The organism is Leucobacter sp. GX0328 (assembly GCF_053567315.1).
This window is the reverse complement of record NZ_JBSGPC010000001.1, coordinates 738134-1187556: the sequence shown is the minus strand read 5'-3', so window position 1 is coordinate 1187556 and position 449423 is coordinate 738134. Positions and strand designations below refer to the sequence as shown.

Here is a 449423-nt window from a genome sequence, read left to right as displayed (position 1 = left end):
AAGATTCTGGCCATCGGCAGAGCGAGGGCCGCGGCTACGGCTGCACCGAGGGCCATTGCGCTCGTGTATCCGGTCGTCGCGCGATGCGTGCGCCCTGCACACCATTCCCTGACGAGTGCCGGGAGGATGATATTGACCGCGGAGATGCCCGCGGCCGCACAGATGGTGCCCGCGACGATCGCGATTTCGTGCGGCACCGCACGGACGGCGAGCCCCAGAGTCAGCAGGGAGAGCGCCGCGGTCATAGTGGTCCGGATGCCCCACCGCCCGAGCAGAGGGAGCACCGCGAGCCCCGCGATCGCGAAGACGAATACCGGGGCGCTCGTGACGACCGTTGCTGAGAGGGGGGAGAGCGCGCCGGCGGCCTGGAGCTCGCCCAGGAGCGGGCTGGCCCCGGTGATGCCCAAGCGCAGGTTGAAGCCGAGGCAGAGCAGTACGAGCGTCGGCGCCGACTGAGACGCGAGCAGAGATGAACGGGAAGGCATGAAGATTCCGACAGACATTAGATGTTTGGATGTTTGATCGTTTGATAGTATCTGCCCATGACCCTTCCCGCAATTCCGCGCATGAACTTGAGCGACGGGGCTGCCGCCGCAATCCGGGCCGAGATACTCTCCGGGCGTTGGCCCGTCGGGAATGCGATCCCGGCGGAACCGGAGCTCGCTTCTCAGCTCGGAGTTTCGCGCGGCACACTACGCGAGGCGCTGCGGTCGCTGCAGTACGCCGGATTGCTCGAGATCCGCCGAGGCGACGGCACCTATGTGAGGTCCCGAAGCGAGGTCGGCACCGCCCTGGCACATGCGCAGCCGTCATTGCGAGACGTGCTGGAAGCGCGCGCTACGATCGAGCCCCAGCTCGCTCGACTCGCTGCCGAGCGAGCCAGTGCCGCCCAGATCGCACAGATTCGCGCGGCGCTCGAAGCCAGGAACGCCGCCGACGGCACCAGATGGGCCCGAGCCGATGCAGCATTCCACCGCGCGGTGGCCGAGGCGGCTTGCAGCCCGGTTCTGGAACAGGTCTATCTGGCTCTGCTGCCGCTGCTCGAAGAGTCGACGGATCTCGCGGCAAAGCGTCAGGGCTTCCGCAAGGACGACCCTCGGGGCCACCAGGAGCTGCTCGATGCGATCGAACGCAGAGACCCCCGGACCGCTTTCGAGAGTGCACAAGAGAATCTCACGGCCACTGAGGCCTGGTCGACGACCGCCGATGCCGTGTAGCTCGTCCGAGGGCTGAGCCCGCCCTCGCCGGCATGCGGACGTTTCCGGCGGCGCCGAGCCTCGACCGGGAGCTCGGAGACCGTCCGTCCGAGGCGGGTTACCGGCCCGAATCCTCGATCGCCTGCTCGAGGCGTTCGAGCTTTCCGTCGAGCTCGCCCGCGAAGCCCGGGCGGATGTCGGCCTTCATCACGAGCGATACGCGCGAGCCGAAGGGCATCACGGCCTCGGTCGCGCGCTTGGCGACGCCGAAGACCTCGTCCCACTCGCCCTCGATCTCGGTGAACATCGACGAGGTGCGGTAGGGCAGGCCGGAGGCCCGCACGACGCGGATCGCGGCGGCGACGGCCGCGGAGACGGAACCGTCGGCCTCGGGCGCCTGCCCGGATGCGCCGACACCGCTCGGGGCGACGGAGAATGCGAGAATCATGAGCCCTCCTGCAGTTGCACGGTGACCGGCCCCGTGCGCGGGGGCCGCTTCGAGAAGAACACGGTGACGATCGCGCCGAGCACGATGACCGCGAGGGGCAGCAGCATCGACTGCGCCATCGCGTCGGCGAAGCCCGGGCGCAACGGTTCGGGCAGGGCCCCGGCGGCCGCGTCGCCGAAGCCGCCGACCCCTGCGCCCGCGGCGCCGAGCTCCGCGGCGATGCGCGACGCCATGAGCACCGCGATGCCCGCGGAGCCCAGCACCGACCCGATCTGTCGGCTCGTGTTGTAGACGCCCGAACCGGCGCCGGCGAGCTCCATCTTGAGGTTGAACGTCGTGAGGTTCGCGAGCGGACCCCACATGAACGCGTTGCCGACGCCGAGCAGGGCGCTCGGGATCAGCAGCAGCACGATCGACGCGTCGGGCTTCAGCAGTACGTAGTATCCGGCGAGGCCGAGCGCCACGAGCACCAGACCGAGGATCGGGAGCCGGCGCGGGTCGCCGCGGTCGAGCAGCTTGCCGACGGGCTGCGCGAGCGCGATCGAGAGCACGGCCATCGGCACCATCATGAGCGCCGACTGGGTCGGGGTCTGCCCGAGCACGAGCTGCAGGTAGAACATGAGCGGGAGCGACATGCTGGTGACCGAGAAGCCGACCAGCACGATGGCGATGGAGCCGACCGAGAAGTTGCGATCCCTGAAGATCTGCAACGGCACGAGCGGCTCGCCCTTCTGCACCCGCTGCCAGATCACGAAGACGACGAGCACGACGATACCGGCGATGATGAGGCCCCACACCGAGATGGGCCCTCGGATGGTGCCCCAGTCGTAGCTCTCGCCCTCCTGGATGCCGAACACGAGCATGAACATGCCGATGCCCGAGAGCACGACGCCCACGAGGTCGAAGCGGTGCGCGCTCGTCTCGAGCACCGGCACATAGCGCAGCGCGAGCACGAAGGCGATGACGCCGACGGGCACGTTGACGAAGAAGATCCATTCCCAGCCGAGACCGTCGACGAGGAATCCGCCGAGGATCGGGCCGATGAGCGTCGCCACCCCTGCCGTGACGCCCCAGATCGCCATCGCCGCGCCGCGTTCGCGCGGGCCGAAGATGCGCGTGATGACCGTCATCGTCTGCGGCGTCATGATCGCCGCCCCCAGACCCTGGAAGACGCGGGCGATCACCAGCACCTCGATGGTCGCGGCGAACCCGCAGGCGAGCGACGACAGCGTGAAGACGGCGAGGCCCAGCAGGTAGATGCGACGCGGGCCGAAGCGGTCGCCCAGCCGGCCCGTGATGAGCAGGGGCACGGCGTAGGCGAGCAGGTAGGCGCTCGTCGCCCACAGCGTCGCGACCATGGTCGTGTCGAGCCCCCGCATGATGGACGGGTTCGCGACCGACACGATCGTGGTGTCGACGAGGATCATGAAGAACCCGAGCACCATCGACCACAGGGCCGGCCACGGGCGGATCTCGGGGCGGGCCTGCGAGGCTCCGGGCTGTGCGTTCACTCGTATCAGCCTAGCGTTCGCGAGCGGATTCGGCCCTATCGCGCTGCTCCTCAGTATTGTCTACGCTGAACAGGTGGACGCACCGGTACCCGACGCTCAGACCCGCCTCCCGCCGCCCGGCGGGTGGCGCACGTTCGCCCACGCGCTCGGCAACACCGCCGTCGCCGGCCTGGTCACGAACTTCCTCTGGTTCGCGGTCGTGTTCTGGGTGTACCTCGAGACGCGCAGCATCCTCGCCACCGGTATTCTCGGCGGGGCGTATATGCTCGCGCTGGCGGTGTGCTCGATGTGGTTCGGTTCGCTCGTCGACCGCACCCGCAAGCTGCGGGTGATGCGGCTGTCGGCCTGGTGCTCGCTCGTCGCGTTCACGATCGGGTGCACCATGTTCTTCCTCGTGCCCGCCGACGCGCTGCTCGCGCTCGACGGCCCGTGGTTCTGGGTGTTCACGCTCGTCGTGCTCGCCGGGTGCGTCGTCGAGCTGCTGCGCAGCCTGGCGCTCTCGACGCTCGTCACGCTGCTCGTGCCCGTCGAACGGCACGCGAACGCGAACGGTCTCGTCGGCACCGTGCAGGGGCTCGCGTTCATCGTCACGAGCGTGTTCAGCGGCATCTCGATCGGGCTGCTCGGCATGGGGCCGACGATGCTGATCGCGACCGCCCTGACCGCGCTGCCGCTCGCGCACCTCTACCTGCTGCGCATCGAGGAGGCGGAGACCGTGCCCGAACCGGGGAGCGGCGCCGTCGACTTCCGCGGCGGCATGGCCGCGATGCGCGCGGTGCCCGGGCTCTTCGGCCTCATCCTCTTCTCGATGTTCAACAACCTCGTCAGCGGCGTGCACATGGCGCTGCTCGACCCGTACGGCCTCACCCTGTTCTCGGTCGAGATGTGGGGCATCGTGTTCGGCATCGCCGGCACCGGCTTCATCGCGGGCGGCGCGCTCGTCGCCCGGTTCGGGCTCGGATCGAACCCGGTGCGCACCATGCTCGTCGCCGTCGGCGTGCTCGGCATCGTCGGTTCGGTGCTGGCGCTGCGCGACTGGGCGTGGCTGTTCATCGCCGGCATCTGGGTGTTCATGCTGCTGATGCCGGCGATCGAGGCCGCCGAGCAGACGGTGATCCAGCGGGTCGTGCCGTTCGAGAAGCAGGGCCGCGTCTTCGGCCTCGCGATGACCTTCGAAGCAGCGGCGGCCCCGCTCACCTCGTTCCTCATCGCGCCCGTCGCCGAGTTCTGGATCGTGCCGTACATCGAGAGCGCGGCGGGCCGCGACCGCTGGGAGTGGCTCCTCGGCGACGGTGCGGGAAGAGGCATCGCCTTCATCTTCTTCTGGGCGGGCCTCGTCGTACTCGCCGCAGCCGTCGCGGCCTTCGCGACCCGCACCTACCAGGTGCTGGTGCGCAGCTTCGCCGGGTCGGGGGGGGGAGAAAACCCGAGTNCTTCGCCGGGTCGGGCGCGGAACCCGACTCGGGTTCCGCGCCCGGCTCCGTCACCCCCTGATGGCGTCGGCCAGCTTCACTCGCGCCCCGGTGCGAAGGATCGAATTGCTGTAGATGCGCGCCCCGATCCACAGCACCGCCGCGATCGCGAGGCAGAGGATGCCGAGCGACAGGATGGGCTCCCACCACTCCGCCGTACCCAGGTAGAGCCGCATCGGCATGCCGACGGGCGCCGAGAACGGGATATAGCTCATGATGGCGAGCGCCTGCGGATTGTCGTTGAAGATGATGACGGCGACATAGGGCAGCATCACGAGCATCATGACCGGGCTCGTGACCGATCCGATGTCCTCCTGCCGCGACACGAGCGATGCGAGCGCGGCGTAGAGGCCGGCGAGCAGCACGAAGCCGAACGCGAAGAGAATGCCGAACCAGATCAGCGACGATCCGAGTTCGCCGAGCAGCAGGTCCTGCCCCGTGGCGAGCATGCCGATCGAGGCGAGCGACGCGATCGCGACGACCTGAGCGAGGGCGAGGACCGAATTGCCGAGGATCTTGCCGGCGAGCATGGTGCGGGCCGACACGGTCGCGAGGAGGATCTCGACGATGCGGGTCTGCTTCTCTTCGACCACGCTCTGCGCGATCGTCGTGCCGAAGGTCACGGCGCTCATCATGAAGACGATGCCGAAGCCGATCGCGATGATGTAGGCGAGCGCCGGATTCGTGCCTGAGGGCTCGAGCAGCTCGACCGACGGGGCGGCGGTGAGCGACTGGATCACGCCCAGCGGGGCCTCGTCCTTCGCGAGCACGGTCAGGTCGAGGGGCGTGTCGCCTCCCGGTACGACTGCCGCATCGACCTCGCCGTCGAGCACGAGCCGCTCGGCCGCCGCACGATCGTCGACGGTGCGCCAGTCGAACGGCAGCATCTCGACCGTGTCGGCGAGCTCGTGCGTCGTCGCGACCGTCGTCGACTCGTCCGAGCCGCCGAAACCGCCGAAGCCGCCCGACTTCGCCATGAAGCCGCTGAAGAGCACGCTCGCGAGCACGAGCAGCAGCAGGATGCCGGTCGAGATGAGGAACGCCTTGCTGCGCAGACGCGTCGTGATCTCGCGCTCGGCGACGAGCCAGGCGCCCTGCGCCCCGCTCAGCGGTCGGGCGGCGGTACGAGTCTGCATGGTCCGGGGCTGCGCGTTCATCGCACGACCTCCTTGAAGATCTGGGCGAGCGAGGGGGTGACGGGGCCGAAGCGGAGCACGCGGTTGAGCGCGGGATCCCCCGCCGCCCCGCCGTCGACCGCGCGCGCGAGCACCTGCTGCGCGGCGCCGTCGGAGTCGGCCTCGAAGCGGGCGAGCCCGCCGTCGAGGTGGGTGACGGCGATGCCGGGTTGGTCGCGCACCCAGCCGGCGTCGCTCTGCGGGCCCGCCATCTCGAGCTCGAACTCGCGCCCCGAGTGCTCGGCGCGCAGCGCCTCGCGCGATCCCTGTGCGAGGATCTTGCCGCCGCCGATGACCACGACATCGTCGCAGAGCCGCTCGACGATATCGAGCTGGTGCGAGGAGAAGAGCACGGGCGCGCCCTGCGCTGCGTAATCGCGCAGCACGCCGAGCACGACGTCGACCGCCATCGGGTCGAGACCCGAGAACGGCTCGTCGAGCACGAGCGCGACGGGCCGGTGCACGAGGGCGGCCGCGATCTGCGCGCGCTGCTGGTTGCCGAGAGACAGGCTCTCGAGGGTGTCGTTCGCGCGCTCGCCGAGGCCGAGCTGCTCGACGAGCCCCTGCGCCGACGTCTTCGCGTCGGCCGCGGCCATGCCGTGCAGGCGCCCGAGGTAGACGAGCTGCTCGAGCACCCGCATCTTCGGGTAGAGCCCCCGCTCCTCGGGCATGTAGCCGAATCGCGCGCGGTCGCCCGCCGTGATCGGCTCGCCGTCGAGCCTCACCTCGCCGCTGTCGGCCGACAGCACCCCGAGAAGGATGCGCATCGTCGTGGTCTTCCCCGCGCCGTTGCCGCCGACGAAGCCGGTCATGCGGCCGCCCGACACGTCGAAGCCGACGTCGTCGAGCACGCGCCGGTCTCCGAAGCTGCGTGAGATGCCTGAGATCTCGATCATGTCGCCTCTTTCGTCACTCGTTCCGTACTGGTATCCAGGCTAGGAGGGGCGACGGTGCACTCGCCTCCGCCCGTCGGCGGAACCGCATCCGCCTCGCGAGTGATCCGGGGCCTCCGCCCACGATCTACGCTGGAAGCATGTTCTCCTTCAACGGCAGCGGTTGGGCCCGGCCCGGCCCGGGGCCCGAGCAGCTCCGCATCGATGTCGGGATAGCCCTGGTGCTCGCCGTGGCCTCCCCCGTCGTCGGCCTGCTCTACGTGCGCACCGGCATCTACGGCGCCGAAGCCGACTACGCCGCGCCGTGGGTGTGGGCGGTCGGCATCGGCCTCTCCACCCTCCCCCTCGCGCTCCGGCGCCGGTATCCGATCGCCGTCTCGCTGCTCGTCTCGATCGGCTTCTTCGTGTGCGGTCAGTACGGGGTGCCCGACCTGCTGGTCGTGCAGATCAGCATGTTCCTCGCCCTCTACACCGTGGGCGCGTGGGGCCGCGACCGGCGGGCGGCCCTCTACGCGCGGCTCGGCATCACCGGGACGATGCTCGTCTGGCTCGTCGTGAACCTCATCATCTCGTCGGCCGACGCCGAATCCTTCCCGGGGCTCGCCCGCTCGGGCATCTTCTCGGCCTTCGCTACCTTCGCGGCGATCCAGATCATCACGAACCTGCTCTACTTCGGGGCGGCGATCCACTTCGGCGAGCGCGCCTGGCGCGCCGCCCGTGCGCAGGCCCTGCTCGAAGCGCAGGGGCGCGAACTCGAGCTCGAGCGCCGCACGGGGGCCGCTCAGGCCGTGGCACTCGACCGCGTCGCCATCGCGCGCGAACTGCACGACGTGGTCGCCCACCACGTCTCGGTGATGGGCATCCAGGCGAGCGCGGCGCGGCGCCTGCTGGGGCGCGACGTCGAACGCGCCGAGGCATCGCTCGAGATCGTCGAGTCGAGCGCTCACGCGGCGATCGACGAGCTGCGCAGTCTCGTGCGCACGCTGCGCACCCCTGAGACCGACGATGCCTCGACGACCATCGGCATCTCGCACCTGCCCGCCCTCATCGCCGAATCGCAGCAGGCCGGCGTGCCCACGACGCTCATCACGATCGGCGAACACCGGCCGCTGCCGATGCTCGTCGACGTCGCCTTCTACCGCGTGGTGCAGGAGGCGCTGACGAACGTGCGCAAGCACGCGGGCCGGGGCGCCGAGGCGACGGTGCGGCTGCGCTTCAACACCGCCTCGGTGGAGATCGAGGTCTCGGACGACGGAGTGCAGCGGCGCCTGGCCTCGCCCGGGCTGCGCGGCGGCGCCCCGCGCGGGTCGGGTCTCGGCCTGCGCGGCATGCGCGAGCGCATCGGCGCGGTGGGCGGCGAGGTGCAGGCTCGGCAGCGCGAGCACGGCGGCTTCATCGTGCGCGCGACGGTGCCCACCCGCGATACGTTCCCGGTACCGGGCGAGCCCGCACCGGCGGTGCGGGAACACGAACACGAACAAGAAGAGAGCCGCGCATGATCCGAGTACTGCTGGTCGATGATCAGGAGCTCGTGCGCTCCGGATTCCGAATCATCCTGGAATCCGAGCCCGATATCGAGATCGTCGGCGAGGCGGCGAACGGCATCGAGGCGGTGGCACTGGCGGCCGATACGGCGCCCGATGTGGTCTGCATGGACGTCGAGATGCCCGAGATGAACGGCATCGAGGCGGCGCGGCGCATCCTGGCGGCGAGCGCCGACGGCGCGGCCCCCGCGATCCTGATCCTCACCACCTTCGGGCACGACGAGTACCTGTTCGATGCCCTGGCGGCCGGAGTGAGCGGCTTCCTGCTGAAGGCCTCGCGGGCGGAGCAGCTGATCGACGCGGTGCGCACGCTCGAGCGGGGCGAGGCGCTGCTCGGCCCGGCCGTGACGCGCGCGGTGATGACGCGGGCGGCGGCGAGCGAGGCCCCGAGCACGTCGGCCGCGACCGGTACCGCCACGGGCGTCGCCGAACGGGTCGAGGCGCACGCGCAGACGGCGGGCCTCACCGAGCGCGAACGCGAGGTGCTGGCGCTCGTCGCCGAGGGCCGCTCGAACGGCGAGATCGCCCAGGCGCTGTTCCTCGGCGAGGCGACGGTGAAGACGCACGTGTCGAATCTGCTGCAGAAGATGGGGGCGAGGGATCGCATTCAGCTCATCGTCTGGGCGCACACGGGCGAGGGCTCCTAGGCCGCCCGACGGGCCGGATCGCCTATCCGAGTCGCGGGGCGCCGCCCGGCACGGGGAGACGGCGCGCGACGCGGTGCTCGAGCCCGAGGCGCACGCCCGGCCAGTCGTGCTCGGTGATCGAGAACACCACGGTGTCGCGGACGTAGCCGGGGCGCCGCATGTGCGCGCGGAGCACGCCGTCCTGATGCGCGCCGAGCCGCGCGATGGCCGCGCGCGACTGGTGATTGAGGAAGTCGGTGCGGAATTCGACGGCGAGGCAGCCCCAAACGTCGAAGGCCTGCGTGAGCAGCAGCAGCTTCGATTCCGCGTTCGTGCCGGAGCCGTGCGCGCTCGCTCCGTTCCACGTGGAACCGATCTCGACGCGCGGCGCAGCCGCGTCGATGTTCATGAACGTCGTCATGCCGATGACGCTCCCCGTGTCCGTGCGCCGGGCGGTGAACGGGATCATCGACCCCTGTCGCTGCAGCTCGAGCCGCCGCTCGATCTCGGCCTCCATACCCTCGGGTGCCGGGATGTTCGTGTACGGGTTGCGCCAGATCTCGCCGTCGAGCGCCGCGGCGCTCAGGCCCTCGAGGTGTTCGAGCCGCAGCGGCTCGAGGGTCACGAGGCGGCCGGCGAGCGCGCCGGGATGTTCGAGCGTCATGCCCTCATTCTGCACCCGCGCGGGTGCGCCGCACCACCCTCGGCCGCGGGGCTCCGGGCACCGTCACGGACGTTGCGCCCCAGGCAAGCACCTGCGCACCTCGACCCAGGTGTCGAGCTCCCCTGCCAGGAGCCCGGCGAGTTCTCGCGCCCGCGCATGGGTGTCGACCTTCACCGCCCAGACGCGTCGCAGCGGCTTGCCGGCCTCGTTGTACCAGCCCGCGCGCGACTCGCCGCCCGGCCCGACCACCTCGGCGAGCTCGTCGTCGTCGAGCACCTCGGTCCATTCGAGTTCGGAGGTCGCCGCGAGGTCGTCTTCGAAGCGCGCGAGGAAGCCGACAACCTCCTCGACCCAGGCCGGCCCGCGCGCGATGAACGCCGCATTCGTCCCGTGAGCCAAGAGCATGTACCGCATGGTCGCCTCCCGTCTGCCGGGCTGCGCCGAGTTCGCGCCCGGGTCCCTCCATCGTGGCACGAAGGCGTCGCGGCGTCGAGGGTCGTGCGCCGCGCCGCCGCGTGATTCCGCGTATCCGCCCCCGCACGGTGCGGGCCGCGCAGTAGTCTGGTGCCGTGGACCGTCGCATGTTCCTGTCAGCCGCTCTCGCCGCCTCTGCGCTGAGCCTGTCGGCGTGCGCGAGCCCCGAGCCCGGCGCCGAGCGGGTGCCGACCGGCTCCGCGCCGAAGCCGACGACACCGCCGCCCGCTCCCCCGACGGCGGCTCCGCCCGTGGCCGAAGACCCCGAGATCACCGGGCCGCCGGTGCCCGATGAGCCGCCGGTGCGGGAGGTCGCGCCGCAGTTCGATGCGCCGCACGGGCCGTTGAACTCGCTGCCGCCCGAGGTGGGCAATCAGTTCGCCTGGACGGTCGACGACGGGGCGAGCCCGGATGTCGTGATGGCGTACGCGCAGTTCGCGCAGCGCACCGGCCACCGCATCACCTTCTTCGTCAACGGCATGTACGCCGACTCCTGGGTCGCGGCGGCCCCCGTGCTCGCCCCGATGATCGCGAGCGGGCAGGTGCAGATCGCGAGCCACACCTACTCGCACCCGTCGCTCACGAGCATCGGCGACGCGCAGATCCAAGACGACCTCATGGCCAATCACGCGTTCATCGAGCAGACCTTCGGCGTCGACGCCCGACCCTGGTACCGGCCGCCCTACGGCAACCGCGACGCGCGCACCGACGCCGCGGCCGCGGCCGTCGGGTACACGACCCCGGTCATGTGGAACGGCTCGATCGGCGATTCCGGGCTCATCCCGCCCGCCGTGCTGCTGCAGGAGGCCGAGCGGTGGATACAGCCCGCGAGCATCATCCTGGGGCACGCGAACGCGCAGACCGTCGTCGACCTCTTCGACCACCTCATCGACATGATCAACCGCAAAGGCCTCGAGTCGGTCACGCTGAACGACGTGTTCCGCACGGCGTAGGGCCGCGCGGAACACGTCCGCTTGTTTCAGGCGGCGAAGGGGTCGGCGATGCCGACGTAGACCGTCTCGAGGAATTCGAAGATGCCCTCGGCACCGCCTTCACGCCCGAGCCCCGACTGCTTGACACCGCCGAACGGCGCCGCCGGGTTCGAGACGAGGCCGGTGTTCATGCCGAGCATGCCGGTCTCGATGCGTTCGGCGAGACGGAGCGCCCGGTTCAGGTCGCGCGTGTAGGCGAAGGCCACGAGGCCGTACTCGCTCGCGTTCGCGAGAGCCACGGCTTCGGATTCATCGCTGAACGACACGATCGGCGCGACCGGCCCGAAGATCTCCTCCTGCAGAATGCGAGCGTGAGCCGGCACGCCGGTGAGCACCGTCGGCGGGTAGAAGAACCCCTCGCCCTCGGGCACCGCGCCGCCGATCTCGACGGTCGCGCCCTCGCCCGCGGCCTCGCGGACGAGCTCGTCGACCTTGTCGCGAGTGGCCGCATCGATGAGCGGGCCGATCGTGACGCCCTCCTCGATGCCCGGCCCTTGCACGTAGGCGGCCATGCGGGCGCTCAGCTTCGCACTGAACTCCTCGATGACGCTCTCGTGCACGAGCATGCGGTTGGCGGCGACGCAGGCCTCGCCACCGTTGCGCAGCTTGGCGACGAGCGCGCCCTCGACCGCGGCGTCGACGTCGGCGTCTTCGAAGACGATGAACGGCGCATTGCCGCCGAGCTCCATCGACACCTTGAGGATCTGCTCTGCGGAGTCGCGGATGAGGCGCTTGCCCACCTCGGTCGATCCCGTGAACGAGAGCTTGCGCAGACGCGGGTCGGCGATGATCGGACCGGTGACCTTGCCCGCACTCGCGGTCGGGATGACGTTGACAACGCCGGCGGGTACGCCGGCCTCTTCGAGGATCGCCGCGAAGTAGAGCGCCGTGAGCGGCGTCTGCGATGCCGGCTTCAGCACCGAAGTGCAGCCCGCCGCGAGCGCCGGAGCAATCTTACGAGTCGCCATGGCGAGCGGGAAGTTCCACGGGGTGACGAACATGCACGGTCCGACCGGGCGGTGCAGCACCATCAGACGGTTCTTCCCATCGGGCGAGGTGGTGTAGCGGCCGTCGATGCGCACGGCCTCCTCCGAGAACCAGCGCAGGAACTCGGCGCCGTAGGCGACCTCGCCCAGCGACTCCGCGAGGGGCTTGCCCATCTCGAGCGTGATGATACGCGCCAGCTGCTCGCGGCGCTCGATCGTCAGCTCGAAGGCGCGGCGCAGGATCTCGCCGCGCTCGCGGGGGGCGGTGGCAGCCCAGGCCTCCTGGGCCGCAACCGCGGCATCGAGCGCTGCGGCCCCGTCCGAGACGGTGGCGCTCGCGACATTCGCGATCAGTTCGCCGGTGGCCGGGTTGAGCACGTCGAGCGTGGCACCGCCTTCGGCGTCCCGCCATTCGCCATTGATGTACAGACCGGTGGGGGTGTTCTCGGGGAGGGTGTTCACGCTGCGGCCTCCTCGGCGACGGTCCGCGAGCCGTCGGCGGGGTCGAGCCGCAGCTCTTTCCCGATCAGGTCCTCGTAGAGCTTGAACGGCGTCATCTCGCCGGCGCGCTCGCCATAGCTGCGACGGGCCCGCCGGAACACCTGCTCGACCAGTGCGGAGAGCTCGCTCGACACGCCGACGGAGCGCGCCAGGTCGATCGACAGCCCCAGATCCTTGCATGCGAGGGCGATCGCGAACCCTTCGTCGTAGTCGCCGTGCTCGAGGATCGACAGCACGTCGTTCTCGAGGAAGTTGCTGTTCGCGGGGCTCGCGATGAGCGAGCGGCGCAGCACGTCGAGGTCGACGCCGGCCTCGGTGCCGATGGCGAGCACCTCGGCGGTCGCCACGACGTGCGAGAACCACAGCTGATTGATCATCAGCTTCACCGCGTAGCCGGCGCCGTGGCGGCCGACGTTGATGATCCGCTCGGGGTCGCCCATCGCACTGAAGACGGGGAAGAGCTCGGAGAAGTCCTCGGGCTCGGCGCCGACGAAGATCTGCAGGCGGCCGTTCGCCGCCCCCACCGACATGCCGCTGACCGGCGCATCGATCACGCGGATGCCGCGCGCGGTCGCCTCGTCGCGAATGCCGTCGGCGACCTCGGGAACCGAGGTGGACATGTCGATCCAGGTCTTGCCGCTCGAGAGACCGGCGAGGATGCCGTCCTCACCGCTCAGCGCGGCCTGCACGATACGCGGCGTCGGCAGCATCGTGATGACGATGTCCGAGCGACGGGCGAGATCGGCAGCGGTATCGGCCCACTCCGCCCCGCCTGCGATGAGGGATTCTGCGGCTTCGCGGCGCAGGTCGGTGACGACCAGCTTGTAGCCGTTCGCCTGCAGGTTGCGGGTCATGCCCGAACCCATATTGCCCAGGCCGATGAAACCGATGACCGGCGTAGGGACTGTCTCAGCGTGCGACATCTGCGCTGACCTCCTCGGAAGGCGTGTAGAAGGGGTTTCGGGGGGCATTGCGGGCGGCCACGACATCGGCCGCGGTCGGCGTGTTCTTCGCGCCGGCTTCGAGTGCGCGGCGGGTGGCTTCGCGGTTGTTCCGGTAGATCGCATCGAGGTCGTCGGTCTCGGGGTTCACCCAGACGGCGACGATGAGTGCATGCGTATCGGTGGTCGACTCGGGGATGACGCCCTCGGCGACGGCGTCGGCGACACCGGCGGCGACGCCGGCCTGGGCCGGGCCCCAGATGGCCGTGCCGTGGAGGTCGTTCGCGGGTGAGGCCTTCGCGACGAACAGTGTCATCGGCTTCACGGGCAACGACGGCTGCAGCACCGCGACGAAAGGCACGAAGCCCTCGCTCGGGCTGGCGAGCGCGGTCGCCCACGCGGTGCCGACGGGGCCCTGGCGTTCGCCCAGCACCGTATTGATGTGCGCGGCGTTCACTCCGTCACCGACGAAGCTCTCGCCGAGCTGAATGTTCTCCGTCATCGGATCTCACTCCCTCAGATCGGCCGCTCGAAAGCGGCATTGCTGTCTTATCAGGGACACCGTACGAAGCGAGCCACGATATGCGCAATTAATGTTGCGCATATGGGGCCAATGCGCCACACTGAACAGATCCAGAAACCGAACCGATCGGTCCCATGTCCTCCACGCCTTCGACGAGCACCCCTCGACTCCGCGTACAGCCGCGCACGAACGCCGCCGGGCTGGGGCGCGACATCGAGCTGCTCGAACTGCTCGCGAACGACTCCTCGGTGCGGTCGGGCGGCACCGGCGTCACCGAACTCGCGCGCCTCACCGGTCGCAGCAAGACCGCGGTGTCGCGCGCGCTCGCCACTCTGGCCGCAGCAGGCCTCGTCGCCCGCGACGCCGACACCGGCCGGTACACCGTCGGGTCTCGCATCTTCGCCCTCGCGGCCCGGACCGCCGAGGCCGGGCTCGTGCGGCTCGGGCGCCCGGTACTGCGTGGGCTCGTCAGGGCCACCCATGAGACGAGCCACCTCTGCGTGCTCGCGCACGGCAACGTGCTGACGCTCGCCAGCGAGATCAGCCCCCACGAGCTGAGATCGGCCGGATGGGAGGGCGTCACCACGGCCGCGTGGCGCACCTCATCCGGGCGCGCGCTCATCAGCGACTGGGACGAGGCCTCGCTGCAGGCCTGGTTCGCCGAGCACGGCAGTGACGAGTCGGTGATCGATCGGGAGGCATTCGACCGCGAATCGAACCCGTTCTTCCTCCTCGAAACGCCCCCGCCGGCGCGCACCCGCGTCACGAACTACGCATCGCTGCACGAGGAGATCCGGGGCATCCGGCGCGACGGATACGCCATCATCGATGGCGAGTTCGAGGACGGCGTGATCGGTGTTTCGGCGCCGGTGCTCGATCACACGGGCCGCATCGTCGCCGCGCTCAACGTGAGCGGGCCGAAGAACCGCCTGGAGCCCAAGGTCGAAGCCCTCGCGAACATCATGCGGCAGGCGGGTGCGACGCTGTCGCAGACTCTCGGCGCGCACGGCTGACGCGCATCGCGAGGCGCCGCATCAGCGGTAGATCGCGTGCAGACGCGGCAGCAGCTCCCGGTAGCGCTCGCGCACGGCGGCATAGGCCTCGACCCAGGCCGGGTCCGGAGCCACGCGCACATCCACACGCACCATCGCGGCGACGGCCGAATCGAAATCGGGGTGGATCCCTGTAGCCACGGCCGCGCAGATTGCGGCCCCCATACCGGCGGCATCGGTGAGTACGGGCCGCCGCACCGGCACGCCGTACACCCCCGCGAGAATGCGGAGCATGAGCGCGGAAGACGCGCCGCCACCGGTGACGACGAGCTCGCCGAGATCGCGCCCCAGAGCCTCGAAGGTACGATCGGCGCCCTCTGCCGATGCGATGGCAAGGGCTTCGAGGATCGCTCTGAATACGTGGAAGGTGCCCTGGGTACCGTCGAAGCCGACGATGGCCCCGCGGCGTTCTGGAGCATCGCTCGGAGCGAGCCAGTCGAGGCCGACGACGAGGCCCCCCGAACCGACGGGCACGGATTCGGCGCCGATGCCGAGCTCGTGCTCGGAGGCCGCTCCGCCTGCGCCCGAGATCAGATCGCGGTACCAGCTGACCGTCCACATGCCTCGGCGCACGCCGTCGCTCTCGTACAGGTAGCGGCCGGGCTCCGCCCCGAAGTTCACCCAGTAGGCGTCATCGGCCGAGGCACTCTCACGGCCGACCGTCATCGCGGCGACATAGGTGCCGAGCGAGAGCAGGGCATCGTGCTGGGAACGCAGGCCCGCCCCGAGCGCCTCGACCGCCTTGTCGTTCGCGGTGGCGATCACCGGCAGCCCGACCGGCAGGCCGGTCTGCGCGGCCGCCTCGTCGGTGACCGTTCCCAGCACTCCACCCGGACGGACCAGATCGAACAGCATGTCCCGATGCATGCCGGTGCGCTCGTAGTCGGCCGGGTCCGTGCTCCAGTCCCAGGTCAGCGTATCGATCGGCCAGACGCCCTGGTAGTTGCCGGCCGCATCCCGCAGCTCCCCGGTGAGCCGGTGCGCGATGTAGCCGGAGGAGGTCGTGACGTATCGCACATCGGCACTCTCGGCCTCGTGCGCCCGAGACACCCGCTCGTCCATCCAGCTCATGACCGGCTGGGCGAGCGTTCCGTCATCGCGCAGCGCGGCACGGCAGAAGCGGATCGTGCAGAGACCGAGCCCGCGGATCTCGGCGGGGTCGCCCGCGAAGCCCGCGAGAGCACCGCGCACGGCCTCGACGATCGACTCCCACAGGTCGTCGCCCGGGTGCTCCCAACGGCCCGGGGCCGGAGCGTCGTACGGGCGCAGCGCCACTCGAGCGCTCGCGTGCACGACCCCGTCGGGGTCGATGATCGAGACCTTGGTGCTCTGCGAGCCGTTGTCGACGGCGACCACGTAGCCTGACATCACGAGATCGGGAAGATGGTCCCGGTGTTCATGATGCCGTTGGGGTCGAACTGCCGCTTCAGCCCCTCCAGCAGACGGTAGGCGCTGCCGTGCTCCTCGAGCGTCCACGGAGTGCGGTACTTGCCGATGCCGTGGTGATGCACCATCGAGCCGCCGAAGCGCAGCGCCTCCTCGACCACGATCGCGTTGATGGGCTCGTGGTACTCGGTGATCTCGTCGCGAGGCTCGCAGGAGATGTTGTAGTCGTACACGAAATAGAGGTTCGTGCCGGTCTGGTAGCTGTGCGAGGAGTGCCCGCCGAGCATGGTGAGGTCAGCTGCGTGCGAGAATTCGGTGCGCACGCGGCGCATCACCGATTCGAAGAGATCCTCGACGTTCGACCAATCGACCGAGACCTCGGTGGTGTAGCCGAGATGGGCCTTCTCGAGCATGGCCCGCTTCTCAGCATCGATCTTGTCCTGACCCCAGTTGAGGTTCTCGAACCACTGCTCGATGAGCGCGGTCTCGACCTTCTCGTGCGGGATGCCGGCGAAGATCTCCTCGATACCGTCGGCGGTGGCATCGGCGACGCCCTTCGGGCCTTCGGCGACGAGAACCACGACGGCGCGGCCGTTTGCGAAGTGCGAGAAGTGCTGGGCGGCGTCTTCTTCCGAGTAGGCGCGCGCCACCGAAGGGCGGTAGCCCTCCACTATGACCCGGCGCAGCCCGTCTGCACCCGCGGGCAGCGAGTCGACGAGATAGCCGAGGAAGCGGAGGTTCTCGGGCTGATACTTGAAGATCTTCACCGTGACTTCGGTGATGTAGCAGAGCGCACCCTCGTTGCCGATGACGATGTGGCGGATGTCGGGGCCGGCAGCACGGCGCGGCACGTTCTTGATGCGGCTGACCTCCCCTCCCGGGAAGACCGCCTCGAGGCCGACCACCATATCCTCGATGCCGCCGTAGAGCGTCGAGAACTGGCCGATGGAGCGGGTCGCGACGAGGCCGCCCATCTGGGCGATCGGTTTCGACTGCGGCGAGTGTCCCGTGGTGAAGCCCTGCGCACGCAGTTCGTCCTCCAGCACCTGCAGCGGCACCCCGCACTGCACCGTGGCCATCATGTCGACGGCGTTGATGTCGAGGATGCTGTTCATGTGCGAGCCGTCGAGCACGATCGTGTTCTCGACGATGGTCTCGAGGCCGCCCTCAGTGGCGGTGCGCCCCGTGCGGGGCACGACATTGATGAGATGCTCATCGGCGAAGGCGAGTACCGCTGCGACGTCCTCGGTGGATCGGGCATTCACGATGGCCGCGGGGATCGGGCCGTCGAAGATGCCGTGCACGGCCGTGTACTTCTTGAAACGGTCGACGCTCGCCTCGCGCAGCTCCTGTTCGTCGGTGATGACCTGGCCGGCGTCGACGAGTGCTTCGAGGCGCGAGACGATCTCGGCGCGGTCGAGGCCCGAACGCGATGTAACCATGGGAATCGTGATCCTGTTCTGTTTGATCGTGGGGTGGGTGCGGAGATTCCGCGAGCGGTCCTGCGGCGATCCCTGTCGGGATCAGCGCACCAGATAGCCGCCGTCGACGGTCAGCACGTGACCGGTGACGAAGTTCGATGCGGGGCTCGCCAGGAAGACGGCGGCGCCCATGAGATCGGCGACATCGCCCCAGCGGCCCGCCGGGGTGTGGTCGATGATCCGGTTGTTGGTCTCGGGGTTGGCGCGGGTCTCCGCCGTGAGGGGGGTGGCGAAGTAGCCGGGGGCGATCGCGTTGACCTGGATGCCCCTGCCGCCGAGCTCATCGGCGTAGGCCTTCGTGAAGCCGACGATGCCGTGCTTGGTGGCCGCGTAGGCCGGCGAGCCGAGACCGCCCAGGAAGGAGAAGAGCGAGGCGATATTGATGATCTTGCCCGAGCCCTGCGCGATCATGCGCTTCGCGGCCTCGCGGCCCATCTCGAACGCCGCCGTGAGGTTCACGGCGACCATCGGATCCCACTGCCCACGACCGAAGTCCTCGACATCGGCGACACGACTGATGCCCGCCGAGTTCACGAGGATGTCGATGCCGCCGAGCTCCGCGACGCAGTGCTCGATCGCACGCGCAGGGGCGCCGGGGCCGGTGATATCGATCGCCAGTTCCGCATAGCCGCGGCCTTCGGCGCGCACGAGTTCCGCGGTCTCGCCGCCGTCGTCGAAGAGCCCCGGGACGAAGACATCGGCGCCCGCTTTTGCCAGCGCGAGCGAGAAGGCCTGGCCGAGGCCGGTGTTTCCCCCTGTCACCACGGCCTTCTTCCCGGCGAGCGAGAAGAGGTCGAGGGAGAAATCGGTGATGTTCACTATCGTTCCTTAGAAGTGAGGGGTGAACCCGAGGGCGACGGGCATGAGCGCGCCGCCCCCGGATCGTGAGACCGTCAGATCAGGCCTTCTTCTTCGAGCCAGTCGAGGGCCACATCCTGCGGATCCTCGCCATCGACGTCGACCTTCGCATTGAGGCTCTGCATGACCTCGGTGGTGAGCTTCTGGCTCACGACGTCGATGATGTCGGCGATCGCGGGGTACTCATCGAGCGTCTCCTGCTTCAGCGTGAAGGCGCCCTGGTAGCTCGGGAAGAATTCCTTGTCGTCCTCCATCACTACGAGGTTCAGCGCGGGGATGCGGCCGTCGGTCTGGAAAACCTCGCCGAAGTTGCAGTCGTCCCCCTTCTCGGCGGCGGTGTAGATGACACCGGTGTCGAGCATGGTCACGTTCGACTCGGGCGCCTTGAAGCCATAGGCCTCCTTGAGGCCGGGCCAACCGTCGTCGCGCGTGGAGAACTCGCTCTCGATGCAGAAGGTCTGGTCGGCTTCGGGCAGCGCCGCGACGTCGCTCAGCGTCTTGACGCCGAGCTCGTCGGCCTCGCTCTCTCGGATCGCGAAGGCGTAGGTGTTGTTGAACCCTGCGGGCTCGAGCCAGGCGATGCCGTTCTTCTCGAGGTCGGCGTCGCGCACGGCTTCGAACTGCGCCTCGGCGCCCTGCACGGGCTCGGTGTTGCCGAGGTAGGTGACCCAGCCGGTGCCTGTGTACTCCCAGTAGCCGACGAATTGATCGTTCTCGAGCGCCTGACGGGTGTTCGCCGAACCGACGAGCTTCGTGTTCGCCTTGAGGTCGGCGCCGTGCGCATTGAGCAACTCGGTGGTGATGTGGGCGAGGATGTACTGCTCCGAGAAATCCTTCGCACCGATCTCGCCGGTGAGGCCCGCGAGATCGTCGCCGCCCTCGGCCGAGTTGTTGCCGCCGCCGGAGCAACCGGTGAGGAGGAGCGAGCCTGCCGCAAGTGCGGAGAAAGCTGCGAGAGCCATCTTTCGTTTCTGCATGATGTGGTTGCCTTTCGTTGATGTATGCGGAAGAGCCCGCGGCTATGCGCCGCGCGGCTTGAGAACGTCTTCGACGAGGCCGGCGGCCCAGTCGATGAGCACGGCGATGCAGGCGACAAGCACGGCGCCCACGACGAGCACCGGGTAGCGCTGCAGTTTCAGGCCGTTGACGATCATGTCGCCGAGACCGCCCGCGTTGATGAAGGTTGCGACGGTGGCCACGCCGACGGCGAAGACGAGTGCGGTGCGAAGTCCTGCGACGATGACGGGCGAGGCGAGCGGCAGTTCGATCCGGCGCAGCACCTGCGCGGGGGTCATGCCCATGCCTCGCGCGGATTCGCGCACGTTCGGGTCGACCTGCTGCAGACCGGTGATCGTGTTGCGCAGCACCGGCAAGAAGGAGTAGATGACGAGGGCGACGAGCGCGGTCGCGAAACCGGTCTTCCAGATGATCGCGAGCAGGATGACGACGCCGATGGCTGGGGTGGCCTGCCCGATGTTCGCGATGCCGATGATGATGCCGTTGAACATGCGGGACTTCGAACGGCTCACGGCGATCCCTGCAGGGATCGCGAGCACCGCGACCAGTACGGCTGCACAGATCGAGAGCACCAGGTGCTCCCAGATGCGGCGCGAGATGTACTCGGCGTTCAGCGTGCGCGCCTCGATGGAGTCGAGGCTGAGCAGCGAGATCCAGATGTAGGTGAGGATCAGCACACCGGCGACCACGATCAGCGGCAGGCAGCGCTTCACGATCGCGCCGGCACGACCCTTCTTGCGCGGCGTCGCTGCGGCGGTCGAAATCGCCATCGTCGGTGATGGAGTGACCTGCTGGGACATGATCAGCCCTCCGCTTCGGCGGGGTGCCGGGCGCCGGGCACCCCGGCGCCGAGCACGGCGGAGATTGCGGCGTAATCGAGCGAGCCAACCGGTCGCTTCCCCTCAGTCACGTTGATGCGCGGCGCACCGGTGAAGACGAGATGGTCGAGGGCCTCTCGCAGCGAGTCGGTGACCGCGACAGTCGATGTCGGTGCGGACCGATCAACCGGCCCGAGGCGGGCGTCGCCCGTGGGGATGAGTGCGAGGCGCTTCAGCGCAGCGCCCTCGCCGATGAACGAGGCGACGTATTCGTTCGCAGGATTCTGCAAGATGTTTGCGGGGGTGTCGAACTGCTCGATCCTGCTGCGCTCGCTCAGCACGGCGATGCGATCGCCCATGCGGATAGCCTCCTCGAAGTCGTGCGTGACGAAGATAATCGTCTTGCCGATCTCGGCCTGCAGGCGCAGGAATTCGGCCTGCAGCTTCTCGCGCGTGATCGGGTCGGTCGCTCCGAAGGGCTCGTCCATGAGCATCACAGGCGGATCCGCGGCAAGCGCACGGGCGACGCCGACGCGCTGCTGCTGGCCGCCAGAGAGCTGGCGCGGGTAACGGTTCGCGAAGACGCCGGGATCGAGCTGCACGGTTTCGAGGAGCTCCTCGACCCGTTCCTTGATCCGGTCTTTCGACCAGCCGAGGAGGCGCGGCACCGTGGCTATGTTCTCGGCGATGGTGAAGTGCGGGAATAGACCGATCTGCTGGATGACGTAGCCGATGTGGCGTCGCAGATCATTGGCGTCGAGCGAGAGCACATCGTTGCCATCAATGCGGATGGAGCCCGAGGTGGGTTCGATGATGCGGTTGATCATCTTCATCGTGGTCGTCTTGCCGCAGCCCGATGGGCCGACGAACATGATGAGCTCACCGGGCTCGATGCTCATGGAGAAGTCTTCGACCGCGGGAGTGGTCTGCCCGGGGTAGAGCTTGGTGACGCTGTCGAGTTCGATCGACGCGCCGCCCTGGCGGGAGGCGAGAGCGGAGAGAATGCCGGTATTCGTTGAGTTGTCAGGCACGGAGACCCCTTGATGTCGTGAAGCGGGAGATGAGCACGAAGACACCGTCGAGCACCAGCGCGAGGAGGATGACGGCGACGGTGCCGGTCAACGCGTAGTTGAGGGCGTTCTTCGAGCCGAGAGAGGACAGCCCCTTGAAGATGTATTCGCCGAGGCCGGGGCCGGCGACGTAGGCGGCGATCGCGGCGATGCCGACGGTGAGTTGGGCCGCGACACGCACGCCTGCCAGAATGACGGGCCAGGCGATCGGCAGCTGTATCAGGAGGAGCACGCGGGCCGGGCCCATGCCGACGCCTCGGGCCGCTTCGAGCACCGAGACCGGCACCTCGCGGAGGCCGACGACGGTGTTGCGCACGATCGGCAGCAGCGAGTAGAAGACCAGTGCGACGACTGTCGGGAGCCAGCCGAGACCGAGCACGGGGCTCAGCAGTGCCAGCAGGGCAAGCGATGGGATGGTGATCGCTACGGCTGAAGCGGTAATGACCGCGGAGCGGGCGAAGCGCCGGTTCCGCACGGCGATGCCGAGCCCGATGCCGATGACCGTGGCCAGGGCGAGCGAGATCAGAACGACGACGAGGTGGTCGACCACGAGGTCGACGATGTCGTCGGAGCGTCGCGAGAGAAAGGTCATCAACCCATCGAGATCGAATCCGGTCAAGGATCGGCCTCCTGTCTCTTCGTCGAGTGATTGCGTCGGGTGACTGTCTCCAAGATACGAGTCGTTGACAAATAGACATACACGGTTGTCAATATGGCTACTTGAAGTTATCGTGTCGTTATGAACTCAACCGCGCAGCCCACCGGTCCGAGGCGAAACTCATCGGGACTCGGCCGAGATCTCGATCTCCTCGATGCACTCGCTTCCCCCGCGTCATTACGCGGCGGCGGCCTCGGCGTTTCGCAAGCCGCTCAGATCGTGGGCCGCGACAAAGCCGCGGTGTCCCGTGCACTCGCAACGCTCGCAGACTCGGGCCTGATCGCACGTGACGAAACGACGCTGCAGTACTTCCTCGGCTCCAGACTCTATGCCCTCGCCGCCCACACTGCGCAGGCAGCGCTCGCCCAGGCCTCACGGTCGCACCTGCGCAGGCTCACTCAGCTCACGCGCGAGACGAGCCATCTCTGCGTGCTGCAGGGCGGCAATGTGCTCACGATTCTCAGCGAACTCAGTCCGCTCGAGATCCGTACGACCGGCTGGGCCGGCAGTACGACGGCGGCCTGGCGCACGCCGTCCGGCCGGGTGCTGCTGAGCGACTGGGACGAGAGCTCGCTGACCAGCTGGTACGAAGCGCATGGGCAGGACCGCGCACTCGTCGGCCCGCTCAACCCCGAAGCCGACCCGTTCGGGTTCCCCGTGCTCCCCGAGCCGGGGCCCGGAGCCTCGCCCATCACCGACTTCTCGAGCCTCATGCTCGAGCTGCGGGCGATTCGCGATCGCGGCTACGCGACATCCGACCAGGAGCTCGAGAGCGGCGTCGTCGCGGCGTCGTCGCCCGTCGTCGACTTCACGGGGCGCATCGTCGCAGCCGTCAACGTCAGCGCTCCGAAAGCTCGTATCGGTGACCGCCTCGACATCCTCGGCGAATACACCTCGAAGACCGCGCGCGAGCTCTCCCGCCAACTGGGATCTCCGCTGCACGCCTGAAAGTACCGGCGGCGACGGCCTCGAGTCAGCTGCGGCGCCTCGCCCAGCGCGAGACCGCGACGAGCCCCAGAGCGACCGCGACGATGGCGACGGCGACGAGCACGCACGCGACCGCCACCGCGCCGTACCCGCCCGCATGCGCCGGGTCGAGGAAGGGATAGGGATACCACTGGCCCGCGCCGGTGCCCTGGTTGAGGGTGGCCGGGCCGCGCATCAACGTATAGGCGAGCCAGACGACGGGATAGATCACGACCACACCGATGTGCGCGAACCGCAACTCGCGGGTACGGGCGGTGAGCAGCCAGTCGATGAGCATCCAGAGCGGTGCGATGAGGTGCAGCATCTCGTTCGACCAGCCGAGCGTCGTGCCCTGCGGCAGCTCGATGCTGCGCAGCACCGTGTTGTAGACGATGCCCGTGATGACCATGTAGGTCGTCGCGCACAGCACCGCGACGTGCAGTGCGCGGCCGCCGGCCCGGCCGCGGGCGCGTCCGATCGCCTGCGCGAGGAGCACGACCATCGCGAGCAGGTTCGACTCGATCGTGAAGAAGCTGAAAAAGTTCAGGATGTCGAGGCCGATGCGTTCATCGCCGCGGTTCGTCCAGAACCCGATGCTGACCGCGAGCTGCCCGATGACCGCTGCGAGAATCGCGAGCGCGACGATGAGGCGGCCCCAGTCGATCGCCGCGAACTTCGCCGACTGGCGTGCGCCGGGCATCAGTCAAGCAGCAGCGCGGGCTCTTCGAGCACCGACGCGACATCCGCGACGAAGCGCGAGATCACGTCGCCGTCGACGACGCGGTGGTCGAACGAGCCGCCGACGGTCGTGACCATGCGCGGCCGCACCTCGCCGTCGACGACCCACGGCTTCTCGCGGATGGTGCCCATCGCCATGATCGCGACCTCGCCCGGGTTCAGGATCGGGGTGCCGAAGTCCATGCCGAAGACGCCGATGTTCGTGATCGTGATCGTGCCGCCCTGCATCTCGGCCGGCTGGGTGCGGCCGTCGCGCGCCGTGATGGTGAGCTGCTCGATCGCCTTCGCGAGATCGAGCAGGCTCAGCTCCTGCGCATCCTTGATGTTCGGCACGATGAGGCCGCGCGGCGTGGCGGCCGCGATGCCGAGGTTCACGAAGTGGTGCCTGATGATCTCGGTCTCGGTGAAGGTCGAGTTGATCTCGGGGTTGCGGCGGATCGCCCAGAGCATCGCCTTCGCGAAGATGAGCAGCGGCGACACCTTGGTGCCGGCGAAGTCGCTCGAGTTCTTGAGGCGCTTCACGAACTCCATGGTGCGGGTCGCGTCGACGTCGGTGAAGACGCCGACGTGCGGGGCCTCGTTCGAGCTCGTCACCATCGCGTTCGCGATGTGCTTGCGCATGCCCTTGAGTGGGATGCGCTCCTCGCGCGGGGCCGACGGCTCGGGGGCCGGGGTCGAGAGATTGCGGAAGAGGCTGGCCTGGCCGCCGTGACGCACGACGTCATCGCGCAGGATCTCGCCGGCGATGCCCGACCCCGAGACCTGGGCGAGATCGACGCCGAGGTCTTTCGCGAGCTTGCGGATCGGGGGCTTCGCGATGATCGGGGTCGCTTCGGCGACAGGGATCGTCGCCCGCTGCAGCAACGGCTCCACCCCTCGCTGCGCTCCGTGGGCTGCCGCTGCTGCGGCACCGCCTGCGCCTCCGGACGCTTCGCGTCCTCGGGGCTTGGCGCCGCCACGTCGGCGACGGCTCTGCACGGAGCCGGCAGCGCCGTAGCCGACGAGCACGGCACCGGCCTCATCCTCGTCCTCATGGGCGATGCTGGCCGCGGTGTCGGTCACCGTGTCGGCGACGTCGCGGTCGGGCGCGGCTGCGGCGGACCCGCCGACGTCCGAGCCCGGCGACTCCTCGCCGGCATCGCCCGCGCCCGTCACGGACACGCGCAGGATCGGCTGCCCGACCGGAACCGTGTCGCCCGGGCTCGCGAGCACCTCGGTGACGACGCCTTCGAAGGGCGACGGCAGCTCGACGATCGACTTCGCGGTCTCGATCTCGCAGATCACCTGGTTCAGCTCGACCGCATCTCCGGGGGCCACGCGCCACGACACGATCTCGGCCTCGGTGAGGCCCTCGCCGACGTCGGGGAGGGGGAAGGTCATTTCACTCATGATTGCTCCGTAGCTCCGGGAGGGTTAGTAGTGCATGGTGCGGTCGACGGCTTCGAGCACGCGGTCGGCGTCGGGCAGGAAGAGCGGTTCGATGGCGGCGGCGGGGAACGGCACGTCGTAGCCCGACACCCGCAGTACCGGCGCCTGCAGCGAGTAGAACGCGTGCTCGGCGACGGTCGCCGCGATCTCGCTGCCGAGACTCGCGTTGCCGTTCGCCTCCTGCGCCACCACCAGGCGGCCGGTCTTGCGCACCGATTCGAGCAGCGGACCGTAGTCGACGGGCGAAAGGGTGCGCAGGTCGACGACCTCGACGCTCGTGCCCTCGGCGGCCGCGACCTCGGCCGCCTGCAGCAGCGTCGTCACCATCGACCCGAAGCCGACGACGGTGCAGTCGGTGCCGGTGCGTGCCACGCGGGTGCGATGCAGCTCGGCGGCGGGGGCGGCGGGGTCGACCTCGCCCTTCATCCAGTACTTCGCCTTCGGTTCGAAGAACAGCACGGGGTCGTTCGACCGGATGGCCTGCTGGATCATCCAGTAGGCGTCGTTCGGCGTCGACGGCGCGACGACGCGCAGGCCCGGGGTGTGGGCGAAGTACGCCTCCGGGCTCTCCTCGTGATGTTCGATCGAGTTGATGTGCCCGCCGTACGGCACGCGGATGACGACCGGCATGTCGACCTTGCCGTCGTGGCGCGCCCGGATCTTCGCGAGCTGCGTGACGATCTGGTTGAATGCCGGAAAGATGAAGCCGTCGAACTGGATCTCGATGACGGGACGGTAGCCGCGCATCGCGAGACCGATCGCGCTGCCGACGATGCCGGCCTCGGCGAGCGGCGTGTCGAGCACGCGGGCCGAGCCGAAGTCGGCCTGCAGCCGGTCGGTGACGCGGAAGACGCCGCCGAGCGGGCCGATGTCCTCGCCCATGAGCAGCACCTTGTCGTCGGCCGCCATGGCGGAGCGCAGCCCCTCGTTGATGGCCTTCGCGAGGGGCAGGGTCTTCCGCTCGCTCAACGTCTCGATGCCCTCGATGCTCATTCGGCGCCCTCCTCGGTGGTGTCGAACGACGACTCGTAGTGCGCCATCCACTCGCGCTGCTCTTCGATGCGCGGGTGCGGTTCGGCGTAGACGTGCTCGAACATCGAGTCGGCGCTCGGCGCGGGCAGGCTCAGGATGGTGTCGCGCACCGCGCGGGCCTCCCGCGTGGCATCGGCCCGCACCGCGTCGAAGAACTCGTCGCCGGTGCCCTGCTCGCGCAGGTACGCCTCGAGGCGCTCGATCGGGTCGCGCTCCTGCCAGTGCTCGAGCTCGCCCTCTTCGCGGTAGCGCGTCGGGTCGTCGGCTGTGGTGTGCGCGCCGATGCGGTACGTGAGCGCCTCGATGTAGCCGGGGCCGCCGCCCTCACGGGCCTCGCGCAGGAAGCGCTTCGCCACGGCGTAGGCGGCGAGCGGATCGTTACCGTCGATCTGCACGGCGCGCAGCCCGAAACCGAGGGCGCGGCGGTAGAGCGGGGTGCGGCTCTGGCGTGCCACCGGTACCGAGATGGCCCAGCGGTTGTTCTGCACGACGAACAGCTCGGGGGTCTGGTAGCTGGCGGCGAAGATCATGGCCTCGTTGGAGTCGCCCTGGCTGGTGGTGCCGTCGCCGTAGAAGACGAGCGTCGCCTCGCCGGTCGCGGTGCCGGGCTCGCCGGCGTCCATGCTGGTGACGCCTGCGCGGGCCTTGGCGTCGAGCAGCTGGCCGAGCGCGTGGCCGGTCGCGTGCTGCGTCTGCGCTGCGAGCACCAGCGTGTAGAGGTGGAAGTTGCCGTTGGCGGGGTCGGTGACATCCCAGCCGCCGTGGGTGAGGCCGCGGAACTGTGCGGCCAGCGCGACGGGGTCGACGCCGCGGATGCGCGCGACGGCATGCTCGCGGTAGGCCGGGAAGATGTGATCCTGCGGCTCGGCGGCTCGGGCGATGCCGACCTGGCAGCCCTCCTGGCCGACGCTCGGCACCCACAGCGCGAGCTGGCCCTGACGCTGCAGGTGCGTGCATTCGATGTCGAACGCGCGGGTCGACATCATGTCGCGGTACCAGACCTGCAGCTCGTCGACCCCGATATCCGAGAGCTCGTCGGCGAACGCCGCGGCGCTGTCGGAGGGCGCGTAGCAGCCTGCCTCGTCGAGGAAGCGGATCGGCTCCGGGTCTTCGGGGCTGTGCAGAATATCGTGCTCAGTCATCCCGACACAGTCTAATGAGGGGGCGTGAAGGTGGGGGGATATACGGCGGTGGGTGCGCTTCTCGGGCGGTCAGCCGGCGAGATGCATGCGCACGACGCGCACGACCTCGGCGAGGCTCTCGTCCTCGCCGACGGAGATGCGCACGCCGTGGCCCGCGAACGGCCGCACGAGCGTGCCGGCCTCGGCGAACGCCTCGGCGAGGCCCTGCGCGCTCGGCACGCCGCCCTGATCGCGGGGCCCCTCCGGCACCCACAGGAAGTTGCCCTCCGCGTCGGGGATCGCGAGACCCGATTCGCGCAGTGCGGCGACGAGCCGGTCGCGGCGGACCACGAGCTCGGCGATCTGACCTTCGAGCACGGCGCGCGCCTCGGGGCGCAGCGACGCGAGGGCGGCGGCCTCGGCGACCCCCGTGACCGACAGCGGGATGCTCACCGAAGCGGCGGCGGTCAAGAGGGCCGGGTCGCCGACGCCGAAGCCGATGCGCAGCTGCGCGAGACCGTAAGCCTTCGAGAAGGTGCGCAGCACCACGAGGTTCGGGTTCCGCGGCAGCACGTCGGCGCCGCGCACGGCGTCGGCATCGGTCACGAACTCGGCGTACGCCTCGTCGAACACGACGAGCACGTCGGCGGGCACGCGCTCCATGAAGCGGTCGAACTCCGCGCGGCGCACCGCGGGGCCGGTCGGGTTGTTGGGCGAGCACACGAGGATCGCGCGCGTGCGCTCGGTGACCGCATCGGCCATCGCTTCGAGGTCGTGCCGCGCGCCGGCCGCGAGGGGTACGGCGACCGCTCGTGCGCCCGACGCGAGGCCGAGGCCCGGGTAGGCCTCGAAGCTCGGCCAGGCGTGCACGTACTCGTCGCCGGCGCCCGCGACGGCGTGCACGAGCTGGTAGAGGATCGCGACCGAGCCGGCGGCGAGATGCACCGATGCCGGGTCGACGCCGAAGTCGTCCGCGATGGCCGCGCGCAGCTCGGGCATCGCGGCCGCCGCGTAACGGTTCGTCGATCTGGCCCGCTCGGCGACGGCGTCGAGCACGCCGGGCAGCGGCGGGAAGGGGTTCTCGTTGCTCGAGAGCTTGAAGCCGGGCTTCACGGGTGCCGATCCCTGTCGATATGCGGGCGTCGCCGCCACCTCGGGCCGGATGCGGACAGCGGGCGCCGGACGTTCGCTCATCGCCCCAGTCTACGTCGCGGCTGCCGGGCGCTCATGCTCGGCGCCCGGGCGCGGTGCTATTCGACGATCGCCTTCGTGGCGTCGTCGACGATCTGCTGCTGGTCGCGCAGCGAATCGTTCCACTGCTCCATCGACCGTTCGAGGTCTTCGCGGCGCTGCTGGTCGCCCTCGAGCAGGTCGTCCAGCTGCTGCTGCGTGCGCTGCAGTTCTTCGGAGGACGGCGGTTCGCGGGTCGGCTCGTCGCCTGCAGAGGAATCGACAGGGATCACGGGCGCCCACAGTAGCGAGGCGACCGCGAGGCCGGCCGCGCAGACCGCCGATGCGATCACCAGGGTCCGTGCGGCGCGCGGCGGCTCCCGGAGATCGCCACGCCGCACGCCCTGGAGTGCATCGCGGCTCAGCAGGATGCGCAGCACCGCGGGCACGACGAAGGCGAGGCCGACGACGCCGAACGGCAGCATCCACGGCCCGGCCCCCGAGAACAGGCCGATCGCACCGACGGCGAGGGCGATGCCGCCGACGGCGATGCGCACCCATCCCTTGCGTGCCGCCCGGTACAGGCCGGCGGCGTAGGTCTCGGCCTCCGCCCCGAGGGCCGCGAGCAGCCGTCGCGCCTCGCGGTCGCCCGCGAGCACGATGAGGCACTCGCCCGTGAGCAGCACCAGCGGCACCAGCGCCAGCAGCCCCGGGAGCCGCAGCCAGAAGACGATCGGCAGCACCACCAGCGGCCAGGCCGCCCCCGCGAAGCCGAGGATGACGCCGGTTCTCGCCCACGGGGAGACCCCCCACGTGCGGCGGAGGAACCCCTTTGGGGCCGCCCGGCGCACGCGATGCACGAGCGTCCAGATGTTGATCACGGACGCGATGAGCACCGCGAGCGCGGCCTGGGGCAGCGCGAGGGCGAGCATGCCCCACACCGCGAGCGCCGGGATCCATCGGGTGCGCTCCCAGACGATATGGCTGAGCTGCATCGCGGCGTCGCCCTGCTGCGGGTTCTGCGCGAGCATAGAGCTCAGCACACCCGCGACCTGGCCGTCGTGCTTCGTGTGGGCGTCGGAGGCGTAGAGCAGCAGCGTCTCGTTCGCGGGGTCGAGAGCGAGGCCGTGCGCGATGAGCTGCGAGAGCTCGGCCTTGCCCGCCACCCCGTGCAGAATGCCCGCGGCCTGCGCCACCGTCGACGCCGATTCGGGGTCGAGCGCCATCGCCCGGTGCACTGCCTCGCGGATCATCGGGCCGTTGCGCGTCGCGCCCGCGGGCTCTCCGGCGAGCGCCCGCGCCTTGTCGAGGTGGGCGGCGGGGTGGTCGGGGGCGAGCTGCAGCATGCGGTCCGCGGCCGCATGCGCGCCCGCGGCGGCCCCGGCCCGCACGTCGAGCAGCACCATCGTGTGCAGCGCCCCGAGCGAATCCGGGTCGAGGGCGAGCGCCGACTCCGCGGCCTCGCGGGCCGCCGCCGCATCATCGACGGCGCAGTGCAGCCAGGCCAGCGACGACCACAGGGCCGAGCTCTCGGGGTGCTCGGCGAGGCCGCGCCGCACCTCGGCGATCGCCTCCTCGAGACGGCCGAAGCCCTCGAGCGCATCCGCGCGCTCGATCACCCGCACGATCTCGGCGTACGGGCCGGAGTCGTCACCCGTCTCGCTCACCGGCCGACGCCCTGCGTGCTCGCGCCCGGCGCGCCCGCGCCCTGCTCTTCGAACTTCCCGTTCTGCTCTTCGAGTCGTTCGTTCAGCTCGCGGATCGCGCGCATCGACTCCTCGAACTCGGCCTGCTGCTTCGAGGTCTGCTCGCTCAGCCGCCGCATTTCGAGCTCGTGCGGCGTGGGCGGCGGGTCGAACTCTCCCGCGTGCCGATCGGCGAGCAGCCAGCAGGCAGCGGCCGTGACGAGCACGAACGCGAGCACCCCGCCGGTGACGGCGCGTGCTGCGGGGCCCCGGCCGCCGGCTCGCAGCGCCGCCGCTGCGGCGAGCGCGAGGCTCGCGAGCGGGGGCGCGGCGATCGCGAGGGCGACGGCCGGGTAGCCGCCCGCGGCTTCGGGACGGGTCGCGATGCCCGACGCGACCACCGGCACGAGAGCGAACAGCGCGGCGAGCCCGACCCTGATCGCGCTCGGCAGCACTCGCTCGCGCAGGCGCGCGCGTGCTGCCGAGCACCCCTCGGCATCGTCCGGAGTAAGGGAGTTGCGGCGCTCGGACGCGAAGCGGGCGCAGACGATCGCGAGCTCGGCCATGAGCGCGAGCCAGGCGACGAAGCCGATCATCATCGTGAGGCCGCCGATGTACTCCCCCGCCATCTCGACCTGGGTGGGCAGCCCGCGGATCGCGAAGGCGAGCGAGAGCAGTACGACCGCGATCGTCGCGAGCCCCGAGCCGATGATGCCGGGCCACACCCACCAGACCTCGGCGAAGAGGCGGCGCAGGGCGCGCTTCGGCAGTGCCTGCCGTACGAATACGAACAGCATCACCCAGGCGACGCCCACCATGACGACGGCGCCGCCGAGCTGGGTGCGCTGCCGGGTGCTGGTCTCGAGACCGGCCTCGAACACGAGGTATCCGAACAGCATGAGGGCGGCGGCGCCGATGACGGGGACCGCCGCCAACCACTGCGTGCGACCCCAGACGGTGTCGTTCAGCGCGCGAGCCGCGACGCGCTGCTGCGGATTCGACGACAGCACGCCCGAGAGCAGGCGGAGCCCCTCGAGCTCGGAAGTGCCGTCCGAACCCGCGATGAGCATGAGCAGCTCCTCGTTGTCGGGGTCGAGCGCGAGCGCGCGGGTGAGCAGCTCGGCGGAGCCCTGCTCGTCGCCCGTGACCGCGAGCAGGATGGAGCCGCGGCGCAGCGACTCGACGCGCTCGGGGTCGAAGCCGACGGCATCGGAGACGAGCCCCCGCACCTCGCGGTGGCGGGCCATGCGCGCGGTGCGGGCCGCCCGCCGCTTGCCGTCTTCGGGCCTCGGCTGCGCGAGCGCGTAGGCGAGGGCGAGGCGCGCATCGGGCAGCTGCGGATACGCGGCGACGGCGCGGCGGGCGAAGGCTTCGCCGTTCTCGTGCTCGCCGCGGGCGACGGCGACCTCGACGAGGATGTTGAGGCCGCGCCAGTCGTCCGGGCGCAGGGCGAGAGCGCGCTCGGCCGACTGTTCGGCCCGCTCGCGATCGCCGTGGAAGAACTCGAGCCAGGCGAGCGACCCCTCGAGATCGGCGTCGTCGGGGTGCTCGGCGAGGCCGCGCCGCGCCGCGCCGAGCGCGTCGTCGGCGCGGCCGAACGAGTGCAGCGCCCAGACGCGTTCGACGATCGATGCCGCCGACGCCGCAGATGCCGGCTGCGGGGCGGGGCCGTCGCTCACAGTCGCTTCGTGCGCTTCAGCAGCTGCACGAGGTCGTCGTAGCGGCCGTCGGCGTTCGAGTAGTTCGCGACGTTGCGGGCGCTGTCGAGCCACGGGCCGATCGACGGCTTCACCTCTGTGAGCGCGCGGTTCAGATCCTGCATCGCGATCGGCTGCACGGCGCCCGACTTGATCGATGCGGTGAGCGCCTTCTCGGCCGCCGTGTCGCACAGGTGCTTCAGGTCGGCGCCCGAGTAGCCCTCGGTGCGGCGCACGAGATGGTCGAGGTCGACGCCCTGGATGGGGCGCTCTGCGAGGTAGCCGCGCAGGATCGCCTCGCGCGCCGGCTCGTCGGGCGGCGAGACGAGCACCATGCGGTCGAAGCGCCCGGGGCGCAGGAGCGCCGGGTCGACATCCCACGGCATGTTCGTCGCAGCGAGCACGAAGAGGCCGTCGTTGTCGCTGCCGACGCCGTCGAGCTCCATGAGCAGCTGGTTGACGAGGTTGCGCAGCCACTGCGACCCCTGCGAGGTGCGCTTGCCGCCGACCGCATCGATCTCGTCGAGGAACAGTACGGCGGGCGCCTTCTGCCGGGCCTCGGTGAAGGTCTTGTGGATGTTGCCCTCGCTCTCGCCGATCCACTTGCTGAGCACGTCTGCGAGTGTCACCGAGACGAAGTTCGCGCCGAGCTCGCCCGCGATGGCCCGGGCGAGATAGGTCTTGCCGCAGCCGGGCGGGCCGTAGAGCAGCAACCCGCCGCCGAGGCTCTTCTTGAAGGCGCGCGCGATCTCGGGGTGCGCGATCGGGTCGAGGAAGGTCTCGTGGATGCGCCGCTTGACGTCGACGAGGCCGCCGACGTCGGAGAGCTTCAGCGTCTCGCGGGTCGTCTCGGCGGGGCTCGAGGAGTCCTCGGCCTCGGTGATGCTCACCTCGATCGATCCGCCGGGGTGCTGCGTCGCCTCGTGCGCGATGAACGGCGGCGGGATGGGGCTTCCGAGCTGGTGCTCGAGCCGCTGCCAGTCGATGCCGGCGTTCGCGTCGGGGGCGTCGTTCACGGCATTCGACTCCGTGCCGGGCGCGGAGTCCGGGTCAGGGTTCGTGCCGGTGCCCGGAGCCTCGTTTCGCGCATCGAGCTCGGCGAGGCGCCGACGCCATTCGCGCTCGCTTTCGAAGATGGGGCCGTCGCCCTGGCCGTGCGGCTGGTACCCCACGACGCGGCGCTCCCGGCTCTCGGCCGTGTAGGCGGGCTGAACGCCCGGTTCGGCGCCGGTCGCGCCGGGGCCGTTCGGGGCATCCGCTCCCTCGGCATCCGTATCGCCGCCCCGGGCCCGCTCGACGACCCGCTGCGCGCCCGCGTGCCCGGGCTGCTTCGATAGTGCGACGAGGGCCTGCCCGATGGCGTCGTCGGCACGGCCGGCGTCGGCCAGGCGCTCGGCGTAGAGCGCGCGCAGTTCGACATCGTCGGGTGCGCCCGCGACCGCTGCGGCGAGGCTGTCGAGAAGAGGGTCGCTCATGCTGGATCCTTCGCATTCGATATGGCCTCTCGCAGAGACCCACCGTTTCATCCTATGCGGAGGCGCGCCGATCCCTGCAGCCGGTACTCGGGCGCCTCTGCTTGACTGGTGGCATGCGCACCATCATCCGAGTGCTCGTCGGCGCCTTCGCCCTCTGGCTCACCACGCTCATCGTCGGCGGCAGCGGCGACCACGGCGTCTGGATCGCACCCATCGGCACCGACGAGTATTCGACCCTCATCACGCTCCTGCTCGTCGCCCTCGTTTTCGGTCTCGTCAACGCGACGCTGGGCAAGGTCGTGCGGTTCGTGTCGATCCCGCTGTACATCCTGACGCTCGGCCTGTTCTCGCTCATCGTGAACGGCTTCCTCTTCGCCGTCGTCGCGTGGCTCTCGGATATCGCCGGCTTCGGGCTGCGCATCGAGACGTTCTGGTGGGGCGTGCTCGCCGCGCTCGTGATGACCGTGATCTCGAGCATTCTGAACGGCCTGCTCGGCACTTCGAAGAAGCAGGATCGCAGGGAGCGCTGACGGGCTTCGCCGCCCCGAAGCGCGGCTCGATCCGCGCCCGCCCCATGCCGCGGGAACCTGCTAAGAAAGAGGCATGGACCAACAATCGCGCTCCCGTCAACTGACCATTTGGCTGACGGCGAGCGGCGTCGTGGTCGTGGCGGCCCTCATCATCGCGGCTGTGCTGATCTGGGCGCCGTCGGATGCGCCGGAAGCCGCTGACCGCGGCAACGGCGGCGGATCCAGCGCCGAAGCAGAACACTCCCGCGACGCAGCTCCCGAACCGGAGAAGCCGACCGAACCCGAGGACGCCGACGACGAGCTGGACTACGGCCCGAACGACCCCGAGATCGACGGCACCGGGCCGGTCGCCCCGAGGCTGCAGGCGCTCGGAGACCGCTACAAGGCGATGAACGACGACGGATCGCTGTGGGAGTTGATGCCCGAGACGAAAGAGAACACCGGCGCCTACCTCGCCTTCCAGGTCATACTCTCCGACATGCGCTCGGCCACCCGCTTCGGAGTCGGCGCAGCAACTGAGACGCAGTACGCGAAGCACGCCAAGCATCTCGAGACCCGGTTCCTCGCGCAGCAGCCGCTCGGCACGGGCGTCGAGTACGTGCTGCAGGATGGGCGCACCTTCAGCTACGACGGCGACACCGGCGAGGTCGGTCTCGAGTAGCGCGTATCACCGCGCCGCACGGCCCACGCGGGCCCGGCCCGCGCCGACTCGCACAGGTCCACACGAGCCCGCGCCGAGCCGTGGGAGAATAGGGGGCGGATCGCGCGCCTGCGCGCCTCGGCCCCGACCCGGAGACACTATGACGCCCATGCCCCCGCAGCCCATCAGCCCGCTCGACGGCCGTTACCGCAAGGCGGTGGAGGATCTCGGCGGCACGCTCTCGGAGGCCGGCCTCAACAAGGCCCGCGTGCACGTCGAGGTCGAGTGGCTCGCCTACCTCACCGAGCACTCGCTGCTCGGCGGCACCCCCATGGGGCCCGAGCAGCTCGCCTCGCTGCGCGAATGGGCGTCGGGCTTCGGCCAGGCCGAGATCGACGAGCTCGCCGAGACCGAGCGCACCACGCAGCACGACGTCAAGGCGGTCGAGTACCTCGTGCGCGCACGCCTCGAGCAGCAGGGCCTCGGCCATCTCGCCGAGCTGACGCACGTGTGCTGCACGAGCGAGGACATCAACAACCTCTCGTACGCGCTCACCGTGAAGCAGGCCGTCGCCGACGTGTGGCGCCCGAAGTTCGTGGCCGTCATCTCCGAGCTCGCCCGCCAGGCCGAGCTCTACCGCGAGCTGCCCATGATGAGCCGCACGCACGGCCAGCCCGCGACGCCGACGACGCTCGGCCGCGAGATCGCCGTGTTCGTGCACCGCCTCGAGCGCCAGCTGAACCAGATCGACGACATCGAGTACCTCGGCAAGTTCTCGGGCGCGACCGGCACCTTCGCCGCGCATATGGCCGCCGACCCGGCGGTCGATTGGCCGGCCGTCTCGCAGGAGTTCGTCGAGGGCCTGGGCCTCGACTGGAACCCGCTCACGACGCAGATCGAGTCGCACGACTGGCAGGCCGAGCTCTACACCCGCATCGCGCACGCGAACCGCATTCTGCACAACCTCGCGACCGATGTCTGGAGCTACATCTCCATCGGCTACTTCCGACAGATCCCCGTCGCGGGCGCGACCGGCTCGTCGACGATGCCGCACAAGGTGAACCCGATCCGCTTCGAGAACGCCGAGGCGAACCTCGAGCTCTCGAACGCCATCCTCGATTCGCTCGCCGCGACGCTCGTCACGAGCCGCTGGCAGCGCGACCTCACCGACTCGTCGGCGCAGCGCAACATCGGCGTCGGCTTCGGCCACTCGGTGCTCGCGCTCGACAACATCCTGCGCGGCCTCGGCCAGATCGACGCGGCCCCCGAAGCGCTCGCGTACGATCTCGACCACAACTGGGAGGTGCTCGGCGAGGCCATCCAGACCGTGATCCGCGCCGAGGTCACGGCGGGCCGTTCGACGATCAAGGACCCGTACGCCGCGCTCAAGGAGCTGACCCGCGGCCGCCGCATCGGCCAGGCCGAGCTCGTCGAGTTCGTGCAGGCGCTCGAGATCGGCGATGACGCCAAGCAGCGCCTCCTCGCGCTGACGCCCGCGACCTACATCGGCGAGGCCGTGCGCCTCGTCGACTTCCTGCAGCGCTGACGCCCTCGGGCCGCGACCTCCGTCGCAGCGTACGTTCCAAGTGAAACCGCCCCGTGCCGGATCCGGCACGGGGCGGTTCGTCTTCGCGGACGCCCGACCGGAACGCGGCCGGACGGGTCACTCGCCCGTATCGAGCGCGTCGACGGCCTCCGCGATGCGTATCGCCGAAGTGCGCAGCTGCTCGGCCTCGGCGGCGTCCGCGACGGGATCGAGCGCCGCTACGCCGGTCGCCGTCCGCTGCACCTGCAGCGCCATGAACGACTCCGGATAGCCCGCGAGGTGCGCCGTGCCGGCCGTGGCGACCACAGGCTCCCCGGTCGCCAGCAGTTCGACCATGCGGCGCACGCCGACCCCGGTCGCCCACCCCGAGCTGCGGCCCGACTCGAGGGCCGACCATCGGCGGAACCACCCGAAGACATCGACGGAGACCGTTTCGCGCTGGCCGCGATCGAGGTCGACGGGCGCCCCGTCGACCGTCAGACTCGAGAACATCGGCACCTGGCCGTCGCCGTGCTCGCCGAACACGTGGCCCCCGACGCGCGACGCCCCCACTCCGAGCACGCGCGCGGCCGCGGCGCGGAAGCGCGCTGAATCGTTCAGCGCATAGCCGACGACCTGGTCGGTCCGGAGCGCGCTGCGACGCACCAGGTGGCCTGCGAGGATGTCGACCGGGTTGGAGAGCAGCAGCACGAGTCCGGTCGCCCCGGCGAGCCGTTCGACGAGCGGTGCGAGGGTCTCGAGCAGCCCCGCGTTCGCCGCCAGGAACTCCCGGCGGTCGCCGCCCGGAATCTCCGGGCGCGACGCCGCGACCACCACCAGGTCGACGGTGCCGTCGTCGGGCGGCCCGGCGAGCAGCTGCGGCCGATCCCTGCCGAGGACGCCGAGCGCGTCGGTGAGGTCGATGACGTGGCTCACGACGATGTTCTGCCGCACGTCGATCAGATGGATGCGCTCCCCGATGCCGCCGAGCGCGAGCTGCGCCGCGACCGACGACCCGACGGTGCCCGCGGCGCCGATGACCGCGATGCTCCGCGGCCACGGCTGCGCGCCGCGGGTCGCGGCAGTGCTCGACCCGGTCATGCGATCCGATACCTCTCGAACGTCTCCTCGGTGAACTCGATGCCGTGCCCCGGGGTCGTGGGCACCTCGGCGCGCCCCTCCGAGATCGTGAGCCGATTCGTCGTATACGGTTCGAGGAATGGGAAGTACTCGACGTACGATGTACTCATCGTCGCCGCAGAGATGTGCACATTCAGATCGGTCATCAGATGCGGCGCGAAACCGACGCCTCCGAGCTCTGCGGCGCGGGCGATACGCATGATCTCGGTGACGCCCCCCACCATGCAGACATTGGGCTGTACGATGCCGAACGCTCGTCTCGAGATGTAGGGCTGAAACTCCGCGGCGCTGCAGTGGTGCTCGCCTCCCGTGATGGACATCGGTAGATGCCGGGAGAGGAATACATGCGATTCGAGATCCCTGCTGTGCACCGGCTCCTCGAACCAGAAGATATCGAGATCGGCGAGGCTGCGCCCGAGCGAGAGGGCCGTCGGGCAGTCGAGCCGCTCGTTGGCGTCGATCATGATGCGCGCCCCGTCGCCGAGCGCAGAGCGCACCGCGGCGACGCGCGCCCGATCGTGCTCGGGCTCGAGGCCGACCCTGATCTTGACGGCGTCGAATCCCTCGTCGAGATACCCGGCCGAGAGCTCGACGAGCTCTTCGAGCGCGAGTCGGTTTCCCGCCTTCCCCGAGCCGTAGACCGGCACCGTGTCGGTCAACTGGCCGAGCTCCTGCGCGAGCGAGTTGCCGTGGAGCTTCGCGCGCAGGTCCCACAGCGCGATGTCGATCGATGCCATCGCGAAGCGGTTGATGCCGGTGCCCATGCGGTGCGTGAGGTGGTCGAGCTCGTGCCAGATGCGCTCGACCTCGACGGGCGACCGGCCGATGATGCGGGGCACGAGGAGGTCGTCGAGCAGCGCTTTCACGGCAGTGCCGCCCGCGGTGTCGGTGATGAAGCTGTAGCCCATCCCGGTCAGGCCCTCGGCGTGCACCGTGACGCCGATCAGTTCGTGATGCGCGCCGTCGAAGTCGGCGCTCGTGCGGATGAACGGAACGCGGAGGATCCACGTTTCGACATGCTCGATTCTCATATTTCGTCCTCTGGAGGTGTCTGAGGTGGTCGGGTGAAGCAGGGCGGGTGGCGCGTCGCGGGTCATTTGAACCGCACGCCGAACAGCAGTCGCGCGAGGATGACCACGCCGAGATTGACGAGGAGCATCAGCACCGCGAGCGCGCCCATCACCTGGAACTGCGACTGCGTCGCCAGGTTGTAGAGCACCACGGGTGCGACATCGTTCGATCCCGTGTAAAGGAAGATCGAGATGTCGAGCTCGCGGAACAGCAGCACGAAGTTGAGCACGCCGACGGAGAGCAGGGGCCCGCGCAGGAGCGGCACCGTGACCCGGCGCACGGTCTCCTGACCCGAGGCGCCGAGGCTGCGCGCCGCCTCCTCCGTCTCCACGTTGATCTGCTTGAAACCCGATTGGACGTAGGTGAACGACTGCGGGATGACGCGGATCAGGTAGGCGACGAGCATGATCGTGAGGGTGCCGCCGAGCCACAGCGGCCCGCCCGAGTACGCGATGATCATGGCGATGCCGAGGATCGCGCCCGGGAAGGCGAGCGGCGCGAACATGAGCGGCTGCACGAGCCCGCGTCCGCGCCAGCGCGTGCGCTCGAGGATGAATGCGGCGAGGAAGGCGATGGCGAGGCTGAGCAGCGTCGCCGCGAGGGCGATCCACAGGCTGTTGCCGAAGGAACGCATGATGCTCTCCTGCGCGAACACCTTCTGGTAGTTGTCCCAGAGCACCATGTTCTCCCACGTGAGCGGCAGCCCGATGGCCTTGCGGAACGAGGTCAGCACCAGCACGCCGAACGGCAGCACGACGCTCACGACGAAGACGGCGAGGCCGCCGAGGAAAGCGGGCCACTTCCATGCCCCGAGCGGCTGGATGCGGCGCTGACCGGGCTTGCCGCCGACCGTGGTGTAGCGGCGGCGGCCGTAGAGCTTCTTCTGCGCCCAGATAAGCAGCGCGAGCACCACGAGCACGGGGAGGCCGAGCACGGCGGCGAGTTCGATGCGCGGCGGGAAGGTCATCAGCTGGAACATCGCGGTCGGGATCGTCTGGAACCCGACCGGCCCGCCGAGCAGCGCCACCGGCCCGAAGATGGTGAATGCGCTGATGAAGACGAGCAGCGAGCCCGAGAAGATCGGCGGCAGCACGAGCGGCAGGATCACGCGCCGGGCGGTCTCCCACCTCCGGGCGCCGAGCGACTGGGCGGCCTCTTCGAGGCGGCTGTCCATGTTGTCGAAGGCGTCGGCCACCGGCAGAAACAGCAGCGGGTAGAGGAACACGCTCAGGGCGAAGATGATGCCGTACGGCGTGAAGATGTCGAACGGGGGCATGCCGAGCGGGACGAGCACGTACTGGTTGATCAGGCCGCCCTTCGGCCCGAGCAGCAGGATCCATCCCATCGCCGCGATGAACCCCGGCGCCGCGAAGGTGAGCACCGCGACCGAGCGGAAGAAGGCCCGGCCCGGGAGGTCGGTGCGGCTGACGAGGTACGCGAACGGCAGCGCGATGATCAGCGAGCCGAAGGTCGCTCCGAAGCCGACGAGGAACGAGTTGCCGATCGCCTCCCAAATGCCGGCGCGGCTGAGCACATCGGTGTAGTTGCCGAGTCCCCGGCCGCCCTCGGGCAGCTCCAGGCTCTTCCAGACGAGCGCGACGACGGGCACGACGACCAGGAAGAGGACGATCAGGCACCAGATGACGGGCGAGATGCCGCCGCGCACCTGCTTCACGGGGACCGCGCGTTCGGGGCCGGGGGCCCGGTGCCGCGCCTGCGGCTCCCGGGCCCTCGGCGCCGGAGCGGTGACGACCGCCATCTACTTCACATCCCGGTCGAACTCGGCGAGCAGTTCGTCGCGCTCTGCGGCCAGCTCGGTCTGATCGATCATCAGCATGCGATCCTCGCCGAGCTCTTCGAGGCCCTCGGGCACTGGGACCGCGCCGAGCACGGAACGCGACCCGAGTTCGCGCTGCGCCTGCTGGAACTCCTCGCTCAGCGAGAACTGCACGAGCAGGCGCGCGGCCGCCGGGTGCGCCGCGGACGACAGCGGTGCGATGTATGAGGGCAGCACGCCGAGCTTCCCCTCGGGGTAGCCCATGGCGAGCGGCTCCCCCGCGGTGCGCGCGGTCGCGACATCGTGCTCGATGCCGGGCAGGCCGTAATCCGCTTCGCCGGTCGACACCATCTGGCCGAGCGCCAGCGCCGATTCGCTGCGCAGCACGTCGCCCGCTCCGAGCACGGGGAGTACGTCTGCGGCGGTCTCGTTGAGCGCGCCGAGGAAGTTCAGCGCGGCCCCCGAGGTGCCCGGGTCGGCGATCACCTTGCGACTGTCCGACTCGGCGAGCTCCATCCACGTCTTCGGAATCGTCGAGGCGTCGATTTTCGCCTCGTTGTAGACGAAGCCGGCCGCGGCCCAGGTGAAGGCGACGTAGTGCTCGTCGTCGACCTGCAGCGGGGCGAGCACGTCGTCGAGGTTCGGTACGGCGGGGTCTGCGAGCACGTCGTCAGCCGACCAGGTGCCGAGCGTCGACGAGTCGTTCAGGCTGATGACGTCGAAGGCGACGTTGCCCGCGTCCTTCTGCGCCTCCACCTTCTGCGAGATCTGACCGGAGTTCTCGCGGATGAACTCGACGGGGATGTCGTACTTCTCCTCGAACTTCTCGGCGAGCAGTTCGGCCTGGGCGTTGGTGTGGCCGCCCGCGCCGAGCGAGACCTTGCCCTCCTGCTGCGCGGCTTCGACGAGTTCTGCCTCGTCGGTGGGCAGCGGCCCGTCGTTCGCCTGCTTGCTCGGCGGGTTGCAGCCGGTCAGCACCAAGAGGGACGCCGTGGCCAGGGCCGCCGCTGCGATGAGGCGGCCGGGTCGATGTGCGCGGAACATGGATTCTCCTAGAGATGTCGTGTGGATGAGGGAACGTTTCGGGGGTGCGCCGCTAGACGAGCGCGTCGACGCGGCGCTCTTCGAGTTCGCCCGTGAGCACGGAGATGCGGGTCTCATCGACCGAGAGCCGCAGGCGCGACCCAGCCGGGTGATGGGTGGCGCGCCGGTCGATGGCGCGCACGGGCTCGTCGACGCCGTCGAAGTCGATGACGTAGTGGGTCTCATCGCCGAGGAAGGAGCGGCTGCGCACGTTGGCGTTCGTCCGCGGGTCGTCGAAGTCGAGCAGCACGTCGACGGGTCGCACGCACACGGGCAGACGGTCCCCCGGGCGCGCGTCGGGGGCGTCGGCCGCGTCCAGCCGCACAAGGTCCGCACCCTGCAGGCGCGCGGTGATCGTTGCGGCGCCGACCTCCTCGACCGTGAGATCGAGGGCGTTCGCCTGGCCCAGAGTACGGGCGACGAATCGCGTCGCCGGGCGGCGGTACATGCGCTCGGGCGGGTCGATCTGCTGGATGCGCCCGGCATCGAGGCAGACGATGCGGTCGGCGAGGCCCAGCGCCTCCGAACGGTCGTGGGTGATGTAGACCATGGTGATGCCCGACTCGAGCTGCAGGCGGCGGATCTCATTGCGCATCTCCTCGCGCAGTCGCGTGTCGAGGTTCGAGAGCGGCTCGTCGAGGAGCAGCACTTCGGGGTCGACAACGAGCGCGCGTGCGAGTGCGACCCGCTGCTGCTGACCGCCCGAGAGCTCGTGCGGGTAGCGCGCCCCGTAGCCGGCGAGCTGCACCTGGTCGAGCGCCCGTTCGACCGATGTCGCGATCTCGGAACGATTGCGCCTGAGGCGCTTGCGGCCCTCGGTCGTGGTGAGGCCGAACGCGACGTTCTCGGCGACCGTGAGGTGGGGCCAGAGCGCGTACGACTGGAACACCATGCCGATCCCGCGGCCCTCCGGGGGCACATTGGTGCGCGCGCCGACGACCTCGCGCTCCCCGATCGCGATGCGCCCCGCAGTCGGCGTCTCGAAGCCGGCGATCATGCGCAGGGTCGTCGTCTTGCCGCACCCCGAGGGGCCGAGCAGCACGACGGACTCGCCGCTCTCGACGCGCAGATCGAGATCCTGCACCGCGAAGCCCTGCCCGAAGTCCTTCGAGACACCTTCAAGTTCTAGCGTTGACATCTTCGTCCTCACTGTGCCGTGTAGTGGCACACTGTGTTGCGTGGTGGTATAACTAGTGTGGGGCAGTCGCCGATGGCTGTCAATGGCGCAGGCGAATCGCCGTAGATTCCGTCGATCCATCTGAGAGGATCACTCCATGCAGGTACTCAAGAACGCGCTCCGCATCCTCCAGTGCGTGGTCATCTCGCAACCCGTGGGCGTCAGCGACGTCGCCCGCAAGCTCGACCTGCCCAAGTCCTCGGTGCAGCGCACGCTCACCTCGCTCGAGGACGAGGGGTGGCTGACGCGCGACACGGCGCACGGCGGCCTCTGGGTGCAGACCTCGCGCATCTGGGTGCTGGCGCACCAGGGCAAGGAGATCGGCGTGCGCTCGCTCGCCCAGGAGCCGATGCACTGGCTGTGGGAGCGCACGAACGAGAACATCCATCTCACTCAGATGCAGGGCGATGACGTCGTGGTGGTCGACAAGCTCGAGTCGACGCACTCGGTGCGCGTCTTCGACCCGATCGGTACCCGCCTGCCGCTGCACGTCAGCGCGTCGGGCAAGGCATTGCTGGCGGCCCGCAGCCCCGAGGGCCTCGACGCCTACCTGCAGGCGTCCCCCGCCGGCTTCACCGCGGAATCGCTCACCGAGGAGCGAGCGCTGCGCGCCGAGCTGCAGCGCGTGAGCCTCGATGGCTACGCGGTCAACCGCGGCGAGTGGCGCTCCGAGATCTCCGGCATCGGCGTCGCGCTCCGCCTCGACGGAGACCGCGAGGCCGAGTTCGGGCTCGCGATCTCGGTGCCGAGCCATCGTCTGCATGAGGATCAGCTCGCGGAGTACGGCGAGCTGCTGCTCGAGGCGAAGCATCGCATCGAACAGGCGATGTCCCTGGGCCCCGGGGCGGCCGGATGACCTGCGCGCATGCCGCACGCCCGGTCGTCGGCCTCATCGTGCCCCCCGAAGCGGATACGGTGCCCCCCGAGGCCGCGATCCTCTTTCCCGACGGGGTCGTGTTCGCCGCGCGCGGCCTCGGCATCGCCGAGATGTCGCCGACCGGGTTCGACGCCGGCCTCGAGCGCATCGATGCCGCGGCACGGGCGTTGCTCGATCGGGGAGCCGAGGCGATCAGCATCATGGGCACGTCGCTGACGTTCTACGACGGCGCCGCCGGCAACGAACGCGCGCTCGACCGCCTCCGTCGCGCCTGCCCGGGCATTCCGGTCACCACCATGTCGACCTCGATCGTCGCGAGCCTGCGCGAGCTCGACGCTCGACGCGTCTCGGTCGTCGGCGCCTACACCTCCGACATGGGGCGGCGACTCGATCGGTTACTCATGCAGAGCGGGTTCGAAGTCGCATCGCGCGTCGACCTGGGCGTCAACGCGATCGCCGACCTCGGCCGCGTGACGGACGCCGACCTCCGCGCCGCGGCCGAGCGCGCACTCGACCGGGCGGGCGATGCGGCCCCCGATGCGCTGCTGATCTCGTGCGGCGGCCTGCGCACCATCGATGCGGGCGCGCGCATCGCCGACGAGCTCGGGCTCCCGGTCGTCTCATCGGCCGTCGACGGGATCAGGCACGCGGTCCGTCTGCTCGAGTGAAACCTCGCAGCGCAAGAGGCGGACTGCTAGCCTCGAATCAGAAACATCTGATGAAGGGATCGCAGTGACCGAGAGATTCGCGCGAGAGCGCGTGATGCACCGCTTCACCGCCCGCGAGATCATCGTTTCCGGGATCGAGGAGCTCGCAGCCGGACCGTTCATCCGGGTGAGCTTCACCGGCCCGGAGCTCGATGATTTCGCGTCGACCGGCCCGGCCGATCACGTCAAGCTGTTCTTCCCGCACCCTCTCACCGGGGAGCTCGTGGCGCCCACCGCCGTCGGCCCGGAGGCAAGCGGCATCGTCCGCCCCGAGGTTCCCATGTTCCCGCGCGATTTCACACCGTTGAACGTCCGGGAGGATGTCGCCACCGGAATGCGCGTCTTCGACGTCGACTTCCTGCAGCATCCCGATGCCGGGCCCGCATCGGCCTGGGCCGCATCCGCGCGATCGGGCGATCGCCTCGTGGCCGTCGGGCCCCGCGGTTCGGTCTCCGCTCCTCAGGGCGCCGACAAGCTGCTGTGCATCGTAGACGCTTCCGCCCTCCCCGCCACGGGACGCTTCATCGCTTCCGTGCCCGCGGCGACCGACATCGAGATCGTGGCCGACATCCCCCTCGCCGACCTCGACTGGGCCGAACAGTACCTGCGCGAGACGGGCGGTCGAGCGATCGACGTGATGCCGGCCTACGGGACTCTGGCCGAAGCCGCCGCTGATATGGGCGTCGACGAGGGCACCTTCCTCTTCGCGGCGGGCGAGGCCACCCGCCTCATCCCGCTGCGCCGCCTGCTGAAGTACGAGCTCGGCACGCCGCGCGAGCAGTATGCGCTGAGCGGGTACTGGAAACGCGGCACGGCGAACTTCGACCACCACGCGCCGATCGACCCGGAAGACCCGGAAGACGCGGACGGGTAGTCTCGGAGCCCGGTTCAGAGCGGGTCGATGCGCCAGCTCGCGGTGTGCGAGGCGCCCGGCTCGAGGCGGATCATGCCGCGCCCGGCACCGCCGTTGAAGGCGTCCGGTGCGCAGGTCATCGGCTCGACCGCGAGCCCGATGCGATCGTCGGGGTCGCCGGGCGCATCCGCGGTGAATACCTGCATCCAGTCGCACGCCTCGCCCCAGCTCATGGCGACGCCGCCGCCCGCGGGGTCGCGCAGTTCTACTCGGGCCTCCCCCGATGCGTCGCGCGCGAGAGCCGTGAAGGCGTGGTCGAGGCGCGTACCGCCGATCGCACGCGGCACACGGTAGTCGAAGCGCTCGGCATCGGCGCCCACGGGTTGCAGATCGACAGGGATCAGACGATCCTCCGTCACCCGCAGCACCTGCGAGGCCGGCAGCGTCAGCTCCCACTCGTCGAGCGGGCTGGGGCCGGCGATGAGGTAGGGGTGCGGGCAGACTCCGTAGGGCGCCGCCGTGCCGCTGAGGTTCGTCGCCGTGACGGTCTGCTCGAGCCCGCGTTCGTCGAGCGCGAAGCGGGTGTCGATGCGCACGCGCCAGGGATAGCCGCGCTGCGGCTCGACGGTGGCGGTCAGCGTGACGGACGAGGCCTGCCCGGCCCGGTCGCCGATCCGCTCCCCCGGCGCGAAACCGAGCCACGGGGTGAAACCGTGCAGCGCATGCCCGCGCGCGACCTCGGTGATGGGCAGCTGATGCTCGACCCCGTCGAAACGATAGCGTCCGTCGACGACGCGGTTCGGCCACGGGGCGACGGTGACACCGCGCGAATGGGGTCGCAGCTCATCGGCAGCGAACGGGACCACGTAGTCCCTGCCCGCCCGACTCAGTTCGCGCAGGCTCGCGCCCACGCTCGCGATCACCGCACGCAGCTCGCCGTGCTCGATGATGTGCTGCTCGCCCGACAGCGGGATGGTGCCCGCCTCGTTCCCATTCGACATTCCGCCCGCTTTCTTCGAGATCTCCGCCTTCGATCGTACGCGGAATCCACGCCGCGAATGGCCGCGGGTCACTAGCATGAGGGCATGGCACCGCAGGATTCAGCGCAGCAGCGCAACGGGCGCATCCGGCGCCGCCGCGTGTCGGTGTCCGCCGTGCTCGACGAGTTCTTCTTCGTCTTCGCCGGGGTCGCCGCCGTCTGGTTCGCGTGGCTGCTGCTCACGGAGACCTTCGCCATCGGCCCCTGGGGCGTGCTCGTCTTCATCGCGTTCTGGGCGATGCTCGCCTACCTCGCGCTCCCCCGCGTCCACCGCGTGCTCACCACCATCTACGTGCCCGACTACTTCATCGGGCGTACCCGCACGAGCGACGGCCTGCTCGGCGACCCGATCAACATCGCGCTGCAGGGCGAGGCCGAGCAGCTGCATGCGGCGCTCGCGCGGGCGGGGTGGACGATCGCCGACCCCGTGACCCTGCGCTCCTCGCTGCGCATCGTCACCTCGACGCTGCGCCGGGAGAGCTACGGCCAGGCGCCCGTGAGCCCGCTCTTCCTCTTCGGCCGCAAGCAGGATTTCGCCTACCAGCAGGAGGTCGCCGGCAACCCGGCGAAGCGCCACCATGTCAGGTTCTGGTGCACTCCAGACGGCTGGCTGCTGCCCGGAGGCGCGCGCGTCGGCTGGCTCGCGGCCGGCACCTTCGACCGCGCGGTCGGCCTGTCGCTCTTCACGCTGCAGATCACGCACAAGATCGATGCCGACACCGATGTCGAGCGCGACCATGTCGTGCGGAGCCTGCTGACCGCCGACCCGGCAGCACGGCTGGAGGTGCTGCACGATTTCTCGACCGGATACCACTCGCGCAACGGGGGCGGCGATTCGATCCGCACCGACGGCGACCTGCCGATCGTCGATCTGACCGCGGTGCGGGTCGTCGACGGGCCTCCGGCTTCGGAGCTCTCGAACGGAGGCCGCCATGCATCGTGAAGTGCGCAAGCGCCCGGCGGTGGAGCCGACTTCGGCGCTGTTCAGCCGGGACGGGACCGATCCCTCGCCGCAGAAGCGCCCCGGCTCCATCATCAGCGGCTCGACCCTGGTGCTGCTGCGCGCGCTGAGCGCGGTGCCCTGGATGATCTCGCTGTTCACGAGCCGCGGCTCGATCGCCGAAGAGTACGGCATCTCCGTCGGCGATGCGAACATCATCATCGGCATCGGCATCGGCATCGAGGGCGTGTGGATGCTGATGCTGCTCGTGCTGTGCTGGCTGGTGTGGCGGGGCGGCGATCGGGCGCGCATGCTCGTGCTCTTCGGCGCGACCCTCAGCATCCTGTCGACGGCCGTCACCTACTTCGCGGCGGGCGCGCAGCTCGCGGTGAAGACGACGCTGCTGACGCTCGCCCTCGACATCCTCATCCTGCTCGCGCTGTCGAGCCGCGACGCCCGCACCTGGTCGCGCGGCAAGCGCAGGGATCGTCGCCGGCGTCGTCGCGCTGCAGCCGCGGCGCTTCGGTCCTAGTGCCAGTCTCCCCCGGCGTCGGGCTTCTTGAGATCCTTGCGCGCCTCGACGTCTGCTTCACTCGGCGTGCCGCCGAGGCCGATGAGCGCCACGACGAGCACGGAGGCGATGAACGCGATGCCGAAGAACACTCCGGCGAGCACGAAGTTGCGGGTGGCGAGCAGCACCACGAGCCCGGCGAACACGCCGAGCACGCCTGAGAAGCCGAGGAGCTCGAGGGGGCGCAGACGATCCCTGCGCGACGGCGTCACGGGATCGTGCTTGGCGGGCTCGGAAGACTGGGTCATCGTGTGCTTTCTCTACGAGGCGAGGCCCTCGGCGCGCTGATCGCCCGAGTGCTCGATATCGGGGGTACCGCCCCGGCGGATGTCGAATGCGGAGATGCCGAGGAACACTCCGGCGATGACGGCGTACGCGCCGAGCAGGCCGACGACCGCGACCTCGTCCTCGCGCATCAGGATGGCGAGCAGTGCGAGCAGGATGCCCGCCGCGCCGATGAGCACGGCATCGGGTCGCGTGCCGGGGCGCACGGTGCTGCCGATGTACTCGAGCAGCGCGCAGATCAGCGCCCAGGCCGCGACGACCACGGCGAACCCGATAGCGCTCCCTTGGAACGGCAGTGCGAACGCGGCCCCGAACGATGCGAGAGCGAGCAGCATCGCGACCGGGCCTGCGCCGACCGTGCGGCCTGCGAACCACTCGATGAGGTGCGCCAGGCCGATACCGGCGATCGCGCAGGTCGCGAGCGCGAGGTCGAAGCCCAGATGCTCGTGCAAAGTCGCCGAGAACGTGATGGCGACGCCGCCGAGCAGCAGCACGATCACGCGGACGAGCCGCACGGAGCGCGGGAGCCCCGATTCAGGGGTCGCTCCACGCTTCGCAGGCGTGACCGCAGCAGCCATGACGACTCCCCTTTCTCCGCCCTCCAGTGTATCGCTCCACGCTCCGGCGCTGCTGATGGATCTCACAGGACGCGCGCCGGGAAGCGCGCGACAGCGGCAGTAGGACTACACGCCCTGCGGCATGTCCTGGAATCGCGAGTAGTGGCCCTGGAAGGCCACGGTCACGGTGCCCGTCGGGCCGTTGCGCTGCTTCGCGAGGATGAAGTCGGCCTCGCCGGCGCGGGGGCTGTCGCGGTCGCCCACGGCTTCGCGGTGCAGCAGGATGACCATATCGGCATCCTGCTCGAGCGAGCCCGACTCGCGCAGATCGCTGATGGCCGGCATCTTGTCGGCGCGCTGCTCGGAAGCACGGTTCAGCTGCGAGAGGGCGATGACCGGCACGTCGAGCTCCTTCGAGAGGAGCTTCAGGGCGCGCGAGAATTCCGAGACCTCCTGCTGGCGGCTCTCGCTCTTCTTGCCGCTCGACAGCAGCTGCAGATAGTCGATGACGACCATGCGCAGGCCGTGCTGCTGCTTGAGGCGGCGGCACTTGGCGCGAATCTCGACGAGCGTCAGGTTCGGGCTGTCGTCGATGAAGAGCGGAGCGTCGGCCACGCGGCCCTGCGTCGCTGCGAGCTTCTGGAAGTCGCGGCTGTCGAGCGCGCCCTTGCGCAGGGTCTGCATCGGGATCGACGCCTCGGCGGCCAGGAGGCGCATCGCGATCTCGGCGCGGCCCATCTCGAGCGAGAAGAACACCGTCGGCGCCTCCGCATGCACCGCGGCGTGACGGGCGACGTCCATGGCGAGCGTCGATTTACCCATGGCGGGCCTGGCCGCGATGATGATCATCTGGCCGCCGGCGAAGCCGTTCGTCATGGCGTCGAGCTCGGAGAAGCCGGTGGGCACGCCGAGCATGCCGTCGGAGGCGCTGTTCGCCTTGTTGATCTCCTCGAGCGCGGCATCGACCGCGAGCGAGAGCGGCACGTAGTCCTCGCCCTGCGACTCCCCCGTGACGCCGTAGATCTCGGACTGGGCGACGTTCACGAGATCGATCGCCTCGCCCTCGCCGGCATAGCCCATCTGCACGATACGGGTGCCGGCTTCGACGAGCCTGCGCAGCAGCGCCTTCTCCGCGACGATCTCGGCGTAGAAGCTGGCGTTCGCCGCGGTGGGCACGATGCTCGTGAGCGTGTGCAGGTACTCGGCGCCGCCGGCGCGCTGCAGTTCGCCCGCCTTCGTCAGTTCATCGGTGACGGTGATGACGTCGGTCGGCTCGCCGCGGGAGTAGAGCGAGAGCACGGCTTCGTAGATGACCTCGTGCTTCGGCACGTAGAAGTCGCCGCCCCCGAGCAGTCCCGTGACGTCGGCCACCGCATCCTTCGACAGCAGCATGCCGCCGAGGGCGCTCTGCTCGGCGAGGAGGTCGTACGGAGGGGTCCGCTCACTGCCCCGCACCGGTTCATCGAGGAATGGATCTGAGATCCCGAGATGGGAGATGGACACGCCGCGGCTCCTTCAGCATAGTTTCGAGGGGGTGAACTGCAGTCGACACCGCGCCTCTGACATTCACGGTACGGCGAGCGCAAGTCGAAGGCCAGGCGACCCCGTACAGGCCTGTGGATAACTCGGTGAATAACTCGGGGGTTTGCGCCCCGGTTTATTCACAGGCTTGGGGACGAACTGTGGGAAACCCGGTGACAATGTCACAAATCTCGGGCCTGATCAGGGGTTTACAGTTTCCACATGGAGAAAGTTATTCAACTCTCAACTGAAGCTTGAGAGTCTCTCGTCGACTTGACATGTGGAAAGTTTCCGCCCGTTCGATGCATGGATCAGGGGCGCGCGAACGATCGACGCACCCTCGTGTCCACATCCCGTTCATGCCCCGGAAATGCAATGGCGGGGCGAGGGGAGACCCCTTCGCCCCGCCATTCGCGGGTGCACGGCCGTACCGGGGTACGGCCGTGCGGTGCAGCTCGATCAGCGCTGAGCGATGACCTGCAGCGTGATGGTCGCGTCGACGCCCTCGTGGAGGTGCGCGACGACCTTGTACTCGCCCGTCGACTTGATGGTCGGAACGGTGATCTTGCGCTTGTCGATCTGGCCGATGCCTGCCTCGGCGACCGCCGAAGCGACCGCAGCGGGCTTGATCGAACCGAAGAGGCGGCCGCCGGTGCCGGTCTTCGCCTGGAGGCGGATCTTGCCCTCCTGGAGCTTCGCCTTCAGCGCCTGAGCGTCCTCGACCGAAGCGAGCGCGCGGGCCTCGCGGGCCGCACGCAGCTGCGCGACCTGGGCCTCGCCGCCGCGGGTCCAGTGCACGCCGTAGCCCTGGGGCACGAGGTAGTTGCGCGCGTAACCGGTCTTGACGTCGACGACGTCGCCGGCCGAACCGAGGCCCTGGACCTCGTTAGTGAGAATAACCTTCGCCATGATGTGCTCTCCTTCGCGAATCAGCGGCCGGAGCCGGCGTAGGGGAGGAGGGCCATCTCGCGGGCGTTCTTCACTGCCTTCGCGATCAGTCGCTGCTCCTGAACGGACACGCCGGTGATGCGGCGCGCGCGGATCTTCCCGCGCTCGGAGATGAACTTGCGCAGCGTCGCGACATCCTTGTAGTCGATGACGCCGACGGTCTGCTTCTTGGCGGGTGCGACGGCCTTTGCGTTCTTGCCGCGACCCGGCTTGCGGCCTGCGCCGCTGGACTTGCCTGCCATGATTGGTCTCTTTTCGTGATGCGATCCGGTCAACTCCCGGATCAGGAAGTGTGATGCCTTAGAAGGGCTGCTCGTCGTCGAAACCGCCGCCGAAACCGCCGCCGGACGATGCGCCCTGACCCGAATCGGTCCAGGGGTTGTCCTGCTGCTGTCCGCCGGAGCGACCCCAGCTGCTCTGGCCCTGCGGCTGGTTGTTCGACCCGCCGAAACCGCCGACCTGGCCGCGCGCCTGTCCGCGCGCCACCTGCGTGGTGGCGAAGCGGAGCGACGGCCCGACCTCTTCGACCTCGAGGTCGAGCGAGGTGCGCTGCTGGCCCTGGTTGTCGGTGTAGCTGCGCTGAGTGAGGCGGCCCTGCACGATGACGCGGGTGCCCTTCGTCAGCGACGCGACGATGTTGTCGGCGTACTCTCCGTACGCGCGGCAACCGAGCCACAGCGGTTCGCCGTCCGACCAATCGCCGGACTGGCGGTCGCGCACGCGGGGAGTCGATGCGATGCGGAAGGTGCACCACGACTTGCCCGCCTGCGACACGCGCGCCTCGGGGTCGGCAACCAGGTTGCCGACGACGGTGATCAGCGGCTCGCCGGCCATGGGCTAGGCGCCGACCTTCGCGGCGGCGCGAGCTGCCTTGGCGGCGTCGCGCTTGGCCTGAGCGGAGCGCTGAGCGATGAGCTCGTCTGCGCGGAGGACCTTGGTGCGCAGCACGGCCTCGGAGAGACCCAGCTGGCGGTCGAGCTCGGCAGTCGCCTCGGGGCTCGCCGTGAAGTTCACCACGACGTAGATGCCCTCGGACTGCTTGTTGATCTCGTATGCGAGACGGCGCTTGCCCCAGATGTCGACGTTCTCGATCTCGCCGCCCGCATTGCGGATGACGCCGAGGAACTTATCCATGCTGGGGGCCACGGTGCGCTCGTCGATACCGGGATCGAGGATCACCATGAGTTCGTACGTATGCATTACTGACCCACCTCCTTCGGACTTCACGGCCGCAGGATTTCTGCGGCAGGAGGGTGTTTGTGCATCGTGCCCGCGTCCATCGCCAGATAGCGTGGAGCGCAGACAACCTGTCTATCCTAACACTTCTCGCGCTTCTGTGGGGCCGGCGATGCGCGGGCCAGGGATCGACGACCTCAGACGCCGGTCGGCCCCATCGTGTCGGACATCCCGCAGGCCACCCGGTCGATCTCGACCGTCGGGCGACCCACCTGGGCGGAAGGGTCCGCATTGCCGGGGGAGAAGCCGCGCTACGCGAGTCGCCGGAAACCCTCAGCGCGCCCGATCGGTTCGCGCTGCCCGCCGACGTGCACGATGTCGTCGCCGTCGACGGTCAGCTGGGTGGCGTGCGCGCGCAGCGCCGCGACCTTGCGGTCGAACCAGTCGCCGATGTCGTGCACCTCGAGCGCCTCGGTCGCTTCGACCGCATCCGCCGCCCCGATGTCGGACGCACTGTCACCCGCGATCGCCCAGAACGGCAGTTCGAGCGCCTGCGCGACCGCGCGTGCGAGACGGTGCGCGAGCACGTGGTCGGGGTGGCCGTACCCGCCGTCGTCCGCATAGCTGACGATCGCCTGCGCGCCGGCGAGATAGCCGGCGGCGAGCAGGTCGTGCAGCGGCTCGACCGCGGGCACGCTCGTGAGCGCGTCGGGGCCCGCATCGGCCCCCGCCCGGGCGCGGCCGTCCTCGCCCCAGCTCATACCCGAATCCTCGTAGATCGTGGGGGAGAGGCCCTCGGCGCGCGCCGGCTCCACGCCGAGGAACGCGTGCCGCTCGACGCCGAGCATGCCGAGCGCGGTGCGCAGCTCGTTCTGCCGCGCCACCGCGAGCCCGTGCGCCGCGACGAGCGCTTCGAGCGGGCCGGCGACGACCTCGCCCCGCTCGCCGCGGGTGAGAGTGACGAGCAGGGGCTCCAGGCCGGCCTCCGCGAGCGCGGCGAGAGTGCCGCCGGTCGTGATCGTCTCGTCATCGGGGTGCGCGTGCACGAACATCACGCGCGGACGCCCCTCGAACCACTCCTTCGGATCACGCATGGCGGCCTCCCCGCTCTCAGTCTTCACCGTCTCAATACAACCCGAACTTCGGCTCTCACCCGTATTTCGGCTCGAAACCGAGGTTCTGCTCCGAAATACGGGTGAGAGCCGAAATACGGGTCACGATCCCTGCTCGCCCTGCTGGTCGAACCACGCGCGCAACCGCTGCTCGGCCGCCTCCTCGCCGATCGGCCCCTCATCGAGGCGCACCTCGAGCATGTGCCGGTAGGCCCTGCCGACGAGCGGCCCGGGCGCGATGCCCAGAATCTCCATGATGCGCTCGCCATCGAGCTCCGGCCGCACCGCAGCGAGCTCTTCGGCCTCGGCGAGCTCGCCGATGCGCCGCTCGATGTCGTCGTAAGCGTGCTCGAGGCGCTCCGCCTTGCGGCGGTTTCGCGTCGTGACATCGGCGCGGGTCAGAATGTGCAGCTGCTCGAGCTCGCCGCCCGCGTCGCGCACGTAGCGGCGCACGGCCGAATCCGTCCACGGCTGGTCACTGTACCCGAAGAAGCGCAGATGCAGCTCGACGAGGCGCGACACCCGCTTCACGGTGTCGTTGTCGAAGCGCAGCGCGCGCAGCCGCTTGCGCACGAGCTTCGCGCCGACCACGTCGTGGTGGTGGAAGGTGACGCCGCCGCGCTCGAAGCGCCGGGTCGCCGGCTTGCCGATGTCGTGCAGCAGAGCGGCGAGGCGCAGCACGATATCGGGCGACGCGGCTGCGGCATCGCCCTCGGGCCGACGCGCATCCGCCGTGTGCGAATCAAGCTGCGCGGCAGACGCTGCGCGTCCGCTCCGACGCGCAGCTTCCAGTTCGATCGCCTGGCGCAGCACGGTGAGGCTGTGCTCGTACACGTCCTTGTGACGGCCGTGGTCGTCCTGCGTCTCGACGAGCGCCGTGAACTCGGGCAGGAAGCGGTCGGCGAGACCGGTCTCCACGAGCAGGCGGATGCCGGGCACCGGGTCGTCGGCCGATACGAGCTTCACGAGTTCGTCGCGCACCCGCTCGGCCGAGATGATCTCGAGCCGCTCGGCGAGCTCCCGCATGGCGGCCTGCGTCTCGGGCACGACCGCGAACCCGAGCTGGGCGGCGAAGCGGGCGGCGCGCAGCATGCGCAGCGGGTCGTCGGCGAACGAGTCCTGGGGGAGCCCCGGGGTGCGGATGCGGGACGCGAGCAGATCCTCCACACCGTCCGACACGTCGACGAGCCTGAGGTCGGGCAGCATGAGCGCGAGGGCGTTCATCGTGAAGTCGCGGCGCACCAGGTCGCCCTCGATCGTGTCGCCGAAGCTGACTTCGGGCTTGCGGGAGTCATCGCGGTAGATCTCGGCGCGATACGTGGTGATCTCGACCGTCTCGCCGTGCACCCGGGCGGCGATGGTGCCGAAGTCGCGCCCCACATCCCACACGTTCTTCGTGATCGAGTCGAGGATGGCGCGGGTTTCGTCGGGCCGCGCCGAAGTCGTGAAATCGAGGTCGGTGACGGGCCGCCCGAGCAGTGCATCGCGCACGGGGCCGCCGACCAGGGCGAACTCGTGGCCCCTGGCCGCGAAGGCCTCGGCGAGCGCGGCGACCGGCGCCGACGCCGCAATCGCACGAAGGTCGGCCATGGATTCGGCGAGTGGTCGCATCCCACTAGGGTACCGGGCCGAACCCCGTCCCAGCGCATTGCGGGCGTCGTTCCCTAGACTGTTTCCATGCCGCTCACGCCCCGCCTCCCGCGTCGTCTCGCGCATCGCGGCGTCGCACTGCTGCTGGGCGCGGGCGTGGTTGCGGGCATCGTCGCGGGCGGTGCCGCCGCAGCGCTCGCCGAGACGGATGCCGACGGGCCGCCGCCGAGCGAGGCGGCGGTGCAGGCGAAGCTCATCGTCGCGCCGACCGAATCGGTGCTCGAACCCTCGCAGAACCGCTTCGAGTTCGCGGTGCGCGTCGACAACAGCGGCGAGGACGCGATCCCTGCCGGCAACCTCAGCCTCGATCTGCGACCCGAGCGCCTCGATTCCGCGGCGCAGTTGGACGAGCCCTTCACCGGGTTCGGCAGCCGCGTCGTCGATGCCGAGCTGGGCGCGGTGCCCGCCGATGATGAGCAGTCGACGACCGTAACCGTGCGCGCCGACGAGTTCCCCCTGACGGCGTCGGACGAGCCCGGCGTGTATCTGCTGCGGGCGACGCTCACCCCCGGCGAGGGCGCCAAGGGCAAGGGCCAGGAGTCGGTCGTGGGCACCGTGCCGTTCGTGTGGCGCGGCGCCTCCCCGCAGTCGGGCGACGGGAGCGAGGCGAAGACGCAGCTCGGGTTCATCGTGCCGCTCGTGCTGCCGTCGTCGGTGCGCGCGACCCCGACGCCCGCGCAGCTCGACAAGGCGGTGCCGCAGTTCGAGGCGCTGCTCGATGCGGCCGCGAAGACCCGCGCGACGGTCGCGATCGACCCGCGCATCGTCGCGAGCATCCGCGCCTACGGCGACAATGCTTCGGCGCAGTCACGCGACTTCTTGAAGCGCCTCGAGAACATGGCACTGCCGTCGTTCCTGCTGCAGTTCGCCGATGCCGACCCGGCGGCGCAATCCGCCATCGGGATGACCGAGCTCCTGGCGCCCGTCAATCTCGAGTACCTGACTCGCCAGGGATCATTCCCGGCCCCCGACACCGGAACCGATGCCGCGGCGGGCACCGACGTCAGCACCGAAGCGGGCACCGATTCCGGCACGGCCGGCGATGCGGCGGGCGCCGATGCGAGTACCGATGCGGAGGCCGGCGCCGCCACGGACACGGGCACCAGCACGGGCGCCGCTGCGACTGCCGATCCCGAAGCTGAAGTCGCAGCCGATGGCGACCCGGAGGCCGCACCGGTCCCGACGCTCGACGAACTGCTCGCGTGGCCGCAGGAGGCGCGCCCCGTGGCCTGGCCCGCCGAGGGGCAGGTCGACACCGCCACGATCGCGCTGCTGCAGTCGAGCGGCATCTCCGACACTGTGCTGCGATCGGACAACGCGACGCTCGAGGGCGGGCCGCGCGCCTCGCTCGGTGCCGACCAAGCGCTGATCGCCGACGCCGCGCTCGGCGACGAGGTGCGCCGGGCGCTCGCGGCTACGGACGACACCGATCGCCTGGCCGCGATCTCCACCGCCTCCGCACGCCTCGCCGTGACGGCCGGGTCCCCGAACTCCGGCATGCTGATCGCGCTCGATCGCGGCGCCGTCGCCGACGCCGAAGACCCCGCCGCGCTCATCGAGCAGCTCTCGTCTCCCGGATGGGTCGAGGCGACCGCGGTGCAGGCGCTGCCCGAGGGCTCCGCGACGCTGCGTGCGGCATCGTCCCTCGAGGAGCGCCGCGAGCTGCTGCGCAGCGCCGCGGGCCGCGAAGCCGACGTCGACAGGCTCAGCGTGCTGCTGCAGCACCCCGGCGATCTCACCGGCTACCAGCGCGCTCGGCTGATGAACCTCTTCGCGACCCGGTACGCGGGCATCGGCTCCGACTTCACGGCGGTTGCGAAGACGTACGGAGAATACGATGAGCAGCTGAAGTCGGGGGTGCAGATCGTGAGCACCGAGCACACCCAGCTCGTCGGCACCTCGACCCGCGTACCCGTGCAGCTGCGCAACTACCTCCCGTTCGACGCCGTCGTCACCGCCGAAGCGACGCCGATCTCCGCCGCACTGACCGTGAACGAACGGTCGTTCCCCGATGTCGCGGTCACGGCCGACGGCAATGCGCGCATCCTCGTGCCGGTGCTCAGCCGCGTCTCTGCGGGCGAATCCGGCCTCAGCATCGTGGTCTCCGACACCGTCGGCGAGCTCGAGTCGGACTCCAAGCTGCTGCCCCTCACGATTCGCAGCGGCATCGAGCGGATCGGCGTGTGGGTGCTCGGGGCGCTCGCGGCTCTCCTGCTCGTCTTCGGCACGCTGCGGAGCGTACGCAGACGATCGCGGAAGCGCGCGGCCGCAGCGTTGGACTCCGGTGCCGATACCGCCGAGAGCGGAGCCGGGCCCCCGCCCGCAGCCGACGCGGAATAAGCCGCGCCTAGGATGAGTTGTACGTGACGTCGCGGGCGCCCGAAACCGTCCGCCCCACCCGATTCCGCTCGAGGAGCTCCATGCATCAGATCATCATCATCGGCTCCGGCCCTGCCGGCTTCACCGCAGCGATCTACGCCGCACGTGCAGATCTGAAGCCGCTGCTGTTCGCCAGCCAGATCCAGGTCGGCGGCGAACTGATGAACACCACCGAGGTCGAGAACTTCCCCGGATTCCCCGAGGGGATCCAGGGCCCCGACCTGATGCAGAAGATGCAGGAGCAGGCGGAGCGCTTCGGCACCGAAGTCGTGTACGACGACATCACCGAGGTCGACTTCTCAGGCGACATCAAGAAGGTCACCGCGAGCGACGGCACCGTGCACGAGGCGCAGGCCGTCATCTACGCCACCGGTTCGGCGTACCGCAAGCTGCACGTGCCGGGCGAGGAGCGCCTCTTCGGCCACGGCATCTCGTCGTGCGCGACCTGCGACGGCTTCTTCTTCCGCGAGAAGACCATCGCCGTCGTCGGCGGCGGCGACTCGGCCATGGAGGAGGCGACCTTCCTCACCCGCTTCGCCGACAAGGTCTACGTGATCCACCGCCGCGAAGAGCTGCGCGCCTCGAAGATCATGCAGCAGCGCGCATTCGACAACGAGAAGATCGAATTCGTCTGGAACTCGGCCGTCGCCGAGGTGCACGGCGAGAGCGGCGTCACCGGCGTCACGCTCGAGAGCACCGTCGACGGATCGACCAGCGAGCTCGAGATCGAGGGCCTCTTCGTCGCGATCGGCAACGACCCCCGCACCCACCTCGTGCACGACAAGCTCGAACTGACCGCCGAGGGCACGATCGCCGTCGACGGCCGCTCGTCGCGCACCTCCGTCGCCGGCGTCTTCGCCGCGGGCGACGTCATCGATTCGAGCTACCGCCAAGCTGTGACCGCCGCCGCCTCCGGCACGGTCGCAGCACTCGACGCCGAGCACTACATCGCTTCGCTCGGCGGCTAGCCCATCGCGCCGCGCGCACAACCGAAGGAGTCATCATGAAGGAACCCATCATCGTCGACGAGCAGTCGTTCGACACCGCCGTGCTGCAGAGCGAGGTGCCCGTTCTGGTCGACTTCTGGGCGGCCTGGTGCGGCCCGTGCCGTGCCGTCGCGCCCATCCTCGACGAGATCGCCGCGGAGCAGGAGGGCAAGCTCGTCGTCGCGAAGCTGAACGTGGACGAGAACCCGAACCTCGCCGCGCGCTACCGCATCACCTCGATCCCCGCCATGAAGGTCTTCCAGAACGGCGAAGAGGTGCGCGAGATCATCGGTGCGATGCCCAAGGCGATGCTCGAGAACGAGCTCACCGGCATCATCTGACCCGGCAGCAGTGTGCCGGGGTTCCGGCAGCGCTCCGACAGTGCACTCTCGGCGGTGCGGCCCACTGCGTGGCTGCACCGCCGAGAGCATGATGAGGCCACCGCCGGCGTCTGGGTCACCCTCCGTCAGCGGATCGCTGGGCAGGTGCTTGCCACATCCGAGTGACGACCGCGATCAGCACCAGCAAGACGCAGATCGCGACGCACCCGAGCCCGACCCAGAGATTTCCCCAGTTCGCGACGGCGACGGGGATGAGAGCGGTCACGAGCCCGCCGCCGACGAACGGGCTGGCGAATGGTGCACGCAGCGCGAAGCCCCGGAATGCATGTGTCTTGAGATTCGGATCCGCGGCGCGCAGCAGCACGAGTCCGACCGATACGACGCCGGTCATCGCACCGTAGTTCACGATGCTGTTCTCGACCCAATCCTTCTTGAAGATGCGCGGGCCGATCCAGTAGAAGATCGCGACGCTCATCGCCGCAACGACGACGAGAGTGATCAGCAGCGCCTGCCAGTTGTCGAGCAGCACGGGAAGCGAGAGCGAGGCGACAGCGGCGACGACGAGGAAATCGAGTGCGATGCCGGTGATGGCGTTCAGCGTCGCTTTGTCGACGAGCTGATACGCGGGCGTGCGCTTGATCACCAGCTGCACGACGAGACCGCCGACCATTGCCAACGGGAACAGCGGGATGCCGGTGATGACGAGGTCGACCAGCGCTTTGAGCCCGTAGCCGATCAGCACGGCCACCCCGGTGAGAGCGAAATGGAATGCGAGGTTGTCGATCGAGGCACGGTTGATGCGTCCCGTCGACTCGGTCCGCGCATCGACCACCGGGAGGATGTCCGTCACGGTCTTCACCGACCTGCTCGAGTAGTTCGCGAGCTGCCCCTTTCGCGCGGCGATATTGATCATGACCATGCCAGAGACGATGCCGAACACGAGACCCGCCGTGGCGGAGCCGAGGCCGAGCGAGGAGCCGTCGGCCCAACCCAGTGCCGTATAGGCATCCTCCATGCCCGCTGCAGTTCCATGGCCCCCTGGCCACGAGACTTCGAAGATGCTCGAGAACAGGGGGTTCGTACCGAACACCGGCGTGAAGACGAAGAACGTCAACAACGCCGGGGCAGCGATGACCGCGAAGCTGCTGAAGTAGGAGTAGAAGACGTGAGGCGCAGCCTCTTTCGCCGCCTCGCTCGCCTTGGGAAGGTCTTCGCCGAGCAGCATCGGCGCGAACACGATCGTGATCAGGATGCCTGCGATACCGCCCCAAGTCGAGTTGATCTCCTCCGGAACGACTCCCAGCACATCCGGGCCGAAGCACAGTCCGACGATGCCTCCGATCAGCGCCGCCGGGATGAAGAATCGCCGCAGCGGTGGAATCCACGCACGCAGCAGCACCCCGACGAGGAGCAATACACCGAGCAGGGCCACTGCGAACAGCAGCGATCCGAACATGTCGGAAGTGATAGCGGTCAGTTCAGGCATCATCGCCTCCAGATTGATGAAAGTTCAGTGGAATCGCGAGGGCCTGAAAGCGGCCAGCGCTGCTGCGTCGGAGTTCGCGAGCAGTGCGCCTGCGAGATGCCGGGCGACCGCGGGGGCGATCGCCCAGCCGTGTCCAGACCACCCGGTCGCCACGTACAGATTGGGGACGAGTCGGCCGATAATCGGCAGCTGGTCGACGCTGGCGCTCTCGGCGCGCGACGCATCGGCGCTGATCACCGCAAGATCATCGAGGTGGGGGAACACTGACTGCAGCACGGCGATGTTGTCGCGCAGGTTCGCCTGATCCACGGTCGCGTTCTTCCCGCGCCAGCCGCCTGTCAACATGATGTCGTCCCCGAGCATCTTGACCGACAGCGACCGGGTCTCGTGTCCGGTGAGTATCGGGATGCGCGCGGCGGTGCTCGAGCTCAGGCGCGCTCCCTGCGGATAGATGGGCCACATCGGCAGGTCCACTCCGGTGGCGTCGAGCACCAGATCGCGTACGCCGGTGTTGTTCGCGAGGAGTACCGATACGCCGACAACGATCCGCTGCTCCGTGCTCGTCACGACGGCCGCCACGCCCCCATCCGCCCCGGTTTCGACCGACGTGACGCGCGTGTGCTCGAGTACCTGCACACCGAGCCGCCGTGCTGCGTTCGCGAATGCGATGGTCGTCGCCTCATGCGACGCCACGCCATCGGTCGGCACGAATGATGCCCCATGCACATCATCCGAGATACCGGGGTAGATCTCACGCACTTTGTCGCGGGTCCACGTTTCGGTTGCGATGCCGAGCGCAGATTGCACTCGGGCGTAGGTCTCTGCTGCATGGATGCCCTTGAACCCGTTCTTGGCCGGGCCATCGATGAGATAGGCGCCGCCGGTGCGATCGTAACCGGTGGGGGCCCGAAGCTCCTCGTGCAACGTCGGCCAGATCTCGTTGGCTTCCCGCATGAGCGGCAGTTCACGCAAGTCGCGTCGATTCGCACGCACACCGCGTTGACCGAACCCGCCGGACGCGCCGCTCGCCACGGTATCTGCCTCGATCACGAGCACCGATTCGGCCCCCCGCAGGGCAAGATTGTATGCGGCTGCCATTCCATGTACGCCGCCGCCGACGATAATGAAGTCGCTCTTCAACTGTTCACCAAACCTCACTGTCCAAGTTTTCTCAGCGTAGAGATTCTTTCATCAATCGTCAATAATGAAAGATAGTTTTCATTCAAAGGAGTTCAGGATGTGGCCGCAGCAATCACCGTCATTGACGCCGGGAGAGCAAGCCGTCGAACGGTTCGCCCGCGACGAGCCCTTGAAATTCGCTACGCTCACGGGCGCAGAGATTGCCGCCAGAACCGAGACCAGCGATGCCACTGTGGCGCGCACGGCCCAGAAGCTCGGATTCGCGAATGTGCGTGAGATGAAGGCCTGCTGCGCGAGTCGCGTGCAGGAACAAGCCGACCTGCAGCATGTATTGCAGACTCGACTTGAGGCTCTTCGCACTCATGGTACGGAAGACGACGGCCCATCCGGCGAGTCACGCACCATGACCTCGGTGCTGACCGCAGCGGCCGGTCTCGTTCTGGGTGTCGAATCGAGCATCCACTGGCCTGCAGCTGCCGAGGCTGCAGCGGCGATCGCTGCCGCGCCGAGGGCGTTCATCTACGGGCTCGGCACCGCGTATTGCTTCGCGCAGTATGCGGAGCTCGAGTTCGCCAGGATCGGCATCGTTTCACGAGGCATCACGGGCAGCGGTCACACGAATGCTCACGCGGTGTTCCAGATCGATGCAGCAGACGCCGTTCTCGTGCTCGCACCCCGTGTAATCTTCGCCGATGTGCATCGTTTCATCGAAGCAGCGGCACGGAAAGGGGCTCGCGTATTCGTCATTGCTCAGGCTTCACTGCCGCCTCAGCTTCACGAACTCGGTGTGCTGCATCTGCGGATGCCTTCTTCGGGTGGTGGTGCGGCAACGGAAGCCGTCCCGACAGTGTCGCTCATTGATGCCCTCGTGGCCGAGATCGCCACTCTGCAGCCCGAGCGAGCACTCGACGCGCGCGCACAAGCACAGGCCTATCGTGGCGAGTTCTCTCGATGAGCAGAACGCATATCGCTATCGTCGGAGCGGGGTTCATCGGGATCACGCTTGCGCGCGCCCTCATCCACCGCGGATGTCGCGTCACGGTCTTCGCGCCGAGTCTGCAGGCCGCCGGCGCGACGGCGGTTTCATATGAATGGCTCAACAGCCATCGGAAGCGACCCGCCACCTATCAGGCGCTGAACCTGTGCGGCCTCAATTACTGGCGCGAAGTCTTTGGCCCGCGGTACGCGGATCATGTCACGTGGTCGGGTCACACTGCGATCGCCGTCTCTGATGAACACCGCGCCCTGCTCTCGGAGCGCGTCGACTACCTCGCATCGCATGAATATTCAGCGCAGCTGACGCATGCTCCCGGATCCGAGCTGAATGTCCCCGTGCCTACCGGCGCTCTCGTGGCCTCTTTTGCGGACGAAGGCTACTGCGACGCGCTCAGCATCCGCCTCGCCCTACTCAAGGAGCTCCAGCAGCACGAGCTGTTCGATTTCGTCGAGGCCACTGTCGACGCCGTCGACGACACGGGTGTCGTGCTCGCGGATGGATCGCGAGTACCGGTCGACCGCACCGTGATCGCGGCCGGAAACGGCAGTGCTGACCTAATCACCCGGTACGGGGCATCGTTCCCCATGGCTGATCAGACTGCCGGCGGCCCCGCGTGGGGCTTCCTTGCGACGGTCTCGGTTCCGGCCCACGGCATCCGACAGCTGTTCACGGGCGACGACCTGAACTTGCGCCCGATCGACGAAGACACGCTTCTCGTGCAATGTCTTGATCTCGACCGTCACGCCGCGGGGGATCTCCCCGACAGTGAACTCACCGCCATCGGCGAAGAGTTCAGCAGACGCGTGCGGCGATTGCTCGGTCGCGCTGTCCGGACACTCCGAACTCGCGTCGGGCACCGGGTGATCCCCGGCGACGGGCACACGTCGGCAGGCCCGTTGCGCGGCAGCATTCAGGACCGCGTATGGGCAGTCGTGACTCACAGTGGCATCACTCTCGGACCGTGGCTGGCAGAGGTGATTGCTTCTGAACTCACGACAGGCGTGACGGACGTCCGACTGCGCGGATTCCGTCCGACGCGCTTCACTCGGACCTCTGCAGCAACTGCTCCTTCACCGCGGATGCCCGGCGAGCAGTAGAGATACGGCCTGCCTCCAGTGACGCCGACCCGTCACAGGCCGACTCCGGCGGACATGCGGAGTTACGGATGAGGAGCCGCCTATGGGGTTTCGGTCATCGGGAGAACCCTACCGAGTTCCCGTGGCGGTGCTCCTCGTCACCATGTTCATCCCAGGGGACCGCCTGGAGGCGCTACCCCTCCGCTAGGGCGGCGAGGCGGTCGATGGATGCGCGCAGCGCGTCGGCCGTCGTCGACCGTGCGCGCTCGAAGCGCGTCTCGTCGGTGAGCTGCGACCAATCGTAGGTGTGGCGCACCAGCGTCGCGCCCGACTCGAGCGGTTCGAGCTCCCACCGCCACAGGTGCCCGGGTCGTGCCTCGCCGACGGGGGAGGGCTGCCATGCGATGCGGCGCCCCTCCTCGAACTCGACGACGTGGTTCTCGCGAGTGCTGTTGCCCGTATTGCGCATCACGAATACGGACCCGGATTCGCGGACGCGCTGCCCGGCGTCGGCGCTGTCGAGGTTCTCGTTGCCGTCCCATTCGGGCTGCTTCGAAGGGTCGGCGATGAGTTCGAAGATCGCGGCGGCGTCAGCCGCGATCTCGCGTTCTGCGGATACGATTCGGGGCTCTTCAGTCATGCGGCCAGTCAAGCAGGGGCCGGCGCGGAAGAGAACCCCGGCCGACACGGGGCGTCGCATTCGCCGCCCCGACGCCGACCGAGCGGCCGGCTCAGTTGAAGCCCGGATCCCCGAGATCGGTGAGGATGCGCTTCAGATCGGCGATCGTCGCGAAGTCGATCAGGATCTGGCCCTTCTTCGCACCGAGCTTCACCGCGACGCGGGTGTCGAAGCGATCGCCCAGGCGCTCGGCGATCTCGCCGAGCTGCGCCTGCACGCCGCCTGCGCGGGGCTTGGGCATGCGGCGCTTCGGCGTCTCGGCCGCCACGGCCTCTGCCGCGCGCACCGAGAGACCCTCGTTGATGATCTTGTCGGCGAGGCGCTGCATCGCCTCCGCGTCGCCGTCGAGCGACAGCACGGCGCGCGCATGTCCGGCCGAGAGCACACCCGCCGCGACGCGCGCCTGGACCGGCTCGGGCAGCTTCAGCAGTCGTATCGTGTTCGAGATCTGGGGGCGCGAACGCCCGATGCGCTCGGCGAGCTGCTCCTGCGTGATGCCGAAGTCGGTGAGCAGCTGCTGGTAGGCGGAGGCCTCCTCGAGCGGGTTGAGCTGCGCGCGATGCAGGTTCTCGAGCAGCGCGTCGCGCAGCATGTGCTCGTCGGCCGTCGAACGGACGATCGCCGGAATGTCGCTGAGGCCCGCGCGGCCGCTCGCACGGAAGCGGCGCTCGCCCATGATGAGCTCGTAGCGGGGTTCGCCCTGCGCGGGCACGGGGTCGATGGCGCGAACGACGACGGGCTGGAAGACCCCGAACTCGCGGATGGAGTGCGTGAGCTCCTCGAGCGCCTCCTCGTCGAACTCGCTGCGCGGCTGCGAGCGGTTCGGCACGATGTCGCTGAGTTCGATGCGCGTGAGCCGCGCCCCGGGCACCTCGCGCAGCTGCTCGGCGTTCGCCGCGTCCGCCGCTTCTGCGACCGCGGGCTCCCCGGCAGCGTCGTCCGCCGTCGATCGTGTCGCTGCGGCGTCGTCGACGACCGCTGCGGCGGCGCCGGATGCCGGGAAGAACACGTCGACCGGGCGCTCGCCGGTCGACGGTGCCTGGGGGATCAGAGCGCCGATTCCGCGGCCGAGACCGCTTCGCTTCTTCGTCGCCATGGTCCTATGCTCCTTCATTCTGCTGAGACTGCGCGGCCGCGCCGCGTTCGGCGATCTCGGCAGCGGCTTCGAGGTATGCGATGGCTCCGATCGAGGCGCCGTCGTAGGCGTGCACCGTCTGGCCGTAGCTGGGTGCCTCCGAGATGCGCACCGAACGGGGGATCACGGCGTTCAGCACCTCGTCGGGGAAGTGGGCGCGCACTTCGCCGGCGACCTCCTGCGCGAGGTTGGTGCGCGCGTCGTACATCGTGAGCACGATGGTCGAGACGTCGAGCGCGGGGTTGAGGTGCTTCTGGATGAGCTGGATATTGCCGAGCAGCTGGCTCAGGCCCTCCAGCGCGTAGTATTCGCACTGGATCGGGATGAGCACCTCGCTCGCGGCGACGAATGCGTTCACCGTGAGCAGCCCGAGCGACGGCGGGCAGTCGATGAAGACGTAGTGGATCGGCTCCTCCGCCTGCGCGAGATAGGTCTCGATCGCGGTGCGCAGGCGCTGCTCGCGCGCAACGAGCGAGACGAGCTCTATCTCGGCGCCGGCGAGGTTGATGGTCGACGGCACGCAGGTGAGGTTCTCGTGGTCCGTGGTGGTCTGCACCGCGTCGACGAGCTCGTGATGGCCGAGCAGCACGTCGTACACGCTGGTCACCTCGGGCCGATGGGGCACGCCGAGCGCGGTGGAGGAGTTGCCCTGAGGGTCGAGGTCGATGACGAGCACGCGCGCTCCGCGTCGGGCGAGCGCCGATGCGAGATTCACCGTGGTCGTGGTCTTGCCCACGCCGCCCTTCTGGTTCGACACGGTGATGATGCGCGTCGATGCGGGCAGCGGCGACACCGTCTCGGCGAGCTTCCGGCGACGGCGGACCTTGTCGGCGATGTGGTCGCCGACAAGCGAGTTCTCCGCTTCAGTCATGGCTTCCCACTCTAGCCCGAAAGACCCGGGTGGTCTCCGTCAGCAGCCCGGCTCCGAGCTCCTCGACGGCGATGTCGTGCACGCGGTGCTTGCGCAGTACCTTCTCGGCGGTACGGATCTCGTCCTCGACGGATGAACCCTTGAGGAAGAGCATCTCGCCGCCGCCGCGCACGAGCGGCGCCGTCAGCGGCACCAGCTTGCGCAGCGCCGTGACCGCTCTCGCGGTGATCTGGTCGACGTCGAAGGCGCCGTGGTACTCCTCGGCGCGGCCCCGGCGCACCTCGACGTTGTCAAGGCCGAGTCGCTCGATCTGCTCCTTCAGCCAGTTGCAGCGCCGCTCCATCGGCTCGATGAGCAGGAAGCGCGCATCGGGGCGGACGATCGCGAGCACGAGGCCGGGCATACCCCCGCCGGTGCCGACATCGGCGACGCGCGCGCCCGATCCGATGAGCGGCGCGAGCACGGCCGAGTTCAGCAGGTGACGGGTCCACAACCGCGGGGGTTCGAGGGGACCGATGAGCCCCAGCTCTTCGCCGCGCGCGCCCAGATCCGCGGCGAATGCGCGCAGCACCTCGATGCGGTCGCCCGCCAGCTCGACCGCTGCGGCGGGTTCCGCCTCGATCGCGTTCGACTGCTCCACGCTGGGTCCTCCTTCGGGCGCGTTGCGCCCGGCTCGCTCGAGCGGAGCCCCGCTCGTTTCACGTGAAACGAGCGGGCCGCTCACTGCTGGGTGATGACGAGACGACGGCCTCGGCCCTCGCCGCGCGACTCCGAGTAGTACCCGCGTTCGGCGACGTCGTCGTGCACGAGCTTGCGCTCGTACGATGACATCGGCTCGAGCACGATCTCCTCCCGGCCGGCCGCGATCTGCGCGATCGCCGCATCGACCATGGCCTTGAGCTCGATCGCACGGGCATCGCGAGATCCGCCGATGTCGATCACGAGCCGGGTGAAGCGCCCGGTCTTCGCCTGCACGGCGAGGCGCGTCAGATCCTGCAGCGCCTGCACGGCATCGGGAGTCGCCAGGCGGTCGAGCTCGGCGTCGCCGCCGGTCACCGAGACGTACGCCCGCCCGCCGGCGACGTCGATGTCGATGTCGCCGTCGAGATCGGCGATATCGAGCAGTGCCTCGATGTAGTCCGCGGCGAGATCGCCATCGGCTTCGAGATCCTCGAGGCTCAGCTCGGTCGCACCATCGTTCGAACGATCAACACTCACGACGCCCTCACTTCTTCTTCTTGGCGCGCTTGGCGCTCATCGGCTGCTGGCGCTGGCCTTGCGGGGAGGTCGGTTCCTCGCCCTTCTCGGCCGCTTTCTTCTCGTCATCGGTCAGCTTACCCTTGGCCTTGAGGCGGGCCTGGCGCTGGCGCCAGGCCTCGCTGCCCGGGGTCGGCATGCTGCGGATGACCAGGAACTGCTGGCCCATCGTCCAGAGGTTCGAGGAGAACCAGTAGATGTTGAGCGCGAGGGGGAAGGTGAGGCCGGAGAAGAGGAACGCGAACGGGATGATGTACAGCATGATCCGCTGCTGGCGGTACATCGACGACTGCTTCGTCTCGTCCGACACGTTCTTCGACATGATCTGCAGCTGGGTGAAGAACTGCGAGGCGATCATGAGGAGCATGATGGCGCCGAGCATGACGACGACGATCCAGTTGCCCGATTCCCAGCCCTGCGTGAAGGTCATCTTGAGCGGGGCGCCGAAGATCGATGCGGCGTTGAAGCTGTCGGTCAGCTCCTGCGTCATCGCACCGATACCGGCCTGACCCGAGCCGTTGCCGCCGCTGCCCATAGCGCCGGAGGCCTGGCGCAGTACGTAGAAGAGCGAGAAGAAGATCGGCATCTGCACGAGGATCGGCAGGCACGAGGAGAAGGGGTTGGTGCCGTGCTTCTTGTACAGCGCCATCGTCTCGCGGCTCATGGCCTCGCGCGAGAACTGATCCTTCTTGCCCTTGTACTTGTCCTGGATCTTCTTCATCTCGGGCGCGAGATCCATCATGCGCCGCTGCGACTTGATCTGGCGCACGGTCACCGGGATGAGCGCTGCGCGCACGACGACGACGAGGCCGATGATGGCGAGCAACCAGGTGGCGCCCGAGTCGGCGTTCATGCCGATGGAGGTCAGGGCCCAGTGCCAGAAGGCGAGCACCAGCTCGACGAGCCAGCGCAGGGGCCAGAGTATGGTTTCGATGAAGTCCACCGGGTTAGGCCTTTCGGACGTTGGGGCGGACGAATCCGCGAGTATTGATGACGAAGCGTGGGTGCAGCCTTGCGGGCGCATCGTCGATGCCACCGGGACTGAATGGGTTGCAGCGCAGCAGTCGCCAGACTGTCAGGGCGAGTCCGACCGTGAAACCGCACTGCTGATATACCTCAAGAGAATACCTGGAACACGATGGATGGTATCTGCAGACTTGCCCATAGAGCGGCGAGATCACGCGGCGGTAAGCATGCATGATCGCGATGGCGGCGTTGCGCGGCAGCAGCCAGATCTCGAGTGCGGCGCGCGGCATCGGGTTCACCGGGAGCTCGCGTCCTGGGGCGACGCGGTGCGCAGGGCGCGGGCCAGGGATCGCTCGAGCTCGGCCTCGAGCTCGGAGAACGGCGCGGTGGCGCTCGCCGGCAGCGCGCGGATGACGATGTCGACTCCGGCGAGCCCCTCGTGCAGTGCACGGTCCGCGATGGTCTTCAATCGACGCCGTACGAGATTGCGGGCCACCGCATTGCCCACCGCCTTCGAGACGATGAAGCCGAAGCGCGCGGGATCCTCCGGGGAACGAAAAACCGCGTGGACGATGCATGTTGCACCTCCCACGCGGCGACCGGTTCGCACTGTGCGCCGGTAATCGTCTCCCCGGGTAACCCGGTTCTGCCATGCCGGCATGACCGCGGGGGAGTCGGGCTTATGCCGAGAGCTTCGAGCGGCCCTTGCCGCGGCGCGCTGCGAGAATGGCGCGGCCTGCACGGGTACGCATGCGGGCACGGAAACCGTGCACCTTCGCGCGGCGACGGTTGTTGGGCTGGAAAGTACGCTTGCTCATGTGAAGACTCCGTGACTTATGGAACAGCTCCCCGAAGCTCTGCGGCGCCGAGGAAGTCGGATCTAGTGGTGGACACCAGAGTTCTGCTGCCCATACAAGGTATTCACCTTACGGCAAAATCCTGTCGGCGTCAAAGCAATCGGCCCCGTTCGTCAAGCTGCTGCGGGGCTCGCCGCCATTTCCGGCCCGAGACTTGCCTGTGGACAAATCTGTGACTAACGTGGCTCCAGGTCCATTCCGTCGTTCGCGGAATCCTTATCATCACTGGGAAGTCGGGCTTCCCGTTCTGTGGATAAGTCTGCGGATAGTCCATCGACCGTTCCTGCCAGCACGTGCCCGGCGCACAACCGAAACCGAGTGAGTTGATGACCGAAGACGAGGTACAGGATCTCTGGGTGCGGGTCACCCAGGCCGTGATCGAGGATGTCGGGCCGACTCTCGGAGCCCACCTCGGCCTCGCCGTTCCGCGCGGCATCGCCGCCGGCACCCTCTATCTCGCGGTCCCCCTGCCGTTCACGCTGAAGCTGCTCGAGACCCGGCTGCGGCCGGCGATCATGTCCGCATTCTCGCAGCTCCCCGAAGCCGAGGGCATCCAGAGCTTCATCGTGCTCGTCGATGAGGACGCGCACCCCGACCTCGGGATGGCGCTCGATGAGCATGACGATCCCGAGATCTCCGAGGTTCAGAGCGTTCCCGCTCATCAGCCGTCGGCGGCGACGGGTGGTGCCGGCTCGAGCACCCACCACGAATCGATCCGCCCGCTCGACGAACCCCGGTCCCGTCACGGTGTCGAGGAGCGCCTCGACAGCCGGCTGAACGAGAAGTACCGGTTCGACAGCTTCGTCATCGGCCAGTCGAACCGCTTCGCGCACGCCGCGGCGGTAGCCGTCGCCGAGGCTCCGGCCCGCGCCTACAATCCGCTGTTCATCTACGGCGACTCCGGCCTCGGCAAGACGCACCTGCTGCACGCGATCGGCCACTACGCCCGTGAGCTGTTCCCGGATATCCGCGTGCGCTACGTGAGCTCCGAGGATTTCACGAACGATTTCATCAATTCGATCGCGAATAACCAGGGCGCGGCATTCCACGCCAGGTACCGCAGCGTCGACGTGCTGCTCGTGGACGATATCCAGTTTCTGCAGGACAAGGTGGAGACTCAGGAGGCGTTCTTCCACACCTTCAATACGCTCCACGATCACAACAAGCAGGTCGTCATCACGAGCGATGTGCAGCCGAAGCAGCTCCGCGGGTTCGAGGAGCGGATGCTGTCGCGCTTCGAATGGGGTCTGCTCACCGATATCCAAGTGCCCGACCTCGAAACGCGCATTGCGATCCTGCGCAAGAAGGCGCAGCGCGAGAACCTCGACATCGATCACAGCATCCTCGAGTTCATCGCGAGCAAGTTCACGTCGAACATCCGCGAGCTCGAGGGCACGCTCATCCGCGTGACGGCGTATGCGAGTTTGAACCAGCAGCGCATCGATATGCAGCTCGTGCATACGGTGCTGAAGGATCTCATCACGCTCGACGCCGACAACGAGGTGCAGCCCTCCGACATCATCAGCCGCACGGCTGAGTACTTCGATCTCTCGGTCGATGAGCTCTACGGGCCGTCGCGTGCTCAGCAGATCGCGACGGCCCGCCAGATCGCGATGTACCTCTGCCGCGAACTCACCCCGCTCTCCCTTCCGAAGATCGGTCAGCTCTTCGGCGGTCGCGATCACACGACCGTCATGTACGCGCACAAGAAGATCACGCAGCTCATCGCCGAGCGCCGCTCGATCTACAACCAGGTGCAAGAGCTCACGACCCGCATCAAGCAGGGCTCGCGCTGACCTCATCCTGCGGGTCGAACGGCGAGGTCCGGCCCGCTTATTCATCCACAATCCACGGCCCTCTGTGGATAACTCGGGATAACTCGACGCAATCTGTGGATGATCCGGCATCCCCTGTGGAATCGCTCTGACGGCCCGGCTTCGGCGTGATCATGCGGATCTCGGTCTGTCCACCGCTCGCCAACAACTCACACTCGTGTAGTTACCTAGAACCGACAGGCGTGTCGCGACTTATCCACAGTATCCACAGCCGTTAACACTGTTAACGTAATTTCTTTACTCTACGGGCACTCCATCACGCACTGCGATCGGCGCTCGAGGCGTCGAATCCGCTGCTCACAAGAAAGCGGGCGTGCCAGTCGACGCGGAGTGTGCAAAGATTGTGAAGCCATCACACGCGCCAGTTTTTCGTGCGCATTTATGGAGGGACCCGATGAGATTCACCGTCAACCGTGACGTGTTCAGCGACGCAGTTTCATTTGCCGTCAAGCTGCTCCCTCAGCGACCCACCCAGCCTCTGCTGAGCGGCGCACTGATCGAGGCCTGGGGCGATCGGCTCACGGTGTCCTCATTCGATTACGAGACTTCCGCACGTACGTCGGTCACCGCCGCGGTATCGGAGGAGGGGCGCGCTCTCGTGTCCGGCCGACTGCTCAGCGATATCGCCCAGCGCCTGCCGCATTCCGATGTCGAGGTATCGCTCGACTCGACCCGCGTCGAGATCCGGTGCGGTTCGGCCTCGTTCAGCCTTCCGGCGATGCCGGTGGAGGAGTTCCCTCAGGTTCCCGTCGTCGATTCGATCTCGGGCGAGGTTCCTGCCGATGCCTTCAGCGAGGCGATCGCCCAGGTGTCGCTCGCGGCATCGAAGGACGATGTGACTCCGGTGATCACAGGCGTGCAGTTCGAGATCGAGGAGAACTCGCTGACCCTCACCGCGACTGACCGGTATCGCGTAGCCACGCGTGCGATCGATTGGGAGAACCGCAGCGAGCAGAGCGGGCTTTCGGCATTGGTGCCGTCGAAGACGGTGACCGAAGTCGGTAAGACCTTCGCGAACGGCGGCCCGGTGCAGGTCACCATCGTCAAGAACGACGATCGCGAGCTCGTCGCCTTCACCGGCGGGAACAAGACCGTCACGACGCTCCTCATCAAGGGCAATTACCCCCCGGTCGGCCGGCTCTTCCCCGAGAACATCGATAACTACGCCGTGGTGAACACCGCCGAGCTCGTAGAAGCAGTAGCCCGTGTCGGTCTGGTGCTCGAGCGCGAGGCCGCCCTCCGATTCTCGTTCTCGGAAGGCACCGTCACCCTCGAAGCCGCCGGCACCGAGACGGCGCAGGCGGTCGAAACCGTCGATGCGCACCTCGTCGGCGAAGAGATGGTCGTCTCCCTCAAGCCCCAGTTCCTGCTCGACGGGCTGCGCTCGACTCATTCCGAGTTCGCGCGCATCGCCTTCACACGTACCGATAACCCCGGCAAGCCCGGCCCCGTGCTCATCACCAGCCAGCGCAGCAAGGACGACGCCGATTCCGAAGGCTTCCGCTACCTGCTGCAGCCGAACCTGCTGCTGCGCTAGGCCGGCGATGCGGGTTTCGCATCTTTCCCTGGTCGACTTCCGCAACTACGAGGCGGCCGAAGTCGAGTTCGCAGCCGGGCCGAACCTGCTGCTCGGACGCAACGGACAGGGTAAGACGAATCTCGTAGAGGCGATCGGATACTTCTCGACGCTCCGCTCCCATCGGGTCAGCAGCGATTCCGCACTGATCCGGTCGGGGGAGGAGAGCGCAGTCGCCCGCGTTCGCGTCGAAGCGACGGGACGGAGTGTGCTGCTCGAGGTCCATATCAAACGCGACCGCCGTAATCAGGCGATGGTGAACCGCAATTTCGTTCGACCCCGAGAGCTCATGCGCTGGATCGCAACGGTCGCTTTCGTTCCCGAAGACCTGTCGATCGTTCGTGGAGATCCATCAGGACGTCGACGATTCCTCGACGACGCGCTGTCTTCGCGCTTTCCGATCGCCGCGGGCGCGCTGGCCGACTACGAACGGGTGCTGAGGCAGCGCACGTCGCTGCTGAAATCCGCCAGACGAGGCTCGGTGCGCTCGCTCGAATCCACCCTCGAGGTCTGGGATGAGCAGCTGATCGCATTCGGGACGCAGATCATGCTCGGCCGACGCGAACTGGTCGATGATCTGCGCGGTCCGTTGGGCACGGCCTACGAAGCGCTGGTCGGCCAGGATCATGCGCCGGGCCTCGCGCTCGTCGAGTCCGTTTACGCTTCCGGCGGGATCGACGAGGTTTCACGTGAAACAGGCTCCGGTTCCGCGAAGGGGTCCGGTGAGGGAACTGTTTCACGTGAAACACTCGCGCGGGACTTCCGAGCGGCTTTGACGGAGGCGCGCCCGAAGGAGATCGAGCGAGGATTGACGCTGGTGGGGCCCCATCGCGACGATGTCTTCTTCACGCTCAATGATCTTCCCGTGAAGGGCTACGCGAGTCATGGCGAATCCTGGTCGTTCGCACTCTCGTTGAAGATCGCGCTCGCGAATGTGCTGCGCACGGATTCGCCGGCGGGGGACCCGGTGATCGTGCTCGACGACGTCTTCGCCGAGCTCGACCGCGGTCGTCGCGAGCGGCTCATGCGGGCGGTGAGCGACTTCGAGCAGATTCTGGTGACTGCCGCTGCCGCTGAAGATATTCCGGACTCCGTAGACTGGCACCGTATCTATATCGATGACGGTGCGGTGGTGGAGGGACCTCCCGATGGCCTCGAGTGAGTTGAGTTTCGCGAGCGAGACCTATCTGCGTGCGAAGTCGGTCTGGCGGGGCCGGCCGGTGCGGCGGCGCACGGTGCAGACCGGGGAGGGGACGACTCGTCCGTTCGGAGCAGGACGCGATCCGCGCGGGTTGGGCGAGGTGCTCCTGCGCGTCTCCGAGGACATGGGGTGGAGCGGGGAGATCGATCGCGCGCGATTGATCACCGAGTGGCCCGAGTTCGCCGGTTCGGCGACCGCCGAGCACACGACGGTCATCGGCATCTCCAACGGTGTGCTCCAGGTGCAATGCGACTCGACGACGTGGGCCACTGAGCTGCGTCGGCTGCGCGCCGAGATGCTGACTCGTGTGCTGAACGACTACCCGGAGGCCGAGATCAGGGATCTCCGGTTCCTCGGCCCCGGGGCCCCGAGCTGGCGCCACGGCCCGCGCTCGGTTCCGGGTCGCGGTCCACGAGACACCTACGGCTGATTCTTCCGACTTCGCCTGCGGTCCGGCACCGTTCTTCTCCGCGCCGCGCGTCGGATGCTCCGGTCCCACTGATGGTTGCCGCCCCGGAGAATCGTTCTGAGAGAACGTTTCACGTGAAACTTCGGTCGAGTAGCCCGCCGTGACGCTCCGTATGCAGGCCCTGAAAGGCCCCGTCGAGCCCGGTCGGGGCGGTGTTCGTTCGAGGGGAGGGACGATCCCTGGAGAAAAAAGGCCCTCAGAGGCCCGAAATCAGCGATTTCAGGGCTCTGCATTGGTAGGATGGACTGCGGAAACGTCCGGGGTGGAGAAACGCTCTGAGAAGCCCAGAAAGGCACCATTCACAGTATGAATTCTGAACAGGCCGCGGCCGCGGAGGAATACGGCGCCGGCGCCATCCAGGTGCTCGAGGGTCTCGAGGCGGTTCGCAAGCGCCCGGGCATGTATATCGGATCGACCGGGCCGCGAGGCCTGCATCACCTCGTCTACGAGATCGTCGACAATTCGGTCGATGAGGCCCTGGCTGGCTACTGCGACACGATCGACGTCACGATCCTCGAGGACGGCGGTGTCCGGGTGATCGATAACGGTCGCGGTATTCCCGTAGATCCGCATTCGTCCGACCCGACGAAGTCGACGGTCGAGGTCGTGCTGACCGTGCTGCACGCCGGCGGTAAGTTCGGCGGCGGCGGATACGCGGTTTCGGGTGGATTGCACGGTGTCGGCTCGTCGGTCGTGAACGCGCTCTCGAGTCGTTTCGAGGTCGAGGTGAAGCGCAAGGGTTTCACGTGGAACATGGCGTTCGACTCGAGCGTGCCCACCGGTCCGCTGGTCCAGGGTGCACCGACCGATGGTACGGGCACCACGATCACCTTCTGGCCGAGCGATGAGATCTTCGAAACCGTCGAGTTCGACTACCAGACTCTCCGCGGTCGGTTCCAGCAGATGGCCTTTCTCAACAAGGGCCTCAAGATCATCCTCACCGACGAGCGCCCGCAGGAGGCGGTCGAGAACGAGGAAGGCGAGCTGGTCGCCCCGGCCGCCCCGCACGATGAGTTCCTCTACGAGAAGGGCATCGAGGACTACGTCGAGTACCTGAACTCCGCCAAGCGCGCGGACGTCGTGCACGACGAGATCATCTCGTTCGAGCTCGAGGACACCGATCGCAAGATCTCGGCCGAGATCGCGATGCAGTGGACGACCGCGTACACCGAGAGCGTGCATACCTATGCGAATACGATCAATACGCACGAGGGCGGTACGCACGAGGAAGGCTTCCGGGCGGCGCTCACGACGCTCGTGAACAAGTACGCGCGCGACAAGAACATCCTGCGGGAGAAGGACGACAACCTCTCGGGCGACGACGTGCGCGAGGGTCTCACCGCCGTCATCTCGGTGAAGCTCGGCGAACCCCAGTTCGAGGGCCAGACGAAGACCAAGCTCGGCAACACCGAGGCGAAGGCGTTCGTGCAGAAGGTCGTCGGCGATCAGCTGGGGGACTGGTTCGAACGCAACCCGTCCGCGGCGAAGGAGATCATCCGTAAGGCGATCCAGGCCGCCACGGCGCGACTCGCAGCACGCAAGGCGCGCGAGACGGCACGGCGCAAGGGCCTGCTCGAGTCGGGCGGCATGCCCGGCAAACTGAAGGACTGCTCATCGAAGGATCCGTCGATCTCCGAGATCTTCATCGTGGAGGGCGACTCGGCAGGCGGTTCCGCCGTGCAGGGCCGCAACCCCGAAACGCAGGCGATCCTGCCGCTGCGCGGCAAGATCCTGAATGTGGAGAAGGCGCGCCTCGATCGTGCGTTGAACAACGCAGAGGTGCAGGCCATGATCACGGCGTTCGGCGCCGGCATCGGCGAGGAGTTCGATCCGGAGCGTGCTCGCTACCACAAGATCGTGCTCATGGCCGATGCAGATGTGGACGGCCAGCACATCACGACGCTGCTGCTCACGCTGCTCTTCCGCTACATGCGCCCCCTCATCGACCTCGGCTACGTCTTCCTCGCGCAGCCGCCGCTCTACCGCATCAAGTGGGTGAACGCCGAGCACGAATACGCCTACAGCGATGCGGAGCGCGATGCACTGCTGAAGCTCGGCGCCGAGAACAGCAAGCGCCTCCAGAAGGAGAGCGGCGTGCAGCGCTACAAGGGCCTCGGCGAGATGAACTACGAGGAGCTGTGGGAGACCACGATGAACCCGGAGACCCGCACTCTCCGCCAGATCACCATGGATGATGCCGCCGCGGCCGACGAGATCTTCGCCACACTGATGGGCGAAGACGTCGAGGCCCGCCGAGGCTTCATCCAGCAGAACGCGAAGGACGTCCGTTTCCTTGACATCTGAGAACAACACCCCCGAAGACGTGACCGAGGAGCAGGGCGAGCGGCCGGAGGTGGAGATCAACCACGGTCGGATCGACCAGGTCGATCTGCAGGTCGAGATGCAGCGCTCGTACCTCGACTACGCGATGAGCGTGATCGTCGGCCGTGCGCTGCCCGACGTACGCGACGGCCTGAAGCCGGTCCACCGCCGCGTCATCTACACGATGTACGACGGCGGCTACCGCCCCGACAAGGCGTTCTCGAAGTGCACCCGTGTCATCGGCGACGTCATGGGCCAGTTCCACCCGCACGGCGATACGGCGGTCTACGACTCGCTCGTGCGTCTCGTGCAGCCGTGGTCGCTGCGCTATCCGCTGGCGCTCGGTCAGGGCAACTTCGGGTCGCCCGGTAACGACGGCGCCGCCGCGCACCGTTATACCGAGACGAAGATGTCGCCGCTCGCCATGGAGATGGTGCGCGATATCGACGAGGAGACCGTCGACTTCCAGGACAACTACGACGGCCGCACGCAGGAGCCGACGGTGCTGACGTCGCGCTTCCCGAATCTCCTGGTGAACGGCTCGGTCGGCATCGCGGTCGGCATGGCCACGAACATTCCGCCGCATAACCTCCGCGAGGTCGCGGAGGCGGCGACCTGGCACCTCGAGAACCCCGACGCGACGCGCGAGGAGCTGCTCGAGGCGCTCATCGAGCGCGTGAAGGGGCCCGATTTCCCGACCGGCGCGCAGATTCTCGGCACGAAGGGCATCCGCGAGGCCTACCGTACGGGCCGCGGTTCGATCACCATGCGCGCGGTGGTCAACATCGAGGAGATCCAGGGCCGTACCTGCCTCGTCGTCACCGAGCTCCCGTACCAGGTGAACCCCGACAACCTGGCTGTGAAGATCGCCGATCTGGTGAAGGACCAGAAGGTGCAGGGCATCGCCGATATTCGCGATGAGACCAGCGGTCGCACCGGTCAGCGCCTTGTCATCGTGCTCAAGCGCGATGCCATCGCGAAGGTCGTGCTCAACAACCTGTACAAGCACACGCAGCTGCAGGAGAACTTCGGCGCGAACATGCTCGCGATCGTCGACGGAGTGCCTCGCACGCTGGCGCTCGACGGCTTCATCACGAACTGGGCGAAGCACCAGATCGAAGTCATCGTGCGTCGCACCGAGTTCCGCCTGCGCAAGGCGGAGGCCGAGGCGCACATCCAGCGCGGCTACCTCAAGGCCCTCGACGCGCTCGACGCCGTCATCGCCCTGATCCGCCGTTCGCCGACCGTCGACGACGCCCGTACCGGGCTGATGGATCTGCTCGACGTCGACCAGATCCAGGCGGACGCCATCCTCGGCCTGCAGCTGCGCCGCCTCGCGGCGCTCGAGCGCCAGAAGATCCTCGACCTCGCGGCGAAGCTCGAGGCTCAGATCGCCGAGTACCAGGGCATCCTCGCATCGCCGAGCCAGCAGCGATCGATCGTCATCGAGGAGCTCGGCGAGCTCGTGGACAAGTACGGCGACGACCGCCGCACCGCGATCATGTACGGCTTCGAAGGCGACATGTCGATGGAAGACCTGATCCCTGAAGAGGAGATGGTCGTCACGGTGACCCGCGGCGGCTACGTCAAGCGCACCCGCATCGACAACTACCGGTCGCAGCATCGCGGCGGCAAGGGCGTCAAGGGCGCTCAGCTACGAGCCGACGATATCGTCGAGCATTTCTTCGTGACCACGACGCACCACTGGCTGCTGTTCTTCACGAACACCGGTCGCGTGTACCGTGCGAAGACCTACGAAGCGCCCGAGGGCGGTCGGGATTCGAAGGGGCAGCATCTCGCCAACCTCCTCGCGCTCGCACCCGAGGAGACGGTTACTCAGATTCTGGCGATCCGCGACTTCGACGCCGCCGGCTACCTGGTGCTCGCGACCCGCGATGGGCTGGTCAAGAAGACGGCGCTCACCGACTACGACACGAATCGCACGGGCGGCATCATCGCGATCAAGCTGCGCGAGGGCGACGAACTCGTCTCGGCCCTGATCGCGGAGAGCACCGACGACGTGCTGCTGGTCTCGCGCCACGGCATGTCCGTGCGCTTCACCGCGTCCGACCAGGCATTGCGCCCCATGGGCCGCTCCACGAGCGGCGTGCGCGGCATGAACTTCCGCGACGGCGATGCGCTGCTCTCGGCCTCGCGCATCGGCGATGCCGGCGGGTACGTCTTCGTGGTCACCGAGGGCGGTTACGCCAAGCGCACCGACGTCGACGAGTACCGCGTGCAGCAGCGCGGCGGCTACGGCATCAAGGTCGCGAAGCTCGACGAGAACCGCGGCGTCCTGGTCGGTGGGCTCATCGTCGACGAGGGCGATGAGGTGCTCGCGGTGCTCGCCAGCGGCAAGGTCGTACGGTCGCATGTCGCCGAAGTGCCGGCGAAGGGCCGCAATACGATGGGTGTCGTATTTGCGAGATTCCCAGAGCGGGACCGTATTATTGGCATCGCGCGAAATTCTGAACGCGGGCTCGACGACGACGGGTCCGACACCGAGCAGACCGTTGTCGCCGAGAGCGAGGAAAACGTAAATGAGTAACACTGTTGCCGACAAGCTGGCCAAGAAGACCCGGAAGAAGGCACCCGCGAAGCAGGTGCGTCTGAAGCTCGTCTTCATCGATTTCTGGTCGGCTGTGAAGTTCTCCTTCCTGATCTCGATCTGCCTCGCGATCGTGAGCGTGGTCTCCACCATCCTGATCTACACCGTGCTGATGCAGACCGGTGTGTTCGGCCAGGTCGACTCGCTGTTCATGGACATCGTGGGCGACGAGAACAGCCTGATGAACATCATCGGCTTCCCGCAGGTGCTCGGTTTCGCGGTGGTCGTCGCGATCCTCAACATCATCGTGGGCACTGTACTCGGCGCGATCAGCGCATTGGTCTACAACCTGCTCGTGCGCGTGCTCGGCGGGTTCCAGCTCGGATTCACGAGCAACTAAGCATCAACTCGCCCGATGTGCGGTGTCGATTTCGATTTTCGCCGCACATCGGGTAAAGTCGTTTCTTGGTCAAGGGGCTATAGCTCAGGCGGTTAGAGCGCTTCACTGATAATGAAGAGGTCCCAGGTTCAAGTCCTGGTAGCCCCACCGATAACCCGGTTCCTCCCGCAGCAGCATGCGGAGGGAACCGGGTTTCTGCATTCCGGCCCCGAGGCTTCCCCGCGCGAGGTCCGACCGCCGACGCGACTCGCGTTCTCCGCAGCAGTTCGCCCCGGGTGCGCCGCGATGCGCGGACACCCTGGGCGGGGCGCGCAGTGAGTCCGCGCACCCCGTTTCCACAGATCTATACCCACCTGTGGATAAATTACATCGATGTAATTCAGGGTGTGACCGCGAACGTCCCGCGGGCGCCCATCTCGGCATCGATCATGTAGTGCGACACGAACGGGTAGTCGCCCGCCTCGGGGAAGACGAGTTCGACGAATCCGCCCTGCGCGGGCGCGAGGGCGAGCGCCTGCGAGCCGGTGTCGGGGGAGCGGTCGATCAGGTATCGCCCTTCCGACCAGACGGTGTCGAACTGACCGCCGATCACGTGGAAGCTGGATGCCCGTTCGATACCGGCGTCGAGCACCCACACGCGCACCCGCTCGCCGACGGCGGCTCCGAGCGGGCGGTGATCGTACTGGTTCGCGTAGCCGTTGAAGGTGACGAGGTCGGGCGCGCGCCGCGCGATCTTCTCGGGCTCGACATCCCCGCCGTCGTGATCGCCGAGATAGTACTCGCCCTGCGTCAGCACGTAGCTGCGATCGACCTCGGGCAGCCCGTCGGGTTCGATGATGACCGTCCCGTACATGCCGTTGGCGATGTGCGCCGTCATCGGCATGGTCGAGCAGTGGTACATCCAGATGCCCGCACGCGTCGCGGTGAAGGCGAAGGTCAGCGTCTCGCCCGGTGCGATCGTGCGCATCGGCTGATCCGGTGCGAGGGCGCCGGCGTGGAAGTCGATCGAATGCCCGATGCTGCCGTCGTTCGTGAGGGTGATCTCGAAGCGGTCGCCGATGCGCCCGTGCAGCACCGGTCCCGGCGCGGTCTGGTTGTACGTCCACAGCGTCTGCGTGACGCCCGGAGCGATCTCCACCTCGGTGTCCTGCACGACGAGATGCTCGCGGTGGGTGATCGGCCCGTCAGAGGCCGGCAGCGGCGGCAGCACGGGGTCGTAGGGCGTGAACCGGTCGCCCGGTTCGCCCATGAGATCGATGGCGTCACCCGAGCTCGGAGACGATTGCAGGTCGCCGTGCATGCTCGGGGCCGACGATGCCTCGCTGCCGGCCACGGTCACCGCGAGCGTCATTCCCATCTGCCGGTGGCCGACGATCGAGCACCAGCCGTCGAGGTTCTCGGTGATGACCCCGACGTCGATGGTCTCGGACTCGCCGGGCGCGAGACGCGAACCGACGACGCCGTTCTCGAACACCAGGTCGTGGGTGAGCTCGGGGTCGGTATTGGTCAGCTCGATGACGAGCCGATTGCCGGCGGGTACTGCGATCTCGTTCGGCGTGAAGCGCATGTTCGCGGCCTCCACCTGCACGGTCGTCACGGGCGCGTCGTCCGGTCCGCTCTGCGCGACGCGCCATCCTGTGCTCGACGGGTCGGCGGATACCGTGATCGCGACCGCGAGCACGACCGTGAGCAGCCCGGCGACGAGCTGCCCGCCGCGATGTGCGGCGGGGGGCTCGGGCTTTCGCTGCCGACCTCCGCGCTTCGCACGCGACTGCGCCCGCATCGAAGTGAACAGGATGACGAGGAACGAGGCCATCGCGATGAGGTAGAGCACCGATGCGACGACGCGCACCAGGCTGGTCACCGGCATCGCGCAGACGATGAGCGCCGCATTGGCGACGGTGACCCGCAGCACGCCCCAGCGCTCGAACGCCGCGGTGCCGATGCGCACCGGGGTCGGGCCGCCGCCCAGCACCACAGGGATCAGGTAGCTCAGCGCTCCGGGCAGTACCTGGGCGGCGAAGCCCGCCGCGAGGTAGGGGACGGCGCCGCCGATGAGCCCGGCTGTCTCGGCGGCGTCGGCGCCCCTGAGCTGACCGACGACGCTGCCGCCGGCGATGAACGCGATGACGACCGCCCACCACGCGAACGCCGCCGCGATGGAGAGGGCAGCGAACGAGGTCGGCGGCGACTGGCGGGCCGCACGGAACCCCGAGAAGCCGATCACGACGAGACCGATGAGATATGCCACGAGGCCCGCGGCGGTGAGCGCCGGGACGCCGAGCACGGCCCCGAGTGCGGCGGCCGCCGCGCCGATGCAGAGCGCGGGGAGCGCGCTCGCGGCGCCCGATGCCGCCTGATCGTCGGCCCGCGTGCGCAGGATGGTGGGCCACAGCGTCACGAGGGTGCCGGCGACGGTGAGCCCCACCCAGCCGAGCAGGTTGATGAGCGCATGCGCCAGGCCGAGGCGCGCGGCGCCGTGTCCGGTCGCGATGAGGGCGCCGAGCGCGGCCCCGACCACGAGGAAGGCGGAGGCCGCGATGTAGTAGCGGACAGTACGGCCGAACTTTCCGGGCAGGCTGCGGCGCGACCGACGAACGAGAGCCGCGCTGTGCCAGCCGACCGCCGCGATGAGGGCCGCGGCGCCCGCGACCGTCGAAGGCCAGAAGCCCGACGGTACTCCGATGAACACGGCGATTGCGCCGAGGTTCGCGAGGATCAGGCGGATGTTCTGCCGCCTGCGGTCGGACCGTGAGGCGCGGCTGCGCAGCAGCGCGAACGAGAAATACTCGCTCCAGACGAGAATGGCGTGCGTGATCGCGCCGAGCAGCAGCAGATGGATCATGAGCCACCGGGGGGCCGGCAGCACGCGGTGGAGGACGGTCGATACGACAGCGGCGATGAGCCAGAGCGCGGTCGGGATGTCGCGCATGAACCGGAAGCCGCGCGTCGGCGACGCGGCGCCCTGCGGGGGTCGCGTGCTGAGCGTCATTCGGCGCTCCTATCGATGTGATGGGCGGTCTGCGGAGGCCGAGCGGGGCGCTTCAACAGGGGGCCGTTCGGCTGCGACGAGAGTTCGCGGATGCGGGGTGCCGGGCGCTGCGTGCGCGGCGGGCCTGCGATCGCGCTCGAGACCGCGGTGAGGGCGAACAGCAGGATCGCGACCACTCCGAGCACTCCGCCGATGCGCCAGGAGACGAGATTGCCGAGACCGTCGCCGAACCAGATGCGGATCACGAGCGCGATCTGCAGGATCGCTACGGGCACCCAGAGCACCGGACGGTAGGGGAGCGCGATGCGCAGCACGGCCGGAAGGATGGTGGTCGCGTGCGCCATGATCATCGAGAACGTGTAGCCGAGGAACACCGCGTGCACGACCGCGTCGTACACCGGTTGATCGAGAGGCTGCCCGAGGAGCAGCAGCAGTGCGGCGAGGAAGAGCCAGACGTAGCCGCAGAGGATGCAGGCGGCCATGAAGCGGGTGACCCCCGTGCCGCGGATGGTGCGCCGCGCGATGTCGTGCACGACGAGCCAGACGGTCAGCGAGATGAGCGCCAGCCCGAGCACGATCGTGCCGGCGTTCGGGAAGGCGAAGCCGAGCAGCAGTGCCCCGACGATGAGCACGGCATGCGCGAGCAGGCGGGCGCCGGCGGTGGGGCCCATGGTGATGCGGGCGAGTTCGACGCGCTCGGCGGCGATGGTGAGCACGAGGAACCCGATGAGCCACGGCAGGGCGACGACGAGGGGCGCCCCGCCCAGCCAGAGCACGGCGGCCACGAGCCCGAGACCGGTGGCGAGGATCTGAGTCAGCAGCGGATGGTCGAACTGCCGTCGCCACAGGGGGATGCCGAGGGCCGTGAAGGCCGCCATGCCTGCGACGAGCAGCGACTTGCCGACGGCGAGCGGAACCGGTGCGACGACGAGCAGCACGGCGCCCGACGCGAGCAGGGCGGGCGCCGCGAAACCGTACCAGCGGTCCAGCGCGGTGGCCCGTTCGAGCGAGACGAGCGTGGCGACGAAGCCGAGCACGAGCAGCATGCCGTGCACGACCTCGAGACGCTCGAAGCCGAAGGCCGGGGCGACACCGAGCAGCATCAGGCCCGCTCCGAGGCCCGACAGGAGTGCGAAGCCCGCGGGCAGCAGCCAGAGGAGGCGCGGGCCCGGCGCGCGACGGCGCGCGACCGTCAGGGGCTCGCCGGTCCGAGGGATGCCGGGCGCGCTCATGACACCGGCCTGATGCGCAGCAGGCACCGTTCGGGCCCGGCGAACGGGGTGAGCTCGGCGGTGAACGCACCGCGGCGGGATCGGGCGAGCCCTTCGACGAGCCCCGCGTGCACCGCGCACACGATGTCGGGGTGGGCAGCCGCTGCGGCGCGGATCGGGCAGCTGCGCAGCTCCACGGTCGTGCAGTCGGATGCGGCCTCGCGGGCGGTCTCGACGAGAACCGGGTCGAAGCCCTGCGCGCGCATCGCATCGAGCACGATCGTACTCCCTGCATGAACCGAGCCGTCATCGGGGGCGCCTGCCGCAACGCGCGCACCCCAGTCGAGCCCTGCGGCGAAGGCGAGCTCGCGGGCGTTCTCGGTGCGGGCGAGGGAGTCGGCGAGCGCGGCGGCGAGGCCCGCCGTCGCACTCGACGTTGCGAGGTCGACGACCGACCACAGCAGGGCGGGTCGACCGCGGCCGGCGGCGGGGGCGGGGCGGGAGCGCACGCGCCCCTCTTCGTGCAGCCGCGCGAGATGCTCGCGCACCGTGTTCTCGTGCAGGCCGGTCGCGGCGGCGACGTCTCCGATGGTGGCGGCGTCGTGGAGTTCGAGCGCTTGGAAGACGCGCTCTCGCGGGTTCGAGCGATGCGCGCGGCCGGGCGGCGGCATGCTGTTCGGCGTCGAGCCCCCGCTCGGCGCGATGGGAGGGTGCACGTCTTTTTCCACGGTATTCAGTGTAATAAAATGGGGGAGCGTGAGGTAACCGAAGCAAGGAGACGCATGGCCGGCATCGAGATTCATCGCACACGCGCCGAAGCGCAGGGCACCCGGACGGGCTGCGCGTGCGGCGGGCAAGACGAAGAGCTCCCCGAGCTCGATGTCCAGACGATCCCGCACGCCGTGCGTCACGCGGCCATCTTCGGTGCGCTCGAGTCGCTGCGCCCCGGCTTCGGCATGGTCATCTCGGCGACGCACGATCCGGTGCCGCTGCTCGCCCAGCTGAAGGAGCGCCACCGAGACGCCTTCAGCGCGAGCTACCTCGACGAGGGTCCCGAGCGCTGGCGCATCCTGATCCGTCGAGCCGGGGCCTGAGCGTGGCGCACGCGAGCGCGGAGCCGGTGAGCGCGGGCCGTACGCTCATCGCCGCCGATCGCGACGCGCTGCTGCAGGCGGCGCCCGTGTCGTCCGATCGCTTCCAGATCAAACGGATCTTCCAGGGCGAGGGCGCGAGAGTCATCCGGTTGTCCTTCGCCGCGGGGCAGGTGATGCGCGAGCATTCGACGAATGCTCCCCTCATCGTGCAGGTGCTCGACGGCGAGGTGCAGTTCCGCGTCTCGGGCGAAGAGATCGCGATGCCCGCCGGGGCGATGTTGCACGTGAAACCATCGGTGGTGCACGAGGTCGAGGCCGTGACCGACGCGCACGTGCTGTTGACGCTCTGCTTCCCGGAGTAGCGATCATGCCGGGTTCGGTGCGCCGGTGTGGCATACGGCAGCCGGAGAAGGTGTTGTAATGGAGGCACTGAAACGATGGCGCGCGCGCGGGCCCCGGCCCGCGCTCCCAGATCTCCAGGGATCGCGGCGCACCGTCTCCACTCCGACGAAAGACCGCGACATGATCACCGACCACGTGGCCACGTTGACGCCCGCACCCGACGCCGACCCGGCCGGGGCCCCGGGGCCCCGCACTCCGGTCGCTCGACTCGCGACCACCCTGCTGCCCACCGTGCACGGCGATTTCCAGACCTACGCCTACGCCGATATCGAAGCGGGGGTCGACCACCTCGCCCTCGTCGGCCCCGGCACGCTCGAGGCGATCGCCGCGTCGGCGGTCGCCGCACCGCTCGTGCGAGTGCACTCGGAATGCATCACGGGCGAAGCGCTCGGCTCGCTGAAGTGCGAGTGCGGGCCGCAGCTGCAGGCCTCGCTCGCCACGGTGCACGAACGCGGGGGAGTGGTCGTCTACCTGCGCGGGCAGGAGGGGCGCGGCATCGGCCTCGCCAACAAGATGCGCACCTACGCGCTGCAGGAGACCGGAGTCGACACCCTCGATGCGAATCTGCAGCTGGGGTTCCCCGCCGATGCGCGCGACTACACGGCCGCCGCCGAGATCCTCGCCGATCTCGGCATTTCGCGCGTGACGCTCCTCACCAACAACCCTGAGAAGATGACGCAGCTCGATGAGCACGGCATCGAGGTCGTCGGCCGCGAGCCGCTCGTGGTGGGCGTCGGCGCCCACAACGCCGGCTATCTCGAGACGAAGCGCACCCGCATGGGGCACCTGATCCCTGCCGGTACCGGGTCGCACGACGGGCTGTGAAACGCCCGCGCGTTCGCGATTTGTGTTGCTGAAATCGGCCGGTTATAGTTGTTCAGTCGGCGCCGCAAGCGCCTGCTGAACAGCCCGCAACGGCAGTTCGGGTCCTTAGCTCAATTGGTAGAGCGCCTGCTTTGCAAGCAGGAGGTCGCGAGTTCGATTCTCGCAGGATCCACCGCAATCTCGTACGGGAGCCTCCCACATCTACTGATGAGGGAGGCTCCCGTTTGATGTTCTCGTGGTCTCGATCGTCCCTCTCGTGCGCTTCGGCCGGTCAGAGGCGCGCGCATGGCTCCGATGTCACCGCCCGTCGGCGATGCGCAGCGCGGTGACGGGTCCATGGATCTGAGGGCTGCTGCCGACAGCGGGGGAATCAGTGCTCCGGACCCGGGATGGAGGCGGTGGTCATCGCGCCGGCAGCGGCGGTGATGACGGCGTTCATGCTGGCGGCGAGCACGGAGTCGGCTCGTCCGGCGCTCCACCGGGTGGAATCCCGGTGCCGGTACTCGATGAGGGTCAGCGCCCGGCTGCTGCTACCCGCGCCCATGCTGGTCTGGTGCAGGCCGAGCACTTCCATCTCGATGCCGTGCGCGGCCAGGGCCCGGGTGAGCGCCTCGACCGGGCCGACCCCCTCGTGCTCGGTCGTGCTCCGAACCTCGTCGACGCTCAGCTCGATCCGGGTGCGGATGGCGCCCTCGTGCTCGCCGGAATCGTATCCGACGAGCCGCACCCGGGAGTCGCCCGCCGGGTGCAGATAGGCGTGTTCGAAAATGCTCCACAGCTCGGCGGCGGCGACCTCGGCGCCGGTGGTGTCGGTGTGCGCCTGGACGCGGCGGGCGAGATCGATCTGTATGCGGCGGGGCAGTTCGATGCCGTACTCGGTTTCCAGCAGGTAGGCGATGCCGCCCTTGCCGGATTGGGAGTTCACTCGGATCACGGCATCGTAGCTGCGCCCGATGTCGGCGGGGTCGAGCGGCAGGTAGGGCACGCGCCACTCGGCCACGCTATCGGCGATGCCCGAGGCGGCGGCCCGGTCGCGGTGCTCGGCGAAGCCCTTCTTGATCGCGTCCTGGTGTGTTCCGCTGAACGCGGTATGCACCAGGTCGCCGACGTAGGGGTGGCGGGGGTGGACCTCGATGCGGTTGCAGTATTCGACGGTGCGGCGGATCTCGTCGATGTCGGAGAAGTCGATCATCGGATCGATGCCCTGGGCGTGCAGGTTCAGCGCGAGGGTGGCGATGTCGACGTTGCCGGTGCGCTCCCCATTGCCGAAGATGCAGCCCTCGACCCGCTGCGCGCCGGCGAGCACGGCGAGCTCGGCGCAGGCGATGCCCGTACCGCGGTCGTTGTGCGGGTGCACCGACAGGATCACGCCGTCTCGTCGCGCGAGGTTCCGATGCATGACCTCGATCTGGTCGGCGTAGACGTTCGGCGTGGCGACTTCGACGGTCGCCGGCAGGTTGAGAATCACGGGGCGCTCGGGGCAGGCCTGCCACAGCTCGGTCATGGCATCGCAGATCTCGAGGGCGTAGTCGGGTTCGGTGAGATTGAACACCTCCGGCGAGAACTGGAAGCGCACGTTCGGCAGATCGCCCGCGCAGCGCAGCACGTCGCGGCCGCCGTCGAGGATGAGCTCCTTCAGCGATGCGCGATCCCTGTCGAGCACCGCATCGCGCCAGATGGGGGCCGTGGCCGTGTACATGTGGATCACGACCTCGTTCTCGATGCCCCGGATGGAATCGACGGTGCGCTCGATGAGGTCGCGCCGGGCCGGGGTGAACACGACGATCGTGACGTCGTCGGGTGCGATGCCGCCTTCGGCGATGAGGCGCACGAAGTCGTAGTCCGCCTGGGAGGCCGAGGGGTAGCCGACTTCGATCTCCTTGTATCCCATCGTGACCATCAATTCGAAGAAGCGGTGCTTGCGCGCCGGGTCCATCGGTTCGGCGAGCGCCTGGTTGCCGTCGCGCAGATCGACGGGCACCCACAGCGGTGCGGCGGAGAGCCGGCGGTCGGGCCAGCCCCGCGCAGGTTCGGGCCGGGGCACGTCCACTCGCGAGAACACATCGGTGTAGCGATGCGAGGGCATCTGGGAGTGCCGTTGGCGGTTCCATGTCGGGGCGTCGGCAGGGATCGGGCCTGCCGGGGTGGAGATGCGGGGGAACGCGGTCGTCATGATGGGGCTCCTTCTTCTGAGCGCAGTGCGCTTCGGGGTGAGCGACCGGCAGGATTCGGCTCCACGACGGGGAGCCGGTCAGACTAGGCCCCGCCGTGGCGGCGAAGAAGAAGGAGTGCGATCGGGAACATGTCGCAACTGTAGCACAACTCCTCAGACAAGTAGAGAAGCTGTGGAGATCGCATGGCACCGGCCGAGCGCATGCCGCTCGCGGAGCAGAAGGCCGAGATGCTGCTCGAGCGGATCCGCTCGGCGGAGTGCCCGCCCGACCGACCCCTGAGCCAGCCGGGCCGCGCAGGTCGCCGAGGCCCGGGAGTAGGGAAACCCAGAAGCGCACTCTCGGGCTGTCTCGCTGCCGCGCCTACGGGCGAGCGCATAGCGTAGAAGCATGATCAGCACAGTAGACGGCGCGGCCGCACCCACCGGGGTCGCGCATACGGCACCGCCGCCAGGGATCCCCGAGCAGGCGCAGGCTCCGACCACCGCATCGGACCCGCAGGTCGCACCGTCGCCCGAAGAGGCGCAGGCGTCGACCGGGCAGAGTGCGGCGCCGGCGCAGAAGGCTGCGGCACCGAACGCGCGCGAGGCGCGCCCTCCGCTCCGCATCCTCCTCACCATCCTCCAGCTCGCCGCCTACGGTCTCGTCGGGTTCGCGACGATCGGAATGCTGTTCGGCGTGCTCGGCGCGGGCATCGGGATGCTCTTCCTGCTCGGCCTCGGCCTCGTCGTGCTCGTCGCACTCGTGTACGCGCTCTTCGGCATCGCCTGGTTCGAGAACCGCCGTATCGCCGGCCTCTACGAGTTGCGCGTTCCGGCGCTGCGCCTGCAGCAGCTGCGCGCCCCGGGTTTCAAGGGCTGGCTCGGCGCGATCTGCCGGCAGTCGATCGACGGCGGCATGTGGCGCGCGATCGCGAACTTCGTCGTGGCGAGCGCCTTCGGCGCCGCCGTGCTCGGGCTCGCGCAGTGGTTCGTGCACTCGCTGTTCGCCCTCTTCACCGAGTTCGACGTGTGGTGGCAGCCCGGTATCGTCGGCGGTCTCTTCTCCGCCGCCGGCATCGTGGGCCTCGCCCTGCTGCACCGCATCGTCTCCCTCGCCATCATCGGCTCGGGGGCGAAGGAGGAGGAGCTCGCCGCGCAGGTGCGCACCACGAGCGAGCAGCGCGAGGGCGCCGTGCGCGCCGCCGACCTCGAACGCACCCGCATCGAACGCGACCTCCACGACGGCGTGCAGCCGAGGCTCGTCTCGGTCGGCATGACCCTGGGCCTCGCCCAGCAGAAGATCGACACCGACCCCGAGGCGGCGAAGGCCCTCGTGGCCGAGGCGCACACGTCGACGAAGGCCGCCATCACCGAGCTGCGGCAGCTCGCACGGGGCATCTACGCCTCCGTGCTCGACGACCGCGGCCTCGATGCGGCGCTGTCGGCGCTCGCCGCCCGCTCGCACATCCCCGTCCTGCTCGACGTGCGCCTGCAGTCCCGCTGCAGCCGCGACGCCGAGGCCGCCGTCTACTTCAGCATCGCCGAGTCGCTCACGAACGCCGCGAAGCATTCCCGTGCCAGCGAGTGCCGCGTCGTCGTGCGCACCCGCGACGAAGGCGTACTCTGGGCCCGTATCGAGGACAACGGCATCGGCGGCGCCCACGCGGTGCCGGGCGGCGGCATCGACGGCGTCATGAACCGCGTGCTCGCAGCCGGCGGCACCACCCGTCTCGACAGCCCGCAGGGCGGCCCGACCGCGCTGGAGGTGAGCGTGCCATGCGCATCCTGATCTGCGAGGACTCCGTACTGCTGCGCGAGGGGCTCGTGCGCCTGCTCGAGCACGGCGGCCACGAGGTCGTCGCCACCCTCCCCGACGCGAGCGAGCTCATGCAGCGCGTCTCCGCGACCGACCCCGAGCTCTGCATCCTCGATGTGCGCCTGCCGCCGAGCTACACCGACGAGGGCATCCGCGCCGCGCTCGAACTGCGCCGCACCCGCCCGGGCCTCGCGGTGCTCGTGCTCTCGCAGTACGTCGAGGAGCGCTACGCGAGCGAACTCATCACGGCCCAGGGCGGCGCCTTCGGCTATCTGCTGAAGGATCGCGTCGCCGACGTGGGAGAGTTCATGGAATCCGTGAGCCGCATCGCGGACGGCGCGACCGTGCTCGACTCGGAGGTCGTCGCCCAGCTGCTCGCCCGCCGCGGCCGCGATGACCGCCTGCGCGACCTCACCGATCGCGAGCGCACGGTGCTCGCCGCGCTCGCCGAAGGCCGATCGAACCAGGCGATCGCCGGGCTCCTCTTCCTCTCCGAAGCGAGCGTCGAGAAGCACATCACCGCCATCTTCCAGAAGCTCGGCCTCGAGCCCGATGGCAGCGGCAACCGCCGCGTGCTCGCCGCGATCGCGCACATCGAGAGCACCGGCTCCATCGCGCCGAACGACCGCCCCGGGCAGCAGCCCGCCCAGAACGGACCCCAGACGGGAGCACGACCATGACCACTCCGCAGACGACTCCGACTCCGAGACCCGCCCCGCAGCCCGCATCGGGCAGCACCGCGACGCGGGCCATTCTCATCGCGACCTCGATCGTCGGCGGCCTCGCGCTGCTGACCGCCGGCGCCTCGGCCGCGGCCGCCGCCGTCGCCGAGCGCCAGGTCGCCTGGGGCATCGACGTGCTCCCCGGCATCATCGGCTCGGGCAGCGGCACGGCGGGCATCGGCGACGCCGGCGCGGCCGCGAACTCGTTCCGGGAGGATGCGACCGGGGCGACCGACCTCGAGGTCGACGCCTCGCTGGCGAGCCTCACCATCGCGTTCGCCGCACCCGGCGCCGATGGTTCGGGCGGCGGGGCCCCGACCGACGCCGTGCTCGAGGTCAGCGGGCAGTACGCCACCGACTGGTCGCTCGTGCGCGAGGGCGACTCCCTCGTCGTCACCGGCCCCGAAGGCGATGCCTCGCCCGAGAACGCCTGCCTGCTCGACTGCGGCACGACCGCGACGCTCACGCTGCCGAGCGCCGCCGCCGGCGCACTCGCTGCCGATATCTCGTTCGACCGCGGCATGCTGCGCCTCGACGGCGACTTCCGCGCGCTCGAAGTCGAAGCCGACGCCGGTGAGATCGCGCTCGCGGGCAGCGCATCGAAGCTCGCCCTCGACTTCGGCACGGGCAAGGCGACCGTCGACCTCGCAGACGTCACGACGGCCTCGATCGACCTCACCACCGGCGAGGCCGAGGTGAACCTCACCGGCGAACCCCCGAAGGGCGTCGAGGTGGATCTGCGACTCGGCAGTGCGACCGTGACGCTCCCCGACGGCACGTACCGGGTGGAGACGACCGGCAAGATCGGTTCGGTCGACAACGGGCTCACCACGGGCGACGACGCCCAGAGCCTCGTGCGTGTGAACGCCGACCTCGGCGAAGTCGTGCTGCGGGCGCGGTAGTGCGCGCCGGGCGGGAGCACCCCGCCCGGCCGCCGCGCCTCATACACTGGGAGGCATGACCGTCTGGCGTGCAGATATTCTCGGCGACGGCTTCGAGTGCGCCGACCTCGACCTGGGCGAGGACGCGGAGGGACCCCTCGTCGCGACGCTCGTGCACTCGCTCCCCGCACCGCGCTCGTTCTCCGACCGGGTGCTGCGCCGCCACCGCGCGTTCGAAGACGTGGACGTGCTGTACGTGCACGGCTGGTCCGACTACTTCTTCCAGCGCGACCTCGCGCGGTTCTGGACCGATCGCGGCGCCCGGTTCTACGCCCTCGACCTGCGCAAGTACGGGCGCAGTCTGCGCGAGGGCCAGACGGCGGGCTACATCGACGATCTCGACGAGTACGGGGCGGAGATCGAACTCGCGCTCGCCGTGATGGACGAGGGCGATGGAGGCGGGGCCGCGACGGCGCAGCCCCGCCGGCTCGTACTGTTCGGGCACTCGACCGGGGGTCTCGTGCTGAGCCTGTGGGCGGCCGCGCACCCCGGCCGCGCCTCTGCCCTGCTGCTCAACAGCCCCTGGCTGGCGCTGCAGCTCACCGGGGCGGCGCGCCAGCTGCTCGTGCCCATCATCAACCTCAGTGCGCGGCTGAACCCGCGGGAAGCCGGCCCGCAGCTCGACTACGGCTTCTACTCCCGCGCGCAGCACGAGGTCGGCCCGCACGATGACCTCGCCGGCCTCAACGGCGCATGGCGGCCCGAGCGGGCGCACCCCGTGTTCAGCGGATGGATGCGCGCCATCCTCGCCGGTCAGGCGCGTGTCGACGAGGGCCTCGGCATCGACGCGCCGATTCTGACCCTGCTCTCCGAACGCTCCGCGATACCGTTGCGCTGGAGCGACGAACTGACGCGCGCGGACACCGTGCTCGATGTCGCGGAAGTCGCGCGGGCGGCGCTGCGGCTCGGGCCGTCGCTCGCGGTCGAACGGATCGACGGCGCGCTGCACGACGTCTTCCTCTCGGCGCCCGACGCGCGGGCCGAGGCGTATCGGCGCCTCGACCGGTGGCTGACCGGCTGGGCGGCGGTGCACACGCGCTAGGCTCGTACCATGGATCTTCGAGTCGCGGCCTACGCAGTGGTGGAACGCCGCGGCAAGATTCTGCTCACCCACTGGCGCCGCGGCCACCTGCACGGTTGGACGCTGCCGGGCGGCGGCCTCGAAAGCGGGGAGGACCCCCGCGCAGCGGTCGTGCGCGAAGTGATGGAGGAGACGGGTCTCGAAGCGAAGATCGGCAAGCTGCTCGGCGTCGACTCGCGGGTCATGGTGCGCGAAGACGTGCCGGAGGGCACCGACCCCGAACTGCACACGATCAGGATCGTCTACCGCGCGACGGTGAAGGACGGCCCGCTGCGCAACGAGGTCGGCGGCTCATCGGATGAGGCCCGCTGGGTGCCGCTGCGCGAGGTGCGCGGGCTGCGCACCCTGTCGCTCGTGCAGACCGGCATGCGCATGGCAGGGATCGGGCGGCGCCCGCAGAACCGGCAGGGCGGCAAGCCCGCCGGCTCGAAGTCGCAACCCGGCAAGACGCCCCAGAGAACGAACAAGCCGAAGAAGTAGCTGCGCGCTGCTTCTCCGGCTCGTTCGTCGACCCCGTAACGGGTCGGCTATTCGCTCTCGGGAGCGATCCAGAGCTCGTCGTCGGTGCGGAACGCCTGCCAGATGGCGTAGCCGACGCCGACCGCGGCGGTGAGGCCCAGGCCGAGGGCGATGAGACCGCCCGCGCGGCGCTTCTTCTCGGGCTTCAGGTAGCCCGAGCGCTCGCCGAAGCCGCGCACCTGCGAGGCGGCGGCCGGGCTCTCGAGCTCGTCGAGGGTGCGGATCGTGCGGGCGAGAGCCGCGGCCACGAACGGCGTCGTCACGCGACGCACGGTGTCGGCGGTGCGACGGGCCGATGCGACGCCGCGGTCGATGGTCGGGCGCACCGCCTCGAGGGTCTCGTCGACGCGGGGTGCGAGGTGCTCGTCGCTGAGCTTCTTCGCCTGACGGCCGGCTTCGTTCAGCACTTCGCCGGCGTGCCCGAGCACGAGGCGCTGGTGGTCGAGCAGCTCCTGCGCCTCCCCGCGCAGGCGGCGGAGTTCGCGGCGGCGTTTGCGCGACAGGTTCATGGGTGTCCTCCTATGCACGGTGATACATGTCACTGTTCCTCTCCACGCTACACCGAACGAACCCTGAATAACGGGTCTGCGTCGGCAAGTGCCCGCCGCATACACTGGTTCCATGGCAATTCACACCTCTGTTGCAACCATCCACACGAACCACGGCGACATCGTCGTCAACCTCTTCGGCGACCACGCGCCGAAGACGGTGAAGAACTTCGTCGACCTCGCCGAGAAGGACTTCTACAACGACGTCATCTTCCACCGCATCATCAAGGACTTCATGATCCAGGGCGGCGACCCCACCGGCACCGGCACCGGCGGCCCCGGCTACACCTTCGACGACGAGATCCACCCCGAGCTCGTGTTCGACAAGCCCTACCAGCTCGCCATGGCGAACGCCGGCAAGCGCCCCGACCTCACCGGCCGCCTGGCCGGTACGAACGGCTCGCAGTTCTTCATCACGACCATCGCCCCGGCATGGCTCAACGGCAACCACACGATCTTCGGCGAGGTCGCCGATGACGCTTCGAAGCAGGTCGTCGACGCGATCGCGGCCGTGGCCGTGGGCGCGATGGATCGCCCGGTCGAGGACGTCGTCATCACCGGCGTCGACGTCGCCGCGGCCTAGGGATCACGTCGGTGGCGAACGGACCCGCATACGGCGAACGCGTCGAATACGGTGCGGATGACGTCTGCTACCGGCACCCGCGCGTGCACAGCTTCACGCTGTGCCAGCGATGCGGACGCACCGTCTGCCCGGACTGCCAGCAGGTCTCGGCCGTCGGCGTGCTGTGCCCGGACTGCGTGAAGCAGACGCAGCCGGGCACGGCGAGCCGCGCTGCGCGCACGGCCCGGGTGACGGGGCGCCGATTCGCCGCCGCCGAGTATCCGGTGACGTATACGATCATCGCGGTGAACGCGGCCGTGTACGTGCTGCAGCTGCTCGGCCACTGGTTCTTCGGCGACGGCATCACCCGCGCGCTCTGGTACTCGCCGCTCTACTCGATGCCGGGCGTCTTCCTGCCCGAGGGCTTCGGGTTCGAACCGTGGCGCATGCTCACGTCGATGTTCACGCACGACCCGACGTTCATGCTGCACATCCTCTTCAACATGTACGCGCTGTGGCTGTTCGGCCGCAATCTCGAGCACCTGCTCGGACGGGCGCAGTACCTCGTGATGTACCTGTTCGCGGGGCTCGGCGGTTCGCTCTTCGTGATGTTCTGGGTGTACGCGGACCCGACGACGCTCGCGACCCGCACGGTGGGCGCCTCGGGCGCCATCTTCGGCGTGCTCGCCGCGACGGTGGTGGTCTTCCGCAAGGCCAATGTCAACATCACATCGCTGATCGTGCTGCTCGCGATCAACTTCGGTATCGGGCTGTTGCCGGGGACGACGATCTCGTGGCAGGCGCACCTCGGCGGCATGATCGTCGGTGCCCTCACGACGTGGTTGATGTTCGCCCTGCGCGGCCCGCGCCGGAAGACCCTGCGCATCTGCGCGCTCGCCGGCCTCGGCGCGGTGCTCGTCGCGCTGGGCTTCGCCTACTTCGTCGCGCTGCCGCCGGTGTTCGCCTGACGCGTCCCCGTTCGAGCGACCGCCCAGACACTCGAGGGCCCGGCATCATGCCGGGCCCTCGAGTGTTATCCACAGGCTTGTGCACAGTCTGGGGAGAATTACACACGTGTAGTTCGTGACCGGGCGGACAGAGCAATGGCCCGTCGCGGAAGCGCGACGGGCCATTGCTCACCCTGTTGAGGGGCGGCGCTACTTCCACCACGGGGTCATCAGGAAGCCGACGAGCACGAGGCCGAAGCCGACGAAGAGGTTCGCCTGACCGAGCGGCGGCACCGGCAGCTGCATCGTGGTGCTCGTGATGTAGTAGAGCACGATCCAGACGAGGCCGAGCAGCATGAAGCCGAACATGACCGGCTTGAACCATACGGGGTTCGGCGCATCCTTGCGAGCAGCCGCCAGTGCTTCGCGATCCTTCGAGACCTCGGACGACTTGCGCTTGCTCAGATTCTTACCGGTTGCTGCCATGCCCCCGATTCTATCCGGTTCTCCCCGATCCTTGCTGATGGGGCGCCAACCGGCCGGGAGCGGCTTCACGGTTTCGCCCGCGGTCGACCTTCTACAATGAGTGCATGCTTGCCGAACGTCGACGCCGGGCCCGTCTGAGCCCGCTCACCGTCATCGGCGAACTGCTGCTCGTCGCCGGGCTCGGCGTCTTCGGATACATCGTCTGGCAGCCGTGGCACACGGGCCTCGAGGTGACGGCGAAGCAGACCCGGCTCTCCGACGAGCTCTCGGCGGGGTGGGACGCCGCACCGGCGCCCGCACCCTACGACGGTGTCGTGCCCGTGACCGCGGTGCCCGCGCCGGCCGAGAGCTTCGCCGTGCTGCGCGTGCCCGCATTCGGCACGACCTACGCGAATGCGGTCGCCGAGACGACCGACTGGTGGACGGTGCTGAACCTCGACGACAAGGGCATCGGCCACTACGAGACCACGCAGATGCCCGGCCAGCCCGGCAACTTCGCGCTCGCCGGGCACCGCTCGGGTCCGCTGATCAACTCGTTCCGCGAGATCATGAACCTGCGGGTCGGCGACCCCATGTTCGTCGAGACCGCCGACGGCTGGTACACCTACCGCTTCCGGTCGATCGAGTACGTGCTGCCCGAGGAGACCGACGTGCTGAATCCGTTCCCGCGCCTCGAGGGGCAGCCCGGCGTCGACCAGATCCTGACGCTCACCACCTGCCACCCGAAGCTCGCCGGCAGCGACGAGCGCGCCATCGCCTACTCGGTCTTGGAGGGCTTCCAGCCCCGCGATGCCGGCCCTCCGGCCGAACTGCTCGAGCTCAACCCGACGATGGAAGGCCATCAGGCCCTGAGGGGGGATCAGGAATAGTGTTCGCGATACTCTGGCGGTTCTTCCCCGGCCCCGCATGGCTGCGCGTCATCGTGCTGCTCATCGTCGCGGCCGCCCTCGTCTACGCGCTCATCGCCTACGTATACCCGTGGGTCGCGCTCCAGATGCCTCAGCAGGAAGTGACGGTGGACTCATGACACGGATTCTGGTCATCGACAACTACGACAGCTTCGTCTACACGATCGGCGGCTACCTGCAGCAGCTGGGCGCCTCGACGCGGGTCATCCGCAATGACGACGTCACGGCGGGCGAGCTCGAGCAGCTCGTCGCCGACTACGACGGCGTGCTCATCTCGCCGGGTCCCGGCACCCCGACCGATGCCGGCGTCTCGATCGCCATGGTCGGCATCGCCCTGCGCACCGGCATTCCGCTGCTCGGCGTCTGCCTCGGGCATCAGGCGATTGCCGAGGCGCTCGGCGCTACCGTCACCCATGCCGACGAGCTGATGCACGGCAAGATCTCGCGCGTGCACCACACCGGAGACGCCTTCTTCGACGACGTCGCCCCCGAGTTCAACGCCACCCGCTACCACTCGCTCGCGGTCGTGCGCGGCACGGTGCCCGAGTCGCTCGTCGTCACGGCAGAGACCGAGCACGGCATCGTCATGGCGCTGCGCCATCGCGAACTGCCGATCTACGGCGTGCAGTACCACCCCGAGTCGGTGCTCACCGAGGGCGGCTACCAGCAATTCGGCAACTGGCTGCGGGTCGCGGGGCTGCCGAACGCGGCGATGGTCGCGAAGAGCATGTCGCCGCTCATTCAGCGGTAGCAGGCCGCCCCGGCACGAGCGGGGCGATCCCTGCCAGGGATCAGCGAGCCCCCGACTGCGGGCTACGCCGTGCAGTAGATGAAGTCGACCTTCGAGCCCTGCGGCTGGCGGCCGACGAGCGACTGCGAGTTGATCGGGAACCCGGCCTGCTGCACGCAGTCCTTCGACGGAACCAGGTTCACGTCGAGCCCCCGGCCCTCGACCATGCCCGTGGCGACCTCGAGGGGCTGGCCGACGACGCTCGGAATCTCGACCATGCCGCTCGATACGGTGACCTCGATGGAAGCGCCCGATTCGAGCCGCGTACCGGGCTCGGGGCTGACGCCGAGCACCTTGCTCTCGGTGGCGACCGGATCGTCCTGCTGCGTGATCTGGCCGACGGTGAGACCGAGCTCCTCGACGGCGGTCGTGTACTCCTCGAGGGTCATGCGCGAGAACGCCGGCACCTCGGCCGACTCGGGGCCGGTCGAGACGTAGACGGTGATCTTGTCGCCCGGGCTGAGCACGGTGCCCGCCACCGGGTCGGTCGAGATGACCTTGCCGCCCGGCACCTTCTCGTTCGTCTGCTCGATCGGCAGCGGCACGAGCTCGAGCTGCCTGAGCGCGTCAAGGGCGTCGCTGCGGTTGATGTTCACGAGCTCGGGCACTTCGCGCGAGGAGTTCGGCTGGAACTCCTGCGGGGCGAGCGTCACGAGCCAGAACACGACGGCGACGATGACCGCACCGACGGTGAGGATAGCGGCCCACGTCCACATGACCGGGGGGCGGCTCTGCGTGCGCGCGGCTCCGCCGGCCTCCGAGAGCTGGCGCAGCGCGAGGTCCGATTCCGATACTTCCTCGCCGCCCGAGAAGAGCACGCCCGTCGACTGCGGCTGCAGCTGCAGGTTCGGCATTTCGCCGTCCGCCGCCATCCGCAGCGCGTCGGCGAACTCCGAGGCCGACTGGAACCGCTTGGAGCGATCCTTCGCCAGGCCGTAGAGCACGACGCGGTCGAGCTCGGGAGTCACTTCGGGGTTGCGTTCGCTCGGGGGCACCGGGCGCTCGCTCACGTGCTGGTAGGCGACCGCGACCGCGGTGTCACCGCGGAAGGGCACATCGCCGCTCAGCAGCTCGAAGAGCAGCACGGCGGTCGAATACAGGTCGGTGCGCGCGTCGATCGACTCGCCCTTCGCCTGCTCGGGCGAGAAGTAGGCGGCGGTGCCGAGGATGGCGGTGGTCTGCTGCAGCGTCGACGAGGTCTCGGAGACGGCACGCGCGATGCCGAAATCCATCACCTTCACCTGACCGCTCTTCGTGATCATGATGTTGGCGGGCTTGATATCGCGGTGCACGATGCCGGCGCGGTGCGAATACTCGAGCGCGGTGAGCACGGAGCTCACGACGCGGCAGGCCTCGGTGATCGAGAGCTTGCCCTCGGCGAGGAGCTGCCGCAGGTTGGTGCCGTCGACGTACTCCATCACGATGAATGGCAGTCGCTTCGGGCCGTCGGCGGTCTGGATGAGGTCGTCGCCCGCGTCGAACACGCGCACGACCGTCGGGTGCGCCATGCGCGAGGCCGATTGGGCCTCCTGGCGGAACCGGGAACGGAAATCCTCGTCGCCTGCGAGGTCGGCCTTCATGACTTTGATGGCGACCTGGCGACCGAGCTTCGTGTCGGTGCCGCGGTAGACAGTGGCCATACCGCCCTGTCCCACGAACTCGCCGATGGCGTAGCGTCCGGCAAGGATGCGCTGTCCGTCGCCTGCAGGCGTTTCGGGCATGTCCACCTCTTCCGTGCTCATAGGTCGTTTCAAGTCTAAAGGGTCGAACCCTGGCGCATTGCCAGCGTGGCCTGCGAGTTACTGGTCGTCGCCGGCACCCGAGCCGGCAGTGCCGTCGCTGCCGCTCGAGCTGCCGCCGTTCGGGTTCGACTGGGCCTCGACCGTGATCGCGGTCGGGGCCGATGCCGGCGAGGTCGCCGTGAACTGGCCATTGGTGCAGTCGAACGTGTAGCTCACGTTGTACGTGCCCGCCGCGCCGAACTTCACGGTCGCGGTGCCGCCGGAGATCGCGCTGACGATGGTGCCGCCGCCCGCATCGAGCACGAAGTTCGTCGGCGAGCCGAGGCCGGCCGGGCAGCTGCCCGAGATGCCCTGCAGCGTGACGTTCTCGTCGACCTTCGCGTTCGCGGGGCTCGCCGACGGCGCCGCGGGCTGCGCGATATCGCCGAACGGCACGCTGTAGGTGAGCGTGATCGTCTGGTTGAACTTGACCTTGGTGCCCGTCGGATTGACCGAGGTGACGACGTTCGCGTGCGCCGCATCGACCGGATCGCCTTCGACGGCGCGCACATCGGTGAAACCCTCGCCCTGCAAGAAGCCGATGGCCTCGTTGATCTCCATGCCGAGCAGCTGGGCCTCGTCGACGACACCGGTCGTGGGCGCGGTCGACGTCGGCTTCTTCGACGTCGTGGTCGTCTTCGACGTGGTGGTCTTCGGCTTCTCGTCGCCCCCCGAGTTCAGCATCGCGAAGGCGGTGCTGCCGCCGATGATCAGCAGCAGCACGGCGAGCGTGATCAGCGGCCAGGTCCAGGGGCTGCGCTTCTTCTTCCCCGGCTCCTCGACGGGCTCCTCGCCGTCGACGAACGCTGCGGTCGCCGCGCCCTGCGAGGCCTGGGCGCCGGGCAGCGCGGTGGTCTGCGGCATGACGGTGGTCTGCGCATCGCCCGCCGTCGTCTGCGGCATGACGGTGGTGGCGGGCGCGGAATCGCCGAGCACCTGCGGCACGTAGCTCGCGGCGAGCTGCACATCGCCGCGGTGCAGCGCCGCAGCGGCCTGCGCGAGCTTGGCCGCAGTCTCCGGGCGTCCCGCCGCATCCTTCGCAAGGCACGCCATCACCAGGTTGCGCACCGGTTCCGGCACGTCGGCGGGCAGCTCGGGCGGGGTGTCGTTGATCTGCGCCATTGCGATGGCCACCTGCGACTCGCCCGTGAAGGGGCGCTTGCCGGCCAGGCACTCGTAGGCGACGATGCCGAGCGAGTAGATGTCGGTCGCGGCGGTCGCGGTGTGGCCGCTCGCCTGCTCGGGCGCGAGGTACTGCACGGTGCCCATCACCTGGCCGGTTGCGGTGAGCGGTACCTGGTCGGCGATGCGGGCGATGCCGAAGTCGGTGATCTTGACTCGGCCCTCGGGCGTGATGAGTAGGTTGCCCGGCTTCACGTCGCGGTGCACGAGGCCGGCGTCGTGCGCGGCCTGCAGCGATGTCGCGGTCTGCGCGACGATGCCGAGCACGCGGTTCGACGGCAGACGGCCCTCGCGCTCGATGATGGCCGACAGCGGCTCGCCCGGAACGAGCTCCATGACGATGTACGCGGAACCCTGCTCTTCGCCGTAGTCGAAGACGTTGGCGATGCCTTCATGGTTCACGAGCGCGGCATGGCGCGCCTCGGCGCGGAACCGCTCCAGGAACCCCGGATCGCCCATGTACTCGTCCTTGAGGATCTTGATGGCGACGGTGCGACCGATGATGCTGTCGCTCGCCTTCCACACCTCGCCCATACCGCCGACGGCGATCCTCGAGCTGAGCTCGTAGCGTCCGCCGAATGTGATCCCTGCCGCTGGCCTCATTCGCTCAACACCGCTTCCATTACTCGTTTTCCGACTGCCGTGGGCAGGTCGTACGACCCGCCCTCAAATCCATATGCCGCGCCGCCGCCGTCTTCGATGACCACTGCGATCGCGACCTTCGGGTCATCGACCGGCGCGAACCCCGTGAACCACAGGGTATACGGTAGGTCATTCCCGTCGGCATCCGTGCCGTTCTCGGCCGTGCCGGTCTTGCCCGCGACGCGCACGCCGTCGATCGCGGCGATGTGCGCGTAGCCGTCGGCCTGGCTCACGCCGGCCTCCATCATGCCCGCGAGCGTGTCGGCCGTCTTCTTCGAGATCGGCTTCGAGAACTCCTCGTCCGCGAACTCCGTCTCGACCCGCAGATCGGGCGTGATGACCTGGTCGACGAGCCGCGGCGTCATGACGGTACCGCCGTTGGCGATGCCCGCCGAGACCATCGCGATCTGCAGCGGGGTCGAACGCACGTCGAGCTGGCCGATCGAGGACAGTGCCACCTGCGCCTGGTCCGAGGGCAGCGGGGCCACGCTCGGGGTGACATCGACAGGGATCGTGAGATCCTGGTCGAAGCCGAAGGCCGTCGCCATCTTCGGCACGGCGTCGCGATCCATGCCCATCGCCATCTCGGCGATCGGGATGTTGCAGGAGTAGACGATCGCCTGCTGCAGCGTCGCCTCGGCGCCCGAGCCGCAGGTGCTGCGGGTCGAGTTCTGCATGACCGCGGTCGACTGCGGCAGGGTGAGCTGGGCGGGGTTCGGGTAGGCGGTGTCGGGCGTCGCCGCGCCGCTCTCGATCGCGGCAGCCGCCGAGACGAGCTTGTAGACCGAGCCCGGGTGGTAGAGATCGCCCGCGATGGTGCGGTTGTCGAGCGGCTTCCCCGGGTCGTCCTCGAGCTGCCGGTAGTTCGTGATGATGTCGGCATCGCTGTTCGACGACAGCAGGTTCGGGTCGAACGAGGGGGTCGAGGCGAGCGCGAGGATGCGGCCGGTCTTCGGTTCGATCGCGACGACCGCGCCCGAGAAGCCGCCCTCGACGAGCGCCGCCGTCGCGGCCTCCTGCGCGGCCGGGTCGATAGTGGTCTCGATCGAGCTGCCCTGCGGCTTGGCGCCGTTCAGGGTGTTCATGATGCGGGTGAAGAACTGCGCGTCGCCCGAACCCGTCAGCTCCTTGTTCATCGCCGCTTCGAGGCCGGTGCGGCCCTGCGTGTTCGAGTAGTAGCCGGTGACCGGGGCGTACAGGGGCCCGTTCGTGTACTGGCGCACGTAGCGGTAGGAATCGCCCGTGGGGGTCGAGAACGCGATCGGGTCGCCGTCGATGAGAATGGAGCCGCGCTCGACCTTGTAGCCGTTCTTGACGGTGCGTCCGTTGAGCTCGTTCGCGCGCAGTTCGTCAGCGTTGACGAACTGGATCATCGTGACCGCGAAGAACAGCGCCAGGAACATCACGAACACCAGGCGGGTGAGCAGCCTCAAGGGTTTGTTCATGCCCGGATCACCAGTTTCGGCCGATTGCGGACGGAGTTCGACAGCAGGAGCAGCAGCGCGATGATGATCCAGTTCGATACGAGCGAGGAGCCGCCGGCCGCGAGGAACGGTGCGGTGAGGCCCGTGAGGGGGATGACGCGGGTGACGCCGCCGACGACGACGAACACTTGCAGGGCGATCGTGAAGGCGAGGCCCGCGGCGAGCAGCTTGCCGAAGTCGTCCTGGCCGGCGAAGCCGATGCGCAGGCCGCGGCCGACGAGCAGCAGGTAGGCGGCGAGGATGATGAACAGCCCGATCAGACCGAGCTCCTCGCCGAGGCTCGGGATGATGTAGTCGCTGAACGACAGCGGCGTATCTGCCGGGTAGCCCTGCCCGAGGCCGGTGCCGGTCATGCCGCCGTTGGCCATGCCGAAGAGGCCCTGGATCATCTGGTGGCTTGCGCCGTAGGGGTCGGAGAACGGGTCGAGCCAGTTCACGAAGCGCCGATTCACGTAGTCGAGGGTCTGGCTCGCGATGAGCCCGCCGGCGATGAAGAGCCCGCCGCCGATGATGATCCACCCGATGCGGGCGGTGGCGAGGTAGAGCATCGTCAGGAACAGGCCGAAGTAGAGCAGCGAGGTGCCGAGGTCGCGCTGGAAGACCAGCACCGACATCGCGGCGAGCCAGAAGACGAGGAGCGGCCCGAGATCCCTGGCGCGCGGGAAGCGGATGCCCAGGAACTTCTTGCCCACCATGGCGAGCGAGTCGCGGTTACGCACGAGATAGCCCGCGAAGAAGATCGCGAGGAAGATCTTCGCGATCTCGCCGGGCTGGAAGGAGAAGTCGCCGATGTGGATCCAAACGCGGGCGCCGCCGATCGTCTTGCCGATGCCGGGGAGCATGGGCAGCAGCAGCAGCACGACCGCCGCGAGGCCCGAGAGGTAGGTGTAGCGGAACAGGATCAGGTGGTTGCGGATGACGAGCAGCACCGCGATCGCTGCGATCACCGCGATGGTCGACCACAGCAGCTGGCGCACCGGGTCGGCATCGGAGTCGTCGAACGAGATGCGATAGATCATGGCGACGCCGATGCAGTTCAGCAGCACCGCGAGGGGCATGATCAGCGGGTCGGCGTCGGGCGCGACCTTGCGCACCGTGAAGTGCAGGGCGAAGACGGCGACGATGTAGAGGATGCCGATCGGCAAGAGCGTCGCGGTCGTGCGCCCGACGAGGGTGAGGTCGATGATGACGACGGCCGCGACGCCGATCGCGAGCGCGAACAGCAGCATCGACGATTCGAGAGCCAGCAGTTTGCGCGGGGCGCGGATCGCCGTGATGCGCTGCAGCACGGTCTCGCTCGTGCGGGTCTTCTCGAAGGTGCGCGGTGCTGCCGCGGCGCCGGCGTCACTCATCGTGCACCCCCAGCCGCAGCACGATGTCGCGGGCCTCGGCGAGCGAGGCCGCGCTCAACGTGCGCTCGACCTGGCGCTGCTCGAGACCGTCGAGCTGCTCGAGCGGGATGTCGGTGTCCTCCGCGACGGAGTGCAGGCTGAACGAACCGATGTCTTGCTGCACGCCCCGGTAGATGATGACGGTGTCGCCGTCGGTGCCGACGAAGTAGCGGGTCTGCGTCCACTGGTAGCCGAAGAGCAGCGCGCCGCCGACGGCGAGGAGCACCGCGAGCACGCCGAGCGCCCACAGCAGGCGGCGGTTGCGATTGCGGCGCCGCGTCTCGGCCATGAGCTCGGCGAGGTACTCGTCGACGCGCGGCTCGAAGTGGCTCTCTTCGACCTGCGGCGGCTTGCGCACCGGCCGACGCCGGCCCATGAGGCGGGTGCGCGCCGTCGTGACCTCGCCGTCGCGGGAGTCGGGGGCGTTCGCGGCCGAACCGGCGAAGCGCTGGTTCGAGGGCCGCAGCTCTTTCGTCTCGAAGGGGTCGGTCGCTGGCTGGGCGACCGTCTCGACGAGCACGACGGTCACGTTGTCGGGCGCGCCGTGCGCGAGGCTCTTGTCGATGAGGTCGTCGACTGCGCCCTGCAGCGAGTGGCGGCGGCGCAGGATCTTCTCGATGTCGGGGTCTTCGACGTAGCCGCAGAGGCCGTCGGAGCAGAGCAGCCAGACGTCGCCGGGCCGCGTGTCGAGCACGTGCGTGTCGACCTTCGGCGAGGCGTCGACATCGCCGAGCACTCGCATCAGCACCGAGCGGCGGGGGTGGGTCTTCGCCTCCTCCTCGGTGATCTTGCCGGTGTCGACGAGGTGCTGCACGAAGGTGTGATCCTGAGTGACCTGGTGCAGCTTGTTGCCGCGCAGCAGGTAGAGCCGCGAGTCGCCGATGTGGGCGAGAGCGAGCTGCTCGCCGACCGTGATGAAGCCGACGAAGGTCGTGCCCATGCCGGCGAGCTCGGGCCGGTCGAGCACGGTGTCGCGCAGGCGCTTGTTCGCCGCGAGCACCTTCGTGCGCAGCTGCTCGGCGGTCTTCGCGGCGTTCTCGGTCGGCGGGACGTCGATATCGGAGATGAACTTCGTGGCGATCGCGGAGGCGACGTCGCCGCCCGCGTGGCCGCCCATGCCGTCGGCGACGAGGAACAGGTGGTCTCCGGCGAAACCGGAATCCTGATTGTTGGATCGCACCATTCCGACATGGGAGCCGATGGCGCTTTCGTAGCCGACGCTCACGCTCAGGGCCTCAGCTCGAACGTGGTCGTGCCGATCGTGACCGGGGTGAACAGAGGCACCGTCTCCGGCTTCGAGATGCGCTGGCCGTTCAAGCGCGTGCCGTTGGTGGAGTCGAGGTCGGTGAGCACCCACTGCTGGCCCGTCTTCATGAGGCGCGCGTGGTAGGTCGAGGTGTATTCGTCGACGATGACGAGTGTGGAGTCGCCGCTGCGGCCGATGGTGACGAGGTCTTCATCGAGGTCGATCGTGGTGCCGGTCGCGACGCCCGAGGTGATGTAGAGGTGGCGCGCGGCTTCACCGGTGCCCGCAGAGGGGAGACTGTTGTCGGCTGCGGGGGCGGCGGCCGGGACGGGGGCGGCCGGCTGCAGCTGTTGCACCGACGGGCCGGCGTCGGTGTTCTTCATGCGGCGCACGGGGGCGCCGAAGAGATCGCTCCGCAACGCGTAGACGATCGCGAAGATGAAGAACCACAGCAGCAGCAGAAAGCCGCTGCGGAGGATGAGCAGGGTGAGTTCGCTCACAGTCCCCTCCAGAAATCTTGATCGATGCCGGGAGCGTCGTTGCCGTCCTTGCCGGCCGAGGGCATCGAGGAGAGCGGTGGGGCGGAGGTCTGCCGGCGCTGGGGCGGCGCGGGGCGCTGCGGCTGCGGGGTGCTCTGCGCGGGCTGCGGCCGCTGGGCCGGCGCCGCGTTCTTGCGGCCGGGCGCCATGTTGAAGCGCAGCGAGGTCTGGCCGATCGTGATGACGGTGCCCGCGACGAGCGCCGCCTCGCGGAACTTCTGCCCATTGATCTTCGACCCGTTGGTCGAGCCGAGGTCGCGCGCGACGCCCGCCGAGCCGTCCCAGATGATCTCGAGGTGCTTGCGCGATGCGGCATTGTCGGTGATGCGCACTCCGCAGTCGCTGCCGCGGCCGATGGTCGTCGTGCCGCGATTCAGTTCGTGGCGTACGCCGTCGACCTCGAGCACGGCCACCCAGTCGACCGAGCCCTCGACGCGCGACGCGTCGATCTCGACGACGCCGGCGGTCAGCGAACCGTCGGCGCGGATCTCGACGTCGGGCTCGCCGAGCAGCTGGTAGTTCTGGCGCTGCGCATGCTTCGAGACGACGCCGCGCAGCTCCTGCTCGAGGGTATCGCCGATGCTGCGCAGGCGGTCGGCCTCGTTCGGGGCCACGCGCACGGTGAAGCGGTTGGGAACGAGTACGCGGTCGCGGTCGACGATGACGGCGCCGATGTCGAGTTCGCGCTTGAGCGCCGAGGCGATCTCGACGGGCTGCACGCCGGAGCGGAACGTGCGGGCGAAGGCGCCGTTCACGGCGCGTTCGAGCCCACGCTCAACGCTGTCCAGAATGCCCACGTACCGCTTCGCTCTCTCTCGGTCTTGCTCTCACTCATTCCTAGCAGGTCGCCCGTGTGGTCCGGGCCTGCCGGAACACAGGTTCGCATCAGTTTAGCCCGCTTTGGTGTGAGCCGATCCAAGCTGCTAAGCTTGCAGAGTTGCCCGAGCGGAAGCCCGGGCGGCGATGCGCGCGAGTGGCGGAATGGCAGACGCGCTGGCTTCAGGTGCCAGTGCCCGCAAGGGCGTGGGGGTTCAAGTCCCCCCTCGCGCACTCAGGGTGTTTCACGAAATGTGAGGCCCCGAGTTCACGAAATTCGAAAGCGGGTCGGATCTCTACGGAGATCCGGCCCGCTTCTTCGTTTTCGGCGGTGCTGGGGGACGGCGTGACGGCCGCTTCTATGTGGAGACGCTCGTATTGACGCTCTCGCTGGAGCACGTGTAGCCCCTTTCGGGGCTCGTATTAACTCAATGTGAAGTTTCGGGTTTAGCTGATTTCTCAGCTGCTGTCGCCCGGCGGTGACCCGGTATCGAGGTCGAGCTCGTACGGGCGTCTCAACGGCTGTCCACTACTGTCCTTGCGCCGGCTTACGCGACGCTTCTTGCCAGACGTCTTGGCTGCGATGGGGACTGCTGCACGATTAGGTGACAGTTCTAGTCACGCCGCCAGTGCGACGGTCGTGTTCATGATGGCCTCGAACTCGACGGGCGTCAAACGCCCCAGCGAGGCCTGCTTGCGGCGTCGGTGATAGGTGCGTTCGATCCAGGTCACGATCGCGATGCGCAGCTGAGCGCGGGTGGCCCAGCGCCGGCGGTTGAGGACGTTCTTCTGCAGCAGGGCGAAGAACGATTCCATGGCCGCGTTGTCTCCGGCCGCGCCGACTCGGCCCATCGATCCGACGAGGCGGTGGTGGGTCAGGGCGCGCAGGAACTTCCGGCTGCGGAACTGGGCGGGTTCAACCGGTCGATGCAACACCGGGTTGTTGGAGCGATTGTAGCTGCTCGGCGAATACCTCTGCCGGGGTTCTCCAGCCAAGAACTTTGCGAGGCCTGTTATTGAGGGCGAGGGCCACCGCCTCGAGATCCGTGGCCGACCACCGCGACAAGTCAGTACCCTTCGGGAAATACTGCCGCAGCAGACCATTGGTGTTCTCGTTCGTGGGTCGCTGCCAAGGCGAGTGCGGATCGGCGAAGAACACCTTCGTACCGGTATCGAGGGTGAACTGCGCATGCCCGGAGAGCTCTTTCCCGCGATCCCAGGTCAGCGTTTTGCGCAGCTGGATCGGCAGGGATGTGATCGATGAAGCCAGCGCGGCGTTCATCGCGACAGCACCATATCCGCCGAGCGAGGCCCCGTTCTTCACGACTGGTGTCTTGCCCCACCCCTCCAGACGGGGCAGGTGAACCAGCAGCGTGGAGCGGCTGGAGCGCTCGATGAGCGTGCCGATCGCGGACCGGCCCGTGCCGATGATCAGATCACCCTCCCAGTGCCCGGGAACGGCACGATCATCGGCCTCGGCCGGCCGCTCGGAGAGCACGACGTCCCGAGGAACTACACCTAGCCAACTCAGATGTCACCTATCCGTGCAGCAGTCCCTGAAGAGGTTCGGGGTTGGAGGCGCGCGGAGGGCGCTGTCCAGAGAGCGTGAAGCCGGTCGGCCAGGGTGGAGCGGTGTGAAGCTACCGGAACTGCGATAATGGGTGTATGCAGTCTCCGTCGCGTCTCCCGCACTTGGTGCGCGGATCGAGCGCGGCCGGGATCGCGACGTTCGCGGCATTGTTCTCGCATGTCGTCGGCGGGGGCGCGATGCCTGGGCCGCTGGGTATCGCTGTGCCGTTGCTGCTGTCGTTGATGGTGTGCATCCTGCTTGCTGGGCGGAAGCTGTCGCTTGCTCGGCTGTCGGTGTCGGTGGTCGCGAGCCAGATGCTGTTTCACACGCTTTTCGTGCTTGGCACCCCTACCGCGGGCGCGCAGATGAATATGTCCGCCGGTCACCATCACGGTCACGGGATGATGCAGATGCCGGTGGTGTCGGAGCAGACGATCACGCTGGTGCATGGCGATGCCACGATGTGGGTGTCGCACTTCATCGGTGCCGCGGTCACGGTCTTCTTCCTGTATAGGGGTGAGAAGGCGATTCATCGTCTCCGCGCCTTGGCGGAGCAGTTCGTCGCATGGGTGCGGCATCGTCTCGTGGTGCCGCTGCGTTTCCCGGTCGCGACGGCCCCGGCGCGGGTGCCGGTCACCGTGGAGACGAGCGGTTGGTCGGTGCTGTCGCAGCTTCACGCATCGACGCTGAGCAGGCGCGGGCCGCCTCGTATCTTTCGGATCGCTCACTAACTCTCTCAGTGTCGCCGCTTTCAGGCTGGCGATTCGTGTGCTGTAGCCGGTTGTCGCCGCGCACGCACGCCTATCTTGCGTGCGCTGTCGCTTGCGTGAACCCTGCCACCACTAAGGAGAGCGCGTTTGGGCGTATCTATACGGCAGTTCGTATTGATCTGACCGCATCCCCGCACAGGCGGGTGCGGTGCCAACCCGGCGCACGAGTGCGCCTGGCGGTCGGGAGTATGCATGTTTGAAAGGCACAAGAAACCAATGATGAAGATTCGCAATCGCGCCGCGCGCGCCGGGGCCGTGTTCGGGGTGGCGCTGCTCGCGCTGACCGGATGCGCGACAGGGGCCACCGGCGGCACGAACACACAACAGGAGGAATCTGCCGCGCAGACGGCCCAGGCGGACGCGGTCTCGATCGAAGACGCGTGGGTGAAGACCGCGCAGCCGGGCGAGATGACGGCCGCGTTCGGCACGCTCGAGAACGACTCAGACCAGGACGTGACGGTGGTGTTGGTGGAATCGTCGGCGTCGCCGATGATGGAACTCCACGAGACCGTCGAGAACGATTCGGGGCAGATGGTGATGCGGGAGGTCGAGGGCGGCTTCACGATCCCCGCGAACGACCACCTGCACCTGGAACCCGGCGGGAACCATCTCATGCTGATGGAACTCCCGGAGGCGATCCAGGCCGGTCAGGAGGTGACGTTCACCCTCACGTTCTCCGACGGCTCCACGTTCGAGTTCACGGCCGTCGCGAAGGACTACGCGGGCGCAAACGAGACGTATGAGGGCGACATGGATCATGGCGACATGAACCACGACGACGCCGACCACAGCGAGCACTGATGAGGGGCGCCGACCGGGGCGAGCCGTCCGGCAAGGCGTCGTCGACCCGGCGGCAGTTCCTCCTCGGAGGGGCTGCCGCCGGGGTCGGCGCGGCCGCCGCACTCGGCATCGACTACGCCCTCACCCCACGCGGCGGTGAAGCGCCTGCGTCGATGCCGCTGAACGGTAGCGAGACGGTGCCGTTCTACGGTGCACATCAGGCCGGGGTGGATACCGATGCACAGGCGCACGCCGTGTTCATCGGCCTCGACCTGCACCAGGAGACTGACCGGGATGGGCTGCGGCGCATGATGGGGATCCTCACGGATGATGCGGCGCGTCTCACGCAGGGTGTGCCGCCGCTCGCGGATTCCGAACCGGAACTCGCAGTCGCACCCGCGAGGTTGACGGTGACGTTTGGGTTCGGGCCGGGCTTCGTCGCTCGCGCGGGCGGCCCCAGCCCCGGGTGGTTGGGGCCGTTGCCCGCGTTCGGCATCGACCAGCTCCAACCGGAGTACGGTGACGGGGATCTGCTGATCCAGGTCGCCTCGGACGACCCGGTCACGGTCGCGCACGCGACCCGGATGCTCCTCAAGGACACGCGCAGCTTCGCAGGCTTACGGTGGGTGCAGTCGGGGTTCCGGCGCGCGCACGGTTCGGTGAAGCCGGGCACGACGATGCGGAACCTGTTCGGGCAGGTCGACGGCACCACCAACCCCACCCCCGGCACCGCGGACTTCGACGAGGTCGTGTGGTCCACGGGCGGCTGGCTTTCGGGCGGCACGGGGGCGGTGATCCGTAGGATCCGGATGGATCTGGACAAGTGGGATCGTCTCGACCGTTCCGGACGCGACCAATCCATCGGCCGGTTCCAGTCCAACGGCGCACCGCTCACGAGCAGCCCGCACGGGGCGGCGGCTGAGTTCGATGAACCTGACTTCGAGGCGAAGACCCCGATCGGGTTCACGGTGATCCCGGAGTTCTCCCATATGGCGAGGGCCCGCCCGGTCGAGGCGCACGAGCGGATCTTCCGTCGTGCCTACAACTATCAGGGCCCGCCTGCGGGTGATGAGCTGTCGGAGTCGGGGTTGATCTTCGTCTCCTACCAGGCGGATGTGGAGCGGCAGTTCGTGCCGATCCAGCGCCGCCTGGACGAGCTCGATCTGCTCAACGAGTGGACTACCCCGATCGGGTCGGCGGTGTTTGCGATCCCGCCCGGCTGTGCGGAGGGCGGTTTCATCGGCGATACCCTGCTGCGCTGACCCATGGCGGCATCTCCGCGAGGTCGCAGCGCACCAAGAAAACACATCACACACATCATTTGAAAGAAAGAAATCATTAACATGAACACCAACACCGATTCCAAGAAGCGCCCCCTCCTCGTGGGCGGTGCGGCCCTACTCGGCGCAGTCGCGCTCACGCTCGGGGGCACGGCAAGTGCTCACGCGCATGTCGGTGCGAGCCCGAACACGAACGAGGCAGGCGCATACGCGGTCGTGACCCTCAGCGTTCCTCACGGCTGCGACGCCTCGCCGACGACGAAGGTTGCGATCCAGATCCCGGACGGGATCAACGCGGTCACCCCGACCCGCAACAGCTTCTACACGGTCGAGAAGACCATGGAGCAGTTGGACACCCCGATCACCGACGCGCATGGCAACGAGGTCACCGAGCGGGTCGCCGAGGTCGTCTACACGGCCTCGACTCCGCTGCCTGCGGATCAGCGTGACGTGTTCGAGCTGTCGCTGCAGCTCCCCGAGGAGGCGGCAGGTTCGATGCTGTATTTCCCAGCGGTGCAGACCTGTGAAAAGGGTGAGTCGGCGTGGGTGCAGATCCCCGCAGATGGGCAGGATCCCCATGAACTCGAGCTGCCCGCACCCGGCTTCGAGGTCGTCGCAGCAAGCGGCGACAGCCACGGCCACGGGGATGAGGCCTCCGAAGCGAGCACCGGGGAGGCTGCGGCGCACAACGAGGAGACGGCCGCGAGCAATGACCAGACGCCGCTCGTGACCACCGCGCTCGTCGTCGGCGGGCTGGGCCTGATCGCGGGTGTGATCGCGCTGATCCGGGGGCGCAAGCAGGCATGACCCTCACCGTCGCCGGGGAGCTCCCACCGCACGCAAGGCGCACGGTCCTGCGTGCGGTGGGCGCGCTGCTGCTCGGGCTGCTGTTCGTGTTCGGGGTCGGGGTCGCGCCCGCGCAGGCGCACGCCGAACTGCTGAGCACGAATCCCGAGGACGGTGCCGTGATCGACGCGGCACCGGACACCGTGGAGCTGCGGTTCAATGAGCCCGTGCAGCTGATCGAAGACGCGATGCGTCTCTTCCCCGGCGACGGCACCCCCGTGGTGCTCACTGCTCGCACGGTCGATACGACCGTCACGATCACCTTGCCCGACGATCTGGGTGAGGGCGCGTATGCGCTCGCCTACCGGGTCGTGTCTGCTGACGGGCATCCCATCGGCGGGGCGCTGACTTTCCAGATCGGTGACGGCGACTACACTGCCCCCGACACGAGCGCGGCCCCCGCCGATCCGGTCGTGACCGACACCATCGTGTCGTTGCTTACTGTCGCGCAGTACCTCGGACTGCTCCTCCTGGCGGGACTCTTGTGCTTCGACCGCATCGTGCTCCGCCGCGACGAAGCCCCGACCCGGGGCACCCGCCGGATCCTGCACTATGCCATTGGCGCGGCGGTGGTCGCGTCGCTGCTGCTCATCCCGGCGTCGGGGTCGCGCGTCACCGGCCGCGAGTTCATCACTTACCTGCCCGAGAGCGGCGACCTCGTGCTCCTCCCCGCAAGCACCTGGATGCCTGGTGTCTCCTGGCAACTTCTCGCCGCCACTACTCTCGTCACCGTGCTCGGCCTCGCCGCCACGATTCTGGGATCCCGCTCGCGAGGTGCTGCGGGCAGGGCCTGGGCGCTCGGGTGCACGGCCCTCGCGCTTGCCGCGCCGCTCCTGGTCGGGCACACCCAGACCGTGCAGCCCGTGTGGGTGATGCTCGCCGCAGACTACGGTCACCTCGCCACTGGGGCGTTCTGGCTCGGCGGCGTCACCGGACTCCTGCTGTATGTTCGTGCCGCGCGCCCGGCAGTGCGTGGCGGACGCCCCCGCATCTCGGCCCGGCATTCGGCCGGAGTGGTCGCCCGGTTCTCGCGGTTCGCGCTGTACAGCGTGATCCTGCTCGCGGTCAGCGGCACCATCATGGCCGTGCTCATCGTCGGTTCCTGGCAGTCCCTCGTCAGCAGCGGGTACGGCCTGCTCCTCACGATCAAGCTCATCATCGTCGGAGCGGTCATCGCGGTCGCAGCATGGAACCGCAACGACCTCCTGCCCCGCATCACCCGGCACCCGGCAGACGAGCGGCAGTGGGTGAGCTTGCGCCGCACTCTCACTGCCGAGGCCATGCTGCTGGTCGCGGTGCTTGCGGTCACCGGATTCCTCACCAACACCAGCCCCACCACGACTCCCGAGCACTCGCACGGCACCGAGACCACCGCACCCCCGGCGCAAGAGACTGCCTTGCATGCCGCGTCGCAAGGGCTGACCGTCGACGGCACGATCACACCGGCCACCATCGGCAAGAACACGGTCGCGTTCCGCCTGGAATACAAGGGTGAACCCATCACTACCGAAGAGGTAACCGTTGAGGCACGCCTGCCCGAGCAGGAACTCGGCCCTTTCACCGCAACCCCGCAGTTCGACGCGGCGACGGGTGGGTACGAGGCGGCGCTCACGATGCCCGTGGCGGGCGAGTGGCAGATCCAGATAACAACCCGCATCGACACCTACACGCAGCCCATCGTAATCATCCCGGTCACGATCGGTTGAGTCACTGAAAACGGCCCTACCGACGTCGGTGGGCTCGGAACGCTTCATGCGCCAACTCATGTGCTACCGACCGTGCTGAGTCGCGTATCACGGTGAAGTTATCCACAGGTGAGGCTCACGGAAACCGCGGAATCATGCGGCAGAACGCCGATTCACGATTTCATGTGCGAGGGGAACGGATCAGCTCACCTCCCACGCCGTTGACCGCAGTCACGCGGGCGATCAATCCTTTTGCACGTAAAGTCAGCGCGTCATGGAGTTCAGTTGAACGTGGGGTTTTGTGAACAACAGTGCAGGCAAAACTTCCCCAAAACCAGGTTTCATCGTCGTGTCCTTCCAGGTGTGTCAACTAGGAATCGCCAATGACGCTTAGCTCCGTCACAGTCGAGTCGAGGACGACGGAGAGCGTGGCCGTGCGCTGCAGATCGGGATCGCTGCCCGGGTCCCACACCTAGTCTGCGTTCTCGCGCGATGGTCTACGACGAGGAGCACTGTTCCTGCATCCTGTGATTCCTTGTCGCTCTGCGCTTTGGACAGAGCCCCGGTGGTGGTGTAGCAACGAGTAGTGACGCTGGGGCGGGGTCCACCGGCGTTGGAGCGGAGCTAGTGACCGGTCAGGGACAGGCGCCAATCGGCCCCGACGCTCGTCCACGGGTAGTTCGCCGCGGTCGAGTTCTCAGGCGGCCATCCCGCGGTGTCCACCAATATACGCGGTGACGAGGATCCAGGGCGCACGTTGTCTATTGTCTGCCAGGCGAAGCGGCGATATGGCTCACCGGACGTCCCGTTGCTTCGATGGCGGAGTTGATACGGCGGTGCATGTACGCGGCCGCGCTACGTTGGCCAGCAGCGAAGCAACCCTCGGAAGCTTGTGAACTTGCGGCAACGATCGAAGTCGAGGTCGTTTTCGCAGGTCCTCGGTCTGAATCGGCCTGACTTTCGTTCCCATTGGGGCCTTGTCCGGCGGTTGCTGGATTGGCTGATTCGAGGTCAGCGTAGTACGCGTCTTCGACTTCGAATGGGGTGCGCATGTCGAGTTCGCCGTGGAGGCGGGAGTTGTTCCACCACCACACCCATTCGAGCGTCGTGAGTTCGACCTGCTCGACCGTTCGCCAGGGGCCTTGCTGGCGGATCAGTTAGGTCTTGTAGAGATTGTTGGCTGCCTCGGCCATCGCGCCATCGAACGAGTCGCCAACGGTTCCCATGGAGGGGACAGCGCCGAGTTCGACGATCCGCTCCGTGCAGACCATCGCGGTGTAGTTCGACCCGCGATCCGCGTGATGGATGAGTCCGTCGAGTCGGCCGCCGGCGTTCCAGGCTGCCATGTCCAGCGCCTGCATCATCGGCAGGATCTCGGGCCGCAGCGTCGACGCGACGTTCCACCCGACGGTCCGCTTCGAGTGGACGTCGGTGACGAACGCGACATATGCGAACCCGGACCACGTCGCGACGTAGGTCACATCGCAGACCCAAAGTCGCCTGGGATCTGGCGCGGTGAAGCGGCGGTTCACGAGATCGGAGGGCAGTGCCGTCGTCTTGTCGGAGCGTGTGGTGAAGACCCGCTTCGATTTCTTCACACCGCGGACGCCCGCGAGGCGCATCAGGCGTTCGGTCTGGTCGCGGCCGGTCTCCCACCCTTGGCGTCGCATCAGTGCGTGCATCTTCCGTCGCCCGTAGACGCCGTACTTCTCCGCGTGCAGCCGCGCGGTCTCTGGCACAAGCAGGTCGTCGCGCAGCTGCCGGACGGATGGGGGCGCGACCCATCGCGGCGCGGTAGCCGCGGGAGGTAAGGAACCCCTGGACTGCCGGGCGTAGGACCCGGCAGACGAGCTCGACCCCGAAACAATCCCGGTGCTCGGTGATGAACCGGATCATCTCAGTCGGGCGCGGTCGAGCTCATTCGCGAAAAGCACGCTCGCAGCTTTGAGGATCACATTCGCCTTGCGAAACTCGGCGTTCTCCTTCTGCAGCCGCTTGATCTCCGCCGCCGCCTCCGTCGTCAACCCCGGCTTCACTCCAGCATCGACCTCAACCCGACGCTGCCAGAGTCGCAACGTCTCCGGGCTCATGCCCAGCAGCCCCGCCACGTGACGAAGCGCGCTCATCATGTTCGGTGCGACGGCCGCGTCTCCGCGAGCATCCGCAACGCACGTTCCCGCATCTCCGGCGAATACTTCCTGTTCATCGTGTTTCATCCTTGCTTGAAGAACAGAACGAAAGTCAGGCCGATTCACACATCTCGTCTGTCCTGCCGTGATCTTGGACCAGCAGCCCGGCCCTCACTTGGTCGTACTCACGGTTTCTCTGACTACATTTCCGCTCTGCAGACGAATGACTCGGTCTGCTGCGAATGCGGCCGTGTCGTCGTGAGTGACCGTGCAGACGGCCGCGCCTCGATCTGCCTCATCGCGCAGGATCTGCTGCAGTCGGTCAGCGCTTTCATGGTCGAGTCCCGCCGCGGCCTCGTCCAGTAAGAGAATGTCCGGGCGGCGCACGATGCCCTGTGCAAGGAAGATCCTCTGCCGTTGCCCTCCAGAAAGCTCCGAGAGTGGGCGTGTGGCAAGGTCAATCATTCCGACTCGGTGGAGAGCTTCGCCGACGGCGCGTCGTGTGGCTGTGCGCGACACGCGCTTGCCGCGTTTCCAGGTGCCAATGCGTACAACCTCCGCTGCGGTCACCGGTAGCGTCTCTGGCGCAGACGGACGTTGCACAACGAGTGCAAGATCCCCAAACTGGTGAACCTCACCGGAACGCGGTCTTCGCACGCCAGCAAGGACCTCAAGCAGAGTCGACTTCCCAGACCCGTTGTGCCCCGCCACGGCAACGATCTCGCCGAAACGCAGTTCAACGGAAACAGCGTGCAAGACATCCGTGTTGGTGTAGCCGTAACATACGTCGCGTGCAGAGATCGCTGAAGTTCGGTTCATGGCCCCACCGTAACATCTAATGAGAATGATTCTCATTCTCCTGTATGGTGATGTGTCATGCCTCCTTTGTTCGCCCCATTTGCTGTGGACTTCTTTACCCGCGCCCTCACCGGCGGGCTCCTGGTTGCGGTGATCTGTGGGGTGGTGGGGACGTGGGTGGTTATTCGCGGGATGGCATTCCTCGGGGAAGCGATCGGACACGGGATGCTTCCTGGGGTTGCCCTTGCCACCGTGACCGGTGCGCCGGTGCTGATCGGGGCGGCACTCAGCGCCGGGGTGATGAGCGCGGCCATAGGTTTGCTTCAGCGCCGTGGCCGGTTGTCCTACGACACCAGCATTGGTCTCCTTTTTGTCGCGATGCTCTCCGTAGGGGTGATCATCGTGTCGCACTCGCGGAGTTTTGCGACGGACGCCACGGCTCTTCTCTTCGGTGACATCCTCGCCATCGGCACCGACGACATCATCTTTCTGTTGGTGGGAGCCCTAGTAACAGTGTGCGTGACTGCTGCGTTTCATCGCGCATTCGTCGCGGCCGCCTTCGACACCCGAATCGCGCGTACCCTCGGGCTGCGTCCGCCGTTCGCGAACGTGGTACTGGTTGCACTCGTGACGCTCGCTGTCGTCGCGTCGTTCCAGGCGGTCGGCACGCTGCTAGTCGTGGGACTTCTCCTCGCCCCCGCGGTCGCGGCACGTGCATGGACCACACGCATCCCGGCAACAATGCTTTGTGCCATTGCTTTCGGAGCAGCCGCAGTGTTTCTGGGACTGTTGGCATCCTGGCACTTTGCAACCGCGGCAGGAGCATCTATCGGAGCCGCCGCGGTGCTCCTCGCCGCCTGCTCGGCACCCCTGCGCACGTTGCTCTCCCGCGCTGCCCGTCACCGAGTTCGCCATGAACACGTCTCACAGCTTCCCTTGGAAAGGACCCGATGACTTCCCGCTACCTCACGACGTTCACCGTTCTTTTAGCAGTTGGATGTCTCTCCGCCTGCACTCCCGCGCCGGCAGAGACCTCGACCGCCTCGCCTGAAAGTGGATCGGGCCACGGCGCGATCGCCGGGGCTGAAGAGATCGGTGAACCTCCACTCGGGCTCCTCTCTATCGATGAGCAGGGGAATGCTGCACTGCTTGATCTGCTCAGTGAGCAGACGTCCGAAATCGGTGGCGTTCCCGCACCCCAATCGCTTGCCAGTGATGGCCGCTATGGCTTCGTCACCACAGGGGAAGGGGTGGTCGTGATCGACTCGGGCCGGTGGAGTTGGGACCACGGCGACCATTTCCACTATTACCGTGCCGAACCCGCCTTGCTCGGAAAGCTGCCCGGTGCCGGTCCGGTAACTGTCACCTTTGGCGCGCTCTCCACAGCCGGCACCACGGGGGTGTTCTTCACAGGCTCAGGCGAGGCGGTGCTGCTCGATAATAAGTCTCTGACAGCCGGCAAGATCGAGGAACTCTTTCGTATTGAGACCGATGCTAGGTCGGGGCTGGTCGCTCCGGTTGGCGACGGCGCTCTCGTCACCGACGGCGACCAGTTGGTCTATCACGACCGTGACGGGCAGCCAGTGGGAGATTCCTTCGACTGCGTCGACGCCGCAGGGGCGATCACTACCCGGGCTGGGCTCGTGATCGGTTGCGATGACGGAGCAGTACTCGCGACGTGGAAGGGGTCAAAGGTCAGTGTTGAACGTATCCCATATCCGGTCGGAATCGTCGCTGAACGTGCGCGATCATTCGAGGGACGCAAGGGACGGCCGACCGTTGCGGCAGTGGCAGGGTCCACGGGGTTCTGGTTGCTCGACGCGCGTGAGCGCAGCTGGGTCTTCATTCCGACCCCACGCCCGCTGACGCGAGTATCGACCGTGGACGATACAGAGGGGCACGTGGTCGCGATCGATGCTGACGGCCGAGTCGTGGTCTATCTCGCCAAGACGGCCGTGATGGTCAGTTCGACGGATCCGCTGCTCGCCGACGGGGGCATGGGCTCGTCACTTGTTGTCGATGGCCAGCGCGCATACGTCAATGCGCCGGCAAAAGGCGTCGTCTACGAGATCGACTTTGCCGACGAAGCCCGCGTTGCCCGGTCTCTCATATCGCCGAGCAAGCCAGCGTTTTTCACGGAGGTAGGGCGATGAAGGTACTACGCGCACTCGCGTTGGCCGCTGCAACGACTATGCTCGGCGTCGGTCTGGTCGCATGTGCTGAAGCGAGGGAACCCGAGAGGCCCCAGATCGTTGTGACGACCAACATCCTCGGCGACGTCGTCGAGAATCTTGCTGGCGATGCGGCAGCGGTAACGACCCTGATGAAGCCGAATGCTGACCCGCACTCGTTCGAGGTATCTGCACAGGAGGCTGCGCTGATGGACAGCGCTGACCTGCTCGTAACCAACGGTTTGGGGCTCGAGGAGGGCTTACAGAAGCACATCGATCGCGCCACGTCTGCTGGCGTACCTGCCGTCGTCGCCGGTGACGTGATCACGACTCTGCCATATGCGTCCGGGGACGCTGAGGGCCCCGATGATCCGCATTTCTGGACCGACCCAGCGCGCATGGTGCAGGTCGTGAACGCGGCTGAAGCAGCGTTGGTCGAGGTGGATGGGATCGATACGACCCAAGTCCATGAGAACGCTGACGCGTATCGTGCGCAGCTTGCCGCCCTCGACACGGAGATGGTGGAGACGTTCGCGCAAATTCCTTCCGAGCGGCGCGCGTTAGTCACCAATCATCACGTATTTGGCTACCTCACTGAACGGTTCGATTTCCGAGTCATCGGCGCAGTGATACCGGGCGGCACCACTCTCGCCGCACCCAGCGCCGCGGATCTCCGAGACCTCACCAACGCGATCGACAAGGCCGGAGTTCGCACAATCTTTGCCGAGTCCTCACAGTCCGACCGACTGATCCAGGTCCTTGCGTCTGAGGCCGGCGTCCATGTGAATGTCGTCGAGTTGTATACCGAGTCCCTCACCGAACCTGGTGGGGGAGCAGATACCTATCTGTTGATGATGCGCACGAACACGCAGCGCATCGCCGACGGACTCACCCCCTGACAGGCCCCCGTTAGAGGGGTCGCCACGAAAGGAAGAATATGAAGCAACATAACAGGATGGGCGCTGCGGCCCTGGCGCTGGCGGGCGTCTCGCTGCTTGTCACCGCCTGCGCTGCAGGTGGAACCGCTCCGCCCGACGGCGAGCAATCCCCCGCTGCCTCGGAGACATCAGGCCGCGTGGCGGTCTCCTACCCCGGTGGGATCGCCGTACTCGATCCCCAAACCCTCGATGTCGTCGGTGAATTCAAGACCGAGGAGTTCACTCGTCTCAACGCCTTCGGTGATGGACGCACGATCGCTGTGACCACGTCCGAGGGCTTCCAGATGCTCGATACCTCTGCTCCCGCCCTCACCGACGCGATGTTCAAGGCCGAGACTGCCGGCCACGTGGTGATCCACGGCGAGAACACCGTACTGTTTGATGACGGCACGGGCACAACAACCATCGTCCCCACCGCGGGGTTCGCCGGCGGCTACGAAACCGTACCTAAGACAATGACGTACACCGCCGATGCTCCACACCACGGTGTTTCGATTGTCCTCGAGGACGGGTCGCTGCTCACCACTGTCGGTGACGAGACCTCGCGCACGGGAGCGAAGGCCTTGCACCCGCACGAGGATCGCTGGCTCGAGGAAGCCGTGAATGCCGACTGCCCAGGCATCCATGGGGAGGGCGCCGCAGCCAAGGAGACCGTGGTCTTCGGATGCGAGAACGGCGCGCTCCTGTTCAAGGACGGCTCCTTCACAAAACTCGCCGCCCCGGATGCGTACGGCCGGATGGGGAACGCTTTCGTCTCCGAAACCAGCCCCATCGTTGTCGGAGACTACAAGAACGACCCCGATGCGGAAGGCTACCTGCTGAACTCGGTCGCCCTCATCGACACTGACGCTGAGACCCTCGAGGTGCTCTCGCTGCCGGAAGAAGTGCGGTACACATTCCGTGACCTCGCGCGTGGACCCGGCGACCTCGCCTACATCTTGTCGACGGACGGGCAAGTCCACGTACTCGAGCCGAAGACCGGCAAGATCACGAACTCCTTCCCGGTCATTGAGCCGTGGGAAGGCCCAGCCGCATGGCAAGACGCGCACCCGGCGATCAAAGTGAACGGTAATATCGCGTACATCACCGAACCCGCAGCGAAGAGGGTGCACGCAGTGGATCTGACAACCGGAAAGGTCACAGCTTCAGCCGAGCTCGATCACACCCCGAACGAACTGGCCATCGCTGTCGGGTAGCTTCGTTAGTCGCTAACTCAACGGTAGCGGGCAGGACTCCAATGTGAGCTCTGCCCGCTAAGCAATCTTGACTGGAAGACGCGAACAGACTGAGCACTGCTCGTGCGGTACACGCAATTGACCCGAGGGAGTCGGTCAGGTCGGCGATACAGTCGCCTCATGCCGATTGACGCCAGGCTTCGCTTGGTAGCGTAGGACCTCCGGCCCGGATTCCGTGATGGCGATGGGGTGTTCGCTGTGTGCGGCCCGACCGCCGGTCCTGCTGCGTAGCGTCCACCCATCATAGGGGTGCGTGACGAGGTGAAATGCGTCAGCCATCACCCAGGGTTCGAGTGCGAGCAACAAGCCAGGACGCAGTCGGTATCCTCGACATGGGCGGCCAACATTCGAGACGTGCGGGTCCTGATGCATGGTGGGATCAATGCCATGCCCTCCGAATTCCGTATTGATGCTGAACCCAGCCCGGAGATCATCGCCGCATCACCCGATTCACGTCGTTCTCCGACAATGAAGCTGATGGCAGCGTCCGCGGCCATGCCTCCCTTCTTGATCGCAAGGTCAAGGGCGAGAAGGTCACCATCGGCAAGCCGATAGTCGAATGGCACCCGTGGAGGATCGCGTCGTTCAAGGGGCGCAGATATGATGCCCGAGCGGCCCGCGACCAAATGCTGGCGCATAGTCGACGGAGAAGGACGTGGCCTTGACGGCGTAAATCAGTCGCTCTGCTTCCCGATCGATCTCTAGAAGGCTGGAGCCAACTGAGCACTAAGCTCGCAACGCCGCGAGGATGTTCCCCACGAGCCGACCGGCGACCCTCGCTAGGTTCAGCTCGACACTGCTCAGGATCTCGATCCCACACGCCCCTCCGTTCGCGACACTAGTACCGGTATAACCGTACCGATATTGGAATATTTCCATGGTTCGTCTACCGCATTCACCCGAGCAGATCGAACGGGGGAGCGCCTGGGAAGGATACTGCGCCGAGAACGAGAGGGGCGGACCATGATCGACGTCGCTCTGTCGGCAGCTGTTTCTCCAGAGACCCTCCGCAAGATCGAGTCCGGTCGCGTTGCAGCACCGTCGTTCTCTACCGCTGCGGCGATCGCACGAGTGCTGGACCTATTCCCGTGACTCGGTCTGGAACGAGGTCGTCGAACCTCTTAGGCGCGTGCCAGACAGGCAGGAGCGATCAACGACGTTCCGTGAAGCCGTGGCACCTTGAGGGCCGCTATGTCTTTTGGGCCTCCGTGTCTCCGGACGCTCCGGGCAACGGAGCCCTTGGGACGTCTGGGGAGCGGTACTCTGCCATAGTGACTGTGTCTGAGTTGTCTTCGAGTACCCAGGACTACTTGAAGGCGGTGTGGTCGCTGGCGGAGTGGTCAGATGCCCCGGTGACGCCAAAGCTGATTGCCGACCGGGTCGGCTTGAAGCTCTCCTCGGTATCGGACGCGGTTCGGAAACTCACTGAGCAGGGGTTCATTGAGCACGCCCCGTATGGTGCGGTGACGCTAACGACAAAGGGGCGGGTATATGCGGTGGCAATGGTGCGGCGGCATCGTCTGATTGAGACGTTCCTCGTGGAGACGCTCGGATATCGATGGGATCAGGTGCACGATGAGGCCGAGATGCTTGAGCACGCTGTCTCCGATCTCATGATCGAACGTCTGGACGAGCTCCTTGGGCATCCCGCCCGTGATCCCCATGGTGACCCGATACCAACAGCGGACGGCGTCGTCGCACGCCCCGACGCAATCCTGTTGACTGAATTGGTGTCGGGGCAGCGGGCGCGGGTGGAGCGGATCTCTGACGAAGACCCACAGTTACTGCAGTTCTTCGCGGAGAACGGTATCCGCTTCGGTACGATGCTTGAGTCACATCCGGCTGCGCCCTATTCGGAAGCGGTCGAGGTCCTCGTTGAGGGGAGGAGTGAGCCGCTCCCGTTAGGGCGCGCTGCTTCTGATGCGGTCTGGGTGGAGCCGCTGATCTGAGCCAGGCCTTGACGCCCCAACTGTTGGTGCTGCAAGGATGCGGTGGGCTGAGTGGATTCCGATTGTGCGCGCCGTGTCGTTGCACATCAGTTCGATCACTTCAGTGGTGTCGTCGACTCGTTCAACTTGAACGATGCGACCGGGCACGAGACCGAACGAATGTAGGCGGTCGAGCAGTGCGGGTTCAGCGTCCGGGACGCGCAGAATCTCCAGCTCGGTACGGAGGGGCTGCTCGGTCAGCGGGCGAGCCCCTCGCGGAGACGATGCGCCCGTTCCGGGAATCAGGTTACCGTACGGGTCGGTGAGTGGCGAGCCTGACAGGAGATGCAGTCGGTTCGCGAGGCCGTCGTGGAGTACAGTCATGAGCGTGTCGGCTTCTCCCGCGATGTCCGGCCATGGGTAGTCGAGGACCCGGTAGAGGAAGGCGCGGGCGATCCGGTCGTTGCGTACTACTTTGATCGCGAGTTGCTCACCTTTGAGGGTGAGTTCGATCGGGCCGTACGGTTTGTGGTGGATGAGCCGTGCGACTGTGAGCGCGCGAACGGTCTGAGACACCGTAGCTGGGGCTTTCGAGAGCCGTTTGCTGAGGATGGTGATGCCAACGCGGGCCTGTTCTTCATGCTGCAGGATCCAGATCGTTTTGAGGTACGGGATGATCGTGACCTCTTGCGGAGTCGACATGCGCGTTCCTGCTTGTTCACGCCGATACGGCAGATTGGCGCCGACTCCGGATCTGACGTTGGCGCAGCTTCGTGACGATGAGCACTGCAGCAAAAACGAGACCGTAGAAGACTGACATGCCTGCGCTTGTCGCGGCGTTCAGCACATACGCGACCCAGAACCCGGCGAGCCCTCCGGCGACGGCGATGAGCGCGGTGAACGCGATCATCACCGGCAGACGGGTGGTGAGCAGGTACGCGGTCGCTGCCGGTATGACGACGAGTGCGATCACGAGGATCGCGCCGGCTGCGTTGAATGCGGCGGTGACGGTGACGGAGACGAGGAACATGAATGCGGTGTTCAGGAGCCGGGATCGGATGCCGAGGCTGGTCGCGAACTGAGGATCGAAGGTGGTAACTTTCAGCTTCGAGTAGAACAGTGCGAGGAATATGGCGTTGATGAGAAGTACGCCGAGCATCACATACAGATAGGCGGGTCCGACTCGTGTTCCTGCGATAATGAGCGGTTCCCAGGCCGCGATATTGAGATCTCCGGCGAGCACCATATGCGTGTCGAGGTGAATGTTCGCGAACTCGAGTGTGACCAGGATCACTCCGGCGCTGAACAGGGCGGGGAATATGAGGCCCTGCGGGGCGTCGCCGGTGAGCAATCCTGTGCGGGTGAGCCATTCGCTGCCGAGCACGACGGCAAGGCCAGCGAGGGCGGCGGCGGCGATCATGAAGGGAGAGTTGAAGTTGTGGGTGAAGAAGTAGCCGAAGATGATCCCCGGCAGGATCGAATGGCTAATCGCGTCGACCAGCATCGAGTTGCGTCGGAGCACCACGAATGCGCCGGGGAGCGCGCAGGCCAAGGCGGTGACCACCGCAAGGAGCATAGTGCCGAGAACGAAGCTCATGGGTGTCTTCCTTCTATGAGGAGTTCGCGTTTGAGGATTGTGCGTGCACGCGCGCGTGAGACGGCGCGGGTGAGGATGCTGCGCCGGGGCGAGAACAGCAGCGAGAGGAGGAAGATCGCGAACAGCGTGATCACGATGAGCGGGCCGGTTGGCACCTTGCCGAGCACGATCGATAGGTAGGCTCCGGTACCGCTGCCGACCGCGCCGAACACGGCGGACAGGGCGACCATGCCCGGTAGGGTGCGCGTCCACTGACGGGCCGCGGCCGGTGGGGTGACGACGAACGCGACCATGAGCACGAGGCCGACGGCCTTCACGCCGATCACGGTGGCGATCACGATCGTGGTGAACATGAGCGTGTCGATCGTGCGTGCCCGGAACCCGAGCACCGTGGAGTGATCCGGGTCGAAGGTGCGCAGCGCGAACTCCTTCCAGAACACCAGCATCAGGGCGAGGGCGAGGGCGCCCACGGTGATGCTCGTGGTGAGGTCGGCGATCGTGATCACGGAGGCATTCCCGAAGAGGTAGTCCTGGATGCCGCCCTTGCCCGGGAAGGCTCCGTTCGCGATGATCCGCATGAGCAGCATGCCGCTGCCGAAGAAGACCGTGAGCGACACGGCCATCGCGGTGTCGATGCGGATCTTTGAGACCCGGGTCACGCCGTTGGCGAAGAGCACCGCGAGGGTTCCGACGATGACCGCGCCGATGATCAGCGCGATCATGTTGCGGCCGTCCGCGCCCAGCACGACGACCGCGGTCAGGAACGCGAGGAGCGTGCCGGGCAGCGCGGCATGGGAGATCACGTCGCTGATGAGCGACTGCTTGCGCAGATAGGCGAAGGATCCGAGCGCGCCTGCGACGAGCCCGATGGTCATGGTGCCGAAGAGCACCATCCGGTAGGTGTGGTTCCCGAGGAACTCGATCAGAGTCACGACGCGAACTCCAGGAACGCATCATCACCTGCGGTGACTTCGTACGCGGTGCGGATGTTCTCGCGCGTGAACGATTCGTCGGCCGGTCCCGAAGCGACGACACGGCGGTTCAGCAGGGTGACATGGTCGCAGTAGTCGCGCACGGTGGCGAGGTCATGGTGCACGATCACCACCGTCTTGCCCTGCTCCCTGAGAGTGTGCAGCACGGAGACGATGGCCTGCTGACTCTTCGCATCGATGCCCTGGAACGGCTCGTCCATGAAGTACAGATCCGGGGCCTGCACCAGCGTGCGGGCGAGGAACACGCGCTGCCGCTGCCCTCCAGAGAGCTCCCCGATCTGACGGGACGCGAGATCCGGGATCCCGGTCTGCTCCAGGGCCGCGACCGCACGGGCTCGCTCGCGCTTTCCGGGGCGGCGGATCCAGCCGAGGGAGCCGTAGGTGCCCATTGTGACCACATCGAGCACGGTGGTCGGGAAGTCCCAGTCGACGCTGGTCGATTGCGGCATGTAGCCGACCCGTTTCCGCGTGCGTGCGAGGGGCTGCCCGAAGAACTCGGAAGTGCCGGTCAGCGGCTTCACGAGGCCCAGCATGGCCTTAATGAGCGTCGATTTCCCGGCTCCGTTCGGGCCGACGATCCCCATCACCACCCCCTGGGGCACCGTGAAGTCCACGCTTCGCAGCACCGGCTCGGCATGATAGGCGACCGAAAGGCTACGGGTGCGGCAGGCAGGGATTGCGCGTTCTTCGAGTAAATTCGTTCCAGTGCGGGATTCGTGTGTATCGCTCAGGTGTGTCACGTTCTACTCTCCAGTTGTCTTCAGTGCTTCCGCAACAGCACGGGCGTTGTGCGAGAACGCGCCGACATAGGTGTTTACAGGAGCCTCCGCACCCAAAGAGTCCGCAAACAGTTCCTCACTGGACACCTCGACCTGCCACCCGAGTGACCGGACGGCCTCTTTCAGGCTCGTGATGGCCTGGGGATTGGCCTGATTATCCTGGAAAATCACCGGCACCGCGTTGTCGGCAATGAGCTGTGCAAGCTCCGACAGCTCACCGGCGCTGAGCTTCGCCTCGGTCGAGACGAAGTCGGTGGCATACACCTCGAGGTTGAAGGTCTGTCCGAAGTAGTTGAATGCGTCGTGCCCGGTGATCAGGATGCGCGGCGCGATCTTCCCGTCGCCCAGCAATTCGTGGGCCTCCGCAACGGCCGCATCGATCTGGTTAAGGTAGGCGTTGGCGTTTGCTTGGTACTTGTCCGCGTTCTCAGGGTCGGTCTCCCCGAATTTGTCAGCGACGTATTCCACCACGAGCGACCATGCTTCGGGGCTGTTCCAGACGTGTGGATCATGCAGCGGGTTTCCCTGATCGTCGGTTTCGGGCCAGTCAAGGAGGAGGCTGTCCGGGAGTCGGTCACCGACGGCGAGCTGCCGGTCGCCGAGACTGGTGAGCATGTCCGTCATCTGTGCTTCGAGATGCAAACCGTTCCAAAACACCAGATCTGAGTTCTGGATTGTCTCGATGTCCTTCGTTGACGGCTGATATGTGTGCGGGTCCCCACCAGGGCCGACCATCGTCGTGACCTCGGCATCGGGCGCGATGTTCGCCACCGCGTCGGCGAGATATCCGGTGGTCGCGTACACCTTGAGCGGGTCGCCATCCCCGCGCGGCGCGGGGACACCGGGGTTCGCACAGGAGGTGAGACTGAGTGCGGCGATCGCCGTGAACGCGATTCCGTTGAGGAACTTCCGGGTGATCTTCAAAAGAGGCAGCCTTCCTGTATCAGTGGGTGTCGGGGAGAATGGAACCAGGGCGGAAGCCAGGATGCTCCTGGCCTGCCGAGGCCGCGTGCCTGGTGAGTGCCGTAGTGAGGGCCTCGTGAGCGTCCCAGATCTCACGCGGAATATCGGGCAGGCTCGCGAGGTGTGCCTGTCGATGCTGCACTTCCTCAATCCACCGCTTCGTGTCGATTTGTAGGAGCCGCTCGAGATCCTCAGCGGGAATGTCGAGGCCGGTGAGATCGAGCTCCTCCGCCGTAGGAATGACACCTACTGGAGTGGGCCGCCCGTGGACGTCCCCGTTCCGGTAGCGGAAGAGCCAGTTCAGGGCGCGGAGGTTCTCGCGGTAACCGGGCCAGAGGTAATGGCCGTCCTCGGGGTCGCGTTGGAACCAGTTGACGTGCGCGAATACCGGCAGCTCCCGCGCCTGCCGGAGAACACTCAACCAGTGCTGGGCATAGCGTCCCTCGGAGTAAGAGAAGAACGGCCGCATCGACATCGGGTCGTATCTGAGCTGACCGTCAACGCCTTCCGCTGCGAACGTCGCCTCCGCTCCCAGGGTGAGGCCGTCGTAGACGCCGACTGCCGGGTCGTCGATAGCGCGTATCAGGGGTTCGCGGTCGCGAGTGCGTCCCCCGAAGATGATCGCGTCGACCACAACACCCGCGGGGTCTGCTGCATCGGCGGCGAGATTCGGGACCTGAGGGAGCGGGATCGTGAACCGGCTATTCGGGTGCGCCCACGGAGCGTCCTGCTGGTCGGGGCCCCGGTCGGCGATCGAGGCCCCGGTCCAGTCGAGCCAGCCCTCGAGCTCCGCGGGCGGGTGCGGGGTGAGGCCCTCCCACCACACGTCGCCGGTCAGGTGATTGTAGGCGGTGTTGGTGAAGATCGTGCCGGACCCCTCCGCGATCGCGGCCATCGCGGTCGGGTTTGTGTGCTCGTTCGTATCTTTCGCGACTCCGAACGCGCCATTCTCGGGGTTGATCGCCCGCAAGCGGCCCTCGTCGTCGATCCACAACCAGGCGATATCGTCGCCGTAGAAGTCGACCCGGTACCTATCCCCGAGCGTGTCCGGCGGCAATGTCATCGCGAGGTTGGTCTTACCCGATGCGCTTGGGAACCCGCCGCAGACGTGAGTGGTGACACCGGTTTCGAGGTCACGGATGCCTAACAGGAGGAACTGTTCGGCGAGGAACTTGCCCGAGATGTAGCCGTCATAGGAGACCTGGCGGAGGCCATGAGCGATCTTCCCGAGGAGTGCGTTGCCGCCGTAGGCGGAGCCGTAATGGAGGATCGTGCGCTCGTCGGCGATGGTCGCGAACAGGCGCGCGTCCTCCGGCGTGCCGTGCATGAGCGTGTCGGGATCGCCGGTAACCTGCACGCCACGGACGAAGAAGTTCGGGTCAGTGAGCCCGTCGAAGTGTTCGAGGCCTACGCGGGCCATGCGGATCATCTGCAGCACGACCGTGCGATCGTCCGTCAGCTCCACGCCAGCTGCGTAGGCCGCAAGCGGGGTGCCGGGCGGTGCCATCAGGTAGGGGACGACGTACATCGTCTTCCCGCGAGATGCGCCGCGCATCCGCTCGACGATGAGCGGCTTCACCTCGTTTGTGGACTGCCAGTTGTTATAGCGGCCGCGGTCAGCGGGATCCGAGGTCGCGACAACCGTGCGCTCCTCGGAGCGGGCGGTGTCCTTCGGATGGGATCTCGCGTAGTAGCGGCCCTCACCTGCGGGCAGGAATTCACCGGAGGTGAGGGCTTCGCCGAGAAGCCGAGGGTCATCGATAGCCGAGACGAGCTCGATTCTGTCGGGCTCGGTAATTCCGGCCCACTCCTCCACGAATGCGCGGATGCTCTCGTTCTGAATCTCGACAGGAATCTGGATCCGCGTTGGATCGCTCATGGCACAACCTCACTCATTCTCAGTAGGCCGGTCTCGGCCCGCGTGGACTGGTGATGCGCCCTGCCCGCACTCCACCATGGTCAGCGCGTCTAACTCTAATGTTCGGCTACCCGTAGTTGCAAACATGGGCGTGTCGTAGTCCCGCACTCGAAGATCGTGCTAACACTAGATCTAGTGAGGCAAGGGCCAGCGCCTACTACATGTTGGGTTCTTGACTGAGATGGGAGTGATGCGCGCATGAGTGTGAAGCACCGATTTCCGGGGCATGCCGACCGGGAAGTTCGGGTGCTCGAAGGCCAGGAGTCACCCGACCTGTTGTTCTTCTCGAGCGTGTCGGAGAACACCAGGCGATTCGTTGAGCGACTTGATCGTGACGCGGCACGGATCCCGCTACGGCCCCGACTCGACGGCATGATCCGGGTAACCCGCCCGTTCGTGCTCGTCCTCCCGACGTACGGCGGGGGCGAGCAGTCGGGAGCGGTGCCGAAGCAGGTGATCCAGTTCCTGAACGACCCTGCCAATCGGGCCTTGATTCGCGGTGTCATCACCGCGGGGAACACGAACTTCGGCGAGCATTATTGCCTCGCCGGGCCCGTCATCTCCGCCAAGTGTCGGGTGCCCGAGTTGTATCGCTTCGAGCTCCTCGGCACTGACCGCGACGTCGCCCGTGTGAACGAGGGGCTCCCCGAGTTCTGGGCGCACCCGACCACCCTGCTGAACGAGAAGGAAATCGCATGACCATCACCGCACCACCCAACACCGACACCACCCCGGCTCCCCCGAAGCGTGCCAGGGTCGGCGAGCGCAAGGACTACCACGCCCTGAATGCGCAGCTGAACCTGTTCGCACTGGACGGGTCGATTCAGTTCGACAAGGATCGTGAGGCCGCAGACGCTTACCTCGCGCAGCAGGTCGCCCCGAACACCAGGCGGTTCGGTTCCGTGTGGGAACGACTGGAGTGGCTGATCGAGCGCGACTACTACGAAGAGGCGTACCTGCGCGCCTATGATGCGGATTTCGTGGCGTTGCTGCACGAGCGGGCTTCGTGCTTCGGGCACCGTTTCCAGACGTTCCTCGGCGCTTTCAAGTTCTTCACTTCCTACGCTTTGAAGACCTTCGACGGTGGCAGCTACCTGGAGGGCTTCGAGGAGCGTGTCGTCGCAACGGCACTTTTCCTCGGACAGGGCGATGCGGAGCTCGCCGCGCGCCTTGTCGACGAGATGCTGTCGGGTCGGTTCCAGCCGGCGACCCCGACGTTCCTGAACGCGGGCAAGGCGCAGCGCGGCGAGCTCGTGTCCTGCTTCCTGCTGCGTCTCGAGGACAACCTCGAATCGATCGGCCGCAGTGTGAACTCCGCCCTGCAGCTCTCCAAGCGCGGCGGCGGAGTGGCTCTGCTGCTCACGAACCTCCGCGAGACGGGCGCCCCGATCAAGCAGATCGAGAATCAGGCCTCCGGCGTGGTGCCGGTGATGAAGATCCTCGAAGACAGCTTCAGCTATGCGAACCAGCTCGGCGCCCGGCAGGGCGCGGGCGCGGCGTACCTGCACGCGCACCACCCCGACATCATGCGGTTCCTCGACACGAAGCGTGAGAACGCCGATGAGAAGATCCGCATCAAGACCCTCTCGCTCGGGGTCGTGATCCCGGACATCACCTTCGAGCTGGCGAAGCAGAACCGCGAGATGCACCTCTTCAGCCCCTACGACGTGCTGCGCGAGACCGGCATCCCGCTGTCGGATCATTCGGTGACCGACCGATACGAGGAATTCGTCGCGAACCCGCGCATCCGCAAGACCACGATCAGCGCCCGCGAGTTCTTCAAAACCCTCGCGGAACTGCAGTTTGAGTCCGGCTACCCGTATGTGCTGTTCGAGGACACCGTGAACCGTGCGAAACCGCTTCAGGGGTGGGTGAACATGTCGAACCTGTGCTCCGAGATCCTCCAGGTCAACACCCCCTCCACCTACGATGCGGCGATCGGCTACGCGGAAGTCGGACAGGATATCTCCTGCAACCTCGGCTCGCTGAACATTGCCGAGGCAATGGCTTCCCCCGATTTCGGGGCGACGGTGGAGACGGCGGTGCGGGCGCTCACGAGCGTGTCGGATCAGACCGATGTCGACGCGGTGCCCTCAATCGCAGCCGGAAACGCAGCGTCGCATGCGATCGGGCTCGGGCAGATGAACCTGCACGGCTATCTTGCCTCCCAGCGCATCCACTACGGCAGCGAGGAGGGTATCGACTTCACCGACGCCTACTTCCGTGCTGTCGCCTACCATGCGCTGCGCGCCTCGAACCGGCTCGCGCTAGAACACGGCGAAGCCTTCGCGGGATTCGATCAGAGCGACTACGCCGACGGCACCTATTTCGACCGCTACATCGCAGAGGAATGGCGGCCCGCCACCGAGCGCGTGCGCGAACTCTTCACAGCCGCCGGGATCGCGCTGCCGAGCGTCGCCGACTGGGAGGCACTACGGGCTTCAATCCGAGAGCACGGCATCTACAACGCCTACCTGCAGGCGGTGCCGCCGACCGGGTCGATCAGCTACGTCAACCATTCGACAGCATCGATCCACCCGATCGCGGCAAAGATCGAGATCCGCAAAGAAGGCAAGCTCGGCCGCGTCTACTACCCAGCCCCGCACATGACCGACGACAACCTTGAGTTCTTCGAGGACGCCTACGAAATCGGCCCCGAGAAGATCATCGACACCTACGCCGCCGCCACCCAGCACGTTGACCAAGGCCTCTCGCTGACGCTGTTTTTCAAGGACACCGCCACGACCAGAGACATCAACAAGGCGCAGATCTATGCCTGGCGCAAGGGCATCAAGACGCTCTACTACATCCGCTTGCGCCAGCCCGCCCTCGAGGGAACAGAGATCGAGGGCTGCGTCTCCTGCGCCCTCTGACCCCACCCGACCTCACTCAGAAAGACCAGCAACATGACCCACTCCCTCGCGTTCGACCGTTCGCTCACCGAGCTCTCCGTCACCCCGCCCGCCTACCGCCACGACCCCGCAGCACGCTTGCGCCCGATCAACTGGAACCGCGTCGGCGACGACAAAGACCTCGAGGTGTGGAACCGGCTCACCGCGAACTTCTGGCTCCCCGAGAAAGTGCCGCTCTCGAACGACATCCCCGCCTGGCAGAAGATGAGCCAGGAAGAGCGCACGCTCACGATGCGCGTCTTCACCGGCCTCACCATGCTCGACACCGTGCAGGCCACGGTCGGTGAGATCTGCCAGATCCAGGACGCCCGCACCGAGCATGAGGAAGCCGTCTACACGAACATCGCGTTCATGCAGTCCGTCCACGCCCGCTCCTACTCCTCCGTGTTCTCGACACTCACCTCGACCCCAGAGATCGACGACGCATACCGGTGGGCCGTCGGCAACGACCTGCTGCAGGAGCGCTGCAAGAAAGTGCTGCAGCACTACTTCGGCCCGGATCCGCTGAAGCGCAAGGTGTCGTCGACGCTCCTGTCATCGTTGCTGCTCTACGCCGGCTTCTATCTGCCGTTGCACTTCTCGGTGCACGCCACGCTCACGAACACGGCCGACATGATCCGGCTGATCCTGCGCGACAAGGCCGTGCACGGCTACTACTCCGGGTACAAATATCAGCGCGGCCTCCAAACGCATTCGCAGGCCGAGCAGCAGGAGATGCGCGACTTCACCTTCGCCCTGCTCGAAGAGTTGTACGAATTGGAACTGCAGTATTCGGGTGAACTATACGAACCGCTCGGGCTCATGGACGACGTCGCAGTGTTCGTGCGCTATAACGCGAACAAGGCGCTCATGAACCTCGGCTACCCAGCACGGTTCACACCCGAGGAGACAGAGGTAAACCCGGAGATCCTCGCCGCGCTTTCCCCGGGCAGCGATGAGAATCATGACTTCTTCAGCGGCTCGGGATCAAGCTACGTCATGGGAATGGGAGAGGACACCACGGATGCCGACTGGGATTTCTGAGCCTGCTTCTGAGCCGATGCCAGGCCCGGACGAGGGCGCCTGGCTTGAGACGATCGCACTGTTCGAGGCGATCCGAGAAGGCGACCAGCCCGCCGCGCTGAGGCTGCTCGGAACCAGCTCGAATCGTTACGCGGTGATCGGCGGGTTGCTGTCGATGCTCAGCATCTTCCTCCGCGCCGAAGACGCAACAGACCGGGCAAAACTCGACCGCTTCATCGAGGCCTCGCACCGTGCCGGAACCCCACCGGCATTCGGAGCGCGACCATTCCTGCCGCCCTTCGGCTCCTGAGCAGTCGCGACGCATCGACGATAAAGACCAACGGAAGAGAGCAACACCCATGACCAAGAAGATCAGTGTGATCATCGGGAGCCTGCGCCGCGGCTCCTTCGCCCGGAAGATCGCGGAGAACGTCCTGCCCATGTTCCCCGAGGTCTACGAGGCACGAATCGTGGAGATCCGCGATCTCCCCCTCTACGACTTCGACTACGACGACCCCAACGTCGCACACAAGCCAGTACCTCCCGAATACACCGCCTTTCGCGAGACGATCACGGCATCCGACGGCGTCCTCTTCCTCACGCCGGAGAACAACCGCACTATCCCGGCCTGTCTGAAGAACGCCATCGATGTTGGTTCCAAACCCAATGGCGACGTGGCGTGGAGAGGTCTACCGGTCGGGATCATCAGCCACTCCGTCGGACGCATGGGCGGCTACTCCTCGCAGAAGAACCTCCGCCTCGCGCTGTCCTACTTCGACATGCCGACAGTCGGGCAACCGGAAGTCTTCCTCTCTCAGTCGCCGGAACTCTTCAACGGCGGGGATGAGATCGTGCGCGAGCCGACGATCGATTTCCTGCAGAGCTACATCGACCAGCTCGTGCAGTTAGTCGACTCGCACGGTGCTCGACGGTAGATTCAAAGCGCTGGCCGACCCGACCAGGCGAAGAATAATCGAGCTCCTCGTCACCGGGCCACGCACGGTTCTCGACATCGCCGACGAGTTCAGCATCTCGAGACCCGCGATATCGCAGCACCTGAGAACTCTGACCCTGAGCGGCTTCCTAACTGTCGAACCCTACGGCATTCGCCGCCTGTACTACCTCAACCGGGAAGCGCTCCGAGCGCCCGCGGGCTGGCTGAAAATGCAAATGGAAAGATCCGAGCTAGAAGAGGAGACGTAAGTGAGGACGCCGCATATAGGCAGATTCCGTGCCTTACATTGTCTTGACCTGGAGCCGGGCGCTGTCAAGTCTTCCACGCAGCAAAAAGTGCTAACGAAAGTGCTAAGCAGCCTGCAGGTCGGGGTATCGCGATGGAGTTATCCACAGGTCACATGCCTTAGATCGTTGATTTTATGCGGCTGAACGCCCGATGTTGGTTCGCTGCGCGAGGGGGTCGAGGTCAGTTCAAGTCCCCCCTCGCGCACGAGAGAAAATGGGTGAGGCCCCTGCAGATGCAGGGGCCTCACCCATTTCGCGTTCGTGCGGTGTGAACCCGTGATCGATCGCGTGTCCGCGGCGGGATCCGGGGTCGATGTGATGGACTCTGAGAACCGGCCGAAACCGCAGAACGGGCGGTACGGATGCGTGAGGGGATGAGGATGTTCGGACTCCGGCGACCGGGCGGCAGACGCGAAGACGGGCGCTTCTGCGATGTCGGTGTTCCGGAATTGGCCGAGCCGGAGCATGTACGACTCCGCGTGCTCGACTACAACCAGTCGCTCGACGTCGAGATCCATGCGCCCGGCGGTGCGCCCTACCGCGGCACGACCCGTTCGGGGACCCGGCCGTTCAGCACGAGCGGCCTGGTGGTCGGCTTCTTCGCACCAGGAATCATCGACCGCGCGACTCCGGCACGGATCCTCTTGCTCGAGCCCCCGTGCGGCCCGGACCTGCCGCTGGTCGGCCCGGAGCAGCAGCAGGTCCGGGACGCGCGAGACCTCCGCACAGCGGCACTGCTGCACCGGTACCCCGTGCCGAGCACGGCAAAGCTGTTCGAACGCATGCAGCCCACGGCGTCTGCGACCCATCCGCTCTGGGATGCGCTCCGGTTCCGGATGGGCCTGATGACCACACCGGAAGCACGGGCCGTGCTCGAGCTGATCCGCGCGGACGGCAACGCGTGGGACGAGGCCAGGACCGCAGTGAACCCCGCCTGGCACCTTCTCGGCTCGGACTTCTTCACACCGCAAGCCGAGTGCCTCAGCCAGCTCGCGCGGGTCGCTCCCGGAGGGCGCGATATCGATGAGCAGCCGCTGATGACGATCGGCCTGGCGGTGCTGCTGCGCGAATTGCGGCCGGATGCCGTCGACCCGGAGCCCTTCGCCAGACTCGTGCAGCCCTTCATCGACGTGTGCGGCCAGATCGACGAGCGCCGAGTCGGCGGTCCGTAACCTTCCGTCGGTCATCACGGCGTGAGCGCGAGGCCCGGCCGAACGGGTGCCGACTGCCTCGTCGTGCGTTCAGCTCGGAGACTGCTCCGGGGCCTCGGGGTATTTCTCGAGGGCGTCGGGGTCGCGCGGCCCGTCGGGGTCGACTTCGAGCAGCACGTCGATCCCTGTCGAGTGACCGGTCTCGCCATCGTGGATCACCACCACGGTGCCGCCGAGCACGGGGGCGTCCTCGCGCGGCACGCACAGCTCGTCGGTCACCGACCGGGCTCCCGCGGAAGCGGGGACCGCAGCGGTCACGGCGAACACGGCATCGCCATCCTCGCAGGTTCGCCTCCAGTCGAGCGCCGCGACCTGCGCAATGGTGCGGGTGCCGTGATGTCGGAGGTGCTCGCGCCGCAGGTGCCGCGCGTACCGACGATGCAGAGACCGGGCGAATGCGCGCAGAGCGAGCAGGCCCGACATGAGCAGCAGCACGCCGAGGGCGGTGATGCCCAGCGCGATCAGCGGCTGCATGAATCCCGGGCCCGCCACCAGCAGGCCGAGCCCGCTGCCCAGGAGCCCCGCGATGGCGCCGGCGGCAGTGGGCGCCCCGCCTCGCTCCGACCACGGCTCGGAGGTGTCGAGGAAGAGCGCGACCCCGATGCCGAGGAAAACCGCCCCCAGGATCACCGTCACCGTCACGGCCTCGGGCACCGCCGGCCAGCGGGCGTCGAAGAGGTGCGTCAGCACGGGGTCGGGGTGCAGCGGGCAGACGCGGCCTCCGCCGGGCGAGTCGGAGTAGCACTGCGGGTCCATCACGGGCAGCCCCGCCGCCGCGAACATGAACGCCGCGATCGCCCACAGCGAGAAGACGGCGACGACCCGACGCAGCAGGTGCGCCCAGCCGTCGTCGGGCGTCGGAAGGGTGCTCATTCGGCCTCCCAGGAGTACTCGACGCTCATCACGATCACCGTCACCTCGTGGTCGGCGTCGCTGAAGACGAGGCGAATATCGGGCGGGAAGGCATCGGTCTGGATGCGTTCGGCGTACCCGCGGCCGCTGAAGTCCCAAGTGAGCGTCTGCTCGCCCGCCACGGGGCGCGTGTCCGGTGCGACGGTGAGCGTCTCCTCGGTCAGCGGGTTCACGACGTGCAGCCGTGCCTCCAGCACCGATTCGGGCTCGCCCTCGAGCGTGACCCGAGCCTCGACATGCGCCTGATCGGCGGGGTCGCCGCCGATCTCCGTGATGGTGTCGATCTCGTCGACGACGATGCTCGTGCCGGCGAGTTCGAAGCGCTCATCGCGCTGACAGGTGAGGGGCTGCGAGCTCGTGTCGCAATCGGTCACCCGATCAGGGATCACGCCGCATCCAGTGACGCCGAGGAGCGCCGCGAGCACGAGGGGCGCGGTGGACGCGCGGCGGCGAACGTCTGTGCTCATGATTCTCCTCGCATCGATCCCGGTCGACCCGGATCGGGCCCGTATGGCTGGTCGTCCACCATACGGGAAGCGTGCGGGCGCGCTGCCAGGGGTGCCCGAGCCGGATCGCCCGGCCAGGGGAGGGTCTCGTGCTCGCGGGTCTCGGTCGCCATCGCTCTTCCGCTATCCCATCCACGCCGGCCAGGCGACGAGCCCGCGGTCGCCGATCGTGACCCGCCTGAGGCCGTCTTCCGTCGCAATGACCAGCACGCTCTTGCGGTTCTCGCCGCGCATCAGCAGCACGACCTTCCCCGAGGGGGCGACGAGCACCTGCTGCAGGCTCGTCACGTCCGCGAGCTCGGCGACCACCCGGTCGTCGACGATGACCCGCACCGTGCCGTAGTACTCGACCCGGAAGCCGTCGCCGGCGGGCTCGCCGGTCGCCGGATCGAGCACCGTGTCGAATCGCTCGCTGGTGATGCCGACCATCCCGTCGATCTCGGTGAGGTCGACGCCGTTCGGGCTGTCGCCGTACAGGTCGGTGCCCTCCCCGACGAGTTCGCCGATGTTCGCGAGCGTGCCTTGACCCGACTCGATGCTGCAGTCGCCCGTGGAGGTGCCGGGACCGCAGTCCAGGTCGCCCCAAGACGGATCGAAGCCGAACGCGCCTCGCTCGGTGGTGACGACGACCGTGCGGTCGGTGCCTCCCTCGACTGGGCGGTCAAACGAGGTCACCGCGACGGGGTAGCGCTCCCACACATCCGAATCGAGTTTCCTATCCCACAGGAGCGTGCCGTCGGTGAGCGAGATCGCCGCGGTCCGGGCCTGATAGACGGGCAGACCGTCGAGCTTGTACGGCACGAAGATGATCTCGCGGTTCGAGTCGTCGCCCGCGTCGGTGTCGTAATCCACGCCGATGCCGATACCGCTCGACGCCTGGGTGCTGGTGATCGTGGACCACCAGGTGAACCGGCCGACTCCGATGACGGCGAGCCCCACCAGCACGGGCACCACGGTGTATGCGATGAGTATCCGCGTCTCCTTCTGCTCGTATCGGGGCGTCGCCCCGTTCGAATCACCCTCGGACGCCACTGGATCGGATTCGGCGAAGCGGTAGGCCGTATCGGGGCCGAAGAACGGAGATCCCGGGGCGGGCTCGGGGAACCGGCCCTCGTTGCTGTCCCAGCCCCAGAGGCTGCTGACGCCCTTCCGCCACACGTCGTCGTGCTTCTCCGTCAGAAACACGACAGTCCTCGCGTACTGCGGATCCCGATAGGCGTACACCTCGACCGTGCTGCCCACCGGAAGCAGTTCGACGCTCTGCTCCGCGATCTCGTCGGCCAGCGTGGCCGTCTGCAATTCGCCGTCGGCTGTTCGGTACTCGACTGTGGTGCTGCGGTTGTCGGAGTGATCGCCCCAGAGGCGGTGCTCGACGACGATACCGGTCCGCGGTGTCCGGTCGAGCGGAGGCAACATGCGGCGTCGGTGGATGACCATGCCCCGCATGAGGTAGGCGAAGGCGCCGAGACAGGGGAGCACGATCCACACCCACCAGGTCGCCGTGAAGAACGATTTCACCGGGCCGCCGATGAACGCGATGACCACGACGATGATCAGGATCACCACGATGGTGCCGATGCCCCAGGCTGCGGGCGATGGTTTCGAGCTCATGATGCGAACCTCCATTCGGAGCCCTCGCCGAGGAATGGCGAATCGAGCCCGAACACCCGAAGGAATGCTCGAGCCAACGGTGTTTCGCGTGTCTCCGTCATCATGCCTCCTCGGTGGCCCGGGGTTCAGAACCGGTTCCCCATCCGGCTGAGGATCACGGCCGCCTTGTTCCCGAGCTGATCGGGCGCGTATTGCACGCGCATCCGCTGCCCGGTCGTGATCTCCCCGGCGATGGTGTCGCTGGACCAGCGCGTGTTGCCCTCCCGGTCGGTGAACTTCACCGTGACCTTCGTGACCCGCTGGTAGTTGATCGAGTAGCTGCGAGCACGGGTGACGACGCCGGTGGCGACGATGCGGGAGCGTGCCGCCGACTTCCGTACGGCGTCGTTGCGCTGCGAACGCCGACGCAGCAGGATCGACACGATGATCGCGATCACGCCGCCGACGGCGAACACGACGAACTGCAGATGCCACCACTCCAGACCGTCGGGCGACACCGCGCCCCCGGCCACGGCGCCCACTCCGAGTGCGATGAACAGACCCCCGAGCGGCCACACGACGTACCGCGAATCCACGTCATCCGGGGTGCCGAACGCGATGAGGAACGCCCCGCCCAGCAGCAGCGGTAGCGGCAGGATCGTCAAGAACACGCACCACTCGGGCAGCAGGGAGGCTTCACCGGCCATCACGTGGAACATGCTCACCGCTGCTGTCACGAGCGACAGCGCGATCAGGGCGTAGGCGAGGGTGCGGCGCGTGGAATCCCGGTTCCACCAGCGGGACTGCGGATCGATGAGACTCATGTTGGGGATTCCTCTCCGGTGCTGCGTGCTCTGCTTTTCTGCTCGCGATCGGGCCAGCCGGCGAACTGCTCTTCCGCGAACTTCGCCCGGGCGACCCAGTGCTCGGTGTACTCGTCGCTCATGATCCGTACCCCCTCGGCCGGTACGGGAAGGGGGATCCGGGCCCGCGGTCGACCGGCCCCGAGTTCCCGCCGAGGCCGTAGAGGCCGTCGACGTTGTAGCCGCAACGCCACACGTCGTCATGCGCTTCGGTGAGCACCACCCGCGTCGTATCGGGCGAGTACGGGTAGATCTGCCAGACGCTTCCGAGCGCGAAGCGGTCGAGCCAGGAGTCGTCGATCACGTCGGCGAGGTACCGCTGCCGGGTTTCGCCATCGGTGACGACGTACTCGACCTTCACGTTCGGGTCAGCCGTCTCGGAAGCGCTGGTGTCGTATACCCCCACGACCGTCGCGGGGTACGCGCGGCTCCGATCGATGAGCGGGATCGGTTCGTCCTGGGTGCGGATCGCGTGCCGGATGAGCACGGTCATGCCGATCACGAACAGCACGCCGAGGGCGATGAGCACCCAGTGGATCCAGGTCATGACGACTCCTTCCGCCCGGGGCGCTGCCCTCGCTTGTCCGGCCGGCCGACGAGGAGCACGTCGTCGAATGCATCGGCGTCGAGCGTATTGTGGCGGAACCGGACGCGGCTGCCGACGCAGCGGTCGAGCCGGCCGCCCTCGAGGTGCACCCTGCGGCGCAGAACCGTCCCGTCGGGCAGGAGTGCGCTGATCCGCAGATCCCACGACTCATGGTCGTCGCCGCCTCCCGGGAGCTCGATCGCCCGCTCCACCGTGCCCACTGCGACCCGGCCGTCGGCGAAGCACGCCGTCTGCCGCTGCCGGGTGGCGACCAGAAGCGCTGCCAGCCCGCACGTGAGCACTCCGAGTGCGACACCCCAGATCCACCAGTACAGATGCGGCCGGTCGACATTACCTGCGACCGACCAGATACCGACCACGATCGTGGCGACCACGGCCAGGCAGCACAGCGCCCCACCGACCAGCAGAATCAACATGCCGAGGGTCTCGATCGTCGCCCATCGCCGGATGCGCGCCCGCGTCTCGGGCGTACGAGCCATGGCGAGCCACCCCCGGGTCTCGTCGTCGCTCGAGAGCAGGCTCTGCAGGTTCACGCTCGTGAACGGGCCCATCATGCGGCCCTCGCGGCTCTCCGGCGCAGTTTCGCCCTGATCTTCCGCAGTTTCCTCGGCACCGGCACGGGGGTGACGATCACTTCATCCTCACCGGTGCTCTCGTCGTTCCCGGAAGCGCTGCCGCGGGGCTCGGTGACGATGATCCACTGGTTCTCGACGGCCGATCCGGCCATCGCCGAGATCGGCAGGTGGAGGAAGAAGTACCCGCCTGTCGCCTGCTCCCCGAACAGCGCCTCCGACGAGACCGGCCCCGAGCCCGACTTCGGCAGCCCCACCGCGCGCAGCCACTGCTCGAACGCCTCGTGGATCCAGGCCGCCCGCCGGTAGTCGAGCCGGTGGTCGAGCGCGATGTAGGTCGCCCAGCCGCTGGTCTCGCCGTCGTCGTAATCCACCGAGGTGCGGTGGATCGAGTGCGGGACGCCGTGCTCGAAGATCCATGCGTTCTCCGCGCTCAGCTCTTTCCAGACGCTGAAGCGCAGCAGCAGCACCCCGACTGCCACGAGCAGCCAGACGCTCGCCCCGACCCAGAAGAGCCAGATCATCCACGTCGGCCAGCTGTCCACGCTCTGGCCGTTGATGGAGATGCTGACGTGCGAGCCGGTGGGGTCGGTGATCGTCTGCTGGATCAGGAGACCGAACGCGGCGAGCGGCAGCACCACCCAGAACACCGGAGCAGTGATGAGCTCGACACGACGGGAGTCCTCGCTGCCCGCCCACACGGCGACCTCGTCGACGGACTCCGGGCGGGGAACGTCCACGGGGCGCGCGACCCCACGGACGCGGCTCGCGACGACACCGGCCCACAGCCCGGGATACCTCGGCCCATCGACGGGCGGAGGACTCGCTGAGTCCTCCGCCGTGCGGAATCCGCCGTGCCGCATCACCCAGATGAAACGGATGACCCCCCAGGCCACGAAGCCCCCGATGACGACCCAGCCGACCCAGTGCATGTCGTTCGAGTTCATGTCCATGATCGCCCTCCCGTCGTTCTCGGGAGCGCCGAGCGCCTGGTCGGCACTGCTTCGCGTGGTGTTCGGGAGCGGCGGGTGCCGTTCCGTCGACGAGCACCGGTGACGCCCCTCTCGTCTGCAACAGTGTCGCATGCGGCGTGCTCCCGATCACAGGAACGGCCGGCCATCGGTCGACGATCCGCGAGCCGTCACCGGCCGGTCGATCCTGCTACCTGGGCTGGCAGATCTCAGTTCGTAAGGCCCCCGATCTGTGATCGGGAAGGGCCGAGCGCCGCCTAGCTTCGTGAGCACCGGCTGCCGCAGGAGCGGCTGGACAGAACGAGAAACAAGAGGTGCATCATGTTCGGATCGACCACTGCCACTCCCATTCGCATCGGTGCTTCCCGTGCACTCGCAGGTCTGGCGCTCGGCGCGAGCCTCGGCCTGCTCCTCGTGGGCTGCAGCGGCTCCGACGCCCCGGCGAAGACGCCCGAATCATCGGGCACGGAGCCGTCGGGGGCTTCGGAGCAGGATCAGGGCGCTGCCGACGCCGGTTCGACTTCGGCGGGCACGGCGGAGACGAGTGTGACGGTCGACGGCAAGGCGGTCGACATCGCCGACCCGACGACGGTGTGCCATGAGGCCGACGGCATGCTGACGATCGCCGTCGGCGCGGCCGGCGGTACCGAGGGCATCGGCGCCGTGCTGTCGGGCGGCGATGCTCCCCAGGTGACGAGCGTCGCGCTCGGCTCGGTGGACGGCACCGTGATGGGGTGGGCCGAAGGTGCTCCCGGTGAGGCATCGGCGACCAAGCAGGGCAGCACCTACACGATCACCGGCAGCATGATGGCGGTCGACGCCGCGAACCCCGCTGCGCCCGCCGAGAAGCCGTTCGAGATGCGGATCACCTGCCCCTGACTCCCGGGTGCGGAGGCCTGGGGACGTTCCCCTCGCCTCCGCATCGTGCGGGCGACCGCATGCTCACGCGGACGCGGACGCGCGCATGATTCCTCGCGGCGGCGCCCGGCGATCGGTTAGTCTGCAATGGTGACAGGCGCCGGGAACAGGGGGTAGTAGCCGTGCGCGAGATCGGGTGCGACCCAGCCGGAGCACGACCGGTGAACGTGTCGCGGGCGCAGGCGCTCGGCGAGGCGTGGGCCGAGCTCGGCCCGGAGGTCGCCGTGCTCGCGAACGCTTCGGGTCGCCCGCTCGCCCGCACTGTCAAGCTCATCCTCGATCCGCTGGTGATCCGCCCGCAGCAGCACCCCCGGCTGGCCACGGGGTCGCTGAGCACCGACGCCGCGGCCGAACTCCGGGCACGGATCGGCGACGCGCGATCCGACCTCATCGCCACCGCGGCCTGGTACCGCGAAGTCAAAGCGGCACGTCGTCGGGTACGCGTCACCGTCGGGAACCCTCAAGACCTCTACTTCCAGCGCTGCTTCGAATCGGCACGCACGCACGGCGACCCCGCGGTGCTGGACCCGGCGGTGCGGGCCGCGATCGCGGAGGAGATCGTGCACGAGTCGGCCCCGACCGACGACGAGCTCACGAGCGGGCGACTGCTGGCCTTCGCACGGGATCCCGCACGCTCGGGAAGCCTCGTCGCCGAGCTCGAGGAGGCGTGGGCCGTGGCGGCACGATCCCGTTCTCGCGCGACCGCCCCGCAGCCGGCCCCGGAACGGCTGCGCGCGGCCCTCGACGGGTCGTCCCAGGACTTCGACGCGCTCGTCGCATCGGACGCGGGGTCGGCGCGCGGGGCGGGGCTCTTCGCACCGGGTGCCGCAGCGGAGATCGGGCTGACCGACCGGGAGGTTCTCGAGATGCCGTGCATCGGCACGAACGCGTCGAAGCGCGGCATGCCGAAGCCGTTCGACCGCTCGATCGCGGAGCGTCTCTTCGCAGCCCTGCCCTCGCTCGTCGGCGTCTCCTCCGCCGACGACCTGCCCCGGCTCTGCATCGACGAGGTGCACCGCGCCGCCGCTGCCTGGCAGCTCGCGGACGAGCGCAGCAGAGTCACGATGGCGCTCGGCGCCGAGGCGAGCAGCGCCCTGCTCGACGGCGCCGATGATGCCTCCGGTGCGCTGACCGGTACGGTACCGGTGCCGACCCGCACGCACGCGAGGCTCAGCGCGCGATGGCGGCGGGAGGCCTACGTGCGGCGTGCGAGGCGGTTGCCCGGCTCAGTCGCCCCCGGCACGGTCGCCGATGTCGCCGACATCCGCGGAGCCTACGTGCGACGGCTCTGGGTGCGACTGCACGGCCGGGAGCTCCGTGAGCAGCCGGTCGCGGCCGAAGAACTCGAGGGCACGTTCGACGGAGTGCTGCGCTCGGTCGTGCTCGACCATCGGCACCGCCTCAAGCGTGCCATCGAGCGCGACCTCGGGGGAGCGGCATGACTTCTGTCGCAGGCCTGTCTCCCTACCGCACCGCGGTCGTGGAGACGACGCGCGGTGTCTTCAGCTGGGATGCGCTGGCGGTCGACGCCCCCGATCCCGCGCCCGCGGTCGGACCTTCGGGCGGCCCCGACTGCTCCGATGGAGAGCTGCGGGCCCTGCGTCGGCTCGCGTGGCTCGCCTGGGCCGAGGCCTGGTGGCCCGCCGGCCGGCGCATCGCACCGCTCTCGAAAGCGCTGCTGCGCGGCGAGATCGCCGTGGCGACGGCGGCAGTGTCGCACTTGCTCGACGATGAGGATGCCGTCGAACGGGCGCTGGATGACGCGGTCGCGGCGCGTGCGGCCGCCGGTCTGCGGGCTCTCGTGCGGCATGAGGCGCTCGCCCCCGCGGCCCGAGCACTCCTCGCGCAATTGGCAGGCCTAGCGGAAGACTGGGGAGTGGAACTCGACCCGACCGGCTTCACCGGGGCCGACCTCGTCGAGGAGCCGGAGGCTGTGCAGGCACCGCCCGAACCGGAGGGCTGGGCGCTCGCCGCAGGGTCGAGCCGTGCGGGGCCGGGGGCAGGGCAGGGCGGGACCGGGTCGCCGGTCGTCGAAGGCCGGTCGCCGATCCCGTGGGACGGTCTGCCGAGCGGCGTGCTCGACGCGGAAGCCGAGGCGGAGTGGGAGATCACCGAGGCCGGCGGTGCGATGCGGCTGCGGGTGAGTGCGGCGGCAGCGCCCCGGGTCGTGTTCCCGATCGTCGAGCCCCGTGCGCACGCGGACCTGAGGGCGGTCTACGGCGAAGCGGCGCTCGGCGTCGCGGCCCCGATGCGCCTGATCGGCGACGTGTACGCGGCCGAGGCCCCGCTGCCGGTCGCGGCGATGCTGCTGCCGCCGTCGCAGCGAGGGGTGCGAGTCGGCGATGCGCGATACCGGAAGGCGGTAGCAGGGGGCGGCGATGACCCGGGGGCCGACGCGTTCGTCGCCGCGGCGCTCGAGCTCATCGCATTCGCAGAGGCGCGCCTGCGTCGTGCCCCTCTCCGTTCCGATGAGGGCACGGCTTCCGTCGCTGAGCGCGCGGCCGCTTTCGCCGGATCGCCGAGCCCGGGGGAGACCGCATGAGCGATGCTGCGGAGCCGTGGGATGCGGTGCCGGGAGCCGTGCGCGGCGTCAAACGGGTCTCGGAGCGCTGGCTGCCGGTGCGGGAGCTCGTGAACAACGGGGCGATGGCGCTGAACGACGGAATGGTGTCGCGGGGCATGCGGCTGCTGCGCGACGCGATCGCGGCGACCGAGGGCGTCGAACAGGGGGATGGTGCTGGGCGGCGCGAGGCGACCGACGACGAGGCGCAGCGGCTCGACCTGCGCGCCCGGGCATTCGCGAACCTCGCGGGTGCCGAGGAATGGCAGAGCGATCAGAGGGGCGCACTGCGCAGCTACGACTGCGCGCTGTCCGCGGCCGAGGCGTGCGTCGCTCTCGCCGCAGACGACTACGGCACGCGTACGGTGATCGCGAACGTCTACGTATCGCGCGCGGGCACGCTCTCCCAGCTCGGCCGCATGGATGAGGCGTTCGCGTCGACGTCGCAGGCCGAGGCCCTGCTCGACGAGCTGGGCCCGGCCGGGGGCCTGGCCTCTGACGAGGTCGTCGCCCAGAACCTCGGCGTCCTGCGATTCCAGGTGCACAATATCCGTTCGACGCTGTTCATCATGACCGGCCGCTTCGAGGAGGCCGAAGCGGAGGCGAATCGCGCGATCGCCGCCGCGATGGCTGCTGACCCGGCGCTGGCCGGCCATGCGTATACGAACCTCGGGGTCATCGCGCAGCGTACGGGCGATCCTGCGCGCGCGGAGGAGTATCTGCGGCTCTCCTCCGAGCTGCAATCGGGGGCGCCCGCCGGTGACGCGGCGTCGCGTCAGCTCGCTGTCGCGAACCTGGCACGCGCGGCGTTCGGCGCCGGGCGCTTCGCAGAGGCGCGCGAGCGGTTCACGGAGGCCGAACGGCTCGCGCTCGACGCCGACCTGCCCATGCAGGCGGCCGCGGCGCGCACCGGCGTCGCCGCCGTACTGCTGAAGGAGGGGCGCGTCGGCAAGGCTGTGGCCGAGCTGCAGCGCCTGGCCGAGCGGCTCGACCGGGCCGGGGCGGCCGAGCAGCTGCGCGAGGTGCACCAGTTCATCGGCGACGCCGAATCGATGCGCGGCCGGTACGGACGCGCCGAGGAGCGGTACGCGATCGCGCGCGAGCTGACCCGTACCGTGCACGAGCGCTGCCGGGTCGATCTGCGCCGCGCGGAGATGCATGCGGAGTGGGCGGGGGAATCGCCGCTGCTGCGTTCCCGGGTCGCCCGACTGGAGCAGGCGCGGGATCTCGCGGTGCCGGTGCTGCTCGCGACCGAGGCGCTCCGCGAGGGGTTCGTGCAGGGCGCCACCCGCGAGCGCTGGGTCGCGCAGGTCGCGGCTCCCGCTCGCGAGCTCGCCTTCCGCCTCGCGATGACCCTGCACGATGCGCAGCTGCTGGGCGAGCTCGTGGAGCACGAGTCCGCGACAGCGACGCTGCGATCGGCCGACTCACCGCCCGCGACGGCGAGGGAACCCGAATCGCCGAGCCCCGACCTCATCGGGGAGCTGCTCGCCTTCGCGCCCGCCGAGCCCGATGCGAGCGGTGAGGATCCGCCGTCGGAGCTGCCGCTCGCCGCCGGGCATCGCGCATTCTTCGGCGGCACGGCCGATGGGGTGCGTTTCGCTGCTCCACCGCGGGTGATCGCAGCACCGGGCGGCGGCCCGGTGCTGATGCGCTGGGCGGCCGTCGCCGAGGCCGAGTACGGCGTTCGCGTGTACTCCGACATCGCGGTGGCCTCGTGGTGAGAGGTGCTGCGTGAAACGGATCGTGCTCAAGAACTGGCGTGACAAGCGGTGGATCACTGCGCAGCCCCCGGGTGTCCGCAGCGATGGGAGCGAGGTGCTCGCGGGCCTGGACGCGCATCTCTCGCCCTCCGGCCCGGTATCCGGGGCGGGAGGCGCAGTCGGCCGTCCCGTCGTGCGCCTGCGGTACGTCGACGCCGAACTCCTCTACGCGAGCTGGGTGTGGGATCACCAGGCGGACGAACCGCGGCTGACGGTGTTCGAGCGCGCCGACGTCGATGCGGCGCTCGGCCGCCTCGCACGCGCGCTCCCGACGCCGCTTCCGGGAGAGACCGGGGCGCAGGCGCTCGAGCGGGCCATCGGGTCGGGCGAACTGCTCGACCCCGTGCGTGAGCTGGAGCTGGCGCATGAGCTCACCGGAGCGCTCCTGCCCGTCGTGCTCGGCCTCGAGCTCAACCGGCTCGAAGCGCTCGGGCTGCGACCTGTGCTGCGGGTGCAGGCGTCGCCGTCGACCGCGCAGGTGCCTTGGGAACTGCTCGGCGCCGACGGGCACGAGCGCGCTCTCGACATGATGGACGTCGCCATGCTGCTGCCGGCGTCGATCCGCAACGATCCCGAGCGCACGGTCTCGCCCTGGACCCCGGATGGCCCGGTCGTCGGGGTGCTCGACCCGGCGGTGCCGGGCTACGCGAGTAGCAGCGATCTCGGGAGCGTGCTCGGCCCCGTCGCGGATGGGTCGCCGCTCTCCGATCGGGTCGGCGAGCTCGGCGCACGCCTGCGGCCCCGCCCCGCGCACCCGCCCGAGGCCTTCCGCCGCACCGATCTCGACCGGCTCGAACTCGCGCGGCTGCTCGGCGACGCCGGTGCGGTGGAGAACGGCGGATCGACCGCGTCGCGGCTGCTGTACGTCGGTCACGTGACCGGATCGACGCACGCGCTCGACGCCCGTCTGCACCTCGCCGACGATGCGGAGACCCCGGGCCGGGCCGACCTGCTCGGTGCGCACCGGCCGTACAGCGCGGCCGATATCGCGGTGGGCGCCCCGGGCCTCGAACCCCTCCACGCGCCGAACCGCGTCGCGCTCGTCGCGTGCGACTCCGGAGGCGACCTGCGCTTCGCCGAGCCCACCGGACTCGTCGCAGCGTTCGCTCACCGCGGGGCGGAGTACGTGACGGCGACTCGCTGGACGCTGCCGACCGACGCGGGCCTCGCTCGGTTCGGGCTCGGCGACCGTGCCGCGGGAGTGCTCGCCGATGCCGTGCTCGCGGTCGACGCGGCGCACGACGCACCGGATCCCGTCGTCGCGCTCGCCGCGTGGCAGCGCCGGCAGCGGGAGCGCTGGAGCGAGACGGGAGACCCCCGGTATTCGCCGATCGTGTGGGGCGCCTTCATGACGGCGTGGTCGCCGGAGCGCCCTTCCCTGAGCATCCCGTGCGCGCAGAACGATACCGGGTGATCGATCGGCGGAGATGGGACTGGATCGGGGCACTGTCTGGTGGCTCGGAGGGAAGTATCGCTCCAGTCTTGGCAAGTTATCTTGCGGCAAGTAAACTTGTGACATGGAATCAGCCCCGCTCATCCTTGACAGTGCCCATCGGCACGGTGTTGCGGATGCGGCGATGCTCCATGCGCTCCGCTACCCAGTCCGGCACTTCGTGCAAGACGATGCGATGACTATGTTCATCGGCCCCGACGAGACCGGCACTCTGGTCGAAGTCGGGGTCATCGAATGGCACGGTGTGATCGCGATCGCACACGCGATGCGTCCGGCCCGACCCAAATACTTGAGGTGAACATCATGGCTCCACGCTCTATCGAAGACATCAAGGCACGTGCCGACGAGTTTGCGGATGCGTTCGAGAACTACGACCCGAAGCCCGGCGACGCAGACGCTCCGTTGCCCCCGGTGATGGCGGTCAAGCTCGCTGCCTGGCGGCGAGACGCCGCTGAACGAGAACTCGCTGAAGCGGTGCGCATCGCCCGCGAACAGCGACTCTCCTGGCGCGAGGTGGGCGAAGCGATCGGTACCAGCGGTGAGGCCGCACGCCAGCGCTACGCCAGTGCGTGACTGACCACGGATGGGTGATTTTGTGCTGCTTGACTCGTCGTTCTGCCCGGGGTGCTCGCAGGACCTGGTGCTGCTTCTCTGTGGGTGAGGGTCGACGGCGGTGTCGTCTTTGGCCTTGATCTGCGCTGAAGTATCTCGTCGAGGTTCAGCTCGGCGCAGAGCGCCAGCTTGGCCTGCCAAAGCCTGACGGTGGGTGTCCCGGGGGCAGGACACCCACCGTTGCAGGCGGTTAGATTCGCACCTTGTTGGCCGTGAGAACGATCTCGTCGCCCGCATGAATCTGGGCTGCGTACTCGCTCAGCTCCGGGTCTGTCAGGTCACCATCGTGCTGCTGGAAGATGCGACGCAGCGCGGGCTTAATCTCTTCAACCGGTCGGCCCTTGTAGCGATCTGCGAGATTCTTCAGGTCTCGTGTATACCCTGCGGCCATATCGTTTACCACCAACTGGAATTCATTCTCCAAGAGGCGCTTGAGCTCTCGATCGTTCCACTGAATCTTCATTGTAATTTGCTCCTTCTCCGGCTTGCCGGAGTCGATAGGAAGCATGACCGTGACGAATGCAGGCGGGGAAATGTGGGGCTGCCGCGGATCCCGGCAGCCCCACGGACGCTATCCCTTTCCTAGGGTTGAGCCAGTCTTCGATTTTGCAGACTTGCTCGACTTGGGCGACTGCAAAGTCTTCCCTGCCGTGCTCAGTGCCTTCTTCGACGGCTTTCCAGATCCTCTAGCTTTCGCCATGATGATCATCCTTCCTGTTTCGAAAGTAGGCCGTTGCGTGCATAGCGCTCGCAAAAGAGGCATATGGCCTCTAGAGTCGATATGTCCGCCAAGACAACCGGCCCCGTCCTACAGCAGTCAGAAACCTGACCAGGTAGGTCGGGGCTTCTTGCTGCATGCACAACGGTAGCCGACATCGCAGACATTTACGCAGTTGAATAATTCCAGGTCAGAAGTGTGTTGTGGACAAACCGGCACTCCTATGCGGGGAGCTCCAATCGCATCGCAACGTGATTTATGCTCCGACCAGGCTCGAAAGTATGTTCGATAATTACACAGCTGTGATTCATCCCGGTATGAAACTGTGGATAACTTCGAAGCGTTGCTGTCAAAATAGTTATCCACAGGTGCCATTTGCGGCTCCATCGCTGCCGACTCGGTCAGGTGAAAAGCTAATAATGCCTACTATGCAGCGTTCAAGCGGTGCGTGTCAGGGGGGCAGATCCTCGAATTTCTTGTGAAGACTAAGCCTCGTCCGCCACGACAAGCACGCTCGTCAGGGGGATCTCGTTCCGCCACCGCTCAGGTAGCTTTGCGTAGTTCTCGATCACGAGGCTCACGACGTCTTCACCACTGAGGAGGCGCAGGCCGGGGCGCTGCTGTTCGATCATTCTTGCGTCTTTGCTGTAGGTTCCCAGAGTTACGAATAGCGAATGTTCTCCGGGGCCTTGAGTGCCGACGAGTCGGTGGACATCAGGAGAGCCGACGGTGCCGGTGAGGTGTTTGCATTGCACCTTAATCTGCGGTGGTTCTACCCCGAGCGGGTCTCGGTGTGCAACAACGTCGACGCCCCCGTCCTGGGAGTACTGGGTGACGCGTGCCTGATAGCCGAGCGCGCGAAGCAGTGCTGCCGTGAACTCCTCGAACTCACGGTGGGTGATGTTCTTATGGAGCGTCTCAAGTACGAAGTCGCGGGTGTGCCGATCGATGCGCGATGCGCGTGGCTCGTCGCTGACTGCATCGTCACTCTCGCGCACAGCTACTTGGTCAACGGCAATCGTTACGGCATCTATGGATGCGTCATCCGATGTGAGCGCCGCAAGGAACTCCTTGTAGTGGCTACGCACGCGGAACACGGTGATGGCCGAGCCGATCTCGTACAGAGCGCTCTGCGAGAAGACGGTTCGCGGGATGCCGACTTTCTTCCATTCGACCGCATGGCGGTGACGGTGCGTTGGGGCATCGGCGACATACTCGTACGCTCCAGTGATCACACCGATGTTGATGGTTGAGTCGGGTTTATAGGGGGCGATCACGGTGTCGCCGACGCGTATCTCGTCACGAAACCGGAAGAGTACGCCGGCCTGGTTCGCAATCGAGCGCTGCTTCGCGTTCGGCTCCTGCTCTGCGAGCACCTGCTTGATTCCGTTGCGGCCGTGAGGGATATGGCGAAGGTCGCCGACATTATCCCAGCCGAGACTGACGAACGCATCGTCAATGAGTTCGGTGGTCAACGTGTCATTGTGGATGCCCCAGACGTTCATGCTGGCCTTTCGAGAGAAGCGGTTTTCTGAGTCTATGAGGTAAGACGAGGAAAGTTGAGGCGGCCGGAAGTAATCGCTCCGTGGGCTTGGGGGACCCGCCGCGCAGTTGTGCGGGCCGACCGGTGCGTCCGGTCTACGGTGAGAAGGACGCCCGCGAAACGACCCGACCGGAAGGCCCCGAAAGAGATGCGCATCATTCCCGCCGCCCGCCCGAAGATCCGAGCCGCCCTCGCGGTCTCGGCGCTGCTGACCCTCGGCCTGGCACTCACGGCATGCGGTGATGATGCCGAGGAGCCGACGCCGACAGCCGCACCCGAAGCGCCGTCCACGGAGGTCATCGAGCTCGCCCCGTTCACCGACGAGGGCGAGCTCGCCGCAGGGTGGTCGCTCGACGAGTCCGCGCTCGCCGGCGGCGGGTCGGTCTCCGCCGAGTACTGCGGCCCCTCCGAGCACGGCGCCGGTGAGAACACGGTCTCCTGCGGATCGAGCGCCGACGCGACCTCCGCCTGCTGGCTCACGGAGCGCAGCACCCAGATCGCCTGCCTCGACGAGGCGCTGCCTGAGGAGCAGGCGCTCCGGCTGATCCCGCTGAGCGGGCCGGCCCCGGCCGAGACCGCGGCGGCGGAGGATCCGATGCCGTTGTGGCTCGAGCTCGAGGACGGGTCCGTGTTCGCCTCGGTGAATGGCGGGGCGTTCATGCCGCCGGAGGGCTACCTGGTCGCGTACACCGTCATCGACGGCGGTGACGCGTTCGAGGAGATCGTCGTGCCCGACGACGACTCGGCGCCCGTCATCGATACGAGCGGAGACCAGTGGAGCGTCACCGTCGGCGTCGATGGCGAGCAGGACGTGGAGACGCGGAAGGTCGAGCGCGCCTGGCTGCTCGCCGGTCGCACCGCACCGCAGCCCGTCGAAACGGGCGCGGCGGTTGTGAACGGAAGCTGGTGCGAGGCTCCGCAGAGCGAGAACGGATACGGGTGCGTGAGCGTGGCGCTGCCGAACTTCACGATCGAAGACCGGGGCGAGACCTGGCCGTTCACCTACGTCTCCGAGCCGGAGGCCGACGGCACGATTGTGCTCGACATGGAGGGTGCGCCCTTCGGCACCTACTATCCGGCGGGGGTGGCGATCCCTACGGAGGTGCTCATGGGCACCGCGGACATCCCCGACCAGGAGCGCATCTTCAGCGGTCAGAGCGGGATGCTGCTGATCCGCGCCTGAGGCGCACGTGCGCGAGGCCGTGGACGGCCTCAGGGCAGCGGGTGATCGCCCTTCACGACGAAGAAGGTGCCGCGGATCTCTCCGGCCAGCTTCGAGCGCTGACGCGCCCACTTGAAGGCCGCGAGCTCTTCGGGCGGGTTCATCCCGTCGCTGAGCTTGAACCCGACCGCGCGCTTGCCGCCCTCGGCCTTGGTCCACAGCACGTTCACGCCCAGACCGTCCTGGAAGTACAGGGTGGGCCAGAACAGCTCGTCGTCCTCGTAGACGAACACCTCGAGGATGGGGGAGGCGAGCTCGATGCCGCGCTCCTCGCGCAGGATCCGCTCGACCCACGCCACCACGTCGGCCCGCTCGGCAGGGGCAGCGGTGACGTAGTCCGACCGGTACTTGTTCGCGAAGTAGCGCGCCTCGTTCGCGCGCAGTCCCGCCAAGGCCGGGGCGACCGGCGAGGTCTCCAGCCCCTCCGGGGAGATGTCGGTGTAGCTCACATCGGTCATGATTCGGTCCTCTTCTCGTGAATGCGTATGCCTGAAGCGTATGCGCTCGCCCGTGCCGCGACTTCTCGATTCCTGACCGATCTCGGGCAGTCATCCGGCCGCATCCGCAGCGCTCACCGCCGCGAGCGACATCACGGCGTTCACCAGGGCGATGTGCGAGAGCGCCTGCGGGGTGTTGCCGGCGTGCCGGCCGCTCGAAGCCTCGACCTGCTCCGAGATCAGGCCGACATCGTTCTGCAGGGCGCAGAGCCGTTCGGCGAGGGCGCGGGCGTCATCCATCCGGCCCGAAAGCGCGTACTGGTCGACGAGCCAGAACGAGCAGGCGATGAACGGGTTCTCCGTCGTTCCGAGCCCGTCGCCGTCCTCGGTCTCGCGATAGCGGTGCAGCAGGCCCTCGTGCATGAGCGACTGCTCGATGCGTGCGACGGTGGCGAGCATGCGCGGGTCGTCGGCGCGGCAGAAGCCGGTGTTCGGGATCAGCAGCAGCGACGCGTCGACCTCATCGGAGCCGTAGGACTGGGTGAAGTAGCCGTCGGGGTGGACGCCCTCGCTCTCGATCTCGGCCCTGAGCCGACCGCGGGTGCGCTCCCACTCGGCGAGCGGCCCGTCGAAGCCGTGCTGCTGCACGCCGCGGATGGCGCAGTCGAGGCCCGCCCACATCATGATGCGGGAGTGCGTGAACTTGCGGGGCGTGCCGCGCATCTCCCAGATGCCCTGATCGGGCCGATCGAGATTGTCGATCAGGTAGCCGACGAGGGAGCGCTGCAGCGACCACGAATAGCCGGTCTCCGTAAGGCCGGCGTCGCGGGCGCGGCTGAGCGCGGTGAGGGTCTCGCCGATCACGTCGGCCTGGTACTGGCGGTATGCACCGTTGCCGATGCGTACCGGTGTCGAGTTCTCGTAGCCGGGCAGGCTCTCGAGGGTCCACTCGGCGAGATTCCGTTCGCCCGCGATGCCGTACATGATCTGCAGCTGGGCGGGGTCGCCGGCGATCGCGCGCAGCAGCCATTCGCGCCAGTGCTGGGCGATGTCGAGGAAGTCGTAGCGGATGAGGGTCTCGAGGGTGAGAGCCGCATCGCGCAGCCAGACGTAGCGATAATCCCAGTTGCGCGGGCCGCCGAACTCCTCGGGCAGCGAGGTGGTAGCAGCCGCGACGATCCCGCCGGTGTCGTAGTCGGTCAGCGCGCGCAGCACCAGCAGGGATCGCTTCACGGCTTCGGAGTGGAGGCCGTCGGCCGTGATGCGGTCGGCCCAGCGCCGCCACCAGGCGTCGGTGCGCTCGATCGCTTCATCGCAGTCGAGGGCCGCGGGCGGGGCGAAGTGGGAGGGGAACCAGGTCATCGAGAGGTCGACGCGCTCGCCGCCCGCCACCGCGACCCGACCGGCATGACGGTGGTCGGACGCCGTGAGCCGGGCGCCGCGGAAGATCAGCGAATCGGGGCCCGCCGTCGCGAGCAGCGCCGGCGATTCGTCGGTGCCGACCTGGCGCACCCAGGGGATCACGCGGGCGTAGTCGAAGCGCATCCTGAGCTGCTGCGCGAACTCGACCGTGCCGGTCACGCCGGTGATGCGACGCAGCAGGTCCGAGCGGCGGGCGAGGTCGCGGTGCCGATGGTCCATGGGCATCAGGTCGCGCACCTCGGCGACACCGGTGGCCGTCTCCCAGCGGGTGACGAGGGTGAACGTACCGTCTTCGTAGCGCCGGGTCGCGGTGGCATTCGGGTCGGTCGGCTGCAGGCTCCAGTGCCCGTGGCCGTCGTCGCCGAGGAGCGCTGCGAATACGGACGGCGAGTCGAAGCGGGGCACGCACAGCCAGTCGACGCTGCCGTCGCGCGAGACGAGGGCGGCCGAGCGGCAGTCGCCGATCAGTGCATAATCCTCTATCGGTTCGCTCACATCGCCTCCCGTCCGTGATCTCATTATCCGCCCGGAGGCTGCGCGATTACAGCGCGAGCGTCGCGGCCTCCTCGGCGAGCGCCTCGCGCACCGCGACGAGCGCGGGATTGCGCCCCGATGCTGCGCGGGCAGCCGTGAAGACGGTGCGCCGCGGGTCGCCCGGCAGCTCGATCGAGCGGGGGCGGGAGGCGGCGCCGGCGTGCACGAGGTCGGGAAGCAGGGCCGCGGCATTGCCCGATTCGATGAGGCGCAGATGCACCTGGAGGTCGGCCGACTCGTAGCGCACGTCGGGCTCGAACCCCGCCTGCCGGCAGGCCTGCTCGGCCCAGTGGCGCGTCGCCGCCCCCTGCGGCTCCATGACCCAGGGCAGTTCGGCGAGGTCGCTCACGCGGGTGACGGCGTCGAATGCGGCGTGGCCGGCGCCGAGGGGCGGCAGTCCGAGGCGGATCCGGTCGTGGACGAGCTGCACGCGGTCGAGGCCCGCGAAGTGCGGGGTCGAATGATCGGGGTAGTGCTCCGCGATGACGAGGTCGAAGCTGCGCGCCCGGGTCTCGTAGAGCGCCGCGCCCGGCTCGTACTGCACTGCCTCGACCCGGAGGCCGGGGTGCCGTTCGCGCAGCCGGCGCAGGGCGCCCGGCACGATCGCGAGCATGGCCGACTGGAAGGCGGCGATGCGCAGCGCGCCGGTGACCTCCGAGCGCAGCTCGAGCACGCGCGCCTCGGCGCGCTCGAGCCCGGCGAGCAGACCCTCCGCCTCTGCGGCGAGCGCCTCGCCCGCGGGGGTCAGCTCGAGGGTGCGCCCCGTGCGGCGCAAGAGGGGTACGCCCGCCTCCTGCTCGAGAATTTTCAGCTGCTGCGACACCGCCGACGGCGTGTAGCTCAGCGCCTCGGCGACCCGCGCGACGGTGCCGCGCGCGTGCAGCTCCCACAGCAGCCGAAGCCGCTTCATCTCCATCATGACTCGCGTCTCCCCTCATTCATGCAGTTCAGCTTCACATTACCCATCAGAAACAATCGCTTTACTTCACTGATCGGTCGTTGCAGCCTGGTGGCACAGCACGTTCCCCGGCGCAGGGCTCCTTCGCAGGCCCCGGAACCCGGGAGCACCGGCACTCGAAAGGCACCTCAATGACGACTGCTCGCCCCCAGGATCTCGCCGACGACGCCATCGCCCTGGTGCGGCGCTGGCTCGCCGAGGCCGCGGAGATCCCTGCCGATGCCTCTGCGGAGCGACTCGCGGGCGTTCTGCGCGACCCGAACGGCCTCGACTTCACGGTCGGCTTCGTCGACGGGGTCGTGCGCCCCGAAGACCTCGGCGTCGCCGCGAAGAAGCTGGGGCAGCTCGTACCGCTCACCCCGGAGTTCCTCCCCGCCCCCATGCGCGCGGCGATCGGCCTCGGCGGTGCGACCGCGAAGCTCATGCCCGGCGTCGTCGTGCCCATCGCCCGCAGGGTGCTGCGCGAAATGGTGGGCCACCTCATCATCGATGCGAGCGACGCGAAGCTCGGCCCCGCCATCGCGAAGATCAAGCGCAGCGGTGCCCGCCTCAACATCAACCTGCTCGGCGAAGCCATCCTCGGACAAGAGGAGGCGGAGCGGCGTATCGCCGGGACCCATCGACTGCTCGCCCGCCCCGATGTCGACTACGTCTCGATCAAGGTCTCATCGACCGTCGCCCCGCACAACCACTGGGCCTTCGACGAGGCGGCCCGGGGCATCGAGCAGCGCCTGCTGCCGCTCTTCGAACGCGCCGCCGCGGCCTCGCCGCAGAAGTTCATCAACCTCGACATGGAGGAGTACAAGGATCTCGACCTCACTCTCGAGGTGTTCACCCGCATCCTCGACCGCCCCGATTTCCTGCAGCTCGAAGCCGGCATCGTGCTGCAGGCGTACCTGCCCGATGCGCTCGCCGCGATGATGCACCTGCAGGAGTGGTCGGCCGCCCGTGTCGCCCGCGGCGGCGCCCCCATCAAGGTGCGTCTCGTGAAGGGCGCCAACCTGCCCATGGAGCTCGTCGACGCCGCCGTTCACGGTTGGCCGGCAGCCACCTGGGGCAGCAAGCAGGAGTCGGACACGAGCTACAAGGCCGTACTCGATTACGCCCTCACCCCCGAGCACGTGCGGAACGTACGGGTCGGCATCGCCGGCCACAACCTCTTCGACGTCGCCCTCGCCTGGCTGCTCGCGCAGGCGCGCGGGGTCGCCGGCCCGGGCACTGCGGGCCGGCCGGCGATCGAGTTCGAGATGCTCCTCGGCATGGCGACCGGGCAGGCCGAGGCCGTACGGCGCGAGGTCGGCTCACTGCTGCTCTACGTGCCCGTGGTGCATCCCGAGGAGTTCGACGTCGCGATCGCCTACCTCATCCGCCGTCTCGAAGAAGGCGCGAGCCACGAGAACTTCATGTCGGCCGTGTTCGAGCTCAGCGACGACGCGGCCCTCTTCGCGCGCGAGCAGCAGCGCTTCCTCGCCTCGCTCGACGCGCTCGGGGCGATCACCGCGGGCGGCGACCCAGCGGACTACGCGGTGCCGCCCGCCAACCGAGATCAGGATCGCGCCGCGTACGACGACGCGGGCGCCGAAGCGCGCATCGAAGCAAGCGTCGCTGCCGGGCGCGCAGGCGGGTTCGCGAACACCCCCGACAGCGACCCCGATCTCGCCGGCAACCGCGCCTGGGGGCGGGCCATCGCGGGCCGCATGGTCGGCTCGCGGCTCGGAGTCGACCTCGTCGCCGCAGCGCAGGTCGACTCCGCAGACGACCTCGACGCGATCATCGCCCGAGGCATCGCCGCCGCCGCCGCGTGGCAGGCGCTCGGCGCCGACGAGCGCGCCCGCATCCTGTACCGCGCAGGCGAGCAGCTCGAGAATCGCCGCGGCGCCCTGCTCGAAGTCATGGGCTCGGAGTGCGGCAAGACGCTCGACCAGGGCGACCCCGAGGTGTCGGAGGCCATCGACTTCGCCAACTACTACGCGATGCTCGGCCAGCAGCTCGATCGCGTGGACGGCGCCGCCTACCGGCCGCAGAAGCTCACCGCCGTCATCCCGCCGTGGAACTTCCCGGTCGCGATCCCTGCGGGGGGTGCGCTCGCCGCGCTCGCCGCGGGCTCCTCCGTCGTCATCAAGCCCGCCACCAACTCGGCGCGTTCGGGCGCGGTCATGGTCGAAGCGCTGTGGGAGGCGGGCGTGCCGCGCGACGTGCTGCAGCTCGTGCAGTTCGAGGATCGTGCACTCGGTTCGCAGCTCGTCGCCGACCCGCGCGTCGACCGGCTCATCCTCACCGGCGCCTACGAGACCGCGGTGGCGTTCCGCGAACTGCGGCGCGACCTGCCGATCCTCGCCGAGACGAGCGGCAAGAACGCCATCATCGTCACTCCGAACGCCGACCTCGACCTCGCGGCGAAAGACGTCGTGCAGTCGGCCTTCGGCCATGCCGGCCAGAAGTGCTCGGCGGCGTCCCTCGTCATCATGGTCGGGTCGGTCGCGACATCGAAGCGCTTCCGCGGGCAGCTGCTCGATGCCGTGCGATCCCTGGAGGTCGGCACCCCCGAGCACCTCGAGACCCAGATGGGCCCCATCATCACCGCGCCCGACGGCAAGCTGCTGCGCGGCCTCACGACTCTCGGCGAGGGCGAGACCTGGCTCGTCGAACCGCGCCCGATCGAGAGCGGCAGCCCGCTCGCGGCCGACCGGCGCGGCGGCAACAAGCTGTGGAGCCCGGGCGTGCGCGATGGGGTGCGGCGCGGCTCGGAGTACCACCTCACCGAGTACTTCGGCCCCATTCTCGGCCTGATGACCGCCGGCACCCTCGACGAGGCGATCGACATGGTCAACGAGATCGACTACGGCCTCACGAGCGGCCTGCACTCGCTCGACCGCGACGAGCTCGCGCGGTGGGCGGGCCGCATCGAGGCCGGCAACCTGTATGTCAACCGCGGCATCACGGGCGCGATCGTGCGCCGCCAGTCGTTCGGCGGCTGGAAGAAGTCGGCGATCGGTGCGGGCACGAAGGCCGGCGGGCCGAACTACCTGCATGGGCTCGGCGACTGGGTCGATGCCCCGGTCGCCGCCGAGCCCCGTGCCCCCCGCCCGGCCGCCGCCCCGCTCTTCGCCGCCGCCCAGCGCACGGGGATCACGGGCGAAGAGCTCGAGTGGCTGCGTGCGGCCCTCGGTTCGGACGCGACCGCCTGGGCCGAGGAGTTCGGGGCGGCCCGCGACGCCTCGCAGCTCGGCGTCGAGCGCAACCTGCTGCGCTACCTGCCGGTGCCGGTCGTGATCCGCGCAGCGGCCGATGCGACGGCCGTGCAGGTCGTGCGGGCGGTCGCGGCCGGCATCGCCGCCGGGGCGACCCCCGAGCTCAGCACGCCGGTCGCGCTGCCGCAGCCGATCATCGATGCGCTGAGGCTCGCCGCGGTCGAGGTGCACTTCGACGACGATGCCGCGTGGGCGGCGCGCGTCGCCTCGCTCGCGGCGCGGCAGGGCCCGCACGCCGGAGCGCGGGTACGCATCGTCGCGGGCGACTCGCGGGCTTCGGTCGTGGCGGGCGTGCACGCCGCTGCCGGCGGCAAGCCCGACGTGGCGGTGTACGGCGGCGAGGTCGTATCGGCCGGCCGCGTCGAAATGCTGCCGCACCTCCATGAACAGGCGGTCTCGATCACGGCGCACCGCTTCGGTACGCCGAACACGCTTTCGGACGGGCTGCTGTAGCCCGGTGCGCGGGCCGGTAGTCTCGACAGACCCGGCCCATCGGCCCGCTGGGGCCAGACAGGAAAGGATGATGATGTCCAACCAGGTGTATCTGTACATTGCGCTGGGGGTCTACTTCGCCGCGATGATCGCCATCGGCGTCTTCGCCGCGCGCAAGACGAGCGACCACGAGGATTACATGCTCGGCGGGCGCAACCTCCCGCCGTGGGTTGCGGCGCTCAGCGCCGGCGCCTCCGACATGTCGGGCTGGCTCATCATGGGTCTGCCGGGAGCCGTCTATGTCGCGGGCCTCATCGAGGGCTGGATCGCGGTCGGCCTCACCATCGGCGCCTACCTCAACTGGCGGCTCGTCGCCCCGAGGCTGCGCGCCTACACGCAGGTGTCGAAGAACTCGATCACGATCCCGAGCTTCTTCGAGAACCGCCTGCGCGACAGCACCCGCATCCTCCGCGTGGTGTCGAGCCTCGTCATCCTGGTGTTCTTCACCCTCTACATCTCGTCGGGCATGGTCGCCGGCGGCAAGTTCTTCGAGAGCGCGTTCGGCTCGAGCTACATGCTCGGCATGCTGCTCGTCACCGTCGTCACCCTCGCGTACACGATGTTCGGCGGGTTCCTCGGCGCCTCCCTCACGGACGTGGTGCAGGGCCTCATGCTCGTCATCGCCGTGGTCGTCGTGCCGGTGGCCGCCATCATCGCCGTCGGCGGCGTCGGCGAGGCGACCGAGCTGATCACCTCGCTGCGCCCCGAGCACTTCAACGTCTTCGGCGAGGCCGGGGCGACGAGCGTCACCATTCTCGGCATCGCCTCGGGCCTCGCCTGGGGTCTCGGTTACTTCGGCCAGCCGCACATCATCGTGCGGTTCATGGCGCTGCGGAAGCCCGCTGATGCGAAGGCGGGGCGCCGCATCGGCATCACCTGGCAGATCGTGTCGCTCGCGGGCGCGGTGCTCGCGGGGCTCATCGGCGTCGCCTATGTCGCGAAGAACGACATCGATCTCGCCGACCCCGAGACCGTGCTGCTCATGATGTCGCAGACGCTCCTGCACCCGCTCGTCTCGGGCCTCGTACTGGCCGCGGTGCTCGCCGCGATCATGAGCACCTTCTCGAGCCAGCTCATTGTCTGCTCGTCGGCCCTCGTCGAAGACCTCTACAAGGTCGTGCGCAAGACGCCACCGCCCGAGAAGACGCTCGTCGTGCTGGGGCGCGCCTGCGTGCTCGGCGTCGCGATCATCGCCGCGATTCTCGCGCTCGTGCCGAACGACACCGTGCTCGGGCTCGTGAGCTTCGCCTGGGCGGGCTTCGGCGCCGCCTTCGGGCCGATCGTGCTGCTGAGCCTGTACTGGCGCAAGCTCACCAACTGGGGCGCGCTCGCCGGCATGGTCACGGGTACCGCGACAGTCTTCATCTGGAAGGCATTCGAAACGGGCCTCTACGAGCTGCTGCCCGCGTTCATCGTCGCGACGGTCGTAGCCGTCGTCGTGAGCCTCGCGACCTACCGCCGCAACGATGAGATCGAACGGGAGTTCAGCGACACCGGCGCCATGGTCGTCGTGAGCTGAGCCGGTGCCCGCTCGTCGGCCGATACTCGGGCCCTGCGAACGCGGTGGTCGCCCTGAGCGAGGTCGCAGGCTAAGCGTCGACGCGGCGCGTCAGGCGCATCACGGGGATGGTGCGGTCGGTCATGCGCTCGTACTGCGCGAATCCCGGGCTCAGCGCCTTGAAGCCCTCCCAGGCGCGGTCGCGCTCTTCGCCGACGAGCTCCTCCGCGCACACCGCGAACTCGCCCCGGCCGGCGGCCTCGACGGTCGTATCGGGGTGCGCGAGCAGGTTGTGGTACCAGGCGGGGTTCTGGGGCGCGCCGCCCTTCGATGCGGCGATCAGCCAGGTGTTGTCGGTGTCCCGGATGCTCATGGACGGCGTGATGCGCTCCACGCCGCTCTTCGCGCCGGTGTGGTGCACGAGCAGCAGCGAGTCGCCGAAGCCGCCGACGTTGCCGTCGTTCGCACGGAACTCCGCGATGATGCCGTCGTTGAACTCCGAGAACTTGTTCGTCATGGTCGAGGGCTCCTATCCGTTGGGGTGCGTGCCTCGTCTGCTGCCTACAACAGCGGCGCGCCTGTGCACTATTCCCGAGCCGATGCTCCCCGGCCGATGCGTGCGGAACCCCCGTCGGCTTCGGGGGGAATGGAGTCGGCGGGGGTGGCTTCGCGCTAGATGAGCGCGGGGCTGGGGATGAGGTGCCCCATGCGCTCGCGCTTGGTCTCGAGGTACTGCCGATTGTGCGGGCCGACGCCGACCACGAGCCCGACGCGCTCGTCGACGTCGATGCCAGCGCCGGCGAGCTGCGCGACCTTGTCGGGGTTGTTGGTGAGCAGCCGCACCCGGCCGATGCCGAGGTCGTCCAGCATCTCGGCCGCGGCCCGGTAGTCGCGGGCGTCGGCGGGCAGGCCGAGCTCGAGATTCGCGGTGAGCGTGTCGGCGCCCGACTCCTGCAACCGGTATGCGCTGATCTTGTTCGCGAGCCCGATGCCTCGCCCCTCGTGCCCGCGCAGGTAGAGCACGACGCCGCCGTGCTCGTGGATCATCTCGAGCGCCGCCTGGAGCTGCGGCCCGCAGTCGCATTTCAGGGATCCGAATGCTTCTCCGGTGAGGCACTCGGAATGCACGCGCACGAGCGGCGCCTGCTCGCTCAGCGCGCCGTCCGCGATCAGGGCGAGGTGATCGACTCCTGCCGCCTCGTCGCGGTAGGCGATGGTGCGGAAGACGCCGTGGGCGGTCGGCAGCATCGCCACCGCCCGCCGTTCGACGGGCACCGGTCGCGGAGCGGCGGCGCCGAGGTCGGGGCGGTCGAGGGCCGGGGTCGCTGCGACCGCCGCGGCGTCTGCTGCGGCGAACGGCCGCTCGATGGTGTCGGGGTGCATGACTGATTCTTCCGGGGAGGGTTGGGGGAGTGGGGCGGGATCAGGCGCGGTGCGCGCGGCGGTCGAAGGCGAGCGCCGAGAGCGCGAGCGCCGAGACGAGGAGGCCGAAATCGCGGAGGGCGATGTCGAGGTAGCCGCCGACCGAGACCAGGCTGACGATGATGCCCGCGAGCCAGACGGCGACGAGCAGACCGCCGAAGCGGGGCACGATCGCGACGACGATGCCCGCGACGATCTCGATCGCGCCGACGATCATCATCGCGGTGCGCGCATCGCCGGGGATGAGGTCGTCCATCCACGGTGCCAGGTAGCGCTCCCAGTCATCGGTGAGCAGCCGCAGGTACTTGTCGAGCCCGAAGAGGATCGGCGCGACCGTGAAGACGGTGCGCAGCAGGAGAAAGGCGAGCCGGGCGCCTCCGTCGGCGAGTCCGGTCGAACCGTCGGTGCCGCGGGTGAGATGCGTGGTGGACATGGTGTGCTCCTCTGGACTGTCCGGTGCGATTTTCTAAATCGTATTTATTCGAACTTTAGAAGGAGGAGGTTTCTAAAGTCAAGTTATTCAAGCGTTAGAATGGGGGCATGACGACGACACGAGGGGTGACCGCGGTCGGAGCACTGGCCGATCCGATTCGGCGGAGCCTGTACGAGTACATCGCCGGGCGTCACGCACCCGTCACCCGCGATGAGGCCGCGGACGCGGTGCAGATCTCGCCCTCGAAAGCGAAGTTCCACCTCGACCGTCTCGAGAAGGAGGGGCTGCTCGAGGTCGAGCTGCGGCGTCTGAGCGGGCGCACCGGACCGGGGGCAGGGCGCCCGTCGAAGCTGTACCGCCGATCCGCCGAAGAGCTGCGGGTATCGCTGCCCGAGCGGCGCTACGACGTGGTCGGCGCCGTGCTCGCCGCCGCCGTCGAACAGGCCGCGGCGGGCGGCGACCTCGGTGCTCGGATCGACGAATCGGCGTACGCCCGCGGCGCCGCCGATGCGGCGGGAGCCGGGCGTACGCCGGACGGGACGGTGTCGGAGGTCGCGTCGCCCGATGGATCGCTCGCCGCCGCCGAACAGGTGCTCGCCCGCCTCGGCTACGAGCCCGAGGTGCAGGGCCGCGAATTGGTGCTGCACAACTGCCCCTTCGACGCGCTCGCCGACGAGCACCGCAGCCTCGTCTGCTCGATGAACCAGCGGTACGTGCAGGGCGTGCTCGACTCGGTCGGCGCGGACGGACTGCGATCGTGCCTCGCACCCTCGCCCGGCTACTGCTGCGTCGTCGCCCGCCCGACGCCTCCCGATCACGAGCACGATGACGGCCACGATGACGAGCGGTGAGCGGGCCGGCATCGCCTGGGGCTTCGCATGCGTCGCCCTCGGCGGCCTCGTCGCAGCGGTGACCGGACCGCTCGAGCTGGAGAAGGGCAGCTGGCTCGCCGCCTATCTCGTGCTCGTCGCGGGCCTCGCCCAGATCGTGCTCGCGGGGCAGCGCCAGTACTTCGACGCCGTCGCCGCGGGCACGACCGGCTTCCACCTGCGCGTCACGCTGTGGGCCGGCGGCAGCCTGCTCGTCATGGCGGGCTCGCTCGCGCACGCCCCGTTCGTAGTCGATGCCGGGGGAGCGGCCCTCGTCGTCGCGCTCGCCGCTGCACTGTGGAACGTGCGGAGCGCCAGTCGCCGCGGCCTCGCCCTGCTCGCGGGCGCGTTCTACGCCGTGCTGCTCGTGAGCATCCCCGTCGGGCTCGTGCTCGCGCACCTGCGCGCGTAGCGACCGCCGCCAGGCCGTATCACCGCCCCGGCCGGCCGTTCTCACCCCCGCTCGCGCCGAAATTTCGGCCGAGGCCCGTATTTCGGAGCCGGACGGGGCATTCCATCCGAAATACTGGTGTGAGCCGAAAGAAGGGCCGCATGCGGCGCCCGAAGGGAACACCACGATGACGAATGCGGCCGCGCAGCCCGAAGCCGTACTCGCGACCCGCGACCTCAGCAAGGAGTACGGGCCGGTGCGCGTCGTCTCGGGGCTCTCACTCGAGATCCATGCCGGGCGCATCCACGCCCTGCTCGGCGAGAACGGCGCAGGCAAATCCACCGTCATCAAGATGCTGTCGGGCCAGATCGCCCCGAGCGAGGGTTCGCTCCGCGTCGACGGCGAGGCGCGCGCGCCGCGATCCGTCCGTGAAGCGCAGGCCCTCGGCATCGTCGCGCTGCCCCAGGAGCTCACCCTCGTGCCCACGCTCGCGGCCGCCGAGAACATCTATCTCGGGATGCGGCGGCACGGATCGCGCGGGCTCGTGAACCGGCGCCGCCTCGACCGTGATGCGGCCGCCGAACTGCAGCGCCTCGGGCAGAGCATCCCCCTCGACGTGCCCGTCGGCGAGCTCTCGGCTGTGCAGCAGACCATGATCGCGCTCGCCCGGGCCCTCGCCCGCGACGCACGCGTGCTCATCCTCGACGAGCCCACGGCAGCCCTCACCGACACCGAGACCGAGCAGCTCTTCGCGGTGCTGCGCGCCCTGCGCGACCGGGGCACCGCCATCGTCTACGTCTCACACCGGCTCGAGGAGGTGTTCGCGCTCGCCGACACCGTGACGGTGATGCGCGGCGGCGCCCACGTCTGGACCAAGCCGGTCGCCGAGACCGGCGCCGATGACGCGGTCTCGGCGATGATCGGGCGCGAGCACGGGCAGGTCTTCCCGCCGCGCGCCGTCGAGGCCGGCGAAGCGCTGCTCGAGGTTCGGAGCCTGAGCGGACATACTCTGAACGATGTCGATCTGACGGTGCACCGCGGCCGCGTGCTCGGCGTCGCGGGGCTCGCGGGGTCGGGTCGCAGCGAACTGCTGAAGCTCATCGCGGGCGCCGAGCGGGCGCGTGCGGGTCGCGTGGTGCTCGACGGCGTCGACGTCACCTCGTACTCGATCGGGCGCAGCATGGACGCGGGCATCGCGCTCGTGCCCGAGGAGCGGCGCAGCCAGGGGCTCGTCATGACCGACTCGATCGAAGCGAACATCGCGCTCGCGAACCTCGGAGCGCTGAGCGCGCTCGGCCTCATGAGCCGCAGACGCGAGCGCGTCGCCGCCGAACTCCGGGTCGGCGAGCTGCAGATCCGGGCGACCTCCGTGCGCCAGCCCGTCGCCGAGCTCTCGGGCGGGAACCAGCAGAAGGTCGTGCTCGCCAAGTATCTCGAGCGCGCCCCGCGCGTGCTGCTGCTCGACGAACCCACGCGCGGCATCGACATCGGTACCAAAGCCGAGATCTACCAGCTGATCCGCGGCCTCGCAGGCCAGGGCGTCGCGGTCGTCGTGGTCTCGAGCGAGATCCCCGAACTGATCGGCCTCGCCGACGAGATCGCCGTGCTGCACGAGGGCGTCCTCACCGGCGTCGTCGCCGCGAGCGAATCCACCGAAGAATCCATCCTCCGCCTCTGCTACAGGAAGCCCGAATGACGCCCACGACCACCCCGACCGCCGCCGGGGCCGCGCGCCGCAGGGCGCTGCTGCCCGCCCGACTCGCCTCGTACGGCACGCTGCTCGGCCTCATCGGCCTCATCGCGTTGTTCGCGGCCCTGAAGCCCCAGGTCTTCCTCACCCCGCTCAACTTCACCAACATCCTCGAGCAGCTCGCCATCCTCGCGATGATCGCGATCGTGCAGACCGTCGTCATGGTCGTCGGAGACTTCGACCTCTCGGTCGGCACGCTCGCGAGCCTCGTCGGCGTGATCACCGCCCAGCTGCTCGTCGGCGGCGTCGACCCCGTCGCCGCCGTGCTCGTCGGTCTCGCGGCGGGCCTCGTCGCGGGCGCGATCAACGGATTCCTCGTCGCCTACCTCGGGCTCTCCGCCTTCATCGCGACGCTGGCCACGATGACCTCGTTCGCGGGCCTCGCGCTCTTCCTCTCCGACGGCACCACGGTGTTCGGTCTGCCCGATGCGTTCGTCTGGCTCGGTCAGGGGCGCCTCGGGCCGATCCCCGTGCCGGTGATCATCGCCGTGGTGCTCGCGCTCGTCATCTGGTTCGTGCTCGCGAAGACCGTGATCGGACGCAGCTGGTACGCGGTCGGCGGCAACGCCGAGGCGGCACGGCTCTCGGGCGTGAAGACGCGGTTCGTGCGCTTCTCGGCGTTCCTCGTTTCGGGCCTCGGTTCGGCCCTCGCCGGCATCGTGCTCACCGCGCGCCTCGCCTCGGGCCACCCGTCGGCCGCCGACCCGTTCATGCTCTCGTCGATCGCGGCCGTCTTCCTCGGCATCACCCTGTCGCGCGCGGGGCAGCCGACCGTCGGCGGTACCGCCGTCGGCCTCGGTATCGTCGGCGTGCTGAGCAACGGCCTGAACATCATGCAGGTGAACAGCTACGTGCAGCAGATCCTCACCGGCCTCATCATTGTGCTCGCGGTCAGCCTCAGCCGGCTGAGCCGGAAGCGGCGGTGACGCCGTGCTGATCGCGGGCCTCGACTTCGGCACTTCGGGCGTGAAGCTCGTGGCGGTCGACGGCGCCGGCGCAATCGTCGCCCGCGCCCAGGCCGACTACGGCACGACGACCGGCCCGGCCGGCGAATCGGAGCAGCGGCCCGAGGACTGGTGGGCGGCCGCCCGGGCGGTCGTCGCAGAGAGCGGCTGCGCCGGGCGCATCGACGCGCTCGGCCTGACGGGGCAGATGCAGGATCTGATCCCGGTCGCCGCAGCGCGGTCGCTGCGCCCCGCGCTGCTCTACTCGGACACCCGTGCGGGCGAACAGCACGCACGTCTGCGGGCGCAGCTGCCCGACTGGGAGGCCGCCACCGGCAACCAGCAGGACGTCACGAACGTCGCCGCGAAGATCGCGTGGCTCGCCGAGCACGAGCCCGGCACGCTCGAGAACGCGGAGCACCTGCTGTTCGGCGCCCCCGGCTACATCGCGTGGCGCGCCACGGGTCTCGCCGCCTGCGACGTCACCACCGCATCGACGACCGGCCTGCTCGATACGGCCGAGCGGCGCTGGTCGGGCGACGTCGTCGCCGCGGCCGGCGCGCGCACCGAGCAGTTGCCGGTTCTCGTCGGCGCCGCCGCGGACGCTGCGACTCCCGAGGCGCCCATCGGCGGGCTGCGGCCCGACGCCGCCGCCGAGCTCGGCCTCCGCACCGGCATCCCCGTGGTGCTCGCGATGGGAGACGCCGGGGCGACCACCGACGGCCTCGTCGGGTCGGCGCCGGGCGACGCCTACCTCTACCTCGGCACGACCGGCTGGCTCGCCGGGGTCACCCCGGCACCGCGCGACGGGGGCGGCGAACCTTCGCCCATCCATTCGCTCGTCTTGCCCGGTTGGCAGACCCGGCTGCGCATCGGCGCTGTGCAGTCGGCGGGGTCGACGGCCGACTGGGCGCGCCGCGCCTTCCTGCCCGGCCTCGGTTTCGCGGAGGTCGAAGCGCGGGTCGCCGAGCGCGTCGCCGACCCGGCCGCGGTCGCCGTGCGCCCGCTCTGCCTGCCCGGTCTATCGGGCGAGCGCACCCCGGTGCGCGATGGCGACTTCCGCGGCGCCTTCGTCGGCGTCCACGAACGCACCAGGCCGATGGACTTCTATCTCGGCGCCCTCACCGGGGTCGCGATGGGCCTGCGGCACGCGGCCGACGCGATGGGCATGGACCAGAGCCGCATCCCCCTCGTCGGCGGCGCCGCGGCGAGCCCGGCCTGGCGTCGCATTCTCGCGGACGTGTTCGACGCGACCATCGTGACCGGCGCGGCCGGGGCCGACGACCCGGCGGCGCACTCCGCCGTGCGCGCGGCCGCCGGCGCCCTGGGGGTCGCCTGCCCGGCCCCGCTCTTCGCCTTCGGGCGGCAGGCGCTCGGCCGGAACGCATCGAAGGCGGCCGCCACCACCGAGACGGAGCCGGGCCCCGCCCGGCGCCTGTACGCCGAAACCCTCGCGACGCATCGCGCACTGTACGATGCACTCGCACCCGCATTCCACCGAAAGGCTAGACAATGAAGTTGACCAGGACATTCGCCGCGATCGGCCTCGCCGCCGCCGCGAGCCTCGCCCTGACCTCCTGCGCCTCGTCCGATGCGGCGGCGCCCGCCGCGGGCGACGGCGACGCGCTGAACATCGCGGTCGTGACGCCGTACCTCGGCAACGCGTCGACGAAGGAGGTGATCGACCTCTTCACCGAGGAGGGCGAGCAGCGCGGTTGGAATGTCAGCGTCGAAGACACCGCCGGCGACATGAACCAGCTGAACAGCGCCTTCCAGAACGCCGCCGCGCAGCAGCCCGACGCGATCGTGCTCGGCATGGGCGACCCGACTCAGATCTCGCTCGGACTGAAGGCGGCGGCCGACGCCGGCGTGCCCGTCTTCGCGATCGACGCCGGCGAAGCCGACGGCATCGCGGTCAACGTCACGAGCGACAACCTCGACCTCGGCGAGCAGAGCGCGAACGCGCTGATCGACGCGATGGGCGGCGACGGCTCCATCGTCATGCTGACCCATGACCCGCACCCGGGCGTGAAGGCCCGCGCCGAGGGCGCCCGCAAGGTGTTCGAAGAGGCCGGCATCGACGTCATCGAGGAGAAGCACGTGGACGTGCCCGGCCCCGTCGACGACGCCCGCAAGTCGGTGCAGGATCTCATCGCGGCGCAGGGCGATCGGCTGAACGGCATCTGGGGCGGCTGGGACGAGCCCGCGCTCGGCGCCGTGCAGGCGCTCGATGCGGCCGGCGTCGCCGAGATCCCGGTCGTCGGCGTCGACGGGCAGGATTTCGCGATCGCCGAGATCGAGAAGGGCGGCCCGTTCGCCGCCACCGTCAAGCAGGATTGGCCCGGCATCGCCGCGAAGGTCGCCGAGCTCATCCAGGCGCAGGTCGTCGACGGCGAGAAGCCTGCCGAAACCCGGGTCGAGCTGCCGGGCACTCTCGTCACGAAGCAGTAGCTGCGGCGCGATCCCTGTCGACCGATCGCATCTCGACAGGGATCGCCCGCCGTTGACTTCGCGCACCCGCCCGGCCATGATCGAGGCATGGATGACGAAGTCAGGCTGACCAGCGACCTGGCACGGGCGGCGCGTGCATTCACGAAGGTCTCGAAGCAGATGATCGCCGACGAAGCCGGGCTCGCACGGGCGAAGGTGCGCGATTTCGAGCGCGGGGTGATCGACCTCGACGACCGCGAGAAGGCCGAACTGCGGCGCGCCCTCGAGGTCTACGGCGCCCTCTTCATCCCGGAGGACGACACCGCCGGGTACGGAGTACGCAGGCGCCACCCCCGCGAGAAGCTCATGCGCCTGAATACCTGGGAAGGCGAGGGCGGCAGCGCCTGAACCGGCCCGTGCCGAGCCCCGCACCACCGTGAGTGGTTTTGTGCGTTCTTGTGCGGAAGGTCCGCCGGCTCGTACGATGGGCGCATGGTGACCACCGATCTCGGCCCCGAACGGCGCGAACGCATCGTGCAGCGCGTGCGAGATCGGGGCACCGTGCGCATCAGCGCGCTCGCCGCCGAACTCGAAGTCTCGCTGATGACGGTGCGCCGGGACATCGCGACCCTCGCAGAAGAGGGGCGGCTCGAACGCATCCACGGCGGCGCCCGCCTGCGCGGTGGCCATGTCGCCGACGAGCCCCTGCCGAGCGTGAAGGGCCTCCTGAGCCCGACTGCGAAGCGCGCGATCGCCCGGCTCGCCGCCGATCAGATCCAACCGGGCGAGGTCATCGGCATCGGCTCGGGCACCACCACGCTCATCTTCGCCGAATACGTCGCGCGCACCCCCGGCCTCACGGTCGCCACCAACTCGGTGCCGGTCGCGCAGCGCCTGTGGGAGCTCGGCAGTGCCCGCGTGATCCTGACGGGCGGAGAGGCGACGCCCTCCCAGGCACTCGCCGGGCCGATCGCGATCCAGTCGCTGCAGCCGCTGCACTTCGACACGGTCGTGCTCGGCACGCACGGCTTCGACCTCGAGGCCGGTTGCACCACGCCCAACCTGCTCGAGGCGCAGATGAACGAGGCGCTGCTCGCCCGTGCGCGCCGCAGCGTCGTACTCGCCGACGCCGAGAAGTGGGGTGTCGTCGCGCTCACCACGTTCGCCGGGCTCGCCGACCTCGACGTGCTGGTGAGCGACAGCGGCCTGTCGCAGCACGCCCGCACGGCGCTCGCCGATGCCGAAGTCGGGCTGCTGGTCGCCGAGATCGGCGATTGACGCACGCTCTCGCGCGGTGAAATCGCAGCAAGATAACAATTCCGAACAAAAACAACAGGAATGCCACGCGCCTGTGGCACAATTCGAGAGCAAGCACCCATCTGCCCTGAGGTCGGGTGCAGTTTTTCAAAGGAGAGAAGATGCTCACTCGCAAGAAGAAGCTGGGCGTGGGCCTGGCGATGCTCGCCGTGACGGCCCTCGTCGGCTGCTCGGGCGGCGGTGCCGCCGACGGCGGCAGCGGCGATTCCGCGAAGGATGTCGAGGTGTTCACCTGGTGGGCCCAGGGCTCCGAGAAGGCCGGGCTCGAAGCGCTCGAAGGCGTCTTCGCCGAGCAGCACCCCGACTTCACCTTCGTCAACGGCTCGGTCGCGGGCGGCGCGGGCTCGGCGGCGAAAGATCTGCTGCAGAGCCGCCTCCAGACCAACAACCCGCCGGACTCGTTCCAGGCGCACGCCGGTGAAGAGCTCGCCGACTACATCGAGGCCGGGCAGCTCGAAGACGTCTCGGCGCTGTACGACGAGTACGGCCTGAACGACGCCTTCCCGAGCGACCTCGTCGACCTGCTCACGGTCGACGGCAAGATCTACTCGGTGCCCTCGAACATCCACCGTTCGAACGTCGTCTGGGCGAACAACGAGGTGCTCGAGGCCGCCGGCATCGACCCCTCGACCCCGCCCGCCGACTTCGACGCCTGGATCGCCGACCTCGACAAGGTCGCCGCAGCAGGCCAGACCCCGCTCTCGGTCGCGCAGACCTGGACCCAGGTCAACCTGCTCGAGACCGTGCTCATGTCGAGCCTCGGAGCCGAGGCCTACACAGGCCTCTTCGACGGCACGACCGACTGGTCGGGCCCCGAGGTGACGGGCGCGCTCGAGAACTTCGAGAAGCTCATGAGCTACACCAACGACGACCGCGACGGGCTCGACTGGCCCGAGGCCACCCAGATGGTCATCGACGGTCAGGCCGCCTACAACGTGATGGGCGACTGGGCGGTAGCCGCCTTCCAGCAGGCCGACAAGAAGGACGGTGAAGACTTCACCTACTTCGAGGTGCCCGCCGACAACGGCAACACCGATAAGATCTTCGGCTTCCTCGCCGACTCGTTCACGCTCCCCGTGGGCGCGAAGAACCCCGACGGCGCGAAGGCCTGGCTGAACACCATCAGCTCGGTCGAGGGCCAGGAGGCCTTCAACCTGGCGAAGGGTTCGATCCCCGCCCGAGTCGACACCGACAACTCGAAGTTCCCGGCCTACCAGCAGACCGCACTCCAGTCGTTCGCCGAGGACAAGATCGCCCCGTCGATCGCGCACGGCGCCGCGACGCCGATCGCCTGGCTGAACGCGATCTCCGACGCGACCAGCCAGTACACCGCGGGCGCGACCGACCTGGCCGGCTACCAGACGGCGCTCGCCGAGGCCGCCGACCAGTACGTCAAATAACCCGAGTCACCCGACGGCCGGCCCCGCCCACGCAGCGGGGCCGGTCGGCGGTTCGAAGGAACTCCATGCGCAAATACGCGGCACCGCTCCTGATGGTCGCCCCCTCGCTCATCCTGGTGGGCGTGTTCGTCTACGTGCTCATCGGGCAGAACTTCTGGACCTCGCTCACCGATAACCACACTGCAGCGCAGGCGAACGGCGTGCAGCCCTCGAACTTCGTGGGCTTCGACAACTACGTCGAGCTGCTCACCGACCAGGCGTTCCAGCACTCGCTGATCAACCTCCTGCTCTTCACCGTCGTCTTCATCGCCGGCGCGATGATCGTCGGCTTCATCTGGGCCTGGATCCTCGAACGGCCGATCAAGGGCGGCGGCATCTTCCAGACCGTCTACCTCTTCCCGATGGCCGTCTCGTTCGTGGCCTCCGGCGTCGTGTGGCGCTGGCTGCTCAACGCCAACCAGGGCGACAAGGCCAGCGGCCTGAACCGGCTCTTCCAGATGGTCGGCCTCGATTTCCTGCAGAATCCGTGGTGGAACAACGTCACCTTCGGCATCATGGCGATCGCGCTGCCCGCGGTCTGGCAGCTCTCCGGCTATGTCATGGCGCTCTTCCTCGCCGGCTTCCGCGGGGTGCCCGAAGAGCTGCGCGAAGCGGCCCGCGTCGACGGCGCGACCGAGTGGCAGGTCTACCGCCACGTCATCTTCCCCGAACTCACTCCGGTCGTGATGAGCGCGCTCGTCATCATCGGGCACATGTCGCTGAAGTCGTTCGACCTGATCATGTCGATCTCGAACCCGTCGAACTACCAGACGAAGATCCCTGCCGTCGATATGTTCGTGTTCAAGTCGAGCTTCGACTACGCGAACGCGGCAGCGGTCGGCATGATCCTGCTCGTCATCGTGGCGGTGCTCATCGTGCCCTATCTCATCCAGCAGCACCGGGAGCGCAAGTCATGAGCACCACGACCCTCATCGCGACCGGCGGCACCGTCGTCACGCCCGTCGGCGCGAACCGTCAGAAGACCGGGCTCGCGCGCACCGTCCGCTATGTGCTGCTGCTCGCCGGCGCCGTCTTCGTCTTCATCCCCGTCTACGTGCTCGTCATCACCAGCTTCAAGGGCATCGGCGATGCGACCGCCGAGAACGCATGGTTCCTGCCCGCGTCGTGGACGCTCGAGAACTGGAAGGAAGCGTTCACGGCGCTCGCTCCGTCGCTCGGCCGCACGCTCGCGATGGTCATCCCGTCGACGCTCATCTCCGCCGTGCTCGGCTGCCTCAACGGCTTCGTGCTGTCGCGCTGGCGCTTCCCTGGCGCCGACATCGTCTTCACCCTGATCCTGTTCGGCATGTTCCTGCCCTACCAGGCCGTCATCATCCCGCTCGTCAACATGATGATCGGGCTGAGCGTGCCGAGCGGCATCCCCGCGCTGATCATTCTGCACATCGTCTACGGTCTGCCGATCACGACTCTGATCTTCCGCAACTACTTCGAGAGCGTGCCGATCGAGCTCATGGAGGCGGCGAAGGTCGACGGAGCGGGCATGCTGCGCACCTTCTGGTCGGTCGCGCTGCCGATCGCCATCCCGGGCTTCGTCGTCGTGATCATCTGGCAGTTCACGGCCGCGTGGAACGACTTCCTCTTCGCGGTGTTCTTCTCGGCGCCGGTGAACGGCCCGGTCACCCTCGCCCTGAACAACCTCGCGAACGGCGCGCTGCTCACGAACTACGGCATCTCGATGGCGGGCGCGCTGCTCGCTTCGCTGCCGACCGTGGTCGTGTACGTGATCCTCTCGAAGTACTTCATCGCGGGGCTCATGTCGGGCTCGGTCAAGGGGTAGGGTCTTTCGGCCGACTTCTCGCCGCGAATGCGGGAATTCGTGCGCAATGATCGACTGATTCTGCACGTATCCCCGCATTCGCGTGGCGGAGCCGGACGAGGCGGGGCGCGGGCGCAGCGCGCGGTGCTAGCGGGCGCGCGGCGGGGCGGTCGATGACCGCTGCACGAGCTCCGGCAGCGTCGCGGGCAGCGCGCCGACCGGGCCGCCCTCGATCTGCGCGATGAGCCGCAGCGCCGCAGCACGGCCGAGGTCTTCGAAGGGCTGACGCACCGTCGTGAGCGCCGGGGTCGCATATGCCCCGAGCGGGATCCCGTCGACGGACACCACCGACACGTCCTCGGGGACGCGCCGCCCGGCCTCGTGGAGCGCGCGCAGCACGCCGAAGGCCATCTCGTCGCTCGACACGTACACCGCGGTCGCTTCGGGGATGCCCGCGAGGATGCGGCCCGCGCGGTACCCCGACTCGGGCGTCCAATCTCCAGGGATCGCCTCCGGCGGCACGATACCGCGTGCCTCGAGCGACTCCCGCCACGACGCCCGACGCACTTCGGTCTCGACCCAGTACTCGTCGCCCGAGACGTGCCAGACATTGGCGTGGCCGAGGTCGAGCAGGTGGTCGACCGCGAGGCGCGAGATGAGTGCCTGGTCGACGGCGAAGGGGGAGCGAGGGTCGAGCGCGGCGCGATCGCTGCGCACCGTCGGGGTGCGGTGCGTGCGCAGGCGCATCTCGGGGCTGTCGAGATCGATCGGCACGGCCAGCACGATGCCCTCGGCGCCCTGCCGTTCGAGTCGGTCGAAGGCCTGCAGAAACGCATCGATCGAGGCGTGCTCGGCGACCGCTGCGGTCGTGACCGTATAACCGAGCCCGGCGGCGGTCTGCTCGACGCCGACCCCGAGCGCGCTGAGCGAGTACCGGTCGTTCGAGACGATCATCACGCCGAGCAGCCGAGTGCGCCCCGATGCGAGCGACGCCGCCACCGCCTGCACGCGGTACCCGAGCTGCTCGATCGCCGCCTGCACGCGCGCCGCCGTGTCGGGGCGTACGCTGCTCTGCCCCGATACGACGCGCGATACGGTCTGAGTCGAGACGCCGGCGAGCCGCGCGACATCCGCCTGATTCGCCGGCCGGTGGTGCTGCGGGCCGCGCGGGCTCACCGTGCGCTCCGCGGGAGCACTCGTGCCGGGCGAGGGTTCGGCGACGCGCCGGCCGTCATGACCGGCCCGCTCCTGCTCTCGGTGCCACCGCGAAGACGTCGGGCCGAAGCCAGCCGGCCTCGTCGAACGCGCGCAGCACGTGCTGCTGCACCCGCTCGGCGTCGGCGACGTCGATGAGGGCGATCGCGGCGCCGCCGAACCCGCCGCCGGTCATGCGTGCGCCGAGCGCGCCGGCGGCGATCGAGGCGTCGACCGCGAGGTCGAGCTCGGGCACCGAGATCTCGAAGTCGTCGCGCAGCGACTCGTGCGAGGCGGTCAGCAGCGGGCCGATGGCGCGGGCGCCCTCGCGCTCGAGCGTCGCGATGGTGCGCAGCACGCGATCGTTCTCGGTGACGATGTGGCGCACGCGGCGGAACGTCTCGCCGTCGAGCAGCGCTGCGGCGCTCTCCAGACCCGAGAGGTCGAGCTCGCGCAGCGAGGGGAGGCCGAGCGCGTGGGCGCCGCGCTCGCACGATGCGCGGCGGTCGCGGTAGCCCCCGCTGGCATGCGCGTGCCGCACCCGGGTATCGATGACGAGCAGCTCGAGGTTCGCCTCCGCGAAATGCAGCGGCACGAGCTCGGTCGAGAGGTCTCGGCTGTCGATCAGCACCGCATGGTCGGGTTCGCCCAGCAGCGAGGCGATCTGGTCCATGATGCCGGTCGGGGCGCCGACGGCCTCGTTCTCGGCGCGACGGCCGACGCGGGCGAGCGCCCTGCGGTCGGCGCCGATGCCCCACAGTTCGTCGAGCGCCGTCGCCGTCGCGCACTCGAGCGCGGCCGATGACGACAGGCCGGCGCCGAGGGGTACTTCCGAGGCGAAGAGGAGGTCGTAGCCGCCGAGAGACGCGCCCGGGGCGGCGCCCGTCGAGGCGATCTCGGCGAGCGCCCAGGCGACGCCGAGCGGGTAGGCCGCCCACTCGGGCACCCGCGAGGCGTCGCGGTCGGGGAAGAGATCCGCGAGCTCGTCGATGCGGGCTTCGACCGCGTCGTGGCCCGCGCCCTCGTGCGGGCCGCCGTCTCCGTCTCCGTCTCCGTCGAACGCCGTGGAGGCCACGCGCAATACGCCGTCATCGCGCGGTGCGAGAGCGGCGTACGTGCGCTGGCCGATAGCGAACGGGAGCGCGAAGCCGTCGTTGTAGTCGGTGTGCTCGCCGATGAGATTCACGCGGCCCGGGGCCGACCAGACCCCGACCGGGGCGCGCCCGAAGCGCGCTTCGCAGGCGGCCGCGATGCCGGCGTGCGCGCTTTCCGCAGGGGGCGTCCCGTGCGCGTGCGGCTCGGCCCGCACCGCCTGATCCCTGGCGCTCATCGTGCGCCCCGGTGGAGTCGGCCGTCGCCGTTCGCCGGCGCGAATTCGGGCACCGGTGTCGCTTCGAACGCCTCGCGCAGCCGGGCGGCCCCCTGCTCGGGCGAGACGTCGCCGACCCACGCGCCCATCGCAGCCTCGGAGCCGGCGAGGAACTTCAGCTTGTCGCGGCTGCGGCGGGGCGACGTCAGCTCGAGCCGCAGGCGAATGCTCTCGCGGCCGACGCGCACCGGAGCCTGATGCCACGCGGCGATGTAGGGGGTCGGGGTGTCGTAGACCGCATCGACCGCCCGCAGCAGGCGCAGGTAGAGGGGGGCGAGCTCGTCGCGCTCCGCCGCCGTGGTCTCGGCGAGATCGGCGACGTGGCGGTGCGGCATGAGATGCACTTCGAGCGGCCAGCGCGCCGCGAAGGGCACGAAGGCGCTCCAATGCTCGCCTGCGAAGACGATCCGATCCGACCTCTGCTCGTGCGCGAGGATGCGCGCGAAGAGGTCGTCGCCGTGCGCATCGATGCTGCGCAGCAGACCGCGCGTTCGGGGCGTCACGTACGGGTAGCCGTAGATCTGGCCGTGGGGGTGGGGCAGGGTGACGCCGATCTGCTCCCCCCGGTTCTCGAACGGGAACACCTGCTCGATGCCGGGAAGCGCCGAGAGCGCCGCCACCCGCTCGGCCAGCGCTTCGATGACCGTGCGCGCCCGCGTGGGGGTGAGCGACGCGAACGAGCCTTCGTGCTCGGGCGAGAAGCAGATGACCTCGCAGCGGCCGTGCGACGGGTGGGCGATGCCGGCCGCGGGGTCGTCGGGGCCGACGGGGCCGACGGGTGCGATACCGGCGGGGGAGGCGTCGCCGAGCGGCTCGCCGACGGGGGAGCGCAGGGCTCGAGCGTCGGGGTCGGGCAGGCCGGGGCCGAACGCGGGCGACCGGTTCTCGAACACGGCGACGTCGTAGAGCGACGGCACTTCTGACGGGTTCGCGGGCGTCTGAGGGGCCAGCGGGTCGGCCTCCGCCGGCGGTAAGAAGGCGCGGTTCTGGCGGCTCGTCGCGACCGAGATCCAGTCGCCGGTGAGCACGTCGTAGCGCATCTGCGAGGTGTCGGGGCGAGGATCGAGCACGCGCTCGTCGACGCGGCGCTGGGCCGGCAGGTCGGTGTTCGGGTCGTCGAAGTAGAGCAGCTCGCGGCCGTCGGCGAGGTGCGTCGTGCGCTTGACGACCCCCGCCCCGAGAATCCGTGCCGGGGCCGCGGCCGAATCGAGAATGTTCACGTGAACATTCTAGGCATCGACGTGGCCGGAGTCCATGAGGAGCACCGGTCGGGTCCGGCGGCCGCCCGAACTTCGGCTCTCACCCGAACTTCGGAGCGATTCCGGGGTTCCCATCCGAACGACGGGTGAGAGCCGAAGTTCGGGCGAGGGTTGAAGCGCAGGCGCGCGCCGAGACCCGGCCGCCGCGCGACCGGTCGGCGCCTCAGGCCGCGGCGAGCACCGTTTCCTTGCGGAAGCACTCGAGGCTCTGGAAGACCGTGTCGCGCACCGCGTGCCAGTCGGCCTCGAAGTGCGGCAGGCCCGTCGTGCGCAGCCAGCGCCGGCGCAACCCCTCGGTGACCAGCCCGAGCATCGCGATGACGGCGGTCGTGTTCTCGTACTCCCGTTCGACGAGCTCGAGAATCAGGGGGCGCAGCAGCCGCGTGCTGTGGCCCGCCGCGAAATAGTCGTGCAGGGGGTGCGCCGGGTCGGTGAGGGCATGCATCTCGAGGCGGTCGAAGTTGACGCTCTCGAGCCCGCGCTCGGCCGTGATGCGCACGGTGATGTCGGCGAGGTCGCGCAGAGTGGCCCGGGTGCCGAGCGCGTCGATCTCGGCGATCGCGCGCGAATAGGCGCAGGCCTCCTGCTGCGCCCGCTCGGTGAGCACGGCTTCGAGCAGCGTGGTCAGATCGCTGAAGTGGTGCAGCAGACCGGGTGCGCTCATGCCGCACCAGCGCGCGGTCTTCCGCAGACTGAGCCCTTCCGCTCCGCGGGTGGCGATCATCTCGTGGGTACGAGCGATGATCTCCGCGCGGCGGTCATCCGGGGTCAGGCGGCGTACCATGTGTATCGTTCTTCTTCCGATCTGCGATTCTCCGATGGTACCCCAACCTTTGCGCAAGTATAATCCTCGGCCGCGATCTACTCGGGGTCGCGCACGCCCGACGCTTCGACGATGACGACGAGCCCCGCCATGACGGCGGCGGCGGCGAGCACGGCGATCGAGGGCGAGAAGCCGGCGAGCGGAAGCAGCGCGCAGAGGCAGATGAGCAGGCCGCCGACAGGGATCAGCGCTCCGTACGCCCCCGGCAGGCAGCGGCGCAGGATCAGCCCCCAGACCCCCAGCACGAACACCGCGACCGGCACCGTCAGCATCGCGGTGGCGGCGGCTCCCGTGATCTCTGCGCGGCCGGATTCGTGGTCGAGGAGCACCTTGATCCCTGTCGAGAACGCGCCCGCCGCGGCGAACACGGCGTAGTGCCCGTACCCGAAGATCATCGGGCTACGGCGGCTCTGCAGGGCCGAGCTCGCATCGGAGGAGAAGTAGAGCCACCACATGCCGGCCGCGAGCACGAACCCGCTGCCGCCGATGAGCGCGAAGTCGGCGAGGTGCGACGCCTGCTCGAAGACGTTCGCGGCCGCCGTGGTCGAGGCGAGCACCGACTCGCCGAGCACGATGAGGGTGAACGACCCGTAGCGGTCGGCGATGTGCTCGGGGTGCCAGGGCGTCTGCCCCGCGCTCTCGGCGAAGATCGGCACCGAGACCTCGGCGAGCACGAGCGTGCAGAAGACCGGCAGCGCCCACTGCGCCGGCACCAGCGGGTAGCAGACCCACAGCACCTGCACCGCGACGATGCCGCCGGCGAAGCGCAGCGCTGTGCGCCGCAGGCGGGGGTGGCTGCGCGAGGCCCGGATCCACTGGGCGACGAGCGCGAGACGCATGACGACGTAGCCCGCGATGATGATGCGGAAGTCGCCGTCGACCATCGCCGGCGTCGTGCCCACCGCGAGCACGATGACGCCCGCCATCTGGGTGAGCGCGAGCACGCGGTAGAGCCAGTCGTCGGCGTCGAAGGCGCTCGCGAACCAGGTGAAGTTCATCCATGCCCACCACACGGCGAAGAACACCATGAGGTACGAGACGATGCCGGTGCCGACGTGGGCGCTCGACTCGGCCTGGAAGAGCTGGGCCGATGCGAGCGACACCGATACCGCGAAGATGAGGTCGAAGAAGAGCTCGAGGGGGCTCGACGCGCGGAAGATCTCGGTCGGGTCGCGCGGCCGCATCTTGCGCACGCCGAGGCGCCGATGCGTTCCGGGCATGCCGGGCGCCGTCCGATCCGCGTCGCTCATGCGGCACTCCTTCGCGTCTTCCGGGCCCGTGCCCGGGATGGGGAAATCTTACGGCAGAGGTTGCGGGCTGCCGCATCAGCGGCAGGAGCGCCGGGCCCGGCCCGGCCGTGCGAGCTCCATCGGACTTGCGAGCTCGCTCGGACGAAAAGCAGCCGAATGATCCGAACGGGCTCCAGGATCCGAGCGAGCTCACGGCGCCGTGCATGCTGAGGGCGCGGCGCCTCCGCGACCCGTCGGCGAGGGCCGAGTCGAAAGCATTGCGTCACGTACTATCTCTGTCGTAGTATGTTTGATGTACCAGCATCCGGCGGTACCCGGCACCGAACGAAGGGGAATGCGATCGTGATCAGCGCCGACGCCATTCGCGGCTACATCGACCTCATGGTGCTCTCGCTCTTGCGCACCGGACCCTCGTACGCCTATGAGTTGGCCCAGCGCATCACCGAGATCGGCGACGGCGATTACGACATCAAGCAGACCACCCTCTATTCGGCGGTGAAACGGCTCGAAGCGAGCGAGCACGTCAGCTCGTACGCCGGCGTCTCGCCCTCGGGCAAGCCGCGCACCTATTACCGCATCACGGATGCGGGCCATGCGCACCTCGCGCAGAAGGTCGCCGAATGGCGCACCACTCAGACCGTCGTCGAACGGTTCATCCACGACCAGAACGCACCAGGAGCGACATCATGAACGTCATCAACGCGTATCTCGACACCATGTTCAGCGCATACCCGCAGACGCCCCGCCTGCTCGAAGCCAAGACCGAGCTGCAGGGCATGATGGAGGACGCCTACACGGGCCTCATCGCCGAGGGTCGCTCCGAGAACGAGGCCGTCGGGCAGGTGATCCGCGACTTCGGCAACATCGACGAGGTCGCCCCGGTGCTCGGCATCTCGGCCGACATCGCCCCCGCGGACGCCGCCGATGGGCCGAACGGTCCGGCCGACCGAGCACCCGCAGGCCCCGCACCCATCACGCTCGAAGAAGCGAAAGGCTACGCCGGGGTGCAGGAGCGCATCCGCTTCCGCGTCAGCACCGCCATCATGCTCTTCGTGCTCTCGCCGGCGCTGATCATCCTGCTGCCGACCGCCGCCGAAGCGGGCGCGATCGGCATCACCGCCGGCGTCGCGAGCTTCATCGGCATCGCGGCGCTGCTCGTGCTCGTCGCGACCGGCGTCATCCTCATGATCACCGCCTCGCGCGAGATCGCGCCGTACCAGCGCGTCGCCGACGGGGCCTTCGCCACGAACCCCGAGGTCGCGCGCTGGGCCGACGCGCTCGAGCAGCAGCACGAGCACGGCCGCATTCGAGCCCTGCAGCTCGCCATCGCATTCTGGATTCTCGCGCCGCTGCCCCTCATCGGCTTCTCGCTGCTCATGAGCGGGGGCGAGCGCGGCGACATCTGGTCGACCATCGGGGTCGTGCTGGTGCTCGTGTTCGTCGCGGCCGGCCTCGGCATCCTACTGCCGCGGGCCTGGGCGCACTCGGCGGCCGCGCGCCTGCGTCTCGAGACGAGGGGCACGGGCGGCTCCGACGACGAGCGCAGCATCATCGGCGTGATCGCCGCCTTCTACTGGCCGCTGCTCACTGCGATCTTCCTCGCCTGGAGCTTCATCGGCGATGCGTGGGGCACCTCGTGGATCGTGTGGCCCATCGGCGGCGTGCTCTTCGGCGCGATCGCCGCGGGCGGCGGGGCGATCGAGAGCTACCGACGCGCGAACCGCTAGCGACCGCCGGCGGTCGGTGATCCCTGGCGGTGGCTGCAGGGATCGCCGACCGTACTCGGTACCGCGGTACCTATCGCCCGCGGCGCGCGGGGCGTACCGTGAGAGCGTAGGGATGTCTCGGCATGCCGCCGCGACCACGAGCGAAGGAGTGCCATGAACGGGATGGTGATCATCGGCGGCGGGCTCGCGGCCGAGACCGCTGCGAAGGAGCTTCGTACTCGGGGCTACGACGGGGCGATCACGGTGCTCGCCTCGGAAGCGCACAGCCTCTACCAGCGGCCCCCGCTCTCGAAAGGCTATCTCTCGGGCGCCGAGGGAATCGAAGCGGTCGTACTGCACGACCACGACTGGTACACCGAGCACAGCATCACTGTGCTCGCGAACACCGAGGCGACGAGCCTCGACACCGCGGCCCGTGAAGTCGGCTTCACCGACGGCGGCACGCTCGGCTACGACAAGCTGCTGCTCGCGACGGGGGCTTCGGCGCGACGTCTGCCCCTCGCAGGCGCCGACCTCGCCGGAGTGCACGCGCTGCGCACCCTCGAGGACGCCGATCAGCTGCGGGCGCCGCTCGCCGAGGGCGGCAAGCGGCTCGTGGTCATCGGCTCGGGCTGGATCGGCATGGAGGTCGCGGCGACGGCCCGCCAGCTCGGCAACACGGTCACCGTGCTCGAACGCGGCGCCGTACCGCTCGCATCGGCCCTCGGCGCGGAGATCGGGAGCGAGTTCCGGCGCCTCCACGAGGAGCACGGCGTCGTCTTCCGCTCGGAGGTCGAGGTGCGGGAGATCGTCGGTGCCGAGGGCGCGGTGACGGGCGTGCGCATCTCAGGATCGGGCGCTGAAGCCGACCTCGTCGACGCCGACCTCGTGCTCATCGCCGTCGGTGCCGAGCCCGACACGGGCCTCGCCGAACGGGCCGGCATCGAGGTCGATCACGGCATCCTGACCGACGCGTCGCTGCGCACGAGCGCGCCCGACGTGTTCGCCGCGGGCGACGTCGCGAACCCCGTGCACCCGGTGCTCGGCGAACGGCTGCGCAGCGAGCACTGGCAGAACGCCATCTCGAGCGGCGAGGTCGCGGCGCGCTCCATGCTCGGCATCGCCGCGCAGCACGACTCCATCCCCTACTTCTACACCGACCAGTTCGACCTCGGCATGGAGCTCTCGGGCTACCCGCCGCTCATGGCGGGAGCCGACATCGTGATCCGCGGCGACCTCCAGGCCCGCGAGTTCATCGCCTTCTGGATGCGGGGCGGCCGGGTCGTCGGCGGCATGAACGTCAATGTCTGGGACGTCAACGAGACGGTGCAGCAGCTCATCCGAGAGGCGTCGCCGGTCGATGCCGCCGCTCTCGCCGACACCGCGACCGGGCTCGCGAGCCTCGTCGGGTAGCCTGAACGCGATGACTACGAAACGGCCCGCCGATCAGGCTGCAGCCGAGCGCGCGGTGCGCGAACTGCTCTCGGCCCTCGGCTACGACGCCGACAGCGAGCGCTTCGCCCTCACTCCGGCCCGTGTGGTCACCGCGCTGCGCGAGTTCACCGAACCCGCACCGCTCGCCGTGAGCACCTTCCCGAACACCGACGGCTACGACGACCTCGTCGTGATGCGCGACATCGCCTTCGTCTCGGTGTGCGAGCACCATCTGCTGCCCTTCCGCGGGGTCGCCCACGTCGGCTACCTGCCCGGCGAGAAGATCGCCGGCCTCTCGGCGCTCGCCCATGCGGTCGAGCACTACGCGCGCGCCGCGACGCTGCAGGAGGACCTGACCGCCCGCATCGCCGACCGCCTGCAGGCCGACCTCGGCGCCCGGGCCGTCGGCGTCGTCACCGTCGCCGAGCACCAGTGCGTCACGATCCGCGGCGTGAGGGCCTCCGGCACGAGCACCCTGATGCAGGCGTTCCGCGGCGCTGAGCGCGACGACGCCGCGCTCAGGAGGGCGCTGTCGTGATCGTCGACCCCGAGCTGCCGTATCCGGTATTCCGTCTCGGCGCGGTCGACATCGATTTCAGCCGCCACGTCGCGACGATGGCGATCGTCAACCGCACCCCCGACTCCTTCTACGACGAGGGCGCCACCTTCGCGTTCGACGCGGCGCTCGCCGCAGGGGCCCGGGCCTTCGAGCTCGGCGCCGACATCGTCGACGTCGGCGGGGTGAAGTTCGCCCCGGGGCCCGCGCTCCCGATCGACGACGAGCTCGGCCGCGTCGTGCCGTTCGTGCGCGAGCTCGCGGCCCTCGGGCCCGTGAGCGTCGACACCTTCCACCCGCGCGTGGCCCGCGAATCGATCGCAGCGGGCGCCGCGATCATCAACGATACGACGGGTCTGCACGACCCCGAGATGGCGAGCATCGTCGCCGACAGTGAAGCGGTGCTCGTGATCGCGCACAGCTCGGCGGCCCCGCGCACGAGGCTCGTCGGCCCGCAGTACGGAGATGTCGTGCGCGACGTGCGCGAGTTCCTCGAAGCCCGGGTCGCGCTCGCCCTCGACCGCGGCGTGCCGCCCGAACGCATCATCGTCGACCCGGGGCACGATCTCAATAAGAACACGCTGCACACTCTCGCGATCACGCGCGAGCTCGAGCAGTTCGCGCGTCTCGGCTACCCGCTGCTCGTCGCGCTCTCGAACAAGGATTTCATCGGCGAGACCCTGAACCGCCCACGGCCCGAGCGCCTCGTCGGGTCGATCGCCTCCGCCGTGTTCTGCGCGACCCAGGGCGCGCGCATCGTGCGCGTGCACAACGTCGCCGAGACCGTCGACGCGATGCGCATGATCGAGACGACGATGGGCTGGCGCGATCCGGTCTTCCTCCGGCACAACATGCCGCCGCAGGGCCCGCGCCTCGAGACCGGCGAGGCCGTCGAGATCATGACCGAGGCCGCGCGCGATACGGTCTGAGCGTCGTTCGAGAAGGGAGCTGAGCATGCCGAGCACGGACGAACTGTTCGAGCACTACCAGTACGCCGACGCGACGGGCGGCGGTTCGGGTCGCGCGCACGTGCGCATGAATTTCATCACCGGCGCCGATGGCGCAGTCGCCTATGGCGGGCGCAGCGGTGCGCTCGGCGGCGACACCGACCGTACTCTCATGCGGGTGATGCGGGCGATGAGCGACGCCGTGCTCGTCAGCGCGGGTACGGTGCGGGCCGAGGGATACGGCGGGCTGACGATCCCTGCCGAGATGCTCGAACGGAGGCGCGTCGAGGCGCTCGCGGAGGGTGCGCACCCGCGCATGGTGATCGCGACGAACGCGTTCGATCTCGACCCGGCGATGCCGGTGTTCGCGCAGGCAGAACAGCGCCCGCTGATCCTCACCTCGCACGTCGCCGCCGCGCGCCGTGGCGGCGACTTCGCGGCGGTCGCCGACGTGCTCGCAGCGGGCGACGAGCGGCTCGACATCGCGGAGGCCCTGCGCCGCCTGCCCGAGCGCGGCCTGCGGCGGGTGCTCTGCGAGGGCGGCCCGCAGTTCTTCGGGGCGTTGCTCGAGGCCGATCTCGTCGACGAGGTCTGCCTCACGATCGCCCCGATCTTCACCGCCGGTCGCGCCGGCCGCATCGCGGTATCGGCCGAGGAGGTGTACCGCCGCTTCGAGTTGCTCGGGCACCTCGCCGATGCCGAGGGGTTTCTGCTCGCGCGGTACGTGCGCCGCTGAAGCCGTCAGCCGCCCCGCCGCTCCCGGGTGCGCCGCTCAGCCTGCTCGACTAGAGTGGCTGATACGCGGCGATTTCAGCCAGTTTCTACCGATTTCATCAGTGGAAATGTGATTTTTCAGCGGAAAACGTAGGGCGGCCCGATCTCCGGGCTGCTCGTCAACAAAGGAGTTACGACTATGTCGAAGTACCGGGTGCAGAACCCCGCGACCGGCGAGATCCTGGAGACCTTCGCCGACATGAGCGATGCCCAGATCGAGCAGGCGCTCGCGAGCGCCGACGCGGTGTACCGCGAGTGGCGCGAGAAGAGCGTGCAGGAGCGCGCGGTCGTGGTGAAGCGCGTCGCCGAGATCTTCGCCGAACGTCGCGACGAGCTCGCCGAGATCATCGCCACCGAGATGGGCAAGTCGATCGCCGAGAGCCTCGACGAGGTCGACTTCGCGACCGACATCATCGAGTACTACGCGGTGCACGGCCCGAGCCTCATCACCGACGTCGAGATCCCGTCGACCATCCCGGGCAAGGCGACGATCGAGCAGCTGCCGCTCGGCGTGCTGCTCGGTGTCATGCCGTGGAACTTCCCGTACTACCAGGTCGCACGTTTCGCAGCACCCAATCTGCTGCTCGGCAACACGATCCTGCTCAAGCACGCCGACATCTGCGCGAAGTCGAACCTCGTCATGCAGGAGATCTTCGAGCAGGCGGGCGTTCCCGCCGGCGGCTACCAGGCGATCTTCGCCTCGCACGACCAGATCGCGACCGTCATCGCCGATCCGCGCGTGCAGGGCGTCTCGCTCACCGGCTCCGAGCGCGCCGGCGCCATCATCGGCGCCCAGGCCGGCACGCACCTGAAGAAGTGCGTGCTCGAGCTCGGCGGCATCGACCCGATGGTCGTGCTCGACGCCGACGACGTCGCCGCGGTGGCGAAGGACGCCTGGGGCTTCCGCGTCTACAACGGCGGCCAGGTCTGCAACTCGAACAAGCGCATGATCGTCATGGACGACATCTACGACGAGTTCGTCGCCGAGCTGAAGAAGCTCGCTACCGGGCTCGTCCCGGGCGACCAGCTGAACCTGCAGGAGGGCGAGTTCGCCCCGCTGTCGACCCGCGGCGCCGCCGAGACCGTGCATGCGCAGGTGCAGAAGGCCGTCGCCGAGGGCGCGACCCTCGAGATCGGCGGCGTGCTCTCGGACGGCCCCGGCGCCTACTACTCGCCCGCCGTGCTCACCGGCGTGCCGCGCGACTCGGAGTCGTACCGCGAGGAGATCTTCGGCCCGGTCGCGACCGTCTACAAGGTGTCGAGCGACGAGGAAGCGCTCGAACTCGCCAACGACTGCGCGCTCGGCCTCGGGGGCTCGGTGTTCTCGGACGACGAGGCCCGCGCAGCCCGGGTCGCTTCGAAGCTCGAGGTCGGCATGAGCCACGTGAACATCATCGCCGCGGAGGCCGCCGAGATCCCGTTCGGCGGTGTGAAGCGCTCGGGCTTCGGTCGCGAGATGGGCCCCGTCGGCATCGGCGAGTTCGCCAACAAGCGCCTGTACTTCGTCGCGAAGTAGCTCTTCACGGCTGCGAGGCGAACCCCGCTCCTGCGATGCGCAGGGGCGGGGTTCGTCGTTTCCGGGCCCGTTCCGGCGTAGATTCTGCCGGATCCCTGCAGCGGGAGGCGCCCGAATGCATCGGAATGGTAGCGATTCCGGCAATCGGCGCGGAGCGACCCCGCGAGCACAGTACACTCGGTACGGAAATCGCGACAGGGCGACTCTCTCGTACGAGGCCGGGCGTCCCTGTCCTGACAGGAGAGATCGATGAAGATTCGCTACGCGCTTCCCGCGCTGCTCGCAGTCGGCGCCCTCGCGCTGACCGGTTGCACCAATGACGACACCGCCGCTACGAAGGGCTCGGATTCCGCGAGCACCTCGAAGAGCATCGTCACGTTCGACGACATCAAGAAGGCCGGCGTGCTGGTCATCGCCACCGATGCCGAGTACCCGCCGAACGAGTACAAGGACGAGAAGGGCGAGCCGACCGGCTGGGGCGTCGACCTCGCGAACGCCGTCGCAGAGAAGCTCGGCGTCGAGCCCGAGTGGGAGATCATGGGCTTCGACTCGATCATGCCCCGCATCGAGGAGGGCGTCGTGAACATGGGTTCGTCGTCGTTCACCGACAATGCGAAGCGCCAGGAGACCGTCGACTTCGTCAACTTCCTGAACGCAGGCAGCCAGTGGGCGGCCCCGACGGGCACCGACGTCGACCCCGAGAACGCGTGCGGTCTCACGATCGCCGTGCAGCAGGGCACCGTGCAGCACACCGATGAGCTGCCCGCCCGCGACCAGAAGTGCAAGGACGACGGCCAGCCCGGCATCGAAATCCTGCCCTTCGAGGGCCAGCCCGAGGTCACGAACGCCGTGATCAACGGCCAGGCGCAGGCCTTCTCGGCCGACTCGCCGGTCACCGGCGATGCGGTCGCCAAGACCGATGGCGCGCTGCACCTCGTCGGTGACCTCTTCGACGCCGCCCCGTACGGCTTCGCCGTGCAGAAGGATTCGGGCATGGCCGAAGAAGTGCAGAAGGCCCTGCAGGCGCTCATGGACGACGGCACCTACCTCGACATCCTGACCCAGGCCGGCATCGAGTCGGGCGCGCTGCCCGAGGCAACCATCAACGCGGGCAAGTAGGCAGAGGGCTTCGATCATGTCGAACCCGAGCGTAGAGGGCGCGGAGCAGACCGCTCCGCGCCCTCGCGCGAATTCCGAGCCCGAGGCCATCGAGGCCATCCGTCTGCGCCACCCGTGGCGCACCGTGTTCGCGACGGTGCTCGTCATCGCCGCGGCACTCTTCATCTACGACGCCGCGGTCAACCGCCCGGTGTATTCGTGGGATATCGTCGCGCAGTATCTCTTCGACGTCCGAGTCATCTCGGCCATCGGCTACACGCTGCAGCTCACCATCTACTCGATGGTCATCGCGATCGTGCTCGGCGTGACGCTCGCCATCATGCGCCTCTCGCCGAACCCGGTGGTGCGATCGATCGCGTGGGTCTACCTGTGGGTCTTCCGCGGCACTCCGGTGTACGTGCAGCTGGTGTTCTGGGGCCTCGTGCCCGTCATCTACAAGACCATCGATATCGGCATCCCCTTCACCGAGGCGATGTTCTCGCTGACGACGAAGGACTTCCTGAGCTACTTCGTGCTCGCGATCATCGGCCTCGCGCTGAACGAGGCCGCCTACATGGCCGAGATCGTGCGCGCCGGTCTGCTCTCGGTCGATAAGGGCCAGGACGAGGCGGCGATCGCGCTCGGCCTGGGCTGGTGGCACACCATGACGCGCGTGATCCTGCCGCAGGCGATGCGCGTCATCATCCCGCCCACCGGCAACGAGGTCATCTCGATGCTGAAGACCACATCGCTCGTGACGGCCGTGCCGTTCACGCTCGAGCTGTACACCCGCACCCGCGACATCGCGGCGGTCACCTACAAGCCGGTGCCGATGCTCATCGTCGCATCCGTCTGGTATCTCGTGATCACGTCGATCCTCATGGTCGGCCAGTACTATCTCGAGCGCCACTTCGCGCGCGGCGTGAGCCAGCGGGTCGACAACGTGCCGTCGGTGACGGTCGAGACCGGCGTCATCAGCGTCGCTGCGGCTCAGGCCGAGGTCGCACCGGGTGCTCCAGGTGACGGTCCAGCGGCCGCAGATCGCGGAGAAAGGGGCTAGGCCATGAACGTACACGCAACCGACGTGCCCATGGTCCGGGCCGAGAGCGTCTCGAAGTCGTACGGCTCGAACCTCGTGCTGAAGTCGATCTCGCTCGAGGTGCAGCGCGGCGAAGTGCTCTGCCTCGTCGGCCCCTCGGGGTCGGGCAAGTCGACCTTCCTACGCTGCATCAACCACCTCGAGACCGTCAATGCCGGCCGCCTCTTCGTCGACGGCGACATCGTCGGCTACCGGCAGCAGGGCGACAAGCTCTACGAGATGCACCCGCGCGAGGCGGCGAAGCAGCGCCGCGACATCGGCATGGTGTTCCAGCGCTTCAACCTGTTTCCGCACATGACGGCGCTCGAGAACGTGATGCTCGCCCCCGACCTGCTCAGGAAGGCCGGAAAGGCGCAGCTCAAGGCGCGCGCGATGGAGCTGCTCGCCCGCGTCGGTCTCGCCGACCGGCACGACTACTATCCGGCGCACCTGTCGGGCGGTCAGCAACAGCGCGTCGCGATCGCCCGTGCGCTCGCGATGGAGCCGAAGCTCATGCTGTTCGACGAGCCCACCTCGGCGCTCGACCCCGAGCTCGTCGGCGAGGTGCTCGACGTGATGAAGGGCCTCGCCGAGAGCGGAATGACCATGATCGTCGTGACCCACGAGATGGGCTTCGCCCGCGAGGTCGCCGACAAGCTCGTATTCATGGACGGCGGCGTGGTCGTCGAAGAGGGCGACCCGACCGAGGTGCTCACGAACCCGCAGCGGGAGCGCACGAAGGCCTTCCTCTCGAAGGTGCTGTAGCAGACACGGAAGGGCGGCGAGGAATTCACCTCGCCGCCCTTCCGCTGTGCCGGGGCGCCCGGAATCGTGGCCCTACGCGTTCACCCCGAGGTCCTTCTTGATCTTCGTGGTCGACACGCCCTCGGTGCGGTCGAGGTAGACGACCTCGCAGTAGTCGCGCAGCACCTCGAAGCGGGGGTCGCCCTCCCAGTCGCCGCCCATGACGACGGCATCGATCTCGTACTTCTGCACGTCTCGGATCTTCTGGTCCCACGCCTCCTCCGGGATCACGAGGTCGACGTAGCGGACCGCCTCGAGCATATTCTTGCGCGTCGCGAAGTCGTGGTACGTCTTCTTGCCCTTGCCGGCGTTGAACTCCTCGGTCGAAGCTGCGACCACGAGATAGTCTCCGAGGTCCCTGGCCCGCTTGAGCAGACGGATGTGCCCCCAGTGCAGGAGGTCGAAGGTGCCGTAGGTGAGGATCCGCTTCATGCCCCCAATAGTACGGGCCCGGGCAATGCTTTCATCCTGAACGCGCGCGGCGTAGTCTGGAGGCCAGAGGCCCGCCTCCGCGGGCGACCGATGAGAGCGAGGGACTGCGATGTCGACCAGCGAGCAGCGCGATCACGACCACGAGTCCGACCCGGCCCACGTGCCCGGCGACGGCTGGGTGGACGAGGGCGGGGCATCCCATCTCGGCCCGGCGACCCATACCGGATCGGGTCATCCGCACCCCGCCGAGCATCAGGAGGATGACGAGACGGCGGAGTCTGAGAACTGACGGTTCTCGCAGCGCCCGCGTGACCCGCCCGGCCCGCCCCCATTGATAGTCTGATGCCGAGCAATGAAGACGGGCGGGCGATCATGGGTGTTCATCGAGACGGGCAGCAGCCCTTCGACGCGTCCGCGTTCCTCGACGCGAACTCCGAGGCGCGGTCGCGGTACGGCAGATTCAACCTCGCCGTCATCGGCGGCACCGGGGTCGGCAAGTCGTCGCTCGTCAATGCGGTCTTCGGTCGGGACCTCGCGAAGGTCGGCACCGGCCTGCCCGTCACCCGCGGCGTGCAGTACTATCACGATGACTCGCTCGGCATCTGGGACATCGAGGGCTTCGAGATCGGCTCGGCCGTGGCGCCCGCCGAGCAGTTGCGGCACCACCTCGAGCTGATCGCCGCGCGCCCGGCGAACGAGCAGGTCGCGGTCGTCTGGTATTGCCTGAAGGCGAACGACGACCGCCTGACGCCCGCCGACATCGGCATGATCCGCGAGCTCGCGGCGCAGGGGCTCCCCGTCATCCTCGTGCTCACCAAGGTCGACTGGATCAGGCACCCGATCACCGGCAAGTATTCGGTCGCGCAGGGGCTCGAACGGTTCGTCGACTGGCTCGAGCATCCCGTCGATGAGCACGGCCGCCCGATCGAGCTCCCCGTCGAACGGGTCATGCTCACCTCGACGACCGACCCTCGCGGGAAGGGCAACGGGCACGGGCTCGGTGAGCTTGTCACGGAGACCCTCAACCTGTCCCCCGAAAGTGCCAAGGACGCGTTTCGCATCGCGCAACGGCTCAACCTCCCCTGGAAGCGGGAGATGGCGCGCCCCGTCATCAGCGGAGCCGCCGGTCTGGCCGCCGCGGCCGCGGCCACGCCGATCCCGGTCGCGGACGCGGTGGCCCTGGCGCCGATCCAGATCGGAATGATGGGCCGCATCGCCGCCATCTACGACCTGGAGCTGAAGACCATGATGTCGGCGGGGGCGCTCGCCCAGATCGGCGTGCAGATCTCGGGCCAGGCGCTGGCACGCAGCTTCATCAAGCTCGTTCCCGGCGCCGGCAGCGCGGTGAACGCCGGGGTCGCGTTCTCGCTGACGGCGGCGACCGGGGAAGGGTGGATGCGGCTGTGCGAGCAGGTGCACACGGGCAAGCTCGACCCGGGGCGCATCTCGGAGTCCTGGAAGGACTACGCACCGGGCCTGCTCGATGTCGTGCGGAAGATGACCGAGCAGCGCATCGGCAGACGCTCGGGCCGCCCGTGATCGCGGAGCTAGGCTGAAGCCATGACCGAGTTCAGCCAGATCGTGCGCAAATGGGTGAAGCCCGAAGACCTCAATCAGCACGGGGCGCTGTTCGGCGGGCGCCTGCTGCAGTGGGTCGACGAGGAGGCCGCGATCATCGCCGTCGCGCAGCTCGGTACGATCGATGTCGTGACCCGGCACATGTCGGCCGTGAGCTTCTCGTCGCGCGCCGACCGCGGCGACCTGCTCGAGCTCGAGTTCCGCATCGTCTCGTTCGGCACGAGCTCGCTCACGGTCAGCTGCCGCGTCGACAACGCCGTGACCGGGCAGGAGGTGCTGACCCTCGAGCGCATCGTCTTCGTCGCGGTCGACGGCAGCGGCCACTCGATCGCGCACGGCCGCACCGAGGCGACGGTCGGCACCGAGCGGCTGCGCGAGGGGCGGCGCGGCCCCGCGGCCGCGCACGGTCGGTAGGGCTTCGGTTCGGCCGTCGAAGCAGAGGAGCACACGATGCCGCGCATGCTCATCGCAGGTGACAAGTTCAAGGGATCGGCTTCGGCGCGCACCGTCGCCGAAGCTCTCTCCAGGGGTATCGCCGCGGCCGCGCCGGAAGCCGAGGTCGTCGCCCTTCCCATCGCCGACGGAGGCGACGGCACCATCGACGCCGCGCTCGCCGCGGGTTTCGTCGAGCACCGCAGCGCCGTGACCGGCGCGTACGGGGAGCGTCGGGATGCCCGGTTCGCCGTCGAGCCGGCCTCGGGCACCGCGGTCATCGAGGTCGCCGAGGCCTGCGGCCTGCGCGACGTCTCCGCCGCACGTCTCGCCTCAGCGGCGCTCGACGCCGGTGCGCGCAGCGTCGTGCTCGGCCTCGGCGGCAGTGCGACGAGCGACGGCGGTCTCGGCATGATGCGCGCGCTGGGCGTGCGCGTGCTGGCAGCCGATGGCGCCCCGATCGATCGGCTCGACGAGGCCGCACTGCGCGGGGCGACCTTCGACGCCTCCGGCCTCGACCCGCGGCTCGCCGGTCTCGCGGTGCAGATCGCCTGCGACGTCACGAACCCGCTCACGGGGCCCGACGGCGCCGCTGCGGTGTACGGGCCGCAGAAGGGGCTCGCGCCCGAGCAGGTGCCCGAGGTCGACGCGGCGCTGCACCTCTTCGGGGCGATGGTGGAGCGCGCGCTCGGCGCGGAGCCCGGCGCCTGGGCCGAGGCGCCCGGCGCCGGCGCCGCGGGCGGGCTCGGCTTCGGGGCGCTCGCCGTGCTCGGCGGCGAGATGCGCTCGGGCATCGATCTGGTGCTCGACCTCGTCGGGTTCGACGACGCGCTCGTCGGCGCCGATCTGGTCATCACGAGCGAGGGGCGCCTCGATGCCCAGACGCTCAGCGGGAAAGCCCCGGCCGGCGTGCTGCGTCGCTCGAGAGAGGTACCGGTGGTCGTGGTGTGCGGGTCGAGCGATCTCACGGCCGCCGAGGTCCGTGGCGCGGGCTTCGCGGAGGTCTACGAGCTCGTGGCGCTCGAACCCGATGCCGCCGCATGCATCGCCGCTCCCGAACCGTTGCTCGAAGTGATCGGGCGCCGCATCGGGACGGCGCTGCGCTCCGGGTAGGCGCCGACGAATCGCATCCGAGGGCGCGAGATGCGGCCCGAACTACGGCAGAATGAAGCTATTCGCGATAGATCAGCGATGCGCCGGCGGTACGCCTGCGACCACGTGAGCAAAGGGGACCCCACCATGTCGAAGCCCTCGACTTCAGAAACTGCCGCGACAGCGCAGCGCAGCGCGGGCGACAGCCTGCGCATCGCGCTCGGCGTCGGCGGCCTGATCGCCTTCGTGCTCGGCCTGCTCGTGCTCTTCGCACCGGCCCCGTCGGCGAAGGCCGCCGCGGGCACCGCAGCCGCGCTGCTCGCCCTCTACGCGCTCATCACGGGCGTCGTCTACGTGGGCACCTCGATCTTCTCGAAGACGCTCGGCGGTTGGGCGCGCACGGGCCACGTCCTGCTCGGGGTGCTCTACATCGTCGGCGGCGTGATCATGATGTCGAACCTGCTCGCGACCGGCACGCTCGTCTTCCTCTTCATCACCATCACCATCGGCGTGCTGTGGCTGTTCGAGGGCATCATGGCCTTCTCGCTCGTCAGCAAGAGCGAGAACAAGGTCTGGGGCATCATCTACGGCGTCATCAGCGTGCTCGCCGGTCTCACCATGATGTTCTCGCCGCTGCTGAGCGCTGCGGTGCTGTGGATCATGCTCGGCGCGTCGATGGTCGTGCTCGGCGCGGCGCAGAGCGTACGCGCCTTCATGATGAAGTCGAACGGCTGAGGCCCGTGGGCTACCGCATCGCCTCGAGCGAGGCCGCGGTGATCTCATCGTCACCGGCCGCGAGCGCGATGTACTTGCGCAGCACGACGAGCGACGACGACGCCTTGTCGAACTCCGCGGCGACGAAGCGGTCGGTACCGATGAGGGCGAGCGCCTCGAGCGCCGGCATGACGGCCCCGCGCAGCTGGTCGCGGCGGTCGGCGGGCACGATCTGCCGCAGCTCATCCATCGACGTGAACAGGGGCAGCACCAGCTGCCCCTTCGTCGAACGGATGGTGCGGATGCGCGTGCCCTTCTTCTTCGAGGCCGCGCCGGTCACATCGACGACGAGGTAGCCCTCGCGCAGCGCGAGCAGAAAGGCCGCGAGATGCTCGTAATCGGGAATCGCCTGCAACTCGCGCAGCGCGGTGCGCACCGCCTCGTTGGCGTAGTCGGCATGGACTTCCTCGGGAATGCTCGGGGTATCGGCCATGCGCTCCAGCCTACTGGCCGACCGCGGCCGAGCGGCGGCGCCCGTGAGGCGGCGCTCCGCCCGAGAATGCGAACACCCCACGAACCCCGGAGGAAGCAGTGACCGGAACCGGCATCGCGTCAGTGATCGCGATCGTCTTCATCATCATCGAGTACCTCGTGAAGATCATCGCGATCGGGGTGGTGCCCGAGAACCGCAAGCCCTCGTCCTCGATGGGCTGGCTCCTGCTGATCCTCTTCCTGCCGATCGTCGGCGTGCCGCTGTTCCTCATCCTCGGCAGCCCGTACGTGGACCGCCGGCGCGCCGCCATCCAGGCCGAGGCGAACAAGATCCTCGCCGAGGGCACGAGCGCGGTGCCGCCGGTGCCCGAATCGGTCTCGCTGCCGGCAGACCTGACAGGGATCGTGGAGCTGTCGCGATCCCTCACCGCGCTGCCCATGGTCACCGGTCGCAACCACGGCGTCGAGCGCGACTACGAGGCCGGCATCGCGCGCATGACGCGGCTCGCGGAGCAGGCGGTCGAGTCGATCCATGTCGAGATCTACATCATGGCCCGCGACGCCGTGACCGAACCGTTCTTCCGGGCGCTCGAAGAGGCCGTGCGGCGCGGCGTGCGGGTGCGGGTGCTGCTCGACCACCTCGGCTCGCGCAAGTACGACGGCTTCAAGCAGTTTCTGCAGAGCATGACGGATGCGGGCATCGAGTGGCGTCTGATGCTGCCTTTCCTGCCGCTCCAGGGCCGCATGCGCCGCATCGACCTGCGCAATCATCGCAAGCTCATGGTGGTCGACGGCAGAACGGCGATCATGGGGTCGCAGAATCTGATCGCCGCCTCGTACGGGTCGGCGAAGAACGAGCGCGTCGGGCGCTTCTGGAACGACATCAGCGTCGAGCTGAGCGGCGAGATCGTCGCCTCGCTCGAGGCGGTGTTCGCGGTCGACTGGTTCACCGAGAGCGGCGAGCTCATCGACGTGCACGCCTACCGCCCCGAGGCGGGCGGGAGGCCCGGGGCGGCCCCGCGCTTCGTCGCCTCCGGGCCGGCCCCTGCGGTCGGCGGAGACGTCAACGCCGTGCAGCTCATCCCGTCGGGCCCGGGCTTCCGCACCGAACCCAACCTGAAGGCCTTCACCTCGCTCATCTACACGGCGAAGCGGCGGCTCGCGATCGTGAGCCCGTACTTCGTGCCCGACGAGTCGATCCTCGCCGCGATCACCACCGCGGCGTACCGCGGCGTGCAGGTCGAGCTCTACGTCAGCGCGGTCGCCGATCAGTTCATGGTGGATCGCGCGCAGTCGTCGTACTACCAGTCGCTGCTCGACGCCGGCGTGACGATCCACCTGTACCCGCAGCCCGAGGTGCTGCACACGAAGTGCTTCCTCATCGACGACACCTGCGCCGTCATGGGGTCGTCGAACATGGATATGCGCTCGTTCGGCCTCAACTACGAGATCAGCCTGCTCGCCTACGGCGGCGATATCGTCGCGCAGATCGGCGACGTGATCGCGGGGTACGCGGCCCGCAGCACCGTGCTCGACGCGCAGGCGTGGCCGAAGCGCTCGCCCCTCAGGCGGTACACCGAGTCGGTGATGCGCCTGACCTCGGCGCTGCAGTAGCGGGCGGGCGCGGAGGCGGAGCGGCTCGCGGACCCGGTGCCGGCGTTCGACGTCGGAGCACCTCGCGGGGCTACTCGTCGCCGATGCCGCGGGCCGCGAGCGCCTCGCCCGTGAGCTGCGCGTGCGAGACGGTGCGCAGCACGAACGGCACGAGCCGGGCGCGCGGGCTGCGTTCGAGCCCTCGGGCGCGCGCGGCGGCCCGCGTTTCGTGCGCGATGCCGAGGATGCTCGGGATCGCGCGGATCACGAGCGAAAAGGCGAGCGCCACCCGTTCGGGGTCGACGCCGAAACGGCGCAGCGGCCCGAGGGCCCAGGTGATCGTGTCGAGCGTGTCCTCGACCGCCGTGGTCGCGGTGAGCGCGCTCGCCGCGAGGATGAGCGCGATGAGCGTGCCGACGACCTCGACGCCGCGCTCCCACCCGTGCTGCCAGGCCTGGAACGCGAAGAGCAGCGCCCCCACGATGAGAAAGCGGCTGAGCACCCGCCAGAGGTCGCGGCCGCGCAGGCCCGCGACGAGGGCGAGCGCGACGGCGATGATGAGCGCGACGACCGTGCTCGGCACCGAGCGCAGCGCCACGGCGGCGGTGGCGAAGACGAAGAGGCCGATGAGCTTCGCCCCCGGCCGTAGGCGGTGCAGCGGCGAGTCGCCCGGCAGGTAGGAGCCGAGCGGGCTGACGCCGCTCATGAGTGCGCCGCCAGCTCGCGGTAGTGCGCGATCGCCGTGTCGGGTGCGCCGTCGAAGGCGATGCGGCCGCCGTCGATGACGAGCGTGCGCTCGGCGCGGGCCGCGAGCTCGAGGTCGTGCGTCACGACGACGGTCTGCTGGGGCAGCCCCATGAGCAGGTCGCCGATCTTGCGGGCGTTGCGCAGGTCGAGCAGCGTGGTCGGTTCGTCGGCGACGACGATCGCCGGTTCGCCCGTCAGCACCGAGGCGATAGCGAGCAGCTGCTTCTGACCGCCCGACAGGGTGTGCACGCTGCGGTCGGCGAGGGCGTCGAGCCCGAACCGTTCGAGCGCCGCGAGCGCGGCCGCGTGCCGTTCGCGCTTGTCGCGATGCGAGCGGCGCAGCGACAGCGAGACGTCTTCGACGACGGTGGGCATGATGAGCTGGGCGGCCGGGTCGGTGAAGACGAAGCCGACGAGCCTGCGCACGGCCGCGCCGTCGCGCATCGTGTCGAGCGGAGGGCCGCCCGACGCCGACACGGTCACCGCGCCGCTGCTCGGTGCGACGAGCCCGTTGATGAGCCGAGCGAGCGTCGACTTGCCCGAGCCGTTGCCGCCGATGATCGAGATGCGCTGCTCGGAGAGCTCGAGGTTCGTCGGGTGCAGGATCGTGGCGTCGCCCGTGGGGGCGGTCACGGTCGCGCTGCGGAGTTCGATCACGGGGCGGGTCACCTTCGGGCGGCAGTTCGGGGCGCTACTTCGAGCGGGTGGGCAGGAGCGCGGGGAACGCTCGGTGCACGGCGGTCGCGACGAGGGCCATGAGGATGTTCTTGACGATGTCACCGGGGTAGAAGGTGAGGTCGAAGAGGAAGGCCTCGCGGAGCGCGAGCCCGCCGAACACCGACATGCCGAGGGGCCCGAGGGTGTGGATGAAGACGAGGCTCGAGGCGAAGCCGGCGGCGAAGGTGAGCGGGATGCTCGTGGCGAGCTTCTTGCGGGGCAGGCGCTCGACGATGAAGCCGCAGAGGGCGGCGGCGAGGGGGAACGCGACGAGGTAGCCGGCCGACGGGCCGACGAAGGGGGCGATGCCGGCCGAGCCGCCCGAGAACACGGGGAGGCCGATGGCGCCGGCCGCGAGGTAGAGCAGCACGGCGAGGAAGCCGCGCTTCGCGCCGAGCACCGCGCCGGCGAGCATGACGGCGAAGGTCTGCAGGGTGATGGGCACGAGGCCGCCGACGCTGATCGCGGGCAGCAGCGCGCAGACGGCGATGAGGGCGGCGAACGTCGCGATGAGGGCGAGGTCGGTCGCGGTGCCGCGCTTCTTGCGGGCGTGGGCGGCGTTCGCGGTGGTCGGCTGCTGGTCGGCGGTCGCGGTCACGAGGTCTCCTGGGGCGGTGTCTGAATCGGGGCAGGGATCGGCGGGATCGCGCTACCTGAACAGTGTTCTGGTGAACGGTGTTCAGGTTAGCGCTAGGCTGGGGGAATGCGCAACACCCTCGCCGATGTCGTGACCGCGGCGCTCGGCGTGCTCGACGCGCAGGGGCTCGAGGGATGCTCGATGCGTCGGGTGGCCGCCGCCCTCGACGTGCAGCCGAGCGCGCTCTACCATCACGTGCCGAACAAGCAGAGCCTGCTCGCGCTGATGGCCGACGAGATCGTCGGCCGCGTCGGCCGCCTGCACGACGCGCGCGCACTCTGCATCGCACTGCGTGATGCGATGCTCCGCGTGCGAGACGGCGCCGACGTCGTCGCCACCGCCGAGGCCTTCCGCCTCGGATCCTCCGAGATCGAGCGCAGTCTCGCCGAGATGGTCGGCGCCGACGGTGCGCGCACGCTGCTGCTCTTCACCTTCGGGCATGCGCAGTCGACGCAGACGCACCGGCAGGCCGCGCAGTTCGGCGCCCTGCTCGACGCCCCGCCCGCGGGCGGTCAGGCGCCGCCCGCGTTCGACCTCGACGCATCGTTCGGTCGCGGGCTCGACATCATCCTGCGCGGGCTCGTGCCCGACGCCGATACCCGCTGACGCCGCATGGAGGAGACGCTGTGACCACTGCCCCGAACCCGCGAGCGCGCGAGACGCCGACCGATCCCGAGGTGCTCCTCGTCGGAGAGGCGCTCGTCGACATCGTGCACCGCGCCGACGGCACGCACGACGAGAGCCCCGGCGGCAGCCCGGCGAACGTCGCGCTCGCGCTCGGCCGACTCGGGCGCTCGCCGCGACTGCTCACCTCGCTCGGCGACGACGAGCGGGGGCGCACGGTGCGCGAGTGGCTCGCGGCCTCGGGGGTCGCAGTGCTCGGCAGCCCCGGCGCCCGCACCGCGACCGCTACGGCCCTGCTCGACGAGACGGGCGCCGCGACCTACGAGTTCGATCTCGTGTGGAATTTCGATGCCGCCGATGCCGGCCGGCCCGACGTGCTGCATGCCGGGTCGATCGGCGCGTTCCTGATGCCCGGCGCCGACGAGCTGTCGCGGCTGGTCGACGAGCTGCGGGGCCGCGCCCTCATCGGCTACGACCCGAACATCAGGCCGGCGCTCATCGGCGGCGCGGACGCCGAGGCCGGGGCGGTGCGCGAGCGGGTGCGCTCGCTCATCGCCCGCTCCGACGTCGTGAAGGCGAGCGACGAAGACATCGCGTGGTTGCATCCGGGGGAGGATCCGGTCGCAGTCGCGCATCGTTGGGCGGCCGCGGGGCCGGCGCTCGTCGTCGTCACGCGCGGTGCCGAGGGCGTCGTCGCCGTACGCGGCGGTGCCGGTGCGGGCGCGCCTGCCGGGCGCACCGAGCTGACGGTCGCGGGCGTGCCCGTCGACGTCGTCGACACGGTCGGCGCGGGCGATACCTTCATGGGCGCGCTGCTCGACGGGCTGCTCTCGGCGGGCGCCTACGGGGCTGAGGCCCGCGCGGCGCTCGGTGCGCTGCGCGACGCCGAACTCGCGGTGCTGCTCGAACGCAGCGCGCAGGCGGCGGCGATCACGGTGAGCCGGGCGGGCGCGAACCCGCCGACGCTCGCCGAGCTCGACGCCGCCCGGCGATCCCTGTAGAGGCGCCCGAGGCGCCCGCGGCCCGCGCGAGCTCAGTCGGAGATGAGACGTCATTCGGACGAATCGGCCGCAGAACGTCCGAACGAGCTGCAGAATCCGAATGAACCCACGCGCCCACGGCACGGGGCATGAGCGCGCCAGGGATCGCCGGCAGCCGGCCAGCCGCCCTAGAACAGCGTGTTCTTGTCCTCCATGCCGCGCATCGCGTCGTAGTCGAGCACGAGGCAGCGGATGCCCCGGTCCTCGGCGAGCGTACGGGCCTGCGGCTTGATCTCCTGCGCCGCGAAGACGCCCTGCACCGGCGCGAGCACCGGGTCGCGGTTCATGAGCTCGAGGTAGCGGGTGAGCTGCTCGACGCCGTCGATCTCGCCGCGCCGCTTGATCTCGATCGCGACCGAGGCGCCCGCCGCGTCGCGGGCGAGGATGTCGACCGGACCGATCGCGGTCATGTACTCGCGCCGCACCAGAGTGTGGCCGTCGCCCACGAGGCCGATCTGCTCGGCGAGCAGCTCTTGCAGGTGCGCTTCGACGCCGTCCTTGATGAGGCCCGGGTCGATGCCGAGGTCGTGCGACGTGTCGTGGATGATCTCGAAGAGCGACACCACGAGCTTGTCGGCGGTCTTCTTGTGCGTGACCTCCCACGCCTCGACGATGCCGGCGGCCTGCTGCTCGTCGTCGAGCTCGAGCGGGGCGAGCGTGCAGGGCGGGCTCATCCAGTTGAGCGGCTTGTACGACCCGCCATCGGAGTGCACCAGGATGGAGCCGTCGTTCTTGAGCATGAGCACGCGCTTCGCCCGCGGCAGGTGGGCCGACAGGCGCCCGGCATAGTCAACGGAGCAGTCTGCAACAACGATTCGCACCGCGGTAGTCTACCCCGGCCGCCGCACGCGCGCCTGAGCGGGCGAGCGGCCCGCGCCGTCTACGCGTGCGGCCGCGGCCTCGCGACCCCGGCCGCGACGACGACGTAGATCGCGAACGGCACCAGCGCCCAGAACGCCGTGAGCAGGCCGAAGTGATCGCCGAGAAAGCCGAAGGCGAGCGGGCCCACGAGCATCGACCCGTACCCGATGCCCGCGACGGCCGCGACGGCGCGCGCCGCGTGCTCGGGGTCGTCGGCCGCCGCCGAGAGGGTGACGGGCCAGCCGAGCGCGCTGCCGATGCCCCAGCACACGACGCCGACGACGGCTGCGGCGGTGCCCGGCACGAGGATGAGCAGCACGACGCCGATCGCGGCGAGCGCGGCCGAGGCGCGCAGCATCGTCACCCGGCCGAAGCGCCCGAGCAGCCACGAGCCGACGATGCGTGTCGCGAGCGCCGCGAAGAAGAACACGCTGAGCATGGTCGCGCCGAGGTCGTTGCCGAGACCGCGGCCGTCGACGAGTGCGAGCGGCAGCCAGTCGGCGGCGGTGCCCTCGAAGATGCCGAACGCGAGCGTGATGACGCCGATCACGATGAGGCGCGGGTCGCGCCAGGGCGAGTACCTGCGCGGCCCGGGGCGAAGGGCGGGCGACGCGGCGCCCGCTGAGCCGTGCTCATCGGGGATGATCGGGATCGCGCCGGTGTGGGTGACGACGGGGTCGGCTCCGGTGTGCGCGACGACCGGCACCGGCCCGGTGATGGCGAGCGCGGGGTCGGCGCCGCCGCTGGTCGCCGCCCGGCGCACCGCGAGCTCGTCGTGGGGGAGGGCGCGCAGGAGGAGCAGGAGCACCACCGCGCTCGCCGCCATGACGATCGCCAGGTGCACCGGTACGGGCACCGCGGCCGCCTCCGCGGCCGCGCCGATGCCGGTCGCGGCGACGGCGCCGAGGCTGTAGCCCGCGTGCATGAGGGGCATGCGCGGCTTGCCGAGCGCCGCTTCGGCGTTGGCGCCGCTCACGCTGATGGCGACATCGCAGATGCTGAAGGCGAAGCCGAACGCGAAGAGCAGGGCGAGCCCGACAGGGATCGCCCACCCCAGCAGCACCGCGGCCGCGCTCGGCAGCGCGACGGCGGCAGTGAGCCCGGCGACGAGCAGCACGCGCCGCGCCCCGAAGCGCTGGATGACGGTGCCCGAGATGATGAGGGCCGCGACGCTGCCGGCGGCGAGGCAGAGGCCGTAGAGTCCCATCTGCGACGCGCTCGCACCGAGCTGGTCGCGCACGGCGGGGAGACGGCTGAGCCAGGTGCCGAAGCTCAGGCCGACGAGCAGGAAGATGAAGGGCACGGCGCGCACCCAGCGGATGACCTCGGGGCGAGGCGAAGGGGAGCGGTCGGTCACACATCGAGTGTAGTCAGCGGAGCCGCCCGATTCTCTGCGCGATCTGGGGGCAATCTGCGCAGAACGGATCTGGGAACCCTCTGCGTGCAGTAGCGTTTGGCTGTGACTACCATTTCAGCGGCGAATGTTGAGGGCCTGCCCGAACGCTCCATCACCGACTTCGCCGAGGGCGATTTCCAGCGCACGGGGGTGCGCGGCAGTGGCGGCGAGATCGGCATGCAGGCCCGCGTGAGCGCGTTCGGGGCGATCATCGTCATCGAGGCATGGGGCTCGGGGTCGGAGATCGAGCGCCGACCGCTGCGGCCCGGCCTGCCGACCATCGACATCGTCTTCGTCGACGAGGGCGAGTTCGAGTACCTCGACGGCGCCGAGTGGCGCGTCTCGAGCGGGCCGCTCATGATCGCGCCGAGCGGGCTGCCGCGCCGCGTGCGCTTCCTCGGACCGTGGCGGTTCGTCGTCGTGCGCATCCCCCGCGAGGCGCTGCTCGCCTATGTGCCGATGCTGAACGACGAAGTCGGCGTCTACTCCGAGCTCACGGTGACCGAGCGCGCGATGCAGGGGTTCCTCGAGCAGGCCGTCGCGGGCGAAGCACTCGTCTCGGAGGGCGAGAGCCGCACCGTCGACCGCCTCGTGCTCGACATGGCGGGCACGCTCGTGCTCGGCCGGCAAGGGGCCGCGTGGCCGCAGGGCACGCCGCGCGCGGTGGTGCGCGAGCGGGCCCTCGCCGATATCGCCGGGAATGCGAGCGATGTGCGGTTCACACCGCAGGCCCTCGCGGCCCGCATCGGCGTCTCGCTCAGGCACCTGCAGGCGGTGTTCGCCGAGGCCGAGAGCTCGGTGGCGGCCGAGATCAGGCGCGAGCGCGCCCGTGTGGCGCGGTCGGTGCTGCAGGATGCCCGCTTCGATGCGCTCGACGTGCGCGAGGTCGCGGCGCAGGCGGGCTTCGGGTCGCCGGCCAGCATGCGGCGGGCGCTCGACGAGCTCTACGGGGTCGGGCCGAAGGAGTTGCGGATCGCCCGCTGACCCGGGGCGCGGCCTGCGCCCCCTACTCGTTGCCGGAGACCGCCCAGAGCGCTGCGCCTACGATGCCGGAGTTCTGGCGCATCGCGGCCGGGACGATGGGGGTGCGCAGATCGAGCAGCGGCAGGAACCGGTCGGCGCTCTGGCTGACGCTGCCGCCGACGATGAACAGGTCGGGCGAGAACAGGTGCTCGACATGGTCGAAGTAGCGCTGCAGGCGCTCCGCCCACTCGGGGTACGACAGGTCCTCGCGCACCCGGGCCGAGGTCGCCGCCCGCTTCTCGGCGTCGAAGCCGTCGAGCTCGAGGTGACCGAACTCGGTGTTCATGAGCAGCTTGCCGTCGAGGAAGAGGGCCGAACCGATCCCGGTGCCGAGCGCGATGAGCATCACGATGCCGGTCGCCCCGCGGCCCGCGCCGAGCCGCATCTCGGCCACGCCGGCCGCATCCGCGTCGTTCAGCGCGGCGACCGGGCGCCCGATGCGCGCGGAGAGCCGGTCGGCGAGGTTCACGCCGATCCAGGCCTTGTCGACGTTCGCGGCGGTGCCGACGACGCCGTGCTTGACGATTCCGGGGAAGGTGCAGCCGATCGGGCCGTCCCACTGCGCAGACTCGACGATCCGCGCGACCGTATCGAGCACCGCCTCGACGGTGGCCGGCTGCGGCGTCGGCAGCTGGAAGCGCTCGCCCGCGAGTGCTCCGGTGGTCACGTCGACGATCGCGCCCTTGATGCCGGTGCCCCCGATGTCGAGCCCCAATGCCTGAACCATGCCGTTCGCCTCCGGTCGGTGGGGCGGCCGTCGGGTGGTCGCCCCCACAGCACAAGAGTGTTCCCTACGCGCGATGCCGGGTCAAACATGGCCGGGCCGAGGCCCGGGCCGGGGCCGGGAAGAATGCCCGGGTTCGCGCTGCCGGCCCCGCCCGTCGACGAGCGCACTCCGGGATACCGCGCATGTGGAGGATGCGGCCCGTCGTCGCGGGCAATACGCTGTGCGCATGGGTGTCAGTGCGGCAGCAGCGGAGTCTCGTCGGATGCGCACGGTCGGCGTCGTCGTCGCGACCGTCCTCATGATCGGGGTCGGCGCGTGCGCACCCGCCGCCGACCCGGTGCTCGAACCGCGCGCCCACGGGGCGGCATGGCAGGCCGAGAGCTTCGCCTCCGTGTACGAGCAGCGGGTCGAGTGGCGCGAGTGCGACGCCGATGACGGGCTCGACGCCGACCTGGCCGAGTCGCTCGAAGTATCGGGAGTCGAACCCGACGGCATCGCGTGCGGGGCCGTGACGGCGCCGTTCGACTGGAACGACCCCGAGAACGAGCAGACCATCGAGCTCGCGGTCGTGCGGGTGCCCGCGACGGGGGAGCCGCGGGGCACGCTGATCGGCAACCCCGGCGGGCCCGGTGCGACGGGCATCGACTTCATGCTCGGCATGGCGGCGGCCCCGGGCTTCGATCAGGTGCTCGAGCACTACGATCTGCTCGGGTTCGACCCGCGCGGCATCGGGGCGAGCACTCCGATCGACTGCGATGCGGGAGTCTCGGAGCTGCCCGAGATCCAGCTCGGCGAGTGCATCGCCGAGCACCCCCTGACCCGCACGATGGGCACCGTGCAGGTCGCGCGCGACATGGAGCTGCTGCGCGCGCTGCAGGGAGCCGAGAAGCTCGACTACCTCGGCTACTCGTACGGCACCATGCTCGGTGCGACGTACGCGAGCATCTTCCCCGAGCGGGTCGGGCGCATGGTGCTCGACAGCGCCGAGAACGCCGAGTGGGCGAGCCCGATCCACTCCTTCGAGCAGCAGGTCGCGATCGCGAAGGCCGTCGTCGCGCTCGCGACCGACTGCCGCACCGAGTACGCCGATGAGGTCGAGGTGTGCCCGTTCGACTCCGAGGCGTCGGTGCTCGCGGTGCTCGAACGCTTGCAGACCGAGCCGCTCGTCGCGAGCGACGGCACCGAGATCACGGGTGCCGACCTCTACGGGTATCTGACGGGCGCCCTGTACTCGAGCCATTACGGGCGAGGGATCGTGCTCGACACCGTCGCGCTCGCGCTCTTCGGCGACCAGGAGGCGATCGATGCGCTCGGCGCAGAGGTCTCGGGCGGCAGCGCCGATCTGGCGATGCGCGTGGTCAGCTGCCATTCCTTCCCCATCGAACCCGACATTCCGGGCCTGCTCGCCCACGTCGAGCGGGTCGGCGTGCCGCGGCTCATGGGCGGCCCCGAGATCACCGACGAGGTGCTCGCGCCGTTCGTCGATCTGTCGTGCTACGCGCTGCCCGAGAGCGGGCTCGACGTCACCGAGTCGTTCGACGCGGCGGGCGCCGACCCGATCCTCGTCATCGGCATCACCGGCGACCACGCGACGCCGTACCCGTACGCGCAGGAGCTCGTGGACGAGCTCGGCCCGGCGACCCTGCTCACGCTCGACGGTCAGGGGCACGCGGCCTCGTTCAGCGACCGTTCGAGCTGCATCGACGCTGCGGTCACCGCCTACCTCGTGGCAGGCGAGATGCCCGCGACGGGCACCGTCTGCACCGACGACTGACGCGGCCGGCCGCGCGCATCGTGGCGCCTCGACGTCTCGCCCGGGCTGCGTGCGCACCCAGCTTGCGCGCCGCCGATGCAACTTGCGCAACGAGGGCGGAAGCGCACTCCGGGTACCCCGGAGGGTCGATATATTCGACCCGATTGGACTGTGTCCAGAACTTGGGGATCGAAGGAGATGGACGATGGGAAAACGGATCTTCGCGAGCGCGGCTGCGCTCGCCGTCGCAGGGCTGCTGCTGAGCGCGTGCGCCCCGGCCGCAGATGACTCGCCGAGCGGCGTGCAGGCGGAATCGTTCCCGGCCGTGTACGCGCAGACGATCGACTGGGGCGAGTGCGATGCCGACTACGGCCTCCACGACACCGGTCGCGAGCGTCTGCGAGAGGAGGGCGTCGCGCACGAGACCTTCGAATGCGCCATGATCACGGCCCCCATCGACTGGAACGACCCGAAGAACCACGGCACCATCGAGCTCGCCGTCGTGCACATCCCCGCGACGGGCGGCGAGAAGATCGGCACGCTTTTCGGCAACCCCGGCGGTCCGGGCGCCAGCGGGATCGACTACACCTTCGGCATGACCGTCTCGTCGGCGTTCCAGCAGGTGATGGAGCAGTACGACCTGATCGGCTTCGACCCGCGCGGCATCGGCCGCAGCACGCCGATCGAGTGCGAGCAGATGTCGAACGTGCGCGAACTGCAGCTCGCTCTCTGCGCCGCCGAGCAGCCGCTCGCGCACTCGATGGGCACGTCGCAGGTCGCCCGCGACATGGATCTGCTGCGCGCGCTGCAGGGCGAGCCGAAGCTCGACTACCTCGGCTACTCGTACGGCACCATACTCGGGGCGACCTACTCGACGCTGTTCCCGGAGCGCGTGGGGCGCATGGTGCTCGACAGCGCCCCCGACGACACGTGGGCCGCGCCGACCGGCAACTACACGCAGTCGCTCGCCATGGTCGCCGAGATCGATGCGATGCTCGCGAACTGCGGCACGCTCTACGAGGTCGAGGTGTGCCCGCTGCGGAGCGACGACGACCTGGGGGCGAAGATGCAGCAGCTCGCGGAGCAGCCGCTCGTCGCGAGCGACGGCACTGAGATCGACGGCTGGACGCTCTTCTCCTACCTGCAGACCGGGCTCTACGGCCGCGACGTCGGCCGCCCGGTGGTGCTCGACACCGTGGGTGCGGCACTCGCGGGCGACCAGCAGGGCATCGACGCCATCGCCGAGGCGCTCGCGGGCGGCGGGGCGTCCGTGAGCTTCGCCGGCCAGATCGTCGGCTGCCACTCCCTGCCGCAGGATCCGGACATTCTCGGACTCATCGAGACCATCGAGAAGATGGGTGCGCCGGAGCTCTTGGGCGGCCCCGAGATCTCCGAGGAGTTCGTCGCGCAGTACGCCGACATCTCGTGCGGTGCGCTGCCCGAATCGGGCGACGACCTCGAATCGTTCTCGGCGCCGGAGGGTACGACGGTGCTTGTGCTCGGCGTCACCGGCGACCATGCGACGCCGTACGAGAACGGGCGTCATCTCGCGGCGCAGATGGGCAACACCCGCTTCGTCACGCTCGAGGGCCACGGGCACGGCGCCAGCTACACCGACCGCTCGACGTGCATCGACGACGCGGTCACGCAGTTCCTGCTCGCGGGCGAGCTGCCCGAGCAGGGGCTGGTCTGCCAGACGGACTGATCCGCACCGGCTGCTACACGCCCAGCTGCACCCACGAGCCGCTGCGCGCGCGAAGCCCCAGCGTCGTCGCGCGCGCAGCCATGAACACGATGCAGAAGCTCGCGGTCAGCGCGGTGAGCGCCGCGACGCCGCTCGGCACCGCGACGGTGACGGCCCAGAGCATCGGGAGGTAGACGGCGAGGTTCACGAGGCTCGTCCATGCGAGGTAGCGCACATCGCCCGCGCCCATGAGCACGCCGTCGAGCACGAATACGTACCCGCCGAGCGGCAGTGACAGCCCGAGCACCATGAGCGGCAGCGGCAGGATCGCGAGCACCGCGGCATCGTCCGTGAAGACCCGGCCGAGCAGGGGGCTGCAGGCGGCGAGCAGCAGCCCGATTGCACCCCCGCTCGCGAGCCCCCAGAACAGGGATCGCCGCACGACGAGCCGCGCACGGTCGGCGTCGCGGGCGCCGAGCGCCTCGCCGACGAGAGCCTGCGCTGCGATGGCGAGCGCGTCGAGCGCGAAGGCCGCCGTCGAGAAGATCGTGAACACGACCTGGTAGCCGGCCGTCGCGTCGGTGCCGTGGCTTGTCGCAGCGAACACGGTCGCGAGGAACGCGGCGCGCAGCCCGATCGTGCGGATGAAGAGCCAGCCGCCGCTGCGCCCCACCCGGCCGAGGCCGTCGCGGCGCGGCCGGAAGTCGCCGCCCGCGCGCCGCACGTGGCGCGCGATGACGGCGAGGTAGACGGCGACCATGCCCCACTGGGCGGCGACCGTGCCCCAGGCGCTGCCCGCGATGCCCCAGCCGAGGCCGGTGATGAACCACCAGTTCAGCAGCGCGTTGACCGCGAAGCCGATCGTCGCCACGACGAGCGGGGTGCGGGTGTCGAGCATGCCGCGCAGCAGCCCGCTCGCCGCGAACACGACGAGCATGGCGGGGATGCCGAGGCACGAGATCGCCAGATACGTCACCGCGTGGCCGGATGTCGCCGCGTCGGTGCCGAAGAGGCCCACCAGCCAGGGGCTCGCGGCCCACATCGCGGCGCCGACGAGCGCTCCGAGACCGAGCGCGAGCCACAGCCCGTCGACCCCCGCCTGCACCGCGCCGCGCAGGTCGCCGGCGCCGCGGCGCCTGGCCACGAACGGCGTCGTCGAGTAGGCGAGGAACACCATGAGACCGACGGCCGTCTGCAGCACGGCGCCCGCGACGGCGAGGCCCGCGAGGGGAGCCGCGCCGAGGTGGCCGACGAGCGCCGAATCGACGATGAGGAAGAGCGGCTCGGCGACGAGCGCGCCGAGCGCCGGGATCGCGAGGCCCGCGATGCTGCGGTCGATGCCGCGGGTTCCGGGCGCGCGTTCAGCCACGGCCTGCCGCGAACTCGCGCAGCCGCGCCATGGCGGTGCGGATGGTCTCCTCGTCCTTCACGTAGGTGAACCGCACCCACGGCGCGAGAGCGGTCGCAGTCGGCGACCCCTGCAGGCAGAACGCCGATACCGGCACGCACGCCACCCCGGCGAGCTCGGGCAGCGCCCGCGCGAGGGCCGCGCCGTCGGGTATCTCGGCAGTGAGCCACGGCGACGCATCGGCGCACACGAAGTAGGTGCCGCCCGGCTCCACGACCGTGAGCCCCGCGGCGCGCAGCCCGTCGAGCAGCAGCCCGCGGCGGTGCTCCAGGGATCGCCGCAGCGCCTCGACATCGGCGTCGCCCTCGGCGAGCGCCCGCGCGATCGCGGGCTGGAACGGGGCGCCGCCCGAGAAGGTGAGGAACTGCTTGACCGCGAGCAGCGCCTCCATGAGTGCTGCCGGGCCGGTGGCCCAGCCGATCTTCCACCCGGTGAGCGAGAACGTCTTGCCCGCCGACGAGATCGATATCGTGCGCTCAGCCATGCCCGGCAGCGTCGAGATCGGAGTGTGGCGCTCGCCGCCGTACAGCAGATGCTCGTAGACCTCGTCGGTCACGACGATCGCGTCGACGCGGCGGGCGGCGTCGGCGATCGCCTCGAGCTCGCGGCGCCCGAGCACCGCGCCGGTCGGATTGTGCGGGGTGTTCACGATGATGACGCGCGTGCGTTCGCCCACGACGGCGTCGAGCGCCGCCAGATCGAGCGCGAACCCGCCGTCATTCGGGACGAGCGGCACCGTCGTATGCGTCGCCCCGGCGAGCGCGATGGCGGCCGCGTGCGAATCGTAGAACGGCTCGATCGTCGCGACCTCGTCTCCCGGGCCCGCGAGCGCGAGCACCGCCGCCGTGATCGCCTCGGTCGCCCCCGCGGTCACCACCACCTCGGTCTCGGGGTCGAGAACGATGCCGTAGTGGCGCTGCCGGTGGGCGGCGATCGCGCGGCGCAGCGCCGGGATGCCCTGACCGGGCGGGTACTGGTTGATGCCGTCGCGGATCGCCTGGGCCGCGACCTCGCGCACCCATTCGGGGCCGTCGGCATCGGGGAAGCCCTGTCCGAGATTCGCGGCTCCCGTACGGCGGGCGAGCGCCGACATCTCCGTGAAGATGGTGGGCCGCGTGCTGCCGTCGGGAGCAATGAGCCCGGTCGCGCGGGCGACTTCGCGCCATCGCGGAGCCGGGAGAGGAGGGCGGGAGGTCATGCCTGCCAGTCTAGTTTCGTCGACCTCGGTTCTGGCGGCCGTTCCAAGCACGCATCGATAGGCTGGTGCCCATGAGCAATGCAGCAGCCCAGTCGGGCATCGACCTCGCCGAACTCGACCCCTCGACGCGGCCGCAGGACGACCTCTTCCGCCACGTCAACGGCAAGTGGATCGATCGCACGGAGATCCCTGGAGACAAGGCGCGCTACGGCTCGTTCGCCGTGCTCGCCGAGAACGCCGAAGAGGCGGTGCGCGACATCATCACGGGCACGGACGCTCCCGCGCCCGGGCTGATCTCGGGCGGCGCGGAGGCCGAGGCCGACAAGGTCGCGGCGCTCTACGCGAGCTTCATGGACACCGACCGCGCAGACTCGCTCGGAGCCGCGCCCATCGCCGCCGATCTCGAGCGGGCCCGCGCCATTGCCACGGTCGACGAGCTCATCGCGACGGTCGCAGACCTCGAGCGCCAGGGCCTCGGCGGCTTTTTCGGCATGTTCGTCGACAACGACCCGGGCGATCCCGCGCGCTACATCGTGTTCGTGATGCAGGGCGGCATCGGGCTGCCCGACGAGTCGTACTACCGCGAGGAGCAGTTCGCCGAGATCCGCGAGCAGTACCGCGCCCACATCGCCCGCATGCTGCGCCTCGCGGGCGCCGCCGGCGACGACGCCGATGCGGAGCGCCTCGCCGGTCTCGCCTTCGATCTCGAGACCCGCATCGCGGCCGCGCACTGGGACAAGGTCGCGAGCCGCGACATCCAGAAGCTCTACAACCTGCGCGACTTCGCGGGTCTCGCCGAGATCACGCCGGAGCTCGACTGGTCGGCGTACCTCGCCGCGATGGGCGCCCCCGAGGCCGCGTTCGCCGAGGTCGTCGCAGCGCAGCCCGAGGCGCTCGCGGGGCTGTCGGCCCTGCTCGGCGCCGCCCGCTCGGACGAGGGCGAGCTCGAGGCGTGGCGCGCGTGGCTCGCCTGGGCCATCGTGCGCGGCTCGGCCGCTCTGCTGTCGCAGGAGATCTCGCGCGCCAACTTCGACTTCTACGGCACCGCGCTCACCGGCGCCCCCGAGCAGCGCGAGCGCTGGCGTCGCGGAGTCTCGTTCGTCGAGGGCGCGATGGGCGAGGCCGTCGGCCGCCTCTACGTCGAGCGCCACTTCGACGAGTCCGCGAAGGCGTCGATGGACGAGCTCGTCGGGCACCTCATCGAGGCCTATCGAGAGTCGATCGAGGGGCTGTCGTGGATGGGCGCCGACACGCGGGAGCGCGCGCTCGAGAAGCTCGGCAAGTTCACGCCGAAGATCGGCTACCCGGTCAAATGGCGGGACTACTCGGAGCTCGCCACCGATGCCGGCGACCTGCTCGGCAATTCGCGTCGCGTCGCCGAATCCGAATTCGCCCGCGAACTCGGCAAGGTGGGGCGGCCCATCGACCGCGACGAGTGGTTCATGACCCCGCAGACGGTGAACGCCTACTACAACCCGGGCTTCAACGAGATCGTCTTCCCGGCTGCGATCCTGCAGCCGCCCTTCTTCGATGCGTCGTGGGATGCGGCCACGAACTTCGGCGCGATCGGCGCCGTCATCGGCCACGAGATCGGCCACGGCTTCGATGACCAGGGGTCGCGCTACGACGGCGACGGCCGCCTCACCGATTGGTGGACGGCTGCCGACCGGGAGGCCTTCGAGCAGCTCACGGGCGCGCTCATCGGCCAGTACAACGCGCTCTCGCCCGAGGGGGCGGAGGGGCAGACCGTCAACGGCGAGCTCACCATCGGCGAGAACATCGGCGACCTGTCGGGCCTCGAGATCGCCTGGAAGGCGTACCGGCGCTCGCTCGGCGGAGCGGAGTCGCCCGTCATCGACGGGCTGACCGGCGCCGAGCGCTTCTTCCTCGCCTGGTCGCAGGCGTGGCAGCAGAAGTCGCGCCCGGAGGAGACGGTGCGCCTGCTCACGATCGACCCGCATTCGCCGAACGAGTTCCGGTGCAACCAGATCGTGCGCAATCTCGACGCATTCCACGAGGCGTATGCGACGCGGCCGGGCGACGGGCTGTGGCTCGCCCCCGAGGAGCGCGTCTCGATCTGGTAGTCGCGAGCCGGGATGGAGGTCGGAGCGGTGCAGCAGCTTGCAGAGATGGGCGACCCGAGGCGTAGCGGAGCGCGCCGGTGGCTCTTCTGCATCGCGGCCGCGGCGCTGTGGATCGCGAGCGGGGGCGCTCTTCAGGCGCTGCGCTGGTTCACCTCCTACGGTCCGCTCCTGGGCGCGGTACTGCCCGAGACGCTGCCGGGAACGGTATGGATGCGTCCCGGGGCCTGGGGTGTTCTGACCGTCATTCTGGGCGGGATCGCCCTCGCGCTCGTCACACTCACCGTTGCCGGTCTGCTGCAGCTCGGGAGCGGCCGACCCGGTCGTCGGCCTGCGGCTGGTGGCCGGGCGGCGGTCTGGCTGGCTACGATCCTCGCCGGCACCATCCTCGGCGCCGTCACCGATCTGGCGCGGTTTGCGGCCTTGCCGCCCGGAATGGGGCTGCGGAGCGCGCTCTCGGTGGTGGATCTCGGCGCCACTGCCGCCCATGGTGCCTACTGGGGAGCCCTCTACGGCTGGATCATCGCCCTGATCGCCGCGCCACGGATCCGGAGCGGAGGATCCCGCGCGCTGTCTGCTGCCGCGGATGGCCGGCACCCCGTCGGGCCACCGCTGCGTGTGATTCAGCGGCCCATCGCGCTCATCGTCGTGTCCCTGATCGCGGTCGCCGCCTACGCGATCGTCAGCGTCGGCGGCGACCGATCCTGGCATCGGCAGACGCAGGCCGAGGCCGCGGAGGCCGAGCGGGCTGCGGCCGTCGAAGCCGGCACTCCGCGCACGGGATCCGCCCCTGATCCCTATGCCACGGGAGAGGCGGTGCCGGCGCGAGCCTCCGCCTCCGAGGGGGCAGTGGACCCCTCCGACCGGGGCCCGCGTGCGTGCGCCGCTGAGGAGATGACCTTGATGTACGGTGATGCCGACGCGGCAACCGGCCACCGTCTGCAGACCCTGCGCGTCGTGAACGGCGGTGAATCCGCGTGCGTGCTGCAGGGCTATCCCGACATCGCGTTCGCCGATCAGAACGGACATCTGCTCGATGTGACGGTGGAGCACGGACCCTCCTTCATGGCGCAGGAAGACCCCGGCCCGCTGGAGGTATCGCTCGGCCCCGGTGAATGGGCGATCACTCGGATCGGCTGGAATGCGAATTCCACGCAGGGATCCCTCGTGGCCACCGAGATCTATGCCGCCCTGCTGCCGGGAGATGAACGGCACCCCTGGCCGCCAAGTGCCCCGTTCGACATCGTGCCGGGGGCGACCGTAGCCGTCACGGCCTGGGCGGCCGACTCGGGCCCCGTGCCGAGCGACCCGTGAACCGGATCATCGTGCTCCACGCACGACGATGATCCGGGGCCGCGAGCAATACGAGCCTGCAGCCGAGCATCCGTGCGCTGAGCGGCTTACCGGCCCACCGGCCTATTTCGGGCGCCGTTTCAGGTAGTGCACCGACATGCCGAAGATGATGCCGAGCGACATTCCGAGCGCGAGGCCCATCGCGACGTCGCCGAGCGCTGCACCGATACCCGCTCCGACTGCGATGCCGATCGCGAGGCCCGAGCCCGCGGCCGCATAGCCCGGGTTCCGCTGTGCGTCGTTCGGCTGCTCCGGGTCCGGTTGTGCGTCGTTCTGCTGCTCGTCCATGTCATCGACGTTACGCACCGCGGTCGCCGCGCGGATCCGGCTGCCGGGTGAATTCGCCTCCGCCGATCGGGGGACGCCGAGCGCGGCCCGGGGTCGCGAGTCGTCGTACCGAGGCTTCACCCCTCGCCCGGGCGGGCCATGCCCGGCCGGGCGGGTCTGCCGTCGGTGTCAGCGCTCTGCGCGGGTGCTGCCGCGCACGATCAGCTCGGGGGCGAGCCGCTCGCTGTCGGGTGTGCCGCCCCGGAGCACTTCGGTGAGCAGCTCGTAACCGCGGAAACCCATGCGGTGCATCGGCGAACGCACGCTCGTGAGCCCGACGCTCGTCGCGAGCGGGGTGTCGTTGTACCCGCAGATGGCGACATCGTCGTGGATGTGGATGCCGCGGGCGGTGAGCGCGCCGAGCGCTCCGATGGCGGCGAAGTCGTTGGCCGCGAAGATGGCCTCGGGCGGCGGGCCGGCCGAGAGCAGCTGCTCCGACGACTCGCGACCGGCGATCGCGTCGAAGCCGCCGTGCACGATCGTGATGCGGTCGTCGTCGATGCCGTGCTCGTGCAATGCGTCGACGAAGCCGCGGGTGCGCAGCTCGGAGGTGGAGGTGCCGAGCTTGCCGGCGAGGATGCCGAACGAGGTGCGTCCGGTCGCGACCAGGTGCTCGGCCATCATGCGTCCGCCGGCCTCGTCGTCGCAGGTGACCGAGATGTGCCCGGTCAGTCTGCGGCTCACGAGCACGTGCGGCACGCGGCGCTCGTTCAGTTCGTCGAAGAGCTCGCGCTGGTCCGAGCGGGCGTCGCCGAAGACGAGGCCGTCGACCCTGCTCGCGAGCAGGCGCTCGGTCTTCGTGCGGCGCAGTTCGGCGTCGTCGAGCGAGTTCGAGACCATGGTGAGGCAGCCGTTCGCGGTGGCGGCCTCGTCGATGCCCTCGTAGATCGTGGAGAGCACGTAGTCCTGCAGTCGGGGCACGATGACGCCGACGAGGTTCGATCGGGCCGTGCGCAGCGAGGCAGCGTAGGGGTTGCGCGTGTACCCGCGTTCGGCGGCGAGCGAGATGATGCGCTCCGCGGTATCCGCGGCGGCCCAGCGGCTCTTCGGCCCCGCGGGGTCGTTCAGCACCCGCGATACCGTCGACGGGTTGAGGCCGAGTTCGCTCGCGAGGGCCTTCAGCGTGATCGGGCGGCTGGTGTGCATGATCCTCCAGCCTCGCTCGGTATGTGTACGTGCTCCGCGGGCGCTCGTGGGCCGCGGCGACGCGCCGGTCCGCTCTGCCGGTGCGATGCCCCATCATCCTACCCGGATGTCGGTGCCCGGAGATCTCGGCCCGCATCGTCGACGGTTTCCGTACGGGATCGCCGTCGCGAGCACTCGAATCGTCGTCAGCAGGGCGGTCTTCGACTGCTTTCATCCAACGATTGCAGCAAACGTGTGCGACAATCGCTTGCGGCAAGCGATTGCGTAGTGTTAAATGTCGGATACAGCAGCTGTTCACCGGAACACCCAAGGGAGCGTTTTTCGTGAGAAGAATCGTCGTGCTCGGCACCGGAGGCACCATCGCCTCGCGCGGCAGCGCCGAGGCGAATGCGGTCGCGACGAGCAGCATCTCCGACCTGCTCGCCCCGCTCGCCCCCGACTGCGAGCTCGATGCCCGCGACGTGATGACGATCGGCAGCTACAACATCGGCTTCGCCGAGATGCGCCGGATCGCCGAGGCCGCCACCGCTGCCGCCGCCGAGCCCGGCGTCGACGGCGTCGTGGTCACCCACGGCACCGACACCATGGAGGAGTCGGCCTACCTTACCGATCTGCTCGCCGGTGCCGGCACCGATGGCGCCGACTCCGATTGCGCCCCGATCGTGTTCACCGGCGCCCAGTTCGCCGCCGACACCATCGCCCCCGACGGCGGCCGCAACATCGCCGACGCCATCGCTTTCGCCGCGAGCCCCGAACTGCGCGGAATCGGGGCCGGCATCGCCTTCGGCGGCGACCTCGTGGCGGCCCGGGGTACCCGGAAGGCGCATACCACGGCGCCGAGCCCGTTCGAGGGCGGGGTGCTCATCGCCCGTCGGCGGGGCGGCGACGTCGCGCTGCACGCCCGCCCGGCCCGGCCCGGCCCGCCGCTCGCGATCGGCGAGGCCTTCGACACGCTCGTCGTCGACGCCGTGATCGCGGCTCCCGGCATCGACCCCGCGCTCTTCGAGATCGCGGCGGCGCGCTCGAAGGCCGTCGTGGTCGTCGGTACCGGCGTCGGCAACGCCGGCCCCGGTTTCGCGCAGGCCGTCGCGGCTGCGACCGAAGCCGGCACCCCCGTCGTGCTCGCGACCCGCGTCGCCTTCGGCCCCGTCACCCCGGTCTACGGCGGCGGCGGCGGAGTCGACATCGTACGGGCGGGGGCGACCGCCGCCGCCGAGCTCGGCCACGCTCAGGCCCGCATCCTCGCCGCGGCACTGCTCGCCGACCCGGCCGGGGCGCCGACCACGGTCGCCGACTTCACCGCACGCTTCCTGCGGCACGCCGGCTGACGGCGGCCGGCACCGCACGCATCACCCCACGCACCATCAACACGAAGGAGTATTTGAAATGTCGAAGAAGATCATGGTCAGCATCGGGATCGACGTCGACGCCGTCGGCGGCTGGCTCGGCTCGTACGGCGGCCAGGATTCGCCCGGCGATATCTCGCGCGGCCTCTTCGCCGGCGAGGTCGGTGTGCCCCGCCTGCTGAAGCTCGCCCAGGATCGACAGATCCCGGTCACCTGGTTCTGGCCCGGCCATTCGATCGAGACCTTCCCCGAGCAGTTCGAGGCCACGGTCGCGGCGGGCCACGAAGTCGGCGTGCACGGCTACAGCCACGAGAACCCGATCGCCATGACCCGCGAGCAGGAGACCGAGGTGCTCGACCACTGCCTCGAGCTGTTCGAGAGCCGCACGGGCGAGCGCCCCGTCGGCTACGTCGCCCCCTGGTGGGAGTTCTCGAAGGTCACCAACGAGATCCTGCTCGAGCGCGGCTTCCTCTACGACCACTCGCTCATGCACCACGACCACATGCCGTACCGCGTGCGCGTCGGCGACACCTGGACCAAGATCAACTACGAGGCCGCGTCGGCCAAGGAGTGGATGAAGCCGCTCGTGCGCGGCGAGGAGACCGACCTCATCGAGATCCCCGCGAGCTGGTACCTCGACGACCTGCCCCCGATGATGTTCATCAAGGGCAGCGCGAACAGCCACGGCTTCGTGAGCCCGCGCGACATCGAGATGCTGTGGCGCGACCAGTTCGACTGGGTCTACCGCGAGATGGACTACGCCGTCTTCCCGATCACCATCCACCCCGATGTCAGCGGCCGCCCCCAGACCCTGCTGATGCTCGAGCGCCTCATCGACCACATGTCGCAGCACGACGGCGTCGAGTTCATGTTCATGAAGGATGTCGCCCGCGACTTCGACGCGCGCTTCCCGCGCCACTGACCCCATTCCCCGTCCCTGAAAGGACACCCGACAGCGATGTCAACCCACTCCCCGTCTCCCGCGGAGACTCAGAACCGGGCCGAGCCCTGGAACCGACCCATCACGAAGCGGACCATCGTCCACGTCTCGATCATCTGCTTCGTCGCCTGGGTCATCTCGGTGTACGACTACACCCTCTTCGGCACACTGCTGCCCGTCATCGCCGAAGACTTCGGCTGGAACACCGCCGACATCGCTGCGATCAACACCTACGTCACCATCGGCGTGTTCATCGTGTCGCTGATCGTCGGCACCATCCTCGACAAGCTCGGCCGCAAGCGCGCCCTGATCCTGCTCGTACTCGGCGGCGCCCTCGCCTCGGGCCTCACCGGCCTCGCGGCCGGGCTCGGCAGCATGATCGTCATCCGCGCGTTCACGGGCCTGTCGATCTCGGAGGAGGTCGTCAACGCGGTCTACCTGAGCGAGATGTACCGCAAGGTGAAGAAGAAGGGGCTCGTCTACGCGCTCGTGCAGGGCGGCTACCCGATCGGCGCGCTGCTCGCCGCCGCGATCTCGGCCGCCTTCCTGCCGGTCATCGGCTGGCGGGGCAGTTTCGTGCTCGCCGGAGTGCTGGGCCTCGTCGTCGTGCTGCTCGCGTTCACGCTGCCGGAGTCGCCGACGTTCGCGGCCATCAGGGAGGTCAAGCGCCGCCGCGAGGCGGGCGATGATGCGGGGGCCGCGGCCCTCGCCGCCGAGCACGAGCTCGACCTTGACGCGAACAGCACGGGCGGCCTGCGCGAGGTGTTCGGGCCGCAGCATCGGGGGCACACGATCTCGCTGGCGCTCGCCTGGTTCGCGAGCTGGATGGCCATCCAGGTGTTCTCGGTGCTCGGCACGACCGTGCTCGTCGCGGCGAAGGGCGTCTCCTTCGACAACGCGCTGTTCATCCTGATCCTCGCGAACGCCGTCGGCTTCTGCGGATACGTGTTCCACGGCTGGATCGGCGACAAGATCAGCCGCCGCCTCACCGTCATTCTGGGCTGGACCCTGGGCGGCATCGTGAGCTTCATCATGCTCATCGGCCCGGGCGAGGCCTGGTTCATCTTCCCGATGTACGCGCTCACCCTGTTCTTCCTGAACGGTCCGTTCGCGGCTCTGCTCTACTACGGCGGCGAATCGTTCCCGGCCCACGTGCGCGGCGTCGGCAACAACGTGGCGCACGTCATGGCTCCCGTCGGCGGGATCGCCGGTTCGGGCCTGCTCGCCATCCTGCTCTCGGCGGGCGCGAGCATGATCGTCGCGGCGGCGATCGCGGGCTCGCTGGCGCTGATCCTGGGCGGCGTCTGCATGAGCTTCACACGCAAGGTGGATCAGCGGACGGCTGCAGAGAAAGCGGAGGTGGCAGCATGATGACGCGTGACGACGGTCTCGTCGGCAAGGTCGCGGTGATCACGGGCGGTGCCAGCGGCATCGGCCAGGCGCTCGCGGTGGCGTACGCGCGCGCCGGAGCGCACAGCGTCATCGGCGTCTTCCCGGGCGACCCCTACGGCGCCGATGAGACGATCGGCCTCGTCGAGGCGGCGGGCGGCCGCTGCATCGCGGTCGAGATGGACGTGCGTACGACCGAGGGCAACGAGGCGCTCGCCCAGGCGGCCATCGACGAGTTCGGTCGGCTCGACATCGCGGTCGCGGCTGCAGGGATCCTGCGACGCCAATCGCTCGGCGAGATGACCGACGAGGCCTGGGACGACATGATGCAGGTCGACTTCACCGGGGTGCTGCGCACCTTCCGCGCCTGCGCCGGCCGCATGAGCGGTGCCGGCGCCATGGTGGCGACCTCGTCGATCGCGGGCGGGGTGTACGGGTGGGAGGATCACAGCCACTACGCCGCGGCGAAGTCGGGCCTGCTCGGGCTCTGCCGATCCCTGGCGGTCGAGCTCGCACCGCGCAAGATTCGCGTGAACGCCGTGATTCCGGGCCTGATCGAGAGCCCGCAGTCGCTCGACGGCAAGAATTCGCTCGGTAAGGACGGCCTCGAGGCCGCCGGCAGCATCATCCCGTGGGGCCGCGTCGGCAACGTGGACGAGGCCGCCCGGGTCATCCGGTTCCTCACCTCCGACGACTCCGCCTACGTCACCGGTCAGCAGCTGATCGTCGACGGCGGGCTCACGGTGCGCTGGCCGAGCTGACACCGTGCGCGGCCCCGAGGTCGAAACCCGGGGCGCGCACCATCGTATTCGAAGAGCGCCGTGCGGCGGCGCGAGCAGGAGGGAGTGGAGCATGGCACAGCTCGAAGGAAAGGTCGCGGTCGTCGTCGGCGCCGCAAGCGGCATCGGTGCGGCGATCGCCGCGCTGTTCAGCAGCGAGGGGGCTCAGGTCGCCCTCGCCGACCGCTCTGCCGCCGGGGTCGAGGCGACCCGCGCCCGGTGCATCGGCCCTGCGAAGGTCAGCAGCCACATCGTCGACGTCACCGACGCCGCGGCCGTCGAGGCGGCGCTCGCCGCGGCGGCCGAGGAGCACGGCGGCATCGACATCCTCGTGAACAGCGCCGGCATCCTCGAGGAGGTGCCCGTGCTCGAGATGACCCCCGAGGCCTGGGACCGCACGATCGGCGTCGACCTCACCGGCGTCTTCCACACCGCCCGCTACGTCGCGCCGCACATGATCGAGCGCGGGGGCGGACGTATCATCAACGTCGCATCGCAGCTCGGCATCAAGGGCGGCACCGGCCTCGCCCACTACGTCGCGGCGAAGGCCGGCGTCATCGGGCTCGACAAGGCGCTCGCCCTCGAGCTCGCACCCCACAACATCCTCGTGAACTCGATCGCTCCCGGCCCCATCGAGACCCCGCTCATCGACGGCCTCTCGGAGGATTGGAAGCGCGACAAGCGCGCCGAGCTGCCGATCGGCCGCTTCGGCACCGCCGAGGAGGTCGCGCCGACCGCGCTCCTGCTCGCTGCCTCGCCGAGCGGCGATCTGTACACGGGCCAGACCCTCGGCCCGAACAGCGGCGACGTGATGCCGTAGACCCGGGCGAGCGGAGAACGAACATGTGCGGTGCGTGCCCCGGAGGCGGACGGCTCAGCGCGGGGACCCTGTTCCTCGCGCAGCGGTTCTCGCCCGCGCGCACCGCGCAGCTCGTCTCCGAGCTCACCGGCGACCGCCTGCGCATCGCCCCGCTCGGCGACGGCTGGTCGGTCGGCCTCCCCACCGGCGGTATGACGGTCGCCGCCGACTTCGAGACCCTGGTGCGCGTGTGCGCCTCGTTCGTGCGGGCCGATCGGCGGGATGACGTGCGGGCGCGAGCCGCGATGGCGCACAGTGCCGAGAGCGCGGGCATCGTCTACATCCTCGAGCGTTTCTCCGCTGCTCCGCCGTCCACCGGCCACGAGGTGTTCGACCCATGCGCGGAGAGCATCGCCTGACCAGCGCTGATGGGCCGCGGCGCGAGTCGCCGCCCCGGGTCAGTCGTCGGGGGCGTCCAGAATCGGGCGCTGCTCGTAGAAGGTCTGCAGCACGACCGTGGTGCGCGTATTGACGAGCACGGCCAAGCGGATGTCGCGGATGAGTGTTTCGAGATCCCTGGGTGCGCCCACGCGCACGAAGAGCATATAGCTCGCCTCGCCCGCGATCGAGTAACAGGATTCGATGGCGGTGAGGTGCTCGAGCAGCTCGGGCACGTCATCGGCCCGCGCCGGGTCGAGCGGAGTAATCTCGATGAAGGCCGACAGCCCCTTGCCGACGGCCTCGGGGTCGATCGTCGCCCGGTAGCCGGTGATGACGCCGCTGCTCTCGAGGCGCTTCAGCCGGGCCTGCACCGCCGAGGTCGAGAGACCGACGCGGGACGAGAGCTGCGAGAGCGTGGCGCGGGGGTCGCGCGCCACTTCGGCGGCGAGACGGTGATCGACCGGGTCTTCCATGCAACGAAGGCTAGCAGCTGCGTGTCGGCGAGCGGGGGTCGATGGCGCACAGGACGGTTGACTTTGCGTAGCTTCCATGTAAATATTCCGGTGACTGCTATATTTTGCAGGATAATTTACATGCCGCACCATGATGGGAGGTTGCCATGTCCATCTCAGCTCAGAATGCTCAGACCGTCATCGGAGAACCCGAGGTCGTCGAGGATGCGCGCGCGGTCGAGACCAGCGAGGCCTGGCAGCAGCTGAAGGCGGCCGCGACCGCGATCCAGGCGCTGCAGGTGAAGGACGGCTCGATCCCCGACCCCGCGGATCACACCCGCGGCCGCGAGCTCGTCGAGACGATCGTCGCTTCGATCTCGGCGCTTGTTCCGCTCTTCCCGCACGACGCCGCCTACCTCGAGGCGCTGCCCGTCGATTTCGACCGCTGGGTCGCGGGCGGCTTCGGCGTCCCCGACTTCCTCGATTCGCTCACGCAGTTCCAACCGCAGCAGCACCGCGTCGACGGCATCCGCCATCTCGTCGTGTTCCCGATGGTCACCCAGAACGGTTCGTCGAACCGCTATGTCGAGGCGCTGCTGGTCGAGACCATCTGGCCCGAGTTCATCGCCGCGCTCGAGGCCGGCGACTACGGCAACAAGCTGTTCGTCTCGCTGCGCCTCATCGACTTCACCCCCGGGTACGACACGAACTCCGCCGTGCTCTTCCCCGAGACGGTGGCGATGCGCGAGATCCCGCAGTTCACCTGGGGCGCCATCTTCCAGGACCGCGAGGCGGCCCGCTACCGCCGTGTGACCGCGGCGGCGGCCGACATCACCAAGCTCGCCCTTCCCGAAGACGCGGCGGAGATGCTCGGCGATCACGACCTCACCGAGAAGACGTTCGTCATGTGGGACATCATCCACGACCGCACGCACATGCGCGGCGACCTGCCCTTCGATCCCTTCATGATCAAGCAGCGCATGCCGTTCTTCCTCTACTCGCTCGAAGAGCTGCGCTGCGACCTCACCGCCTTCCGCGAGTCGGTGAAGATCCAGCGCTCTCTCGACGCCCGCGCCGCGGCCGGAGAAGAGCTGAGCGAGGTCGAGCAGCAGATCCGCAAGCACGCGAAGCTCGTGCAGTACGCGGTGATCTTCGACCGCATCTTCCGCTTCTCGATCACCGGTTCGCGCGTGCGCAACTACGACGGCCTCGGCGGCCAGCTGATCTTCGCCTGGCTGCACCGGAAGCACGTGCTCGAATGGCGCGACGTCGAGCTGAGCTTCGACTGGGACAAGGTCGCCGACGCCGTCGTCGAGCTCGGCGACGCGATCGACGACCTCTACTGGGAGTCGATCGACCGCCCGAAGACGGTGCACTGGCTGAAGGCGTACGAGCTCGTCTCGAGCGTCGTCACCCCGAACCCGGCATCGGTGTGGGCCGAGGGGCTGCCCCGCGAAGTGCTCGCCGGCCCGCCCAAGGGCTACACCGACCTCGTGATGGACGACGAGTTCCCGCTCTCGATGTTCTTCGAAGCGCTCGACAAGAAGATGAAGAGCGTCATCGAATCGACCGCCGGTATCCGTGCGACGGACGTCTGAGTGACGGATGTCTGAGCGATGGATGCCTGAACGAGGAGGCGCAGCGACGACCGTGCTCTCGGGCCGCACGGTGCTGATCGCGGGGGCGACGAGCGCGTCGGGCCTCGCCGCCGCCCGCGCGCTCGCCGCAGCAGGCGCCCGGGTCGTGGCGGCGGGGCGCAGCGCAGAGAAGCTCGCACCCCTCGCCGAGCTCGGCGCGCGCACCGAGGCGGTCGACCTCGCCGACGAAGCCGCGGTGTTCGCGCTCGCCGATCGGCTGCGGGCCGATGGCGTGCGCGTGCACGGAGTGCTGCACCTCGTCGGCGGGTGGCGCGGCGGAGGCGGTCTCGCCGGGCAGACCGAGGCCGATTACCGCGTTCTCGAGAACTCGTTCACGGCGCTGCGCCATGTGACGCGCGCCTTCGACGCCGAACTGCGCGAGGCCGAGACCGGGCGGCTGGCGATGATCTCGTCGACGGCGGTCGCGCGCCCGCTCGCGGGCGGCGCGAACTACGCAGCGGTCAAGGCGGCGAGCGAGGCCTGGATGCGCGCGGTCGCGCAGGGCTATGCGAAAGACGCGCGGGATCGCGGCGCCCGGTTGCGCGCGGCCGCGATAGTCTTCCGGGTGAAGACGCTGGCGGGCCTCGAAGAGCGCGTCGCCGACGCCTACATCGACCTGTGGAGCGCCGACGCGGCCTCCGTGAACGACACGGTCGTCGAAGTGCTCGAGAAGGAATAGGTGAGACACCGGATGGATCAGCTGCACGACACCGCCCTGCGCGGATTCGCCTCCGACAACTACTCTGGCGTGCACCCCGAGGTGCTCGCGGCGATCGGGGTCGCGAACGGCGGCCATCAGGTCGCCTACGGCGAAGACGACTACACCGCCCGGCTCGGCGAGGTCGTCGTGCAGCACTTCGGCGAGGGGGCGACGGTGTGGCCGGTCTTCAACGGCACCGGCGCGAACGTGGTGGGCCTGCAGGCGATGCTGCCGCGGTGGGGCGCGGTCATCTGCGCCGCGACCGCGCACATCCACGTCGACGAGGGCGGGGCTCCCGAGAAATCGGCCGGCATCAAACTGCTGCCGGTGCCGACCCCCGACGGCAAGCTGACGCCCGAGCTCATCGCCGCCGAAGCGTGGGGCTGGGGCGACGAGCACCGTGCGCAGCCGCTCGTCGTCTACCTCACGCAGTCGACCGAGCTCGGCACCCTCTACACGGTCGATGAGCTGCGCGCCATCTGCGACTACGCGCACGAGCACGGCATGCGGGTCTACATGGACGGCGCTCGCCTCTCGAACGCCGCCGCATCGCTCGGGCTGCCGCTCGCCGCCTTCACGACCGACGTCGGCGTCGACGTGCTCTCGTTCGGCGGCACGAAGAACGGCGCGCTCGGCGCCGAGGCGATCATCGTACTGCACCCCGAGGCCGCACCCGGGCTCATCTACCTGCGCAAGAACCAGATGCAGCTCGCCTCGAAGATGCGCTTCGTGTCGGCGCAGCTGCTCGCGCTGCTCGACGGCGACCTCTACCTGCGGAACGCGGGGCATGCGAACGCGATGGCCGGGCGCCTGCGCGACGGCATCGAGGCCGGCATCGCCGCCGGAGAGCTGGCCGGAGTCGGATTCACCCAGGCCACCGATGCGAACGCGGTGTTCGCGACGCTGCCCGACGGCGTCGCCGACCGGTTGCGCGAGCGGTTCCGCTTCTACGACTGGGACGCCTCGAAGAACGAGGTGCGCTGGGTCTGCGGCTTCGACACGACCGAGGGCGACATCGATGCGTTCCTCGCCGCGCTCGGGGCGGAGCTCGCATGATCGGGCACTCGGCGGGCGCCGTCGCCCTCGACCCCGCGATCGCCCTCGACACCGAGGTGCTCTACCCGGCCGGGGCGACGACGTCGACCGGCACCGTCACCCACGTCGTGCCGCTCGACGGCGGCGAGTTCGGGGTCGTGGTCGACCGCACCGCATTCCACCCCGTCGACACCGCCTGGCCCGATCAGCCTTCGGACACGGGGGTGATGCGCTTCGGGGCCGAGACCGTCGACATCGTCCGCGCCGTCGTGGGCGCCGCCCATGAGGGCCGCCTCAGCATCGGCGCCGACGTGCCCGTGCGCACCGGCACCGAGGGCTGGGTCTTCTGCGTCGTGCACGTCATCGTGGGCCCCGCGCCCGCGGTCGGGGCCACCGTCGAGATCGAGGCCGACGCCGCGCTGCGCACCGCACTCTCGGCCGGGCACACCGCTTGCCATCTGGCCGCGCTCGCGCTCGACGCCGCCCTCGCCGAGGCCTGGACCAAGCCGGTCGCGGCAGACGCGCTCGGCAGCCCGGCGTTCGACGCGCTCGCCATCCAGTCGTCGCGCATCGAGCCGTTCGGTTCGGTCGACGTCTACCGCATCGGCAAGTCGCTGCGGCGCAAGGGCTTCTCGGTCGATGCGCTCGACGACCTCGAGGGCATCGCTGCGCGCGCCAACGAGCGACTCGCGGGCTGGGTCGCGGCGGGCGGCGCCGTGCGCATCGAACGCGACGGGCTCGGCCTGTCGGCGCGGCGGCGCTGGGTGTGCGAACTGCCCGAGGGGCGCGTCGAGATCGCCTGCGGCGGCACCCACGTGGACGAGGTCGGCGCGCTCGCGGCCATCTCGGTCTCGCTCGAGCGGGCCGACGTCACCGGCGGCGTCGAGCTCGCGATGCGCACGCGTACCGCCGGCTGAGACGCGCGCCGCGGGCTGACCCGCCCGCATGTCCGACCCGTCATTCGGCTCTCACCCGAACTTCGGAGCGGATCGGCGTTTTCCATCCGAACGACGGGTGAGAGCCGAAGTTCGGGCGGCGCCGGCCGAGCGGTCGGCCGGCAAGGAGCCCGCCCTACGCGCGCGCGTGCGCGGTGCAGAAGGCGCCGGCGTGGGCGTCGCAGGCGACGAAGCGCTCGCGGCACTGCGGCGCCGGGCAGTCGCTCAGCCGGGCGGAGGGCTCGCCGCAGACGGCGCAGCGCCCGAGCACGGCGGTCTCGCCCGCGAAGTCGACGGTCTCGCGCCCGTCGAATACGGCGAGCGATCCCTCCCAGAGGCCTGCGTTGCCGAAGGCCTCGCCGTAGCGCACGATGCCGCCGTCGACCTGGTAGACCTCCTCGAAGCCCCGCTTCAGCATCGCGGCCGAGAGGATCTCGCAGCGGATGCCGCCCGTGCAGTAGGTGACGACGGGCTTCGACTTCAGATCGTCGAAGGCCCCCGACTCGATCTGCTCGATGAAGCCGTGGGTGGTGCGCACGTCGGGCACGACGGCCCCCTTGAAACGGCCGACCTCCGCCTCCCAAGCGTTGCGCCCGTCGAAGAAGACGACGTCGTCGCCGCGTTCGGCGACGAGCGCGTTCACGGCAGCGGGCGAGAGGTGCTCGCCGCCCCCGACGACGCCGTTCGCGTCGACGACGGTCTCGTCGGGAAGGCCGAAGGCGACGAGCTCGTCGCGCACCTTGACGCTGAGCTTCGGGAAGTCGGCGATGCGCCGCCAGGGCGCGGTGCGGTCGACGCCCTTGAGCAGCTCGGGTTCGAGGGTCTCGAAGCCGGTGCCGTCGCTCCACTTCGGCTCGAGCTCGGCGAACGGCGCGTACTCGCGCGTGCGCTTCAGGTACTGCTTGCAGGCGTCGATCTCGCCGCCGACGGTACCGTTGATGCCGTGCTTCGAAATGATGATGCGGCCGCGCAGGCCGAGCGATTCGCAGAGCTCCCGCTGCCACAGTCGCACGGCCTCGGGGTCGGCGACGGGGGCGAAGACGTAGTACAGCAGGATCTTGGGTGCGCTCACCCGTCAATCGTAAAGGCTCCGTTCCGTACGCTCTTGACATTGACGTAACGTCAACCTCTACCGTGAGATGAGCGCCGGGAAGGTCCCGGCCGCGGAGCGGGAGGCCGTCATGGGGCGCGAGCATTCGATCCAGGACATCGCGAAGGCGGCGGGCACGACCTCGCGCACGCTGCGCCACTACGACGGCATCGGCCTGCTGCCGCCGAGCCGCGTCGGCGCGAACGGCTACCGCTACTACGACGACCGCGCGCTCGTCAGGCTGCAGCGCATCCTGCTGCTGCGCGAACTCGGCCTCGGTCTCGAGGCGATCGCGCAGGTGCTCGCGTCGCAGGATGCGGGGGCCGCGCACGGCGCAGACCCCGAGGCGGCCGAGGCGCACATCCTCGCCTCCCACCTCGAGCTGCTGCACCGGGAGCGCGACCGCATCGACGCGCAGATCGGCGCGGTCGGCCGCACCATCGAGGCGCTGCGGGGTCGCGTCCGGGAGCCCGGGGGAGCGCCCGGAGAAGCACGAGACGAAGCACGAGACGAAGCACGAGAAGAAGGAGGGGACCTCATGTCCCAGAACATGTTCGACGGATTCGACCACACCGAGCACCGCGAGGAGGTCGAGGCGCGGTGGGGGAAGGACGCCTACGCGCGCAGCGACCGCTGGTGGCGGGCGATGGGCGACGAGGAGCGCCGCGCCTGGCAGGAGCGGACCGCGCAGCTCGCCGCCGACTGGAGCGCGGCCGCCGCTCGGGGAGAGGACCCGACGGGCGCGGGCGCGCAGGAGCTGGCCGCGCGGCACATCGAGTGGCTGCGCGGCGTGCCCGGCACTCCGGCCGCGACTCCCGGCGGCGATCTCGCGGGCTATGTGCGCGGCCTCGCCGAGATGTACGTGGCCGACGAGCGCTTCGCCGCGAACTACGGCGGCCGTGCCGGGGCCGAGCTCGTGCGCGACGCGCTCACCGCCTACCTCGGCGACTGAGCTCCGATGCCGGCCCCGACGTCCGCGCGGGCGAGCGGCCGGACGGCGGGGCCCGCCGGCGTCAGACCTGCGTCTTCTCCTGCGCGTCCCACGCGTCCGAGATGCGCTGCTGCTGCTCGGGGGTGCGGGTGAGCGGCGGCACGACCTCGTAGTGATCGTTCACGATGACGACGTCGTGGTCGACGTGGTCGACCATCGCGTGCACGGTGTCGATGAAGTCGCGGCGGCGGATCGCGTCGAGCACGCGGGCGTGGTCGCGCTCCATCTCAGCGCCGGTCGCGACGTTCGCGAGGCGGCCGCGGTGCTCGGGGGTGCGCAGCTTGTCGTTGATGCCGGCGTACAGCGACGCGAGCAGTCGGTTCTTCGCCGAGTCGAACACGAGACGGTGGAACTTGCTGTCGAAGGCGTTGTTGTCGCTGCCCTCGGCGAGGCCGAGCACGGGGCAGCGGGTGCAGCCGATCTCCTCCTCCGCCGCCAGCTCGAGCGCGGCGAGATCCTCATCGGTGCGATGGATGGCGGCCTGCTGCGCCGCCTCGATCTCGAGTGCGCGGCGGTAGCTCAGAATCTCCTCGAGGGTGAAGTCGTTGAGGAACTCGTTGAGCAGCGAACTGGTCGGCGAGGCCGAGCGCACGAAGGTGCCGCGGCCCGGCAGCGTCTCGAGCATCCCCATGCTCGCCAGGGATCGCACCGCTTCGCGCACGGTCGACCGGCCGACGCCGGTCTGCTCGGCGAGTTCGGGTTCGATCGGGATCCGGCTGCCGACCTCCCACTCGCCCGTCGTGATCTTCCGGCGGAGATAGGCGAGAGTCGAGCGGGCGCGGTCGGATCCGGTTGTTGACGCCACTTCGGTCCTCACCTTCCTCGGAGCGGTTTCCGTACGCGATCGTACGTGCGAAACCCCAGTATATCTGCGGGAAACCGGGCGCCGACCGCCCCCGGCCTCTAGGCTTGAGTCGAGATGCGCGCGCAAGGCCGCGCGCGCCGCACGAGGGAGGGAGCTCACGATGACTCAACGGCCGAGCCATGGCAGGATCGACCCCTACGCAGGCATGCGGGAGGTGCCGGGGTTCGCCCTGTCGAGCACCGACGTGCAAGACGGCGAACCGCTGCCCGCCGAGGTCTACGCCGACTACGCGGGCGGGGCGAATCTCTCGCCGCAGCTCAGCTGGTCGGGCTTCCCCGCCGAGACCCGCAGCTTCGCCGTGACCTGCTTCGACCCCGATGCGCCGACCGGGTCGGGATTCTGGCACTGGGCCGTCGCGAACATCCCGGCGCACGTCACCGACCTGCCGGCGGGCGCAGGTGCGCCGGGCGGCGAGCTGCTGCCCGAGGGCGCCATCACGATGCCGAACGAGATGCGCGAACCGGCGTTCACGGGCGCCGGACCGCCCGAGGGCACCGGCGTGCACCACTACTGGTTCGTCGTGCACGCGCTGAACGTGGAGCGCATCGACATCGACCCGCAGGCGACGCCCGCCGTCATGGGCTTCACGATGCGCGATGCCGTCGTCGGGCGGGCGATCATCGTCGCGACCGGCGAGTACGGGCAGGCGGCCTGACGCCCGGCGATCCCTGTCGAGATCGGACAGGGATCGCTGCACGCGCAGGCAACGGCTCTGTTACGAAGCACGCCGCGGTGCGAGGAAACGCGCCGTCGGGGTCTACGATTCTTCAGAGCGGTCGATTCATGCCCGAATCAGCTATGACCGTCGTGAATTGACACCGTTAGGACCAGATACACATGCGACAGACCTCGTTCCGCCGCCGTGCGCTCGCGATTGCCGGCATCACCGCAGCTGCTGCGCTCACCCTCACCGCCTGCTCGGGCGGCGCAGATACCGCCGAGGGCGGTGCAGGCGCAGCCGAGTACAAGATCGGCATCAGCCAGTTCGCGCCGCACCCGGCGCTCGACGCCGCGACCGAGGGCTTCCAGGAGGCCTTCGACGACGCCGGCATCAAGGCCGAGTTCGACCTGCAGAACGCTCAGGGCGAGCAGCAGAACGCGGTGACCATCGCGCAGAGCTTCGCCGACTCCGACGTCGATCTCGTGCTCGCGGTCGCGACGCCCTCGGCCCAGGCGGCCGCCCAGGCCATCGCCGACAAGCCCGTGCTCTTCACCGCCGTCACCGACGCGGTCGAAGCCGAGCTCGTCGACTCGGACGACGCGCCCGGTTCGAACGTCACCGGCACGAGCGACGCCGTCCCGGCCGACGCTCTCGAGGGCCAGTTCGGCCTCATCGCCGAGCTCGTGCCCGACGCCAAGAAGGTCGGCATCGTGTACGCCTCGGGCGAGGTCAACTCCGAGGTGCAGGTCAAGGACGCCGAGGCCGTCGCCGAGGGCATGGGCATCGAGATCGTCACCCAGACCGTCACCACCGCGAACGATATCGCGCAGGCCACCGAGGCGCTCGGCGACGTCGACGCGATCTACGTGCCGACCGACAACATGGTCGTCACCGGCGTCGCATCGCTCGTGAAGGTCGCGGAGGAGAAGCAGATCCCCGTGATCGCCGCCGAGGCCGGCACCGTCGAGGGCGGCGCCATCGCCACGATGGGCATCGACTACAAGGCGCTCGGCAAGCAGACCGGCGAGATGGCCGTCAAGATCCTGCAGGACGGCGCCGACCCCGCGAAGACCCCGGTCGAGTTCGCGAAGGTGCTCGCCAACACCGTGAACCCGGGCGCCGCCGAGCGCATGGGCGTCACGCTGCCCGACTCGCTGCTCGAGGGCGCGGACATCGTCGAATAGTCGGAGACGCGCGGGTCACCGCGTATGCGTCGGGCGGGCGGCCGGATCGGTCGCCCGCTTCGACGTTCTCCCGAAATAGGAATAGGATCGCGGCATGATCGGTGCGCTCGAGCTCGGCCTCATCTACGGCGTCATGGCGCTCGGCGTCTATTTGACGTTCCGAGTACTCAACTTCCCCGACCTCACCGTCGACGGCAGCTTCACCACGGGGGCCGCGACCGCGGGCGCCATGATCACGCTCGGCCACAACCCCGTGCTCGCGACTCTCGTCGGCGGCGCCGCCGGCCTCGTCGCGGGCGCGATCACCGGCGTGCTGCACACCAAGGGCAAGATCGACGGACTGCTCGCCGGCATCCTGACCATGATCGCGCTGTGGTCCATCAACCTCCGCATCATGGGCACCACCAAGGAAGACGCCGTCAGCACCTCGAACCTGCCGCTGCTGCGCGCCGACACGGTCTTCACGCCGCTGCAGGACGCGGGCATCGCGAAGAGCTGGCTGAGCATGCTCATCATCTTCGTCGGCGTCATGATCGTGAAGCTCATCGTCGACTGGTTCCTCTCCACCAACCTCGGCCTCTCGATCCAGGCCACGGGCGACAACGGCCCCATGATCGCGAGCTTCGGCGTCAGCACCGACCGCACCAAGATCCTGACCCTCGCCCTCTCGAACGGCCTCGTCGCGCTCTGCGGCGCGCTCGTCGCCCAGTACCAGGGCTTCGCCGACATCAGCATGGGCATCGGGCTCATCCTCGTCGGCCTCGCCTCGGTCATCCTCGGGCAGGCGATCCTCGGCCAGCGCTTCATCTGGGTCGCATCGTTCGCCGTCGTCTTCGGCGCCGTGCTCTACCGCATGATCATCTTCTTCGCGCTGCAGGTCGGCCTCGACCCGAACGACATGAAGCTCATCACGGCGCTGCTGGTGGTGGCCGCGCTGCTGCTGCCGCGCTGGGGCTTCCTGAAGCGCGTGCCCGCCTGGAAGAACCGGGGAGGCAAGGTCGAACGGCCCGAAGACCGCGATCCCTCGCTGTACGACGACGCGACTCCGGTCGCCGAAGAACCCGCCGCCGAGAGCGCGGGGAGGTAACCGCATGCTCACTATCGACCATATCCAGAAGACCTTCTTCGCGGGCACCGTCAACGAGCGCCGGGCGCTCACGGGGGTCACCCTGAGCCTTGCCGAGGGCGACTTCGTCACCGTCATCGGCTCGAACGGTGCCGGCAAGTCGACCCTGCTGAACGCGATCTCGGGGCGCTACACCGTCGACTCGGGCACGATCGAGATCGACGGCAACCGCGTCAACCGCCTCAAGGAGTACCAGCGCGCCAAGTACGTCGGCCGCGTCTTCCAGGACCCGATGGCGGGCACGGCGCCCGAGCTGACCATCGAGCAGAACCTCGCCCTCGCCGTGCGGCGCGGCAAGCCCCGCGGGCTCGGCCCCGCCCTCACCAAGGCGCAGCGCGAGCGCTTCCGCGACGAACTGAAGTCGCTCGAGCTCGGCCTCGAGAACCGCCTCACCGCGAAGGTCGGCCTGCTCTCGGGCGGTCAGCGCCAGGCGCTGTCGCTGCTCATGGCGGGCTTCACCCACCCGAGCATCCTGCTGCTCGACGAGCACACGGCGGCGCTCGACCCGCAGCGCGCAGCGCTCGTCACCGAACTCACCGACCGCATCGTGTCGCAGGGCCGGCTCACGACCCTCATGGTGACGCACAACATGGAGCAGGCGCTCCGGCTCGGCAACCGCCTCATCATGATGCACGAGGGCAATATCGTCTTCCAGGCAACGGCGGAGGAGAAGCAGCAGCTGACCGTACCGGGCTTGCTCGCGGAGTTCGCGAAGATCAAGGGCGCGCAGCTCGACGACCGCGCCATGCTGGCGTAGCGGCGCGTCGGAGGTTCTCGGCGCGCATCCACCCTCCCGCCGTCCCGCCGCAATACAGTGGGCACATGGCAGAGGACAGCATCGTCTGGAGCGAGGTCGCGGAAGCCGCCGAAGCGCGCGCCCTCGCATGGTACGCGGGTCTCGACCGCGACGGCGGGCGTGCGATGCTGCTCGGCGAGATGAGTCGCGAGCCCGAGAGCTTCGACTTCACCCGCCGGCTGATCGAACTCGTCGCAGGCACCGAGGACGCGTTCACCTCGGCCCTCGGGCTGCGCGAGATGGCGCACGAGATCCCCGAATCGATGCCCATGCGCGATCGCATCGCCGTGCGCACGGGCGGTGCCGTCTCGCTCGGACTGCCCTGGGCAGTGATGCCCGTGGCCCGCAAGTGGCTCAGGGATCGCGTCTCGCACCTCGTGCTCGCCGCGCGGCTGCCCGAGAGCGCCGAGAAGCCGGGGCGGCTGAGCGGCCTCGCCGAGGTGCTGCGCCGTCACGGCGAGGCGGGCCTCGTGCCCGTGCTCGCTCCCGGCGGCGACGCCGTGCACGGGCCGCACGGCGTGCGCGCCGAGGCGGGCCGCCTCGCGGGCCTCGCGACGCACGCGATCGTGAAGCACCTCGTCGTCGACCCCGAGCGGCTCGCGCCGGGCGGCACCGACTGGTCGGCGGAGGACGACGTGGCGGGCGCCGCCGCAGCCATCGTCCCCGTGCTCGAATCCGCGCGCGAGCACGGCACCACCGTGTGCATCGCGCCGCGCAGCGTGCGCTGGGCCCGGCTCGTGCCCGAGCTGCTCGCCCGAGCGCTCGCCGACCCCGCCTTCGACAGCGTGCGCATCGGAGTGCGCCTGATGGCCGAGCTGCCCGAGTCGCGCGAGCAGTACTCCTGGCTGAGCCGGTGGGCGCAGCGCCGCCTCGCCGACGGGGGAGCGCCCTCGGAGGTCACCATCGGCGTCGCCGGCGTCGCGGGCGTCGAACGCATCGCCTCGATCCGCAGCGGCCTCGCCGTGCCGGTCATCGAAGGGCGTCGCGAGACGACGACCCAGCTGCTGCGCCTCGCCGAGCTCGCACTGCACCCGGGCCGCGCGGCGTCGCTGCGCCCCGTCATCGCATCCGAGGATCCGCTCGTGCTCGCCGCCGTCGCCGAGATCGCGACCGAGCTCGGCAGCGCCGAGCTCGGCAGCGTGCAACTGCGCCGCGGCATCGTGCCGGGGCTCGCCGAGCTGCTCGCGCGCGACCTCGCCGAGGTGCGCGTGCTCATCCCGGTCGTGCCGCCCCAGGAATTCGGCGGCGCGCTCGACGTGCTGCTCGGGTTCGTCGCCGAGGCCTCCGACCCCGACTCGGTCGTCGCCCGACTCGAAGCCGGCGAGGCCTCGCTGCCCGAGGAGCGCGAATGGTTCGGCGAGGCGGTCGAGGCGGTGCCCGATTGCGCGCCCCGCTCTCACCGCACGCAGCTGCGGGCGCGGGAGTGGGATCCGAGCGAGCGCGACAGCGCGCTCTTCTACCGCGCCCCCGACGAGCCGGCGAGCTTCGACACGGGCGGTCTCACCGCGGCGGTGCTCGGCCTCACACGCGGGTCGACGGGCGAGCTGCGGCTCGACGCCGTCGCCGCGCCGAAGGCGATTCCCGTGGTCTCGGCGTCGGGGTTCGCGAACGAGCCCGACACCGACGCGAGCCTGCCGCAGAACCGGGAATGGGCGCGCGGCCTCGCCCGTAGCGCCGCCGAGGAGTCGGCGGAGATCGAGGCCGAGAACCCGACCATCGCGTTGTCGCCCGCCGACCTCGACCCGGCGCGCGCGGCCGAGCAGGCGCGCACGGCGGGCGAGGCCTGGGCCGCGACGCCGGCCGCGACGCGCGCGGTGCGCCTGCGCCGGCTCGCGCTCGCCACGGTCGCCGCGCGCGACCGGCTGCTGCAGAGCCTCGTGCGCGACACCGGTGCGCCGGTGCGCGAGATCGACCGGCGCATCGGCGACATCGTCGACACGGCACGCTACTCGGGGCAGCTCGCCGAGCGGCTCTCCGCCGTGCTCGGCGCCACGTTCGTCGCCGAGGGGCTCGTGCTCGTCGTCGCCGACGACAGCTTCCCGCTCGACGTGCAGGCCGAAGCCGTGCTGTCGGCGCTGGCCGCGGGCAGCGGAGTCATCTGGACGGTGCCGAGCCGCATCGCCGCCACCGCGCGAGCCCTGCTCGAGGAGTGGGAGATCGCGGGGCTCCCCGCGGGGGTCGTGCGCGTCGAACCGGTTTTCGCGACGGGGGCCGGCGGCACGCTGGCGCGGCTCGTCGCCGAGCCCGGCATCGATCGCGCGGTGGTGCTCGGCGCGCGCGGTATCGCGAAGGATCTCGTACGCCACCGGCCCGACCTCCGCGTCGACGGCCGCCTGCCCGCCCCCGGAACGATGCTCGTCGCGCCCTCCGCCGATTTCGACGGGGCCGTGCGCGACGTCGTGGCCTCCGCGTTCATCGGCGCCGGCGCGCATCCCCGATCGATCAGCGGGGTGCTGCTGCTCGGCAGCGCCGGCCGGTCGCGCCGGTTCCGCGAGGGTCTCGCCGATGCGGTGCGGCAGCTGCGGGTCGGCGATTCCTCCCGTCCGGGCCAGGCCGATCCGCTCGGCTTCGACGTCGGGCCGCTGCCGGTGCCGCCGAGCGCCGCCGGCATGCGCGCGCTGACCGAGCTCGGCCGCGGTGAGGAGTGGCTCGTGCAGCCCGAGCGGCTCGACGACGCGGGGCTGCTGTGGCGGCCCGGCGTGCGCACCGGCGTTTCGGCGTCATCGGCCTTCTGGGATGACGCCGTCGGCGTGCCCGTCATCGGCATCGCGCACGTGCACACGCTCGGCGACGCGCTCGCGCTGCAGCAGATGGGCGGCGCGGTCGCCGGCCTGCAATCGTACGACTCAGATGAGGTGCTCGCCTGGCTCGAGGGCGCCGAGGCGGCGTCGCTTTCGATCAACCGGCCCACGAGCGATGCGCGCGTCGAACGGCAGCCCGGCGGCGCCTGGAACGACGCCGCGATCGGCATCGCCGGCCTCGGCGGCGGCCCGAACCGACTGCTCGCCCTCGGCTCATGGAGCCTGCGCTCGGGCACGCGCAGCGAGACGCTGCACCTGCGCGGCCTCGAACCCGAGGTGCGCCTGCTCATCGAAGCGGTGCAGCCCTCGATCGGCTACGAGGAGTTCGACAATCTGCGCCGTGCGGCCCTCGCCGACGCCATCACCTGGCGCACGTCGTTCGGTATCGCGCGCGACGACCTCGGTCTCGGCGTCGAGCGCAATGTGCTCCGGTACCAGCCGGTGCCGACGCACGTGCGGCTCGCGGAGGGCGGCGCGCTCGCGGAGCTCGTGCGCGTGATCGCGGCCGCGATTCTCGTGCGCGCACCGATCGCGGTGTCGACCGGCGAGGTGCTGCCGGCGCCGGTCTCGGCGTTCCTCTCGCAGGTCGGCATCGAGGTGTCGCTCGAGAACGACGGCGACTGGGTCGAACGGCTCGCGGTCGCGGGGCCCGTCGGAGCCGGCGGCGTCGTCGCGCCGCGCATCCGTCTGATCGGCGGCGACCGCGTGCGTGCGGCCGAATGGCTCGGCGGCCTCGAGCGGGTGTCGCTGTGGGCCGAGCCGGTGACGATGGCCGGGCCGGTCGAGCTGTTGACGCTGCTGCGCGAGCAGTCGGTGGCGGCGCGCGCGTACCGTCACGGGCTCGCCGTGCCGGTGCCGGGGCTCGACGAGCTGCTGGAGTCGTAGGTGCGTCACTGCGCCTCGATTTCCGTTCGACGGAGTCGCACGGTAAAGTAATCTCCTGGTCGTGTTCGCACGGTCTTCGGCGGATTACCCGAGCGGCCAAAGGGGGCTGACTGTAAATCAGCTGGCACAGCCTACGGGGGTTCGAATCCCTCATCCGCCACCGAAGAAAACCCGGTCAGAAGAAATTCTGACCGGGTTTTTCGCGTGTGGAGCCTCCGGGGCGCTCAGGCGCCGGGCTGCCGCAGCACGAACTCCACGATCATGGAGGCGGCCGGCTCGGGGTTCTCGATGACGGCTTCGTGGCCGTGCTGCGGGATCTCGCGCATCTCACTGCTGGGAATCGCCGCCGCGACCTCCGCCACCCATCCGCGCGGGCAGACGCGATCGTGCTCGCCGCGCATCACGAGGGTCGGGCGCGAGATGAGCGGGCAGATGGCCTCGATGCGATGGTGCAGCATGAAGCGCAGCTTGCGCAGGTACCAGAGCGGGCTCGTCTTCGCGTACTCCCACAGCCCGAGCAGCAGCGTCCTCGGGCCGGTGCCGCCGAGATCCTGCAGCATGCGCAGGGCCTGCTGCCGCGCGGTGCGCTCGTGCACGTTCACCGTGGGCGCGATCAGCACGAGCTCCGACACGAGCTCCGGGCGGTGCACCGCGATCTCGGCGACGACCTGTGTGCCCATCGAATGCCCGACGAGCACGACCGGGCCGCCGACTTCACGGCGGATGAACATCGCGACCTCCGCCGCCGTCTCCTCGAGCGTCGCGGCCGAGCCGGGCTCGGGGGAGTCGCCGAACCCCGGCAGATCGACGGCGAGCACGCGCCCGTAGGCGCTGAGCACCTCGCCGACGCCGTCGAAGACGAGGCGGCCCATGCCGATGCCGTGCACGAGCACGAAGGTGCGCGTCGCGGGCCCCGACGTGTCGGTGAAGGCCATGGTGGTCTCTCCGCGACGATACTCGCGATCCTGCCGAGTCATAGCCCCACACTAGCCGCTGCGGAGCTACGCTCGAGCTGTGCGGCACCCCGGTCGTGGGCGCCGGAGGCCGATGAGGGCGAAGGAGTCGAACGTGGTCGTGCAATCCGAAGTCACCCCGGAATTCGTGAACGGGAGCGTCTCGTACTGGATGCGGGATGCCGGGCGGCCGCACCCGCGCCCGGGTCTTCCGGGCCCGATCGAGGCCGATGTCGCGATCGTCGGCGGCGGGTTCACGGGGTTGTGGACGGCCTACTATCTCAAGTGCGCGCGGCCCGAGCTCGACATCGCCGTCATCGAGCGCGAGTTCGCGGGCTTCGGCTCCTCGGGGCGCAACGGCGGCTGGTTCAGCGCGAAGGCGCCGGGGCAGTTCGCCCGGTACGCGCGGGAGTCGGGGCGCGACGCGGCGGTCGCATTCGAGCGCGAGATGATGGCCTCCGTGGGCGAGGGGGTCGCGGTCGCCGAGCGCGAGGGTTTCGGCGAGCACGTGCGCCACGACGGCATGATCCAGGTGGCGACGAGCCCCGCGCAGCTCTCGCGGCTGCGGGCCTATGCGGCTGCGCTCGGGCGCGAGGGGTGGGCGCCGGGGCGCGACTTCCATCTGCTGACTCCGCCCGAACTCGACGAGCGCGTGCGGGTCGCCGACGTGCGGGGCGCCTTCTGGAGCCCCCATTGCGCCCGCATCCACCCGGCGAAGTACGTGCTCGCCCTCGCCGAGACGGTCGAGCGGCTCGGCGTGCGCATCTACGAGGGTACGACGGCGACGGCGATCGAGCCGCGTCGCGTGCGCACGAACCGCGGCGATGTGCGCGCGCAGACCGTGGTGCAGGCGATCGAGGGCTACACCGGATCGCTCGAGGGGCAACGGCGCAGGTACCTGCCGATGAACAGCAGCATGGTGGTCACGGAGCCGCTCGGTGAGGCGCAGCTCGCCGCGATCGGATGGCGGGGAGCCGAGACGATGGGCGACTTCGCGCACAGCTTCGCCTATCTGCAGCGCACGGCCGATCACCGCATCGCGATCGGCGGCCGCGGCATCCCGTACCACTTCGCATCGACCTTCGATCGCCAGGGCCGCACCGCAGACTTCACGGTCGGCCAGCTCGGCACGCGCCTCGTCGAGCTGTTCCCCTCGCTCGCGGGGGTGCGGCTCGACCACAGCTGGTCGGGGGTGCTCGGGGTGCCGCGCGACTGGTGCGCGGGGGTCGATTTCGATGCTTCGACAGGGATCGCCCATGCCGGCGGCTATGTCGGCCACGGAGTGACCGCGACGAACCTCGCCGGGCGCACGCTGCGCGACCTCATCCTCGGCGAGGATACGGAGCTGACCCGGCTGCCGTGGGTCGGGCATCGTTCGCGCAACTGGGAGCCGGAGCCGCTGCGGTGGATCGCGGCGCGATCGCTGTACGCCGTGTACCGTTTCGCCGACCGTCGGGAGTATCGCAGCGGCTCCGGGCGCACGCACCCTGCCGCGCGCCTCGCGAACCTCATCAGCGGTCGCTGACCGGCGTGGGGTGCTCAAGCTGAGAGTTGAGTGAGATCGACTCAAGTTTGAGGCGGAGAACTTGACGTCTCCGATGCAGTCGGTAAACTTGAGTTCATCAGGCTCAAGGTTGCTCGGGTGCTTGCGAAATCATCCCGGGCCGGGAGCACGGGACCACGACGGTCGGTCGCGCAAGCGGTCCGTTCCGCCGATCACAGCAGCAGAAGGAGAACGCATGTCACGCGCAGTAGGCATTGACCTCGGTACCACCAACTCGGTCGTCTCGGTGCTGGAGGGCGGCGAGCCCACCGTCATCGCGAACGCCGAAGGGTTGCGCACCACCCCCTCGATCGTCGCCTTCACGAAGGACGGCGAGGTGCTCGTCGGCGAGACCGCGAAGCGCCAGGCCGTCACCAACGTCGACCGCACCCTCGCGTCGGTCAAGCGCCACATGGGCACCGATTGGAAGACCGACGAGATCGACGGCAAGCGCTACACCGCGCAGGAGATCTCGGCTCGCACGCTCATGAAGCTGAAGCGCGACGCCGAGACCTACCTCGGCGACAAGGTCACCGACGCGGTCATCACCGTGCCGGCGTACTTCAACGACGCCGAGCGACAGGCCACCAAGGAAGCCGGCGAGATCTCGGGCCTCAACGTGCTCCGCATCATCAACGAGCCCACCGCCGCCGCGCTCGCGTATGGCCTCGACAAGGGCAAGGAGGACGAGCTCATCCTCGTCTTCGACCTCGGCGGCGGCACCTTCGACGTCTCCCTCCTCGAGGTGGGCAAGGACGACGACTTCTCGACCATCCAGGTGCGCGCCACCTCGGGCGACAACCGCCTGGGCGGCGACGACTGGGACCAGCGCGTCGTCGAGTGGCTCATCACGCAGTTCAAGAACTCGACCGGCGTCGACGTCTCGAAGGACAAGATCGCCCTCCAGCGCCTCAAGGAGGCCGCTGAGCAGGCGAAGAAGGAGCTCTCGAACTCGATGAGCACCCAGATCCAGCTGCCCTACCTCTCGCTCACCGAGAACGGCCCGGCCAACCTCGACGAGACCCTCTCGCGCGCCAAGTTCGAGGAGCTCACCAAGGATCTGCTCGAGCGCACCCGCAAGCCGTTCAACGACGTCATCGCCGAGGCGGGCGTCAAGGTCGGCGACATCGCGCACGTCGTGCTCGTCGGCGGCTCGACCCGCATGCCCGCGGTCACCGAGCTCGTGAAGCAGCTCACCGGCGGCCGCGAGCCCAACAAGGGCGTGAACCCGGATGAGGTCGTCGCCGTCGGCGCAGCCCTCCAGGCCGGCGTGCTGAAGGGCGAGCGCAAGGACGTTCTGCTCATCGACGTGACCCCCCTGTCGCTCGGCATCGAGACCAAGGGCGGCATCATGACGAAGCTCATCGAGCGCAACACCGCCATTCCGACGAAGCGCAGCGAGACCTTCACCACCGCCGAGGACAACCAGCCCTCGGTCGCCATCCAGGTCTTCCAGGGCGAGCGCGAGTTCACCCGCGACAACAAGAATCTCGGCACCTTCGAGCTCACCGGCATCGCGCCGGCTCCCCGCGGCATCCCGCAGGTCGAGGTGACCTTCGACATCGACGCCAACGGCATCGTGCAGGTCTCGGCGAAGGACAAGGGCACCGGCCAGGAGCAGACCATCACGATCTCGGGCGGCTCGACCCTCTCGAAGGAGGACATCGAGCGCATGGTGCGCGAAGCCGAGGAGCACGCCGCCGAGGACAAGAAGCGCCGCGAGACCGCCGAGCAGCGCAACCAGGCCGAGCAGCTGGCCTACTCGACCGAGAAGCTCATCAGCGAGAACGAGGACAAGCTGCCCGAGGACGTCAAGACCGAGGTGCAGGGCGATCTCGACGAGCTGAAGCAGGCGCTCGCGGGCGACGACGAGGATGCGGTGAAGGCCGCGTCCGAGAAGCTCGGCCAGAGCCAGACGAAGCTCGGCGAGGCCATCTACGCCCAGGCGCAGGCCGAGGCCCCCGAGGCCGGCGCCACCGCCGAGGAGTCGAACGATGACGACGTGGTCGACGCAGAGGTCGTCGAGGACGAGGAGTCGAAGTAACCATGGCTGAACAGGAACAGCACATTCCCGGCGAAGAGCCCCGTGACGTTCCTGCTGCAGGGTCGGAAGAGGAGAACTCTTCCGGCCCTGTGCCGCAGCAGGGGGCCGAGAACGCCGAAGACGGCCTGACCGTCGAAGACATCCTGGGCGCGGAGCAGAACGCGGACGCGGCCGAGGCCGATGCGGCGGAGGCCGACGAGAATCTCTCGGACGAGGAGAAGTCGTACCTCGAAGATCTGCGCCGTCTGACCGCCGAGTACGCGAACTACCGCAAGCGCACCGAGGCGAACGCCGTGCTCGAGAAGCAGCGCGCGGTCGCCGCGGCCGTGTCGCCGCTGCTCACGGTGCTCGACGACCTCGACCGCGCCGACCAGCACGGCGACCTGGTCGAGGGGTCGGCGTTCGCAACGATCGCGCAGAAGCTGCGCGGCGTCGTGGAGCGCCTCGGTCTCGAGGGCTTCGGCGAGAAGGGCGAGCCCTTCGACCCGCAGGTGCACGAGGCGATCGCCCAGGTGCCGGTCCCCGGCACCGAGGAGCATGTCGTGCTCGACGTGATCGAGCGGGGGTACCGCATCGGCGAAGTCGAGCTGCGCCCCGCCAAGGTAGCGGTGGCGGTGGGGGCAGATGGCTAGTCAGGATTGGCTCGAGAAAGACTTCTACCGCACCCTCGGCGTCTCGAAGGCGGCAAGCGAGGCTGAGATCAAGAAGGCCTACCGCAAACTCGCGCGCAAGTACCACCCCGATTCCAACCCGGGCGATGCCACGGCCGAGACCAAATTCAAAGAGATCAGCGAGGCGTACGCCGTGCTCTCCGACACGGAGGAGCGGGCGGAGTACGACCAGATCCGAGCCATGGGCGCCGGCGGCGCCCGCTTCACGGCGGGCGGCGGCGGGAGCCAGGGCTTCGAGGACATCTTCGGCGGCATGTTCGGGGGCGGCCATCGCGGCGGCGCCCAGTTCGGCGGGCAGCCGGGCGGGTTCCGCACCGGCGGTCAGGGCTACGACGACATCTTCAACATGTTCGGCGGCGGGGCGCCTCGAGGCCCTCAGCCCGGGCGCGACATCCAGGCCTCGACCACGCTCGACTTCGAGACGGCGGTGGGCGGCCAGACGGTGACGCTCCAGGCGCCCGGCGGCCCGGTCAAGGTGAAGATCCCTGCCGGGGTCGCCGATGGTCAGAAGATCAAGGTGCGCGGCAAGGGCGAACCGAGCCCGAACGGCGGCTCGGCCGGCGACATCATCGTCACGGTGCACGTGCGCAAGCACCCCGTATTCGAGCGCGACGGCCAGAACCTGCGCCTCAAGCTGCCGGTGACCTTCTCGGAGGCCGCACTCGGCGCGACCGTCGAAGTGCCGACGCTCGGCGAGGGCACTGTGAAGCTGCGCGTGCAGCCGGGCACTCCGAGCGGCCGCGTACTGCGCGTCAAGGGGCGCGGCGTGAAGAGCGCGAAGGGCACCGGCGATCTGCTCGCCGAGGTCCAGATCGTGGTCCCCTCGCACCTCTCCGACGCGGCGCGCGAGGCCCTCGAGGCCTTCCGCGACGTTGAACCGAACGAGAATCCGCGCGAGGATCTGTATGCACGTGTGCGAGGCGCCTGAGCGCCCGGCACGCCCCGAATGAAAGACAGGTGAGCCCCATGGCCGACCCCCAGCTCGATCGCTACACTCCGGTGTTCGCCATCGCGGCGGCGGCGGGGCTCGCCGAGATGCACCCGCAGACGCTGCGGCAGTACGACCGTATCGGGCTCGTCACGCCGCAGCGTACGCGGGGCAACACCCGCCGATACTCGCTGCACGACGTCGCGCGTCTGCGCGAGGTCGCCCGGCTCTCGGCCGAAGGGCTGAGCCTCGAGGGCATCCGCCGGGTCATCCAGCTCGAAGACCGCGTGCGCATGCTCGAGGGGCAGGTCAGGGATCTCGAACGCGCCCTCTCGGAGGAGCGCATGCAGCGGCCCGATCGCCGGGTGTTCGCGGCCGGCGCTGCGGGCGGCGAGGTCGTCACGCTTCGACGCGGCACCCGTGTGCGCCGCAACGCCGAGGTCGTGGTGTGGAGGCCGTGAACCTCGAGCACCTGCTGGCGCAGCTCTCGCGGAAGCCCGACGTCGATGCGCCGGAGCTGCAGGCCCACGACGCGGCCGACGAACTGATCCTCGACACCGCGGCCGCAGACGTGCGGGCGGCCGGGCCCGGCGAGGTCGTCGTGATCGGCGACCGACACGGGGCGCTGACGCTCGGCGCTATCGCCGTGCTCGGCGCGCGCCGGGTGCGCAGCCATCAGGACCCGCTGCTCGGCGAGCGCGCGGTCGCGGCGAATGCGGCGCGCCTCGGTCTCTCAGACGACATCGCGGCCCACGGACTCGACGCCTCGCTGCTGTCGGGCGCCCGCGTCGTGCTGCTGCAGCTGCCGCGCAGCCTCGACGCGCTCGACGAGATCGCGTGGTCGATCGCCCGGTGGGCGACGCCCGAGGTGCGCGTCATCGCGGGCGGGCGGGTGAAGCACATGACGCGCACCCAGAACGAGGTGCTCGGGCGGTACTTCGACGAGGTGGCCGCCGGGCTCGGGCGGCGCAAGGCCCGCGTGCTCACCGCCTCGGCTCCGGCCTCGGACTCCGGCCCCGCACCATTCCCCCGATGGGGTACCGACCCCGACCTCCCCTTCCGCGTCGCCGCGTTCGGCGCGACCTTCGGTGGCGCGACCCTCGATCACGGCAGCCGACTGCTGCTCGCGGGTCTCGACGGGGCGCCCGCCGCGCGCCGGGTCGTCGATCTCGGCTGCGGCAACGGTTCGCTCGCCGTATCGGCGGCGCTGCGGCTGCCGCATGCGCAGGTTCTCGCAACCGATCAGTCGGTCGCCGCGGTCGCCGCGACCCGGCTCACCGCCGAAGCGGCTGGCGTTGCGGAGCGCATCGACATCCACCGGGCCGATGCGCTGGAGGCCGTGCCCGACGGCTGGGCCGAGCTGATCCTGCTGAACCCGCCGTTCCACACGGGCGCCGCAGTGCACGCGGGCGTGGGTCATCGGCTCATCCGGGCCTGCGGCCGCGCGCTCGCGCCGGGCGGCGAACTGCGCATCGTCTTCAACTCGCACCTGCGCTACCGTCCCCTCGTCGAACGCACGGTCGGCCCGGTCGAGCAGATCGCGCGCGATCGCACCTACACGGTGCTGGCGGCGCGGCGCCGGTGATCCCTGGGGCGCTCGCTGTACAGCGGCGCTCTCGGGAACGCCCCTCGATGATGATCGATCAGTGCACAAGCGGCCGAGGGCAAGATCGCGCGACTGTGCGTGCATGCACATACGACGTGCGGTAAATCGTCTTGCCAGCCCCGCGCCCAGGCAAGAAGCTGGGGTGAGCTTCGGTCGGTCGAAGATCTACGTTTCAGCTACAAGGAGGTAGCAGTGGCCGTAAGGGAACAGCAGGTCGAGACGGGCAGCGCGCTCAAGCGCACGCTGCGCCGCGTCGTCATCGCATCGATGGCGGGCACCGTGGTCGAGTGGTACGAGTTCTTCCTGTACACGACAGCGGCGACGCTCGTGTTCAACAAGATCTTCTTCCCGCAGACCGGCGATCCGCTCGATGGAGTGATCGCCGCGTTCGTCACCTATGCCGTCGGGTTCATCGCCCGCCCGCTGGGAGGCGTGGTATTCGGGTACTTCGGCGACCGCTACGGGCGCAAGCACCTGCTGCAGGTCGCCATCGTCATGGTCGGTGCGACCACCTTCCTCATGGGGTGCCTGCCGACCTTCGACACCATCCAGTACTGGGCGCCGGCGCTGCTCGTCGCGCTGCGGTTCATCCAGGGCTTCGCCGTCGGCGGCGAGTGGGGCGGGGCGGTGCTGCTCGTGGCGGAGCACTCGCCGAACGACAGCCGCGGATTCTGGGCGAGCTGGCCGCAGGCCGCGCTCCCGCTCGGCAACCTCCTCGCGACGATCGTGCTGTGGGTGCTGTCGTGGTCGCTCTCCGATGCGCAGTTCCTCTCGTGGGGCTGGCGTATCGGATTCTGGCTGTCGGTGATCATCGTCGCAGTCGGATACTACGTGCGCACGAAGGTCAACGACGCCCCGATCTTCACCGAGACGAAGCAGATCGAGGTGGTGCGTCAGAAGCGCACGAACGGGCTCGTCGACGTCTTCCGCCAGTACCCCCGCCAGGTGTTCACCGCGATGGGTCTGCGGTTCGCGGAGAACATCATGTACTACCTGGTCGTGACCTTCTCGATCACCTACCTGTCCATCCACCGCGGGATGGATACGACCTCGATCCTGAGCTTCCTGCTGCTGGCGCATGCGATCCAGTTCTTCGCGATCCCCGTCATCGGTCGGCTCGGAGACCGTCTCGGCCGTCGGCCGGTCTACGGCGCGGGCGTCGTGCTCTCCGCCGCCTGGGGCTTCATCGCATTCCCGCTCTTCAATACCGAGAATCCGGTGCTGATCGTCATCGCTATCACGCTCGGCCTACTGCTGCACGGCACGATGTACGCCGGGCAGCCGTCGATCATGGCCGAGATGTTCCCGACTCGCATGCGCTACTCGGGCGTCTCGCTCGGATACCAGGTCACGTCGATCGTCGCCGGCTCGGTGGCGCCGATCATCGCGGCGGCCCTGCTGCGCGAATTCGGTTCAGGAGTACCCGTGGCGATCTACCTCGCATTCGCCTGCGCGATCTCCCTCGTCGCGGTGATCGTCATGCGCGAGACCCGGGGCATCGACCTGAAGGAGCTCGACCGGGAGGATCTCGCGAAGTACGGCGAGTACGGCGAGTACGGCGAGTAGGGCGGTCGGCCGCCCGAAGACGACGGAACCGAACGGCGGTGCGTATCGGGGCGGGGCGGACTCCCGCCCCGATACGCTGTTACGGCAGCGCGGGCGCCGATGCCCTGTCGTCGACGTAGGACTGCGTCTGGTCGATCAGGGCGCGCAGACAGAGCGCGACGGCAGGTTTGCGCAGATTGTCTTCGCGTGCGACGGCCCAATAGTCGGCCCGGTGCTCGTAGTCGTCGGGCAGCACCGGGACGAGCGACGGGTGCTCGTGGGCGAGGAAGTGCGGCAGGATGCCGATGCCCGCGGACGCCGCCGTCGCCGCGACGTGGGCGAACACGCTCGTCGAGCTGATGGTCGGCAGCGACTTCGGCAGGCCCTTGCGGGCCGCATCGAGATCGTCGACCTGCAGGGCCGAGTCGACGTAGAAGATGAGCCGGTGCTGCGCGAGATCGGCGATCGACCGGGGTGCGCCGTGGGACTCGAGGTACGCGGGAGTGGCGTACAGCGCGAGCCGGTAGGAGGCGATGTGCGCCGCGATCGCATTATGGACATGCGGTTTGCCGACGACGACCTCGATATCGACGCCCGAGCGGTGCTGTCGCACCGGTTGCGTCGCCGCCAGCACGTCGAAGTCGATGTCGGGGTGCGTGCTCTGCAGCGCGGTGCAGACCGGCACGACGCACGATGCGCCGAATGCGTCGGGAGTGGCGATGCGCACGAGGCCGCCCACGGCGTCGGGTCGATCGTGCGCGACGAGCCTGCTCATCGCGGCCTCCATCTCCTCGGCCGCGCGGAGCGCGATGAGACCGAGCTGGGTGGGTTCCCACCCGCCGGGAGTGCGCACCAGCACGCGGTCGCCGAGGCTCGCTTCGAGCGACGACAGGCGTCGGGACACGGTGGAGTGATTGACGCCGAGCGCATCGGCGGCTGCAGTGTAGCGGCCGAGCCGTGCGACGGCGAGCAGCGTCATGAGTGCTTCGGGGGCGAGGTCGGGGCGGATGTCTGCCATACCTCGATTGTGCATTCATGCACAGTTGTATTGCAAGATTCGACCGTATCCGTGTATTGATTAACGGTTGCGCGGTCGGCATGCTGAATGCATTGCAGAAGCTGTCGAGGAGGACAAATGGCAACGATCGCGTGGGTGGGGCTCGGCAATATGGGTTCCCGTATGAGTCAGCACCTCATCAGGGCCGGCCACCGGGTCGTCGGCTTCGACCTCAACGATGCCGCGCTCGCGCAGGCCGTCGCGGTCGGTGTCGAAGCGGCCGGGTCGGTCGCGGAGGCCGTGGTTGGGGCCGAAGCCGTGATCACCATGCTGCCGAAGGGCGAGCACGTGCGCAGCGTCTACGACGGCGAGGCCGGCATCTGGGCCCATGCCCCGAAGGATGCGGTGCTCTTCGACTCCTCCACCGTCGATATCGAGACATCCCAGTGGTGCCACGACGAGTCCCGGGCGAGAGGGTTCGCATTCGTCGATGCTCCGGTCTCCGGCGGCACGGCAGGTGCGGCCGACGGAACTCTGGCGTTCATGCTCGGCGGCGACTCCGAGCAGGTGCTCCGGGTGCGCGAGATCATCGAACCGATGGCGGGCAACGTCTTCGTCGCGGGCGGTCCGACCGCCGGTATCGCCGCCAAGATCGTCAACAACATGATGCTGTTCATCGCGCTGCAGGCGTGCGCCGAGGGCTCTCAGCTCGCCGAGCGTCTCGGTCTCGACGCGAAGACCTTCTGGGACATCGCCTCCGCCTCCTCGGGCCGTTCCTGGCCGCAGCAGGTGTGGTATCCGGTTCCCGGGGTCATCGAGCGCGCGGCGGCGAATCACAACTTCGACGCGGCGTTCAGCGCGAACCTCGCCCGCAAGGATATCGGCCTCGCGCTCGCCGCGGGTGAGAGCACCGGCGTCGCTCTTCCGGGCGCGGAGGCCGCGATGCGCCAGCTCGACCGTCTGATCGAAGAGGGGCTCGGCGAGAAGGACTGCACGCTCGTGGTGAAGTACTCGTCGCCCGATGGAACGGTGGCCGGATACGACCCGGGGCTCGACGCGTAGAGGCGACGGGGCGGCTGGGCTCGAGTGCTCCGGGTGCGTATACCCTGACAGCAGCAGTCTGGCCAGTCTCATCGCGTGCTGGGCAAGAGGCGGAGATCGATAGCGCTATAGCGGTGAACGATCTCCGCGGACTGTCCGGTCCGCCGCATCGACGCCTTCGGGGCCCGGAGCCGAGTTTCTCCGAGCCGGTTCACTCCGCGGGCGCGAGATCGTACGTGACCCAGGGCGTCTGCCGGGCGAAGCGGTCGTAGAGGCTGCGTGCGGTCGCGTTGCTGTCGGCGGTGATCCACCGCACGATCGAGGCGCCCTCGATCTCTCGTGCGGCTTGCGGCCGAAGCCGCGGTATCCGCGGTAGAGCGCGGCCTACGCCTCGCGGTCACCGGCCGTGACGGGACAGACGTTGGCGCAGGATCGCGTAATCACGACAGCCGCTCCACTTCGACGAAGACGACGTCATCGTGCTCGTCTCGATTCTCGATGCGGTGCTCCGAGCCCGAGGAACGGGTATAGCTGGTCCCCTTGACGAGCTCGGCCACGACCTCGGTGCCGTCGGCATTCGAGACGTGCATGGTGCCGGTAACCATCGGCACGACGACGTATTCGAAGTCGTGGCGGTGCATTGGAATGTGTCCGCCAGGCGCGATGGTCCACCGCGTGACGCGGAAGTGCTCGTTCTCTAGCTGTACCTCCCCAACAGCCCCGGAGTTGCTGTTCGTCGCTCCCGTGCCCATGATCCTCCTCGCCGGGTGCGCTCGGCCGGATAGATTCCGGCGCCGCGTTGCGCACTCCATCCAGCCTATCCGGTGAGGATCGGCGGCTTCGAGCTCTCGGACTGCACTCTGAGGTGTCACACTGACCGGTGTGTTCCGAGTTTAGACGCTCATGGAGGGCGAACCCCAGGGCCCAGGCACCGTCATCGAATGGGTAAGTCGTCAGGAAGAACGCAGTGGCGAACGGAGCGACCTCGGACTAGAGCCCAGAGCGTCGCCCGCAGCGCAGGAAGAAACCACGGACGCCGGCGCAGACGATTCTGCGAGTTGACATTGCTCCTCCCAGGCTCCATCCATGGTCGGTCCATTTCCGGATATCGGCGAAGCGCAGCAGGCACAAGAGGTTTGCGGGCCTGCGCTGGTGATCAGCATTGCCCAGCGGTCGGCCGACGGCTTCGGACGGCGAACGAGGTAGCAGCCCGTGACGTCCGGCCCGCATGTCTCCTCTGAAACGAACACGTTCGCGCCGTACGGGCTTCCAGTGCACCCCTCGGGTGGGCTACACCGGTGCAGCCGTCCCCGCCATATCTGGAACGTGGTGAAGACCCGCGCTGCCTGCTCATCGGGATATCTCCCCACAGGCCTCGTGGCCGCCGTCACCATCGTGGACGTGAAACCTGGACGGGTGGAGTTGGCACAGGACGATCTGCACCTCCGGAATGAGTCGCGGTGGCCTGGCCCTGCGCCTGTGCCTGCCGACCAACCCCAGGTTCAGAGCGCGACGCGCTTGACGAGCAGCCCGATTCCGGTGGTGAACTGGACCGGTTCTTTCATCGCGCAGTACCCGGGTATCGGCAGAACACCAATCAGTGGCCCTCCGACGAGGAGTGCCCCGACAACACCTGCGATGATGTTGAGCATCGGCAACAGGTATCACTGGTCCTCCTGCTCAGTCCGCGATCGACGCGTTAGCAGCGTCGGCGCCCGGCCAGCTCGTCAGCTGCTCTTAGGAGGTGGGAGAGCATACAGTCTTCGCCCGAACCGAGGCGGGATCAGCCCGGCCACGGGGAGACGAAAAGGCCCGAGATTTTAGTCACTGGGTGTGTCCCTCCTGCGTCCTCGCTCCAAAGGCCGCAGTGGGCGTCGGCCCTACCTATGCGGCGCAGCCGCTGGGGTCCGCGCCACGCTCAGAAGAAGCGGGGAGTCCCCGGTACCGCCGCTGCGGCGTCAGCCACAAGCTCGCTTAGGAGCTTGGCTTCCTCGCCCACGCAGCCGAGGGACAGGTGGACGTGTGGCCGTGCCCTCGGGCCAGTCGCGAACGCAGCCCCCTCCGCGACTGAGATGCCCTGTGAGGCGAGGCGCAGCAACGTCTCTTGCTCCGAGGCGACCGGTACCCAGAAGCTGAGCCCGGCGTTCGAGCGGCTCTCGATGCCTCGACGCTGTAGGGCGTCGCGGAAGACCTTCCGGCGACGATCGTACTCCGCGCGCGCGCGAGCTATCACCCCTTCCACCTCGGGGTCGGTGAGGCAGGCCTCGAGCAGCGCCCGGTTCACCGAGCTCACCCACTGGCCGCCCGCGCGCCAGAATGACATGCGTTCGATGATGGGACGTGGGCCTGTGATGGCGCTCACCCGGACGTCGGGGTGGATGTCTTTGGAGAACGAGCTGAGCAGCACAGTGCGTTCAGGGGCTAGGCGCGCGAGCCTGACGTCGGCCTCCGGTGCGAGCGCGCCGTGGTGGTCGATCTCGATTGCGGTTGCGTCGTGTCGGCGCAGCGATGCGGCGATGCCCTCCAGGTTCTCGGTCGGCACGAGCCGGCCGGTGGGATTGTGCACGCGAGTCTGGAGCAGGACCACACGGACCCCACCGGCGAGCGCTCTGTCGAGGGCGGCGAGATCGTAGCCGCCCTCAGAGAAACCGATCGGCGCGGGCGCCATCCCTGCCTGACGCAGGATCACGTTGTAGAGCGGGAACTCCGGGTTGCCGACCCCGATCGCTGCCCCCCGGTGGCTGACCGCCTGCAGGATTCGGGGCAGCGCACCGATGATCTCAGTGTCGAGCAGCATTGCCTCGGGCAGGTACCCGACACGCGCGAGGAGCGCCTCGTGCAGGGGCTCGGTGATCGTACGATTCCCCGGGTAGCCCGGGAAGGTCGCCTGCTCCGCGACCCGTAGGAGCATTTTCGCGAGGTCGACCTGAAGGGTCGTATCAGGGTAGCCCGGCGAGAGGAAGTACCGGAACTGCTCGCGGTCGTAACCTTTGAAACGGTAGGAAGTGGCCTCGACTGGCCGAGCCACGAACGTGCCGCCGCGTCGCCGGGTCTCGATGACGCCCATTTGTACCAGGTTGGCCCAGGCGCGGCTCACTGTTGAGGTCGACAGTCCGAGCGCCTGCGCGGTCTGGGTGATGGTCGGTAGGCGGGTGCCCTCTGGCAGCTGACCGTTCCGCGCGGTCAGCAGCACCGCGTCCACGAGTGCGTCGGCGTCGTAGCGGAGGAGGTTGTCCTGCAGCACCTGCATCGCGCTTGAATTATCATTCATAACTTAAAGTGTATTATCCACATCATAATTCCCATAGTCTGGCGAGTACTTCCTATTCGACGAAGACGAGGACGTACTATGCGAAAGTCAGCAATCACACTGTTCGGCGCCGCGGCCGTGGCGGCGCTCTCCTTCACCGCCTGCAGTAGCGGAAGCGCAGACAGTGCCGGGGGCAGCAATTCCTCGCTCCCGGTCATCGAGTCGGGCTCACTGACCGTCTGCATTTCGAAGAACGCTTACGAGCCGCTCTACTGGAAGGACGGCGAGACCTTCACCGGGTTCGATCCGGACTCCATTACCGCCATAGCGGATGAGCTGGGCTTGACGGTCAAGTACAATGTCTCCGCGTTCGACGGCCTGCTGCCCGCATTGATGTCCGGCCGCTGCGATGTGCTGAGGTCGGGGCTCTACATCAACGAGGAGCGCAGTTCGAACGCGGACGCGATTCCGTATCTCCAGACGGGTCCTGCCCTCATTGTCCCAAAGGGGAACCCGCTCGGGCTGGAGAGTCCCGAGGATCTCTCCGGCGTCAAGATCGCCGTCCAGGGCGCTTCGGCCAACGAGAAGATCTTGCAGGAGCTCAGTGCCCAGTTCGAGGCGGACGGCAAGCCGGGCATCGAGCTGTCCGTCTATCCCGAACTGCCGGAGACCATCGCGGCACTGCAGAACGGGCGGGTCGACGCGACCATGGAGACCGACGTCGCGGCGAACCAGGCAGCGGAGACCCTCGGCGACGAGTTCGAGGTCGCCACGGAGGTGTTCCCCGCCGAGACCGACTTCGGGATGTTCCTGACGAAGGACAGCGAGTTCACCGCGAAGATCACTGAGGTCGCCCAGAAGCTCACTGACGACGGAACGTTCGCCCAGCTTGCCGAGAAGTACGGGCTGCTACCCGACCGGATCGTCGCCCCCTGAAAGGAGATGCAGTGAAGTTCGATCCTCAGATATTTCTCGACGCACTCTTTTCGCCGACCTATCTACACGGGGCTGTCACGGCGATCACACTCGCCCTGCTTGTGCAGGCCGCCGCGATTGTCCTTGGGTTCTTTCTGGCGCTCGGCCGAGATAGTCGGCGGAACTGGCTGCGCTGGCTGGCCGCCGGGTACGTCTGGGTGTTCCGGGCGGTCCCCGCGCTCCTTATCTTGATCCTCATCTGGAACGCGTTGCCGCAGCTCATCCCAGCGTTGAAGCAGTCCTGGTTCAACCCCTACATCGCGGCGTTCTTCGGGCTCACTCTGCTCGAGGCCGCGCTGATGGCCGAGATCCTGCGCTCGGCACTCGCCGCGATCCCGTCCGGGCAGGTGCAGGCGGCGAGGGCGCTCGGCCTACGGCCGTGGAGCGTGATCTGGCACGTGCAGATCCCTCAGATGATCCGCGTGGCGATCCCGCCGACCGGTAATCAGTTCATCAACATGGTGAAGATGACGAGCCTTGCCTCGGTCATTTCCCTCCAGGAACTGCTCTACACGGCGGCGCAGGACGTCTCGCGCACCTTCAGCTACGCCGAGTACTACTCCGCGGCCGCCGTCTATTATCTCGTGCTCGTCTCGCTCTTCATGCTCGGTCAGAGCTGGGCCGAGCGCAAGTTCGCTTGGAGGAGCTCGACGGGCCGGCGGCGCTCGCGCAGCGCCTTTCCTTCGCTCAATACCAGGGAGGTCTCCGTTGTCTGAGTCCCACGCTCTCCTCCACGCTGAGGCTATCAGCAAGATCTATCACGGGAAGCCAGCGGTGGATGAAGTATCGTTCACCACGACGAAGGGCGAGGTTACCGCGATCCTCGGTCCCTCTGGCTCCGGCAAGTCCACGTTCCTGCGTAGCCTCGCGCTGCTCGAACCCGTCGACGGTGGACGGATCCTCTTCGAGGGCGAACTCGTGGGGCAGCGCGAGCGGCGTGGGTCACTCTTGCCTGCCTCGGAGCGCCAGCTCGCGGGGGACCGTACGACAGTAGGCATGGTCTTCCAGAACTTCAACCTGTTCCCGCACATGACCGTCGAGCGCAACATCATGCTGGCGCTCGGCGTGCATAAGCGCGGCAGCACCTTGGCCAATCGGGAGACCGCCCGGGAGATGCTGGGCCGGGTCGGGCTCGACGGCTACGGGGAGAAGTATCCGAGCGAGCTCTCCGGCGGCCAGCAGCAGCGTGTCGCCATTGCGCGGGCGCTCGTGCTGCGCCCGAAGGTGATGCTCTTCGACGAACCGACCTCGGCGCTGGACCCCGAGCTCGTCCGGGACGTGCTGAAAGTGATGGAGTCCCTCGCGGAGGAGGGGATGACAATGGTCGTCGTCACGCACGAGGTCGGCTTCGCTCGGAATGTGGCGTCGCGAGTGATCCTCTTCGAGAACGGGCGCATCGTCGAGGATTCGCCGCCGGAGCGCTTCTTCTCCAGTGAGGCCTCCGAGCGTACCACTGCTTTCCTGGAGCACGTGCTATAGCCGAGACCGCCCGCTTGGACTGGATTCCCATTGCGAAGCACCCGGGGTTCGTCGGGCTTGCTCGGAAACCCGGAGCGGTCGATCCAGATGCGGCGATCCGGAACCTTGGACCCCGCAACATCAAGAACACCGAAGAAAGGAACATTATGAGCAACGGCGACTTCTACGGTCCCGCTGAGAATTACTTCCACAAACTGCTCGGGCCCGAGCCGGAGCCGAGGTTCAGCGACCCCGGCGAACTCGAGCGGAACTGGGGGCGGCGATGGGGACGCGGCGACGAGACGAGCACGTTGCGCTCCGTGATCGTGCGACGCCCGAACGCAGGGATGGCGGACATTCGTGCCGATGCCTGGAGCGAGGAGGCCCAGGCGCTCGTCGACCCCGACCGGAACTGGTATTACAAGCGAGCCACGCCGCCGGACATAGCGAAGGTGCTCGATCAGCACGCGCAGCTGGTCAGCGCGCTCGAGGCCGAGGGCGTCGAAGTCGTGTTCGCTCCCGATCTACCCCGTACCTTCACCAAGTCGGTCTACACCCGCGACCCCGTGCTGACTGTTCCGGGCGGGGCCATTATCACCCGCCTCGCCCCACGCATGCGCCGCGGCGAGGAGGCCAGTATGACCCAGTCTCTCGCGGCGCTGGGAATGCCGATCCTCGGCACGATCACTGGCGCCGGTCTCGCCGAGGGCGGATCCTTCCATATGCTCAACCGCAACCTCGCCGTGTACGGCACTTCGATCCGTTGCAACGTGGAGGGCGCACGCCAGCTCGAGAGCCTGCTGCAACCGCTCGACGTCGAGCTGATCACGGTGCCCCTGCCGGGATACACGATCCACACTGACGGTCAGTTCATGGTTCTCGACGAGCGCACGGTGATGGCGAACCCGCACCGGCTGCCCTATGAGTACTTAGCCCGGCTCGAGGAGCTCGGGTACGAGATCGTGCATCCTCACCCTGACGAGCAGAATTCCTGCAACTCGCTCATGGTGCGCCCCGGGCGGCTCATCATGGCGTCGATCTACCCGAACACGGCGGCGATGCTCCGCAAGCGCGGCTTCGAGGTCGTGCTGATCGATTATGACGAGATCATCAACAACGGCGGCAATATCCACTGCTCGACGACGGAGATCGTCCGCGACTGGTAGGCGGCGCGGACCGGAGGGTGTACTATGACGAATCTGCTAACGGCGGCTCGGGAGACGATCGGCTCGTTCGCCGCGGGATGCCTGGCGGCAAACGGGGTCGACACCGTGTTCGGCATCCCCGGCACGCACAACATCGAGATCTACCGTGGCCTCAGGGCGTCGGGGATCCGCCACGTGCTGACGCGGCACGAGCAGGGGGCGAGCTATGCGGCGGACGGATACGCGCGGGCCTCGGGGCGTCCCGGTGTCGTCATCGCGACGAGCGGCCCTGGGGTCACCAACTGCATCACCGGGATCGCCAACGCCTACGCGGATGGGGTACCCCTGCTCGTCCTGTCACCGGGCGCCCCCCGGGGGCAGGAGCGCCGGAACCTCGGTTTCCTGCATGAAGCGAAGGACCAGCGCGCTGGGGTCGACCGCTTCGCTGCGGAGAGTGTGCGCGCCGAGTCTCAGGAAGCCCTCGAGGAGGCGATCCATCGGGCGTTCCTCGGGTTTCGCACGGGCCGCCCACGGCCCGTGCACATCGAGATCCCCACGGACCTCATCGAGGAGCCCTCCGCGGGGCCCCCCGGGGCGGCGTGGACGGCCCCGCCGCTGAGTCCCGATCCCGCGGCGATCGCGGGTGTGGTCGCGGCGATGCGGGAGGCGAAGCGCCCTCTGATCGTGGTTGGGGGCGGCGCGGTGGCCCACGGCGCGGTGCTCACGGCACTCGTCGACGCGACCGGAATCCCCATCGTCACTACGGTGCAGGGCAAGGGCGCGGTATCGGAGCGGCATCCGCTCTCGGCCGGGGCACTGGCCGGGGGTTCCGCGGCCTTCCCGCCGATCGGCCGTGCTGATCTGATCCTGGCGTTCGGCACCGAGCTCAAGAACGCCGGGACCCGTCCCGGCGCGCGCGTCGCGCGTTTCGATATCGACCCGGGCCAGCTGCACAAGCACCGCCGCGCGGATTTGCCGGTGCTAGGCGACGCTGGGCTCGCCGCGGACGCCCTGCTCGGAGCGGTGCGGCGTGCGCCGCATCCCGGGGACGGCGATGCCTGGGTACGTGAGGTGCTGGGCGACGCCGCGGACGTGCGCGCCGAAGCGGTCGAGCGCTGGGGCGCGCTGCACGCTGCGGTCATGCGCGCTGCCCGGGAGGAGGGTGCGGGAGAGGAAAAGCCCGCGGTGCTGACCGGGGACAGTTCGCAGATCTCCTGGCAGGGCACGGTGCGGGCCGCGATGCTCGACGAACCGCGGGGCTTCCTCACGACCGACGGCTACGCGACCCTCGGCTACGGCCTGCCGGCTGCGATCGGGGCGAGGATCGCCCGGCCGGAGGCGAACGTGGTCGCCCTCCTCGGCGACGGAGCGCTGATGTTCAGCGTGCAGGAGCTGATCACGGCCGCGGAGCAGCGCCTCCCGATCCCGGTGGTCGTCTTCGACAACGGCGGCTATGCCGAGATCGAGCAGAACATGCGCGACGCCGGGGTCGATCCCTTCGCCGTCGCGCTCACCCCTCCGGATTACGCCGCGCTCGCCGCGGGGCTGCGCTGCGGCTTCGGCGAGGCGCGCACCCCGGAGGAGTTGGAGCGGGCCGTGGCGGCCGCGCTCGAAGCGGAGGGCCCGACGCTGATCAGGATCGGCGACGAGGTATTCGAGGCGCCCGTCTGGCGCGCGCCCTATGCGGCACCCGCCGCGTAGGACGGAAAGGAAAGGACATCATGGTGGAGTCGAGAGGATCGCGCGGCATCGCGATTGGGGAGACGGGCGCGGCCGACGAGGCCTTCCTGGCCGACTGGTCGGCGCTCTCGGGGTTCGGCGCCGTCGCGGGGACGAACGGGGTGGAGCGTCAGGCCGCGTCCGTCGCGGACGGCGAGCAGCGGAGCTGGTTCGCCGCGCTGCTGGAGGCGCGCGGATTTACGGTGGTCCGCGACCGGATCGGCAACCAGTTTGGCCTGCTGGAACTCTCGCCCGGCGCCCCGTACGTCATCGCGGGCTCGCACCTGGACTCGCAGCCGACGGCGGGGCGCTTCGACGGCGCCTACGGGGTGCTGGCGGCGGCCCACGCGTGCTTCCGCGTTGCGGAGGAGCTGCGGGCCACGGGCCGGGCGCCGCGTTTGAACCTGGCGGTGGCGAACTGGTTCAACGAGGAGGGGTCGCGGTTCAAGCCGTCCATGATGGGCAGCTCCGTGTTCACGGGGAAGCTGCAGCTCGAGGTCGCGCTGGCGACGACGGATCCCCGGGGGGTCTCCGTGCGGGAGGCGCTGGCGGGGCTCGGCGAGCTGGGGGAGGAGGACGCCTTCGGGCCCGGGACGGGGCGGGAGGCGGCGTCGTACGCCGAGATCCACGTGCAGCAGGGGCGCAGCATGGAGGAGGACGGCGTCACCATCGGCCTGGTGCACGCGACGTGGGCGGCGCACAAGTTCGGGTTCCGGGTGACCGGCGAGCAGGCGCACAGCGGCTCCGCGCTCATGGCGGATCGGCGGGATGCGCTGCTCGGAGCGGCCCGGCTGGTGGTCGCCGCGCGGGAGCTGGCGGACGAGTTCGAGACCGGGGCGCTGCACACCGCCTGCGGGGAGCTGAACGTGTATCCGAACTCCCCGGTCGTGGTCGCCAGCGAGGTGGAGCTGCTGCTGGACCTGCGCTCCCCGAGCCGCGAGGTGATCGAACTGGCGCGCGAGAAGCTTATGGCCGTGGTGGACCGGGTGCGGGCGGAGGACCGGGTGGGCATCGAGATCACCGCGGAGCACGCGTGGGATCAGAACCCCTACCCCGAGGCCGGAGTCGCGCTCGCGCAGCGCGTCGCCGACGATCTCGGCCTCGCGCACGGCCGGGTGATGACCGTCGCGGGGCACGACTCCACGAACATGAAGGATCTCGTGCCCACGGTGATGCTGTTCGTGCCTTCCGTGAACGGCGTCTCCCACAACCTCGACGAGTACACCCGAGACGAGGATCTGCTCGCCGGCCTGCGCCATCTCACCGCGGTCGTCCGCAGCCTCGCGGACGGCGCGCTCGCCGGCTGAAGCACGCGGCGAGCGAGCGGCCTGTGGGGCCCGCTCATCGATCGAAGCGAAGAACGGAGGAGGAGCACCCATGGAACACCTGCACCCGACACGGAACCCCGGCACCCGCCTCGCGGCCCGGCGGAGGCTCGCTATCGTCGGCGGGAATCACCTGCTGCCCGACGGGGTGCTCGAGGACGGTGGGATCTACGCGGAGGACGGCCGGATCGTCGCCATCGGGCCGCGCGCCGAGATCGAGCGCCGGATCGATCCGGGGGTGCGGGTCGTCGAGGCCCGCGGAGGAACGGTGATCCCCGGATTCATCGATGCGCACGCCCATCCGCTCTCCTTCGGCTTCTCGATCCGGGAGGAGCGCGACGTCCGCTACCCCAAGGTCTCGTCGATCGCCGAGCTCGTCGAGGCGGTCGCGCGCTTGACGGAGGGCGCGGAACCCGGTCGCTGGCTGCGGGGCCGCGGCTTCGACTACGGGAAGTATCCCGAGGGGCGCATGCCGACGCGCTGGGACATCGATCCCGTCAGCGAGCGCAACCCGGTCGGACTCGTGCACTCCTCGGGCCATTTCGCGCTGGTGAACACCGCCGCCCTGCGCGAGGCGGGGATCGAGGACGACGTCGCGGATCCCGAGTCCGGGCGGTTCGTGCGCGACGAGTGGGGGCGGGTGACGGGCATGCTGCTCGACTCGGCGATGGAGCAGGTGCTGCGCAGCGCGATCGACGTCGAGGGGCACGGCCCCAACCACAACACCTTCCCCGCCCCGCTCGACGACCTCGTCGACGATCTCGAGCTCGGCCTTTCGGCCTTCGCCGCGGCGGGGGTGACGACGGTCGTGGACGCCCAGACCACCTCGCGCGACATGCCGGTCTATCTCTCGGCCCGGGACGAGGGGCGGATGCTGGTGCGCGTCGTCTGCATGTATCTCTCGAACCACTGGAAGGGCATCGAGGGCCTCGGCATGTCGGGGCCGCTCGGGGACGAGCGCCTCGCCATCGGACCCCTGAAGATCTACAGCGACGGCGCGCTGACCGGCTCGACGGCGCTGATGAGCGAACCGTACGCGAACGACCCGTGCTCGCACGGATACCCCTACTGGTCGGCCGACCGGCTCTCGGAGCTCGTCGGAGACGCGCACCGCTTCGGTCTGCAGCTCGGGATCCACGCGCAGGGCGATACCGCCATCGGCATGTGCCTCGACTCGATCGCGCAGGCGCTCGACAGCCGGCCTCGAGCCGATCATCGGCACCGCCTGGAGCACTGCGGCTCGCCGACGCCCGATCAGATCGAGCGCATCCGCGAGCTCGGAGCCGTCCCGGTGTGCCAGCCGAATTTCCTGTACGAGTTCGGCGACAGCTTCCGCGCGAACCTGGGGGAGGAGCGCGCGACCCGGATCACCCCGCTCGCGAGCATGCTTGCCGCCGACGTGCCGGTGGCGCTGAGCTCGGACGCCCCCGTCTCATCGCACGCACCGCTGCGGAACATTCAGACGGCCGTCCTCCGCCGCAGCCTCTCGGGCGCGGACATGGGGGCTTCGGAACGGATCTCGATCCTCGACGGGATTCGCGCCTACACCTGGAACTCGGCCCGGGCACTCTTCCGCGAATCGTGGTGCGGAGCGCTTCTCCCCGGTTACGTTGCCGACATCGTCGTGCTCGGCGCGGATCTCCGCGAGACGGACCCCGAAACGCTGAGCGAAGTAGGGATCAGGTGCACCGTGGTCGATGGTGAGGTTGTCCACGAGGCGTTCTGATCGTCAGGAGCGGCCCCTCACCGATACCGCTCCTTGCCTGCCCTGTCTCTCTCGGCCGAACACCGCTTCATCCGCGACATGCATCTCGGTCCGCTGCGCAACACGCATCTCGATCTGCCCTGCAGGAAGCAAAGCTCCCACCGCCCCAGGTCCGTGATCTCGGAGACGACCTTGCGCGAGACTGCGGAGGTGCGTTCGCTCGACAGGACACAGATGGGAGTGGACCATTCCGCCGGGATGATGGGTGCAGCCTGCAGATGTGGCGATGACCGAGGTGTTCCTGCCCTCCGAGTGCATGACGGTTCAGGCGGTTAGCGTCACCTCGGTCCAAAACTCGGGAGCCGCCCTAATTGCCGGTATCGCTTGCCTGGCCGGAAGAGTGTCCGATGAGATTGGCGCGCTGAAGATGGGCCTCGAGCGGGAAGCCCGCTCAGCCCTGACCGGCCCGCGCACGGCGCTCGCGGATCAGCTCGCGCGCCGAGAGCTGATGCATGCGGCTGCCGTAGTCGTCCGCGGTGATGCCGGCCAGAAAGCTGCCCGGGTCGACCTCGAGAGCGGTGCCGATGCGCACGAGCGTCTCGGCCGTCGGGCTCGAAACGCCGCGCTCGATCTTGCCGATGCTCGTCCAGCTCAGCTCGGACAGCTCGCCCAGATCTTCGAGAGAAATGCCCAGACGCTGGCGTATCTCGCGAATGCGCTTGCCGATCGTCACGGCAGCGGCGGAGTGGGTACGGGGCATGGTTTAAGCGTGCTGGACCCAGTGCCATGGCACCAGAGATTTAAGGCACTGGCCAATTTAGGTCAGCACGTACGGGTCACGGCGGTTTCCGGGTCGGCGCTGCTTACACTTGAGGCGTCGGCCACAACGCCGAATATCCCGGACCGATAGGACTCCCGCGACACCGTGAGCACCAGCGATCGACCCACCCGCCTCCGCATCCTGATCGGGTGCGACACCTTCACACCCGACGTGAACGGCGCCGCCCGGTTCGCCGAACGCCTGGCAGCCGGATTCGTGCGCCGGGGCGACGATGTGCATGTCGTCGCGCCCTCGACACGGCACCGCCGCACCGGAGCCTTCGTCGAGACGGTCGAGGGCGAGCGCATGACGCTGCACCGTTGGGCGAGCTGGCGCTGGTACCCGCACGAGTGGCTGCGCTTCGTGCTGCCCTGGCGCGCCCGCGGTTACGCGCGCAAGGTGCTCGACCAGGTGCGCCCCGACGTGATCCACATCCAGTCGCACATCATCATCGGCCGCGCTCTCGCGAGGGAAGGAGCGAAGCGCGGCATCCGCATCATCGCCACGAACCACGTGATGCCCGAGAACGTGTTCGACTTCTCGCTGCTGCCGAAGCGCCTCAAACGGGTGCTCGTGCGCTGGGGCTGGCACGACGCCGACAGCGTGCTGAAACTGGCCGCTGCGATCACGACCCCCACGCGCCGCGCCGCCGACTTCCTCGAACGCAATACGAAGCGCAGCGGAGTGATCCCTGTCAGTTGCGGGCTGCGCGCCTCCGACTACACCGCGGATCTCGCGCCGCGCACCTCGAACGAACTCGTGTTCGTCGGCCGCGTCACGCTCGAGAAGGAGATCGACGTCATCGTGCGCGCGCTGCCGCGACTCGCCCGCGACCTCGACGCCCGCCTCACCGTCGTGGGCGACGGCGACCAGCGCAAGAACCTCGAGAAGCTCGCCAGGGATCTCGGCGTGGCCGACCGCGTCGTCTTCACCGGTCGCGTCAGCGACGACGAGCTGCGCGCGCACCTCACCCGCGCGAGCGTGTTCGTGATCGCATCGATCGCCGAGCTGCAGTCGATCGCGACGATGGAGGCGATGGCGTCGGGCCTGCCCATCGTCGCCGCGAACGCGATGGCGCTGCCGCACCTCGTGCACGAGGGCGAGAACGGCTACCTCTTCCAACCGCGCAACGATCGCGAGCTCGCCGAACGGGTCTCGCAGATCCTCTCGCTGCCGGCCGAGCAGTATCGCGAGATGCAGCTCGCCTCGCTCGAAGCCGTGAAGGCTCACGACATCGACCGCACCCTCGACACGTTCGAAGCGCTCTACCGCGGCGAGAGCGCTCCGCGCTGATGCACATCCTCATCGTCACCGATCAGCACCCGGAGTCGCTCGGCGGGGTGCAGGTCGTGATCAGGCTGCAGCGCGACTACCTCGAGCGGCTCGGGCACCGAGTGACCATCGCTGCACCGGCGCTGCACCGGCCCGGCTACGCGACCGCGCGGGCGAACCGCGGCGCCTACATCGACCTGCCGTCGCGCGCGATCACGAAGGATCGCGAGTACGGCATCGCCTGGCCCACGGCCCGCACCGACCGCGCCCTGGCCGAAGCTCTCGCCGACCTGCCGCGCGTCGATCTTGTGCACGTGCAGGGCGACTTCTGGGGGGCGATGACCGGATACCGCGCGGCGCGCGGCCTCAGCGCCGCCACGGGCCGGCGCGTTCCCGTCGTGCACACCATGCACAACCACGTCGACGAGGGCACGCGCGCGGTCACACCGTTCGCGCCGTTCGCCTTCGCAGGTCTGCAGGCCTGGCGGCGTCTCGCGCTCGGCGCCCCTCGCGGTCCCGTGTCGCGCGAAGCCCGGGGAGCCTGGCGGTACCTCGCCGAGCTCGCGGCCGACGCCGACGCCGTGACCGCCCCATCGCAGCACTTCGCGACCGCGCTCGAGACGCACGGCGTCGCGCAACGGGTGCTCGTCACCCCGAACGGCGTCGACGACGACGCGATCGCCGACGTACGCGCCCGGCGCCGCTCGCCCCGCGAACGGCCTCGCCTCGTCTGGCTCGGGCGCATGAGCCACGAGAAGCGGGTGCTCGAATTCATCGACGCCATCGCCCGGTCGGGCATCGACGCCGATGTCTCCCTGCACGGCGCCGGCCTGCTGCTGCCGCGCGTCGAGGCGCGCATCGCCGAGCTCGCCCTCGCCGACCGGGTGACCGTCCCCGGCCCGGTGCCGTACCGCGACGCGCTCGCCGCGATCCACGACGCGGATGCGCTCGTGCAGACCTCGATCGGCTTCGAGACGCAGGGCATGACGCCGTTCGAAGCCGCGGCGCTCGGCACGCCGACCGTCTTCAGCGACCCCGAGATCGCCGACGACGTCGCCGTGCGGCCCGAGTGGCGGGTGCCCGAGGCGACCGTGGAGTCGCTCGCGGCGACGCTCGAGCGTGCGGTCGTCGAGATCGCCGCCGCAGCCGCACAGGGCGGGGGCGCAGCCGGCGGCTCCGGGGGCGACGCCGTGCGCGTGCCGGCGCCCGAGGCGCGGCGCTTCCTGCAATCGACGCAGGTCGCGAAGCTCGCCGAGCTCTACGAATCGCTCGTCTGACCGGTCGGGAACGCAGCTGCGCCCAGGGCGTCACCCGAACTTCGGCTCTCACCCGAACTTCGGATCGAAAGCCCGGTTCTCATCCGAAATGCGGGTGTGAACCGAACGACGGGCGGACGCGGTGCCCGGGAAATCGGCCGGTCGGGCCTAGAAGCGCCAGACGACGGCCTCGAAGCCGCTCGGCGGCTTCGGCAGCCATGCCTCGTCCTTGCTGACGAGACCCGAGCCGCCGGGGTTGTTCGACTCGATGATCTGGAAGGTGCCGTCGGTGTTCACGCCGACGATCATGACGGTGTGCACGCCCGTGACCCACGAGGTCGGCGATTCGATGTTCTCGTACTGCACGATGTCGCCGGGAGCGGCATCGGCGATGGTCATGCGCGTCGCGGTGTCGTAGTTGGTGACGGGGTTGCCGCCACCGACCCAGTTGCCGCCGCCGGCGCGGATCCAGCGCTGCGCCGACATGATGCACTCGCCCGGGGCGCTCCAGCCGGTCGGGCGGCTCGTACCGATCTCGCTCTCGGCGAGGGCGATCGTGGCGGCCACGTCGAAGTTGTGGGGGATCGACGCCTCTTCGGCGAGATCGAGCGGCGACGCGAGCATGTCGGTGTCGGCCAGCGCGGTGTCGAGCGTCTGGGCCACCGGGGTCGTGCTCGTCTGCACGGCGGCAGCGGGAGCGCTTGCGGTGAAGTCTTCGACCGGTGCTGCTGCGACCGCGGGGGCCGCCCCGAAAGCGAAGGTGATCGAAGACACCAGGCCCACGATGAACGCCTTGGCAGAGGATTGCACTGTGATTGAACTCCGGATTCGCTGACTCGAAAAACGCGGAGCCTCGCCCCGCGACTGAACAAGTATGCGTTACCGTTCTGTTACTTTTCAAGTCCGAGGCGCGAAGTTCTCAGGAATCGAACGATTCTGCGGCGTCGGGGGCGGCAGCACGAGCGCCGCTGCAGTCGCCGATATGACGGGGCGGCGCGATGCCGCTAGACTGATGCGCGCTGGCTTTTCGCCGGTGAGGAGGATTCGCCTAGCGGCCTATGGCGCACGCCTGGAACGCGTGTTGGGTTCACGCCCTCGGGGGTTCAAATCCCCCATCCTCCGCCAAAACCCCATCGCTCGCGCGGTGGGGTTTTCGCGTCGGCGGGGCTCGCGCGTTCGAATTTTCCGGAGAGTGCGGTTCCGGCACCGAACGCGAGCAACCGTGCTGTTCCGAGTGCTAGAAACGGGCTGGAATACAACGCCAGGCCCTGGAGGAGCATCATGAAATTCCACCGCGCTCGTAACCTTGCCGCTATCGGTGCGTCCTTTCTGCTGCTCGCCGGTTGCGCGAGCACCCCTTCGGACGCTGGAGATGTTGAAGGGCCAACGAACCAGCTCCGCTCGTCAGAGTCAAGCACTGCCTCCGGGTCGGTGGCTCCGGAAGACTGCGAACGCATCTTGAAGAGACTCATCCTCACCGGATACTCACCTCTCGACCATGCGGATCTCACGGCGATTATTCCCGGGCTGCCGGCATCCGAGTGCGAGGGCCGTGCAGACGTCGATGATGTGGTCGTCTTCTACGCCACCTATCCTGAAGCAGATCTGGAGGATATCGTCTCGCTGCTCGAAAGCGCCGGATACTACAAAGGCACCGGATACGATCCGCATCCGCGTGCGGACGAAGGGCTCGGGGGCCGATTCACTGATCGGGGAGCGGAGGGCCCGTTCGTGGGTTTGGACGACGCGAACGCACCTGATGGTCACCTCCTTCTCGCGGTCAGATACACCACCGGTGACGTCGCGGGCTGAAGTGGGCGCGGTCTACTGCTGGCCAGGAGATCGAGGGTGCCGCTGCTGCGGTAGTGCGCCGGGGCTGCGACGCGTTGCGCGCGCATCTCTTACACTGTTCCGAGGCTCGGCATCTCGGGCCCTTCAGCTTCCGTCCCAGAAGGACCCCATGAAACTCCTCCGCTCCGTGCCGCTGCTCGGCTGGATCATCGCCGCCATCGTGCTCGGCATTCTCATCGGCCCCGTCATGCCGCAGTGGCTCGGCAGCCTCTTCCTGACCTACAACTCGATCTTCTCCGGCTTCCTCGGTTTCGCGGTGCCGCTGATCATCCTCGGTCTCGTGACCCCGGCGATCGCAGAGCTCGGCAAAGGCGCCGGCAAGTGGCTCGGCGTGACCGCCGGCATCGCCTACGGATCGACCCTGCTCGCCGGCCTCCTCGCCTACTTCGTCAGCCGCTGGCTCTTCACCGCATCGATGTCGGGGGCGGGCGCGAGCTCGCTCGGCGACGGCGAGGGGTCGGGCTTCGAACCGTACGTCTCCGTCGTCTCCTCCGCGGGCGACGCCGCGACCGAGATCGTGCTGTCGCCGGTCGTCGACGTGATGAGCGCCCTCGTGCTCGCCTTCGTGGTGGGCATCGGCCTCACCGCGTTCCGCAGCACCGTCGTGCTGCGCGGTGCCGTCGAGTTCCGCACCATCATCGAGTCGCTGATCCGCCGCATCATCGTGCCCGCGCTGCCGCTGTTCATCTTCGGCATCTTCATGGACCTCTCGGCGAGCGGTTCGGCGATGATCGTCGTCTCGAAGTTCCTGCTCGTGGTCGTGGTCTCGTTCGCGCTGACCCTCGTCGTGCTGCTGATCCAGTACACGATCGCCGGCATCATCGGCGGCGTGAACCCGCTGCGCGCGCTGTGGAACATGCGCGACGCCTACTTCACCGCGCTCGGCACCTCGTCGTCGGCCGCGACCATCCCGGTCACGCTCGAATCGGCGCAGAAGAACGGCGTCTCGAAGTCGGTGGCGGGCTTCGTCGTGCCGCTGTGCGCCACCATCCACCTGTCGGGCTCGATGGTGAAGATCACCTGCTTCTCGATCGCGGTGCTGCTGCTCACCGGCGGCGACGTGTCGTTCGGCGCCTACTTCCCGTTCATCATGATGCTCGGCGTCATGATGATCGCGGCCCCCGGCGTGCCGGGCGGGGCGATCGCCGCTGCGGCCGGGCTCCTCGTGCAGATGCTCGGCTTCGGCGATGTCGAGGTCGGCCTCATGTTCGCCGCGTACATCGCGCTCGACAGCTTCGGCACCGCGACCAACGTGACGGGCGACGGCGCGATCGCGATCGTGATGAACAAGCTGACCCGCGGCAGCCTGGGCCAGGGCCACCGGGCCGAAGCCGCAGAGGCGGTCGAGGCGCTCGAGGGCGAAGCCGCGGCCTGAACCCGCCCAGGGATCGCGGAGATCATCGCTTGGCGATCGGGCGAGTGTGCTGTAGGCTTGCTCTTTGGCTGTGCAAAGTCCCATTGCGCAGACCGCGAGATCCCTTCACCGATCTGTCGCCTGCGACGCGAGAGCGCTGCACGAGACAGGGTCTCGCAGACAAGAAATCTTGGGTGAGGCCGTCCGGTCTCACGGTATGAGAGGAAAAACCATGGCAGCAGTGTGCCAGGTGACTGGAGCCGTTCCCGGCTTCGGACACAACATTTCGCACTCGCACCGTCGCACCAAGCGTCGGTTCGATCCGAACATCCAGAAGAAGACCTACTTCGTGCCGTCGCTCGGCCGCAAGGTGACGCTCACCCTGTCGGCGAAGGGCATCAAGGTCATCGATGCCCGCGGTATCGATGCAGTGGTCGCTGACCTTCAGAAGCGTGGGGTGAAGCTCTAATGGCTAAGGACAAGGACGTACGTCCGATCATCAAGCTCAAGTCGACTGCGGGCACCGGGTTCACCTATGTGACGAAGAAGAACCGTCGCAACACCCCGGATCGTCTCGTGCTCAAGAAGTACGACCCGGTCGTTCGCAAGCACGTTGACTTCCGAGAGGAGCGCTAAATCATGGCGAAGAAGAGCATGATCGCGAAGAACAAGCAGCGCCAGGAGATCGTCGCACGCTACGCAGAGCAGCGCGCCGAGCTCAAGAAGGCTCTGGTCGACCCCAACGGCACCGATGAGAGCCGCGAGGCCGCTCGCGTGGGCCTGCAGAAGCTGCCCCGCAACGCATCGCCGGTGCGCGTGCGCAGCCGCGACGTCATCGACGGCCGCCCCCGCGGCGTCCTGTCGAAGTACGGCATCTCGCGTGTGCGTTTCCGCGATATGGCGCACCGCGGCGAGCTGCCCGGCATCACCAAGTCGAGCTGGTAGCAGCCCGACCGGTAAGCACCGGGCTGCCGATTCGGTAGTCGAACGGGCGCGGATCCTTCGGGATCCGCGCCCGTTCTGCATTTCCCCGGTTCCTGGTCGTTGCTCGGTCTGCACGTCGTATTGTCGACGATCTGACGGTGTACGCTGATTCCATGCCGGAGTACGCAGTCGAACCCATACAGATGACCAGTGCCGCCGAGCTGGTCTCCGACCGATTGCGCAGGCTCATCGTCACCGGCGTGCTGTCGGCGGGCGAACCGCTGCGGGAGACCCAGCTCGCGAAGCGCATGGAGATCTCGCGCAACTCGCTGCGCGAGGGCATCCGCCTGCTCGAGCAGAGCCGGCTCGTGAAGTACGAGCTGCATCGCGGCGCCGTCGTGACCACGCCGTCGGTCGCCGATCTCGCCGACGTGTTCCGCACCCGCCGTCATATCGAGCTCGCTGCGGTGCGGGTCGAGGCGAGCGATGAGCAGCTCGCCACGCTCTCCGAGGCATGCGAGCGACTCGAAGCGACGGCGGCGGGGCTCGAGCCCGACCAGATCATCGCGGCCGATCTCGCGCTGCACCAGGCCATCGTCGGCCTGCTCCGGTCGGAGCGGTTGTCGGCCTTCTACGACACGATCTGCAAGGAGCTCATCTTCTACTTCGCGGTGCTCTCGCACACCGATGAGGAGTACCTGCATCCGCAGGAGGCGATCGTCGACCGCCACCGCGAGATCGTCGATGCGCTGGTCTCGCGTCGCACGAGCGATGCGGAGGCGCTCCTGCTCAAGCACATCGATGAGAACGAATCCCGTCTGCGTGACATTCTGACCGTGCGGGCCGACGCGTCCGAGCCCGCAGCGCGGCGGCAGTAGTCGTGCGCGGATACCGGAACCGGGGACGGCATCATGACTGAGGTGGTGAATCGCGGGCTCGACAGTGCGGATATCGCGCCGATCCGGGCCGAATCGACGGCGAGCCTGATCTCCCGGCGTCTGCGCGAGGGGATCGCCCTCGGTCATTTCGCCCAGGGGCAGCAGCTCGTCGAGGTCGAGCTGTCGAAGCAGTTGCAGGTGAGCCGTGGCGTGCTGCGCGAGGCGATGCAGCGGTTGACCCAGGAGGGTCTGCTCGTGAGCCGCCCGAATCGCGGGGTATTCGTCGCAGAGCTCGACTCGGCGGCCGTGTTCGACATCTATACCGCGAGACTCGCCATCGAGCGGGCCGCCTGCCTCAAGGTGATCGATGTCACCGACCGCGCATCAGAGATGGCTGCGGCGCTCGACGCCTCGAGCGATCTGTACGAGGAGCGGATCGCTCAAGGGGCCGGGCTCGAGGAGATCGCCCGGCTGGATATCGAGTTCCACGAGCGCATGGTCGCCGAAGCGCACAGCGTTCGGCTCGACCGCATGTACGGGACGCTCGCGACCGAGGCGCGCATGTGCTTCTCGGGGCTCGAGAGCCGCGTCTACCCGGCGGCCGAGCGACTGGCCGAGCATCGTGCGATCGCGCAGGCGATCCGCGAGCGCGACGTGCCGCTGCTGCACCGGCTGCTCGCCGAGCATATGGACCATGCCGTGGAGATGATCCTGCGAGAGGTCGAAAGCTCGGACTGAGTCGCGCGCGACCGCCCCGTGCGGCGTCAGCGATTCGTCTTCGGGAGGGGTTCCGCGTAGGCGATGACGCTGACCTCGACGGGGGCGCCGTCGGGGAGCGATGCGACGCCGACCGCTGCGCGCGCGTGGCGCCCGGCCTCGCCGAAGAGCTCGACGAGCGTATTCGATGCGCCGTCGGCGACCCAGGGGTGGCGGGTGAATGTCGGCAGCGCCGCGACGAACACCGTGAGCGAGACGAAGTGCGAGATGCGATCGAGGTCGCCGAGGTGCTGCTGCAGGGCCGAGACCGCGTTGAGCACGGCGGTGCGGGCGAGATCGCGAGCGTCTTCGGGCGCGACCGACTCGCCGACCACGCCTCGCATGGCGATATCGCCGGCGATGTGCGGGGTCTGCCCCGCGACGTGCAGCATGCCCGCGGCCTCGCGCACCGGGAGGTAGTCGGCTGCGGGCTGCGGGGGCGGAGGGAGCAGCTCGGCGATCTGCTGCGGGGTGAGGCGCACGGGTCTTCCCTCCGGTCGGTTTCGTGTTTAGAATGTCAACAATTCAACAATAACACGCTTGCTCGTGTGAGCCGAGCGAGCACTGCATGAACCGAGGCGGAGATGGAACCGAACACCGCAGCCCACATGGGCGCACCCGCGCAAGCGACAGGGATCCCTGAGCAGACGCACCTGCCAGCGGGGCCCGAGTCGCGCCTCGCCCTCGGCATCGTGGCGCCCTTCGACCTCGAGCTCGATGCCGAGCTCTGGCGCTGGTGCCCGCCGAACGTCGACCTGCTGATCACGCGTACGCCGTACGTCGACGACGCCGTCACCGTCGACTTCGCGCTCGAGATCTCCGACGAGCAGCAGTTGCGCGAGGGGGTGCGCAGTGTGATCGCCGGCCGGGCCGATACCGTCGCGTACGCGTGCACCTCGGCGAGCTTCGTGCGCGGCAGGGCGGGGGAGGAGGAGTTGCGCGCCTCCATGCTGCGTGCGGGCGCGACCCGCGCGCTCACCACGTCCGGCGCGCTCGTGGACGCGCTCGGCGTACTCGGCGCGCGAACGGTCGCGGTCGCCACCCCCTACCTCCCCGAACTCTCGGTGCACCTCGACCGCTATCTCGGCGAGCACGATATCGCCGTCGTGAAGCACGAGGCGCTCGGGCTCGATCGAGAGATCTGGAGCGTGCCGTACGAGCGCACCGCCCGGCTCATCCGCGACGTCGATCACCCGGACGCCGAGGCGATCGTGGTGAGCTGCACCAATCTGCCGAGCTACGACCTGATCGCGCCGCTCGAGCAGGAGCTCGGCAAGCCGATCGTGTCGGCGAACCAGGCCACGGTGTGGGCGGCCCTGCGCGCGATCGGCGCGGCTGCAGTGGGGCCCGGCCAGCGTCTCATCGAGGCGTAGCCGGGCGGAAGGGCGTCGATGATGGGGGCGGATTCCCCCGCGAAGGGGCCCGCCGAGAGCGCGGGGCGCGTGCCGGGCGGTGCGGTGCGCGCGTTCGCCCTGCTCACCGCAGCGGTGGCGGCGGGCATCGCCGTCTTCTTCGCGCTCTACTCGCTGCTCCCGGTCACGAGGCCCGATGCCCCGGAGCTCGGCAGCCTCTTCACGGGCGCGATGATGGCGTTCGTGATGGCCGTTCAGGCGTTCGTCCCGGCGCTCGTGCGCAGGTGGTCGCTGCGGCTCGTGCTCGTACTCGCGCTCATCCTCCTCGGCGTCGGAGCACTGCTCTCCGGCTCCGCGAGCGGACCGGCGCTGCTCATGCCGGGCGCTGCGCTCAGCGGCATCGGGTTCGGTGCGATCGTCGTGGTCGGCACGCAGGGCGTCGCCCTGTTCGTGCCCGGCGCTTCGCTCGGGCGGGCACTCGGAGTCTACGGCCTCGTCACGCTCCTCGCCTCGGCCTTCGGCTCGCCTGCCGGCGTGCAGCTCGCCCTGGTGCTCTCGCCCGAGGTCTTCGGGGTCGGCGCGGCAGCGCTCTGCGCAGTGTCGGCGGCGGCCGCGAGCCGCCTTCCCGCCGGGGCGGGGCGGGAGCCGGGGCGGGCTGGGGTGCCCGGGCGCGTGCGGGCCGTGCCGTGGCGAGGGCGACTCTCCGGCGTGCCCATCGGGGTGCTGGCGTTCCTGCTCGTCAGCGTGCTGCTGCTCTCGCACGGCCTGTCGAGCTTCGCGGTGCTCGGTTCGGATGCCGCCGGCGCCGCGCTCGCGATCTTCTGCGTGCAGCTGGGCAATGCGATCGGGCGCTGGCTCGGGGGAGAGCTGGAGCGATGGCTGCCGGCCGGCGTGGCCTGGGTGCTGGTCGCCGGGTGCGTCGCGGTCGCCGCCGCCGCAGGCGTGCTCGTGCCCGGGCTCGCTGCGGTGGTGGTCTGCGGGCTGCTGCTCGGGGCGGGCATCGGCGCCGTGCAGACGGTCACGCTGCACGCCGTGCTGAGGCGGCTCGAGGCGGGCCGTGCCTCGGTGGTCTGGAATCTCACGGTCGATGCGGGCCTGTGGGCAGGGGGCGTCGGCTGGGGAATCGCGCTCTCCGCGGGCCGTGCCGTGCCCGCGGTCGTGACGGTGTCGTGCGTCGCACTGCTGCTCGGACTGGTGCTCGCGGTACGGGCTCGCCGGGCGGATGTCACGGGCGCATCACGACGCCGCAGGATGCCTTGACGGTCGTCGCAAAGACTGCCATATTGTCCTAGGGTGGGATTGTCCTACAGTTTCGATATCGCTCGAACGCGGGCCCGCCCGTCCATAACGGCAGAACATTCTGAATAAGGAGTCAATGATGACCCTCAAGCAGTTCACGCGTACCCGTCGGGTAGCGACGGCAGTGCTCGGCGGCGCCTTCGCCGCCGCACTGCTCGTGTCGTGCTCGACCACGACGCCGGGGCAGGGGACGCCCGCGGGCGACGGCGCGGCGACGAGCACGCTCGAACGTGCGCAGCAGGACGGGTACCTTCGGGTGGCGATCGCCAACGAGCCGCCCTACACGCAGGTCGAGACCGATGGCACCGTCACCGGCGCTGAGCCCGACGTCCTCGCCGCCGTGCTCAAGAAGATCGGCATCGACGAGATCCAGGGGGTGACCACGCCGTACGAATCGATGATCCCCGGCCTCGATGCCGACCGCTGGGACGTCGTCGCCGCGGGCCTCTTCATGAAGGAGTCGCGATGCGCGGCGGTCGCCTACTCCGAGCCGGTCATCGTGTCGACGGAATCGTTCGGCGTGCCGAAGGGCAACCCCGAGGGCATCACCACCATTCAGGACGTGCTCGACAACCCCGACCTGAAGATCGCGGTGCTCACCGGCGGCTTCGAGGAGGGCATCCTCAAGTCCGCCGAGGTGCCCGCCGATCAGCACGTGCTCGTGAAGGATGCGCGCAGCGGCGTCGAGTCGATCGGCGCCGGCCGCGCCGACGCCTTCCTGCTGCCAACGCTGTCGTTGCGCGACCTCATCGCGGAGGACGACGCGAGCCTCGAGGTCACCGACGCGATCGAGGATGCGCCGCGCACCGGCTCGGGCGCCGCGTTCCGCAAGAGCGACACCGAGCTGCTCGACGCCTACAACGAGGCGCTCGCGGAGTTCAAGAAGACCGACGAGTTCGCGCAGATCCTCACCAAGTGGGGCTTCGACCCCGAGGCCGTCGAGGGCGTGACCTCCGAAGAGCTCTGCAAGAACGCGGGCTGACGCGCGGATCGCCCGCGACTCCGGAGTAGATCCATGGATTCAGTCATCGAGTACTCCGGGCTCCTCCTCGAGGGGCTCGGAGTCACAGTGATGGTGACGGTGCTCGGAGCGGCCCTGACGATCGCGGTGGCGTTCGCCGCCGGATTGGCGGGGCTCTCCCGGCGCTGGTACCTGCGCTGGCCTTCGTTCGTGTTCGTCGAGTTCATCCGAGGATCGGGCCTGCTCGTGCAGATGTTCTGGTTCTTCTTCGCGCTGCCGTTCCTCGGGATCCAGCTGCACCCCGTGCTCGCCGGCGTGCTCGCGCTCGGGCTCAACGAGGGCGCCTACGCCGCCGAGATCGTGCGCGGAACGATCCGGTCGCGGCCCCGTGGTCAGACCGAGGCGGCGATCGCGCTCGGCATGAGCCCGACGCTGCGGCTCCGGCGCATCCTCATCCCGCAATCGGTGCCCGCGATGCTGCCCTCGTTCGGCAACGTCATGGTCGACCTGCTGAAGAACACCTCGCTCGTGTCGCTCGTCACGGTGGGCGACCTCACCTGGCGCGCGTTCAACGCCCGCACCGTGACGGGGGCGACGGTCGAGATCTTCCTGACCATCCTCGTCATGTACTACCTGCTGTCGCTCATCATCGGCAGGATCACGCGGCTGCTCGAGCATCGTTTCGCCCTGGACCGCAAGGCGAAGCTGCGCGCGAAGCGCGAAGCGCGGAAGGGGGTGAGCGCCCGATGATCTGGGACAACGACTTCGTCATCTCCATCATGCCGCAGCTCGGACGCGGCTTCTGGCTCACCATCCAGATCACGTTCTTCGCGTTCATCATCAGCCTCGTCGTCGGTCTGCTCCTCGCGATTCTGCGATACCTCGAGATTCCAGTGATCTCGCACCTCGCGACCTTCATCGTCTCGTTCGTGCGCGGCACCCCGCTGCTCGTGCAGGCCTACATCGCCTACTTCGTGCTGCCCTACGCGGGGCTCGCGTTCGACCCGCTGCCGACCGGCATCGTCGTGCTCGGACTGAACTACAGCGCCTACACCGCGGAGGTGTACCGATCGGGCATCGAGCAGCTGCCGGCGGGGCAGTGGGAGGCGGGCAAGGCGCTGAGCCTGCCCGGCGGCCGCATGTGGATGCGCATCATCGTGCCGCAGGCGATCCGCCCGATCGTGCCGGTGCTCGGCAACTATCTCATCATGATGTTCAAGGACTCGGCGATCCTCTCGTCGATCACCCTGCTCGAGCTCATGGGCACGGCGATGCAGATCGGCAGCAACTACTACCGCTACCTCGAGCCGATCACCATCGCCGGCCTGCTGTACCTCCTGGTCAGCTTCCCCTGTTCACTGCTCATTCGACGTTTGGAGCACCGCCTTGTCCCCGCACACTGACATCCTCAGAACCCTCAACAACCCCGATGACGACATCGACGTCGCGATCTCGTTCGAGAACGTGAGCAAGTCGTGGGGCGACAACCACGTGCTGCGCAGCCTCGACTTCGAGGTGAAGCCCGGCGAGAAGGTATCGATCATCGGGCCCTCGGGCTCGGGGAAGACCACCATTCTGCGCGTGCTCATGACGCTCGAGACGCCCGACATCGGGCTCGTGACGGTGGGCGGGGACGTGCTGTGGAACCTCGCGAAGGGGGACAAACCGCGCGAGACGAAGCAGACGCTGGAGACGCGGAAGAAGATCGGCATGGTCTTCCAGCAGTTCAACCTGTTCCCGCACATGACGGTGCTCGAGAACGTCATCGAGGCCCCCATCCACGTGCGGGGCCTGAAGAAGGCCGAAGCCGTGGAGCGGGCGACCGAGCTGCTCGAACTCGTCGGGCTGCAGAACCACATGCAGCACCTGCCCACCCAGCTCTCGGGCGGGCAGCAGCAGCGCGCGGCGATCGCGCGGGCCCTCGCCATGCAGCCCGAGGTGATGCTGCTCGATGAGCCGACCAGCGCGCTCGACCCCGAGCTGATCGGCGAGGTGCAGCACGTCATCAGGCGCCTCGCCACGACCACGAACATGACGATGCTCATGGTCACGCACGAGATGAGGTTCGCCCGCGAGATCTCCGATCGCATCGTGATGTTCGACCAGGGGCAGGTGGTCGAAGAGGGGCCGCCCGCGCAGCTCTTCGAGCACCCGCGGTCCGAGCGCACCCGCCAGTTCCTCGAGGCGGTCGTCGGTCACTGACCGCGGTCGCCCGGCCTCTCCGAGTACACGCAAGCAGGGGCGGATCGGCGAGTGCCGACCCGCCCCTGCTGCGCGGTGCCCGGTCAGGCCCGTTCGTAGCGCAGGGTCTCCCCGGCGGCGCCGGTCATCCACATGTCCTGGCAGGCCGCCGCGAACTCCTCGAAGCCGTCTTCGATCTCGGCGAAGACGTTGCCCGGGATCCAGCCCTTGTCGCCGTTGATGAGGAGATTGTTTCGGCCGTAGAAGACCGCGAGGTCGACGATGCTCGCGCCGGTGTCGCCGCCCTCGCCCGAGCGGTAGCCGTAGCCCGGGTTGCCGAGCTCGGTCTCGGAGAAGCTGAAGTAGCAGACGTCGCGAGGGATCGGCGTGATCGTGGTGTTCTCGGGTCCCGGCTCCTGGTCGGCGAAGGCGGGCACCAGGTTGTAGATCTCATTGCGCGCGTACTTGCCGTGGTAGGCCTGGCCCTCCTGCGGCAGGGCGTCCCAGACCGCTGCGGCGGTGCGCGGGGCCTCATCGTCGAGCAGTCGTGCCCGGCACGATACTCCGCGCTTGACCAGGGTGATCGTGATGTAGCGGCTCATGCATGCGCTCCTTTGCGTTCGTTGCGCCCGCGCGGGTACGTGTTGAGGCGGGCCGTGATGGTTAGAGTAGGTCCTGCTCGAGATGATTGTCAACAATTGGAATGTAGGATAAGGTGGCGTCACGCAGTGCAGCGGACGCGCTCGTCGAAAGGACGCACATGACCACGATCGGTTTTCTCTACCCCGGGTACGGCGCGGAGGACGACTACCCGTTCATGCAGGCCCTCGTGCCCGACGGTGTGGCACTCGAGCTCGAGCACACCTCGGTCGGCGTCGATGCGCACGAGGTCGACGCCCTGCTCGACCTCGGCCGCAGCGAGCGACTGCTCGAGGGCGCCGAGAATCTGCGGGCGAAGCAGCTCGACGCGATCATCTGGGCCTGCACCTCCGGCAGCTTCGTCTTCGGCCTCGAAGGGGCCCGGCGCCAGGCCGCCGAAGTGGGCGACGCCCTCGCGGTCCCGGCCTCATCGACCTCGCTCGCCTTCGTCGACGCGATCCGCCACCTGGGCTTCTCCCGAGTCGCCATCGCGGCGACGTACCCCGAAGACGTCTCCCGGCACTTCCGCAAGCTGCTCGAAGACGCGGGCATCGAGGTGCTGTCGCTCGTGAGCCACGACATCGAGACCGCGGCGCTCGCCGGTGAACTCGACGACGACGGCGTGGTCGCACTCGCCGAGAGCAACAATCCCGCCGAGGCCCAGGCCGTGCTGCTGCCGGACACCGCGATGCATACCGCCCGGATCATCGAGCGGCTCGAAACCGCGCTCGGCAAGCCGGTGCTCACCGCGAACCAGGTGACGCTCTGGCAGGGACTCCGCCTCGCCGGTACGACCCCGCCCATTCCGGCGATGGGCGCTCTCTTCGCGAAGGACGCCGCCGCCTCGTCCTGACAGCGCATTACAGAGGGGTGCGTACACTCGGGGCACGCTCACACCTGCGCACCCTGACTGCCCGAGACCACGAGTCCCGAGTGGGCGGTGACCACATCCAGTTGCAAAGGAGCACACATCATGAGCAAGACAGCCGCAGGATCAGGCTCGGCGCCGAGAGTCCGCGAGCCCGATAAGGCCACGCTGCGCAAGGCAATCGCCGCTTCGGCGATCGGCAACGCGACCGAATGGTTCGACTACGGCGTGTACGCCGTGGCAGTGACCTACATCACGGTCAACTTCTTCCCGACCGATGGCGGATCGGGCACCGCGATGGCGCTCGCGACCTTCGCCCTCTCGTTCCTCGTGCGCCCGCTCGGCGGCATGTTCTGGGGGCCGCTCGGCGACAAGTTCGGGCGAAAACTGGTGCTCGCGCTCACGATCCTCCTGATGGCCGGCGCTACATTCCTCGTCGGCGTACTGCCGACCTATGAGCAGGTCGGTGTCTTCGCACCGATCCTGCTCATCATCCTGCGCATGGTGCAGGGCTTCTCGACGGGCGGCGAATACGGCGGGGCGGCGACATTCATGGCCGAGTACGCGCCCGACAAGAAGCGCGGCTTCTACGGCAGCTTCCTCGAGTTCGGCACGCTCGGCGGCTTCGCGCTCGGTGCATTCATCGTGCTGGCCGCGGTTCGCATCCTCGGCGACGACGCGATGGAGCAGTGGGGCTGGCGCATCCCGTTCCTGCTCGCCGGCCCGCTGGGCCTCATCGGCATGTACCTGCGCAACAAGATCGAGGACACCCCGCTCTTCCAGGAGCAGGAGGAAGCGGCCGAGAAGGCCGAGAAGGCGGCGCAGGAGAACAAGCGCGGCGTATGGCGCGAGCTGTTCACCCACTACCGCCGGGCGATGCTCGTCATGACCGGTCTCGTCATCGCGCTGAACGTGGTGAACTACACGCTGCTCACCTACATGCCGACCTATCTGCAGAACACCATCGGTCTGTCGGCCGATGCCGGGCTCATGGTGGTGCTCATCGGCTACCTCGTGATGATGGCGATCATCCCGTTCTTCGGCGCGCTGTCCGATCGCATCGGCCGGAAGCCGATGTGGATCTTCTCGCTCATCGGGCTGATGGTGCTCGTGCTGCCGATGTACATGATGATGGAGAAGGGCTTCGGCTGGGCGATGCTCGCCTTCGTGGTGCTCGGGCTGCTGTACCTGCCGCAGCTCGCCACGATCTCCTCGACCTTCCCCGCCTTCTTCCCGACCCACGTGCGCTACGCGGGCTTCGCCATCACCTACAACGTGGCGACTGCGGCCTTCGGCGGTACGGCGCCCGCGGCGAACGAGCTGCTCATCGAGGGAACGGGATTCGACCTCACCCCCGCCGTCTACATGATCGTGGCATGCGCGATCGGCTTGGTCGCGGCGTTCGCGATGAAGGAGACCGCGGGAGTGTCGATCCGCACCCAGCCCGTCGCGATCGTCGGCATCGATACGCGCATCCCGGCGCCCGGCGAGGACTGAGCCGCATGCGCGTCGATACCATCATCGAGAACGCCCGGGTGCTCACGCAGCACGAGGTCGCCCCGAGAGCGTCGGCGATCGCGGTGCTCGACGGCCGCATCGTCGCGGTCGAGGCCGGGGCCTCGTCCGGCGGCGGGGCGCCCGGGCGCGCAGGCGCGCTCGACGGGCTCGCCGCCCGCCGCCGCATCGATGCGGGCGGAGCCGTCGTGGTGCCCGGCTTCAACGACGCGCATGCGCACTCGGTGTGGTTCGGGCACACGCTGCTCGAGACCGATCTCGCCGGATGCGATGGCCTCGACGACCTCTACGGGCGCATCGCGCGGGCCTCCGCCGGCCTCGAAGCCGGGGAGTGGGTCGTCGCGTCCGGCTACAACCAGATGGATACGGGCGGCGCGTACCCCGATGCCGACCGGCTCGACGCGGCTTCCGGCCGTCGCCCCGTCTGGATCAAGCACACCTCGGGCCACTCCTGCTTCGTGAACCGGCGCGCTATCGAGGCGCTCGGCATCACGGGGCGCGAGCAGTTCGACGGCGGTTCGGTCGTGACCGACGACGCCGGCCGGCCCACCGGGCTGCTCGAGGAGACGGCGATGGCACTCGTGCAGCAGCAGATGCTGCCGGCGCCGCAGCAGCAGATCGTCGCGGCGCTCGACGCGGCGACGGCCCGGTACGCGGCCGAGGGGCTCACGAGCATCACCGATGCGGGCATCGGGGGCGGGTGGATCGGGCACAGCGCTCAGGAGTTCGCCGCCTATCAGGCCGCGCTCGATGCCGGCGTCCTGCGCACCAGGATGCAGCCGATGCTCGTCGCCGACGTGCTCGGCGACGTCCCGCTCGGCGATGACGGCCGCAGCTTCCGGGGCCTGCCCGGCGGGCTGCGCAGCGGGCTCGGCGACGACCGGCTGCAGCTCGGCCCGGTGAAGATCTTCCTCGACGGGTCGATCCTCGGGAATACGGCGCGGATGTCGCAGGGGTACCACCATTGCCCGTCGAACCGCGGCTATTTCCAGGGCGACCTCGAAGAGATGCGGCGGCACGCCCTCGACGCCGGTCGCGCGGGGTGGGCGCTCGCGATGCACGCGGTCGGCGATGAGGCGGTCGGCCTCGCGATCGAGATACTGGAGCAGCTGCGCGCCGAGGACGTGACACCGCCCCTGCCGCACCGCATCGAGCACGGCGGGGTGGTCGCCGAAGGGCAGGTGGCGGCGCTCGCCGCCCTCGGCACGTCGATCGTCGCGCAGCCGTACTTCATGCGCGTGTACGGCGACGGCTTCCGCGGGTACATCGGCGACGAGCGCTCCGCGCAGTCGTTCCGTCTCGGCAGCCTGCTGCGGCACGGCCTGCCCGTCGCGGGCAGCTCGGACCGGCCGGTGGCGGCGGGCCGCCCGCTCGACGTGATGCAGGCCGCGGTCGAGCGTCTCACTGCGGAAGCCTGGGTGTACGGTCCCGACGAACGGCTCACGGCGGCGGAGGCGCTGCGCGCCTACACCGTCGGTTCTGCCGAGGTGACCGGCTGGGGTGACCGCAAGGGGCGTATCGCGCCCGGCTATCTGGCCGACTTCGCCGTGCTCGGCGACGACCCGACGGCGGTCGAGCCGTCGCGCATCGGAGCCATCGACGTGCTCGCGACCGTCGTCGGCGACGATGCCGTCTTCGACGCGCACGGCATATTCACCGAGGGATCGGAGGACGCATGACCGACACCCAGCCGGAGGCCGGCACCGCAGGCGGGCGAATGCGCCCGCTCGGCACCGCGATCGTGACCGGTGGTACTTCGGGCATCGGTCTCGCGATCGCGCGCGGGCTCGTGGAGCGCGGCTTCGGGGCGGTGCTGACGGGGCGCACGGCACCGGTCGAGGAGCTGCCCGAGCACATGCGCTTCATCGAGGTCGACCATGCGCTGCCCGATGCCGCCGAAGTCGTGGCCGACCAGCTCGACGACCGCTTCGGGCCGCTCGCGGCGCTCATCAACAACGTCGGTCGCCGCCACAACGACCTGATCGGCGCGCTCGAGCGCGAGTCGCTGCTCGAGACGATGGCGCTGAACGTGGTCTCGCACATGCTGCTCACGCAGCGGCTCGTTCCGCTCTTCTCCGCCCCTGCATCGGCCGCGCGTGGGAACGGCGATGCCGGGCGCACGGCGGTCGGCGGTTCGGTCGTGAATATCAGCTCGCGCCTCGCCGCGGTCGGGATGCCCGGGGTCAGCGGGTACGCCGCGACCAAGGGCGCGATCAACTCGTTCACGATCTCCTCCGCGGTCGAACTGGCTCCGCTCGGCATCCGGGTCAATGCGGTCGCGCCGGGCATGACGCGAACGCCCCTCATCGAGGCGTGGCTCGCCGAACAGCGCGACCCCGCGGTCGCCGAAGCCGAGGTCACCGCCCGAGTACCGCTTGCCCGCCTCGCTGCGCCCCACGACATCGCGGGCGCGGCCGTCTTTCTCGCGTCGCCCGAATCCAGCTACATCACGGGTGCCGTGCTGCCGGTCGACGGGGGCTATACGATCGGTTGATCCGCGGCGCCCCAGACCTCGCCCCAGGCCGTCCGCAGCGCGGCCAGGCATGCGGCGACGGCGCGCGAACGCTCGGTACCGCGCCTGATGAGCGTGACGTGGCGGCGGTGCATATCGTCGGGGAAGCCGGAGACGGGCGCGACCGGTGCGTGCAGGCCGGCCGCCACCCCGGCGGGGAGGAATGCTGCGGCGACCCCTTGTTCGACGAGGCGGCGGTGCACGTACGGATCGGGCGACTCGAACTGCACGCGCGGTTCGAAGCCCGCGGCGCGGCAGATGCCGCGACTCCAGCGGAACGAGTCGGATGCGCGCGGCTCCATCGCCCAGACGGCGGCCGCGGGGTCATCGACTCCGGCGGGCAGGTACGCCTGGATCGGCTCCTTGCCGAGCACCGTGCCTCGCAGCCCGGGGCTCGGCGGCAAGGGGTGCCCGGGGTACTCGTCGGCGACCGCGATGTCGGCTCGACGGGCGAGCAGCCGGTCGACGGCGGCCTCGGGGTCGAGCTGCACGAACTCGAGCCTGAGGCCGGGCGCATCCCGGTGCAGGGCGCGAGTCGCGCTCGCGAGCATGCCGATGGCGAAGGTGTGGAACCCGACGAGGCGCACCGTGCCGCTCGGCGCGCCGCCGGGCGACTCGAGCTCGCTCGAGGCCCGTTCGAGCACTTCGAGGATCTGCTCCGTGTGCTCCACCAGGCGCACGGCCGCCGCGGAGAGCCGCACTCCGCGGCCCTCGCTCTCGAGCAGCGGCACCCCGCATTCGCGCTCGAGGCGACTCAGGCGCTGCGAGATGTTCGAGGGGCTGACGCCGAGCGAGGCCGCCGCCGCGGTCACGCTGCCCCGCAGGGACACCTCGCGCAGCAGCACGAGTTTGCCGGTGTCGAGCATGCGGCCCCCTTCTGTTAATGGAAAGTGAACGGTATTGATGATACCGGTCGGTCTTGATAAAGAATGCTGGTCGCCTACGGTGGAGGAAGACGGAAGCGGAGCAGCTGAAGGAGGAGCCGATGTCTGTAGGGGTGCTGGAAGGCGCGGAATTGGATCGCCGGCTCGCCGCCGTGCGCGAGTCGATGCGCGAGCGCGGATTCGACGGGCTGGTGGTGGCGGACCCCGCCAACATCTTCTACCTCACCGGGTACAACGCCTGGTCGTTCTACACCCCGCAGATCTTCTACGTGCCGCTCGCAGGCGCACCGGTGCTCGCGATGCGCGAGATGGATGCGCTCGGCGCCCACCGCACCGCGCTCCGCTACGGCGACGACGTGCTCGGCTACCCCGAAACCACCGTGCACCGCCCCGACACGCACCCGATGGTCTGGGTAGCCGAGCAGTTGCGCGCCCGGGGCTATGCGGATGGCGCTCCGGGCCCCGGCGCCCTGCGCATCGGCTTCGAGGGCGACGCCCACTTCTTCGCGGTGCGCTCGTATCTCGCGCTGCGCGACGGCCTGCCCGAGTGGGATCTCGTCGAGAGCCGCGAACTCGTCAACTGGGTGCGGCTCGTGAAATCGGATTTCGAGATCTCGCAGATGCGCAAGGCCGGCCTGGTCGCGAGCGGCGCGATGCGCGCCGCGGTCGACGCGATCCGAGAAGGTGTGCCGCTCAACGAGCTCGCCGCCGAGGTCCTGGCCGCACAGGCGCGCGGCGTCGCGGCCACGGAAGACGACCCGGCGACGCTCGCGGACGGCGACTACCCGGCGATCGTGCCGATGTTCATGTACGGCGAGGGGGCGGACACCCCGCACCTCACCTGGACGGCCGAACGCATGGCGAAGAACGAGGCCGTCTCGATCGAGCTCACCGGCGTGCACCATCGCTACCATGCGCCGCTCGCGCGCACCGTGTCGCTCGGGGCGCCGACCCGCGAGCTCGATCGTCTCGCGGGCGCCACGGTCGAGGGGCTGAACGCCGCGCTCGAAGCACTGCGCCCCGGCAACACCTCGGCGGATGTGCACGCCGCGTTCGACCGCGTGCTGCGCCGCCACGGCCTCGAGAAGAAGTCGCGCCTCGGCTACTCGATCGGCGTCGGCTTCCCGCCCGACTGGGGCGAACGCACCGTGAGCCTGCGGGCCGGCAACGACACCGTGCTCGAGGAGAACATGACCTTCCACCTCATCGCGGGCATGTGGATGACCGGCTACGGCTTCGAGGCCTCGGAGTCGGCGCGCGTCGCCCCGGGAGGCGCCGACGTGTTCACCAGCGCACCGCGCGAACTCATCGTGAAGGAGATCTGACGATGGCCCCCACCACCCTCTCGCCCGCGTTCGCGGACCGGGCCGAGCTGCTCATCGGCTCGGTCATCGACGCCTCGACCGCCCTGCTCGCCGAGCAGCAGCACGACATCGTGCGATTCGCGATGGGCGCGCCGAGCGAAGACCTGATGCCGATGGCCGAGATCGACGAGGCGTTCGCGAAGCAGGCCGCGGGCCGCTACGACTACGGCGAATCGCAGGGCGAGCCCGTGCTGCGCGAGCAGATCCTCCGCCTGAGCGAGCGCCTCGGCCTCGACACGAGCGACGACCGCATCCTGGTGACGAACGGCGGCATGCAGGGGCTCGATATCGCCTTCAAGCTGTTCGTCGACCCGGGCGACCTGGTCGTCGCCGAGGCGCCCACCTACAGCAACGGCAACGCCACCGCGCTGAGCTACGGCGCCGATATCCTGCCGGTGCCGACCGACGACCGCGGCATGATCGTCGAGGCGCTCCCCGAACTCGTCGATCGGGCCGGGCGCGCACCGCGCGCCATCTACGTGATCCCCAACTTCCAGAACCCCACGGGTGTGACTCTCAGCCGCGAGCGCAGGGAGCTGCTCCTCGAGCTCGCCGAGCGCTGGAACGCGATGATCATCGACGACGACCCGTACGGCATGCTCCGCTTCGACGGCGCCTCCGAGCCGAGCTTCGCCGAGCTCGCGCCTCGGCACCCGCTCCTCTTCCAGGTGCGGACCTTCTCCAAGACGATCGCCCCCGGGCTCCGCACCGGATGGATCGATGTCGACCCCGCGGTGCGGGAGCTCGCCATCAACGCGAAGCAGGCGATGGACACCTGCAGCAGCGTGCCGGTGCAGCGCGCGGTCGCCGATCTGCTCGCCGACGGGCACCTCGAGCGCCATATCGATCGCATGCTGCCGATCTACCGCGAGCGCAAGGACGCCATGCGCGCCTCGCTTGCCCGGCACTTCGGCAACGCTGCAGTGGCGACCGACCCCGAAGGCGGCTTCTTCCTCTGGGTGACCTTCGCCGGCGCCCTCGCGGATCTCGACACCGAGGAGCTCTTCCCCGCGGCGCTGGCCGACGGCGTCGCCTATATTCCCGGACCGGCATTCACCGTCGACGCGTCGCTGCGCAATGCCTTGCGGCTGTGCTTCGCGACGTCGTCGCCCGAGCGCATCGAAGCGGGCGTGAGCCGGCTGGCGCATGCGATCCGCCGCACGCACCCCGCCTGGGACGGCGCGCGATGACCGCGTCGAGCGCCGATCGCGAGCAGCGCGCCCTCGCGAGCATCGACGAGCGCCGCATCGTCGACGACACCTGCGAACTCATCCGCGGGCGCGGCGAGAACCCGGGGGAGACCGAGGCCGAGACCGTGCACCGCCTGCGCGCGATATGCGAGCGGATCGGCGCCCGCGTCGTCACCCAGGAGTTCGAACCGGGGCGCGAGAACCTGCGCGCCGTGCTCGGCCCGGAGAGCGGGCCTTCCGTGCTCTTCCTCGGGCACAGCGACGTCGTGCCCGCGGGCGAGGGGTGGAGCGCCGACCCCTTCGAACCCCGCGTGCACGACGGGCTCATCATCGGTCGCGGCACGACCGACATGAAGGGCGGGCTGGCCGCCGTGCTCGCCGCGATGGAGGCCGTGCACCGCGTGTCGCCCGAGCTGCGCCTCGAGCTGCTGTGCACCGGAGACGAAGAGGATCGGGCGCAGGGCGTGCTCGCCGCGCTCGGCGCCGCCGAAGCGCTGGCGCCCGGCGCCGCCGACGCCCCGCCGACGGGAGCGCCCCGCGAATACCTCGCCTGCATCGTGGCCGAACCGACCGATCTCGATGTCGTCATCGGGTGCCGCGGCGCGAGCAATTTCGTCATCGAATGCCTCGGGGCATCCGCACACGCCGGCCGCCCGTCCGACGGCGCGAGCTCGATCTACGCGGCGAGCCGCGTGGTCGAGCTCGTGCGCCGCGAGCACCTGGCCGGTCTCGAGGGCGACCACGACCCCCTGCTCGGCGGCCCGACCTGGAGCGTCGGGACGATCGCGGGCGGCAGCGGCACGTCGATGGTGCCGCGCCAGACCTATCTCACCGTCGACCGGCGCACGATGCCGGGCGAGGATCCGCGGGTGATCCTCGCGGGGCTGCTCGGCAAGGTGCGCGCCGACATCGCGACGGGCGACATTCCGAGCGCCGACCGCATCGAGGTGTTCGGCGAGGTGAACATGGAGATGCCCGGGTTCCGCACGGCCCCCGGATCTCCGGTCGTCACGACCGCCGCGGCGGCCGTGGCCGAGCTGGGCCGCGCGGGGCGGGTGACCGGATGGACCGCGGCCTGCGAAGGCGGGTTCATCGCCGGCTTCCACAACGTTCCCACCATCATCCTCGGCCCGGGCGACATCAACAATCAGGCGCATCAACCCGATGAGCACGTGCGCATCGATCACCTCGTGCTCGCGGCGCGCGCATACGCGCTCACCGTGCTCCGGCTCGCCGCATCGGCGAACGGGCGTGCGGGCGGCACCGAAGAACAGGAGCAGTCATGACCAATCGGAGAACCGCCATCGTGACGGGGGCGACCTCGGGCATCGGGGTCGTCATCGCGCAGCAGCTCGTCGCCAGCGGCTTCCGGGTCGCGCTCGTCGGCCGCTCCGTCGAACGCGGCGAAGCGGTCGCGGCCGACCTGGGCGACGGCGCGCGGTTCTTCGCGAGCGACCTCAGCGCGAGCGGCGCGAGCGCGCAGCTCGTCGCCCGCGTGGTCGAATCGTTCGGGCGCCTCGACGTGCTCGTGAACAACGCGGCGATCGACCACACGAACGACCTGCTCGAGGTGGGAGAGGAGGAGATCGTGCGCACGTTCGGGACGAACACGTTCGCGACGATGAACCTGCTCATCGCGGGAGCGCGGCAGATGCGCGAACAGGGCGATGGCGGTGCGATCATCAACATCACCTCGCGGCTCGCGAGCATCGGAGTGCCGACGATGGGCGTCTACAGCGCTTCGAAGGGGGCGATCGAAGCATTCACGCGCGCGTCGGCGATCGACCTCGCACCGTTCAACATTCGCGTGAACGCGGTCGCGCCGGGCATGACCCGCACGCCGCTGTACGAGGAGTGGCTCGAGGGCCTTCCCGACCCCGAGGCCGAGGCGCAGCGTGTGGCCGCGGCGATTCCGCTCGGCCGCATCGCCGAACCGGAGGACGTCGCCGCGGTGGTGGACTTCCTCGCCTCGGAGCGGGCGTCGTATCTGACGGGCGCGTCGATCCCTGTCGAGGGCGGCTACCTGGCCCAGTAGCCCCGCGAGCCGCGCTCGGGCCGTACCGCACGAAAGCCCGGCCGGAGCGCGGCCGAATCGTATTGCAAATAATTGTAGGACAAGGCTACAATCGAACACATTGGGGCACCATCCCCGCTGCTTGCCACGAAAGGACACCGATGTCTGTACTCCAGCCCTCAGACGAGCGCCTCGCCGCCTCGGACGCCGCGCTCGCGAGCCTGCCGGGCTTCGCCGATCACACCCCCGGCGCAGACGAGTTCGCGGTGCTCGACCCCTCGACCGAGCAGCGCATCGCGACGCTGCCGAACCGCTCGGTCGAATACGCCCTCGAACAGGTCGCCATCGCCGATGCCGCGGGCCGCGCCTGGGCCCGGACGACCCCGCGGCATCGCTCGGACACGCTGCACCGCGTCTACGACGTGCTGACCGCGAACCGCGACCGCCTCGCCTACGTGATCAGCCGCGAGATGGGCAAGACCCTCGCCGAAGCGCACGGCGAGGTGCAGTACGCGGCCGACTACGTGCGCTGGTACGCCGACGAGCTGCTGCGGCCGGCGGGCGGGTTCCGCGAGAATCCCGCGGGCGGATCGACGATCCTCACCCGCCGAGCCCCAGTCGGCCTCGCCCTGCTCATCGCGCCCTGGAACTTCCCGATGGCGATGATCACCCGCAAGATCGCGCCGGCGCTCGCCGCCGGCTGCGGCGCCGTCATCAAGCCGGCGAGCCTCACGCCCCTGACCACCCTGCTCACGGTCGAACTCATGGCCGAGGCCGGGGTGCCGCCCGAGCTCATGCGCGTCGTGACCACGAAGCAGTCGGGCGCGTTCAGCGACGCCGTGCTCGCCGACCCGCGCATCCGCAAGGTGTCGTTCACCGGCTCGACGGGCGTCGGCGCTGAACTCATGGGGCTCGCAGCGAAGCACATCGTGAAGAGCTCGATGGAGCTCGGCGGCAACGCCCCGCTCATCGTCTTCGACGATGCCGATCTCGAGCGCGCGGTCGAGGGCGCCCTCGCCGCGAAGCTGCGCAACGGCGGGCAGTCGTGCGTCGCCGCGAACCGCATCTTCGTGCAGGACGGCATCGCCGATGCCTTCGTCGAAGCGTTCAGCGAACGGATGTCCCAGGTGCAGCTCGGCCACTCCGTCGCGGAGGGCGCCGGCCTCGGCCCGGTCATCGACCGCCGCGCGGTGCAGAACTTCTCATCGCTCGTCGACGATGCGGTGCATCGCGGCGCCGATCTGCGCTCCGGCGGCAGCGCGGTCGACGGAGACGGCTACTTCTTCGAGGCGACCGTGCTCGATCGGGTGCCGGCCGACGCCGACATCGCGAACACCGAGATCTTCGGCCCCGTCGCAGCGATCAGCCGGTTCTCGACGCAGCAGCAGGTGCTCGAGGCCGCCAACGACACGCCGTTCGGCCTCGCCGGCTACGTGTTCACCGAGAGCCTCGACCGCGCGCTCAACGTCGCGGATGCGCTCGAGACCGGTCTCGTCGGCATCAACAACGGCGTACCGACCACGCCGGCCGCACCGTTCGGCGGGGTGAAGCAATCGGGCCTCGGCCGCGAGGGCTCCGGCGAGGGCCTCGAGGAGTACCAGGAGATCCGCTTCTACAACATCTCGCGCCGCGACACCGAATAGGGCCCGCGCCGGGCGGATCCGCCGCCCGCCGGACCTCCAGAACTTCCGAACAACCAGATCTCAGCGAAGGAGCCACCGATGGCAGCCACCATGACCGAGTACCCGCAGCGCGTACGCACCGAAGTGCCCGGACCGAAATCGCGTGCAGCGCACGCGCGCAAGGAGCAGCACATCTCGGCGTCGGTCGCCCCCCTGCTGCCCGTCTACATCGAGAGCGCGAACGGTTCGATCCTCACCGATATCGACGGCAACGAGTTCATCGACTTCGGCTGCGGCATCGGCGTGACCTCGCTCGGGCACGGCAACGCCGCCGTCGTCGATGCGGCGATCGCGCAGATGCGACGCTTCACCCACACGCTCTTCAGCGTCACCCCGTACGAGCTCTACGTCGAGGTGGGCCGCCTGCTCGGCGAGATCACGCCGGGCGACTTCGCGAAGAAGTCGGTGCTCTCGTCGACCGGCGCCGAGGCCATCGAGAACGCCGTGAAGATCGCCCGCGCCTTCACCCGGCGCAACGGCATCGCGGTCGTCGAGCACGGCTACCACGGGCGCACGAACCTCACGCTCGGCATGAACTACAAGGCGCAGCCGTACGCCGCGAACACGGGCCCCCGGCCCGGCGAGATCTACCGCGTGCCGAACTCGTACCCGTACCGCGACGGCCTCGACGGCGCCGTGGCCGCGAAGCGCGCGATCAAGCACCTCGAGAAGATCTCGGGCGCCTCGAACCTCGCCTGCCTCGTCATCGAACCGATCCAGGGCGAGGGCGGCGTCACCATTCCCGCCCCGGGCTATCTCGAGACGCTGCAGCAGTGGGCGAACGAGAACGGCATCGTCATCATCGCCGACGAGATCCAGACCGGGCTCGGCCGCACCGGCAAGCTCTTCGCGAGCGAGCACTTCGGCTTCGTGCCCGATCTCGTCGTCATCGCGAAGGCGATCGCCGGCGGCATCCCCGTCTCGGCCGTCACCGGCCGCGCCGACATGCTCGACGCGATCCCTGCCGGCGGCCTGAGCGGCACGTTCAGCGGCAACCCGGTCGGCTGCGCCGCGGCGATCGAGGTCATCGAGCAGCTGCGCGAACCCGGGGCGATGGCGCGCACCGCCGAGATCGGCGAGCGCCTGCAGGCCGGCCTGCGCGAGCTGCAGCAGCGCCACCCGGTCATCGGCGATGTGCGCGGCCTCGGCGCGCTGCACGGCATCGAGCTCATCGACGAGGAGGGCGAGCCGAACCCGGCGGCCTTCGCAGCCGTCAGCCGGGCCGCCGCTGAGAACGGCCTGCTCGTCATGGCCGGCGGCAGCGACGGCCACGTGCTGCGCCTGCTGCCGCAGGTGAACATCGGCGACGAGGTGCTCGACGAAGCCCTCGCGATCCTCGACCGCGCCTTCGCCACCCTCTGATGCGCGGGCGGTCGGCCCCGCAGCATCGGGCTAACGACCGTTCCGCAGGCGGTTCCCGGAGCACCTGCGGCACCCGCGAGAGGTGCTCCGGAGCCGCCGATCGGGGTCGAAAGGGAGGCATTTCCGGCCCCGCAAGACAAAAAGCGCTGCAAAATCCGCAGAATCTCGCCAGAATCGGGTAGATTCGTACGCGATCAACCGATCGGATCCTCCACCCGGAGGAAAACCTGAACCAGATCAGGGGCCCGGCCGCATGGTACCGATGCCCTGGAAGGACACAACATGGCACTCAACAAGACCGAGCTCGTCGCGAAGATCGCCGCTGAAACCGGCCAGAGCCAGGCCGCCGTTTCGAGCGTGATCGACGGTCTGTTCGCGGCTGTCTCCGAGACCGTCGGCGCAGGCGAGAAGGTTTCGATCCCCGGCTGGATCTCGTTCGAGTCCGCCACCACCGCAGCTCGCACCGGCCGCAACCCCCGCACCGGCGAGACCATCGAGATCGCCGCCGGCAAGCGCGTCAAGGTTTCGGTCGGCTCGAAGCTCAAGGCTGCCGTCAAGTAACTCCAGTCTTCTCGAAGGCCCTGTCCGGTGATCCGGGCGGGGCCTTCGGCGTTTCTGCGGTCGCACGGGCACCCGCTCCAGGCGGTCGGTCAGGCCGCGCGGCGTAGGCTGGAAGGGTGCTTCGTATGCGTGCTCTCGCCCCCGCCGTGCTGCTCGCGGCCACCCTCGCCGCGCTGCTCGTCGGCCTCGGCATCGGCGGCGCTGCGGACGAGCGCGCGCTGCTCGACCCCGGTGCGGTCGTGCGCTTCGGCGCTCCGATCGCACGTACCCTCGTCGACGTGTCGATCGCGGGGCTCATCGGGTCGGTCGTCATGGCCGTGTGGGCGCTGGCCAACGTGAACCCCGACCCGCATCAGGGGGCGAAGACGCGCTCCGTACGGTCGCAGCACGCGGTGCCCGCGACGCCGCCCGAGACCCGCGTCGCGATGGACGTCGCCGCGGGCTCTGCCGCCGTGCTCACCATCGCGAGCGCGGCCACCCTGATCTTCACCTACGTCGATCTCTCGGGCCTCGCCTTCTCGGGCAGCGAGGCCTTCGGTGCGGGCCTCGCCCAGTTCATCACCGAGATCGAGATCGGCCGCCTGTGGCTGCTCGAGCTGCTGCTCGCCGCCGTCATCACGGTGCTCGCCTTCGCGATCCGCGGCCGACTGCTCACCCTCGTCGTGCTCGTTGCCGCGCTGCTGACGACGCTGCCGCTCGCGCTGCAGGGCCACGCCGCAGGCGCATCCGGCCACGCGCAGGCCGTCAACTCGCTGCTCGTGCACCTCATCGGCGCCGCCGTGTGGCTCGGCGGGCTGCTGACGCTCGTTTGCATCGCGCAGTCGGTCGACCGGCCGCGGCTGTCGCGCATCACCGCCCGCTATTCGACCCTCGCGCTGTTCGCGTTCATCGGCGTGGCCGCCTCAGGCGCCGTGAGCGCCTGGCTGCGGGTCGGATCCCTGGATGCGCTCTTCGGCACCGGCTACGGGCAGCTCGTGCTCATCAAGACCGCGGCCCTCGTCGCGCTCGGCGTGTTCGGCGCGGTGCAGCGCACGCGCCTGATCCCGCGCATCGCCGAGACGGGCAGCCGCGCGTTCCTGTGGTTCGTGCTCGCCGAGCTCGCTGTCATGGGCATCGCGAGCGGCATCGCCGGCGCTCTCGGGCGCACCGCGACCCCCGTGTCGTTCGAACCGCTGAAAGATCAGGGCGGCGGCATCAGCCCCGCCGAATGGCTGACCGGCGACCCGCTGCCCCCGGAGCTCACCGTCGAGAGCTTCTTCACGGTCTGGAAGTTCGACCTCGCCTGGGTGCTCGTCTGCGTCTTCGCGGCCGGGCTCTACATCGCGGGCGTCGCGCGCCTCGCGCGGCGCGGCGACAAGTGGCCGATCGGCCGCACCATCGCCTGGCTCGGCGGCCTGCTGATGCTCTTCTACACGACGAACGGTGCGCCGAACGCCTACGAGCAGTACCTGTTCAGCGTGCACATGCTCGGCCACATGATGTTCGCGATGCTGATCCCGCTCGTGCTCGTGCTCGGCGCGCCCATCACGCTCGCGCTGCGCGCCGTCGAGAAGCGCACCGACGGCTCCTGGGGCGGCCGCGAGTGGATCATGTGGATGGTGCAGACGCCCTACTCGAAGTTCATCACCCACCCCGTCGTCGCCGCGGTCGTCTTCGTCGGGTCGCTATGGGTGTTCTACTTCTCGCCGATCGCCCGGTGGGCGGCGTCCGAGCACCTCGGGCACCAGTGGATGATCATCCACTTCCTCATCGGCGGCTACCTCTTCAGCCTCTCGATGGTCGGCATCGATCCCGTGCCCTACCGCTTCCCGTACCCGCTCCGCATCGTCACGCTGCTCGCGACCATGGCGTCGCACGCGTTCTTCGGCGTGACGATCATGACGGGCGACGGGCTGCTGCTCGCCGACTGGTACGGCGCCATGGGGCGCTCCTGGGGGGCGATCCCCCACGAGGACCAGCGCATCGCGGGCGGCATCGCGTGGGGCATCGGCGAGCTGCCGACCCTCGCGCTCGCGCTCGTCGTCGCCGTGCAGTGGTCGCGCAGCGACCGCAAAGAGCAGAAGCGCAAGGATCGGGCGGCCGATCGATCGGGCGACGCCGAGCTCAAGGCCTACAACGAGATGCTGGCGCAGCAGGCCGAGCGGGATCAGCGGCGGGTGAAGCGCTAGGCCCATCGCTCGGGGCGGCGTTCGGCCCGCCCGGCGCGTCGGTAGACTGTCGTGGGGGCAATGCAGGCCCCTCATGCTCGCCGTACCGCGCTCGCCGCGCGGGGAATAGGAAACATCGACGTGGCACAACGCCGTAGCCGTCTCATCGCCGCTTCTGCCGGGCTCGCCGTCGCGGCCCTCGCACTGACCGGGTGCGCCTCGGGCGCCTCCTCCGACGGCGGTGCGGGCGAATCGTCCGCCGCATTCACCATGGGCACGCAGCCCTGGCTCGGCTACGGCCAGTGGTACGTCGCCGAAGATCAGGGCTTCTTCGACGAGCGCGGCGTCTCGGTCGACATCTCGAACTTCGACAACGACGCCGACATGAACGCGGCGCTCGCCGCAGGCCACCTCGACATGGCCAACGTCGGCAGCCAGGCGGCGCTGCAGTTCGTCGAGCAGGGGCTCGACGTCTCGATCGTGATGGTGCTCGACTCGGCGACCACCGCCGACGCGATCATCGCGGGCGACGGCATCGAGTCGATCGACGACCTGAAGGGCAAGCGCGTCGCGTTCGAAGAGGGCGCGACCAGCGAGATCCTGCTCGCCGAAGCGCTCGAGCAGTCGGGCCTCGACCTGCAGCAGGATATCGAGGTCGTGCCCGCCGGCGCCGACCAGGTCGCATCGATGCTGCTCTCGGGCAACGTCGACGCGGGCGTCACCTATGAGCCGTACGTCAGCCAGGCGCTCGCGACCGACGATGCGCTGCGGGTCGTGCAGAGCGCCGAGGACTACCCGGGGCTCATCTCGGACGTGCTCGTCGTGCGCAACGAGGTGCTCGAGCAGCGCGGCGACGAGGTGCGCGAGGTCATCGCGGCGTGGGGCGATGCCATGGGCTACTTCGAGGCGAACACCTCCGAGGGCCGCGAGGTCATCGCGAAGGCCGTCGGCGAGAGCGCCGCAGACCTCGAGACCGCCTTCGACGGCGTGCACTTCTACACCATCGATGAGAACCGCGACATCCTCGAGGGTTCGTTCGCGAACGAGACGCTGCCCTCGCTCGCGGAGGTCGCGGAGCGCATCGGCCTCATCTCGGGCGACGTCGATGCTGCCTCGATCATCGACTCCTCCTACCTCGGCGAGTAGCCCGTGAGCGCACCCGCACGGACCGAGGCGGGCGCGGCGCCACCGCGTCGCGCGCGCAGGCGCCGCCGCATCGGCGATCGTCTGCCCCGCACCTCCTACATCGCGACGGCGGTCGCGACCTTCGTGGTGCTGGGGGCCGTGTGGTGGCTCATCACCGCGCTCGGGCTCGTCAAGGAGATGTTCCTGCCGAGCCCCGTGCTCGTCGCGCAGGCGCTCGGCGAGCACGCCGCCGACGGCACGCTCTGGAGCGACATGGGGGCGAGCACCGCTCGCATCTTCGCCGGCTTTCTGCTCGCGACCGTGATGGCGGTGCCGATCGGCACGCTGATGGGCGTGAACGCCCGCGTCGAGGCGGCACTCGAGCCGCTCATGGACTTCATCCGCTATATGCCGGTCGTGGCATTCGTTCCGCTCACGATCGTGTGGGTCGGCATCGACGAGAGCCAGAAGTTCCTCATCATCTGGATGGGCACGTTCTTCCAGCAGGTGCTCATGGTCGCCGATGCGGTGCGCCGCACGCCGCTCGGGCTCGTGCGCCTCGGCGAGACGCTCGGCCTGTCGCGCGCCGAGTCGCTCGTGCGCATCGTGATCCCGTCGGCCATGCCGCGCATCTGGGACGCGCTGCGCATCACGCTCGGCTGGGCGTGGACCTGGCTCGTCGTCGCCGAGCTCGTCGCCGCGAAGGTCGGCATGGGGTACCGCGTCACGGTCGCGCAGCGCTACCTCGATACGCCGACGATCCTCGCGTACGTGTTCGTGCTCGGCGTGCTCGGCCTCATCTTCGACCAGGCGATGCGCGCAGCCGGACGTCGCATCTTCGCGTATCAGGAGGGCCGACGATGACCCGCGGTGCAGACCCGCAGACCCGCGAGCCGAAGATCCTCGCCCGCGGGCTGAGCAAGCACTTCGGCGACGTCGTCGCGCTCGAGGGCGTCGACCTCGCCGTCGCCGAGAACGAATTCGTCGCGATCGTCGGCGCCTCGGGCTGCGGCAAGTCGACGCTGCTCTCGCTGATCGCGGGCCTCGAAGACCCGACCGCGGGCGAGCTGCGCGTCGGCGGCGCGCCCATCACGGGGCCGGGCAGGGATCGCGGTGTCGTCTTCCAGCAGGCGACCCTGATGCCCTGGCTCACGGTGCAGCGCAACGTCGAGTTCGCGCTCCGCGGCGAGGCCCTGTCGAAGGCCGAGCGCAGGGATCGTGCGCGCGAGTTCCTCGGCCTCGTCGGCCTCGAAGGGTTCGAATCGTCGTATCCGGCGCAGCTCTCGGGCGGCATGCAGCAGCGCGTCGCGCTGGCGCGCTCGTTGTCGTACGGTCCCGATGTGCTGCTCATGGACGAACCGTTCGGCGCGCTCGACGCGCTCACGCGGCGTACGATGCAGGATCTGCTGCTCGAGGTGTGGGAGCGGCATCGACTCACCGTGCTGCTCGTCACCCACGACATCGACGAAGCCGTGCTCACGAGCGACCGGGTCGTCGTGATGAGCCCGCGCCCCGGACGGGTGCAGCGCGAACTCGAGGTGCCGATCGCACGACCGCGCACGAGCGCGGCGCGCGAGCTCCCGCTCTTCCACGAGCGCACGAACGAGATCCTCGGGCTCATCCACGCGCAGTAGCGGGAGGCGCTGCCCTACGTCAGGCCGACGTACATCGACTCGTGCAGCTCCTGCACGTGCTCGCGCACGAGCGTCGTCGCGTCGGAGGAGCTGCGCCGTGCGAGCGCTTCTGCGATACTGCGGTGCTCATGATTGCTGGCGTGCAGCAGCCCCATGTTGTACGGGAGGAAGTACGGGTCGAGCTGCTCGTTGAGCCGCGTGAACAGGTCGAGCGCGAGCGGTACGCGCGCGGCCTCCGCGATGAGCCGATGGAAGGCCCGGTCGAGGTTGCGGAACTCGGCCCAGCTCGAGGTGGCATCCATCCGATCGACGAGTTCGCGGAGGCGCGCGACATCCTCTTCTGAGCGCGATTGCGCGGCGATCCCTGCGAACCCGGCTTCGAGCACCGCTCGTTCATCGATGAGCGAATGCACGGTCCCGTCGTCTTCGATGAACGAGCGGACGGCGACATCGGCATCATGATGGGCGCCCGGTCGCACGAAGCTGCCGCCGTAGCGGCCGGCCCGGCGCTCGATCACCCCCTCCTCCTGCAGCGCCGCGAGACCTCTGAGGATGGAGGCGCGGCTCACGCCGAACGCGTGGGCCATCTCGCCCGCATCGGGGAGGCGCTCCATGGGGGCGAGGAGCCCGAGGTCGACGGCCATGATGACCCGGGCCCGAACGGTGTCGACGGCGCTGAGGCGCGAGATCGCGACGATGCGGGGCGCCGCGAGCGAACCGAGCGCGCCCCCGAGACCCGCCTGCCGGCTGCCGGACGAATGCTCGGCCGGAGCTCCAGCGGGCCCGACGGTCGCACCGTCGGTGGTGTCGGAGGCGCGTGTCATACCCCGATCTCATCAGACTTCTCGAGGTGATCGAGCGAGATGCTGATCGTTCGGCCGCCATCCTTGCGGTTCACGATGACGCCGGCGACGAGCGCTGCTACCGGCACGCAGGCGAGCCCGAAGCTGACGGCCGCGCTGCCGCTCGTCACCAGTGTGAAGTTCGAGAGCACCAGCCAGGCCGCGATGCCGAGAGCGACCACTGCCGCGCCGGGGATCACGAGGGTCGTCCAGACGTTGCGCCTGACCGCAGGGTTCTTCGCGAAGAAGGCGATCACGGCGAGCGTGGTGAGCAGCATCATTGTGACCATGCCGACGGTCGCGACGCCCGCCATGTAGCCGAAGACCTCCACGAGCGGATCGAGGCCGATGAGCAGGAACACGATCACGAGCACGGTGGCGGTGATGCTCTGCACGAACGACGAGCGGGCCGGGCTGCCGTGCTTCGGGTGCACCTTGCCGAGCGATGCGGGGAGCGAGCCGATGCGGGCGAGCGCGAACTGGTATCGGGCGACGATGTTGTGGAAGCTCAGCACGCAGGCGAACAGGCTCGTGACGAGCAGCACCTGCATGATGCTGCGGGTGACGCCGCCCGCGTAGTTCCCTGCGGTGTCGAGGAGCATGTTCTTCGTGCCGAAGAGCGTCTCCTGCGCCACTTCGGCGACGCTGCTCGGGCCCGCAGCGACGACGAGCACCCACACCGAAAGGGTGTAGAAGACGCCGATGATCGCAACGGCGAGGTAGGTGGCGCGCGGGATGGTCTTTCCGGGGTTCTTCGCCTCGTCGCGGTAGATCGCCGTCGACTCGAAACCGATGAAGCCGGTGAGGGCGAACAGCACGGCGACTCCGAGGCCGGGGGTGAGGAAGACCTCGGGCTCGAAGGATTCGAGCGATCGGCCTTCGGGCCCGCCGTTCACGATGACCGCCACATTGACGATCATCATGACGAGGATCTCGAGCACGAGCGCCACACCGAGCACCTTCGACGAGAGCTCGATGTGCCGGTATCCCAGCAGCCCGACGATGATGAGCGAGACGATGGCGAAGACCCACCACGGGATCTCGGGCCCGCCGTAGTAGCGGACCAGGTCCATCATGGCCCAGCCCATGTAGCCGTAGATGCCCGCCTGGATGGCGGTGTAGGCGATGAGGGCGACGTAGGCCGTGCCCATGCCGAGACGGCTGCCGAGGCCCATCGTGACGTAGCTGAAGAAGGCGCCGGCTTCTTTCACGTACGGGGTCATCGCGACGAAGCCGACGGCGAAGAGCAGCAGCACGACCGAGGCGAGGAAGAACCCGACCGGTGCACCCGCGCCGTTGCCCTGTCCGATGCCGAGCGGCGCATTGCCGCCGATGACGGTCAGCGGGGCCGCAGCGGCGATCACCATGAAGGCGATGCTGCCGGTGCCGAGGCTGCCGGTGAGTCTGCCGCGCTCGGCGGGCGGCGCAGCGGTGGAGATGCGTGATGATGCAGACATGGAACTTCCTTGTTCGGAGACGGAAATGCAGCGGGTCGTATGGGCGCAGGGTCAGAAGAGATCGCGTCGGAGCTCGACGAGATACGGGTTCTGCTCTCGCGCCCGATGGAGCGTGCCGTGGTCGAGTGTCGCGAGAACGAGTGCTTCTTCGGCGGCGGGGGCTTCGGCGAGGTGATGCCCGAAGGGATCGGCGATCACGCTGCGGCCGACGTAGTCGAAATCGCCGTCGGCGCCGATCTGGTTCACGTAGGCGACGTAGGCGGAGTTCTCCCACGCCCGCACGCGGATCACGTGCTCGTTGACGAATTGGAACGGCGTCATCTGGGCGGTCGGCACGGCGATGAGGTCGGCGCCGGCGAGGGCCGCTGCTCGAGTGGTCTCGGGGTATTCGACGTCGAAGCAGATGAGCGTGGCGATGCGGAAGCCGCGGTATTCGGCGAGCGTGATGGGTTCGTGGCCCGCAGTGAAGTGAGCGCGGTCGAGCTCGCCGAACAGCTGCAGCTTGCGGTGCCGCGAGAGCACGGTGCCATCGGAATCGACGAGCCAGGCGGAGTTGGCGACGCCGTTCTGCGAGTCGACGCTCGACTCGGGCAGGCGTTCGGGGCCGCCGGCGATGATGGCGATACCGACCCTCCGCGCGATATCCCGTACTCCCTCGAGCGGTTGCCGGGCGGCGAGCGTCCCGATCCCATCGCCGATGTTGTACCCGGTGAGGTGCATCTCGGGCGTGATGAGCAGTTCGGCGCCGGCATCGCGCGCGTGTTCGGCTGCGCGCTCGAGGGCTGCGAGGTTGCCGGCGACGTCGCCGCGCAGCGACGCGACCTGCCAGCAGGCGATCGTCAATGATCCAGAATTCTCGGGCATGCGACCCAGTACATCACAATTAACTCAATTTGAGTTAATTAATTTTCTGACAGGTGCGACCCGCACAGTGCGTCGCGGGGTCGGGCGCGGCCCGGTCAGGTCGTGCGGAGCTCGAAGAGCAGGCCGATGCCGAACGCGACGAGCACGCCGCCGGTCACACGGTCGAGCCAGCGCAAGAACTTCGGCGAGCGGAGCCGCTTGCCCAGCGCGTTCCCGGCGACGATGAGGATCGCGAACCAGACGAGGCTCCAGAGGTTGTGCACCAGCGCGAGCGCGGTTCCCATCACGATCGGCGACATCCCCGGCGGCATGAACTGGGGGATCACCGCGAGATAGAAGACGCCGACCTTCGGATTCAAGAGGTTCGTGATCAGGCCGAGGGCGAAGCCCCGCCACAGCGAATCGTGCGCGGCGGTGGCCGGCATGATGCCGCCCGTGCCGTCTGCATCGGCGGCGGGCGCTTCCGGGCCGCGTGCCTGGCGGAAGCTGCGGATGCAGAGGCGCACACCCATCCAACCGAGATAGAGAGCTCCCGCGACGCTCAGCAGCCGGTATGCGATCTCGGAGGTCGCGAGCAGCGCCGTCGCCCCGACCGAGGCCGCGATGCCCCAGACGAGGGTGCCGCTGAGAATGCCCAGCGCCACCATCCAGGCGTAGCGCCGCGAGAACGAGACCGCGCTGCGCACGATGAGGGCCGAGTCGATGCCCGGGAGGAGGGTCAAGAGGAGCGCGACGACCGAGAAGCCGAGGATCGCCTGGGAGGAGGTCACGCTCCCGAGGCGCCGGCGTCGGTGGCGGTCACGTCGGCCTTATGGAAGTTGAGGTACGACCGCGAGGCGGTCGGCCCGCGCTGCCCGAGGTAGCGCGAGAACGTCGCACCCGCGCCGTAGGGGCGCTCGGCGGGCGACGACAGCTTGAAGAAGCAGAGCTGGCCGATCTTCATGCCCGGCCACAGCCGGATCGGCAGAGTGGCGACGTTCGACAGCTCGAGCGTGACGTGGCCCTCGAAACCGGGGTCGATGAAGCCTGCGGTCGAGTGGGTGAGGAGGCCGAGCCGGCCGAGCGAGCTCTTGCCCTCGAGGCGGGCCGCGATGTCGTCGGGCAGCGAGACCTGCTCGTAGGTCGACCCGAGCACGAATTCGCCGGGGTGCAGGATGAAGCCCTCGTCGGGGTCGACCTCGATGAGGCGGGTCAGCTCGGGCTGCTCCGCTGCCGGATCGATCACCGCGTACTTGTGATTGTCGAAGAGGCGGAAGTAGCGGTCGAGCCGCACATCCACGCTCGACGGTTGCACCATGGAGACCTCGCTCGGCGTCAGGCCGATGCGACCCGAATCGAGCTCGGCCTTGATATCGCGATCTGAGAGCAGCACGGCTTCTAGCTTAGACGAGGCGCTGCCCGGCTGGATATGCTCGTGGCAGGTCAGCCATGATCGGCGACGATACGCGAACCAGAGGAGATGCGCAGTGCGGCCACACCTGCTTACCCCGAACCCGGTGCAGCACTTCTACCGCGGCGGCGACCGCATCGCCGCACTGCGCGGCATCACTCCCGAGACCGACCGGCAGCCGGAGGAATGGCTCGGCGCGACCGTGACCCGCTTCGGCGAGGACACGATCGGGCTCGCCCGGACGCCCGAGGGCCTGCTGCGCGACATCGTCGAGACCGACCCGCAGGCCTGGTTCGGCGGCATCGGCCGCGATGCGCACGACACCGGCCTGCTCGTGAAGCTGCTCGATGCGCGCCAGCGCCTTCCGGTCCACGTGCACCCGGACCGCGACTTCGCGGTGAGCCACCTCGACTGCCCGTACGGCAAGACGGAGGCCTGGTACGTGCTCGAGGCGGAGCCCGGCAGCGCCGTCTACGTGGGCTGGAAGGCGCCGGTCGACCGCGATGAGCTCGACCGGCGCCGCGACGCCCAGGACAGCGAGTGGATGCTCGACCATCTCAACCGCATCCCGGTGCGGGCCGGCATGGGGCTGCTGTGCCCCGCGGGCACCCCGCACGCGATCGAGGCGGGCGTCTTCGTCGCCGAGGTGCAGGAGCCGACCGACTTCTCGATTCTGCTGGAATGGTCGGTGACGACCTCGACGCGCGAGGAGTCGCACCTCGATCTCGGCTTCGACGCGGTCATGCCCGCGGTGCGCACCGATGCGACGACGGACGCCGAGCTCGAGGCGCTCGTCTCCCTCACGGGCTGCGCGCCCGCCGAGTCGCCGGTGCGCTCCCTCCTTCCCGTGCTCGCCGACCCGTACTTCCGGCTGCTGCAGGCGCACGATGCGGGGGAGGTGCCGCAGAGCTTCGCCGTGGTGCTCGCGACCGCGGGCAACGGCCGACTGGCAGCCGCGGGCGACGCGATCGACCTCGCGCGCGGAGAGGCATTCGCCGTACCGCACGCGTTCGGTCCCTGGCGGGTCGAGGGCGATCTCGAGGTGCTCGCCTGTCTGCCCGGGGCCGGCTGGCCGGCATCGCTGCACGCCGGCGGCATCAGCTAGATCGCAGGCGCGGGCCGCGGGCTCGCCCGGGGGCTCAGCGCGCCGAGTCGTTCGCGCCGGAGGGCTCGGTGAGCGCGAAGAGCAGTTCGGCGAGGCGGTCGCCGAACTCGGCGAAGGCGATCGGCGGTGCGGCTGATCCCTGGCCTGCGGGCACGGCGCCCGCACCGAACGCGCCGCCGCGCAGGGCCGCGGCACGCAGCGCCTGCTCGTACACGCTGCTGAGCACGGGCATCGCGTGCGCGGCAGGGATCGAGAAGCGCCGCCCCGCCGCCTCGATCACGTGCTCGACGGCGCCCGCGATGCTGGCGTAGAAGCGGTCCATGAACGCATGGTGCTCGGGCGCGAGGTCGGGGTCGCGCATGGCGAGCAGCAGGAACTCGGTCTCGAGCGCGAACCAGGCGATCGCATCGTTCGCGGGCGTGAAGAACTCGACGATGTAGTTCGCAGCCTCGGGGGGCGAGATGCAGCCCGAGTTCGCGCGCAGCGACGGCTCGATCATCTGCGCCTTCTCGGCGAGATCGCGGGCACGGCGCTCGAACTCCCGCTCGAGCAGTGCGAGGAAGAGCTGCTCCTTGCTCGAGAAGTTCGAGTAGAAGGCGCCCCGGGTGAACCCCGCGCGGCTGCAGATCGCCTCGACCGCAGCGCCCTGCAGGCCCTCCTCGGCGAACACCTCGATGGCAGCGTCGAGCAGTCGGGTGCGCGTCTCGGCCCGACGCGCGCTCGGCGTCTCCGCGGGAGGCGTCGCGGATGAGTGGGGGTTCGCGGGCATGTCCATCATCATGCCACGTTCAGCTGCCGCGCAGACGTCATGGATACATTGGTGTATCGAAGCCGATACATTCGTGTATCGAAACCGCTGAACGGGATTCCCGCCCGCACGGCATCCCGTTCACCGCCTCCGAAGGGAACGCATGTCCACGCTGCTCTACGCGCTCGGCCGATGGGCGACCCGGGCGAAGACGCTCGTCCTCATGCTCTGGATCGCCGTGCTCGCCCTGCTCGGCGCGGGCGCCCTCTTCCTCGGCCAGGGCGCGAACGCCCCGATCACCATCCCCGGCACCGAATCGCAGGATGCGATCACGGAGCTCGGCCGCACCTTCCCCGAAGTGAGCGGCACCAGCGCGACCATCATCGTGGTCGCGGCCGATGGCGACCGCGTCGACGAACAGCCGTACCGCGCCGCCATCGAGGACGCCGCGACCGGGCTCGAAGACGTGCAGGGCGTCACCGCCGTGCAGACCCCCTTCGCCGAGCTCGCGAGCGGCGGCCTCGCCGAAGACGGCAGCGCCGCGCTCATCACGGTGCAGATCGCGGGCGAGATGACGAGCGTCTCGGACACCACGACCCGGGCCATCGAGCAGGCGAGCGACGACATCGCGGCGCAGCTGCCCGAGGCGGCGCAGACGTCGTACGGCGGCGAGATGTTCTCGGCCGCGGTGCCCGGGCTCAGCCCCACCGAGGCCGTCGGCGTCGTCGTCGCGTTCGTCGTGCTGATCCTCACCCTCGGCTCGCTCATCGCCGCCGGCATGCCGCTCATCATCGCCATGCTCGGCGTCGGCGTCTCGATCGCCGGCCTCTTCTTCGTGACCGCCTTCGTCGAACTCACCTCGACGACGCCGATGCTCGCCCTCATGCTCGGGCTCGCCGTCGGCATCGACTACACCCTCTTCATCGTGAGCCGGCACCAGGAGCAGCTGCGCGCCGGCCTCCCCATCGACGAATCGATCGCCCGCGCCACCGCGACGAGCGGCTCGGCCGTCGTGTTCGCCGGCCTCACCGTCATCATCGCCCTCGTCGGGCTCTCGGTCGCCGGCATCCCGTTCCTCACCTCGCTCGGCGTCGCCGCCGCGGCCGCCGTCGCGATCGCCGTGCTCATCTCGATCACGCTGACCCCCGCGATCATGGCGATGGCGGGCCAGCGCATCCTGCCGAAGCGGCAGCGGGCGGCGCTGACCGCCCCCGCCGCCGAAGTCGCTGCCGAGACCGCGGCTCATGCCCCGTCGCGCGCCGACCGCTTCTTCGCCGGCTGGGTGCGCGCGGTGACGAAGCGTCCCATCGTCACGATCGTCGCCGTGCTCGCAGTGCTCGGCTTCGCCGCCCTTCCGGCGCTGCAGCTGCGCCTCGCGCTGCCCAACGCGACCTCGCTCTCGGCCGACGACCCCGCCCGCGTCACCTACGAACTCACGGGCGAACACTTCGGCGAGGGGTACAACGGCCCGCTGCTGCTCACGGGCTCCATCATCACGAGCACCGATCCGCTCGGGCTGCTCGACGATCTGAAGCACGAGATCGAGTCGATCCCGGGCGTCGCCGATGTGCCGCTCGCCACACCCAACCGCGGCGCCGACACCGCCATCATCCAGGTCGTGCCCGACGAGGGGCCGCACGCCGCGAGCACCACCGACCTCGTGCACGAGCTGCGCGACATGCACGACGCATGGCTCGACGAGTACGGGGTGAGCCTCGCCGTCACCGGCTTCACGGCGGTCGGCATCGACGTCTCGGCGATGCTGCTGCAGGCGCTCGTGCCCTTCGGCGTCCTCGTGGTCGGCCTATCGCTGATCCTGCTCGCCATGGTCTTCCGCTCCGTGTGGGTGCCGATCAAGGCGACCCTCGGGTATCTGCTCTCGGTCGGCGCCGCATTCGGCGCGGTCGTCGCCGTGTTCCAGCTCGGCTGGTTCGCCGACCTGCTCAACGTGAGCTCGACCGGGCCCGTGCTGAGCTTCATGCCCATCATCCTCATGGGCGTGCTCTTCGGCCTCGCGATGGACTACGAGGTCTTCCTCGTCGCCCGCATCCGCGAGGAGTACGTGCACGGGGCCACCGCCTCCGAGGCGATCCAGCGCGGCTTCGTCGGCAGCGCGAAGGTCGTCACGGCCGCCGCCCTCATCATGTTCGCGGTCTTCGCCGCGTTCGTGCCCGAGGGCGACCCGTCGATCAAGGTGATCGCGCTCGGCCTCGCCGTCGGCGTCTTCGTCGACGCGTTCATCGTGCGCATGACCCTCGTGCCGGCCGTGCTCGCGCTGCTCGGCGACCGCGCCTGGTGGATGCCGCGCTGGCTCGCGAGACTGCTGCCCTCGTTCGACGTCGAAGGCGAGGGCCTCGCGCGCGAGCTCGAGCACGCCGACTGGCCGGCCGACGCCCCCGACGCCGTCATCGCCGCAGACGATCTGCGCCTGCGCGCCATCGGCGGGGTGGGCAACGCGACGGTAGCGCGGCTGCGGGTCGCCCGGGGAGAAATGCTGCTCCTGAACCCCAGGGATCCCGTAGCGCTGCCCCTCGCCCGCGCCGTCGCCGGGCGCGGCCCCATCGTAGCCGGCACCCTGAAGGTCGACGGCCTGCTCATGCCCGAGCGGTCGGCCTCGCTGCGCGCGCGCTCGGTCTGGACGAGCGGCGACGACCTGCGCGACGCGCTGCGCGACCGCCCCTCGCTCGTGCTGCTCGACCTGCGCGGCCTCGCCGAGGCACCGCTCTCGCAGGCCCGCCTCGAGTCGATGCGCTCGGCGCTCGCCGCAGGGCTCGCGATGGCGGACAGCGGCGGTCGCCGTACCGGGCTCGCCGTCGTCGTGCTCGGCGAGCGCGACCTCGCGAGTCGCCTGCTGCCCGCGGGCACGACGCTCGTGCAGCCGGAGGCGACCGCCGCTGCGGCGCCGGCCCTACTGACCGCCTCGACCGCCTCGACCGCCCCGACCGCCTCGACCGCCTCGACCGCCCCGACCCCCGAAGGAGCCGCACGATGAGCCTCGAACTGACATCGCGCCGTACCGGCCGCCGGGCCGGATGGAGCCGCGTGCTCGGGCTGGTGCTCGTGCCCCTCACCGTCGCCGGCGTGCTGCTGTGGGGGCTGTGGAACCCGCAGGACCGCCTCGACACGGTCACCGCCGCCGTCGTGAACCTCGACGAGCCCGTCGAGCTCGACGGCCAGCTCGTGCCGCTCGGCCGTCTGCTCGCGGGCGAGCTCATCGGCGCGCCCGGTGGAGCCGAGGACGCCGACAGCGAGAGCGCCGGCCGTGCCGCCGAGACCGAGAACTTCGACTGGGTGCTCACCGACGAGAGCGACGCCGCCGAGGGTCTCTCCGAGGGCCGCTACGCCACCGTCGTCACGATCCCCGACGATTTCTCCGCGGCGGCGACCTCGCTCTCGGGCGGCGACCCCGACGAGGCCCGCACGGCGACCATCGACATCGCCGAGAGCGACCGCGGCCGCCTCATCGACACCGCCCTCTCGAACATCGTCACGAGCACCGCGACGAACGTGCTCAACCGGCAGCTCGGCGAGCAGTTCGTGGGTGGCGTCTTCGTCGGCATGGGCGAGCTCAGCACCGGCATCGGCGAGGCCGCCGACGGCGCGTCGCAGCTCGCCGGCGGTGGCAGGCAGCTCGCCGACGGGGCGACCCGGCTCGCCGATGGCACCTCGCAGCTCGCCGCCGGAACGCAGGAGCTCGCGAACGGTGCGGGATCCCTGTCGAACGGCACGTCGGAGCTCGCCGGCGGCGCCTCGCAGCTCGCGAGCGGCGCCACCGGCCTCGCCGGCGGGCTCGGCGCGTTCGTGTACGGCGACGGCACCCCTGCGAACCCGGGTCTGCAGGGCTATGCCGCCGGTACGCGCGGGTTCGTGTCGGGCGACGGCAGCCCGACGAACCCCGGTCTCGTCACCTACCTCGGCGGCGTCGACCAGTACGCGAGCGGCGTCGGCGGCGCGCTCACGCAGGTGCGCGACGGGCTGCAATCGGGCGCGGGCGAGCTCATCGCCTACCGCGACGGCATCGCCGGCGGAACGATCGCTCCGCCGGCCGGCGTGGACCCGCAGGCGATGGTCGCCGCCCTCGACCAGGCCATCGCCCTCATGCAGTCGGAGGCGTCGCAGCAGCAACTCGAACAGTTGAACGGGCTGATCGATGCGAGTGGCGGCATCGCCGCGGGGGCGCGGGGTTACGCGGCCGGCGCCGAGGGCATCGCGTCGGGCGCCGAGCAGCTCGCCGGAGGCGGCGCCGCACTCGCCGCGGGGGCGAATCAGCTCGCCGGGGGCGCGACCGAGCTCTCCGGAGGCGCCGCGCAGCTCGCCGATGGGGCCTCGCAGCTGTCGGCCGGCACTTCTGAACTCGCGTCGGGCGCACCGCAGCTCGCCGACGGCGCCACTCAGCTCGCCGATGGCGCGACGCAGGCGGCGAGCGGAGCCGGCGACCTCGCGCAGGGGCTCGACGAGGCCGCCGCCGGCATCCCGGATTACACGAGCGCACAGCGCGACCGCATCGCCCAGACGGCGCTCGCACCGGTCGAGGCGAAGGGAGCGAGCTCCGAACTCTTCAACGCCTCGGGTGTGCCGCTCTTCGCCGGCATCGCGCTGTGGGCGGGCGCCCTCGCGCTGGCCCTGCTCGCGACCCCGCTCTGGAGCCGCACCCGCGACGCCGCCCGCGGCATCGGCTGGATCGCCCTGCGCAGCGCGCGCCCCGCGGCCCTGCTCGGTGCGCTGCAAGGGGCGATCGCCGGCGCCGTTCTGCCGTTCGCGCTCGGCTACGACTTCTCGCAGGGCCTGCGCTTCTTCGGCGTCGCGCTCGTCGCGGGCATCGCCTTCGCGCTCAGCGTGCAGGGGCTGTCGGCCCTGTTCGGCGGCATCGGCCGGTTCATCGCGTTCGCGCTGCTCGTGGTCGCCTTCGCGACAGGGATCGTCTCCACAGCCCCCGCCGCGCTCACGGCGATCGGCGATGCGAGCCCGGTCGGGGCGGCGCTCGGCGGGTTCCAGGCGATCGCGACGGGCGGTGCGGCAGGCGGAGCCGTCATGCTGTTGGCGCTGTGGGGGCTCGGCGGGCTCGCGCTCACCGCGTTCGCGGTCGCCCGGGCCCGCCGAGCGCGTTGATCATTGGCGGGCCGCTGCGGCCGTGTCGCGCGCTCGCTCGGATCTGAGAGCTCGTTCGGACGAATGCCAGCTGAAACGTCCGAACGAGCTGCAATCTCCGAGGGAACTCACGGCGGCGGACGAGCGGTGGACGAGCGGCGGACGAGAGCGCGGCGGCCGATGTCTACGGCCGCGCGCGACCACCCCGTGAACTCGCCGCGGATTCTGAGCCCCGATCGGTATGCTCGGGGCATGACCATGCGCGCCATCATCGTAGAAGCCGCCGGCGGGGCCGACCGCCTCGAGTACTCCGAGACCGGTGACCCGCGCCCGGGCACGGGCGAGCTCCTGGTCGAGACCGCCGCCGTCGGCCTCAACTTCATCGAGACCTATCAGCGCTCGGGCGCCTACGCGGTCGACTACCCATTCACTCCCGGCGCCGAAGCCAGCGGCACCGTCGTCGAGGTCGGAGAGGGGGTCATCGGGTTCGCAGTGGGCGACCTCGTCGCCACGGCCGAGGGGCGCGGGACATACGCCGAGCGCTTCATCGTCGCTGCGGAGAAGGCGATACGGGTGCCTGACGGCATCGAGGCCGAGGTCGCGGCGGCCCTGCCGCTGCAGGGGCTCACCGCCCACTACCTCGCGACTTCGGCCGCGAGCCCGCAGGATGGCGATACGGTGCTCGTGCACGCGGGTGCCGGCGGCGTCGGGCTGCTGCTCACCCAGCTGCTCGCCGCGCGGGGCGTGCGCGTCATCACCACCGCCTCGAACTCCGAGAAGCGCGAACTCAGCTTCGCGGCGGGCGCGAGCGAAGCCCTCGACTACGGAATGTTCTCGGAGAAGGTGCGCGCGCTGACCGGCGGCGAGGGCGTCGCGGTCGTCTACGACGGCGTCGGGCTCACCACCTTCGACGAGTCGCTGGCCTCGCTCCGCGTGCGCGGCGAGCTGGTCCTCTTCGGCGCCGCGAGCGGCCCCGTACCCCCGTTCGACCTGCAGCGCCTGGCGGCGGGCGGATCCCTGTCGGTCACACGGCCCACCATCGGCAGCTTCCTGCGCACCGCCGAGGAGCGCGCCTGGCGCTACCAGGAGCTCTTCGACGCCCTGGCGGCAGGCACGCTCGATGTGCGCATCGGTGCCCGCTTCGATCTCGCCCGCGCCGATGAGGCGCATCGCGCGCTCGAGGGGCGCGGCACGGCCGGCAAGGTGGTGCTCGTTCCGTAACGAGGCGAGCAGATCATGGACCTCCAGGGAACGAGCGCGCTCGTCACGGGTGCGGCGTCCGGTCTCGGGGCGGCGGTCGCCCGCGCACTCGCCGATCAGGGCGTCGCGGTACTCGGCCTCGACCTGGCCGCGGCGATCGACAGCGTCGAGAACGCTCCCGCGGGTGTGCGCTACGCCGCCGTCGACGTCACGGAGGAGCACCTGGTCGAGGAGGCCGTCGCATCGCTCGTACCGGGGCCGCCGCTGCGACTGGCCGTGAACTGCGCAGGGATCGCCCCCGCACGTCGCCTGCTGTCCTCGCGCGGCGTGCACGACCTCGCGACCTTCAGGCGCACGCTCGACATCAACCTGATCGGCACCTTCAATGTGATGCGGCTGGCGAGCGCGCGCATGGCCGATCAGCCTCCGGTCGACGACGACGGTCAGCGCGGGCTCATCGTGAACACGGCATCTGTCGCCGCCTACGAAGGGCAGAGCGGCCAGGTGGCGTATGCCGCGTCGAAGGGCGGCGTCGTGGCGATGGGGCTCGCAGCGGCGCGCGACCTCGCCCGGCACGGCATCCGCGTCAACACCATCGCTCCGGGCGTCGTGGCGACCCCGATGCTGGGCGCTCTGAACGACGAGACGGTCCGGTCGCTCGAGGCGGCGGTGCCGTTCCCCTCGCGCCTTGCACGGCCCGACGAGTTCGCGAAACTCGTGCTCATGCTCGCCGAGCAGGACTACGTGAACGGCGAGACGGTGCGCCTCGACGGTGCGCTGCGCATGGGGCCGCAGTAGCGACCGGCGATCACGGCACCGCGCCTCGCTGTGCTCCGTTCGCTGCGGCTGTGGCCGCACCGTGCCGTGGCCTCAACGCTTCGCGTTGCTGCTCACGGCACCGCGCCTCGCTATGCTCCGTGCGCTGCGGCTGTGGCCGCACCGTGCCGTGGCCTCAACGCTTCGCGTTGCTGCTCACGGCACGCGGCGGATCCACTCCTCGGTCGAGAACTTCTGCTCGACGAGGCGCTCGGCGGCATCCCACTCGCCTTCGGTGACCGAGCCCATCACGCCGCCGTGGCGCTGTGTGAAGACCTCGATGAGCTTCTCGATGATCGCCTCCCGGCTGAGACCGGTCTGGCTGCGCAGCGGGTCGACGCGCTTCTGCGCGCTCGCGGTGCCCTTGTCCGAGAGTTTCTCGCGGCCGATGCGCAGCACCTGCGCCATCACCTCCGTGTCCATGTCGTAGGCCATGGTGACGTGGTGCAGCACCGCTCCCGAGCCGAGGCGCTTCTGCGCGGCACCGCCGATCTTGCCGTGCGGGCTGGTGATGTCGTTGAGCGGCTTGTACTGGGCGTCGATGCCGAGCGCCTGCAGCGCTTCGAGCACCCACTCGTCGAGGTACGCGTACGAGTCGGCGAAGCTCATGCCGCGCACGAGCTCGCCCGGCACGTAGAGGGCGTAGGTGATGCAGCCCTGCGGCTCCATGTACATCGCGCCACCGCCCGAGATTCGGCGCACGATCCGGGCGTCGTGCGCGGCGGCCTGCTCCTCGTCGACCTCGTTCTTGACCGACTGGAAGCTGCCGATGAAGACGGCGGGCTCGGTCCACTCCCAGATGCGCATGGTCGGGCCGCGCAGCCCCTCGCCGACTGCGGCGGTGAGCACCTCGTCGAGGGCGGCGTTGAGGCGGGGAGCGACGGGCGGTTCGTGCACGATCTGCCAGTCGTAGTCGCGCCAGTGCGCGGCACCCGTGACGGCGCGGCGGATCGCGACGCCGACCGATTCGGGCGTGAACCCGAGCAGGTGCACCTCGCTCGGCAGTGCCGACTGGATGGCGGTGCCGAACTCCTCGATCGTGTTGTTCGGGCTGAGCCCCACGACGGCGGCGTCGATGCAGCCGAGCGCGTCGTCGGGTTCGAGGAAGAAGTCGCCCGAGAGCCTGAAATCGTCGATCTTGCCGTCGACGAGCTCGAAATCGACGACGACCAGCTTGCCGCCGGGAACCTTGTACTCACCGTGCATGCTCATGCACACAGAATACGCCAAGCGATGCGCGGCGGGCAGCGGCGCCAGTACTTCGGCTCTCACCCGAACTTCGGAGCGAAACCCCGGAAAATCTCCGAAATACGGGTGAGAGCCGAAGTTCGGGTGGGCCGGGCCGCTGCGGATGCGCCGACAGGCCGCCAGGCAGGCGCCTACGCGACGCGCTCGAGCATCCAGGTCGTGATGTCGGCGAACACCTCATCGCGGACGGTCTCGTTGATCAGCTCGTGGCGAGCGTCCGGATAGATCTTCAGCGAGACGTCGCGCACTCCGCGCGCCCGGTAGGCGTCGGCGAGCAGCTGCAGTCCGTCGCCGCGGCTCAGCGGGTCGTCGGAGCCCGAGACGATGAGGATTGGCACCTCCGGCGCGAGGCCCGCGCCGGGCTTGCCGTAGAGGCGCAGCCCGTCGGCGACCCCGAAGTGCTTCAGCACGTCGCCCGCGAAGCAGAGCGGATCGGCGATGAACGCTTCGGCGGTCGCAGGGTCGCGGCTCAGCCACTCGAAGCCGTTCGCGGCCGGGCCCGCCCAGCGCGCGTTGAGCGGGCCGCTCTCGAGATGCTTGAAGGTGCGGTAGGCGCTGCCCGACAGCACGACGGCGTCCCAGGCGCGCGGGTGCTCGTTCAGCAGCCGCTGGGTCATGAGCGACCCCCACGAGTGGCCGAACATGATCACGGGGAGGCCCGGGTGGCGATCCCTGACGATGCCCGTGAGCTGCAGGATCGCGGCCTCGGTCGCGCGCAGACCGCCGGGGCCGAGCCTGCCGAGCTTCGCCAGGTCGCCGCCGTGCTGCCTGCGGCCGGTCTCGCCGTGCCCGCGGTGGTCGTCGGCGTAGACGGCGAAGCCCGCCGCGGCGAGCGCTTCGGCGAAGGCGGTGTAGCGCTTCGCGTGCTCGCCGATGCCGTGCGCGATCTGCACGACGCCCACGGGCTCCGCGGGCTCCCACCGGTAGGCGACGATGTCGACGCCCTCGGCGTCGGTGGTGACGAACTCTTCGCGCTCGGTGCTCATGCCCTCATTCTGCCGTTCGCGGCTGGGCGGCGCCAGGGCGGGCGGCGGTGCGGCACCGGGCTCTCGCCCGGGCTCGCGAGCGACCGGTCGTCGGGCTATTTCTGCTTGACGCTCGGCATATCGCCGACGCCCCAGCCGTAGGCGAGCTTGTGCGCCTTCAGTACGAAGAACGACTCGGTGTGCACGACGCCGGGAATCTTCTGCAGCGTGCCGAACATGAGGTCGGTGTAGTGCTCGATGTCGCGGCAGACGACCTCGACCATGACGTCGAAGCTGCCGCTGGTGAGTACCACGTAGCTCGTCTCGGGCAGTTCGGTGAGGGCCTCGCAGACCTGTGGGGCGAGGCCCGCGTCGCAGGTGATGCCGATCAGCGCGAGCCGGTCGAAGCCGATGTTCAGCGGGTTCGCGATGCCGACGATCTGGAAGAGCCCGCTGTCCTGCAGGCGCTGCACCCGGTAGCGCACGGAGGAGGCGGACATGTCGAGCTCCTGGGCGAGCACGCTGAACGGCGTACGGCCGTCGATCTGGAGGGCGGCGATCAGCTTGCGGTCGATCTCGTCGAGATCGATGTGCGCGACGGCCTGTTCGCGGTCGTTCAAGGGCGGCTCCTTCGCTCTTCGTTGAGCCCCATTCTAGGGAGGAAAGAAGCGGGGCCCCGCACGTCGTGCAGGGCCCCGCCGGGTACGTCGACCTGCGATTACTCGCCGAGGTGGATCACGCTGGTGCGCAGATCGGTCATGTCGTACAGGGTGTGGACGCCGCCGATGCGGCCCCAGCCGGTGCCCTTGCCGCCGGCGCCGCCGAACGGCATGTTGATGTCCCACCAGCCGTTCGACTCGTTGAGCAGCACCTGGCCGGTCTCGAGCTCGTCGAGGAAGCGGAAACCGCGGTCGAGATCGCGGGTGAACACGGCCGACTGCAGACCGAGCGAGTCGGCGTTGGCGATGCGCAGTGCGTCGTCGTCGTCCTGTGCGGTGAGGATCGGCAGCACGGGGCCGAACGACTCCTCGCGCGACAGCAGCGACTCTTCGCTGACGCCGTCGACGATGGTGAAGTCGTAGTAGAGGTTCGTCGCGTGGCCTTCGGCGCGACCGCCGCCGAGCAGCACGTCGAAGCCGAGCTTCCGGGCCTCCGCCATGTGGCGGTCCATCTTCGCGGCGACGCCCTCGTTGTTCAGCGGGCCGAGGTTGACCGACTCGTCGAACGGGTTGCCGATCTTGACGGTCTTCGAGTACTCGAGGGCGGCCTCGAGGAAGGCGTCGTGGGCGGCGCGGTGCACGATGACGCGCTCGGTCGCGCAGCAGACCTGGCCGGCGCAGTAGAACGCCGAGTCGACCGCGGCCTTGGCGGCGCGCTGCATGTTCGCGTCTTCGAGCACGACGACGGGGCCGTTGCCCGAGCACTCCATGACCGAGCGCTTGAGGCCGGCGGTCGCCTGGATCTTCGCGCCGGTCGCCGACGAGCCGATGAAGCCGATGGCGTGGATGCCGGGGTGCGCGACGAGCTTCGAGCCGAAGTCGCCCTCGCCCGGGAGGATGTTGACGAGGCCCTCGGGGAGGCCGGCCTCGGCGAGGTACTCCATCGCCTTCAGCACGGTGAGCGAGGTGTGGGTCGGCGGCTTCACGACGAGCGCGTTGCCGGTCGCGAGGCCCGGGGCCGCGAACTCGGTGAACATGAGCAGCGGGAAGTTCCAGGGCGTGATGATGGCCCAGGTGCCGACCGCTTCGCGGCGGGTGAACATGCGCTTCTGCGGGTCGGTCGAGGGGATCGTCTCGCCGTTCAGGCGCAGCGCGTCCTCGGCGTGCAGGTGGAAGAGCTGCGCGGCCTCGGTGATGTCGGCGCGGGACTCCGTGAGGGGCTTGCCCTGCTCGAGCGTCTGCAGCAGTGCGAGCTCTTCGATGTGCTGGCCGAGCGTATCGCCGATGCGGTGGCAGATCTCGGCGCGCTTCGCGACGCCGATGCGGCGCCAGTCGCGCTGGGCGCGGTTCGCGGCTGCGACGGCGCGGTCGAGGTCGTCGCTCGTCGGGACGGGGAGCGACGCGATGTGCTCGCCGGTCGCCGGGCTGACGATATCGAAGCGCTCGCTGCCGGTGCCGTCGGTGTAGGCGCCGTCGATAAAGAGCTGAGTCGTCGGGGTGGGAATCGAGTGCGTCGCTGACATGTCGCGCGTCTCCTGTCTTCGTTGACCTTCTGTGGGGTGTCCATCTCTGGGTGATGCCACCATAACCCGATTGCTGCTGAATTGACAACATTAATGGTGATTTTGTAGCTGATGTAATAGCATTCGTGGAGTCAACCTTGTTGAATCTGCAATTTATCGGCGTCAGTCGTTGCGAATTCCGCTAACCCGGTGCGAAGCGCGGACGCCTCCATCGGTGGAGACGAAGCGGGCTCGGCCCGCGGCAGCACCGAAGCGCAGAGCGGATCAGCAGTAGTTCCGAAGGAGAACCGCAGTGCAGCAGCGACCGACGCTTTTTGAGACAGCCGAGAAGAAGGCGGATTTCGGCAGGGCCGAAGCGGCTCTCGCTGACGCGAAGCGGGTGCCGTTCTGGCTCGACGACCTCGGCCACCCCGCCGACGCACCGGCGCTCGAACGGAGCACGGAGACCGACCTGCTCGTCGTCGGCGGCGGCTACGCGGGCCTGTGGACGGCCCTGCGCTCGAAGGAGCGCTACCCCGACCGCGACGTCGTCGTGATCGAGGCGGAGCGCGTCGCGTGGGCGGCGTCGGGCCGCAACGGCGGCTTCTGCGAGCCGAGCCTCACGCACGGCCGCTCGAACGCCGACATCCACCTCCCGAAGGAGAAGGAACTGCTCGAGCGGCTCGGCGAGGAGAACCTCGAGGGCCTCCTCGAGACGATCGAGCGCTACGGCATCGACTGCGACATCCGCCCGCACGGCGTCATCAAGCTCGCGACCGAGCCCCACCAGGTGCAGAGCCTCCAGAAGCTCGCCGCCTCCGATAGCACCGTGAAGATGCTCGAGGGCGACGCGCTGCAGGAGCAGGTGCGCACCCCGGCCGCGCTCGCGGGCGGCTGGGCGACCGCCGAGGGCGTCGTGCTGAATCCCGTCGCGCTCGCGCGCGGCCTCTACGACGCCTGCGTGAAGCTCGGCGTGCGCGTCTACGAGCACACCCCCGCGACCGACATCGAAGAGATCGGCGCCGGCCGCGGCGTCATCGTCTCGACCCCGCGCGTGCGTATCACGGCGCGCCACGTCGCCCTCGCGACGAACGGCTTCACACCGCTCCTGCGCCGCAACCGCCTGCACACCGTGCCGGTCTACGACTACGCGATCGTCACCGAACCGCTCACCGCCGAGCAGCGCGAGAGCCTCGGCTGGCAGCTCGAGCAGGGCCTCACGACGATGAACAGCCGCTTCCACTACTTCCGCCTGCTCACCGACGCCGAGGGCCGCACGCGCATCCTCTTCGGCGGCTACGACGCGCTCTACCACTTCGGCCGCAAGATCAAGCCGCAGTACGACGTCAGCGAGCCGACGTTCCGCAGGCTCGTCGTGCACCTCGAGACGGTCTTCCCGCAGCTGACAGGCATCAAGGTCACGCACGCCTGGGGCGGGATGATCGACACCTGCAGCCGGTTCTTCTCGTTCTTCACCCGCGCCTACCACGGCCAGGTCGTGTCGGTGCTCGGCTTCACGGGCCTCGGCGTCGCGGCGACGCGCTTCGCGGGCGACGTGATGCTCGACCTCTTGAACGGCGTCGACAACGAGCGCACCCGCTCGAAGCTCGTGCGCTCGCAGCCGATCCCGTTCCCGCCCGAGCCCTTCGTCTGGCCTGCGATCACGTTCACCTCGCTGATGATGGCCCGCGCCGATCGCCGGGGCGGCAAGCAGGGGCTGTGGCTGTGGCTGCTCGGCAAGCTCAAGATGGGCTTCGATTCGTGATCTCGCGCGGCGCTCGTGCCAATCTGTTCCTCGGATGCGCGATCGTCGCCGAAGTGATCGCGACGGTGAGCCTGAAGGCGGTCATGCACGCGCCGTGGCTCGTGATCGTGGTGGGCGCGGGCTACGCCGCTGCGTTCTGGCTCCTCGCGCTGACGCTGCGCAACGGCAAGGGGATCGGCGTCGCCTACGGCATCTGGGGCGCCTCGGGCGTCGTGCTGACCGCGCTCGCGTCGTGGGCGCTCTTCGACGAGCGCATCACGCCGCTCATGGGCGCGGGCTTCGCGCTCATCGCAGCTGGCGTCATCGTGGTCGAAGTCGGCTCGGAGGTGCATCAGCGCCGGCTCAGCCGGCCCGGCCGGGGCATCCCGACGTGATCGGGGCGTATCTCGCGCTCGGCGGCGCGATCGGCGTCGAGGTCGCCGCGACCCTGGCGCTCAGGCACTCCGACGGGTTCCGCAAGCGCCGCTGGATCGCGCCCGTCATCGCGGGCTACGTCCTCTCGTACGCGCTGCTCTTCGTGTCGCTCTCGCACGGCATGCCGCTCGGCGTCGCCTACGGCATCTGGGCGGCGTGCGGCGTCGCGCTCACGGCGCTCCTCGCGCGGAAGCTCTTCGAGGAGCCGCTGACCCTGCTGATGGGCATCGGCATCGCGCTCATGATCAGCGGGGTCGTGCTCGTCGAACTCGGCTGACATCGGTCTCGCCGATCCCTGCAGGGATCCCTGACGACGCGCGCGAGCGCACAACGCAGCGGGCCCCGCCGGTCGAAACCGACGGGGCCCGCTGCGTGCTGTCGCGCCGCCTACGCCTGCGTGGCGACGGCCGCCGCGTTCGCGGTGCTGCGGCGGGTGTCCTTGCCGAACATCGGGATGATGAAGTTCAAGAGCAGCGTGGCCACGACCATGGCGATGAAGCCGGATGTGTACTCGCTGGTCGCATCCTTCACCGCGCCCATGACGTACGGGTAGACGAAGCCGCCGACGATGAAGCCGATGCCGAGCACGAAGCCGTTGACCGCGCCGGCCTTGCCCGCGGGCACCGAGTCGGCGGCGAGCGCCAGCGCGACCGGCATGCCCGTGTAGACGCCGAGGCCGACGACGGGCAGCAGGATGGCGACGAGCGCGTAGTTGCCGCTCGCGAGGAAGGTGGTGAGCAGCGCCATCGAGACGGTCATCACGCCGCCGGCCGCGATGATGAGCGCCTTGCGGCGGTTCATGCGGTCCGAGATCAGGCCGAAGAGGATCGACGGGATGATGCCGAAGATCACGTAGAGCGACGCGAGCAGACCGGCGAGGGTCGGGTTCCAGCCCGCCTCCTCGATGAGGATCGTGGGCATCCAGACCGCGACGATCGCGAAGATGCCCCACTCGCCGATGAAGAAGAGCGACGCGACGAGTACGTTGCGGCTGAAGAGCCAGCTGAGCGTCGAGCGGCCGGAGTCATCGGCCTCGACTGCGACGGCGGGCTCGTCGACCGGCGCATCCTTCAGGAAGACGGCGGCGATGACGAAGACGACCGCGAGGAAGACGCCGCCGATGACGGAGCCGGTGCGCCAGCCGAACGCGGTGAGCACGATGGCGAAGGCGTAGAGCGAGAGGTACGAGCCGATGCCGTCGGAGGTGAACATGACGCCGAGCGCGATACCGCTCTTGCGCTCGCGCTCGAACCAGTTGATGGCCATCGTGTACGGGCCGACGAACAGCAGGCCGACGCCGAGACCGCTGATGGCGCGGCCGAGCATGAGCAGGGTGTAGTCGGGGGCCCAAGCGAACATCAGCTGGCCGACGAGGGCCGCGATGATGCCGATGAGGATGATCTTCTTGATGCCCACGCGGTCGCCGATGACACCGGCGAAGGGCAGGATCAGGCCGCCGACGAGCGCCGTGATCGAGCCGAGCAGACCTGCCTGGGCGTTGGAGAGCGTGAATTCGTCGAGGATGTCGAGCAGGCTGACGCTCCAGCCGATGTACGGGATGAAGCATGCGATGAGGACCAGGTAGGACAGTCCCAGCATCACCCACTTCGTCGAGGGGTTCGTGGATTGCATGTGCACGTAACTTTCTGTCTCAGCGCCGAGAGGCCATCGCTCGCATTCACGTCGTAGTGCATGCTCGAGTCGACGGCAAAACCGCAGTGAACTTTGTGGTTTACGCAAAAAGATACACGCATTTGTGATTGATTGCTAGCGATATGCCGCAGGGCCTTGCGCATTGCGCGAATCATCGTCGCCGATTTCTGCGCCGGGCGCCCGGATACACTCGGGAGCATGACCGATCTCGTCGTGACACTTCCGACCGACCCCGGCCTGCGCGAGAGCCTGGCGCATGTGGAAGGCGTCGTCTTCGAGACCTGGGATCTCGAGGGGCCGCCGCCCGTCGACCGAGCGGACATCGTGGTGCCGGCGTATTGGGGCGGAGCGCGCCGACTCGCGCGCCTCGCAGAGCTCGACGTGCGCCTGGTGCAGTGGCAGTCGATCGGGTACAACGGCGTCGAGCGCTACCTGCCCGAGGGGCTGCCGTTCGCGAATGCCGCCACGGTGCACGAGACGTCGACCGCCGAGCTCGCTCTCGCACTGACGCTCGCCTCGCAGCGCGGCCTCGCGGAGTTCGTGCGCGCTGGCGACGCGGGCAGCTGGCAGCTGCGGTCGTTCCCGAGTCTCGCCGACCGCCGTGTGCTGATCGTCGGCTACGGCGGCGTCGGCAAAGCGATCGAGGCGCGCCTCGCCGGCTTCGAGGCCTCGGTCTCCCGGCTCGCCCGCACCGCGCGCGACGAGCAGAACCTCGCGGGCGATACGGTGCACGTGCACGGCTTCGCCGAGCTGCACGAGCGGCTGGCCGAGGCCGACATCGTCGTCCTCGGCGTCCCGCTGACCGACGATACGCGCCACCTCATCGACGCGGCGGCGCTCGCCGCCCTGCCCGACGGCGCGCTCGTCGTGAACGTCGCGCGCGGCCCGGTCGTCGACACCGAGGCGCTGATGGTCGAGCTGAACCGGGGTCGCCTGCGCGCGGCGCTCGACGTGACCGACCCCGAGCCGCTGCCGGCGGAGCATCCGCTCTGGTCGTGCCCGGGCACGATCATCACGCCGCACGTCGGCGGCGACTCGTCGGCGATGCTGCCGCGCATGTCGGCCCTCATCGAGCGCCAGATCGAGGCGCTGCGCGAAGGGCGCGCGCCCGAGAACATCATGCTCGGCGGCTGAGGGGGTATCGCACCGCAGCTCGGCGGCGCCCGTTGCGCGCTGCTGTTCCGCCATCATTGATGCCGATCCGGTACCGAGGTACCATTCTGGTATGGCTATGACGGTGCGACTCCCCGAAGAACTCGACGCGCAGCTCGAGGCGGTGGCCCGCGCCCGGCACACCTCGAAGCACGCGCTCATCATCGAGGCCGCGAGCCGCTTCCTCACGCAGGAGGCGAAGACGGAGCTTGCCGTCAACATCGCCGCGGAAGTGGCGGAGGAATACTCCGAACTCCTGGCTATGCTCGAGGACGCGTAGATGCTGTATCTCGAGCTTCCGCAGGCACTGGGTGTCGCGCAAAGTCTCGGGTTCCACGTGCGCGACCGTGGGCTGCTCGCCTCGGCCCTGGCGCGACCGGCAGCATCGATGTTCGGCGAAGACGCATATGAATCGCTCGAGTTGAAAGCGGCGGCGATGTTCTCCTCGCTCGCACAGAACCACGCGCTCTTCGACGGGAACAAGCGTTTCTCCTGGATCATGACGGCGACCTTCCTCGCGATGAACAGATACAAGCTCACCATGGCGAACGACGAGGCCTTCGACTTCGTGCTCGCCGTCGCCCAGTCGAAGCTCGAGCTCGACGAGATCGCGGCGGTCATCGCCGCGCACGTGACGCCCACCCCGTGAACCGGCGCCCGAGCCGACCGGATCCGCGAGTCTCGGCGATCCCTGTATATCTCGACGGGCCGCGCGTGCACCGCGAGTAGACTGGAGACTCGCGCGCCGCCGCTTCGCGGTGCGGGCGCGCACCGTCCCAAGATCCCCGCTTGCACCTTGGAGTGAAACAGAAACATGGCTGAGCAGTCCCGCCTCGATAAGGTCATCGCCCTCGCCCGCCACCGCGGCTTCGTCTTCCAGGCCGGTGAGATCTACGGCGGCTCCCGCTCCGCCTGGGATTACGGCCCCCTCGGCACCGCGCTGAAGGAGAACATCAAGCGCCAGTGGTGGAAGGCGATGGTGCAGAAGCGCGACGACGTCGTCGGCATCGACTCGAGCGTCATCCTGCCGAAGCAGGTGTGGGAGGCCTCGGGCCACGTCGAGGTCTTCAGCGACCCGCTCGTCGAGTGCCTCAGCTGCCACAAGCGCCAGCGCGAAGACCACCTCATCGAGGCGTTCGAGGAGAAGAAGGGCCGCGCCCCCGAGGGCGGCCTCGCCGAGATCGTCTGCACCAACTGCGGCACTCGCGGCCAGTGGACCGAGCCCCGCGCCTTCTCGGGCCTGCTCAAGACCTTCCTCGGCCCCGTCGACGACGAGGCCGGCCTGCACTACCTGCGCCCCGAGACGGCGCAGGGCATCTTCGTGAACTTCGCGAACGTGCTGCAGTCGGCGCGCATGAAGCCCCCGTTCGGCATCGGCCAGATCGGCAAGAGCTTCCGCAACGAGATCACTCCCGGCAACTTCATCTTCCGCACCCGCGAGTTCGAGCAGATGGAGATGGAGTTCTTCGTCGAGCCCGGCACCGACGAACAGTGGCAGGAGTACTGGATGCAGGAGCGCTGGAACTGGTACGTCGGGCTCGGCATCGACCCCGAGAACCTGCGCTTCTACGACCACCCGAAGGAGAAGCTGTCGCACTACTCGAAGCGCACCGCCGACATCGAGTACCGCTTCGGCTTCACCGGCAGCGAGTGGGGCGAGCTCGAGGGCATCGCGAACCGCACCGACTTCGACCTGTCGACGCATTCGAAGCACTCGGGCAAGGATCTGAGCTTCTTCGACCAGAACAAGGACGAGCGCTACACGCCGTACGTGATCGAGCCTGCCGCGGGCCTCACCCGCTCGCTCATGGCGTTCCTCGTCGACGCCTACCGCGAGGAGGAGGTGCCGAACGCGAAGGGCGGCACCGACAAGCGCACCGTGCTCGGTCTCGACGCCCGCCTGGCCCCCGTCAAGGCCGCCGTGCTGCCGCTGAGCCGCAACGAGAAGCTGTCGCCGCTCGCCCGCGAACTCGCCGCCGACCTGCGCGACGACTGGAACATCGATTTCGACGACGCCGGCGCCATCGGCCGCCGCTACCGTCGACAGGACGAGATCGGCACCCCGTTCTGCATCACCGTCGACTTCGACTCGCTCGACGACGACGCGGTGACCGTGCGCGAACGCGACTCGATGCAGCAGGAGCGCGTGCCGGTCTCGGGCCTGCACGCCTACCTCGCCGAGCGGCTGCGCGGCTCCTAAGCGTCGCACGTACCGATGAGCGAACCGCAGACTCCGCCGCCCGGGTGGGCGTGGGCCCAGCAGGCCCCGCCCGCCGCGGTCATGCAGGTCGGCCCCGTCGAGACGGAGCCGCTCGAATACCATCGCCTGCTGCGCGGCGCCCCGCGCTACCGGTGGTGGAAGCCGCTCCTCGCGCTCATCATCGGCTTCTTCTACTTCCTCACCCTCTCGATCGTCGTCGGGCTCGTCGTGGGCATCCCGGCGATGATGATGTCGGGCGTCGACCTCTCCGACCCGGCCGCTCTCCAGGACTTCATCGCGGGCCTGGCGCTGCCCGATACGCAGAACCCGGCGTCGATCCTGCTGGGCCTCGGGTCGGTGGCGGTGATGCTCCCGGCGACGATGCTCGCGATGATGAGCGTCGGGCTGAAGCCGTGGACCCGCATCTGGTCGGTCGCGCTGCGCATCCGCTGGCGCTGGATCGGCCGCACGGTGCTGCCCGCCGTCATCGCGCTGTTCGTGATGAACGGGCTCGGCATCATGCTCGAGCTCGTGCTGACGGGCTTCGGCGGGGAGGCGCCTGCCGAAGCGCCGGCCGGCGCGTACGACCCGAGTCTCGCGCTCTGGTCGATGCTGTTCGTGCTGCTGCTCGTGCCGATCCAGTCCACGGCCGAAGAGGTCGTCTTCCGCGGGGCGTTCATGCAGTCGCTCGGCGCCTGGCTCGGCGGTGCGCGCGGCCAGGGATCGTTCGCGCGCTTCGCGCGCGGGCCGTGGATCCCGGTGATCGTGCCGGCGCTGCTCTTCGGCTTCGCGCACATCTACGACATCTGGGGATGGCTGTCGGTGGTGGCCCTGGCGATCGTCGCGGGTTGGCTCGCCTGGCGCACGGGCGGGCTCGAGGCCGCGATCACCCTGCACGTGGTGAACAACCTCGTGGCGTTCGGGCTCATGGCGACGGGGGTCGCCGGGCCGACCGGTCAGACCGAGAGCACCGGCGGGCCGGGCGCCGCGGCGGGTTCGATCATCGGGCTGCTGCTCTTCGCCTGGTGGGTCGACCGCGATTTCAGGCGCAACGACGGCCGCCGCTCGCGCATCGACCGTATCGAAGCGCCGATGACCGTCACCGCGGGGGAACGCGCAGATGGTTGAGGTCCGCATCCACGGCGATAGCCTGAGCGCATGCGCCGTCGCCTTCGAGCTGGCCGAAGTCGGCCTCGACGTGCGCGTGCTGCTGCCGGCCGCGGGCGCCGCGGGCAGCGGGCACTGGCCCGACGGGCCCGTCGCCGACGCCGACGGCGCGATCGCGACGCTGCTCGACCGCATCGCAGCCCCGATCTCGGCGGGCGGCACCGAACTGCACGGGGTGCGCCCCGTGCAGGTGCCTCCCGGCCCCGTATTCATGCGGGATGCGCGCGGGGCCTGGTCGCGCGTGCCCGAGCCCGCCGTGCTGGGCATCCCCGCCGTGCCGGTCTCCGCCGACTCCCTCGCCTTCCTCCCGACCGGCGCCGCGTTCCGCGCCTACCTCGACCGGGTGAAGCCGCTGCTGACCGTCGGCAAGACCCACGAGCTCGGCAAGCTGGTGCGCAGCCGCTTCGGCGACGGTCTCTTCGAGCGCCTCGTCGCACCGCTGGTGCGCGAGCGCTTCGGCACCGTCGATGTGGAAGTCGCGATCGCGGCCCCGGGTCTCAACGAGACGTTCTCGCGGGCGGGCTCGCTCTCGGCCGCCGTGCTCGCGTACTCCGAGCGCCACGCGCGCCAGGAGACCCGTGTGGCCCCGGCCGACGGCTGGCAGGCCGCGCGCGAGCTCATCATGGAGCGGCTCGGCCACTACGGCGTCGAGTTCGCGCCCTCCGCAGAGGCGGCCGAAGACGTCGTCGTGGTCGATGCCGGGCTCGACGCGCTCTCGAGCGCTGCGAACGGTGCGGAGGCCGGGATGCCCCCCGAGATCGTCGAAGCCCTGCACGCGCTCCGACCCCGCCGACTGCGGGCGCGAGCGCGGGCGCTCGTCGCGCAGGCGGGCGGGGTGGATCGCGGCTTCGCCGGAGTGCTCGACGAACCGGGCGCCGAGGCCGTGCTCGAGGTCGACGCGCCGAACGGCGATCTCTGGTCGGTGCGGGTCGCGGCAGCAGGCGATGGAGCGCTCGAGGCACGGCTCGCGGGCCCGGCGACGTCGGAGCCCGGCGACGCGCTCGCCGACGCGCGGGCCGCGCTTGCGGCGTCGGGTCTCGTCGCGGAGGCGCAGCTCGTGGCCGAGGTGCGCGCCGCGCCATTCGTATCGCTGGCCGAGCGGGACACTGCTCGGGCCCTGCTGGGCGCCGAGCGGCGGGCGAACGGCGAGCTGCTCGTCGTCGGCGAAGCGCTGCACGGCGGCGACCTCGCTGCCGCCGTGGCCGATGCCGTCGCCGAGGCGATCGCGCTGCGGCGCAGATTGCTCGGCATCTCCGAATGAGGCGCCGGCCTGCGGGCGCCGCGGGCGGGCGAGTAGGGTAGTCGCAAGAACGAACATCGCCATCGGCGAGGAGGTTTCATGAAGGGCAAAGTCGCATTCGTGCTCGGAGCGGCCGTCGGGTACGTGCTCGGCACGCGCGCGGGGCGCGAACGCTACGAGCAGATCAAGCGCGGTGCCAAGGCGGTCTGGGGCACGCCTCCGGTGCAGCGCGGCGTCGCCGCGGTGCGCGGCGCGGCGCAGACCCGCATCGACCAGGTGAAGGGCGCGGCCCTGCAGGCCGGCAAGAACCTCATCGGCGGCGGCCGCACCGGCAACGGCGCGACGGGCGGAGACGGCGCTGCGAGCGGAGCGGGGCCCGCGAACCCGGGCGGTGGCCTGTGAGTCGCAAGAAGGATCAGGCCGGCACCTTCGAACTGCTGGCCCGGCTGCCGCAGCAGATCGTCACGCTCGCGAAGGTCGAGTACGAGAACGCCAAGCGCGAGATCCTGGTGAAGGCCAAGAAGGCCGGCATCGGGGCCGGCGCGATCGTGATCGCGCTGTTCTTCGTCTTCTTCATGCTTGAAGCGCTCGTCATCGCCGCCATCGCGGCGCTCGCGCTCGTCTGGCCGTGGTGGCTCGCGGCCCTCGTCGTCGCGCTCGGGCTGCTGCTGCTCGCCGCCGCCTCGATCCTGGTCGGGGTGTACTTCATCAAGCGCGGCAACCCGGTACCCGAGGACACGCTCGATCGGGTCGGCGATGACATCTCCGCGATCAGCGATGTGCGCATCAACGCGGATACGTCGGCATCACGGCTGCCGCACCCGGGCGGAGAGGGGAACTGGCGATGACCGCGGAGGAGAAGCAGCGGGGGATCGCGCAGGCAGCGCAGGCCCGCGCCGAGCTTTACGACACGCTCGGGCAGCTCGAGGATCGTCTGAACTACGCGCAGCGCATCGACGACGCCATCGCGGACACCCGCCGCGGCATCGCCCGCAGCAGGCGCGAGAAGCCGCTCGCCTTCGCCGCGGGTGCGGTCGGCGCCGCCGCAGCGGTCGGCCTCGTCGTCTGGGGAGTCGCGACGGCGGTCATGAGGCGCCTGTGACGGGCCGCCTCGCGGGTCACAGTTCAGCCACGTTCCGGCCGCGACGGGCTCTGGTTTTGCGTCGACGCGCAAGCAGGGTAAGAATAGGTGGAGCCGGGTAGGAACCCGGATCTTCGTGGTTTCCGAAACATGCAGATGCATCGGGGGTTGCAAGTGTTCGAGTATCGAGTGAGTGGGGTATATGTCCGCTGAGTCGAAGCCGCTCTGCGGCTTGCGTGTGCTCGTACCGCGCGGCGGCACGTGGGGCGACCTCGTGTCCAAGGCTCTGCGCGACAAGGGAGCGCAGACGGTCATCGCCCCCCTGGTCGACTTCGCTCACACGAGCGAGGAGGACAAGCTCGTCCACGCCCTCAAGGATCTCGAGGAGGGGCGGTTCGACTGGCTGACCGCCACGAGCTCCACGGTCGCCGATGTGCTGCAGCACCACAACGCGGTCATCCACTCCGACACGAAGGTCGCGCTCGTCGGCGAGGCCACGGCGCTCGCCTTCCGCGATGCCGGCTACAAGATCACCCGCACCCCCGAGGGCGACGAGAACACGACGCACGCCCTGCTCGAGCAGTGGAGCGAGATCGATTCGGGCGAGGTGCTGCGCGTGCTGACGCTGCGCTCGGACGTGGCGACGCCGGTGCTCACGACCGGGCTGATCGATCGCGGCCACGACGTGACCCCGGTGCTCGCGTTCCGCACCGTGGGCGTGCCCGCCTCGGTGCACATCCGCGAGGACGTCGAATCGGGCCGCATCAACGCGGTGCTGGTCGCCTCGCCGAAGATCGCGCACGAGGTCGCCGAGCAGTTCCCGACGCTCCCCGAGAGCACGCTGATCTTCTGCGTCGGCGTGAACGCCCGCAAAACGGCCCTCGAACTCGGGCTGCCCCTCGAAGCCGACGACCCGGCCCACCGCCTCTACGACCTCAAGCGCTCGCTGATCGAGACCGTCGAGGCGGTCATCGATCAGAGCGACACGCTCGACTAGGCGGGAAACGCGCATGGCCCGCATCGAGGTGCACGAGGATCGCGTGATCATCCGGCTCACGGCGTCGGAGCAGCTCCTCGCGCTGCGCCGCAAGGACGTCGTGCTCGACCGCGCCGCGATCGCGTCGGCGATCATCACCGACGACCCGCGCATCTGGATCCGCGGCGTGCGCGCTCCGGGCGCCCGCGTGCCCGGAGGCCTCGCGATCGGTACGTGGCGCGGCTCGGCCGGCCGCGATTTCATCGCAGTGCGCGCGGGCCGCGACGCCGTCGTGCTCGATTTCGAGGATGCGCCGCGGCGCGAGGGCTTCGACGACTTCTCGCGCGTCGTCATCTCGACTTCGCACGCGGCCGAGCTCGTGCGCGCGCTGCGCATCGACGGCGACGGGGCCGCGGTCTACAGCGATTGAACCGCGGCCGCGGGCCTCAGTCGCGCACGAGGAGGAGATCCTCGACCACGATGCGCTCGCGGGGAGCGGTCTCGCGCTCGCGCAGCTTCTCGGGGAGCTGGTCTAGCGACCCCATCGTGCCGATCGCGGTGATCGAGATCGGCTTCAGGCGCTCGTCGAGGCCGAAGTCCGCGATGATGCGCTCGCGCTCGAACCCGCCCATCTGGTGGGTGAAGTAGCCCTCGCTGTGCGCCTGCACGCTGAAGTGCGCGACCGCCTGGCCGAGGTCGTACTCCGCCCAGGTGCGTGGGTTGCCCTCCGGGTCGACGACCTCGGCGATGTTCACGACGAGCGCGGCGGCCGAACCGGCCCACGCCTGGTTGAAGCCCATCAGCGCGCTCTCGATCTTCGCGAAGCTCTCGCTGCCGCGGCGGGCGAGGATGAATCGCCAGGGCTGAGTGTTGTTCGCGCTCGGGGCCCAGCGCGCCGCCTCGAAGATGCTGCGCAGCGCGTTCTCGCGGAACGTGTGGTCGGTGTCGAAGGCGCGGGGGCTCCAACGCTCGGCGAGCGCATCGATGACGGGGGCGCTGGTCTGGGCTGCGCGGGGGTTCATTCGTTCTCCTCGAGAAAATTCTGCGGCGGTGCGTCGTGCACGGCCGCAGAGTCCAACGCGGCCCGTCACCACGCTATTCCCGTGCGCGGCATCCGGTGCGCCCCGCCGTAAGTCAGCGTAATAGCCACGCGATGACGGCGATCACCGGCAATGATGCGAAGGTCGTCAGGAAGACGGTGTCGCGCACCATGGTCTCGGCCCTGCGATAGGTCGCAGCGTAGTTGTAAATGTTCTGCGCGGTGGGCAGCGCGGCGATGATGGTGGCCGCGAACACCTCGTGCTCCGAGATGCCGAACGACCGGGCGAGCATCCAGGCGAGGGCGGGCATGACGAGCAGCTTGAGCGTCGACGCCGTGAAGACGGCCGCGCGCCCGGTGCCGGGCTGCAGCGTGCGCTGGCCGTGCAGCGAGGCGCCGAAGCTCAGCAGGATCATGGGGATCGACGCCGCGCCGAGCAGATCGATCGGGCCCATGGCGATCTCGGGCACGTCGAAGCCGGCCAGGGCGACGCCGAGCCCGAGCAGCGACGCGATGATGATCGGGTTCGAGAACGTGCGGCCGAGCGCGAACCAGAGCCCTCGCGAGCCGCCCCGGCTGCCCTCGAGGATCGTGATGATCACCGGCGAGAACACGATGAGCTGCACCAGGATCAGCGGCGCGACGTACGCGGCGTCCCCGAGGATGTACATCGCGACCGGCAGCCCGAGGTTGTTCGAGTTGACGTAGCCGGATGTCGCGGCGCCGAGCGTCGTCTCCGCGGCCGTGCGCGGGAACCGTAGCCGGGAGGCGACGAGGTAGAGCGCCGCGCAGACGACCGCGGCGCAGGTCGTCACGACGATCACGGGGGAGAAGCTGACCGATGGCTCGCTGCGCGCGAGCACGGCGAACAGCAGTGCCGGGGTCGCGACGAAGAAGGCGACGTCGTTCAGCACGCGCCGCTGCTCGCCGACCACGACGCCGACGCGCGCCGCTATGTACCCCGCGGCGATCACTCCGAGGATCAGCGCGAAGCCCTGCAGCACCCCGAGCATCGCTCAGCCCTCGCCCTGCGCGACGGCGAGGTCGAGCGTCGACGCGACGGCGAATGCCGCCGACGCCTCCTCGGCGATGATGCGCGAGAGCGCGTCGAGCACCGGCGAGCGCAGATTCCAGCGCTGCCAGTACAGGGGGATCGAGACCTGGGCGTTCCGGTCGAGCAGCGTGAGACGGCCGCTCGCGATGAGGTCGCGGCACTGCAGCGCGGGCAGCATCCCCCAGCCCATGCCGAGCTCGACCGCTGCCGCGAACTCGGCGGAGGAGGGGATGAAGTGCCGCGGCGGGTCGATGCGCGCCCGCGTGCGGCGCCGGATGAAGCGCTGCTGGAACATGTCGTGCCGGTCGAACTCGAGCAGCGGCGCGGCCGCGAGGGCGTCCGCCGTGAGCCCGTGCGGGAAATGGGTCGCGGCGAAATCTGCCGATGCGACGGCGTAGTAGCGGTCCGATCCGAGCCGCGTCGATGTGCAGCCGGGCACCGCCTCGGCGGTCGCTGTGAGCGCCGCCATCGCCTCGCCGCTGCGCAGCCGCGCCGTCGAGACGGTCTCGTCGGCGCGCATGACCTCGAACCGGGCCCCCGTCTCGCGCGCCGCACGAGCGAGGGCGGGCACGAACCAGGTGGCGAGCGAATCGGCGTTCACGACGAGCGGGATCAGCGATCCGCCAGTCGACCCGGCCCCGAGCTCCTCCGCGAGGTCGTCGGCGACGCGGGCGAGCTGCCGCGCTGCGCGCAGTACGGCGGCGCCAGCTTCCGTGACCTCGACGGGGCGCGTGCGCTTGAGCAGCACCGAGCCGACGCGCTGCTCGAGCGCGCGCACGCGCTGGCTCACCGCCGACGGGGTGACGTGGAGACGGCGGGCGGCGCCCTCGAAGCTGCCCTCCTCGATGATCGCGGCGAACGTCGGCAGGTGTTCGACCGGTAGCCCCATGCGATCTCCTTCTGAAGTATCTCTTATGCTACTTCAGAATCTGTAGTGGCTCTCAAGTAGCACCGGGGCCCCGCGAGGCCGTAACGTCGTTCTCGTGATCCTCCCCATTCTCATCGGCCTCGGCAGCGGGCTGTCCCTCATCATGGCGATCGGCGCGCAGAACGCCTTCGTGCTGCGCCAGGGCATCCGTCGTGAGTACGTGCTCCCGGTCGTGCTGATCTGCGGCCTCACCGATGCGCTGCTCGAGACCCTCGGCGTCGCCGGCATCGGCTTCGTCGTGCAGCGCGCGCCGATCCTCCTCGAGGTCGTGCGCTGGGGCGGCGTCGCCTTCCTGCTCTGGTACGCGTTCACGGCCGCTCGGCGCGCCATGCGGCCCGAAGCGCTGATCGCCGGCACGGGCTCCGCCGGTTCGCTGAAGAAGACCGTGCTCGCCTGCCTCGCCATCACCTGGCTCAACCCGCACGTGTACCTCGACACGATGGTGCTGATGGGGTCGATCGGCAACGCGCAGGGCGACCCCGCGCGCTGGTGGTTCGTGCTCGGCGGCGCGTTCGCCAGCATCGCCTGGTTCTTCGTGCTCGGCTACGGTGCCAGACTGCTCACGCGCTTCTTCGCGACGCCGCGGTCGTGGCAGGTGCTCGACTGGGTGGTGGCGGTCGTCATGCTCGTCATCGCCGCCCGCCTCGCCCTCGGCGGCGTCGGCGGTTGACAAGGAGGTACTGCCCTGAAACGGCGGTCGTCGAGTACACTCCGAACATGGACTTCAACGCAGATGACCGCAGATTCTTGGACCTCGCAATCGAACAGGCGCAGATCGGATGGGAGGAGGGGGGCGTGCCGATCGGGGCGGCGCTCGTCCGGTTCGGTGCGAACGGCCCCGAAGTCGTAGCGGTCGGCCGGAATCGCCGCGTGCAGATGGACAGCGCGACTCGGCACGGCGAGACCGATTGCCTCGAGACTGCGGGGCGGTTGCCGGCCAGCGTCTACCGCGAGTGCACACTGTATACGACGCTATCGCCGTGCACCATGTGTGCGGGCACCGCTATCCTCTACGAGATTCCACGTATCGTCATCGGCGAGAACCGCAGCTTCGAGGTGTCGGAGGAATGGTTGGCATCGAACGGCGTCGAACTCGTCGTCGCAGACGACGAGGAGTGCCTCGACCTCATGAACCGCATGATGACCGAGCGCCCCGAGATCTGGGCAGAGGACATCGGCGTCGACACCGACGATCTCGGCACCGCCGCGGCAGGGGTCAAGCGGTGACCGACCCCGCCGCTGCGTTCGAGGCAGAACGCAAGAGCCGGTCGAGCGAGCCCGTCGTCGACCCCGACTACCCGGTGACGCCGGTGCCGTCGCACGCGAAGAAGTCGTTCTTCTCGCTCATGGTGGTGCTGCTCGGCTTCACCATCTTCACGCCGACGATGCTCGCCGGCGCGCAGCTCGGCGGAGAGTTCGGTCTCAACGAGCTGATGGTCATCATCGCCGTGGGCTCCGTGATCCTCGGCGGCTACGTCGCCCTGATCGGCTGGATCGGAGCCAAGACCGGCCTGACCACCGTCGTGATGGCGCGCTTCACCCTCGGCGATCGCGGTTCGAAGCTCGCGTCGCTGCTGCTCGGCGGCACGCAGATCGGCTGGTACGGCGTCGTCATCGGCGAGATCGGCACGCTCACGGCCGCGGCGTTCGGATGGGAGTCGTTCGCCGCGAAGGCCGCGGTCATGATCATAACGAGCGCGCTCATGTGCGCGACCGCGTGCTACGGCTACCACGGCATGTACTGGGTGTCGCTGATCTCGACCCCGCTCATCCTGATCCTCGCATTCTGGGTCATGTTCCGTGCCTTCTCGCACGGCGGCGGCTGGGGCGCGATCGCCGAGCTCGACCCGAACGGCACCATGAGCATCGCGACGGGCATCACGATCGTCGTCGGCACGTTCATCTCGGCCGGCTCGCAGGCGCCGAACTGGACCCGCTTCGCGAAGACCGGCACGCAGGCCGTGATCGCCTGCCTCGTCGGCTTCCTCATCGGCAACGCGCTCATGATCTTCTTCGGCGCGATCGGCTCGATCACCTTCGGCGTAAGCGACTTCGTGCAGGTGCTCTTCCAGCTCGGCATGGTCGGCTGGGGCCTGTTCCTGCTCTTCGGCAACCTCTGGAAGTCGAACGCCGATACCGCGTACGCGTTCGGCGTCGCGGGCGCCGAGATGTTCGAGAAGCCGACGAAGATCCCGTTCGTCATCGGCGGCTCGATCATCGGCACCGTGCTCGCGCTCATCGGCATCGCCGACTACCTGCCGCAGTACCTCGGCCTGCTCGGCACCTTCATCCCGCCGCTCGGCGGCGTCATCATCGGCGACTACTTCGCGCGCTGGCGCCGCACGCAGATGCCCATCGACGAGCCGCTGCCGCACTTCAACTGGGCGAACCTCGCGATCTACGTCGTCGCGTGCGTGCTCGCCTGGTTCGCGGGGGCCTTCGAAATTGGCATCCCGCCCGTCATCGGCGTGCTGTCGGCCGGAGTGCTCGCCGTCGTGTGCGCCCGGCTGAGCCCCCGCCGCGCATCGGCGTAGCGGCGCAGGCGACACACGCAGAAGAAGGGGTGGGCCGGGAATTCCCGGCCCACCCCTTCTGCTTCCGCAGATGACTACTTGATCATCGGGATGTTGAAGATGAACGGCGGCTTCTGGCCCGTGCGGTAGGCCTCGCCGGCCTTCGCTGCGGCCATGATGTGGAAGACGAACAGCACGATGCCGCCGAGAACGGCGACGACCCACCCGATGTACGGGATGATGCCGACGAGGCCCACGATCACGCGCAGCAGCGCGAAGTTCAGATTGTCGCGGTGGAAGGCGTACGCCTGCTGGTTGCCCTTGTCCTTCTCGATGAGGAAGAAGATCAGCGCCGGGATCCAGGTGAAGAACACCGACAGCCAGTAGTTCAGCGTGATGGTGCTGACAGGGTCCGAGGCGGGAGCCTGCTGGTAGCCGCCCGCGGGCTGCGAGTAGCCCTGCTGGGGCGGAGCCTGGTAGCCCTGCTGCGGCGGGGCCTGATAACCGGGTGCGGGCGGAGCCTGCGGGCCGCTGTCGGCCGGGGCCGCAGGAGCGGCCGGTGGCACGGGGGCTGCGGGCGCGGGCGGTTCTGCGCCGTCGGCGGAGCCGGGCAGGTGGGGGTCTTCCGGCGGCAGAGTCGTCATGTTGGCCTCCTTGATCGTGGGACGGTCGTACCCATGACGTTACTGCACTGCGCGATATCGCGAAAGGCAGCGCGGCCCGGGCCGGCGCCGCGACCGGCTCAGAAGACGTCGGGGCTCGGCGCCGAGGAGTGCTGGATGTGCACGTCGGCGTGGCGGTCGAACCGGTAGCCGACGCCGCGCACCGTGCGCACGATGTCCTGGTACTGGGCGAGCTTCACGCGCAGGCGGCGCACGTGCACATCGATGGTGCGCTCGTTCGGCACCTCTTCGAGGGGCGCGTCGGCCCAGAGCCCGGCGACCAGCTGGTCGCGGCTCACGGTCTGCCCCTCGCGCAGCACGAGGAACTGCAGCAGCTCGAACTCGCGGAAGGTGAGCGCGGCGGGCACGTTGTCGAGCAGTACGCGCTTGCGCGACAGGTCGAGGGTGACGCCGCTCGCGGCGCGATCCTGCGACTCGGCCTCGTTCTGCTTCTGGCGGGCCTGCGCGGCGGGGTCGCCGAGCGCGAGGCGCACGACCTCGACGTCGCGGCCGCCGGTGCCCTCCGGCGCGAGGGCGACGGCGGCGTAGGTCTCGGCAGCGGGGGCGAGCTGGGCGACGAGCTGCTTCAACTGGCTGACGATCGCGCCGAGCTTCGGGTCGCCCTCGGCGATCTTCTCGTCGGCGAGGCCCACGTAGAGGGCGAAGCCGCGCACCTCGGTGCCCTCGGGCACGTGGCGCTCGGAGGTCGGACGCGCGGGTGCCGCGGCGGTGAGGTCGGGTCGTGCTGCCTGGATGGTGGTGGCGTTCATGATGATGCTTCCTTGCAAATGCTGTCGGTGCGGGCCGGCCGCGGAACGGGCCGGCGTTGCGTGCAAGCTCTGCGGGCCGGTGCGGCGGTTCGCTTGCGGTGGATGCCCGTGACGGGCGCGTGGCTCGGATCGAACCCGATGGTTCGATGCAACGCGCGCAGAATTCGAGTTCTGCAGTCAGTGCGCGCTGCGCATGAGCATTCGACAGCACATCACCTCGCGACCGGCCATCATCATGCCGGTCGTCCCAAAGTTCACCTCGAAGGCGGACTGGGTGCGGGTGTTCTCATGCATAACGCCAAGTTAAGCAAAACATTGCGCAGTGTGTCAAGGTCGGAATATTCCGACGGGACCCCCGCCGCGTCACACGGCGTCACACTGCGGTGCGCGGCACGACGCGGGCGGGTCGGCTCAGTGGTCGATGGTGCCGTAGAGGCGGTCGCCGGCGTCGCCGAGACCCGGAACGATGTAGGCGTTCTCGTCGAGACCCTCGTCGAGCGCGCCGAGTACCAGCGTCATATTGCGGTCGCCCACGGCCTCGCGGATCGCCTCGACGCCCTCGGGCGTGCCGAGGATGCAGATGGCGGTGACGTCGTCGGCGCCGCGCGAGAAGAGGAAGTCGATGGCGGCGGCGAGCGAACCGCCGGTCGCGAGCATCGGGTCGAGCACGAAGCACTGGCGGCCCGAGAGCGAGTCGGGCAGGCGCTCGGCGTAGGTCGTCGGCTCGTGCGTCTCCTCATCGCGGATCATGCCGAGGAACCCGACCTCGGCGGTCGGCACGAGCTTCACCATGCCCTCGAGCATGCCGAGGCCGGCGCGGATGATCGGCACGATGAGGGGCAGCGGCTCGGTGAGGCGCACGCCCGTCGTCGGCGAGACGGGGGTCTCGATCTCGATCGGCTCGACGCGCACCTCGCGGGTCGCCTCGTAGGCGAGCAGCGTCATCAGCTCCTCGACGAGCAGTCGGAAGGTCGGCTGCGGCGTGTTCTTATCGCGCAGCACCGTCAGCTTGTGGGTGATGAGGGGGTGGTCCGCTACGAAAAGGCGCATGGAACTATCATATTGGCGTGTCGACGATCCCTCCATCCTCAGCCGAAGAAGCCGCGATGGGGCGCGCCCTCGACGAGGCGCGGCGAGCGGCGGCGAGCGGCGAGATCCCGGTCGGGGCGATCGTGCTCGGCCCGGGCGGCGAGCTGATCGGTACCGGGCGCAACGCGCGCGAGGCCGACAGGGATCCCACGGCCCACGCCGAGGTCGTCGCCATCAGGCGGGCCGCGGCGTCGCTCGGAGACCGCGTGCTCGACGGCTGCACGCTCGTCGTGACGCTCGAGCCGTGCGTCATGTGCGCGGGCGTCATCCTCGCGGCCCGCGTGCCGCGCATCGTGTTCGGCGCGTGGGATGAGAAGGCGGGCGCCGTCGGCAGCGTCTACGATCTGCTGCGCGACGGCCGGCTGCCGCACCCGGTGCCCGAGGTCGTGACCGGGGTGCGGCAGGCGGAGTGCGCCGAGCTGCTGCGCGAGTTCTTCGCCGAGCGCCGCTGAACCCCGTCCCTGCGGACAGCCGGGGCGGGCGCGGGTCAGCGCGGGGCGACGGTGACCGGCTCGCCCGCGAACGACACCTCGACGCGGTCGCCCGCGGCGAACGCCGCCTCCGTGCCGTGCTGGGCCGCGAGGCTGACGCCGTCGTCGAACTGCACGACGGTGCGGCGGATCGCGCCGAGGAAGCCGCTCGAGACGACGGTCGCGATGAGCGCCCCGGAGGCCGACCCCGAGGCGGCGACGAGCCGCACGTGCTCGGGCCGCACGTAGGCGGTGACGGTCGATCCCTGGAGAGACCCCTGCGCGGCATCGCCCGCGATGACCGGCAGCGCTGCGCCGCGCACGATCACCCGATCGCCCGAGGCCTCGCCCTCGAGATGGTTCGAGAGGCCCACGAAGTCGGCGACGAAGGGCGTCGCCGGGCGGCGGTAGAGCTCCTCGGGGGTGCCGAGCTGCGCGATACGGCCGCTCTCCATGACGGCGACGCGGTCGGAGACGGCGAGCGCCTCCTCCTGATCGTGCGTGACGAACACGGTCGTGATGCCGAGCTCGGTCTGGATGGCGCGGATCTGGTCGCGCAGGCGCACGCGCACCTTCGCGTCGAGCGCGGAGAGCGGCTCGTCGAGCAGCAGGGCGCGCGGTCGGGTGACGAGGGCGCGGGCGAGGGCGACGCGCTGCTGCTGGCCGCCCGACAGTTCGTGCGGGAAGCGCTCGGAGAGGTGGCCGAGGCCCACGATCTCGAGCATCTCGGCGCTGCGCGAGGTGCGCTCGGCCTTCGGCACGCGCCGCATGCCGAGCCCGAACTCGACGTTGCGCGCGACCGTGAGGTGCGGGAACAGCGAGTACTGCTGGAAGACCATGCCGATGTCGCGGCGGTTCACGGGCACCTCGGTGACATCCGCATCGCCGATGAGCACGCGGCCGCTCGAGACGGTCTCGAGCCCCGCGATGCAGCGCAGCGCGGTCGTCTTGCCGCAGCCCGAGGGGCCGAGCAGGCAGATCAGCTCGCCGGGCGCGAGCGAGAGGTCGAGGTCGTGCAGCACGGTGGTCGCGCCGTAGGCCTTCGTGACGCCCTCGAGGCGGACCGATGAACCGGTGGCAGTGGAAACGGGTGACACGTCAGGACTCCTTGCGAGGGGTGAGCCGGCGCCCGCGCGAGCGCCGGCGCTTCGGGGCGCCTCCGGTGGCGCTCACCGCGAGCAGTACCAGGAACGCTCCGATGAGCGAGAGCAGAGAAACGATGACCGCGACGAACGGGTCGGATTTGGAGATCTGCAGCAGGGCGACCTGCAGCGTCGTCCGGTTGAGCAGCGACGAGACGGTGAACTCGCCGAGCACGATCGCGATGGTGAGCAGCGACGCCGCGAGCAGGCCGCGGCGCACGCCGGGAGCGATGACGCGCACGAGCACGGTGCCCCATCCGGCGCCGAGCGAGCGGGCCGCCTCGGCACGGGTGCGCGCGTCCATGCCCTGCAGGTCGGCGACGATCGCGCGGTACGCGAACGGCAGCACCAGCACGCCGTAGGCGAGGCTGAGCATCCAGATGCCCGAGCCGATCGTCTGGCCGATCGCCCGGTAGATCGGGGCGAAGCCGACGACGAGCACGATCGCGGGGATGGCGATCGGCAGCACGGTCAGCAGGTCGAGTGCGCGTTCGAGCTTCGGGAACCGCAGATGCACGAGCACGATCGTCGGGAAGAAGAGCAGCAGCACGATGACGAGCGAGAGGCCCGCCAGCACGAACGAGTTGCCGATGCCCTGGAAGAGGATGCGGTACTTGCGCGCGTTCTCGGGGTCGAAGAGCGCGAGCCAGTGCTCGGCGCCGTAGCCGCCCGCGACCTGGCGCAGCGTGAACTCGAGCATCGCGAGCAGCGGGATCACGAAGACCAGGCCGATGGCGCAGATCACCGTGGTGGCGACGGCCTTCGACGGCCGGCCGGGCACCCGCGCGCTCATCGCTGCCACCTCGCCGACCGTGCCATGAGACGCCCGTACACGAGCATCACGACGGTCATGACGATGATCATACCGAGCGCGAGCACGCCCGCCGTGCTGGCATCGCTGCCTCCGGTCTCGCCGATGAGCGCCGCACGGATCTGCAGCGGCACGATCTGCGAGCCCTGGCTGATGAGCGCTGCCGCGGTCGCGTACGACGAGAACGCGTTGGCGAAGAGCAGCAGCAGCGACCCGAGGAACGCAGGGGCGAGCACGGGCAGTCCGACGCGGCCCCAGTACGCCGTGCTCGAACCGCCGAGGGTCGCCACGGCCTCGGCCCAGCCCGGCTTCAGAGCGCTGACGGCCGGGAGGAAGGTGATGACCATGAGCGGGATCTGGAAGTAGAGGTAGGGCAGGATCAGGCCGGGGAGCTGGTAGAGCCAGACGCCGCCCGCGAAGATATCGATGCCGAGGCCGTCGCGCAGCGTCACGGTGATGATGCCCTGGATGCCGATCGTCGCGATGAACGCGAAGGCGAGCATGACGCCGCCGAACTGGGCGAGTACCGAGCTCGCGGAGTCGACGATGCGCCGGGTCGCGCCCGACTCGGGGAGCGCGGCGAGAGCCCAGCAGAGCACGGCGCCGACGACGGCGCCGATGACCGCGGTGAGGGCGCTCACCCAGACGCTGGCCGTGAACGCCTCGAGCGTGGCGGGCGTGAACAGCGCGGCGAGCCCGCTGAGCGTGAATCCGTCGTCGCCGACGAATCCGCTGCCGACGGCGAGCACCGTCGGCACGAGGAGGAAGAGCAGCACGTAGATCGCGAACGGCGCGAGCCCGAGTGCCGGGAGGAATCGCTTCATGGTCTGACCCTACGCGTCGAGGCGGCCGCGGGGAGCCGGGGCCGCCTCGACGAACGAAGAGGGCTACTTGATGACGGAGGCCCAGCGCTCCGAGAGCAGCGCGTTCGCGGCGTCGGTCTGCGCCTGGTCGGGCGAGATCCAATCCTCGGCCGAGGTACCGAAGGTCGCGGCCTCGATGAGCTTCTCATCGGCGGCGCCGGCCTCCTTCAGGGCGTCGACGCGCACGGGCACGGCGTTCGCTTCGAGGAAGAGGCTCTGCGCCTCGTCCGAGAAGATCCACTCCTGCCACAGGCGAGCGGCGGCCGGGTTCGGCGCATCCTTGTTGATCGCCTCGTTGTAGAACGACACGTATGCGGGGCCGGGGAGCACGGTCGTCTTCCAGCTCGGCTTGTCGGCAGCGGCCGCGACGTTGTTGAACGACCAGTCGAAGACGGCCGGAGTCTCGCCCGAGGCGATGGTCGCCGGGGTCGGGTCGAGGGTGAGGAAGTTGCCGGCCTGGTTCAGTTCGCCGACGAAGTCGACGCCCGGGCCGAAGTCGTCGACGCCGCCGCCGTTCAGCGCCGAGATCCAGCCGACGGCCGCGAACGCCGCGCCGGCCTGGGTCGGGTCGCCGTTCAGCGCGACCGCGCCGCGGTAATCGGCGCCGAGCAGCGCCTCGAGGTCGGCGGGCTCGGAGAGCTTGTCGGAGTCGTAGCCGAGCGACATGATTCCCGAATAGTTGTTGACCCAGAGACCCGTGGCCTCCTTGTTCTCGTCGGGGATGTCGGCCCAGGTCTCGACCTGGTACGGCGCGAACTTGTCGGTGTTCTCGAGGGCGACCGCGGTGCCGAGGTCGAACACGTCGGGTGCGGTGTCCTGGCCCGCGAGGTTCTCGGCTGCCTGGATCTCCTCGGCGCTCGATGCGTCGGGCGAGGCGGAGTTGACCGTGATGTCGTATTTCTCCTCGAATGCGGAGATGATCGCGCCGTAGTTCGCCCAGTCCTCGGGGAGAGCGATGACATTCAACTGGCCCTCGGCCTCCGCCGCCTCGACGAGCCCCTCGAGACCGCCGAAGTCGGCGGCGCTCGTGGCGGTCGAGGCGTCGATGCCGGAGTCGGCGGCGCCCGAATCGCCGCCGCCCGAGCAGGCGGCGAGGCCGCCGCCGACGAGCAGAGCAGTGGCCGCCAGAGCGGTCGAACGCAGAATCACACGTGCTTTCACAGTGCTTCCTCACTTCGGAGAATGGAGCGCGCCGGGAAGGCCCCGTGCGCGCCTGTCTATACTCCTTCAGCGTATGGGCAAAGCATGGATCGCGTGGATCGAATGGGTAACGCTTCGGTAAACCATGCACTCGTGATGCGTGAGCGTTGCGAGTCGACTGAGCCTCAGTCGCTCGAGAGCATCACGATCGAACTGGTCGACGGCGTCTCGGCGTTCGGGTCGAGGTAGATGTCGGGCTCGATGTAGATGACGGATGCCGCGGGCACGGCATCCCGGATGCGCCGCTCGGCGAGGTTGACGATCGCCGAGACCTCGTTCATCATCGTCGTCGGAGCGATATCGACCTTCGCGCCGACCATGAACTCGTCCGGGCCGAGGTAGAGGGTCTTCATGTGGATGATGCGGCCGATGTCCTTCGAGTCGAGCAGCGCGGCCTCGATCTTCGCGACATCCTCTTCGCTCGCGCCCTCGCCGACGAGCAAGCTCTTCACCTCGCCGCCGACGATGACGGCCACGCACACGAGCAGCACGCCGATCGCGATGGTGCCGATGGCGTCGAAGACGCTGTTGCCGGTGATGACGGTGAGCCCGACGCCGCAGAGCGCGAGCACGAGGCCGACGAGCGCCGCGAGGTCCTCGAGCAGCACGACGGGCAGCTCGGGCGCCTTCGACCGGCGGATGAACTGCACCCAGGTCGAGCTGCCCTTGTGCGGGCGGCTCTCCTTGATCGCGGTGCGCAGCGAGAAGCTCTCGAGCGCGATCGCGATGACGAGCACCGCGAGGGGCAGCCACCAGTTCTCGAGCTCGTGCGGGTTGCGCAGCTTGTCGACGCCCTCGGCGATCGAGAAGACGCCGCCGATCGAGAACAGCACGATCGCGACGACGAAGGCGTAGACGTAGCGCACGCGGCCGTAGCCGAAGGGGTGCGACTTGTCGGCCGCCTGCTTCGCGCGCCGGCCGCCGAGCAGCAGGAGCAGCTGATTGCACGAGTCGGCGACCGAGTGCACGGCCTCCGCGAGCATCGACGACGAACCGGAGAGCGCCCACGCGATGAACTTGGTGATCGCGATGCCCATGTTGGCGAGAAACGCCGCGATGATCGCTTTGCTGCCGCCAGATGCGCTCATGACTCCAGTGCCTCCTCGTCGGGGCGGGATCCGTGCCCCGCCGTCACTCGCCCATTCTACGCGGGAGCGCATGCCGGGGCCTGAGGCACGGCGGGCCCCTTCGCGTGCCGCAGGCCGGTGAATCTAGACTGGGGGCCATGAACGATCAGCCAGCGCAGGCCGCACCCGCTCTTCCCCGCACCGCGATGCTCGGCGTCGGCTCGATGGGCGGGGCGATCCTCGCCGGCCTCCGCGGCCCCGACGCGCGCATCGAGCTGCCGATCGCGGTGACCACGAAGTCGGCCGCCAGCGCGGCCGCGTTCGCCGACTCCGATGACGTGATCGCGATCGCCTCCGAGCACGACGCCGACGCCAACCGGTCGGCCGTGCGCGGCGCGAAGCTCGTCGTGCTCGGCGTGAAGCCGTGGATGATCGCCGACGTCGTGCGCGAGATCGCCGACGCGCTCGAACCCGGCGCGATCGTCGTGAGCGTCGCCGCGGGCGTGCCGTCGACCGCGATCGAGGAGCTCGTGCCCGCCGGCATCGAGGTCGTGCGGGCCATGCCGAACACCCCGTCGCACCTCGGCCTCGGCGTCACCGGCATCGCCGCGGGGACGACGGCGTCGAGCGCCGCCCTCGAAACCGTGCGGGCGCTCTTCGAGACCGTCGGCACGGTGCTCGTCGTGCGCGAGGAGCAGATCAACGACATCGCGGCCGTGTCGGGCTCGGGCCCGGCGTACCTCTTCTACTACGCCGAGCAGATGATGGCCGCGGCCCTGCGCCTCGGCTTCGACGCCGAGCAGGCGCGCGTGCTCGTCGAGGGCACCCTGCGGGGTTCGGCCGAACTGCTCGCCGTCAGCGACGAGGGCCCGGAGCAGCTGCGCCGCAACGTCACGAGCCCGAAGGGCACCACCGAGCGGGCCATCGCCGTGCTCGAGGAGGCCGGCTGGGGCGATCTCTTCGATCGCGCGCTCGCCGCCAATGTGCAGCGGGCCGAAGAGATCAGCCGCGGCGAGTAGCCCGGCGCGCCTCAGCCGATCGCGGCGAAGCGCTCGACGTCGGCCGCGGCGCCCGACACGATGATGAGGTCGTGCGGCGAGATGACCGTGTCCTGCGTCGCGTGCGTGAACGGTTCTCCCGGCGTCTTCACGCCGACGACGGTGACGCGGTAGCGGGTGCGCACGCCGCTCTCCTTGAGCGCCCGGCCGCGGATCGAGCGCGGCGGGTACATCTTCGCGATCACGTAGTTGTTGTCGAACTGGATGAAGTCGAGCATCGACCCCGAGAGCAGGTGCGCGACGCGCTCGCCGGCTTCGCGCTCGGGGTAGATGACGTGGTTCACGCCGATGCGCTCGAGGATCTTGCCGTGCGAGAGCGAGATCGCCTTCGCCCAGATCTGCGGCACCCCGAGGTCCACGAGGTTCGCGGCGATCAGCACGCTCGACTCGATCGAGGCGCCGGTGGCGACCACGGCGATCTGGAACTCGTCGGCGCCGATCTGCTTGAGGGCTTCGATCGAGCGCGCATCGGCCTGCACCGCGTGCGTGACCCGGTCGGCCCATTTCTGCACGAGCGCGGCGTCGGTGTCGACGACGAGCACTTCGCGATCCTGCCGGTCGAGCTGACCTGCGGTCGAAGCGCCGAAGCGTCCGAGCCCGATGACGATGACGGGGGCATCATTGCGAATATCAACCAACGATCGGCCTTTCCTCGGGGTGCTTGTACAGTCGGGTGCGGCTGGTCGCGGCGACGGCCGCCGCCATGGTCACCGTGCCGACCCGGCCGAGCCACATGGTGGCGATGAGCGTGTATTTGCCGGCGTCGGGCAGCTCGGCCGACAGGCCGGTCGAGAGCCCGCAGGTGCCGAAGGCGGAGATCACCTCGAACAGCGCGACGTCCAGCGAGACCTTCGTGAGCTGCATGATGATGGTGCTCGAGATGAGCACGATCGTCGCGCCCCAGATGAGCACCGAGATCGCGAGGCGCAGCACCTCGTTCGGGATGCTGCGACCGAACGCCTGCATCTCCTGGTAGCCGCGGGCCTCGGCGTAGGCGGCGAGGAAGAGCACGGCGATGGTGGTCACCTTGATGCCGCCCGCGGTCGACGCCGAGCCGCCGCCGACGAACATGAGCATGTCCATGACGAGCATGGTCGAGCTGTTCATGTCGAGCGGGTCGATGATGCCGAGGCCGCCCGACCGGGTCATCACCGACATGTAGCCGGAGCTGAACAGCGTCTGCCCGAGGTTCTGCGAGCCGAAGGTGTCAGGATTGTTGAACTCGAGCAGGGCGATGAGCAGCCAGCCGAAGACGACGAAGATGAGCGTCGTGGTGAGCGTGAGCTTCGCGTGCAGCCCGAGCCGCTTGTGCGCCCGCCAGCCGCCGCCCGTGATGTAGCGGTAGAGCGCGAAGATGACGGGGAAGCCGATGCTCCCCAGGAAAACGCCGACGGCGAGCACGCTGAGCAGGTAGAAGTCGGTCGCGTACGGGTCGAGGCCGCCCGGCAGCGGCACGAAGCCGGTGTTCGTGAACGCCGACGCCGCGAGGTAGAACCCGTCCCACAGCGAGCGCAGCAAGCTGTAGCCGTCGAGCATGAGGCGCGGTGCGATGAGGATGGTCAGCGCGGCCTCGATGACGAGCACGCTGATGGCCACCGAGCCGAGCAGGCCGCCGATATCGCCGAGGCCGACGGCCTGGCTCTCGGAAGCGCCCTTCGACATGCGCAGGGGGTTCGTGTCGCCGGCGGCGAGCAGGCGCTGTCTGAGGCCGAGGCGGCGGGTGACGGTGAGACCGAGGATGCTTGCGAGCGTGAGCACGCCGATGCCGCCGATCTGCAGGCCGGCGAGGATGACGAGCTCGCCGAAGAGCGACCAGTGCGCCGCCATGTCGACTGTCGAGAGGCCGGTCACGCAGATCGCAGAAACCGCCGTGAAGAGCGCGTCGGCCAGGGGGGTGACCTCGCCCGAACGGCTCGCGATCGGCAGCGAGAGCAGCGCAGTCCAGATGAGGATCAGGCCGGAGAAGATGAGGATGGCGAACCGCGGCGGCGAGGAGTGGACCAGCGCGTCGATCCACGACTTCGACGACCGGGTGAAGCCCCGGCCGCGCAAGGCGTGTGCCCTCACGACTCCTTCTTTCCTGCAGCGATGTCGGTCTCGCCCGCGGCGGACGAATAGGTGCAATCGTACATGCACGCGCGCGCGGGGCGCGCGGGCACGTGCGGCTCCGCAGGGATCACCGGTCGCACACGGTCTGGGAACGCGACCGGGACGGTTCGCGGAGCCTCGGGTAGCCTTGACCCATGCCAGATATTTTCGGAGTCATCGCCGACGCGACTCGGCGCGACATTCTGCAGGTGCTGCTCGAACGGCATGCGACGGGCGATGAGATCAGCGTCTCCGAGATCGTCGGCAAGCTCGAGATCAGCCAGCCGACGGTGTCGAAGCACCTCAAGGTGCTGCGCGAGGCAGAGCTCGTCACCGTGCGCGAGGAGGGCCAGCACCGGTTCTACTCGCTCGACCCCGAGCCGCTCGAGATGGTCGAGGACTTCGTCATCCCGTTCCTCTCGGCGGGCTTCGACACCGAGGTGACGGTGGAGTACCTCTCGGAGGACGGGGAGCGCGTGGTCGGCCCCGACACCGATGACGGATTCGACGACCTGGGCGAAGTGCTGCCCGAGGAGGCGGCCGCCGCGGCGGAGCGCATCGGCCGGGCCGCGGCCCGGGCCGAGTCGCGCGTCAAGGAGCTCGTCGCGCGTTTCAAGTTGAAGGACTGAAGAGCCGGTTCTCGCTTCCAGTTCGCGCTCCCAGCCTCGCACGAGTAATATATGTGACTTGTGGGCCGCGCGACGGCCGGCCTGAGAAACTTTGTGAGGTAACCGTGGGTTCAGTTATTAAGAAGCGCCGCAAGCGGATGTCGAAGAAGAAGCACCGCAAACTGCTGCGCAAGACGCGTCACCAGCGTCGCAACAAGAAGTAGGTCGCCGCACTCGAGCGCGCGACTGCGCGAGGCGTCGGGCCATCGGTCCGGCGCCTTTTCGCGTCTCGGCGCAGAGCCGGCGCGGCTCGGGCGCCGGTAGAATGGGCACCGTGAATTCCGTGCAGATCACTCTCATCGGCAAGCCCGGCTGCCATCTCTGCGACGATGCGCGAGCGGTCGTCGCGGCGTCTCGCGAGGCGCTGCACCGCAGGGGGATCGCCACCGGGCTCGACGAGCTCGACATCCTGCAGGACGAGGCGCTCGCCCGCCTGCACTCGGAGGACGTCCCGGTCGTGATGATCGGCGGCAGACGCCACGCGATCTGGCGCGTCGACCCGGTGAAGTTCGAGGCCGCTGTCGAGAAAGCCGCCGGGAAGGCCGCGAAGAAGCCGCGCCTGCCCTTCCTGCGCTGAGCCGCTCGTGCCGGCTGCGCAGTGATCCCTGACGGCCCGCCGCCTGGCAGAATGGGCAGTGCCGTTTCGAGAGAGGACCCGACATGACCCTGCGACACATCGTGAACTGGAAGCTCAGCGGCGACACCCGCGAGGCGCGCGATGCCCAGGCCCGCGAGATCGCGGATGCGCTGCTGCCCCTGCGCGAGACCGTGCCGAGCATTCGGGCCATCGACGTGCACCGCAACGAGCTCTTCGACGGCGACAACTACGATGTCACGCTGATCGCCGACTTCGACGACGCCGAGGGCCTGGCGGCCTATGCGACCCATCCCGACCACGTCGCCGCGGGCGCGATCATCAAGGGGCACGCGATCGGCCGCGTCGCGACCGACTTCACGATCTGAGCGGACGCCGGCCTCGAACGCGGGGCCCGCGCCTCAGATGCGGGCGATCTCCTGGCGGGGGCGCACCGCGATGTCGGTGATCTGCACGTCGGCGGGCGCATCGACGACGAAGCGCACGGTGCCCGCGATCGACGCCGGCCTGATGTACCGCGACGCCTCGTACGGCGCATCGCCCACGAGGCCGCGCAGCATCTCGGTGTCCGTCTGCCCGGGGGCGACGGTCACGACGCGCACGCGGTGCGGCTCTTCGTCGATGCGCAGCACATCGGCGACGGCCCGGAGCGCGTGCTTCGTTGCCGTGTAGATGGCGTTGCCGGGGGCGGGGCGGGTGCTCGCGCCCGAACCGAGGAACACCACGGTGCCCTGCGACGCGCGCAGCAAGGGCAGCGCCAGACGGGTGAGCACGGCCTGGGCCGTGACGTTGACGGCGAAGTGCTCGTGCCATTCCTCGGCCGGGGCCGTCGCGACGGGGTGCGCCCGCGAGATCGCGGCGGCGTTCACGAGCACGTCGAGGCGGTCGAGGCCGGCGACGAGGCCCGCGAGCGCGGCCTCGTCGGTGATGTCGAGCCGGTGGGCCTCGGCACCGGTCGTCTCGGCGATCTCGGCGAGCGCCGCGGCGTTGCGCCCGACGGCGACGACGCGGTGGGTGCGGGCGAGCTCGGCGACGATCTCGCGGCCCATGCCGCCGGTCGCGCCGGTGACGAGGGCGACGGGATGCGCTTCGGCGCCGGTGCGGGTGGGCTGCTCGGTCATGCTGATGCTCCTTCGGGCTCGTGCCTTCACGACCCTACAGGGATCGATGGGCCGCGAGGCGGAAGGGCTCCGGCGGCAGCGCCGCACCGGTCGCGGCGTCGGCGAGCACCCGCCCGATCGCGGGTGCGAACTTGAAGCCGTGCCCCGAGAACCCGGCGCCGATCGTGAGCGCGCCGACGGTGTCGAGCACGAAGCGCCCCGACGTAGTCGACGTGTAGGTGCAGCTCATCTCGACGGGCCGGTCGGCGTCGAGCCCGGGGAACCATTCGGCGACGTAGTCGCGCAGCCGGGCGCGCTGCTCGTCGCTCGCGCGGAACGCCCGATCGTCGGGGTCGACGACGGCGCCGACGCGGTGGAACCCGACCTTCACGCCCTCGCCGGGGCTCGGCATGCCGTAGACGTTGCCGCCGAACGCGTCGAGATCGTCGCTCGGCAGCAGGTGGTTGAACGACGGCCAGACGTGCTCCGGATCGCGCGGCGGGAAATGCGCGGGATGCTCCTCGGTCACGACGAGCTCGGGCAGATCGACGAGCCCGGCCAGCAGATCGGCGCTCCACGCCCCGGCGGCGACGACCGCCCGCTCGGCCTCGATGACGCGCACGCCGCCGTCGGCGGTCTCGGCCTCGACCCGCATCGAAGCGCCGGCGGTACCGGCATCCCGGACGTCGAGCGCGCGTACGCGCACGCCGTGCTCGATGACTGCGCCCCGGTCGCGGGCGGCCTGCGCGAACGCGTCGAGCGCGCGGGCGGCGAGCACGATGCCCGCCTGCCGGGTGAGCAGCACATCGCCCTCGAACGCCATGCCGCCGAACCGCTCGCGCGCGGCCGCGGGCGCGCACACCTCGACCTCGGCCCCGCGGGTGACGAGCGTCTCGCGGGCGGCTTCGACGAGGGCGGGGTCGCCGTGGGTGACGAGGCCGTGCAGCCGCAGCAGCTCGAGGCCCGTCTCTGCTTCGAGCTCGCGCCACAGGCCGAGCGCCTCGTCGTAGAGATCGAGGTAGAAGCCCTCGTCGTAGGCGTTGTTCATGTTGCGGGTCGAGCCGTGCGACGCGCCCAGATCGTGATGCTCGGCGAAGCGCTCGAGCAGGTGCACGCGCTCGCCGCGGCGGGCGAGCTGCCATGCGGTCGCGAGCCCGATGACGCCGCCGCCGATCACGAGGGTGCCGGTGGCGGTGGATGAGGTGGGTTCAGTGGGCATGCGCCGGCTCGTCTCTGTCGGTGGCGGGGTCGGGGTGGTTCGCGAGTGCGCGGTCGAGCATCGCGGCGACGGCGGCGTCGATCTCGCGCAGCACGGTCGACCCGACGCCGGGAATCGGCGCGATGATGGTGAAGCGGCGCAGCTCCTCGTGCAGGGGGCCGACCGAGTGCAGGCCGGCGACGGGCGCACCGTCGGCGCCGATGAGGGCGCTGTCGGCCGGGGTGATCTCGAGTGTCGGCGGCCGGTGCGCCCCGGCACCCGTCTGTGCGCCTGTCCACAGTCGCGCGTCGCCGTCATCGATGAGCGCCGCGAGCAGCGGGCTGTCGTGGCGGGCCGGATCGGGCAGGTCGAGGCGCGCATCGAAGACGCGGTCGATCGGCGTCGCCGAGCCGTCGAGCGCCACGACGCGTCTGCGCGTGCCCGACGGCCCGTCGACGTGTTCGATGCGCGCTCCCGGGCCCGAGAAGCGCACCACGCCGGCGCGATGCGCGGCGAGCAGCTGCTCTACGCGGAAGAGCGGCGGGCCGCTGCCGATGAGGCCGGCGACCCAGAGGAACCGATCGAGGCCCGCGACGCTCTCGCGGGTGACTCCGCCGAAGTCGGTGAGGGGGATGATCGCGGACCGCGCGGCCTGGAACACGTGCAGCCCGCGCTTCCAGGCGCTGCGCATGCCGAGCGCTGCCTCGGCGGCATCGCGGTCGAGGCGGTCGGCGATCTCGGCGTCGATCTCGGCGAGCGTCGCTCCCTCGAGCGGGGCGCCGGGCCGCCAGGGGTCGAAGCGCAGCGCCGGGTCGGGCACGAGGTCGCGCTCGAGGTCGCGCCAGCGATCGACGTCGGCCGAGGCCCCGGCCGCGCCATCGAACCCGTCGAACTCGTCGAGCAGCGCGCTCGGCGCCTCGCGGTAGGCCTCGGCGTGCAGCTCCGCGAGCGCCCGATGGTAGACGGCGGCCGCGTCGCGCTCGATGAGGGGCAGCACGTCGCGCCCGAAGTCGAGCGGGCGGGCGGCCCGCAGCCGGGGCATCGCGGCGCTGAGCGAAGCGAGGTCGGCGGCCGGCGGCACAGCGCCGAAGTCGGGCTTCGCGAGGAACGGCAGGGCGGTGCGCGAGCCGGCGATGAGCACGGGCTCCCGGCCGCTCGGCGCGTAGTCGAGCTCGCCCGCGCGGGAGGCGCCGGGCCGCGGCGCGTAGCGCCCGCCGCGCTCCTCGGTCACGAGGCCGAGCAGATCGGTGAAGCCCATGCCGACGCCGCGCACGGCGACGGTCTCGCCGGGCAGCAGGCGCTCGATGCGCTGATCGATGGGGTTCGCGGGCGGCACGTCGTGGCCGTCTCCGGCGTGGCGCGGCAGCCAGCCGAGGGCGAGCAGTACCGCATCGACCGTGATCCGGTCGGCGCCGAGCGACACCGCGAATCGGCCGTCGGCGGTGCGGGCGACGCGCGTGGCGCGGGCGCGATGCTCGATGAGGCGGGCGCCGGCGGGCAGCGACGCCGCGAATCCGGCGTACGCCCACCGCAGGTATGCACCGTAGAGCGCGCGCGACGGGAAGCTCCAGGGCCGCGTCGCGGCGGCGGCCTCGCGCTCCTCGGCGGAATCGGCCGCGATGCCGCCGTCAGCAACCCGGGTGCACCACTCGGCGAAGCTCGGGCCGGGCGAATCGTGCTCGAAGCCGAGCGTCGCGTCGCCGAAGACGGTGGACTGCGCGGGCACCGTGTTCATCACGAGCGATCGCGGCTGGCCGGCGCGCCAGATGCGGCCCGACCCGGCGGGGAACTCATCGATCACGTGCACATCGAACGCGAGCGGGTCCCTGACCGGATCGCCGCCGTTCAGCCGTGCCGCGATGCGCCCGAGCGCCGCAGTGCCGCGGACGCCGGCGCCGATGATCGCGATCGAGGGGGAGGTCACCCTACGGTTATCCCATGGGCTCGGCGGTGCCGCAAATTCGCGAGGATGCCAACGCTACGTTATGCGTAATATAAGTTCATATAGGTCAGCGCCCGCCGTTCGTGCGCGAAACTGTGAACAGTTCGGGCGAACGGGCTTCGCCCCCCTCTCAGTCCTTCAAGGAGATTCAGTCATGCCTTCACGCTTTCGCAAGGTTCTTGCGGTCGGAGCCGTCGCAGCGCTCTCGATCGGCCTCGCCTCGTGCTCGTCGAGCGGCGGCGACACCGCGGGCGACTCGGCCGATGCGCCCGTGAAGTTCGGCGTCGCCCTGCCCGACACCGGCAACTCGGCCCAGTACGGCGAGTACTTCCGCCAGGGCCTCGACCTCGCCGCCGAGCAGCTCAACGAGGCCGGCGGCGTCCAGGGCCACCCGGTCGAACTCGTCTACGAGGACACGCAGGCCGACCCGGCGCAGGCGCCGCAGGTCGCGCAGAAGTTCGTCGACGACGAATCGATCCTCGCCGTGCTCGGCGACTTCGGCACCCCGGCCACCTCGGCCGCGAGCCAGATCTACCAGGATGCGGGCCTCGTGCAGTTCGCGTTCTCGGCCTCCGGCCCGGACGTGACCGACCCGGGCGACTACATCTTCGCGACCTGGGTATCGCAGGAGTACGAGGCGCCCCGCCTCGCCGAGTTCGCCGCGCAGACCGGCGAGAAGGCCGCCGTCTTCTACCACGACACCGACTGGGGCCAGGAGACCTTCGGGTTCTTCCAGGAGGGCGAGAAGCAGTCGGGCCTCGACGAGGTCTACTCGACGGCCTACGACCCCGAGAGCACCGACTTCAGACCGCTGCTGCTCGCCGCGCAGAAGACCAACCCCGAGGTCATCGTGCTGATCTCGTATGCCGCCGACGGCGCGCTCATCACCAGCCAGGCGCGCGAGCTCGGCATCGAGACCCCCATCGTGGGCATCAGCTCGATCTACAACCAGCAGTTCATCGACCTCGCGGGCGACGCTGCCGAGGGTGTGCAGACGCTCAGCTACTTCACCCCCGACAACGACGACCCCGAGGTGCAGCAGTTCATCGCCGATTTCACAGCCGCCACGGGCGAAAAGGTGCCGAGCGACTACGCGATCCGCGCCTACGACGCGCTGCACGCCGTCGCCCAGGGCGCCGAGCGCGCGAAGAGCCTGACCCGCGCAGATCTGCGCGACGCACTCGACGACGGCGGCGACTTCACGTCGGTGCTGTACGGCAGCTACCAGCTCGACGACACCCGCCGCGTGAGCGACGCCGAGCAGTTCCCGCTCGTGATCAAGGACGGCGCCTTCACGCTCCAGTAGAACCGCCGTCGCCAGCCCGCACCCTCCGGAGAACCAGGAACCCCGTGGACATCCTTCTTGCCGGCCTCGTCGGGGGAAGCACCTACGCGCTCATCGCCGTAGGTGTTTCCCTCGTTTTCGGGGTCTCGAACATCATCAACTTCGCGCACGGCGCGGTCTTCGCCGTCGGCGCCATGATCTCGTGGTGGCTGATCGGCCCGCTCGGCCTGCCGATCGGCATCGTCGCCCCCGTCGTCGTGGTCTTCACCGGCCTGCTCGGCTGGGCGGTCTACCTCGTCGCGGTGCGCCCGCTGCGCAAGGCCCCGGGCATCGCGGTGCTACTCGCGACCTTCGCGGTCGGCGTCATCCTCGACAACCTCTCGCTGCGCATCTTCGGCGGGCAGACCCGCCGCCTCGAGAGCGCCTTCGCCCGCGACAACTTCGAGCTCCTCGGCTTCCGCTTCGGCACGCTCTCGCTCGTCATCATCGGCGTCAGCATCGCCTGCGTCGCGCTGCTCGTGTGGCTGCTCGGGTACACGAAGACGGGCCGCGCGATCCGTGCCACCTCGCAGGATCAGGAGGCCGCGCAGCAGATGGGCATCCCGGTCGAGCGCATCCAGGCGCTCTCGTTCGTGATCGCCTCGGCGCTCGGCGGCATCGCCGGTCTGCTCGTCGGCATGTACACGTCGAACGTGTCGCCCGGCATCGGCTTCCTCGCCGGGCTCCAGGGCTTCGCCGCCGCGACCATCGGCGGGCTCGGGTCGATCGCGGGCGCCATCGTCGGCGGACTCGTGCTCGGCATCGCCGAAGCGCTCGGGGTCTCGATCTGGGGCGACTCGGTGCGCCAGCTCATCACCTTCGGATCGCTGCTGCTGGTGCTGTGGATCAGGCCCGGCGGCCTGCTCGGCCGCGTGCCGACGATCGGCGCAGAGCCGATGACCGGCACCTTCTTCGGCGCCGGTCGACCGCTGCGCCTCCCGAAGTGGGCCGGTGCCGTCGCCGTGCTCCTGCTCGCCGCGCTGCCCTTCATCACGAGCGACTACTTCCTGCGCGCCGGCAGCCAGGTCTGGGTCTACGCACTCTTCGCGCTGTCGATCACGATCGCGGGCGGCTTCGCCGGGCAGATCGTACTCGGGCAGGCGGGCGCGCTCGCGATCGGGGCCTACACGTCCGCGATCCTCATCACGCGGCACGATTGGAACTTCTGGCTCGCCCTCCTCGCCGCGGGCCTCGCGGCCGGGCTCTTCCAGGTCATCCTCACGGCGCCGACCTGGCGTCTGCGCGGGCACTACGTCTCGATGGCGACGCTCGCGGCGGGCGCGGTGATCTCGGCGCTCGCGCTGAACCTGCCGCAGATCACGGAGGGATCGCGCGGCATCTCATCGATCCCGCGCCCGACCCTCTTCGGGCAGAGCCTCGGCTCGGCGTCGGCGATGTACTGGCTCACCCTCGCCATCCTCGTCGTCGCGATCGCCTTCGCCTCCCGCCTCGGCACGTCGCGGCTCGGCCGCATCTGGGCCGCAGTGCGCGAGGACGAGGTCGCGGCGGCCTCGGCCGGCCTCCACCCGGCGTCGTACAAGTCGCTCGCCTTCGGCCTCGGCTCCGTGCTCGCAGGCATCGCCGGGGCGCTCTACGCATCGCAGGTGACCTTCATCGAGCCGAAGCAGTTCGACGTCTCGCTCTCGGTGCTCGCCGTGACCATCGCCATCCTCGGCGGCCTGCGCGCCCCCGTCGGCGTCATCATCGGAGCGGCGATCCTCGTCGGCGTGCCCGAGCTCTTCCGCCCCCTCGCCGACTGGCGCCTGCTGCTCTACGGCGTGCTGCTGCTCGGCCTCATCATCCTGCGGCCCCAGGGTCTGTGGTCGCACGTCGGCTGGGTGCAGCGGCTGTGGTCGCGCCTCGGCGGCTCCGGTTCGGGCTCCGGAAGCACGGCGTCGGCGATCCCTGTCGAGCAGCCCGCCGAGACCGTCGACACCGCGAAGGAGGCGCGCGCATGAACGACGCACTGCTCACCGTGACCGGCATCACGAAGCGCTTCGGCGGCCTCACCGTCGTGAACGGCGTCGGCTTCGCCGTCGCTCCGGGCGAGGTGCTCTCGATCATCGGGCCGAACGGCTCGGGCAAGACGAGCACCCTGAACATCGTGAGCGGCGTGCTCGCCGCCGATGCGGGCGAGGTCGACCTCGCGGGCGTGAAGCTCACGGGCCGCCGGCCCCACCAGATCGCGCGCCTGGGGCTCACCCGCACCTTCCAGAACGGCCGCGTCATCGGCAACCTGACGGTGCAGGACAACGTGCTCGTCGGCCTCGACGGCCTCGGCCAGCGCCGGTCGAAGCTGCGCGAACTGCCGGGGCTCCGGTGGCTGCCGCTCCTCGGCGAGACCTTCGCCGCGCTCTTCGCGCGCCGTTCGGCCGCGGGAGCCGATGCCGCCGCCGATGCCCGGGTGACCCGCCAGCTCGAGCGCTTCGGCGAACGCCTGCTGCCGCGGCGCGGCCAGTACGCGTTCACGCTGTCGTACGCGAACCGCCGCCGCACCGAGATCGCCCGCGCACTCGTCGCCGAACCCCGCATCCTCGTGCTCGACGAACCGACCGCCGGCATGAACCAGACCGAGACGAGCGAGGTGCTCGAACAGCTCCTCGAGCTGAAGCGGCACGGCCAGACCATCCTGCTCGTCGAGCACAAGCTCGACCTCGTGATGACGCTCTCCGACCGCATCATCGTGCTCGACGAGGGCCGCATCATCGCCGAGGGCACCCCCGCAGAAGTGCGCAGCGACCCGCGCGTCATCGAGGCGTACCTCGGCACGACCTTCACGAAGGAGCACGCCGATGACTGAACTGAGATTCGAATCGGTGTCGGTATCGTACGGCCCGAGCCCCGCGCTCATCGATGTCGACCTCACCGTCGGCGCAGGCGAGATCGTGTCGCTGCTCGGCGGCAACGCCTCGGGCAAGTCGACCACGATGAAGACCATCCTGGGTCTCAAGCGCCCCGACTCGGGGCGGGTGCTCTGGGACGGCGACGACATCTCGCACTGGTCGACCGCCCGGCGCGTGAAGGCCGGCATCGCCTCGGTGCCCGAGGCGCGGCGCGTCTTCGGCGACATGACCGTCGAGGACAATCTGCTGAGCGGCGCCCACACGCGCCGCGACCGCGGTGTCAAGCAGACGCTCGCCGATGTGTACGAGTTCTTCCCGAAGCTGCTCGCGAGGCGCGGGCAGCGCGCCGGCAGCATGTCGGGCGGCGAACAGCAGATGCTCGCCTTCGGCCGCGCGCTCATGAGCCGCCCGCGGCTCATCTGCATGGACGAGCCCACCATGGGTCTCGCCCCCATCATCGTCGAGCAGGTGCTCGCACGCATCGCCGACCTCAACCGCGACCTCGGCGTCTCGGTGCTGATGGTCGAGCAGAACGCCGAGCTCGCGCTCTCGATCGCGACGCGCGGCTACGTGCTGCGCACCGGCGAGATCGTGCTCTCGGGCCCGGCCGCCGAGCTGTCGAGCAACCCCGCGATCCAAGAGGCCTACCTCGGCCGCGGGCTGCAGCAGGAATCGTCCGAGGAAGGAACACCAGCATGACCGTGCAGGACACCATCGGAGCCCTCGCAGGGCTCGACACCGCGGCGTCGGAGCGCATCCGCGGCCACCGCCCGGGCGTGACCGAGGCCGCGGAATCGAGCCTCCACGCGCTCTTCGACGTCGGGCCCGACGACGAGGCGCCGGGGCTCGCCCGCGCGACCCGGCTGCTCGCCGCGGCCCGCGCCGCGCACCTCGACGGGGCGCCGGGGCTCGCCGAGTTCTACGCCGAGCAGCTGGGGGAGGAGGAGCCCGTCGCCTCCGGCCCGGCGGCGTTCGACGCCGCGGGAGCCCGCGACCTCGTGCGCATCGGCGCCGACTCCGAGGCGGGCCGCGCGGCGCAGCGCAGCATCCGCGCGCTGCTGCGGCACGTCGACCTGCTCGTGCAGCGCCCGGCCGCCGCGACCGCCGACGACCTCGACTCGCTCGCGGCCGCAGGGTGGGGCGTCGTCGAGATCGTCGTGCTCTCGCAGGTGGTCTCGTTCACGACCTATCAGACCCGCGTCATCGCAGGGCTGCGCGTCCTCGAGGAGGTCGGGGCATGAGCCGGCATTTCACCATGGAGGAGCGCGCCTGGCACGCCTGGATCGAGGCCGCCGGCCCCGACACCGCGAGCGAGCGGCAGCGCGAGGCCTACGAGACGAGCGTGTGGCCGAACTCGCCGTACTTCCGCCTGCTCGCCTGGCACCCCGACTCGCTGTCGGCGCGCACGGAGCTCGACCGCGAGATCTTTATCGCCCGCCCGGGCCTGCCGCGCGGCGACCGCGAGCTCGCGGCCACCGTCGCGTCGCGCGTCAACGGATGCGAGCTGTGCGCGAGCGTGCACGCCCGCTTCACCGCGACGTTCTCGAAGGACGCGGAGACGGTGACCCGCCTGCTGCACGAGGGCCCCGAGGCCGAGCTCGAGGGCCGGGTGCGCGCGATCGTCGACGCGGCGGCCGCGCTGACGCGCAGTCCGAGCGCATTCGCCGCGCACCACGTGCGCGCACTGCGCGAGGTCGGGCTGAGCGACGCCGACATCTCGGACGTGATCCAGGCGACCGCGTTCTTCGCCTGGGCCAACCGCCTCATGCTCAGCCTCGGCGCGCCGCTGCCCCCGGGCAGCGAAGACGCCGCGGCGCTCGCCGACCAGCGGGCGAACGACGCGATCGCGGCCGGGGGGTGACCGCCGGCGTTCAGTCGGCGGGCGCCCCGGGCTCGGCTTTCGCACGGTAGACGCTCGGCGCGAAGCCGAGCTGAGCGCGGAAGTCGGTGGTGAAGTGCGCGTGGTCGGCGTAGCCGAGCTCGCTCGCGAGCGCGGCGATGGTGAGACCGGGGTCGTCGCGCAGACGTTCGGCACCCTCCTGCAGCCGACGCCTGCGGATCATCGAGTGCAGCGAGAGCCCGAAGTACCGCGCGGCGATGCGCTGCAGCGTGCGGAGCGAGGCGTGGAGGCGGTCGGGAAGCTGATCGGCGCGGCGGATCGCCGAGTCGGCGAGAGCGTCGGCCAGTCGGTTCGCGAGCCCCGCCTCGGCGTGCGCCTCCGGCACGGGAACCCGCGCGGCGATCCAATCCCCGAGCGCGGATGCGGCGGCCGTGCGCCGTGCGTCGTCGGGATCGGCGAAGCCGGAACCGCCGGTGACGCCCGCGGTCCCACCGACCGTCATGGCGCGGACGATCTCGGCCAGCAGCGCGGGCTCGCGGAGGGGCCGTTCGGCGTCGCGGATCCCGGTCGGATCGATCTGCAGCGCCGGTACCGCTGCCGGGCGCAGCAGCGCGCCGACGGCCCAGCCCGTGCCCGTGAGCACGCGTTCGGAGCGTCTCGTGGTCGGGCCCGAGACGATCACTGCATCGGGCGAGGCGACGAGGTTGCAGGCGGGAAAGGCGAGGAGCTCCTGACGCGATGCTTCGCCCTCGTCGAGGCGCCATTCCGGGATCCAGAACCACCGCACGGCGTGAGCGATCTCGGGGCCTGCGGGCAGGCGGTGGAACTCGGGCAGGCGATCCGGGTAGAGCACGCCGCGCCGGCTATCGTTCATCGGTTCCTCCGGTCGCGCCGTACGGTCAGGCCACCCGCCGGCTCGTCGATCTGGCGCGAATCTGCAAGCCTGCAGGTCGCAGCCGATCCTATGCTCTGAGCATGGATACGAACGAGACACGCGCCGCGAACGGCGCCCACACCACGAACGGCATGCCGCGCGGTTCGACGAGTCTGACCCCGTTCCTCGCGGTCGCCCGGGCCGGCGAGGCCGTCGAGTTCTACCGCGACGTCTTCGGCGCGCGCGTCGTCGATGTGACCGAGTTCGGCGGGGTCGTCGCCCACGCCGAACTCGACTTCGGCACCGGGCACCTGCAGCTCGGCGAGCCCATGCCCGAGTACCACCTGGTGCCGGCGCCGGAGGGCGACGACGACTGCTACTCGCTGGCGCTCTACACGCCCGACGTGGATGCCGTGGTCGAGCGCGCGGTCGCCGCAGGGGCGACGGTGCGCGAGCCTGCGGCGCACTTCGTGTCGGGAGACCGCTTCGCGAGCATCCGCGACCCCTTCGGCGTGCGCTGGTCGATCATGACGCGCGTGGAAGATCTGTCCGAAGAGGAGAGCGTCGCCCGCGTCCGGGAATGGTCACGGACCTTCCAGCCGTGATCCCTGGGCCGTCCGGCGGGGATTCCCCGCGACCGTAGTGGCGAATCGCGAGCGGATAATCGAAGCACGGTGAACCCGCTATCCGCTCGTACGGGGCCTATACGGCCCGCTCAGCCCTCGATCGCGGCGAGGTGCTTCGACGTCGGCTTGACGATATTTCCGGCGTACTCGTCGTCGTGCTTCGCGACCCACTTCACGACGTAGGGGCAGACCGGCACGATGTCGAAGCCGTCGGCGATCGAACGGTCGACGGCCTCGCGCACGAGCACCGACGCGAGGCCCTGGCCGCTATAGCTCGGGTCGACGAAGGTGTGGTACAGGATGCGGTGCGGCTTCTCCCCGAAGCCGGTGACCGCGTAGCTCTCCTCGCCGATCTCCTTCGCGGCCGTGCCCTCGGCTCCCGGGTGCTCGCCGCGGTCGAGCAGCACGAAGCGCGACTCCGACTCGCGGTGCTCGACGACGAAGCGCTCCTGCGCTGTTCGATCCTGCGCTGCCTGATCCTGGGTCATGGTGGCTCCCGCCTCTCGTGGATGTCGGTGCGCGCTGCGCTGTGGATCTCACCGGTCCGCCGGCACCGGTGCCGCTCTGCGAATCTATCGCACCGTCCTCCACCGCAACAGCGCGGCCCGCCCGATCATTCCGCGGCCCCTTGCACTCCGCTCGCCCGCACGAGCATCATGAAGGCATGGCAGATCACCACGAGCATCGCGCATCCCCGCAGCATGCCGAGCATCGCGACCCGCGCGCCTTCTGGGAGGATCGTTACTCCGGAGCGGAACCGGTCTGGTCGGGGCGCGTGAACCGCTCCCTGGCGGACATCGCGGGGGAGTGGGAGCCCGGCCGATCCCTGGACCTCGGCTGCGGGGAGGGCGGCGATGTGCTGTGGCTCGCGGAACAGGGGTGGTCCGCAGCCGGCATCGATCTTTCGGAGACGGCCATCGCACGGGCGCGCGAGGCCGCGCAGGTGCGGGGGATCGGCACCGCGAGATTCTTCGCAGCGGATCTCGGCGCGTGGGCCGATGGTACGGCCGCAGAGCAGGCGCACGGGCCGTTCGACCTGGTGACGGCCTCGTTCTTCCAGTCGCCGGTCGCCCTCGACCGAAGTCGGATACTGCGCGCGGCGACGACGCGTCTCCCGGTGGGCGGTCGCCTACTGGTCATCTCGCACGCCGCGGCCCCGGGCTGGGCGCCCGACCATCCGGGGGAGTTCCCGAGCCCCGAGAGCGAGCTCGCGATGCTCGCCCTCGGTGCGGAGTCGTGGGAGATCGAGCTCGCCGAGGTGCGGGTGCGCACCGCGATCGCGCCGAGCGGCGATCGGACGGAGCTGGAAGACACGGTGGTCGTCGTCCGCCGCAAGGCGTAACCGGGACCGGGGCGCCGCGTCGCGTTAGGGTGGAGCATCCGAGAAGGTAACCGGAACCGGCGAAGGAGCAGAGTATGGGAGTCGCGCGCGTGCGTGAGCAGCTGGCGGAGCAGGGCTGGTCGGGCGAGATCCTCGAATTCACCGAATCGAGCGCCACCGTCGAGCTGGCCGCCGAGAAGGTCGGCACCGCCCCCGCCCGCATCGCGAAGACGCTCGGCTTCTACGACCCCGAAGCGCCCGAACGGGCGGTGCTGGTGGTCGCCGCCGGCGATGCGCGGGTGAACGGCGGCATGTTCAAGCGCCGCTTCGGCGGGAAGCCGCGTATGCTGCGCGCCGACGACGTGCTCGAGCTCACGGGGCACCCCGTGGGCGGCGTCTGCCCCTTCGCGAACCCCACCGAGGCCCGCGTCTTCCTCGACGAGTCTCTGCGCCGCTTCGGCACCGTGTACCCGGCCGCCGGCACCGCCGCCTCGGCGGTGGAGATCTCCGTCGAAGCGTTCGCCGGGCTCAGCGGGGCCGAGGGCTGGGTCAGGGTCACGACGGGGTGGGGCGAAGAGCCCGGAGAGCCCCAAACGGCCGCGGCGTAGCCGGTGGCGGAGCAGGAAGCGATCGACCGTGGATATCCTCATCGTCGAAGACGACGACCGCGTCGCCGGAGCCCTCGCCGGCTTCCTCGAGAAGGCCGGGTACGCGACCGTGCGCGTCGCCGAGGGCGCTGCGGCGCTCGCGGCGCTGAACGCCGAGACTGAGGCCGTGCTGCTCGACCTCGGGCTGCCCGACATGGACGGCCTCGACGTGTGCCGGCGCATCCGCGGCGTCTCGAGCGTGCCGATCATCATCGCGACCGCTCGATCGCAGGTCGAGGAGCGCATCAAGGGGCTGCATGCGGGCGCCGACGACTTCGTGGTGAAGCCCTTCGACGTGCGCGAGCTCGTCGCGCGCCTCGAAGCGGTCACCCGTCGCGCGCGCACGCTCTCGAACGACGCCGTGCCGAGCCAGAGCCTCGATGCCGACGGCGTGCAGATCGACTTCGCGAGCCGCGTCGTCGTCGTCGACGGCGTCGAAGCGCCGCTCACGCCGAAGGAGTTCGACATCGTCGCCGTGCTCGCCCGCTACCCCGGCGTCGTGGTGCCGAGCGACCGCATCATCCGCGAGGTCTGGGGCACCGACTGGAGCGGCTTCAAACGTTCGCTCGAGGTGCACCTCGGGTCGATCCGCCGCAAGGTCGCGCGCGAGGGGTTCATCGCGAACGCGCGCGGCGTCGGCTACCGTCTGCAGCTCGGATAGCCGGGCAGCCATGCGCACGCGGCTCTTCGGAGTGTTCCTCGCCCCGCTCATCTGCATCCTCCTCGCGCTCGGCGGCGCCTACGCGTGGAGCGCGGGGCGCACGATCCAGCAGGAGTTCGCCACTCAGCAGCTGGGCGACCTCAGCTACTTCGCGACCGAGGCGCGGCAGGCGCTGCGCGCCGAGAACCCCACCGCGATCGAGGGCGAGCTCGCACGCTACAGCTCGCTCTACGGGGCGCAGGCCGTCGTCGTCGACCGCGCGGGGGCGCCGTGGGCGTCGGGCGCCGAGCAGGCGCCGGTCATCGACGACGCGGGCGGCGAGCAGCTCGCTCTCGCGCTCTCCGGCCGGCGCAGCGAAAGGCCGCCCGCCGTGTGGCCGTGGTCGCCGGCCGTCGCGCCGATGGCCGAGCCGATCTTCGACGACGGCGTCGTCATCGGCGCGGTGCTCATCTCGGCGAGCACCGACGCCGCGCGCACGCAGACCCTCACGCAGTGGGTGCTGCTGCTCGCCGCTTCGATCATCATCATCCTGCTGCTCGGGGTCGTCGTGTCGCGGCTCGCGAACTGGGTACTGCACCCGATGCTCCGCGTCGACCATGCGATGGCCGCGATCGAACAGGGCGATATGGAGGCCCGCATCGACGACGACACCGGGCCGCCCGAGATGCAGCGGATGATCCGCGTCTTCAACCAGATGGCCGACGAGATCGAACGCGTCGTCTCCCGGCAGCAGGAATTCGTCATGAACGCCTCGCACGAGCTGCGCAACCCGCTCGGCGCGCTCACGCTGCGCGTCGAATCGCTCGCGACCGGCCTCGACGCATCGTGGGCCGATGAGATCGAGGAGACGCGGGAAGAGGGGCGGCGCATGTCGCGGCTGCTCGACACTCTGCTTTTCATGGCGAAGGCGATGCAGAAGGATTCGCCGTTCGCCCCCGTCGACCTCGGCGGGCTCGCGCGCGATCGGGCGGATGCCTGGCGGGCCGTCGCCGAGCGGAAGGGCGTCGGCATTGGGGTGTCGGGCGATGCGGGGGTCTGGAGCGTCACCGATCGCACGGCAGTCGAGAGCGCGCTCGACGCGGTGCTCGACAATGCGGTGAAGTTCGCGCCCGCGGGCACGGCGATCGAGGTCGACGTACGGCAAGACGGGGCGAGCGCAGGCGGTGACAGTGGCGGCGAGTACGGCACGGGCTGCGCGATCTCGGTGCGCGACCACGGGCCCGGGCTCGACCCCGACGAGATCGAACGGGCGGCGGGCCGGTTCTGGCGCAGCCCGCGCGACCAGAACGTGCCCGGCTCGGGACTCGGGCTCGCGATCGCGACCGACCTGCTCGCGTCGCTCGGCGGGCACGTGCGGGTCGCCGCGGCCGATGGCGGTGGGCTCGAGGTCGAGCTGCGGCTGCCCGGTGGAGGGCTCTGATGCGCGGCGCTCCGGCGACCCCGGGCCAGGTGCGGCTCGGCGCGACGCGGCGACTGCGCAGGCGGGCGATGGCCGTGCTCTGCGGCATCGCGCTCGTGCTGCTGCCCGCGTGCGCGCCCGGGGGCGACGCGAGCGCCGCCCCCGTCGAGATCGCGGGCGGCGACCCCTCGGGGGTCTACTACAACTACGGTGCGCACCTCGCCAGCGCGGCGGAGCGCGAGCTCGGGCTGAACATCGCGGTCGCCGAGACCCGGGGATCGGTCGAGAACCTCCAGCGCGTCGGCTCGGGCGAGGCGGACTTCGGCTTCGCCCAGGGCGACACGACCGTCGACGCGGTCGTCGGGCAGGGCAGCTTCGGCATCGCGCTCCCGATCCGCTCCGTCGCCCGGGTCTACGACGAGTACGTGCACATCGTCGTGCCCGAGGAATCGGATATCGACTCGCTCGGCGACCTCGTCGGCCACCGAGTGTCGCTCGGCGCGGAGGGTTCGGGCGTGCAGGTCATCGCCGGCCGGGTGCTCGAGGCGGCGGGCGTCGATCCCTCTTCGCTCACGAACGCGGCGCTCGGGCTCGACGATTCGCTCGCCGCCATGGGCGACGGGAGCATCGAAGCGTTCTTCTGGGTGGGCGGCCTGCCGACGCCGGGCATCGAGCGCCTCAGGGAGACCGTGCCGCTCAGGCTCGTGCCGATCGGAGCGGATGTCGTCGAACAGGTGAACGAGGGCCACAAGGGCGTGTACCGCACTGCCGAGTTCCCCGTCGGCATCTATGCCACCGAAGGGTCGGTGATCACGATGACCGTGCCCAACTACCTCATCACGAACGCGAGCGCGCCCGATCCGCTGGTGCACGATGTGCTGCGGGTGCTCTTCGAATCCCGGGCGAGCATCGCGCAGCAGGTCACCTCCGCGGGGTTCCTCGACCGACGCCAGGCCATCTTCACCAGCCCGATCGAATTGCACCCCGGGGCGGCCGAGTTCTACGTCGCATCGCGTCGCTGAGAACCGGCCGGCGGAGATTCGTTGCCGTTCTGTGACCCTCAAGAATCGCTCAAGGCTTGAGTTCGGCCCATCGAGCATGCCTACACTCGGGAAGGACGGTTCAAGGGTGAACCGATGAGCCACGGGCTTCACCGCCCCGCGATTCACTCGCCCTGATCCGAACCCGGACAGGGCTTTTCTTTTGTGAAGCGCGTGCCGCCCGCGAGGGCGCAAGGCAGATGTGGAGACAGAGATGACTACAGGCGAACCACTCGTCGTCGTCGAGAACGTGCAGAAGCACTACGGCGAATTCCAGGCGCTCACCGACGTCAACCTCACCGTGGACAAGGGCGAGGTCGTCATCGTCATCGGCCCGTCGGGCTCGGGCAAGTCGACGCTGTGCCGCTCGATCAACCGTCTCGAGACCATCACGAGCGGTTCGATCCGCATCGACGGCAAGGAGCTGCCGGCAGAGGGCAAGGGGCTCGCAGATCTCCGCGCCGAGGTCGGCATGGTGTTCCAGTCGTTCAACCTGTTCGCCCACCTCTCCATCCTCAAGAACGTCACCCTCGGCCCGATCAAGGTGCGCGGCCTGAGCAAGGCCGAAGCCGAGAAGGAGGCGATGGAGCTGCTCGCCCGCGTCGGCGTCGAGAAGCAGGCGCAGAAGTTCCCGGCGCAGCTCTCGGGCGGCCAGCAGCAGCGCGTCGCCATCGCCCGGGCACTCGCCATGCACCCGAAAGTCATGCTCTTCGACGAGCCGACCTCGGCGCTCGACCCCGAGATGATCAACGAGGTGCTCGACGTCATGGTCGAGCTCGCGAACGAGGGCATGACGATGATCGTCGTCACCCACGAGATGGGCTTCGCCCGCAAGGCCGCCGACCGCGTCGTATTCATGGCCGACGGTCAGATCGTCGAACAGGCCGCGCCGAGTGAGTTCTTCACGAACCCGCAGTCCGACCGCGCGAAGGATTTCCTCTCCAAGCTCATCGTCAATTAACCCACGGGACGGCTCGCACCCGAGCCGTCCCGTTCAACCGAAGGGAACGCACCATGCGATTCAAGAAAGCATTCGCCTCGGTCGGCCTCATCGCGGCCGCAGCACTCGCGCTCACCGGCTGCAACAGCGGCACTCCGGGCGCACCCGAAGGCGGCGACACCGGCACCGGTGACGCGGCGCTCTGGGAGGTGGCGACCGACGTCAAGCTCGACGGCAGCCCGACCTTCGACAAGATGCAGAAGGACGACAAGGTCGTCATCGGCGTCAAGGAGGATCAGCCCGGTCTCGGCTACCTCGACAACGTGACGCAGGAGCGCACCGGCTTCGACGTCGACATCTCCCGCTGGATCGCGGCCTCGCTCGGCTTCGACGAGGACAAGATCGAGTTCAAGGCCATCGCCTCGGCGAACCGCGAATCCGCGATCGTGAACGGCGACGTCGACTACTACGTCGGCACCTACTCGATCAACGACAAGCGCAAGGAGCAGATCGACTTCGCCGGTCCGTACTTCATCACCGGGCAGGGCCTGCTCATCCGCAAGGGCGACACCGATTACCAGTCGCTCGACGAGCTGAACGGCAAGACCGTCTGCTCGGCGACCGGCTCGACGCCGATCCAGAACATCAAGGAGAACTTCCCCGAGATCAAGACGCAGGAGTTCGACCTCTACTCGGCCTGCGTCGATGCGCTGCTGAGCGATCAGGTCGACGCGGTCACCACCGACCAGGCGATCCTCATCGGCTACGCGGCCCAGGACCCCGACAATCTCGAGGTGACGAGCGGCCCGCTGCTCACCGAAGAGAAGTACGGCGTCGGCCTCACCCAGGGCGATGACGTGCTCCGCGCTCACATCAACGATCTCTTCACCAACGGTGGCGACACCTGGCAGGCGATCTTCGACAAGAACCTCGGCGACTCGGGCATCAAGGTCGACCAGCCGAAGGTCGACGCGTACTAGCGGCCGCGGGTGCGAGGCAGGGGCTCCCGCCTCGCACCCCGGCTCCTGACCATCCGTCCAATAGAGAGGAAGACGCATGGACGTCATCTTCGGAAACCTCGACCTCTGGGGCAGCGCGATCAAGAACACGCTCCTCGTGTTCGTGTTCGGCGGGCTGCTCGCGCTCGTGCTCGGCATCATCGTCGGGGCGATGCGCGTGTCGCCCGTGCCCATCGCGCGCGCGGTCGGCACGCTGTACGTGAATCTCGTACGCAATACGCCGCTCACGCTGGTCTTCTTCTTCTTCGTGTTCGGATACCCGAAGCTCGGGCTCCCCGACCTCAGCCCGTTCGTGCTCGGCACGCTGGCGATCGGCATCTACACCGCGACCTACGTCGCGGAGGTGCTGCGCGCCGGCATCAACACCGTGCCGGTCGGGCAGGCCGAGGCCGCTCGAGCGATCGGCCTCCCCTTCGGGCAGGTCATGACGCTCGTGGTGCTGCCCCAGGCGTTCCGCTCGGTGGTGCCGCCGATGATGAGCGTGTTCATCGCGCTGCTCAAGAACACGACGGTCGCCGCAGGCTTCTCCATCGCGGAGCTGGCCGCCATGCGCGCCACCATCAACGACTCGCACGGCCGGCCGGGCAGCCCGATGGAGGTTCTGCTCTGGGTCGCGGCGGTGTTCGTCGTACTGGTGCTGCTGCTCAGCTGGGGCCAGAACCGCCTCGAGAACAAATGGAGGATCGCGCGATGAGCACCTCAGTCCTGTACGACGTTCCCGGTCCCCGGGCCATCGCGCGCAACCGCCTGCTCGCGGTGCTCACGGTGCTCGTCGTCGTCGCCGTTCTCGGCTTCCTCGTCTACCGCTTCACGGTCACCGGCCAGTTCTCGCCGAAGAAGTGGGGCCTGTTCAGCTACAGCGTGATCTGGGAGCAGATCGCGCTCGCGCTCGGGATGACGCTCGCCGCATTCGCCTCGGCGGCGGTCGGCAGCATCGTGCTCGGCTTCCTGCTCGCCCTCGGCCGTCTCTCTGACCACCGGGCCGTGCGGGTGCCCTTCACCGTGGTCACCGAGATCTTCCGAGCGGTGCCCGTGCTCGTGATGATGATGCTGCTCTACTTCGGTCTGCCGTCGATCGGCATCAAACTCGCCCCGTACTGGGCGGTCTCCATCGCCCTGATCATCTACAACGGCTCGGTGCTCGCCGAGGCCCTGCGCGCCGGCATCGAATCGCTGCCCAAGGGCCAGAAAGAGGCCGGGTATGCGATCGGGCTGCGCAAGAGCGGCGTCATGTGGTTCATCCTGCTGCCGCAGGCTGTGCGGGCGATGCTGCCGGTGATCGTCGCGCAGTTGGTCGTCACGATGAAGGACACGGCGCTCGGGTTCATCATCACCTACCCCGAACTGCTGCACCTGGCGAAGCAGCTGTCGAGCAATGTGCAGTTCGAGCGCCCGCTGCTGCCGGCCGCGTTCGTCATCGGCGGCATCTACATCGCCATGTGCCTCATCCTCTCGGGCCTCGCGAAGTGGCTCGAGGTCCGCATGAGCCGGTCGCCGAAGGTGAAGGCGCAGGCGACTGCGGGTGCGGGCGCGGTGCTCGTCGGCGGTGCTGCGGTCGCTGCCGTCACTGCGGATCCACGGATGCGCGAGGGCGAGACCGTCACCGAGATCATCAGCACGCAACATCTCGACGATGAGCAGTGAAGCCCGCTGAAACGGGGTTGCGGGCGGGGCGAATGAGCGCCCGCCCGTGACCGTCGTACCGCTCGCCGCCGCGCGCACCGCCGACGCCCTGGCATTCTTCGAGATGCCCGAGGGGCTCGGGTGGGGCACACTGGCGATCCTCTGCCTCGCGGCATTCGCAGCGGGGTGGATCGACGCCGTCGTCGGAGGCGGTGGGCTGCTGCAGCTCCCCGCTCTGCTGCTCGTGCCCGGCATCTCGCCGGTGCAGGCGCTCGCGACGAACAAGCTCGCATCGATCTTCGGCACGACGTCGAGCAGCTACACCTTCTACCGCAGAGTGCGGCCGAGCCTGCGCACGACGCTGCCGATGGCCGCGGTCGCGCTCGCCGGGTCGTTCGGCGGTGCCTCGCTCGCGGCCTTCCTGCCGGCGCAGGTGTTCAAGCCGATCATCGTGGCGGCGCTCGTCGTCGTCGCGCTCATCACCTTGTTCAAGCCCTCGATGGGCGCCGTGACGAAGCTCAGGTACCACGGGTCCCGGCACCTGCTGATCGCGATGACGATCGGGCTCGCTATCGGCTTCTACGACGGACTGCTGGGGCCCGGCACCGGCACCTTCCTCATCATCTCGCTGGTCGGCATGATCGGCTACGACTTCCTGCAGGCGAGCGCGAAGACGAAGATCGTGAACTTCGCGACGAACCTGGGCGCGCTGCTGTTCTTCATTCCGCTCGGCGCGGTGCTGTGGCCGTTCGGGCTCGTGATGGGCATCGCGAACTTCCTCGGAAGCCTCGTCGGGGCCCGCATGGCGATCGCCAGGGGCACCGGCTTCATCAGGGCCCTGTTCCTCGTCGTCGTCGGCGTGCTCATCGTGAAGCTCGGCTTCGACATCTGGGTCGAATTCTTCGCCGCGTAGCGGGCGCTTCGTCGGCCCGGGCACCTTCCTCCACAGGCCCGGAAATTCGCATGATTCCACAGTTTTTACTCGAACATATGTTCGACTATTGCTCTCATTCGTGAGAGAATAGAAGCATGGACGCCAGCATCGAAGCTCGCTCCGGAATCGACTCTCGGCTCGACGCACCGGAACCGCTCAGCGGCGCACTCGCGGGCGAGATCGAGGAGCTGGCGCGGCAGTTCGAGGAGCTGCTGCGAGGTTCCGGCGCGGTACCCGGGGCAGTGTCCGGTTCACTGCCGGGTGCGGCGCTCTCGGGGTCGGAGGCGCTCGCCGCCGCCGCGATGGTCGAGCGGATGTCGCGCCTGGTCGAGTCGGCGCAGGTCGCGCTCGCAGGTCGGGTCGACGACGACAGCGACCGGCCGCTCGGCGAGCCGGCGCTGGCGCACCGCTACGGCTGCACGGGAACGGTCGAGCTGCTGCAGCGCGTCACCCGGGCTCCGGCGCGCGAGATCTCGCGCCGCCTGCGTCTGGCGGCGAGCGTGCTGCCGCGGCCGGCCATGAGCGGGGGAGCGCTCGCGCCGCGGGTGCCCCACGTCGCCGAGGCCTTCGCCGCCGGCGAGATCTCGTTCGAGTGCGCGGCGATGATCACGCGCACGCTCGAGCAGTCCGAAGCGGTAGCGGCCTCCGAGACGCTCGAAGTCGCGGAGCGGGAGCTGGTCGCCGCCGCGACCGGCAGCGACGGCAAGCTTCCCGAGCACGACGACGGCATGCGCACCATGTGCCAGGTATGGAAGGCGTTTCTCGACCAAGACGGGCCCGAACCGAACGAGACGGTGCCCGAGCATCGGCGCGGCCTCCGCCTCGGTCTGGGACGCGACGGGCTCGTGCGCGTCTCGGGAGCGCTGCTGCCCGAGGCCGGCGCCGCGCTCGGCCGCCTGCTCGATGCGATGAATGCGCCGTCGGCGCTGCGCCGGGTCGCGCGGCAGGAGTCTGGGGCCGATTCCGGTGAACCCGGTGCCGATGCGCGAGAACTTCAGGCCCGAGGTCTTCAGGCGCAAGATTTTCAGAAGCACAGCGGTGTGCGCTTCGAACTCGTCGAGGATTCCGAGGCCGAGGCCGGCAATGATCTTTACGCCGACACCGGGGCCCTGCCCGCCGAGGTCGATCGGCGTACGGCCGATCAGAAGCGCCACGATGCGTTCGCGGCCGTGCTCGAGATCGCGATGCAGTCGCCCGGTGTGCCCGATCTCGGCGGAGCTCCGGTCACCGTGATGATCCAGGTGGAGCAGCGGGATGTCGAGCAGCGCCGCGGGGTCGGCTGGGTGCAGGGGCACGACGGCGTGCTCGCCCCGGTGCCCATGCACTCGGTGCGCCGCGCGGCCTGCACCGGAGCGGTGCAGCGCATGGTGCGCGACGAGCTCGGCCGCATCATCGAGCTCGGCTCGGCGCAGCGGGTGTTCAACGCGCACCAGCGCCGGGCGATCGCTCTGCGCGATGGCGGCTGCATCATCCCCGGCTGCCGGGTCCCGGCGACCTGGTGCGAGATCCACCACGTCACGGAGCACGCGAAGGGCGGCCTGACGCACACCGACAACGGGGTGCTGCTCTGCTGGCACCATCACCGCGGTCTCGAATCCTCGGGCTGGTCGATCCGCATGAACGACGGCCTCCCCGAAGTGCGGGCCCCGAACTGGGTCGACAGCTCCCGGCGCTGGTACCGCACCGGCTCGCCGCTCAGGGCTCCGAGCCACCGGTCCCGAGACCGACGGCAGCCAGACCGAGCGGCTCCGGAACTTCCAGATCGCGAACTTCCGGAACGCAAAGCCGGCTGAGCTCTATCTCTAGTACCCCGCGCAGGGGCTGCCCGGCTGCGTCGCCGTTGCGACCGCGCATCCCGGGCCGACCGAACCCCGACCGAGATAGAGGATGGCGCCGTTCGCAAGCCCCTCGAGTACACCGATACGGAGCGCGGCCACGTCGTAGCGGCCGTCCGGCAGACCGGCCACTGATGTGGTCTCCCAATCTTCAGGTTCATCGCCGCCCGAGAACGGGTCGTTCTGGGCGTTGAGCACAACAGAAATGACAGGTTTGAGTGAGGGGCCCGCAGGGAGCAAAAGGTTTGTGTACAGTCCTGATGCTGTTGTTACGACCAATACGACTGCTTCGCGCACATCAGTGGGAAGCGCTCGCAGGGGCCCGAGTACGGTTTCGAGAGCGTTCTTGACTGTCGGCCCCAGATTTCCGATGAGACCGGAGGTGAGTGCATTGAGGAGGCCGTTGACGGTGGCTTTCAGTCCAAGCAAGCCGAGCGGATCAAGAACGTTGAGCAGCGTGAGGTCGACGGTCGTACTCACTTGAGTTGTGAGGCCGTTGAGCGGACCCGAAACGACGGCTTGAACAGTGCCGATATTGGCTACCCCCACGCCTAGAACGGTCACGCGAAGCTTGGCGGTGACTAATACGTTGAGCTGAATGGCGTCGATGGCGCTGGCAAGGAGCCCTTCAATATCGTGAAGCCAATCTCCCAGAACATCCGTAACGGTATTAGTGAGCGTGGTCAGCACCTGCTCGTCGGCAAGCAGGTTCGAGTTCGGAGGCAATCCGTTGAGACCATTGCCATAGGCTCCCGGATAGGCCTCCTGTAGTAGCGCGACAGTGTTCACTCGGATCGTGCCCTGCGAGAGGTCTACACTGACTACCCCATGGCTGTCGGTAAGAGGCTCGGCCCGGTGAATGGCATTTCGAAGCGCAGCCGTGTCGACGGTTGCTGTGAGAGTGAGCGCAACGCTGTTCGTGCTCAAGACGCCGCTGACGAGTGTGGACAGGAGCCCCGTGACTGAAGTCAATAGCCCGTCCAGAACCGATTGGTTCGAAGCGAGCCCGTTGACTGTCGTCTCCAAGTTCTGCACCACGCCATCGAGCTTCTGAGTCAGACTGCCCACAGCCGGCGTTTCGATCACGAGGTCGGCGCTCGTCGCCAGGTACTCGCGCGACAAATTGCCGACCTGGGTTTCGACCCCATTGACCAGCTCCGTGCGTAGCGATGACACTCCATTCCAGGCCGCATCGCAGCCATCGAGTGCCGCGCGGCCCGTCACAGCTCCTACCTCGAGAGAAAGATCGGTGACATTGGCGAGCGTTGCGGCGACCGTCGGATCGACCTGTGAGATCAGCTGCTTGAGATTCACGGTGGCGAGCTCCGGATACCCGCTGCCTGGAGCGGTCGCGATGCCGCCGCTCGAATCGATGAACCCGGCGGCGCCCTGGGCGACACCACCGGCTGTCGCCTGCGCATACTGACCGAGCACGCCGGTCTGGTTGTCGAGGGGCAGCTGCAGCATGCCATCGCCGAGGTCGAGGTTGATCGCCTGGCCGAGTAGGCCGACATTCAGCGGGTTGCCCCAGGCAGGGGCTAGAGGCGCTGGATTCGCACCCGGGTCGGGAGTGTGTCGATCGCGGGTGCCATCGTTGGTGACGAGCACTCCGCTCGCTTCTGCGACCTGATCCAAGTCGATGCCGAGCAGTGAACCGCTGAGTGCGCGCCCCTCGCCGCGTGTTGTGAAGGCGCCGTCGGGCTGGGTGCAATCGAGAGTGCCGACCGTCGGCGCGTGCACCCACTCGGCGTCGTTCCAACTGGCGGAGGTCGTGACTCCGCCCTGAGCGACGAGCGCCGTCGATACGAGCACGGCCGCGGCCGCCGCGCCGACGCCGCGCTTCCAGAGACGGTCGGTCGGCACGAACGGACGAGCGTGCGCGGGGCGCGAAGTCAGTCTGCGCAGCAGATCGCGGAGGCTCATCGTGCTTCCCCTGCCGTAGAACCCGCGTGGAGACGGGTGCGCGACCTGCCCCGCAGGGCTGCCGCGAGACCGAGCCCGGCGAGGCCCGTGGCGAGCACTCCGAGCGCGAGAGCATCGGCGCCGGTCACCGCGAGATGCTTCGGAGGCACAGGTGTCGGCTGCACCGGCACGACGGTGCCGCCATCGCCGCCGTCATCGCCGGCCGCGTGCACGCCGAGGCCCACGCGCGCGGTGAGCCCGTCGAGGGCATCACCGGGAGTCGCGGCCGGAATCGCGAGCGTCACCAGCAGCTGCCTCGGCTCGCCCCGCCGCAGTTGCGCGAGATCGTATCGGTCGGCCGACTGCGACACCGCTGCGAGCGGTGTGGTCGGCAGAACGGTGGTCGGGGATCCCTGGCACGCGGGCGCATCTCCCGGCGCCGCCGAGAGATCGAAAGCGCCCGAGCACGTCTCGACCGCGGCCGTCATGCCCGCCGCCTCCACGAGCTCGCCGTTCGCGCGCAGCTCGATCGCGAGCGTGCTCGATTCCGCATCCTCGAGCGCAGCCCGCACCAGCCAGCGCATCGAGTCGCCCGGCCCGAGCCTCGCCTCGAGCGGCGTCGCCGAATCCACGGCGAGCGACAGGTATCCCGTCTCGCCCGTCTCGGCGATCGGTTGGAACACCGCCGATGCGCGCACCGCCGTGAGCCCGACCCCGAGGCAAGTGACGGCTGCGAAGACGATCGCGAGCAGCGCAGGAGCGAACGCGGGGCGTCGGGTCATCGGAGCACCTCCTCGGCATGCTCGGGGTGGTGCGCGTCGGCACCCGAGCCGGTTCCGGCGTCAGTATCGCTGTCGTCATCGGGGTCGCGGGGCTTCGGCCAGAACGCCCAGACGACGTACGCTCCGACGAACAGGATCAGCGCGCCCATCGCGATCGGCGTCTGCAGCATCATGAGCGCGTCCCCGAGACCGGGAATCGCGAACACGACCTTCCGCGCATCGGTGAGCGCATAGGGCAGGTGGTCGGGCTGATCGTTGTCATCGCCCTGCAGCGCGAGCTGCCGGGCCGTCGCACTCGTGAGATCGGGCGGCCCCGACCCCGGTGCCGCCGCACGGATGTCGGCCTCGTTCGCCGCGCGCTCCTGCACCGGACCGACCTCGATGACGCGGTGCGTGACCGGCATCGACTCGCCCGCTCGTTGCACCGTCACCACGTCGCCGACTTCGATCTCGTCGGCCTGCACCGGCACCGTGACCGCGACCGCGCCCTGCGGCATGGTCGGGCTCATCGAACCGGTGCGGAACGTGATGAGCGACGCTCCCGCGACGGCCTGGAACACGAACCAGCAGACAAGCCCGAGCGCCGCCACGACGACGAGCGTCGTGACGGCGGCTCCGGCTACCCGGCGGAACATGAGCGCGAGGCCGTCGTGCGGGGGTTACGCGGCGGGCTAGTTCGAGACTGACTCGAACTTCCACATCGGCGCGATGGTCTTGCCCTGCAGATCATCGATGTTCGCGGTGCTGCCGGGCAGTGTCAGCACGAAGCAGTAGTGCTGTGCGGCGCCGGGGTCGGTGCTGGTGGCGCCGGCCGGCAGGTTCTGCGACGCGCCAGCAATGGTGTTGAGGTTCACGTTCGAGAGGTCGGTGATCGCAGTGCCCCAGCCAGAGGTGTCGAATGCGGCGGGGGTGCAGTTCGGTGCGGTGGGCGCGCTCGACGTGTACACGCTGACCCGCATCGCAGCCCAAAGCTCTGGGCTGGTAGGTGCAGTGCCGCTAGTGAAGTCGGGATTCGGAGTAGCGCCCTGGAGTGTGACGTCTCCGGCGATCGAACCAGCGACCGTGCGGAGCGACACCGGGGCGTATATCGGCGAATCGGGCACCATGGCCGTCGGGTTGACGGTGAACTGGAGTTCGCCACCTGCCGGGGTCTCCTCGTCGGTCCAGGCCCCCGCGGCGAGCGCCGGGTCGGTGTTCTGCTGCACCTCGAATGTGCTGGTGCCGATCCCTGGATCACCGTCCGCGCCGCCCCAGACCCACTCGGAGTCGTTCCACGACGCGAGCGTGTAGGTGGCGCCGACTCCGACGACGAGCAGGCCCGCCGCGACCGCCGCGATCTTGCGATTTCTGCGTGACGAACGTGATGAAGATGATGTGGACATGCGTTTGACCCTTCCCCGGGGTAAAGCGAGGGGATCCATCGACTCTTCGACCCCATTTGTCGAAGTAGGAGTATCGAACGGCCCCCTGCCGCCGAACCCTCCGCCGCAGTGCGGTTTTCGGGCTTGGTGAAGAGAACGATATCAGCTTGGACACCGTCCCACAATTTCGAAATCTGAGCGTTGTTGTGGAGTCTGCAATGCGTCGCAGTAGTGGACCTTGTGCGTCTCAGTAGTGCGGCTCATCGGATGGCACCGGGACGTGCGGAGGAGGGAGGAACGGGACAGCCCCGACGCTTCCGAAGATGCGCCGGGGCTGATCCCTGGAGATGAAACCGCGGTTACGGCATCAGGCGGTTCGGGCCGCGGAAGAGGTAGGTCGTCTCGCGGATCGACGGCTGATGCAGCATGAGCATGAGCACGCGGTTCAGACCCATGCCGAAGCCGCCGTGCGGGGGCACGCCGTAACGGAAGAAGTCGAGGTAGAACGCGAGCTCCTTCGGGTCCATGCCCTTGTCGAGCGCCTGCGCCTCGAGCACCTCGATGCGGTGTTCGCGCTGCGCGCCCGTCGAGATCTCGGTGCCGCGGTAGATGAGGTCGTAGCTGTTGGTCAGCGACGCGTCATCCTCGTGGCGCATGTGGTAGAACGGGCGGATCGACGACGCGTAGTCGGTGAGGAAGACGAACTCGCTGCCGTACTTCTCCTCGACGTAGGCGGCGATCTGGCGCTCGCCCTCCGGGTCCATGTCGGCGTCGGCGCGGGGCACCTCGTAGCCGCGCTCCTTCACGATCTCCTTGGCCTCGGCCAGCGGGATACGCGGGAACGGGCGGGCGGGGACCTTGATCTCGATGCCGAAGAGCTGCTCGATCTCGGCGCCGTGCTTCTTCTTGACCGCGGTGAGGCCGGCGACAATGAGCTCCTCGTGCAGCTCCATCACGTCCTCGTGCGAGTCGATCCAGCTCAGCTCGGTATCGACCGAGGTGAACTCGGTCGCGTGGCGCGAGGTGAACGAGGGATCGGCGCGGAACGCGGGCCCGACCTCGAAGATGCCGCCGAAGCCTGCCGCCTGCGCCATCTGCTTGAAGAACTGCGGGCTCTGCGCGAGGAACGCCTGGCCCTCGAAGTACTCGACCTCGAAGAGCTCGGCGCGCGACTCCGACGCCGACGCCATGAGCTTCGGAGTCTGGATCTCGATGAAGCCGCGGTCGACCCACACCTGGCGCAGCGCGTGCAGGAAGGCCGTCTGCGCGCGGAAGACGAGGTTCTGCTCGGGGCGGCGCAGATCGAGGAAGCGCCAGTCGAGGCGTACGTCGATGTTCGAGTCGTCGGCGACCGGGTTGTCGGGCAGCGCCTTCGCGACGACCTCGATGGTCTCGATCTGGATCTCGACGCCGCCGAGCTTCACGCGCTCGTTGTGCTGCAGCTCGCCCGTCACGGTCACGAAGGTGCCGTGGGTGAGCTCGGAGATGGTGTGCGTGCGGGGCACGAGGATGTCGGAGCGCGGGTTCTCGGGGTCGGGCTCGCGCAACACGCCGCCGTTCACCAGCTGCACCGCACCGCTCTCGTCGCGCAGCACGACGAACTGCACGTACCGCTGGTCGCGCACCTTCTCGACCCAACCGGAAACTCGTACGAGGCCGTCTTCGCGGGCGGCCAGGTCCTTGATCAATACACGCTCAGTCACCCGAGACAGTCTACGTGACGAAACCCGTGCGCCGATCGCGCGGGCCATGAGGATCGCGCGAAGGCGCCGGACACCTGTCGGACACCCGGATGTGTTAGCACAGAGGGTATGAACTCCGACGCCTCGCCGCCGCTCGGCGGTACGCGCGCCCTGATCCAGTCGCACCTGCCGTCGCTCGTGCCGAGCGAGCGCCGTGTCGCAGAGGCCTGCATCGACGACCCCGTGGCGGTCGCGCGCATGTCGGTCGCCGACCTCGCGGGCCGAGCCGACGTGTCGCCCGCGACGGTCGTGCGGGCCTGCCAGCGCATGGGGTTCGGCGGCTTCCAGCGTCTCAAGGAGCTGCTCATCAGGGATCAGGCGTCGCCCCCGGCGTCGCTCGCGCCGGGCGGCGAGGCGGCGGTCGACACCGGTCATCCCGTGGAGCAGGTGTTCTCGAGCGCCATCGACGGCATCCACGGCGCCCTCGGCGCGCTCGACTTCTCGGCCTTCGACGCGGCCGCGCTCAGCATCCGCGACTGCGGTCGCCTGCTCGTCGTCGGCAACGGCGCCTCGCTCGCCCCCGCGCAGTCGGTCGCCCTGCACTTCCTCACGAGCGGCCGGGTCTGCGAAGCCCCGGTCGACATCGTCGCCCAGCACATCGCCGCCAAGCTGCTGAAGCCGGGCGACGTCTGCCTCGCGGTGAGCGACAGCGGCATGAACCATTTCACGCTGCGCTCGGCGCAGCTCTCGGCCGAGGCGGGCGCCACCGTGATCGGGGTGACGAGCTACGGCGGCTCGGAGCTCGCGCAGGTCGCAGACCATGCGCTCGTCGCCGGGGCCGGCTTCCACAACTGGAACAGCAGCCATGTGGCCGGCAACATCGTGCAGATGCTGCTGCTCTCGGCGCTGCACGCGGCGTCGCTCGGCGGGCTCCCCGACACGATCACTGCGCAGCGGGCCTCGATCGCCGAGGCGAAGACGATGGTCGTGCCCGCCGAAGACTGAGGCGCGTTCACCCGCCGTTCCGCTCGTTCATCTTCGCGCGACGGAATTCAGGCGAACGGCGGCTCCCGTTCGCCTGCCCCTCCCGAACCGTTCACCCTCGGCCTCCAATCTGGAATCAAGCGTTTCCTGCATTCCGCAGTTCATGAAATTCGATTCCCTGGAGGTGGCCGGTGGCTCGGCTCGTGCTCAATCAGATCTCGCGAGAGTTCGGTGACTTCACCGCGACCGATCGCGTCAGCCTCGACATCGCGGACGGCGAGTTCCTCGTGCTGCTCGGCCCCTCGGGCTGCGGCAAGACCACGCTCCTGCGCATGATCGCCGGCCTGCTCGAACCCACGGGCGGCAGCATCGAGATCGACGGCGATGACATCACGGCGCTGCCGGCGCGCAAGCGCGACCTCGCCATGGTGTTCCAGAGCTACGCCCTCTACCCGCACCTGTCGGTCGAGAAGAATCTCGCATTCCCGCTCAAGGTGCGACGCACCCCGAAGGCGGAGATCGCCCGCCGGGTGCGCGAGGCCGCCGACGCCGTCGAGATCGGGCACCTGCTCGACCGCAAGCCGAAGGAGCTCTCGGGCGGTCAGCGCCAGCGCGTCGCCCTGGCCCGCGCTCTCGTGCGCGAGCCGAAGGCCTTTCTCATGGACGAGCCGCTCTCGAACCTCGACGCGAAGCTGCGCACCGCTACCCGCCGCGAACTCGCGGCGCTGCATCGGAAGCTCGGCGCGACGTTCGTCTACGTCACCCACGATCAGGTCGAGGCGATGACGATGGCGACGAAGATCGCCCTGCTGAACCGGGGCCGCGTCGAGCAGTACGGCACTCCCGAAGAGCTCTACGACACCCCGAGCTCGGTGTTCGCCGCCGGGTTCCTGGGCTCTCCCGCGATGAACCTGCTCGACGCCACCCTCACCACGACCGACGGCCACATCTCGGTCTTCGCCCCGGGCACCGAGGCAATGCTCTGGCAGGGCGCGACCCCCGAGCGCGACATCGTCGTCGGCGTGCGTCCCGAGCACCTCGCGATCTTCGCGGGCGGCTCGGCCGAAGCGGTGCCGACTGCAGGGATCGCGCTGCGCGGCACCGTCGAGCTCATCGAGAACCTCGGCCGCGAACAGCTCGTGCACTGCCGCATCGGCGACGACCGTGTCACCGCCGCCTGCGATCGCGACGAGCGCTGGGAGGTCGGCGAGCTCGTCGTGCTGACCGCCCCGACGGCGCGCGTGCACCTCTTCGACCGCGACAGCGGCCGCCGCCTCGAGTGGCAGCCCGAGCGCACGGCGATCCCTGCAGCCGCCGATACCGCGAGCACTGCCGCCGCGCACGTCGCCCTGCCCGCACACTAGCCCCCCCATCAGTCCAGCCGCATCACCCTCCTGAAAGGACCCACCCACATGCGACTTCGACGCACACTCGCCTCCGGCGCCTGCGCCATCATCGCGAGCGTCGCCCTCGCCGCCTGCTCGTCGGGCTCGGCCGCCACCGATTCGGCCGCCGCCGTCGTGCCGAAGCTCGGTGCAGATGAGCAGGTCGAGATCGTCTTCGAGAGCTACAACCTCACGCAGGCCGGTGTCTGGACCGACACCGTGAACCAGCTGATCTCGGAGTTCGAAGAGGCCAACCCGAACATCACCGTGAAGGCGCAGCCGACGCAGGGCGCAGCCGCGGCCTCCGGCAACTACGTCGGCAGCGTGCAGACGCAGCTGCTCGCCGGCAAGGCGCCCGACGTCGCCCAGCTCACCTTCGACGCGCTCGAGTACACGGCGACCCAGCTCGGCGCGAAGCCGCTCTCGGACATCGTGGAGGCGGAGGAGCTCGAGGCGCACTTCGGCGGCGAGAATCCGATGCACCCGAACGCGAAGGTGCTCGCCGACTGGGACGGCAAGACCTACGGCATGCCCTACGTCTTCTCGACCCCGGTGCTCTTCACCAACGCCGACATGCTGCAAGCCGCCGGCGTCGAGGGCACCCCTGACCTCAGCACCTGGGACCAGGTCGAGAAGGTTGCGGCGCAGGTCTCGGCGCACACCGGCAAGCCGTCGCTCGACATCAACTGCACCGTCAAGGGCGGTCACTGGTGCATGCAGGGCCTGTTCAAGTCGAACGGCGCCGAGGTGCTCTCGGAGGATCGCACGACGATCGGCTTCGGCTCGCCCGAGGCGGTCGAGACCGTCGAGCGCTTCGCCGAGATGACCGAAGCGGGCGTGCTGCGCAGCGCCGATTCGGCCGCGCAGATGGAGGGCATCGCGAAGGGCGACACCGCCATGATCCTCACCACCTCGGCCCTGCAGGGCATGTTCATGCAGGCCGCCGACGCGGGCGGCTGGACCCTCGAAGCCGCCGCGATGCCCGCGTTCGACGGACAGGAAGCCGTGCCGACGAACTCCGGCTCCGCGCTCTTCGTGCTCAGCGACGACCCGGCCAAGCAGCGCGCCGGATGGGAGCTCATCAAGTTCCTCACCAGCGACCGCGCCTACGAGCTCATCTCGAGCCAGATCGGATACCTGCCGCTGCGCACCGGGCTCGTCGAAGAGGGCGGCGCGCTCCACGACTGGGCTCAGCAGAACCCGCTCATCGAGCCGAACCTCGCCCAGCTCGACCGCATGCAGCCCTGGGTCTCGTACCCCGGCAACAGCTACGTGCAGGTCGACGACCTGCTCGCCACCGCCATCGAGGAGGTCGTGTACTTCGGCAAGCCCGCAGAGGCGACCATGACCGATGCCGCCGACCGCGCCCAGGCGCTGATCGGCTAGGGGTCGCAATGAGCACCATCGTCGACACCTACGCCGCCGGCCCCGCGATCTGCATCGAGGGCACCTACAACTTCCGCAGCACCGCGGGCTACCCGGCCGCGGGCGGAACGATCCGGCCGAACAGCCTCCTGCGCTCGGACGCGCTGCACCGCCTCGGCGCCCGCGGCATCGCGCAGTTCGCCGAACAGGGCATCGTGCGGGTCATCGACCTGCGCGACGAGACCGAGGTGCGCACCTCCCCGAGCGTCTTCGCGAGCGACGAGCCCACCCGCGGCAGCGCCATCGAGACCGTGCACCACCCGATCTTCGCGGGTGCGGCGATGCCGACGACCCGGACGGTGCCCTCGCTCGAAGAGATCTACCGCGCTATCGCCACCGATCGCGTCACCGCGCTCGTCGGCGCCGTGCGGCTGATCGCCGACGCCCCGGCCGGCGGCGTGCTCGTGCACTGCACCGCGGGCAAGGATCGCACCGGCATGGTCGTCGCCACGGCGCTCGCCGCCGTCGGCGTGCCCCGCGAGCAGGTGGTCGCCGATTACGCCGCGAGTGCCGACAACCTCGCCGGCGAGTGGGCCGACCGCATGATCGCGTCGTTCTCGGAGCGCATGCCCGGCCCGATCAACGAGGCCGTGCGCGAGCTCGTCAGCGCGAGCCCGGCCGAGGCGCTGGGCTCCGCGCTCGACGTGATCGACGAGCAGTACGGCGGCGTGGAGCCCATGCTGCTCGGCCACGGCTTCGACCCCGCCGCCCTCGAGCGGCTGCACGCCCGGCTCGTCGGCTGATCCCTGATTCCCATCGCACAGCACGAACAAGAAGAGAGGCACAGAAATGACCAACACCCAGCATCCTCCGGTCGAGCACTTCATCCTGCACATCAGCGACACCCACTTCGTCGGCGGCGCCGAGAAGCTGCACGGCTCGATCGACAGCGACGCGAACCTCGCCCGCCTGTTCGAGGACTTCGCACGCAGCCAGGCCCGCCCCGAGGCGATCGTCTTCACCGGCGACCTCGCCGACACGGGCGACGCCGACGCCTACGAGCGCCTGCGCGCCATCGTCGAGCCCGCCGCCGAGAAGATCGGCGCCCAGGTGATCTGGGTCATGGGCAACCACGACACCCGCACGCCGTTCCGCAAGGCTCTGCTCGACTCCGACGCCGGCGAAGAGAGCGTCGACATGGTGTACGACGTGAACGGCCTGCGCATCATCGCCCTCGACTCGACCGTGCCCGGTCAGCACCACGGCGAGATCACCGACGAGCAGTACGCCTGGCTCGCCGACGTGCTCGCGACCCCCGCCCCCGGCGGCTCGGTCATCGCGCTGCACCACCCGCCGGTGCCCTCGCTCATCGAACCGATCGCATTCGTCGAGCTGCAGGATCAGGCGCGCTTCGCCGAGGCCATCCGCGGCACCGACGTGCGCGCCGTGCTCGGCGGGCACCTGCACTTCAACACCTTCAGCGAGATCGGCGGCGTGCCCGTCTCGGTAGCCTCGGCCACCTGCTACACGCAGGATCTGAACGTCGAACCGGGCGCCATGCGCGGCCAGGACGGCGCGCAGGGCTTCAACCTCGTGCACTTTTACGGCGACCGCGTCATGCACACGGTCGTGCCGATCGGCGAGTTCTCGACGGTGTACGAGGCGACGGCCGAGCAGCTGGCCTCGTGGACCTCGCTCTCGATCGCGGAGGCGAACGAAGAGATGGCGAAGAGCCTGAACGCGGATCCCGCCGCGGAGCCCGAGCCCGCGCTCGCCTGAGCGGCCCGCCCGATCCGTGCGGGCGGGGCCCGGCCCCGCCCGCCGATCCGCCCGCACACCCCTCACCACCCAGTAGAACGGAACGACCGTTGTTCACCGAGGTTCTCCCGCCGGCAGCCGCACTCGCAGCGGCGGAGCCGATCCCTGAAACCGCATCGACCCCTGAACCAGCCGCGCGTACCCGGCGTGCCCGGCGCACCCGCGCCAAGCGCGCCCGGAGCACCGAGCGCTTCACGATCGCCCCCTACCTCTACGTGCTCCCCGCGGTCGTGCTGCTGCTCGTCTGGACCTACATCCCGCTCGTGCAGACCTTCGAGCTCTCCTTCTTCGACTGGAACCTGATTCCGACCCAGCCGAAGACTCCGGTCGGTCTCGAGAACTACGCGACCGTGCTGAGCCTGCCCGAGCTGCACCAGGCGCTCTGGAACACCGTGCTCTACATCGGAGCCTTCCTCGTGCTCTCGGTCGCGCTGCCGGTCGTGTTCGCGCTGATCTCGCGCCGCGTCGCGGGCCGGGCGAAGACCGTCTACCAGGCCCTCATCTTCGTGCCGTTCCTCGTCACGCCGGTCGCGACGAGCGCGGTCTGGCGGTGGCTGTTCGCGCCCGAGGGCGGCACGATCCCTGCCGTCGCCCGCACCCTCGGCATCGAGATGGGCAACGTCTTCCGAGAACCCGAATCGTCGATGTGGGCCGTCATCGTGATCGTCGGCTGGCAGATGCTCGGCTTCGGCGTGCTCGTCGTCTCGGCCGGCCTCGCGGGCATCAGCCCCGACTACGGGCACGCCGCCGCGACCGACGGCGCCACCGAGCGCCAGATCACGTGGCGCGTCACTCTGCCGCTGCTGTCGCCCTCGCTCGTGTTCCTCGCGCTCATGACCATCCTGCTCTCGGCGCAGTGGACCTTCCCGATCATCGACCTCGTCACACAGGGCGGCCCGAGCAACTCGTCGACGAACATCTACTACCTGCTCTACCAGTTCGGCTTCCGCAACTTCGACGCCGGACTCTCGGCCGCAGCGGGCACGCTCTTCTTCATCGCGTTCGGGCTCATCGCGCTCGTCTTCGTCGAACTCTCCGAGAAGCTCAGCTTCCACGACAACTGAGCCGTCACACCTCCCAGGAGCACACTTCCATGACCTTCACCCTCGTCGCCCCGCAGCACCTCGGCGCCCTCGACCCGGTCGACATCAGCAAGCCGGCCGCCGCCGGCACCCGCCCCGGTGCCGCCTCCGATGCTCCCGACGCCGCCGACGCCGCAACCCGGGCGCTCGCCCGGAGCCGCACCCGCCGCAGGCTCGCGAACATCCCCGCGTTCGTGCTGCTCACGGTGCTCGCGATCATCTCGGTGTTCCCGATCTACTGGATGTTCGTCACGGCCTTCCGGCCCGCCGATCAGATGCTGTCGACGAACCCGCTGCCCGGCCCGTTCAGTATCGAGAACTTCGAGTACGTGTGGAGCACCATCCCCATCCTCGGCATGCTCGCGAACACCTTCGGCATGGCGCTCGGCCTCGCCGTCGGGCAGCTGTTCATCGCGATCCTCGCGTCGTACGGCTTCGCGCGCTGGTCGTTCCGCGGCCAGAAGGTCCTGTTCCTGCTCTTCGTCGGTTCGTGGCTCGTGCCGTTCCAGGTGACGATGATCCCGAACTACGTGCTCATCTCGAAGCTCGGCCTGCTCAACACGGTGCTCGGCGTCATGATCCCGCAGCTCGCCGCCGCGTTCGCCGTGATGCTGCTCAAGCAGCACCTCGACTCGTTCCCGCGCGAACTGCTCGAGGCGTCGTCGATGGACGGCCGGGGCGCGTGGCGCACGCTGTGGGAGGTCGTGGTACCGAACCTGCGCCCGGCGCTCGCCGCGCTCGGCATCATGCTGTTCATCAGCGCGTGGAACGAGTACCTGTGGCCCGCGCTCATCATGCAGCAGGGCGATGCGCTCATCCAGGTCGGCATCCGCGGCTTCCTCGGCGCCGAGGGCAACAACTGGGGCGCCGTGATGGCGGCGAGCGCGATGGCATGCCTGCCGATCCTGCTCATCTACATCTTCCTGCAGCGCTACGTGGTCGACGCCTTCGTGCGCTCGGGGCTCAAGTAGGGGTTCTGGCGCCGGACGCTTCGGGTGAACCCGAAGCGTGGAGCCTGATGCACCGCTGGGCGCGTCTCAATGGTGCATCAGGCTCCACGCTTTCGAGATCCGCGCCTGGTCGTGATGCGCGCCCCCGCGCCCGCGCTCAGATCTGGTAGTCGAGCTCGCGGTAGGCGCCGCGGTGGAAGACGAGGGGCTCGCGCTCGGGGGAGTGGTGCAGCGCTGCGACCCGCACGAGGAAGATGAGATGGTCGCCCGCCTCGATCTCCCGGTCGATGCGGCCGGCCACCCAGCCCGCGGTGCCGGCGAGCAGCGGTGCCCCGTTCGCTTCGGCCGGCACCCACTCGACGCCCTGCCACTTGTCGGTGCCCGAACGAGCGAACTGGGCGCTCAGGTGCTGCTGGGCGGTGCTCAGGAAGTTGATGGCGATGCGCCCCGTGTCCCGCACGGCGGCGAGGCTGCGCGAGGTGCGCGCGACCGAGAACGACACGAGCGGCGGGTCGATCGAGACGCTCGTGAACGACTGGCAGGTGAAGCCCACCGGGCCGGCGCCGGTCGCCGTCGTGATGACCGTGACGCCCGAGGGGAAGGCGCCCATGACGTCGCGGTAGGCGCGCGGTTCGAAGACGGCGTCGGGCGGGGCGTCGAGGGTGGTGGGGGCGGGCTCGGTACGGGTGGCGGCGTGCGCGGGCATGCGGCTCCTTGCGGGTGGGTTCAGCCAGGGATCGTGCAGCCAGCGTAGGTCTCGCCGAGCGGTCGCTGCCACCCCATTCGCAACAAAAGGTAATGGCACCCATTCCGTTACCGAATGTTTCAGTGCGGCTGCGCGGGTGGGGCCGAGCGGCCTAGCCTCGTCTCCATGCCGCACACGACTCACCCCGAAGCCCCGAGCACCGCACCCCCGCACGCCGACGCCGCGCCGTTCACCGTCGGCGTCGCCCTCGACGGCGCCGGGGCGCACCCCGCCGCCTGGCGCGAGCCCGACGCCGACGCGAGCGCGCTCTTCGCCCCCGCCCACTGGCAGCGCCTCGTCGGCGAACTCGACGACGCCGGTGCCGACTACGTCGCCCTCACCGATGCGCTCGCGCCGCAGCACGAGCTCCTCGGGGCCGGGGCCGGCAGCGAGAACGGGGTGACCGGGCGCCTCGACGCGCTCCTGCTGCTCAGCTGGATCGCCCCTCGTACGCACCGCATCGGGCTCATCCCGACCGTCACTACGACGCACACCGAACCCTTCCACGTCGCCACCGCGCTGCAGACCCTCGACCACGTCTCGAGCGGCCGCGCCGGCTGGCAGCTGCGCATCTCGGCGAGCGCCGCCGAGGCCGACGCCTTCGGGCGCCGTGAGGCCCCCGCCATCGACGCCGCGGCGGTGCTCGCAGGCGAAGGCGACGCCGCCCTCGACGAACTGCTCGCCGAGGCCGCCGACGTCGCCGAGGTGACGAGCCGCCTCTGGGACAGCTGGGAGGACGACGCGATCATCCGCGACGCCGCGACCGGCCGCTTCCTCGACCGCAACCGCCTGCACCACGTGCGTTTCGAGAGCGCCCGCTTCAGCGTCGCCGGCCCCTCGATCGTGCCGCGCTCGCCGCAGGGGCGACCGCCCGTCGCGCTGCTCGCCCACTCCGACGCCGTCTACCGGCTCGCAGCCGAGGCCGCCGACGTCGTGTTCGTCACGCCGGAACCGCAGGACCCGGGCAGCAGCACTTCCGGCGGCCGTTCGGCGGACGACATCGTCGCCGCCGTGCGCCGTGCCGAAGCGGAGGCCCGGGCCTCGGGGCGGCGCCGCGAACGGGAACCGCTGCGCATCGTCGCCGACCTCGTGGTCGCGCTCGACGGCGCTGGCGACGGCGCGGGCACCGGAGTCGGCGAGACCGGAGCCGAACGACTCGCCCGCCTCGATGCGTTGGGCCCGGTGCTCCGGAGCGACGCCCGGGTCGGGACCGGCACGGCCGCCGAGATCGCCGACCTCATCGCCGCGTGGCGCGAGGCGGGCATCGAAGGCGTGCGGCTGCGCCCCCTCGCCCAGCCGGCCGACGTGCACGCGATCGCCCGCGACCTGCTGCCCGAACTGCACCGCCGCGGTCTCGCTCAGGCGATCCCTGTCGAAGCAGACACCCCGTCGCTGCGCGAGCGCTTCGGACTCGACGCCGCCATCAACCGATACGCCGCGGCAGCGGCGCAGACCGAGGAGGTCGCAGCATGACCGCGCAGCGCCCAGTGCATCTCGTCGCCCACTTCCCGGGCGTCAACAGCCAGACCGTCTGGAGCGACCCGCGGTCGGGCAGCCAGATCGACTTCGATTCGTTCCGCCGCTTCGCGCAGACCGCCGAGCGCGGCTTCTTCGACTACGTCTTCCTCGCCGAAGGGCTGCGCATGCGCGAGCACGGCGGCGAGATCCACGACCTCGACGTCGCGGGCCGCCCGGCCACCCTCCCCGTCCTCGCGGCGATGGCCTCGGTGACCGAGCACATCGGCGTCGTCGGCACGCTCTCGAGCACGTTCAACGAGCCGTACGAGCTCGCGCGCCAGCTCGCCACGATCGACCACCTCTCGGGCGGCCGGGTCGGGTGGAACGTCGTCACCTCCTCCGACGCCTTCCATGGCGGCAACTTCCGCCGCGGCGGCTTCCTGCCCTACCCCGAGCGCTACGAGCGCGCCGCCGAGTTCGTGGCCCTCGCGAAGCGGCTCTGGGCATCGTGGCAGCCCGGAGCAGTGACCGCCGATGCCGCGGGCGGCCGGTTCGTCGACCCCGGCCTCGTGCAGCGCGTCGACCACGACGGCAAGCACTTCGGCATCTCGGCGACCGGCACCGTGCCGCGCAGCCCCCAGGGCTACCCGGTCATCGTGCAGGCGGGCGACTCGCCCGCCGGGCGCGACTTCGCCTCCGAGCACGCCGAGATCATCTTCTCTCGGCACAACGACTTCGCCGACGGCCAGCGCTTCTACGCCGACGTCAAGGGGCGCCTCCCCGCCGTCGGCCGCGATGAGGGCGGCCTGCTGATCCTGCCCGCCGCGACCTTCGTGATCGGCGACACTGCCGAGGATGCGCGCGAACGCTCGCGCGAGATCGCATTCCAGCAGATCAGCGAGCCGACGGCCCTCGCCTGGATCGAGGCCGTGTGGGGCCGCGAGCTCCCGGGGCTCGACCCGAACGGCCCGCTGCCCGCGAGCGCGCCCGGCGACGGCGCCCGCCGCGAGGGGCAGCACAACCCGCAGCTCGTCGACCGCATCTCGAACGCCCGCCGCCTGCGCGAACGCGCCGAACGCGAGGGGCTCACGCTGCGCGAGCTCGTCGTCGCCGAGACCGCCGACCACACCTTCGTCGGCACCCCGGAGTTCATCGCCGGCGAGATCGACCGCTACGTGCAGGGCCGCGCCTCCGACGGCTTCGTTCTCGTACCGCACCTCACGCCGGGCGGGCTCGACGAGTTCGTCGACCGCGTCGTGCCGCTGCTGCAGGAGCGCGGCGTCTTCCGCACCGAGTACCCGGGCCAGCGCGACCCCGGGGCGACGCTGCGCACTACGCTCGGGCTGTCGGCGCCTCCGGGCCTCGCGGGCGCCGAGCCTGCTCCCGAGCGCGTCGAGCCCGCCGAGCGAGTGGCCGCATGAGCGGCGGGGCGACGAGCCCCGGCGCGCCCCTCGGCCCGGGCTACGCATTCGAGCGAGTCGACTACCACGACCCGCTCGCGGCGCCCCTGCTCCGGGACCTCGAACGCGAGTACGACGAGCGCTACGGCAGCGACATCATGGGCGAGCCCGCGATCGTCGAGATCGAGCGGTACCCGGCCGAGCGCTTCGCCCCGCCCCTCGGCGCGTTCATCCTGCTGCTGCACGACGGCGCACCCGTGTCGGGCGGAGCGTTCATGCCGTTCGACGAGACGACCGCCGAGGTGAAGCGGGTGTGGACGAGTGCCGAACGCCGCGGCGAGGGCCTCGCCCGCCACGTGCTCGCCGAGCTCGAGCTCGAGGCGGCGCGCCTCGGCTACGCGCGCATCTACCTGACGACCGGGCCGCGGCAGCCCGAGGCACGCGCGCTCTACCTCGCCACCGGGTACACGCCGCTCTTCGACACCGCCCTCACGGGCGAGGAGATCGGCGGCCCGCTGGCGTTCGAGAAGGCGCTGGCCGGGGCCGCGGATCTCGCGGAGACGGCGGCGTGAACGCGGCCGGCGGGCCTCCGAGCGCGGTGCAGGCGGATGCCGTGCGCGTCGTCGGCATCGGCGCCGGGCCCGCCGGCATCATGGTGCTCGAGCGGCTGCTCGCGAACCACGCCCGCGACACCCCCGAGCTGCGGCTCGATATCACCCTGGTCGACCCGCACGAGCCGGGCGGCGGCCGCATCTGGCGGCGCGCTCAGTCGCCGCTCCTGAAGCTCAACACGATGCTGCGCGACGACTCGGTGTTCACCGACGCCTCCTGCGAGATCGACGGGCCGGTCGTGCCCGGCCCCTCGCTCGCCGAGTGGGTCGACGGCGTGCGCGCCGGGCGCATCGCGCGGCCGGCGTGGTGGGATGCGCGGCTCGAGCGCGAACTGCACGAGGTCACGGGCACCTCATTCCCGACCCGACGACTCAACAGCGCCTACCTCGAGTGGGCCTATCGCGAGATCGTCGCGCGGGCGGCGCCCTCCGCGTCGGTGACGTGGGTCAGGGATCGCGCGGTCTCCGTCGAGGGCGCGTCGCCCGCCCGCGTGGCCCTCGCCTCGGGCGGCGTGCTCGAGGCCGACCTCGTGCTGCACACGATCGGGCACAACGGCACCGAGCCGTCGAACGCCGCGCAGCGGATCGCCGGCTTCGCACGCGCTCATGGGCTCGCGTACGTGCCGCCCGCGTTCACCGCGGACGTCGACTTCGACTGGGTGGAGCCCGGCGCCGACGTCATCGTGCGCGGCATGGGGCTCGCGGCCGTCGACCTCGTCGTGCTGCTCACCGAGGGGCGCGGCGGAGTCTTCGAGCGCGAAGGCGGGCCCGGCGCGACCGGGCGGCTGCGCTACCGGCCGAGCGGCCGGGAGCCCGTGCTGCACCTCGGGTCGCGCCGGGGCGTGCCGTACCGCTCGAAGGTCACGTCGGAGCTGCGCGGCGACGCTCCCCGCCTCGACTACCTCGGGGCGGCGTTCCACGAGCGCGCGGCGGCCGGCGACCCCCTCGATTTCGACGCCGAGGTGTGGCCGCTCGTCGCGGCCGAGCTGCTCACCGGCTACTACCGAGAGCTGTTCACCGGGCACCCCGAGCACGTACGCGGCGGATGGGCCGAGTTCGCCCCGGCGCTCCGAGCAGCCCTCGCGCGGCCCGGAGGGCACGATTCGGCCGAGCTGTCGGCCCTCATCGCGCAGCACGTGCCCGACCCCCTCGACCGCTTCGACCTCGCATCGTTCGACCGGCCTCTGCAGTTCCCGGGCACCGGTGCAGCAGACGCCGGCAGCGGTGCGGGCGACGGTGCGGGCGGCGGTTCGGGGCCGACGGGCGCTCGCGCCGAAGATGCCGCGCTGCAGCGGCGCCTGCGCGAGCACATCGGGCTCGATCTCGCCCAGCGCACGGCCGCTCGCCGCAGCGCGACCCAGGGGCTCTTCATGGCAGCACTGCACGCGTACATGTCGCTCGCCGACGTACCGCCCGAGCGCTGGAACGCGCGCAGCCGCACCCACTCGCTGCCGCGCCGCTGGCACCCCTACTTCAGCTACCTCGCGAGCGGCCCGCCCGGGCACCGCCTCGAAGAGCTCATCGCGCTCTCCGAGGCGGGCGTCGTGCACTTCCTCGGCGGCGATGTCGCGCTCGAGCTCGACGAGGAGCGCGGGCTCTTCCGCGCATCGGGCAGCGCGCACTCGGCCGGCCGGTCGGTGCGCGCGGAGGCGGAGGCGCGCACCCTGATCGACGCCTGGCTGCCCGAGGCCACGGCGGCGCGAAGCGACAATCCGCTGCTGCGCCAGCTCGTCGCGAGCGGGCAGGCGCGCGAGGTCGCCGTCGTCGACGACGGCTTCGCCGGCAGCACCGGGCAGCTCGCCGTCGAGCCGGACGGCCGCCTGATCGGCGCCGAACGGCAGTACGCGCTCGGCGCGTTCACCGCCGCGCCGACGGGAGGCGCGTTCGCCCGCCCGGGTCTCGACTCGCTGCCCTTCCGCACCTCCGATCGCGTGGCGCGATCCCTGCTGGCCGATGCCGCGGGCCTCGCCACGACGGTGCAGGGCGCTCTCCCTGCGGCCGATCTCGTGCGAGTGTGACGGCTTCCATTACGGAATCTTGCGTCATGTTTCGACGGCGGTTGCGGAGCCCCGGGGCACTGCGCATAAGCTCGCAGCATGTCTCCCATAACAACACGTGATCGAATCGGTGTCGAGGCCGATCCCGGCGCCGCAGCCCCCACCGCCACGGCGATCGCTGCGCCGACCGAGGTCGTCGCAGCCGCGGCTCCCGCAGCCGTGTCTCCGATCGCCGTGGACCGCGTCGTTCCGCTGCGGCACTGGGCTCGCTGGATCGCCAGCGCCGTCGCCGTCTTCCTGCTCGCACAGCTGCTGTGGACCTTCTTCACGAACCCGCAGTGGCGCTGGAACGTCTTCGCCGAGTACTTCTTCAACGCGGCCGTGCTGCGCGGCCTCTGGCTCACGCTCTGGCTCACCGCCGTATCGGCGGTCATCGGCTTCGTGCTCGGCGCGGTGCTCGCCCTCGCCCGGCTCTCGGGCTCGGCGCTCCTGAACTCGTTCGCCTGGGGGTTCATCTGGTTCTTCCGCTCGGTGCCCCTCATCGTGCAGCTCGTCATCTGGTACAACCTCGGCTATCTCTTCCCGAAGCTCGGCATCGGCTGGCCCTTCACCTACGACTTCTGGGTCGTCGAATTCGACACGGTGCGCCTGCTCTCGGCCTCCGTCGCCGCGATCCTCGGCCTCTCGCTGCACCAGGCCGCCTACTCCGCCGAGATCATCCGCGGCGGCCTGCTCTCGGTCGACCAGGGGCAGCTCGAGGCCGCGAAGGCGCTCGGCATCCCGCGCGCCCGCCGCTTCTTCCGCATCGTGCTGCCGCAAGCGCTGCGCGTCATTCTGCCGAACGCGTTCAACGAGGTCATCGGCCTGCTCAAGGGCACCTCGGTCGTGTTCATCGTCGCGCTGCCCGAACTCTTCTACACCGTGCAGGTGATCTACAACCGCAACAGCCAGGTGATCCCGTTGCTGCTCGTCGCCGCCGCCTGGTACACGATCTTCACCACCGTCCTGAGCATCGCCCAGTACTCGCTCGAGCGCCGCTTCGCCCGCGGCACCGCGCGCGAGCTGCCCCCGACGCCCCTGCAGCGGGCCCGGGCCGGCCTGCGCCGCTTCACCGCGGGTGCACGCACCCGCACGCAGAACGCGCCGGCCGTCGCCGCGATCATCGCCGAAGCGCGCTGATCCCTGCAGAGCCCACCACCCGGCCACTGAAAGGCACCCGAGACATGACCACCGCCCCCGCCACCGCCCCCGCCCGCACGGGCCTCGTCGAGATCGCCGACGTGCACAAGTCGTACGCCGAGAACGAGGTGCTGCACGGCGTCTCGCTCACGGTCGAGCCCGGCCAGGTCGTCGCGCTGCTCGGCCCGTCGGGGTCGGGCAAATCGACCCTCTTGCGCGCCATCAACCACCTCGAGACCATCGACGCCGGTTCGATCACCATCGACGGCGACTACATCGGCTACGAGCGCCGCGGCGACCGCCTCCACGAGCTGCCCGAGAAACGGGTGCTGCAGCGGCGCACCCGCGTCGGCATGGTGTTCCAGAACTTCAATCTCTTCCCGCACCTCACCGCGATCGAGAACGTCGTCGAGGCGCCGCTCGCCCTGAAGCGCGCGACGAAGCCCGAAGCGCTCGCCCAGGCCCGCGCGCTGCTCGCCCGTGTCGGCCTCGCCGACCGCGCCGACCACTACCCGCGCCAGCTCTCGGGCGGCCAGCAGCAGCGCGTCGCCATCGCCCGCGCCCTCGCGCTCGAACCCGACGTGCTGCTCTTCGACGAACCGACCTCGGCGCTCGACCCCGAGCTCGTCGGCGAGGTGCTCAGCGTCATCAAGGACCTCGCGAATGAGGGCCGCACCCTCGTCATCGTCACCCACGAGATCGGATTCGCCCGCGAGGTCGCCGACCACGTCGTCTTCCTCGACGCCGGCCGCGTCGTCGAGCAGGGCAGCCCCGACCGGGTGCTGCGCGACCCCGAAGAGGAGCGCACCCGCGAGTTCCTCGACTGGGTCATCTGACCGCAGCCACTGCACCGCACCACCACCGTCACCGTCACCGTCATCATCCGCACCCCGACCCGAACAGGACCCCGACCCATGACCACCGCACCGCCCGCGCAGCGCACGCACCGCCGCGCCCCCGCCTCCCGTCTGCTGCTCGCCGCCACCGCGGCCCTCGCGATCGCCGGCCTCGCCGCCTGCTCCACGCCGTCGACCGCGGCACCGGGCGCCCCCGGCGCTCCCGGCGCCCCGGGCGCAGGCGCCGCATCGCCCTTCGACCTCACCTCGGCGAACGCCGACGACCGCGTACGCATCGACCCCGTGCCCGAAGCCGTCCAGGCGCTCGAGCAGAGCGGCTTCCAGCCGATCCAGGAGGGCAGGCTCACCGTCGCCGTCAACGCCTACGAGCCCCCGCTCAGCCTGCTCGCCGAAGACGACAACAGCACCCTGCTCGGCGTCGAGCCCGACATCGCCCAGCTCGTCGCCGACGGCCTCGGCCTCGAACTCGACCTCGAGAACGTCGCCTGGGCCGACTGGCCCCTCGGCGTCGAATCGGGCAAGTACGACGCCGTCGCCTCGAACGTGACCGTGACCGAGGAGCGCAAGGATCTCTTCGACTTCGCCGTGCACCGCAACGACGTCCTCGCCTTCGCGGTCGCCGCGAACAGCGACATCGACAGCATCACGAAGGCCGAGGACGTCGCGGGGCTCCGCATCGCCGTCGGCAGCGGCACGAACCAGGAGAAGATCCTGCTCGACTGGTTCGCCGAGAACGAGAAGAACGGCCTCGAGCCCGGCGAGCCCGTCTACTACGACGACAACGCCGCGGCCTTCCTCGCCGTCTCGTCGGGCCGTATCGACGCCGCCTTCGGCCCGAACCCGACCGCCGCGTACCGCGTCGCGACGACGGGCGAGTGGAAGGTCGTCGGCACGCTCAACGGCGGCTTCCCCGACAACGCCCAGATCGGCGTCGCGACCGCGAAGAGCAACGGCCTCATCGACCCGGTCGCGATCGTGCTGAACCATGCCATCGAGAGCGGCGACTACGCCGCCGCGCTCGACCGCTGGCAGCTCGGCGACGAGGCGGTCGAGGAGTCGCTCGTCAACCCGCCCGGTCTGCCCCGCCAGTAACCGCACCTTCCGAGCATCCCCGCACCTTCCGAGCATCCCGAATCACCCAGGAGTCCCCATGCCATCCATTCGACGACCCGTTCTCGCTCTGCTCGTCGGCCTCGCCGCAGCATCGTCTCTGACGCTCGCCGGATGCTCGGCGGGGGCCGTCGACGGGGCGCTCGGAGCCGGTGCTCCGCAGGCCGCGGGCTCGGTGTTCGACCTCACGACGGGCAACCTCGACGACAGGCCCCACATCGAGCCCGTGCCCGACGCGGTCGCCGCCCTCGAAGCGAGCGGCTTCACGCCGATCCAGAGCGGCAGGCTGACCGTCGCGCTCGGCGGCAGCGGGGCGCCCCCGACCTCCTTCTTCGCGGAGGACGACGCGCAGACGGTGCTCGGCAGCGATGCCGATCTCGCGTCGCTCATCTCGGAAGGGCTCGGGCTCGACTACGCGCCCGAGAACGTCGCCTGGGCGGACTGGCCGCTCGGCATCGAGTCGGGCAAGTACGACCTCGCCCTCACGAACATCGGGGTGACCGAGGAGCGCAAGGACCTGTTCGACTTCGCGACCTACCGCGACGCGGTGATGGGGTTCATCGTCGCAGGCTCCAGCGAGGTGCAGAAGATCGAGGAGCCGGCCGACATCTCGGGGCTCAAGGTCATCGTCGGCAGCGGCACGAACCAGGAGCGGTTCCTGCTCGACTGGATCGCGCAGAACAAGGCCGCCGGCATCGACCCCGGCGAACCGGTCTACTACGAGGATGCGGCGGCGGGCAACCTGGCGCTCGTCTCGGGCCGCGCAGACGTCAGCATCCAGCCCTACTCGCAGGCGAAGTTCCAGGCCGACACCGCGGGCGAGACCCGCGTCGTCGGCAAGTTCAACAGCGCATACCCGGTCAGCGGCCAGGTCGGGGCTGCGACGGCGAAGGGCAACGGGCTCGTCGAGCCCGTGTCGATCGTCATCGACGAGCTCATCGCCTCGGGCGTCTACGACGAGGTGCTGGGCCGCTGGGGGCAGGAGGACGAGCGGCTCGACGAGTCTCTCGTCAACCCGCCCGGACTGCCCCGCTACTGACCAGAGCGTCCGTGAGCGTGGAGCCGAATGCACTACCGGGGGCGTCCCGATGGTGCATTCGGCTCCACGACTCCGGTACCGACCCCGTCCGGGCGCAGCGCGCGCAGATCGACGCGTTCCGCGCCCCGCGCCCCGAAGGCGGCCCGGCACTCGGGTGGCGACCCGCGATCTCCCAGCCATCGCGAACGTAGAATGGGGGCGTGAGCGATAAATTGCTGCATCTGGTGCGCCATGGCGAGGTGCACAACCCGGAGGGCATCCTGTACGGCCGCCTGCCCGGCTACCGCCTGTCCGAACTCGGGCACCGCATGGCCGAGGCCGCCGCGCTCGAGCTCGCGGGCAGCGACCGCGCCGTCGCGCGGCTCATCGCCTCCCCGCTCGAGCGGGCGCAGCAGTCGGCGCGCCCCATTTCGAGCGCGTTCAGTCTCGAGATCGGCACCGATGAGCGCATCATCGAGCCGACGAACAGCTTCGAGGGGCAGAAGGGCAGCGGCCCCGGCTCCGACTTCAAGAAGCCGCGCTATTGGTACCGCTACTGGAACCCGCTGCGCCCGAGCTGGGGCGAGCCGTACCGCAGCATCGCCTCGCGCATGCGGCAGGCGATGGACGACGCGTGGGCGAACACGCGCGACGGCGACATCGTGATGGTCGCCCACCAGGCGCCGATCTGGATCGCGCACCTCGACATCGCGGGCCGGCCGCTCTTCCACAATCCCGCGAAGCGCCGCTGCGACCTGTCGAGCATCACGAGCTTCGAGAAGCGCGGCGAGCGCTGGTTCGAGGTCGACTACCGCAACCCGGCGGCGAGTCTGCTCGACGAGGCGAAGGACGTGGGGGCCGTATGAGGTCGCTGTTCCCGGCCTCGACAGGGATCGCTCCGCGTCGCCGCGCGTACATGCGCGTCGCGGCATGCATCGCCGCCCTCGGACTCGCATTCGGAGCGACCGCCTGCAGCAGCGCCGGCGCCGACGACCTGTCGCAGCAGTGGGAGGACGGCGGCGACAAGGGCTTCATCTCGGGCGACGGATCGTCGCTGAGCATCCCGGTCTCGGAGCGCACCGAGCCCGTCGAGTTCTCGGGCGCGACGGAGGACGGCAGCACCTTCGGGACCGACGACATCGCGGGCCGTGTGACGGTGGTCAACTTCTGGTATACGGGCTGCCCGCCGTGCCGCGCCGAGGCGCCCGATCTCGTCGAGGTGTACGACGAGTTCGCGCCGCAGGGCGTCGCGTTCGTCGGAGTGAATACGCGCGATCAGGTCGCGCAGGCGCAGCAGTTCTCGGAGCAGTTCGGCATCGAGTACCCGTCGATCATGGATGTGGCGGGCGACCGCGAGGTGCAGCGCGCCTTCGCCGGGCAGGTGCCGCTCAACGCCGTGCCGACGACGCTCGTGCTCGACGCGCAGGGCCGCGTCGCCCACCGCGTGCTCGGCCAGCTCGCCGCGGCCTCGCAGCTGCGCACCCTGGTGGAGGAGACGCTGGCGGAAACCGGCGCGGAGCAGTAATCGGTGTCGCTGCAGGAACTGATCGGTGACGGGCAACTGCTCGTCGCCTCGCTGGTCGCCATCGCGGCCGGACTGATCTCGTTCCTCTCGCCCTGCGTGCTACCGCTCGTGCCCGGCTATCTCGCCTACGTGGGGTCGACCGCGAGCGCCGAGCCCGGCGATCGCGCGGCCCGCGGCCGCGTCGTGCTCGGCGCGCTGCTCTTCGTCGGCGGCTTCACGGTCGTGCTCGTCGCGTTCCTCGCGGCCGCCGGTACGGTCGGCGTCTGGCTGCTCGAATGGGAGGGGCTCATCACCCGTCTCATGGGCGTCTTCGTGATCGTCATGGGCCTCGTGTTCATGGGGCTCTTCGGGGCGATGCAGTCGACGAAGAAGCTGCGCGTCAAGCCCCGGTTCGGGCTCGTCGGCGCGCCGTTGCTCGGCGCGGTCTTCGCGATCGGATGGACCCCGTGCATGGGGCCGACGCTCACGGTGATCATGGGGCTGAGCCTGCAGCAGGGATCGGTGCCGCGCTCCATCGCGCTCGCGCTCGCCTACTGCATCGGTCTCGGCCTGCCCTTCGTGCTCGCCGCTTTCGGCTTCGGCTGGATGACGCGCACTATGACATTCTTCAAACGGCATATCCGTGCCGTGAACCTGATCGGCGGAGTTCTGCTGATTCTCATCGGTCTCCTCATGGTGACCGGACTCTGGAGTCGGATGATGTATGCACTGCAGGCGGTGATCGGCGGATATGTCACGCCCCTCTGATTACGACGACGGCTCGGGCGCAGCCCGTCCGGTGGAATCGCCCGAACTCGGCATCGTGGGCTGGGGTCGCTGGTTCTGGCGCCAGCTCACGAGTATGCGCGTCGCACTGATCCTCCTCCTCCTCCTCGCCGTCGCGGCGATCCCCGGCTCGCTGCTGCCCCAGCGCAGCGCCGACCCGAACGGCGTGGTCCAGTACCAGCTCGACCACCCGAAGCTCTTCCCCGTGCTCGATGCGTTCCCGATCCAGGCCTTCGACGTCTACGGGTCGGTCTGGTTCTCGGCCATCTACCTGCTGCTCTTCATCTCGCTCGTGGGCTGCGTGCTGCCCCGCATCGCGCACCACTGGAAGGCCTGGCGCGGCACGCCTCCGAAGACCCCCGCGCGCCTGCAGCGCATGGCGGGTTTCACCGAGGTGCGGGTCTCGAACCCCGACGCGAGCGATGCCGATCGCGCGCAGTTCGCCGAGCAGGCGGTGCAGACCGCTGCCGGAGTGCTGAAGCGCCTGCGCTACCGGGTCGAAGTGCAGCGGGCGTCCCGCCGCGGCGTCGACGAGGTCTCGGTGTCGGCCGAGCGCGGCTACCTGCGCGAGACGGGCAATCTGCTCTTCCACGGCGCCCTGCTCGGCGTGCTCATCAGCGTCGGCATCGGCGGCGTCTTCACCTTCAACGGGCAGAAGGTACTCGTCGTCGGCGAGACGATGATCAACCAGCTGATCGACTACGACACCGTGAACTCCGGCAACTCGTTCGACACGGAGAGCCTCGACCCGTTCGCGCTGACGCTCGACGATTTCGCGGTGACCTACGTCACCCCGGACGACGGCAATGCCGCGGCCATCGGGCAGGTCGAGGACTTCACGGCCTCCGTCACGCTCACGAACCCCGACGGCTCGCAGGAGGACCGGGTGATCCGCGTGAACCACCCGCTGCGCGTGCACGGCTCGCCCATCTATCTGATCGCGAACGGCTACGCGCCCCGGGTCACCATCCGGAACGCCGAGGGCACCGTCGTCTACAGCGAGGCGATGCCGTTCATTCCTCAGGATACGAATCTGACGTCGCTCGGCGTGATCAAGGTGCCCTACGGCATCGAAACCGAAACCGGCGCAGAGACGCAGCTCGGCCTGCGCGGCTTCTTCTACCCGACGAAGGCCGAACTCGAGTCGGGGGCCTTCACCTCGAGCTACCCCGATCTCGAGAACCCGCTGCTCACCCTCGACGTCTTCATCGGCGACCTCGGCATCGACGGCGGTATTCCGCAGTCGGTCTACTCGCTCGACACCGACCAGATGGAGCAGGTCGCCGGGCGCAACGTCGAGGGCAGCAAGTCGTTGCGGCTCACGCCGGGAGACACGGTCGACCTGCCGCGGGGGCTCGGCACCATCACGCTCGACGAGGTGCCCCGCTACGCCTCGTTCGATGTCATGCGCAATCCCGCCCAGACCTGGATCCTCGTCTTCGCCCTGCTCGCGATCGGCGGGCTGCTCTGGTCGCTCTTCGTGCCCCGGCGACGCATGTGGGTGAAGGCGATCGTCACCGACGACGGAGTCGCGCTGCAGTACGCGGCGCTCGCCCGCGGCGATGACCCGAATCTCGAACGCGCCGTCGAAGAACTGATCGCGGCGCACCGAGAGACCTTGTAGCGCCTCGCCGCGACCCCGAAGGACTACGGGGAATGCAATTGGGCTGCAATTGGTCTGCATTGGCGCACGCAAAGTGACTGATGGGCATTTCTCAAGGTGATCTCATAGCAAAGCATGGGTGCGCACAGCGGGTCCGTAGGGTGCTCACGGGGTGCGAGTGTGTCTGAAAAATTACTGAAAGTCGCCGTCTGATCAGGTCTTTTAGTCGTCTCTGTGGCGCTTATCTAACACCCCGAACCTTGCGCAAATTGGGAATGCCGGGCTACCTTGGCCGCGGCCGCTGGTGCGGATTTCCCGTTTCTTGAACCGAGCGACGGTGAAACCCAACGGGGCGTCGAGTCAATCGTCGTCCCGCAGCGCCGCGACATGCACGTTCGGTCGGATTTTCAGGCCACTACTCATTAGGGGATCATCAGTGACGAAACGTCGTCCGCTCGCGCTCGGCGCGGCAGCGGCGCTCGGGCTCGGCAGCCTCGTCATCGCCGCACCGGCGATGGCTGAAGATGCGGAGCCGCAGAGCGTCGAGAACACAGCACAGGTCGCCGAGGTCGCCTCGGCCGCTGCCATCTCGACCGAGGAGCGCATCGCCAAGGCGGCTGCTCTCAACGGAGTCGACGAGAGCATCATCGCTCAGCAGGTCCAGACGGGCGAGCTGCTCGTCTCGCCCAGCGGCAGCATCGCCGAGCTCGACCAGTGGGGCCCGGCAGAGGCGGCGCAGACCGAGATCGACGCCCTCTCGGCGCCGATCCCCGGTACTCCCGCCGGCGGGTCGCTCCCGGGTGCTCCCTTTACCGTCTACCTCGACTTCGACGGCTTCGAAGTCGTCGGCACCGAGTGGAATGAACTGCCCGGCTCGCAGCCCAGCTACTCGCTCGGCGCTTCCGCGATCGACCAGCAGCGCGTCTGGGCCTCGATCGCCGAGGACTACGCACCGTTCAACGTCAACGTCACGACGGCCGACCCCGGCACGGAAGCGCTGGTGAAGAGCTCGGCGGACGACGCGAACTACGGTACGCACCTCGTCATCACCGACACCCCGGTGCCCGACTTCGCCGCCGGCTCGGCCGGCATCGCCTTCCGCGGCAGCGCGGGCTCGAGCTGGGCCGCCCCCGCATTCGTGTTCGTGGGCGCCACCAACAACGACGCCGACGGCAACGAGAATCCCGCGACCGCGATCCCCGAGGTCGTCGGCATGGCGGGTTCGCACGAGGTCGGCCACACCCTCGGCCTGCAGCACGACGGCTTCGGCTCCGAGGAGTACTACAACCCGGACGGCGGCATCTGGGGGCCCGTGATGGGCGCTCCGTACCACGCACCGCTCGTGCAGTGGTCGAACGGCGATTACAACTCGGCCACCAACACCGAAGACGACTTCTCGGTGATGACCGACCGTACCCCCGGTAACCCCGACGGCACCGGCGGCGGCGCCGTCGATGTGCTCCTGGGCTGGACCTACCCGGACGGTACCTGGTTCGAGGGCACCTCGGTGACCTACTGCGATACCAACAGTGCAGACATCGGCAACCCGCAGCCCGGCGACTACATCGTCCTCGCGAACGACGCCGGCACCTGCGACCCGGTGGGCCCCACCATCACGGCTCAGTTCGACTTCCGCGACCGCGCGACCTTCGCGGCAGACGACCACGGGAACGACGCTGCGAGCGCCACCGCCCTCGACAACTCGAACGACACCTTCGAGGCCACGGGCATCATCGGCCAGACCGGCGAGAACGACGTCTTCTCGTTCACGACCGCAGGCGGCGACGTGCTCGCCGAGGTCGCGATCGCAGAGATCAGCCCGAACCTCGACGCGAAGCTCACGCTGACCGACTCGAACGGCACGGAGATCACCTCCGACGCCCCCGAGACCGTGCTGAACGGCAATACGCTCGACGGCCTCGACGCCTCGATCCAGGGCAACCTGACCGCGGGCACCTATTACCTCACCGTCACCGGTGTCGGCCAGGGCGACCCGGCTTCGGCATCGCTGGCCGCGGCGAACGGCTACTCGAACTACGGCAGCCTCGGCAACTACACGATCAGCGGCACCGCTCCCGCATCGGACGAGACGCCCGTCGTCGACGCACCGGCCATCACGAGCCCGGTCACCGGAGCGACCGTTCCCGGCGACGTGACTTTCAGCGGCCTCGGCGCCACGGGCGCGGAGCTGACCATCGTGGTCACTGCTGCCGACGGCACCGAGTACACCGCGACCACCACGGTCAGCAATGGCCAGTGGAGCGTGCAGCTGCCCGCAGAGCTCGCTGCAGGCGACTACACCGTCGTCGCGACCCAGGTGCTCGACGGCACCGAGTCGGCCCCCTCCGACGCGGTGACCTTCACGGTCGAGGCCGAGGATGCGGCCGACGCGGCGGATGCCGGCGCGACCACCGGTGCCGACGGCACCACGGCCGCGAACGGTGCTGATGGCGGTTCGGCCGCCGGCACCGGCGCTGACGGCACCACGGCTGCGAGCGGCGCCGACGGCACTTCCGCCGCAGCCGGCGCGGCAGCTGCCGCCAACGGCACCGCAGCGACGGGCGCCACTGCGAGCGCAGATCCCGGCACCGGGGGCGGCGGCCTGGCCCACACGGGCGGCGACTACGGCTTCGGCACCATGCTCAGCCTGATCACCGTCGCACTGCTCGTCTCGGGCGGCGTGGTCGCACTCGTCGCGATCCGCCAGCGCAAGCAGCAGGAGGAGATGGCCGCCTAACCGGCAGCCACCCCGGCCCGCTTTGCGGGCGATGGATCGGAGGGGCAGGGTTCGTGTGCACGAGCCCTGCCCCTTCGCGTTCTCACAAGAACACGGCATAGCCTGAGAGTCGACCGCTCATCAGACCCACGGAACCTCACCAGAACCACCCGAAGGGCGAAGACCATGCACGAACACGACGACACCCCGCGCCGCACCTCCCGGACCGCGGCGGTCGCGCTCGGCGCGGCAGCCCTGACGGTCGCCTTCGCCGCATCCGCCGTCGGTTGCGCGCCGCAAGGGGCGGAAGACGAGCACGGCGCGCCGACATCGACAGCGGAGGCCGGCAGCGAGGCGCAGGCGGGCTCCGGCGGGGATGCCGCGGGCGCGCAGGCCGAGTCGGGCGCGGGCGCACAGGCCTCGGGCGAGGCGCAAGCGGGTACGGTCGCTCCGCGAAAGGTGCTGCCGCGCGAGATGGGCGGCCAGGAGGCCATCGATGCGCTCGGCGATCGCATCGACCGAGTCGCGAGCCGCAACGCCCTGACGGTCGATGAGCTGAAGGATCTGCTGCTGCGCGACGCGAGCGCTTCGGTCACGCCGAGCGGGGACATCGTCTACCGCGACTGAGCGCGACGCCGGTACGTGCGCCACGCCCAGAACGCGGCCGCGGTGTAGAGCACCGTCGTGACGAGACTGCCTTCGAGTCCGAAGTCGCCTCCGGTGAGCAGTGCGTTCGAGTCGGGCTCCGGGGCGTAGTCGAAGAGCGACTCGCCGACGGTCGACCCCGAGACCGCGACTCCGTAGAGACCGCCCTGGGCCCAGTTCCACACCCCGTGGAAGGCGCAGATGCCCCAGAGGCTCCCGTCGGCCAGGGTGAGCATGGTCGCGAACACCGCGAACAGCACGAGGTTGATCACGGGCATGGGCCCCATGCCCGGATTGGCGCCGTGGATGGCCGCGAACAGCAGCGCCTGGGCGATGACGGCGGCGGTGAGTCCCCAGCGCCTCGCGACGACCTGCGTCAGGTAGCCGCGCGTGACGATCTCCTCGGTCGATCCCTGCAGCAGGAACCCGCCGAGCATCAGCGCGATGAAGCCGAGCGCTGAGGCATCGAGCTCCGGTGCGCGCCAGGCGAGCGCCGCGCCGCCGAGGGCCACCGGCACGAAGACGCAGATGGTGATCATCAGCAGGGCGGTGCCGGCGCCCCGGAGGGCCTGCGCCGCGACCGGCTTCGCGCCGCAGGGAGCGGTGAAGCCCAGTGTCGAAACCGTGCGGCGCTCCTTCGCGCGCACCCAGATGAAGATCAGTGCGGCACCGAACGCGAATGAGCAGAGCGAGAGCAGCAGGTCGGCGCGGGTGCTCGGCTCGATCGCGAACACCGGCTGCTCGCCGCCGAGGCCGAATGCGATGCCCTGCGCGATCGCCCTGAGGACCGGAAGTGCGCCGGTCACGAATATCGCGGTGAGCGTGATGATGAGTCCGACCACGATGCCGGTCGGTCGTTGCGCTTCGAGCATTCCGGCGACGGGGGCGGGGAGGCTCCGAGAGGGCACCGTGCGCTGCGTCATAAGTTTGGACTCTATCCAAATTTGAGTGCGCGGCGCAAGAGCTGCGCTACGTCGGGTCGACGAGGCGCCAGGCGAACGCGGGCAGCCGCAGCTCGACAGGGATCGCAATGCCGGGCACCGTCACGCGGAGTGTGCGTTCGCGATCGTCGAGGTTCGCCGTGACGATGCGCACGTCGGCGCTGGTCGTGCGAGCGCCGACGGCCCAGAGCAGCCCGTCCGGGCTCGGCCCCGCCAGCAGCTCGCCCCCGGCGAGCGCCGCGAGCGCGGCGATGGCCTCGGCGGCGGGGGTGGGCGCACCGTCGGAGGTGCGGATGCCGCGCGGTCCCCACTCCTCGAAATAGGCGAGCCCCGCGACGCCGGGCACCGAGAGCGCCGCGGCGCTCGCGATCGTCCATGCAGCGAGTTCGGGGGCCGCCTGGCGGGCATCGACGGCCCCGGTGAACTCGGTCCCCGTGCCCTCCGCGAGGTCGTGGCGGCCCGGCGTGGGCTGCGGGCGCGTCGCGACGTTGTTGAATCGGGGGCGCAGCGCGATCGGTCCGACGCGCACCGGGAGCCCGGCCGCGTAGTCGACGGTCTGCTGCGCGATGAGGCGCTGCATCGCGACCGACTCGATGAGCTGGGCGGTGCCGAGCGCATGGAACAGCGGCGTCGTCGCGGTGACGATGCCGTCCAGGCCGTCGGGGAGGCGATGCCGTTCGCGGTTCAGCTCGGTGAAGTGCGAACGGCTTCCGCCGATGACGGGCGCCGAGACGCCGGTGCGTGCAAGCGCATCGCGCAGGCGCGCGACCAGCGGGGCGTCCGAGACGTGCAGGGACGCGCTGAAGACCGCGATGCGGGCGAGTCTGCAACCCCGCAGGCGGGAGGCAAGCTCATCGAACCCGTCGACATCGTCCGGCGAGACGACGCGCGCATCGAGGGGAACGCCGCGTGCCGCGGCCCGCTGCAGCGCGGCTGGCCAGGCACGGGTGCGCAGGTCGAGCTCGACGAGCAGCTCGCCACCGGGCGGGGCCGTCAGCTCGGGCGCGGGATCGGGGGCCTCCGAGGCGGCGACTCCGATCGTCGGGAAGACGCCACCGGCTTCGAGCGCGATCGCGGCGACCTCGGCCCGCGTCGCGACGCCCGCGGCGCTGTGCGGCCGCACGTCGACCCGCACCGTCTGCCGCACGCGCTCGCCCTCCACGAGCCGGTACGGGAACGGGAGCGCGAGCGGGCGGCTGTAGGTCTTGTACGAGGCGTCGGTCCAGTTGCGCTGATCCTCCATCTCGAAGACGTCGCCCGCGAACGCGGTGGTGATCTCGAGGCCGTCGTGCTCCCAGGTGAGGGCCGCGATGTCCCGCACCGGCTGGTGGGGCGAGATCTCGCGAGGGAACGCGGTGCGCTCGACAGAGCCATCGGCATGCCGCACGCGCAGGTCGGCGCCCGCGGCGCCGGCCGGATGCAGCACGACGAGGCCCGTGCGGTTCGTCTCGTAGTCGATCTGCGAGACGGCCTCGAACGCGACGGTGAGTGCATCGCCGTCGGTCTCGATGGTCAGCCCGCCGACGAGGTCGCTGCCGAACCCCGTCGACCGCAGGGGAAGCCGCAGGCGCCGTGCGGAGCCGCCGGACCCGTCAGGCGCGGCCGGCTCGTCGATCGGCTCGCCGAGCGTCCAGCCTGCGGTGCTCCAGTCGCCGTCGCGCACGACCGCGCGGATGCTGCGCAGCACCGAACGACCGTCGTACGCAAGGTCGGCGACTTCGTCGTCGCGCAGCTCGAGCCTCCACGGGCCGGCCGTCCAGGCGATGCCCCCGTCTTCCCAGCGCTCCCCGGTCATGGGCTCGATCCTAGAGCGTCGTCATGCCGCCGTCGACGGCGAAGAGGGACCCGGTCGCGAAGGCCCCGTCCTCCGATGCGAGGAACACCATGATGCCCTCGATGTCGGTGGGGGAGCCGGCGCGGCCGAGCGGGATGCGCCCGATGATGGCGGCCCGCGCCTCGGGGTCGTCGCTGATCGTCGTGACGAGGCTCGTCTCGGTGTAGGCCGGCACGACCGTGTTCACGCGTATGCCGCGATCGGCATACGCGGCCGCGACGGTGCGCGCGAGCCCGTGGATGCCGGCCTTCGACGCGCTGTAGGCGGTGAAGTCCCTGCCCTCGCCGTTCAGCCCGGTCGGGCTGCCCGTGAGGATGATCGAGCCGCCCCCGTGCGCGAGCATCGAGCGCGTCGCGTGCTTCACGGTCAGGAAGGTGCCGGTCAGATTGATGTCGATGGTGCGGCGCCAGACGTCGAGGTCGAGGTCGGCGGCCTCCGCGTCCTGGCCGAAGAGCTGCACTCCGGCGTTCGCGACGACGACGTCGGGGGCCCAGCCCGCCGCTTCGACCTCCGCGAACGCGGTTTCGACCGACGCCTCGTCCGAGATGTCGACGGTGACCGCGCGGGCGGTGGCGCCGATCCCTGCCGCTGCCGCTGCCGCCGCTTCGGCGTCGCGGTCGGCGATCACGACGCGCGCTCCCTCGGCGGCGAAGCGGGCCGCGACTGCGTGGCCGATGCCGGTCGCGGATCCGGTGACGAGAGCCGTCTTCCCATGCAAGCGCGCCATCACTGCTCCTTCGTGCTCGAACCGGCCGTGCTCGAACCGGCCGCGGCGCCCGAGCGGTCGATGCCGTCGAGGTGCAGCATGCGCGCCAGGTTCTTGTCGAGCTCGTCGTCGCGGAAGATCTTCTTCCAATCGTCCTTGATGATGCTCTCACGGCCGTAGTCCATGGCGATGAGGCAGGCGTCGCTGAAGGGGTTGTCGCCGCGCAGTCCGTTCGCGAGGGCGACCTGCGTGTGACCGTAGAGAATGCTGCGAGCGGCATCGGCCGGTACGCCCATGGTATTGATCGTCTCTTCGAGCGCCTCGTTGAGCAGCGCGCCGATCATGCAGGCGACCGTCTCGACGAGCGTCGGCTCGAGCTGCGCGAGCTGCTTGATGGTGACCCAGTGCACGTCGATGACGGGGGCGTAGATGGCGCGCACGGTCGTCTCGACGATAGCCTGCTTCGCGGGGTCGTCAGACTCGACGGCCGCGATCGCATCCTGCGGGGCCGCGATGCCGCCGAAGGTGTCGGCCCACTCCTCGGGCGTCTGGCGCTGCAGGAAGATCGAGGGGTGGCACGGGTGCGCGACGGCCTGGATGACGTCGTCGCGAGTGGTGAGCAGACCTGCGTAGGCGGCGGCGGGGTCGAGCGTCAGCACGATGGCGCCCGGCTGCAGCTGCGGCACGATCTCGGCCGTCACGGCGGCCAGCGCGAGGTCGGGCACCGCGAGCACGGCGATGTCGGCGTCGGCGATTGCGGCGGCGAGATCGCTGAGCGCGCGGCCGGCCTCGCGGGTGCGCTCCTGGCCGGCGGGCGAGTTCTCGACGTAGCGCACGTCGTGCGCGGTGCGCGCGAGGTTGTTCGACACGCGCATGCCCATCTTGCCGCCCGCGCCGATGACGGCGATGCGGTACTGCTCGGTGTTCTCGGTCATTGCGTGCTCCTCAGATATTCGATGGTGCGCCTCGTCCACGCCCGTTCGGCGTCGACGGTGGTGCGGGGGTCGCCCTGCCAGGGCAGCCAGTGCTCGACGATCTCGTCGATGCCGCGCTCGCGCGGGCGTACGGTGCTCAGCAGATGCGGGTAGTCGTGCAGGCCGGCGCCCATGGGGGCGCCGCTGTAGGTGAAGCCCACCCAGCCGGCCTGGCGGTCGAAGTCGAAGTCCTTGACGTGCACGTTGCCCGTGAGTGCGGCGGCGGCCTCGACGCAGCTCCGCGGCGTTTCGAGGCGGGCGACGACGTTCGCGGGGTCGAGGCAGATCGCGAGACGGTCGCTGCCGATCGATTCGATGAGCGCGACGAGGTCGGCGGTGGCGACCTGCTCGTAGGTCTCGAGCGCGAGGGTGACTCCGGCCGCCTCGTATGCGGGCAGCGCCCGGCGCAGGCGGGCCTCGGCCTCGGCGAGCGTGGGGCGCGAGCCGGGGGAGAAGAGCATGCTGCGCACGAGGCGCGCGTCGTACCGTTTGGCGAGGGCGAGGTAGCGGGCGAGGTGCTCGGGGTCGACGCCCTTGGTGCCGAGCTGGATGGTGAGCCCCAGGTCGCGGGCTGCCGCCGCGCTCTCGTCGACCTCTCGATCGGTGAAGCCGTCGAGCGGCGCGTAGTCGCAGATCTGGAAGAGCTCGACGCCGAGGCTCCGGGTGGCTTCGAACGCGCCGCGCAGGCTCAGCGGGGCGTCGACCCGGTCGGAGTGCTGCCAGAAGAACGCGTAGCTGCCGAGTCCGATCATGCGCGCTGCTCCTGTCGACGGTCGTGCCGGGTCGGGGTGATCCCTGTCGAACATTATGGCAACCGGTTGACCAATTTTCAAGACTCGCGACAGGGATCGCCGACGCGCGCCGCCCGCGCGCTAGGTTGGTCGCATGCCGCAATTCCCGAGTGACCGAAGCGCCGACCTCGTCGCGGGTCTCGCGCCGATCCCCGGCGGCAGCCCGGTCTCCGAGGTCGCTCGACGCCTGCTCGACCTCTTCACCGGCGGCGACATCCTGCCGGGCACCCGCCTGCCTCCCGAACGGCAGCTCGCCGCGACCCTCGAGGTCGGGCGGTCGGCGGTGCGCGAGGCGCTCGCGGCCCTCGAGATCATCGGCATCGTCGACGTGCGCCCCGGGTCGGGCACCTACCTGCGCGGCACCGCGAGCGAACTGCTGCCGCAGACGCTGCGCTGGGGTCTGCTGATCGGGGAGCGCAGCACCTCCGACCTGCTCGAGCTGCGGTCGGGGCTCGAGATCTACGTGGCGCGCCTCGCGGCGGGGCGCGTGGGCGCCGTTCGCAGGGGCGCCGGTGCTGTCGGTGCGGAAAGCCCTGGCGCGGGAGGCCCGGAGGACGCGCTCGCCGCGCTGCGCGACAGCCTCGCCCGCATGGAGGGCGCCGACGGGAAGCCGCAGGCGTTCGTGCGGGCCGACAACGACTTCCACCTCGCGCTCTCGGCCGCCGCGGCGAACACCGCCCTCGCCGACCTGCTGCACGTGGTGCGTTCGCTGCTGCACGTCTACGACGACCGCGCCGTGCAGGGGATCGACGCTATGACGGCGGCGGTCGCCGAGCATCGCGCCGTGCTCACCGCGATCGAGGCCGGCGACGAAGACCAGGCGGCGTCGGCTATGGCGCTGCACATGGGCACCGCCTCAGCCCGACTGCGAGATGCGGCCGCCGGGGTCGGAGGCGCGCAGAGCTGGTAAAATCTGCCGCGTGAACGCAGCGCAGATTCCCACCGACCTCGCCGACCTCCTCGAACGCCCCCTCTACGGCACCCTCGCCGTCGTCGGTCGCAAGGGAGGCGCCCAGGCGAGCCCCATGTGGTTCGAGGTCGTCGACGGCACGCTCCGCTTCACCCACACCAGCTCCCGTGAGAAGTTCAAGGCCCTGCGGCTGAACCCGTCGATGAGCTTCGTCGTCTTCGACCCCGAGTCGCCGACCCGCTACGTCGAGGTGCGCGGCGAGCTCGTCGAGTCGATCGGCGACCCGACCGGAGGCTTCTACCAGCGGCTCGCGCGCCGCTACGGCCAGACCGACCCGGCGGCGCCCGCCGACGCGGCCGACCGCGTCATCCTCGTCATGTCGATCGATCGCGTGCTCGGTCACTGAGCGCGGTCGGTGGCCGAGCCCGAGGGCTCCGCGCGGTTCGGCGAGTTCCGGGCCGGGCTCAGGCTTTCTTCACCAGCGCCGACTTGAGCAGCATGGGGCCGAACCCCGTGATCTTGCAGTCGATATCGTGCCCGTTCACGGGGGCGATCAGCCGGATGGAGCGCACTTTGGTGCCCGCCTTGATGCCCTGGGGCGACCCTTTGACCTTGATCGTGGTCGTCACGACGACGGTATCTCCATCGGCGAGGATGTTGCCCACGGCATCCTTGACGATCGGGGCGGCTTCGCCGCCCGCCCCCGAATCGGCGTCGGGGTCGGCTCTGTCGGCGGCCGACCACTCGTGGCCGCACATCGGGCAGACGAGCAGTGCTCCCAGTTCGTAGGCGTGTTCGCTGGAGCATGCGGGGCAGAGGGGGATCGAGTGAGACATGTTCGTCAGTATATTGCGATATGATGAAATCATCATGCCGTCCGGGCTCGGACCGTCGAGGGAGTGTGAGAATCGTGCTGAGCGACCCGAATCGCCCGCTCTACGAGATCAAGGCTGGGCTGTTCAAAGGGCTCGCGCATCCGATCCGCATCCGGATCCTCGAGGTGCTCTCGGCGACGGACGAGGCTTCCGTGTCGGAGATGCTCGCCGAGATCGACCTGGAATCATCGCACGTTTCGCAGCACCTCGCCGTGCTGCGCCGCAACGGCCTCGTGGAGTCGGAGCGCCGCGGCAGCCTGGTCTACTACCGCCTCGCCCATCCGCAGGTCGCGGAGCTGCTCCGCGTCGCTCGCGCTCTGCTCGGCGAAGTGCTCGAAACGGTCGAGCAGCGGCTCGTCCGGCGCGCGGAGCTGCCGGCGATCCCCATGAGCGCTGCGGCCGCCGCAGACGAGGGGTGAGCGAGGCGATGGCGGGCCGCGTGCGCAGCTCGTTCAGATCACTGCTCCCGTCGCGGGCCGACTACCGGGAGGCGCGCAGCTCGTGGAGACCTGATCTGCTCGCCGGTGTGACGGTCGGCATCGTCGCGCTGCCGCTCGCGCTCGCCTTCGGTGTCAGTTCGGGCGCAGGGGCCGAGAGCGGAATCGTCACCGCGATCATCGCCGGCATCGTGGCTGCGATCTTCGGCGGCTCCCATGTGCAGGTCTCGGGCCCGACCGGTGCCATGGTGGTCGTGCTGGCGCCCATCATCGCCTCGCACGGTGCGGGTGCGCTCGCGCTCGTATGCCTCATGGCGGGGCTCATCGTGCTCGCGGCCGGGATGCTGCGGCTCGGACGCACGGTCTCGTACATCCCCTGGCCTGTCATCGAGGGGTTCACACTCGGCATCGCGATCATCATCTTCCTGCAGCAGGTTCCGCTGGCGACAGGCACCGAACCCGGCGACAGCACGAACGCCGCGGTCGCGGCCCTGCGCTCGGTGCAGGCTTCGGCCGAGCCGAAGACCGGTTGGTCGCTGCTGCTCGTCGCCATCGTCGTGATCATCATGCTGGTGGCGCTGCGCATCCGTCCTCGTTTCCCGGGCTCGCTCGTCGCCATCGTCGTCGCCACGCTCGTCTCCGTGCTCTGCGGGCTGCCCGTCGACACCATCGGCGAACTCCCCGCGGGGCTCCCGGCGCCGGCGTTGCCGCTGCTCGACCCGGTCACGGCGACCTCGCTCCTCGGCCCGGCATGCGCCGTGGCAGCGCTGGCCGCGATCGAATCGCTGCTGTCGGCTCGGGTCGCCGAGACCATCGCCGACACCGGCCCCGTCGACGCCGACCGCGAACTCGTCGGTCAGGGGCTCGCCTCCGTCGCCGCGGGGCTCTTCGGAGGCATGCCCGCAACCGGCGCCATCGCCCGCACCGCGGTGAGCGTACGCGCTGGCGCCCGCACGCGCATCGCCGCGATCGCCCACGGCCTGCTCCTCCTGCTGGTCGTGCTGATCGGCTCGGCCGTCGTCTCCCGGATTCCGCTCGCGGCGCTCGCAGGGGTGCTGATGGTCACCGCCTGCCGCATGATCGCGCCCCGCACCGTGCGCACGATCGTGCGCGCATCGAGATCCGACGCGATCGTCTTCACGCTCACCGCCATCGTGACGGTCAGCGTCGATCTGATCTACGCCGTGCTGGTCGGGCTGCTCGTCGCGGGGTTCTTCGCCCTGCGGCAGCTGGCCCGCACGAGCGGCGTGCATCGCGAGGACCTCCCGGGCCCCGCCGTGCCGGGCGACGAGCGCATCGCCGTGTTCAGGCTCGAGGGCGCGCTCTTCTTCGGCGCGGCCGAACGCACGCTCGAACGCGTCTCGAATCTGCGCGAAGTGGAGGTCGTCATCCTGCGCATGTCCGAACTGCAGCTGCTCGATGCGACCGGGGCGCAGGTCATCACCGAGCTCATCGGCGCACTCGAGCGGCGAGGGGACACAGTGCTCATCGCAGGGATCCGCCCCGACCACAGGGGCATGGCCGAACGAGTCGGCGTGCTCTCGTCGCTGCGGCACCAGAAGCATCTCTTCGAAGAGCTGGACCCAGCGGCCGAGCACGCGCGCAGCCACATCGTGCGGTCCTCGAGACGTCGCGGATGAACGCTGAGCAGCGATCCGCCGCGGGAACGGGCCCGTGACGCAGGATAGGGTGGGGAACCGTGAGCGCATCGGGGCCTCACGAATCGTCGAAGGGGTGTCACCGTGAGCGATGCATCCGTCCAGTACGTCACCGGCAGGTTCATCCGCACCGACCTCGACTGCGTGCCCGCGCCGGAGCGCGGCGCCGACCCCGCATCGGCATGCGAGGCGATGCTCATCGAAGGCGGCCGTATCGTCGCGATCGGCTCGCGCGCAGAGATCTCGGCGCCCGCCGGTGCCGAGAAGGTCGACCTCGGCGAGGGCTGGGCGATCCCCGGCCTCATCGAACCCCATGGGCATCCGTCGGAGTCGGCGGCTCTCATGGGCGACGGCGTCATCGATATCCGCCCGGTGACGCTCGGCGGCGCAGACGAGGTGTGGGGCGCCATCCGGTCGGCGATCACAGCGCGGCCCCGCACGGCACGGGTCGTCGCGAACGGGTGGGATCCGCTGCTGCAGCTCGGCCTCGTGCCGCCGAGCATCGACGAACTCGACGCGCTCGCGGGCGACCTGCCGCTCGTGATCGTGCACAATTCGCTCCACTCCGCGTACTTCAACTCGGCCGCTGCGCGAGAGGCCGGCGTCGACCGGGGCACCCCCGACCCCGCCGGCGCCTCGTTCGCGCACGACGCCTCGGGCGAGCTCACCGGGCTGGCGCTCGAAGCCGGCGCGGTGTCGATGATCGTCGCGCCGGCGCTCGCCGCGGCCGAAGCGGAGATGCCCGAGCGCCTCGCCGCCCACCTCGCGGAGCTGCGCCGTGAACGGGGCATCACGACCATCGCCGACCTCACCTGGACGCACGACCTGCACCGTCTCGCGACCGGGATGACCGCGGCCGGGACGCTGCCCGTGCGCCTGCGCGGCTACGAGATGTCGCGCCCCGGGGCGAGCGCCTCGGTGCCGCGCGAGAACGGCGACGCGCGGTACCGGCAGGTCGGCATCAAGATCTGGTCGGACGGCTCGCCCTGGGTCGGCAACATCGCGACATCGTTCCCGTACCTCGACACTGCCGCGACCCGTGCGCTGGGCTTCGCGCCGGGGCACATCGGTCACGCGAACTACACGACCGATCAGCTCATCGACATCGGCTCGCAGTACGCGGGCGAGGGCTGGCAGTTCGCCTGCCACTCGCACGGCGATGTCGCCATCGACAGCACCCTCGACGCCTATGAAGCGCTCATTCGGCGCTTCGGCCTCACCGACCACCGCTTCAGGATCGAGCACTGCGGTCTCATGACGCCCGAGCAGTTCAGGCGGGCGGCAGACCTCGGGGCGACCGTGAGCCTGTTCGTCGACCACATCACCTATTGGGGCGACGTGATCATCGACGACCTCTTCGGCGAGCGCGGCGAGGGGTGGGCCGACGCCGGTGCCGCCTTCGCGGCGGGCCATCGCGCGACCTTCCACAACGACGGCACCGTCACCCCGTGCGAGCCGCTGCGCAACATGGCCGTCGCCGAGACGCGCGTCTCCCGCACCGGGCGGCAGCTCGGAGGCGCGGGGGCCTCGCGTCTCGACGCACTGCGGGCGCACACTTCGCACGCGGCCTGGCAGCTGCGCAGCGAGCACGAGATCGGGGCCCTCGCGCCGGGCCTGCGCGCCGATTTCGCGGTGCTCGACATCGACCCGCGCACGGCCGAGCCCGAGGCGCTCGCGAATGCGCGCGTGCTCGCGACCGCGGTGGACGGGGTGCTCGAGGGGTGAGCGGGCGGGTGCGCCGGGGCGCCGTAACCGCCGGTCAGGGCCACCGGGTCGGGGGACGAAAAACCCCCGCCGCTCTCGCGACGGGGGTGTGATCGTGCGCCCCAAGGGATTCGAACCCCTGACCTTCTGATCCGTAGTCAGATGCTCTATCCAGCTGAGCTAGGGGCGCAATGTTGATCTCTCAACTCGAAAAACTATACATGAGGCGCCTGGAAAACAAAAATCGCGCCGGAATGCCCGCGCGCGTCGCCGCCGGGAGGAGCAAGCGGGGCGGGCGCGCGGGGCGCGGAACGCATGCGGGTACCCTGGAACGCGTGTCTGAAACGATGAACGAGCACCCCGAAACTGCGTCGAGCACCGGCCTGTCCCCGGAGCTCGCGCGAGCCGAATCGCTGATCCGCGAGATCCCCGACTACCCCATCGAGGGCGTGCTGTTCCGCGACATCACCCCGCTGCTCGCCGACCATCCGGCGCTCGAGGCCACGGTCGACGCCCTGGTCGCGCCCTTCGCGGGCGAGTACGACGTCATCGCCGGGCTCGAGGCCCGCGGGTTCCTGCTCGCCAGCGCCGCCGCCTATGCGGCGGGCGTCGGCCTCATGCCGATCCGCAAGGCGGGCAAGCTCCCGCTGCCGGCGGCGCAGATCGGCTACGACCTCGAGTACGGCACCGCCGAGATCGAAGCGCACGCCGACTTTCCCCGCGGCAGCCGCGTGCTGCTCATCGACGACGTGCTCGCGACCGGCGGCACGCTCGCGGCCTCGAAGCGTCTGCTGACGGCACTCGGCTACGAGCACGCCGGCACGGCGGTGCTGTTCGAGATCGACGGGCTCGGCGGCCGCGAGGCGCTGCGCGATCCGCGTCTGCACACCGTGTTCACGAGCTGAGCGGGCGCGCTGTCATTTAGCGTCACGGGATTGGCCGCGCGTGATCGCCCGCGGGTAGTTTCGCACTCATGACGACTATCGAGACGACCACAGCCGGAAGCCTGCCGCGCACGCAGGCGCTCATCGACGCCAATCAGGCCCGCACGTTCGCCGACGACGGCTTCACGCTGCAGTCGACGCCCGAGTTCGACGCGCTCGTCGCAGAGGCCGTGCGCGACGTCGTGGAGCGCCAGCGCGAGGCAGGCATCACGCAGCCCGGCGACGGCGAGTTCGGCAAGGCGATGTCGAACGCGGTCGACTACGGAGCCTGGTGGACCTACTCGTTCCAGCGCAACTCGGGCCTCTCCGTCACCGAGCGCAACATCTTCACCCAGGAGCCCGTGCGCTCGGCCCCCGGCGACGTGCGCCTCACCTCCTTCCCCGACCGCCGCGACTGGACCCTCTTCGCCGAGGCGTACCAGGATCCCGAGAGCGGCATCAGCGTCGGCAAGAACGCGACCGCGTTCCCGACCACCACCGGTCCGATCGCGTACACCGGCCAGGAGGCCATCGCCGCAGACACCCGCAATCTCTCGGCCGCGCTGCAGAGCGGCGAGCAGGGCTTCCTCACCGCGATCGCCCCGGGTTCGGCCGCCCGCATCGAGAACGACTTCTACGCGAGCGAGCAGGAGCACATCGACGCATGGGTCGCGGCCCTCCGCGAGGAGTACCGGGCCGTGACCGACGCCGGGCTCATCCTGCAGCTCGATGACCCGTCGCTCGCCGAGAACTGGGATCAGATCAACCCCGAGCCGAGCGTCGAGGACTATCTCGCGTTCACTCAGATCCGCATCGATGCGATCAACGAGGCGATCAAGGGCCTGCCGAAGGAGCAGGTGCGCCTGCACCTGTGCTGGGGCTCGTGGCACGGCCCGCACACCACCGACGTCGAGCTGAAGCACATCCTGAAGACCGTGCTCGGCGCGAACGTCGGCCAGATCTCGTTCGAGGCCGCGAACGCGCGCCACGAGCACGAGTGGACTGTGTGGGAGGAGAATAAGAGCATCATCCCCGACGATCTGATCCTCGTTCCCGGCGTCATCGGCCACTCGACGAACCTCGTCGAGCACCCCGACCTCGTCTCGCAGCGCATCGAGCGCTTCGCGAAGATCGTCGGCCCCGAGCGCGTCATCGCCGCGACCGACTGCGGCCTCGGCGGCCGTGTGCACCCGCAGATCGCGTGGGCGAAGCTCGAGGCGCTCGGCGAGGGCGCCCGCCGCGCCGCCCAGCGCGTCTAGCTCTTTCCGCCCCTCCGCGTCGACGGGGTGCCATGCACCTCGCGACCGGAAGCAGCGGGCCCGGGGAGCGACCGGTGTCGCTTTTGCGATGGAGCTCCGTGATATTCCATCACGGGGCGAGAGCGCAACGTCGCGATGCCGGTCGCTCCCCGGGCCTGCTGCGTCTACGACTGCACCAGCGCGTGGCACCGCATTACGCGCTCCCGCCACCAGGTCTCGCGATCGGGGGCGGCGCGGTACTGCTCGATCCGTGCGGCATCGGGCTCGGGCCGCTCGACAGGGATCCCCCCGCCCATGGGCACCAACGGCTTCCGGGCGACGTCGCCCTCGAGCAGCGCGACCGTGCCGAGCCCGCAGGCCCCGGCGAGCAAGCCGTCCGGGAGCGCCGCGGCGAGACGCGCGCCCATCGCGATGCCCACGGAGGTGTCGAGCGCGCTCGAGACGACGACCGGCAGCCCCGCCTGCTCGACGATGCCGAGAGCGCGGCGGATGCCGCCGAGCGGCTGCGCCTTGATGACGAGCAGGTCGGCCGCGCCGGCGCGCGCGACCGCGAGGGGATCGCTCGCCTTGCGCACGCTCTCGTCGGCCGCGATGCGCACGCTGCCCGCGAGGCGCCCGCGCAGCTCCACCAGCTCCGCGACCGAGGCGCACGGCTGTTCCGCGTAGTCGAGGTCGAACTCCGCCAGGGCGTGCAGCGCGGCCTCCGCCTCGTCGACGGCCCAGCCGCCGTTCGCGTCGACGCGCACCTTCGCGTCGGGGCCCATCGCCGCGCGCACCGCACGCACGCGGGCGACGTCGTCGGCGAGCGACTGGCCGCGTTCGGCGACCTTCACCTTCGCGGTGCGGCAGCCGGGGAAGCGCGCGAGTATCTCGGGTACCGCGCCCGCCGCGACCGCGGGAACCGTCGCGTTCACCTCGATGCGATCGCGCAGCGCCCGGGGCTGCGCGCGCCAGCCGAAGTCGAGCGCCGCCGCGAGCCATGCCGACGCCTCGGTGTCGCCGTACTCGGGGAACGCCGAGAACTCGCTCGCGCCCTCGGGCCCTGCGAGGATCGCGGCCTCTCGCACCGAGATGCCGCGGAACCGGGTGCGCGTCGGAATCGCGACGATCTGCAGCGACGCGAGCACCTCGTCGAGGGAAGGCGCGGGAAGACGGTCGGGGAGCGGGGCGGGCATGCCACGATCATGGCACGTCGGCCTCCGGTAGGAGAGGATTGCAGCATGGAAGCAGAACCGACCGCCACCGGCGCCGACACCGATACCGGCACCGCGCAGCCGCACGAACCCCACGACGCGCGCATCGGCCAGAAGCTCAACTGGCTGCGAGCCGGCGTGCTGGGGGCGAACGACGGCATCGTCTCGACCGCGGGCGTCGTCATCGGCGTCGCCGCCGCCACTCCGGGCAACGTCGTCGCCATCGCGACCGCGGGCCTCGCGGCGCTCGTCGCGGGTGCATTCTCGATGGCGGGCGGCGAGTACGTCTCGGTCAGCACGCAGCGCGACACCGAACGCGCCATGATCGAGCAGGAGAAGCGTGAGCTGCGCGAGCAGCCCGAGGAGGAGCTCGCCGAGCTCGCCGGCTTCTACCGCGACCGAGGGCTGTCGCCCGAGCTCGCCGACCGGGTCGCCGCCGAGCTCACCGCGCACGACGCGCTCGCCGCCCATGCCGAGATCGAGCTCGGCATCGACCCCGACGAGCTCACGAGCCCGTGGGCCGCGGCCGTGTCGTCGTTCGTCGCCTTCACGGTCGGCGCGCTCATCCCGCTCATCATGATCCTGCTGCCGTTCGACGGCAACCGGGTCTGGGTCGCGGCGCTCGCCGTCGTCATCGGGCTGCTGCTCACCGGGTGGATCAGCGCCACCCTCGGCCGGGCGCCGCGATTCAGGGCGATCGTGCGCAACGTCGCGATGGGGTCGGCCACGATGGCGGCGACGTACCTCATCGGCCTGCTCTTCGGGGTCGCCGTCTCGTAGGCTTGAAGGCATGACGCACGATGCACAGCCGGCCGTACCGCCGCGCAAGGTCTCCGACATCTTCGACCCGGCCGAATGGCGGATCGCCCCCGGCGCCGAGGGCTATACCGACATCACCGCGCACCTGAGCCTCGACGGCCGCATCGCTCGCATCGCCTTCGACCGCCCCGAGGTGCGCAACGCCTTCCGCCCGCACACGGTCGACGAACTCTCCGACGCCCTCGAACGGGTGCGCGTCAACGGCGAGGTCGGCGTCGTGCTGCTCACCGGCAACGGTCCCTCCCCGCGCGACGGCGGCTGGGCGTTCTGCTCGGGCGGAGACCAGCGCATCCGCGGCCGCGACGGGTACCAGTACTCCGACTCCGAGACGACCGTGGGCGCTGCCGCGCAGGCCCGGGCCGGCCGCCTGCACATCCTCGAGGTGCAGCGGCTCATCCGTTTCATGCCGAAGGTCGTCATCGCGCTCGTGCCCGGCTGGGCGGCGGGCGGCGGGCACTCGCTGAACGTGGTCTGCGACCTCACCATCGCCTCGCGCGAGCACGCGAAGTTCAAGCAGACCGATGCCGATGTGGGCTCGTTCGACGCCGGCTACGGCAGCGCCTACTTCGCGCGCCAGGTCGGCCAGAAGTTCGCGCGCGAGATCTTCTTCCTCGCCGATACCTACGACGCCGAGCGGGCGCGCGAGATCGGCGCCGTGAACGAGGTCGTCGCGCACGAGGACCTCGAGCAGACCGGCATCGCATGGGCGCGCACGATCCTCGGCAAGTCGCCGACCGCGATCCGCATGCTCAAGTACGCGATGAACGCGGTCGACGACGGCATCGTCGGCCAGCAGCTGTTCGCCGGCGAGACGACGCGCCTCGCATACGGCACCGACGAAGCGGTCGAGGGGCGCGACTCGTTCCTCGAGAAGCGCGACCCCGACTGGAGCCCGTTCCCGTACTACTACTGAGCCTGAGCGGCCCACGGTGCCCCGTCGTGCCCCGTGCGGGGAGCGGGATGGGTTTGGTGCACTATCTGGTCTGAATAGTGCACCAAACCCATCCCGCTCTGCGCGTACGGCAGGGCGCGCAGCGGTGCGCCGCCGCGCTACGCGGCTGCGGCGGCCTGCTGCGCCTTCTTCTCGCGGCGCAGCTCGTGCAGAATGGGCTCGGTGTAGCCGGAGGGCTGCGACGCCCCCTCGACGATGAGCCTGCGTGCCGCGGTGAAGGCGAGGCCGGGGGTCTCGCCGTCGGCGCCGAGCAGCGCCTCGTAGAGCGGGTCGCCCGCGTTCTGCCGGTCGACCACGGCCGAGTAGGCGCGCAGCGCCTCGTCGACCTGCGCTTCCGTGATGACGCCGTGCAGCAGCCAGTTGGCGAGCAGTTGCGACGAGATGCGCAGCGTCGCGCGGTCCTCCATGAGGGCGACGTCGTGGATGTCGGGCACCTTCGAGCAGCCGACGCCCTGGTCGATCCAGCGCACCACGTAGCCGAGGATCGACTGGCAGTTGTTCTCGAGCTCGGTCCGCACGACCTCGGGGGAGAGGTCGCCCGGGCCGGCGAGCGGGATGCTGAGCAGCTCGTCGAGGCTCTGCTGCGCTGCGGCCGACCCCGGTTCGAGGGAGGGCAGCGCGGCGCGCGCAGCGAAGGCGTCGGCCCGGTGGTAGTGGATGGCGTGCAGCGTCGCCGCGGTCGGCGACGGCACCCACGCGGTCGAGGCGCCCGAGCGCACGTGACCGATCTTCTGCTCGAGCATGTCGGCCATGAGGTCGGGCATCGCCCACATGCCCTTGCCGATCTGGGCGCGGCCGTCGAGGCCGCAGGCGACGCCGATCTCGACGTTGCGCGCCTCGTAGGCGGAGAGCCACGGCTGCGTACGGATGGCGCCCTTCGGCAGGAAGGGGCCCGCGTGCATCGAGGTGTGGATCTCGTCGCCGGTGCGGTCGAGGAAGCCGGTGTTGATGAACACGACGCGATCCGCCGCGGCGGCGATGCAGGCCGCGAGGTTCGCCGACGTGCGCCGCTCCTCGTCCATGATGCCGACCTTGAGGGTGCCGCCGGGCAGTCCGAGCAGCGCTTCGACGCGGCCGAACAGCTCGACGGTGAACGCGACCTCGTCGGGCCCGTGCATCTTGGGCTTCACGATGTACATCGAGGGCGTGCGCGAGTTGGCCTGCGCGCCGCGGATGTCGTCCAGCGACCCGAGGGCCGTCATGATCGCGTCGACGATGCCGTCGGGCGTCTCGGCGTCGGTGCGGTCGAGGATCGAGTCGCCCGTCATGAGGTGGCCGACGTTGCGCACGAACAGTACGGAGCGGCCGGGCAGCACGATCTCGCCGCCGTCGGGCGCGGTGAACACGCGGTCTGCGTTCAGTTCGCGGGTGAACGTCTCGCCGCCCTTCGAGACCTCCTCGGTGAGGGTACCGTCCATGAGACCTCGCCAGTTGCGGTAGCCGAGCGCCTTGTCCTCGGCGTCGACGGCGGCGATCGAATCCTCGAGGTCCATGATGGTGCTGAGCGCGGACTCGAGCACGATGTCCTGCACGCCGGCCGCGTCGGTGCGGCCGATGGCGCCGGCGCGGTCGATGACGATGACGAGATGAATGCCGTGGTGCACGAGCAGCACGCTGTCCGGGGTCTCGGGGGAGCCCGTGTAGCCGGCGAAGCCCGCGGCGTCGGCGAGACCGGTCTCGGCGCCGCTTCCGAGGGTCGCGACGAGCGCGCCGCCCCGAACGATGTAGCCGGTGACGTCGGCGTGCGATCCGTGGCCCAGCGGTGCCGCGGTGTCGAGCAGCTCGCGGCCGCGCGCGATCACGGCCGCGCCGCGCTCGGCGTTGTAACCGGCGCCGGGGGCGAGGTCGCCCTGCTGCGAGATCGCGTCGGTGCCGTAGAGCGCGTCGTAGAGGGAGCCCCAGCGCGCGTTCGCGGCGTTGAGCGCGAAGCGGGCATTGAGAATGGGCACCACCAGCTGCGGGCCGGCGAGCGACGCGACCTCCGGGGCGACGTTCTCGGTGCCGACGGCGATGTCCTCGGGCTCGGGGGCGAGGTAGCCGATCTCGGTGAGGAACGCGCGATAGGCCTCGGGGTCGGGGCGGCCCGGGTGCTCGCGGTGATACGCGTCGAGGCTCGCCTGCAGCGCGTCGCGCCGGGCGAGCAACTGCGCGTTCTTCGGCGCGAGCTCGTGCACGAGGCCGCTGACGCCCTGCCAGAACGCGTGGGCGTCGAGGCCGTGCCGTGCGAGCGACTCCTCGGCGAAGTCGACGATCGGCAGGGCCACGGAGAGGTCTGCGCGGGCGGCGTAGTCGGTCATGTCGGGCTCCAATGCTGGTCGAGCGATCTGGTTCCACGATAGAAGCGATTCTGTACTTCGAAATCATAATTCCGTATTGTGAAATTCATGACGTCAGGGATCGCCTCGGAACCTCCACTCGCCGAATCGCCCCAGCCGCCCGGCCGGGTGCAGTCGGTCGCCCGCGCCTTCGGCCTGCTCGAGCTGCTCGCCCGCGCGGAGACCCCGCTGCCGCTCGCCGACATCGCCGCCGAGGCGGGCCTCGCCCAGCCGACCGCGCACCGGCTGCTGCGCACCCTGCTCGAGCTCGGCTACGCCCGGCAGCTCGACAGCCGCCGCTACGCCCTCGGGCCGGGCCTCATCGGCCTCGGCGAGGCCGCGACGCCCGTGCTCGCCGAGCACGCCCGCGCGAAGCTCGTCGGCCTCGAAGCCGCGGCGCAGGAGACGGCGAACCTCGCCATCCTCGACGGCGACCTCGTCACCTACATCGCGCAGGTGCCGTCGCGGCACCGCATGCGCATGTTCACCGAGGTCGGCCGCCGGGTGCTGCCGCACGCGAGCGGCGTCGGCAAGGCGATGCTCGCGACGCTGCCCGATGCCCGCGTGCGATCGCTCGTCGTCCGCACCGGGCTGCCGCGATTCACGCCGACCACGCTCACGTCGGCGGACGCCCTGCTCGCCGACCTGCGCGAGACCCGTCGGCGCGGCTTCGCGATCGACGACGGGGAGCAGGAGGTCGGCGTCAGGTGCATCGCCGTGACGATCCCTGGAGCCGAGCCGCCCGCCGCCGTCTCGATCTCGGGGCCCGCGACCCGCATGACCGATGAGATCGTCGCGACCGCGGTCGACGAGCTGCTGCGCGCCGCCGACGGGCTGCGGGTGGCGCCGGAGATTCGGCACCCGGGCCGACCGAGTACCCTGGACGGGTGACTCCGACAGGCGGCCTCCGTGCCATCCCGACCGCTGACCGCGCCTGGCTGATCGCAGCCCTCGGCGACGCGCTGAACGGCGGCGCCCCCGTGCTGCCCGTGTCGGGCGATGCCGATGAGACGGTGATCGCGGCGCTGCAGGCGGCCCCGCTTCCGACCGGCACCGCGCTCGTGCTGCGCACCTCCGGGTCGACCGGCGTGCCGAAGGCCGTCGCGCTCTCCGCAGGTGCGCTGCGGGCGAGCGCCGAGGCCACCCACGAGCGCCTCGGCGGCCCCGGCCAGTGGCTCGTCGCCCTGCCCGCGCATCTCATCTCGGGGCTGCAGATGCTCGTGCGCAGCGCGCTCTCGGGCATCGACCCCGTGTTCTACGACGGGCCGTTCGACCCCGCCGGCCTGCTGCGGGCGGCCGAGAAGATGGAGGCCGAGCGCCGCTACGTCTCGCTCGTGCCGGTGCAGCTGTCGCGGCTGCTCGACCTCGCCGAGCGCGACTCCGACGCGGCCGATGCGCTGCGCGCGTTCGACGCGGTGCTCGTCGGCGGCCAGGCCGTCTCGCTCCAGCTGCGGCGCCGCTGCCACGATCTCGGCGTCGCGCTGAAGCGCAGCTACGGCATGAGCGAGACCGCGGGCGGCTGCGTCTACGACGGCGTCGAGATCGGCGATACCCGCGTGCGCATCCGCGAGGGCGAGGTGCAGCTCGCCGGCCCGTCGCTCGCCCTCGGCTACGTCGGCGACGCCGCGCTCACCGCCGACCGCTTCGTGCTGCACGAGAACCGCGACGGAACCCTCACCCGCTGGTACCGCACGGGCGACGCCGGCGAGCTGCTGGGCGGCATGCTCACGGTGACGGGCCGGCTCGACCGCGTGATCGTGTCGGGAGGCGTCAACGTCTCGCTCGACGAGGTCGAGCGCGTCGTGCGCGAAGCGGCCGGTATCGAGTCCGTCGTCGCCGTCGGCGCTCCGCACCCGGAGTGGGGCGAGCGCGTCGTGCTCGTCGTCGAGGCAGCGACGCCTCCCGCCGCCGTGCCGGCCGTGGAGGCCGCCCGCGCCGCGCTGCGCGAGCGCCTCGGCGCCGCCGCCGTGCCCGACCGGGTAGTCGAAATGGAACAGCTGCCGCGCCTCGCGGGCGGCAAGGTCGATCTGCGCGCGCTCGCGGAGTCCGTGCGCGCGCACGAAGGAGCACACGAATGAACGCGAAGGATCTGCGCCGCTCGGGCAACCCGGCCCGCCGCGCCGCCGCCGAACGGCAGGCCTCGGTCGGCGCGGCCCCGCGCATCACCTGGCGCAGCTGGGTCGGCGGCGCGCGCCTGCGCACTCTCCCGCTCGCCGTCGCCCCGGTCGCCGCGGGCGCCGGCATCGCGCACATGGTGCACGGCTTCTCGTGGACGCTGACGCTGCTCGCGCTCGCCGTCGCCGTGCTGCTGCAGATCGGCGTCAACTACTCGAACGACTACTCCGACGGGGTGCGCGGCACCGACGAGTTCCGCGTCGGCCCCGCCCGCCTCACCGGGTCGGGGCTCGTGAACCCGAAGAGAGTGCTCGCGACGGCGCTCGTATTCTTCGGCCTCGCGGCCGTCGCCGGCCTCGTCGCGGTCGTGCTCAGCGGGCGCTGGTGGTTCCTCGCGCTCGGCGCGGTCGCGATCGTCGCGGCCTGGTTCTACACGGGCGGCAAACGCCCCTACGGCTATGCGGGGCTCGGCGAGGTGATGGTGTTCATCTTCTTCGGCATCGTCGCGACCGTCGGCACCGTGTACCTCCAGACCGACGTGCAGACGCAGGAGATGTGGTGGGCGGGCGCGGGCGTCGGCCTGTTCGCCGTCGCGGTGCTCGTCGTGAACAACCTGCGCGACATCCCCACCGACCGGCTCGCGGGCAAGAAGACGCTCGCCGTGCGCATGGGCGACCGCGCGTCGCGAGCGCTCTACATCGCGTGCGTCGTGCTGCCGTTCGGGGTGCCCGCGTTCTTCGGCCTCGTGTACCCGGGCATGCTGCTCGTCTGGTTCGTGCTGCTCGCCGTCGCGCCGTGCATCCTCATCGTCATCACGGCGAAGACCGCGCGCGAGCTCATCCTCGTGCTGCAGCTCACGAGCCTCGCGGCACTCGCCTACGGCGTGCTGCTCGGCTGCGCCTTCGCGTTCTAGTTCGCGGGGCCGGCGCTCGGCGATCCCTGGCCGGGATCTGCCGCCGGAGTCTCGGTCTCGGGAGTCTCCGCCGCATCGACCGCGTCGTCCTCGACCAGGGCGTCGGCCCGGCCGTGGTCGCGGGTGCGCCACTCGTAGATGCTCTCGGACGCGACGGAGCGCTGCTTCGACAGCAGCAGCACCGATAGCGCGACGCCGATGAGCGCCGCGAAGACGGCGGCGAGCCAGACGCGCACGCCGATGACGTACATCAGACCGAACGGCACTGCGAAGAACAGCAGGCGCAGCACGATGTAGACGGTCCAGGCGTTACGGGTCTTGCTCATTCCCCCGAGTGTAGCCGTGCGGGCTGGGTCGAATCCGGGTGCGCGGGCGCGGCCGGAGCCGAGGCTCGCGCGGCATCCTGTACTCCAGCAATGTGTCAGCGCTGCGGGCTAGCATGGGGGTATGGTGCGGGTTGTGATCATCGGAATCGTCGTAGCCGTCGCATTCACGCTGTATGCGTTGGTCGATGCGGCTATGACCGAGGGGGCTCGGGCGCGCGGCGTCAGCAAGCCTGTTTGGGTGGTGCTGGTCGTGCTGCTGCCGGTGATCGGCGGGGTGCTCTGGTTCATGATCGGCAAGGGATCGATGCCCGAGCCCGAGCCGGTGCCCGCCGATGACGACCCGCGGTTCTCGGGCGCCCGCATGTCGCGCGACGACCTCGACGCGCACATGCGCGTGCTCGAGGAGCAGCTGAAGGCGCTCGACGACGAGGTGTACCCGGGCGAGGACGGCGGGAGCGGCGAACTCGGCCCCGACGCCCCGAAGCCCGACGACACCGAACCGCCGAAGCCGTGACGGCCCGACCGGCCGCGGCGACCGTCTTCGCGGTCGAGCTGCTCGGCGAGCTGATCCGCCGGGGCGTGCGCGACATCGTCGTCTGCCCCGGGTCGCGCTCGCAGGCGCTCGCCCTGGCCGCGGCGGCGGCGGAGCGCGCCGATGCCATCCGGCTGCACGTGCGCGTCGACGAGCGCTCGGCCGGCTTCTTCGCGCTCGGCATCGCCCGCGAGACGGGCCTGCCTGCCCCGGTGGTCGTGACCAGCGGTACGGCGGTCGCGAACCTCGCCCCCGCCGTGCTCGAAGCGCACGAGGCCCGCGTGCCGATGCTCGTGCTCACCGCCGACCGGCCTGACGAGCTGCGGGGCATCCGCAGCAACCAGACCACGCGGCAGCTCGGCCTCCTCGGCGGCGGCCTGCGCCTCGCCCTCGACGTGCCCGCGCCCGAATACGCCGAGAACGGTGACATCGTGCGCTCGGCCGCGCTCGCCCGCGGCGTGACGAACGACCCCGGGCGCCTCGCCGCCGCTGCGCTCGCCGCATCTCTCGGCCGCCCGGGCGGGCTGCCCGCGGGCCCGGTGCAGCTGAACCTCGCCTTCCGCGATCCGCTCTCGGGCGTCGCCGGTTTCGACGCGATGATCGCGGGCGGCTTCGAGGCCGCCGCGCTCGAAGCGGATGAGCTGCGGGCCGCCGGTGCCGCTGCGGATCCGGAAGCGACCACCGGGGCCGGCCCGGACGCCGCCGCCCCGGCTCCGGGCGCGTACGTGCACGACGGCGACGCGCTCGCGGTCGTGATCGCGGGCGACGGCGCGGGAACCGAGGCCGAGGCGTTCGCGCAGGCGGCCGGCCTGCCGCTGCTCGCCGAGGCCGTGAGCGGGTCGCGCTTCGGCCGCGAGGCCATCACCGCCTACCAGACGCTCATCGACGACCCCGAGATCGGCGGGCTCATCGAGCGCGCGATCGTGTTCGGCCACCCGACGCTCACCCGCCAGGTGCCCGCGCTGGCGAAGCGCGACGACGTCGAGGTCGTCGTCGTCGACCCGCACGCGGGCGTCGACCACTACCTGCCGTCGCCCGACGTGCGCGTGGTGCCGGCGGCCGTGGTGGCACCCGGGCACGACGCGCGGCGCATGCGGCGCTGGCTCGGCGCCTGGGTCGTCGCCGACCGCGCCCTGCAGCGCGAGCGCAGCACCGTGCACGAGCCCGACTTCGATGCGGCGGTCGCCACCGAGTACAAGGCGCGCAACGAGTACGCGCGCACCGAACTCGCCGCTATGCGCGAACCGGTGACCCGCGAACTGCTCACGGAATCGGTGTGGCGCGCGACGTGGCCGCACGACCGGCTCGTCGTCGCCGCCTCGCGCCTCGTGCGCGTGCTCGACTCGCTCGCGCCGTCGCGCCGCGTCGAGGTGCACGCGAACCGCGGGCTCTCGGGCATCGACGGCACCGTCGCGACCGCGCTCGGCATCGCCGCGGCGAGCCAGGGCGCCGACGACCCCGCCCGCGCCGCCGGCACGACGCGCGTGCTCATCGGCGACCTCGCCCTGCTGCACGACGCCGGGTCGCTGCTCCTGCCCGAGGCCGAGGAGCGCCCGCGCATTCAGCTCTTCGTCGGCAACGACGGCGGCGGCACCATCTTCGACGGGCTCGAGGTCGCCGGCTCGGCTCCAGCCGACGACTTCGTCCGGGTGATGACGACACCGCACGGCGTGACGCTCGAGTCGCTCGCCGCGGCCTACGGCTGGGAGTACCGCAGAGTCGCCACCCGGAATGAGCTCGAGCGCATGCTCACCGAGCCCGCAACGGGCCCGATGCTCGTCGAGGTGCCCCTGGCGTAGTGCCACTGGCCGAGAAGCCGTTTCACCGCTATTCGAGGCCCGATGCGCTCAGCTGCGTCGCCCCCTCCAGGCATTCTGCTCAGGTGAGCAAACTGACTCTCAAGTGTTGTTCTGTGTTCTCGGCTTTCCTAGCCTGATTACCGGGTGCGCAAGGCACTACGTCGAAGCGGTCACCGCACCGCGAAAGGGAGGAACCGCCGCATGGATGGCAAGATGAAGGCCGCAGTACTATATGAGCCGGGCGACATCCGTGTGGAGGAGGTCCCCGTTCCCGCCATCGCTCAGAACGAGTTGCTGGTCGAAGTGGCCGCATGCGGCGTATGCGGATCCGATATTCCGCGCATGATGGTCAATGGCGCGTACTACTCGCCCATCATCTGCGGCCACGAGTTCGCCGGGCACGTCGTGGAGATCGGCGACGCAGTCACTGCTTTCAAGGCCGGCGATCTGGTCACCGTGCCCCCGTTGCTGCCATGCCGCACGTGCGAGAGCTGCTCCGAAGGGCATTTCAGTCTCTGCGAGGACTACGACTACTTCGGCAGCCGCCGCAGCGGGGCCTACGCCCGTTACGTCAATGTGCCCGAAGACAACGCGCTGCTCGTCCCGGAAGATCTCGACCCCCGTGCAGCGGCCATGATCGATCCCGCGGCGATCGCGCTGCACGCCATACTGAAGACCGACCTGCGCGAGGGGCAGCGGGTCGCGGTGCTGGGCGCGGGCCCCATCGGGCTCTTCGCCATCGAGTGGGCGCTCCTCTACGGTGCGAGTGAGGTGCTCGCCCTGGATGTGAACGAGGAGAAGGCGGCGATGGCTCGCCAGGCTGGAGCGACGCTCACCGCGACGAATGCCGAGGAGGCGTTGACGCTCGCCGGGAGCGGGTTCGACGTGCTGATCGAGACCGCCGGAGTCCCTCCGACCATCGCACTCGCGCCCAATCTGCTGGCGCGCCACGGTCATGCCGCATTCATCGGGATCCCGAATCATCCGATCGAACTCGACAAGAAGACGTTCTCCAACTTCCTCCGACGAGAGATTACTCTGCATGGCAGCTGGAACTCCTTCTCGGCTCCGTTCCCCGGCCGCGAATGGACCGAGTCCGCGCGGCGGCTCGCCGATGGCAGCCTCGGGTGGGAGTTCATGATCACGCACGAGCTCGGCCTCGACGCGCTTCCTGAGACGATGCGACAGCTCGCGGATCGGTCCGTATTCTCCTCGAAAGTACTCTTTATCCCGACCAAGTCCTAGGCTGACGAGCATGAACGATGACGATGAATTGCTCGCGGTCAAGGCTGCTGAGCTCTACTACAACGAGGACAAGACGCAAGGTGAAATCGGCGCTCTGCTGCAGATCACCCGGTGGAAAGTCGGTCGTCTCATCGTTCATGCCAAGGAAGCGGGATACGTCCGCATCGAGATCGTCCACCCGCGGGCGCGTCGGGGGCACCTCGAACGCGATCTCTGCGAGCGGTTCTCGCTGCAGGACGCCGTCGTGGTGCCGAGCCTCGATCAGAACGATCCGATCGCCCTCCGACAGCGGGTCGCCGAGGCCGCGGCCGAGTACCTGACCAGCATGCGCCCGGTGACGAAACTGCTCGGGATCAGCTGGGGGCGCACGTTGCACGATGTCGCTTCAGCATTGCGACAGGATTGGGCGCGGGGAGTGCACGTCGTGCAGATCAATGGCGGAGTGAGCCTGAACCGGCGTGCGAGTTCGGCAGCTGATACGGCGGCGATGATCGCGCGAAAGGGGCATGGTTCGGCCTCGATGCTGCCGAGCCCGGCGATTCTCGAGCGCGTCGAGACGAAGATCGCGATCGAGAACGACCGCACCGTGGCCGGTGTGCTCGACAGCGGTCGCCATGCCGATACCTGCCTCTTCAGCGCCGGCCCGGCCGACCTCGGGTCGGTGCTATCGGAGAGCGGGTATCTCTCGCAGAATGATCTCCTGGTGCTCCGCAGTCGAGGCGCAGTGGGCGATGTGCTGGGACGCTTCATCGATGCGAACGGGTACCCCGTCGATCCCGAACTCGATGAGCGAACGGTCGGGCTCGGCCTCGACGACCTGCGCAACGCCCAACGATCCATCGCGGTGATTTCGGGCGAAGCCAAGCACGATGTGTGTCGAACCGTCGTATCGTCGGGTCTGTGCACCGTGCTGATCACGGACGAGATCACCGCGCAGCATCTGCTCGACGAATCGCTGTGCAAATAGTCAGATGTTCATCCGAAGAAAGGATCAAGGATGACCCAAGGTAAAGAAGCGGTAACCGCAGTTGCGACTGCGGACCGGGCCGCCGACGCGGTCGATGTTCTCGGGGGCGCCGCGAGCGAGGTGAACCTCCGCCGTTTCCTCCACGGTCTCCCCGGTGTCGATGGTGTCGGGCTCAGCGCTCGCGCCGCCGGCCTCGGCACCCGCTCGATCAAGACGACGTCGAAAGCCTGGGCGCTCGACCGCACCATCGGTCTGATCGACCTGACCACGCTCGAAGGCGCAGACACCCCGGGCAAGGTGCGCTCCCTCGTCGCGAAGGCGAAGACGCCCGACCCCGCAGACCCCACCTGCCCGCAGGTCGCCGCGGTGTGCGTCTACGGCGACCTCGTCGACGTCGCCATCGAGGCGCTCGGCGACGACCATGTCTCGCGCGGCGGCTCCATCACCGTGGCCGCCGTCGCCACTGCTTTCCCGAGCGGCCGCGCGTCGCGCGAGGTGAAGCTCGCCGACGTGCGCGACGCCGTGAGCGCGGGCGCCGACGAGATCGATATGGTCATCGACCGCGGCGCCTTCCTCGCCGGGCGCTACGGCGAGGTCTACGACGAGATCGTCGCGGTCAAGGATGCGTGCCGTCGCCACGATGGCCCCGACGCCCACCTCAAGGTGATCATGGAGACGGGCGAGCTCAAGACCTACGACAATGTGCGCCGTGCCTCCTGGCTGTCGATCCTGGGCGGCGGCGACTTCATCAAGACCTCCACGGGCAAGGTATCACCTGCGGCAACGCTGCCCGTGACCCTGCTGATGCTCGAGGCCGTGCGCGACTGGTATCTGCTGACCGGTGAAAGGATCGGCGTGAAGCCGGCGGGCGGTATCCGCTCGTCGAAGGACGCGATCAAGTACCTCGTCACCGTCGCCGAAACCGCCGGCGAGGAGTGGCTCGTGCCCGAGCTCTTCCGCTTCGGCGCCTCGAGCCTGCTGAACGACGTACTGCTGCAGCGCCAGAAGATCTCGTCGGGCCGGTACTCCGGCGGCGACTACGTGACCATCGACTGACCACACGGATTACGGAGCACACATGTCATTCCTCGAATACGCCCCGGCCCCCGAGTCGCGGTCGATTCTCAGCCTGCAGGACGAATACGGCCTGTTCATCGATGGCGAGTTCGTCGAGGGGCGCGGCACGCCCTTCGAGACGATCTCGCCCGCCGACGGTACCCGCCTCGCGATGATGTCGGCCGGCGACGATAGCGACGTCGACCGCGCAGTGATGGCCGCCCGCCGAGCCTACGAGCGCACCTGGTCGAAGCTCTCGGGCGCCGACCGCGGCAAGTACCTCTTCCGCATCGCTCGCCTGGTGCAGGAGCGCTCTCGCGAGCTTGCCGTCGCCGAGAGCCTCGACAACGGGAAGCCCATCAAGGAGACCCGCGACTTCGACATCCCGACCGTGGCTGCGTGGTTCTTCTACTACGCCGGCTGGGCGGACAAGCTCGAATACGCGGGTCTTCGAAACCCCCGGCCCCTCGGCGTCGCCGCCCAGGTGATCCCGTGGAATTTCCCGCTCATGATGCTCGCGTGGAAGATCGCGCCCGCGCTCGCCGCAGGCAACACGGTCGTGCTGAAGCCCGCGTCGACGACCCCGCTCACGGCGATCCTCTTCGCCGACATCCTGCAGCAGGCCGACCTGCCGCCGGGCGTGGTGAACATCATCACCGGCCCGGGCAGTATGGGCAACGCGCTCGTGACCCACCCCGAGGTCGACAAGGTCGCCTTCACCGGATCGACGGCGGTCGGGCAGCACATCTCGCGCGCGATCTCGGGCACCCGCAAGCGGCTGACGCTCGAGCTCGGCGGCAAGGGCGCGAACATCGTGTTCGACGACGCCCCGGTCGACCAGGCCATCGAGGGCGTCGTGAACGGCATCTTCTTCAATCAGGGCCAGGTCTGCTGCGCCGGTTCGCGGCTGCTCGTGCAGGAGTCGATCCATGACGAGTTCGTCGACCGGCTCAAGCAGCGCATGTCGACTCTGCGTGTCGGAGACCCCCTCGACAAGAACACCGACATCGGTGCGATCAACTCGGCAGCGCAGCTGCAGACGATCACCGAGCTCTCGGAGGCCGGCGTCGCCGAGGGCGCCGAGATGTGGGCGCCCGATTGCCCGCTGCCCGATCGCGGCTTCTTCGCCCGCCCGACGATCTTCACCGGCGTCTCGACGAGCCACCGCATCGCGCGCGAAGAGATCTTCGGCCCCGTGCTGAGCATCCTCACCTTCCGCACCCCCGAAGAGGCCGTGGCGAAGGCGAACAACACCCCGTACGGTCTGTCGGCAGGAATCTGGAGCGACAAGGGCTCCCGGGTGCTCGCCGTCGCCGATCGCCTGCGCGCCGGCGTCATCTGGACCAATACGTTCAACCGCTTCGATCCGGCATCGCCGTTCGGCGGATATCGCGAATCCGGGTACGGCCGCGAGGGCGGCCGCCCGGGACTCACCTCGTACCTCGCCGACGCGGCGAGCGATCAGATCTCGCAGAAGGGGGCCGACCAGTGACGAGGCTCGCCATTCCCAAGACCTACAAGCTGTTCATCGGCGGGAAGTTCCCCCGCAGCGAATCGGGGCGCTCGTACCGGGTGCTCTCGAAGAAGGGAGCCTTCGTGGCGAACGCAGCGCAGGGATCGCGGAAGGATGCACGCGACGCGGTCGTCGCCGCGCGTGCGGCCTTCGCCGGCTGGTCGGGCGCCACCGCATACAACCGCGGGCAGATCCTCTACCGCATCGCCGAGATGCTCGAGGGTCGTCGGGCGCAGTTCGCCGACGAGATCCAGTCGCTCGAGGGCGGCACCGCCCAGGCGGCGAAGCAGCAGGTGGATCATGCGATCGACCTCTGGGTCTGGTACGCAGGCTGGGCCGACAAGTACGCCCAGGTCGCGGGCAGCGCGAACCCCGTCGCGGGCCCCTACTTCAACCTTTCGGTACCCGAGCCGACCGGCGTCGTCGCGGCGATCGCGCCGCAGACGGGCGGCAGCCTGCTCGGCCTCGTGAGCGTCATCGCCCCGGCGATCGTCTCGGGCAACACCGTCGTCGCAGTCGCGCACGAGGCCGCTCCGCTGCCGGCGATCTCGCTCGCCGAGGTGCTCGCCACCAGCGACCTGCCGGGCGGCGTCGTCAATATCCTCAGCGGCTCGCCCGCCGAGATCGCGCCGTGGCTCGCGGGCCACGCCGACGTCAACGCGATCGACCTCGCCGGATGCGGCGATCTCGACTGGCCCGAGCTCGAGCGCACCGCTTCGGATACCGTGAAACGCGTCGTGTTCCCGATCGCGGGCGACAGCGCGGCTGCCTCGCTCGAGCGCATCCTGTCGCTCGTCGAGATCAAGACGGTCTGGCATACCAAGGCCGTCCTCTAGAGTCCGACAGGAACCCGATCTTCGCCGCTTGGCCGGCGAGGATCGGGTTTTCTGTGTCTCAAATCGTTATGTATGTGCTCACTTGAGCGGCCCGTGTCGTCATCTGCGCGGATGTGTGGATCGCGTTGACCCTGCGGGCACGAGCTTATTGACTGAAAGAGTTCGGAAGCGCGAGTGCGCAACCGCCAAGTATCGACAATGGAGTTATTGATGATTGGACTGGAGTTCCACTCTCCCGATGCACTGCGCATCGCGGACCTGGAGCGCCCTTCGGCCAGCGACGGCGAGATGGTGATCGATATGGTCGCAGTCGGCATCTGCGGCACGGACCTCAAGATCGCCCGCGGGGAGCATCGGTTCTTCCCGCCGGGCACCGTCCGAGTTCCGGGACATGAGGTCGTCGGTCGCGTGCGCGAGAACCGATCGGCGTGCAACGACCTGAAGGTCGGAGACCTCGTGGCGGTCGCCCCGAATGTCGCCTGCGGAACCTGCAACTCCTGCCGACGTGGCCACCCGAATCTTTGCGAGCAGTACGAGGCGATCGGACTGACCTTCAACGGGGGTCTTGCGGAGTCCATGCTGCTCCCGAGCCGCGCGGTCGAACAGGGCAATGCGATCCCTGTCCCAGCGCATATGGACCCGCTGGATGCAGTGCTCATGGAGCCGCTGGCCGCCGTACTGCGCGGCCTGCGTGCGATCGACTTCACTGCGGGAGATTCCCTCGTGGTCATCGGAGCCGGCCCGATCGGACTCATCGCGGTCAAACTCGCCCGCCAGCTCGGCGCTGCGAAGATCATCGTCTCGCAGACCTCGACGGCCCGTCGCGAACTGGCGCGTACCTTCGGCGCCGACAACACCGTCGACCCGCGGTCCGAGGATATCGTCGAGGCGGTGCGACGGCATACCGGGGGAGCGGGCGCTGATTGCGTGCTCGTCGCGACGCCGATCCCCGAAGTGTTCCGCAGCTCGTTCGAGCTGGCCGCCGTCGGCGGCCGGATCAACTTCTTCGCAGGGCTCCCGAGCGGCAAGGGCGAGACTGTGCTCGACGCCAATCTCGTCCACTATCGCGAGCTCACGGTGACTGGATCGACGGCGAACTCAACCGAAGACTGCGTCGCAGCCCTCGATATCCTTGCCGAACACGCCGAAGACTATCGGCAGTTGATCACCCATACCGTGCCGCTGGTACGCGCCGCCGAGGCATTCGAGACCGCGGCCACCGGGACTGCGTTGAAGGTGGTGGTGACACCATGAGCGAACCAGTCTTCGTGGCCTGCGACATGGGCACGACGCTGATCAAAGCCGCTGTCGTCGACCTGTCCGGGAACGTGCTGGCTGCGGCTTCGGTACCATCGCGCCTCGACCGTCCCGCACCGGGCGTGATCGAGCAGGATCTGCTCGAGATCGAGCAGCAGGCGTATACAGCGATCGGGAAAGCGGTTTCGGCCTCCGAGCGCTCATCAGATATCGCCGGTGTTTCGTTCTCGAGCCAGATGGCAGGAATCGGCGCGGTCGGCGAAGATTTCGGGCCAGCGGCGCCGTTCGATTCCTGGCTCGATTCCCGCTGCAGTCGTGATATCTACGAGATGGAACCGATGGCGCGCCGGGTCACGCAGATCGCCGGCTGCCCGCCCTCGTACTCCCACGGCACGAAGATCCGATGGATGCAGCGGGAGCGACCGGCGGAGTACGCTCGTACCGTCGCCTTCCAAGTGCCCGGGCCGTATGTGGCGGCGCGTCTGGCCGGGCTGGGGGCGGCGGGTGCATTCATCGACCGCCCGAACCTCTGCTTCTCGAACCTCTCCGACACCGACCGAGGCATGTGGTCGGAAGAGCTCGTCGGTCTCTTCGGCATCGACGGATCCAAGCTGCCGCGTATCGTCGAGGCGACCGACATCATCGGCACCGTGAGTCGTGAGGCCTCGGCCGCGACGGGAGTTCCGGAGGGCGTGCCGATCGCCGCGGGCGGCGGCGATCAAGTGATCGCGGCTCTCGGGGCGGGCGTCGTGGCGCCGGGCCGGGCGTCCGACAGCGCGGGCACTGCGAGCCTGTTCTCGATGGGCCTCGATCGTTGGGCGCCGGATACCGAACGGATGGCGATGGTCACCGCGACCTCCGTGATTCCCGGGCTCTACCTCTCGTTCTCGTTCGTGAACGGCGGCGGCCTCGGGCCCGAGTGGGTGCGCGGCACGATCGTCGACCACCCGGGCATGGCGGACGAGGCATTTGCCGACCTCGAGCACCTCGCGAACCAGGTGCCCCCGGGCTCGGAGGGTCTGATCTGGCTGCCGCATTTCCAGGGCGGCGTGCTGCCGCCGAAGCCGTATCTGCGCAGCGGTTGGGTCGGCCTCACCTCGGGGCATGGCCGCGGCCACCTCTACCGCTCGGTGCTCGAGGGCATCGCCTACCAGTACGCCGAGTGGGCGGATCGCGCCCCGGCGATCACGGGCGAGCAGCTCACCGAGGTACGGGCGATGGGCGGCGGAGCGAAGTCCGATCTCTGGGTATCGATCAAGGCAGACGTGCTGGGAGTGCCGGTCGTGCGCATGCAGAAGTCGGAGTGCGCGCTGCTCGGGAATGCGCTCGTCGCGGCTGCGGCGACCGGGCACGTGACGGACATCGCGACGACCATCGATTCCTGGCACGACCTCGGGGAACCGGTGCGCCCCGATCCCGCACGCCATTCGACCTACCGACGCTACCTCGAGGTGTTCAACGAACTCTCAGACCAGGTCGACCCCACTTTCCGCCGGCTGCAGGAGATTGCGGACGGGGTCGCGGGCTAGGACGAATCCGCCCGGCGACCCGATCAGACCTATAGACCCACTACCCACATCCAATCTAGAGAAAGAAACCATCATGGCCAAAGCTGTCCATCACATTCCTCGGGCGCTGACGTTCACCGCGCTGGCTACCGCACTCGTACTCGGGGCAACCGGCTGCGCCGGATCGGGATCGGATTCCGGCTCCGGAGAGGGCGGTGGCACGAAGATGGGCGTCACCGTCTCGAACAGTACGAATCCCTTCTTCGTCATGGAATCGCGCACGGCCGAAGAGGCCGGCAAAGAGGCGGGGTTCGAAGTGATCTCGCAGGAAGCTGGTGAGGATGTCCAGACTCAGAGCGACCAGATCGATCAGTTCATCACCTCGCAGGTGAGCTTCATCGTGATCGATCCGGTCGACTCCGACGGAGTCGGCCCCGCGGTCAAGCGCGCTGTCGAAGCCGGTATTCCGGTCGTCGGGATCGACTCCGTCACCAAGAACGCCAATGTCTCGGTGACCACCAACAACGTCCAGGCCGGAGAGATCAGCTGCACCTCTCTTGCGGAGCAGCTCGGCGGTACGGGCAAGATCGCCATCCTCGACGGCACTCCCATCTCGGCCGTCTCCGACCGCGTGGTCGGCTGCAAGAACGTGCTCGAGGGATACCCCGACATCGAAGTCGTGGCCGAGCAGCGCGGCGATAACAGCCGCGACAAGGCGCTGCCGGTGGCGACCGACATCTTGACCGCGAACCCCGACATCGACGGCATCTTCGCGATCAACGACCCGACCGCCGCAGGTGTCGAGCTCGCTGCCAAGCAGAAGGGCATGAAGATCATCATCACTTCGGTCGATGGCGCCCAGTCGGCGGTGGACTCCATCCTCGGCGAGGGCATGATCACCGCCACTGCGGCTCAGGATCCGGCGGCTCTCGCCCGCAAGGGTGTCGAACTCGGCGCACAGCTCGCGAAGGGCGAGAAGGTCGAGGACGACCTGATCGAGCTTCCGACCGAGCTCGTCGACGCGGATACGGCCAAGAACTACACTCCCTGGGGGTGAGTGATGACGCAGGTCGAAAACGATCCCGTCCCGATCGTGAGGTTGCGGCGGATCGTCAAGAGGTTCGCCGGCGTCACCGTCGTCGACGGTGTCGATCTCGACTTCTTCCCCGGCCAGGTGCACGTCCTGGCCGGGGAGAACGGCGCCGGTAAATCGACGCTGATGAAAGTGCTCGCCGGCATCCACCAGCCGGACGCAGGTACCATCGAGATCGAAGGGCGGGAACGGCAGCTCGATGTGGCGAGCGCCAAGGAAGCCGGCATCGCGATCGTGCACCAGGAGCTGCTCATCGCCCCGAACCTCTCCGTCGCCGACAATCTGGCGATGGGGCGCGAGTACCGCGGCCGTTTCGGCGGCCTGAGCCTGAAGCGCACCCGCGAGGCGGCCGAACGGCAGCTCGAACGAGTCGGCGTCGACTTTTCTTCTTCGACGCAGGCCGGGAAGCTGAGCACCGGCAAGCAGCAGCTCGTCGAGATCGCCCGGGCGGTGTCGGGCGACCCGAAGGTTCTGATCTTCGACGAGCCGACGGCCGCGCTCTCGACGCGTGAGGTGCGCAAGCTGTTCCAGATCATCGACGAGCTGCGCGGTCGCGGTTGCGCGATCGTGTACATCACTCACCGCATGGACGAGATCGAGGAGCTTGCCGATGTGGTGACGGTGCTGCGCGACGGAAAGTTCGTCGCGACGATGCCCAAGGCCGAGGCCACCCCAGAGACGATCGTGACCAGAATGGTCGGACGTGCGGTCGAATCGCTCTTCCCCGATCGCTCCGCGCAGCTCGGCGAAGTGCGGCTGTCGGTACGGGATCTGGGAGACGGCGATTGGATCGGCCCAGTCGGATTCGATGTCAGAGCCGGCGAGATCGTCGGCGTCGCCGGTCTCGTGGGCTCGGGCCGCTCGGAGATGGCCCGTCTCATTTTCGGTGCTGACCGCGCCGCGACGGGCACTGTCTCGGTTGATGGACATCGTGCGGCCGCGTCCAGGTCTCCCATCGGCGCGATGCGGAACGGCATCGCGCTGGTGCCCGAGAGCCGCAAAGAGCAGGGCCTCGTGCTGGGGCGGAGCGTGAGTGACAACATTGTGATGGCGTCGTACCGCAAGGTCTCGCGCGGAGGGGTCATCCAGCGGCATTCCGTCCGCTCGACCGCCGAGGAGCAGAAGAGGTCGCTCGGTATCAAGGTCGCGAACCTCGATCAGCGCGTTCGCGAGCTTTCGGGCGGCAACCAGCAGAAAGTGCTGCTTTCCAAATGGCTCGAGACGGATCCGAAAGTGCTGATCCTCGATGAGCCGACCCGGGGCGTCGACGTCGGGGCGAAAGCCGACATCTACAAGATCATCGAGGCGGCGGCGCAGCAGGGGACGGCGGTGATCGTCATCTCGTCAGAGCTGCCGGAGGTGCTGGGGCTCGCGGACCGCGTGCTCGTCATGCGCCAGGGCGACATCGTCGCTGATCTCCCCAATGAGGGGCTGACCGAGGAAACGGTTATGGAGCATGCCTTCGGGTTGGCTCAGCGCCCAATTCACAACATCAGGAAGGAAGCTTCGGCATGAGCGCTGTAGACACATCGGTGAAGACCTCGCGAAACGGGGGTCGGGGCACCGTTCGGGAGTTCTTCGATCGGAACGAGCAGCTCGGTGTCGGACTCGCATTGGTCGCGCTGGTCGTGCTCATGGCGTTCATCGCACCCTACTTCATGACCACGAACAACCTCATCGAGGTGATGCGCCAGGTATCGGCGATCGCCATCCTCGCTGCGGGCGGTACCTTCGTGATCCTCACCGCGGGCATCGACTTGTCGGTCGGCTCGGCGCTCGGTGTCACCGCCATGGTCGCGATCGTCTGCGCGAACGCGGGCCTGCCAGCGATCGTCGCAATCGTCTGCGCCCTCGCCGCAGGTACCGTGATCGGCGCGATCAACGGCGTCTTCATTGCCCGCTTCGCGCTCCCGGCGTTCATCGTCACACTCGCGGCGCTCACTTACCTCCGCGGCGTAGTGTACGTCGGCACCGGTGGAACGACGCTGATCCCTGCGCAAGTCGACTACGCCTGGATCGGTCAGAGCTCGTTGCTCGGCATCCCCTACGCCGTACTCATCATGCTGGCCGTCTACGTCGGCGGCTGGTTCCTCCTGAACCGCACGGTATTCGGACGCCAGGTCTATGCGATCGGCGGCAATATGGAGGCTGCGCGCCTCTCGGGCATCCCCGTCCGCCGAGTGATCATGCTGACCTATGTCATCTCGGGCGTGACCGCCGGCATCGCGGGCCTGATCCTCGCCTCCCGTCTGGAGAGCGCAGTCCCCGACCTCGGCTCGGGCTACGAACTCAACGCGATCGCCGCGATCGTGCTGGGCGGTACCTCGCTCATGGGAGGCCGGGGCTCGCTCGTCGGCACTTTCATCGGGGCGCTCTTCATCGCCGTCCTCTCGAACGGCATGACTCTGATGAACGTCGAGTCGTTCTATCAGCAGATCATCATGGGCGTCGTGATTCTCCTCGCGGTGCTGATCGATCGCCTGCGCAGAGGGCAGTCGGCCGACTAGGCGCACGCGCGACCACTCTCGGCCCCGGATTCAGGGCGCTCATGCCGCGTCCGAAATCCGGGGCCGTCTGCGTTGCACTGTTCTTCGAGGCCGCGCGTTTGCTCGCATATGTCTCAATCGGCGACCTCACTGGCGCGATTCTTAACAGAAACAATGCTCATATGAGCATAAGTTTGCGAAACAGTTGGCTTGTGCGATCTGCGCCGGTACGTTATCAAGCGGTCCCGTCACCCTGCGAACGGTGGGCTTGGGGTCACGTCGGAATACACGAGGAGGTGGATGGTGGGGCGATATCTCGGCGTCGATGTTGGGACGGAGAGCGTGCGGGCCTCGCTCTTCGACGAGCAGGGCGACACGCTCGGTACCCATCGGTCGGCGCTCCGCACGGTGTTCCCGCGCCCGGCTTGGGCGGAGCAGGATCCCGAGGAATGGTGGAGTGCGGCTGTCGAAGCCGTGACCGGTGCGCTCGCCGCCGCCGGGACGGCCTCCGTCGACACCATCGCCGTAGCGACCACCTCCTCTTCGGTCGCATTCCTCGACGAGGCCGGGGTGCCGGTGCATCCCGCACTCCTCTGGATGGATCAGCGTGCTGCCGACGAAGCGGCGCTTTCTGCGCGGACTGAACATCCGAACCTAGCGTTCGCCGGCGGCGGCAACAGCGCGGAATGGCTGGTGACGAAGGCAGCCTGGATGGCGCGCAACCGGCCCGAGGTATGGGCCCGCACGGCCAAAGTGAGAGAGTGCCACGACTATCTGGTGGAGCGCCTCACCGGTCGGGCGTTCGCTTCACGCATGATGGCGGCCTGCAAATGGAATCTCGTCGGCGATCACTACCCGACTGATTTATACGCAGACCTCGGCGCCCCAGGACTTTCGGAGAAGCTGCCGTCGACGGTGTTGCCGGTAGGCGCTGCGGCCGCGGAGATCCACCCTGCCATCGCCCGGGAGCTCGGCATCTCCGGGAGTCCCGTCGTCGGCATCGGAGGTATCGATGCGCACCTCTCGCTCGTGTCACTGGGCGAGCTCGAGCAGGGCAGCGATGGTCCGCTCTACTCGATGGTCGCCGGCACATCAAACGCGCTCACTCTGGAGATCGAGGACACGATCTTCGATTCCCGCTTCTGGGGGCCGTATCCAGATGCGTTGCATTCCGGCCGTTACCTCGTCGAGGCCGGCCAGGTGACCACGGGCTCCGTGCTGAGCTGGGCGGCCGAGCGGCTGTTCGGTGTCGAGCGCGCGGATCTACCATCGCTGCTCGCACAGGCCGATCGCATTCCGACGGCCTCCCACGGCATCATCGCCCTGGACACCTTCATGGGCGGTCGTACACCGTGGAGGGACGCGATGATGCGCGGCGGCGTGCATGGGCTCTCCTTCCAAACCGGTCCGGCTGAACTCTATCGGGCGCTCGCAGAAGCCGTAGCCCTCGGTTCGAAGGCCGTGGTCGCGGGCCTCACCGAGGCCGGTATCCCGGAGCCCGGGGTGTTCGCGGTCTCCGGCGGCATTACACGCAACCCGCTCTGGCTGCAGCTCACCGTCGATGCGGTCGACCGCGAGATCGCAGTCGTGCGCGATGACAATCTGACGCTCAGGTCGTGCGCGCTGATCGGCCATCGTCTGGAGACCGGCGCCGCATCGGCCGCCCAGTTCGCCCCGCCGATCGAGATGCTCCAGCCGAGGCCCGCCGATGCCGCGGCGCTCGGACTGGCATACGAGGACTACCTCGACGCGCAGGAGAGCGCGGCGCAGCTGCGCGCCAGGGTCTCGGCCCGCCGCTCCAGTTCCGAATCCCAAGTACGCGAGGAGACGAAATGACGACCGAAGCATTGCTCGACGAGAACGGGCGCGAGATCGCCTTCTCGATCGAGGACGTCAGCATGGTGTTCCCCGGCGTGCGAGCGCTCTCCGGAGTCTCACTATTCGGCTATCCCGGAGAGGTGCTCGCGATCTGCGGGGCGAACGGCGCAGGAAAGTCCACGCTTGCGGGGGTGCTCGCCGGTCAGACCGTGCCGACCGAGGGGCGGGTGCGCATCGCCGGCTACGCGGGAGAGATCACCTCTCCGTCCGATGCCGAGGATGCGGGCATCTTGCTCATGCATCAGGAGCCTCTGGTGATCGACACCTTCACCGTTCAGGAGAACGTGTGGCTCAAGCAGCTCAGCGGTTCGGGCGGGTCGCGCGGCTGGAAACGCGTGAAGACCGATGCCGTCGGCGCACGCAAGGCGCTAGACGCCGTGGGCCTCACGGACGTACCGCTGAAGCAGTCGGCGAGCTCGTTGCCCCCGGGGCTTCGGCAGATGCTCGCCTTGTCGCGTACTCAGGTCGTGCCACACCGCATCCTCCTGCTCGACGAGACCACGGCATCGACGACGGAGGAGCATTTCCAGGATGTCCTGCAGCTCGTCGCCGCCGAGCGGGCAGCAGGCACGAGCATCATTTTCGTCTCGCACCGCATGCAGGAGGTCTTCTCGATGGCCGACCGCATCGCCGTGCTGCGCAACGGCCGCCTCGTCGGAATCCGAGAGACTGCGAGCACCGATCACGACGAGATCCTGACCATGATGGTCGGCGAGCGCGTCGCCGCGATCGAGCCTCCCGAGAACGCTCCGGGGCCTGAAATCGAACCGCTCGTTCGCGTCGAGGGACTCGCTGCGGGGTCGGCCCATGACATCTCCTTCACCATCAGACCCGGCGAGATCCTCGGCATGTACGGACTCGTCGGGAGCGGACGCAGCTCCATCGCGCGGGCGATCTCGGGGCAGCAGGAAAGGTACGCGGGCACTGTGACGATCGGTGGCCGCGAGACACATGCGAGAACGCCCTTTCACGCTCTCGACGACGGGGTCGTCTACGTCTCGGAGGACCGCCGCAAAGAAGGGTTCCTGCCCGATTTCAGCAACGGGCAGAACATGACGATCTCGACGCTCGGGCGGTACTCCAAGGGAGGAGTGCTGAAGCTCCGGGAGGAGCGGGCCGAGGTCGATCGGCTCATCACCGAATACCAGGTGAAGGGCACCGGCAGCACACTGACGCGCACCCTTTCGGGCGGCAATCAGCAGAAGGTATGCCTGGCCAAATGGCTCGAGGCCGAGCCCGAGTTCGTCATCCTCGACGAGCCGACGAAAGGCATCGACATCGCTGCCCGCATGAACATCTATCAGATCATCCGTCGCCTGGCCGACGCCGGCAAAGCCGTGCTCGTCGTATCGAGCGAAGCGGAAGAGGCGACCGCTCTCTGCCACAGGATCCTGATCGCGCGCGATGGCGAGATCGTCGCAGAGATGCATCCCCATACCGACACCGCGGATGACGTCATCCGCGCCTCACTGGGAGGAAAAGCCGCATGAGCGCCCCACCAACCACCGAGACCGTATCCGTGAACGCGGTCGATTCTGATAAGAAGCCCTTGCCCCCGTTCCTCGGATGGCTGAAGGAGCAGTACCCGCTGTTCATCCTCATCGGTCTCCTGATCGTGGCCGCCTTCTCCACCGATGCGTTCTTCACGACCCGCAATCTGACGAATCTACTGCTGCAGGTATCGGTCATCGGCATCGTGTCGTTGGCGCAGTTCCTGATCATCCTCACGGGCGGCATCGATATCAGCGTCGGCTCGGTGCTCGCGCTCGCGGGTGTCCTCTGCGCCGGCCTGCTGAACGGCCAGAGCGTACTTCTTGCGGCCGTGGTCGCGATCGCCGTCGGCCTGCTCTTCGGCATTCTGACGGGATACCTCGTCGCGTTCCGGGGGCTCGAACCGTTCATCGTGACCCTGGGTATCATGGCGCTCGCCCGAGGCCTCGTCTACGCCTACACCGAGGGTGTTCCGGTCAAGCCCGCCGCTGAGGACTTCCGCGCGATCGCGACGACGACCGTCGCCGGAATTCCTGTGCTCGGCCTCATCTGGCTGGGGCTTGCGGCGCTCATCTGGTTCGTGACGACGCGCACGGTCTTCGGCCGGCGCATCTACGCGATCGGCAGCAATAAGCATGCCGCGTACGCGTCGGGTGTTCCGGTGCGGCGCACCCTGATCACGGTGTACATCTTCGCTGGCATTCTCGTCGGCCTCGCCGGCTTCCTGCTGACGGCTCGCATCGGCGCCGCGACTCCGACCGCCGGCAGCCTGTACGAGCTCGACGCCATCGCGGCCGTCGTGATCGGCGGCGCGAGCCTGGCCGGTGGCAAGGGACGCCTCTCGGGGGCCCTCTTCGGCACGCTGATCCTCGGCGTGATCGCCAACCTGCTCGTGCTGCTCAACGTCTCCGCATATCTGCAGGATGCGTTCCGCGGCGCGTTGATCCTGTTCGCGATCGTCTTCACCACCATCTCCGTCAGCAAGAAGTTCTCGAAGAACTGACGTTCAACACCCATCCAAGAGAGGAACACTCATGAAGAAACTCACACGGCTCGCGGCAGGTGTCGCAGCGGCCGGCCTGGCGATGTTCGGGCTCGCTGCCTGCGGCAGCACTGAAGGCGGCGGCAACGATGCCACCGGCGAGGCGCGCAATGTCGAAGACCTGAAAGTCGGTTTCCTGATCCGTCAGCTGGATGCACCGTACTTCGCGGCGATGCAGAAGGAAGCCGAGGACCTGGCGGCCGAGCAGGGTTTCGAACTGCTGGTGCAGGATGCGGGCGGTGACGCGGTGAAGCAGCTCGATCAGGCCAACACCATGGTGACCCAGGGCGTCGACGTGCTGCTCATCAACGCGACCAGCCAGGACACGCAGCGCGATCAGCTCGAGCAGCTCGCGAACGATGTGCCGATCATCTTCGTCGATTACGGAGTGCCGGATGTCGGCGTGACCACTGTGCAGTCAGCGAACGAGGAGATCGGTCGCCTGTCGGGAGCTCTCACCGGCGAACGCGTCGGCGAAGGCGCCGACATCACCGTCGGCGTGCTGACCGGTCCGCCCGAGGACGACATCGTCGGGCCGCAGCGGCAGGGAGGCTTCCTCAAGGGCCTCGAGGAAGCCGGCGTGAAGTACGACATCGTCGCGGAGGCCCCCGCGGGCTGGGCGCAGGATCAGGCGGTGCCGGCGACCGAGTCGATCCTCGCGGCGAACCCCGACCTCGACCTGCTGCTCGGACTGAACGACTCGATGGCCCTCGGCGGCCTGACCGTCCTCGAAGACCAGGGCAACACGACGACTCTCGTCGCCGCGGCATCCGATGGTCAGAAGGAAGCGCTGAAGCTGATCCAGGACGGAGGGTGCGATGGCCGTTACATCTCGACGGGCTTGAACTCGCCGAGTCTCGCCGTCAACCGTGCGGTGGAGATCGGTCTCGAGATCGGTACTGGCAAGGCGTCGGCCGATGACTTCGAGCCCCTGGAGTACACCGAGGCCGCGGGCATCAACTGCGAGAACGTGGCAGAGTTCTACGACGAGAACAGCGTCTTCTAACGTTCTTCGGTTGGGCGTCCGGGCCGTGGCCCGGACGCCCAACCGCTCCTGCTCGATACCACTGAAAGGAACGCCATGCAGATTCCCGACACCATGGACACCAGCGTCCTGATCGAACCGCACCGCATCGAGCTGCAGCAGCGGCCGGTGCCGACTCCCGCGGCGAACGAAGTGCTCATCCGTGTCGACGTCATCGGCGTCTGCGGTTCGGACACCCACTTCTACGAATCGGGCGCGGTAGGCGATATCGTCGTGCAGAGCCCCGTCGTCCTCGGGCACGAGACCTCGGGCACCATCGTCGCGGTCGGCGCCGACGTCGACGAGGGCCGCATCGGCGAACTCGTCGCGATCGAACCGCAACGGCCGTGCCGCGTCTGCGAGCTCTGCAAGAGCGCTCAGTACCATCTGTGCCGCGATATGCGGTTCTACGGCGCTTGGCCAGTCGACGGTTCGTTCTCGGAGTACGTGACCATCGAGGCCGATTTCGCATTCCCGGTGCCCGAGGGCATGACTGCTGAGGAGGCCGCGCTCGTCGAACCTGTTTCGGTCGCTCTGCACGCCTGCCGTCGAGCCGGAGTGTTCCCCGGAGCGAGGGTGCTCATCTCAGGGGCCGGACCGATCGGTATTCTGACGGCACAGGTGGCGCGATCCTTCGGGGCGACTGAGCTCGTCGTCAGCGACCCGCTCGAGCATCGGCGGCAGTTCGTGCTCGAACACGGCGCGACGAAGACCATCGATCCGTTGAACGGGGGGCTCGTGGGCTACGACGAGCACTTCGACGTGTACATCGACGCCTCGGGCAACGGCAGGGCGATCCAGGCCGCGTTCCCCGCGATCAAGCGCGGTGGCATGGCGTGCCTCGTCGGTATGGGGTCCGACAGCCTCGATATCCCGATCGCCATGCTGCAGCATCGCGAGATCACGCTGACCGGCACCTTCAGGTACGTGAACACCTGGGCGACGGCCATCGACCTCATCGCCTCCGGCCGCGTCGACGCTTCGCCGATCATCACTGGGCAGTACGGGCTCGATGATGTCGAAGGCGCGCTGATGAAGGCGAAGACCGACCCTCTTGCCATCAAGACGGTCATCCTCCCCTCGATCAAGGCCGCTCGTTGACGCAGAGGAAGCCGGACGGCCCGGGAGCATCGGCGCGGCCGACGATCGCGCTGCGAGCCGATGCCCTCCTGTTCGACATGGACGGCACGATCGCGGACTCGGTCGAGGCCGTTGAGCGCACCTGGTCGGCCTGGGCGCGCGAATTCGGGGTCGAGGCGCCCGACCTCGCCCGGTACCACGGTCGCACTGCTGCTTCGATCGCGGCGTCAGTGCTGGAGGACGGTTATGTCGAGGAGGCTCTCCGACGCATCGAAGAGCTCGAATCGGATCCTTCGCTGCCATGTTCGCCCACTCCGGGCGCGCTCGAACTGATCTCGTCGCTGCCCGCCGATCGGTGGGGCGTCGTCACCTCGGCGGTCAGATCCGTCGCGCTCAGCAGGCTCGCGAACGCCGGCTTCGGCGTACCGCCCGTGTTCGTCAACGGTGAAGACGTGAGCCGCGGGAAGCCCGACCCCGAACCGTTTGCCCTCGGCCGGGAACGCATCGGATATCTGCTGCGGGAGGGCACGACGGTGATCGCCTTCGAGGACACAGCCGTAGGCCTGCGTTCGGCGCGGGGAGCGGGGTGTCTCGCGATCGGGATCATCGGGACCGAGGATATCTCTTCGCTCCGCGCCCACGCCGACCACATCGTCTCTGCGTTGACCGACGTCCGTGTCGACAGCGTCGATTCCGATGGCGTGCATCTGCTGATCGCGCCGCATGGCGTCTGAGCGAGGAGCCGACGATTGAACGCAGAGAACCCGGAAGCCGCGATCGCCCGAGTACGGGGCGAGGTTGCCGAGCTGCACGCGGAGCTCGTGAAATACGGCCTAGTCGTATGGACGGGCGGGAACGTATCTGGTCGCGTGCCCGGAACCGAGCTGTTCGTGATCAAGCCGTCGGGCATCGCCTACGAGGATCTGGCGCCCGAGAACATGATCGTGTGCGACCTTGAAGGTCGGCCGGTTCCGGGAACGCAGGGGAGCGAACGAAGCCCCTCCAGCGATACTGTCGCGCATGCCTACGTCTACCGGCATATGCCCGACGTCGGCGGGGTCGTGCACACGCACTCCGCATTCGCCACCGCCTGGGCCGCGAGAGGCGAGGAGATCCCGTGCGTGATCACCGCCATGGCCGATGAATTCGGCGGCCCGATTCCGGTCGGCCCATTCGCGGTGATCGGTGACGATTCGATCGGTCAGGGCATCGTGGAGACGCTCCGCGGGCATCGCTCCCGGGCGGTACTCATGCAGAATCACGGCCCGTTCACCATCGGCGTCTCGGCGAAGGATGCGGTGAAGGCCGCCGTCATGGTCGAGGATGTCGCCCGTACCGTGCATTACGCCCGCGAGGCCGGGGAGCCAATCCCGATTCCCCAGGACCGTATCGATGCACTCTACGCCCGGTATCAAAACGTGTACGGGCAGGACGGAGACGAGCGACGATGAGTCTCATCTCGGACGGAGGGACGGTTCTCGGCATCGAGCTCGGCTCCACTCGTATCAAGGCCTGCCTCATCGATCCCTCCGACGCGCGAGTGCTCGCGACCGGTAGCCATGTCTGGGAGAGCCGACTCGTCGACGGCCACTGGAGCTACGGGGTCGACGAGATCTGGGCCGGACTGCGGAGCGCATACGCGAGTCTGATCGAGAACGTGGCACGAAGCGAGGGGACTATGCCTGCGCGCTATCGGGCGATCGGGGTCTCGGCGATGATGCACGGCTACCTGGCGTTCGATACGGCAGGCGAGCTTCTCGTGCCGTTCCGCACCTGGCGCAACACCAATACGGGGCCGGCAGCGCAGAGGTTGACGGCAGCGTTCGGCGAGAACGTTCCGCTGCGATGGTCGAGCGCGCATCTGCTGCAGGCGATCCTCGATGAAGAACCGCATGTCTCGAGCATCGACCATTTGACGACGTTGGCCGGCTATGTGCATTGGAAACTGACTGGCAGGCGCGTGCTCGGAGTCGGCGATGCCTCCGGCATGTTCTCCCTCGCGGTGAGCGGGGACGCCTTCGACATGGAGAAGCTCGGGAAGTTCGATTCGCTGGCTGGTGGCGCGCTCGGGAGGCCGGTGAGCGGTGTGCTCCCCGAGGTGCTTCCTGCTGGCCGTGCCGCCGGTGCCCTGACTCGTGCCGGAGCAGCACTTCTCGATCCGAGCGGACGCCTGGAATCGGGCATCCCGCTGTGCCCGCCCGAGGGCGACGCCGGCACGGGAATGGTGGCGACCGGCGCCGTGAGCCCGCGTACGGGGAATGTGAGCGCGGGCACCAGTATCTTTGCAATGGTGGTGCTCGAGCGGCCGCTCGAACAAGTGCATATGGAGATCGACGTCGTCGCCACCCCGGCCGGCGATCCGGTAGCGATGGTGCATTGCAACAACGGCGCGAATGAGATCGGCGCCTGGGGCGCGATGTTCGCCCGGTTCGCAGAAGCGCTCGGGACGCAGGTCAACGGCGACCGCATATTCCAGGTCCTCTTCGATGAAGCCTTGCGGGGCGCTCCCGATGCCGGGGGCGTCGTCGCGTACAATTTCCTCGCCGGTGAACCGGTCGTGGAGATCTCAGACGGCCGCCCTCTCGTGGTCCGTTCGCCCGATAGCGAATTCACGCTCGCGAACTTCATGCGGTCGCAGCTGTACGGCGCGTTCGGAGCTCTGGCGATCGGCATGGAGGCGCTCGATGGCGAGGGCGTCGCGATCGACCGGCTGCTGGCTCACGGGGGGGATCTTCCGTACGGCCGAGGTCGCCCAACGTTTCCTCGCAGCGGCGCTCGATACGCCGGTGACGGTGGGAGAGACTGCGGCCGAGGGCGGCGCATGGGGAATTGCGGTGCTCGCCGCCTACCTCGAGCATGCGGAAGCGATCGAGCTCGGCAGCTACCTCCGCGAGCATGTCTTCTCGCAGAGCGCATGCGAGACTCGGGTCCCCGAACCCGAAGCCGTGCGCGGCTATCGGGTGTTTCTCGAGAACTACCGCGCAGCACTCCCTGCGGTACGGGCTGCGGCTGTGGAGCGAAGCGCGACGGCGCCTGCCCTACAGTAGGAGCACACGAGCTGAGGAGGGCGCATGGCGCGCGAGTTCTGGAACGCGGATGTCACCGGCCTGCTCCGTGCGGGGGAGGGGTTCCGCCTGAGCGATGTCGACCCCGACGCGCACCCGGGCACGGATGGCGGGAAGTCGGAGGCCGAGCAGGAGCTCGCGCGGGCGGCCGAAGAACTGCGGCTGCTGCAGGAGAAGCTGTTCGCCCAGAGCCGGGAGGGCGCCGAAGGGCGGCTGCTCGTCGTGCTGCAGGCCATGGACGCCGCAGGCAAAGGCGGCATCGTCAACCACGTCTTCTCGCAGGCCGACCCGTACGGACTCTCGGTCTCGGCGTTCAAAGCGCCGACCGCTGAGGAACGGGCGCACGACTTCCTGTGGCGCATCGAACCGCGCGTTCCCGGCCCGGGCGTGATCGGCGTCTTTGACCGATCGCACTACGAGGACGTGCTGATCCAGCGCGTGCGCGAGTTCGCTCCGCCCGAGGAGATCGAGCGCCGCTACGGCGCGATCGCCGATTTCGAGAAGCGCATCGCCGACGACGGCGTGCGCATCGTGAAGATCATGCTGCACATCTCGCCGGAGGAGCAGGCCGAGCGCCTGCTCGCCCGCCTCGACGACCCCGAGAAGCACTGGAAGTACAACCCGGGCGACGTCGACGAACGCCTGCTCTGGCCGCAGTACATGGAGTCGTTCCAGATCGCGATCGAGCGCACCGATGCCCCGCACGCGCCCTGGTACGTCATCCCGGCGAACTCGAAGCGCTACGCTCGCGTCGCAGTGCAGCGCATCGTGATCGAGGCGCTCGAGAGCATGCAGCCCGGCTGGCCTCCCGCCGCTTTCGACATCGCGGCCGAACGGGCGCGCGTCGTGGAGTCCGCGGGGATGCTCTGGCCGTAGGGCGCCGGGGCGCCGGGGCGGTGCGCTACTCGGCGAACGCCTCGGTGATGGGGCGCAGCTTCGACACGGTCTCGCCGAGCTCGTGCGCGGGGTCGGAGCCCTCAACGATGCCGCCGCCGGCGCTCGCGACGACGGGCCGGTCGCCGGTCTCGGGGTCGGCCGCGCCGATCTGGGCGCAGCGCAGCGCGATCACCCACTCGCCATCGCCCGCCGCGTCGATCCACCCGACCGCGCCCGAATAGCGCTCGCGATCGAACGGTTCGAGCTCCGCGATCATCGCGACCGCATCGGCCGTCGGGGTGCCGGCGACCGCCGCCGTCGGGTGCAGCGCGCCCACCAGCTCGAGCGCCGAGCTCTCCTCGCCGAGGGCGGCGCCGAGATCGGTCGCGAGATGCCACACGTTCGGCAGCTTCAGCGCGAACGGTTCGTCGCTCGTGCGCAGCTCGCGCACATGGGGCGACAGCGCGGTCACGACGCTCTGCACCGCGAACGCGTGCTCGTGCTGCTCTTTCGCGCTCGTGAGCAGCTCGTCGCGGGCCCGGGCGTCGCGCGCGTCGTTCTCGGCGTGGCGGCCGCGGGTGCCCGCGAGCACGCGGGCCGAGACGGCACCGCTCGTCGACCGGATGAGCGTCTCGGGGCTCGCGCCGACGAGCCCGTCGACCGCGAAGGTCCAGCAGTCGAGGTAGCGCTCGGCGAGGCGGCCGAGCGGCACGCGCAGGTCGGCGCCCGCAGCGACCGTGCCGCGCACCTGCCGGGCGAGCACGATCTTCTCGAGCGCGCCGCGCCCCACCCGCGCCGTCGCCTCGCGCACGCCGCCGAGATAGGCGTCCAGGGTGTGCGGGGCGGGGGCGAAGCCCGTGCCGGGCCAGGGGCCCGCGGGGGAGGCCCCGGGCAGGCGCGCTGCGGGATCCCTGTCGAGAAGATCGCTATCGCGCTCGCCGAGAGCATCGTCCTCGCCGAGCGCCGAGATCTCGGTGACCCACGCGGCGCCGCGGTGCCGCGCGATGAGCAGCCGCGGCACGACGAGCACGCTCTTCGCCCCGCTCGCATCGTCGAACGCGAAGGTGCCGAGCGCGACGAGGCCCGTGCCGGGCAGCCGCACCGCGTCGTCGATCTCGGCGAGCGCCGCGACTCTGCGCCAGTGCTCCGCCGCCCGCTCGAAGCGGTCGGGGCCCGAGAACTCGAGCCGCAGCACCTCGCCGACGCCGACGCAGCCGCGGTCGTCGCGCAGCCACAGGAGCGGCTGCGCGGGGTCGGCGAATGCGACGAGATCGGGGGTCGCCGCAAGGGGGCGCGTGACCGCGCGAAGGCGCGGGGCCGCTGGGGTGCTCATCACCCGCTCCAATCTACCCGGTCGCATTCGAGAGCCCGGTGGGTGCCCGGGCCGGGGTCAGGTCGAGGCGCTCTGCATGCGGCAGCGGCCGCCTCGCACCGCGCGCTCAGCAAGGCCCAGGACGAGCGGAGCGCAGGACGGCTACGATGGAACGGTGATCCGACCCGACACCTCCACCAAGCGCGCGACCGACGTCTCCGCGATGTTCGACGAGGTCTCCCCGAGCTACGACCTCATCAACGACGTGCTCACGGTCGGCAACGACCGCCTGTGGCGGATCGCCACCACGCGCGCCGTCGACCCGCGGCCCGGTATGCGCGTGCTCGACATCGCCGCCGGCACCGGCACCTCCTCCGCCGCGCTCGCCGCGCAGGGCGCCCACGTCGTCGCCGCCGACTTCTCGGAGGGCATGCTCGCCGAGGGGCGCAAGCGCCAGGCCGGCAACGACCGCGTCGAGTTCGTGCAGGCCGACGCGATGGATCTGCCGTTCCGCGACGACGAGTTCGACGCCGCCACCATCTCGTACGGCCTGCGCAACATCGCCGACCCCCGCAAGGCGCTCGCCGAGATGCTGCGCGTCGTGCGCCCCGGCGGTCGCGTCGTCATCAACGAGTTCTCGACGCCCCCGCTGCCGTTCGTGCGCGTGCCGTACCAGCTGTACGGCCGCTACGTGCTGCCGCGCGTCGCCGGCCTCATCAACCGCAAGGCGGCCGAGGCGTACGAGTACCTGAACGAGTCGATCGAGCAGTGGCCGGCGCAGGAGGAGCTCGCGGAGTGGATGCGCGAGGTCGGGTTCGAACGCGTCGCCTACCGCAACCTCACCTTCGGCATCGTCGCGCTGCACCGCGGCTTCGTGCCCGAGGGCCCGAAGACCGAGACCCCGAAGACCGGAGACACGCAGTGAGTCGTCCCCTAGCCGAAGACACGGCGACCCAGGCGCTGCCGATGCGCCTGTTCCAGGGCGCGCAGGAGCGCCGTCAGGCGAAGGCGATCCAGGAGCAGCTCGAGATCATCGAGCAGGCTCTCGCGCAGCAGCTCGAGTTCGCCTCGCCCGTCGCCGACGCCCCTGCCCGCTACCTCATGGAGGCCGGCGGCAAGCGCATCAGGCCCGTGCTGACGCTGCTCGCCAGCTCGCTCGGCGACGGCCCGAACGATCGCGTGCGCCGTGCCGCGCAGGCGATCGAGCTCACCCACCTCGCCTCGCTCTACCACGACGACGTCATGGACGACGCGAACCTGCGCCGCGGGGTGCCCGCCGCGCAGACCGTGTGGTCGAACTCGGTCGCGATCCTCGCCGGCGATCTGCTGTTCGCTCGCGCCTCGAGCCTCGTCTCGGGCATGGGCGAGGAGGCCATCCTGCTGCAGGCGCGCACCTTCGAACGCCTCTGCCTCGGCCAGCTGCACGAGACCGTAGGCCCCGGCCCCGACGACGAGCCGATCGCGCACTACATCCAGGTGCTCGCCGACAAGACGGGCGCCCTCATCGCGACGGCCGCCCGCATGGGCATCATGTTCAGCGGTGCGCCCGGGGCGTACGCCGACCCGGTCACCGAGTACGGCGAGCGCATCGGCGTCGCCTTCCAGCTCGTCGACGACGTCATCGATCTGTCGCCGAAGAAGGAGCAGACCGGTAAGAAGGCGGGCACCGACCTGCGGGCCGGCGTCGCGACGCTGCCGCTGCTGCTGCTGCGCGAGCGCGCAGCAGCAGGCGACGCCGCCGCTTCCGATCTGCTGCGACGCATCGACGAGGGCGTCGCGGCGATCGGGCAGGGCGCCGACGCGGGCCTGCTCGACCCCGAGGTCGAAGAGCTGCGCGCCCACGAGGTGACGCGCGAGACCGAGGCGACGGCCCGCCGCTGGGCCGAAGACGCGAAGGCGGCGCTCGCGCCGCTGCCGAAATCGTCGGTGAAGCGCGCCCTCGAGCGCATGGCCGACTCCATCGTGAACCGGGAAGGCTGAACCGCGCCTCGGCGCAGTGCACAAGATGAGCAAGATGAGACTCGCGATCGTCGGGGCCGGCCCGGCCGGCATCTACACCGCTGACCTGCTGCTGAAGGCCGAACGCGACTTCGACGTCGAGATCGACCTGTTCGAGCAGCTGCCCGCCCCCTACGGCCTGGTGCGCTACGGCGTCTCGCCCGACCACCCGCGCATCAAGGGCATCATCACCGCCCTGCGCCAGGTGCTCGACAGCGGCACGGTCAACTACTACGGCAACGTGCGCTACGGCGTCGACATCACGCTCGCCGACCTCAAGCGGCACTACCACGCGGTCGTGTTCTCGACGGGCGCGATCCGCGATGCCGCGCTCGAGGTGCCGGGCATCGACGCCGCATCGTCGTACGGCGCCGCCGACTTCGTGAGCTGGTTCGACGGCCACCCCGACGTGCCCCGCACCTGGCCGCTCGAGGCCGCGTCGGTCGGCGTCATCGGCAACGGCAACGTCGCCCTCGATGTCTCGCGCATGCTCATCAAGCACGCCGACGACCTGCTGCCCACGGAGATTCCCGACAACGTCTACCAGGGGCTGAAGGCGAACCCGATCGAAGAGCTGCACCTCTTCGGCCGCCGCGGCCCGAAGTACGTCAAGTTCACGCCGCTCGAGCTGCGCGAGCTCGGCGAGGTGCGCGATGTCGACATGGTCGTCGACGAACGCGACTTCGACGTCGACGACTCCTACGCCGACGAGACGCTCGCGAAGAGCAAGCAGGTGCTCGTCATGACCCGCATCATGGACAAGTGGCGCGCCGAGCAGCGGCAGCGGGAGGCCGGCGAGGTCGCGCCCGCGAGCCGCCGCCTGCACCTGCACTTCTGGTCGAAGCCCGTCGAGGTCGTGACCGAGAACGGCCGTGTCGCGGGGCTCAAGATCGAGCGAACCGCGCCCGACGGGGGCGGCGGCATCGTCGACACGGGCGAGTTCGAGGTCGTGCCGATGCAGGCCCTCTACCGCGCCGTCGGCTACTTCGGGTCGCCGCTCGACGAGATCCCGTTCGACGAGAACCGGGGCGTCATCCCGAACGATCGCGGCCGGGTCGTCGACCTCGAGGGCGAACCGATCGCCGGCGTCTTCGCGACCGGGTGGATCAAGCGCGGCCCCATCGGCCTCATCGGCCACACGAAGTCGGATGCGATGGAGACGCTCGAGCAGATCATCGCCGATCGCGCCGACTGGTGGCAGCCGACCGCCCCCGAGCCGTCGGCCGTTCCCGAGCTGCTGCACGCGCGCGAGGTGCCCTACACGACGATCGAGGGCTGGCATCGCCTCGACGAGCACGAGCTCGGCCTCGGCGACGAGGCCGGCCGCGAGCGCATCAAGGTCGTATCGCGCGAGGAGATGACGCGCATCTCGCGCGGAGAATAGCGTTCAGGCGTCGCGCCCGTGCGCTGCCGCGACCTCGACGAGCTGCCTGCGCGCCCCGATGAGGTCGCGCGCATCGCCGCGCCAGATCGCCACGAGGGGTCGGCGCACGGCGGCGGGCCCGATGGGCACGGCGACGATGCGCCCCAACCGGGCGTCGTCGAGCACGGTGAGCTCGCTGAGCACGGCCGGTGCGACGCCGCGTGCGACCGCCGAGCGCACGGCCGCCTCGGTCGCGAGCGACATGAGGGGCGGGGCGGCCTCGGCGCCGAGTCGTTCTCGCACGGCGCGCTCGAACGCCGCGCGGGTGCCGCTGCCGGCCTCGCGGGTGACGAGCGGGGCCCGGGCGAGCTCGTCGACGGGGATCATCGCGCGCCCCGCCCACTCGTGCTGCGGTGCCACCGCGACGACCATGCGATCGTGCCGCACGATGGCGTGAGCGAGACCGCGCGGGGCCTCCGGCTGCTCGATGAAACCGAGGTCGGCGTCGCCGCCCCGCACGAGCGCGATGACCTGCTCGCTGTTCGCGGTGCGCAGCTCGACCTGCACGGTCGTGCGGCCCGCGCCCAGACGGGCGCCGCGCAGCTCCACGATCCAGTCGGGCAGCAGGTGCGCGGCGATCGTCTGGCTCGCGGCGACCCTGAGGGCTGCGGCGCCGCTCTCGCCGCGCAGCTCGGCGATAGCGGCGTCGAGGCGCGCGGCCGCGGCGAGCACTTCGTGCGCCCCGGCGAGCACGGCGTCGCCGGCGGCGGTCGGGGCGACGCCGGCGGGGGAGCGGTGCACGAGTTCGAGACCGATGAGGCGTTCGAGACCGCGCAGTCGGGCCGACACCGCCTGCTGGCTGAGACCGAGGTCGCGGGCGGCCGCCGAGAGGCTGCCCGTGCGCACGGCGCACTCGAGCACGCGGAGTTCGGCGAGGGAGGGGCTGGGCACGAACCCACGATACAACCTCTGCTTGTACCCTCCAAGCGCATACCCGGTATCGGGCGCCCGCGCCGTGCAGCAGACTGAAGGCATGCAATTCGCCCCCGCCGTCACCCTGCCCGCACGACTCCTGCAGCGCGGGGCCGAGGTCTGGCCCGGATTCCTGCTCTGCGCGGCCATCGCGGCCGTCGCGACCGCCATCGGCGCAGCGGCGCCGGTCGTGGGGTCGGCGATCCCTGCCGTCGTCATCGGCGTGCTCATCGCGGTGGTGCGCCGGCCCGCGGGCCGCTTCGCCCCGGGCGTCGCCTACTCGGGCAAGTTCGTGCTGCAGCTCGCGGTCGTGCTGCTCGGCGCGCAGCTCTCGCTCGCGAGCATCGTCGAGGTCGGCGCCGAATCGCTGCCGGTCATGCTGAGCACGCTCGCGGTCTGCCTGCTCGCCGCCTGGCTCATCGGCCGGGCGCTCGGCGTCGACCGCGATATCCGCACCCTCATCGGCGTCGGCACCGGCATCTGCGGCGCGTCGGCGATCGCGGCGACCGCCCCCGTCATCAAGGCCCGCAGCTCCGACATCTCGTACGCGATCTCGACCGTGTTCCTCTTCAATATCATCGCGGTCATCGTCTTCCCGGCCGTCGGCCATGCGCTCGGTATGACGCCGCACGCCTTCGGGCTCTTCGCCGGCACCGCCGTCAACGACACCAGCTCGGTCGTCGCCGCGGCGAGCGTGTTCAGCGCCTCGGCCCTCGGCTTCGCGGTCGTCGTGAAGCTCGTGCGCACGCTCATGATCATCCCGATCACGGTGACGCTCGCGGTGCTCGAGGCGCGGCGCTCGGGCGAGGGCACGGGCTCCGGCGAGGCCTGGAGCGCCCGCCGCATCCTGAAGCTCGTACCGTGGTTCCTCCTCGGCTTCGTGCTCGTCGCCTGCGTCGGCTCGACCGGCGTCCTCTCCGAACCCGTCGTCGACGCCGCGACCCGGGTGAGCGTCTTCCTCGTCGCGACGGCGCTCGCCGGCATCGGTCTCTCGACCGACCTGCGCGCCATTCGTACGGCCGGCTTCCGGCCGCTGCTGCTCGGCGGCATCCTCTCGGTGCTCGTCGCGACGACCGCGCTCGGCGTGATGGCGCTCACGGGCCACATCGGCTGAGCCGGGCGGCCCGGCGGCTCAGCCCAGGGCGCTCGCGAGCGCAGTCAGCGTCTCGCTCGCGCCGCCGTCGATGCGCACGGCGAGGGCGGCCCGCGCGTCGACCGCCGTCGGCCCGCGATTGATGACGGCGAGAGGGATCCCTCGTCGTTCGGCCCGGTTCACGAGCCGGATGCCGGTGTTCACTGCGAGCGAGGTGCCCGCGAGCAGCAGCGCGTGCGCGCCGTCGACCAGGGCCTCGGCGCTCGCGAAGACGGGCCGCGGCACGAGCTCGCCGAAGTAGACGACGTCGGGGCGCAGCACGCCGCCGCACACGGGGCACGACGGCACCGCGACGCCCGCGACCTCTGCGACGAGCGCGTCGCCGTCGGGCGCGATCTCGGCGCCCGCATGCCGCTCGGCGAACCCCGGGTTCAGCGCGTCGAACCACGCGAGCACCTCGGCGCGGCCCCAGCGGCGGTCGCACGCGGTGCAGCGGATCGTCGCCCCGTTGCCGTGCAGCTCGACGACCGTGCGCGAGCCCGCGCGGCGGTGCAGATCGTCGACGTTCTGCGTGATGACGCCCTCGATGCGGCCCGCCGCCTCGAGATGGGCGAGCGCGGTATGCCCGGCGTTCGGGGCGACGTGCGCGGTCGCCAGAGACCCGACCCTGGCACCCGCCCAGAACCGGCGGCGGTACTGCTCGTCGTCCATGAACTGGGCGATGCTCATCGGGGTGCGCGGCGGCGTGCCCGCGCCGCGGTAGTCGGGGATGCCCGAGTCGGTCGAGACGCCCGCCCCCGTGAGCACGGCTACCGGGCCCGCCTCGAAGAGCGCTGCGAGCCGAGCGATGCCGTCCTCCGAGCCGCCGCCGATGCCCTGGTCCATGCGATCCCCTTCCCGCGCTCCACGCTACCGGTGCGCGGGCCCGCGCTGACACGCGATACGCTGGCACTCATGACTTCCGCAGCCCGACCCGCTCCCTCGGGCGGTGATGCACCGCTGCGCATGGGATTCGCGCTCGCCGGAGTGCTGCTGCTCGCCATGAACCTCCGTGCCGGCATCACCTCGGTCGGCCCCGTGCTCGGCGATATCCAGCACGACCTCGGCATCTCCGGCAGCGCGGCCTCCTTCCTCATCAGCCTCCCGGTCGTCGGCTTCGCGATCTTCTCGCCGCTCGCGCCGCTGCTCGCCAGGCGGATCGGCCTCGAATGGACGCTCGGCGGCGCGCTGCTCGTGCTCACCGGCGCGATCGTGCTGCGCTCGGTGCCCATCCCGGGTGCCATCTGGGGAGGCACCGCGTTGCTGGGCGCAGCTGTCGCGACGCTGAACGTACTCATCCCTGCGCTCGTGAAACGGGAGTACCCGCATCGGGTCGGGCTCATGACGGGCGTCTATTCGGCCGCCCAGAGCACGCTCGCAGCGGTGGCTGCAGGGCTCGCCGTGCCCATCGCCGGTGCAAGCCAGTTCGGCTGGCGGCTCTCACTCGGAGTCTGGGCCGGTCTCGGGCTCATCGGCTTCGCCGTGTTCCTGCCGACCCTGAGGCGACGAGTGCGCGTACCCACTGGCTCTCCAGCCGCAGCGGCGCCAGCCCCGCGCACGGGGCCACCGATGTGGCGCTCGGCCCTCGCCTGGCAGGTGACGCTCTTCCTCGGCCTGCAATCCACGATCTACTACACGGTGATCACCTGGTGGCCGACGATCGAACGCGACCTCGGGTACAGCTCCGTCGCGGCGGGATGGCACCAGTTCGCCTTCCAGTGCTGCGGCATCATCGGCAGCCTCAGCGCGGCCGCCCTGCTGCACCGGCTGCCCAGTCAGAGCGCGATCGCGGCCGCCGCCGCGATCCTGCCGATCATCGGCCTCGCCGGCGTGCTGCTGATGCCGCAGCTCGCCCTGCTGTGGGTGGCATTGATCGGGCTGTCGGGCGGGATCGCCATCACGACGGCGCTGTCTCTGTTCGGCCTGCGCACCCGCGACCATCATCAGGCGGCGTCGCTGTCGGGCCTGGCGCAGTCGATCGGCTACCTGCTCGCGGCGGCGGGGCCGGTGGCCGTCGGCGCGATGCACGACGCGACAGGATCCTGGAAGCCGGGGCTCGTGCTCGTTCTTGCGAACGCCTGCGGAATGCTGGTCTTCGGCACCCTCGCCGGGCGCGATCGCTTCGTCGGCGAAACCGGGCGGCCGGCCCAGCGGTGAGTCGGCCGGCGCACCCCGTCATCTAGAATCGGTGACATGACTTCGGCACGCGAACAGCTCATCGACCTCATCACCTCGGAGGCCGTGTTCCACGGCGACTTCACCCTCACCAGCGGCAAGAAGGC

General features: G+C 69.3%; 429 protein-coding genes, 6 tRNA genes and 8 pseudogenes (2 of these 443 running past the window's edge). 274 read left to right on the top strand and 169 right to left on the bottom strand.

What is annotated here, in order from left to right; genetic code table 11:
• Positions 1–485 carry the start of an MFS transporter gene (locus tag ACUYTF_RS05475; protein WP_449279431.1) on the bottom strand. The gene continues 757 nt to the left of window position 1, outside the view, so only the first 485 of its 1242 coding nucleotides appear in the window; the start codon lies at positions 483–485; the stop codon falls past the left edge of the window.
• Between the two features lie 57 nt (positions 486–542).
• Between ACUYTF_RS05475 and ACUYTF_RS05470 the strand changes: the two genes are divergently transcribed.
• Positions 543–1217 carry a FadR/GntR family transcriptional regulator gene (locus ACUYTF_RS05470; RefSeq protein WP_449279430.1) on the top strand — a complete coding sequence of 225 codons (675 nt, stop codon included), beginning with the start codon at positions 543–545 and terminating at the stop codon, positions 1215–1217.
• A gap of 97 nt (positions 1218–1314) precedes the next feature.
• Here the strand turns inward: ACUYTF_RS05470 and ACUYTF_RS05465 are convergent, their stop codons facing one another.
• Together ACUYTF_RS05465 and ACUYTF_RS05460 are read right to left on the bottom strand one after the other, a co-directional pair.
• Positions 1315–1644, bottom strand: coding sequence for a thiamine-binding protein (locus ACUYTF_RS05465; protein WP_434142176.1), 330 nt, complete (start codon positions 1642–1644; stop codon positions 1315–1317).
• Positions 1641–3089: a DHA2 family efflux MFS transporter permease subunit gene (locus tag ACUYTF_RS05460; protein WP_449279429.1), complete on the bottom strand. Its 1449-nt coding sequence runs from the start codon at positions 3087–3089 to the stop codon at positions 1641–1643. The genes ACUYTF_RS05465 and ACUYTF_RS05460 overlap by 4 nt, the downstream gene beginning before the upstream one ends.
• Between ACUYTF_RS05460 and ACUYTF_RS05455 the strand changes: the two are divergent.
• A pseudogene (locus ACUYTF_RS05455) lies at positions 3001–4587 on the top strand (MFS transporter); the annotation flags it as partial. The gene ACUYTF_RS05460 and the pseudogene ACUYTF_RS05455 overlap by 89 nt on opposite strands.
• A 51-nt stretch (positions 4588–4638) precedes the next feature.
• On the opposite strand, the gene ACUYTF_RS05450 reads toward ACUYTF_RS05455, so the two are convergent.
• Together ACUYTF_RS05450 and ACUYTF_RS05445 are read right to left on the bottom strand one after the other, a co-directional pair.
• Positions 4639–5784, bottom strand: coding sequence for an ABC transporter permease (locus ACUYTF_RS05450; RefSeq protein ID WP_449279428.1), 1146 nt, complete (start codon positions 5782–5784; stop codon positions 4639–4641).
• Positions 5781–6698, bottom strand: coding sequence for an ATP-binding cassette domain-containing protein (locus ACUYTF_RS05445; protein WP_434144590.1), 918 nt, complete (start codon positions 6696–6698; stop codon positions 5781–5783). The genes ACUYTF_RS05450 and ACUYTF_RS05445 overlap by 4 nt, the downstream gene beginning before the upstream one ends.
• Before the next feature lie 137 nt (positions 6699–6835).
• Here ACUYTF_RS05445 and ACUYTF_RS05440 point away from each other — a divergent pair, with 137 nt between their 5' ends.
• The gene (locus ACUYTF_RS05440) at positions 6836–8194 is read left to right on the top strand and encodes a sensor histidine kinase (protein WP_449279427.1); all 1359 of its coding nucleotides are present in this window, start codon (positions 6836–6838) and stop codon (positions 8192–8194) included.
• Complete coding sequence (locus tag ACUYTF_RS05435; RefSeq protein ID WP_449279426.1) at positions 8191–8886, top strand: response regulator; 696 nt, start codon at positions 8191–8193, stop codon at positions 8884–8886. Before ACUYTF_RS05440 ends, ACUYTF_RS05435 begins: the two co-directional genes overlap by 4 nt.
• Before the next feature lie 22 nt (positions 8887–8908).
• On the opposite strand, the gene ACUYTF_RS05430 is transcribed toward ACUYTF_RS05435, so the two are convergent.
• On the bottom strand, positions 8909–9529 hold the full coding sequence (locus ACUYTF_RS05430; protein ID WP_434144586.1) for a GNAT family N-acetyltransferase: 621 nt from the start codon (positions 9527–9529) through the stop codon (positions 8909–8911).
• A gap of 63 nt (positions 9530–9592) precedes the next feature.
• Positions 9593–9934, bottom strand: a complete 342-nt coding sequence (locus ACUYTF_RS05425; protein WP_449279425.1) for a hypothetical protein — start codon at positions 9932–9934, stop codon at positions 9593–9595.
• 164 nt (positions 9935–10098) lie between these two features.
• On the opposite strand from ACUYTF_RS05425, the gene ACUYTF_RS05420 reads away from it, so the two are divergent.
• Positions 10099–10956, top strand: a complete 858-nt coding sequence (locus ACUYTF_RS05420; protein WP_449279424.1) for a polysaccharide deacetylase family protein — start codon at positions 10099–10101, stop codon at positions 10954–10956.
• 26 nt (positions 10957–10982) lie between these two features.
• Here ACUYTF_RS05420 and ACUYTF_RS05415 read toward each other — a convergent pair whose 3' ends face one another.
• The 3 genes from ACUYTF_RS05415 to fae are packed head-to-tail and all read right to left on the bottom strand — an operon-like array spanning position 10983 to position 13925.
• Positions 10983–12443, bottom strand: coding sequence for an NAD-dependent succinate-semialdehyde dehydrogenase (locus tag ACUYTF_RS05415; RefSeq protein ID WP_434144582.1), 1461 nt, complete (start codon positions 12441–12443; stop codon positions 10983–10985).
• The gene (locus tag ACUYTF_RS05410) at positions 12440–13405 is read right to left on the bottom strand and encodes an NAD(P)-binding domain-containing protein (protein ID WP_434144581.1); all 966 of its coding nucleotides are present in this window, start codon (positions 13403–13405) and stop codon (positions 12440–12442) included. The genes ACUYTF_RS05415 and ACUYTF_RS05410 overlap by 4 nt, the downstream gene beginning before the upstream one ends.
• Positions 13392–13925: a formaldehyde-activating enzyme gene (fae, locus tag ACUYTF_RS05405; RefSeq protein ID WP_434144579.1), complete on the bottom strand. Its 534-nt coding sequence runs from the start codon at positions 13923–13925 to the stop codon at positions 13392–13394. The genes ACUYTF_RS05410 and fae overlap by 14 nt, the downstream gene beginning before the upstream one ends.
• A gap of 155 nt (positions 13926–14080) precedes the next feature.
• Between fae and ACUYTF_RS05400 the strand changes: the two genes are divergently transcribed.
• A complete protein-coding gene (locus tag ACUYTF_RS05400) occupies positions 14081–14959 on the top strand; it encodes an IclR family transcriptional regulator domain-containing protein (protein ID WP_434144577.1) in 879 nt (292 codons plus the stop codon).
• 21 nt (positions 14960–14980) lie between these two features.
• Here ACUYTF_RS05400 and ACUYTF_RS05395 read toward each other — a convergent pair whose 3' ends face one another.
• From ACUYTF_RS05395 to ACUYTF_RS05365, 7 genes are all read right to left on the bottom strand, one after another.
• Positions 14981–16366: an FGGY-family carbohydrate kinase gene (locus ACUYTF_RS05395; RefSeq protein WP_449279423.1), complete on the bottom strand. Its 1386-nt coding sequence runs from the start codon at positions 16364–16366 to the stop codon at positions 14981–14983.
• Positions 16366–17826: an FAD-binding protein gene (locus ACUYTF_RS05390; RefSeq protein ID WP_434144574.1), complete on the bottom strand. Its 1461-nt coding sequence runs from the start codon at positions 17824–17826 to the stop codon at positions 16366–16368. Before ACUYTF_RS05390 ends, ACUYTF_RS05395 begins: the two co-directional genes overlap by 1 nt.
• A gap of 81 nt (positions 17827–17907) precedes the next feature.
• Positions 17908–18684: an SDR family oxidoreductase gene (locus ACUYTF_RS05385; protein WP_449279422.1), complete on the bottom strand. Its 777-nt coding sequence runs from the start codon at positions 18682–18684 to the stop codon at positions 17908–17910.
• A 74-nt stretch (positions 18685–18758) separates the two neighbouring features.
• A complete protein-coding gene (locus tag ACUYTF_RS05380; RefSeq protein ID WP_449279421.1) occupies positions 18759–19685 on the bottom strand; it encodes a glycine betaine ABC transporter substrate-binding protein in 927 nt (308 codons plus the stop codon).
• Positions 19686–19742: 57 nt separating this feature from the next.
• Positions 19743–20510, bottom strand: coding sequence for an ABC transporter permease subunit (locus ACUYTF_RS05375; protein WP_434144570.1), 768 nt, complete (start codon positions 20508–20510; stop codon positions 19743–19745).
• A gap of 32 nt (positions 20511–20542) precedes the next feature.
• A complete protein-coding gene (locus ACUYTF_RS05370; protein WP_449279420.1) occupies positions 20543–21589 on the bottom strand; it encodes an ABC transporter ATP-binding protein in 1047 nt (348 codons plus the stop codon).
• Positions 21582–22220, bottom strand: coding sequence for an ABC transporter permease subunit (locus ACUYTF_RS05365; RefSeq protein ID WP_434144567.1), 639 nt, complete (start codon positions 22218–22220; stop codon positions 21582–21584). The genes ACUYTF_RS05370 and ACUYTF_RS05365 overlap by 8 nt, the downstream gene beginning before the upstream one ends.
• Positions 22221–22367: 147 nt before the next feature.
• Between ACUYTF_RS05365 and ACUYTF_RS05360 the strand changes: the two genes are divergently transcribed.
• The gene (locus ACUYTF_RS05360; protein ID WP_434144565.1) at positions 22368–23234 is read left to right on the top strand and encodes an IclR family transcriptional regulator domain-containing protein; all 867 of its coding nucleotides are present in this window, start codon (positions 22368–22370) and stop codon (positions 23232–23234) included.
• A 25-nt stretch (positions 23235–23259) separates the two neighbouring features.
• Here the strand turns inward: ACUYTF_RS05360 and ACUYTF_RS05355 are convergent, their stop codons facing one another.
• The 8 genes from ACUYTF_RS05355 to ACUYTF_RS05320 all read right to left on the bottom strand — a co-directional run bounded on the left by ACUYTF_RS05355 (position 23260) and on the right by ACUYTF_RS05320 (position 33598).
• A complete protein-coding gene (locus ACUYTF_RS05355; protein WP_449279419.1) occupies positions 23260–23952 on the bottom strand; it encodes a Pr6Pr family membrane protein in 693 nt (230 codons plus the stop codon).
• The gene (locus ACUYTF_RS05350; RefSeq protein ID WP_449279418.1) at positions 23952–25379 is read right to left on the bottom strand and encodes a dihydrolipoamide acetyltransferase family protein; all 1428 of its coding nucleotides are present in this window, start codon (positions 25377–25379) and stop codon (positions 23952–23954) included. The genes ACUYTF_RS05355 and ACUYTF_RS05350 overlap by 1 nt, the downstream gene beginning before the upstream one ends.
• A gap of 24 nt (positions 25380–25403) precedes the next feature.
• On the bottom strand, positions 25404–26411 hold the full coding sequence (locus ACUYTF_RS05345; protein WP_434144561.1) for a transketolase C-terminal domain-containing protein: 1008 nt from the start codon (positions 26409–26411) through the stop codon (positions 25404–25406).
• On the bottom strand, positions 26408–27592 hold the full coding sequence (locus ACUYTF_RS05340) for a thiamine pyrophosphate-dependent enzyme (RefSeq protein ID WP_449279417.1): 1185 nt from the start codon (positions 27590–27592) through the stop codon (positions 26408–26410). Before ACUYTF_RS05340 ends, ACUYTF_RS05345 begins: the two co-directional genes overlap by 4 nt.
• 69 nt (positions 27593–27661) lie before the next feature.
• The gene (locus ACUYTF_RS05335; protein WP_449279416.1) at positions 27662–28765 is read right to left on the bottom strand and encodes a histidinol-phosphate transaminase; all 1104 of its coding nucleotides are present in this window, start codon (positions 28763–28765) and stop codon (positions 27662–27664) included.
• A 56-nt stretch (positions 28766–28821) separates the two neighbouring features.
• Positions 28822–30408, bottom strand: coding sequence for a hypothetical protein (locus tag ACUYTF_RS05330; RefSeq protein WP_449279415.1), 1587 nt, complete (start codon positions 30406–30408; stop codon positions 28822–28824).
• Positions 30405–32105 (bottom strand): hypothetical protein, encoded by a 1701-nt coding sequence (locus ACUYTF_RS05325; RefSeq protein ID WP_449279414.1) that lies wholly within the window; start codon positions 32103–32105, stop codon positions 30405–30407. The genes ACUYTF_RS05330 and ACUYTF_RS05325 overlap by 4 nt, the downstream gene beginning before the upstream one ends.
• On the bottom strand, positions 32102–33598 hold the full coding sequence (locus ACUYTF_RS05320) for an AAA family ATPase (RefSeq protein ID WP_449279413.1): 1497 nt from the start codon (positions 33596–33598) through the stop codon (positions 32102–32104). Before ACUYTF_RS05320 ends, ACUYTF_RS05325 begins: the two co-directional genes overlap by 4 nt.
• A 113-nt stretch (positions 33599–33711) precedes the next feature.
• Here ACUYTF_RS05320 and ACUYTF_RS05315 point away from each other — a divergent pair, with 113 nt between their 5' ends.
• From ACUYTF_RS05315 to purB, 3 genes are all read left to right on the top strand, one after another.
• Positions 33712–34128 carry a phage holin family protein gene (locus ACUYTF_RS05315; protein WP_449279412.1) on the top strand — a complete coding sequence of 139 codons (417 nt, stop codon included), beginning with the start codon at positions 33712–33714 and terminating at the stop codon, positions 34126–34128.
• Between the two features lie 73 nt (positions 34129–34201).
• A complete protein-coding gene (locus tag ACUYTF_RS05310) occupies positions 34202–34789 on the top strand; it encodes a hypothetical protein (RefSeq protein WP_449279411.1) in 588 nt (195 codons plus the stop codon).
• 139 nt (positions 34790–34928) lie between these two features.
• The gene (purB, locus tag ACUYTF_RS05305; protein ID WP_449279410.1) at positions 34929–36314 is read left to right on the top strand and encodes an adenylosuccinate lyase; all 1386 of its coding nucleotides are present in this window, start codon (positions 34929–34931) and stop codon (positions 36312–36314) included.
• A 117-nt stretch (positions 36315–36431) separates the two neighbouring features.
• Here purB and ACUYTF_RS05300 read toward each other — a convergent pair whose 3' ends face one another.
• The 5 genes from ACUYTF_RS05300 to ACUYTF_RS05280 form a co-directional block, all read right to left on the bottom strand.
• Entirely contained in the window at positions 36432–37394 is a 963-nt protein-coding gene (locus ACUYTF_RS05300) for a lactate/malate family dehydrogenase (RefSeq protein ID WP_449279409.1), read from the bottom strand.
• Entirely contained in the window at positions 37391–38464 is a 1074-nt protein-coding gene (locus ACUYTF_RS05295; protein WP_449279408.1) for a mandelate racemase/muconate lactonizing enzyme family protein, read from the bottom strand. The genes ACUYTF_RS05300 and ACUYTF_RS05295 overlap by 4 nt, the downstream gene beginning before the upstream one ends.
• A gap of 62 nt (positions 38465–38526) precedes the next feature.
• The gene (locus tag ACUYTF_RS05290) at positions 38527–40263 is read right to left on the bottom strand and encodes an ABC transporter permease subunit (protein ID WP_434144380.1); all 1737 of its coding nucleotides are present in this window, start codon (positions 40261–40263) and stop codon (positions 38527–38529) included.
• On the bottom strand, positions 40264–41325 hold the full coding sequence (locus tag ACUYTF_RS05285; RefSeq protein WP_434144381.1) for an ABC transporter substrate-binding protein: 1062 nt from the start codon (positions 41323–41325) through the stop codon (positions 40264–40266).
• A gap of 52 nt (positions 41326–41377) precedes the next feature.
• Positions 41378–42502 (bottom strand): ABC transporter ATP-binding protein, encoded by a 1125-nt coding sequence (locus ACUYTF_RS05280; RefSeq protein WP_449279407.1) that lies wholly within the window; start codon positions 42500–42502, stop codon positions 41378–41380.
• 136 nt (positions 42503–42638) lie between these two features.
• Between ACUYTF_RS05280 and ACUYTF_RS05275 the strand changes: the two genes are divergently transcribed.
• The 3 genes from ACUYTF_RS05275 (at position 42639) to ACUYTF_RS05265 (ending at position 44999) form a co-directional block, all read left to right on the top strand.
• Complete coding sequence (locus tag ACUYTF_RS05275; RefSeq protein ID WP_449279406.1) at positions 42639–43397, top strand: IclR family transcriptional regulator; 759 nt, start codon at positions 42639–42641, stop codon at positions 43395–43397.
• The gene (locus ACUYTF_RS05270; protein WP_449279405.1) at positions 43394–44086 is read left to right on the top strand and encodes an aspartate racemase/maleate isomerase family protein; all 693 of its coding nucleotides are present in this window, start codon (positions 43394–43396) and stop codon (positions 44084–44086) included. The genes ACUYTF_RS05275 and ACUYTF_RS05270 overlap by 4 nt, the downstream gene beginning before the upstream one ends.
• 64 nt (positions 44087–44150) lie before the next feature.
• Complete coding sequence (locus tag ACUYTF_RS05265; protein ID WP_434144386.1) at positions 44151–44999, top strand: siderophore-interacting protein; 849 nt, start codon at positions 44151–44153, stop codon at positions 44997–44999.
• Positions 45000–45013: 14 nt separating this feature from the next.
• On the opposite strand, the gene ACUYTF_RS05260 is transcribed toward ACUYTF_RS05265, so the two are convergent.
• Positions 45014–45979 carry an aldose 1-epimerase family protein gene (locus ACUYTF_RS05260; RefSeq protein ID WP_434144388.1) on the bottom strand — a complete coding sequence of 322 codons (966 nt, stop codon included), beginning with the start codon at positions 45977–45979 and terminating at the stop codon, positions 45014–45016.
• Between the two features lie 84 nt (positions 45980–46063).
• On the opposite strand from ACUYTF_RS05260, the gene ACUYTF_RS05255 reads away from it, so the two are divergent.
• Together ACUYTF_RS05255 and ACUYTF_RS05250 are read left to right on the top strand one after the other, a co-directional pair.
• The gene (locus ACUYTF_RS05255) at positions 46064–46960 is read left to right on the top strand and encodes an LssY C-terminal domain-containing protein (protein ID WP_449279404.1); all 897 of its coding nucleotides are present in this window, start codon (positions 46064–46066) and stop codon (positions 46958–46960) included.
• On the top strand, positions 46950–47489 hold the full coding sequence (locus ACUYTF_RS05250) for a hypothetical protein (protein WP_449279403.1): 540 nt from the start codon (positions 46950–46952) through the stop codon (positions 47487–47489). Before ACUYTF_RS05255 ends, ACUYTF_RS05250 begins: the two co-directional genes overlap by 11 nt.
• Here the strand turns inward: ACUYTF_RS05250 and ACUYTF_RS05245 are convergent.
• The 9 genes from ACUYTF_RS05245 to ACUYTF_RS05205 all read right to left on the bottom strand — a co-directional run bounded on the left by ACUYTF_RS05245 (position 47486) and on the right by ACUYTF_RS05205 (position 54738).
• Positions 47486–47776 (bottom strand): ABC transporter ATP-binding protein, encoded by a 291-nt coding sequence (locus ACUYTF_RS05245; RefSeq protein ID WP_434144392.1) that lies wholly within the window; start codon positions 47774–47776, stop codon positions 47486–47488. The two genes, ACUYTF_RS05250 and ACUYTF_RS05245, sit on opposite strands and share 4 nt — an antisense overlap.
• Positions 47777–47788: 12 nt before the next feature.
• Positions 47789–48391, bottom strand: a complete 603-nt coding sequence (locus ACUYTF_RS05240) for a hypothetical protein (RefSeq protein WP_434144393.1) — start codon at positions 48389–48391, stop codon at positions 47789–47791.
• 105 nt (positions 48392–48496) lie between these two features.
• Positions 48497–49873 (bottom strand): replicative DNA helicase, encoded by a 1377-nt coding sequence (dnaB, locus tag ACUYTF_RS05235; RefSeq protein ID WP_434144395.1) that lies wholly within the window; start codon positions 49871–49873, stop codon positions 48497–48499.
• Positions 49874–50350: 477 nt separating this feature from the next.
• Positions 50351–50800 carry a 50S ribosomal protein L9 gene (gene rplI / locus ACUYTF_RS05230; RefSeq protein ID WP_434144396.1) on the bottom strand — a complete coding sequence of 150 codons (450 nt, stop codon included), beginning with the start codon at positions 50798–50800 and terminating at the stop codon, positions 50351–50353.
• A gap of 20 nt (positions 50801–50820) precedes the next feature.
• Positions 50821–51081 (bottom strand): 30S ribosomal protein S18, encoded by a 261-nt coding sequence (gene rpsR / locus ACUYTF_RS05225; protein WP_244692180.1) that lies wholly within the window; start codon positions 51079–51081, stop codon positions 50821–50823.
• 58 nt (positions 51082–51139) lie between these two features.
• A complete protein-coding gene (ssb, locus tag ACUYTF_RS05220) occupies positions 51140–51673 on the bottom strand; it encodes a single-stranded DNA-binding protein (protein WP_434144398.1) in 534 nt (177 codons plus the stop codon).
• A 3-nt stretch (positions 51674–51676) separates the two neighbouring features.
• Complete coding sequence (rpsF, locus tag ACUYTF_RS05215) at positions 51677–52039, bottom strand: 30S ribosomal protein S6 (RefSeq protein WP_434144400.1); 363 nt, start codon at positions 52037–52039, stop codon at positions 51677–51679.
• Between the two features lie 287 nt (positions 52040–52326).
• Positions 52327–53109, bottom strand: a complete 783-nt coding sequence (locus ACUYTF_RS05210) for a PIG-L family deacetylase (RefSeq protein WP_449279402.1) — start codon at positions 53107–53109, stop codon at positions 52327–52329.
• A gap of 120 nt (positions 53110–53229) precedes the next feature.
• Positions 53230–54738, bottom strand: a complete 1509-nt coding sequence (locus ACUYTF_RS05205) for a CCA tRNA nucleotidyltransferase (protein WP_449279401.1) — start codon at positions 54736–54738, stop codon at positions 53230–53232.
• 66 nt (positions 54739–54804) lie between these two features.
• Here ACUYTF_RS05205 and ACUYTF_RS05200 point away from each other — a divergent pair, with 66 nt between their 5' ends.
• From ACUYTF_RS05200 to trxA, 3 genes are all read left to right on the top strand, one after another.
• Positions 54805–57117 carry a DUF6049 family protein gene (locus ACUYTF_RS05200; protein WP_449279400.1) on the top strand — a complete coding sequence of 771 codons (2313 nt, stop codon included), beginning with the start codon at positions 54805–54807 and terminating at the stop codon, positions 57115–57117.
• An 80-nt stretch (positions 57118–57197) separates the two neighbouring features.
• Positions 57198–58124: a thioredoxin-disulfide reductase gene (trxB, locus tag ACUYTF_RS05195; RefSeq protein ID WP_449279399.1), complete on the top strand. Its 927-nt coding sequence runs from the start codon at positions 57198–57200 to the stop codon at positions 58122–58124.
• A gap of 35 nt (positions 58125–58159) precedes the next feature.
• Positions 58160–58483: a thioredoxin gene (trxA, locus tag ACUYTF_RS05190; protein WP_434144408.1), complete on the top strand. Its 324-nt coding sequence runs from the start codon at positions 58160–58162 to the stop codon at positions 58481–58483.
• 115 nt (positions 58484–58598) lie between these two features.
• Here the strand turns inward: trxA and ACUYTF_RS05185 are convergent, their stop codons facing one another.
• Both ACUYTF_RS05185 and ACUYTF_RS05180 read right to left on the bottom strand, forming a co-directional pair.
• The gene (locus ACUYTF_RS05185) at positions 58599–59969 is read right to left on the bottom strand and encodes a sodium/glutamate symporter (RefSeq protein WP_434144410.1); all 1371 of its coding nucleotides are present in this window, start codon (positions 59967–59969) and stop codon (positions 58599–58601) included.
• 24 nt (positions 59970–59993) lie between these two features.
• Positions 59994–61127 carry an NAD(P)/FAD-dependent oxidoreductase gene (locus ACUYTF_RS05180; protein WP_449279398.1) on the bottom strand — a complete coding sequence of 378 codons (1134 nt, stop codon included), beginning with the start codon at positions 61125–61127 and terminating at the stop codon, positions 59994–59996.
• A gap of 79 nt (positions 61128–61206) precedes the next feature.
• Here ACUYTF_RS05180 and ACUYTF_RS05175 point away from each other — a divergent pair, with 79 nt between their 5' ends.
• Positions 61207–62064, top strand: coding sequence for a MurR/RpiR family transcriptional regulator (locus tag ACUYTF_RS05175; protein ID WP_449279397.1), 858 nt, complete (start codon positions 61207–61209; stop codon positions 62062–62064).
• Entirely contained in the window at positions 62061–63203 is a 1143-nt protein-coding gene (locus ACUYTF_RS05170) for an NAD(P)/FAD-dependent oxidoreductase (protein ID WP_449279396.1), read from the top strand. Before ACUYTF_RS05175 ends, ACUYTF_RS05170 begins: the two co-directional genes overlap by 4 nt.
• Positions 63204–63375: 172 nt before the next feature.
• Here the strand turns inward: ACUYTF_RS05170 and ACUYTF_RS05165 are convergent, their stop codons facing one another.
• The 9 genes from ACUYTF_RS05165 to rpmH form a co-directional block, all read right to left on the bottom strand.
• Positions 63376–63822, bottom strand: coding sequence for an SRPBCC family protein (locus tag ACUYTF_RS05165; protein ID WP_434144417.1), 447 nt, complete (start codon positions 63820–63822; stop codon positions 63376–63378).
• A 91-nt stretch (positions 63823–63913) separates the two neighbouring features.
• A complete protein-coding gene (locus ACUYTF_RS05160; RefSeq protein ID WP_449279395.1) occupies positions 63914–64957 on the bottom strand; it encodes a ParB/RepB/Spo0J family partition protein in 1044 nt (347 codons plus the stop codon).
• 4 nt (positions 64958–64961) lie between these two features.
• Positions 64962–65867, bottom strand: a complete 906-nt coding sequence (locus ACUYTF_RS05155; RefSeq protein WP_434144421.1) for an AAA family ATPase — start codon at positions 65865–65867, stop codon at positions 64962–64964.
• Positions 65860–66507 (bottom strand): 16S rRNA (guanine(527)-N(7))-methyltransferase RsmG, encoded by a 648-nt coding sequence (gene rsmG, locus ACUYTF_RS05150; RefSeq protein WP_434144423.1) that lies wholly within the window; start codon positions 66505–66507, stop codon positions 65860–65862. The genes ACUYTF_RS05155 and rsmG overlap by 8 nt, the downstream gene beginning before the upstream one ends.
• An 80-nt stretch (positions 66508–66587) precedes the next feature.
• On the bottom strand, positions 66588–67085 hold the full coding sequence (locus tag ACUYTF_RS05145; protein ID WP_434144424.1) for a R3H domain-containing nucleic acid-binding protein: 498 nt from the start codon (positions 67083–67085) through the stop codon (positions 66588–66590).
• A 7-nt stretch (positions 67086–67092) separates the two neighbouring features.
• Positions 67093–68067, bottom strand: coding sequence for a membrane protein insertase YidC (gene yidC / locus ACUYTF_RS05140; protein ID WP_449279394.1), 975 nt, complete (start codon positions 68065–68067; stop codon positions 67093–67095).
• Positions 68068–68071: 4 nt separating this feature from the next.
• The gene (gene yidD / locus ACUYTF_RS05135) at positions 68072–68380 is read right to left on the bottom strand and encodes a membrane protein insertion efficiency factor YidD (RefSeq protein WP_434144479.1); all 309 of its coding nucleotides are present in this window, start codon (positions 68378–68380) and stop codon (positions 68072–68074) included.
• 5 nt (positions 68381–68385) lie between these two features.
• Positions 68386–68751, bottom strand: coding sequence for a ribonuclease P protein component (gene rnpA / locus ACUYTF_RS05130; RefSeq protein WP_434144428.1), 366 nt, complete (start codon positions 68749–68751; stop codon positions 68386–68388).
• Between the two features lie 19 nt (positions 68752–68770).
• Positions 68771–68908 (bottom strand): 50S ribosomal protein L34, encoded by a 138-nt coding sequence (gene rpmH, locus ACUYTF_RS05125; protein ID WP_434144430.1) that lies wholly within the window; start codon positions 68906–68908, stop codon positions 68771–68773.
• A 365-nt stretch (positions 68909–69273) separates the two neighbouring features.
• Between rpmH and dnaA the strand changes: the two genes are divergently transcribed.
• The 8 genes from dnaA (at position 69274) to ACUYTF_RS05085 (ending at position 79445) form a co-directional block, all read left to right on the top strand.
• A complete protein-coding gene (gene dnaA / locus ACUYTF_RS05120) occupies positions 69274–70743 on the top strand; it encodes a chromosomal replication initiator protein DnaA (RefSeq protein WP_449279393.1) in 1470 nt (489 codons plus the stop codon).
• A 433-nt stretch (positions 70744–71176) separates the two neighbouring features.
• Positions 71177–72319, top strand: a complete 1143-nt coding sequence (gene dnaN / locus ACUYTF_RS05115) for a DNA polymerase III subunit beta (protein ID WP_434144432.1) — start codon at positions 71177–71179, stop codon at positions 72317–72319.
• Between the two features lie 7 nt (positions 72320–72326).
• The gene (recF, locus tag ACUYTF_RS05110; protein ID WP_449279392.1) at positions 72327–73520 is read left to right on the top strand and encodes a DNA replication/repair protein RecF; all 1194 of its coding nucleotides are present in this window, start codon (positions 72327–72329) and stop codon (positions 73518–73520) included.
• Positions 73507–73989 carry a DUF721 domain-containing protein gene (locus ACUYTF_RS05105; protein WP_449279391.1) on the top strand — a complete coding sequence of 161 codons (483 nt, stop codon included), beginning with the start codon at positions 73507–73509 and terminating at the stop codon, positions 73987–73989. The genes recF and ACUYTF_RS05105 overlap by 14 nt, the downstream gene beginning before the upstream one ends.
• 345 nt (positions 73990–74334) lie before the next feature.
• Positions 74335–76332 carry a DNA topoisomerase (ATP-hydrolyzing) subunit B gene (gyrB, locus tag ACUYTF_RS05100; protein ID WP_449279390.1) on the top strand — a complete coding sequence of 666 codons (1998 nt, stop codon included), beginning with the start codon at positions 74335–74337 and terminating at the stop codon, positions 76330–76332.
• A gap of 19 nt (positions 76333–76351) precedes the next feature.
• Complete coding sequence (gene gyrA / locus ACUYTF_RS05095; RefSeq protein WP_434144480.1) at positions 76352–78898, top strand: DNA gyrase subunit A; 2547 nt, start codon at positions 76352–76354, stop codon at positions 78896–78898.
• The gene (locus tag ACUYTF_RS05090) at positions 78891–79298 is read left to right on the top strand and encodes a DUF3566 domain-containing protein (protein WP_434144439.1); all 408 of its coding nucleotides are present in this window, start codon (positions 78891–78893) and stop codon (positions 79296–79298) included. The genes gyrA and ACUYTF_RS05090 overlap by 8 nt, the downstream gene beginning before the upstream one ends.
• 73 nt (positions 79299–79371) lie before the next feature.
• Positions 79372–79445 (top strand) — tRNA-Ile (locus tag ACUYTF_RS05085).
• A gap of 232 nt (positions 79446–79677) precedes the next feature.
• Here the strand turns inward: ACUYTF_RS05085 and ACUYTF_RS05080 are convergent.
• Genes ACUYTF_RS05080 through ACUYTF_RS05070 form a run of 3 tightly spaced genes read right to left on the bottom strand, consistent with a single transcriptional unit; the run spans position 79678 to position 84229 of the window.
• Complete coding sequence (locus tag ACUYTF_RS05080) at positions 79678–82290, bottom strand: multicopper oxidase domain-containing protein (protein WP_449279389.1); 2613 nt, start codon at positions 82288–82290, stop codon at positions 79678–79680.
• Positions 82287–83522 (bottom strand): hypothetical protein, encoded by a 1236-nt coding sequence (locus tag ACUYTF_RS05075; protein WP_449279388.1) that lies wholly within the window; start codon positions 83520–83522, stop codon positions 82287–82289. The genes ACUYTF_RS05080 and ACUYTF_RS05075 overlap by 4 nt, the downstream gene beginning before the upstream one ends.
• Positions 83519–84229: a helix-turn-helix transcriptional regulator gene (locus ACUYTF_RS05070; RefSeq protein WP_449279387.1), complete on the bottom strand. Its 711-nt coding sequence runs from the start codon at positions 84227–84229 to the stop codon at positions 83519–83521. The genes ACUYTF_RS05075 and ACUYTF_RS05070 overlap by 4 nt, the downstream gene beginning before the upstream one ends.
• Before the next feature lie 54 nt (positions 84230–84283).
• Between ACUYTF_RS05070 and ACUYTF_RS05065 the strand changes: the two genes are divergently transcribed.
• The 4 genes from ACUYTF_RS05065 (at position 84284) to ACUYTF_RS05050 (ending at position 85994) form a co-directional block, all read left to right on the top strand.
• Complete coding sequence (locus ACUYTF_RS05065; protein ID WP_434144446.1) at positions 84284–84595, top strand: DUF2249 domain-containing protein; 312 nt, start codon at positions 84284–84286, stop codon at positions 84593–84595.
• Positions 84596–84597: 2 nt separating this feature from the next.
• Complete coding sequence (locus ACUYTF_RS05060) at positions 84598–84957, top strand: cupin domain-containing protein (RefSeq protein WP_449279386.1); 360 nt, start codon at positions 84598–84600, stop codon at positions 84955–84957.
• Positions 84958–85015: 58 nt separating this feature from the next.
• Positions 85016–85822, top strand: a complete 807-nt coding sequence (ribA, locus tag ACUYTF_RS05055; RefSeq protein ID WP_449279385.1) for a GTP cyclohydrolase II — start codon at positions 85016–85018, stop codon at positions 85820–85822.
• Between the two features lie 99 nt (positions 85823–85921).
• A tRNA-Ala gene (locus ACUYTF_RS05050) sits at positions 85922–85994 on the top strand.
• 198 nt (positions 85995–86192) lie between these two features.
• Here the strand turns inward: ACUYTF_RS05050 and ACUYTF_RS05045 are convergent.
• Positions 86193–87995 (bottom strand): 2-isopropylmalate synthase, encoded by a 1803-nt coding sequence (locus ACUYTF_RS05045; RefSeq protein WP_449279384.1) that lies wholly within the window; start codon positions 87993–87995, stop codon positions 86193–86195.
• A gap of 388 nt (positions 87996–88383) precedes the next feature.
• Here ACUYTF_RS05045 and ACUYTF_RS05040 point away from each other — a divergent pair, with 388 nt between their 5' ends.
• Genes ACUYTF_RS05040 through ACUYTF_RS05020 form a run of 5 tightly spaced genes read left to right on the top strand, consistent with a single transcriptional unit; the run spans position 88384 to position 93014 of the window.
• Positions 88384–89763 carry a histidine kinase gene (locus tag ACUYTF_RS05040; protein ID WP_434144454.1) on the top strand — a complete coding sequence of 460 codons (1380 nt, stop codon included), beginning with the start codon at positions 88384–88386 and terminating at the stop codon, positions 89761–89763.
• Positions 89751–90470, top strand: a complete 720-nt coding sequence (locus ACUYTF_RS05035) for a response regulator (protein WP_434144455.1) — start codon at positions 89751–89753, stop codon at positions 90468–90470. Before ACUYTF_RS05040 ends, ACUYTF_RS05035 begins: the two co-directional genes overlap by 13 nt.
• Positions 90467–91414 (top strand): hypothetical protein, encoded by a 948-nt coding sequence (locus ACUYTF_RS05030; protein ID WP_434144457.1) that lies wholly within the window; start codon positions 90467–90469, stop codon positions 91412–91414. The genes ACUYTF_RS05035 and ACUYTF_RS05030 overlap by 4 nt, the downstream gene beginning before the upstream one ends.
• Before the next feature lie 55 nt (positions 91415–91469).
• Positions 91470–92495, top strand: coding sequence for an alpha/beta hydrolase (locus ACUYTF_RS05025; protein ID WP_449279383.1), 1026 nt, complete (start codon positions 91470–91472; stop codon positions 92493–92495).
• 9 nt (positions 92496–92504) lie between these two features.
• The gene (locus tag ACUYTF_RS05020; RefSeq protein WP_434144460.1) at positions 92505–93014 is read left to right on the top strand and encodes an NUDIX domain-containing protein; all 510 of its coding nucleotides are present in this window, start codon (positions 92505–92507) and stop codon (positions 93012–93014) included.
• Between the two features lie 47 nt (positions 93015–93061).
• Here the strand turns inward: ACUYTF_RS05020 and ACUYTF_RS05015 are convergent, their stop codons facing one another.
• The gene (locus ACUYTF_RS05015) at positions 93062–93562 is read right to left on the bottom strand and encodes a DNA/RNA helicase (RefSeq protein WP_434144461.1); all 501 of its coding nucleotides are present in this window, start codon (positions 93560–93562) and stop codon (positions 93062–93064) included.
• A 112-nt stretch (positions 93563–93674) separates the two neighbouring features.
• On the opposite strand from ACUYTF_RS05015, the gene ACUYTF_RS05010 reads away from it, so the two are divergent.
• Positions 93675–94184 carry a peptidylprolyl isomerase gene (locus tag ACUYTF_RS05010; RefSeq protein ID WP_434144462.1) on the top strand — a complete coding sequence of 170 codons (510 nt, stop codon included), beginning with the start codon at positions 93675–93677 and terminating at the stop codon, positions 94182–94184.
• A gap of 11 nt (positions 94185–94195) precedes the next feature.
• On the top strand, positions 94196–95131 hold the full coding sequence (locus ACUYTF_RS05005; protein ID WP_434144464.1) for a rhomboid family intramembrane serine protease: 936 nt from the start codon (positions 94196–94198) through the stop codon (positions 95129–95131).
• A 189-nt stretch (positions 95132–95320) separates the two neighbouring features.
• On the opposite strand, the gene ACUYTF_RS05000 is transcribed toward ACUYTF_RS05005, so the two are convergent.
• A complete protein-coding gene (locus tag ACUYTF_RS05000; protein WP_434144465.1) occupies positions 95321–95596 on the bottom strand; it encodes a cell division protein CrgA in 276 nt (91 codons plus the stop codon).
• 104 nt (positions 95597–95700) lie between these two features.
• On the opposite strand from ACUYTF_RS05000, the gene ACUYTF_RS04995 reads away from it, so the two are divergent.
• Genes ACUYTF_RS04995 through ACUYTF_RS04985 form a run of 3 tightly spaced genes read left to right on the top strand, consistent with a single transcriptional unit; the run spans position 95701 to position 97255 of the window.
• Positions 95701–96465 (top strand): class E sortase, encoded by a 765-nt coding sequence (locus ACUYTF_RS04995; RefSeq protein ID WP_434144466.1) that lies wholly within the window; start codon positions 95701–95703, stop codon positions 96463–96465.
• Entirely contained in the window at positions 96465–96623 is a 159-nt protein-coding gene (locus ACUYTF_RS04990; RefSeq protein WP_434144467.1) for a hypothetical protein, read from the top strand. The genes ACUYTF_RS04995 and ACUYTF_RS04990 overlap by 1 nt, the downstream gene beginning before the upstream one ends.
• Positions 96620–97255, top strand: a complete 636-nt coding sequence (locus ACUYTF_RS04985; RefSeq protein ID WP_449279382.1) for an anthranilate synthase component II — start codon at positions 96620–96622, stop codon at positions 97253–97255. Before ACUYTF_RS04990 ends, ACUYTF_RS04985 begins: the two co-directional genes overlap by 4 nt.
• Positions 97256–97317: 62 nt before the next feature.
• Here ACUYTF_RS04985 and pknB read toward each other — a convergent pair whose 3' ends face one another.
• Genes pknB through ACUYTF_RS04950 form a run of 7 tightly spaced genes read right to left on the bottom strand, consistent with a single transcriptional unit; the run spans position 97318 to position 106356 of the window.
• The gene (gene pknB, locus ACUYTF_RS04980; RefSeq protein ID WP_434144469.1) at positions 97318–99036 is read right to left on the bottom strand and encodes a Stk1 family PASTA domain-containing Ser/Thr kinase; all 1719 of its coding nucleotides are present in this window, start codon (positions 99034–99036) and stop codon (positions 97318–97320) included.
• A 57-nt stretch (positions 99037–99093) separates the two neighbouring features.
• Entirely contained in the window at positions 99094–100860 is a 1767-nt protein-coding gene (locus ACUYTF_RS04975) for a protein kinase domain-containing protein (protein WP_434144471.1), read from the bottom strand.
• Positions 100857–102344, bottom strand: coding sequence for a penicillin-binding transpeptidase domain-containing protein (locus ACUYTF_RS04970; RefSeq protein ID WP_434144472.1), 1488 nt, complete (start codon positions 102342–102344; stop codon positions 100857–100859). Before ACUYTF_RS04970 ends, ACUYTF_RS04975 begins: the two co-directional genes overlap by 4 nt.
• Positions 102341–103735: an FtsW/RodA/SpoVE family cell cycle protein gene (locus ACUYTF_RS04965; protein WP_434144473.1), complete on the bottom strand. Its 1395-nt coding sequence runs from the start codon at positions 103733–103735 to the stop codon at positions 102341–102343. The genes ACUYTF_RS04970 and ACUYTF_RS04965 overlap by 4 nt, the downstream gene beginning before the upstream one ends.
• Positions 103728–104999, bottom strand: a complete 1272-nt coding sequence (locus ACUYTF_RS04960) for a Stp1/IreP family PP2C-type Ser/Thr phosphatase (RefSeq protein ID WP_434144474.1) — start codon at positions 104997–104999, stop codon at positions 103728–103730. Before ACUYTF_RS04960 ends, ACUYTF_RS04965 begins: the two co-directional genes overlap by 8 nt.
• Positions 105000–105001: 2 nt before the next feature.
• Positions 105002–105520, bottom strand: a complete 519-nt coding sequence (locus tag ACUYTF_RS04955; protein WP_434144475.1) for an FHA domain-containing protein FhaB/FipA — start codon at positions 105518–105520, stop codon at positions 105002–105004.
• A complete protein-coding gene (locus ACUYTF_RS04950; protein WP_434144476.1) occupies positions 105517–106356 on the bottom strand; it encodes an FhaA domain-containing protein in 840 nt (279 codons plus the stop codon). The genes ACUYTF_RS04955 and ACUYTF_RS04950 overlap by 4 nt, the downstream gene beginning before the upstream one ends.
• 170 nt (positions 106357–106526) lie before the next feature.
• On the opposite strand from ACUYTF_RS04950, the gene ACUYTF_RS04945 reads away from it, so the two are divergent.
• A tRNA-Leu gene (locus ACUYTF_RS04945) sits at positions 106527–106609 on the top strand.
• A 384-nt stretch (positions 106610–106993) separates the two neighbouring features.
• Here the strand turns inward: ACUYTF_RS04945 and ACUYTF_RS04940 are convergent.
• Together ACUYTF_RS04940 and ACUYTF_RS04935 are read right to left on the bottom strand one after the other, a co-directional pair.
• Positions 106994–107287 (bottom strand): annotated as a pseudogene (locus ACUYTF_RS04940) (integrase core domain-containing protein); the annotation flags it as partial.
• A gap of 4 nt (positions 107288–107291) precedes the next feature.
• Positions 107292–107894 (bottom strand): annotated as a pseudogene (locus ACUYTF_RS04935) (IS30 family transposase); the annotation flags it as partial.
• A 146-nt stretch (positions 107895–108040) separates the two neighbouring features.
• On the opposite strand from ACUYTF_RS04935, the gene ACUYTF_RS04930 reads away from it, so the two are divergent.
• The 5 genes from ACUYTF_RS04930 (at position 108041) to ACUYTF_RS04910 (ending at position 113327) form a co-directional block, all read left to right on the top strand.
• Positions 108041–108676, top strand: coding sequence for a hypothetical protein (locus ACUYTF_RS04930; RefSeq protein WP_434142785.1), 636 nt, complete (start codon positions 108041–108043; stop codon positions 108674–108676).
• A gap of 258 nt (positions 108677–108934) precedes the next feature.
• Positions 108935–109516: a copper chaperone PCu(A)C gene (locus ACUYTF_RS04925; protein WP_434142786.1), complete on the top strand. Its 582-nt coding sequence runs from the start codon at positions 108935–108937 to the stop codon at positions 109514–109516.
• Positions 109516–110757 carry a Dyp-type peroxidase gene (locus ACUYTF_RS04920; protein ID WP_434142787.1) on the top strand — a complete coding sequence of 414 codons (1242 nt, stop codon included), beginning with the start codon at positions 109516–109518 and terminating at the stop codon, positions 110755–110757. The genes ACUYTF_RS04925 and ACUYTF_RS04920 overlap by 1 nt, the downstream gene beginning before the upstream one ends.
• 81 nt (positions 110758–110838) lie before the next feature.
• Positions 110839–111582: a DUF1775 domain-containing protein gene (locus ACUYTF_RS04915; RefSeq protein ID WP_434142788.1), complete on the top strand. Its 744-nt coding sequence runs from the start codon at positions 110839–110841 to the stop codon at positions 111580–111582.
• Positions 111579–113327, top strand: a complete 1749-nt coding sequence (locus tag ACUYTF_RS04910) for a copper resistance protein CopC (RefSeq protein ID WP_434142789.1) — start codon at positions 111579–111581, stop codon at positions 113325–113327. The genes ACUYTF_RS04915 and ACUYTF_RS04910 overlap by 4 nt, the downstream gene beginning before the upstream one ends.
• A 995-nt stretch (positions 113328–114322) precedes the next feature.
• Here the strand turns inward: ACUYTF_RS04910 and ACUYTF_RS04905 are convergent.
• Positions 114323–115512: pseudogene (locus ACUYTF_RS04905) on the bottom strand (IS3 family transposase); the annotation flags it as partial.
• A gap of 331 nt (positions 115513–115843) precedes the next feature.
• A pseudogene (locus ACUYTF_RS04900) lies at positions 115844–116254 on the bottom strand (ATP-binding cassette domain-containing protein); the annotation flags it as partial.
• A 57-nt stretch (positions 116255–116311) separates the two neighbouring features.
• Here ACUYTF_RS04900 and aztB point away from each other — a divergent pair.
• From aztB to aztD, 4 genes are read left to right on the top strand one after another with little or no spacing between them, the layout of a single operon-like run.
• Complete coding sequence (gene aztB / locus ACUYTF_RS04895) at positions 116312–117187, top strand: zinc ABC transporter permease AztB (RefSeq protein WP_434142791.1); 876 nt, start codon at positions 116312–116314, stop codon at positions 117185–117187.
• Positions 117184–118386, top strand: a complete 1203-nt coding sequence (locus tag ACUYTF_RS04890) for an ABC transporter (RefSeq protein WP_434142792.1) — start codon at positions 117184–117186, stop codon at positions 118384–118386. The genes aztB and ACUYTF_RS04890 overlap by 4 nt, the downstream gene beginning before the upstream one ends.
• Positions 118383–119303 carry a zinc ABC transporter substrate-binding protein AztC gene (gene aztC / locus ACUYTF_RS04885; RefSeq protein WP_434142793.1) on the top strand — a complete coding sequence of 307 codons (921 nt, stop codon included), beginning with the start codon at positions 118383–118385 and terminating at the stop codon, positions 119301–119303. Before ACUYTF_RS04890 ends, aztC begins: the two co-directional genes overlap by 4 nt.
• Positions 119304–119341: 38 nt before the next feature.
• Positions 119342–120538, top strand: a complete 1197-nt coding sequence (gene aztD, locus ACUYTF_RS04880) for a zinc metallochaperone AztD (protein WP_434142794.1) — start codon at positions 119342–119344, stop codon at positions 120536–120538.
• A 135-nt stretch (positions 120539–120673) separates the two neighbouring features.
• Here the strand turns inward: aztD and ACUYTF_RS04875 are convergent.
• Positions 120674–121456 (bottom strand): annotated as a pseudogene (locus ACUYTF_RS04875) (M24 family metallopeptidase).
• 84 nt (positions 121457–121540) lie between these two features.
• On the opposite strand from ACUYTF_RS04875, the gene ACUYTF_RS04870 reads away from it, so the two are divergent.
• Together ACUYTF_RS04870 and ACUYTF_RS04865 are read left to right on the top strand one after the other, a co-directional pair.
• Positions 121541–121669 (top strand): helix-turn-helix domain-containing protein, encoded by a 129-nt coding sequence (locus tag ACUYTF_RS04870; protein WP_434142795.1) that lies wholly within the window; start codon positions 121541–121543, stop codon positions 121667–121669.
• 179 nt (positions 121670–121848) lie between these two features.
• Positions 121849–122526 carry an iron dependent repressor, metal binding and dimerization domain protein gene (locus ACUYTF_RS04865; protein ID WP_434142796.1) on the top strand — a complete coding sequence of 226 codons (678 nt, stop codon included), beginning with the start codon at positions 121849–121851 and terminating at the stop codon, positions 122524–122526.
• Here the strand turns inward: ACUYTF_RS04865 and ACUYTF_RS04860 are convergent.
• Genes ACUYTF_RS04860 through ACUYTF_RS04835 form a run of 6 tightly spaced genes read right to left on the bottom strand, consistent with a single transcriptional unit; the run spans position 122479 to position 128715 of the window.
• Positions 122479–123207, bottom strand: a complete 729-nt coding sequence (locus ACUYTF_RS04860) for an iron dependent repressor, metal binding and dimerization domain protein (protein ID WP_434142798.1) — start codon at positions 123205–123207, stop codon at positions 122479–122481. The two genes, ACUYTF_RS04865 and ACUYTF_RS04860, sit on opposite strands and share 48 nt — an antisense overlap.
• A 16-nt stretch (positions 123208–123223) precedes the next feature.
• Complete coding sequence (locus ACUYTF_RS04855) at positions 123224–124102, bottom strand: metal ABC transporter permease (protein ID WP_449279381.1); 879 nt, start codon at positions 124100–124102, stop codon at positions 123224–123226.
• Positions 124099–125034, bottom strand: a complete 936-nt coding sequence (locus tag ACUYTF_RS04850) for a metal ABC transporter permease (protein WP_434142801.1) — start codon at positions 125032–125034, stop codon at positions 124099–124101. Before ACUYTF_RS04850 ends, ACUYTF_RS04855 begins: the two co-directional genes overlap by 4 nt.
• On the bottom strand, positions 125031–125834 hold the full coding sequence (locus ACUYTF_RS04845) for an ATP-binding cassette domain-containing protein (protein ID WP_434142803.1): 804 nt from the start codon (positions 125832–125834) through the stop codon (positions 125031–125033). The genes ACUYTF_RS04850 and ACUYTF_RS04845 overlap by 4 nt, the downstream gene beginning before the upstream one ends.
• Positions 125835–125837: 3 nt before the next feature.
• Entirely contained in the window at positions 125838–126797 is a 960-nt protein-coding gene (locus tag ACUYTF_RS04840) for a metal ABC transporter solute-binding protein, Zn/Mn family (protein WP_434142804.1), read from the bottom strand.
• 19 nt (positions 126798–126816) lie between these two features.
• The gene (locus ACUYTF_RS04835; RefSeq protein WP_449279380.1) at positions 126817–128715 is read right to left on the bottom strand and encodes a phosphoenolpyruvate carboxykinase (GTP); all 1899 of its coding nucleotides are present in this window, start codon (positions 128713–128715) and stop codon (positions 126817–126819) included.
• Positions 128716–128952: 237 nt separating this feature from the next.
• Here ACUYTF_RS04835 and nrdI point away from each other — a divergent pair, with 237 nt between their 5' ends.
• The 7 genes from nrdI to ACUYTF_RS04800 all read left to right on the top strand — a co-directional run bounded on the left by nrdI (position 128953) and on the right by ACUYTF_RS04800 (position 135082).
• Positions 128953–129453 (top strand): class Ib ribonucleoside-diphosphate reductase assembly flavoprotein NrdI, encoded by a 501-nt coding sequence (gene nrdI, locus ACUYTF_RS04830; RefSeq protein ID WP_434142807.1) that lies wholly within the window; start codon positions 128953–128955, stop codon positions 129451–129453.
• On the top strand, positions 129450–131627 hold the full coding sequence (nrdE, locus tag ACUYTF_RS04825; protein ID WP_449279379.1) for a class 1b ribonucleoside-diphosphate reductase subunit alpha: 2178 nt from the start codon (positions 129450–129452) through the stop codon (positions 131625–131627). The genes nrdI and nrdE overlap by 4 nt, the downstream gene beginning before the upstream one ends.
• 33 nt (positions 131628–131660) lie before the next feature.
• Positions 131661–132689, top strand: coding sequence for a class 1b ribonucleoside-diphosphate reductase subunit beta (gene nrdF, locus ACUYTF_RS04820; protein WP_434142810.1), 1029 nt, complete (start codon positions 131661–131663; stop codon positions 132687–132689).
• The gene (locus ACUYTF_RS04815) at positions 132670–132978 is read left to right on the top strand and encodes a hypothetical protein (protein ID WP_449279378.1); all 309 of its coding nucleotides are present in this window, start codon (positions 132670–132672) and stop codon (positions 132976–132978) included. Before nrdF ends, ACUYTF_RS04815 begins: the two co-directional genes overlap by 20 nt.
• A gap of 49 nt (positions 132979–133027) precedes the next feature.
• Positions 133028–133603, top strand: a complete 576-nt coding sequence (locus ACUYTF_RS04810) for an NAD(P)H-dependent oxidoreductase (RefSeq protein ID WP_434142812.1) — start codon at positions 133028–133030, stop codon at positions 133601–133603.
• Positions 133590–133871 carry a metalloregulator ArsR/SmtB family transcription factor gene (locus tag ACUYTF_RS04805; RefSeq protein WP_434142813.1) on the top strand — a complete coding sequence of 94 codons (282 nt, stop codon included), beginning with the start codon at positions 133590–133592 and terminating at the stop codon, positions 133869–133871. Before ACUYTF_RS04810 ends, ACUYTF_RS04805 begins: the two co-directional genes overlap by 14 nt.
• Positions 133872–134290: 419 nt before the next feature.
• A complete protein-coding gene (locus ACUYTF_RS04800) occupies positions 134291–135082 on the top strand; it encodes a hypothetical protein (protein WP_434142814.1) in 792 nt (263 codons plus the stop codon).
• A 69-nt stretch (positions 135083–135151) separates the two neighbouring features.
• Here the strand turns inward: ACUYTF_RS04800 and ACUYTF_RS04795 are convergent, their stop codons facing one another.
• The 8 genes from ACUYTF_RS04795 to ACUYTF_RS04760 all read right to left on the bottom strand — a co-directional run bounded on the left by ACUYTF_RS04795 (position 135152) and on the right by ACUYTF_RS04760 (position 141124).
• Complete coding sequence (locus ACUYTF_RS04795; RefSeq protein WP_434142815.1) at positions 135152–135994, bottom strand: hypothetical protein; 843 nt, start codon at positions 135992–135994, stop codon at positions 135152–135154.
• The gene (locus tag ACUYTF_RS04790; protein WP_434142816.1) at positions 135991–136500 is read right to left on the bottom strand and encodes a hypothetical protein; all 510 of its coding nucleotides are present in this window, start codon (positions 136498–136500) and stop codon (positions 135991–135993) included. The genes ACUYTF_RS04795 and ACUYTF_RS04790 overlap by 4 nt, the downstream gene beginning before the upstream one ends.
• A 162-nt stretch (positions 136501–136662) precedes the next feature.
• The gene (locus ACUYTF_RS04785; protein WP_434142817.1) at positions 136663–138150 is read right to left on the bottom strand and encodes a hypothetical protein; all 1488 of its coding nucleotides are present in this window, start codon (positions 138148–138150) and stop codon (positions 136663–136665) included.
• 125 nt (positions 138151–138275) lie between these two features.
• Entirely contained in the window at positions 138276–138953 is a 678-nt protein-coding gene (locus tag ACUYTF_RS04780; RefSeq protein WP_434142818.1) for a hypothetical protein, read from the bottom strand.
• Entirely contained in the window at positions 138950–139075 is a 126-nt protein-coding gene (locus ACUYTF_RS04775) for a hypothetical protein (RefSeq protein WP_434142820.1), read from the bottom strand. Before ACUYTF_RS04775 ends, ACUYTF_RS04780 begins: the two co-directional genes overlap by 4 nt.
• Positions 139072–139539: a hypothetical protein gene (locus ACUYTF_RS04770; protein WP_434142821.1), complete on the bottom strand. Its 468-nt coding sequence runs from the start codon at positions 139537–139539 to the stop codon at positions 139072–139074. The genes ACUYTF_RS04775 and ACUYTF_RS04770 overlap by 4 nt, the downstream gene beginning before the upstream one ends.
• Positions 139536–140153 carry a hypothetical protein gene (locus ACUYTF_RS04765; protein ID WP_449279377.1) on the bottom strand — a complete coding sequence of 206 codons (618 nt, stop codon included), beginning with the start codon at positions 140151–140153 and terminating at the stop codon, positions 139536–139538. Before ACUYTF_RS04765 ends, ACUYTF_RS04770 begins: the two co-directional genes overlap by 4 nt.
• Positions 140150–141124: a hypothetical protein gene (locus ACUYTF_RS04760; protein WP_434142823.1), complete on the bottom strand. Its 975-nt coding sequence runs from the start codon at positions 141122–141124 to the stop codon at positions 140150–140152. Before ACUYTF_RS04760 ends, ACUYTF_RS04765 begins: the two co-directional genes overlap by 4 nt.
• Before the next feature lie 339 nt (positions 141125–141463).
• On the opposite strand from ACUYTF_RS04760, the gene ACUYTF_RS04755 reads away from it, so the two are divergent.
• The 7 genes from ACUYTF_RS04755 to ACUYTF_RS04725 all read left to right on the top strand — a co-directional run bounded on the left by ACUYTF_RS04755 (position 141464) and on the right by ACUYTF_RS04725 (position 148409).
• Positions 141464–142021: a lipoprotein LpqH gene (locus ACUYTF_RS04755; protein WP_434142824.1), complete on the top strand. Its 558-nt coding sequence runs from the start codon at positions 141464–141466 to the stop codon at positions 142019–142021.
• A 200-nt stretch (positions 142022–142221) separates the two neighbouring features.
• The gene (locus tag ACUYTF_RS04750; RefSeq protein WP_434142826.1) at positions 142222–143502 is read left to right on the top strand and encodes a hypothetical protein; all 1281 of its coding nucleotides are present in this window, start codon (positions 142222–142224) and stop codon (positions 143500–143502) included.
• Complete coding sequence (locus tag ACUYTF_RS04745) at positions 143499–144602, top strand: hypothetical protein (RefSeq protein ID WP_434142827.1); 1104 nt, start codon at positions 143499–143501, stop codon at positions 144600–144602. The genes ACUYTF_RS04750 and ACUYTF_RS04745 overlap by 4 nt, the downstream gene beginning before the upstream one ends.
• Positions 144599–146344 (top strand): tetratricopeptide repeat protein, encoded by a 1746-nt coding sequence (locus tag ACUYTF_RS04740; RefSeq protein ID WP_434142828.1) that lies wholly within the window; start codon positions 144599–144601, stop codon positions 146342–146344. The genes ACUYTF_RS04745 and ACUYTF_RS04740 overlap by 4 nt, the downstream gene beginning before the upstream one ends.
• A 10-nt stretch (positions 146345–146354) precedes the next feature.
• Positions 146355–147797: a hypothetical protein gene (locus ACUYTF_RS04735; RefSeq protein ID WP_434142829.1), complete on the top strand. Its 1443-nt coding sequence runs from the start codon at positions 146355–146357 to the stop codon at positions 147795–147797.
• Between the two features lie 103 nt (positions 147798–147900).
• Positions 147901–148134 carry a hypothetical protein gene (locus ACUYTF_RS04730; protein ID WP_434142830.1) on the top strand — a complete coding sequence of 78 codons (234 nt, stop codon included), beginning with the start codon at positions 147901–147903 and terminating at the stop codon, positions 148132–148134.
• A gap of 5 nt (positions 148135–148139) precedes the next feature.
• The gene (locus ACUYTF_RS04725; protein ID WP_434143198.1) at positions 148140–148409 is read left to right on the top strand and encodes a hypothetical protein; all 270 of its coding nucleotides are present in this window, start codon (positions 148140–148142) and stop codon (positions 148407–148409) included.
• A gap of 229 nt (positions 148410–148638) precedes the next feature.
• Here ACUYTF_RS04725 and ACUYTF_RS04720 read toward each other — a convergent pair whose 3' ends face one another.
• Both ACUYTF_RS04720 and ACUYTF_RS04715 read right to left on the bottom strand, forming a co-directional pair.
• On the bottom strand, positions 148639–148911 hold the full coding sequence (locus ACUYTF_RS04720; protein ID WP_434142831.1) for a hypothetical protein: 273 nt from the start codon (positions 148909–148911) through the stop codon (positions 148639–148641).
• 740 nt (positions 148912–149651) lie between these two features.
• On the bottom strand, positions 149652–150671 hold the full coding sequence (locus ACUYTF_RS04715; protein WP_434142832.1) for a restriction endonuclease: 1020 nt from the start codon (positions 150669–150671) through the stop codon (positions 149652–149654).
• Positions 150672–150857: 186 nt separating this feature from the next.
• On the opposite strand from ACUYTF_RS04715, the gene ACUYTF_RS04710 reads away from it, so the two are divergent.
• Positions 150858–151892, top strand: coding sequence for a hypothetical protein (locus ACUYTF_RS04710; RefSeq protein ID WP_434142833.1), 1035 nt, complete (start codon positions 150858–150860; stop codon positions 151890–151892).
• Between the two features lie 29 nt (positions 151893–151921).
• Here ACUYTF_RS04710 and ACUYTF_RS04705 read toward each other — a convergent pair whose 3' ends face one another.
• The 3 genes from ACUYTF_RS04705 to ACUYTF_RS04695 form a co-directional block, all read right to left on the bottom strand.
• Complete coding sequence (locus ACUYTF_RS04705) at positions 151922–152389, bottom strand: phage tail protein (protein WP_434142834.1); 468 nt, start codon at positions 152387–152389, stop codon at positions 151922–151924.
• Positions 152390–152479: 90 nt separating this feature from the next.
• Positions 152480–154285 carry a glycoside hydrolase family 15 protein gene (locus tag ACUYTF_RS04700; RefSeq protein ID WP_449279376.1) on the bottom strand — a complete coding sequence of 602 codons (1806 nt, stop codon included), beginning with the start codon at positions 154283–154285 and terminating at the stop codon, positions 152480–152482.
• A 46-nt stretch (positions 154286–154331) separates the two neighbouring features.
• Positions 154332–155243 (bottom strand): LysR substrate-binding domain-containing protein, encoded by a 912-nt coding sequence (locus ACUYTF_RS04695; protein ID WP_434142836.1) that lies wholly within the window; start codon positions 155241–155243, stop codon positions 154332–154334.
• Positions 155244–155413: 170 nt separating this feature from the next.
• Between ACUYTF_RS04695 and ACUYTF_RS04690 the strand changes: the two genes are divergently transcribed.
• Positions 155414–158986 carry a proline dehydrogenase family protein gene (locus ACUYTF_RS04690; RefSeq protein ID WP_434142837.1) on the top strand — a complete coding sequence of 1191 codons (3573 nt, stop codon included), beginning with the start codon at positions 155414–155416 and terminating at the stop codon, positions 158984–158986.
• Positions 158987–159059: 73 nt separating this feature from the next.
• The gene (gene putP, locus ACUYTF_RS04685) at positions 159060–160544 is read left to right on the top strand and encodes a sodium/proline symporter PutP (RefSeq protein WP_434142839.1); all 1485 of its coding nucleotides are present in this window, start codon (positions 159060–159062) and stop codon (positions 160542–160544) included.
• Positions 160545–160614: 70 nt separating this feature from the next.
• On the opposite strand, the gene ACUYTF_RS04680 is transcribed toward putP, so the two are convergent.
• The 3 genes and pseudogenes from ACUYTF_RS04680 to ACUYTF_RS04670 all read right to left on the bottom strand — a co-directional run bounded on the left by ACUYTF_RS04680 (position 160615) and on the right by ACUYTF_RS04670 (position 162378).
• Complete coding sequence (locus tag ACUYTF_RS04680) at positions 160615–161040, bottom strand: nitroreductase/quinone reductase family protein (RefSeq protein ID WP_434142840.1); 426 nt, start codon at positions 161038–161040, stop codon at positions 160615–160617.
• A gap of 155 nt (positions 161041–161195) precedes the next feature.
• Positions 161196–161792: pseudogene (gene ribA / locus ACUYTF_RS04675) on the bottom strand (GTP cyclohydrolase II); the annotation flags it as partial.
• 154 nt (positions 161793–161946) lie between these two features.
• Positions 161947–162378, bottom strand: coding sequence for a hypothetical protein (locus tag ACUYTF_RS04670; protein WP_434142841.1), 432 nt, complete (start codon positions 162376–162378; stop codon positions 161947–161949).
• A 107-nt stretch (positions 162379–162485) separates the two neighbouring features.
• On the opposite strand from ACUYTF_RS04670, the gene ACUYTF_RS04665 reads away from it, so the two are divergent.
• The 11 genes from ACUYTF_RS04665 to ACUYTF_RS04615 all read left to right on the top strand — a co-directional run bounded on the left by ACUYTF_RS04665 (position 162486) and on the right by ACUYTF_RS04615 (position 173316).
• On the top strand, positions 162486–163229 hold the full coding sequence (locus tag ACUYTF_RS04665) for a helix-turn-helix domain-containing protein (protein ID WP_434142842.1): 744 nt from the start codon (positions 162486–162488) through the stop codon (positions 163227–163229).
• A complete protein-coding gene (locus tag ACUYTF_RS04660) occupies positions 163216–163659 on the top strand; it encodes a hypothetical protein (protein WP_434142843.1) in 444 nt (147 codons plus the stop codon). The genes ACUYTF_RS04665 and ACUYTF_RS04660 overlap by 14 nt, the downstream gene beginning before the upstream one ends.
• A gap of 166 nt (positions 163660–163825) precedes the next feature.
• The gene (locus tag ACUYTF_RS04655) at positions 163826–165334 is read left to right on the top strand and encodes an ATP-binding cassette domain-containing protein (protein WP_434142844.1); all 1509 of its coding nucleotides are present in this window, start codon (positions 163826–163828) and stop codon (positions 165332–165334) included.
• Positions 165331–166314: an ABC transporter permease subunit gene (locus ACUYTF_RS04650; protein ID WP_434142846.1), complete on the top strand. Its 984-nt coding sequence runs from the start codon at positions 165331–165333 to the stop codon at positions 166312–166314. Before ACUYTF_RS04655 ends, ACUYTF_RS04650 begins: the two co-directional genes overlap by 4 nt.
• A 4-nt stretch (positions 166315–166318) precedes the next feature.
• Positions 166319–167848, top strand: coding sequence for an FGGY family carbohydrate kinase (locus tag ACUYTF_RS04645; protein ID WP_449279375.1), 1530 nt, complete (start codon positions 166319–166321; stop codon positions 167846–167848).
• A gap of 2 nt (positions 167849–167850) precedes the next feature.
• A complete protein-coding gene (locus ACUYTF_RS04640) occupies positions 167851–168783 on the top strand; it encodes a sugar ABC transporter substrate-binding protein (protein ID WP_449279374.1) in 933 nt (310 codons plus the stop codon).
• 87 nt (positions 168784–168870) lie between these two features.
• Positions 168871–169170 (top strand): XRE family transcriptional regulator, encoded by a 300-nt coding sequence (locus tag ACUYTF_RS04635; RefSeq protein WP_434142850.1) that lies wholly within the window; start codon positions 168871–168873, stop codon positions 169168–169170.
• An 84-nt stretch (positions 169171–169254) separates the two neighbouring features.
• Entirely contained in the window at positions 169255–170040 is a 786-nt protein-coding gene (locus ACUYTF_RS04630; RefSeq protein WP_434142852.1) for a DeoR family transcriptional regulator, read from the top strand.
• Between the two features lie 140 nt (positions 170041–170180).
• Positions 170181–171479, top strand: coding sequence for an extracellular solute-binding protein (locus tag ACUYTF_RS04625; RefSeq protein ID WP_434142854.1), 1299 nt, complete (start codon positions 170181–170183; stop codon positions 171477–171479).
• Between the two features lie 65 nt (positions 171480–171544).
• On the top strand, positions 171545–172435 hold the full coding sequence (locus ACUYTF_RS04620; protein WP_434142855.1) for an ABC transporter permease subunit: 891 nt from the start codon (positions 171545–171547) through the stop codon (positions 172433–172435).
• Positions 172432–173316, top strand: a complete 885-nt coding sequence (locus ACUYTF_RS04615) for an ABC transporter permease subunit (protein WP_434142857.1) — start codon at positions 172432–172434, stop codon at positions 173314–173316. Before ACUYTF_RS04620 ends, ACUYTF_RS04615 begins: the two co-directional genes overlap by 4 nt.
• 126 nt (positions 173317–173442) lie before the next feature.
• On the opposite strand, the gene ACUYTF_RS04610 is transcribed toward ACUYTF_RS04615, so the two are convergent.
• The 5 genes from ACUYTF_RS04610 to ACUYTF_RS04590 all read right to left on the bottom strand — a co-directional run bounded on the left by ACUYTF_RS04610 (position 173443) and on the right by ACUYTF_RS04590 (position 179190).
• Positions 173443–174471, bottom strand: coding sequence for a substrate-binding domain-containing protein (locus ACUYTF_RS04610; RefSeq protein ID WP_434142859.1), 1029 nt, complete (start codon positions 174469–174471; stop codon positions 173443–173445).
• Between the two features lie 55 nt (positions 174472–174526).
• Positions 174527–175819: a galactokinase gene (galK, locus tag ACUYTF_RS04605; RefSeq protein WP_434142861.1), complete on the bottom strand. Its 1293-nt coding sequence runs from the start codon at positions 175817–175819 to the stop codon at positions 174527–174529.
• The gene (gene galT, locus ACUYTF_RS04600; protein ID WP_434142863.1) at positions 175816–177078 is read right to left on the bottom strand and encodes a galactose-1-phosphate uridylyltransferase; all 1263 of its coding nucleotides are present in this window, start codon (positions 177076–177078) and stop codon (positions 175816–175818) included. The genes galK and galT overlap by 4 nt, the downstream gene beginning before the upstream one ends.
• Positions 177079–177280: 202 nt before the next feature.
• Entirely contained in the window at positions 177281–177901 is a 621-nt protein-coding gene (locus ACUYTF_RS04595) for a TetR family transcriptional regulator (RefSeq protein WP_434142865.1), read from the bottom strand.
• Between the two features lie 77 nt (positions 177902–177978).
• The gene (locus ACUYTF_RS04590; RefSeq protein WP_434142867.1) at positions 177979–179190 is read right to left on the bottom strand and encodes a low temperature requirement protein A; all 1212 of its coding nucleotides are present in this window, start codon (positions 179188–179190) and stop codon (positions 177979–177981) included.
• A gap of 285 nt (positions 179191–179475) precedes the next feature.
• On the opposite strand from ACUYTF_RS04590, the gene ACUYTF_RS04585 reads away from it, so the two are divergent.
• The 10 genes from ACUYTF_RS04585 to ACUYTF_RS04540 all read left to right on the top strand — a co-directional run bounded on the left by ACUYTF_RS04585 (position 179476) and on the right by ACUYTF_RS04540 (position 189064).
• Positions 179476–179880 (top strand): helix-turn-helix transcriptional regulator, encoded by a 405-nt coding sequence (locus ACUYTF_RS04585; RefSeq protein ID WP_434142868.1) that lies wholly within the window; start codon positions 179476–179478, stop codon positions 179878–179880.
• Positions 179877–180917, top strand: a complete 1041-nt coding sequence (locus ACUYTF_RS04580) for a permease prefix domain 1-containing protein (protein WP_434142869.1) — start codon at positions 179877–179879, stop codon at positions 180915–180917. Before ACUYTF_RS04585 ends, ACUYTF_RS04580 begins: the two co-directional genes overlap by 4 nt.
• 153 nt (positions 180918–181070) lie before the next feature.
• Complete coding sequence (locus ACUYTF_RS04575; RefSeq protein WP_434142871.1) at positions 181071–182309, top strand: FAD-dependent oxidoreductase; 1239 nt, start codon at positions 181071–181073, stop codon at positions 182307–182309.
• 10 nt (positions 182310–182319) lie between these two features.
• Positions 182320–182868 carry a GTP cyclohydrolase I gene (gene folE, locus ACUYTF_RS04570; RefSeq protein WP_449279373.1) on the top strand — a complete coding sequence of 183 codons (549 nt, stop codon included), beginning with the start codon at positions 182320–182322 and terminating at the stop codon, positions 182866–182868.
• A complete protein-coding gene (gene folP / locus ACUYTF_RS04565) occupies positions 182865–183815 on the top strand; it encodes a dihydropteroate synthase (RefSeq protein WP_434142874.1) in 951 nt (316 codons plus the stop codon). The genes folE and folP overlap by 4 nt, the downstream gene beginning before the upstream one ends.
• Positions 183816–183840: 25 nt before the next feature.
• Positions 183841–184569: a pyrimidine reductase family protein gene (locus ACUYTF_RS04560; protein ID WP_434142876.1), complete on the top strand. Its 729-nt coding sequence runs from the start codon at positions 183841–183843 to the stop codon at positions 184567–184569.
• A gap of 177 nt (positions 184570–184746) precedes the next feature.
• A complete protein-coding gene (locus ACUYTF_RS04555) occupies positions 184747–186123 on the top strand; it encodes an NAD-dependent succinate-semialdehyde dehydrogenase (RefSeq protein ID WP_434142878.1) in 1377 nt (458 codons plus the stop codon).
• A 249-nt stretch (positions 186124–186372) separates the two neighbouring features.
• Positions 186373–187242 carry an ABC transporter substrate-binding protein gene (locus ACUYTF_RS04550; protein WP_434142879.1) on the top strand — a complete coding sequence of 290 codons (870 nt, stop codon included), beginning with the start codon at positions 186373–186375 and terminating at the stop codon, positions 187240–187242.
• Between the two features lie 16 nt (positions 187243–187258).
• Positions 187259–188281, top strand: coding sequence for an ABC transporter permease subunit (locus ACUYTF_RS04545; RefSeq protein WP_434142881.1), 1023 nt, complete (start codon positions 187259–187261; stop codon positions 188279–188281).
• A 3-nt stretch (positions 188282–188284) separates the two neighbouring features.
• On the top strand, positions 188285–189064 hold the full coding sequence (locus ACUYTF_RS04540; protein WP_434142882.1) for an ATP-binding cassette domain-containing protein: 780 nt from the start codon (positions 188285–188287) through the stop codon (positions 189062–189064).
• Positions 189065–189136: 72 nt separating this feature from the next.
• Here the strand turns inward: ACUYTF_RS04540 and tagD are convergent, their stop codons facing one another.
• Positions 189137–189535 carry a glycerol-3-phosphate cytidylyltransferase gene (tagD, locus tag ACUYTF_RS04535; RefSeq protein ID WP_434142883.1) on the bottom strand — a complete coding sequence of 133 codons (399 nt, stop codon included), beginning with the start codon at positions 189533–189535 and terminating at the stop codon, positions 189137–189139.
• Between the two features lie 109 nt (positions 189536–189644).
• On the opposite strand from tagD, the gene ACUYTF_RS04530 reads away from it, so the two are divergent.
• The 5 genes from ACUYTF_RS04530 (at position 189645) to ACUYTF_RS04510 (ending at position 193372) form a co-directional block, all read left to right on the top strand.
• A complete protein-coding gene (locus tag ACUYTF_RS04530) occupies positions 189645–189824 on the top strand; it encodes a hypothetical protein (RefSeq protein WP_434142885.1) in 180 nt (59 codons plus the stop codon).
• 53 nt (positions 189825–189877) lie between these two features.
• Positions 189878–191074, top strand: a complete 1197-nt coding sequence (locus ACUYTF_RS04525) for a GTPase family protein (protein WP_449279372.1) — start codon at positions 189878–189880, stop codon at positions 191072–191074.
• Positions 191075–191095: 21 nt separating this feature from the next.
• A complete protein-coding gene (locus tag ACUYTF_RS04520; RefSeq protein WP_449279371.1) occupies positions 191096–191527 on the top strand; it encodes an acyl-CoA thioesterase in 432 nt (143 codons plus the stop codon).
• Positions 191528–191563: 36 nt separating this feature from the next.
• Positions 191564–192658 (top strand): glycerate kinase, encoded by a 1095-nt coding sequence (locus ACUYTF_RS04515; RefSeq protein ID WP_449279370.1) that lies wholly within the window; start codon positions 191564–191566, stop codon positions 192656–192658.
• A 126-nt stretch (positions 192659–192784) separates the two neighbouring features.
• On the top strand, positions 192785–193372 hold the full coding sequence (locus ACUYTF_RS04510) for a DUF308 domain-containing protein (protein WP_434142889.1): 588 nt from the start codon (positions 192785–192787) through the stop codon (positions 193370–193372).
• A gap of 10 nt (positions 193373–193382) precedes the next feature.
• Here the strand turns inward: ACUYTF_RS04510 and ACUYTF_RS04505 are convergent, their stop codons facing one another.
• Positions 193383–193844 carry an SseB family protein gene (locus ACUYTF_RS04505; protein WP_434142891.1) on the bottom strand — a complete coding sequence of 154 codons (462 nt, stop codon included), beginning with the start codon at positions 193842–193844 and terminating at the stop codon, positions 193383–193385.
• 98 nt (positions 193845–193942) lie between these two features.
• Between ACUYTF_RS04505 and ACUYTF_RS04500 the strand changes: the two genes are divergently transcribed.
• Positions 193943–195457 carry a phospholipase D-like domain-containing protein gene (locus tag ACUYTF_RS04500; RefSeq protein WP_434142892.1) on the top strand — a complete coding sequence of 505 codons (1515 nt, stop codon included), beginning with the start codon at positions 193943–193945 and terminating at the stop codon, positions 195455–195457.
• A 70-nt stretch (positions 195458–195527) separates the two neighbouring features.
• On the opposite strand, the gene ACUYTF_RS04495 is transcribed toward ACUYTF_RS04500, so the two are convergent.
• The 3 genes from ACUYTF_RS04495 to ACUYTF_RS04485 are packed head-to-tail and all read right to left on the bottom strand — an operon-like array spanning position 195528 to position 197498.
• Positions 195528–196142: an energy-coupling factor transporter transmembrane component T family protein gene (locus ACUYTF_RS04495; protein ID WP_449279369.1), complete on the bottom strand. Its 615-nt coding sequence runs from the start codon at positions 196140–196142 to the stop codon at positions 195528–195530.
• A complete protein-coding gene (locus ACUYTF_RS04490; RefSeq protein ID WP_449279368.1) occupies positions 196139–196840 on the bottom strand; it encodes an energy-coupling factor ABC transporter ATP-binding protein in 702 nt (233 codons plus the stop codon). Before ACUYTF_RS04490 ends, ACUYTF_RS04495 begins: the two co-directional genes overlap by 4 nt.
• 34 nt (positions 196841–196874) lie before the next feature.
• A complete protein-coding gene (locus ACUYTF_RS04485; protein WP_449279367.1) occupies positions 196875–197498 on the bottom strand; it encodes a biotin transporter BioY in 624 nt (207 codons plus the stop codon).
• Between the two features lie 105 nt (positions 197499–197603).
• Here ACUYTF_RS04485 and ACUYTF_RS04480 point away from each other — a divergent pair, with 105 nt between their 5' ends.
• Positions 197604–198143, top strand: coding sequence for a TetR family transcriptional regulator (locus ACUYTF_RS04480; protein WP_449279366.1), 540 nt, complete (start codon positions 197604–197606; stop codon positions 198141–198143).
• A 20-nt stretch (positions 198144–198163) separates the two neighbouring features.
• A complete protein-coding gene (locus tag ACUYTF_RS04475) occupies positions 198164–199162 on the top strand; it encodes a carbohydrate kinase family protein (RefSeq protein ID WP_449279365.1) in 999 nt (332 codons plus the stop codon).
• Between the two features lie 167 nt (positions 199163–199329).
• On the opposite strand, the gene nucS is transcribed toward ACUYTF_RS04475, so the two are convergent.
• Both nucS and ACUYTF_RS04465 read right to left on the bottom strand, forming a co-directional pair.
• Positions 199330–200022 (bottom strand): endonuclease NucS, encoded by a 693-nt coding sequence (nucS, locus tag ACUYTF_RS04470; RefSeq protein ID WP_434142898.1) that lies wholly within the window; start codon positions 200020–200022, stop codon positions 199330–199332.
• 59 nt (positions 200023–200081) lie between these two features.
• Positions 200082–201419: an MFS transporter gene (locus ACUYTF_RS04465; RefSeq protein ID WP_434142899.1), complete on the bottom strand. Its 1338-nt coding sequence runs from the start codon at positions 201417–201419 to the stop codon at positions 200082–200084.
• A 102-nt stretch (positions 201420–201521) separates the two neighbouring features.
• Between ACUYTF_RS04465 and ACUYTF_RS04460 the strand changes: the two genes are divergently transcribed.
• Positions 201522–202442, top strand: coding sequence for a helix-turn-helix domain-containing protein (locus tag ACUYTF_RS04460; protein ID WP_449279364.1), 921 nt, complete (start codon positions 201522–201524; stop codon positions 202440–202442).
• Between the two features lie 22 nt (positions 202443–202464).
• Here ACUYTF_RS04460 and ppgK read toward each other — a convergent pair whose 3' ends face one another.
• Positions 202465–203208: a polyphosphate--glucose phosphotransferase gene (gene ppgK / locus ACUYTF_RS04455; protein WP_449279363.1), complete on the bottom strand. Its 744-nt coding sequence runs from the start codon at positions 203206–203208 to the stop codon at positions 202465–202467.
• A 226-nt stretch (positions 203209–203434) separates the two neighbouring features.
• Here ppgK and ACUYTF_RS04450 point away from each other — a divergent pair, with 226 nt between their 5' ends.
• Positions 203435–204982, top strand: a complete 1548-nt coding sequence (locus ACUYTF_RS04450) for an alpha/beta hydrolase (protein ID WP_449279362.1) — start codon at positions 203435–203437, stop codon at positions 204980–204982.
• A gap of 184 nt (positions 204983–205166) precedes the next feature.
• Positions 205167–206666, top strand: a complete 1500-nt coding sequence (locus ACUYTF_RS04445; protein ID WP_449279361.1) for an alpha/beta hydrolase — start codon at positions 205167–205169, stop codon at positions 206664–206666.
• Positions 206667–206679: 13 nt separating this feature from the next.
• On the opposite strand, the gene ACUYTF_RS04440 is transcribed toward ACUYTF_RS04445, so the two are convergent.
• Both ACUYTF_RS04440 and ACUYTF_RS04435 read right to left on the bottom strand, forming a co-directional pair.
• On the bottom strand, positions 206680–208014 hold the full coding sequence (locus ACUYTF_RS04440; protein ID WP_449279360.1) for an MATE family efflux transporter: 1335 nt from the start codon (positions 208012–208014) through the stop codon (positions 206680–206682).
• Positions 208007–209251: an aminotransferase class I/II-fold pyridoxal phosphate-dependent enzyme gene (locus ACUYTF_RS04435; protein WP_449279359.1), complete on the bottom strand. Its 1245-nt coding sequence runs from the start codon at positions 209249–209251 to the stop codon at positions 208007–208009. The genes ACUYTF_RS04440 and ACUYTF_RS04435 overlap by 8 nt, the downstream gene beginning before the upstream one ends.
• A gap of 71 nt (positions 209252–209322) precedes the next feature.
• Here ACUYTF_RS04435 and ACUYTF_RS04430 point away from each other — a divergent pair, with 71 nt between their 5' ends.
• Together ACUYTF_RS04430 and ACUYTF_RS04425 are read left to right on the top strand one after the other, a co-directional pair.
• The gene (locus ACUYTF_RS04430) at positions 209323–211335 is read left to right on the top strand and encodes a M13 family metallopeptidase (RefSeq protein ID WP_449279358.1); all 2013 of its coding nucleotides are present in this window, start codon (positions 209323–209325) and stop codon (positions 211333–211335) included.
• 27 nt (positions 211336–211362) lie between these two features.
• A complete protein-coding gene (locus tag ACUYTF_RS04425) occupies positions 211363–212646 on the top strand; it encodes a DUF4232 domain-containing protein (RefSeq protein WP_449279357.1) in 1284 nt (427 codons plus the stop codon).
• Positions 212647–212748: 102 nt separating this feature from the next.
• On the opposite strand, the gene ACUYTF_RS04420 is transcribed toward ACUYTF_RS04425, so the two are convergent.
• Entirely contained in the window at positions 212749–212973 is a 225-nt protein-coding gene (locus tag ACUYTF_RS04420) for a hypothetical protein (protein ID WP_449279356.1), read from the bottom strand.
• Positions 212974–213141: 168 nt separating this feature from the next.
• Positions 213142–214158 carry a substrate-binding domain-containing protein gene (locus ACUYTF_RS04415; protein ID WP_434142911.1) on the bottom strand — a complete coding sequence of 339 codons (1017 nt, stop codon included), beginning with the start codon at positions 214156–214158 and terminating at the stop codon, positions 213142–213144.
• A gap of 323 nt (positions 214159–214481) precedes the next feature.
• On the opposite strand from ACUYTF_RS04415, the gene ACUYTF_RS04410 reads away from it, so the two are divergent.
• From ACUYTF_RS04410 to ACUYTF_RS04385, 6 genes are all read left to right on the top strand, one after another.
• Positions 214482–215486: an asparaginase domain-containing protein gene (locus ACUYTF_RS04410; RefSeq protein WP_449279355.1), complete on the top strand. Its 1005-nt coding sequence runs from the start codon at positions 214482–214484 to the stop codon at positions 215484–215486.
• A gap of 58 nt (positions 215487–215544) precedes the next feature.
• On the top strand, positions 215545–216426 hold the full coding sequence (locus tag ACUYTF_RS04405; RefSeq protein WP_434142914.1) for a polysaccharide deacetylase family protein: 882 nt from the start codon (positions 215545–215547) through the stop codon (positions 216424–216426).
• A 36-nt stretch (positions 216427–216462) separates the two neighbouring features.
• A complete protein-coding gene (locus ACUYTF_RS04400) occupies positions 216463–217815 on the top strand; it encodes an MFS transporter (protein WP_434142915.1) in 1353 nt (450 codons plus the stop codon).
• Positions 217815–218594 (top strand): SDR family oxidoreductase, encoded by a 780-nt coding sequence (locus tag ACUYTF_RS04395; RefSeq protein WP_434143199.1) that lies wholly within the window; start codon positions 217815–217817, stop codon positions 218592–218594. The genes ACUYTF_RS04400 and ACUYTF_RS04395 overlap by 1 nt, the downstream gene beginning before the upstream one ends.
• A gap of 91 nt (positions 218595–218685) precedes the next feature.
• Complete coding sequence (locus ACUYTF_RS04390; protein ID WP_449279354.1) at positions 218686–219432, top strand: SDR family NAD(P)-dependent oxidoreductase; 747 nt, start codon at positions 218686–218688, stop codon at positions 219430–219432.
• A gap of 23 nt (positions 219433–219455) precedes the next feature.
• On the top strand, positions 219456–219830 hold the full coding sequence (locus ACUYTF_RS04385) for a hypothetical protein (RefSeq protein WP_449279353.1): 375 nt from the start codon (positions 219456–219458) through the stop codon (positions 219828–219830).
• 39 nt (positions 219831–219869) lie between these two features.
• Here the strand turns inward: ACUYTF_RS04385 and ACUYTF_RS04380 are convergent, their stop codons facing one another.
• Positions 219870–220325, bottom strand: a complete 456-nt coding sequence (locus tag ACUYTF_RS04380; RefSeq protein ID WP_434142919.1) for a winged helix-turn-helix transcriptional regulator — start codon at positions 220323–220325, stop codon at positions 219870–219872.
• Between the two features lie 146 nt (positions 220326–220471).
• Between ACUYTF_RS04380 and ACUYTF_RS04375 the strand changes: the two genes are divergently transcribed.
• The 4 genes from ACUYTF_RS04375 to ACUYTF_RS04360 are packed head-to-tail and all read left to right on the top strand — an operon-like array spanning position 220472 to position 224593.
• Entirely contained in the window at positions 220472–221902 is a 1431-nt protein-coding gene (locus ACUYTF_RS04375; protein WP_434142921.1) for a DUF6421 family protein, read from the top strand.
• A 22-nt stretch (positions 221903–221924) separates the two neighbouring features.
• Positions 221925–222620 (top strand): SDR family NAD(P)-dependent oxidoreductase, encoded by a 696-nt coding sequence (locus ACUYTF_RS04370; protein WP_434142923.1) that lies wholly within the window; start codon positions 221925–221927, stop codon positions 222618–222620.
• A gap of 12 nt (positions 222621–222632) precedes the next feature.
• A complete protein-coding gene (locus tag ACUYTF_RS04365; protein WP_434143200.1) occupies positions 222633–223697 on the top strand; it encodes a beta-eliminating lyase-related protein in 1065 nt (354 codons plus the stop codon).
• Positions 223694–224593: a metal-dependent hydrolase gene (locus ACUYTF_RS04360; protein ID WP_434142925.1), complete on the top strand. Its 900-nt coding sequence runs from the start codon at positions 223694–223696 to the stop codon at positions 224591–224593. Before ACUYTF_RS04365 ends, ACUYTF_RS04360 begins: the two co-directional genes overlap by 4 nt.
• Before the next feature lie 154 nt (positions 224594–224747).
• Here the strand turns inward: ACUYTF_RS04360 and ACUYTF_RS04355 are convergent, their stop codons facing one another.
• On the bottom strand, positions 224748–225683 hold the full coding sequence (locus ACUYTF_RS04355; protein ID WP_434142927.1) for a rhodanese-like domain-containing protein: 936 nt from the start codon (positions 225681–225683) through the stop codon (positions 224748–224750).
• 67 nt (positions 225684–225750) lie between these two features.
• Here ACUYTF_RS04355 and ACUYTF_RS04350 point away from each other — a divergent pair, with 67 nt between their 5' ends.
• Positions 225751–226653 carry a TipAS antibiotic-recognition domain-containing protein gene (locus ACUYTF_RS04350; protein ID WP_434142929.1) on the top strand — a complete coding sequence of 301 codons (903 nt, stop codon included), beginning with the start codon at positions 225751–225753 and terminating at the stop codon, positions 226651–226653.
• Between the two features lie 61 nt (positions 226654–226714).
• Here the strand turns inward: ACUYTF_RS04350 and ACUYTF_RS04345 are convergent, their stop codons facing one another.
• Positions 226715–227497, bottom strand: a complete 783-nt coding sequence (locus ACUYTF_RS04345) for a GntR family transcriptional regulator (RefSeq protein WP_434142931.1) — start codon at positions 227495–227497, stop codon at positions 226715–226717.
• A 160-nt stretch (positions 227498–227657) separates the two neighbouring features.
• Here ACUYTF_RS04345 and ACUYTF_RS04340 point away from each other — a divergent pair, with 160 nt between their 5' ends.
• The 6 genes from ACUYTF_RS04340 to ACUYTF_RS04315 all read left to right on the top strand — a co-directional run bounded on the left by ACUYTF_RS04340 (position 227658) and on the right by ACUYTF_RS04315 (position 235170).
• On the top strand, positions 227658–228212 hold the full coding sequence (locus ACUYTF_RS04340; RefSeq protein ID WP_434142932.1) for a YbhB/YbcL family Raf kinase inhibitor-like protein: 555 nt from the start codon (positions 227658–227660) through the stop codon (positions 228210–228212).
• 182 nt (positions 228213–228394) lie between these two features.
• A complete protein-coding gene (locus ACUYTF_RS04335; protein ID WP_434142934.1) occupies positions 228395–229402 on the top strand; it encodes an ABC transporter substrate binding protein in 1008 nt (335 codons plus the stop codon).
• Between the two features lie 94 nt (positions 229403–229496).
• Positions 229497–230489 (top strand): ABC transporter permease subunit, encoded by a 993-nt coding sequence (locus ACUYTF_RS04330; RefSeq protein WP_434142935.1) that lies wholly within the window; start codon positions 229497–229499, stop codon positions 230487–230489.
• 4 nt (positions 230490–230493) lie between these two features.
• Complete coding sequence (locus ACUYTF_RS04325; protein WP_434142936.1) at positions 230494–231285, top strand: ATP-binding cassette domain-containing protein; 792 nt, start codon at positions 230494–230496, stop codon at positions 231283–231285.
• Positions 231286–231350: 65 nt separating this feature from the next.
• Positions 231351–235010 (top strand): aldehyde dehydrogenase family protein, encoded by a 3660-nt coding sequence (locus ACUYTF_RS04320; RefSeq protein ID WP_434142937.1) that lies wholly within the window; start codon positions 231351–231353, stop codon positions 235008–235010.
• Positions 235011–235088: 78 nt separating this feature from the next.
• Positions 235089–235170 (top strand) — tRNA-Tyr (locus ACUYTF_RS04315).
• Positions 235171–235234: 64 nt separating this feature from the next.
• On the opposite strand, the gene ACUYTF_RS04310 is transcribed toward ACUYTF_RS04315, so the two are convergent.
• Positions 235235–235987, bottom strand: coding sequence for an alpha/beta fold hydrolase (locus tag ACUYTF_RS04310; RefSeq protein ID WP_434142938.1), 753 nt, complete (start codon positions 235985–235987; stop codon positions 235235–235237).
• A 91-nt stretch (positions 235988–236078) separates the two neighbouring features.
• Between ACUYTF_RS04310 and ACUYTF_RS04305 the strand changes: the two genes are divergently transcribed.
• From ACUYTF_RS04305 to ACUYTF_RS04275, 7 genes are all read left to right on the top strand, one after another.
• Positions 236079–237488 (top strand): FAD-dependent oxidoreductase, encoded by a 1410-nt coding sequence (locus tag ACUYTF_RS04305; RefSeq protein WP_434142939.1) that lies wholly within the window; start codon positions 236079–236081, stop codon positions 237486–237488.
• A 214-nt stretch (positions 237489–237702) separates the two neighbouring features.
• Complete coding sequence (gene dnaK / locus ACUYTF_RS04300) at positions 237703–239550, top strand: molecular chaperone DnaK (RefSeq protein WP_434142940.1); 1848 nt, start codon at positions 237703–237705, stop codon at positions 239548–239550.
• Between the two features lie 2 nt (positions 239551–239552).
• Positions 239553–240182: a nucleotide exchange factor GrpE gene (locus tag ACUYTF_RS04295; protein ID WP_434142941.1), complete on the top strand. Its 630-nt coding sequence runs from the start codon at positions 239553–239555 to the stop codon at positions 240180–240182.
• A complete protein-coding gene (locus ACUYTF_RS04290; RefSeq protein ID WP_434142942.1) occupies positions 240175–241149 on the top strand; it encodes a DnaJ C-terminal domain-containing protein in 975 nt (324 codons plus the stop codon). Before ACUYTF_RS04295 ends, ACUYTF_RS04290 begins: the two co-directional genes overlap by 8 nt.
• Before the next feature lie 38 nt (positions 241150–241187).
• Positions 241188–241610 carry a heat shock protein transcriptional repressor HspR gene (locus tag ACUYTF_RS04285; RefSeq protein WP_434142944.1) on the top strand — a complete coding sequence of 141 codons (423 nt, stop codon included), beginning with the start codon at positions 241188–241190 and terminating at the stop codon, positions 241608–241610.
• Entirely contained in the window at positions 241598–242734 is a 1137-nt protein-coding gene (locus tag ACUYTF_RS04280; protein ID WP_449279352.1) for a class I SAM-dependent methyltransferase, read from the top strand. The genes ACUYTF_RS04285 and ACUYTF_RS04280 overlap by 13 nt, the downstream gene beginning before the upstream one ends.
• Before the next feature lie 288 nt (positions 242735–243022).
• On the top strand, positions 243023–244321 hold the full coding sequence (locus ACUYTF_RS04275; protein ID WP_434143201.1) for an MFS transporter: 1299 nt from the start codon (positions 243023–243025) through the stop codon (positions 244319–244321).
• A gap of 79 nt (positions 244322–244400) precedes the next feature.
• Here the strand turns inward: ACUYTF_RS04275 and ACUYTF_RS04270 are convergent, their stop codons facing one another.
• Positions 244401–245318 (bottom strand): LysR substrate-binding domain-containing protein, encoded by a 918-nt coding sequence (locus ACUYTF_RS04270; protein ID WP_434142946.1) that lies wholly within the window; start codon positions 245316–245318, stop codon positions 244401–244403.
• A gap of 117 nt (positions 245319–245435) precedes the next feature.
• Between ACUYTF_RS04270 and ACUYTF_RS04265 the strand changes: the two genes are divergently transcribed.
• Positions 245436–246359 carry an NAD(P)-binding domain-containing protein gene (locus ACUYTF_RS04265; protein WP_434142947.1) on the top strand — a complete coding sequence of 308 codons (924 nt, stop codon included), beginning with the start codon at positions 245436–245438 and terminating at the stop codon, positions 246357–246359.
• Positions 246360–246778: 419 nt separating this feature from the next.
• On the opposite strand, the gene ACUYTF_RS04260 is transcribed toward ACUYTF_RS04265, so the two are convergent.
• The 3 genes from ACUYTF_RS04260 to ACUYTF_RS04250 all read right to left on the bottom strand — a co-directional run bounded on the left by ACUYTF_RS04260 (position 246779) and on the right by ACUYTF_RS04250 (position 249588).
• A complete protein-coding gene (locus tag ACUYTF_RS04260; protein ID WP_434142948.1) occupies positions 246779–247090 on the bottom strand; it encodes a cupin domain-containing protein in 312 nt (103 codons plus the stop codon).
• Positions 247091–247840: 750 nt separating this feature from the next.
• The gene (locus tag ACUYTF_RS04255; protein ID WP_434142950.1) at positions 247841–247990 is read right to left on the bottom strand and encodes a hypothetical protein; all 150 of its coding nucleotides are present in this window, start codon (positions 247988–247990) and stop codon (positions 247841–247843) included.
• Positions 247991–248256: 266 nt separating this feature from the next.
• Positions 248257–249588 (bottom strand): aminotransferase class I/II-fold pyridoxal phosphate-dependent enzyme, encoded by a 1332-nt coding sequence (locus tag ACUYTF_RS04250; protein ID WP_434142952.1) that lies wholly within the window; start codon positions 249586–249588, stop codon positions 248257–248259.
• A 99-nt stretch (positions 249589–249687) separates the two neighbouring features.
• Here ACUYTF_RS04250 and ACUYTF_RS04245 point away from each other — a divergent pair, with 99 nt between their 5' ends.
• The 7 genes from ACUYTF_RS04245 to ACUYTF_RS04215 all read left to right on the top strand — a co-directional run bounded on the left by ACUYTF_RS04245 (position 249688) and on the right by ACUYTF_RS04215 (position 257936).
• Positions 249688–250524 (top strand): ABC transporter substrate-binding protein, encoded by an 837-nt coding sequence (locus ACUYTF_RS04245; RefSeq protein ID WP_434142954.1) that lies wholly within the window; start codon positions 249688–249690, stop codon positions 250522–250524.
• A gap of 11 nt (positions 250525–250535) precedes the next feature.
• Positions 250536–251279, top strand: a complete 744-nt coding sequence (locus ACUYTF_RS04240; RefSeq protein ID WP_434142955.1) for an ABC transporter permease subunit — start codon at positions 250536–250538, stop codon at positions 251277–251279.
• 58 nt (positions 251280–251337) lie between these two features.
• Positions 251338–252042: an ATP-binding cassette domain-containing protein gene (locus ACUYTF_RS04235; protein ID WP_434142956.1), complete on the top strand. Its 705-nt coding sequence runs from the start codon at positions 251338–251340 to the stop codon at positions 252040–252042.
• Between the two features lie 146 nt (positions 252043–252188).
• On the top strand, positions 252189–253187 hold the full coding sequence (locus ACUYTF_RS04230; protein WP_434142957.1) for an arginine deiminase-related protein: 999 nt from the start codon (positions 252189–252191) through the stop codon (positions 253185–253187).
• Between the two features lie 24 nt (positions 253188–253211).
• Entirely contained in the window at positions 253212–254867 is a 1656-nt protein-coding gene (locus tag ACUYTF_RS04225) for a thiamine pyrophosphate-binding protein (protein ID WP_434142958.1), read from the top strand.
• Positions 254868–254887: 20 nt separating this feature from the next.
• Positions 254888–256192, top strand: a complete 1305-nt coding sequence (locus tag ACUYTF_RS04220; protein ID WP_449279351.1) for a M20 family metallo-hydrolase — start codon at positions 254888–254890, stop codon at positions 256190–256192.
• Positions 256193–256262: 70 nt separating this feature from the next.
• Complete coding sequence (locus ACUYTF_RS04215; protein WP_434142960.1) at positions 256263–257936, top strand: amidohydrolase family protein; 1674 nt, start codon at positions 256263–256265, stop codon at positions 257934–257936.
• 430 nt (positions 257937–258366) lie between these two features.
• Here the strand turns inward: ACUYTF_RS04215 and ACUYTF_RS04210 are convergent, their stop codons facing one another.
• Positions 258367–258675: a helix-turn-helix domain-containing protein gene (locus ACUYTF_RS04210; protein ID WP_434142961.1), complete on the bottom strand. Its 309-nt coding sequence runs from the start codon at positions 258673–258675 to the stop codon at positions 258367–258369.
• Between the two features lie 165 nt (positions 258676–258840).
• Here ACUYTF_RS04210 and ACUYTF_RS04205 point away from each other — a divergent pair, with 165 nt between their 5' ends.
• Entirely contained in the window at positions 258841–260028 is a 1188-nt protein-coding gene (locus ACUYTF_RS04205) for a glycosyltransferase (RefSeq protein ID WP_434142962.1), read from the top strand.
• Positions 260028–261284, top strand: coding sequence for a glycosyltransferase (locus tag ACUYTF_RS04200; RefSeq protein ID WP_434142963.1), 1257 nt, complete (start codon positions 260028–260030; stop codon positions 261282–261284). Before ACUYTF_RS04205 ends, ACUYTF_RS04200 begins: the two co-directional genes overlap by 1 nt.
• Positions 261285–261431: 147 nt before the next feature.
• Here ACUYTF_RS04200 and ACUYTF_RS04195 read toward each other — a convergent pair whose 3' ends face one another.
• Positions 261432–262073 carry a lipase gene (locus ACUYTF_RS04195; RefSeq protein WP_449279350.1) on the bottom strand — a complete coding sequence of 214 codons (642 nt, stop codon included), beginning with the start codon at positions 262071–262073 and terminating at the stop codon, positions 261432–261434.
• A 227-nt stretch (positions 262074–262300) separates the two neighbouring features.
• Here ACUYTF_RS04195 and ACUYTF_RS04190 point away from each other — a divergent pair.
• The 8 genes from ACUYTF_RS04190 to ACUYTF_RS04155 all read left to right on the top strand — a co-directional run bounded on the left by ACUYTF_RS04190 (position 262301) and on the right by ACUYTF_RS04155 (position 267008).
• Positions 262301–262388 (top strand) — tRNA-Ser (locus ACUYTF_RS04190).
• Positions 262389–262544: 156 nt separating this feature from the next.
• A complete protein-coding gene (locus tag ACUYTF_RS04185; protein WP_434142965.1) occupies positions 262545–263075 on the top strand; it encodes a hypothetical protein in 531 nt (176 codons plus the stop codon).
• Positions 263076–263223: 148 nt separating this feature from the next.
• Positions 263224–264489 (top strand): cation:dicarboxylate symporter family transporter, encoded by a 1266-nt coding sequence (locus ACUYTF_RS04180; RefSeq protein WP_434142966.1) that lies wholly within the window; start codon positions 263224–263226, stop codon positions 264487–264489.
• Positions 264490–264700: 211 nt separating this feature from the next.
• Complete coding sequence (gene rpmB / locus ACUYTF_RS04175; RefSeq protein ID WP_434142967.1) at positions 264701–264937, top strand: 50S ribosomal protein L28; 237 nt, start codon at positions 264701–264703, stop codon at positions 264935–264937.
• Positions 264937–265104: a 50S ribosomal protein L33 gene (gene rpmG / locus ACUYTF_RS04170; RefSeq protein ID WP_434142968.1), complete on the top strand. Its 168-nt coding sequence runs from the start codon at positions 264937–264939 to the stop codon at positions 265102–265104. Before rpmB ends, rpmG begins: the two co-directional genes overlap by 1 nt.
• 3 nt (positions 265105–265107) lie before the next feature.
• On the top strand, positions 265108–265413 hold the full coding sequence (rpsN, locus tag ACUYTF_RS04165) for a 30S ribosomal protein S14 (protein ID WP_434142969.1): 306 nt from the start codon (positions 265108–265110) through the stop codon (positions 265411–265413).
• A 152-nt stretch (positions 265414–265565) separates the two neighbouring features.
• Complete coding sequence (locus ACUYTF_RS04160) at positions 265566–266270, top strand: FCD domain-containing protein (protein WP_434142970.1); 705 nt, start codon at positions 265566–265568, stop codon at positions 266268–266270.
• 33 nt (positions 266271–266303) lie between these two features.
• Positions 266304–267008 (top strand): GntR family transcriptional regulator, encoded by a 705-nt coding sequence (locus tag ACUYTF_RS04155; protein ID WP_434142971.1) that lies wholly within the window; start codon positions 266304–266306, stop codon positions 267006–267008.
• Between the two features lie 26 nt (positions 267009–267034).
• On the opposite strand, the gene ACUYTF_RS04150 is transcribed toward ACUYTF_RS04155, so the two are convergent.
• Positions 267035–267508, bottom strand: a complete 474-nt coding sequence (locus ACUYTF_RS04150; protein ID WP_434142972.1) for a RidA family protein — start codon at positions 267506–267508, stop codon at positions 267035–267037.
• 102 nt (positions 267509–267610) lie between these two features.
• On the opposite strand from ACUYTF_RS04150, the gene ACUYTF_RS04145 reads away from it, so the two are divergent.
• From ACUYTF_RS04145 to ehuA, 6 genes are all read left to right on the top strand, one after another.
• Positions 267611–268399 carry a maleate cis-trans isomerase family protein gene (locus tag ACUYTF_RS04145; RefSeq protein ID WP_434142973.1) on the top strand — a complete coding sequence of 263 codons (789 nt, stop codon included), beginning with the start codon at positions 267611–267613 and terminating at the stop codon, positions 268397–268399.
• Positions 268400–268420: 21 nt separating this feature from the next.
• Positions 268421–269638, top strand: a complete 1218-nt coding sequence (locus tag ACUYTF_RS04140; RefSeq protein WP_434142974.1) for an MFS transporter — start codon at positions 268421–268423, stop codon at positions 269636–269638.
• A gap of 118 nt (positions 269639–269756) precedes the next feature.
• The gene (gene ehuB, locus ACUYTF_RS04135) at positions 269757–270659 is read left to right on the top strand and encodes an ectoine/hydroxyectoine ABC transporter substrate-binding protein EhuB (RefSeq protein ID WP_434142975.1); all 903 of its coding nucleotides are present in this window, start codon (positions 269757–269759) and stop codon (positions 270657–270659) included.
• A 33-nt stretch (positions 270660–270692) separates the two neighbouring features.
• Positions 270693–271388, top strand: a complete 696-nt coding sequence (ehuC, locus tag ACUYTF_RS04130; RefSeq protein WP_434142976.1) for an ectoine/hydroxyectoine ABC transporter permease subunit EhuC — start codon at positions 270693–270695, stop codon at positions 271386–271388.
• Positions 271385–272041: an ectoine/hydroxyectoine ABC transporter permease subunit EhuD gene (ehuD, locus tag ACUYTF_RS04125; RefSeq protein WP_434142977.1), complete on the top strand. Its 657-nt coding sequence runs from the start codon at positions 271385–271387 to the stop codon at positions 272039–272041. The genes ehuC and ehuD overlap by 4 nt, the downstream gene beginning before the upstream one ends.
• A complete protein-coding gene (ehuA, locus tag ACUYTF_RS04120; protein WP_434142978.1) occupies positions 272025–272840 on the top strand; it encodes an ectoine/hydroxyectoine ABC transporter ATP-binding protein EhuA in 816 nt (271 codons plus the stop codon). Before ehuD ends, ehuA begins: the two co-directional genes overlap by 17 nt.
• A gap of 83 nt (positions 272841–272923) precedes the next feature.
• Here the strand turns inward: ehuA and ACUYTF_RS04115 are convergent, their stop codons facing one another.
• A complete protein-coding gene (locus ACUYTF_RS04115) occupies positions 272924–273421 on the bottom strand; it encodes a DUF3830 family protein (protein WP_434142979.1) in 498 nt (165 codons plus the stop codon).
• A 158-nt stretch (positions 273422–273579) separates the two neighbouring features.
• Between ACUYTF_RS04115 and ACUYTF_RS04110 the strand changes: the two genes are divergently transcribed.
• The 4 genes from ACUYTF_RS04110 (at position 273580) to ACUYTF_RS04095 (ending at position 278335) form a co-directional block, all read left to right on the top strand.
• A complete protein-coding gene (locus tag ACUYTF_RS04110) occupies positions 273580–274311 on the top strand; it encodes a maleate cis-trans isomerase family protein (RefSeq protein ID WP_434142980.1) in 732 nt (243 codons plus the stop codon).
• A gap of 120 nt (positions 274312–274431) precedes the next feature.
• Positions 274432–275823 (top strand): MFS transporter, encoded by a 1392-nt coding sequence (locus ACUYTF_RS04105; protein WP_434142981.1) that lies wholly within the window; start codon positions 274432–274434, stop codon positions 275821–275823.
• A gap of 5 nt (positions 275824–275828) precedes the next feature.
• Positions 275829–277520 (top strand): amidohydrolase family protein, encoded by a 1692-nt coding sequence (locus ACUYTF_RS04100; RefSeq protein ID WP_434142982.1) that lies wholly within the window; start codon positions 275829–275831, stop codon positions 277518–277520.
• A complete protein-coding gene (locus ACUYTF_RS04095) occupies positions 277517–278335 on the top strand; it encodes an SDR family oxidoreductase (RefSeq protein WP_434142983.1) in 819 nt (272 codons plus the stop codon). The genes ACUYTF_RS04100 and ACUYTF_RS04095 overlap by 4 nt, the downstream gene beginning before the upstream one ends.
• Here ACUYTF_RS04095 and ACUYTF_RS04090 read toward each other — a convergent pair.
• Positions 278320–279219, bottom strand: a complete 900-nt coding sequence (locus tag ACUYTF_RS04090) for a LysR substrate-binding domain-containing protein (protein WP_434142984.1) — start codon at positions 279217–279219, stop codon at positions 278320–278322. The two genes, ACUYTF_RS04095 and ACUYTF_RS04090, sit on opposite strands and share 16 nt — an antisense overlap.
• Positions 279220–279338: 119 nt before the next feature.
• On the opposite strand from ACUYTF_RS04090, the gene ACUYTF_RS04085 reads away from it, so the two are divergent.
• From ACUYTF_RS04085 to ACUYTF_RS04035, 11 genes are all read left to right on the top strand, one after another.
• Positions 279339–280562 (top strand): M24 family metallopeptidase, encoded by a 1224-nt coding sequence (locus ACUYTF_RS04085; protein WP_434142985.1) that lies wholly within the window; start codon positions 279339–279341, stop codon positions 280560–280562.
• 2 nt (positions 280563–280564) lie between these two features.
• On the top strand, positions 280565–281791 hold the full coding sequence (locus ACUYTF_RS04080) for an aminotransferase class I/II-fold pyridoxal phosphate-dependent enzyme (protein WP_434142986.1): 1227 nt from the start codon (positions 280565–280567) through the stop codon (positions 281789–281791).
• Positions 281788–283077: a M20/M25/M40 family metallo-hydrolase gene (locus ACUYTF_RS04075; protein ID WP_434142987.1), complete on the top strand. Its 1290-nt coding sequence runs from the start codon at positions 281788–281790 to the stop codon at positions 283075–283077. Before ACUYTF_RS04080 ends, ACUYTF_RS04075 begins: the two co-directional genes overlap by 4 nt.
• Positions 283074–283826, top strand: a complete 753-nt coding sequence (locus tag ACUYTF_RS04070; RefSeq protein ID WP_434142988.1) for a glucose 1-dehydrogenase — start codon at positions 283074–283076, stop codon at positions 283824–283826. Before ACUYTF_RS04075 ends, ACUYTF_RS04070 begins: the two co-directional genes overlap by 4 nt.
• Before the next feature lie 140 nt (positions 283827–283966).
• The gene (locus ACUYTF_RS04065; protein WP_434142989.1) at positions 283967–285448 is read left to right on the top strand and encodes an NAD-dependent succinate-semialdehyde dehydrogenase; all 1482 of its coding nucleotides are present in this window, start codon (positions 283967–283969) and stop codon (positions 285446–285448) included.
• Between the two features lie 78 nt (positions 285449–285526).
• Positions 285527–286849, top strand: a complete 1323-nt coding sequence (locus ACUYTF_RS04060) for an aminotransferase class III-fold pyridoxal phosphate-dependent enzyme (RefSeq protein WP_434142990.1) — start codon at positions 285527–285529, stop codon at positions 286847–286849.
• Positions 286850–287131: 282 nt separating this feature from the next.
• The gene (locus ACUYTF_RS04055) at positions 287132–287410 is read left to right on the top strand and encodes an HU family DNA-binding protein (protein WP_434142991.1); all 279 of its coding nucleotides are present in this window, start codon (positions 287132–287134) and stop codon (positions 287408–287410) included.
• 125 nt (positions 287411–287535) lie between these two features.
• A complete protein-coding gene (locus ACUYTF_RS04050; RefSeq protein ID WP_434143202.1) occupies positions 287536–289578 on the top strand; it encodes a cytochrome c oxidase assembly protein in 2043 nt (680 codons plus the stop codon).
• Positions 289579–289698: 120 nt separating this feature from the next.
• Positions 289699–290703 (top strand): aliphatic sulfonate ABC transporter substrate-binding protein, encoded by a 1005-nt coding sequence (locus ACUYTF_RS04045; protein WP_434142992.1) that lies wholly within the window; start codon positions 289699–289701, stop codon positions 290701–290703.
• A 3-nt stretch (positions 290704–290706) separates the two neighbouring features.
• Complete coding sequence (locus ACUYTF_RS04040; RefSeq protein WP_434142993.1) at positions 290707–291546, top strand: ABC transporter permease subunit; 840 nt, start codon at positions 290707–290709, stop codon at positions 291544–291546.
• Entirely contained in the window at positions 291543–292316 is a 774-nt protein-coding gene (locus tag ACUYTF_RS04035; protein ID WP_434142994.1) for an ATP-binding cassette domain-containing protein, read from the top strand. The genes ACUYTF_RS04040 and ACUYTF_RS04035 overlap by 4 nt, the downstream gene beginning before the upstream one ends.
• Before the next feature lie 14 nt (positions 292317–292330).
• On the opposite strand, the gene ACUYTF_RS04030 is transcribed toward ACUYTF_RS04035, so the two are convergent.
• From ACUYTF_RS04030 to dcd, 5 genes are all read right to left on the bottom strand, one after another.
• Positions 292331–293140 carry an FCD domain-containing protein gene (locus ACUYTF_RS04030; RefSeq protein ID WP_434142995.1) on the bottom strand — a complete coding sequence of 270 codons (810 nt, stop codon included), beginning with the start codon at positions 293138–293140 and terminating at the stop codon, positions 292331–292333.
• Positions 293137–294615 carry an APC family permease gene (locus ACUYTF_RS04025; protein ID WP_449279349.1) on the bottom strand — a complete coding sequence of 493 codons (1479 nt, stop codon included), beginning with the start codon at positions 294613–294615 and terminating at the stop codon, positions 293137–293139. The genes ACUYTF_RS04030 and ACUYTF_RS04025 overlap by 4 nt, the downstream gene beginning before the upstream one ends.
• A gap of 51 nt (positions 294616–294666) precedes the next feature.
• The gene (locus ACUYTF_RS04020; protein WP_434142997.1) at positions 294667–295479 is read right to left on the bottom strand and encodes a carbon-nitrogen hydrolase family protein; all 813 of its coding nucleotides are present in this window, start codon (positions 295477–295479) and stop codon (positions 294667–294669) included.
• A 95-nt stretch (positions 295480–295574) separates the two neighbouring features.
• Entirely contained in the window at positions 295575–296249 is a 675-nt protein-coding gene (locus ACUYTF_RS04015) for a LysE family transporter (protein WP_434142998.1), read from the bottom strand.
• Positions 296246–296851 (bottom strand): dCTP deaminase, encoded by a 606-nt coding sequence (dcd, locus tag ACUYTF_RS04010; RefSeq protein WP_434142999.1) that lies wholly within the window; start codon positions 296849–296851, stop codon positions 296246–296248. Before dcd ends, ACUYTF_RS04015 begins: the two co-directional genes overlap by 4 nt.
• Positions 296852–296945: 94 nt before the next feature.
• On the opposite strand from dcd, the gene ACUYTF_RS04005 reads away from it, so the two are divergent.
• The gene (locus ACUYTF_RS04005) at positions 296946–297974 is read left to right on the top strand and encodes a class I mannose-6-phosphate isomerase (protein ID WP_434143000.1); all 1029 of its coding nucleotides are present in this window, start codon (positions 296946–296948) and stop codon (positions 297972–297974) included.
• A 34-nt stretch (positions 297975–298008) separates the two neighbouring features.
• Here ACUYTF_RS04005 and ACUYTF_RS04000 read toward each other — a convergent pair whose 3' ends face one another.
• Complete coding sequence (locus ACUYTF_RS04000; RefSeq protein WP_434143001.1) at positions 298009–298743, bottom strand: TetR family transcriptional regulator; 735 nt, start codon at positions 298741–298743, stop codon at positions 298009–298011.
• Positions 298744–298885: 142 nt separating this feature from the next.
• On the opposite strand from ACUYTF_RS04000, the gene ACUYTF_RS03995 reads away from it, so the two are divergent.
• The 4 genes from ACUYTF_RS03995 to ACUYTF_RS03980 all read left to right on the top strand — a co-directional run bounded on the left by ACUYTF_RS03995 (position 298886) and on the right by ACUYTF_RS03980 (position 305808).
• Positions 298886–301714 (top strand): MMPL family transporter, encoded by a 2829-nt coding sequence (locus ACUYTF_RS03995; RefSeq protein WP_434143002.1) that lies wholly within the window; start codon positions 298886–298888, stop codon positions 301712–301714.
• Positions 301711–303831 (top strand): YhgE/Pip domain-containing protein, encoded by a 2121-nt coding sequence (locus tag ACUYTF_RS03990; RefSeq protein ID WP_434143003.1) that lies wholly within the window; start codon positions 301711–301713, stop codon positions 303829–303831. Before ACUYTF_RS03995 ends, ACUYTF_RS03990 begins: the two co-directional genes overlap by 4 nt.
• Positions 303832–304068: 237 nt before the next feature.
• Positions 304069–305031 carry a zinc-binding dehydrogenase gene (locus tag ACUYTF_RS03985; RefSeq protein ID WP_434143203.1) on the top strand — a complete coding sequence of 321 codons (963 nt, stop codon included), beginning with the start codon at positions 304069–304071 and terminating at the stop codon, positions 305029–305031.
• Positions 305032–305046: 15 nt separating this feature from the next.
• Positions 305047–305808 (top strand): SDR family oxidoreductase, encoded by a 762-nt coding sequence (locus tag ACUYTF_RS03980; protein WP_449279348.1) that lies wholly within the window; start codon positions 305047–305049, stop codon positions 305806–305808.
• A 174-nt stretch (positions 305809–305982) separates the two neighbouring features.
• Here the strand turns inward: ACUYTF_RS03980 and ACUYTF_RS03975 are convergent, their stop codons facing one another.
• From ACUYTF_RS03975 to ACUYTF_RS03960, 4 genes are all read right to left on the bottom strand, one after another.
• Positions 305983–307032 carry a lipoyl protein ligase domain-containing protein gene (locus tag ACUYTF_RS03975; protein WP_434143204.1) on the bottom strand — a complete coding sequence of 350 codons (1050 nt, stop codon included), beginning with the start codon at positions 307030–307032 and terminating at the stop codon, positions 305983–305985.
• 173 nt (positions 307033–307205) lie between these two features.
• Positions 307206–308060 (bottom strand): alpha/beta fold hydrolase, encoded by an 855-nt coding sequence (locus ACUYTF_RS03970; protein ID WP_434143005.1) that lies wholly within the window; start codon positions 308058–308060, stop codon positions 307206–307208.
• A 95-nt stretch (positions 308061–308155) separates the two neighbouring features.
• Complete coding sequence (locus ACUYTF_RS03965; protein ID WP_434143006.1) at positions 308156–308659, bottom strand: Lrp/AsnC ligand binding domain-containing protein; 504 nt, start codon at positions 308657–308659, stop codon at positions 308156–308158.
• A 98-nt stretch (positions 308660–308757) separates the two neighbouring features.
• Complete coding sequence (locus tag ACUYTF_RS03960; RefSeq protein WP_434143007.1) at positions 308758–310221, bottom strand: aldehyde dehydrogenase family protein; 1464 nt, start codon at positions 310219–310221, stop codon at positions 308758–308760.
• A gap of 292 nt (positions 310222–310513) precedes the next feature.
• Between ACUYTF_RS03960 and ACUYTF_RS03955 the strand changes: the two genes are divergently transcribed.
• Genes ACUYTF_RS03955 through ACUYTF_RS03945 form a run of 3 tightly spaced genes read left to right on the top strand, consistent with a single transcriptional unit; the run spans position 310514 to position 312656 of the window.
• Entirely contained in the window at positions 310514–311965 is a 1452-nt protein-coding gene (locus ACUYTF_RS03955; RefSeq protein WP_434143008.1) for an FAD-dependent oxidoreductase, read from the top strand.
• The gene (locus ACUYTF_RS03950) at positions 311962–312339 is read left to right on the top strand and encodes an SMR family transporter (protein WP_434143009.1); all 378 of its coding nucleotides are present in this window, start codon (positions 311962–311964) and stop codon (positions 312337–312339) included. The genes ACUYTF_RS03955 and ACUYTF_RS03950 overlap by 4 nt, the downstream gene beginning before the upstream one ends.
• A complete protein-coding gene (locus ACUYTF_RS03945; protein WP_434143010.1) occupies positions 312336–312656 on the top strand; it encodes an SMR family transporter in 321 nt (106 codons plus the stop codon). The genes ACUYTF_RS03950 and ACUYTF_RS03945 overlap by 4 nt, the downstream gene beginning before the upstream one ends.
• 110 nt (positions 312657–312766) lie before the next feature.
• On the opposite strand, the gene ACUYTF_RS03940 is transcribed toward ACUYTF_RS03945, so the two are convergent.
• A complete protein-coding gene (locus ACUYTF_RS03940; protein ID WP_434143011.1) occupies positions 312767–314011 on the bottom strand; it encodes an MFS transporter in 1245 nt (414 codons plus the stop codon).
• A gap of 219 nt (positions 314012–314230) precedes the next feature.
• On the opposite strand from ACUYTF_RS03940, the gene ACUYTF_RS03935 reads away from it, so the two are divergent.
• The 11 genes from ACUYTF_RS03935 (at position 314231) to ACUYTF_RS03885 (ending at position 322278) form a co-directional block, all read left to right on the top strand.
• On the top strand, positions 314231–315166 hold the full coding sequence (locus ACUYTF_RS03935; RefSeq protein ID WP_434143012.1) for an NAD(P)-dependent oxidoreductase: 936 nt from the start codon (positions 314231–314233) through the stop codon (positions 315164–315166).
• A 91-nt stretch (positions 315167–315257) separates the two neighbouring features.
• Complete coding sequence (locus tag ACUYTF_RS03930; RefSeq protein WP_434143013.1) at positions 315258–315464, top strand: ribbon-helix-helix protein, CopG family; 207 nt, start codon at positions 315258–315260, stop codon at positions 315462–315464.
• Positions 315465–315833, top strand: coding sequence for a type II toxin-antitoxin system death-on-curing family toxin (locus ACUYTF_RS03925; RefSeq protein ID WP_434143014.1), 369 nt, complete (start codon positions 315465–315467; stop codon positions 315831–315833).
• A 165-nt stretch (positions 315834–315998) separates the two neighbouring features.
• Positions 315999–317384, top strand: coding sequence for a glycine--tRNA ligase (locus ACUYTF_RS03920; protein WP_434143015.1), 1386 nt, complete (start codon positions 315999–316001; stop codon positions 317382–317384).
• Positions 317385–317399: 15 nt separating this feature from the next.
• The gene (locus ACUYTF_RS03915; RefSeq protein WP_434143016.1) at positions 317400–318512 is read left to right on the top strand and encodes a CPBP family glutamic-type intramembrane protease; all 1113 of its coding nucleotides are present in this window, start codon (positions 317400–317402) and stop codon (positions 318510–318512) included.
• A complete protein-coding gene (locus tag ACUYTF_RS03910) occupies positions 318505–319812 on the top strand; it encodes a hypothetical protein (RefSeq protein WP_434143017.1) in 1308 nt (435 codons plus the stop codon). Before ACUYTF_RS03915 ends, ACUYTF_RS03910 begins: the two co-directional genes overlap by 8 nt.
• 78 nt (positions 319813–319890) lie before the next feature.
• Positions 319891–320193, top strand: coding sequence for a YtxH domain-containing protein (locus tag ACUYTF_RS03905; protein WP_434143018.1), 303 nt, complete (start codon positions 319891–319893; stop codon positions 320191–320193).
• Entirely contained in the window at positions 320190–320639 is a 450-nt protein-coding gene (locus ACUYTF_RS03900; protein ID WP_449279347.1) for a phage holin family protein, read from the top strand. The genes ACUYTF_RS03905 and ACUYTF_RS03900 overlap by 4 nt, the downstream gene beginning before the upstream one ends.
• The gene (locus tag ACUYTF_RS03895) at positions 320636–320893 is read left to right on the top strand and encodes a DUF3618 domain-containing protein (protein ID WP_434143020.1); all 258 of its coding nucleotides are present in this window, start codon (positions 320636–320638) and stop codon (positions 320891–320893) included. The genes ACUYTF_RS03900 and ACUYTF_RS03895 overlap by 4 nt, the downstream gene beginning before the upstream one ends.
• Before the next feature lie 181 nt (positions 320894–321074).
• Positions 321075–321869 (top strand): uroporphyrinogen-III synthase, encoded by a 795-nt coding sequence (locus tag ACUYTF_RS03890; protein WP_434143021.1) that lies wholly within the window; start codon positions 321075–321077, stop codon positions 321867–321869.
• 13 nt (positions 321870–321882) lie between these two features.
• A complete protein-coding gene (locus ACUYTF_RS03885) occupies positions 321883–322278 on the top strand; it encodes a hypothetical protein (protein WP_434143022.1) in 396 nt (131 codons plus the stop codon).
• A gap of 16 nt (positions 322279–322294) precedes the next feature.
• Here ACUYTF_RS03885 and ACUYTF_RS03880 read toward each other — a convergent pair whose 3' ends face one another.
• The 3 genes from ACUYTF_RS03880 to ACUYTF_RS03870 all read right to left on the bottom strand — a co-directional run bounded on the left by ACUYTF_RS03880 (position 322295) and on the right by ACUYTF_RS03870 (position 324830).
• Positions 322295–322870 (bottom strand): nitroreductase family protein, encoded by a 576-nt coding sequence (locus tag ACUYTF_RS03880; RefSeq protein WP_434143023.1) that lies wholly within the window; start codon positions 322868–322870, stop codon positions 322295–322297.
• 112 nt (positions 322871–322982) lie between these two features.
• Positions 322983–323900 (bottom strand): AEC family transporter, encoded by a 918-nt coding sequence (locus ACUYTF_RS03875; protein WP_434143024.1) that lies wholly within the window; start codon positions 323898–323900, stop codon positions 322983–322985.
• Positions 323901–323903: 3 nt separating this feature from the next.
• The gene (locus tag ACUYTF_RS03870) at positions 323904–324830 is read right to left on the bottom strand and encodes an ArgP/LysG family DNA-binding transcriptional regulator (RefSeq protein WP_434143025.1); all 927 of its coding nucleotides are present in this window, start codon (positions 324828–324830) and stop codon (positions 323904–323906) included.
• Between the two features lie 94 nt (positions 324831–324924).
• On the opposite strand from ACUYTF_RS03870, the gene ACUYTF_RS03865 reads away from it, so the two are divergent.
• Genes ACUYTF_RS03865 through codB form a run of 3 tightly spaced genes read left to right on the top strand, consistent with a single transcriptional unit; the run spans position 324925 to position 327403 of the window.
• On the top strand, positions 324925–325539 hold the full coding sequence (locus tag ACUYTF_RS03865) for a LysE family transporter (RefSeq protein WP_434143026.1): 615 nt from the start codon (positions 324925–324927) through the stop codon (positions 325537–325539).
• 47 nt (positions 325540–325586) lie between these two features.
• Positions 325587–326096, top strand: a complete 510-nt coding sequence (locus tag ACUYTF_RS03860; RefSeq protein WP_434143027.1) for a deaminase — start codon at positions 325587–325589, stop codon at positions 326094–326096.
• A complete protein-coding gene (gene codB, locus ACUYTF_RS03855; RefSeq protein ID WP_434143028.1) occupies positions 326093–327403 on the top strand; it encodes a cytosine permease in 1311 nt (436 codons plus the stop codon). The genes ACUYTF_RS03860 and codB overlap by 4 nt, the downstream gene beginning before the upstream one ends.
• Before the next feature lie 74 nt (positions 327404–327477).
• Here codB and ACUYTF_RS03850 read toward each other — a convergent pair whose 3' ends face one another.
• From ACUYTF_RS03850 to upp, 3 genes are all read right to left on the bottom strand, one after another.
• Positions 327478–328026 carry a DUF4870 domain-containing protein gene (locus ACUYTF_RS03850; protein WP_434143029.1) on the bottom strand — a complete coding sequence of 183 codons (549 nt, stop codon included), beginning with the start codon at positions 328024–328026 and terminating at the stop codon, positions 327478–327480.
• Positions 328027–328124: 98 nt separating this feature from the next.
• A complete protein-coding gene (locus ACUYTF_RS03845; protein ID WP_434143030.1) occupies positions 328125–328814 on the bottom strand; it encodes a winged helix-turn-helix domain-containing protein in 690 nt (229 codons plus the stop codon).
• 411 nt (positions 328815–329225) lie between these two features.
• Complete coding sequence (upp, locus tag ACUYTF_RS03840; protein WP_434143031.1) at positions 329226–329864, bottom strand: uracil phosphoribosyltransferase; 639 nt, start codon at positions 329862–329864, stop codon at positions 329226–329228.
• Positions 329865–329881: 17 nt separating this feature from the next.
• On the opposite strand from upp, the gene ACUYTF_RS03835 reads away from it, so the two are divergent.
• Positions 329882–330355 (top strand): deaminase, encoded by a 474-nt coding sequence (locus ACUYTF_RS03835; protein WP_434143032.1) that lies wholly within the window; start codon positions 329882–329884, stop codon positions 330353–330355.
• A gap of 35 nt (positions 330356–330390) precedes the next feature.
• On the opposite strand, the gene ACUYTF_RS03830 is transcribed toward ACUYTF_RS03835, so the two are convergent.
• The 5 genes from ACUYTF_RS03830 to ACUYTF_RS03810 all read right to left on the bottom strand — a co-directional run bounded on the left by ACUYTF_RS03830 (position 330391) and on the right by ACUYTF_RS03810 (position 335477).
• Entirely contained in the window at positions 330391–331470 is a 1080-nt protein-coding gene (locus tag ACUYTF_RS03830; protein ID WP_434143033.1) for an ATP-binding cassette domain-containing protein, read from the bottom strand.
• A gap of 1 nt (position 331471) precedes the next feature.
• Entirely contained in the window at positions 331472–332308 is an 837-nt protein-coding gene (locus ACUYTF_RS03825) for an ABC transporter permease subunit (protein ID WP_434143034.1), read from the bottom strand.
• The gene (locus tag ACUYTF_RS03820) at positions 332305–333150 is read right to left on the bottom strand and encodes an ABC transporter permease (protein WP_434143035.1); all 846 of its coding nucleotides are present in this window, start codon (positions 333148–333150) and stop codon (positions 332305–332307) included. Before ACUYTF_RS03820 ends, ACUYTF_RS03825 begins: the two co-directional genes overlap by 4 nt.
• Positions 333151–333213: 63 nt before the next feature.
• Positions 333214–334350: an ABC transporter substrate-binding protein gene (locus tag ACUYTF_RS03815; protein WP_434143036.1), complete on the bottom strand. Its 1137-nt coding sequence runs from the start codon at positions 334348–334350 to the stop codon at positions 333214–333216.
• Between the two features lie 164 nt (positions 334351–334514).
• On the bottom strand, positions 334515–335477 hold the full coding sequence (locus tag ACUYTF_RS03810) for a cation diffusion facilitator family transporter (RefSeq protein WP_434143037.1): 963 nt from the start codon (positions 335475–335477) through the stop codon (positions 334515–334517).
• 137 nt (positions 335478–335614) lie between these two features.
• Between ACUYTF_RS03810 and proC the strand changes: the two genes are divergently transcribed.
• The gene (gene proC, locus ACUYTF_RS03805; RefSeq protein WP_434143038.1) at positions 335615–336475 is read left to right on the top strand and encodes a pyrroline-5-carboxylate reductase; all 861 of its coding nucleotides are present in this window, start codon (positions 335615–335617) and stop codon (positions 336473–336475) included.
• An 11-nt stretch (positions 336476–336486) separates the two neighbouring features.
• Here the strand turns inward: proC and ACUYTF_RS03800 are convergent, their stop codons facing one another.
• The gene (locus tag ACUYTF_RS03800; protein ID WP_434143039.1) at positions 336487–337152 is read right to left on the bottom strand and encodes an NAD-binding protein; all 666 of its coding nucleotides are present in this window, start codon (positions 337150–337152) and stop codon (positions 336487–336489) included.
• Positions 337145–338518 (bottom strand): potassium transporter TrkG, encoded by a 1374-nt coding sequence (locus ACUYTF_RS03795; protein ID WP_434143205.1) that lies wholly within the window; start codon positions 338516–338518, stop codon positions 337145–337147. The genes ACUYTF_RS03800 and ACUYTF_RS03795 overlap by 8 nt, the downstream gene beginning before the upstream one ends.
• A gap of 239 nt (positions 338519–338757) precedes the next feature.
• Here ACUYTF_RS03795 and ACUYTF_RS03790 point away from each other — a divergent pair, with 239 nt between their 5' ends.
• The 4 genes from ACUYTF_RS03790 to ACUYTF_RS03775 all read left to right on the top strand — a co-directional run bounded on the left by ACUYTF_RS03790 (position 338758) and on the right by ACUYTF_RS03775 (position 340233).
• The gene (locus ACUYTF_RS03790; RefSeq protein WP_434143040.1) at positions 338758–339231 is read left to right on the top strand and encodes a metalloregulator ArsR/SmtB family transcription factor; all 474 of its coding nucleotides are present in this window, start codon (positions 338758–338760) and stop codon (positions 339229–339231) included.
• A gap of 104 nt (positions 339232–339335) precedes the next feature.
• On the top strand, positions 339336–339434 hold the full coding sequence (locus tag ACUYTF_RS03785; protein WP_005504750.1) for a 30S ribosomal protein bS22: 99 nt from the start codon (positions 339336–339338) through the stop codon (positions 339432–339434).
• A gap of 110 nt (positions 339435–339544) precedes the next feature.
• On the top strand, positions 339545–339847 hold the full coding sequence (locus ACUYTF_RS03780; protein WP_434143041.1) for a glutaredoxin family protein: 303 nt from the start codon (positions 339545–339547) through the stop codon (positions 339845–339847).
• Between the two features lie 83 nt (positions 339848–339930).
• A complete protein-coding gene (locus ACUYTF_RS03775; protein WP_434143042.1) occupies positions 339931–340233 on the top strand; it encodes a Dabb family protein in 303 nt (100 codons plus the stop codon).
• A 33-nt stretch (positions 340234–340266) separates the two neighbouring features.
• On the opposite strand, the gene ACUYTF_RS03770 is transcribed toward ACUYTF_RS03775, so the two are convergent.
• From ACUYTF_RS03770 to ACUYTF_RS03760, 3 genes are read right to left on the bottom strand one after another with little or no spacing between them, the layout of a single operon-like run.
• The gene (locus tag ACUYTF_RS03770) at positions 340267–340986 is read right to left on the bottom strand and encodes an SDR family oxidoreductase (RefSeq protein ID WP_434143043.1); all 720 of its coding nucleotides are present in this window, start codon (positions 340984–340986) and stop codon (positions 340267–340269) included.
• 34 nt (positions 340987–341020) lie between these two features.
• Entirely contained in the window at positions 341021–342184 is a 1164-nt protein-coding gene (locus ACUYTF_RS03765) for an FAD-dependent oxidoreductase (protein WP_434143044.1), read from the bottom strand.
• On the bottom strand, positions 342174–344087 hold the full coding sequence (locus ACUYTF_RS03760) for an FAD/NAD(P)-binding protein (protein ID WP_434143045.1): 1914 nt from the start codon (positions 344085–344087) through the stop codon (positions 342174–342176). Before ACUYTF_RS03760 ends, ACUYTF_RS03765 begins: the two co-directional genes overlap by 11 nt.
• Before the next feature lie 172 nt (positions 344088–344259).
• Between ACUYTF_RS03760 and ACUYTF_RS03755 the strand changes: the two genes are divergently transcribed.
• The 6 genes from ACUYTF_RS03755 to ACUYTF_RS03730 are packed head-to-tail and all read left to right on the top strand — an operon-like array spanning position 344260 to position 350133.
• Positions 344260–345411 (top strand): ABC transporter substrate-binding protein, encoded by a 1152-nt coding sequence (locus tag ACUYTF_RS03755; protein ID WP_434143046.1) that lies wholly within the window; start codon positions 344260–344262, stop codon positions 345409–345411.
• Positions 345412–345455: 44 nt separating this feature from the next.
• Positions 345456–347387, top strand: a complete 1932-nt coding sequence (locus tag ACUYTF_RS03750) for an ABC transporter permease subunit (protein WP_434143047.1) — start codon at positions 345456–345458, stop codon at positions 347385–347387.
• A complete protein-coding gene (locus ACUYTF_RS03745; RefSeq protein WP_434143048.1) occupies positions 347384–348229 on the top strand; it encodes an ATP-binding cassette domain-containing protein in 846 nt (281 codons plus the stop codon). The genes ACUYTF_RS03750 and ACUYTF_RS03745 overlap by 4 nt, the downstream gene beginning before the upstream one ends.
• Positions 348222–348971: an ATP-binding cassette domain-containing protein gene (locus ACUYTF_RS03740; RefSeq protein WP_434143049.1), complete on the top strand. Its 750-nt coding sequence runs from the start codon at positions 348222–348224 to the stop codon at positions 348969–348971. The genes ACUYTF_RS03745 and ACUYTF_RS03740 overlap by 8 nt, the downstream gene beginning before the upstream one ends.
• Positions 348968–349513, top strand: a complete 546-nt coding sequence (locus ACUYTF_RS03735; protein ID WP_434143050.1) for a hypothetical protein — start codon at positions 348968–348970, stop codon at positions 349511–349513. The genes ACUYTF_RS03740 and ACUYTF_RS03735 overlap by 4 nt, the downstream gene beginning before the upstream one ends.
• Positions 349510–350133, top strand: coding sequence for a peroxidase-related enzyme (locus tag ACUYTF_RS03730; RefSeq protein WP_434143051.1), 624 nt, complete (start codon positions 349510–349512; stop codon positions 350131–350133). The genes ACUYTF_RS03735 and ACUYTF_RS03730 overlap by 4 nt, the downstream gene beginning before the upstream one ends.
• Before the next feature lie 10 nt (positions 350134–350143).
• Here ACUYTF_RS03730 and ACUYTF_RS03725 read toward each other — a convergent pair whose 3' ends face one another.
• Positions 350144–350986, bottom strand: a complete 843-nt coding sequence (locus ACUYTF_RS03725; protein ID WP_434143052.1) for a helix-turn-helix domain-containing protein — start codon at positions 350984–350986, stop codon at positions 350144–350146.
• A 101-nt stretch (positions 350987–351087) separates the two neighbouring features.
• On the opposite strand from ACUYTF_RS03725, the gene ACUYTF_RS03720 reads away from it, so the two are divergent.
• Positions 351088–351591 carry a VOC family protein gene (locus ACUYTF_RS03720; RefSeq protein ID WP_434143053.1) on the top strand — a complete coding sequence of 168 codons (504 nt, stop codon included), beginning with the start codon at positions 351088–351090 and terminating at the stop codon, positions 351589–351591.
• Positions 351592–351701: 110 nt separating this feature from the next.
• On the opposite strand, the gene ACUYTF_RS03715 is transcribed toward ACUYTF_RS03720, so the two are convergent.
• Positions 351702–352100: a GNAT family N-acetyltransferase gene (locus tag ACUYTF_RS03715; protein ID WP_434143054.1), complete on the bottom strand. Its 399-nt coding sequence runs from the start codon at positions 352098–352100 to the stop codon at positions 351702–351704.
• Positions 352101–352276: 176 nt separating this feature from the next.
• Between ACUYTF_RS03715 and ACUYTF_RS03710 the strand changes: the two genes are divergently transcribed.
• The 11 genes from ACUYTF_RS03710 (at position 352277) to ACUYTF_RS03660 (ending at position 362989) form a co-directional block, all read left to right on the top strand.
• Positions 352277–352954: a methyltransferase domain-containing protein gene (locus ACUYTF_RS03710; protein ID WP_434143055.1), complete on the top strand. Its 678-nt coding sequence runs from the start codon at positions 352277–352279 to the stop codon at positions 352952–352954.
• A gap of 74 nt (positions 352955–353028) precedes the next feature.
• Entirely contained in the window at positions 353029–353541 is a 513-nt protein-coding gene (locus ACUYTF_RS03705; protein WP_434143056.1) for a YbaK/EbsC family protein, read from the top strand.
• Between the two features lie 28 nt (positions 353542–353569).
• Positions 353570–354241, top strand: coding sequence for a response regulator (locus ACUYTF_RS03700; protein ID WP_434143057.1), 672 nt, complete (start codon positions 353570–353572; stop codon positions 354239–354241).
• A 10-nt stretch (positions 354242–354251) separates the two neighbouring features.
• Entirely contained in the window at positions 354252–355661 is a 1410-nt protein-coding gene (locus ACUYTF_RS03695) for an ATP-binding protein (protein WP_434143058.1), read from the top strand.
• Positions 355661–356662 (top strand): TAXI family TRAP transporter solute-binding subunit, encoded by a 1002-nt coding sequence (locus ACUYTF_RS03690; RefSeq protein WP_434143059.1) that lies wholly within the window; start codon positions 355661–355663, stop codon positions 356660–356662. The genes ACUYTF_RS03695 and ACUYTF_RS03690 overlap by 1 nt, the downstream gene beginning before the upstream one ends.
• A 232-nt stretch (positions 356663–356894) precedes the next feature.
• Complete coding sequence (locus tag ACUYTF_RS03685; protein WP_434143060.1) at positions 356895–357641, top strand: ATP-binding cassette domain-containing protein; 747 nt, start codon at positions 356895–356897, stop codon at positions 357639–357641.
• A gap of 53 nt (positions 357642–357694) precedes the next feature.
• Positions 357695–358600, top strand: coding sequence for a glutamate ABC transporter substrate-binding protein (locus tag ACUYTF_RS03680; protein WP_434143061.1), 906 nt, complete (start codon positions 357695–357697; stop codon positions 358598–358600).
• A 76-nt stretch (positions 358601–358676) separates the two neighbouring features.
• A complete protein-coding gene (locus ACUYTF_RS03675) occupies positions 358677–359333 on the top strand; it encodes an ABC transporter permease subunit (protein ID WP_434143062.1) in 657 nt (218 codons plus the stop codon).
• On the top strand, positions 359330–360283 hold the full coding sequence (locus tag ACUYTF_RS03670) for an ABC transporter permease subunit (protein ID WP_434143063.1): 954 nt from the start codon (positions 359330–359332) through the stop codon (positions 360281–360283). Before ACUYTF_RS03675 ends, ACUYTF_RS03670 begins: the two co-directional genes overlap by 4 nt.
• A 103-nt stretch (positions 360284–360386) precedes the next feature.
• A complete protein-coding gene (locus ACUYTF_RS03665) occupies positions 360387–361175 on the top strand; it encodes a TSUP family transporter (RefSeq protein ID WP_434143206.1) in 789 nt (262 codons plus the stop codon).
• 116 nt (positions 361176–361291) lie between these two features.
• Positions 361292–362989, top strand: coding sequence for a DUF222 domain-containing protein (locus ACUYTF_RS03660; RefSeq protein WP_449279346.1), 1698 nt, complete (start codon positions 361292–361294; stop codon positions 362987–362989).
• A gap of 9 nt (positions 362990–362998) precedes the next feature.
• On the opposite strand, the gene ACUYTF_RS03655 is transcribed toward ACUYTF_RS03660, so the two are convergent.
• The 5 genes from ACUYTF_RS03655 to aspS form a co-directional block, all read right to left on the bottom strand.
• A complete protein-coding gene (locus tag ACUYTF_RS03655) occupies positions 362999–364954 on the bottom strand; it encodes a choice-of-anchor G family protein (protein WP_434143065.1) in 1956 nt (651 codons plus the stop codon).
• On the bottom strand, positions 364951–365715 hold the full coding sequence (locus ACUYTF_RS03650; protein ID WP_434143066.1) for a hypothetical protein: 765 nt from the start codon (positions 365713–365715) through the stop codon (positions 364951–364953). Before ACUYTF_RS03650 ends, ACUYTF_RS03655 begins: the two co-directional genes overlap by 4 nt.
• The gene (locus tag ACUYTF_RS03645; RefSeq protein WP_434143067.1) at positions 365712–366350 is read right to left on the bottom strand and encodes a signal peptidase I; all 639 of its coding nucleotides are present in this window, start codon (positions 366348–366350) and stop codon (positions 365712–365714) included. Before ACUYTF_RS03645 ends, ACUYTF_RS03650 begins: the two co-directional genes overlap by 4 nt.
• A 36-nt stretch (positions 366351–366386) precedes the next feature.
• On the bottom strand, positions 366387–367097 hold the full coding sequence (locus tag ACUYTF_RS03640; protein ID WP_434143068.1) for a SipW-dependent-type signal peptide-containing protein: 711 nt from the start codon (positions 367095–367097) through the stop codon (positions 366387–366389).
• A 338-nt stretch (positions 367098–367435) separates the two neighbouring features.
• Complete coding sequence (gene aspS / locus ACUYTF_RS03635; RefSeq protein WP_449279587.1) at positions 367436–368764, bottom strand: aspartate--tRNA(Asn) ligase; 1329 nt, start codon at positions 368762–368764, stop codon at positions 367436–367438.
• A 123-nt stretch (positions 368765–368887) separates the two neighbouring features.
• Here aspS and ACUYTF_RS03630 point away from each other — a divergent pair, with 123 nt between their 5' ends.
• The 7 genes from ACUYTF_RS03630 to ACUYTF_RS03600 all read left to right on the top strand — a co-directional run bounded on the left by ACUYTF_RS03630 (position 368888) and on the right by ACUYTF_RS03600 (position 376363).
• Complete coding sequence (locus ACUYTF_RS03630; RefSeq protein WP_434143069.1) at positions 368888–369763, top strand: SIS domain-containing protein; 876 nt, start codon at positions 368888–368890, stop codon at positions 369761–369763.
• Between the two features lie 182 nt (positions 369764–369945).
• Complete coding sequence (locus ACUYTF_RS03625; protein ID WP_434143070.1) at positions 369946–371106, top strand: sn-glycerol-3-phosphate ABC transporter ATP-binding protein UgpC; 1161 nt, start codon at positions 369946–369948, stop codon at positions 371104–371106.
• 48 nt (positions 371107–371154) lie between these two features.
• Positions 371155–372513 carry an extracellular solute-binding protein gene (locus ACUYTF_RS03620; RefSeq protein WP_434143071.1) on the top strand — a complete coding sequence of 453 codons (1359 nt, stop codon included), beginning with the start codon at positions 371155–371157 and terminating at the stop codon, positions 372511–372513.
• A gap of 8 nt (positions 372514–372521) precedes the next feature.
• The gene (locus ACUYTF_RS03615) at positions 372522–373295 is read left to right on the top strand and encodes a tyrosine-protein phosphatase (RefSeq protein WP_434143072.1); all 774 of its coding nucleotides are present in this window, start codon (positions 372522–372524) and stop codon (positions 373293–373295) included.
• Positions 373296–373341: 46 nt separating this feature from the next.
• Complete coding sequence (locus ACUYTF_RS03610) at positions 373342–374271, top strand: metallophosphoesterase (RefSeq protein ID WP_434143073.1); 930 nt, start codon at positions 373342–373344, stop codon at positions 374269–374271.
• Between the two features lie 89 nt (positions 374272–374360).
• Positions 374361–375374, top strand: a complete 1014-nt coding sequence (locus tag ACUYTF_RS03605) for an ABC transporter permease subunit (protein ID WP_434143074.1) — start codon at positions 374361–374363, stop codon at positions 375372–375374.
• A gap of 29 nt (positions 375375–375403) precedes the next feature.
• The gene (locus ACUYTF_RS03600; RefSeq protein WP_434143075.1) at positions 375404–376363 is read left to right on the top strand and encodes an ABC transporter permease subunit; all 960 of its coding nucleotides are present in this window, start codon (positions 375404–375406) and stop codon (positions 376361–376363) included.
• A gap of 136 nt (positions 376364–376499) precedes the next feature.
• Here the strand turns inward: ACUYTF_RS03600 and ACUYTF_RS03595 are convergent, their stop codons facing one another.
• Positions 376500–377048 (bottom strand): flavin reductase, encoded by a 549-nt coding sequence (locus tag ACUYTF_RS03595; protein WP_434143076.1) that lies wholly within the window; start codon positions 377046–377048, stop codon positions 376500–376502.
• A 165-nt stretch (positions 377049–377213) separates the two neighbouring features.
• Between ACUYTF_RS03595 and ACUYTF_RS03590 the strand changes: the two genes are divergently transcribed.
• The 14 genes from ACUYTF_RS03590 (at position 377214) to ACUYTF_RS03525 (ending at position 393953) form a co-directional block, all read left to right on the top strand.
• On the top strand, positions 377214–378560 hold the full coding sequence (locus ACUYTF_RS03590; protein ID WP_434143077.1) for an LLM class flavin-dependent oxidoreductase: 1347 nt from the start codon (positions 377214–377216) through the stop codon (positions 378558–378560).
• Positions 378557–379966 (top strand): NtaA/DmoA family FMN-dependent monooxygenase, encoded by a 1410-nt coding sequence (locus ACUYTF_RS03585; protein ID WP_434143078.1) that lies wholly within the window; start codon positions 378557–378559, stop codon positions 379964–379966. The genes ACUYTF_RS03590 and ACUYTF_RS03585 overlap by 4 nt, the downstream gene beginning before the upstream one ends.
• Positions 379963–380517, top strand: a complete 555-nt coding sequence (locus ACUYTF_RS03580; RefSeq protein WP_434143079.1) for a GNAT family N-acetyltransferase — start codon at positions 379963–379965, stop codon at positions 380515–380517. The genes ACUYTF_RS03585 and ACUYTF_RS03580 overlap by 4 nt, the downstream gene beginning before the upstream one ends.
• A complete protein-coding gene (locus ACUYTF_RS03575; RefSeq protein ID WP_434143080.1) occupies positions 380514–382574 on the top strand; it encodes an FAD/NAD(P)-binding protein in 2061 nt (686 codons plus the stop codon). Before ACUYTF_RS03580 ends, ACUYTF_RS03575 begins: the two co-directional genes overlap by 4 nt.
• Before the next feature lie 78 nt (positions 382575–382652).
• The gene (locus ACUYTF_RS03570; protein WP_434143081.1) at positions 382653–383732 is read left to right on the top strand and encodes an ABC transporter permease subunit; all 1080 of its coding nucleotides are present in this window, start codon (positions 382653–382655) and stop codon (positions 383730–383732) included.
• A 44-nt stretch (positions 383733–383776) separates the two neighbouring features.
• Positions 383777–384568 (top strand): ATP-binding cassette domain-containing protein, encoded by a 792-nt coding sequence (locus ACUYTF_RS03565; protein WP_434143082.1) that lies wholly within the window; start codon positions 383777–383779, stop codon positions 384566–384568.
• A 78-nt stretch (positions 384569–384646) separates the two neighbouring features.
• Positions 384647–385681, top strand: a complete 1035-nt coding sequence (locus tag ACUYTF_RS03560; protein WP_434143083.1) for an ABC transporter substrate-binding protein — start codon at positions 384647–384649, stop codon at positions 385679–385681.
• A gap of 58 nt (positions 385682–385739) precedes the next feature.
• The gene (locus tag ACUYTF_RS03555) at positions 385740–386738 is read left to right on the top strand and encodes a transporter substrate-binding domain-containing protein (RefSeq protein ID WP_434143084.1); all 999 of its coding nucleotides are present in this window, start codon (positions 385740–385742) and stop codon (positions 386736–386738) included.
• 200 nt (positions 386739–386938) lie between these two features.
• Complete coding sequence (locus tag ACUYTF_RS03550) at positions 386939–387583, top strand: histidine phosphatase family protein (protein ID WP_449279345.1); 645 nt, start codon at positions 386939–386941, stop codon at positions 387581–387583.
• The gene (locus ACUYTF_RS03545) at positions 387580–388242 is read left to right on the top strand and encodes a TlpA family protein disulfide reductase (RefSeq protein WP_449279344.1); all 663 of its coding nucleotides are present in this window, start codon (positions 387580–387582) and stop codon (positions 388240–388242) included. Before ACUYTF_RS03550 ends, ACUYTF_RS03545 begins: the two co-directional genes overlap by 4 nt.
• Before the next feature lie 3 nt (positions 388243–388245).
• On the top strand, positions 388246–388989 hold the full coding sequence (locus ACUYTF_RS03540) for a cytochrome c biogenesis CcdA family protein (protein ID WP_434143087.1): 744 nt from the start codon (positions 388246–388248) through the stop codon (positions 388987–388989).
• The gene (gene resB / locus ACUYTF_RS03535; RefSeq protein ID WP_434143088.1) at positions 388973–390631 is read left to right on the top strand and encodes a cytochrome c biogenesis protein ResB; all 1659 of its coding nucleotides are present in this window, start codon (positions 388973–388975) and stop codon (positions 390629–390631) included. The genes ACUYTF_RS03540 and resB overlap by 17 nt, the downstream gene beginning before the upstream one ends.
• A 415-nt stretch (positions 390632–391046) precedes the next feature.
• A complete protein-coding gene (locus ACUYTF_RS03530; RefSeq protein WP_434143089.1) occupies positions 391047–393347 on the top strand; it encodes an Ig-like domain-containing protein in 2301 nt (766 codons plus the stop codon).
• A gap of 165 nt (positions 393348–393512) precedes the next feature.
• Complete coding sequence (locus ACUYTF_RS03525) at positions 393513–393953, top strand: hypothetical protein (RefSeq protein WP_434143090.1); 441 nt, start codon at positions 393513–393515, stop codon at positions 393951–393953.
• Here ACUYTF_RS03525 and ACUYTF_RS03520 read toward each other — a convergent pair.
• Genes ACUYTF_RS03520 through ACUYTF_RS03500 form a run of 5 tightly spaced genes read right to left on the bottom strand, consistent with a single transcriptional unit; the run spans position 393941 to position 399178 of the window.
• Positions 393941–394894, bottom strand: a complete 954-nt coding sequence (locus tag ACUYTF_RS03520) for a CPBP family glutamic-type intramembrane protease (RefSeq protein WP_434143091.1) — start codon at positions 394892–394894, stop codon at positions 393941–393943. The two genes, ACUYTF_RS03525 and ACUYTF_RS03520, sit on opposite strands and share 13 nt — an antisense overlap.
• A gap of 46 nt (positions 394895–394940) precedes the next feature.
• Positions 394941–396707, bottom strand: a complete 1767-nt coding sequence (locus tag ACUYTF_RS03515; protein WP_434143092.1) for a hypothetical protein — start codon at positions 396705–396707, stop codon at positions 394941–394943.
• Positions 396708–396717: 10 nt separating this feature from the next.
• Positions 396718–397473, bottom strand: a complete 756-nt coding sequence (locus tag ACUYTF_RS03510; RefSeq protein ID WP_434143093.1) for an SDR family oxidoreductase — start codon at positions 397471–397473, stop codon at positions 396718–396720.
• Positions 397473–398387, bottom strand: coding sequence for a phosphogluconate dehydrogenase C-terminal domain-containing protein (locus tag ACUYTF_RS03505; RefSeq protein ID WP_434143094.1), 915 nt, complete (start codon positions 398385–398387; stop codon positions 397473–397475). The genes ACUYTF_RS03510 and ACUYTF_RS03505 overlap by 1 nt, the downstream gene beginning before the upstream one ends.
• Positions 398384–399178 carry a TIM barrel protein gene (locus ACUYTF_RS03500; RefSeq protein WP_434143095.1) on the bottom strand — a complete coding sequence of 265 codons (795 nt, stop codon included), beginning with the start codon at positions 399176–399178 and terminating at the stop codon, positions 398384–398386. Before ACUYTF_RS03500 ends, ACUYTF_RS03505 begins: the two co-directional genes overlap by 4 nt.
• Positions 399179–399311: 133 nt before the next feature.
• Between ACUYTF_RS03500 and ACUYTF_RS03495 the strand changes: the two genes are divergently transcribed.
• Together ACUYTF_RS03495 and ACUYTF_RS03490 are read left to right on the top strand one after the other, a co-directional pair.
• Positions 399312–400127 (top strand): FCD domain-containing protein, encoded by an 816-nt coding sequence (locus tag ACUYTF_RS03495; protein WP_434143096.1) that lies wholly within the window; start codon positions 399312–399314, stop codon positions 400125–400127.
• Positions 400128–400137: 10 nt separating this feature from the next.
• Positions 400138–400533 carry a pyridoxamine 5'-phosphate oxidase family protein gene (locus tag ACUYTF_RS03490; protein WP_434143097.1) on the top strand — a complete coding sequence of 132 codons (396 nt, stop codon included), beginning with the start codon at positions 400138–400140 and terminating at the stop codon, positions 400531–400533.
• A gap of 58 nt (positions 400534–400591) precedes the next feature.
• On the opposite strand, the gene ACUYTF_RS03485 is transcribed toward ACUYTF_RS03490, so the two are convergent.
• Positions 400592–400963, bottom strand: coding sequence for a zinc ribbon domain-containing protein YjdM (locus ACUYTF_RS03485; protein WP_434143098.1), 372 nt, complete (start codon positions 400961–400963; stop codon positions 400592–400594).
• A gap of 71 nt (positions 400964–401034) precedes the next feature.
• On the opposite strand from ACUYTF_RS03485, the gene ACUYTF_RS03480 reads away from it, so the two are divergent.
• The 3 genes from ACUYTF_RS03480 to ACUYTF_RS03470 all read left to right on the top strand — a co-directional run bounded on the left by ACUYTF_RS03480 (position 401035) and on the right by ACUYTF_RS03470 (position 404822).
• The gene (locus ACUYTF_RS03480) at positions 401035–401421 is read left to right on the top strand and encodes a metalloregulator ArsR/SmtB family transcription factor (protein WP_434143208.1); all 387 of its coding nucleotides are present in this window, start codon (positions 401035–401037) and stop codon (positions 401419–401421) included.
• Positions 401422–401429: 8 nt separating this feature from the next.
• On the top strand, positions 401430–403079 hold the full coding sequence (locus tag ACUYTF_RS03475) for a SulP family inorganic anion transporter (RefSeq protein ID WP_434143209.1): 1650 nt from the start codon (positions 401430–401432) through the stop codon (positions 403077–403079).
• 102 nt (positions 403080–403181) lie between these two features.
• Positions 403182–404822, top strand: a complete 1641-nt coding sequence (locus ACUYTF_RS03470) for an amidohydrolase family protein (RefSeq protein WP_434143099.1) — start codon at positions 403182–403184, stop codon at positions 404820–404822.
• A 95-nt stretch (positions 404823–404917) separates the two neighbouring features.
• On the opposite strand, the gene ACUYTF_RS03465 is transcribed toward ACUYTF_RS03470, so the two are convergent.
• Positions 404918–404991 (bottom strand) — tRNA-Arg (locus ACUYTF_RS03465).
• A 157-nt stretch (positions 404992–405148) separates the two neighbouring features.
• Here ACUYTF_RS03465 and ACUYTF_RS03460 point away from each other — a divergent pair.
• The gene (locus ACUYTF_RS03460; protein ID WP_434143210.1) at positions 405149–405706 is read left to right on the top strand and encodes an adenine phosphoribosyltransferase; all 558 of its coding nucleotides are present in this window, start codon (positions 405149–405151) and stop codon (positions 405704–405706) included.
• 68 nt (positions 405707–405774) lie between these two features.
• Entirely contained in the window at positions 405775–406983 is a 1209-nt protein-coding gene (locus ACUYTF_RS03455; RefSeq protein ID WP_434143100.1) for a cobalamin-independent methionine synthase II family protein, read from the top strand.
• 164 nt (positions 406984–407147) lie between these two features.
• On the opposite strand, the gene ACUYTF_RS03450 is transcribed toward ACUYTF_RS03455, so the two are convergent.
• The gene (locus tag ACUYTF_RS03450; protein WP_434143101.1) at positions 407148–408158 is read right to left on the bottom strand and encodes an o-succinylbenzoate synthase; all 1011 of its coding nucleotides are present in this window, start codon (positions 408156–408158) and stop codon (positions 407148–407150) included.
• Positions 408159–408203: 45 nt separating this feature from the next.
• Here ACUYTF_RS03450 and ACUYTF_RS03445 point away from each other — a divergent pair, with 45 nt between their 5' ends.
• Both ACUYTF_RS03445 and ACUYTF_RS03440 read left to right on the top strand, forming a co-directional pair.
• Positions 408204–408956: a VIT1/CCC1 transporter family protein gene (locus tag ACUYTF_RS03445; RefSeq protein WP_434143102.1), complete on the top strand. Its 753-nt coding sequence runs from the start codon at positions 408204–408206 to the stop codon at positions 408954–408956.
• Positions 408957–408966: 10 nt separating this feature from the next.
• Complete coding sequence (locus ACUYTF_RS03440; RefSeq protein ID WP_434143103.1) at positions 408967–409908, top strand: 1,4-dihydroxy-2-naphthoyl-CoA synthase; 942 nt, start codon at positions 408967–408969, stop codon at positions 409906–409908.
• Between the two features lie 137 nt (positions 409909–410045).
• On the opposite strand, the gene ACUYTF_RS03435 is transcribed toward ACUYTF_RS03440, so the two are convergent.
• The gene (locus ACUYTF_RS03435; protein ID WP_434143104.1) at positions 410046–412244 is read right to left on the bottom strand and encodes a malate synthase G; all 2199 of its coding nucleotides are present in this window, start codon (positions 412242–412244) and stop codon (positions 410046–410048) included.
• A gap of 87 nt (positions 412245–412331) precedes the next feature.
• Between ACUYTF_RS03435 and ACUYTF_RS03430 the strand changes: the two genes are divergently transcribed.
• From ACUYTF_RS03430 to ACUYTF_RS03420, 3 genes are read left to right on the top strand one after another with little or no spacing between them, the layout of a single operon-like run.
• A complete protein-coding gene (locus ACUYTF_RS03430) occupies positions 412332–413153 on the top strand; it encodes an IclR family transcriptional regulator domain-containing protein (RefSeq protein WP_434143105.1) in 822 nt (273 codons plus the stop codon).
• Positions 413150–414340: an AMP-binding protein gene (locus ACUYTF_RS03425; RefSeq protein ID WP_434143106.1), complete on the top strand. Its 1191-nt coding sequence runs from the start codon at positions 413150–413152 to the stop codon at positions 414338–414340. Before ACUYTF_RS03430 ends, ACUYTF_RS03425 begins: the two co-directional genes overlap by 4 nt.
• On the top strand, positions 414337–415290 hold the full coding sequence (locus tag ACUYTF_RS03420) for a 1,4-dihydroxy-2-naphthoate polyprenyltransferase (protein ID WP_434143107.1): 954 nt from the start codon (positions 414337–414339) through the stop codon (positions 415288–415290). The genes ACUYTF_RS03425 and ACUYTF_RS03420 overlap by 4 nt, the downstream gene beginning before the upstream one ends.
• Here the strand turns inward: ACUYTF_RS03420 and ACUYTF_RS03415 are convergent.
• The gene (locus tag ACUYTF_RS03415; protein ID WP_434143108.1) at positions 415287–415616 is read right to left on the bottom strand and encodes a DUF4229 domain-containing protein; all 330 of its coding nucleotides are present in this window, start codon (positions 415614–415616) and stop codon (positions 415287–415289) included. The two genes, ACUYTF_RS03420 and ACUYTF_RS03415, sit on opposite strands and share 4 nt — an antisense overlap.
• 121 nt (positions 415617–415737) lie before the next feature.
• On the opposite strand from ACUYTF_RS03415, the gene ACUYTF_RS03410 reads away from it, so the two are divergent.
• The 21 genes and pseudogenes from ACUYTF_RS03410 (at position 415738) to ACUYTF_RS03310 (ending at position 440364) form a co-directional block, all read left to right on the top strand.
• Positions 415738–416130, top strand: a complete 393-nt coding sequence (locus ACUYTF_RS03410; protein WP_434143109.1) for a PLDc N-terminal domain-containing protein — start codon at positions 415738–415740, stop codon at positions 416128–416130.
• Complete coding sequence (gene menD, locus ACUYTF_RS03405) at positions 416127–417947, top strand: 2-succinyl-5-enolpyruvyl-6-hydroxy-3-cyclohexene-1-carboxylic-acid synthase (RefSeq protein WP_434143110.1); 1821 nt, start codon at positions 416127–416129, stop codon at positions 417945–417947. The genes ACUYTF_RS03410 and menD overlap by 4 nt, the downstream gene beginning before the upstream one ends.
• Positions 417948–418148: 201 nt before the next feature.
• The gene (locus ACUYTF_RS03400) at positions 418149–419192 is read left to right on the top strand and encodes a galactitol-1-phosphate 5-dehydrogenase (RefSeq protein WP_434143111.1); all 1044 of its coding nucleotides are present in this window, start codon (positions 418149–418151) and stop codon (positions 419190–419192) included.
• A gap of 10 nt (positions 419193–419202) precedes the next feature.
• On the top strand, positions 419203–420159 hold the full coding sequence (locus ACUYTF_RS03395; RefSeq protein ID WP_434143112.1) for a sugar-binding domain-containing protein: 957 nt from the start codon (positions 419203–419205) through the stop codon (positions 420157–420159).
• A gap of 30 nt (positions 420160–420189) precedes the next feature.
• Positions 420190–421215: a deoxyribose-phosphate aldolase gene (deoC, locus tag ACUYTF_RS03390; protein ID WP_434143113.1), complete on the top strand. Its 1026-nt coding sequence runs from the start codon at positions 420190–420192 to the stop codon at positions 421213–421215.
• A 22-nt stretch (positions 421216–421237) separates the two neighbouring features.
• Complete coding sequence (locus tag ACUYTF_RS03385; protein WP_434143114.1) at positions 421238–422707, top strand: aldehyde dehydrogenase family protein; 1470 nt, start codon at positions 421238–421240, stop codon at positions 422705–422707.
• Positions 422704–423564 carry an aldehyde dehydrogenase family protein gene (locus tag ACUYTF_RS03380; protein WP_434143115.1) on the top strand — a complete coding sequence of 287 codons (861 nt, stop codon included), beginning with the start codon at positions 422704–422706 and terminating at the stop codon, positions 423562–423564. The genes ACUYTF_RS03385 and ACUYTF_RS03380 overlap by 4 nt, the downstream gene beginning before the upstream one ends.
• 210 nt (positions 423565–423774) lie before the next feature.
• A complete protein-coding gene (locus ACUYTF_RS03375) occupies positions 423775–424818 on the top strand; it encodes a zinc-binding dehydrogenase (RefSeq protein ID WP_434143116.1) in 1044 nt (347 codons plus the stop codon).
• Complete coding sequence (locus ACUYTF_RS03370; protein WP_434143117.1) at positions 424815–426350, top strand: FGGY family carbohydrate kinase; 1536 nt, start codon at positions 424815–424817, stop codon at positions 426348–426350. Before ACUYTF_RS03375 ends, ACUYTF_RS03370 begins: the two co-directional genes overlap by 4 nt.
• Positions 426351–426423: 73 nt before the next feature.
• Positions 426424–427386 carry a substrate-binding domain-containing protein gene (locus ACUYTF_RS03365; protein WP_434143118.1) on the top strand — a complete coding sequence of 321 codons (963 nt, stop codon included), beginning with the start codon at positions 426424–426426 and terminating at the stop codon, positions 427384–427386.
• A gap of 3 nt (positions 427387–427389) precedes the next feature.
• On the top strand, positions 427390–428937 hold the full coding sequence (locus ACUYTF_RS03360; RefSeq protein ID WP_434143119.1) for an ATP-binding cassette domain-containing protein: 1548 nt from the start codon (positions 427390–427392) through the stop codon (positions 428935–428937).
• Positions 428934–429929 (top strand): ABC transporter permease subunit, encoded by a 996-nt coding sequence (locus ACUYTF_RS03355; RefSeq protein WP_434143120.1) that lies wholly within the window; start codon positions 428934–428936, stop codon positions 429927–429929. Before ACUYTF_RS03360 ends, ACUYTF_RS03355 begins: the two co-directional genes overlap by 4 nt.
• A 279-nt stretch (positions 429930–430208) precedes the next feature.
• Positions 430209–431744, top strand: coding sequence for an FGGY family carbohydrate kinase (locus tag ACUYTF_RS03350; protein ID WP_434143121.1), 1536 nt, complete (start codon positions 430209–430211; stop codon positions 431742–431744).
• Positions 431741–433276 (top strand): ATP-binding cassette domain-containing protein, encoded by a 1536-nt coding sequence (locus ACUYTF_RS03345; protein WP_434143122.1) that lies wholly within the window; start codon positions 431741–431743, stop codon positions 433274–433276. Before ACUYTF_RS03350 ends, ACUYTF_RS03345 begins: the two co-directional genes overlap by 4 nt.
• A complete protein-coding gene (locus tag ACUYTF_RS03340) occupies positions 433273–434280 on the top strand; it encodes an ABC transporter permease subunit (protein ID WP_434143123.1) in 1008 nt (335 codons plus the stop codon). Before ACUYTF_RS03345 ends, ACUYTF_RS03340 begins: the two co-directional genes overlap by 4 nt.
• Positions 434281–434311: 31 nt before the next feature.
• Positions 434312–435325, top strand: coding sequence for a substrate-binding domain-containing protein (locus ACUYTF_RS03335; protein WP_434143124.1), 1014 nt, complete (start codon positions 434312–434314; stop codon positions 435323–435325).
• A 75-nt stretch (positions 435326–435400) separates the two neighbouring features.
• Positions 435401–436444: an NAD(P)-dependent alcohol dehydrogenase gene (locus ACUYTF_RS03330; RefSeq protein ID WP_434143125.1), complete on the top strand. Its 1044-nt coding sequence runs from the start codon at positions 435401–435403 to the stop codon at positions 436442–436444.
• The gene (locus ACUYTF_RS03325) at positions 436441–437157 is read left to right on the top strand and encodes an HAD-IA family hydrolase (protein WP_434143126.1); all 717 of its coding nucleotides are present in this window, start codon (positions 436441–436443) and stop codon (positions 437155–437157) included. Before ACUYTF_RS03330 ends, ACUYTF_RS03325 begins: the two co-directional genes overlap by 4 nt.
• A gap of 15 nt (positions 437158–437172) precedes the next feature.
• On the top strand, positions 437173–437874 hold the full coding sequence (locus ACUYTF_RS03320; RefSeq protein WP_434143127.1) for an L-ribulose-5-phosphate 4-epimerase: 702 nt from the start codon (positions 437173–437175) through the stop codon (positions 437872–437874).
• Positions 437871–439470, top strand: a pseudogene (locus ACUYTF_RS03315) (xylulokinase). Before ACUYTF_RS03320 ends, ACUYTF_RS03315 begins: the two are co-directional and overlap by 4 nt.
• A gap of 24 nt (positions 439471–439494) precedes the next feature.
• A complete protein-coding gene (locus ACUYTF_RS03310) occupies positions 439495–440364 on the top strand; it encodes a PPK2 family polyphosphate kinase (protein ID WP_434143129.1) in 870 nt (289 codons plus the stop codon).
• 25 nt (positions 440365–440389) lie between these two features.
• Here ACUYTF_RS03310 and ACUYTF_RS03305 read toward each other — a convergent pair whose 3' ends face one another.
• Complete coding sequence (locus ACUYTF_RS03305; RefSeq protein WP_434143130.1) at positions 440390–441697, bottom strand: isochorismate synthase; 1308 nt, start codon at positions 441695–441697, stop codon at positions 440390–440392.
• Between the two features lie 154 nt (positions 441698–441851).
• On the opposite strand from ACUYTF_RS03305, the gene ubiE reads away from it, so the two are divergent.
• The 3 genes from ubiE to ACUYTF_RS03290 are packed head-to-tail and all read left to right on the top strand — an operon-like array spanning position 441852 to position 445058.
• Positions 441852–442601 carry a bifunctional demethylmenaquinone methyltransferase/2-methoxy-6-polyprenyl-1,4-benzoquinol methylase UbiE gene (ubiE, locus tag ACUYTF_RS03300; protein ID WP_434143131.1) on the top strand — a complete coding sequence of 250 codons (750 nt, stop codon included), beginning with the start codon at positions 441852–441854 and terminating at the stop codon, positions 442599–442601.
• A 41-nt stretch (positions 442602–442642) separates the two neighbouring features.
• Positions 442643–443656 carry a polyprenyl synthetase family protein gene (locus tag ACUYTF_RS03295; RefSeq protein ID WP_434143211.1) on the top strand — a complete coding sequence of 338 codons (1014 nt, stop codon included), beginning with the start codon at positions 442643–442645 and terminating at the stop codon, positions 443654–443656.
• Between the two features lie 25 nt (positions 443657–443681).
• A complete protein-coding gene (locus ACUYTF_RS03290; RefSeq protein WP_434143132.1) occupies positions 443682–445058 on the top strand; it encodes a pyridine nucleotide-disulfide oxidoreductase in 1377 nt (458 codons plus the stop codon).
• A gap of 3 nt (positions 445059–445061) precedes the next feature.
• Here ACUYTF_RS03290 and ACUYTF_RS03285 read toward each other — a convergent pair whose 3' ends face one another.
• The gene (locus ACUYTF_RS03285; RefSeq protein WP_434143133.1) at positions 445062–445988 is read right to left on the bottom strand and encodes a LysR substrate-binding domain-containing protein; all 927 of its coding nucleotides are present in this window, start codon (positions 445986–445988) and stop codon (positions 445062–445064) included.
• 82 nt (positions 445989–446070) lie between these two features.
• Between ACUYTF_RS03285 and ACUYTF_RS03280 the strand changes: the two genes are divergently transcribed.
• A complete protein-coding gene (locus ACUYTF_RS03280) occupies positions 446071–447123 on the top strand; it encodes a putative sulfate exporter family transporter (RefSeq protein WP_434143134.1) in 1053 nt (350 codons plus the stop codon).
• An 18-nt stretch (positions 447124–447141) separates the two neighbouring features.
• On the opposite strand, the gene ACUYTF_RS03275 is transcribed toward ACUYTF_RS03280, so the two are convergent.
• A complete protein-coding gene (locus ACUYTF_RS03275) occupies positions 447142–447987 on the bottom strand; it encodes a Sir2 family NAD-dependent protein deacetylase (RefSeq protein ID WP_434143135.1) in 846 nt (281 codons plus the stop codon).
• Positions 447988–448056: 69 nt separating this feature from the next.
• Here ACUYTF_RS03275 and ACUYTF_RS03270 point away from each other — a divergent pair, with 69 nt between their 5' ends.
• Positions 448057–449298 (top strand): MFS transporter, encoded by a 1242-nt coding sequence (locus ACUYTF_RS03270; RefSeq protein ID WP_434143136.1) that lies wholly within the window; start codon positions 448057–448059, stop codon positions 449296–449298.
• Between the two features lie 36 nt (positions 449299–449334).
• A protein-coding gene (gene pyrE, locus ACUYTF_RS03265; protein WP_434143137.1) for an orotate phosphoribosyltransferase crosses the window boundary here: on the top strand, positions 449335–449423 show its 5' end (the start). The gene runs 466 nt beyond the window's last position; only the first 89 of its 555 coding nucleotides appear in the window; it begins with the start codon at positions 449335–449337; the stop codon falls past the right edge of the window.

Excerpts from the sequence above, each read along its gene's own strand:
- ACUYTF_RS04415 (WP_434142911.1), bottom strand. The coding sequence starts at position 214,158 with ATGCACACCAGCCGCCCGATCACGCTGAAGGCCCTCGCGAGCGAACTC.
- ACUYTF_RS04540 (WP_434142882.1), top strand. The coding sequence starts at position 188,285 with ATGAACGTACACGCAACCGACGTGCCCATGGTCCGGGCCGAGAGCGTC.
- ACUYTF_RS04285 (WP_434142944.1), top strand. The coding sequence starts at position 241,188 with ATGGCCGACCCCCAGCTCGATCGCTACACTCCGGTGTTCGCCATCGCG.
- ACUYTF_RS04270 (WP_434142946.1), bottom strand. The coding sequence starts at position 245,318 with ATGGCAGACATCCGCCCCGACCTCGCCCCCGAAGCACTCATGACGCTG.
- ACUYTF_RS04510 (WP_434142889.1), top strand. The coding sequence starts at position 192,785 with ATGTCGAAGCCCTCGACTTCAGAAACTGCCGCGACAGCGCAGCGCAGC.
- ACUYTF_RS04020 (WP_434142997.1), bottom strand. The coding sequence starts at position 295,479 with ATGCCCGAGAATTCTGGATCATTGACGATCGCCTGCTGGCAGGTCGCG.
- ACUYTF_RS04505 (WP_434142891.1), bottom strand. The coding sequence starts at position 193,844 with ATGGCCGATACCCCGAGCATTCCCGAGGAAGTCCATGCCGACTACGCC.
- ACUYTF_RS03340 (WP_434143123.1), top strand. The coding sequence starts at position 433,273 with ATGAGCGCCCCACCAACCACCGAGACCGTATCCGTGAACGCGGTCGAT.
- ACUYTF_RS03715 (WP_434143054.1), bottom strand. The coding sequence starts at position 352,100 with ATGACCCAGGATCAGGCAGCGCAGGATCGAACAGCGCAGGAGCGCTTC.
- purB (WP_449279410.1), top strand. The coding sequence starts at position 34,929 with ATGACGCCCATGCCCCCGCAGCCCATCAGCCCGCTCGACGGCCGTTAC.
- ACUYTF_RS03485 (WP_434143098.1), bottom strand. The coding sequence starts at position 400,963 with ATGTCTCACTCGATCCCCCTCTGCCCCGCATGCTCCAGCGAACACGCC.
- ACUYTF_RS04290 (WP_434142942.1), top strand. The coding sequence starts at position 240,175 with ATGGCTAGTCAGGATTGGCTCGAGAAAGACTTCTACCGCACCCTCGGC.
- ACUYTF_RS03445 (WP_434143102.1), top strand. The coding sequence starts at position 408,204 with ATGGAAGCAGAACCGACCGCCACCGGCGCCGACACCGATACCGGCACC.
- ACUYTF_RS04265 (WP_434142947.1), top strand. The coding sequence starts at position 245,436 with ATGGCAACGATCGCGTGGGTGGGGCTCGGCAATATGGGTTCCCGTATG.
- tagD (WP_434142883.1), bottom strand. The coding sequence starts at position 189,535 with ATGAAGCGGATCCTCACCTACGGCACCTTCGACCTCCTGCACTGGGGG.
- ACUYTF_RS04860 (WP_434142798.1), bottom strand. The coding sequence starts at position 123,207 with ATGTCGACTCCGCAAGAGGTCACGATCATCCCGTACCTCAAAACGATC.
- ACUYTF_RS03280 (WP_434143134.1), top strand. The coding sequence starts at position 446,071 with ATGCAATTCGCCCCCGCCGTCACCCTGCCCGCACGACTCCTGCAGCGC.
- ACUYTF_RS05040 (WP_434144454.1), top strand. The coding sequence starts at position 88,384 with ATGATCAGCACAGTAGACGGCGCGGCCGCACCCACCGGGGTCGCGCAT.
- ACUYTF_RS03820 (WP_434143035.1), bottom strand. The coding sequence starts at position 333,150 with ATGAAGCGATTCCTCCCGGCACTCGGGCTCGCGCCGTTCGCGATCTAC.
- ACUYTF_RS03565 (WP_434143082.1), top strand. The coding sequence starts at position 383,777 with ATGACCACCGCCCCCGCCACCGCCCCCGCCCGCACGGGCCTCGTCGAG.
- ACUYTF_RS04550 (WP_434142879.1), top strand. The coding sequence starts at position 186,373 with ATGAAGATTCGCTACGCGCTTCCCGCGCTGCTCGCAGTCGGCGCCCTC.
- ACUYTF_RS04065 (WP_434142989.1), top strand. The coding sequence starts at position 283,967 with ATGTCTGTACTCCAGCCCTCAGACGAGCGCCTCGCCGCCTCGGACGCC.
- ACUYTF_RS03335 (WP_434143124.1), top strand. The coding sequence starts at position 434,312 with ATGAAGAAACTCACACGGCTCGCGGCAGGTGTCGCAGCGGCCGGCCTG.
- ACUYTF_RS03690 (WP_434143059.1), top strand. The coding sequence starts at position 355,661 with ATGCGCGGCGCTCCGGCGACCCCGGGCCAGGTGCGGCTCGGCGCGACG.
- ACUYTF_RS04350 (WP_434142929.1), top strand. The coding sequence starts at position 225,751 with ATGAGCGCCGGGAAGGTCCCGGCCGCGGAGCGGGAGGCCGTCATGGGG.
- ACUYTF_RS04890 (WP_434142792.1), top strand. The coding sequence starts at position 117,184 with ATGACTTCCCGCTACCTCACGACGTTCACCGTTCTTTTAGCAGTTGGA.
- ACUYTF_RS04380 (WP_434142919.1), bottom strand. The coding sequence starts at position 220,325 with ATGGAAGACCCGGTCGATCACCGTCTCGCCGCCGAAGTGGCGCGCGAC.
- ACUYTF_RS03770 (WP_434143043.1), bottom strand. The coding sequence starts at position 340,986 with ATGACCGAGCAGCCCACCCGCACCGGCGCCGAAGCGCATCCCGTCGCC.
- ACUYTF_RS04390 (WP_449279354.1), top strand. The coding sequence starts at position 218,686 with ATGGCACAGCTCGAAGGAAAGGTCGCGGTCGTCGTCGGCGCCGCAAGC.
- ACUYTF_RS05245 (WP_434144392.1), bottom strand. The coding sequence starts at position 47,776 with ATGACCCAGTCTTCCGAGCCCGCCAAGCACGATCCCGTGACGCCGTCG.
- ACUYTF_RS03600 (WP_434143075.1), top strand. The coding sequence starts at position 375,404 with ATGACCTTCACCCTCGTCGCCCCGCAGCACCTCGGCGCCCTCGACCCG.
- ACUYTF_RS03305 (WP_434143130.1), bottom strand. The coding sequence starts at position 441,697 with ATGAGCACCCCAGCGGCCCCGCGCCTTCGCGCGGTCACGCGCCCCCTT.
- ACUYTF_RS03555 (WP_434143084.1), top strand. The coding sequence starts at position 385,740 with ATGCCATCCATTCGACGACCCGTTCTCGCTCTGCTCGTCGGCCTCGCC.
- ACUYTF_RS04090 (WP_434142984.1), bottom strand. The coding sequence starts at position 279,219 with ATGCTCGACACCGGCAAACTCGTGCTGCTGCGCGAGGTGTCCCTGCGG.
- ACUYTF_RS03990 (WP_434143003.1), top strand. The coding sequence starts at position 301,711 with ATGAGCCTCGAACTGACATCGCGCCGTACCGGCCGCCGGGCCGGATGG.
- ACUYTF_RS04590 (WP_434142867.1), bottom strand. The coding sequence starts at position 179,190 with ATGAGCGACGCGGATCGGACGGCGCCCGGCATGCCCGGAACGCATCGG.
- ACUYTF_RS03450 (WP_434143101.1), bottom strand. The coding sequence starts at position 408,158 with ATGCCCGCCCCGCTCCCCGACCGTCTTCCCGCGCCTTCCCTCGACGAG.
- ACUYTF_RS04720 (WP_434142831.1), bottom strand. The coding sequence starts at position 148,911 with ATGAAGATTCAGTGGAACGATCGAGAGCTCAAGCGCCTCTTGGAGAAT.
- ACUYTF_RS05365 (WP_434144567.1), bottom strand. The coding sequence starts at position 22,220 with ATGACCTTTCTCTCGCGACGCTCCGACGACATCGTCGACCTCGTGGTC.
- ACUYTF_RS03295 (WP_434143211.1), top strand. The coding sequence starts at position 442,643 with ATGCGCCTGTTCCAGGGCGCGCAGGAGCGCCGTCAGGCGAAGGCGATC.
- ACUYTF_RS04250 (WP_434142952.1), bottom strand. The coding sequence starts at position 249,588 with ATGCAGGTGCTGCAGGACAACCTCCTCCGCTACGACGCCGACGCACTC.
- ACUYTF_RS03720 (WP_434143053.1), top strand. The coding sequence starts at position 351,088 with ATGGATACGAACGAGACACGCGCCGCGAACGGCGCCCACACCACGAAC.
- ACUYTF_RS03660 (WP_449279346.1), top strand. The coding sequence starts at position 361,292 with ATGGACGCCAGCATCGAAGCTCGCTCCGGAATCGACTCTCGGCTCGAC.
- ACUYTF_RS05460 (WP_449279429.1), bottom strand. The coding sequence starts at position 3,089 with ATGGTGCTCGGGTTCTTCATGATCCTCGTCGACACCACGATCGTGTCG.
- ACUYTF_RS03670 (WP_434143063.1), top strand. The coding sequence starts at position 359,330 with ATGAGCACCTCAGTCCTGTACGACGTTCCCGGTCCCCGGGCCATCGCG.
- ACUYTF_RS04445 (WP_449279361.1), top strand. The coding sequence starts at position 205,167 with ATGGGAAAACGGATCTTCGCGAGCGCGGCTGCGCTCGCCGTCGCAGGG.
- pknB (WP_434144469.1), bottom strand. The coding sequence starts at position 99,036 with ATGAGCACGGAAGAGGTGGACATGCCCGAAACGCCTGCAGGCGACGGA.
- ACUYTF_RS04310 (WP_434142938.1), bottom strand. The coding sequence starts at position 235,987 with ATGACTCGGCAGGATCGCGAGTATCGTCGCGGAGAGACCACCATGGCC.
- ACUYTF_RS04320 (WP_434142937.1), top strand. The coding sequence starts at position 231,351 with ATGGCAGAGGACAGCATCGTCTGGAGCGAGGTCGCGGAAGCCGCCGAA.
- ACUYTF_RS03515 (WP_434143092.1), bottom strand. The coding sequence starts at position 396,707 with ATGACCGGGGAGCGCTGGGAAGACGGGGGCATCGCCTGGACGGCCGGC.
- ACUYTF_RS03775 (WP_434143042.1), top strand. The coding sequence starts at position 339,931 with ATGACCCTGCGACACATCGTGAACTGGAAGCTCAGCGGCGACACCCGC.
- ACUYTF_RS04915 (WP_434142788.1), top strand. The coding sequence starts at position 110,839 with ATGAACACCAACACCGATTCCAAGAAGCGCCCCCTCCTCGTGGGCGGT.
- ACUYTF_RS03980 (WP_449279348.1), top strand. The coding sequence starts at position 305,047 with ATGGACCTCCAGGGAACGAGCGCGCTCGTCACGGGTGCGGCGTCCGGT.
- ACUYTF_RS04780 (WP_434142818.1), bottom strand. The coding sequence starts at position 138,953 with ATGAGTCTCATCGATCCGCAGTCCCGCTGGTGGAACCGGGATTCCACG.
- ACUYTF_RS04795 (WP_434142815.1), bottom strand. The coding sequence starts at position 135,994 with ATGAGCACCCTTCCGACGCCCGACGACGGCTGGGCGCACCTGCTGCGT.
- ACUYTF_RS04430 (WP_449279358.1), top strand. The coding sequence starts at position 209,323 with ATGAGCAATGCAGCAGCCCAGTCGGGCATCGACCTCGCCGAACTCGAC.
- trxB (WP_449279399.1), top strand. The coding sequence starts at position 57,198 with ATGCATCAGATCATCATCATCGGCTCCGGCCCTGCCGGCTTCACCGCA.
- ACUYTF_RS03590 (WP_434143077.1), top strand. The coding sequence starts at position 377,214 with ATGCCGCACACGACTCACCCCGAAGCCCCGAGCACCGCACCCCCGCAC.
- ACUYTF_RS05395 (WP_449279423.1), bottom strand. The coding sequence starts at position 16,366 with ATGTCAGGCTACGTGGTCGCCGTCGACAACGGCTCGCAGAGCACCAAG.
- yidD (WP_434144479.1), bottom strand. The coding sequence starts at position 68,380 with ATGCCGCGCGCCGCACTCGAGATCTGGCTGCTGCCGCGCAACGCCGCC.
- ACUYTF_RS05270 (WP_449279405.1), top strand. The coding sequence starts at position 43,394 with ATGACCTGCGCGCATGCCGCACGCCCGGTCGTCGGCCTCATCGTGCCC.
- ACUYTF_RS04055 (WP_434142991.1), top strand. The coding sequence starts at position 287,132 with ATGGCACTCAACAAGACCGAGCTCGTCGCGAAGATCGCCGCTGAAACC.
- ACUYTF_RS04245 (WP_434142954.1), top strand. The coding sequence starts at position 249,688 with ATGCGAAAGTCAGCAATCACACTGTTCGGCGCCGCGGCCGTGGCGGCG.
- ACUYTF_RS04995 (WP_434144466.1), top strand. The coding sequence starts at position 95,701 with ATGCTTGCCGAACGTCGACGCCGGGCCCGTCTGAGCCCGCTCACCGTC.
- ACUYTF_RS03695 (WP_434143058.1), top strand. The coding sequence starts at position 354,252 with ATGCGCACGCGGCTCTTCGGAGTGTTCCTCGCCCCGCTCATCTGCATC.
- ACUYTF_RS04800 (WP_434142814.1), top strand. The coding sequence starts at position 134,291 with ATGTTCGGACTCCGGCGACCGGGCGGCAGACGCGAAGACGGGCGCTTC.
- ACUYTF_RS04405 (WP_434142914.1), top strand. The coding sequence starts at position 215,545 with ATGTCGAAGAAGATCATGGTCAGCATCGGGATCGACGTCGACGCCGTC.
- ACUYTF_RS03880 (WP_434143023.1), bottom strand. The coding sequence starts at position 322,870 with ATGAACCCCCGCGCAGCCCAGACCAGCGCCCCCGTCATCGATGCGCTC.
- ACUYTF_RS03740 (WP_434143049.1), top strand. The coding sequence starts at position 348,222 with ATGACTGAACTGAGATTCGAATCGGTGTCGGTATCGTACGGCCCGAGC.
- ACUYTF_RS05030 (WP_434144457.1), top strand. The coding sequence starts at position 90,467 with ATGACCACTCCGCAGACGACTCCGACTCCGAGACCCGCCCCGCAGCCC.
- ACUYTF_RS03615 (WP_434143072.1), top strand. The coding sequence starts at position 372,522 with ATGAGCACCATCGTCGACACCTACGCCGCCGGCCCCGCGATCTGCATC.
- ACUYTF_RS03365 (WP_434143118.1), top strand. The coding sequence starts at position 426,424 with ATGGCCAAAGCTGTCCATCACATTCCTCGGGCGCTGACGTTCACCGCG.
- ACUYTF_RS04680 (WP_434142840.1), bottom strand. The coding sequence starts at position 161,040 with ATGACGAACAAGTTCTCGGAGTTCAACGACGGCATCATCGCGGAGTTC.
- rplI (WP_434144396.1), bottom strand. The coding sequence starts at position 50,800 with ATGGCGAAGGTTATTCTCACTAACGAGGTCCAGGGCCTCGGTTCGGCC.
- putP (WP_434142839.1), top strand. The coding sequence starts at position 159,060 with ATGTCCAACCAGGTGTATCTGTACATTGCGCTGGGGGTCTACTTCGCC.
- ACUYTF_RS03350 (WP_434143121.1), top strand. The coding sequence starts at position 430,209 with ATGGTGGGGCGATATCTCGGCGTCGATGTTGGGACGGAGAGCGTGCGG.
- ACUYTF_RS04035 (WP_434142994.1), top strand. The coding sequence starts at position 291,543 with ATGACCCGCGGTGCAGACCCGCAGACCCGCGAGCCGAAGATCCTCGCC.
- nrdF (WP_434142810.1), top strand. The coding sequence starts at position 131,661 with ATGACCCACTCCCTCGCGTTCGACCGTTCGCTCACCGAGCTCTCCGTC.
- ACUYTF_RS04275 (WP_434143201.1), top strand. The coding sequence starts at position 243,023 with ATGGCGGGCACCGTGGTCGAGTGGTACGAGTTCTTCCTGTACACGACA.
- ACUYTF_RS05155 (WP_434144421.1), bottom strand. The coding sequence starts at position 65,867 with ATGACTGAAGCGGAGAACTCGCTTGTCGGCGACCACATCGCCGACAAG.
- ACUYTF_RS04620 (WP_434142855.1), top strand. The coding sequence starts at position 171,545 with ATGCGCAAATACGCGGCACCGCTCCTGATGGTCGCCCCCTCGCTCATC.
- ACUYTF_RS03505 (WP_434143094.1), bottom strand. The coding sequence starts at position 398,387 with ATGACCGAGAACACCGAGCAGTACCGCATCGCCGTCATCGGCGCGGGC.
- ACUYTF_RS04515 (WP_449279370.1), top strand. The coding sequence starts at position 191,564 with ATGCCGCGCATGCTCATCGCAGGTGACAAGTTCAAGGGATCGGCTTCG.
- ACUYTF_RS04335 (WP_434142934.1), top strand. The coding sequence starts at position 228,395 with ATGCGACAGACCTCGTTCCGCCGCCGTGCGCTCGCGATTGCCGGCATC.
- ACUYTF_RS03890 (WP_434143021.1), top strand. The coding sequence starts at position 321,075 with ATGTCCGCTGAGTCGAAGCCGCTCTGCGGCTTGCGTGTGCTCGTACCG.
- ACUYTF_RS04220 (WP_449279351.1), top strand. The coding sequence starts at position 254,888 with ATGGTGGAGTCGAGAGGATCGCGCGGCATCGCGATTGGGGAGACGGGC.
- ACUYTF_RS05020 (WP_434144460.1), top strand. The coding sequence starts at position 92,505 with ATGGATCTTCGAGTCGCGGCCTACGCAGTGGTGGAACGCCGCGGCAAG.
- ACUYTF_RS03270 (WP_434143136.1), top strand. The coding sequence starts at position 448,057 with ATGACTTCCGCAGCCCGACCCGCTCCCTCGGGCGGTGATGCACCGCTG.
- resB (WP_434143088.1), top strand. The coding sequence starts at position 388,973 with ATGTCACGCCCCTCTGATTACGACGACGGCTCGGGCGCAGCCCGTCCG.
- ACUYTF_RS03400 (WP_434143111.1), top strand. The coding sequence starts at position 418,149 with ATGGATGGCAAGATGAAGGCCGCAGTACTATATGAGCCGGGCGACATC.
- ACUYTF_RS04695 (WP_434142836.1), bottom strand. The coding sequence starts at position 155,243 with ATGATGGAGATGAAGCGGCTTCGGCTGCTGTGGGAGCTGCACGCGCGC.
- ACUYTF_RS04070 (WP_434142988.1), top strand. The coding sequence starts at position 283,074 with ATGACCAATCGGAGAACCGCCATCGTGACGGGGGCGACCTCGGGCATC.
- ACUYTF_RS04230 (WP_434142957.1), top strand. The coding sequence starts at position 252,189 with ATGAGCAACGGCGACTTCTACGGTCCCGCTGAGAATTACTTCCACAAA.
- ACUYTF_RS03630 (WP_434143069.1), top strand. The coding sequence starts at position 368,888 with ATGAACTCCGACGCCTCGCCGCCGCTCGGCGGTACGCGCGCCCTGATC.
- ACUYTF_RS04790 (WP_434142816.1), bottom strand. The coding sequence starts at position 136,500 with ATGAGCACAGACGTTCGCCGCCGCGCGTCCACCGCGCCCCTCGTGCTC.
- ACUYTF_RS04595 (WP_434142865.1), bottom strand. The coding sequence starts at position 177,901 with ATGGTACGCCGCCTGACCCCGGATGACCGCCGCGCGGAGATCATCGCT.
- ACUYTF_RS03370 (WP_434143117.1), top strand. The coding sequence starts at position 424,815 with ATGAGCGAACCAGTCTTCGTGGCCTGCGACATGGGCACGACGCTGATC.
- ACUYTF_RS04375 (WP_434142921.1), top strand. The coding sequence starts at position 220,472 with ATGTCCATCTCAGCTCAGAATGCTCAGACCGTCATCGGAGAACCCGAG.
- ACUYTF_RS05015 (WP_434144461.1), bottom strand. The coding sequence starts at position 93,562 with ATGAACCTGTCGCGCAAACGCCGCCGCGAACTCCGCCGCCTGCGCGGG.
- ehuD (WP_434142977.1), top strand. The coding sequence starts at position 271,385 with ATGATCTGGGACAACGACTTCGTCATCTCCATCATGCCGCAGCTCGGA.
- ACUYTF_RS05165 (WP_434144417.1), bottom strand. The coding sequence starts at position 63,822 with ATGACTGAAGAGCCCCGAATCGTATCCGCAGAACGCGAGATCGCGGCT.
- ACUYTF_RS03290 (WP_434143132.1), top strand. The coding sequence starts at position 443,682 with ATGAGCAAGATGAGACTCGCGATCGTCGGGGCCGGCCCGGCCGGCATC.
- ACUYTF_RS05390 (WP_434144574.1), bottom strand. The coding sequence starts at position 17,826 with ATGGTTACATCGCGTTCGGGCCTCGACCGCGCCGAGATCGTCTCGCGC.
- folE (WP_449279373.1), top strand. The coding sequence starts at position 182,320 with ATGACTACGAAACGGCCCGCCGATCAGGCTGCAGCCGAGCGCGCGGTG.
- ACUYTF_RS03275 (WP_434143135.1), bottom strand. The coding sequence starts at position 447,987 with ATGGACCAGGGCATCGGCGGCGGCTCGGAGGACGGCATCGCTCGGCTC.
- ACUYTF_RS04985 (WP_449279382.1), top strand. The coding sequence starts at position 96,620 with ATGACACGGATTCTGGTCATCGACAACTACGACAGCTTCGTCTACACG.
- ACUYTF_RS05185 (WP_434144410.1), bottom strand. The coding sequence starts at position 59,969 with ATGCCTGAACTGACCGCTATCACTTCCGACATGTTCGGATCGCTGCTG.
- ACUYTF_RS03580 (WP_434143079.1), top strand. The coding sequence starts at position 379,963 with ATGAGCGGCGGGGCGACGAGCCCCGGCGCGCCCCTCGGCCCGGGCTAC.
- ACUYTF_RS04530 (WP_434142885.1), top strand. The coding sequence starts at position 189,645 with ATGTCGACCAGCGAGCAGCGCGATCACGACCACGAGTCCGACCCGGCC.
- ACUYTF_RS04145 (WP_434142973.1), top strand. The coding sequence starts at position 267,611 with ATGGAACCGAACACCGCAGCCCACATGGGCGCACCCGCGCAAGCGACA.
- ACUYTF_RS04770 (WP_434142821.1), bottom strand. The coding sequence starts at position 139,539 with ATGACCTGGATCCACTGGGTGCTCATCGCCCTCGGCGTGCTGTTCGTG.
- ACUYTF_RS05240 (WP_434144393.1), bottom strand. The coding sequence starts at position 48,391 with ATGGCTGCTGCGGTCACGCCTGCGAAGCGTGGAGCGACCCCTGAATCG.
- dnaK (WP_434142940.1), top strand. The coding sequence starts at position 237,703 with ATGTCACGCGCAGTAGGCATTGACCTCGGTACCACCAACTCGGTCGTC.
- ACUYTF_RS03995 (WP_434143002.1), top strand. The coding sequence starts at position 298,886 with ATGTCCACGCTGCTCTACGCGCTCGGCCGATGGGCGACCCGGGCGAAG.
- ACUYTF_RS04480 (WP_449279366.1), top strand. The coding sequence starts at position 197,604 with ATGCGCAACACCCTCGCCGATGTCGTGACCGCGGCGCTCGGCGTGCTC.
- ACUYTF_RS04100 (WP_434142982.1), top strand. The coding sequence starts at position 275,829 with ATGCGCGTCGATACCATCATCGAGAACGCCCGGGTGCTCACGCAGCAC.
- ACUYTF_RS04975 (WP_434144471.1), bottom strand. The coding sequence starts at position 100,860 with ATGAGGCCAGCGGCAGGGATCACATTCGGCGGACGCTACGAGCTCAGC.
- ACUYTF_RS03415 (WP_434143108.1), bottom strand. The coding sequence starts at position 415,616 with ATGAGCAAGACCCGTAACGCCTGGACCGTCTACATCGTGCTGCGCCTG.
- ACUYTF_RS04520 (WP_449279371.1), top strand. The coding sequence starts at position 191,096 with ATGACCGAGTTCAGCCAGATCGTGCGCAAATGGGTGAAGCCCGAAGAC.
- ACUYTF_RS04910 (WP_434142789.1), top strand. The coding sequence starts at position 111,579 with ATGACCCTCACCGTCGCCGGGGAGCTCCCACCGCACGCAAGGCGCACG.
- rpsN (WP_434142969.1), top strand. The coding sequence starts at position 265,108 with ATGGCGAAGAAGAGCATGATCGCGAAGAACAAGCAGCGCCAGGAGATC.
- ACUYTF_RS04705 (WP_434142834.1), bottom strand. The coding sequence starts at position 152,389 with ATGACCGATGTGAGCTACACCGACATCTCCCCGGAGGGGCTGGAGACC.
- ACUYTF_RS04105 (WP_434142981.1), top strand. The coding sequence starts at position 274,432 with ATGAGCAAGACAGCCGCAGGATCAGGCTCGGCGCCGAGAGTCCGCGAG.
- ppgK (WP_449279363.1), bottom strand. The coding sequence starts at position 203,208 with ATGGTTCAGGCATTGGGGCTCGACATCGGGGGCACCGGCATCAAGGGC.
- ACUYTF_RS04030 (WP_434142995.1), bottom strand. The coding sequence starts at position 293,140 with ATGACACGCGCCTCCGACACCACCGACGGTGCGACCGTCGGGCCCGCT.
- ACUYTF_RS04295 (WP_434142941.1), top strand. The coding sequence starts at position 239,553 with ATGGCTGAACAGGAACAGCACATTCCCGGCGAAGAGCCCCGTGACGTT.
- ACUYTF_RS04110 (WP_434142980.1), top strand. The coding sequence starts at position 273,580 with ATGACCACGATCGGTTTTCTCTACCCCGGGTACGGCGCGGAGGACGAC.
- ACUYTF_RS05315 (WP_449279412.1), top strand. The coding sequence starts at position 33,712 with ATGCGCACCATCATCCGAGTGCTCGTCGGCGCCTTCGCCCTCTGGCTC.
- ACUYTF_RS03560 (WP_434143083.1), top strand. The coding sequence starts at position 384,647 with ATGACCACCGCACCGCCCGCGCAGCGCACGCACCGCCGCGCCCCCGCC.
- ACUYTF_RS05090 (WP_434144439.1), top strand. The coding sequence starts at position 78,891 with ATGAGTAACACTGTTGCCGACAAGCTGGCCAAGAAGACCCGGAAGAAG.
- ACUYTF_RS03500 (WP_434143095.1), bottom strand. The coding sequence starts at position 399,178 with ATGATCGGACTCGGCAGCTACGCGTTCTTCTGGCAGCACTCCGACCGG.
- ACUYTF_RS03755 (WP_434143046.1), top strand. The coding sequence starts at position 344,260 with ATGCCTTCACGCTTTCGCAAGGTTCTTGCGGTCGGAGCCGTCGCAGCG.
- ACUYTF_RS03885 (WP_434143022.1), top strand. The coding sequence starts at position 321,883 with ATGGCCCGCATCGAGGTGCACGAGGATCGCGTGATCATCCGGCTCACG.
- gyrB (WP_449279390.1), top strand. The coding sequence starts at position 74,335 with ATGAATTCTGAACAGGCCGCGGCCGCGGAGGAATACGGCGCCGGCGCC.
- ACUYTF_RS03730 (WP_434143051.1), top strand. The coding sequence starts at position 349,510 with ATGAGCCGGCATTTCACCATGGAGGAGCGCGCCTGGCACGCCTGGATC.
- ACUYTF_RS03510 (WP_434143093.1), bottom strand. The coding sequence starts at position 397,473 with ATGGCGCGCTTGCATGGGAAGACGGCTCTCGTCACCGGATCCGCGACC.
- ACUYTF_RS04525 (WP_449279372.1), top strand. The coding sequence starts at position 189,878 with ATGCCGAGCAATGAAGACGGGCGGGCGATCATGGGTGTTCATCGAGAC.
- ACUYTF_RS03905 (WP_434143018.1), top strand. The coding sequence starts at position 319,891 with ATGAAGGGCAAAGTCGCATTCGTGCTCGGAGCGGCCGTCGGGTACGTG.
- ACUYTF_RS03495 (WP_434143096.1), top strand. The coding sequence starts at position 399,312 with ATGCCGCAATTCCCGAGTGACCGAAGCGCCGACCTCGTCGCGGGTCTC.
- ACUYTF_RS04225 (WP_434142958.1), top strand. The coding sequence starts at position 253,212 with ATGACGAATCTGCTAACGGCGGCTCGGGAGACGATCGGCTCGTTCGCC.
- ACUYTF_RS04115 (WP_434142979.1), bottom strand. The coding sequence starts at position 273,421 with ATGAGCCGCTACATCACGATCACCCTGGTCAAGCGCGGAGTATCGTGC.
- ACUYTF_RS03910 (WP_434143017.1), top strand. The coding sequence starts at position 318,505 with ATGGTTGAGGTCCGCATCCACGGCGATAGCCTGAGCGCATGCGCCGTC.
- ACUYTF_RS03665 (WP_434143206.1), top strand. The coding sequence starts at position 360,387 with ATGCCCGAGGGGCTCGGGTGGGGCACACTGGCGATCCTCTGCCTCGCG.
- ACUYTF_RS03960 (WP_434143007.1), bottom strand. The coding sequence starts at position 310,221 with ATGTCAGCGACGCACTCGATTCCCACCCCGACGACTCAGCTCTTTATC.
- ACUYTF_RS04180 (WP_434142966.1), top strand. The coding sequence starts at position 263,224 with ATGAAACTCCTCCGCTCCGTGCCGCTGCTCGGCTGGATCATCGCCGCC.
- ACUYTF_RS05000 (WP_434144465.1), bottom strand. The coding sequence starts at position 95,596 with ATGGCAGCAACCGGTAAGAATCTGAGCAAGCGCAAGTCGTCCGAGGTC.
- ACUYTF_RS05340 (WP_449279417.1), bottom strand. The coding sequence starts at position 27,592 with ATGACTGAGCACGATATTCTGCACAGCCCCGAAGACCCGGAGCCGATC.
- ACUYTF_RS03680 (WP_434143061.1), top strand. The coding sequence starts at position 357,695 with ATGCGATTCAAGAAAGCATTCGCCTCGGTCGGCCTCATCGCGGCCGCA.
- ACUYTF_RS05470 (WP_449279430.1), top strand. The coding sequence starts at position 543 with ATGACCCTTCCCGCAATTCCGCGCATGAACTTGAGCGACGGGGCTGCC.
- ACUYTF_RS03735 (WP_434143050.1), top strand. The coding sequence starts at position 348,968 with ATGACCGTGCAGGACACCATCGGAGCCCTCGCAGGGCTCGACACCGCG.
- ACUYTF_RS05440 (WP_449279427.1), top strand. The coding sequence starts at position 6,836 with ATGTTCTCCTTCAACGGCAGCGGTTGGGCCCGGCCCGGCCCGGGGCCC.
- ACUYTF_RS03570 (WP_434143081.1), top strand. The coding sequence starts at position 382,653 with ATGTCTCCCATAACAACACGTGATCGAATCGGTGTCGAGGCCGATCCC.
- ACUYTF_RS03420 (WP_434143107.1), top strand. The coding sequence starts at position 414,337 with ATGAACGCGAAGGATCTGCGCCGCTCGGGCAACCCGGCCCGCCGCGCC.
- ACUYTF_RS05290 (WP_434144380.1), bottom strand. The coding sequence starts at position 40,263 with ATGGCGGTCGTCACCGCTCCGGCGCCGAGGGCCCGGGAGCCGCAGGCG.
- ACUYTF_RS03310 (WP_434143129.1), top strand. The coding sequence starts at position 439,495 with ATGGCGCGCGAGTTCTGGAACGCGGATGTCACCGGCCTGCTCCGTGCG.
- ACUYTF_RS04370 (WP_434142923.1), top strand. The coding sequence starts at position 221,925 with ATGCCTGAACGAGGAGGCGCAGCGACGACCGTGCTCTCGGGCCGCACG.
- ACUYTF_RS04575 (WP_434142871.1), top strand. The coding sequence starts at position 181,071 with ATGAACGGGATGGTGATCATCGGCGGCGGGCTCGCGGCCGAGACCGCT.
- ACUYTF_RS05045 (WP_449279384.1), bottom strand. The coding sequence starts at position 87,995 with ATGACGACCGCGTTCCCCCGCATCTCCACCCCGGCAGGCCCGATCCCT.
- ACUYTF_RS04080 (WP_434142986.1), top strand. The coding sequence starts at position 280,565 with ATGGCCCCCACCACCCTCTCGCCCGCGTTCGCGGACCGGGCCGAGCTG.
- ACUYTF_RS04160 (WP_434142970.1), top strand. The coding sequence starts at position 265,566 with ATGCCGGAGTACGCAGTCGAACCCATACAGATGACCAGTGCCGCCGAG.
- ACUYTF_RS03655 (WP_434143065.1), bottom strand. The coding sequence starts at position 364,954 with ATGAGCCTCCGCGATCTGCTGCGCAGACTGACTTCGCGCCCCGCGCAC.
- ACUYTF_RS04025 (WP_449279349.1), bottom strand. The coding sequence starts at position 294,615 with ATGTCTGCATCATCACGCATCTCCACCGCTGCGCCGCCCGCCGAGCGC.
- ACUYTF_RS04420 (WP_449279356.1), bottom strand. The coding sequence starts at position 212,973 with ATGGACGAGCAGCAGAACGACGCACAACCGGACCCGGAGCAGCCGAAC.
- ACUYTF_RS04075 (WP_434142987.1), top strand. The coding sequence starts at position 281,788 with ATGACCGCGTCGAGCGCCGATCGCGAGCAGCGCGCCCTCGCGAGCATC.
- ACUYTF_RS04330 (WP_434142935.1), top strand. The coding sequence starts at position 229,497 with ATGATCGGTGCGCTCGAGCTCGGCCTCATCTACGGCGTCATGGCGCTC.
- ACUYTF_RS03375 (WP_434143116.1), top strand. The coding sequence starts at position 423,775 with ATGATTGGACTGGAGTTCCACTCTCCCGATGCACTGCGCATCGCGGAC.
- ACUYTF_RS04785 (WP_434142817.1), bottom strand. The coding sequence starts at position 138,150 with ATGAGCTCGAAACCATCGCCCGCAGCCTGGGGCATCGGCACCATCGTG.
- ACUYTF_RS04325 (WP_434142936.1), top strand. The coding sequence starts at position 230,494 with ATGCTCACTATCGACCATATCCAGAAGACCTTCTTCGCGGGCACCGTC.
- ehuB (WP_434142975.1), top strand. The coding sequence starts at position 269,757 with ATGACCCTCAAGCAGTTCACGCGTACCCGTCGGGTAGCGACGGCAGTG.
- ACUYTF_RS05080 (WP_449279389.1), bottom strand. The coding sequence starts at position 82,290 with ATGACGCTCAGCACGCGACCCCCGCAGGGCGCCGCGTCGCCGACGCGC.
- deoC (WP_434143113.1), top strand. The coding sequence starts at position 420,190 with ATGACCCAAGGTAAAGAAGCGGTAACCGCAGTTGCGACTGCGGACCGG.
- ACUYTF_RS05160 (WP_449279395.1), bottom strand. The coding sequence starts at position 64,957 with ATGGCGACGAAGAAGCGAAGCGGTCTCGGCCGCGGAATCGGCGCTCTG.
- ACUYTF_RS03460 (WP_434143210.1), top strand. The coding sequence starts at position 405,149 with ATGAACGAGCACCCCGAAACTGCGTCGAGCACCGGCCTGTCCCCGGAG.
- ACUYTF_RS04200 (WP_434142963.1), top strand. The coding sequence starts at position 260,028 with ATGCACATCCTCATCGTCACCGATCAGCACCCGGAGTCGCTCGGCGGG.
- ACUYTF_RS05425 (WP_449279425.1), bottom strand. The coding sequence starts at position 9,934 with ATGCTCTTGGCTCACGGGACGAATGCGGCGTTCATCGCGCGCGGGCCG.
- ACUYTF_RS03810 (WP_434143037.1), bottom strand. The coding sequence starts at position 335,477 with ATGAGCGCATCTGGCGGCAGCAAAGCGATCATCGCGGCGTTTCTCGCC.
- ACUYTF_RS03330 (WP_434143125.1), top strand. The coding sequence starts at position 435,401 with ATGCAGATTCCCGACACCATGGACACCAGCGTCCTGATCGAACCGCAC.
- ACUYTF_RS04655 (WP_434142844.1), top strand. The coding sequence starts at position 163,826 with ATGACGAATGCGGCCGCGCAGCCCGAAGCCGTACTCGCGACCCGCGAC.
- aztB (WP_434142791.1), top strand. The coding sequence starts at position 116,312 with ATGCCTCCTTTGTTCGCCCCATTTGCTGTGGACTTCTTTACCCGCGCC.
- ACUYTF_RS04635 (WP_434142850.1), top strand. The coding sequence starts at position 168,871 with ATGGATGACGAAGTCAGGCTGACCAGCGACCTGGCACGGGCGGCGCGT.
- ACUYTF_RS04965 (WP_434144473.1), bottom strand. The coding sequence starts at position 103,735 with ATGAGTGACGCCGGCGCCGCGGCAGCACCGCGCACCTTCGAGAAGACC.
- ACUYTF_RS03685 (WP_434143060.1), top strand. The coding sequence starts at position 356,895 with ATGACTACAGGCGAACCACTCGTCGTCGTCGAGAACGTGCAGAAGCAC.
- ACUYTF_RS04140 (WP_434142974.1), top strand. The coding sequence starts at position 268,421 with ATGGGGGCGGATTCCCCCGCGAAGGGGCCCGCCGAGAGCGCGGGGCGC.
- ACUYTF_RS05200 (WP_449279400.1), top strand. The coding sequence starts at position 54,805 with ATGCCGCTCACGCCCCGCCTCCCGCGTCGTCTCGCGCATCGCGGCGTC.
- ACUYTF_RS05465 (WP_434142176.1), bottom strand. The coding sequence starts at position 1,644 with ATGATTCTCGCATTCTCCGTCGCCCCGAGCGGTGTCGGCGCATCCGGG.
- ACUYTF_RS05025 (WP_449279383.1), top strand. The coding sequence starts at position 91,470 with ATGACCGTCTGGCGTGCAGATATTCTCGGCGACGGCTTCGAGTGCGCC.
- ACUYTF_RS04185 (WP_434142965.1), top strand. The coding sequence starts at position 262,545 with ATGAAATTCCACCGCGCTCGTAACCTTGCCGCTATCGGTGCGTCCTTT.
- ACUYTF_RS05105 (WP_449279391.1), top strand. The coding sequence starts at position 73,507 with ATGGCCTCGAGTGAGTTGAGTTTCGCGAGCGAGACCTATCTGCGTGCG.
- trxA (WP_434144408.1), top strand. The coding sequence starts at position 58,160 with ATGAAGGAACCCATCATCGTCGACGAGCAGTCGTTCGACACCGCCGTG.
- rpmH (WP_434144430.1), bottom strand. The coding sequence starts at position 68,908 with ATGAGCAAGCGTACTTTCCAGCCCAACAACCGTCGCCGCGCGAAGGTG.
- ACUYTF_RS04000 (WP_434143001.1), bottom strand. The coding sequence starts at position 298,743 with ATGCCCGCGAACCCCCACTCATCCGCGACGCCTCCCGCGGAGACGCCG.
- ACUYTF_RS04730 (WP_434142830.1), top strand. The coding sequence starts at position 147,901 with ATGGAATCAGCCCCGCTCATCCTTGACAGTGCCCATCGGCACGGTGTT.
- ACUYTF_RS03525 (WP_434143090.1), top strand. The coding sequence starts at position 393,513 with ATGCACGAACACGACGACACCCCGCGCCGCACCTCCCGGACCGCGGCG.
- ACUYTF_RS03650 (WP_434143066.1), bottom strand. The coding sequence starts at position 365,715 with ATGACCCGACGCCCCGCGTTCGCTCCTGCGCTGCTCGCGATCGTCTTC.
- rpsR (WP_244692180.1), bottom strand. The coding sequence starts at position 51,081 with ATGGCAGGCAAGTCCAGCGGCGCAGGCCGCAAGCCGGGTCGCGGCAAG.
- ACUYTF_RS04740 (WP_434142828.1), top strand. The coding sequence starts at position 144,599 with ATGAGCGATGCTGCGGAGCCGTGGGATGCGGTGCCGGGAGCCGTGCGC.
- ACUYTF_RS04855 (WP_449279381.1), bottom strand. The coding sequence starts at position 124,102 with ATGAGCTTCGTTCTCGGCACTATGCTCCTTGCGGTGGTCACCGCCTTG.
- ACUYTF_RS03620 (WP_434143071.1), top strand. The coding sequence starts at position 371,155 with ATGCGACTTCGACGCACACTCGCCTCCGGCGCCTGCGCCATCATCGCG.
- ACUYTF_RS03825 (WP_434143034.1), bottom strand. The coding sequence starts at position 332,308 with ATGAGCGCGCGGGTGCCCGGCCGGCCGTCGAAGGCCGTCGCCACCACG.
- ACUYTF_RS04930 (WP_434142785.1), top strand. The coding sequence starts at position 108,041 with ATGCAGTCTCCGTCGCGTCTCCCGCACTTGGTGCGCGGATCGAGCGCG.
- nrdE (WP_449279379.1), top strand. The coding sequence starts at position 129,450 with ATGACCATCACCGCACCACCCAACACCGACACCACCCCGGCTCCCCCG.
- ACUYTF_RS04690 (WP_434142837.1), top strand. The coding sequence starts at position 155,414 with ATGACGACTGCTCGCCCCCAGGATCTCGCCGACGACGCCATCGCCCTG.
- ACUYTF_RS05430 (WP_434144586.1), bottom strand. The coding sequence starts at position 9,529 with ATGACGCTCGAACATCCCGGCGCGCTCGCCGGCCGCCTCGTGACCCTC.
- nrdI (WP_434142807.1), top strand. The coding sequence starts at position 128,953 with ATGAGTGTGAAGCACCGATTTCCGGGGCATGCCGACCGGGAAGTTCGG.
- ACUYTF_RS04360 (WP_434142925.1), top strand. The coding sequence starts at position 223,694 with ATGATCGGGCACTCGGCGGGCGCCGTCGCCCTCGACCCCGCGATCGCC.
- ACUYTF_RS03435 (WP_434143104.1), bottom strand. The coding sequence starts at position 412,244 with ATGACCGACTACGCCGCCCGCGCAGACCTCTCCGTGGCCCTGCCGATC.
- ACUYTF_RS05280 (WP_449279407.1), bottom strand. The coding sequence starts at position 42,502 with ATGTCAACGCTAGAACTTGAAGGTGTCTCGAAGGACTTCGGGCAGGGC.
- ACUYTF_RS03940 (WP_434143011.1), bottom strand. The coding sequence starts at position 314,011 with ATGCAATCCACGAACCCCTCGACGAAGTGGGTGATGCTGGGACTGTCC.
- ACUYTF_RS05320 (WP_449279413.1), bottom strand. The coding sequence starts at position 33,598 with ATGAGCGACCCTCTTCTCGACAGCCTCGCCGCAGCGGTCGCGGGCGCA.
- ACUYTF_RS05380 (WP_449279421.1), bottom strand. The coding sequence starts at position 19,685 with ATGGCTCTCGCAGCTTTCTCCGCACTTGCGGCAGGCTCGCTCCTCCTC.
- ACUYTF_RS04615 (WP_434142857.1), top strand. The coding sequence starts at position 172,432 with ATGAGCACCACGACCCTCATCGCGACCGGCGGCACCGTCGTCACGCCC.
- proC (WP_434143038.1), top strand. The coding sequence starts at position 335,615 with ATGAACGATCAGCCAGCGCAGGCCGCACCCGCTCTTCCCCGCACCGCG.
- ACUYTF_RS04555 (WP_434142878.1), top strand. The coding sequence starts at position 184,747 with ATGTCGAAGTACCGGGTGCAGAACCCCGCGACCGGCGAGATCCTGGAG.
- ACUYTF_RS05300 (WP_449279409.1), bottom strand. The coding sequence starts at position 37,394 with ATGACCGGGTCGAGCACTGCCGCGACCCGCGGCGCGCAGCCGTGGCCG.
- ACUYTF_RS03860 (WP_434143027.1), top strand. The coding sequence starts at position 325,587 with ATGGACTTCAACGCAGATGACCGCAGATTCTTGGACCTCGCAATCGAA.
- ACUYTF_RS03935 (WP_434143012.1), top strand. The coding sequence starts at position 314,231 with ATGACCGATCTCGTCGTGACACTTCCGACCGACCCCGGCCTGCGCGAG.
- ACUYTF_RS05205 (WP_449279401.1), bottom strand. The coding sequence starts at position 54,738 with ATGCGACCACTCGCCGAATCCATGGCCGACCTTCGTGCGATTGCGGCG.
- ACUYTF_RS04755 (WP_434142824.1), top strand. The coding sequence starts at position 141,464 with ATGTTCGGATCGACCACTGCCACTCCCATTCGCATCGGTGCTTCCCGT.
- ACUYTF_RS03915 (WP_434143016.1), top strand. The coding sequence starts at position 317,400 with ATGAGCGAACCGCAGACTCCGCCGCCCGGGTGGGCGTGGGCCCAGCAG.
- ACUYTF_RS03985 (WP_434143203.1), top strand. The coding sequence starts at position 304,069 with ATGCGCGCCATCATCGTAGAAGCCGCCGGCGGGGCCGACCGCCTCGAG.
- ACUYTF_RS05075 (WP_449279388.1), bottom strand. The coding sequence starts at position 83,522 with ATGAGCGCGCCCGGCATCCCTCGGACCGGCGAGCCCCTGACGGTCGCG.
- ACUYTF_RS03585 (WP_434143078.1), top strand. The coding sequence starts at position 378,557 with ATGACCGCGCAGCGCCCAGTGCATCTCGTCGCCCACTTCCCGGGCGTC.
- ACUYTF_RS03475 (WP_434143209.1), top strand. The coding sequence starts at position 401,430 with ATGGCGGGCCGCGTGCGCAGCTCGTTCAGATCACTGCTCCCGTCGCGG.
- ACUYTF_RS05375 (WP_434144570.1), bottom strand. The coding sequence starts at position 20,510 with ATGGCGATTTCGACCGCCGCAGCGACGCCGCGCAAGAAGGGTCGTGCC.
- ACUYTF_RS05175 (WP_449279397.1), top strand. The coding sequence starts at position 61,207 with ATGTGGCCGCAGCAATCACCGTCATTGACGCCGGGAGAGCAAGCCGTC.
- ACUYTF_RS04670 (WP_434142841.1), bottom strand. The coding sequence starts at position 162,378 with ATGTCCACCACGCATCTCACCCGCGGCACCGACGGTTCGACCGGACTC.
- rpmG (WP_434142968.1), top strand. The coding sequence starts at position 264,937 with ATGGCTAAGGACAAGGACGTACGTCCGATCATCAAGCTCAAGTCGACT.
- ACUYTF_RS03520 (WP_434143091.1), bottom strand. The coding sequence starts at position 394,894 with ATGACGCAGCGCACGGTGCCCTCTCGGAGCCTCCCCGCCCCCGTCGCC.
- ACUYTF_RS04970 (WP_434144472.1), bottom strand. The coding sequence starts at position 102,344 with ATGAACAAACCCTTGAGGCTGCTCACCCGCCTGGTGTTCGTGATGTTC.
- ACUYTF_RS04660 (WP_434142843.1), top strand. The coding sequence starts at position 163,216 with ATGACGAGCGGTGAGCGGGCCGGCATCGCCTGGGGCTTCGCATGCGTC.
- ACUYTF_RS03395 (WP_434143112.1), top strand. The coding sequence starts at position 419,203 with ATGAACGATGACGATGAATTGCTCGCGGTCAAGGCTGCTGAGCTCTAC.
- galK (WP_434142861.1), bottom strand. The coding sequence starts at position 175,819 with ATGAGCGCCAGGGATCAGGCGGTGCGGGCCGAGCCGCACGCGCACGGG.
- recF (WP_449279392.1), top strand. The coding sequence starts at position 72,327 with ATGCGGGTTTCGCATCTTTCCCTGGTCGACTTCCGCAACTACGAGGCG.
- ACUYTF_RS03725 (WP_434143052.1), bottom strand. The coding sequence starts at position 350,986 with ATGAACGATAGCCGGCGCGGCGTGCTCTACCCGGATCGCCTGCCCGAG.
- ACUYTF_RS05445 (WP_434144590.1), bottom strand. The coding sequence starts at position 6,698 with ATGATCGAGATCTCAGGCATCTCACGCAGCTTCGGAGACCGGCGCGTG.
- ACUYTF_RS04745 (WP_434142827.1), top strand. The coding sequence starts at position 143,499 with ATGACTTCTGTCGCAGGCCTGTCTCCCTACCGCACCGCGGTCGTGGAG.
- ACUYTF_RS05450 (WP_449279428.1), bottom strand. The coding sequence starts at position 5,784 with ATGAACGCGCAGCCCCGGACCATGCAGACTCGTACCGCCGCCCGACCG.
- ACUYTF_RS04395 (WP_434143199.1), top strand. The coding sequence starts at position 217,815 with ATGACGCGTGACGACGGTCTCGTCGGCAAGGTCGCGGTGATCACGGGC.
- ssb (WP_434144398.1), bottom strand. The coding sequence starts at position 51,673 with ATGGCCGGCGAGCCGCTGATCACCGTCGTCGGCAACCTGGTTGCCGAC.
- ACUYTF_RS05010 (WP_434144462.1), top strand. The coding sequence starts at position 93,675 with ATGGCAATTCACACCTCTGTTGCAACCATCCACACGAACCACGGCGAC.
- ACUYTF_RS04920 (WP_434142787.1), top strand. The coding sequence starts at position 109,516 with ATGAGGGGCGCCGACCGGGGCGAGCCGTCCGGCAAGGCGTCGTCGACC.
- ACUYTF_RS04495 (WP_449279369.1), bottom strand. The coding sequence starts at position 196,142 with ATGAGCGGCGTCAGCCCGCTCGGCTCCTACCTGCCGGGCGACTCGCCG.
- ACUYTF_RS05210 (WP_449279402.1), bottom strand. The coding sequence starts at position 53,109 with ATGCGTGATCCGAAGGAGTGGTTCGAGGGGCGTCCGCGCGTGATGTTC.
- ACUYTF_RS03455 (WP_434143100.1), top strand. The coding sequence starts at position 405,775 with ATGACGACTATCGAGACGACCACAGCCGGAAGCCTGCCGCGCACGCAG.
- ribA (WP_449279385.1), top strand. The coding sequence starts at position 85,016 with ATGGAGGCACTGAAACGATGGCGCGCGCGCGGGCCCCGGCCCGCGCTC.
- ACUYTF_RS04340 (WP_434142932.1), top strand. The coding sequence starts at position 227,658 with ATGACTCAACGGCCGAGCCATGGCAGGATCGACCCCTACGCAGGCATG.
- ACUYTF_RS05295 (WP_449279408.1), bottom strand. The coding sequence starts at position 38,464 with ATGAGAATCGAGCATGTCGAAACGTGGATCCTCCGCGTTCCGTTCATC.
- ACUYTF_RS05435 (WP_449279426.1), top strand. The coding sequence starts at position 8,191 with ATGATCCGAGTACTGCTGGTCGATGATCAGGAGCTCGTGCGCTCCGGA.
- ACUYTF_RS03345 (WP_434143122.1), top strand. The coding sequence starts at position 431,741 with ATGACGACCGAAGCATTGCTCGACGAGAACGGGCGCGAGATCGCCTTC.
- ACUYTF_RS04715 (WP_434142832.1), bottom strand. The coding sequence starts at position 150,671 with ATGAACGTCTGGGGCATCCACAATGACACGTTGACCACCGAACTCATT.
- ACUYTF_RS04560 (WP_434142876.1), top strand. The coding sequence starts at position 183,841 with ATGCCGAGCACGGACGAACTGTTCGAGCACTACCAGTACGCCGACGCG.
- ACUYTF_RS03870 (WP_434143025.1), bottom strand. The coding sequence starts at position 324,830 with ATGGGGCTACCGGTCGAACACCTGCCGACGTTCGCCGCGATCATCGAG.
- rpsF (WP_434144400.1), bottom strand. The coding sequence starts at position 52,039 with ATGCATACGTACGAACTCATGGTGATCCTCGATCCCGGTATCGACGAG.
- ACUYTF_RS03675 (WP_434143062.1), top strand. The coding sequence starts at position 358,677 with ATGGACGTCATCTTCGGAAACCTCGACCTCTGGGGCAGCGCGATCAAG.
- ACUYTF_RS04255 (WP_434142950.1), bottom strand. The coding sequence starts at position 247,990 with ATGCTCAACATCATCGCAGGTGTTGTCGGGGCACTCCTCGTCGGAGGG.
- ACUYTF_RS03745 (WP_434143048.1), top strand. The coding sequence starts at position 347,384 with ATGAACGACGCACTGCTCACCGTGACCGGCATCACGAAGCGCTTCGGC.
- ACUYTF_RS04710 (WP_434142833.1), top strand. The coding sequence starts at position 150,858 with ATGCGCATCATTCCCGCCGCCCGCCCGAAGATCCGAGCCGCCCTCGCG.
- ACUYTF_RS04450 (WP_449279362.1), top strand. The coding sequence starts at position 203,435 with ATGGGTGTCAGTGCGGCAGCAGCGGAGTCTCGTCGGATGCGCACGGTC.
- ACUYTF_RS03430 (WP_434143105.1), top strand. The coding sequence starts at position 412,332 with ATGACGTCAGGGATCGCCTCGGAACCTCCACTCGCCGAATCGCCCCAG.
- dnaA (WP_449279393.1), top strand. The coding sequence starts at position 69,274 with ATGACCGAAGACGAGGTACAGGATCTCTGGGTGCGGGTCACCCAGGCC.
- ACUYTF_RS03385 (WP_434143114.1), top strand. The coding sequence starts at position 421,238 with ATGTCATTCCTCGAATACGCCCCGGCCCCCGAGTCGCGGTCGATTCTC.
- ACUYTF_RS05285 (WP_434144381.1), bottom strand. The coding sequence starts at position 41,325 with ATGTTCCGCGCACATCGACCCGGCCGCCTCATCGCAGCGGCGGCCCTG.
- ACUYTF_RS03875 (WP_434143024.1), bottom strand. The coding sequence starts at position 323,900 with ATGCTCGGGGTGCTGCAGGGCTTCGCGCTGATCCTCGGAGTGATCGCC.
- ACUYTF_RS04665 (WP_434142842.1), top strand. The coding sequence starts at position 162,486 with ATGACGACGACACGAGGGGTGACCGCGGTCGGAGCACTGGCCGATCCG.
- ACUYTF_RS03710 (WP_434143055.1), top strand. The coding sequence starts at position 352,277 with ATGGCAGATCACCACGAGCATCGCGCATCCCCGCAGCATGCCGAGCAT.
- ACUYTF_RS04815 (WP_449279378.1), top strand. The coding sequence starts at position 132,670 with ATGCCGACTGGGATTTCTGAGCCTGCTTCTGAGCCGATGCCAGGCCCG.
- ACUYTF_RS03920 (WP_434143015.1), top strand. The coding sequence starts at position 315,999 with ATGGCTGAGCAGTCCCGCCTCGATAAGGTCATCGCCCTCGCCCGCCAC.
- ACUYTF_RS03845 (WP_434143030.1), bottom strand. The coding sequence starts at position 328,814 with ATGAACGCCACCACCATCCAGGCAGCACGACCCGACCTCACCGCCGCG.
- ACUYTF_RS05400 (WP_434144577.1), top strand. The coding sequence starts at position 14,081 with ATGTCCTCCACGCCTTCGACGAGCACCCCTCGACTCCGCGTACAGCCG.
- rnpA (WP_434144428.1), bottom strand. The coding sequence starts at position 68,751 with ATGCCGGCATGGCAGAACCGGGTTACCCGGGGAGACGATTACCGGCGC.
- ACUYTF_RS03410 (WP_434143109.1), top strand. The coding sequence starts at position 415,738 with ATGGTGCGGGTTGTGATCATCGGAATCGTCGTAGCCGTCGCATTCACG.
- ACUYTF_RS03895 (WP_434143020.1), top strand. The coding sequence starts at position 320,636 with ATGACCGCGGAGGAGAAGCAGCGGGGGATCGCGCAGGCAGCGCAGGCC.
- ACUYTF_RS05035 (WP_434144455.1), top strand. The coding sequence starts at position 89,751 with ATGCGCATCCTGATCTGCGAGGACTCCGTACTGCTGCGCGAGGGGCTC.
- ACUYTF_RS05350 (WP_449279418.1), bottom strand. The coding sequence starts at position 25,379 with ATGAGTGAAATGACCTTCCCCCTCCCCGACGTCGGCGAGGGCCTCACC.
- ACUYTF_RS04060 (WP_434142990.1), top strand. The coding sequence starts at position 285,527 with ATGGCAGCCACCATGACCGAGTACCCGCAGCGCGTACGCACCGAAGTG.
- ACUYTF_RS05410 (WP_434144581.1), bottom strand. The coding sequence starts at position 13,405 with ATGTCGCACGCTGAGACAGTCCCTACGCCGGTCATCGGTTTCATCGGC.
- ACUYTF_RS04050 (WP_434143202.1), top strand. The coding sequence starts at position 287,536 with ATGCGTGCTCTCGCCCCCGCCGTGCTGCTCGCGGCCACCCTCGCCGCG.
- ACUYTF_RS04760 (WP_434142823.1), bottom strand. The coding sequence starts at position 141,124 with ATGGACATGAACTCGAACGACATGCACTGGGTCGGCTGGGTCGTCATC.
- ACUYTF_RS03645 (WP_434143067.1), bottom strand. The coding sequence starts at position 366,350 with ATGTTCCGCCGGGTAGCCGGAGCCGCCGTCACGACGCTCGTCGTCGTG.
- ACUYTF_RS04725 (WP_434143198.1), top strand. The coding sequence starts at position 148,140 with ATGGCTCCACGCTCTATCGAAGACATCAAGGCACGTGCCGACGAGTTT.
- ACUYTF_RS04385 (WP_449279353.1), top strand. The coding sequence starts at position 219,456 with ATGTGCGGTGCGTGCCCCGGAGGCGGACGGCTCAGCGCGGGGACCCTG.
- ACUYTF_RS04630 (WP_434142852.1), top strand. The coding sequence starts at position 169,255 with ATGGTGACCACCGATCTCGGCCCCGAACGGCGCGAACGCATCGTGCAG.
- ACUYTF_RS03790 (WP_434143040.1), top strand. The coding sequence starts at position 338,758 with ATGCCAGATATTTTCGGAGTCATCGCCGACGCGACTCGGCGCGACATT.
- ACUYTF_RS05255 (WP_449279404.1), top strand. The coding sequence starts at position 46,064 with ATGGCACCGCAGGATTCAGCGCAGCAGCGCAACGGGCGCATCCGGCGC.
- ACUYTF_RS05275 (WP_449279406.1), top strand. The coding sequence starts at position 42,639 with ATGCAGGTACTCAAGAACGCGCTCCGCATCCTCCAGTGCGTGGTCATC.
- ACUYTF_RS05345 (WP_434144561.1), bottom strand. The coding sequence starts at position 26,411 with ATGAGCATCGAGGGCATCGAGACGTTGAGCGAGCGGAAGACCCTGCCC.
- ACUYTF_RS04870 (WP_434142795.1), top strand. The coding sequence starts at position 121,541 with ATGATCGACGTCGCTCTGTCGGCAGCTGTTTCTCCAGAGACCCTCCGC.
- ACUYTF_RS04155 (WP_434142971.1), top strand. The coding sequence starts at position 266,304 with ATGACTGAGGTGGTGAATCGCGGGCTCGACAGTGCGGATATCGCGCCG.
- ACUYTF_RS05260 (WP_434144388.1), bottom strand. The coding sequence starts at position 45,979 with ATGTCGAATGGGAACGAGGCGGGCACCATCCCGCTGTCGGGCGAGCAG.
- ACUYTF_RS03970 (WP_434143005.1), bottom strand. The coding sequence starts at position 308,060 with ATGAGCACCGAGCGCGAAGAGTTCGTCACCACCGACGCCGAGGGCGTC.
- ACUYTF_RS05065 (WP_434144446.1), top strand. The coding sequence starts at position 84,284 with ATGGCCGGCATCGAGATTCATCGCACACGCGCCGAAGCGCAGGGCACC.
- ACUYTF_RS03930 (WP_434143013.1), top strand. The coding sequence starts at position 315,258 with ATGGCTATGACGGTGCGACTCCCCGAAGAACTCGACGCGCAGCTCGAG.
- ACUYTF_RS04625 (WP_434142854.1), top strand. The coding sequence starts at position 170,181 with ATGCTCACTCGCAAGAAGAAGCTGGGCGTGGGCCTGGCGATGCTCGCC.
- ACUYTF_RS03765 (WP_434143044.1), bottom strand. The coding sequence starts at position 342,184 with ATGCCCACTGAACCCACCTCATCCACCGCCACCGGCACCCTCGTGATC.
- upp (WP_434143031.1), bottom strand. The coding sequence starts at position 329,864 with ATGCGCCTTTTCGTAGCGGACCACCCCCTCATCACCCACAAGCTGACG.
- ACUYTF_RS04810 (WP_434142812.1), top strand. The coding sequence starts at position 133,028 with ATGACCAAGAAGATCAGTGTGATCATCGGGAGCCTGCGCCGCGGCTCC.
- ACUYTF_RS04435 (WP_449279359.1), bottom strand. The coding sequence starts at position 209,251 with ATGACCTCCCGCCCTCCTCTCCCGGCTCCGCGATGGCGCGAAGTCGCC.
- ACUYTF_RS03360 (WP_434143119.1), top strand. The coding sequence starts at position 427,390 with ATGACGCAGGTCGAAAACGATCCCGTCCCGATCGTGAGGTTGCGGCGG.
- ehuC (WP_434142976.1), top strand. The coding sequence starts at position 270,693 with ATGGATTCAGTCATCGAGTACTCCGGGCTCCTCCTCGAGGGGCTCGGA.
- aztC (WP_434142793.1), top strand. The coding sequence starts at position 118,383 with ATGAAGGTACTACGCGCACTCGCGTTGGCCGCTGCAACGACTATGCTC.
- ACUYTF_RS04925 (WP_434142786.1), top strand. The coding sequence starts at position 108,935 with ATGAAGATTCGCAATCGCGCCGCGCGCGCCGGGGCCGTGTTCGGGGTG.
- rpmB (WP_434142967.1), top strand. The coding sequence starts at position 264,701 with ATGGCAGCAGTGTGCCAGGTGACTGGAGCCGTTCCCGGCTTCGGACAC.
- ACUYTF_RS05355 (WP_449279419.1), bottom strand. The coding sequence starts at position 23,952 with ATGCCCGGCGCACGCCAGTCGGCGAAGTTCGCGGCGATCGACTGGGGC.
- ACUYTF_RS03355 (WP_434143120.1), top strand. The coding sequence starts at position 428,934 with ATGAGCGCTGTAGACACATCGGTGAAGACCTCGCGAAACGGGGGTCGG.
- ACUYTF_RS05310 (WP_449279411.1), top strand. The coding sequence starts at position 34,202 with ATGGACCAACAATCGCGCTCCCGTCAACTGACCATTTGGCTGACGGCG.
- ACUYTF_RS04585 (WP_434142868.1), top strand. The coding sequence starts at position 179,476 with ATGTTTGATGTACCAGCATCCGGCGGTACCCGGCACCGAACGAAGGGG.
- ACUYTF_RS03610 (WP_434143073.1), top strand. The coding sequence starts at position 373,342 with ATGACCAACACCCAGCATCCTCCGGTCGAGCACTTCATCCTGCACATC.
- ACUYTF_RS03850 (WP_434143029.1), bottom strand. The coding sequence starts at position 328,026 with ATGACGACTCTGCCGCCGGAAGACCCCCACCTGCCCGGCTCCGCCGAC.
- ACUYTF_RS03640 (WP_434143068.1), bottom strand. The coding sequence starts at position 367,097 with ATGTCCACATCATCTTCATCACGTTCGTCACGCAGAAATCGCAAGATC.
- ACUYTF_RS04095 (WP_434142983.1), top strand. The coding sequence starts at position 277,517 with ATGACCGACACCCAGCCGGAGGCCGGCACCGCAGGCGGGCGAATGCGC.
- ACUYTF_RS03440 (WP_434143103.1), top strand. The coding sequence starts at position 408,967 with ATGACGCACGATGCACAGCCGGCCGTACCGCCGCGCAAGGTCTCCGAC.
- ACUYTF_RS04400 (WP_434142915.1), top strand. The coding sequence starts at position 216,463 with ATGTCAACCCACTCCCCGTCTCCCGCGGAGACTCAGAACCGGGCCGAG.
- fae (WP_434144579.1), bottom strand. The coding sequence starts at position 13,925 with ATGACGGAGAACATTCAGCTCGGCGAGAGCTTCGTCGGTGACGGAGTG.
- ACUYTF_RS04545 (WP_434142881.1), top strand. The coding sequence starts at position 187,259 with ATGTCGAACCCGAGCGTAGAGGGCGCGGAGCAGACCGCTCCGCGCCCT.
- ACUYTF_RS04650 (WP_434142846.1), top strand. The coding sequence starts at position 165,331 with ATGACGCCCACGACCACCCCGACCGCCGCCGGGGCCGCGCGCCGCAGG.
- ACUYTF_RS05335 (WP_449279416.1), bottom strand. The coding sequence starts at position 28,765 with ATGAGCGAACGTCCGGCGCCCGCTGTCCGCATCCGGCCCGAGGTGGCG.
- ACUYTF_RS04580 (WP_434142869.1), top strand. The coding sequence starts at position 179,877 with ATGAACGTCATCAACGCGTATCTCGACACCATGTTCAGCGCATACCCG.
- ACUYTF_RS03705 (WP_434143056.1), top strand. The coding sequence starts at position 353,029 with ATGGGAGTCGCGCGCGTGCGTGAGCAGCTGGCGGAGCAGGGCTGGTCG.
- ACUYTF_RS05250 (WP_449279403.1), top strand. The coding sequence starts at position 46,950 with ATGCATCGTGAAGTGCGCAAGCGCCCGGCGGTGGAGCCGACTTCGGCG.
- ACUYTF_RS03595 (WP_434143076.1), bottom strand. The coding sequence starts at position 377,048 with ATGCCCGCGCACGCCGCCACCCGTACCGAGCCCGCCCCCACCACCCTC.
- ACUYTF_RS03545 (WP_449279344.1), top strand. The coding sequence starts at position 387,580 with ATGAGGTCGCTGTTCCCGGCCTCGACAGGGATCGCTCCGCGTCGCCGC.
- ACUYTF_RS03975 (WP_434143204.1), bottom strand. The coding sequence starts at position 307,032 with ATGCACGGTGAGTACAAGGTTCCCGGCGGCAAGCTGGTCGTCGTCGAT.
- ACUYTF_RS03925 (WP_434143014.1), top strand. The coding sequence starts at position 315,465 with ATGCTGTATCTCGAGCTTCCGCAGGCACTGGGTGTCGCGCAAAGTCTC.
- ACUYTF_RS04765 (WP_449279377.1), bottom strand. The coding sequence starts at position 140,153 with ATGATGGGCCCGTTCACGAGCGTGAACCTGCAGAGCCTGCTCTCGAGC.
- ACUYTF_RS05170 (WP_449279396.1), top strand. The coding sequence starts at position 62,061 with ATGAGCAGAACGCATATCGCTATCGTCGGAGCGGGGTTCATCGGGATC.
- aztD (WP_434142794.1), top strand. The coding sequence starts at position 119,342 with ATGAAGCAACATAACAGGATGGGCGCTGCGGCCCTGGCGCTGGCGGGC.
- ACUYTF_RS04085 (WP_434142985.1), top strand. The coding sequence starts at position 279,339 with ATGTCTGTAGGGGTGCTGGAAGGCGCGGAATTGGATCGCCGGCTCGCC.
- dnaN (WP_434144432.1), top strand. The coding sequence starts at position 71,177 with ATGAGATTCACCGTCAACCGTGACGTGTTCAGCGACGCAGTTTCATTT.
- ACUYTF_RS04835 (WP_449279380.1), bottom strand. The coding sequence starts at position 128,715 with ATGAGCGATCCAACGCGGATCCAGATTCCTGTCGAGATTCAGAACGAG.
- ACUYTF_RS04215 (WP_434142960.1), top strand. The coding sequence starts at position 256,263 with ATGGAACACCTGCACCCGACACGGAACCCCGGCACCCGCCTCGCGGCC.
- ACUYTF_RS05360 (WP_434144565.1), top strand. The coding sequence starts at position 22,368 with ATGAACTCAACCGCGCAGCCCACCGGTCCGAGGCGAAACTCATCGGGA.
- ACUYTF_RS04210 (WP_434142961.1), bottom strand. The coding sequence starts at position 258,675 with ATGCCCCGTACCCACTCCGCCGCTGCCGTGACGATCGGCAAGCGCATT.
- ACUYTF_RS04260 (WP_434142948.1), bottom strand. The coding sequence starts at position 247,090 with ATGGGCACGGGAGCGACGAACAGCAACTCCGGGGCTGTTGGGGAGGTA.
- ACUYTF_RS04775 (WP_434142820.1), bottom strand. The coding sequence starts at position 139,075 with ATGAGCGACGAGTACACCGAGCACTGGGTCGCCCGGGCGAAGTTCGCG.
- ACUYTF_RS04365 (WP_434143200.1), top strand. The coding sequence starts at position 222,633 with ATGGATCAGCTGCACGACACCGCCCTGCGCGGATTCGCCTCCGACAAC.